Genomic DNA, 461,373 nt, shown 5'->3' on the forward strand with positions numbered 1-461,373 from the left:
TTTTAAGGGATTGGGCGCACTCGATCACTGAGTTGCGAACATTGATTTTTGGGGTGTTTCCGGCCGACATATTGACTCCAGTAGTTTTAGTTATCAATCCAGCATGAGCAATGAGCATAGACTCTTTGATCCCAATGCTGGGTATTAGGCGTGATTTAAGGCCATCACTTTCCTTATTTGATTCTAATAAATTCCTGAAATCTGTGTAAACCCCAATAAAGCCAAAACGAGTAGATAAAACCTTTAAAATAATCAAGTACTTATAAAAATTCATACAAAATACATAAAGGTTTTACCCGCCCACACATGACCAAAGCCAGTCCTTCCATTTCGGTTATTCCTGTCATTCTGTGTGGTGGCTCCGGAACGCGTCTTTGGCCTTTGTCTCGCTCAGGCTTTCCCAAGCAGTTTTTAGTGCTTTCAGGTGATGACTCTAATCAGAGCTTGTTTCAACAGGCCATCCAAAGAATTAATGCTATTGGTGGACAGCATCAGGATCAAATTAAAGAAACCCCTATTGAATTAGGTTCCACGCTGATCGTCACCAATGAAGAACATCGGTTCTTGGCGCTAGACCAATTGCGAGAGTTAAAAGACATTCATGCAACTTTATTGCTAGAGCCTGAAGGCCGTAATACGGCGCCCGCTTTAACTTTGGCAGCTTTTCAGGCAAAAGATACCAAAGCAAACTCAGAGAACGTTGATCCTATTTTAGTGATCACTCCGGCTGATCAAACGATTCAAAATCAAACTGCTTTTGTTAAGGCGTTACAAGACTGTGTTGCCCTTGTGAATGCCGATGACAGTAAGCAAACGATTGCCATCTTAGGTATTACGCCCACAGCGCCAGAAACGGGTTATGGCTATATCAAGCGCAATGCCAAACAGGGTAGTCATAGTGAGTACGCTGTAGAGCGCTTTGTCGAAAAGCCAGACGCTCAAACAGCGCAAACGTATTTGGCAGATGGCAACTATTTGTGGAATAGCGGTATGTTCGTCATGCGCGCGAGCACTTGGCTATCTGCATTAAAAGAATTTCGTCCAGATATCTTTGGCGCTACAGAAACTGCCTGGGTTGCTAGAACGGCAGATGAGGCTGGACAAACGGCATTTATCCGACCCGATAAAGCAATCTTCCAAGCCATTCCGAGTGAATCCATTGACTACGCAGTGATCGAGAAGTGTCCCGACTCAAGCAAGTTCAATGTCAAGATGGTTGAGCTCAATGCAGGTTGGAATGATCTGGGTGCTTGGGATGCTGTTTGGCAAGTGGGCAAGCAAGATGAAAATGGTAATGTCACCACGGGTGATGCGATTATCAGTAATTCGAAAAATTCACTGATCCACTCTACCAATAGGTTAGTGAGCGCAGTGGGTGTGGACAATCTCATCATTGTTGAAACGGCTGATGCAGTCTTGGTTGCCGATAGAAAAAACAGTCAAGACGTTAAACATATCGTCAATCAGCTCGAAGTTCAAAAGCGCGAAGAAAAGAATCTCCACCGTAAAGTAGCAAGACCTTGGGGTTGGTACGACAGCGTAGATGAAGGTGAGCGCTTTAAAGTAAAGCGTATCCAAGTCAAACCAGGTGCGAGTCTTTCACTCCAGATGCATCACCATCGCGCAGAGCATTGGATCGTAGTTAAAGGGGTTGCCGAGATTACCAATGGTGATCAAGTGATTACTTTGACAGAAAATCAGAGTACTTACATTCCTCAGGGGCAAACACATCGTTTGGCAAATCCTGGCAATACCCCGCTAGAGATTATTGAAGTGCAGTCCGGTAGTTACCTAGGTGAAGACGATATTGTGCGATTTGAGGACAGTTATGGCAGGAGCTCTCAATGACATCCCCAAAAGCCTCAGTCATTCTCCTGACTTACAACCAAGAGCAGTTTGTTGAAGAAGCTTTACTAAGTCTTTTAAATCAAGATATGGACGATCTTGAGATTGTTGTGAGTGATGATTGCTCTAGTGACAGTACTTGGGGAAAGATTCAGGTAGTAGTAAATGCTTATAGCGGCCATAAGAAGGTAGTTACCTCTCGCAATGCTAGCAATTTGGGTATTGTTGCAAACTATGCTGCTGGCGTAAAAAAATCATCCGGTGATTTAATTTTCATGGCTGCCGGCGACGACATCTCACTGCCGAACCGCTGCTCTGGAACTATTCAATTCTGGCGTGACACTCAGCAGCAATATGACTTAGTTGCTGCCGATGCTTTTGATATGGCCTATGACGGAACTATCTTAGACTCCAAAAAGAATGATGATTTAGAAACTTGGACTGTCGAAAAATGGTTTGAGAGTCGCCCCTTCTTCTTTGGCGCAAGTCATATGGTTAGCAGAAGATTGCTCAATCTGGCGCCCTTAAATAGTGAGTTGCTTTATGAAGACCAGTGCCTAGTGTTTAGGGCAATATTGATGGGAGGTGCTATTCGTCTTCCGATCAACTTAGTTTGCCATCGTCGCGGTGGCATGAGTCAGACGATGGGCTTTAAGTTTGGCAACAGGCGGTCCGATATTCTTCGTCATGCAGCTAATGAACTTGCAGAAGTAAAGCAATTTATGAGTGATGCCACACTCCTCGGAAAGCAGTCATTGATAGAAACTTGGGTTACCCAGAAAGTGACCTATCTCACGCCTATTGTGAGGCTCTTTCAAGGGCCGGTATCACCCAAAGCGTTTGGGGAATTCTGGAGTAATGAGACGGTTTCTGTAGAAGATAAGCGTCGATACTCACGCTACTATTTTTTATACCCAGTACTTGCTATTGCGCACGCCGTTCGGGATTCATTGCGTATGCTGAGGAGGGATCGCCATACTGGCCATATCCAGCGCTCAAAAGTATGACCAAGTCTAAAAAAATGCAATCACCACAGACTCATTATCTAAACCACCAAGCTACTCCCAATGAAACATCGGGAGCGGTCAAGATTGCCTTAGTCACTTTATTTGCACTATTGTGGGCAATTTGGATTCAGCCGCATACGATTGCATTGCGTCAAATAGTGCTTACACTGGGCTCGCTTTTGGGGCTATATGTGATGAGCCAAAATCTTCACTTATTTAAAACGAGACGTGCAATACCGATTTATTTGATTGGGCTGCTATTTGCCTGGATTACATTTCATTTATTTTTTCTGAGCCATCAATATGAATTGCAATTAGCCGAGTACTTGACCATTTGGAAGCGGATCGCTTGGGGCGTGCCATTTGCAATTGGCTTGGGCATTGCGCTTAGTCAGTTGCCCAGTCAGAATGCCAAAAACCAAGATGGATCGATGGCTAAATACGAAGGTGTTTGGTGGATTTTTTATGCCGGCATAGTTGCTCCTACAGTTATTTATCTCATCAGAACGGTACTGATGTTATTAGCGGGTAAATTCAGCTGGCAGTTGCCCAATTTTGCAATGCACTGGCCTTCAACTTCTACTTGGCACATTACTAAAATGAGTACTGTGTTCTTTTGCCTTCCTGCTCTAGCCCTTGCCTGTAGTCAATGTATTCGCGTTGTAAATCAAAAAACTCAGAATGCCTTTGTCTTGATGATTCTGTATGTGGGAACCATAGCGGCGGTCCTGACAGTCTTTTATCTTGAGAATACTAAAAATGGTTTTGTATATTCGGCAATTTTAATAATGGCGATGTTGGTACAAATTATCGTTATTAGAAAATCTCAATGGAGTTGGCGTGATAGCGCCATTATTTTGCTTGCAGTGACTGGTATGACTATTTTAGGAGTGCGCCACATACAGCAAAATGATTCTTGGAAAACCCTAGCTTCTGATTTGAGGGTTGCCCAACAGCTGGAGAAGATTGATGCCTGGAAATATTATGGGACTAAAGGTTATCCAATTAACGATCTAGGTAAGACAGTTTCTATAACGAATTACGAGCGTGCAGCCTGGGGGCAGGTTGCCGTGGGAATGATAGGTGAGTTACCTCTAGGTTATGGCTTGGTATATAAGTCGTTTGGCTATTATGGAAAAGATAAGTGGCCCGACTCCATTTTATTTCAAGCGCATAGTGCTTGGCTTGACCTGATTTTGGGTATTGGTATCCCAGGAGTATTTTTACTGGTATTGGCGGCAGTCTTGGCTCTAAAAAATGCCCAGCAAGCCACTTCCCAATTTTGGAGTGTCATAGCCCTTTGGATACTCTCAAGCATAGTGCTTTTAATGGCTACGACTGAAGTGTCGCAGCAGATATACATAGATGCGCTTGTGTTTTTGATTTTAGGGGTAGCGGGTTTGGGCTTGCACCAGCGGCCACGGTCTAGGATATCCGGTGCTGCAGTCTACTAGACCCTTGGAGCTATAAAACAATGATTAGCTTTTTCTTTTTAATGAGATGTGAATGACAGACAAACAAAAAATAGCTCTGATTACTGGCATCACTGGCCAAGATGGCTCATACCTTGCTGAATTTCTATTGGAAAAAGGCTACATTGTTCACGGTATTAAGCGCCGAGCCTCTTCTTTTAATACTGAGCGTATTGATCATCTTTATCAGGATCCACACGTCAATCACCCAGATTTAATTCTGCATTACGGCGATCTCACGGACACCAGTAATTTGGTGCGCATTATTTAGGAGTGCCAGCCGGATGAGATTTATAACCTAGGTGCGCAGTCTCATGTCGCGGTATCTTTTGAGTCTCCCGAGTACACGGCTGATGTAGATGCAATGGGCCCCTTAAGAATGCTAGAGGCTATTCGTATTTTGGGTTTAGAGAAAAAGACCCGCTTCTATCAAGCCTCCACTTCAGAGCTCTACGGTTTAGTACAAGAGATTCCACAAAAAGAGACTACCCCGTTTTATCCACGTAGCCCTTATGCTGTGGCCAAGATGTATGCCTATTGGATTACCGTAAACTACCGCGAGGCTTATGGCATTTATGCCTGTAACGGCATTCTTTTTAATCATGAGTCCAAGCGCCGTGGGGAAACTTTTGTTACTCGCAAGGTGACTCGCGGCTTAGCTAACATTGCTCAGGGTCTAGAAAAATGCCTATATATGGGTAATATCGACGCTCTGCGGGACTGGGGTCATGCAAAAGACTATGTCCGCATGCAATGGCTTATGCTCCAACAAGATAAGCCGGAAGATTTTGTAATCGCCACAGGTGTTCAGTTCACGGTGCGTGAATTTATTATCCGAAGTGCTGAACAATTGGGTATCACTTTGAAGTTTGAAGGTGCCGCTGAAAACGAAAAGGCAATCGTAGTTGCCATTGAAGGTGATAAAGCTCCAGCACTCAAGGTAGGCGATGTGATTATGCAAATCGACCCACGCTATTACCGGCCTACTGAAGTTGAGACATTATTGGGCGACCCCACTAAAGCAAAAGAGAGGCTCGGTTGGATTCCAGAAATTACGCTTGATCAAATGATTGTCGAGATGGTGGCCAACGATTTAGATCGGGCTAAACAACATGCTTTGCTGAGTAAACATGGTTACTCGGTAGCCGTAGGTAAAGAAAATTAAATTCATGCAAGTTGATCTGAATCAAAAAATTTATGTTGCAGGCCATCGCGGCATGGTGGGATCTGCCATAGTGCGTAACTTGCAGTCTAAGGGTTACCAAAATATTGTCATGAGAGCTCATGCAGAGTTAGATCTAACAAATCAAGCACAGGTGCATGCTTTTTTTGAATCTGAAAAGCCTGCTCAAGTGTATTTGGCGGCTGCGAAAGTAGGGGGCATCCATGCAAATAACACTTACCCGGCGGAATTCATTTATCAAAACCTCATGATGGAGGCTAATGTTATTCATCAAGCATTTGAGGCAGGGGTGAAAAAACTCTTGTTTTTGGGATCCAGCTGTATCTACCCTAAGTTAGCTCCACAGCCAATGAGGGAAGATGTATTGCTCACTGGAAAATTGGAAGAAACGAATGAGCCTTATGCAATTGCTAAGATTACAGGAATTAAATGGTGCGAGAGTTATAACCGTCAGTATGGTCTGAGCCACGAAATTGATTACCGATCCGTAATGCCAACCAATTTATACGGCTCTGGGGATAACTACCACCCAGAAAATAGTCATGTGATACCAGCCCTTATTAGGAGGTTTCATGAGGCAAAGCTTGCTAATGCCCCCGAAGTCATTATCTGGGGTACAGGCACCCCAAGACGTGAGTTTTTATATGTGGATGATATGGCCGCTGCCTCAGTCTTTGTGATGGACCTAGAAAAAGCCACCTATGATCAACACACAGAGCCCATGCAAAGCCACATTAATGTGGGGTTTGGATCAGATGTCACGATTGCAGAGCTGGCACGCTCCATAGCTAAGGCTACTGGCTACCAAGGTCAAATTGTGTTTGACCCCTCAAAACCAGATGGCGCACCCAGAAAGTGGATGGATTCTTCCAGATTAAATAAATTAGGCTGGAGGGCTACCATTGGCCTAGAGCATGGCCTGAAGTTGGCTTACCAGGATTGCGTATGGCGACACAATGTAGCCCCTTATTAATTCTGGGTTTTGTACCTAAAAGGACAAAAGTGCTAATTTTTAGCATTTGATAATACAATGTCAAAATCAATTGTAGAGACTAAAGGTTTGAAAAGTAAGTATGAGCCAAAACCAATCCGCAAATAAACAAAGCGGTCAAGATTCTGATGTTGAGGCAGAGATCTCTCTGCTGGACATCCTACACTTTCTTAAAAGCGCCTACAAAACCATCTTCATTTTTGGCGCATTCGGAATTGCCTTGGCAATAGCCTATTTAGCCATTACCCCCAAGCAGTATGAGGCGACGGCTCAAATCGTCATGGCGCAAATTGGTGCTGCTAGTAACAATAACAACAATATTAATCCAATGGGCGTCAATATCGAGGAGCCATCACTTCTGATTGCCCGCATGTCCTCGCCAACCAGCTTCACAGCAGAAGTCACAAGTATTTGCGGTATGGAGGGTCAAGAAAATGCCCCGCTGGCGCTCAGTAAGTCGATTAAGTTAACGGTCCCCAAGTTAGTGGCTAACGTGGTCGAGCTCAAAACCTTTGGTGAAACTCCCCAATCAGCCCAAGAATGCAATGTAGCGGTGTTTGAGCTCATCAAAGCCAGTCAGACTCAAATTGTGGCCCCCTATGTTGCTGACGCAAAAGTGAAATTAGATGATGACATTGAGCGCCTAGCCAAGGCTAGGGATCTAGTCAATAAGGCCAATAAGTCAGGCTCTGATATGAGCGCAGCCTACCTCTCAACCCGAGATGAAATCAACTACTTGCTAGATGAGATCACGGCGCTGAAAACGGTGGTTGTATTCAATAAAAGTAAAGGTACCCGCCTGATTGCTCCCATCTATGCCAGTGATGTGCCAGTTGCACCTAAAAAAAGGATGGTTCTTACTGCTGGTTTCTTTGGCGGACTCTTCTTGGGTCTACTAATTGCGCTGGGTCGCCAACTGAATCTCAAGATTAAGGGCGAAGAGGGTAGAGCATGATAACGAGAGGCTTGATGAGAATAAGCGATCGAGATCGGGCATTAGCGGGCTTGAGTATTTAGTGAATAATATTAAGCAGCTTTCAATCTAATAACCAAAAGTATCTTTGTGAATATTTTGTTAACCGGTGGTGCTGGGTATATTGGTAGTCATACCGCAGTGGTGCTATCGCAGGCCGGTCACGAGGTGGTGCTTTTGGATAACTTTTGCAATAGTAGTCCGAGTGTTCTGGAGCGTCTTCAAAAAATTTTAGGCAAAGCACTTCCTTGTGTTGAGGCCGATGTTCGTAATACGGATGCGGTTGAAAGAGTTTTACGTGAATACAAGATCGATGCCGTGATCCACTTTGCGGGATTAAAGGCGGTAGGCGAATCTGTGGCTAACCCTGTTTTGTATTACGCCAATAATGTTCAAGGTTCAATTAGTCTTCTACAGGCCATGCAAAAGGTTGGCGTAAAAACCTTGGTATTTAGCTCAAGTGCTACTGTTTATGGTGAGCCCCAGTACTTACCATACGATGAAGACCACCCAACAAAACCCATGAATCCCTATGGGCAATCAAAGTTGCAGACTGAGAAAATTCTTCGGGATTTAGCTATCTCGGATGCTGATTGGAAGATTACAAGTTTGCGGTATTTCAATCCAGTGGGGGCGCATGAATCTGGCCTCATTGGTGAGGATCCCAATGGTATTCCAAATAACTTGATGCCATATATTGCAAAGGTGGCGTCTGGTGAGCTTCCCCATTTAAATATATTTGGGGATGATTATGAAACTCGCGATGGCACTGGGGAGCGAGACTATATACATGTGATGGATTTAGCTGAGGGTCATGAGGCAGCGATATCCTATTTAGAAAATTGCTGCCGAGGATTTGAGGTAATAAATTTAGGCACAGGAAAATCGGTTAGCGTCTTAGAGCTAATCTCGGCCTATGAGGAGGTGATTGGATGCAAAATTAAAAAATTTATAACTAAAAAGCGTCCAGGAGATTTGCCCGTTTACTATGCTCAGGCTAATAAAGCTAAAAAATTATTAAATTGGATAGCAATTCGTTCGGTTGGGGATATCTGCGAAACAACGCAGAGATTTAGCGCTGCCAAAATCATTGCATGAAATTATGCTTAGTCTGCTTGGCGTCGACCCAAAGTGGTTGGACTGACCATTTTGCCACCATCTGCTCTGGTCTCGCGGAGCGAGGGCACCAACTCCGAGTATATGTTTCCCAGGCAACAATGAGGTCAATGGAATTGGCAGCAATAGGTAATATTCAGATCGTTGAATATGATAAAAATAGATTTATAAATAGTTTAAAGGAAATTTTTAAATTAATTATTAAGATAAACTCTAGTGATGACCAAATATTATGCGTTTATGGTGAAGGGCCACAACACGCATTGGTTTGCCTTTTTTCTAGAATTCCACTCGTATCCCATATTGCGGATCCTATATCCCATTTAGGTGTCAAGTGGCGCGAGAGAGTAGTATTCCATATTACAAAAGTATTGATGATCATATCTGCCAAAAAAGTTTTTTTTGCTAGCAGTGAGGTGGTTGAATCTGCAATTAAGGCTTTTCCTTTGCTAAATTTTTTTGGCGGCTTAAGGAGTAAGTTTGATATTGTGAAGTTTGCAAATTTAATACAATTTGAACCGGCAGCCGAGTTAATTCAAAGTAGAGCAAACGGTATTAAAAATTGGGATTTTATTTATTTCGGAAGAATGGAGGTGTATAAAGGCCTGCCCATTTTTTTTGAGAGTATTAATATTCTTCTCAATGATGGATATAGCCCACGCATACTTCTTATCTCTAAGGATTTAGAGGGATCTAAGGTGCCGTATATCTGTCAACAAATAAGCTCTTACCTATCTCACGAAGAGCTCGGTAGTTATTTGGCTCAGAGTATTTGCGCAGTATTTCCATATTTAGATGCAAACGGCAGTCATACAGTTCAAATATCAAATTCTTTTGGGGCACCAGTGATTGCTTCTTGCGTCGGTAGCTTTGCAAGTTATGTCCAAGATGGAGTCAATGGAGTTTTGGTGGAACCAGGAAATCCATCTGATTTGGCTGAAGCGCTAAAAAATGTAATTGATAATAATAATTATTTTCTAAGAGACTTTGCATTAAAAAAATGGGCTGAAGATTTCTTTTCGAACAAAAAAAGTACCCTCCAGTTAGAAAATATTTTTCAAAAAGTTCTTGATTAGTTTAAATAGGCTTAAACATAAGATGCACAAAAATAAATTAGGGTTTCAAAATGGCCAAATTTAGTAAATCTAAGGGTGGTGGGTATGGAAATATTTTGCAGAATTTATTTAAAAATAAGTATTTAAATCGTTTTGTAGAATATATTTATCCTCCCGCCCCAATAGTCAATTGCATACCAAAAAAAAAAATAAATAAAATTAGAGAATCTATATTTAAGTCTGAAAATAAAATTTTAGATATTGGTAGTGGAATAAGGAGGGGTGTTGGCGCACGAATCTGGAGGGGTGGTGCAAGTGAAAATTGTCAAGTAGTCACACTTGATATAGTGGAGGGTGAGTCGGTTGATATTGTTGCAGATGCTACAGATATACCATCTGGCATTGGTCCTTTCGATGTAGTTATCATGCAAGCAGTACCAGAGCATGTAGCGAACTACCAAGCATTATTTTCAGAGGCAAAGAGAATGCTAGTTGAGGGCGGATATCTCTATGTTGAGATGCCGTTTTTGCAAGGATTTCATGCTGATCCTGATGATTATTGGAGAATGACATTGCCAGGATTAAAGCATCAAGTAAAAGACATGAGGATAATCGAAAGCGGTGTAAGTAGTGGCCCAATTAGTGCTTTGGTTTGGATTATTACCGATTTATTTAGCTCATTAACCGGCTACAAAAAACTGAATATGTGCATACGATTTTTACTTAGATGGATTTTTTCACCATTTAGATATATTGATTTATTAATTTCTGAAACAAATGCATCTAGTCGGTTAGCTGCAGAATATTATATTTTGGCTCAAAAAATAACACCATATAAATAATGAATAAAAATCAAAAAAAATTTGCAATCGTTGGAGCTGGATTTAGTGGTTCGATTATGGCTCATGAGCTTGCAAGGGATGGTCATTCGGTAGAAGTATTTGAAAGCAGGGATCATTTAGGTGGAAATTGCTACACAGAAAAAGATTCTGAAACGGGTATAACAATACACAAATACGGTCCCCATATATTTCATACAGACAATGAAAAAGTATGGAAGTACATCAACTCATTATGTGAAATGTTGCCATATACCAATAGGGTAAAAATAAATAGAAAAAACAAGATTTATTCTTTACCAATAAATCTACATACGATTAATCAGTATTTTGAACAGTCATTGAATCCTAAAGAAGCAAAAAAATTTATAGAAGAAAAGTCAGATGAAAGCATAACAAATCCTCAAAGTTTTGAAGAGCAGGCTTTAGCTTTTCTAGGAAGAGATTTATACGAAGCTTTTTTTGAAGGGTATACATTGAAGCAATGGGGAGTAGATCCTAAAAATTTACCTGCTAGCATATTAAAACGACTTCCAGTGAGATTTAATTATGATGATAATTACTTCAATCATAAGTTTCAAGGGATGCCAAAGGATGGGTATACAGATATTTTTGGGAAGCTCTTAAACCATAAAAATATAAAAATTAATTTAAATAGTAGATTTAATGTTCGAGATAATATTGACAAATTCGATCATATTTTCTATACCGGCCCTCTGGATGCATACTTTAATTATGAGCTTGGAAGGCTTGGTTATAGAACCCTAGATTTCAAAGAGGAAAGGGTGGATGGTGATTATCAAGGCTGCGCAGTTATGAATTATGCAGATAAGGAAGTTCCTTACACTAGGATATCAGAGCATAAATATTTTACTCCCTGGGAAAGTCATAGTAAAAGCATAGTTTACAAAGAGTACTCTAGACAATGTGAAGAAGAGGATATTCCATACTATCCAATAAGGCTTTTGAAGGACAAGGATCTGCTTGATGCTTACATTAAAAAAGCTAGACTGAGTCAGAAAGTAAGTTTTTTAGGAAGACTTGGTACATATAGATATCTAGATATGGATAAAACAATAGAGGAAGCTCTTGATGCTGCCGAAAAAACAAAAGCAATGTTGAAAGAAGATTTAAAGTTGCCTATTTTTTTCATCAGTATTGAATAGAGGTCTTGCACTTTTTATGCGAAGGTTGATTACATATAAAACATGCCTATTGATGCTTGGGCTTTTATGTACATCAATTTTTATTATCGCTACAAATCATCATGCTGACCTAGAGTACTATCTCTACGATTCTGGGGAGTCCGCTAGAACTGGGCTAATGAAGATTGCAGTCTACCCATTTTTTTATGTAACTGAAAATTTAGACGCTATATGTATTTTATGGGGGGCATTTTTTATTGGGGTCGCAATAAAATTACAGCGTAATTTAAGTGTAATAAGTTGTTATTTATTGATAATTCTAGGGCCATTTCTACTGATACCATCAAAAGAGAGCTTGGTATTTTTATCGTTTTTGGTGTTTATCTCGCTTTTAATGGGGGGATTTAAGTACCGTGCTACGTTAGTGATATCAATTTTATTTTTAGTGAGACCTTTTTTTGCGCCAATATTCTTGGTATTGATGATGATAAGAAGAAGCAAAAAACCTATTAAATTAATATATATATATTTATCCTTCATCCTCATAGCCCTAGTTTATTTATTATTCAATACACAGGCTATAGAGTATATAAATGGTTATTCAATTGGCTACTATGAGGGAGCGTTGAATGCAGGGTCAACTGATTGGGGATTCATAGAGGATGCTAGAAATCAGACAAGCATAGCTTTGCTTGTGGCTACAATCTTCTTCCGTTGTTTAATGCCTATTTGGATGTTATTTTTAGGTGGTACAAGTTCAATATATTTTATATGGTATGTATTTATTGAATTTATATCTATAATGACTATATATCTATTTATAAAAAATTTCCATTATAGATATCTTAAAATTAATACAATTGCACTTTTTTTAATAGCAATTACTCCTTTAAGTATATTACTGGTCACAAATGCTGGAAGTGCTGTTAGATATATATCTATATTACCATTAATATTGGAAACTATGGCATATAACTTTAAAAGAAAAATTTAAACTTTGAAAGAATATTATATTAGATTGATTTCATATTCAATCTTGAAGTATTTTTCAGTAATCGGCTCAATGGCAGCATTTATGTTGTCATCAATACTGGTGGAGCAAAATAACAGCGCTTCAGATAATATATTTTTATGTGTTATTTCATACACACTCGGATTGTATTGTGGAGACCCAAACTCATTAATTTTTTTTCAAAGAAAATTTAGAGAAAATATAGATAATGTGAATAATGGATACTGGATTCCACGTTTAGCTTTAACATTAATTATTAGCGCTGTATCAATTTTTTTCGTAGAAAAATTAGAGGTTAGTCACTTCTTATTGGGATCAATATTTGCTTATTTTCTCCCACAGGGGCGTATATCCAATGCTAATAAATTTCAAATAGTAATTTTTCTTGGCGGATTAATTAAAATAACCATTAGTATTTTTATTATTGTTAATAGTAGAAGTGCATTTTCGAATTTGCCAATATTAATATGTTTGGCAACTTCTTCAAATTATTTGGCTTCGATAATATACCATCTAATTTATATTAAGAATGACATTATTAATAATAAATCTACTAATAATATAAATGTATTGCACGAATTTTTAGAGTGCTGCAAATCATTTTCCATAACTTTACCAATTCATTTTTACACCTCATTAGGTGGGTTTGCATACATTAATATTAAAGGTGAAGAGGGAATTTCGTTATATTTTTTGTATGACAGAATCATAAGAGGTCTTGGGGCTACAGTTAATGTATTTCAATCAAAGACGATGGATGCTATCTCAAAGATTTCTTTAAAAATTGAAACAATCAAAATAAGTAATTTAATAAAATATTTTATAATTTACTTAGCCGGAGGGTTTATTATAGGTATTTTATTTGTGATACTTGGAAAATTAATATTTAATTATATTGGAATAAATTCAAATATATTTGATAATAATCTTATTGAAATAATTCCTGTTGCAGTTTCTTCAATGTATATATCGAATTTAATTGGTGTTCAAATATTTATGGTTAATAATAACTATAGGATAATGTTTTTCGCATCTATTATAGCAATAATATCATTTTATATATCCCTATTATATTCTAACAACATATTATTAATGATTTCAGTTCCAGAAATTTCAATTGCAGTTTTTTTATTCTATTGTTTAAAATTTAAATTAAAGCATTAAAAAATTGAGGAAATAATGATGAATATCGAAGAAGGTATGCGGTTGGCTGAGAAAGATGCAATTTCTTATGGTAATGAGCATAGCTTAAAATATAAAAGTGCCCCATATTTTGGACATATAGTCATAGATAATTTTTTGCCATTTCATGTTGCAGAAAAGATCCTCGATAACTTCCCACTTGAACCATTAACAAATGATTTGTTATTTAAAGAAAATAGCTTTGAAAGAAATAAAAGGCAAATCTCCCCTTATGACTGTAGTACCGAAGCTTTAATTTTTTTTCTGTTCTTTAACTCAAAACCTTTCATACAGTTTCTAGAATCGCTCACTGGAATTAATGGCCTTTTTGGTGACCATTCGTTTGGCGGCGGTGGCTTTCATGAAACCAAAAAGGGGGGTAAATTAGGTATACATGCTGATTTTAGAATACATCCTAAGTTGCGAGCCCATCGTAGAGTTAATGTGCTGATTTATCTCAATAAAGAGTGGGAAAGTAGTTGGAGCGGAAATCTAGAGTTATGGAGTCCGGATATGAGTGAGATGATTGACTCCATAGAGCCAATATTCAATCGATGCGTGATTTTTAATACTGAAGAAGATGCTTATCATGGTCATCCAAATGAGCTCTTGGTGCCAGATGGTGTAACTAGAAAATCTATTGCTTTGTATTATTATACAGGCTCTCCATCCATCTATGGAGAGGCGCATAATGTCTCAACTATATTTAAAGCGAAACCTGATGATAATGCATTAATAAAGATTAAATCACTGAAGCAAAATTTAAAAGAAAGGTATTTTTCCTTAAATCAGTGGATGCCGCCAATCCTTTATTATTTTGCAAAATCAATAAAAAATAAGAGAAATAAATAGGCAAAAAATGTACGAAAATAATTTTATTTTAAGATGTAATGGGATGAAAAAAACTGGTGGGCCTATGGCCACTCTCCAGCTTGCGGAATGTCTTTTGGCCTGTGGCAATAATATAATAATATGGTACGACAGTATTGACGCATATAAATATTTTGAGGACTGGCATAAAAAATATCTAAGCGAAAAATCAAAATATATAGTTACTGATGACATTTCTCAATTAAAAAATAAAATTTTTATCTTAACTGAATCATCATTTAATGATATAAAAAATATATCTAAAGATAATAAAATATGGGTATATATGCAGTCAGTTGACAATTGCATTATCTTTGGAACATCTGCATCAAGACTTGAGGGGACATTTAGAATTTTAAAGAACTGCATTAAGAATTTTAACAATTCATATGCTAATAGATGGACAATAGTTCGTGACAGGATTGAGTTTATTTTCTCCCAAAGTGCTTATTCTAATAATTTTTTATCAAACCTAGATGCTAATATTCCTTATCTGTACATTGGAGATTTTATAGATAAAGAAAAATATAACAAACCTTTGAATAGACTTAGAAAGTATAGTAATTTAGATAGTGTAAATCTAAGGGTAGCGTTTAATCCTTCAAAAGGGAAAATATTGCATAAACTTGCAAAATTTTTCTCAAAAAATATTACCTTTATTCCTATTATAAATGTAAATCCAGAAAATATTCTTGATTTTTTATCTTCGGCTGATTGTTATGTTGATTTTGGAGGCCAGCCCGGTAAGGACAGATTGCCCCGTGAAGCTATATTATCTGGTATACCGTCATTTCAATTTTTACGGGGGGCTGCTGTGAATGGAAGTGATTTCCCGTGCCCAATAATTTTTAGATTAAATTTTTATAATGTAATTAATTTTGAGTCAAGAATAAAGAAGGGATTGAAATTAAATAACAAAACAATCCATTCAGCCAGGATTGCTGATATTTTATCTGAAAAAGATAATTTTTATAGTAGAATCAATCACTATTTAAATACGTATTATAGTATGAATAAAATGTAATTTTTATATGAAAAAAAATATATTATTTATCATTAATTATAATTCTAACAAGCAAATATCATCACTTTTACAATCTTCAGACTTAAATATAATTAATGTAACTCATTGCGTAATCTACAATAATGGAGATATACCTACTAGTCAAGATATTGAAAATTGGAAAATAAATTTTTCTAAAGTAAATATTACTTTTGAGGTTCTCTGCAAAAAAAATGAGGGATTTGGTGCGGCAATAAATTCATGCATAAGCTTGATGAAATCCGATTATCTTGGTTATGATTATGCTTTTTTTTCAAATGCAGATATAGTTGTTAAAAAGAATGCGTCAACATTTGCTTACAATATGTATGATGCTGTAGGTTTTCCTATGTATCAAAATGGAAATTTTATAGTTTCTAAGATAACAGTATTTACGCCGCTAATTCCATTTAGGTTCAGAAAAATTTTCGGTTTGAAGCCAAAATATGGGCCGACTGAAATAGTTCACGGATGTTTTTTTGGTTTTCGTATTGAGTATTTGCTAAGAATGAATACTAAATTTTTCGAAGAATATTTTTTATATTGGGAAGAAACTCAATTTTTCTATGAAATCAATAAACTTGGTTGTAAGATCGGTGTATCGGATTCAGTCCGTATAAATCATGACGGTGAAAAATCTGTGTTCCTTGATAATGCTAGATACTATATGTTAAGAAATGGCTTATTTTTTTATCGCCATGTTTATAAATCTTTTTCCTTATTTCTAATATGGTATATTATAAATACTATATATGCCATTATATCTAGTATTGGATTCCCATTTAAATTACCACTTTGGTATACACAAGGAAAAATTGATTATTATAATAATCTTCTAGGTAAAAGAATTTGTTAGATATATGAATATATCAATGACTGGTATTAATGGATTTATTGGGAAAAGGCTCGCTGAACATCTAGTAAAACATGGCGTAAAAATAAAGGCCTTAGTTCGAAATAAACAATTAAAATCCTTAGACCCGAATATAGAATATATATATGGGGATTTACTTCATAAAGGAACCCTTCCTCCTTTGTTAAATAATTGTGATATTTTTATTAACTGTGCCGCTGAAATAAAAAATCAAGAACTCATGTTTGATATTAATGTAGAGTCAACAAGAAAATTATTAAATTTAGCTAGGAAGCATTTTATTTGTTATGGAACCAAAATACACTGGATTCAACTAAGCAGCGTGGGCGCTTATGGGATGGGTAATGAGGGTGACAATTCGATTAGGAGAATAACTGAGTCCTCTCCGCATTCACCAGATAATATGTATGAAAGGACAAAGACTTTGGCGGATGAACTTATAATGGAAGCTGGATTATCTAGTTATATTACATATACATTATTAAGACCTTCCGCTGTATTTGGTACAAGTATGCCCAATAACTCCTTAAGGCAATTAATTAAAGTTGTTAAGTCTAAATATTTTTTTTATATTGGTGATGGAAATGGGATACTTAATTACATTCATGTTGATGACGTTTGTAATGCAATAATTAAATGCTTATTTAATGAGGCGGCCAAGAATCAAATATTTAATTTATCTAATGACTGCTCTCAACAAGATTTAATTACCTCAATTGCTAGATTGAGTGGGATTCGAAGTCCTAGTCTTCATATTAATCGCACCATTTTATTGTTGGCAACAAAGATTATAGAGCCCTTCTTAAGGTTACCATTGACTAGATCTAGAATTCGATCATTGACTTCAAAAAATTTTTATAGCACTGATAAGATTGAAAAAATTTTAAATTTTAAGCCTGAGTATAAACTGACCGATAGAATTTCAGATTTATTTTAATCTGGATAATTACCGTTATATATTATTTTTAGACCAGCATATATTGATTCTGAGGAATAGAATTCATTTACTCTTGCTAAGGCATTTTTGCCAAATTGTTCCCTTAAATTATTGTCTAAATATAGCTTCTCCATTGCGCTTGAGAATAAATTAGTATGTTTCTCTGAAACGAGAATTCCGGTTTTATTATGAACAATAGAGTCAATTAACCCAGGTATTTTGTATCCGATAGCAGGTTTTCCTAGTGCAGCAGCATCAATTACTATTGTCCCAAATCCCTCTCTGTAGCTCGGTAAACATAATACATCTGAAATATTTAAATATTCGAAATGATTAGAGACTGCTTCTAAGGTAATTACATTTATTAATAATGATTTATTGCTATCCAAATAATCTATTACTGCCTTATCTTCGCTTGGACCCACGAATAATAGCTTTAATTTAGGATGTTTTTTCCTTAATTGTTGAAAGGAATCTATCATGTCAATAGCGCCCTTATCTATTGTTTTTCTTGCTATATAAGCAAAAATAAAATCGTCTTCATCTATGGCAAGTTTCTCTTTAAGCTTGAGGGAATTATTTGATAGTGATTTAATATTATATTTTTTTACATCAACTCCTGACAGTGACCCTTTTCCTATAACTGGTAAAGGCCCTTTTTTATATCCAATATTATTTAAAAAGAGATAGTTTGACTGCGAGGGGCTATCAGTTAAGCATAATGTATTTAATTTAATTATTATTAAATCAATTAGTTTATAAAATTTCCTCTTGTTGCCATCATAATTCGACCATACCTGACCTGTAAAGGTATGCAATCTAATTGGAGTCAGTGTCAGTCTTGCTGCTATTGAAGCCAGCAGCCCTGACTTTGGCATAATTGAATGAGATATGTCAGGCTTTATTTTTAAAAAATAAACTATTAGTTTAAAGAGCGCTTTAAAATCTGAGAATATCTTTGGCTTTCTTTCTATTTTTAAGTTAATCATTTTAATACGTGGAAATAAAAGGCTATATTTTTTTACATCATCACCAATAACGTAAATTTCAAAGTCTTTTACAGCATTTTCAATAATATTTTTAAGATGCCAAGGTAACGTATTTGATATTGTTGTTATGTATATAATTTTTTTCATTTTATGAAGTTAAGCTCTCAGCCATAAATTGATACTTTGATGATTCTATTCTTGTAAAGTCGACTTTCTTCAATTCTTTCTTAATTCTACTAAATTAAAATATATGAATCAGTTTCTTCTGCTCAAAAGTAAAATCAAGCGTTTTTTACATATGTTTCATCATTCGTTTGGCTGGGTAAGATGCTATGGCTCAGCCCTGCCACCATTTATTTTTGGCTCGATTGGTGAAGATGCTGTAATCGAACACCACATTTATTATTTGGGACTTGATAATAAGGCTCCTGGGGCGTACCTTGATATCGGGTGCCATCACCCGATTGCTCTCAGCAACACCTATAGATTCTATGGTCGCGCCTTGGGTTATGTGGTCGATGTTGGTAATGCTAAGGCTAAACTTTGGAAGAGAATTAGACCAAAGGATATTTTTCTTAATACTGCAGTAGTGCCTAACGATTATCAGGGTGAAGATGTTGAATTTGTTATTGCGGGTAAATATGGCACAGGAATGGATCATGTTAGCGGCTATGGAGTTGAGCCCACAAAGGACAGCTCTCACCTTTTGAAAAATCAACGAATTATCAAGGTCAGCGCACTTAAGGCGCGCGACTTAGGGGGGCTTGTTTCAAGTGATGGCGGATGGTTTAAGGCGGCTTGGAGAGTTCTCAGTATTGATATTGAGGGTGCAGATTTTAAAATTCTCGAAGACATTAACCTTCAGTTATTAAGGCCAGACATAGTGGCAGCCGAAGATCATGTTCCTAATGAAGTTTCTCAATGGGATCGCATTTCTTATTACCGAGATAATTCACCGCTAGTGAATCTTATGACCAATCTAGGATATTCGCTCCAGTCAGTAGTGGGTCCTACACTGATTTTTGTAAGAATTGCTTCTTACAAAGGCTCATAAAGTTTACTTGTTAGATTTGTTTGTAAAATAAAATGAGTAGAGTTTTTAAGTGCTTTAGCTTAAATACATAAAAAATAGTGCATTGATGGTAATAATGCGCAGTAGTAGGTAGGATCTCTCGCCTCAAGGTTTAAGGATTTGAATGGGGTGAATGATTTTTCACAGTCTTTGATGCATCCATTATTTGGGATAGATTAAATTAATAAATTACTTAAAAAGAGCGCTATTGATAGTGTGAATACCAAAAAGTCTAAAGCCTTTGTTGTTGGCGCTTCAGGGTACATTGGAAGTCAACTGCTCGATAAGTCGTCTAATTTTTTTTCCTCCTTTGGAACAACTTCATCTATAAATTCAATGGGATTATTGTATCTAAAGATTAATGATCCATTGGGTTTTGATTATGAAAAAATTTCATCGGACGATACAATTTTTTTAGCGGCCGCAATTTCTTCTCCGGATATATGCGAACATAAGAGCGAATATGCTTGGAGCGTTAATGTTTCTGGGACTATCAGGTTTATTTCGAAAGTCATTGAGCGCGGCGCGAGAGTGATATTTTTTTCGAGTGATACCGTTTATGGTGAGCGCCAATGTATTTTTAATGAGACTGCAAGTATTAATCCGTCAGGTGGATATGCGCAAATGAAGGCTGAAGTTGAAAATCAGTTTCAAGATGAGCCGCTTTTTAAAGCCATTAGACTTTCTTATGTCTTCTCTCGAGATGATAAATTTACAAAATATTTAACAGGTTGCCATCAACAGGGTGTTGTGGCGGAAATTTTCCATCCATTTTATCGTTCAATTATTCATCGCGATGATGTTGTGGATGGCGCAATTGCTCTCGCTCGATTTTGGGGTGATTACCCGCAACGCATTATTAATTTTGGGGGTCCTGAGGTACTTTCAAGGGTTGATTTTGCCCAACAAATTAAGAATGGTGCGCTCGCTAATTTGCTTTATGAGGTGATCGAACCAGCCCCAGAATTTTTTAAAAATAGGCCTCGAACTATTGCTATGTCCTCAGACTACTTGCCCTTGCTTTTAGGTAGACCCCCTCACACATTAACGGATGCCGTGCGTGTTGAATTTAATGAACAAAGTTTTAAATCTAAGTTGGATGCATGATGCTTAATAAAATATTAATTACCGGAATAACAGGTCAAGTGGGCTCTCAATTGGCAGATTATGTTTTGCAGCATACTGCGCTTGAGGTGGTGGGTGTTATGCGTTGGCAGGAGCCAATCGACAACCTATATCATTTGACGGCTCGGATTAATAGTAAAGACAGAATAAGTCTTCAGTACGGAGATTTGAATGACTATGCATCTATATCCCGAATCTTGCAGGAAGTGAGACCTCGTTATATTTCTCATTTGGCTGCTCAATCGTACCCCAAGACATCATTCAATATACCGATTGAGACATTGCAAACTAACATCATTGGCACTGCTAATCTTCTTGAGAGTATTCGGCAGTTAAAAGAGTCGGATGGCTTTGATCCGGTGGTGCATATTTGCTCTTCAAGTGAGGTTTATGGCAGAGCAAAGCCAGGCACCCCATTGGCCGAGAATACGGCTTTCCACGGGGCAAGTCCATACAGCATTAGCAAGATTGGAACTGATTATTTAGGACAGTTTTACGGTGAGGCTTATGGAATAAAAACTTTTGTAACGAGAATGGGAACTCATTCTGGGCCTCGCCGCAGCGATGTTTTTTTTGAGAGCACCGTTGCTAAGCAAATTGCATTAATTGAAGCTGGACACCAAGAGCCGGTAATTAGGGTTGGCAATTTATCAAGTACACGAACCTTTCAGGACGCAAGGGATGCAGTAAGGGCATATTTTTTATTGCTTGAGGCAAGCGAGGCCGGGACAATTAAGTGCGGCGACTATTTCAATATTGCCGGTGAGGAAGTCTTTAAGTTACCAGAGGTTATTGAGTTACTTATTAGCATGAGTACTCGAAAAGATATAAAAGTTGTCACTGATGAAGAGAGGCTGCGCCCTATTGATGCGGACTATCAAATGTTTGATAATTCAAAAATTAAGTCAGCTATTAATTGGAAGCCTGAGATAGCTGCTAGAGATATGTTTAGCGACCTTTTAAATCATTGGAGGAGTGAAATTTCTAAAGGAAAAATTCCACTTAATAGATAAATCCTTTTTATATTTTTTGGAATTGAAGACTATATGACGTTAATTCGAGCTCGTGCACCCCTTCGTCTTGGTTTGGCGGGTGGGGGCACGGATGTATCTCCTTATTGTGATGCATATGGGGGGTATGTACTGAATGCTACGATAGATCGCTATGCCTATGCTGTTATTGAGACTTTGGACGAGCCCATCGTTCGTTTTGTGGCAACAGATCAACAGGCCGAGGAGGTGATGCCTATTGCATGTACTATCGCCTTAAATGGTAAGCTTGATTTGCACAAGGCAGTTTACAAATATATGGTGAAGCACTTCAATGGTGACAAGCCCATTCAAATGGAGTTAAGTACTTTTTGCGATGCTCCTGTTGGATCGGGTTTGGGTTCATCCTCGACTCTAGTTGTGGTGATGATTCGTGCTTTTGCTGAACTGCTCAATGTGCCGCTAGACGATTATGCGATTGCCCATTTGGCCTACAAAATTGAGCGATTAGATTGTGGTTTGCAGGGTGGTCGACAAGACCAGTATTCAGCTACTTTTGGAGGCTTCAACTTCATGGAGTTTTATGCTGATGAGCGCGCTGTAATAAATCCGTTACGAATTAAGAATTGGATTATCTGTGAACTCGAAGCTTCATTGGTGCTGTTTTTTACTGGTATATCTCGTGAGTCTGCCAGAATTATTGCGGATCAAAGTGGCAACCTAAAAGGGGGTTCTGTTGATGCTCTAGAAGCCATGCATGGGATAAAGCGCGAGGCATTGGTTATGAAGGAGTGCTTACTACGCGGGGACTTTTATGGTCTAGTGGAATCAATGCGCTCAGGGTGGGATAGTAAAAAGCGTTCTGCTAAGACGGTATCAAACTCACACATTGATAAAATTTATGACACTGCTATCGTTTCGGGGGCCTTGGCTGGAAAAGTTTCTGGCGCTGGTGGTGGAGGATTTATGCTCTTTTTTGTACCAACAGAAAAGCGGATGAGTGTTGTTCGTGCCTTAAAGCATTTCGAGGGTGAAGTGAGTAATTGCCACTTTACTCCGTATGGGACTCAAGCATGGCGAATTTAAACAATCGAATATATATCTATGACGTAATGATGAAGGGCTAATGATGTACGGCTATGTTAACGAGCAAATTAATGAAACGCAACGCATTATGGGCGCAATGTTAATGGATAAGTCCTTGCTGAATACAGTGGAGCAAGTTGCTTTTGCTTGCATAAGATGTATTCGCGAGAAGGGCAAAATTTTGCTTGCAGGTAATGGAGGCAGTGCCGCAGATGCTCAGCATATTGCTGGAGAATTTGTTAGTCGATTTGCCTTTGATCGCCCAGGGCTACCGGCGATTGCTTTAACAACGGATACTTCTATTTTGACTGCAATTGGTAATGATTATGGCTATGAAAAGCTATTTGCTCGTCAAATTCAGGCTCTAGGTCAAAGAGGTGATGTGTTTATTGGTTACTCAACTTCTGGAAAATCCCCGAATGTACTTCTGGCATTTGAGGAGGCCCGCGAGAAGGGCATGCTCTGTATTGGATTTAGCGGCAATCGTGGCGGGCCGATGAAAAGTTTATGCGACTTTTTACTGGAGGTTCCGAGCGCTGATACACCTAAGATTCAGGAAGGTCACTTAGTCTTAGGCCATATTTTATGTGGCCTGGTTGAGAGTACCATTTTTAACGCGCACTCCTGATGGAGGCAATCATTCTCGCAGGAGGCTTTGGAACGCGCTTGCGCGAGATGGTGCCTGATCTGCCGAAACCTATGGCCCCCATTGCAGGCAGGCCATTTCTTGAGATTTTGTTGCAGTCCCTTTCGCACAAAGGATTCACCCGCGTAATTCTATCTTTGGGCTTTATGGCAACTAAGATTTCTGATTATTTTGGCGATAGATTTGCGGGGATGGATTTGGCTTATGTTGTTGAAGATACCCCACTGGGCACCGGTGGAGCTGTTCGGTTAGGTCTCTCAATCTGTGAAGAGAGTCACGTGTTTACATTCAATGGGGACACCTTTCTTGATTTGGAGGTGGGAGAAATTGAACGGCTTTGGCAAAATAATGGTCACCCCATCATTGTTGGTCGTCAAGTCTCAGACACAGCACGTTATGGGCGTCTACTGACTCAAGATAATTATGTTGCAGGCTTTACTGAAAAAGGTGTGGGCGGTCCCGGATTGATCAATGCGGGGTGTTATGTTTTTGATCGGAGGCAATTGGATTGTTTTCGCTTGAATGAGATGTTCTCACTAGAGTCTGAGTTCCTGTCTAATCTAGTTGTCCAAACCGAAGTGGATGTCTTTGTAACTGAGGGCTTATTTATCGATATTGGCATTCCTAGTGATTACACTCTTGCGCAGACCCTGCTGGCAGACTTGTAACTTACGGGTTGCCAAAATAATTTAATCAAGATGACCTGTCCTGGGATTTTCAGACCAAAAGCTTTTAGAGATAATGACTCCTTCAACCTAAGGAGCAGGTATGAAGAGAGCACGGTTTTCAGACGAACAGATTGTTCGGATATTGCAAGAGGCAGATCGTTCGCCAATAGCAGAGGTTGCCAAGCGCCACGGGGTCAGCGAACCCTCGATTTACAGCTGGCGTAAGAAGTTTGGCGATCTAGGTACAGACGATGTCAAACGCTTAAAGCAACTCGAGCAAGAGAACGGCCGTTTAAAGAAGATCTTGGCAGAGCGCGATCTCGAGATTGAAGTGATGAAGGAGATTGCCGTAAAAAAGTGGTGAGCGTGCAAGATCGACTGGAGCAGGCCCGCTATGCAGTTGGGCGAGGCATCTCCCAAAGACGTGCTTGTACGCTGCTAAGTGTTGCTAGATCTGGCTTAGATTACCAATGCAAGATGCCGGTTAAAGATCGGCCGATAATAGTTGCCATGCGCCAGTATTCCGAGCAATATCCTCGCTATGGCGCCAGACGGATTCGGATCTTTTTAAGACGGGATGGTCTTGTTCTAGGTCGCGATCGGACGGCGCGCATCTGGGCTGGAGCTGGCCTACAGGTGCCCGCCAAAAGGACGCGCAAGCGTTACCGTAGTCAAAATCGACAACCGTATGTAGCAACTGGGCCTAATGAAGTTTGGGCTTACGACTTTGTCTTTGATGCTTGTGCCAACGGGCAAAAGCTCAAGTGCTTAACCTTAATTGACGAGTTCACCAAAGAGAGCCTGCACATTGATGTGGCCGGCTCAATTAAAGGCAAACGAGTGGTGCAGGTTTTAGAGGAAGTCATTGCAGAGCGTGGTTACCCCAAGGTTCTACGCAGTGACAACAGTCCAGAGTTTGTGAGTACCATCTTATTGGAATGGGCGGTAGAGCGAGGTTTGCACAACTTACATATCGAGCCAGGTAAACCTTGGCAAAATGGCACTAATGAGAGCTTTAATGGTAAGTTTAGAGACGAGTGCTTAGCCATGAACTGGTTTCATAGTAGAGTGCATGCCAAGGTAATTATTGAGCAATGGCGTAGGCACTACAATTTAATCAGGCCACACTCAAGTTTGGATTATCAAACCCCAACAGAGTTTGTCGCTGGATGGCAAAAGGAATTAATAACGGGAGCCAGAGTTTCTAGATGAAATTGGTCCGATAAAACCAGACAGGTCAGGATATTGGATATAGAACAATTGTCATATGAGCTTATGCAATGTAGCTTTGTGAAGGGGTCTATGCGCGATTAAGGGCGACGTATTTTATAGTTAGTACTCCGTCCCCCGGAATCTGATTTCACCAAAGCGCCACGTTCTACTAAATCGGTGATATCTCGTAAAGCAGTATCTGGGGAGCACTTAGCAATGATGGCCCATTTACTGCTGGTGAGTTTTCCATCAAACCCATCAAGCAATTTATTAAGTAACTTGATTTGTCGCTCGTTCATCGGCGTTCCAGACCAGTGTTGCCAAAAATTAGTTTTGACTAGAGTGGTTGAGAGCGCCGCTTCCGCAACTTGGATAGCAGATAGCAAGCTACTTAAAAACCAGCTAAGCCACTGCGTCACATCCAGCGTCCCCTTCTGGGTTTTCTCAAGAAGATCATAGTAATTTTTACGATCGCGTCCAATTTGCGCTGATAGACTATAAAAACGCTGCGATGATCCATCTGCTCGAGCTAATGCCATGTCGCCAATTGCCCTTGCTATCCGACCATTGCCATCGTCAAAAGGGTGTAGCGTTACAAACCAGAGGTGAGCTAAGCCTGCCTTAATAATTGGATCATCTTGCTGATCTACATTGAACCAGAGTAAAAACTGCGCCATTTCTGGTGGCAAGAATGGTGCTGGCGGCGCCTCAAAGTGATCCTTTTGGCGACTCACGGGGCCCGAAACAACCTGCATGGGTCCTAGGGCATCATCGCGCCAAGTGCCAACCAATATTTTGGATAAGCCGCTATAGCCCGTAGGAAAGAGGGCGGCATGCCAGGCGAAGAGTCGTTCTTGCGTTAAATTGTTCTGATGGTGTTGGGTAGCGTCGAGCACCATATCAACCACACCATCGATATGACGATCTGCCGGAGCTAAGGCTCCGATTTCGATACCCAGCCGTTTTGCAATGGATGAGCGGACCGAGTTTGGATCGAGCTTTTCACCTTCAATCTCGCTGGTTTTGAGTACATCTTCGGTGAGTACGCGCAAGGACTCTTGATCGCGCAGGTGAATGCCCACATGATGTAAGCGCCCCAATAGGCGTCCTTGAGCTTGGTACACCTGAGTCAACAAACCAGTGAGATGCTTGAGGTCGTATTCCCAATGAGGCCATTGAGAATCTTGCCAAATGTAGTTCTTATCTCCGCTATCCATGCGGAGATTATAGGGTGTATTCACCGCAAAGTCTATTATTCTCCGCATTTATTGCGGATTAAATGGGGCTAATCACCGCATTGTTACGGATATTTATAATAAATACCAATAAAATCAATTAGTTAATATGATTAATATCACGCTAACATCGACAATGTTAGCGTGCAAATTCAGCGTTACTAAGCTAGTTACTGTTGCAATTGCAATAGGGCCTGAGCGAACCCCCTGAACACTTCTTTAATCTTGCCCCTATGAGTTCATATCAGCGCCACATTAAGATGCGTCCTAAGGACGCATCTTAATGTGGCGCTTGTCTGATGTCTTGATGATTTCGAGTTCAATAGACTGGTGGCGAGAGCTGCATGTTGGGTTTTTTTGGCAGCGTATCCATACTCTTTTCGATTGAGTTCACAAAGCTTCTCCAAAAGCAAAGAGAGCGTGTCCACACTCTCTTTAAAAATTGACGTGATCTCGATTTGCTTCTGAATTCAGAAAATACATTCAAAACTTTTCAATTTTTTAAAAAAAGCAAAAATGATTTTTGAAACGCATGTTTTGTTCTGAAATCGCAAAATTGACCCAAATCATTTCTTGATCCTGGGCGCTCTAAAGCAAATTCTCGGAAATTCACTTTGCCATGGCTCTATATGATATATAGCTCAGAAGGCGATAAGCCTGCTAACACCATGTATCACCCTTCATAAATTCAGGTATGCAATTGCAAGGCATATCTGATAAACTGTTTGTAATGACTAAAAAATCCAAGCCCAAGATCGAATCCCAGTTGGAGAGGGAGACGTTTAAGTTAAAGGCAAACAAGGGCGGTGGCATTTTAAGTTTTGAAGTTTGGGGTTTCGTTCAAAATGGCAAAACGGTAGTAACACGATACAACTTGGCTTACATCAATCCACTGATTTGTCAAAAAGATAACGGGCGGGTGTTGGGGTTTGATAATGCACATGACTATCACCACAGGCACTATATGGGGAAAGTAGCCCCTGTCGAGTTTGTGAGCTATGAGCAAACGCTAGAGCAGTTTCAAGAAGAGTGGCAGGAAATCGTTAAAGGATTAAAAAAGGTGAAAAAATGACTAAAGTAATTATTCGCACCGATAAGGTCGAGGGCTTTTTCGATCGAGCGCGCAAAGCAGCGCAAAAAGGAGATCGTGGTGAATCATTTAAGAAGTCAGCCACTTTCTCATTTGAAGATCCTCAAGAGATGTTTATGGTCCTCTCAGAAGCGCGTAGGCGTCTGATGTTGGAGGTAATGGATGAGCCTAAAACGATTACCCAACTAACGGTCAAGTTGCATCGTGAACGCTCTGCCATTACCAAAGATATTGGGCTCTTGGAGAAGTTAGGTTTGCTTGTTTCGCAAAAGAGGTCTAATCCTGGCCATGGTGTAGAGAAGTTGGTTAGGACAGTTGCGCCAAAAATAGAGATGATTGCGACTTTAGGCTAATTTCTTCTGAAATGGCTTAGTAATTTGCACTCATGTTTTTATTGATAATTTGGAAAGAAAATTATGGATTGGTTGCAAGTTATAGAGAGTCTAAAGTTAGCGTTAGATTTGACTGACCTAGGAATTAAGGTGAGAGATTACTTTCTGACAAATCAAGCGGAATTTAAGAGTCCTGATGTGCAGGCAGTCATTCAAAATCTTCCTTTTAATGCCTCTCCTGATGAGATCATCAGCGCACTAGCCCCTTTATATGAAGAAAAAGCTCATTTGCATTTTAAGGCTGGCGATAACAACGGAGGCGACTTGTATCTTCATAATGTGCAGGTTGAAGCTGGTCCAGGACATGACATTCGAGTAAGTGGGGGTGATGGCGGTCCATTAGGAAGAGGTGGGAATACAGTTATATCCAACTCTACCTTTACTGGTGGGAAGAAAGAATAGTTAAGAAACTCATTCAGGCCCGCTACGGTGCACTAGCAAACTCTTTCCTACGTCAAATTACTTCAATGAGCTTGATGTAATCAGTAATTTCAGACCCCACTCTTTTTTGTAATGCAAGCTAGCATTTGCCAATTCATCATCTGGAGATTGCATGCTGCACATCGAATACATTCACAAAAGAGCTCGACTCTTTCGTATCGAATTGAATTGAGTTTAAGAGTGCTTGCCGTAATGATTGTGTTGCTATTGATTTGGCAAATACTGAGCGTCTTGCGCTTCTTTAAGTAGGGCTTTACCGCTAGGTGTTTTAGTTCATTGCTCCAGACGCAACCACTTCGGCGTTCTGAATTTGACAATGCTGGTGTAAATCCAGACATAAGAAATGATGAAGATGAGGCATGCTGTGATGAGGATGAGGGTAGATTTCCACCATAGAATCGCAGGAGCAACACTCATACCAGCCAAAATCCATAAATAAGGAGCTGTTTTCGAATTGGCTGAAAACCAGTTTTTATCTTGATGGTTATTCATCAGAATGCGACGGTAAATCAGGGTATGGAAATGAATGCCATCCGGTTGCCCTGGACTTTTCCCTTGGTGTATCCTACGTCTGTAGATAGTAAAAAGCGTTTCCATAATGGGGTAAGCATTGATGAGTAGGGCAAACCAAGGCGAGACCTCTTGATGTCTAAAGACAAGAAGAATGCTCAGGGCTGCAATCCAAAAGCCAATAAGATAAGCTCCGCCATCACCTAAGAAGATCAATCCACGAGGATAGTTCCAGATAAAAAATCCTAAGATTGCACCCGCCATCACTAAGGATGGGTAAATAATTGTGGGGTCTGCAAACAAGAATCCTACATATGCAATGCCTAGTAAGGTGATGATGCCAACCATACTAGCCAGGCCATTAAAGCCATCAATAATGTTGTATGCGTTAGCTAGCCCCATCATGGCAAAGATTGTAAAAATTGCACCCACCAGTGGAATGGTGAGTATGAAATCAACTCCTGGAATATCAAGCCTAACAATCTGAGCTTGCAGTAAATAAACAAAAAGTGCTGCTGAGATCATCGTAAAAAATAAACGCTTGCGAACACTGATCTTTTTGGTGAGATCCTCAATGAGGCCAATGGCAAAAGTAGGAATAGCGCAGATCAGCAGCGTAACTTCAATGGTGGAATTGGGGACATTTTTCAGCCTTAAAAGAATGGCTAGAAGCAATCCTGCCGCAATTGCAATGCCACCAATTCGAGGAACAATCTTGGTATGAAATTTTTGCGGACCCGTTAAATCAGAATCGGCAGATAAATGGCTATGTAAATGCTTAAACCGAATGATGAGTAGGGTTGTAATAAATGAGGAGAAAAAGGCTGCTAGTAAACCGGACATCTTTTGATTATAAATTCTAAAAATACTATTTCACAAGATTTGGTGCTGAGATCTCCATTTTTAATCTTTTCATGTGGTCTTTTGGGTCTCTAGGGCACCAAACTCAAAAACAAGAACTCAAAGAAGATAATCAGGTGAACAACGCCTTGCAATAGCGTAGTTCTCCCAATAGCTAATGTTAGTGCCCCAATAAACAAGGATAGGTACATTAGGGTCATATTGAGTGAGCTGATGCCTAAGCTGAGTGGCAGATTAAAGAAAATAGCGATTGCTGCTACGGTTGGAATGGTGAGTCCAATACTAGCTAGAGCGGATCCCAGTGCCAAATTCAAGCTGCTTTGTAATCGATTGGCTCTTGCGGCTCTCACTGCTGCATACGCTTCTGGCAAGAGTACCAACATCGCAATGGCGATACCGACCACTGTTTTGGGAGCGCCTGCTGCTTTTACTCCGGCTTCAATTGCTGGATTGAGTGCTTCAGCTAGTCCTACAACCACTGCAAGAGAGATTATTAATAGTAGTGCGCTAATCCCTGTCTTGAGATTAGTTGGTTTCTCAGCATGAGTACTGCTGTCTACTTTCTTATTCTCTGCCTGAGGTAGGTAATAGTCGCGATGACTAACTGTTTGGAAGAATAAAAAAGCGCCATACAGGGCAAAGCATGCTATCCCTGCAAAAGCCAGTTGGCTCTTTGTAAAGTCAGGTCCGGGGGTGCTGGTAGTGACTATCGGCATCACCAAAATAAAGGTGGCCATTGCCGTGAGTACCCCTAATGCTGAATTCGTACCCTCATTACGAAAAGACATCTCGTGATGTTTTAGGCCGCCCATAAAAATACATAAACCCACCACACCATTGATGACGATCATGACGGTGGCAAATACTGCATCGCGAGCAATGTATTCTGATCCCTCATGGCCAGCAAGCATCATGGCGATGATCAGTGATACTTCAATCACGGTAACGCTGATCGACAATACTAATGTGCCGTAAGGCTCACCCGTTTTATGTGCAATTACCTCGGCATGATGAACAGCAGAAAGGACTGCTCCAATCAGGATGATGCTCATCAGAGCGATGAACCAAGTTTGGCTAAGAAGATGTGTCATATGGACCGATAGGTAGATCTCAGCAAGGTACCTCTCAGTAAGGCACTGCAATTCAGGCTAAGATTATGTAATTAATAATCCTAGTTTAAAAGGTTTACATAGATATGATTATGAATGCGAAAGCGAAGGCAATCGTTTTATTTGGCCATGGCGCTCGTGATGTCCGTTGGCGTGAGCCCTTTGATCGCCTAGCCTCTCTTTGGAAAGCTCAGCATCCCAATGTGTTGGTGGAATTGGCCTTTTTGGAATTGATGCAGCCAAGTCTGGAGGAGGCGATTGGTTCTCATATAACTGCTGGCGCTATGGAGGTAGTCGTAGTGCCCGTCTTTTTTGGGCAAGGCGGTCATTTGCGTAATGACTTCCCCGTTCTGCTGTCAGCTTGTCGGGAAAAATTTCCCAATATTCAATTAAGCGCTACGCCGGCTGTCGGAGAGGATGAAGTTGTTTTGCAAGCTATCATCGAATTTAGCGCTAGGGCTCTGTAAGTCGACCATTGGAGAAGCCTGTTTTTCTCTTAAGGCTTCGCCAACCATAATCAGTGCTGGTGATTTACTATCAAACCAGTCATTTGCCTTGCCAGCTGCTAATTCACCAAGCGTGCTTGACCAGTGGCGCTCATTCTTAGTGCTCACTGCCTCCAGAATATGTACTGGAGTATCTGCAGTCTGTTGCGAGTTACTGGCAATAAGTTGTTTGGCGATATTGCTAGCATCTTTGCGTCCCATGTAATACACGAGCGTATCTGCATTGGGGTTTTGTAGGGGCTTACTCATATTGTCTTGTGTTGGACTTTCTGTTTCATTGGCTTGCGCCAAAGTCACAAAAGCCACACTTCTGCTCACGCCCCGCAATGTCAGGGATTGCTGAATGGCTGCAGCACCAGCTAAGGCAGCAGTAATACCCGGTACAACTTCAACTTCAATATTGTGCTTTTTGAGTGCTTGAATTTCTTCATCGGCGCGACCAAACATCATGGGATCACCGCCTTTAAGTCGAACGATGATTTGATGTTTCTGCGCTGCGTCAACTAATCGTTTGTTAATAAAGTGCTGTGCGGAAGATAATTTTCCGCAACGCTTACCAACAGGCTCTTTAATGGCTTGCGGGCAGAGCTCCAGCATGGCTGGATCAACCAAAGCATCATGAAAAACAATGTCTGCCTTTGCCAATAGATTTGCTCCGCGTACGGTAATGAGATCAGCGGCACCGGGACCTGCGCCAACTAAATACACTTTACCGAGGGTGGTAGATGTCATGATCAATATCTGCTTAGTGTGGTTAGGCTGCAGTAGTGGCGCGTTGATCGCGCCAACTGTTTTGTGTAACTACTGAAAAGAGATCAAATTGCTTTAGAGCGACATCAAGGTTTTGATCGGGACGTAGTTCAAAAGCATCAAAGCCGACTCGTGCGCCTTGTAAGAGTTGATCAATTAAGACATCGCCAATCGCACGAACTTCGCCTTGCCACTCAAAGCGATCTCTGAGAAGGGTTGCAGTACTAAAACTTCTACCATCTCTAAAGATGGGAAAGTGCGCGCCAACTACTGGCCAGAGTTTTTTACCTTCTTCAATGAGGTCTGCATGTTTGAGGATGTCATCATCAGCAGCAAACCAAACCCCAATCTCACCTCTATTAGCGCGTTCAATAATGTCAGCATTTTTATAGTGCGTAATCCACCAATGAAATGGCACCAACACCTTGTGCAATCCGTGCTCTAGATCTGGAATGCCACCTTCATCACGCTCCCCATCCCAGACCTGCCATTCATTGGCGATGATGGTGGGCTGACCATCTTTCGGGAAATAAATGATTTTCTGGTTCATAGTTTTTCCATGATTAAGCTAACGCTCCTTTGGAGTGCTTCCCATTGTTCTTGTAGGCCACTTCTTTAAAGGGTGTTACACCAAGGCGTCGGTAGGTCTCAATGAAAGGTTCATCGCCTGTGCGTTGTTCAACATAGGTATTAATCAAGCTGGTCATGACATCGGGAATTTCATTGGCGTAGAAAGAGGGCCCAATCACTTTGCCAATGGAGGCATCATTGCCTTGCTCGCCACCTAAGGTAATTTGATACCACTCTTCACCATCCTTATCGACCCCCAGTACACCAATGTTGCCAACGTGATGATGACCACAGGAATTAATACATCCTGATATGTTCAGACTGATATCACCCAAATCAAATAAGTAATCTAGATCATCAAATCGTTCTTGAATTGCTTTGGCAATTGGTAGTGACTTGGCGTTTGCCAGTGAGCAGAAATCGCCACCAGGACAAGCAATGATATCGGTAAGCAATCCGATATTGGGTAGGGCTAGATTGTTATTCTTTGCCGCGCGCCAAAGATGAAGTAATTGTGTTTGTTCAACATCGGCCAACACTAAATTTTGTTCATGCGTAACGCGTAATTCACCAAAGCTGTATTGGTCTGCCAAGTCGGCTATGGCATTCATCTGCGCACTGGTTGCATCGCCAGGAGCGACAGTGCCATGGGGCTTGAGCGACAGGATTACGCTGGCATAGCCTGGTATTTGATGTGATTTGACATTGCGATCTAGCCAGCGAGCAAAGGCAGCTCTTTCCGTTTCAGGTGTGGCAGCCAGAATGACTTCATTACTTACTGTATTGAGCTTTTGATATGCGGGTTTAGTAAAGTGCTTTGCAACACGTTCCCACTCAGCCTGTGTAAAGTTATCTTTACTTTGCTTTGCCTCGTTATGAAGCTGTGCCCACTCACCTTCAACTTGGCGCGCAAACTCTTCTGGCCCCAAAGCCTTTACTAAAATCTTAATACGGGCTTTGTAGAGATTGTCTCTTCTGCCAAAGCGGTTATATACACGTAATAGGGCAGTTAAATAGCTTGGTAGAACTTGCCAAGGCAAGCCTTGCTTAATCAATGATCCCAGTATGGGTGTGCGGCCCATACCCCCGCCGGCATAGATATCTGCAGTCAATTCGCCATTATTTATAGCCGGGTTTTTCTTGAGCTCAATGCCGACGTCATGGCAGAGCAAGACAGTGCGATCTTCTTTGGCGCCATTAATTGCAAACTTAAATTTGCGCGGTAGATGAGCAAACTCAGGATGTAAGGTTGACCACTGACGGAGTAATTCGCAAACGGGGCGTGGGTCAATGTATTCATCTGCGGCAACACCAGCAAAGGCATCGCTTGTGATATTCCGAATACAGTTGCCTGATGTCTGAATCGCATGCATCTCTACTTTGGCTAATTCTGCCAAGATGTCTGGAGTCTGCTCTAGCTCTACCCAGTTAAATTGAATATTTTGACGAGTCGTAAAGTGACCATACCCGCGGTCATATTTATCCGCAATTAAAGCGAGGGTGCGTAATTGCTCAGCACTTAACAAGCCATAAGGAATGGCAACACGCAGCATATAAGCATGGCGCTGATGGTAGAGACCATTCTGAAGGCGGAGAGGACGGAATTCTTCTTCGGCTAGAGTGCCGTTCAGGCGTCGCTCAACCTGGTCACGGAATTGGATAACCCGTTGATCTACAAGGGTTTGGTCAATATGGTCATATTTGTACATAGCCCTGTATTGTCTGGGGCTATCTCCATAACTACAAATACTTAAATATTGACTCTATATAACTAAAAAGATATATAAAGCCGGAGAAATCAGATCTCCTTTATCGGTTGAGCTCTATGGCTGTGTGGGTACCCATAACCTGCAAGTTGGTCAGTTTCTTCCTTGACTAAGCATATTTTTTATAGATCGATTTTTTTAAATCTAGCGTCTTCACTAAGGAATGGCTGCGCTTAGTATTCCGTGCAGTGGCTTGATTGCCGATGTTGGGACTGCGTAACCTATTCCCAGGTTTAGGTTCTTCTGCATTTCACTGATTAAAATTTGAATGGTTTGCACTGGGTCTATCCCCGAAATGCTTATTGATGCTCCCGGACGAGCATTCATAAGCTGGGATAAGTATGCCGATAGCGACCCATGCTTAGCATTTATAACTCCTATTTGCTCTGCGGAAGAATTAAAGAGTGGTCCTCCACTGTTGCCGTGATTTACGGAAGCATCAACCCTTAGTTGATTAAGGGTTAAGCTAGTTATATGAGCGGAGAACAAAACTGGCTCCATGATGTTCATTGGAAACCCTACGATAAAAACGCTATTTCCTATTGAGCACGTTTTGCTGTTCGCAAAAATCACCGGTGAGCCAATAAAGTGAGGAAATTCAAGTAGAGCAATATCATTTGACTGGTCTATAAAAACAGCCTTACCGTGCAGGGCTATGCCGGGGTTTTTGGGATCGGCAATAGCCATTTGTGCCCCATTAATTACGCAGTGAGCGCAGGTAAGGACATGGCAGCCTTTACCTATGATTGAGCCAGATCCAGAGCTTATGATGTCATTACCATTAAGGGCTAAAACTTGAACCACACTATCTTTTACTTTTTGGTACTGCTGTGTGAGCGACATCTTTTTTGGTTTCCAAGTGTGTTTGGGACTGGTATATGGCGATGGGCTCAAGAATTAATGCTTAGGAATTTTCAAAACCAGAGATTTTCCATCCAACCTTACCAAAATGGAGTCATCAGCTATTTCATAAGAGTAAAAGGCTGCATGACGGGGGGCTGAAAGTACCTGAGATTTTAAGATTGCAAAAGTGTCCCCACTTAGATTTCTAGTGGACCTTGTCAAAAGTCCTGGATGCCCCTCATGATGCAATCTAGCCCCAACAGTTTGCGTGTAGCTATAGTCATTTTGATCGACTAGCTGAGGGTGAGATAGAGCCTTCTCTTTGAGATTAATTAATACGGCATCACACCTAACCCAGTAGGCCTTGCGTTCAACATATGCGCCTGGTCGATTAAATCCGGCATCACTTAGGAGTCCCGTATACCAATGATGTGCTGATTCATAAATACTGGTTTCAAGTGTATCCGCTCCATACCAAACTCCAAAAGAACCATCTGAAAAACGGCTACGCATCCAGTTTTTGAATGGATATGTAATGACGTTATCCCACATAGCATCCTCAAATGGGCGATGTATTGCAGGCACAGGCGACTCAAATGGAGATGGCTTGTGGTCAAGCTCAACCATCTGAGCGATTTCCCAGTCTATTGGGGAATCACTCAGATCATCGAAAAGGTTTTCACTCTCCATAAGGAAGATGATGTTTCGAGCCAAATCTTGATGAGTGTCAACCAGTGTTAAATTATCAAATAGGCTGTCCATTAGACGCCTCTTGCTCTATCTAGGTAAGACCGCACCATCAGCAGACCCATAAACCCAAGTTCTTTAACAACTTCAACTGGGGTTCTATTTTCAAAGGCCTTATTTTTGGTTTTCATCCAGCTATATAGAAACTCTTTGTTGCGAGGAAATAGAAGTCGAAGGTTTTTATGAATTCCTAGCAGGTGACCTACACGCGCATATTGGTCCACGTTTTGGCTAATGGGTTCGCCTTGACGATAGCGTCCAAGGGCAGAGCGGTTGCTAGAAGCTAAGCCCAGTAATGCAAGTTGATCTTCGGTAGGCAGATCCCAGTGATCCATTAGCTGCATGACCATTTTGGCCAAGGCCCCACGATCGATGGTTTGAGGGATTTCGGCGTGTATGTGCATATTGTGAGGTGTATGTGTTATATAAAACTTAATTTGTTTTAATTATAACAAATATTTCTCAAAGGCGATATCAAATGGATTGCCATGCAGAAAGCCTGGTAATTTTTTAAGAAATTTATATGTAATAATATTTCTAATGAAATTATTTACACAAATATCATGAAAGCGGCTCATCAAGTAAGGTCGGTTGCGAGCTCATCAGACGTGCTGGGTAAGGCGGTGATTCGTGTGGCTGATAGATTGCAAATTTCTCAAGCCTCGTTATCAAAGATCTTGGGGCTAAGTCCCGCAACAATTACCCGTCTAAGCCAGGGTGTCTATGAATTAAAGGAAGGGACAAAGGGGTGGGATTTTTCACTTCTGTTTGTGCGCTTATATCGATCGCTTGATTCCATTGTGAGTGATGACCAGATAGCGCAGCAATGGCTAAAAAGTGAAAACCTAGGTTTGCATGCAAAGCCCATTAACTTAATACAGACAACGGAGGGATTGGTACGTGTCGTTCAATACTTGGACTCCTCACGCGGTATCGTGTGAAGCATTTCCTTGGCGGGAAAAAGTTTGGAGAATTGTTGAGGCTCAACACATTGCCTCGACCATGAAGTTAGTCGATGATCTGGAAGAGCAGCAGACTTTAGAGTCGCTGCTTGAGGGCAACAAGCCTTTACTAAGGTCCGGAACATCTAATCTAGACTATTTGCTCTCAACCCCATTTCGATACCATCCTAAACGAGGGGGATCACGATTTCGATCTGAAATTGATCCAGGCGTTTTTTATGGAGCAGAATCCATTCGAACGGCAGGTGCAGAACTCGGATATTGGCGTTGGCGATTTTTAAAAGAAGCTGTGGATTTACATTCATTGAGCCCGGTTGCACATACTATTTTTTCCTGTGAACCAACATGTCAAGCAATTGATCTGAGACAGCCGCCCTTTGACAGGGATGTAACTCTTTGGGGTGACTCAAGTCAATATGTTAATACCCAAGAAATCGCTCGTGTGGCGCGGAAAGCGGATGTGCAAGCAATCGTGTATCAGTCGGCTCGGGATGCAATCCCAGCATGGTGTATTGCTATATTGGATCCTAAAGTCTTTGGGGGCATCAAACCAAAAATAGATAAGCAATCCTGGTTCCTATCGGTTGGTCAGCTTGGCGTCACATTAAGGAGTCAAGGTGAGGCGCATACCTTTCCCGCATCGGGTTGGGGTCGATAGAAATAGGGTGCAAAAGAGGGGTATATTTACATCAGCAGTTATAAAAAATATATTGGAGAATAAATGAAAAAATTACTCTTAGCTAGCGCTGTCATTGGAGTGCTGGCTACCCCATCTTTTGTTAGTGCACAAGTTGGCAAATCCCCATTACCACCTGCATCGGGTCAAGGCTTTACGCAGGAAGGTCTCAAGCGTATTGATACTTTCTTTGCAGACCAGATTGCTAGCAATCAGATGCCGGGCGCTGTATTGGCAGTTTCCAAAAATGGCAAGTTGAGTATTTTTAAGCCCTATGGCTATCTCGATAAAGATGCCCAAAAACCTATGACAACCGATGCCATCTTTAATTTGGCATCGATGACTAAGGTAATGGCAACGGTAGGCGCCTTAACTTTTTATGAAGAAGGCAAGTTGCCATTAAATGCGCCAATTTCAGATTGGCTACCCCAGTTTAAGAATATGAAAGTCGGTCAGGTAGATGCTGATGGCAAGCTCACTACAAGTCCTGCAAAAAATCCCATCACCGTACAAGACTTGATGCGCCACACTAACGGCCTTACTTACGGCGGTCGTGGCGCAACCCCAATTCATCAGTTTTATCCTGCAGGCTCCGCTCCCGCAGCAATCAATCTGTCGACTGAAGAATTCATTGATAAGTTGGCTACTGCGCCATTGCTGTATGAGCCTGGCACTGTGTGGGACTATGGCTTTGGCCTTGATATACTGGGCATCATCGAGGAGAAAATTGCAGGTAAGTCTCTTGGCGGTGTTTTGCAAGAGCGTGTTTGGAGCAAAGTAGGCATGCCAAATACCTCATTTCAGTTAGCTGAAAAAGATCGCCCGCGTTTAGCCCAACCATTGCCGTTAGATCCCTTAACTGGAAAGCCACAAAAGGTCGATATTCATACCAAGCAAGTGAAGTTTGATTGCGGCGGTTCATGCGCTTACTCAACAGCAGGTGATTATTTGCGCTTTGGTCAAATGTTACTTAATGGCGGCAGTATTGATGGCAAGCGTGTCTTAGGCCCCCAAACCGTGGCATTCATGACAGCCAATCATTTAAACAAAGATATTAAAAATAATGTGAGCGGTACTGAGCCTGCCCGCCTTGGTTACGGCTTTGGCTTGGGAGTGGCCGTGAGAACAGAGCGAGGACTATCGGCAAATAACGGTAACGTTGGGGACTACTCTTGGAACGGCGCTTACGGCACCATCTTTTTTGTTGATCCAAAAGAGCAGATGGTCGTTGTCATGATGGGTGTTGCTCCAGGTGAGATCCGTAAGGTGCATCGTGAGAAGCTCAATGCATTAATTTATGGGGCGCTTGAGAAATAAATTAAAGCAAGTTAGCTCAAGTGATCGCTGATTAACAATAAAAAAGCCCCTCTTTGGACATCATGTCTCACTGAGGGGCTTTTGACTTGCTTGGTTTGTATTGCTGCAACATCTCAGGATGAGTTGCCGATGAAGTCGCCGACTAAGCTAAGCTCAGGTTCTCCTTGGACAGTGGGAAGTTACGCACTGGCCTTCCGATTGCTGCAGAAATCGCATTTGCTACAGCAGGACCCACTACGCAAATGGTCGGTTCGCCAACACCACCCCAAAAGTCATAGGTCGACACCAGTACTGTTTCAATTTTGGGTGTGGAGCTCAACTTGAGTAGTGGATAGGTGTCTAAATTCTGTTCCTTGATACGACCTTTTTCAACGGTAATTTCTGGAAGAAAGATCGCGCCGAGCGCCATCGGTACAGAACCTTCAATTTGCTCACGGGTGAGATACGGATTCACGATATGACCAGCATCTAATGCAAACACTAAACGATTGACCTTAACAATATTATTTTGGACTGTGACTTCAGCTACGCAAGCAGAGTAGCTGGCATATCCCATAAATTGCGCCACGCCACGATAGGTTCCCGCTGGCAGCGGCTTATCCCACTCCGCTTTTTTGGCTACTGCATTTAAAACGCCAAGATGTTTAGGATGGTTCTGCATTAATGCGCGCCTAAATTCCACTGGATCTTTGCCTGCAGCCTTGGCGCATTCATCCATAAAGCATTCCATAAAAATACCATTTTGATTGGTATTCACGCCGCGCCAGGGACCGACTGGTACATGCGTATTTTTCATGACATATTCAGTCAGTAGGCTTGGGAAGGTATAGCCTAATTGCGCATCCGGCCCCTTCTCATAAAAACCTTGTAACTGACGCTCATCTTTACCATTTTTAATATTTTGCGGCGCAGCTGTAGCATTGATAGATTGACCTGCAACCTTGATATGCATGCCGGTCACATTGCCAGTGGCATCTAAGCCTGCAGTCATCTTTGCCATAGCAATGGGGTGATAAAAATCATGAGTCATATCTTCTTCACGACTCCAAATCACCTTCACCGGCACTCCAGGAAACTGCTGTGCCACTTTTGCTGCATAAGTCGTAAAGTCTTGCGTCGATCCACGGCGACCTAAGCCGCAACCAGAATCTAGCTTGTAGACTTCGCAATTAGTAAGCGGTAAACCAGTGGCTTCGGACAGAGCCGCATGAGAGCCTTCACCATTTTGTGTCGGTACCCAAGCCTCTGCACGGTCACCAGAAATCTTGACGGTGGCATTCATGGGCTCCATCGTGACGTGAGCTCTAAATGGCGTGAAATAAATTGCCTCTACTTTTTTAGCGGAAGACTGAATGACTTCAGGAGCATCACCAACCTGACGTTGCCAGAAATCACCTTGTTCGTCTAATCCATCTCTGAGCATCTGATTAATGCCAGCTTGTGAGGTGTTCGCTCCCTTGCCTTCATCCCAAACAATCGGTAATGCCTTGAGCGCAGTATTGGCATGCCACCAGGTATCAGCTACTACCGCTAGAGTGCTGTCGTTAATTTTGACAACGCCCTTCACTCCACGCAGATTGCTGATCTTGGCTTCGTCATAACTGACCAGCTTGCCTCCAAATACGGGGCAAGACTTGACCGATGCGCAAAGCATTCCAGGGAGTTGCAGGTCGATACCATATACCTTGCTGCCGTTGACTTTATTGGTCGTATCTAACCGGGCATAAGGTTGGCCGGCAACCTTCCAAGTTCTGGGATCTTTTAAGGTAATTGACTTTGGATCGGGCGGGGTGAGAGTAGATGCTAGCTCCGCAACTTTGCCGTAGGTAGTCTTACGTCCTGTTGGAAGATGGGTAATGATACCTTTATCTACTTTTAATTCGCTAACGGGAACGTTCCACTGATTGGCGGCAGCTTGTACGAGCATGATGCGAGCTGCTGCTGCGCCTCGGCGCACATAATCTTCCGATATCCGAATACCACGACTACCGCCAGTGCCATGCTCCCCCCACACACGTTTGCGAGCCAAGCTCTGCCCCGGGGTTGCGGATTGCGTTTTTACTTTTCTCCAATTGCACTCCAGCTCCTCTGTCACTAGTTGAGCTAAGCCAGTGCGCGTGCCTTGCCCCATCTCAGAGCGAGCAACCCGAATGAACACAGTGTCATCGGGTTTAATGCTGACCCAGGCATTGACCTCTGCATCGCCAAATTGGGTAGGAGTATTGGGATCATAGCTAGCGCCAGCTTGAGCAAATGCCTCAGGTAGGACGCCTACGCCTAGCATTAAGCCTCCACCTACTAGGGTGCCTTTAATAATGAAGTCGCGACGTGAGCTATTAACTAATGGAGTGTCTAATGTATTGAGCGTCATATCGATTCCCTTAGCCGCGTGTTGCAGGAGATGCGTCGTACTGAGCCAGTACTTCTGCTAGTTTCTTCTGACCAGAAGCAACATGAATCCCGTCACGAATCTTTTGATAGGTACCACAGCGACAGAGATTGCTCATGGCACTATCTATATCAGCATCAGTAGGCTTCGGAATTCTCTTCAGTAGAGCGGCAGCAGCCATCACCTGTCCAGATTGGCAATAACCGCACTGGGGTACATCAAGAGCAATCCAGGCTTGTTGCACTGGATGCGTATTATTTTTAGAGAGCGCCTCAATGGTCGTAACCTTAGCTGTACCCACTGCAGATACTGGTAATGAGCAAGAGCGCACGGGTTCACCATTGAGGTAAACCGTACAAGCACCACACTGAGCCACACCACATCCATACTTCGTTCCGGTAAGGCCTACTTCTTCACGAATAGCCCATAGTAAGGGCATGGTTGGCTCGACATCAATATTGTGAATCTTGCCATTAACTGATAGCTGCATAAGGATCTCCTCTACTGTTTTGAATTACTTTAAATGATTGTGGAGGATTTGGCACATCTGTAATTGGATATGGCGCAATAAATCCTTTGGTAGCATCATCTTTTTAGTGTTGATGGGTAGATACCCTAATTAATATTTACTTTTTATGACAATAGCCATCTTCAGGATTGCTGGCTCGCTACCAACCTTTTTTATTTCATGGTTTTTTCTAAGAATTAAAATTTCGCTATCAGTATTTTGTGCTGCATTTAATGAAGGAGATCGACATGACGTAACTATTAAAAAGGAGTTTGTTATGTCACGTACATTGAGAAGAAAAAATCAGCAGCATGATTACGATTGAGTTACCAATGTCTAAAATTGATAAGGATGTAGGCGAATTCAATATTGATGGAGCACATATTAGGATTCGAGACTATCTACAGTTAAGAAGCTTGTCATGGCAGCTTGATCACAACATACTTTTAACTGATAAAGAAGCGATAGGGATTTATGAGCGAAACAAGCGCTTCCTCGAGATCCACGAGATTGATGAGCGGGAAAGATTATTAATGCAACGACTCATTGATGAGCATGGAATGGAGCAGTTGCTTTAAAAATTCGTTTATTTGCAGATAGTTCGGAGCCATGCATCAATTTGGTCGAACTTGAGCTCCTGCACTTTGAACATGTGCATTATTTGACGGTAGGCTTCCATCGAATCTGTATTGAGTCTTTTATTATTGATGCGCAAAAAAGTATCCATTGCGGCAAAGGCAATTCTTTTATTGCCATCAATGAAAGGGTGATTAATGATGAGGCTCTCAAACAATGCTGCTGCTTGAGAAATAACATCTGGGTAGTAGCCTGATTGAGGGCGCATTAGCGCCGCCTCAAGACCCGCTTTGTCTCTTAAGCCTGGTGATCCACCAAATCTATTAATCAAGACACCGTGCATCAGCATGATGTCTTGCATGGTAATAAAGAGCATTACTTAGCAAGCTCTTTATATAGATCCTCAAACTCATGCAGGCTTTGTGCAAAGCTTGCCATTACTTGGCGATCGGGGGTTGATACCCCCTTTTTGTTTAAGAAGTCACGAAAGGCCTCATCCAAAACCGCATGAAACTTTTTACCTTCGATATCGGCAATTTGACGCAAGGTATTGAGTATCTCGGGGTTTGCCTGAGAGGAGAATTTGCTTAAGTGAATAGCGCCCATAGATGTATTCCAGTATTTTCATTATTTTTCTTGAAATTTCATGAAAAATCAAGAAATTAGTGAAAATAGCCTAAATTTGGGCTTAAAACTGAACTTCTCTGTAATGTCGATACAGATTGGCGATCGATGCGAAGCCTAGGACCACGATCAGAACAGCAAAAAGGTATTCAATCGTCAGGTAGGTAAAAATACCTGTTTGAATGGCTACTGCTGCCGCAACAAAGGCGGCAATAGCTCCGAAGACTACGAGTTTGAAGTTGGGAATAAAGGCGCCAAGAGTAATGGCAACAAATAGTAGGATGAGTTCAGAAACCAGTTGATCTGCAGTCTGAAAAATTTGATTGGTGAGCTCAGGATTGGTCATCTTTCCTAAGACGGCCAACATCAATATGCTGGCAAGCACTGCAAAGTTCAGCTTCGCTTTATTGAAAAGCGTTTTGAATTGATCATTCACGGCAGGCAGTCTTTATTGGTGAGTTATTTAGGTGTTAGCGCTACCGGTAAACACAAGGCTGATACCAATCCACAAGAGTACGAAGGCAACCAAAATAGTGAAGCCAATCTTTTTAAGGAAATGCTCAAGGGTATCCATGTAAGCTTCATCATTACGACCAAAGTATTGATCAAAGCGTTTCCATACCAAACGACCTACCATCAGCGGAAGTAGCATGGCAACAATGCCGAGAATAATAGTAAGCGTGTTATCCATGGGGTTTGTATTCTTTCTTGCTAATGTCTATTGGGTGCCGATGAAGGCTGGATAGTCATATAGCATACAGGGATTGTCCGAGAGAATCGCTTTTCTAAGCTCTTGATCGGATACCCAAGACCCCAATAGATCACAGAGATCGGCATCATGCGGCATTTGCTTTTTGACCATCACGTGAGGCCAATCACTACCCCAGACTAGTCTCTTACTATTGGCTTTAATTACTTCGTCATTAAATACTCGCATATCTGTATAGGGAAAGTCCCCATCACAAATACGGTAAGGTCCCGTCATTTTGACCCAGGCTTTGTTATTTTTCAGAAGTTCTAGCAGACCCTGAAATCCTTTGTCATGCACACCATACTTTGCATGGGAGTAACCAAAGTGACCAAATACCAAGTCCACCGGAAAGTTGGCAAATGTTCTGGCGAGATCGGGATATTCATTCACGTGGGCGAGTAGTTCTAAATGCCAGCCAAAAGGTTGGATGCGTTTGGCGATTGCGGTTAATTCGTCAATCGGTAAACCCTTGGATTTATCGGCAACATCCACAACATTGCAACGAATGCCTCTCACACCAGCTTGATGAAGTCTCTCCAGTTCGGAATCTGCAATATTGCTATCGATGACTGCAACTCCACGAAACTTGTTGGGATTCGTGGCAAGTGCTGCGAGCATAGCTCGATTGTCAGTGCCGTAGACGCTGGGCTGAACTAAGACAGCACGATCAACACCCAGCATGCTCAATAAAGATTGATATTGGCTCAGTGTGGCATCAGGCGGAGTGTAGATGCGCTCATCAGCATAAGGAAACTCCAGAGCAGGCCCACATACATGGGCATGACAATCTACCGCCCCAGCAGGAAAGACAATCTGTGGTGATCGAATTTCTGGATCTGGGGCTTTACAGAGGGGGGCAGCGTGAGTGGAGTTCAACTTACTTTAGCTAGTTACTGAGGTTCGATGTTGGCGTCTTTAGCGATCTTCTGATACTTCGCCATTTCTTCGCGCACAAACTTACCGAACTCTTGTGGGCTCATGGGAGTTGCTTTAATACCTTTGGTTTCGTATGCAGTCTTCACCTCAGGACTTTGCATCGCCAAATTAATATCTTGATTAATCTTTTTCACAATTGCTGCTGGTGTGCCAGCCGGTGCCCACACACCAAACCACAGACCAATTTCAAAGTTGGCATAACCTAACTCAGCAATACTTGGGATATCTGGCACGGCAGCATTGCGCGCTTTGCTAGTAACCCCAAGCGCTCTCACTTTGCCACCCTTGAGTTGCCCGATGGCGGTATCTAGTGGCGCCATATAAAAAGCGGTGCGTCCAGCCATCGTATCTTGAATGGCTTCTGGTGATCCTTTGTAAGGAACATGAATAAGCTTGATGCCCATCATTTGATTGAAGTACTCAGCAGCAAGGTGAGTCGAGCTGCCAACACCTGCAGATGCAAAAGTCACCTCACCAGGTTTAGACTTGGCCGCAATGACTAAATCACGAACAGACTGATAAGGACCGTCTGCGGCAGTAATTAAGACATAAGGTGTTTGCCCAAGAATGTCGACATCAACCAAGCTCTTGAGTGGATCGTAAGGCAGCTTTTTATAAATGGCTGGATTGGCCGCGTATGAAGCGGATTGCACCAGCAAGGTGTAGCCATCCGGCTCAGCACTGACCACTGCACCAGTACCGATTAAGCCACCAGCACCAGGACGATTTTCAATAATGACGGATTGTTTCCAGGTTTCCGGAAGGTTTTTGGCAACAATTCTGCCGGCAATGTCAGCACCAGACCCAGTAGTGAGGGGCACAATCATCCTTACTGTTCGATTGGGATAGCTTTGCGCGCTCGCAGCTGTAGAAATCAGGTTGAGGCTAAGCCCCAAGCCAATCAATAAGCTCAACATCCAGTTGCGCTTGAGCAAACGAGGGGATTGCAATACCTTTTGCATCATGTCTCCTAAGTATTTTTATAGTTTCATTGGATAATCTACCATGCTCCTTTTAAGATCGCCATGATCAAGATGGGGTATATACAAATAGCTAAATCAGCCAGAAAGCAGAGATACATGAGCCAAAAACTCGAAAAACAGATCATCAAGGTCAATGGGGTCGATATGGCCTATCGTTTTGATGGCCCTAGTGATGGCCATGTGGTGATGATGGCCAATAGCCTGATGTCGGATTGCAGTATGTGGGATTGGAACGTGCCTGCATTAAGTGATCGTTATCGAGTCCTCCGTTTTGATAAGCGTGGGCACGGCGATTCTGAAACAACGCCAGCGCCCTACAGCATTCCTCAATTGGCGGATGATGCGGTTGCCTTATTGGATGCCTTAAAGATTGATAAAGTACATTTCATCGGGCTGTCGATGGGCGGCATGATTGGTCAGCAGCTTGGTGCTCGCTTTCCGGAGCGTGTTTATTCCCTATCCCTCTGCGACACTGCCAGTGAAATGCCTCCACGGAGTTTGTGGGAGGAGCGTTTTGAACTTGCGCGCAAAGAAGGTATTGCCGGCTTGGTAGATGGCACTATTCAGCGTTGGTTTACTGCCCCATTTATTGCTCGAGCGCCTCAAGATATTGCCAAAGTGCGCGAGATGATTTTGGGTACTGGGGTTGAGGGTTATCTAGGTTGCGCAAGTGCGGTGAGAGATATGGCGCAAACCACCATGCTCTTAAAAATCAAGGCTCCAACACTGATTCTGACAGGGCGTCAGGATCCGGCCTGTACCGTGGACCAAGCCATTGTGCTCAATCGCATGATTGATGGATCTAAGTTGGTCATATTGGAAGATGCTGCACACTTATCTAATATCGAGCAGCCAGAGGTGTTTAATCGCACTGTCCGTGAATTTATTGATACAGTAGATAACACTTTGTAGGAATCCATATGACTGAATTATCTGTAGCTCAAATAAAAGAAATCCGCGCTGCTGTTTTAGGCGCTGCTGCAAAAGTTCCTGGTGCACTCATTGGCATGGGGATACTGTTTATCGCCTTAGGAATGATTGGTGTTGCTGGGCAAACATTATTTTCATTTGTAACAGTAAATATATTGGGTGCATTCTTGATTTTTGGTGGTGTAGTGCAATTTGCTCATGCTCTTAAATCTACTGGCTGGAAGAGTGTTGGCATTCAAATGGTTCTGGCGGTTTTGTATATTGCAGCTGGCGTCTACACCTGGGCCTTTCCGATTCCCGCTCTGGAAGTAATCACCCTCTGGCTTGCCGCAATCTTTTTTGTGACCGGCTTTCTGCGCCTGATCTCCGCCTTTCAGCATCGTCATTTCCGTGAATGGTTCTGGTTGGTGTTGTCTTCTACAATATCTATCTTGATGGGTGTACTTATCATGAATGGCTATCCAGAAAGCAGCCTGTGGTTGCCCGGCTTACTCATTGCAATTGAATTACTTTTGCAAGGTTGGTCATTGCTGTTCTTGGGCTTAGCTGCTCGCTCATTGACGAAGTAATCGCAATATCTATTAAAAAATCTAATTACTATGTCAATGAAAAAAACGGATCTCTATAAAAACCTAGCCCTAACGACTGCGCAGCGCATGAAAAATGCTGCTAAGACGCCCAAGCCGGGTGCTGCAGAGAGTATTGCTAAAACCAAAAAAGAGCTTGCTAGTAGCAATCCTATGCTCGCTTCTTTGATGGGTAATGCTAAGTCAAAGCCGAAATCGAAGTAGTACATCGCTTTATGGACAAGGGGATGTTGCTTTGAGGATAGGGCTATGCCAAAGCGCATTGGTCCTGAGCTTTATTGCGCCAACAGCCCTGGCTCAAATTGCTCCTCCACCTAATTACGATCAACAGTTAGGTGATGTGGTGGTCAACGCCACTCGCTCTGGTACACCTTTGAATCAGATGTCGCTGAACACAACTATTTTGACCAAAGAGGTATTAGAGAGCTCCCCAGATCAAACCATCGATCAGGTGCTAAAAAATGTACCGGGTGTATTTCTGAATGATGTGCCGTACTATCAAAAAGATCCTACGGGCCAGAGTATTAATGTGCGCGGCTTAGGTTATGGGCGCACATTGGTATTGATTGATGGCCTGCCTGCAAACGATGCTTTTTATGGGACTGTTCAGTGGAACTTAGTCCCCATGTCCTCCATTGAGTCGGTTGAATTTGTACGCGGCGGAGTATCGAGTCTGTGGGGTAATTACGGTATGGGTGGTGTTATTAATATCAACACCAAGACGCCCAAGAATAGCTCCCAGGATGTATCTGCTAGTTATGGATCCTTTGGTACTGGAAATATTGCTGCCTCTAAGGACTTAATTGTTTCAGATGCAATGCAGATGCGCTTCTCGGCAGATTATTTCTCGAGTGAGGGTTTTCAAAACTACGCTACGATTTCTCCGGGCTCACCGAGCAATATTAAAAATGGCATGGGTACAGACGCAGTTAAGAATTCTAATGTCCGCCTGCAGAACTATTTCAAGCCAACGCAAGATACCAATGCCTTTTTACGCATGGGCTACAGCACGATGTCTGATTTAAGTAATAACTATGCAATAGCGCCTAATTTAATTCAAACGGCGGATGTTGCCGCAGGCTCAACAACACAATTAGATGTGGATAAAAAGACTCAGGTCAACGTGTATTACCAAGCAACGAACTTTTATAAGCAGACTGCGAATAATTTAAGTGCTGCGCCGTACAAGCCATACGTTAATGCAAACTATACAGATCCTTACTCTACTGTAGGTGCCTCGGCTCAGTACACTCATGATTTAAAGGCTGCAGGAATTGATCAATACATCATTGGTGTTGATGCAAGAAATATCTCTGCATCCAATCAAACGAATAACTTATCTACGGCCGGCGCTGTAAGCTCTGTAAGCTATGCACAGGGGCAGCAAAATTTTTATGGCCTCTTAGGGCAAATTAAATCAAGTGCCAGTAGCATTCCTCTTGAAGCTACCTTGGGGGCGCGCATTGATCAGTGGAATAGCCAGATCCCAAGTGCATACAACGCCGGTGCAGGTGGTTCTAGTCCCCAATATCAAGTCATTCCTAATCAAAGCAAAACTCAATTAAGCCCTTCGCTTGGGCTGCTCTATAAGGCAAATAACAATTGGGATTTGCGAAGTGCGGCCTATCAAGCTTTTCATGCGCCTAGTATGAATAACACATTACGTAGCTATGGAAACTCTGTTAGCGGCTACTCTTTAGCAAATCCGAATTTAACTCCTGAAACAATGACGGGCTACGAGGTGGGAACGGACTACCGCTGGAAAAGTGGATTTGCTCAGTTAACGGCGTTTAATAATTACATTCAAAATGCCATTACCAGTTATAAGATCACTAGCGCAAATTGGGCATTTGCAAGCAGCCTCTGTACAACATCAGGCTTATCGGGTTGCTCAGCTACTAGTTCGTCTTCTGGCTACACCAATGTAAGTTACTACACCAACCAGCAAAACTTGCTGAGCCGTGGTGTTGAACTGCAATATCACCATGACCTCAATGCGCAATGGGCATTGGATGGTGGTTACAGCTACACGAGCACAATTCTGACTTGGAGCGCTACTACGGACCCCATCAATACGCAGGTAGGCGGCGTTCCTAAAAATATGGCTAACGCCGGAATTACTTACTACCCAATTCCTCAAGCAAGCCTTAGTACTACAGTGCGTTATGTCGGTAACTCTTGGATGTCTACCGGCACTTTGCCGGTACCCGCTTATGCCGTTGTAGGCTTAAGAGCTAATTATCAACTCACGCAACAAGCCTCAGTCTTTGCCTCAGTAGTCAATTTATTTAACCGTCAATACGTGACTTTTAATATTGCTAGTCAGGCATCTGCTTACCAAGCGGGAATGCCGCAGGCTATTACTGTAGGCGCGCGGGTAACTTTCTAGAATTTGGTGCAGTGCAGTAGTTAGTGGTTTTATGTGAATGTATTTAAAATGCTTTAGGATTTGATGAAACGTAAATAGCAATCAATAACAATAAGTTAAAAACAAGAGCAATAAAACGGGAGACGTATCTATGAAATTGAAAACCATTCATTCTTTGATGTTCGTTGCGGGTATTGCGGCAGCCACTTTGGCGAGTGCGCAAGCGCCAGCTCCAGCACCAGCAATTCCGCCGACTTGGGCGCAGGGTAGAACTGCTGATGGCATGAACCCCTCTTTGTCGCCAAACCCACCTGGTATTTCTGCGCTACCTGCAGATGAAATTCCAGTGAGCAAGTTAAAGGTACCAGCAGGCTTTAAGATTGAATTGTGGGCATCAGGCATGCCTAATGGTCGTTCAATGACTGAGTCTCCAAACGGTACTGTGTTTGTCGGCACACGCTTTACAGGTAATGTGTATGCGGTAGTGACTAAAGATGGTAAACGGGAAGTGAAGACTATCGCCAAAGGTTTACATCGTCCAAACGGCGTAGCGTTTACCAATGGCTCACTCTATGTTGCTGAACTCTCCCGAATTATTCGTTATGACAATATCGAGCAGAACTTAGATAACCCACCAGCACCAGTAGTGGTGTTTGATGCACTACCTAAGGATGAGCCACACGGTTGGAAGTTTATGAAACTCAGTCCTGACGGACAGTATTTGTATTTCCAAATTGGTACGCCAGCAAATATCGTTGTGCCACCTTCAACTCATGCAACGATTGTTCGTTTGAATCTCAAGACCAATATCTTGGAAACTGTAGCAACTGGTGTTCGTAACAGTGTTGGTATGGATTTCCAGCCTGGCACAAAAGAACTTTGGTTTACTAATAACGCCCGCGATTGGGTTGCTGAAGATAAGCCAAACGACACACTGAATCGTTTAGTGCGCCCTAAGGGAATGAACTTTGGTTATCCTCATTGCCATCAAGGCGACTTCTTAGATCCGGAGTTTGGTAAAGGCCGATCATGTGATGAGTTTGATAAGCCTGTTTATAACTTAGGCGCTCACGTAGCTGCTTTGGGTATGCGTTTTTATAACGGCAAGCAATTCCCGGCAGACTACAAAGGTAATATCTTTATCGCTGAGCATGGCTCATGGAATAAAACACAACGCGTAGGCTATCAAGTGGTGCGTGTTGTATTGGATTCTAAGAACAAGGTTGTGAAGTCAGAGCCGTTTGTGACCGGTTGGTTAGACGGCGATAAGTTCTGGGGTCGTCCAGTAGACGTGCAGATGCTCAAAGACGGTTCTATGTTGGTTTCAGATGATGAGACTGGCGCAATCTTCCGCGTGTCATACGGCAAATGAAACTGATCTCTATCACTAAGGCCATCCTCGGGGTGGCCTTTTTTACTTCCTTAATTTTGTCGGTCAATGTATCTGCTGCGCCACCGGATGCTGTAGCAGGCAAAGTAAAAGCCCAAACGTGTTTAGCTTGTCATGGCGAAAATGGTATTGGTATTTCGCCAGAGATTCCGAATCTTGCAGCACAGCCGGCGCTATCAATTACCTATCAGCTGATTCAGTTTCGTGGGCAACAGCGTAAGGGTGGGGCAATGGAGGCTCTAGCAATGCCGCTAAGCGATCAAGATATGCGGGATATTGCCGCCTACTACTCTGTATTACCTCCACCTCCTGCCAAGTCTGGTAACACTGACAAGATTGCAAAGGGTCAGCAAATTGCTGGTGCACAGTATTGCAATTCATGTCATGGGGCTCAGCTCCAGGGGCAAAAACATATAGCCCGTTTAGCGGGGCAGTCTCACGAGTACATCGTGGCTCAATTAAAAAATATTCGTTCAGGTAGCCGTATTGATATGGATGGAACTATGGGTAGCGCCGCGCGTGGTTTGAGTGATGATGATATTGAGGCTTTAGCTGCTTATGCGGCTTCGCTAAACTAAGCACTTATCTTTATATCGATTGACTCTTGCAAGCGAAAGTACACCAAGGCAATAAGCTTTTAATTGACCTCCTTAAGGTAATTGCAGCTCTGTTAATCATTCTGCACCACCTATCGAGTTATGGCCAGATGGCGGTAGATGCGCGCTCAGTATTACCAGGCCTAATGACATGGCTCTTTGAGTACGGTCGTTATGCTGTACAAATCTTTCTAGTGATGGCTGGGTATTTAGCAACCCAGTCACTCGCGCGATTTGCGAATGCAAAATTCAGCAGCCAGAATTTACTGCGGATCATCATTAATCGCTATTTGCGCTTGTTTGCCCCTTACATTGCCGCTTTAGCTTTTACGATTCTCTGTGCTTGGATTGCGCGCTTTTGGGTTAACGATGAATTCGTTGGTGAGCAAGAAACATTGGGGCAATTTTTAGCCCACTTATTTTTCTTGCAAGGTATCTTAGGCTTAGATTCGATCTCTGCTGGGGCCTGGTATGTAGCGATTGACTGGCAGCTCTACTCAGTTTTGGCTGTATTGCTCATTTCTTTTTCTTCTTATCAGGCTCTAATATGGCTGATCAGCATTGTTATTGTGAGCTCTTTGCTCTACTTCAATCGTTCGGCACAATACGAGGCCTACTTCATTTATTTCATTGGCTCCTATGGTCTTGGTGTGGTGGCTTATCTTGCGAAGAACTTTTCCGATAAGAAGATTCAAGTCTTGGCCAAGTTTGTACTGATTGCAATTGGAGTGATTATTGCGATCTCCACATTGCATCAAGTGTGGTTACGAAATTTCTTGGCTTGGTTTGTAGCCCTACTATTATTTGTGTGGGGTAATGTGAGTTATTCAGACTTAAAACCTGCAAGCTCAAAAGTAAAAGTATTTGTATTGCGCTTTATTGCTTGGGCGAGCCCGCGATCTTATTGTGCTTTTTTAATTCACTTTGCATTTATCTTGCTAACAAACGCGCTTTATATTGCCTCTGGAATGCATGCCCACGAGAGTGGCCTGATTGCGATTGGCTTAATGTTGGGAGTCGTGGTGTGCAGCACTATTGCCGCCAACTACCTGTATCGCTGGGTAGAAATTCCCTCGGCAAAGCTGAAGATCTAAAGCAAAAACTTAAATCCCCATATCCTTTAAGACGCGAAAGATTTCTCGATAAGCCTTAGGAGGTTTATTGGTTTCTTTTTCTTTGCGAGCATTACGGATGAGGGTGCGCATATTCTGAATATCCATATCAGGATATTGCTCAATCATCTTCGTGAAAGTTTCGTCATTGGCAATCAGGCGATCGCGATACGACTCCAGATGGTGGAGCTTTGCAGTCTCTGCCTTGCTAACGCCTTGGATGGCATCTAAACGTTTGTTAATGGCATCCAACTCTTCTTCATCCAAAAAGCGCATGAGTTTGCCAAGGTATTGCTTATGACGACGGATTGCCTCAAAACTCTTAATCTTGTTTGTTTCCGCAATGGAGGCCTTAATAGCCTCATCCATTGGTATGGACTTTAAGGCATCGCTACTGAGCGCCGCTAAAACTTCGGCCAGCTTTTGGCGCTCAGTCATCAAGCGCTTTAGCTCGGATTTGCTGGGCCCATCATCAAGATCATCTTTCTTGGGGGTGCGGTTCTTTTCGTTGACATGCATATTGTTATTTTAGACGGGTATTGAACTTTAATTATTCTTTATTGATTTTCTGTTTTAGTAGCTTCAGATCGGCGCTAGAAAATAACTGGCTTCTTCCAATGATTGATGTAGGCTTCAATCTGCCGGACTGTACATATCTTCGTAAAGTGGGAAGCGAGATTTCTAAAAACTCTGCGGCCTCTTCCGCTGAAAATGTAGCATTTCTAAGATGTCCAAATACTTGCTCATGCGTATATTCAGTCTCTTGGAAGGCATTTATTGCAACTAAAGAGAAAAATTTAATGCGTTCTTTCGAGGGCATTTTTTGCACATGAGCAAAAAGATCCTCTGCGTTCATGAATTGAGTCATATATAGACCTCACTTTCTGTATTGGAATGGCTTGAAGTTGTCATTTAAGTCGAATCGATTTTTTTAATTGAGTATAAAAATTTTCATGAGGTCCTATTTGGCAAAATTTAATCCAAGTTATTTCTATTGCACCTGCCAAATGATCAAATTGGTATGCCATTAAATATTCTTGTGCGTTAAAGCGAAATTTATAAACAAATACACCCTGAAGGTCCCCTTGCTTTTGTTGGCCTATCTTAGGGTTATCGCAAACTTCAGCGACCCTGATTTCAATTACTAACTGCAAAGGCTTGGAAGCCTTTTTTACAAACTGGGTAAAAGCTTTTTTAAAGGTAGTTCTCATGATCTAATGTTAGATCAATAATGATTCTATATCAAATCAACAAAAGTGACAAGAATTACTTGATTCGTTGGGATGGTGAATAATGAGTGCAGTACTCCAAATACATTTAAATACAGAGACATGACTCAAGCCTCTTCACAAAACACCTACGACTACATCATCATCGGCGCTGGCAGCGCAGGCTGCATGCTGGCTAAGCGCCTGACTGAGAATCCCGCTAAACGGGTTCTCTTGATTGAGGCTGGTAAGAATGACAACTACATCTGGATACATATACCAGTGGGTTACTTATATTGCATCGATAACCCAAGAGCGGATTGGCGTTTTAAGACTGCTGCTGAAAAAGGTCTCAACGGACGCTCACTGCTATATCCACGCGGTCGGGTTTTAGGTGGCTGCTCATCTATCAACGGCATGATCTATATGCGTGGTCAAGAAGGTGATTACGCATCTTGGGTTAAAGCAACTGGTGATGACTCTTGGTCTTGGCAAAACGCATTGCGTCGTTACAAATCATTCGAGGATTATCACGGCCCCGCCAATCAGTGGCATGGCAAAGGTGGTGAGTGGACGGTGTCTAAGCAGCGTTTGCGTTGGCCCATCATGGATGTTTTTAAAAAGGCTGCAGTAGAGGCAGGCATTCCAGCATCAGATGACTTTAACCAGGGCGATAACTTTGGGGTGGGTTACTTTGATGTGAGTCAGCGCAAAGGTTGGCGCCTAAATACTTCAAAAGCATTTTTGCGTGATGCTGCTAAGCGATCTAACCTCACTGTCCTTACTGAAGCGATGGTCAATAAATTGTTGATTGATCCAAGCTCTAAAAATTGCTATGGTGTTCAATATATTAAGGATGGCAAAACTATTGATGTGCATTGCACCGCCAATCAAGGTGAAGTGATTCTGAGTGCAGGCGCCATTGGTAGTGTGCAGGTTCTAGAGCGCTCGGGCGTTGGGTCAGCTGCGCATCTCAATAAGCTGGGCATCCCCGTCATTGCAGATTTACCAGGCGTAGGCGAGAACTTGCAAGACCATTTGCAATTGCGCATGATCTACAAAGTCAATGGCATTAAGACTCTCAATACCAAAGCGAACTCCTTGCTTGGCAAGCTATTCATCGGCATGGAGTACGTGCTCAAGCGCTCTGGCCCGATGTCAATGGCCCCCTCACAGTTAGGCGCATTTGCGTATAGCTCACCAGATCAGCCTTCTGCTAATTTGGAATATCACGTTCAACCACTCTCACTTGAAAAGTTCGGCGAAGATTTGCATTCTTTTAATGCGATTACTGCCAGTGTTTGTAACGTGCGCCCAACATCTCGCGGTAGTGTGCACATCAGCTCGATTGACCCAGAGGTGCCGCCAGTCATTGCACCAAATTATTTATCTACATCCGAAGATCGCAAAGTTGCCGCCGACTCATTGCGCCTCACACGCAAGATTGTGGAAAGTCCAGCACTGAAGCCCTACACACCTGATGAGTACAAGCCGGGCAAACAATATCAAAGTGATGAAGAACTCATCAAAGCTGCTGGGGATATTGGTACGACAATTTTTCATCCAGTGGGCACCTGCAAGATGGGGCGCGATGATGATCCGATGGCAGTATTGGATTCGCAACTACGAGTTCGGGGTATTCAACATCTGAGAGTGGTGGATGCATCTGCAATGCCAACAATTACTTCAGGCAATACTGCAGCTCCGACCATGATGATTGCGCAACGCGCTGTTGAACTGCTTACTGGTGAGTAATTCAAAAACATCAGGCAGTACACAGTTGCATCCTGGGCTTCCTGCAAGCCACTTGTTATTAGCGCTCGCCATCGTTGCCGTATGGGGCACAAACTTTGTAGTCATTAAGATTTCTCTCGATAGCTTTCCACCATTTTTCTTTGCAGCGCTGCGATACATTTTTGCTTTATTGCCAGTAGTATTTTTTATGCCTAAACCCAAGGTCTCTTGGATTAACCTGTGTATTTATGGTTTAGCAACTGGGGTAGGGCAGTTCGGCGTGATGTACTTTGCGATTGATGGGCGTATCTCTCCTGGGCTTGCATCATTAGTTATTCAGACGCAGGTATTTTTTACGATTGGCTTTGCGATGTTCTTCGCTAAAGAGGGTCTTAGGCTGTATCAGGCAGTGGCTGTAGCGGTGGCGATGACGGGTTTGGTCATTATTGCCTTGCACACCGATGCCGCGACAACTTTCCTAGGTCTTGCATTAGTAGTCTTTGCCGGATTCTCCTGGGGGGTTGCCAATACAGTGAGTCGCAGGGCTGGTGCCATCAATATGTTGTCTTATGTGGTTTGGGCGAGCGCTTTCTCAATCCCTCCCTTGCTTATCCTTTCCCTCATTTTTGAGGGTGGTTTCACCCATTTATGGGAAATTACCTTATTAGCGCCCATAGGGGCTTGGATTGGAGTGCTCTGGCAGGCATGGGCTAATACTCTCTTTGGCTATGCTGCTTGGGGCTGGTTGCTCTCAAAGCACCCGGCAGCTGTGGTGGCTCCCGCCCCCCTATTAGTACCTATCTTTGGAATGGGGGCATCAGCCTTTTTCTTGGGCGAGGCCCTGCCAGGCTGGAAAATCATGGCTGCGGGCCTCGTAATTGCTGGTTTAGTGGTAAATCTTTTCTGGCCTGCATTACGGGAGCGAAGTCGTCATTTTTTTTAAAACGACTTTTACCACTAGAGGCTAATGTAAAACCCTAATACAAAACCCTTTTTTTGCCTCTACATTGACTGTAAGATAGATATTCGTCTTAAGTTGTGTCCAAAATAGAACTTATTTAATTAGCACTTTTAGTCATGGAGACTTTATGAACATTCGTCGTCACATTTTTGCGGTAGCTGCTGCTGCAATGTTTACAACCGGCGCTTACGCTGCCGATATTAAGCTTGGTGTTTCAGGTCCATTTACTGGCGGCTCAGCTTCCATGGGCGTGAGTATGCGTGATGGCGTGCGTTTAGCTGCCAAAGAAATTAACGCAGCAGGTGGCGTCAATGGCAATAAGCTCGTATTAGTAGAGCGCGATGATGAGGCTAAGAATGAGCGTGGCGTGCAAATTGCACAAGAATTAATTAACAATGAAAAAGTGGTTGCTACTTTAGGTTTCATTAATACTGGCGTTGCTTTGGCTTCACAGCGCTTTTATCAAGACGCTAAGATTCCAGTAATGAATAACGTGGCGACTGGAACTTTAATTACGAAGCAATTTCCTAATGCTCCAGAAAATTATGTTTTCCGCAATGCTGCACCTGATGTGATTCAAGCCCCAATGATCGCTAAAGAGGCGGTTGAGAAGCGTGGCCTGAAGAAAGTTGCGATTTTGGCTGACTCTACAAACTACGGTCAATTGGGTCGTGAGGATTTAGAGAAAGCGTTGAAAGGCTATGGCGTAACTCCTGTAGCTACTGAGAAGTTCAACATCGGCGACGTCGATATGACCTCACAATTGCTCAAGGCAAAAAATGCTGGTGCTGATGTGATTTTGACTTACGCAATTGGACCTGAGTTGGCGCAGATTGCTAACGGTATGGCGAAATTGGGTTGGAAAAAGCCAATTATTGGCTCTTGGACGCTCTCCATGGCCAGCTTCATTGATACAGCCGGTAAGAACGGTAACGGCGCAACCATGCCAGAGACTTTTATTCAGCAGCCTGCTACGACTCCAAAGCGTAAAGTATTCGTTGATACTTACCTAAAGGAGTTCAAGCCAAAAAATGGCATTATTGCTTCTCCTGTGTCGGCAGCTCAAGGTTACGACTCCGTATACCTCTTGGCTGCAGCCATTAAACAGGCCAATAGCACTGAGGGACCAAAGATTTTGGCAGCATTGCAAGATCTGAAAACTCCGGTTGATGGTGTTGTAATGACTTACAACAAGCCATTCTCAGCAGCAGACCATGAGGCAATTAGGGCAAAGGATGTAGTAATGGGTGTGGTAGAAAACGGCAAGGTTGAGTTCTTGAATGCGGAAGACGCAATTGTCAAGAAGAAGTAATTCAGACCCAAAAAAGCACGTAATAGCCTTACTTATTTTGCACTGCAACATCTGTTAGATCAAAACGCCGCCTGCTGGGCGGCGTTTTGCTTACAATGTCAGATTCATCAATAAAACAGTTTCAGGTATTTTTTTTGGGCCAATAAAAATGGACATGCTTGCACAAATCCTCTCAAGTGGTATCGCGGTGGGGATGATCTACGCGGTGATCGCTTTCGGTTTCCAGCTGACTTTTGCCACCTCAGGCACATTAAATTTCGGTCAAGGCGAGGCCTTAATGTTGGGCGCTTTAGTTGGCCTTACCTGCGTTGACATGCTAGGTATGAACTACTGGCTCATGATTCCAATCGTCTGTCTTTTCGGGATGGTGCAAGGTGGTTTCGTTGAGCTGATTGGTGTGCGCCCTGCGATTAAGATTAAGTCTGAGTTCGGGTGGATTATGTCCACTATCGCGCTGGGCATTATTTTCAAAAACGTCGCTGAAAACATTTGGGGTCGTGATGCCTTGCCATTTCCATCCCCGCTGCCAATGGAGCCAATGGAATTCCTTGGGGCTAACATTTTGCCAATGGAAATCTTGGTGGTAGTTGGTGCCTTAGTCATGATGTTGTTGGTGGAGTTCTTTAACCGTAAAACAATTTACGGTAAAGCGGTAGTCGCAACGGCAAACGATCGCGATGCTGCCGGCTTAATGGGTATTAACACCAGCCTGGTAATTACCTTCTCATATGCGCTGTCATCCTTAACCGCTGCCTTTGCAGGTGTTCTGATTGCGCCATTGACATTAACGGGCGCTGCTATGGGTGGCGCTTTGGGTTTAAAAGCATTTGCAGTAGCCATTATTGGCGGCCTCTCAAGCGGTATGGGAATCATTGTGGGTGGTTTGATTCTGGGAATTGTTGAGACTGCTACAGGCTTTTATATTTCTACTGGCTATAAAGATGTGCCAGGTTTGATCTTGCTCTTATTGGTGCTTGCATACAAACCATCAGGCCTCTTTGGTAAATCTGCAATTAAGAAAGTTTAATGATGAAATTGAAGTCTCTATTACCTCTATTAATTGCGATCCTAGGGTTATTTTGTTTACCCCTATTTATTCACAACCCTTATTACATTCACTTAGCAGAAACTATTCTGATCTATACCATCCTGTTGTTTGGTTTGGATATCGTGGTGGGTTATGTGGGTCAGGTTTCCTTAGGGCACGCAGCTCTATTCGGAATCGGCTCCTACACCGCTGGTGTGCTGTTCTTCCATTTTGGTATGCCAATTTGGGTCACCTTGCCAGCTTCAGTAGTAGTTACGGCTGCTTTTGGCGGTGTCTTGGCGCTTCCAGCGCTCAAAGTGATCGGCCCTTATTTGGCGATGGTGACTTTAGCCTTTGGAACAATCGCGCAAATCTTAATTAACGAGATGACTTGGTTGACCGAGGGCCCACTGGGTATCAAGATTCCAAAGCCAGAGCTCTTAGGCGTTCCAATGACGAAGGCTGAGTTCTTCTGGTTGGTCTCGATTGTCCTAATACTTTCTTTGATTGTGGTTGATCGCTTTGTGAAATCACAAATGGGGCGTGCTTTTGAGGCCTTACGTGATAGTCCAATTGCTTGCGACTGTATGGGTGTGTCTGTATATCGCTTTAAGGTGATTGCATTTGTAATCAGCGCCGGCTTTGCTGGCTTAGCTGGCTGCTTGTACGCCTATTCTGAGCAATACATATCACCCAATACCTACAACAACGAACTTGCTGTTCTATTCCTGCTTGGCATCATTATGGGTGGACGTAAGTCACGCCTTGGGGCAGTGATTGGTGCCGCCATTATTGTGTTGTTGCCAAAACTTTTGGATGACATTAACTTGTTCCGGATTGTTGCCTCTGTCATTGCAATCGTGGTCGTAGCTGGTGCTGCCATGGCTTTGTCGAAGCGGGTAACTACATTACGCCGAGTTGCCGTTCCAATCGCAGGAGTGGTGGGTTTAGCGGCGTTCTCATTCTGGCTCAATAGCATTTCAGATTGGCGTTTGAGTATCTTCGGCTTTATGATTTTGTTGGTGGTGTACTACCTCCAAAACGGTATTGTTGGATTTGCAAAGAGCTTCTACCAATCAATTGCTGGCAAGACTAAAACTACTCGTGGAGATCAAGCTGAAGTAATTGATGATTCTATTAGCTTCATCAGCAAGGTCAGCAATCAAGATACTGGCGCTGAGCTTTTGAAAGTGGACTCCATATTGATGCAGTTCGGTGGTTTGAAAGCATTAAACAATGTTGATCTAAGTATCAAGCGCGGCACTATTCATGGTTTGATTGGCCCTAATGGCTCAGGTAAGAGCACGATGATGAACGTATTGACAGGTATTTATGTGCCTACGGCCGGAAACGTTCTCTATGCTGGTCAAAGCGTGGTTGGTCGTACATCTTCAGACATTGCACTTTCTGGTATTGCTCGCACCTTCCAAAACGTTCAGCTCTTCGGTGAAATGACTGCCATCCAAAATATTTTGGTTGGCCTGCACCACACCTTTAAGTCCAATATGGTGGAGATTGCATTACATCTACCGCGTTACAAGAAAGAAGAAGCCGAAGCACATGCTCGTGCAATGGCGCTTTTGAAGTTTGTTGGCTTAGATGACTTAGCAAATGAAGAGGCGCGTAACCTGCCATACGGTAAGCAACGTCTGTTAGAGATTGCCCGCGCCTTAGCTTTGGATCCAGAGTTGCTCTTGTTGGATGAGCCAGCTGCTGGTTTGACAGCCCCAGATATTAAAGAACTCTTGCGCATTATTCGTAAGATCCGCGATAGCGGTATTACCTTCATCCTGATTGAGCATCATATGGATGTGGTGATGTCAGTATGCGATACCGTTTCTGTATTGGACTTCGGTCAGAAGATTGCAGAAGGTAAACCAGCTGAAGTTCAGGCAGACGAGAAGGTGATTCATGCCTACTTGGGCGCTTAATCACTAGAACCATATTGAATCGGTAAATACCATGTTATCTATTAAGAATCTTGAAGCAGGCTACGGCAAAGTAAAAGTTCTGCACGGCATCAATATTGATGTTCCTAAAGGGCAAGTCATTACTTTGATCGGGTCAAACGGCGCTGGTAAAACAACTACTATGCGTGCCATTACCGGCATGATTAAACCTTCGGCTGGTGAAGTCACCTTGGGCGGCGAAAAAATTGATGGTTACGACTCTCATAAAATCGCACGTCTTGGTTTGGCGCATAGCCCAGAAGGTCGTCGTGTATTTACGACCATGTCTGTGAATGACAATCTCCTGTTGGGTGCATTTCCGCGCTTTACGGGTAGCCGCCCAAAAGGCGACATTAAGAACGATCTCGAGCGATCTCTCGAAATGTTCCCGCGCTTAAAAGAGCGTCGCAATCAATTGGCCGGAACATTGTCAGGTGGTGAGCAACAGATGTTGGCAATGGCTCGTGCTGTGATGCTCAATCCAGAGATTATTCTCTTGGATGAGCCTTCAATGGGCTTGGCACCGATTTTGGTTGAGGAAGTTTTCAGAATTATCTCTAATCTGAAATCACAAGGTGTGACGATGTTACTGGTCGAGCAGTTCGCAGCAGCGGCTTTGAAGGTTGCAGACTACGGTTATGTACTTGAGAACGGTAAGATTGCAACGCATGGCCCAGCGGATAAGTTAATGCATGATCCTGCTGTGAAAGCAGCTTACTTAGGTGGTGCTGGCGGCCACTAAGATCGAGCAGCACCGTGTTGTTCAAAAGCCCTCGAAAGAGGGCTTTTTCTATTGAAGGGCAATCTTGTTACTTTCCCATCTAGTTTTGAAGTAGTTTGATTGCTTCACGTATGAGTAAAGCTCGGTAGCCCATATAGACTGCCACACCTACAAAGCCCAGTAAAAATATCTTGGGCACTAAGGCGCCTTCAGCTACTAATTCTGAGTTGAGAAGTACAACAGCAACTCCCAAGAAGAATAGGGCGCCCAAGCCTAGGGCAATCCAATTTTCATGCTTGCTGACCTGCTGTGTTTTGTTGGTGTAAGCGAGCACTTGAAAGCCATTGTCCTTGGAGTAGCCCGAGACTGTCACGACATCGCCATTGCTCACTATCATTGGTGTCGAAAATTTTGCTTCAACGGCATGATGATCTAAATTAAATGTCGAGATAAAGAAGCGTTGGTAATACACGGATGAGTGATCGTGAGTTGGTTTCTCTGGGTTCACGTACTCTAAGAGTTCGTTGTTGAGATTGCTCACCGTACCGGAGATGCTGCTAACCGAGCTAGTTAAAAAAGAATTGGTTTTAAAAGACATTAGCAGAACCCCCAATAGTACGAGAGAAAAAATCAGAAGAAAAGAGAGAAGGCGAAGTTGGCTACGTTTCACAGATTTAAAGTTAGCGTGCCTTTAATTAGTAGGCTAATAGCAATGATGAGGGTGAAGATCGAGAAAATGAGTTGTGTGTGTGGACCGCTTAATTTTTTACCCAGTAGCAGTCCAATAAATAGTCCACCTAAGGCCGCAATTGCAAAAGGAGCGGCAACGACAATATTTAAGCTACCGCTAACTGCCGAGAATATTGCTCCGCCACCAGTGATGATGGCAAGCACCCCAAGCGAGGTAGCAACGATGGATTTAATAGGTAAGTCGGTATAACGCTTCAGTGCAGGCACGATGATGAAACCACCGCCAACACCAAGGAGGCCAGATAGGAAGCCAGCAATACTACCGGCGAGCATGAGGGCGCGAGCACAGGGCAGGGTCCACTGAAGTTTTCCAATGGCAGGATTGATAAGACAGGGAGGGGGCTTTCTGTTTTCCTCTGGAATGCCCTTAATCTGATTGCGAGCTTGCCTCAACAAACGAATAGCCACAAATAACAAGATGAGGCTGAACAGAATCTGTAAGGGCGCATTCGGAATCTGAGGCGTAAGCCAAAGTCCTAGTGGAGATAGTACTAAACCAAAGATCGCCATAAAACCTGCTGCTTTATAGCGCAAGATCTTATTTTTGAGGCCCAGAATGGCACCAATAGTAGAAGCTAGCGCAACGGCGCATAGCGCAATCGGAGCTGCCTCTGCAATCGGCAGACCCAGGAAGAAAACCAATAGCGGTACAGACAATATCCCGCCACCGGCTCCAGTGAGGCCCATAAGAGTACCTACTAGAGTGCCTAGTGCTGGGCTGATTAAGGAGAAATAGTCCATTGCAATTTATTTTATATTAATATAGTATATAAATATATATATTATTTGTACACTCGAAAGAATTAGTTGACTACAAATCCCGCCCCCTTGATTAAAGATTTTTTTGACCCAGAAACCTGGACCTACACCTATGTGGTTTATGAGTGTGAGGGGGCTCATTGCGTCATCATTGACTCTGTCTTGAACTATGACCCTAAATCAGGCAGGACTAGCACCAAGTCTGCCGATGAGGTGATCGCCTTTGTTAAGAAGCACCAACTTCAAGTGGATTGGATCTTAGAGACCCATGCCCACGCAGATCACTTAAGCGCAGCCCCTTATTTACAAAGTCAATTAGGTGGTAAGTTGGTGATTGGGGATCACATTACCAAAGTGCAGGCAGTATTTAAAGGCGTCTTTAATCTCGATGATCACTTTAAAGCGGACGGCGCTCAATTTGACTATTTGCTCAAAGAGGATGAGTCACTCGCTTTCGGAAATCTCTCCTTAAAGGCACTTTTTGTGCCGGGTCACACACCTGCTTGCATGGCTTATAAAATCGGCGATGCCATCTTCGTGGGCGATACCCTCTTTATGCCCGATGTCGGCACAGCCCGTTGTGATTTCCCGGGTGGTGATGCGAAGATGCTCTATCAATCCATTCAAAAGATTTTGTCTTATCCAGCTCAGACCAAGTTGTATATGTGTCATGACTACCCGCCAAATAATCGACCTGCGACTGGTGTGAGCACTGTTGCCGATGAGAGGGCAAATAATATTCATGTCCATGATGGCATCGGTGAGGAGCAGTTTGTGCAGATGCGTACAGCTCGAGATAAAACTTTAGAGATGCCAACACTCATTTTGCCGTCCATTCAGGTCAATATACGTGCTGGACATTTTCCTGAGGCCGATAGCAATGGAGTTGCTTATTTAAAAATTCCTTTGAATGCGCTCTGAACGGAGAATGCTAATGAATATGCCTATCTCCAAAGTTGAGTTAAAGAAAATGCAGTCAGCTGCAGATGATGCCTGCAAGTTGATGAAGGTCTTATCAAACCGAGATCGCATGATGCTTTTATGTGAAATCGGTCAAGCAGAAAAATGTGTTGGTGAGTTAGAGGCTGCGCTCGATTTGCATCAGCCAACTCTCTCGCAGCAATTGACTGTGTTGCGCAAAGAAAAGCTAGTGAAAACACGTAGAGAGGGAAAGCAAATTTATTACTCCCTATCCAGTGAGATTGCTGTCGCAGTGATGAGTTTGCTCTATAAGCATTACTGCAAAAAGTAACTAATTAATGTGCTTTTTAGAATAAAAACCATGTAGTAAAAAGATGGCAAAGAAGGCAATACCAATGATCCAGTGCGTTGCAATGACCCCATCCCGAATTTCCTCAGGGCCGTAGTACAACAGGGCGCCCGATACTAATAAGATGGCTAAAAAAGCCAATTGACTTAAGCCACTCCATAGCTTTCTCTTGGACTTCAGACCCGCCTTCAGATGAAAGGGTAAGACTGAGCCAAGCGCTATCGTAGCCAATATGGCAGCAATGCCGTGCCATGCCAATACCGAATGGGTTCCCAAGACGGCCCGTTCAATATGGAATTCATGGCCAAGTAAATAAACTGTCCCGGTGAGGGAGCAACCCAACATACCAATTTGAACAAAGTGTTTTTGCCATGTCGGCATCTTGCCAAGGCGATTTGTATTCTTCATGGAGATTGGGTATTGGGGATGCGGATTGCTTGGGCAGAAAAGTGACTTAAGCAAGGATGGTGAGTATTTCTAGAAATACTCACTACCTTAGTTAAGGCGTCTGCGTAGACACATCTAGTGGCGACGACTGAGTAAGACTCTGAAAACTCAATATGCCCTTGATTTAGGGGATTCACCATAAAGCTCTTTGAGCTACTACTACGGTTTGCAAAGTAAAGACTGCTAGTCGCAATCGCACCTGCTGACATGCTGCCAATTTGGATGAGTTCATGCGGTTTTGATGGATTACGGATTTGAATAGCTTGAGAGCGATCCCCGAATACGCGGATATCCCCGCCTGCGTTGACCGATCCAGATTGGATACCGTGAGCGATTAATGCTTCAACCGCTTTGTCTACTGCATAGCCTTTGGCGATACCGCCAAGATCAAGGCAAAGCGGTAGAGATGATCGAACCAAGGGGAGTTCAATCAATTGGAGATCTTCAATGCCTCCAAATGAGCCATCATTGAACTTGCCATGCCTAGGGAGAAGACCTGCTTCCACTAGGCGATGACCAACCCCACAATTAAATACGCCTTGGGATTGGAGATAAACCTCTTTTGCGATCCTGAGAACTTCAGCTGTCCACGGGTGAATCCGAACAGGCTCTAAATAGGATCTGGCGTTGATCTGGGAAAGCTCGCTATCGGGATTGTGAAAGCCCATCAAAGATTGCACTTGTTCAATAGCTAAAAAAGCTTCGTCTAGCGCTTTCAATGGGGGCGATGGGTCTTCAATCCTGATTTCTACGAAGGTGCCTAAAAGCGGCTTGCAACGAATCATTTTGCTTTTAGGCTGAAGGTTTGATTTTTTAAAGCGATGTCATATAAGACCGCAACCCGCTTAACGCCATCAGTTAAATGTTTGCAGGAGAGGGTAGCACCACCAATATTCTGAATATCTTGATTGAGCTTGATAGGGTCTGTAGCCGTCTTTCCGACAAACTGTTTGCGCCAGTTGGCTTCTGCTACTTCGTATCCATAAGATTCAACGTATTCCAGAATTTCAATTCCAATTACTGCACCCGATGGATTAAGTGCTACTGCGTAAGTAATCATTTCATGTTTACCAACTACCTCATCTACGATGAACCAACTGCCGTCGGCCGCCCTCCAAATTCGCTCCCCCTGAAAGGGGTGGCGAATACTCGAAGCTGAGCGCATTTTGTCTTGGAGATCCTCGGTGATGATGATGGGATTTTTAACAAGCGATTTATTGGGTATTAGTATCTTCTGAGCTTGTTCAAGGGATACATAAATCTTGGCCTGTGCAACGATTGGTGCAGTTGCTATAGTTAGACCAATGATGAATAGGGGGTTAGGTTTCCAGTTCATATTCATTTCTTTAGTTCAGAGGAAATCCAACCTTGACGATAAATTCATTCACTGAATGGCTATCCCAAACACGCGCATTGGAGCATTCGGCTTCTCCACCACCCATACAAGTGCCGCCTTTGAGTTGATAGCGCCAAGCACCAGTGACCCACCAGTCTTTAGCGGCGTAGTGCATATTGGGCCCTACAAAAGTGGCACGCTGGACTTGATTGCGTAAATTCAATTCTGAGTAGTCATTGTGGAAGCGTGCCTCAACACCGGCGGACCATTTGGGTGCAAATCGATAGCTCGCGCCTACAAGGAAGTCGAGCATTGACTCTGGTACGTTGCCATTTTCAATAAACTTCAAGCGTTCATTTGCTACAACTACGTTACCTGCCAAAATTAATCGATCGTCAATGAAATTCGATTGCAAGAGTAGGCGAGCTTCAATTTCATTTTTATTTCTACCAATAGTCGGCTCTAAGTAGAGACCCACACCCACTGGCGATGTCACTGGATTCGTCAGTCTGTAAATTGCCTCCAAAGAGCCGCCTTCTATGCCACTCTTTCTATAAGGAGTAGCGGGGTCGTGGCTGGATGGCACTCCATAACCACCTGTGCAACTTGGGCTATCGCCACAGGCTTCTGGATTGGTGTAATTCTGACTCGCACTGGTGTAGTAGGAATTGATGTAGCCAGCAATTTGTAAATCATTGGTCAGGCCATATTCCAACTCGGTTCTAGCTGTCCACGCATCGTAGGTTCCGGCAGCCTGTTGTTTGTTCAGTTGTAAGCGTTGTTCAAACTCGAGCTTTCCTTTGGGCTGGAGATCGAGAGTGTAAATCCAACCAAATGCACCTTCACCCGCATTGGCGAATGAGAAGTGCAGGGCTGTGGCTAATAGGATGCTAAAGGCAACAAGTCTTTTGATAGTCATTTTCATGGTCTAGTGGAGTGGTCAATAAAAGTAAATAAGAATGATTCTCAATATACAGTAAATGAGAACAGTTCTCAATTGAGAAAATGACCCTGCGAGCTTTGGTGTTGAGTTTTTGCCTAGGAATACTCCCGGGCTTGTAAGATTTGGGTCTATGGATTCAGAAGCCCTAGTGAAGCTGGTCACAATGAAGATGCCTTTCGGCAAGCATGCTGGCCGTGCGCTCGCAGACTTGCCTGGCAATTATTTGGCTTGGTTTGCTCGCGAAGGATTCCCGAAGAACGAGCTGGGCCAGTTGCTAGAGTTGATGCACACCCTAGATCACAATGGCTTGCGCGGGTTATTGGCCCCTATCCAGCGAGCCCATGGAATTGCTCCCCGTGCTCGCGAGTAGTAAGGAGTTACTTGGGGCGAACTATTGCTGTCACGCGATTGCATTCATAGACCACATTAGGTGAATCTGGCGGTCTGCTATGGGCGTGGGTGGCGGATAATCTTTTCAGCCGGTTTACTAGACTTGCTTTCACTGACCACTATCGGTAGATGAAAGTCGATGCTGGCCTTCTGAATCAGTTCAGCATAGGAGATCGGCGCACCCATTTGCGCATCATCTGTGTTTTCAACCCAATAAGCCCAAGCTAATTTTTTGGCGGGATCGTAAACCAGCTTGTAGAGATGACTCGGAATGGTGACCTTGCCTTTACCAATAGTGCCGGCATGACCCACTGATCCAGTAAAGACATAGACATCACCTTGTACGCGCTTGATATACATCCTGGTGGGCTCCTCAACCCGTTTAGCCCAGATACCCTGATTGTTTTGCCGAGCTTGCGGCATCATATTTGCTAGGGAGAATGACTGCGCCATTCCCCGCTCACTGGTCATGTCGCCAGCTGGTACGTTGTGACCCCGGTCATATCCGCTGCCGCGATAGTCTGCCAGTAGGGCGCGCTCATGCGCCGGGAGTCTAGCCTCTTCGTAGAACTGATTGGTACGGCGGGGATGAGGCGCCTGGAGTTGATCACCATTTAATTTTTCAACGGTGTAGATGGGCTTTTTATCTAAAGGCGAGTAGTAAATCGCAAAATCATCAAAACACAGGTCTCTCCCCATCTGTGTGGTGCTGGGTATTTGTTGATTTGGGAATAGATCTTGGCATTGATCGAAGAGAGCCGACGCACTTAGTGGTAGCCAAAGCGAGCTAAATAAGAGGAGTTTGGCGAGGACTTTCATTGCATGTCAGTGTAATGAGTGTCGTCCTGAGGGGATGCAAGTTTTATGCCTATCTACCAGATTCATTAGCTCTATAGCTAGTATGTATGTAGGTTTAAGAGTCTGTTGCGTGATCCTTTAATGCGAGCGCAACATATCAAAACAGATTGATCGGTAACCTGGGGTGATGATCAAAATAACACTACCGGTAGAAAATTCAGCCCATCCGAATACTAGATGTACGGGTTAGGCAGTCCTTCGAAGGGCGAAAATAGTAAAAAAGTCGGTTTTTAAGCACTTTTTTATTATATGAAATAAGTCCTTACTAACTTCTATAAGTTATTGAAATTAAACAGGTAAATATCTTATCTACAGACTTTCCTAGGGATCATCTCTAATTCAAGATCTATAAGTTATAGAAATGAGCTTCTTTATTCTTGACTTGATATAAGAACCTTTTTAGGATGGCACATGTTTTTTACTTATTGCAGCGCAACATAAATCGGAGTATTGATTGTTGAGGTTCTGCAAGACCACGAATGAATAAATGTTTTTCTACCAATTCGAGTGACATGCAACTAGCAAGGCCAGTAACGGCTAATGCTAAAGAGTTGTTAGCTCACGCACTTTCTCCTGTCTATCGGGTCATGAATGGCCTATTGATTGTGACTGTTTTCATGACCGTAGGACTTTGGCTTTCCGGTAACGGAACCCAAGCGGGCGCATTTGATTTAGCCCGGATCTTAGTTCCAGATGAAGCTCGTCACATGGTTTGGCAAAACGGTTTTGGAATGCTCGATCAGTATCAAGAAGAGGCCCCTAAAGCGCTTGCTGATAAAGAGATTGCCAATGTGATCTATGGCAAGGCATCCAACACCACTCATGGCGGCCTCATGGGCGCCAAGAAGCAAACAGTGGCCCTATTAATGCCTTCGGTAGCAAATGCCCAGGTGAAGCCGATTTCACATCTATCTGATCGCATACCCACAGCAAAAATTGATCCCCAGGCACTGGACTCAAAGTTGATGGTGTCCATTCAGAATCAACGCGCAGTAGCTGACTTCTTTGAGAAGAAGTACAAGTTAGATCGTGCCAAGATCGAGGAATATGTATCCAATACTGTGTTGATTGCAAAAGAAGTCAATATTGACCCGGTGCTCTTACTTGCCGTGATTTCGGTAGAGTCCAACTTTAATCCCCTGATCAAAAGCCATGCTGGTGCCGAAGGCTTGATGCAGGTGATGACTGCGATTCATCAAGATAAGTACGCCTTGTATGGTGGCGCTACTGATGCGGTAAAGCCTGAGGTGAATATTCGGGTGGGCGCTTACATCTTGAAGTATTTGATTGCCACTAGCGGCTCATTGCGTAATGGCTTGAAATACTATGTTGGTGCTGCAAATGCAGAGAATGATGGCGGCTATACCGATAAGGTGATGGCGGAAAGAAATCGTTTGATTAGTTTGTGCGAGCCGGCAACTCAAAATAAATTAACACTGAACGGTAAAGATTTACGTTCACAAGGTTAATAGTTTTCGTTAAGACAAAATAAAGGCCACTCATTGAGTGGCCTTATTACTTACAGATGCAGGCTCGGAATTAATTTACGCCATGCAGTTCCACATCAAATACTAGGGTTGCATTTGGGGGAATCACGCCACCGGCACCGCGTGGACCATAGCCCATCTCGGAAGGAATGATTAAGGTGCGCTTGCCACCAATTTTCATACCTTGTACGCCTTCATCCCACCCTTTGATAACATGGCCAGCACCCAAAGGAAAACTAAACAGCTGGCCCCGGTCTAGGGAGCTATCAAACTTTTGACCTTTATGATCTGGAGCCTTTTCATCAAATAACCATCCGGTGTAATGCACGTCCACATGGTTGCCGGCAATCGCTTCTTTACCATTGCCCACAACGGTATCTATTTTTTGGAGTTCGCTCACGTTTATCTTCCTCTTTGGCTGAAATTGAAGGGCTAGTATATTCTGAGCGTAATCTTTTTGTTCGAGCAAACTAACATGACAAACTTCTGGCCTCATTCTGCATACCAAACCCTGACGGTGGGGTCAGACAAGGAATTACTGGTAACCGATGATTTTCTACGCACCTACTTATTACGTCCTGAGTTAAACCTCGTTCCTGAATCCTGTGACGTTGAGCGTGCTCTACATCAGCGCCTAAACGCAAACCCCCGTGCAGCGATTTCCGATGAGGAAATTGCTGGCATGGCAGATTTGGATATTCAGGTGAACTACCAAGTGTGGTTGAGGTATCGAGCTAAGCTACTGGCTGCCAGCTCCTTAGAAAACTTCTACATGAGCTTGTTTAAGGGTGATGGCGTAGATGTGCCACCACTATTTATATCTCAGCTGGCGCAAATATTTATTCGTCATATTTTGGGTGAAGATTGCCATCCATTAGATGCTCGCATGGGTGAGCTCTTCTTTCGGACTCAAAAGATCACTGTGTTAGAAGACGGTGTGGTGATGGGTGCGGATGACGAGGTGGTGACTCGTAATGCGCAGGCGGGGGAGACTGGCAACATCATGGATCTGCTCAAGAGCAAGTCGATGTCGATGCGCTCGATCGACTTAGATGTCTTGCATGAGGAAAACGCCGAGCTGTATTGGGAGAAGAATGAGGATCATGATTTTGCAGTGCAGTTAAATTTTGGTCAGCCACCTATTAATCATTTTTGTCGTGTTCTCGAGAAATGGGTGCAGCACTTTTTAGGTGCCCAGGTGCGCGTTACGCCAATGCAGAAAATCTCCGATCCCAAATGGTCTTGGCATGTTGGTCTTGATGCCGCGGCGACGGATATCCTCAATAAGCTTTACAACAAAGAGTCGGTTGACACCGACGAACTTGAGAAGGTGATTTGCTTATTCCGTTTGGACTTTATTGATGAGGCAGCAGTGACCCAAGCTCAGGCTGGAAAGCCGGTGTACATGGGTATCGCTATGAATGATGAGAAGCAGCTCAAACTCAAACCGCAAAATCTACTCTTCAATCTACCTTTAGCAAAAGCCTCTTAAGCGATAGAGGAGGCGCTGCTCTTCTTGCGATTAGCGCTCAGCCAAATTAAGGCAGCAGCGGTGACGGCAACGGGAAGTAATGATCCTAGATTGAGGATGTTCCAGCCCTGCGAGGTAATCAGCGCTCCTGAGCCGAAGGAAGTAAAAGCCATCGTGCCAAATACAAAAAAGTTAATTGCTGCTTGAGCTTTGTCACGCTCCTCAGATCGGTAGGCTGTCATCGCCAACGATGTGGATCCGGTAAATAAAAAGTTCCAGCCAACGCCCAACAAAAATAAGGCAATTAAAAATTGATGGAAGTCGACACCGGTGAGCGCGATTGCAATACACAGAAGATTGAGGATGACTCCGATACCCATAATTTTGAGTGTGCCAAAACGTTGAATGAGTGAGCCAGTAAAGAACCCGGGCGCGAACATGCCAATGACATGCCATTCCAATACCAGTGCCGTATCAGAAAAAGGGAGCTTACAAATTTGCATCGCAAGTGGGGTAGCTGCCATGAGGAGGTTCATGACGCCGTATCCCAGTGAAGCGCCAATGACGGCAACCAGAAAGACTGGTTGTTGCAGAATAGTTTTGAGACTCCTGCCGGCTGAGAGTGAATGCTGCGTCTTGAACTCTTCCGGAAAATGGATGAATTGCATCACGATGATCCCGATAAAGCCGGCTATTAAGAGAGTGAGGTAAGCTCCTAAAAAAGCAGTATCAAAGAAGTCTTTGGTCCAAGATGCGAGGTTGGGCCCAATGACAGCCCCCAGGATTCCGCCAGCTAGCACCCAGGAGACTGCTTTATCTCTCTGGCTGACTGCAGTCAACTCAGCAGCCGCAAATCGATAGAGCTGCCCATTCGCGCTGTAATAGCCTGCGATAAAGGTGCCGAGCACCAGCAGCCAGAAGTTTTTGGAAACGGCGGCATAGGCGCATAGAAGGGCTGAAAAGACCGCCACCAAGAGGCCCAACTGAAAAGAAATCTTGCGGCCAAAGTAATTTTGGGTTTTGGCAACAATGGAGGTTGAGAAAGCGCCCCCCACAACGTAGCCCATTACGGGTAAGGTGGCCATCCAGGCGACTGGACTCAGACTGAGCCCAACTAGGCCATTAATGGCGATAAAAGTCACATTGTTGGTCAAAAACAAGCCCTGACAGAGAATCAACAGTACGAGGTTTTTATTCAGTAAGGGGTGCTTGTTCATCATGCATTGCAGTTTACGATGTAAGTGAGTGCAGGCTGCGCATAGTGGATTCCCTTAAATTGGGGTACTTCAGCCAAATTGGTGCCCAAATCCCCTGAAATTGCAGGGGTCGATGATTTAAAATAGATTTCTCAGTCCAGTACGTGAAATTACACCCAAGACAGCCACAAGCGCCTGAAGTGTTGCGTGCGGAATGCGAGAGTGGTTCGGTATAAGGCCGGCCCCTAATATTTACCCATATCGAGGAAACATCAATGGCTTCAGGGAAATCAAAGATTATTTACACGCTGACAGATGAAGCGCCCTTATTGGCAACCTGTGCATTTTTGCCAATCATTCGTACTTTTACAGCGCCAGTGGGAGTTCAGGTTGTAGAAAGCGATATTTCTGTTGCGGCACGTATCTTGTCAAACTTCTCTGATTGCTTAACTGCAGAGCAAAAAGTTCCCGATAATTTGGCTGAGCTGGGTCGTATGACTTTATTGCCTGATACCAACATCATTAAGTTGCCCAATATCAGCGCTTCAGTTCCACAACTCCTCGCCGCAATTAAAGAGTTGCAGGCCAAGGGTTACAAAATCCCTGATTTTCCAGACGACCCTAAAAATGATGCTGAAAAAGAAATTCGTACGCGCTACTCCAAATGTTTAGGTAGTGCAGTAAACCCGGTATTGCGCGAAGGTAACTCTGATCGCCGTGCACCAAACGCTGTTAAGCGTTATGCCCGCAAGAACCCACACTCGATGGGTGAGTGGAGTCAGGCTTCCCGTACGCACGTATCCCACATGCATGGTGGTGACTTCTACGCAGGTGAGAAGTCAATGACCATGACCAAAGCATGTGATGTAAAAATGGACCTAGTAACAAAGAGTGGCAAGACGATTGTTCTCAAGCCAAAAGTGAGTTTAATTGCTGGTGAAATTATTGACAGCATGTACATGAGTAAAAAAGCACTCTGTGAGTTTTATGAACAAGAGATCGAAGATGCTTACAAGACTGGCATGATGTTGTCCCTGCACGTAAAAGCTACCATGATGAAGGTGTCACACCCCATCGTGTTCGGTCACGCCGTCAAGATTTTCTACAAAGATGCATTTGAAAAGCATGGCAAGTTGTTTGATGAGTTGGGTGTCAATCCAAACAACGGTATGAGCAGCTTGTACGAAAAAATCAAGACTTTGCCAGAATCTAAGCGTGAAGAAATCATTCAGGACTTACATGCTTGCCATGAGCACCGTCCAGCGCTGGCGATGGTTGACTCTGCCAAAGGTATTACTAACCTGCATTCACCAAGTGACGTGATCGTAGATGCATCGATGCCAGCAATGATTCGTGTGGGCGGCAAGATGTGGGGTGCTGACGGTCGTTTGCATGACACCAAAGCAGTTATTCCGGAAAGTACTTTTGCTCGTATCTATCAAGAGATTATTAACTTTTGCAAGACTCACGGTAACTTCGATCCAAAAACAATGGGTACAGTACCCAATGTGGGCTTGATGGCTCAGCAGGCAGAAGAGTACGGCTCACATGACAAGACCTTTGAAATCACTGAGGCTGGTGTAGCCCGCATTGTTGCGGATGACGGCACCGTATTGCTAGAGCAGAATGTGGAAGAGGGCGATATCTGGCGTATGTGCCAAGTTAAAGATGCGCCGATTCGTGATTGGGTGAAGTTGGCAGTCAACCGTGCGCGCTTGTCACACACTCCGGCCGTATTCTGGCTAGACGAGTATCGTCCACATGAAGCCGAGTTAATCAAGAAGGTGCAAGCCTATTTGAAAGACTACGACTTAACTGGTGTAGATATTCAGATCATGTCGCAGACTCGTGCAATGCGCTACACCTTAGAGCGCATCATTCGTGGTAAGGATACGATTTCTGTGACAGGTAATATTTTGCGTGATTACCTCACTGACTTATTCCCAATTATGGAGCTCGGTACTAGCGCCAAGATGTTATCTATCGTGCCATTGATGGCTGGCGGTGGCCTTTTTGAAACTGGTGCGGGTGGTTCTGCTCCTAAGCACGTTCAACAACTGGTCGAAGAAAATCATTTGCGCTGGGATTCCTTAGGTGAGTTCTTGGCTCTAGCAGTTTCTTTGGAAGATATTGGTGACAAGACTGGTAATGCCAAAGTCAAAATCTTGGCCCGCACTTTAGATGAAGCCACTGGCTCATTGCTAGATAACAATAAGTCACCATCACCACGTACTGGTGAATTAGATAATCGCGGTAGTCAGTTTTACTTAGCGATGTACTGGGCTCAGGCTTTAGCTGCGCAAACTGAAGATAAAGAATTGCAAGCCCACTTTGCTCCGATTGCAAAAGCATTGACTGAGAACGAGCAAAAGATTGTTGCTGAGTTCAAAGCGGTACAAGGCAAACCGGCGGATATTGGTGGCTACTACATGCCTGATCACGACAAGTTCGTGGCAGTGATGTGTCCAAGTGCTACCTTAAATAACATCTTAAAAACGGCATCAGCCGCTTAAACTAAGTTCGCTTCATAAAAAAAGGGCATGCCAATCGGTTTGCCCTTTTTTCTTATCCATATTTTGGGTTAATGCAGTAGCTCAGCAATAAATTGGTAGGCGTAGGAGAATAAGGCTTATTGTCACTATGAGATTAAATCCATTGAGGAGAATTTGATATGTCCACAAATGAGCAAAAGCGGCTTTCCCAGGAAATTACTCCTAAAGCGGTCTTTGAGGGACGGCGTGACTTAATTAAGAATGCTGCGGCTGGAGCATTTGGTCTAGCGTTGGTACCTTGGTTCTCGCGCGAGGCTCTTGCTAGTAATTCTCAAAAGTTAATTGCTACGCCAAATCCAAACTTTGTTTTAAAAGAGGAATCAACCAGTTATCAGTATGTCACTGGCTATAACAACTTCTATGAGTTTGGAACGGATAAATCAGATCCTGCTGCTAATGCCCATAGTTTGCAAACTCGGCCATGGACTGTGACGATTGAAGGTTTGGTTAAAAAACCAATGACTCTAGATATAGATGCCTTGCTCAAGCTTGCTCCGATGGAAGAGCGTATTTATCGTATGCGCTGCGTTGAGGGTTGGTCGATGGTTATTCCTTGGGATGGTTACTCGCTATCCAAATTACTGAATCAGGTGCAGCCTACAGGTTCAGCAAAGTATGTTGAATTTATTACCCTCGCTGATCGCAAGCAAATGCCGGGTCTCAAGAGTCAGATTATCGAGTGGCCTTATCGAGAAGGCCTGCGCTTGGATGAGGCTATGAACCCCCTGACGCTGCTCACTTTCGGTCTTTATGGCGAGACGCTACCAAACCAAAATGGCGCACCGGTCCGCATTGTGGTGCCCTGGAAATACGGATTTAAGAGTGCGAAGTCGATTGTAAAAATTCGTTTAACAGAAGAAATGCCCAAGACTAGCTGGAGCCAGTTTGATGCGAGGGAATATGGTTTTTACTCCAATGTAAATCCTCTGGTAGACCACCCTCGCTGGAGTCAAGCGACTGAGCGCCGGATCGGCGACTCTAAAGGTAGCTTTGCCCCCAAAATCAAAACCCAAATGTTTAATGGTTATGGCGACCAAGTGGCGAGCATGTATGCCGGAATGGATTTGAAGAAATTCTATTGATGCAAAACGATAAGTAAAGTGGGATGAAGCTACTGATCTTTCTATTAGCCCTATTGCCGCTGGATCGTTTGATTTGGTTAGGATTTACCGATGGCTTGGGCGCGAATCCAATTGAGTTTATTACGCGCTCAACGGGAACGTGGGCATTAGTCTTCTTGTGTTTGACGCTGGCGATGACGCCATTGCGTTTGATGACGAATTCAAGCACGTGGATTCGGTATCGCAGAATGTTGGGCCTATTTAGTTTCTTTTACGCATTAATCCATTTTGGCATTTGGCTTTGGCTAGATCAGGATTTTGATTTAATCGAGATGCTCAAAGACGTAGTCAAGCGGCCCTTTATTACAATGGGCTTTATTAGCTTGGTTTTGCTGACTCCACTAGCGCTGACCTCTACCCATTGGGCTCAAAGAAAACTGGGTCGTCGCTGGGCGCTCTTACATCGACTCATTTATGTCATTGCCTGCACTGCAATCTTCCACTATTGGTGGCACAAGGCAGGCAAGAATGATTTTGATACCGTCACAATCTATGCAGTAGTTTTGCTATTGCTCTTATGTTGTAGGATTCCTTATATTCGTAAGCTTTTGGGCAAGCGATCTACCATTTAAGGATATTTTGCTCATGACCCTGTTTCTTCACTCGCGCGCTTCATTAGCTACTCTATTAGGCTTACTGCTGATTTGCTTGGGATCCATGCAAGTCATGGCTCAACAAGGTGATCAGGCAGTGAAGACCGTAGCTACTTTAGATGTTCCTCGTTACCTCGGTACTTGGTACGAGATTGCCAAATTCCCGAACTGGTTTCAGAAAAAGTGCGTTTCTAATACCAAGGCCGTCTATAGCGCCAAGCCAGATGGTAGTCTTCGGGTTCTTAATAGTTGCAAAACTGCTGCTGGTGAGACTTCGGAGGCAGAGGGTTTGGCTCGCCAAATTGGCAGCAAGGATTCACCTAAATTAGAAGTACGTTTTGCTCCCGAGTGGCTCTCTTTTTTGCCTTTAGTGTGGGGTGATTACTGGGTGATTGATATAGATCCACAATATCAATTAGCAGCTGTGAGTGATCCCAGAAGGGAATATCTTTGGGTGTTATCAAGAACTCCTCAACTCGACCCCAAAGTCTATGCTGATTTATTACAACGTCTAAAGCAACAGCAATTCAACATTCAACAGCTTGAAATCACTGCCCAGAATAAATGAAGGCATTTGAAAAGCGCATCGGTAATTACTTGCTCCCACCCGGAATAGAGATTTTCGAGCGCGGGTGGTTATCGGCAAACAATGTTCTGCTCTTTAGTGAGGAAGATGTATCGCTGGTTGACAGTGGGTACTGTGCGCACCAGCAGATGACGGTTGATCTCGTCACTAATGCACTTGCGCAGCATGGCTTGAAAGCGCTCAATAGAGTAGTTAATACGCACCTACACTCAGATCACTGTGGCGGCAATGCAGTGTTATCAGAGGGATTCGATTGCGAGATATGGATACCAGAGGCAGAGGTAATCGCCGTACGAGACTGGAATGAGGATTTACTGAGCTTTCAGCAATTGGGGCAAGAGTGCCCACGCTTCACACACCATGCCATTCTTGTGCCTGGCGAAGAAATTATCTTAGGTTCTTATCGCTGGCAAATTCTGGCTGCTCCAGGTCACGACAACCATTCAATCATACTGTACCAAGAGCAGCATCAAATCTTGATCTCTGCCGATGCGCTATGGGAAGAGGGCTTTGGAGTCATTTTTCCCGAGCTCTGGGGTGAGGGTGGCTTTGAAGAAGTGGCGCAGACCTTAGAGTTGATTGAAGGACTCCCCGTTGCTTTGGTTATTCCTGGACACGGTAAGCCTTTTACGGATGTCAGAAAATCAATTGAGACCGCAAAATCTCGCCTCGATTACCTCTCCAGTGACGTTGACCGCAATGCACGTCATGGTGCCAAGGTGCTCTTGAAGTACAAGTTATTGGAATGGCGCAGACGGAAGCTGGTGGAGGCTAATCGTTGGATTGCAGGTACGCCTGTATTAGAAAATATTCGCAAGCAGCTCAATATGAGTACTGAGGAGTTTCCAATTTGGTTGGTAGAGGCCTTAGTGAAATCGAAAGCGGCAGTCATCGAAAACGATTTTTTAATCAACCAAGACTAAAGTATTCTTCAGAAATTAAACGAGAGTTTTCCATAAAAAGACCAGTTGTAAATAGGATAACTTTGCACGACCTGTTTGCTAGCACCCACGGCGACTGAGAAACTTTTATTCAGGCGATGGGTCACCATAGTATCGAGCGGGACAAACCAGCCACCCCCTCCACCGGTATTCCAGATGACTCCATTCTCATCCCATAGTCGAAGTTGAGTGCTAGGCGAGATATTAAATCCAAGCGTTGGAAAAATATTCAAGTTACGCGCTAGGGGCGGTTGATTGGGATTGCTAGCAAATGAATTGCCCTTAGTCTCAAATCCATACATATACCTGAGTAATGGTGAAAAGTCGGAGAGTCTTGAATCGCTTCCCTTATTGGGTACATATACTGTGCCGATTTGAGGGCCGGCAGCCCATTGCCCGTTATTGCCAAACGGAAAGATAACCCTAGCTCCTAATGTACCTTCCCAATTCTTCAGCATGCTGGGGTGATTTCCCCAGACCGTGAGCATCGTATTGCCGGCGTTATACGTGCCGGATGACTGCTCGGCAAGAGTCGGTCCATAAGTCGAAACATAGGAGGTGTCAAGCCGCATGGTGCCTCGCCACTGGTCAAATTGCAAAGGTTGGTAGTAGCGTAACTTCAAAGTGTCGCTTTGGGTTTGTTCTCCAAAGGTATTGTGATACCCCCAAAATTCCAGAACCCGCTGACTTGAGTATTGATCGGATGCTGTCTCGAGGTTTAAAAAAACCTCCAGAGAACTTGCTTTCATCGGCGAAAGCATTTCCTATTAATCCTAATGAGATCAGGATGTGAGTAAAAATACGTAACAATGTCATATACGCAGTAATATAAATGACCCAGTCAATTTAAAAAATAAGTAGAACAATATGGAACATACAGTTTTAGTCACCGGCGCTACTGCCGGCTTTGGAGAGGCAACTGCGAGGCGGTTTCTAGCGCATGGCCATCAGGTAATCGCCTTGGGCAGAAGAGCCGAGCGCCTGGAGGCTTTAAAAGCATCCTTGCCGGTAGACCAGCAGAAAAAACTACTCACCTTAGCCGTTGATGTTTGCGATAGCGCAAAGGTGGATGGGCTCGCGGCCACATTACCAGCCGAGTTTGCCAAGGTGACGGTGTTGGTTAATAACGCGGGATTGGCTTTAGGTCTTGAGCCGGCACATCAATCTTTACTCACGGATTGGGATCGGATGATTGATACCAACATCAAGGGGCTAGTGCATATGACGCGTGCCTTTTTACCGGGAATGGTAGAACGCAAGTGTGGCCATGTGATTAACCTAGGCTCAGTAGCGGCAAATTATCCCTATCCAGGTGGTAACGTCTACGGCGGCACTAAAGCCTTTGTTCAGCAATTTAGTTTAAATCTCAGGGCAGATTTAATTGGTACGCCAGTACGCGTTACTTGTGTTGAGCCAGGACTATGTTCTGGAACTGAGTTTTCGAATGTGCGCTTTAAAGGTGACGATAGTAAGGCTGGTAATGTCTACGCCGGAGTGAAGGCCTTAAGTGCAGATGATGTAGCGGAGGCTATTTATTGGTCTGCCAACTTACCAAGTCATATGAATATTAATTTAGTAGAGCTGATGCCAGTGCAGCAAGCCTTCAGTGGCCTGAATATTTATCGGGGTGATTTGTAATAAACCTAAATGGTAGGTTTCCATTTGTAAAACTGGGGGTAGACGCGCATCACTACTGGTCCGTCGAAATCCCAAGATTTACAGGTTCCCAAATAGAGCGGTGGTTTGTTGTCATCCGGGTCAAAGAGCGCTCCTGGAATAGACTGAAATGCAGCAGTAGCAATATTGCTCAGAAGTTCTCGTAAATGAGTGCACCCCTTAATACCTCCAAGGTGTTCATTAATCGTTTTTCGCCAGCCCTTACCAATACGAGTGCCAATGAGTGCATCCATTGGGGGTATTACTTGTGGGCATTCTGGGTGGGGGTGACTATCCATAGCCACTTCAATTGCTTGGATTACCAATTCAGTATTGACAGTAATGCGAACCCACATATCGTGGAAGGCTTGGCCTGGCTCCCAGGTTTTTCCGCCGGTAGTAAATGGCTGAAATTTAAAATCCCGCAAATGCGCTTCAATATCCCATAGACCATCTTCTCGAGCGTAGCCCTGAAAAGTAATTTCACGAGTGTGGAGGGGATTTCTGGGAGCTGGGCTTGAGAGCATGGTAGTGGTAAGCAAGAGACTTGGAAGCGAGATATATCCATCATAACGGCTTCATTCCACGGCTACTGTGAGGGCGGCTTTGTAGTATTCTCGGCAAGGTATGGCCAAACCAATCTCCCTCGAAAAAATACTATTTAGCCAAGGCTTTGGCACCAGGCGCTATTGCAGTGATTTAGTCTATGCCGACTTAGTCAGGGTCAATGGTGTTCCGGCCGATGATCCAGAGGAGCGCATCGCTACCGAGGGATTAATGCTCAATGTAGAAGGCAAAGATTGGGAGTTTCATGAAAAAGCCTATATCGCCTTTAACAAGCCACCAAACTATGAGTGCTCTCACAAAACTACGCATCACCCCAGCGTCTACAGTTTATTGCCTAAACCTTTTGTAGAGCGAGGCTTGCAATGTGTCGGGCGCTTAGACTTTGACACTACTGGCTTAATTTTGATTTCGGATGACGGCCAGTTTATTCATAAGATGACTACGCCCAAGAAAAACATTGGTAAGGTGTATGAGATCACAACCCCTGAGCCCATTACCCAAAAGCAGATCGATCATTTGTTAACAGGTGTCGTGTTAGATGACGATCCAAAACCTTGTTTTGCCACAGCATGCCAGCAGCTTGGGGAGAATGTTTTAGCAATGACGATTGTTGAGGGTCGCTATCATCAAGTAAAACGAATGATGGCTGCGGTAGGTAATCATGTTGCTAAGCTGCACCGTACCGAAATCGGACAATACATCATGCCGGCAGATTTGGCTGAGGGTGAGTGGCGCTGGCTGTATCCAGAAGATTTACAGAAACTATCTCAGAGTGTAGGAGCTCCCAATGTCTAAGCTCAATCTACTTCCTAAAGATTTTGACTTTGCAAAAGTGTTACCTGAGTGGCAGGTGCATCTCAATACTCAAGAGCTGGAGCGGGTGTTTGTATTTAAGGACTTTAAGAGCGCCTTTGAGTTCATGACGCTGTGTGCAGACTTTGCTGAGGAGTTGGATCACCACCCAGACTGGTCAAATGCTTGGAATAAGGTATCAGTGAAATTGAGCACCCATTCAATGAAGGCTCTGACAGAGCTAGATATCGCCATGGCGAGTGCCATGGATCAATTCGCCCTTCAAATCTCAGCTTAGTTCGTTTTACTGCACTTCCTCATCATCTTCATCCTCGGAAGTAATGCTCATGAGGATGGTTGCTAAGAGACCATAAACCACTTCTGTGGCGATCATGCCATCTTCATCAAGCTCATCAATCAGATCATTTAAGCAATCTTCCGTTGGCTCATTTAAGAGCGTCATGGCGCATTCGCACCCATAATCAAAATCTTCGTCGTTTTGGGTTTGAGTGTCGTTCGTCATAAAAATCCTTTAGTTGATGCTGCAGAATAGCAAATAATGACTCGCAAGCCCAGCCCTATTATTTTAGTAGCGCATTAACTTATTTGAAGACGGGGTTTTGGACTATCTTTAGCCACTCAAATCCGAGCATCTGATCAGGATTGAATTTTCTGAGTGGATTTGATGGGTTCACAGTGGCAAGCTCACAGTTTTAAAGTCAGGATCATCATCCTGGCTACGAATCTGAAAGCCCAGATCAGAGACCAGATGCAGCATTCTAGAATTTTTGCTCAAGACATATCCAATCATTTCTTGTAATCCATTCTTTTTGGCATGTTCAATAAGATCCATCATCAAATGTGTGCCAATGCCATGTGTTGTGTGACTATCACTCACACTCAAAGAGAACTCACAAGTATTTCGATTGGGTGGCGTCACATAGCGTGCAATGCCAATAATCTCCTCAGTACCAGCGGGGCTTGTGATTGCCGCAAGTAATGCCAATTCTTTTTTATAGTCCAAGTGCAAGATGTCATCGAGAAATTCATCGGGAAGTTTGGAGATTGCATGGGCAAATCGGAGGTAGCGACTTTCTGGCGATAGATGACTGAAGAGCTCAATGATGCGCTCTCGATCATTTGCTTGGATAGGGCGAATCCGATAATGACTCCCATCACCAAGCGCATAGGCCTCATTGGTAAAGGGAGTTGATGTATTCATAAGAATTGGATTGGGGCTAGTTATTCTAGAATACCTTCTTTATATATCTACTCGAAGTCTTTTGGCTCTAAAATGAAATTCTGATGTTGCGGCCCACGACAGTCTATTAGCAATTGTGTGACTCAGTACAAATAGGAAAGAGTGATGCGTATTCCAGCCCAGTTCAGAATAATTTATACCCTCAGTATTGTTTTTGGTTTTGTGCCTCCAAGTATTGTCATTGCGCAAACATTTTCTCCTTACACTCCAAAGCAAATCCAGGAATTCAATAGCCAGCCTATTGCACCCATAGAGACTCCTGCTGGACCGGTCTATATGGAGCCTTCACCAATCAGTCAGCGTCCAAATGTACCTTTTGATGCTCGCTATATCAAAAACCCAGATGGAGAGGAACAGGCCGAAGCGCAGGGTGCTGAATCGGCTGCTCCGTTTGAGCCAATCCCTGCGACCATGGTTTTTTAATGATCGTAAACTGTTAACATTGCTTCTACATTTTAGAAAAGAGTTATCCATGAAATCCCTCTCCATTTCTTATCTCACAAGCTTCGTAATGGCCTTAGGTCTTTCAACGGCGGTATATGCCCAGAATGCATTACCCGTGAATGCTGCTGCTTCCGTAAATGGGACGATCATTAGCAATGATGTTGTTGAGCAGGGTATTCAGGCGGCCTTAGCGCAGGGGCAAAAAGATTCCCCAGAGCTTCGTAATGCAGTCTTAGGAAAAATGATTGAAATCTCACTCCTTTCGCAGCAGGCTGAGAAAGATGGACTTGCTAACTCTGACAGAGCGAATAGCCAGCTGGCTTTGATTCGGCAAAATTATTTGGCAGATCTCGAGTTGTCTACTTATATGTCAAGAAATCCAGTGGGCGATGCTGACGTGCAAGCGGAGTACAACCGTGAGATTGCTTCTTTGGGTCCGCAAGGCATGATTGTGGAGTACAAGGTCAGTGACATAGCCGTTGCTACTGAGGCTGATGCACAAGCTGTCCTAGCCAGAATTAAGAAAGGCGAGTCTTTTGATAAGGTCGCTAAGAGCGTTTCACTCGCGCCGAATAAGGTGCAAGGTGGGGCTATAGGATGGGTGCAGGCTGGGCAAACCTTGCCACAGATTGCTGCTGTTCTCACAGTCTTATCTAAGGGCCAGGTTTCTCCTACTCCGATTCAGATGCCACAGGGGTGGTATTTGATTAAGTTGGAAGACAAAAAATCTAGCAAGCCCCCAACCTATGAGCAAGCTAAAGTGGCTATTCGCAATGCCATGATGCAGAAAAAGCAGTTTGAATTTCTCTCCCAATTGCGTCAGGGTGCGAATATCGTCGTGCGCTAAACCAGGGTAGCTTAGTTTGCTACACCAAAAAGGGCGCCTGAGCGCCCTTTTGTATTTCTGCCCGCCTCTACTAGTGGTATTTCTCTATCTCAATGCCTTGGATTCAGGAGTAGATTAAATAAATCACTAATTTAACGAGGGAGACATGTATGAGTAAGAACCCATTTGACTTGAATGCAATGGCAAATCAGACCAAGGCTATGAAAGCTGCTCAAGCAGCTGGCCAAGCGGCACTAACAAGCGCTCAGGAGATCGCTCAACTAAATCAGCGCGCTGCACAAGAGCTCTCCTCTCGAATGCAGGCCAAAGTAGCGGAGCTCATGAAAACGCAAGATCCTAAGTCAGCATTTGATTATGTACATGCTGAGGTGTTACAAGATGCTGCTAAAGAGGTGGCGGAGTATCAGTCCCAACTTTTTCAAGCCTTGGCTAGCGGAAATAAAGAGTTAGCAAAAATTGCCGAGACAATGATCAAAGAGTCACAACATGACTTAATTCATTTTGTGAATGAGGCCACACAAAATTCTCCTGCGGGTGCTGAGCCATACACCTCGATATTTAAAACCTCTTTTAATAATGCATTGCAGAATTTTGATCAGATTCGGGCGGCTATGACAGATTCATTTTCAAACTTTGAGAAGAGTATGGAGCATATGAATCAATTTTCGGTTGGGCAGAAAAATAGCTCTACACAAAAACCTAAAAAGAAATAGCTTCGCTTATATTACCAGCTTGGCAAGCATGGCATACAGAGGGATGCCCAAAATAATATTGAATGGGAAGGTGATGCCTAGGGACATGCCCATATAGAGGGCTGGATTCACCTCCGGCAATGCATGTCGCAACACTGCTGGTACGGCAATATAAGAGGCGCTTGAAGCAAGTACCATCAGCAAAATAGTATTGCCAAGTGGTAGGCCAATTAACTTGCACAAGCCCAGTGCGATCAAGGCATGTGAAAGCGGGGAGGCAATGGCGTAGATCAAAGTGATGGGGGGTTTGCCATATAAGCCCTTCATATTTCGTGCCGCCATTAAGCCCATATCTAAGAGAAAAAATGCGAGCATCCCCTTAAAAAGATCAATGGAAAACGGTGCCATGAGTTTTTGACCGGCATCTCCGCTCACGAGGCCTACTACCATTGAGCCAAGCAGCAGAAGCTGCGCACCATCAGTGAAAGATTCATGCAGGATTTTTGAGATGCCCGTTTGTTGAAGTCCTGATTGAGTTTGTTTTGCATGCGCAGCCCTTGCTTTATTTGCCAAAACAATCGCCAGAATGATCGCTGGGGACTCCATGAGTGCCATTGCTGCTGCCATATGACCACCATAACTGATGTCGAATTGATCTAAGTATTGGGTAGCCGTAATGAATGTGACCGCACTGACCGAGCCGTAGGTTGCGGCTACAGCTGCCGCATCAAATGTATTGAGTTTGGTTCTGAGGATTTGGTAGCCAATGATAGGAATCAAGATAGCTAAAAAGATAGCAAGGCCTAATGAGAGTGCGATCTCTGTTGTAAAGCCTGACTTATGTAGGGCAAATCCTCCCTTAAGACCTAATGCCATCAATAGGTAGAGCGAAAGAAATCGTGCAATCGGAGGAGGTATCTCCAGATTCGATTTAATGGCGCCAGCAAATGCGCCAAATAGGAAAAAAAGAATTGCTGGGTCTAGGAAATTTGCCATGATTTAACGTTTAATAATTGCTTCTACGAGAGGATGTTGAATTTTCTTTTCTGAGCGAATAGCATAAAAATATTCGTAAACATCTTTACATTGCCCAAGCATTTCAATGTGATAGGTTTCTTGTAAATCTTTCCTGATGCTTTCTACGGCTGGAAAGACTCCGAGACCACTGGCTGCAAAGGTATTTAGTAGGGCGCTATCTTCAAACTCCCCTGTAATGTTGGGGTTGATGCCGTTTTCAGCAAACCACTGATCAATCAAGTATCTCACTTTTGAGTGAGAGGTAGGCAGTAGGATAGGAAGCTCATTAAGACATTCCGGAAATGGTTTCTTAGATTGCTTGAGTAGTTTCTTGGGGCCAAACCACGCGATTGATGACTTTACTAGCTCTTCGCTGTAGACATGAAGATTTTTGTTGGCAGGAGCGGGCCTATCAGCCAATATGATATCCAAACGATGTAGTGCTAAATCAGCAAGGAGGTCCTCAAACTCACCATCGTGTGCAATGAGTTGCACATCATTCTTTTTTAGAATGGGTTGTAGTAGCTTCCGAGTCATGAGCTTGGAGAGGCCATCAGAGACGCCAACCGTAATTTTGATTTTTCGGGAGCTTGCAGCTTCTCTCACCGCTTCGGGAAGTTGCTCACCTAGGAGAAAAATTTGATCAGCAATTTCTAGGGCTGCAAATCCTGATTCCGTGAGAATGATGCCGCGACCAGCCGGCTTAAATAATAGATAGCCGAGTGATTTCTCTAATTCGTGTACCTGGGCGCTAATTGTCTGAATGGCAATATTGAGACGTTCAGCAGCTCTAGACATGCTGCCTTCTTTGGCTACTACCCAAAAGTAGTAAAGGTGGCGGTAGTTATAGACCATTTTAATTGTCAGGTTTTTACGAAATTATTATCAATATATATCTGCTTTTAACTTAAATCAAATCGGTCTACATTAACCCCATAGAGATCCATGGAATTCATGGGTGATTTTTGGAGGAGATGAAATTGGAACTATTTAGCCCGGAGTTTTTTTCGGCATTGCTGGCAATTATTGTCATTGACTTGGTGCTTGCGGGTGACAACGCGATTGTCATTGCGATGGCTGCTAGGAATTTGCCGGCACATTTGCAGAAAAAAGCCATTATCTGGGGCGCTGTTGGTGCGATTGCAGTCAGAAGTGCTATGACACTGGTGGTGGTCTATTTATTAAAGATCCCTGGATTAATGTTGATAGGCGGCTTATTGTTGGTTTGGATTGCATATCGCCTACTCAATCCCGAGCAAGAGAATGATGAGCACGGCAATGCTTCCACTACCTTTTGGGGTGCAATGAAAACCATTGTGATTGCGGATGCCATCATGGGTCTGGATAACGTACTTGCGGTAGCAGGTGCATCACACGGTAGTTATGTGCTTGTCGTATTAGGTCTACTCATTAGTATTCCAGTCGTTATTTGGGGTTCAACCCAAATACTCAAACTCGTTGAGCGTTTCCCTTCAGTGACTTACTTAGGCGCTGGTGTCCTTGCTTGGACGGCTGCAAAAATGATGATTTCAGAGCCTATCTCTCAGGAGTGGCTTGCTTCTCAGAGTCCCGCCTTGGAATACCTCATTCAAGTGCTAGTTGTATTCGGCGTATTAACTAGTGGCTTTATTAGAAGTAGACGTGCGCTTGAAGATGTCATTGCTCCTTCGGTTGTTATTCCGGAGTCTGCAAATATTGTTTCACCACAGCAGTCCACTCATTTTGGAGAAAGCAATATGAATAAAGTTCTGATTCCAGTAGATGGTTCAAAAAATTCAGAGATGGCAGTAAAGCATGCTGTAAAGACTTATAGTCAAGATCCTAATGTGTCTTTTCATTTGTGCAATGTGCAGCCTACCTTGTATCGCCACATCGGAAAATTTTTAAGTAAGCAAACAATTAATAAGTGGCATGCTGAGCGGGCAGCTCAGGCATCTGCATCGGCATCCGCTTATCTCGAAAAGCAGGGTCTGAAATTTTCATTTACCTACGTCTGCGGAGACACGGGGACTGCCATTCGTGATGAGGCTGCGCGACTTGAATGCACTCGTATTGTGGTTGGCACTGCGAAGAAAAACTCCCTGAGCCGTTTATTTGAAAACTCCACTACCGCCAAGCTACTAGAAATCAGCGATATTCCGGTAGAGGTGGTAACGGGCAACTCCTTACCTGTACTAGAGCGTTGGGGTATCCCAGCTATCGGTGCTGGTGCTGCAACAGCTCTGATAGCTGTAGTGGTCGACTAGTTTTTCCTGCTGTTCTTTTTTGCCCTCATCTTGAGGGCATTTTTTTATAAATGAATTCAGTTCATTTCTAAGCTTGCTCGGAACTTCTTCGGTATGATGGCTTGAGAGTTTTGTTTAATTATGGCCAATCATCTTGGAGATTGTTTTGAAAAATATCATCGATCGCATTGATCACATTGTTCTGACCGTAACTGATATTGAGCTCACGACTCAGTGGTATGAAAAAGCGTTGGGTTTTGAGCGCGAGTTTTTTACTGGGCCAGAAGGTCAGCCACGGTATTCATTGCGTTTCGGACAGTTAAAAATCAATCTTCAGGATAAGGATACCGAGACCCCTACCAAGGCTAAAGTACCCACGATTGGTTCAGGAGACTTTTGTTTGATTGCATCAATTCCCTTGGATGACTTTATCGCCCACCTGCAGAAGCATGCTGTTGCTATCGATGTTGGACCTGTGCCAAGACGAGGTGCTCTTGGACCCATTCGTTCGGTCTACTTGCGTGACCCAGACAATAATCTCGTAGAGGTTGCTGAATACGTCTAGTGTTGGTCTGGATCTGATGCGCCTAACTGGTGCGCAAGATCCAGAAAATCTTTTGCATGGTAGTTGGTAAATTGCTCAACATGTAGATCATTGCGCAAATGATTTTTACCAAACTCTAGTGGGCGCTCAATAAAGGCTGTTTGCAATCCACAGGCGTGGGCAGCCTCTAGATCATCCTTATGCGCTGCTACCAACATGACTTCCTCAGCTGAAAGATTGAAGATGTCCGCAACGCCTAAATAGGTTTCCGGGTCTGGTTTGTAGTGACGGAACACTTCAGCTGAAAGAATTAAATCCCAAGGTAAACCTGCATTTTTTGCCATATCAGCCAATAAGCCCATATTGCCATTTGAGAGGGTGACGATCGTGAACTGACTTTTAAGCTTGTGCAGACCCTCTACAGCCTCTGGCCAGGGATTGAGCCGATGCCAAACCAGATTGAGATCTTGTATTTGATTTTCAGATAAAGAGTGGACTTTAAAGGTCTTGAGAACATCCATCAGGATCATGTGATGAAGATCATCAATCTTGGTCCATGGTAGTTCGCCAGAGCGCACCCGAGCCATAGCCGGCCTGTAACCTTGTCGCCAGGCTGTGGCAAAAGCATCGGGGTCCACCGGAAGCCCCAGTCGATTGACCTCAGAGACTATGGAGCCATGCCAGTCAACCACTGTGCCAAATACATCAAATGCCAGTACCTTAGGTGCTTTATTCATGAGGAAGATTCTTGCTTGCTATGGGGCTTTTGTCAAACAAGGGGCTTAAACAGAAATTGCTGGGAGTTGATAAAATAACCAATGCCCTTGAAGGGGTCATTGCATCTAACAAGGATTGAATATGGGTGGTATTTCTCATTGGGAGCAGCTCAACGTTGAGCTCACAGCAGCTCTTGGAAGCTCCGTTCATTTTGATACGGCTCATCAGGCAGTTTATGCGTCAGAGGCTTCTAACTACCGTCAAATTCCGATTGGGGTTGTTACTCCGAAAAATACTGAAGAATTTGTAAAGGGTATCGAGATTTGTCATCGCAATAAGGCTCCAGTACTCATGCGTGGCGCTGGCACCTCCATGAATGGCCAGACGGTCAATAATGCGGTGGTCTTTGATATCTCAAAGTACTGCAACCATATTATTGCTCTAGATCCAGTGGCTGGTAATGCTGTTGTGGAGCCTGGGGTCATCTGTGATTCATTGCGTGATGCTGCTGAGTTGCATGGCTTAACTTTTGCCCCAGACCCCTCTACGCATAGCCGTTGCACCTTAGGCGGCATGGTGGCCAATAACTCTTGTGGCGCCCATTCCGTGATGGCCGGCAAGACACTAGAAAATACCGAAGCTCTAGAAATTCTGACATACGATGGTGAGCGTTTTTGGGTTGGCCCAACATCTGATCAAGAATTACAAGACATCATTGCAGCTGGTGGGCGTAAAGGGCAGATCTATCAGGACTTACTGACCTTACGTGATCGCTATGCTGATCTGATTCGTGCACGTTTTCCAAATATTAAGCGCCGCGTCTCTGGTTACAACTTAGATCAACTCTTACCGGAAAATGGATTTAACGTTGCTAAGGCCTTGGTCGGTACTGAGGGGACCTGTGCATTAACACTCGCTGCTAAGGTGAGATTAGTGAAGAGTCCAGCCAAACGCGTTGTGCTGGTATTGGGATTCGAAGATATCTATTTAGCAGGCGATGCCGTACCCGAGTACCAATCTTTTAATCCCATTGCAATCGAAGGTCTAGATTACAAAATCATCCGTGGTTTGCAAGAGCGTAATTTAGCAAAGGCGGAGATCGACTTATTGCCGGCTGGAAATGCTTGGGTAGTTGTGGAGTTCGGTGACGATACTATTGAGGGTGCTATTGCTCAGGCTGAAAAAGCACAGGAGTATTTCAAAACAAGAACTAAGGGCCCAATACCATCCACTTGGTTAGAGTCTGATCCATTAGTACAAAAGCGTATTTGGTCCATTCGTGAAAATGGTGCATCTGCCACCCATTTATCGATTGATCCAAATTCTCCTGACCCAGTAGTGGGCTGGGAGGATGCTGCAGTGGATCCAGCGCGTTTGGGTGAGTACCTGCGAGCTTTCCAGAAATTAGTGGACTCTTACGAATACGAAACTTCACTCTATGGACACTTTGGTGATGGGTGTATTCATGCGCGTATTACCTTTAACTTGCGATCTGTAGAAGGTGTTGCCAAATTTAGATCTTTTATTCGTGATGCGGCAACCTTAGTGGTTGCATTTGGTGGCTCGCTGACGGGCGAGCATGGTGACGGTCAGGCCAGAGCAGAATTCCTCCCCATCATGTTTGGTGAAGAGTTGATGGGTGCAATGCATGAGTTCAAGCGCATCTGGGATCCGCAAAACAAACTCAATCCTGGCAAAGTAGTTCACCCTTATCGTGTAGATGAGAATCTGCGCATGGGCCCAGAATACAAAATCGTGAATATCAAGACGCGTCTGAATTTCTTGAGCCAAGAGGGTAATGGCTTCCAGAGAGCGGTAGAGCGTTGTGTTGGTATGGGTAAGTGCCGTAGTGAAAAAGTAGGCACGATGTGCCCAAGCTATCGAGCTACAAAAGAAGAGCGCTTCTCCACTCGTGGCCGTTCACGCCTCTTTTGGGAAATGATCCAGGGCGAAGTCATTCAAGATGGCTGGGAAAGTAAAGAGCTTAAAGAGGCTCTTGATACTTGCCTTTCCTGTAAAGGCTGTAAGAGTGACTGTCCAGCTCACGTTGACATGGCTTCCTATAAGGCCGAGTTCTTGTCTCATTATCACGAGACCAATAGCAGGCCTCGTCAAGCTTTGACCATGGGCCGCATTGGCGATTGGGCGCCGCTGGCAAGCAAGTTCTCTTGGCTGATGAATGGTGTCATGCAAACGCCGGTGATCTCTACTTTTGCCAAATGGGTTGGTGGCGTAGCCCAAGAGCGTAGCCTGCCCAAGTTTGCGAACCAGTCCTTTAGAAAGCAATTTAAGTCTTCTAAGAATGCCAGCATTGGTCAAAAGAAAGTCATTCTTTGGGTAGATACATTCTGCGAGCATTTTCATCCAGAGGTTGCTAATGCAGCAGTTGAGGTACTTGCGCATGCAGGCTTTGAAGCGACCTTACCAAAAACGCCTTTATGCTGCGGCCGTCCTTTATATGATTTCGGTTATCTGGATCTTGCCAAGCAGAAGCTAGAGAAAATTCTGGATGCGATCGGCAGTGAGATTAATGAAAATCCCAATTCGCCTATTGCAGTTGTTGGTCTTGAGCCAGGCTGCATGTCGGTATTTAAGGATGAATTGCTGAAGTTTTTCCCGAATGATCCAAGAGCAACTCTTTTAGCATCGAGTAGCTATTTGTTGGGAGATTTTTTGCACGAGCAAGGATATACTCCGCCGCCGCTAGACTGCAATGTCTTAGTCCACTCACATTGTCATCAGAAATCACTATTTGGTACTAAAGGTGATGTAGCTCTGTTGGCTGCTTTAGGTGCTAAAGCAAACTTCATTGATAGTGGTTGCTGCGGTATGGCAGGTTCATTTGGATTTAATCCAGAGCATATCGGCATATCCAAAGCGGTTGGCGAATTAGTATTGCTGCCAGCAATTCGGGCTGCCGAGCAAGAAACCATCATTCTGACTAATGGCTTTAGTTGTCGAGAGCAGATTGAGCAAGAGACTGGGCGTAAGGTCAAGCACTTGGCTGAGTTGTTGCAGATGGCACATCAGGCTCAATTAGAAAAGGTGTAATGCAACACCCTCTGTTGAAATAAAAAATGCCCCGAATTGCTCGGGGCATTTTTTTTAACCAAGATTCTGTTGGTAGTCTTAGGATCTAATCAAGTAATCAAATGCAGAGAGGGATGCTTTGGCACCTTCACCCATTGCAATGATGATTTGCTTATAAGGAACAGTTGTACAGTCACCCGCAGCAAATACACCAGGCATTGAAGTCTCACCTTTTTGGTCAATGATCACTTCTCCACGAGGAGATAAATCAATCACGCCCTTGAGCCAATCTGTATTGGGGAGTAAGCCGATCTGGACAAAGATACCTTCCAGTGCCACATCATGCATCTGATTGTTAGCGCGATCTTCATATCTCAAAGTAGTTACTTTGCCATCAGCACCCAATACTTCCTTACTCAAAGCATTGGTGATTACCGTAACGTTAGGCATGCTGTACATTTTTTTCTGTAGTACGGCATCGGCACGCAACTTAGTATCAAACTCAACTAAGGTGACATGACTCACGATACCTGCCAAATCAATCGCAGCCTCAACTCCAGAGTTACCTCCACCAATCACAGCTACGCGCTTACCTTTGTAGAGTGGGCCATCACAGTGTGGGCAGTAGGCGACACCTTTACCGCGGTACTCTTGCTCGCCTGGTACATTCATTTCGCGCCAGCGTGCACCGGTACTGAGAATGACTGTCTTGCTCTTTAGTACAGCGCCATTTTCTAGGGTGATTGTAATTTCATCGCCAGTCTTACTCAAGCTCTTGGCGGTTTGTAGATTCATGACATCGACTTCATACTCTTTAACGTGCTGCTCAAGAGCCATGACTAATTTAGGGCCTTCTGTTTCTTTAACGGAGATGAAATTTTCAATACCAACAGTATCGGCAACCTGACCGCCAAATTTCTGAGCTACCACACCAGTTCTAATACCTTTACGAGCAGAGTAGATTGCTGCTGAGGCACCTGCTGGACCACCGCCAATAATTAAAGAATCATAGGCATCTTTAGCGTTCAATTTTTCTGCATCGCGTGCTGATGTGTTGGTATCCAATTTAGCGGCAATTTCTTCAACGCTCATGCGGCCTTGACCAAAGACTTCGCCGTTCAGAATCACTGTAGGCACAGCCATGATTTGGTGTTGATCTACCAAACCCTGGAAGAGCGCGCCATCAATCATTTCGTGTTCGATATCGGGATTCAGCGCGGCCATGAGATTTAGGGCCTGCACTACATCTGGACAGTTATGACACGACAAGGAGATGAAGGTCTGAAAACACTTTTTACCTTCTAGGCCTTTGATACTCTCGATCACATCTTGCTCAACCTTTGGTGGATAACCACTAGCTTGCAAAATAGCCAAAATGAAAGAAGTCATCTCATGACCCATTGGTAGGCCAGAGAATGCAATACGAGCAACTTCATCCGCCTTACCTACGGTAAAGCTAGGAATGTTTTTGCTGCTACCTGAAGTCTTTACAGTGATCTTGGTGGATTGTTCGGCAACTTCATTTAATAGCTCTAGCATTTGGGCTGAGTGCGTACTGTCATCCAAAGTAGCTTCAAGAACAATGGGGCTCTCAATTTTTTCAAAATAAGCTTTGAGTTGGGTTTTGATATTGGTATCTAACATGCTGTATTCCTTAGTATTAAATCTTGATGAGTCTATTGGGCAGGGCCTTGGCTTCCCATCCTGCCCAATAGACTCTCCGAAGAGAGTCTATTGATTACTAATTACTACTGACCTGCGGTATTAGATCTTGCCTACGAGGTCTAAAGATGGAGTCAAAGTTGCTGCGCCTTCTTTCCACTTAGCTGGGCATACTTCACCTGGGTGAGCAGCTGTGTACTGAGCGGCCTTAAGCTTGCGCAATGTCTCAGAGATATCGCGAGCGATTTCGTTTGAGTGAATTTCAGCAGTCTTGATGACGCCTTCTGGGTTAATGATAAATGTGCCACGCAACGCGAGACCTTCTTCATCGATATGCACGTCAAAACCGCGTGTCAATGTATGTGTTGGATCGCCAACCAATGGGAACTTGGCCTTACCTACTGCAGGTGAAGTCTCGTGCCATACTTTGTGTGAGAAATGCGTATCAGTAGTAACGATGTAAACCTCTGCACCCATCTTCTGGAATTCTGCATAGTTATCAGCCGCATCTTCAATTTCTGTTGGGCAGTTGAATGTAAATGCTGCCGGCATGAAAATCAAAACAGACCATTTGCCTTTGAGGGACTCATCGGAAACAGTGATGAACTTACCATTGTGGAAAGCTTGGGTTTTGAATGGAATTACTTGGGTGTTAATCAGTGACATAGGTTTTCTCCTGTAAAAATACAATAATTGATTCACAACAGGGATCATTCTAGAGACTATTTAATTATTTGCATAATGAATAATTTATATCTTAATAATCAATTTAATAGATCAGCATATAGAGCCTAGCTCTGGCCTCAAGTCTTTGTTCGATTGTTAAAAAATCCCCGTTATAAACTGGTGGTATGAAGCCGATTTTGTACTCTTACCGTAGATGTCCATATGCCATGCGAGCGCGTATGGCATTGAAATATGCTGGTATTGAGATTGAGCATAGGGAGATTGAGCTCAGAAATAAGCCGCAATCCATGCTACTCGCATCACCCAAGGGAACCGTTCCGGTTTTATGCCTCAATGGATTGGTTCTAGATCAAAGCTTGGATATCATACATTGGGCGCTACAGCAGTCTGATCCAGATGGCTGGGGAGCGGTTGATCAATTGAGCTCTCAATCTTGGATTCAAAAAAATGATGGCCCATTTAAGGTTTTACTAGATCAATATAAATATCCCAACCGATTTCCAGATCTTGATCAGGAAAGTATTCTCAATAGCGCAATTGCTCTCATGATTGAGCCCATGGAGGATGCTCTTCAATTGAGTCCCTATGTATTGGGCAACAAGCTATCTTGGGTAGATGTGGCCATCTTCCCATTTATCAGACAGTTTGCTGCAGTTGATCCTCAGCGATTTGAAGGCTTGCCATTTACTGCACTGAAGAAATGGCTCAATCAGCATCTAGAATCCGAGTTGTTTGGTGCGGCGATGGAAAAACACCCAATCTGGGTGTGATAGAAAAATCTCCATAACTGCTGAACTTAAAAAGAATTTAAAAAGATCACTTTGTCGTCAGGACCCAACATCAAATCCCATATTGAAATCGTCACGCCGGCACCATCAGGTAGTCTGCACGGAAACCGGATCACTGCCTTGCGCTGGCAGGATTTCTTGGCGAAACTCGGCTATACCGTTGTAGTTACTGAATCTTGGTCGGGTGACGATGCTGCCATGCTAGTCGCACTGCATGCCTATCGGAGCCATTCATCCATCATGGCATTTCATGAGCGGTATCCTAGTCGGCCTATTGCCCTGGTTTTGACGGGTACGGATTTGTATCGAGATATAGCAGACCATGTTGAGGTACTGCACTCAATGGAGGTGGCAGATCAATTGATCGTCTTGCAGTCCTCAGCCTTAGACTCCATTCCAGCGCATCTAAGACACAAAGCTCGAGTGATTTACCAATCCGTTCGGGTTGATGTCCCTGATCAAGTTCCGAGTGCGGATTTTCAGGTAACTGTGATTGGTCATCTACGGGATGAGAAGGATCCCTTTTGTATCGCTCGTAGTCTTCCCTTGCTGCCATTCAATTCTAAGATCAGCGTCCTGCATTTGGGGATGGCTATGAATGAGCAAATGGAGCGTACTGCGAAGGTGTATAGCGAAACTCTAGAGCGTTACCAATGGATTGGCGAGCTAAGTCATGCCGATACATTAAAGATGCTGTCTCAGAGTCGCCTGATGGTGATTTCTAGTCGGATGGAGGGTGGTGCTCACGTGGTTTCAGAAGCAATAGCGCTGGGGGTTCCAGTGATCGCTTCCGATATTCCGGGGAATCGAGGCCTGCTTGGCGATGACTATCTGGGCTACTATCCAGTCGGTAATGAGGCCGCGCTTGCCAGCCTGCTATCTCACGCTGAAACCATGCCTGATTTTTACTCTGCACTTAAAAATCAGATTGATATCCGTAGAGATCTAGTGAGCCCTGAACGAGAGATGCAATCTATTCAAGAGCTGATGGTTGAGCTACTAAAGGATTAAGCAAGGCATCTATTAGACGTTTGCAAAGCAAACTAAGAAGTACTTATTTGGATCGGTCCAGCATTGGATTTTAGTGAATCCAGCGCGACGAAGTTTTTCTACAAAATTTTCCTGAGTGTATTTGTAGCTATTTTCAGTATGAATTAAATCGCCTGCACTAAAGGAAATAATATGATCTTGACTTCCATTGCCCGGCAGAGTTACCTGCACATCAGAGCGCGCTCGCAGATGCATCTCAATACGGGACTGAGAAACATTAAAAAAAGCATGGTGCTCCCAATCCTGAAGCTCAAAGTTACTACCAATGAGTCGATTGACGTTGAGCAGGGCATTCAAATTAAATGCGGCAGTAACCCCCAAAGGGTCGTTGTAGGCAAGATGCAGTGTTTCAGTATCTTTAACCAGATCGACGCCAATTAAAAGTCCGCCATTCCCATGACACTCATGAGCCAGATTGGTAAAAAACTGATCTGCTTTTTCGGGATCAAAGTTGCCGATTGAGGAGCCTGGATAGAAGAATACCTTCCGAAGTGCTTTAAGTTCAGGAAAGGCTAGCGGCAAGCTCAAATCGATAGCATGCGCTGACATCTCAATCTGAGGAAACTGCTTTTGTAGATCGGCAACGGCGGCTTCTAAATATTCTTTTGAAATATCGAGCGCTCTATATTCTTTTGGCTTAATGCTATTGAAAAGTTGACTTCCTTTAGCGCAATTACCGGCGCCTAGATCCACTAAAACGTCACAATGCGCTACTGCATCAGCAATCTCACGCCGATAGGTACCCATGATCCATTTCTCTGTACGAGTTGGATAGTATTCCTCGAGAAGCGTAATGACATCAAAGAGATGTGAGCCGACATCATCATAAAAAAACTTTGGCGATATTGATGGTGTATCGGCAGTAAGGCTAACTAGTAATTCTTGAGTCAGTATGTGTTTCATTCGATTGATTGTCTATGAGGATGAATTGGCGGGCATCTTAACCCTGGTTATGCATCTGAATACGACGTAGTTTGTTGCTAACCATATCCACGAAGACGACTAAGAGCAGCATTGCAATGATGACGGTGGATGCTTGTGCCTCTCGAAGTAAGGAGAGTTCGTAATACAGCATCTGTCCTAGTCCGCCTGCACCCACAAAGCCCAATATCGTTGCCATGCGGATATTCATTTCCCAGCGATACAGGCTGTATGAAAGTAATTGAGGTGCGATTCCGGGAAGCGTGCCATACAAGAAGCTGGATACTCTCCCTGAGCCGCTGAGCATGAGAGCGTTACTGGGGGCTGTAGGATGATTTTCTAAGCTTTCGCCAAATAGCCTTCCCAAAACCCCGGTGGTATGGAGCGTTAAAGCTAAAGTTCCTGCAAATGGTCCAAGGCCAACAGCGAGAACCATGAGAGCCGCCCAAACTAATTCGGGGACGGATCGTAAGAAGTTGCAAATAAAGCGTGTCAGTCCTTTTGCGCTTGGACCAAGCCTACCCGATACTGGAAGTGAAAGTCCGAGACTCAAGGCGGCTGCGATGAGCGTTGCTAGAGCAGAAATCGCGAGTGTTTGTAAAATACCCTGCCAAATTTTTCCTAAGAAATCCGCGCTGAGATCAGGCGGGAAAAATCGCCCAATAAATTCCGCCATATTACGTAATGCTTCAAGTGTGAAGAGGTCGGCTGGATTGAGTGAAAGGTAAATAAAGCTGGTAATCGTTAATCCAAATATGATCAAGAGCGTTAAGAGGCACTTAAGACAAAATTGACGAGCAGGTTGAAGATTCATTGGAGTGCTCATGCCAATTGCTTTCGAATGATCAAACTGATGTAGTCAGCTAGCAATACGAGACCTAAAAAAACTATCAGGATAGTTGAGACCTCCCCACCATTGAGCATTTTCATGGACTGATCCATCAGCTGACCCAATCCGCCTGCACCGACAAAGCCCATCACCACAGAGGCTCTGACGGCGCACTCCCAGCGATAGACTGTATAAGATGCAAGCTCTTGCGCTGAGCCTGGCAATAAGCCGTACAAAAATGCCGTTATACGACTACTGCCGGACAGGATAAGGGCGCGAGCAGGAAGTGTGTTGCCAGACTCTAAAATTTCTGAGTAGACTTTGGCGAGCATGCCACCATAAGTAATTGCGATAGCCAAAACGCCTGCAATCGCCCCTAGGCCGAATACCCTTACTAATAAGAGTGCCCATACAATTTCTGGAATGCCACGCAGCACTAGCATGAGCGAGCGCGCTAGAAATCGAACAGATTGAGCAAACTGATGATCAGATGTGGGGCCAATTCGTGAAATCGAGAGGCTATAAGAAATGATGAGGCCAAGCGGTACTGCAATTACCATCGCCAAAGCAATTCCGGCAGTAGCCATGGCTAAAGTCTCTACAGTCGCTTTGATGACGAGAGATAAAAAAGTTGCTTCAATATTGGGTGGAAAAAACTGCACTAAAAAGTCACCCATGACTTGAATATTCTTCGGATCGACTAAAAGCTTGGGCTCAAATTGAGCGAGTTGCAGCATAGGCCAAAGAATGGCGATGGCAAGTAGCAAGCCCATGAAGCGATAGGGTGTTGCAGGATCTCTAGAAATAATAGATGTTTGCATTATGAGGCGGTGCTACTGGCTTGAATTGGAAGTCCTCCAAGCTCTGATGCATACAACTCTCTTAAGATTTGTTCGCTAACCTCACTGGAGGGTAGATCAAAAATGATTTCACCATCCCGAATACCAATAATGCGTGGAAACCACCGCAGGGCAATATCGACTGCATGAAGACTAGCGACAAGGGTGGCATTGCGCTTTTTTGCCTCCTCAGTCAGTACGCAAATCGTCAGGTCCGAGAGAACCGGGTCCATAGCGGACACTGGTTCGTCGGCCAAGATGAGCTGTGGTGCTTGATACATTACCCTAGCAACCCCAACCCGCTGCAACTGACCACCAGAAAGGCAGTCACAACGATCAAATAACTTATCAGTCAAGTCTAGGCGTTCTAAACATGATTGCGGGCCTGCAATGTCTACTGGGTAAACCAATGACAGGATGGATTTCCAGAGTGGCCACTGCCCCAGTCGCCCTGCCAGAATGGCAGTGATCACCCTTTGTCGTAGTGGAATTGGGGGAGCTTGATGTACTAAACCAATTTGTGAGCGTAAGCGCTTGAGGGATGGCTTAGAGAGTTTCCAGGGATTCTCTCCAAGTACCACAGCAGTCCCGAGCGATGGCTTGAGGGCGGTAGCTAAGATATTTAAGAGCGTGGTCTTGCCGGAGCCCGATGGGCCAATGATGGCGATGCACTCGCCAGCCTGAGCCACTAATGAAATTTGACTGAGTGCCGGCGTTCCGTTGCTGTGCTCAAAGCCCAGCTGTTGTAAAGAAAATCCCACGAGACTACTTAATCAATTCAGCAGAGCGAGCTGCTTTTTCGATATCGTTGTAGTTCGATGATTTAGTCGTGACATATTTACTAGCACGCTGTAGATCCATGATTTCTTTGTGGTTAGGATTATTAGCATCTAACTTTAAAAATGCCTCGGTAATTTTCTTTACCGTTGCTGGGTCAAGATCTCCGCGAACAGTCCAGTTGTAATCAAAGTAGGGCGGTGTTGTAGAGAGTACTTTTGACTTCAGCGCATTAGGATTTTTTGCTTCATTGAGCTTTACCCAAACTGACGCATTGAGCGCACCAACATCTGCCTTGCCACTAGCCACAAAAGCAACAGTTGCATCATGCGCACCAGAAAAAGCAATGTTTTTAAAATCCTTATCTGGATTGATGCCAGCTTGCATTAAGAAATAGCGCGGCATGAGGTGTCCAGAAGTTGATGACGGCGAGCCAAACGCAATCGTTTTACCCTTGAGTTCGCTTAATGTCTTCAATGGGCTATCCGCTGGAACAATAAACACGCTTGTGAATTTCTCATCTTCCACTCGTTGAATAATTGGGTTGGCAGTACCATTAGTTCTAATTTTGGTTTGAACATAAGTAAAGCCACCCAGCCAAGCCATATCAATCTTTTTGGTTGCAAGGGATTCAACTACTGCTGCGTAATCAGTTACTGGCGTGAACTCTACCTTCATACCAGTTTCTTTCGAAAGATACTCGCCTAAAGGTTTGAATTTGCGTTGCAACTCTGTTGGCGATTCATCTGGAATTGCAGATATCCGCAACACCTCTTGCGCCAGGACGGGAGTGCTTATGCTGGCAGCAATACCAAAAGCAAGTAATGCTCCAATGACGTGCTTCAATGTATTAATTTTGATTGATTTCATAAAAAATCTTTCTATGTAGGTAATTACGAATTGCGGTGTACAGATTTAGTTAACAGACAAGCCTGTGCCAGCTCCAAACTGTCCGATTTTCTGGGCGCTAGCAAAGCCGCCTAAATTGAGGATTGAAAGGACTTCCGCCTCTTGCTCCGGTGAGCAAGAAATCAGCAGGCCACCACTGGTTTGGGGGTCGGTAAGCACATTTTGTTGCCAAAGCCCCAGATTGCTTGCGAGCTGAATTTCTTTGCCATAGCCAGCCCAATTGCGCGTAGATGCGCCAGTAAAGATATCTGCTTTGACGTGCTCAATTGCTTCCTGCACAACTGGAATAGCATCCCAATGGATCTGCGCCATTAAATTAGAGCCTCTCGCCATCTCAAGTAAATGCCCAGCTAAGCCAAAGCCTGTGACATCGGTTAAAGCATGTACGCCATCTAGCTGAGATAGTGCAACACCAGGCTTGTTTAGCTTAGTAGTGAGGGCAATCATCTCTTTATAGCCTGCATCAGAGAGAACTTCTTTCTTGAGCGCAGCAGAAAGGATGCCTACGCCCAAAGGCTTGCTGAGGATGATGCTATCACCTGCTTGAGCACCACTATTACGTTTCAATTTTTTTGGATCGACAATACCAATGGCAACTAGGCCATAAATTGGCTCTACCGTATCAATCGAGTGACCACCAGCAATCATGATGCCTGCATCATTACAGACGGATTCACCACCAGCAGTCACTTGCTGGATAACTTCTAAAGGCAATACTTGAATTGGCATACCTAGTAGGGCAAGCGCAAACAGGGGTTGAGCGCCCATCGCGTAAATGTCAGAAATTGCATTGGTAGCAGCAATGCGGCCAAACTCAAACGGATCATCTACGATGGGCATAAAGAAATCCGTCGTAGCAACAATCGCCTGATTTTCATTAATTTGATAAACGGCAGCGTCTTCGTTGTTATCAGATCCTGCTAATAAAGCAGCCGGCAGATTACGCATTGGGGATGCTTTGAGGATGTCACTTAAGATGCCAGGTGCAATCTTGCAGCCACAGCCTCCACCATGAGAAAGGGAGGTAAGGCGGCCGTTATAAGGTGTAGTCATAAAGTATTAACAATTCAAATTAAAAGTGGTGGTTACCGCAACAACATGAGCTTACTCAATTTAGAGTAAACACGTACGAAAGCCGCAAAAATGATCACTTCTCTGGCCTTGATAGAAGTTACGAAATGCCACTCTTTTCAAGCGATCGGGGGTAAACGAACTGCCGCCCTTAAGCACCTGATAGCTGCCATCAAACCAGGGCTTTGAATATTCGACATAGGGATCGGCGCTAAATCCTGGGAAGGGTGCAAAAGTGCTGCAAGTCCACTCCCATAAATTGGATGATTGCCAGGCTCCCTGTTTTTGGGACATTAGTAAGCTCAGCTCATGTTCGCTAGGTAACCGTACCTGACTGTGTTCACAAAAACGCTGAGCATCAAAGTAGCTAATGTGACGAACAGCTGCTGCGAGATTTAAAGGTAGCCATTCATTAAAAATTCGCTCTAACCAATCACCCCCTTCTTTTTTCCAATGTAGTGGTGGAGTGACAGGCGTCGACTGGGCGCGATTTTCTGGTGATTCCAGAAACTCTAGATAGTTGCCATTGGTGATGGGCGCACTTGCAATATCAAATGCGGGGAGATCAATAGGGTGTGCCCACTTTTCATTATCAAAAATAAAACCAGAGCCCTGCTCGGAACCAGCTTGTATTGTCGATTTTGGAAAATGAACCCACGTTTGTACTTTAGCCTCAAACTTATTCGTATTAGTGAAGGGCGCAAAAGGCCTAGAGCGTCCCATGGTCTGCCACATATAGGCAAACGCCTCATTGTGCATATCCTGATGCAAGATCGCCAGTTGGATAAAGTAAGCCGCTTTATTGTCGATTGGTGTGCTCAGTAACGCTTGAGTACTTCCAATGACGCTGTGGTTGTACTCTAACAGGCTGTCTAAGGATGGCATTGACGTAGACCAACGATCTTGATGCGCCATCTCTGAGGAATTAAATAAGTAGTCAGCGTTCTTCATAAATGAAGGCCTACTCTCTTGGCCATCGCGATGAACCCAGAATTCATGAAACCAGGTTAAGTGCCCTAATTCCCACAGCGGGGGATTCAGGATGTCGAGCTGGGGTACTAATTGCTCTTCAGCTGCAAGGTTGCTCAGAATTTGACGGGTAATACCATTGCTTTCCTGAAGCCACTGCGCCAAGGTCGACGCAGTTGGAAATGGAGCATAAAGAAGGTAGTCGTTGCTGAAAGATTCGGACATACAGTATTTTGGGAAAAATCTTCTGTTTTGGTGAGTGATTGCAGTATAGAAGACCAATAATAAGACTGCAGTAAGTCAACTAAGGGTGTAACTAGTTCCCTTGCTTAGTCAGGCACTAGATATTTTTTGGTTTATGTTTTGGTGTCAGAATAATTTGAGCTAGCAGAGCCAATAGAGCGGCTGGTATAGCTCCAGCAAGCATGAGTGCATGATCGTTCACGGCAAGCCCAGCTACTATGCGATCACCAAATCCACCAGCACCTACCAGTGCCGCAAGGGTGCAGGTGCCAACCCCAATTACCGTTGCAGATGCTAAGCCCGTCATGATGATTGGCCGAGCATAGGGAAGTTCGATTGATAATAGTAATTGCCATTCATTACAACCAAGAGCGAGTGCCGCTTCTTTTAGGTTTGATGGGACCTCTACTAAGCTAATGTGGGTCGCATTCACAATGGGTAGCAAGCCATAGAGAAATAGAGCCAATACTGCCGGAGCCGCGCCTATCTGATCTAGTAGTGCAATCAATATCGTCAGTAGTGCAAGTGACGGTATGGTTTGCAAAATACCCGTAGCACCTAAAATCCAAGCTGTATATCGGGGTCGTCGATATGCCAGAATGCCCAGTGGAATACCGACGAGCAGAGCCATCGTTGAAGAGATTGCTACCAGCAGAACATGATCACGTAGGGCGGTAAAAAAATCTGGACCAAAGAGTAACTTAACAAATCTAGAGAGTTGGCTAGAGTTCTGTTGATCATTTGCGCTCGAGTTTAAAAATACCTGCGCTACTTTTTCAAAACTAATGCCTGCTTCAGTCATTCCGTTGAGCTTGGCCATTGTTACTTCATCTAATTTCCCCTCTAAGCTTTGTAAGGGCTTTTCATCAAAATCAGATCGCATTAACAGGACGGCATCATAGCGTGGGAATACCTTCCTATCATCTTCCAATAAAACCAGATCCTTTTGCGCAATTGCTGCATCGGTAGAGTAGGCATCCACAATATCGACATCGCCTCGTGCCAGAGCAGCATAGGCCAAGCCATGCTCTAGCACTTTCCCCGGTTTGATTGTTAAGTCGTAATTTTTAATAAGCGCAGACCAGCCATCAGCCCGAGTCTTAAATTCTGGAGATAAGGCGATTCGTAAAGTGGCTCGCTGCTCAGTACTCAGGTTTGCAATATCACTGATGCGCTTGAGGCCTAAGGCTCTTGCTTGCTCTGCCCTCATGGCAAGTGCATAGGTGTTATTGAACCCAAGTGGTATCGCCACTTTTAAGCCCTTAGGCTTAAGCCAGACATTGAGCTCGCTTAGTGATGCTTGGGTTTCTGAGCGTTTTAGAATTTCTCGCAGTATGGTGCCTGTGTATTCTGGGTAAACATCAATCTGACCCGTTGTCAGTGCTTGAATGACAATCGCAGTATTGCCCAGGCCTTGCCGATGGATGGCTTGTACGCCACCATCACGTAATGTTTGATTGACTAGCTCTCCGAGTACATAGCTTTCTGTAAAGCGCTTCGAACCAACTATGGTATTTTTTTCCATAGGCTGAGCCAATACGGAGCAGCTTATGGCTACCCCAATACATAAGCCGAGCTTCATCCAGAAAGAAAAAATAGATTTACTGAGATACAAGTGAGATTGACCTCCTCGATAACACAAGATCCCATCATAAAAGCCTTTGGCTCATCTTGCCTGAGGGCAAATTATGAGTTGTGCTGCTTTAGGGTGGCATTTACTGTTACATTGGTATTGATACAAGCCAATAGCAAAGACTATTTATATGTCAGTCGACTTAGATTTCAAAGCGCTCGTCACACAACTGGGTGAAGCAGTCATTATTTCTGATCGAGATGAAAATATCTTGTTTTGGAATGCCTCAGCAGAGCGTATTTTCGGATTTACTCCAGAGGAGGCTTTGGGTAAAACACTCAGCATCATCACGCCTGAGCGCTTTAGAGAGCGTCACTCGAAAGGCTACTTTCACACCATTCAAACCGGACACACGAAGTATGGACATACTTTACTGAGGGTTCCTGCAGTCCATAAAGATGGTCGCTCTATTTCAATTGCATTCTCGGTAAGCATGTTGTTTGATGATCAAAAGCGAGCTATTGCAATAGCCGCAATCATTCGAGATGAAACGGAGCGGTTTCAGGAGGAGCGCCAATTAAAAGCAAAGTTAGCAGCTTATGAGAGCAGTGACTGAGTTGCCAGCCTAAAGAAAAAGCCCCTGAACTTTCATTCAAGGGATTCGTATTACTGGTGGGTCGGGCGAGATTCGAACTCGCGACCAACGGATTAAAAGAAGTCATGTCTGTTCAAAAACCTATATAGCGTATGGCTTTGAGCGACCAAAAAATGAGTGTGCGATTGACTGTGCGATTGCTTTTTTGGCGCATAGCTCTAATTCTCATTTTTATATCAAGTCTCGGGTAATAGTAGATCGACCCCAATAAAAATTGTATAATATATTACACAATTTATGCTATAGTGCACTTATGAACTTACGCGAAATTGGTCTCAAAGTCGGGCAGCGTCGTACTGATCTGGGTTTATCCCAGGAGCGGTTGGCAAAACTATGCGGACTATCAAGGTCAACTATCCATCATCTAGAGAAAGGTAGTTTGAATGATTTGGGCGCAGCTAAATTGCTGTCCTTGTTATCGCTCCTAGGGCTAGATGTAGTTACACAAGAGCACAGCAAAAAGCATCATGGCTTAGATATGGCCAGCAAGACAGCCAGCGTTAGTTATAAGACTAAATTACAAAGTGGTGATTTATCTCATTCGTTAGCCTGTGGAGATCTGCCTGAAAGTATTTATCCTCATGTGGCAACGCTATTGGATGAGGCGCCACTAGAAATTATTGTGTCTGCGGTTGAGGAGGCTGCCAAAAATAATCACGTTGCACCCAAAGTGATTTGGAAGAATATTAATCGGTGGGCGCATGAGATGCAGTCTCTCAGATCGGCTTGGAATTAATTCATGAATATTATTGAACGTGAACTTCCCGAAGGGGTGTGGAGAGATTTACTTCCGCATGCGCTTTCTATTATTGAAGATATTAAAAACCACGGAACGCCCGATCCATTTTGGACTTTTGGTGGTGGTACGGTATTAATGTTTCGTTATCAGCATCGGCTTAGTAAGGATATTGATATCTTTGTTCCAGATCCACAGTACTTAGGTTTTGTCACGCCACGCTTAAGTGATATGGCTGCAGCCGTTAGCACAGACTACGTTGAAGATCAGAGCTCTTACGTGAAGTTAATTCGTCCAGAAGGGGAAATCGATTTTGTGGCATCCCCAAATCTCACTGATACCCCTTTCGAAATATGGAATATTGGCGGCCAGCAGATTCGGGTAGAAACTGCTGCAGAGATTGTGGCAAAGAAATTGTGGCACCGAGGTGACAGGGCTACCGCTCGTGATTTATTTGATCTATCATTAATTATTGAGCGAGAACCTGAAGCCTTAGTAAAAGCTGCCAAATTCTTGCAAAAGAATGCTGAGCCATTTATTTGTCAGATATCTAGCAGGGCAGAAGTATTAAAAGTGCAGTTCGCTGAGATTGATATCTTGAATTACAGGCCAAGCTATGACGAGGCAGCGCAGAGGGCGGTCACATTCCTAGGTTCACTTAAGTAAGAGTGATTGATGGATACACGGGTATTACTAAGCCCCGCAGAGCGAGGCTTAGTAATACTTGGTGGGTCGGGCGAGATTCGAACTCGCGACCAACGGATTAAAAGTCCGCAAAACAAGTTATTTATTAGTGTTGATTGATGTAGCTAAGTCATTGTTATATCAATATAAATCAACAAATACATGGGTTACAGGGCTATCTTTAATATTCCCTTAAATTCCCCTAAATAGATGTAAAATCCCTACATGACCCCTACATGGCGGAATTGAGGTTTTATGGCTACCAACAAAATAGGCTTTACCGCACCGAAAATAAGCGCTTTGGAGTGCGAACCGGGTAAATCGCAGACTATCTATTGGGATAGTCGAACACCAAATTTTGGAGTGCGTGTTACGCCTACCGGCAATAAAGCCTTCATTTTTGAAACATCTTTTAACGATAAAACCCTACGCATAACGATTGGTGATGTGAATATTTGGGCAATTGATAAAGCCCAATCCGAAGCAAGGCGCTTAAAGGTGCTGACTGACCAAGGAATAGACCCTAGAGAACAAAAAGCCGATTTAAAGGCTAAGACCATGGCAAGCAAGCTAAAGGGCATACAAGGGCTGGAAGTGTGGAAGGAATATATTGCAGACCGCACAGACCAATGGGGTGAACGGCATTTATTCGACCATAACGATATGGTCAAAGTTGGTGGTGGCAAATTCACTAGGGGATTGCGACCCGGACAACCAAAGATTAGGCAACCCGGCATTCTTGTTAGCTTGCTATCGCTACCCATTAACGAAATCACTAGGGATAAGGTGGCGCTATGGTTAAAGAAGGAAGTCCTAAAAAGACCGACCCGCGCCCGGTTAGCCTTGTCATTACTTAAAGCCTTTATCACTTGGGCTAGTGACCAACCAAAATATAAAGCACTAGTTGATGTAAATGCTTGTGACCGATTAACTAGGGAATTGCCAAGCAAGCAAGCCAAAGACGATTGTTTGCAGAAAGAGCAATTAAGACTTTGGTTTAATGGTGTTAGGCAAATCAATAACCCGGTAATTAGTTATTACCTTCAAATCTTGTTATTGACCGGTGCAAGGCGTAATGAGTTATCCACCCTAAAGTGGGTAGATGTTGATACCCAATGGCATACCGCTTTAATCAGGGATAAGGTCGAAGGTAATCGCAAAATACCGCTTACGCCCTATGTTGAGTTGTTACTTAACAACCTAAAAAGGGTGAATAAGTATGTATTCGCAAGCCCTACGGCTAAAAGTAAACATATAACCGAACCACGCATAGCCCATAAGCAAGCTATGGAAGCCATGGGATTGCCAACGCTAACCTTGCAAGGGTTAAGAAGGTCATTCGGAACATTGGCAGAGTGGACAGAATGCCCGGCTGGTATTAGCGCCCAAATAATGGGACACAAGCCTTCCGCATTGGTAGAAAAGCATTATAGGAAGCGCCCAATTGATTTATTGCGCCAATGGCATAGCAAGATTGAAAAATTCATTCTTGATGAAGCTGGCATTCCACAACCAAAAGAAGGCGCAAAACGCCTAAGGGTCGTAAATACGAAATAATAGGGATAGCCTTTGCCTAGCTTGACGAAGTGAAAATCAGGATTACCTTCCCTGACCGGCAAAGCGCTTTATTGAAGGTGCATAGAGGTATGCAAAATGGTATTAGTAACAACCGGTGACCCTAGCGAATCAGGGCAATTAGCACAACGCCAAATTGAAGGCGTATATACCCTTGATGAAGCAGTTAATACTCTTTGCCAAAATGTAGAGGTGCTAGATAGGGCGCAAAAGTTAGCCGACCTAAAAGCGCTTGTTGAAAATGGCGAAGTGCAAGTTAATCGACCCGGCACGCTAGACCTAACACCCATACCTTTGAAAGTCCGGGCATTCTACGAAGTAGCCCATTGGAATGACTTAAACAACAATTGGCTACCCAAGTATCAATTCATTGATTGGCGCTTTCCTGACCCTTTAGAACGGCTTAAACCTGATTGGTCATATTGGGATTGTGACCATTTAAGTTTGGAAAATGCCATAAGCCTATGTGTGAATATCACGCCTGATTGGATAAACAATAAAGTCATTGGTATAAAAAATAATTTAAAAATTAGTTTTGAGTATTCACCAAAGCTAACTAACGCATTGAATTGGGCGCAAAGCCCTGATTGCCTTTGGCGTTATGACAATCCAAGCGAGTTCAAATCAACCAACCAAGTGAAGTTAAGTGAGTTTGCTAGGTGGGTAGTTAAGGAAAAGCCTGATTGGGTGATACCTAGTGAATTTAGGGCGTTAGCCAAGTTGGGCGATACAAATCAATTTGGCAACCCAATCAAATTAGCAAGTGCTGAATGGAAGAAAAGGGCGCAAGCCTATGCAGAGCCATTACTTAACCAAAATCCACAATTGACCATTAACCAAGTATCGGCATTGATTCATGCAAGATTCATAGAGGAAAAAATAACCACTTCTTGGGGTAAATGCACAGAATTAAAAGTTGGCACTATCAAAGATTCGCTATCAAAAGGTATGTGGTTTAGTAGCTTTGTGGCAAATCTACGCAAGTAGGGAATTTGAATTTTCCCTATTTTTTAGAGTTAATAAAAAGCCAATAAAAATAAGGCTTTAGAGGTGGCATTCAATTTGTGTAGGTAATTCCCTACCAAGAAAATCTATTTAACTCAACGAAAGGAGTTAGTAGATATGAATGAATCAAACCAAGAAGTAACAAACCTTCCGCCCGGACTATCGGCAATTGCTGGTAACCGGGATTTGATTACCACGCCTGAAATTGCCCAAGTCTTTAATGTGGCAAGTCAAACAGTCCGCAAAAATTATTCCTTGACCGGTGAAGCCTACGGCATTCGACCAACCAAAATCGGCAATCGCTTGCTTTGGTCGGTAGCACAAATAGCTGAAAAGTTAAGAGGTGCGCTATGAGCCATGCCCAAGCCGTTTATCAAGCTATTCCAATCCATGTAAAGCGCCAATTTGAAAATGGAGTGGCAATCCTTGTAAATAACCTAATTGAGAATGTTGAAAGCAATCCATTTGGTTTAAGCGACCAAGATAAAGGCTTTCTAACCGCATTAGGTCAAGCCCATGGCGCTGGTGACCATAGCGCAGTTTATGAAGCATTCGGAAGGATTTTGATTGATGAATAAACCAATAAAAAAAGCGACCTGCAAAGTCGCTTTAGTAAAACCTGACAAATCAAATTTTAAAGCAAAAGCCAAGAAAGTTGTAGTTTGCCTAGCTTGTTATGGAGTTATCCCAATAGCCCTAGCTGACTGGTTATTAAGAGTAGGGGGATTAGCGCATGAGTGACCCTACCAAACAATTCAAGGAAGCTATGTATTCGGCTGGCATGACACCGCCTGACTTTATCGAAGCAGACGGCAAATTAAGGCGCTTTGCTAGTGGCGATAAAAAGAATGACAAAAGTGGCTGGTATGTATTCCATAACGAAGGTATTCCGGCTGGCGCATTCGGTGATTGGTCAAAAGACATTAGCCAAAGCTGGAAAGCTAATATAGGTCGGGGATTAACGCCTAGTGAGATTCGCGCCCACCAAATCAAAATGGAAGCTGTTAAAGAGCAAAGGGAAGCCGAAAAGTTAAACCTACAAGCCGAAGCAAAAGAAAAGGCAATTGGTTTGTGGACTAAAGCAATACCGGCAACAGACCACCCTTATTTAATAGCGAAACAAATCAAGCCTTATACCGCCAAACAATTTGCAGATTCATTATTGATACCGGTTTATGAAGGTGGCGAAATCCAATCACTACAAATAATCCAAGCAGACGGCTCAAAACGCTTTCTAACGGGTGGAAAGGTAGCCGGGTGTTACTACGCCATTGGCAAAATAGAAAATGCCAAGGCGCTTTGTATATGCGAAGGCTTTGCAACGGGCGCGACTATTCACGAAGCCACAGGCTATCCGGTAGCAATCGCCTTTAATGCTGGCAACCTTCAAGCAGTAGCTAAAAATATCAAAGCTAAATATCCACAATTGAAATTGATTGTTTGTGGCGATGATGACTATAAGGCCGAAGGAAATCCTGGAGTTACTAAAGCAACCGAAACCGCACAAGCCGTTAATGAATTATTAGCAATTCCTAGCTTTGGAATTCACCGCAAAGAAAAGGCGACCGACTTTAACGATATGGCGCAAGAAGCTGGTTTGCAAGCAGTTAAAGAAGTTATTCAAAACGCTTTGCAACCAACCCAAACCCAATGGCATGACCCAATACCTTTACCTGATATGCCACCGGTGCAAACCTTTGATTTAGCCCTTATGCCGGATTCATTAAGGGCATGGATTAAGGATATTGCCGAACTAATGCAATCACCGACTGACTTTCCAGCAATTAGCGCAATTGTGGCGTTATCAAGTTTGATTGGTGCTAAAGCCGTTATTCAACCAAAGCAAAAAACCGATTGGCAAATACGCCCAAACCTTTGGGGTGGCTTAATTGGTCGGGCTAGTTCTAAAAAAAGTCCTTCACTTGATGAAGTGCTAGAGCCATTGTTTAAGCTGGAAGCTAAAGAAAATGAAAGGGTTAAGACTGAATACGAACAATGGTTAATTGATTGCCAAGTAGCTGAATTGGATAAACAAGATAAGGAAAAGAAGGCAAAGTCTGAAATTGCTAACGGCAACAATTCCCAAGCTAGAACCTTGCTTGAAGGTATCACTACACCGCCCGAACCCATAAGAAGGCGTTTTGTAGTTAATGATTCGACTGTTGAAAAGCTAGGCGAAATATTAGCAGTTAATCCTTGGGGAATTCTTTGCTATCAAGATGAATTGATTGGCTTATTAAAAGGTATGGATAAGACCGGTCAAGAAGGCGCTAGGGCGTTTTACTTGCAAGGATATAACGGCAACCAACCCTATACCTTTGACCGCATTGGTAGAGGTAGGATTCATATACCAAGGGTTTGCATAGCGTTACTAGGTGGTATTCAACCGGGTAAGTTACAAGAATATATTCGGGGTGCAGTAAGTGGTGGAAGTGCAGACGATGGCTTATTGCAAAGGTTTGGTTTAGCCGTATATCCGGACACCGGCAAAGACTTTATTTTTATTGACCGATACCCTGACATTGAAGCTAAAGACAAAGCTAAACAGGTTTTTAACCGCTTGGCAGAGTTACAACCGGAAGGCGATAACCCAACAATATGGCGATTCACGCCACAAGCCCAAGAATTATTTAATGAATGGTTTATTGACCTAAATAAAGAATTACAAAGTGGCGAGTTGCACCCGGCATTGGAATCGCATTTTCAAAAATACGCCAAGCATATACCGGCATTGGCACTAATCTTTGCCCATATTGATACGCCTGATAGTGGCAATTTAGTAGGCGAAAGAGAGTTAGCTAGGGCATTGGCATGGGGTGAATATTTACGAACCCACGCCATAAGAATTTATCAATCGGCAATCCAACCGGAAACAACGGGCGCGAAAACAATACTCAAAAAGATTAAAGCCAAGGTTTTGATTGATGGTTTTACGGCTAGGGAAATAGCCCAAAGACAATGGGCTGGATTAAGCGATGTTGAAGCCGTTAAGAAGGCGCTGGTATTGCTGACTGATTATGAATATATCAATCCACAAACTAGCCCAACAAGTCCCAAGGGTGGCAGACCTAGCGAGAAATATTCAATCAATCCAAAGCTACTTGATGGTGGATTAAATGAATAATGCCCTAGTTGGTGACCCTACGAAACCAACAAAACTAGGTAATGTAGGTTTTGTAGGGTGTGCATATAGCCTATTTTCTGAATTAAAGGGTTTATATGACTTGGCTTGAACGATTAAAAACAATTGAACAAGCACCGGTCATATTGCAAGCACCGCGCCAAATTGATGACCCAAAACAATTAAGGTTGGTTGGATTAACCAATAAAGGATTAAGCCTTGATGAAGCCAAAGAAGTAACCCAATGGCTTGATTTAAGAACCCAAGGCGATGACCGGATTCTTTGCTATGAATGCCACCACCTAAAGGGATATGTTGGCTTATGGCGATGTGGCAATTGGCGCAAGGCTGGAATAGCTATTAGGGAAGCCGGTGCTGGATTGGGCGATATGGTGAATTTATTCCAACGATGTAACGGCTTTAACCAATCAATTAAGGAAGTTGAACTATGACAAAAACCAAAACCCAAGTCCTTGAAATCAAAAGAGGTAAAGACCAAACCAAAGAGCAAGCATTGGCTGAATTTAATTCCAAGTCCGATTTTTTAAGCACCGCAGTAAAGGAATCATTTGATATTGGTTTAGGTGATGACTTTAGTTTTCAATCCACTATGCAAGTATTGGAAAAGACAATTCAACAAATCCAATCGGGCGATTTATCCAAAATAGAGGAAATGTATATAAGCCAAGCAGTAGCATTAGAGGTGATGTTTACAAGCCTAGCAAGGCGCGCCAAAAATCAAGAAAAGTTATTGCAATACGAAACCCATATGCGATTCGCTTTAAAAGCCCAAAATCAATGCCGGGCTACTTTGCAAGCATTGGTGCAATTAAAGCAACCAAGCAATACAACCTTTGTAAAGCAAGCCAATATTGCCCAAGGTCATCAACAAGTAAACAATTTGGCAGAAAAAAACATAACGCCACAAAACGAACTATTAAAGGGTAGCTATGCGGAATTGGACACCGGAGCAACGACAACGCCAACGGGAATTGATACAACGCTGGAAGCCTTGGAAACAATCAACAGGCGCTAAAACACCGGAAGGTAAGAAAAGGTCATCACAGAATGCCTACAAAACCGGCAAAAGCCTTGAATTTAGGGAATTTATTAAATTTATAAATAGATTGCTAAAAGACCAAAAAGACTTGATAAGATAAGGAATCAACAAAGGGGAATATATGAAATTACTTACCTTATGCGCTATAAGCCTTATTGCACTTGCTGGATGTGCTGGCGGTATTGATAGCGTTGATACTAAAGGAAAAAATCAGGCTTGCGTAAGACAATGTACTGAACCTTATTCAAATTGCATTAGTAAGGCATACTTTTCTAACCAACATTCTTGTGCAAGTGGTTTCAGGGCTTGCGCCAATGCTTGCCCTGATAAGTAATTGTGCAAATTAGTTTTATCACCTAGAAAGTTTGTTACCAGTAAGGTTATTAAATGACAAATGTTGATATGGATGATATTTATGATTTGTATTCATTGCTTTATGAAAAATTCCATAAAAATAAAGACCTTTTCCTATCAAAGCAAAGATGGAGTGAGTTCTTTTCCCTTCTAACAAAGGGTAGAAAAGAGTTTTGGCGTGTAGTTGGCATTACACCTAGCGCACTTAAACTTTATAGACAAAATGATTACAAGACAAATAAAGGTTTAGTTAGAGGTCATATGCACATGCGTATTAAAACTTTCGATATATTTTTTAATATAGAAAAAAAATTAAGTAAGACGGAATTTTGGAAACTTTTTAAAAAATATGACCCAGTAATCTTAATGACCAAAGAAGAAAACGAGTCACATGACATTCCTGTCTATATAAAAATAAGCAACCCAAAAGCAAACTTATTCACAAATTCTGGCATTAATTGGAAACTAACAAAACAAGATAAAGAATTATTAAAATCCCTGAAAGGTTAAGTATGCGCCCTAATTCCCGAGAATTAAGTCATTGTTATGAATTGGTCACCCATGTAATGGGAAAAATTAACGACCAGGGCGGAATTTCAATAGAAACTGCCGGACACTTCAAGGATTTATTACATAAACTGGAAGACTATTTTGTAACTAAATACACTAGAGAAAATAATTTATAGTTCTAGGGTTATTAAAAAATTACAAACCCAAACCAACTTTTAAGAATTGCTGAAGTAAGTGCGCTGACTACTTTGGCTAAATCAATAATCAATCTATGGGTTGCCCAAGGGAAGTTTCCAAAGCCAATGGCTTTATCACCTTCGATTAAATGCTGGCGAATGGGTGATATTGATGAGTGGATTAACTCTAAATTCAATGATGAGGTGAATTTATGAAATTGCTTAATAAGGTTCTTATTGCCGTTTTGCCAATATTTTTAATATATAGTTTTTCAAACTTTGCATATGGCGACCCATGCAGACAAGATTCAAAAGGTAATGTTTGGTGTGCACCACCTGGTGGCGACACAAAGACTAATGACCAAAATCAAGTTGTATGTGGGGTTGGTCAATGCTTAATAACTACCGATGGTAAGAATACAGTTATGTGCTCATCAAAACCAAGTGGTGGCGCAATGTTTCAAGGTAGTGATATTTTATGCTTTGGCGGTTGTGTTGAAGGTCGGCAATCCTTATGTACGCAATTAAGTAGGTAATTTGGGTGGCGCTTACCTAGAGATAAAAATTCTTTGTGAACGGCTTGTAGGTGGCTAAAGACCAATCCACCTAGCCTTGCCTTTATATAAATATAGTCAATCTAGAACTATTATAAATATAGACTATACATGGAAGAAGGAATCTAAATTCAATGGAATCCAATAAATCTAGTGGATTGACCATATTGCTGGTGTTACTTGCTTTTGGTGGTATTGGCAAACTTATTTCCGATTTAGGAAAACCAACAGTAGAGCAACAAAAATTTATTGATGATTACCATTACGCTAGACCAAGAACTTGGTTGAAGTCATTATGTGAAGAAAAAACTGCTTGCGAAATGTATGTTGATGTTCGCCAGCAATGCGCAACTGCTGGAAGTATTAGTGAATGCGTAAAAATCAAGATGAATGGTTCAGTTCCGAACTTTTGCGGAGATGATGGTCATATCGTCATAAATTCACTCTTTACCGGAAGATTTGATTTAACCGAAAAGAATATTGCCCCCAGTTCGCTTCAATGCTTTGCACTTAATTTTGTCGAAAAAGAAGAATAAGTGATTGGCTGGATTTCAAAAAGGCAATTTTCTTTTGGGGTGGGCTGGTAATGGGGTCACGCACTACTAAAAGTCACGCCCAAATCAGTTGCCAAAAGAAGCTAAAAAGGGTGAATTTAGCCTTGTAACCCCTACATCACCACTACATGGCGCTAAAAAAGAAAAAAGGACTAAAAAGCAAATTGCCTTGAAGTCCTTATTCTATATGGTGGGTCGGGCGAGATTCGAACTCGCGACCAACGGATTAAAAGTCCGCTGCTCTACCGACTGAGCTACCGACCCAGTAAAAGAAAGATTATAGCAAGAAGTTTATGGGTCCTCCCGGGTCTGTAGGTGTCTACCGTCAAGCCCTTGTACTTATAAGAGCGCTATGCGTTTGCGCGTCTGGCAACGGGTGGATTTTTGGAAAAATAGTCCTTAATTCCCCTCATAATCGCTTCAGCAATCCGGTCTTGATAAGCATCATCATTGAGTCTCGCCTCTTCCTGAGGGTTGCTGATAAAGGCAGTCTCCACCAAGATGGATGGAATGTCTGGCGCCTTGAGAACGGCAAAGCTGGCTTGCTCAACTTTTGCTTTATGTAAGGGCGCAAATCCACTGATTTGTTTGAGGATGGAGGTGCCCACTTGAAGTGAGTCTTTGATTTGGGCGGTTGTCGACATATCAAGTAGTAGATTGGCCACCTGCTTATCTTGTGTTTTGATGTTGATGCCACCGATTAAATCTGAAGAATTTTCTTTGTTAGCCATCCAACGCGCCGTTGTACTACTGGCACCCATTTGAGACAAGGCAAAGACCGAAGCACCTTTGGCCCTAGGTTCGATAAAAGCATCCGCATGAATGGAAACAAATAAATCGGCTTCAACGCGGCGTGCCTTTTGTACTCTTGTATGCAGGGGTACAAAGTAATCGCCATCTCTTGTGAGGAAAGGGCGCATATAAGGATCACTCTCAATCTTATCGCGTAAGCGCTTAGCAATAGAGAGGACTACATGTTTTTCTTTAGAGCCCATTGCACCAATAGCGCCTGGATCTTCACCACCATGACCTGCATCGATTGCAATAGTGATGAGGCGCTTCTGTTTTACTTTTGCTGAAGCTTCCTTTAAATCTGGAATGGCTTGCGCTACTGGAGCCTTGGGAGCATCCTTTTCTTTTTTTGTGGCGAACTGTGCAATCAGATCGATTTCTTCATTGGCTTTTTCTAGGGCGCTTTCTTTGCGGGCGCTACTCTTGACCAACTCCATTAGCGGATCTGGCGGTGTAGTAGGGTAGAGATCAAGCACCATACGGTATTGATACTCTGCAATAGGCTCGAGTGTGAAAAGCTGTGGCTTTACCGGCTCCTTAAGATCAAATACCAAACGGACCATGCCGGGTTGAAATTGTCCCACCCGAATCTGTGACACATAGGGGTCATTCGATTTCACTTTAGCGACTAAGTCTTTTAAGGTGGAATTGAGTTCCATGCCCTGAACATCAACAACCAAGCGATCAGGATTGGTTAGAAGCTGTTGAGTAATCGGCAGCGCTTTATCTGATTCGAGAGTGATACGTGTGTAGTCCTCCGCCGGCCAAATGCGCACGCCCAAGATCTTGGCCCCCCAAGCAATATCTACCTCACCAAAGAAGAGAATGAAGCCCAGCATCTTTGCTGAATTTTTGAGATGCTTTCTTCTAGAGGTATTAATGGGGCGCTTGCTCATCTCTATTGAGGGCGCAATCTCTCTATAACGGTCATCCCAAGCTCGGAGTTTGCTTTAAGTTCTATTTGTCTTTCCGACTCTTGTTCGCCTGCTACCAAGTGAATTGCAATATCAAAAGCAGGGAGTGTGCCCTCGGCTTTTTCTGGCCACTCCACTAAACAGAATCCAGGCTCATCAAAATGCTCTGCAAAACCCGCCTCTTGCCACTCCAAAGGATCTCGCATGCGGTAGAGATCAAAGTGATTCATCGCCAGAGTCTTGCTATTGATGATGAGTGGATAGGGTTCACATAAGGTGTAGGTTGGACTCTTCACTCGACCCGCATATCCTAGGCCTTGTATGAGATAGCGGGCAAAGGTAGTCTTGCCAGCCCCAAGATCGCCCTCTAGGGAGATATTGAGGTGAGTGCTTTGATCGGTTTGGAAAAGATGGCCGAGACTGGAGGCAAGCTGTTGCGCTAAAGCAGTGGTATCTGCTTCTTGCCTACAATGTTGTGTAAATGAATTCTGAGCCATTTGCCTAGTTTATTCAATTATTGAGCTACATTCTGTATTCCTAATGACTTCTTCCCAAATGCCGATCTCTGATGACCAGGCCAATCTTCGTGAATGGCTGGATGAGCAATCTCGTAAATTGGGTTTTGATGGCTTGCGTATTACGGATACCCATCTTGGATCAGCCACAGAGAGGCTTCATGAGTGGTTAGAGCAGGGTCGTCATGGTCAGATGGAATACATGGCTAGACATGCTGATTTGCGCTCTGATCCTGGCATGCTTGTTCCAGGCGCTGTCAGGGTCATTTGCGTCACCATGAACTACCTATCTCCTGCGATTGATTTTGACCGTGAGTGGCAGCGTTTAGCTGATCCAAGCCAAGCTGTGGTGTCGGTATATGCCCGAGGGCGTGACTATCACAAGGTGATGCGCAATCGTTTGCAAGAGTTTGCACAGCTTATTGAAAAGCGTATTGGATTATTTGGTTATCGCGTGTTTACTGATTCAGCACCGTTGATGGAAGTAGAGTTGGCTCGTAAGGCGGGCTTGGGTTGGCGAGGCAAACATACTTTGCTGCTCAATCGTGAATCTGGATCGACCTTCTTTTTGGGTGAAATCCTAGTGGATGTGCCATTGCCTATAGATCAAGAGCAGGAGTCGCATTGCGGAACATGCCAGTCTTGTATCGACATTTGTCCTACGCAAGCCATTACTGCGCCTTACCAATTAGATGCGCGACGTTGTATCTCGTACCTGACGATTGAGAATCCAGATGCCATTCCGGTGGAGTTTCGTAGAGCGATGGGTAATCGTGTTTACGGATGTGATGACTGCCAATTAATTTGCCCTTGGAACAAATTTGCACAACGTACAGTCTTGCCAGATTTTGCTGAACGCCATGGCCTCGGGAAGGAAAGTCTTTTGCAGCTTTGGTCTTGGACTGAAGATGAATTTGAGAAACGCCATGAGGGCAGTGCCATTCGTCGGATTGGCTACTCTAGGTGGCGCAGAAACTTAGCAGTGGCCATGGGGAATGCTTTGGCTGCTGATGATGTGCCTGCATCAGATAAGGACCTCCTGCGGCAGGCTTTGCAGGGCGCATTGCCTTTGGCGGACGCCTTGGTGGCTGAACATATCGACTGGGCGCTGAGTTCCTAAGTATTTTTTGGCAAAGTACCTAGCAGCTCTTACAATCAAAACATGTCATCAGCTGATCAACCCTTTATAGACCCCAGTGAAATTAAGCTAGAGGCTTCAGTAGCGCAGCGCTATAAAAATCGCAGTGAGGCTTTTTGGGCGGGGATTCGGGATGCGGCTGGCGCACCTGCAATGGTGCTCTTTGCTGGTATGGTGGGTTTTGGTGCGATGGGTAAAACCAATGGTATGGATGCTTGGTTTACCACTGCCACTAGTTTCTTCATGTTCGCATTACCTGGACAAGTAGTCTTGCTCGAGATGGCCATTACTGGATCTTCAGTAGTTGCTATTGCTCTCGCGGTGACCTTAACTTCTACGCGTTTCATCACGATGACGGTGACACTCTTTCCACAGTTTCATGAAAAAGATCGCAATCATGGGTTGTATGCTTCAGTCCATCTTCTAGCAATGACTGCTTGGGCTATTTCCATGCGAGAGTTTCAGACGATAGAAGCAAAGCATCGCTTAAGTTACTTTGTCGGTCTTGGTTTGCTGTGTTGGATTATTTCTATTCCGGGCACTATTCTGGGATATTTGTTGGCAGGTGTAGTGCCGCCTTACATTACGCTTGGTCTCGTTTTTATAAACCCATTATTCTTTTTGCTGACGTTTACTGAGGTAAAGCCTTGGGTTAATCGAATCGCCATTGGCTTAGGTTTTGTATTAGGCCCCTTTTTCTTTCTCTTAGATCGCGACACTAGCCTGCTGACCACCGGTCTAGTAGGGGGAACGATCGCCTATCTATTTGATCGCAAGGTACTACGCAAAAGAGCGGGGGTGATGAGTTGATGAATGCTAGCCTCCAGGGTTGGGGTTTGTGGATCGCCTTAGCAGGCGCCACAATCGGAACCTATATTTGTCGCGCTATTGGTGTTTTACTCGCTAAAAGAATTAATCAAGATAGCGAAATCTTTCGCTATCTTTCTGCTGTTACTTATGCGATGGTGGCGGCCCTCGTTGTCAGAATGGTCCTCATGCCTATTGGCCTCTTATCAACCGTACCCGTATGGATTCGATTGCTGATTTGTGCCTTAAGTATTGGTGTGATGGTTTCAAAACCAACACACCGTCTTGTTCCAGCCCTATTGACTGGAACCGTATTAATGCTAGCTTACGGCCTTATTCGTTAAATAGTGTTGATGCCCTGTTTTAGAGATGGGCTGCCAAAATCTTGGCGATGTGTACAGCATCTCTTTGAGTACCATCGGCAATCTGGTGGCGGCAGCTGGTGCCATCCGCAACTACCCAACTATCTGGCGCTTTACGAATCGCAGGTAAGAGGCTAGCTTCTGCCATTTGCTTAGATACTTCAATGTGCTCAGCCTCGTAACCAAAACTACCAGCCATACCGCAACAGGAAGACTCAATCAGTTTAGGCTCAACATTCGGAATGAGTTTTAGCAGTTCCATTGCAGGCGTCACAGCAGCAAATGCTTTTTGATGGCAATGACCATGAAACAATACTGGGCGCGTTGCAGTTTTCAGTGACAGCTTGAGTTTGCCTGCCTTGGCCTCACTTGCTAAAAATTCCTCTAAGAGCCGTGCATGCTTACTTACCGTCACTGCCCGCTCACCAAAGCCCATGACTAGTGCCTCATCCTTCAAAGTGAAAAGACAGGAAGGCTCTAGACCAATAATAGAAATGTCTTTTTCTGCATAAGGGGCTAGATGATTGACTAATTCGTCGAGGCTTGCTTTAGCTTTATCGACCATGCCAGCCGCAAGGTAAGTGCGACCACAGCAAAATTCCTTAGAGCAGGCATTAGCGCTCTTAGTTTCAGTTTTAGTCTTTTGGGGAATGTGAACACGATAGCCAGCTGCTTGCAAAACCTGTAGAGCCGCGCGTATGTTCTCATCCTCAAAATAGGCATTGAAGGTATCGGCTAATAACACCACTCCCTTGTTACCATTTGCATCTAATTTACTCAGTTCTGCGGGCGTAAATTGATAAGGCGCAATTGCACTTTGATTGCTCCAGAAAGTTTTTGCTTTCCAAATCGGCAAACTTCTTTGGGCAGAAATACCCATGACCCATTCTTGTAATTTAGCAATTGGCGCAATGTGATTGCGAAGATTGAGTAATGCGGGAAGCCATGGAATGCTGCTAATCATGGGTGCATATTTAGGTAAATACGCAACAGCGAGATCGCGCATGGTATGCCCAGTCCGCTTCTTGTAAGCAGATAAAAACTCGATCTTCATCTTTGCCATATCAACGCCAGTAGGACATTCACGGCGACAAGCTTTACAGCTAACGCAAAGTTCCATCACTTCTTTAATGGCATCACTACCCAGGGGTGAACTCCCGTCTTTAATATCCAGTTGATTAGAGAGGGCTAGGCGCAATGTATTGGCGCGACCACGAGTGAGATGTTTTTCATCACGAGTGACTCGATAGCTTGGGCACATCACTTCCGCATCAAACTTACGGCAATGACCATTGTTATTGCACATCTCTACTGCTTTAGCGAAGCCCATCGCAGGATCACCGCCAGTCCCAGGTGCACTAGTCTCCTCAGTGACGGGATTGTTCTGTACATTCCAGGCGGACCAATCTAAAGCGGGTTGCAGTGGAATCACCTTATAGCTTGGTGGAAAGCGGAAGTTGCTCGCATCATCCATCTTTGGCGGATTAACGATCTTGCCAGGATTGAATAAGCCCTTAGGATCAAAAGCATGCTTGATTTCAGCGAGTGCTTGGGTAATCTTCGGACCAAATTGCCAGGAGATCCACTCGCCGCGGCAGAGTCCATCACCGTGCTCACCACTATAAGCACCTTTGTACTTGCGAACCAGGGCAGATGCTTCTTCTGCAACTGCACGCATCTTTTGCGCACCATCACGACGCATATCCAGAATAGGGCGCACATGTAATGTCCCTACAGAAGCATGCGCATACCAAGTACCACGTGAGCCATACTTAGAAAATACCTCTGTGAGTGATTGGGTGTATTCAGCAAGACTCTCTAGTGGAACTGCGCAATCTTCGATAAAGCTGACTGGCTTGCCATCACCTTTGAGACTCATCATGATGTTTAGGCCGGCTTTGCGCACTTCCCATAAATTCTTTTGGAGGCTGGCATCCGGCATAGCAACCACTGAGCCTGGAAGTCCAAGGTCACCCATGAGGTTCTGCAAGGACTTTATTTTTTCAAGCAAGGGTGCATGCGCTTCCCCTGAGAACTCTACTAATAAGATAGCTTCAGGTGTTTGAGCGCTAGCATCTATCAGTGCAGTCTCAATGGTTTTCTTAAAGCTCGGATTGTGGCGCGCTAGGTCAATCATGGTGCGATCGACTAACTCAACAGCGGTAGGCCCAAGCCTGACGATGTGTTGCGCACTATCCATTGCCTTGAAGAAGCTCGCAAAGTTCACCACTCCAAGTACTTTGTGTTGCGGTAATGGCGCTAACTTCAGTTCGAGGGATTTGAAATAAGCCAAAGTGCCCTCGCTACCTACCAAAAGATGCGCCAAGTTGACGCTACCGTCTTGGGTGTAAGGGAGCTCACTTTGCGGATAGAATACATCTAGGTTGTATCCAGCGACACGACGCAAGACTTTGGGGAAGTGCGCCTCGATCTCCAGCTGTAATGTATTAGCAAGACCCTTAACAAAGTCGCCTAATTGTTTTGCAGCACCAGAACTGTGAGCGTAATTTCCGAAGCTAGCTACCTCTCCGTTTGCAAGCCAGGCATCAATACCTAAAACGTTGTGCACCATGTTGCCATAAGCGATTGATCGACTGCCGCAAGAGTTATTACCTGCCATACCACCAATAGTTGCTTGCCCTCCGGTAGAAACATCTACTGGATACCAAAGGCCATGTGGCTTGAGAGCAGCGTTCAGGTGATCAAGCACCATACCCGGCTCAACAATGGCTATGGCCTTAGCTGGATCTGCATGCAGGAGTTTACGGAAGTATTTAGTGTTATCGATGACAAGTGATGTGCCAGTAGTCTGTCCGCACTGACTAGTGCCTCCACCACGCGGCAGAACTGGAATACCTAAGTCAGCTGCAATCTGAATCGCCGTCGCAATATCCTCAGCTGTTTTAGGAATAAAGACAGCAACTGGCATGGCTTGATAGATCGATGCATCGGTTGCATAGCGGCCGCGACTAGCTATGTCCGTCAAGACCTCACCAGAGGTTTCTTGTCTCAGGCGTTTAGCAAGCTCTGCCTTATTGGCAACGAATTCTGGCAATGGCAAATCGACTGGCTTGTTCATGCCGCAACCTTCTCTGTAGATTCTGAGTCAATTAATTGAATAACAACATCACGCTTATTCATGACATGCTGGATCATGATTTTACGCATCCGTACGCTATCGCGGGCCTTTAATGCGTCTAACATTTCTTGATGTTCCTCGACCGCTTTTTCCCACTTAACCCCATCCTGATTAGAGCGAAAGCGGAGCGCTTCAATGCGAGCGTTGACTTGGCTAAATAGTTGACTGAGGACGGGATTGTTCGCTGCGTGATTGATAGCCTGGTGAATTTTGAGATTGAGTCGATAGTAGCTAGATAAATCCCTGCGGGCATACGAGGCCATCATTTCGTATTGGAGTGCTTCAAGTTCAATCAGTGTTTGATCGCTAATATTTTGCGCTGCCAGCTCTCCAGAGAAACCTTCTAAATTGGCGATGACATCAAAGGTATGAATGATGTCGTCTCGGCTCAGTTGAATTGCTATGGCGCCACGGTTAGCAATTAATTCAACCAGGCCATCGGCAGCTAGACGTCGAATCGCCTCGCGAATAGGGGTGCGTGAGACATTGAGTTGCTCTGCTAATTCGCGTTCATTGAGCTTGCTCCCTGGCGCAATGGAGCCCTCCACCAATAAAGCTCTGAGCTTCAGGAAGATGGCTTCATGCAAGTTTTGCGAGTTTGCTGGTGTTGTGAGCATCATGTGAAATGCCTTAAATTTGTATACATAATCACTATAACGCATCTATAAGCATAAATAATGCTCTAAATAGCTTATTTTTTGATTATTTGTTAAATATTTTGCATACAAAATTGTCAATTGCCAAAAAGTGACTTACACTCACCCCCAAGATTAACTAAAAAAACCAAGCGAGACTCAGCATGCTAAAACTAGATAACCACCTCTCGGGACGTCATTTCTTACATATCCCCGGTCCAAGCCCAGTGCCTTCCCGCATTCTGAGGGCGATTAGCTATCAAACCATCGATCACCGTGGCCCTGAATTCGGAGCATTTGGCCTCAAGGTTTTAGATGGTATTAAAAAGATTTTCAAGACTGAGCAACCCGTCATTATTTATTCAGCCTCTGGAACCGGTTCTTGGGAAGGGGCTTTAGTCAACGTCCTCAATCCTGGCGATAAGGTGGTCTTTTATGAGACTGGCCATTTTGCAAACTTATGGCGTGCTTTGGCTAAAAAAATTGGTATTGAGGTTGAGGTGGTGGGTAAAGCAGGTGCTGATACTTGGCGTTGGGGTGTCGATGCATCCGTGATTGAAGAGCGTTTACGCAAAGATACTCAGCATGAAATTAAAGCAGTTTGCGTAGTGCATAACGAAACTTCCACTGGAATTACATCCAATATTGCTGCTGTTCGTAAGGCGATTGATGATGCAAAGCATCCAGCACTATTACTCGTTGATAGCGTATCTGGCATTGGTTCTGCTGATTATGAGCATGACAAATGGGGTGCTGACGTGACTGTTTCAGGTTCGCAAAAAGGCATGATGTTGCCTCCGGGTATCGGCTTTAATGCTTTGTCACCAAAAGCGATTGAAGCAAGTAAGCACAGCAAAATTCCAAAAGCCTATTTAGCTTGGGATGAAATTTTAGAATCCAATAAAACGGGCTACTGGCCAACTACACCTAGCACCAATCTCATGTACGGTTTGCATGAAGCAATCGATATGATGCAGACCGAAGGCTTGGACGCGATTTTTGCTCGCCATCAACGTTTGGCAGAAGCTTGTCGTCGCGCCGTTGCCGCTTGGGGCCTAGAGAACCAGTGTTTAGACCCAAGTGCCTATTCACCAGTATTGACAGCGATCGTAGTTCCAGAAGGAATGGATGCGGATGTTTTACGTAAACATGCCCTAGAAAAGTTCAATCTTTCGCTCGGAACTGGCCTAGGCAAGCTCAAAGGTAAGATTTTCCGTATCGGCCACCTTGGTGATTGCAACGAATTAAGTCTCATGGCTGCCTTGAGCGGGGTTGAGATGAGTTTTAGTGCTATTGGCTATAAACCCAAGGCCAGCGGTGTAGTTGCTGCCCAAGAATTTCTAAAATAATCAGTAAGTTGGGTGTAAATAGGGTGCTGGTTAGTAAATCTACTGGCTTGCACCCCTTATAATTCAAGTACTTATAAAGATAGCAGTTTCATCAAATAAAACATATTCGAGACAGAGAGAATTCACATGTTGGCAACTAAACCGTATTTAACTCAGGCTGATGTTCAAAAGATTTTGGATGCAGCTGACAAGCATGCTGCAGCAAATAACTGGGCTGTGACGATTGCTGTCTGTGATGACGGTGGCCATCTCTTAGGTTTGATCCGTCGCGATACATGTGCTCCTGTCTCCGCTTATATCGCTCAAGAAAAAGCGCGTACTGCTGCAATGGGTAAGCGCGAGAGTCGTGTCTACGAAGAGATTATTAATAATGGACGCATTTCCTTTTTATCTGCCCCGCATATTTCGGGCATGTTGGAAGGTGGCGTCAATATCGAGGTAAACGGGTTTACCATCGGCGCAGTCGGCGTTTCCGGCGTTAAATCGACTGAGGATGCCGAAACCGCGAAGGCCGGCATTGCAGCCATTCTGTAAGTTACCTTGACAAATACTGTTCCTGAAATAAATTCCCCTACCGGCGCCACTGAGAGTGGCGCCACCCCAGCAACAATTACCTTTGCTGACTTTGGTTTAGATCCAAAGATTCAAAAAGCGGTATCTGAGCAGGGTTACAACACTCCAACTCCGATTCAAGCGCAAGCTATTCCGCACGTGTTGGCGGGAAGCGATTTGATGGGCGCGGCTCAAACCGGTACCGGTAAAACGGCTGCTTTTGTACTACCCATTATTCAAAAGATTCTGCGTCACGCTAGTAGCAGTGCTTCACCTGCCCGCCATCCGATCCGTGCTTTGGTATTAACGCCGACACGTGAGTTGGCTGTTCAGGTTGCTGAGAACGCAGCGAGTTATTCAAAGCACACCGATTTGCGTGCCGCCGTGGTTTACGGTGGCGTGGATATGAAAGAGCAAGTAGCCACACTGCGTGGCGGTGTAGAGATTTTGATTGCGACCCCCGGCCGCTTGCTGGATCACATTGGCTCTAAAGTAGCCAACTTGTCTCAAGTAGAAATTCTGGTGCTGGACGAAGCCGATCGCATGCTCGACATGGGCTTCTTACCTGACTTACAGCGCATTATTGATTTGATTCCAGCTCAGCGCCAAACTTTATTGTTCTCAGCTACGTTTTCACCAGAGATTAAGAAGTTGGCGCAAAGTTATTTGCGCACGCCAGTGACTGTTGAAGTGGCGCGCCAAAATGCCGCGGCAGATACTGTTAAGCAAGTAGTTCACATGGTGGCTAGTGCTGATAAGCAACAGGCGATTGTGAAAGTGCTGGAAGCGCGTACTCGTCAAGGTTTATCTCGTCAGTGCATCATCTTTACCAACAGCCGTTTAGGCTGTGCAAGGCTAGCTCGCTCTTTGGAGCGTGATGGTATCAAGGCTGGCGCGATTCACGGTGACAAGAGTCAGGGTGAGCGCACTCTGACTTTAGATGCATTTAAATCTGGAGCGATCGAGGCCTTAGTTGCAACCGACGTGGCTGCTCGCGGTCTGGATATTCCGTCGATGCCTTGTGTGATTAATCACGAGTTGCCATTTAATGCGGAAGATTTTATTCATCGTATTGGTCGTACAGGTCGCGCTGGCAGTAAAGGCGACGCGATTGCACTAGTCGATGCTAGTGAAAAACGTTTACTCGACGATATTGAAAAGTTGATGAAGCGCAAGTTGGATATTCAGCCATTGCCTGAGGGTAGCTCACGTCCCGCTCACAGTAGAAATTCATCGAGATCAGATGCGCCAGCAAAAATGTCAGATCCTTTTTTCTACAAGCCTTACGAGCCTACTGCTGTAGTCAAGCCAGCATCAGAGGCTGCAAATCCTGCAGAGAAAAAAGTCGGTATTACTCCTGCGAAACCAGCAGTTGGCGCTTTACTGGGCGGCTTCAAGAAAAAATAATTTTTCTGTCCCAAGCCTGAGTGGCTGCTAATAGCCACTCAGAAATCGAAGTCTCTTTTCCGTCGGGTAGATCCCTCAACCCTAAGTGCCTTGCAGCTTTACGTAACTCTTGTAAAGCCTGCTGCGCATTCTCAGTATGAATAGCGCTTGCTAAAGTTTGCTTACTGAGTTTCTCACTATGCTCATCAAGCACTAGAGGTAGATGCAGGTAGCTTGGCGTTTCATACCCCAAGACTCTTTGCAGATACATTTGTCGTGCTGTGTTGTTCAGTAAATCTGCCCCGCGCACAATGTGCGTAATGCCTTGCTCAGCATCATCCACTACGACGGCCAGTTGATAGGTAAATATGCCATCCCGACGCCGCAACACAAAGTCTCCCACTTCTCGATTGAGATCTTGAGTTTGTTTACCTAGGGCGAGATCTTCAAAATCAATGCCGAGTCCTGGTGGCAGGGCAAGTCGCCAAGCTACGTCGGTTGATGATCTTTCTAGCTCATCGTATGTGCCAATTTGATGGGGGCGACAGGTTCCCGGGTAGACCATCTCTTGATTGCGGGTGGTCATTACGCCACGAGCTTTTAGGGCGTTTGCAATGTCTTGTCGAGAGCAGGTGCAGGGATAGACGATTTGGAGCTGATTTAAGCGCTCCAGAGCCTTTTTATAGCGCTCTTGATGCTTGGATTGCCAAGTTGGCTCCTCGTCCCAAGTGAGGCCGCAGGCAAGCAATTGGCGCATGATCTCTTGATCTGCCCCGGAAATACAGCGGGGAGCGTCTAAATCCTCCATTCTGAGAAGCCATTTCCCATGATTTTTACGGGCATCTAACCAGCTTCCCAGGGCAGCAACGAGCGATCCGGCATGAAGTGGGCCGGTGGGCGAGGGGGCAAATCGCCCGCGATAGCGGTCGGCTGGGGGTGAGGGGTTTTTGAAGTTCGGCACAGCTAAAATGATCTCATGGCTTCACCCCGTTTTGTTCATCTACGCGTCCATTCCGAGTTTTCAATTACGGATGGCGTCGTTCGCATTGACGATGCGGTAGCTGCTGCTGAAAAAGATGGCATGGGCGCCTTGGCTCTTACCGACTTAAGTAATTTATTTGGCTTGGTCCGTTTTTATAGTGCTGCACGCTCCGGCGGAATTAAGCCAATTGCAGGCGCAGATGTTTGGGTGAGTAATCCTCAAGACCCAGATCAACCTCATCGTTTATTGCTCCTGGTTCAAAATCACTCTGGCTATCTCAATTTATGCCAGCTCTTGAGTAAGGCCTCTCTTGAGAATCAATCCCGCGGTCGAGCTGAGGTCGATCTCAAATGGTTCAGCGAGCCAGCCTCAAAGGCGGAAGATAAAGCTGCAAAAAGAACGTTGTCGTATGGATTAATTGCACTTTCAGGAGGACGTTGGGGTGATGTCGGTGCTGCGCTCCTCGCTGGTCAAGAAGATTTAGCTAAAGAGGCTGCTCAGCGTTGGGCGAGCTTATTTCCAAATGCTTTTTACATTGAAGTGCAGCGCGGCGGCCATCCTCAGGATGAGCAGCAACTTCAGTTGGCTTGCCACCTTGCTAGTGAAATGGATTTGCCGATTGTTGCTACGCATCCAGTGCAGTTTATGAAGCGCAGTGATTTCATAGCCCATGAGGCTCGAGTCTGTATTGCTGAAGGTGAGCTTTTAGGCAATCCTCGTCGCACCAAGAAATTTAATGAAGAGCAATATTTTTTATCTCAAGAGGAGATGGAAAAGCGCTTTGCAGATTTACCTGTTGCACTAGCTAACTCGGTAGAGATCGCTAAACGTTGCAACCTATCTTTAACCTTAGGTCAGCCACGCTTACCGGATTTTCCAACGCCGCCTGGTATTACGCTCGACGATTATTTATTGCAGCAATCTGAGATTGGTTTGAAGCGCCACATGGAGCGCAATTTCCCGGATTCAGAGGAGCGCGCCAAGGAAGAGGCTCGCTATCACGAGCGCTTAGTCTTTGAGGTGAAGACAATTGCTCAGATGGGTTTCCCGGGTTACTTTCTGATTGTTGCGGACTTTATTAACTGGGCAAAAAATAATGGCGTGCCAGTTGGCCCTGGTCGTGGATCTGGTGCCGGCTCTTTGGTCGCCTATTCATTGGGTATTACTGATCTTGACCCGCTGCGTTACAACTTGCTCTTTGAGCGCTTCCTCAATCCTGAGCGGGTATCGATGCCCGACTTCGATATTGACTTTTGTCAGCATGGGCGCGATCGCGTTATTCAGTACGTAAAAGATAAATACGGCAAGGATGCAGTCAGTCAAATTGCGACCTTTGGAACGATGGCTGCAAGAGCGGCAATTCGTGACGTTGGTCGCGTACTCGAGCAAGGCTATAACTTCGTTGACGGTATTGCGAAATTGATTCCGAATAAGCCAGGTCAGTACATGACGATTGAAATGGCTAAGAAGGAAGAGAAGCAATTAGGTGAGCGTGAAAAGAATGAAGATGAAGTGCGTCAGCTTTTATCTCTCGCACAGCAGTTAGAGGGTATGACCCGTAACGTGGGTATGCATGCAGGTGGTGTATTAATTGCGCCTGGCCGCTTAACTGATTTTTGCCCGCTGTATACACAAGAAGCGAAAGATTCTAAAGACCAAGAGAGCGGTTCAGTCATTAGTCAGTTTGATAAGGACGACGTAGAGGCTATCGGCTTAGTCAAGTTCGACTTCCTAGGCTTAACTACCTTAACGATTTTGGCAGCTGCTGAGAAATGGATTCAGACGCTACATGCCGACCGTAAAGATTGGAATATCGGTGAAATTCTGCTCGATGATCAAAAGGCTTTTGAGGTTCTAAAGAATGCTAATACGGTCGCCGTCTTCCAGTTAGAAAGTCGCGGCATGCAAGGCATGCTGCGTGAAGCCAAGCCTGACCGCTTCGAGGATATTATTGCGCTCGTTGCCCTCTACCGTCCTGGACCAATGGACTTGATCCCGGACTTTATTGAGCGTAAGCACGGGCGGCAAAAAGTAGAGTATCCGGATCCTCGGATTGAGCCAGTTCTGCAAGAAACCTACGGCATCATGGTCTACCAAGAGCAGGTGATGCAGATGGCGCAGATGATCGGCGGATATTCACTTGGTGGCGCAGATATGTTGCGTCGCGCAATGGGTAAGAAGAAGCCTGAGGAGATGGCGCAGCATCGTAAGATTTTTAGTGACGGTGCAAAAGCGGGTGGCATTACTGAAGGCAAAGCCAACGAGATTTATGACTTGATGGAGCGTTTTGCAGGCTATGGATTTAATAAATCCCATGCTGCTGCTTATGCGCTCCTGGCATATCAAACTGCTTGGCTAAAAGCCTATTACCCCGCTGAATTTATGGCTGCCAACTTATCGCTCGCAATGGATGACACCGATAAGGTGAAGATTCTGTACGACGATTGCTTGGCAAATAATATTCGCGTGTTCTCGCCTGATATCAATACTGGTGTGTATGTGTTCACACCATTGCGTGCACCCGATGCGGCACCGGATTCTCCTATTAGCCATATTCGTTATGGTTTAGGCGCAGTGAGGGGGACTGGTGAGGCGGCAATCGAGGTGATTGTGAAGGCACGCGAGTCTGGCGGCCCTTTTAAGGATCTGTTTGATTTCTGTGCGCGAGTTGATCGCAGGCAGGTCAACCGCCGTGCCATTGAGGCCTTGATGCGTGCTGGCGCCTTTGATAGCTTGTATAAAGACTCCATTCCTGCTGGTGGTAATCCTTACGATATTCGATCTACTCTATTGGCTTCTCTCGCGCGCGCCATTGAGGCTGCCGAACAAGCTGAAGCCTCAATTAATCAAGTGAGTTTGTTTGAGGTGGCAGGAGAAGATGATCGTCATTTGCCAGAGTTAGTCCGTGAATTACCCTGGTCTGAAAAGAAGCGTCTCCAGGATGAGAAAAGTGCTCTAGGACTTTGCTTGACCGGCCATATGTTCGATGCCTACCGCGAAGAGACGGCGCATTTCATTCGCCAGCCATTAGTCAAGGTGACCGAGGGTAAGGATCAGCTAATCGCTGGCATTATTACCTCTGCTCGGATGTTGACCGGTCAGCGTGGCCGCATGATGATTGCAACGATTGATGATGGTACCGCTGCGATTGAAGTAACGCTCTATAGCGAAGTCTATGAACCTAATCGTTCTTGGCTCAAAGAAGATGAGTTGCTGGTGGCAAAAGTAAATATCACTCCTGATAAGTTTTCTGGCGGAGTGCGTATTGTGTCTGAGGCGGTGATGGATATAACGGGAGCCCGTATGCGTTTTGCGCGTAACCTTCATCTGTCCATCGATTCAGGAATTGATCTCCAATCTTTACGTAGCCAAATTGGACCTTACTTGATGAGTAACCGGGTGCGTGATCCCCGGCTGGGTCCTGCAGCAGCCTCTATGCCAAGCGCTAGCGAAGGCATGAAGGGTTTGATGCTCACAGCTGCAGTAACCACTAGTGGTGGAGCCTGTCTAATGCAGTTCCCAGATGAGTTGCGCATCTATCCAGATGATGCTTGCTTGCATAGCTTGAATCAAATTTTGGCAGCCAAGCAATCCAATACCGTTCAGGTTCAGTACCTCTAAGCGCGTACTGCTTTTATTGCTTTGTTGCGCTTTGCAGTGCTTCGATCACCTGATCTGGACCTAGCTGGTCTAAACATTCGCTATTACTGCTTGCACGATCCTCGCAACCCGCTTTGCGGCAGGGAACGCATTCACCAGGCCCTTGCAAGATTGTGACATTGCCAACCGTCTGTGAGCGAGCTCTTAATTGATATGGCTGTTCACCAATAAAACCATTAGGCCATGGCCCAAAGTTGGTGGGTGGTGTTGGGCCAAATAGAGCTATGGTCGGTGTATTGCATGCGGCTGCCAAGTGCGTAATAGAGGTGTCTACCCCAATATAAGCTATCGCTCCACGAATCAGCGTTCCCGCCTGTGGAATAGTGAGTAGGCCTGCGGTATCAACGACATGTTTACGGGTTTGTTCATCCAGCAATGAAAGAATATCTTGATTGAGTTGCAGATCTTGCTTGGCCGGGGATGCGCTCAGCACCACTTGCCAACCTTGTTTTGTAATCCACTTCAGTAATGTTTGCCAATACGCAAGTGGCCAACGCTTGTATGCGGTTAAAGGTCCGGGATGCACTACGACATAAGGTGAATGAAGTTGAGCGGCAATGCTTGGAGTAATCGGATCACCGGCAGGAGCTGTCACCGAGACTGGTTTAGTAAATAATTCCAGTGGATTTTTATAAAAGATCTCGAGCAGACGAAGCTTTTCAGTAATGACATGTTGCGCAAAATAATCTACGTCAACTGTATGTAAGCTGATCGATTTTTTCCAGGCATTTTGTTTATCACTTTTACTTTTTTTAGTCTTATCTTGCTCAGTGAGGCCTTGAGGATGGCCACCTAGTACACCCACGCGGTGATGGGCGGCTGCTAGGCCGTAAAAATAGGCGCGATCACTGGGTTGTGTAACCACTGCCAAGTCATAACGCTGAAAGAGTTTGAAAAACAAAGAGAAATACTCTTTGAGATTGGGGCGGTCAGAAGTTTCGATTGTCTGGGTAATATCGGGATTGCCTTTGAGCATCTCGAGCTTGCCACGGTAGCCCAAAAAGTGAAACTCCGCATCTGGCCACAATTCACGCGCTTGTGAAATGAGCGGTGTAGTGACAAGGACATCCCCAATTTGGCGAGTCGCAATAAACAAAACTTTTTTAGGCTTCAGTGCTGAGAATGCAGTCATGGGGCTAATGTAACTCAATCCTACTGAGCTTTAGCTAGAATTTTTCCACGGACGCGACGTGCATTTTCTGCTGCATTCGATTGATCGTTGATACGGTGGTAGAGGTGTAGCACCTCGGTAGCCCAAGATCCAGATTTACGAATCAAACCCCTATTTTGTAGTCTGAAAACAAAATCAGCATCCTCATGTCCCCAGCCTGTCATGGTCTCATCAAATCCACTAATGGCTAAGGCATCAGTCTTCCAGCACGCCATATTGCAGCCTTTGATGCGGCGCCAGACAAATTTTTTGTAGTTGCGCCAGGCTCCATCACCTAACTTGATTGTGAGAGGCCAGTACTTATTGATGCCTCCGGATAGTCGATAGCTCAGTAGACTTTTGCTGAATTTCTTGAAATCCCAGCGTGGCCATGACAGTAAATGCTTGCTGAGTTTGTCATTCAGTAAGACACGGCTACCTGTTATTAGATGGTTTGCCTGAGACAGTGCGCGATGTTGTGCAATAAAGTCTGGCTGAACAATACAGTCACCATCTAGAAAAATTAAATATTCACCAACTGATGTTTCGATAGCTTGATTAAGGATGAGAGTTTTTCGAAATCCCTGATCTTCTTGCCAAAGATGAGTGATTTTTACTGGGAAATTTTTCTGGGTTGCTTCTATGAGATCTTTTGTATCTTGGGTTGAGCCATCATCAGCAATGATGATTTCAAAATCTAAATCGGTTTGAGTGCTAAGTGACTCAAGACAGAGTTTGAGAGCTTGCGGCCAGTTATAGGTCGCCAAAAGAACGGAGATCATTTGCTGAGAGAATGATTGGGTTTTGCTTCTTGGTGCAATTGCCATAACTTCATGTATCGATAGTAAGTTCCTTGCCCATTCGATATTGCTAATGCAAAACCCTGAGGACCGTCTAAGAAACCAAGACGAATAAAGTAGGTGCGAGTAAAAGCCCAAATACCATGAAGTACTGCAGTTAATGGACTACTCTTTTTGCCCTTAGAAAATGCCTGCTCTGCTGAAGCTGTTGAATAGCGATCTAGCTTCTGGAGCACTTGCGAGTAGTTCATGAAGCTGTAATGCAGCATCGGATTCTCCAGTTTGGCTACTTGCCCAAGAGGAATCAGTCGCTCATGAACCAGGTCATCTGAGAAGTGGGCAGTGCCGCGCTTAAACAATCGATCCACATAATCGGGGCTCCAACCGGAATGCCGAATGAAGCGACCGCAATACCAAGATAGGCGTGGAATTGCAAAACAGTCAACATGGGCTGAATGATGAATAGCCGTCACAATTTCACTTCTCAGGGCCGGTGTAAGGCGTTCATCGGCATCTAGAGATAGAACCCACTCACCAGTAGCTAGGTCTAAGGCGCGATTCTTTTGAGGCCCAAATCCAGGCCAATCCGTCGGTTGGCTAATGACAGCCCCATGGTTTTTGGCGATCGCTAGGGTGCTATCAGTGCTATTGGTATCCACCACCACAATTTGCTGGCCAATCCCCTCCAGGGAGGCCAAACAGTCAGCCAAATTGGCCTCTTCATTGCGAGTGATGAGTATGACGGATAAGGTGGGCATAATTCATTATATGAATGCTCAAGACCGTACCGCCCTAAATCGCTTAATTCAGTACCTCAAGCCCCATATTGGCTTAATTATTGGCTCTTTATTGGCTATGGCGCTGGTTGCTGGCGCCGAAACCTCTATTCCAGCGCTCATGAAGCCTTTACTAGATCGTGGTTTTACAGGCCAGATGGATCAAAAACTCTGGCTGGTGCCAGTTTTCTTGGTCGGCCTAGCTTTTGTGCGGGGTATGGCGCAATTTTTATCTAGCTATCTTTTAAATCGTGTCATCAACACTGTTTTGCTGAAGATGCGCATGCAGATGTTTCAAGCTTTATTGCGTTCCAATACTACTTTTTTCCAAAAGAACTCTGCATCCAGCTTAATTAACGCGGTAGTTTTTGAGGTGAATAATGCCCTCTCCATTATGGGTGGCATGTTGATTAGCTTGGTACGTGATTCTCTTACCGTGATTGGATTGATTGGCTACTTGATTTACCTCAATTGGCAACTGACATTAGTAGTGCTGATGATTTTCCCAATCATTGCCTTCATCATTGGAAAGATTAATAAACGCTTGCGCTCACTCAATCGTGAGCAGCAGACTATGACAAGCGAGCTCGCCTATATTGTTGAAGAATCTGCTGCTGGGTACAAGATCGTGAAAGTGCATGGCGCAGAAGAGTATGAGATGGGTCGCTTTATGGAAAAAGCAGATCGCCTCCGCCAATTTGCCCTGAAATCAGCAGTTGCTGGTGGCTTAAACCAGCCAATTACTCAGCTCATCGCTTCTATGGCGTTATCGATCGTCTTGGTCATCGCCTTGATGCAGTCAGCTACTGAGGGAACGACAGTCGGTGGCTTTGCCTCTTTTATTACCGCCATGTTGTTGGTGATCTCGCCGATCAAGCATCTGGCTGATATTAATCAACCCTTGCAGCGCGGCTTAACTGCTGCGGAAATGATCTTCTCCCTGATGGATCAACCCTTCGAGGAAGATGAATCCCGCAAAGAGAATATGAAGCCTCTGGGCAAAGCCAAGGGCGCAATTCGGTTTGAAGATGTTGGCTTCTCCTATCAGCAAGAGGCTGGACGCAAAGATGCTCTTACTGGTGTGAATTTGAATATTAAGCCTGGTGAAGTGGTGGCCTTTGTCGGTCCATCTGGCGGTGGTAAATCTACGCTAGTTAATTTATTACCACGTTTCTTCAAACCAACTAGTGGGCAAATTTTCTTGGACGATATGCCACTCGAAGAGATTGTGCTAGCCGATGTCCGTAAACAGATTGCTTTTGTGAGTCAGGATGTCATTTTATTTAATGACAGTATTGCGGCAAACGTAGCCTATGGCGCTACCACTCAGGATGGTATTGATCGTGGGCGTGTCATGGAGGCGCTTGAGGCGGCAAACTTATCTGCACTCATGAAAGAAATGCCTGAAGGAATTGATACTCAAATTGGCGATAACGGCAATCGCCTATCTGGAGGTCAGCGTCAGCGTTTAGCTATTGCAAGAGCTATCTACAAAGATGCGCCTATTCTAATTTTGGATGAAGCAACCTCGGCATTGGATTCTGAATCAGAACGTCAAGTGCAAGATGCTTTAGAGCATCTGATGGCCGGCAGAACTACTTTAGTTATCGCCCATCGCCTATCAACCATTGAGCATGCGGATCGGATTGTGGTGCTAGAACATGGTCATGTGATTGAAAATGGTTCACATGAAGAATTAATTGCTAAGGATGGCTTATATGCCAACTTGCATCGCATTCAGTTTTCGAATGCTTAATCAATGATTAGCTGAGAACGATATCGTATTGTTCTTGGCGGAAGCTGCCTTCTGCCTGGAGTTTGATGGGCTTAGCAACAAAGTCACCTAACTGTGCCAAAAATTGATTCTCCTCCTCAAGGAAGAGATCAATCACATCAGGTGCTGCAACGATTCTAAATTCCCGGGGGTTAAATTGACGATGCTCTCGCACAATCTCTCGCAAAATCTCATAGCAAACCGTTTGTGCAGTTTTGATTTCACCTTTGCCTTGGCAGGTTGCGCAGGGCTCACAGGTAATATGGGCAAGGGATTCTCGAGTGCGTTTACGCGTCATCTCCACTAGACCTAGTGAGGAAAAGTCATTTACCGAGGTGCGTGCATGATCGCGTTCTAAATTACGCTTGAGTTCATGTAAAACCGATTCTTGATGGTCTTTGCTCAACATGTCGATAAAGTCAATGATGATGATGCCGCCAAGATTACGTAAGCGCAATTGGCGGGCAATAGCCTGGGCAGCTTCAAGATTGGTTTTAAAGACAGTGTCATCTAGATTGCGTGCGCCGACATAACTTCCGGTGTTGACATCAATCGTAGTCATCGATTCTGTTTGGTCGATCATCAGGTAACCACCCGATTTGAGATCCACTCTTCTGCCAAGTGCTTTATTAATTTCAGCATCGACATCAAACAAATCAAATAGGGCGCGCTCACCACGATGTAGCGTCAGTTTGTCCAATAGGTTTGGCATATACAGTGAAGCGAACCCTTTGAGCTTTTCAAAGTTCTCTGCTGAATCCACCCGAATTTTTATCGTTTCTTCACTAGCAAGGTCACGTAATACACGTTCAGCCAGGCTGAGATCCTGATAGAGCAAGCTAGGTGCGGCCTTGTGATTCACAGCCTCACGAATCTTTTCCCAGGTAGTACGCAGGTAATGCATGTCGTGCGTGAGCTCAGTATCGCTGGCATCTTGTGCGCTAGTGCGAACGATGATTCCACCTTTTTCATCGGCAGGCATCAGTCCTGCAAGGCGTGCCTTGATGGCTTCCCGCTCTTCAGGCTGATCAATTCTTTGGGAGACGCCAATATATTTCTCGGTGGCTGCATCCGTTCCCGCTGGCGGTAGATAAACCAAGTTCCGGCCAGCAATACTCAGTTGGGTGGTAAGACGCGCGCCTTTGGTTCCTAGGGGATCTTTCAGAACTTGAACCAAAACATTTTGGCCTTCAAAGAGCAGTTTTTCGATTTGGGCTTGAGGGTTATTTTGAGTAATGTCAGCAACATGCATAAATGCAGTGCGCTCTAAACCGATCTCAATGAAGGCGGACTGCATGCCAGGTAGCACGCGTACCACTTTAGCTAAATAGATATTGCCGACGATACCGCGTTGACGGGTACGCTCGATCTGAAGCTCTTGAACAGCGCCTTGCTGAATGAGTGCCACCCGTGTTTCTTGGGGGGTGATGTTGATTAGGATTTCTTCGTTCATATGCGGGCGACTTTAGCGAAATCTAATAATTGGTTAACTTCAAAGATAGGTAATCCCATGATACCGCTATAGCTGCCTTTAATTGAGGGAATAAAAGCCCTACCAAGACCTTGAATACCATATGCCCCAGCCTTGCCAAAGGGCTCGCCACTCTGAATATAAGCATCAATTTGAGCTTCAGTTAAATGGGTAAATTCCACCTCGGATACTTGTACCAAGCACAGGGGATTTGTTTTGGGATCAATTGTGAGCACCACTGCAGTTAAGACCTCATGTACTTTGCCGCTGAGCATTTTTAGAATACGCGCAGCATCAGAAGCGTCATGAGGTTTCCCAAGAATTTCACCATTTGGATTGCCAGGTAGGCTGACGGTAGTGTCTGCACACAAGATGGGCGCCCAAGGTTTGCCGCTGTTTTGCCACCTGGCTAAGGCAATAGCACTTTTTGCAAAGGTAACTCGCTCTACGTAAGTGCGCGCCTTTTCATTTGGGAATGGTGTCTCAAAAGTTTCCGTATCTTCACCAGGTGCTGCAACCAGCATCTCAAAATTGACGCCAATTTGCTTGAGCAGTTCTTGGCGTCGTGGACTTTGTGAGGCAAGGTAAATATAAGAAAACATGAATAACTTACTCGCGGTGATAGGGGTGGCCTTGCAAAATAGTCCAGGCTCGATAGAGCTGCTCCACCAATAAGACTCTTGCCATGGCATGTGGCAGAGTCAGGCTCGAGAGGCGCCACATCGCTTGGGCATTCTCCTTGAGACTGGAGTCGAGCCCATCAGCGCCGCCAATCAAAAAAGTGATGTCAAAGCCTTCTTGTCGCCAGCTTGCCAACTGCGTAGCTAGATTCTGAGTGGTTTGATCTTTGCCACGCTCATCAAGTGCAATTACCCTAGAGCCTTTCGGAATGGCTGCTGCGATTTTGATGGCTTCTTTGGCTGGACTGAGATCAGGCTTGATCTCTTTGATTTCAATGCTGCAATCTGCAGGCATGCGCTTCATGTAATCATGGGTTGCAGTTGCAACCCATTCTGGCATTTTGTGACCAACAGAAACAATCGTTAAACGCATTGTTAAGAAATTAATCTTCGTCGTCTGGTTCGCTTGCTTTCACCAGCCCCTTATCTGCTGCTAACTTCACTCGTACAGGTTTAGCTCCCCACATGCCTTCAAGCTGATAGTAAGCACGCAATGCAGGCTGCAAAATATGAACTACGATATCGCCGCAATCAACCAGTACCCACTCGCCAGTCTCCAGGCCTTCAACGGAGATCACTTCACCACCTTTAGTATTGACAGCCTCTTTAACGGACATAGCTAGCGATCTAGTCTGACGGTTGGAGGTACCGGTGGCGATGATGACGCGATCAAATAGCTCGCTGAGCTTAGTGGTGTCATACACACGAATGTCCTGCGCTTTGACATCTTCGAGTGCATCAATCACGACGCGTTGTAATTTTGTTAAGTCCATAGTTTCTTTAGTATTTTTCTGAGAATTTTGAATATAAGGGTGATCTTAGCCTGATTACTTGTACAGACCTAAATTTGTAATGATTTCTAAAGCATGAGACGGAATGCGCTCGGCAATATCACTGCGAGAAGCGCTTTTCAGCTGATTTCGAAGCTTTGTGGATGAAAGGTCTATTGCAAGACTGTTATCTAAGAAGATGCGGCCAAAGAGGCTTTTTTCAAGTGCGCTTGTATCAATACATTGATGCTTTTCTAATAAAGTCTTCATTTCAGGGCTGATTTGGGTCGAGAGCTCATGGTGAGGTCTGCTTGCCACCGCGAAATTAACAAAGTCTAGTAATTGATCCCAGGACTTCCAGGAGGGAAGATTGATCAGAGAGTCGGCGCCCATTAACCAAGTGATGTTGACCTGAGGGCCAAAGCGCTCTCTCAGGGCTTTGGCTGTATCGATTGCATAGCTTGGGCCTGAACGATCAATTTCGATGCGATCAACCCCAATTTGAGTCGGTACTTTGAGATACAGCAATGCCCTAGCTAAATCAATGCCCGCCGCTTCAGTGAGTTCAAGACGAATTTCTGAAGGTGTGATGCCAGAGTTTTTTTGCCAGGGCTCGCCACTAGGAATGAGAAGCAAGGTGTCAAGGTGCAGAAGCTTTGCAAAATGTATGGCCAGTTTAAGGTGGCCAAGATGTGGCGGGTCAAAAGTGCCGCCCAGAATGCCAATTTTTTTTGGAGTGTCCAAGTCTACTGACATCATTTAGGCAAGCCAGTCGCGCGGCTTCAGGTAGTAGTCGTATAACTTTGCCTCTGGCGTTCCTGGTTTTGGCTGATAGTTGTACCACCACTGCACTACAGGTGGCATAGACATTAAGATAGATTCTGTTCGTCCGCCAGAGTGCAGGCCAAAGATGGTGCCTCGGTCGAATAGCAGGTTGTACTCCACATAACGACCACGACGGTATTCTTGAAACGCTTTTTCCTCGGGCGTAAAGCTGTCTCGATAACGGCGCTCCACAATCGGTAAGTAAGCATCAATAAAGGCATCGCCAACAGCGCGCGTCATGGCAAAGCTTTGCTCAAAACCCAGTTCATTGAAGTCGTCAAAGAATATGCCGCCAATACCGCGAGGCTCTTCACGATGTTTGAGATAAAAATATTCATCACACCATTTTTTGAATCGTGGATGTAGCTCTTTGCCAAATGGGTCTAAAGCATCTTTAGCGGTCTGATGGAAGTGTTTGCAGTCCTCATCAACACCATAGTAGGGGGTAAGATCAAAGCCACCTCCAAACCACCAAACTGGCTCTTTATCAGGAGCTTGCGCGATAAAGCAGCGCACATTCATATGGGTGGTTGGTGCCTTGGGATTGTTTGGATGAAACACCAAGGAAACACCCATAGCCTCAAAGCTACGTCCAGCCACTTCGGGGCGATGGTGTGAGGCTGAAGGAGGCATTTGATCGCCGCGAACATGAGAAAAACCTATACCACCTTTTTCCAATATATTGCCGCCATCTAAAGTACAAGTGCGCCCATAACCCCGCAGCTTGCTATCCTCTGGCTTCTCCCAGGCATCTGCTACAAAGGCTTTGCCATCGAGTGCACTCATTGCAGTAGTGATGCGATCTTGCAGGCCTAAAAAGTAAGCTTCTAATTCTGCAATATTAATTTGAGTTTGTTCAGTGGATGACAAGGATGAAAAGTCCTTCGTAGTTAAAGTTATTTCACTGCCCGATAGCCAATATCTTTGCGATATTGCATGCCATCGAATTGGATCTGAGTAATCGCTTCATATGCTTTTTGTTGCGCACCGCGAACGGTATCCGATAGACCTACGACGCACATGACGCGACCGCCAGAGGTGACTAACTTCCCATCTTGCAACTTAGTACCAGCATGAAAAGTCAATTGATCTTCAGTATCAGTAGGGACGCCTGTAATCACATCGCCATTACGTGGAGTATCAGGGTAGTTATGAGCTGCTAGTACCACGCCTAGTGCGGTGCGACGATCCCACTCCAGATCCACTTCATTGAGTGTGCCGTCAACAGCATGATCTAGCGCATTAACGAGATCACTACGTAGGCGTGCCATGATGGGCTGTGTTTCTGGATCACCCATGCGGCAATTAAATTCTAAAGTCTTGATCTTGCCGTCGGGAGAAATCATGAGCCCCGCATAAAGGAAGCCGGTGTATGGAATGCCATCAGCTTCCATGCCTTTAACGGTAGGCATGATGACTTCGCGTAAGGCACGTGCATGAATTTCTGGGGTAACAACTGGAGCAGGGGAGTAAGCACCCATGCCGCCGGTATTGGGGCCTTGATCGCCATCGAGCAAGCGTTTGTGATCTTGACTAGTGGCTAAGGCTAAAACATGTTTGCCATCTACAAGAACAATAAAGCTTGCTTCTTCACCTGTCAGAAATTCTTCAATGATCACGCGTGCGCCGGCATTTCCGAGTTTGTTGTCAGCCAGCATCATGTCCACGGCTGCATGAGCTTCTGCTAAATCCATTGCAACAACTACACCTTTTCCAGCGGCTAGACCATCGGCCTTAATGACAATCGGTGCACCTTTGGCATCAATGTAAGCATGTGCTTCTAATGCATTTGAAAAAGTCTGATACTCCGCTGTCGGGATGCCATGACGTTTCATGAACGCTTTAGAGAAATCCTTGGAAGACTCTAATTGAGCGGCTAACTGAGTAGGCCCAAAGATGCGTAAGCCATGGTTGCGAAAGACATCCACGATACCGGCAGCCAATGGTGCCTCAGGACCCACTACGGTGAGGTGAATTTTTTCACGCTTAGCAAAGTCCGCCAATTCTTGAAGGTCGGAGATCGGGAGATTTTGAATGCCGGCTACGGTTTGTTTTGCAGTGGCTGTGCCGCCATTGCCTGGTGCTAAATATACAGTTTGAACTTGTGGAGATTGCGCTAGTTTCCATGCCAATGCATGTTCGCGACCACCAGAACCAATTAAAAGAATTTTCATAAAGTGCTAAAAGATATATTAATAAGTAATGTTTAAAAGCTGGCCATTTACAAAGAGGCGTTTGTAAATACTTCTTGAACGTCATCCAAGTTCTCAAGCGCGTCTAATAGTTTTTGCATGCTCTCTGCTTGATCACCTACGACTTCAGTTTCAGTTTCGGGGCGCATCGTGACTGTTGCGAGTTCTGCTTTTAAGCCCGCTTGATTGAGTGCGTCCTGCACCTTAGGAAATTCAGGCACTGGGGTGAGTACCTCAAGTGAGCCATCATCATGGGTGATGACATCTTCTGCGCCAGCATCTAGTGCGATCTCCATGAGTTGATCTTCATTGGTGCCTGGAGCAAACAACATTTGACCGCAGTGTTTGAACATAAAGGCAACCGAACCTTCGGCGCCCATATTGCCACCATTTTTTGCAAATGCATGGCGCACTTCAGCAACAGTACGGGTACGGTTATCCGTTAAGCAATCAACAATGATGGCCGCACCATTGTGACCGTAACCTTCATAACGAATTTCCTCGTAGTTAACGCCTTCCAAAGAACCTGTACCGCGCTGAATTGCCCGCTGTACGTTGTCATTCGGCATATTGGCATCCTTAGCCTTATCGATCGCAAGGCGTAAACGGGGGTTCGTGGCAATATCGCCGCCGCCCAATTTAGCTGCAACCGTGATTTCTTTAATGAGTTTGGTCCAAATCTTGCCGCGCTTTTCGTCTTGACGTCCTTTGCGGTGCTGAATGTTGGCCCATTTCGAATGGCCGGCCATACGGGTAAGTCCTTTTGAGTAATGTGGCTTGAAGACCTTATTTTAAGGTCTTCTGAGGCTAAGAATGGGGGTCCTACAACTTTTTTGTTACACTCTCACCTCTTAGTAAGCTTCAATGCAGTATTTCCACTGCAAACACCTGCCCCGGTGATGGAATTGGTAGACGTGCCGGACTCAAAATCCGGTGCCGCAAGGCGTGGCGGTTCAAGTCCGCCCCGGGGCACCATCTCAATTAGGCTGTTATTCACGCCCCGAGATGTTCTAAATCTTAAATCTCGTAAGTTTCCGATTCACTATTCATTGCTTGCTCAACAATTTTCTTGGTGAGCGTTGGTGAAAACAGTTCAATGAAGGTGTAGACGAAAGAGCGTAAATAGGCGCCTTGCTTTACACCCAGATGTGTCACGTTGTTACCAAACAAGTGCCCAACTGGAATGACTCGCAGATTGCGATCTCGGTCTGCGTCATAAGCTAATCCCGCAACGATGCCCACGCCCATCCCCGTCTCTACATAAGTCTTGATCACATCCGCATCAATTGCTTCCAAAATAATATCGGGGCTGAGATTGCGTTGTGCAAAAGCAGCATCAATCTTGCTGCGACCCGCAAATGCTTTGTCGTAGGTAATTAGCGGGTACTTCGCAATCTCTTCTAGCGTGATTGTGGATTGATTGAGGAGTGGGTGGCTTAGTGGCACCATGATGACGTGGTGCCACTGGTAGCCTGGAAGCGCCAGTACACCTGGGGTATTGGCAATGCCTTCAGTGGCAATTGCAATATCAGCGCGGTCATGAATGAGTAGCTCCGCAATTTGACCTGGGTTCCCTTGCTGAATACTGACTCGTACTTTTGGAAAGCGTTTTGTGAATTCAGTCAGTACTTTAGGTAAGGCATAACGCGCCTGAGTATGGGTGGTGGCAATCACAAAGTTACCCTGATCTTGACTGGCAAAATCTTTGCCCACTCTTCTTAAGGTTTCCACTTCATCCAGTATTCGCTCAATGGAAACGAGGATGCGCTTGCCAGGTTCGGTGAGGGAGCGAATGCGTTTGCCGTGGCGTCGGAATATTTCTACGCCAAGCTCATCCTCCAGCTCAATGATGGCCTTGGAGACCCCAGGCTGAGACGTAAAGAGCGCCTTGGCGGCCGAGGTGAGATTAAAGTTTTGCCTGACGGCTTCACGAACAAATCGAAATTGGTGCAAATTCATAGGATTCCATTCTTTATATCAACCACGATATAGGAATCAAATTCTATATGATTTTGGGGTATTAAGCTCTAGAGACCCAACGTAAACCTACTATCGCCAAAATAAAATACAGCAGCGGTGGTGTGAGGGCAGTCAGCAATGCCGGCCATGATCCTAAAAGCCCCACATTGGAGAAGAGAGAATTAAAAAGCTGGAAGCTCATGCCCAGCATGATGCCGCCAAATACCTTAATGCCAACGCTGCCTGCCCGAACCTTTAAGTAGGCAAATGGCAAAGCCAGCGCCAGCATGACAAAGATCGTAAATGGATAAATTACTTTTTTCCAAAAGGCAATGGAATGCCTTTGCGCATCTTGTTTGTTATCTCTTAAGTGAGAAATGAACCGACCCAAACTAAAGATCGACATTTTTTCTGGACTAACTAAAAGTACGCTCAAAATTTGTGGAGTGACTTCGGAATCTAAACTAACAATTGGGTGTGAGAAAGTTTGCGCTGAATAGACTGGGTTGAGTGGGTCGGTCTGCTTGGTTTCTTTGAAGCGAGTTTCTGTGACATCATCCAGAATCCAAGTTCCAGTTTGATCAAAGCGTCCAGATGCAGCACTCCGAATAGAGAGTAGGCGATAGGCATCATCAAACTCATACATGCGAATATTTTTGATTTCGTTGCCTTGTTCAATTTTGCCAACGTTGACATAGCGAACTCCCGGCCTAATTGGCCCACTACCGTCCTCATCACGTAAGCGATCTTTTACCCACACTCCAGTTTTAAATTGCGAGCTATAGGATGAACCCAAAGCCTTCATACGAATTTGGTCAGATAAGTTTTCTGTGTACGGTCCAAGCCATTCACTCATCGCGAGCGTAGCAATAACTAAAGGCAGTGAAATCTTCGCGAGAGTTGTTAATCCCCTGCGCATATCTAATCCAGCAATACGTAAGATGGTGAACTCAGATTGACTTGCCAGCATTGCAAATACGTAGATGCTGCCAATCAAACCGGCGATGGGAATAATTTCAGAAATGCGGCTTGGTGCTTTCAATAAAACATGCAGCAAGGCTAGTGGCAAGGTGTATTGACCCTTAACTGAACCAAGCTCACTGAGGATGTCAAAAAATAAGAACAGTGCAACTAAGGCAAAGAGAATGAAGCCAAAGGCAGCATAAATTTGCCTGGCTAAATAGCGTTCAAAAATATAGGGGAATAGGTATTTCATCTATTAGCCAAGAACGCAGGTAGCTGACGGCGCCACCATTTCAACGATGGATTAATACGATTACGAATGAGTAAAAAAGCCATGCCAAAAGCGAGGACATGTATGGGCCAAGCCGCCACCCAAACATTCACCTTGCCTTGCGACACAAAGTTTTGCGTGAGGTTTAAGAGGTTGCTGTAAATGAGGTATATCAACACCGCATAAAACATGGCTGTGTAATTGCCTAACCTTGGATTGACATAGGCAAGCGGGATCGCTATTAATACAAGCCCAAGAGCCATTAGTGGCAAACCGATCCTCCACAGCAATTCAGCGCGATTGGGATTAATGGCGGACGCATTGGGATCATTTAACAACTCAGATACGGATTTTTCGCGATCACGCGGCGCTGGATCGAGTGCACTCTTGTTTTGGATTTGGGTGCTGTATTCCGCGAACTCCAGAATCCTAAAATCAGGCTGTGTTGGCATTCCTTCATAGCGCCGGCCATTATTGAGCACTATGGATTTACCGCTACCCTCTGTATTCTCAATAAATCCGGTAGAGGCAACGGCGACACTCAAGCGACCATTTTTGGTTTCTGCGGCAAAGATATTTTTCACTTCTTTTTTATTGATATCTAACTCTTCAATGAAAAATACGCGCTCGGCTTTGGCCGATTCTCTAAACTGGCCAGCAGCAACCATGGAGACATCACTTCGTTGCTGAAAGCGCTGGCTAATGAGGGTGGATTCGCGGTTAGCCCAGGGCCAAACAAAGAGGGCTAAGAGCGCAATGATGACGATGAGCGGCGCTGCAAAACGCAGAATGGGTCGAATGAGGCTGGCAATACTGAGGCCGCTAGCAAACCAAACAATCATTTCTGAGTCTTTGTACCAACGCACTAGCACCATGAGAACAGCCACAAAGAGGGAGACTGTCAAAAGAACGGCCATATAGCCTAGAGTAGCCAGTGCAATGAGGACTAGCGCATCCTCTGGATTGACGGCACCATTGGCTGCAAAGCCCAGAATTCGGATAACCAGAGTAGTAATCATGATGGTTACCAGGACCAAAAAAACGCCACCAGTCGTAAAACTGAGTTCGCGGCGAAGGGCTTGGTGAAAAATCATGAATAAATGGTGAGTTCACTGTTATTGGCCCACTCAAGATGTGAACCTGCATCTCGGAGGATAATGGATAAACACCCTTTTTTTCCCTTGAATTGACTTAAAAATACCTCAAGACATCATGACTATCCAATTTAGCACCAAGATTTTCGCGCAAGCCGATCTGAATAACCCTAAGCAACTCAAAGCAAGCTTAGCCACTTTATTGGCGCAGAGCTCAGACTGCTTAGTTTTGGCCTACACAAAGGCGGACTTAGATGCTTTAGCAACAGCCAAATCCAAATCTGGACTCTTAGTCGAGCTGGATCGTCTGCTTGGCGGTTCTGTCACCCATGCTAATCTTGTTGGCGACCTCGATACTCAGCAGGCTTCTACCTGTGTAATTCGTGCTGAAAAGTCTTGGGCCACATCTGGAGTGAAAGTAAAACGCGTTCTCTTGGTATCTTTGGGTGACATTGCTCCAGCTAGTGCACGTAGCCTGAGCTCATATTCAAAAATTGCGCGCGCCACATTGAAGCAGCTCAGCGGTGGCTCTATTCAGAGTGCCTTGTGGTTTATTCCGAGTTTCGCTTTGGGTCATCGTGCAGAGTTCATTGCCGAAGAGGTGCGCTTGACCATTCAGTATGCTGGCGACCAGGCATATCGCTTTGGGGTTCGCCAACCGGCCATGAAGTTCAAGGCCAAAGATAAAGCGGATACGTTTAACCATCTCACTTTTGCAGGAAATGATACTTGCGCTAAAGAGCTCAAGGCTGCAGTACCAGAGGGTGCGGCAATGGTTGAGGGTATGAACTTAGCTAAAGACTTAGGTAATTTGCCCCCCAATATTTGTACGCCAACTTATCTAGGTAAGGCAGCGCAAGGCTTAAGTAAAAAGACTGGATTAAAGGTTGAGGTTTTAGGTCGTAAGCAAATTGAAGCCTTAGGTATGGGTTCATTTTTATCTGTAGCCCAAGGTTCAGATACGCCACCACAATTTATTGTGATGCGTCACCTCGGTGGCAAAGTAGGTGATGCTCCGATTGTGTTGGTGGGCAAGGGCATTACCTTTGACACCGGTGGTATTTCTCTTAAGCCTGGTGAGGCGATGGATGAGATGAAGTACGACATGTGCGGCGCAGCCTCCGTGATTGGCACGATGTACGCTACAGCTTTAATGAAGTTGAAAAGGAATGTCATTGGTGTGATTCCTACTTGTGAAAATATGCCTTCCGGTAATGCCACTCGCCCTGGCGATATTGTGAAGAGCATGTCGGGGCAAACAATTGAGATTCTCAATACCGACGCCGAGGGTCGCTTGATCCTGTGTGATGCTTTAACTTATGTTGAGCGCTTCAAGCCTAAAGCGGTGATTGATGTAGCCACCTTAACTGGCGCCTGCATCATTGCATTGGGCCATGTGCATAGCGGAGTATTTTCTGATGACGAGGGTTTAGTTAATTCACTCACGAAGGCAGGCCACGCCTCATTAGATACTGTATGGCGTTTGCCTTTGGATGCGGCCTATCACGAACAGTTGAAATCGAACTTTGCAGATGTAGCCAATATTGGTGGACGTCCAGCAGGTAGTGTGACCGCAGCCTGTTTCTTATCGCGCTTCACCGAAAAATACAAATGGGCTCACTTGGATATCGCCGGCACCGCTTGGAAGAGTGGCGCTGCCAAAGGTTCAACTGGACGCCCAGTTCCCTTGCTCGTGAATTATTTGCTAGAGCAAAAGTAATTCATGGCTCGGATTGATTTTCATAGCAACGTGAGCGATAAGCTGGAGTACGCTTGTCGCTTAACGCGCAAGATCTGGAGTGCCACACCTGCTGGCGAGCCTGTGCGCAATATCGTGATGGTGGGCGAGAAAGCGGATCTCAAAAAGTTGGATGAATTACTGTGGGCATTTAGTGCAACGGATTTCTTGCCACATTGCTTGATTGAAGATGAAACAGCAATCGATACACCTATTTTGCTGACAGATGATTTTCTGTCACCCGCTTTATCCCACCTTCCTCATGCAGATGTGTTGATCCATTTGGGAATGCGTATGCCATCTGACGTTCCAGGTTTACTTGCTCGCTTTCCTCGCATCGTTGAGGTTGTGACTGTTGACGAAGCAGAGCGCCTTGCTGGTCGTGAACGTTACAAAGCCTATCGTGACTTAGGTCACGAGCTGCATAACTTCGATCAATCTAAAGCGGGATGATGATTAGTCTCTCAGTATGTTGATTCATCCCGAATTTGATCCTGCTGTCATTCGCATTGGCTCATTTGCCATCCACTGGTATGGCTTGATGTATCTCTTGGCGTTTACTCAATTCTTATTGCTGGGTCGTTTGCGTATTCGCATTCCGCGATACCAATCTTTGGGTTGGTCGTATAAAGACCTTGAAGATCTTTTGTTTGTTGGTGTCTTAGGCGTGGTGCTTGGTGGGCGTTTGGGTTACACCTTGTTCTATATGCCAGGCTACTACTTTGCAAATCCTCTGAGTGTCTTCAAGATTTGGGAAGGCGGCATGTCTTTTCATGGCGGGCTCCTGGGCGTTTTGCTTGCTTTATTTTGGTTTGCCTATCGCCGTAAGGTTTCATTCTTTGTTGTCAGTGATTTAGTTGCGCCACTGGTTCCATTTGGCTTGGCGTTTGGTCGCTTGGGTAATTTTATTAATGGCGAGCTGTGGGGAAGGCCGACAGACTTACCTTGGGCTATGGTTTTCCCAATGGTTGACTCAATTCCCCGTCACCCCTCTCAGATTTACCAGTTTTTCGGTGAGGGGATTTGCTTGGGCATCATCCTTTGGATCTATTCCAGTAAGCCGCGCAGGGTGGGGCAGATTTCAGGTTTATTTTTGCTGGGTTACGGAGTTTGCCGTTTCTTGGCAGAATTTGCCCGCGAGCCTGACGCTTTCTTGGGGCTCCTTGGTCTTGGTCTTTCCATGGGTCAGTGGCTTTCTGCGCCCATGATCATTTTCGGAATTTACCTTATAGTGAGAGTAAATACGAAAACAGGCGCTTATCAGTAGTTAAAAATCCTATTTTCTGGGTCTTTTGTAGTTAATTTCTCGAAGTTAACTGGATTGCTCGGAAAAGCAGTGAAATTCCACTGAATCTGCCTAATTTCAGACTATCTCTACCTCAATCGAAAGTAATTCATGCTGGAAAAGCTCACTAAAGCTCGAAATTTGTCTAAGGCAAATAACGCCATCAAGCGTTTGATATCGGAGCGAGGAGAATCGAATGCGCTCAGCATGGCAGATGACGTGGTTAACAACTACCGTAAGTTGTCAAAAGATCAATACGTCTCATTTTTTACTTTTTTGTTTGAGAAGCTTAATCCTCAAGCTGATGCAGTGCTGAAAGCGGCGCAAAATTTTGTAGCTGACTCTAATGCACGTAATTACATCCAGTTGCAAAAAGTGTCTGAATCTCCTCGTCAAGAATTCTTCCGCCGCTTAAATCGTGCCAGCCACGGTACTGCAGCTGTAGTGCAAATGCGCCGTGATTTATTGCAGCTATTAGATAAAAAGCCTGAGTTAGCTGCTGTGGATTTTGATATGCGCCACTTACTGTCTTCTTGGTTTAATCCGGGGTTTCTGAAGATGCATCAGGTTGACTGGAAGTCCCCTGCAGAGGTGCTTGAGAAGCTAATTCAACATGAGGCAGTGCATGCCATTGATGGTTGGGATGACCTGCGCCGCCGCCTGCAGCCTGATCGTCGTTGCTTTGCCTTCTTTCATCCACAACTTCCCAGTGAGCCCCTCATTTTTGTGGAGGTGGCGCTCCTACCTGAGATTCCAACGGTGATCACACCATTGGTTAATAAAAAAGCAGAAACAGTAGATCAGGCCTCCCAATACAAAGTCGCCGTTTTTTATTCGATTAGCAATTGCGAGTCTGGACTTCGCGGTGTGTCGATGGGTAACTTTTTAATTAAGCGGGTAGCCGAGCAGTTGCATGCCGAGTTCCCTGGAATAAAAACTTTTGTGACTTTGTCGCCTATTCCAGGATTCATGGATTGGGTGGCTGCTGGTGCGAATTTAGGTGATGGTGTCCCAGCTGATAGATTGAAGCCAAACCTCAGGGTGGCGCGAGATGCTGCTTTAGCCGTACTGGGGCTTGAGAGTCAATCCTGGAGTGAGAGATTGTCAGGTGGGTGGCATCCCGATCTAGCTTCCGAAAAAGAAAAAACGGCTTTATTGAGTTTGGCGAGTATGTATTTAGGCTTGGCCTCTACCGGGCGCGATGGTAACCCAGTGGCGAAGTTTCATTTGGGTAATGGTGCCAAATTGCATCTAGTGAACTGGGCGGGCGATCTATCACGCAAAGGCTTGCGTCAATCTGCCGGCTTGATGGTCAACTACCTTTATGACCTAGGAAGCGTGGAGGATAACCATGAGCGCTTTGCCAACGGTGAAATCGTGTATTCCAGGGCTGTTGGTAAGTTAATGGCCCCCTAGCACTTTCCCTTAGGTGGATTTTTGCGGCAAGCCTTAAGTGCCCTTAAAATAGGTGCTGTATTTATAAATATGAAGTCAATCATGAGATTGATATAAAAGGAGACAAAATGTTTAATCAAATAAACAAGTCAGTATTTTCTTTGGGCATCCTTAAGAAGCTAGCTTTTTTAGTCTGTGCCGCCCCGCTCGCTGTATTTGCACAAGAATGGCCAGCTAAGCCCATCACTTTTTTAAATCCGTTCCCGGCTGGTGGTGGAACGGATGCTTTCGCTAGACCATTGGCTGCTCAACTAACGGAGCAGCTCGGTAAGCAAATCATTATCGATAACCGTGGTGGTGCAGGCGGCACTGTTGGTGCCTCAGTTGCTGCCAAGGCTGCCCCTGACGGATACACCTGGTTCATTGGTGCTACCCATCACACCATTGCGCCTTCGATGTATAAAAACTTAGATTACGACATCGAGAAGAGCTTTATTCCGGTTGCGATGATTGCTAACGTGCCACAAGTGTTAGTGATTAATCCACAGCGCGTGAGTGCACGTAATGCTAAAGAGTTCATTGAGCTCATGAAGAAAAACCCAGGTAAATACAACTTTGCCAGCGCGGGTAGTGGCACAGTTCATCACCTGGCTGGTGAATTATTTAAGATTCAAACAGGCTCTTTCATTACTCATATTCCATATCGTGGTGCTGGCCCAGCAATGAATGATTTATTGGCCGGTCAGATTGACTTGGAGTTCGATGGTCTTGCCACTTCTGCTCCTCAGATTAATGCTGGAAAGTTGGTGGCAATTGCTTTGGCGTCCAATAAGCGCTCACCTGCCATCCCAAATGTACCTACCTTTAAAGAATCTGGCCTGCCCGACTACGAAGTTTCTACTTGGTATTCTTTGTTCGCTCCGGCCGGCACTCCTAGACCTATCGTGGACAGAATGATTGTTGAAGTGCAGAAGGCGTTGAATACGCCAAAGCTCAAAGCGATTTGGGAGAAGAATGGTTCTGATACACCAACTCTCTCTGGCGATGCTTTTGGTAGGCAGGTGCGCGCTGACGTAGTGCGTTGGTCTAGCGTGGTTAAGAAATCTGGCGCTTCATTAGATTAATTAGTTATGGCTTGAACTGTTTGAATTGTTCTTATTGTTTGGTTTTTTGAGGCTCGAATGAATTTATATTCCTTGTTGGAAACAGGTTTTCCAAAAGATAAGCAGGCATGTGCATTGGAAACGCATGATGGTTTGTATTACTCCTGGAGTGATCTGGAGCGCGCTACTTCTAAGATGGCTAACCTGCTCAAGAGCCTCAAATTACCAGCAGGATCGCGTATTGCTGCTCAGGTTGAAAAGTCACCTGAGGCGCTCTTTCTGTACTTGGCTACAGTAAAGGCGGGCTACGTTTATCTGCCCCTGAATACCGCCTATCAAGCGGCGGAGATCCAATACTTCCTGGAGAATGCTGAGCCCGCAGTAGTCGTCTGTAGTAGCAAAAACTTCTCATGGGTATCTAAGGTTGCCTTTAAGGCTGCTACCAAGCATGTCTTTACCTTAGATGAGGATCGCAAGGGCACTTTATTAGATCGTGCTGCTGGTCAAAGTGATAAGTTCAAAACCGTTGCGGTGAAGGATGATGATTTAGCAGCCATCTTGTATACCTCTGGCACAACTGGCCGCAGTAAGGGCGCTATGCTGACCCATAAGAACTTGGGAAGTAATGCACAGGTGTTGCAAAAGTTTTGGGGTTGGAAAAAAGGCGATGTCTTATTGCATGCGCTCCCAATCTTCCATGTGCACGGATTATTTGTCGCTGCGCATGGTGCATTAATTAACGGCAGCAAAATGATTTGGTTGCCACGCCTAGATACTGCGCAACTCATTCATCACATGCCCAACTCCACCGTGATGATGGGTGTACCAACATTCTATGTACGCTTGCTAGCGGATAAAGGTTTTAATAAAAACGTCGCGCGCAATATGCGTCTGTTTGTGTCGGGCTCCGCTCCATTGCTGACGGAAACATTTAACTCTTTTAAAGAAGTGATTGGCCAGCCAATTCTTGAGCGCTACGGCATGAGTGAAACTGTGATGCTCGTTTCTAATCCATACAAAGGCAACCGCGTAGGCGGTTCGGTTGGCTTGCCTCTACCGGGCGTTAAAGTGCGCGTGGTAAACGAAAGCAATAAGCCTTGCGGTGTTGATGAAATCGGTAGCATTCAAGTGAAGGGCCCAAATATATTCAAGGGCTACTGGCGCATGCCAGAAAAAACCGCAGAAGAATTTACTAAAGACGGCTGGTTTAAGACGGGTGACGTTGGTCGTTGGGGTGGAGATGCTAATGGTGGCAAAGCGCCTCAGGATTACCTTTGCATCGTTGGTCGTAGCAAAGATTTAATTATTTCTGGTGGCTACAACGTGTATCCAAAAGAGATCGAAAGTTTTATCGATGATATGGATGGCGTAGATGAGAGTGCTGTGATTGGTATTCCACATCCTGATTTTGGTGAAGCGGTGATGGCGGTAGTAGTGCCAAAAGCAGGCGCCAAGCTCGACGCGCAGGCTATGATCGCAACACTAAAAACGCAAATCGCGAACTTCAAAATCCCTAAGCGTTTAGAGATTGTTGCTGACTTACCTCGTAATGCGATGGGTAAGGTCCAGAAGAATATTCTGCGTCAGCAATACACTGGCTAGGAGTAGTAAGAGGATTTACTAAAAACCAAATGCCTTGCGGCTTTCATTAAACATGAAGGCTGCAAGCATAAAGAGCATCACACCAAAGATGCGTTTGAGTTGAGCTATATCGAGCTTCCTGGCCATCTTTGCGCCCAGTGGAGCAGTAAATATGCTCACTGCCACAATGCAGAGTACCGCTGGGACGTAAACAAATCCAAGTGAGCCTTCGGGAAGATTGGGGTTGCCCCAACTTCCATACATGTAGCCGATCGTTGCTGCAGCTGCAATCGGAAATCCTAAGCCTGAAGAACTTGCCATTGCAGTATGTGGTTTGACGTTACACCAGAGCATAAATGGCACAGTAATAAATGCTCCACCTGCACCTACTAGGCTCGCAATTACCCCTGTTAGCGCTCCAAATGAGAAAAGGCCAACAGCGCCAGGTAATTCTCGCCCGGCTGAAGGCTTTTTATTGATGATCATTTGGATCGAGGTGTAGACAATGAACATGGCGAAGAATAAGGAGAGCCAGGAGGTATTGATTGCCTCAAAAATCTCACTACCACCAATCAGACTGCCGATCACTAGACCGGGACTGAGTGCTGCAACTAACTTCCAATCAATAGAGTTATGCTTGTGATGCGCCCAGATGGCGGAGGTGGTGGTGAAGAGGATGGTTGCCATGCCCGTTGCGATGGCCATATGTACGATGACGTTTTGGCCAAACCCTAAATGATTAAAGACCACAATCATGAAGGGCACCAAAATCATGCCGCCCCCGATGCCTAAGAGGCCCGCTAGGAAGCCCGATATGCTTCCACATAACATCAGCATGGCGATATCGGCTATTGACATGAATTCCCCGCCTTAGCCGCTAGGCCGTCATCCTGAACCCTAAGGTTCAAGGTGGAACGGCTACTCTGCTTCGGGTGCATTAAGAAGTTCAGGGAGTGAACAGCGCGAAGCTGCCACTGTGAAAATTCAAAACGCTCACGCCCACAGTGTAAAGATCGTTCCTGATGCTTGCGCATCGGTTCAAGGAACTATTGGCCTTGGCGAACCAGGCAGGGAAAGGGTTTGCATTAAAGAATCTACTTGATCCTCAAGCTCTCGAATCTGATCCTGAAGGCGAGTTACTTCATCGGCATTCATATTCGAGGCAGTGCTTTGCTGTGATGGGTTTTTTTGTAATGTGATGAGGTCACCAGCAATTTTGAGTGCTGCCATCATGCTGGCGCGCTCAATACTGCGATTACCACCGTTAAACGCTAGTTGAATTTGTTCATCCACCAATACACAGGCTGCACGAAGTAATGGCTCATGCTCTGCGCTTGTAGCCAGAGTAATTTTTTGACCGGCGAGAGTTACTTCAATGCGTTGTTGGCTCATTGTCTTCCTCTGGGTTAGTTGGTGTGATAGCTGCACCAAGCAGATTAAGCTGGCGACCATCACTCTGGTCTGGCAGGCGACTCAAAATGTGTTGAATACGCTTTTGTGCATCTTCAATCTTGTTTTCAAGCTGCACGCGATTTTGATTTAAGTTCCGAACTGCTTCTGTAATAGCCTGAATTTTCCCTGCCACGCGATCAATGGATGTGCATAGCACATCCATATCCGAGGATAGGTTGCCAGTGAAAACAGGGGAGGTCTCATTCATACTGGCATTGTAGTCTGAAAAAAGGGCTTATTTCATAGCGTAACGCAGGCCTACGAATACATTGGACCCTGCATTGGCGTAGCCATAATTAGTCTGGTACTGGGAATTAAAGACATTATTCCAGCGCACAAAAGCGGATAAATTTTTCTCAATGAGATAGCTGCCGTAAAGGCCTACCAAGGTAAAACTCTGCATATTGTAGGTATTTGCTGTTTGGGTTCCATTCACGCCACCCCAGCGTGGTCCAGAAAGGGTAATGTTAGTGCCGACATTTAATTTACTGAGCTTGTAATCGGCCAGGAAATTACCAACCCAGTTAGCTCGATTTGGTACATCCAAGCCAGTAACTTGGTCTACGGTACTCATGGCATCCGCTGACGCCTTTAAGGTGAATGAGTTGATTTGTCCATCAACACCAAGAGAGGCACCTCTAATTTGCACCAAGCTAAAGTTCACTGGATGAGAGCCTGAGTAGTATGCTGGATTACCGCAATTGCCATCATTGTCATAACAGTTTATTGGCACAATAAAGTTTTCAATTTTATTTTGGTATGCGGTTAAATGGACGCCATAGTTACGAGTCTCATAGTGCACGCCTGCTTCCAGATTTTTATTAGTCTCAGGTTTTAAATTGGTAGTCCCATAACCTGGGTAGTAAAGATCATTAAACGATGGCGCTCTAAAGCCAGTACCGTAATTAATATTTGTCCTTAATTCTTTGGTAATAGAGTAACCATAGGCTGCGCTGTAGGTTACCTTTGATCCATATTGTGATATTTGATCATTTCTGAGGGCGATTGTTGCTAGATTATTGCCCCGTTTTAATTCATAGGATCCGGCAATTGAATTGGTTGTGCGCTGTTGGTTAATGTTGATATTGCTACATGCGTCATAGGAGCCGCAAAAAGTTTGATATGCGGAGTTACTCATGTTTGCATATTGAATATTGCGCTCTAGTAAGACCTGTAGCTTATCTGCTCCAATTTTGATATCGTTTTGCCATAGAAAATCATATGAGGGAATTACCAATCGATCATTACTTTGAGAGGTTAAGCTTTGCGAGGCATTTGTTGAGCTAGATGCCTGAAAATAACTTGACCAAATTTCAGAAATTTGATTCTTGGAGTACGCAGAAAAAACCGCTAGTTGATTGATCCCTTGCGCAGCCTCTGGATTGCCGCTGATATATTCATTACTCGGGTATTGATAACTATTTTTGCTCGCAAATATCTTTAATCCTAATTCTTGTCCTGTTGACCAAGTGGTAGAGAGTGATCCCGTTGCACCCAAGCGCGTGTATGCAGTTGGCGTGGTTGGATAAGGCGATGGAAAAGTTGTTGGATAGTTTGGACCGCCTTTGAAGTGCGGGTTATTTGCCGCTACCGTGTTAAAGCCTGCAGAATTTTCTTGGCTAATTCCTATTGAATAATTTGTTGGGCTATCTTTACCAAGTGACCCAGATATTGATGTATTGGTAATGCTGGTGTTATAGGTACCATACCCTGACGATGCTTCAAACTGGGTTGGACCCCCACCTTTTTTTGTGAATATCTGAATAACACCACCCATTGCATCTGAGCCATAGAAGGTACTTTGTGGCCCATAAATGATTTCAATATGATCAATGAGTGAAAGAGGTATTGCGTTCCAAATTGCGCCACCGCCTACTGAATCAATTTTTACACCATCAACCAATACCAAGCTTTGGGAATTGCCGGTACCTCTTAAATAGACGCTTGATATATTGCCCGCGCCGCCAGAGCTATATATTTGGATGCCCCTCTGCTGTTGCAGTAAATCAGGAAGACTAGACTGTGCAGAATTTTCAATCTCTTCTCTACTGATATAGGTGTAGTCAGCCAAGGCATCATTTCCCGATTTTGGCGAACGTGTAGCGGTGACAATGACTGGATTGATTGGGTTAAGCGAGTTGGAAACTAAAACGTTTCCAGAATTTTGTGAAAATGCTGTATTGCTGAAAACTAATACTGCGCCACAAAGTAGGGCGGCATTTTTGAACTGCTGCTTCATGATTCACTTTCTGTTATCGATTACCTAGCTCACTTCCCCGTAAGCTGGGTCGAACAGAATTTCACATTGTGAGAGTTCAGGCGTCAATTGGGCATCGTGCCAGTTTGGCAGGGGATGCTTCATCGGCGCGCGAAGGTCCCCGTCCGCAAAATTCCACCTGTAATGGCCGGTATCCGGGCTAGTAAATCTCAGAATCCGGCCTTCCCATGCAATTGACGCGCACAGTGGCTTATTTAGACTCCTGACACCCTCACTTAGAAGTTAGGATGTATTTACTTACCGTTGCGGGGGCAGCACACGTTTAGTGTTTCCCGTTTAACTTTGTTGCATTGCAACAAAGCACCACTACGATTACATAATAGCCCATAAATCGGTAAAAACTGCTTTTGGGGTGAAAAAAGCCTACAATCTTGGCTCTAGGATTAAGGATTCATGACAGCATTAGATAAGCACCCCGAAAAAAACCTCATTCGTTTGCAGTTGAGTCAAAACTCGGTGTTAAAAAGCTTGGATCCTGAGGCAATGGCCGATTTAGAGCGCCATTTGGTGATTTCAGACCTGAAAAAATCAGAAATCCTGCTTCATCAAGGCGACCATCAAATGGAGCAATATTTCGTTTTAGACGGGATTTTGAAGAGAATTGTCTCTAGCGCCGATGCAAAAGAGATGATTTTGCGTTTCGCCATCGAAAAGGATATTGAAACGAGTTATGCTGCCTGGCGCCTCAAGACCGCCGCCCCATATAGCATTGCCTCGGTCACCAAGGCTCGAGTTGCCCGTATGCCACTAAAGAAATGGGCTGAATTTTTGGAGGTTCACAAACCCCTTAAAGAGAGTTTTGAGTTTGAGGTGATGCGCTTGATGAGCGAGATCATGGCGCATACGATTACCCTGCATATGCTGGATGCACCAGGTCGGGTAGAGCGTTTTTTACGTAAATACGAAGATTTGTTTGAGCTGCTCCCTAAAAAAGAGTTGGCCGCATACCTTAATCTCTCTCCGGAGACATTGAGCCGCCTTAAAACAAAGCATAAAGAGCTTTTTGTCTAAATAATCGGCCTAGATGTTTCTAGATTTCAGGGGAAATTGACCGAAGTCAATGATGAACTTGATCCCTGAGCCTAAGATTCAGATCAGCCATAACGGGAGCGTTTTTTGTTGCCCGCGGCACCACTAATAACTTAATTGGAGACAGTTAGCGAAAGCTAAATTGCACTGAGCCTGTTCAACGTTCTGGCAGTGTAATTAACTATAAATTTCTATGACAACAGATAATCAAAATACCCAAGTCACTGATGGCTTTCATCTCGTCATCGACGCCTTAAAAGCAAATGACTTAGACACCATTTTTGGTCTCGTTGGTATTCCAATTACCGACTTATGCCGTTTGGCTCAAGCTGAAGGTTTGCGCTTCATTGGTTTCCGTCATGAGCAACATGCTGGTAACGCTGCAGCCATTGCGGGTTACATGACTCAAAAGCCTGGCATCTGCATGACTGTGTCAGCGCCAGGTTTCTTGAACGGTTTAACAGCATTGGCAAATGCCACTGTGAACTGCTTCCCAATGATTTTGATCTCTGGTTCAAGCGAGCGCGAGATCGTTGACTTGCAACAAGGTGACTACGAAGAGATGGATCAGCTCAATGCAGCTAAGCCATATTGCAAAGCTGCATACCGTATTAATCACATTGAAGATATCGGCATCGGTTTTGCACGCGCGATTCGTGCGGCTGTTTCTGGTCGTCCAGGCGGTGTTTACTTGGACTTACCTGCACAGTTGTTAGCTCAAACAATGCCTGTTGAAGAAGCGAAGAAATCGATCTTCAAAGTAATTGATCCAATTCCACGTCAAATCCCTGCGCCTGATGCAATCGAGCGCGCATTGAATGTATTGAAGGGCGCTAAGCGTCCATTGATTTTGTTGGGTAAAGGCGCTGCTTATGCTCAAGCCGATGCTGACATTCGTGCATTGATTGAGAAGTCTGGCATTCCATATTTACCAATGTCGATGGCTAAAGGTTTGTTGCCAGACAACCACCCGCAATCCGCTTCTGCAGCCCGTTCATTTGTATTGGCTGAGGCTGATGCGGTGATGTTGGTTGGTGCACGCTTGAACTGGTTACTTGCGCACGGTAAAGGTAAAACATGGGGCAAAGATCCTAAGAAATTTATTCAGATCGATATTCAATCAAATGAAGTGGACAGTAACGTACAAATCGATGCTCCATTGATTGGCGATATCGGCTCTGTTGTTGGCGAGCTCTTAAAAGGTATTGCTGCAGTTCCAAAGCCTTCTTCTGAGTGGATCAGCGCGATCAACGAGAAGAAAGGCAAGAACATGGCGAAGATGGCTGAAACATTGGCCAAAGAAGCTTCACCAATGAACTTCCATGGTGCTTTGCGTGCCATTCGCGATGTGATCAAGCTAAACCCAGACGTGAACTTGGTAAACGAAGGTGCAAACACGCTGGACTATTGCCGTGCCATCGTTGACATGTACAAGCCACGTAAACGTTTTGACTCCGGTACTTGGGGCATCATGGGTATCGGTATGGGCTACGCCATTGGCGCTGCTGTAACGAGCGGCTTGCCTACAGTTGCGGTTGAAGGCGATAGCGCATTTGGATTTAGCGGTATGGAGTTAGAAACCATTTGTCGTTACAACCTGCCAATCACTACAGTGGTGTTTAACAACAATGGTGTTTACCGCGGTACTGACGTAAATCCAACTGGCGGTGCTGATGTAGCCCCAACAGTATTTGTGAAAAACGCCCGTTACGACAAAATGATTGAGGCATTTGGTGGTGTTGGTTACTACGTGACTACCCCAGCAGAGTTAGAGGCTGCGTTGACTAAAGCGATTGCTGAAGGCAAGCCTGCTTTGATTAATGCTGTGATTGATGAAACTGCTGGTACAGAAAGTGGACGTTTAACTAACTTGAATCCATCCACTGCTGCTGTTAAGCACTAATTCGAAGTGAATTGGTAATCAATACGTAATATTTTTGAACTAAATTTAGTAACAAATAAGCAATACTTTAAGGAGAATCAAATATGACTAAACCATTAGACGGTATTCGCATCATCGATTTCACACACGTACAAGCAGGACCTGCATGTACTCAGTTGTTGGCTTGGTACGGTGCTGACGTGATTAAAGTTGAGCGTCCAGGCTCTGGTGACGTAACTCGCAGCCAGTTACGCGATATTCCAGGTGCAGATGCTTTGTATTTCACGATGCTAAACGGTAATAAGCGTTCATTGACTTTGGATACTAAGACTCAAGAGGGTAAAGAAGTTTTAGAGAAGATGATCAAGACTTCTGATGTCATGGTTGAGAACTTTGGTCCAGGCGCTTTGGATCGTATGGGTTTTAGCTGGGCGCGTATTCAGGAATTGAATCCAAAGATGATCATGGCTTCCGTAAAAGGCTTTAGCGATGGTCACTCATACGAAGACTTAAAGGTGTACGAGAACGTTGCTCAGTGTGCTGGTGGTGCCGCTTCTACAACTGGTTTCTGGGATGGTCCCCCAACAGTTTCTGCTGCTGCTTTGGGTGATAGCAATACTGGTATGCACTTGGCTATCGGTATTTTGACTGCGTTGATGCAGCGTCAAAAAACTGGCAAGGGTCAAAAAGTTTCTTGCTCAATGCAAGATGCCGTGTTGAACTTGTGCCGCGTGAAGTTGCGTGACCAACAACGTTTGGACAAAATCGGCTACCTCGAAGAGTACCCACAGTACCCACACGGTACATTCTCTGACGTAGTTCCACGTGGCGGTAACGCTGGTGGTGGCGGTCAGCCAGGTTGGGTATTGAAGTGTAAGGGCTGGGAAACAGATCCAAACGCCTACATTTATTTCACAATTCAAGGTCATGCATGGGAGCCAATCACTCGTGCGATCGGTAAGCCAGAGTGGGCAACTGATCCAGCGTACATGACTGCTGAAGCGCGTCAGGATAAGATTTTTGATATCTTCGCAACAATCGAAGAGTGGCTCAAGGACAAGACTAAGTACGAAGCTGTGGACATCCTCCGCAAGTTCGATATTCCTTGCGCACCAGTTCTCTCAATGAAAGAATTGGCTAACTCACCTGACTTGCGTAAGAGTGGCTCTATCGTTGAAGTGGATCACAAGGTACGTGGTAAGTACTTGACTATCGGTAGCCCAATCAAGTTCTCTGATTTGGAAATCGAAGTTGGTCCATCACCAGTATTAGGTGAGCACACCAATGAAGTGTTGACTGATCTTGGCTATAGCGTTGATGACATCGCTAAGTTGCATGCAGCAAAAGCAGTTTAATAACGATTAGCAGTTTTCGTTTTAGCTTTAAAGGCGCTCCTGGTGGGCGCCTTTTTTTATTCATTATCGGCAACAAAGAGCCCTTGTTCGATCTTGAAAAGCCCTAATTCTGCAGCCAAATAGCTATTCTCAGGCATTAAAAGCGAGGATGCACAGTAAATAGGCATCCCGTATTGCACCATAATCCGGCGCTGGTAAAATTGTTTCAATTCAAAATTTTATTCTTATTGGGATTTTAATCATGGCAAAAGCATTAGAAGGAGTCAAGGTTCTTGACTTCACGCACGTTCAATCTGGCCCTACTTGTACTCAGCTGCTCGCTTGGTTTGGTGCTGATGTAATCAAAGTAGAAAAATCTGGCGAGGGTGATGCTACCCGTGGTCAATTGCGCGATATCCCGGATGCGGATAGTTTGTATTTCACAATGTTGAACCATAACAAGCGTTCAATTACCGTAAATACTAAAACTCCTAAAGGTAAAGAAATTCTAGAGCGCCTGATAAAAGAGTGTGATGTGCTGGTGGAGAACTTTGCTCCTGGTGCATTAGATCGCATGGGTTTTTCTTGGGAGCGCATTCAGGAACTCAATCCAATGATGATCATGGCTTCAGTAAAAGGTTTTGGTCCCGGTCCCTACGAGGACTGTAAGGTATATGAGAACGTAGCGCAGTGTGCCGGCGGTTCAGCATCTACTACCGGTTTTGATGATGGTCCTCCAATGGTGACTGGTGCGCAGATTGGTGATAGCGGCACGGGATTACATTTGGCTCTAGGTATCGTTACAGCCCTGTATCAGCGAACACACTCTGGCCGTGGTCAAAAAGTATTGGCAGCGATGCAAGATGCCGTACTGAATTTATGCCGTGTGAAGCTGCGTGATCAACAGCGCTTAGAGCGTAACGGCTTGATGCAAGAGTATCCACAGTTTCCTAATGGAGAGTTTGGTGACGCTGTGCCCCGTGCTGGCAATGCTTCTGGTGGCGGTCAACCAGGTTGGATTGTGAAATGCAAGGGTTGGGAAACAGATCCAAATTCCTATATGTACGTCATCGTCCAAGCCCCAGTTTGGGAGGCGGTCTGCAAAGTGATTGGTCGCGAAGATTGGATTAAGGATGTGCGTTTTGCATCACCCATGGCTCGCTTGCCACACTTGATGGAAATCTTTGGTGAAATTGAGAAATGGACAATGACTAAGACCAAGTTTGAAGTCATGGATATTTTGAATAAATACGATATTCCTTGCGGCCCAATTTTGTCGATGAAAGAAATCGCAGAAGAGCCCGCATTGCGTGCGACTGGAACTGTAGTTGAAGTAGATCATCCAATTCGTGGCAAGTACCTTACTGTAGGCAATCCAATTAAGATGTCTGATAGCCCAACTGACGTGACGCGTTCACCATTATTAGGTGAGCATACCGATGAAATTCTGAGTGAGCTGGGTTACTCAACCGACGAGCTGATTGCTTTACGCCACGATAAGGTGATCTAAGATGCGGGTTGCGCTGATTGGTAGTGCTGATTTTGGTAAGGCAGCCTTAGAGGCTTTTTTGGATCGTGGCGATGAAGTTGTTGCCGTATTTTGTCCGCCAGATAATCCTAAATCGACTAAACCTGAAGTGCTGAAAGAGGCTGCTATTGCAAAGGGTTTAATGCCCTTGCAATTTGCTTCTCTCAAGGGCCCCGAAGCAGCGCAAGCGATGATGGATAGCAAGGCTGATATCTGCGTCATGGCTTATGTACTGCAGTTTGTGCCACAAGAGCTTTGTAAGATACCAAAGCACGGCACGATTCAATATCACCCATCACTCCTGCCGAAATATCGCGGTCCAAGCGCTATTAACTGGGCGATTGCTTTGGGTGAAGATAAAACTGGCCTCACTATTTTTCGCCCATCTGATGGTTTGGATGAGGGCGAAGTAATTCTGCAAAAAGAAGTGGTAATTACCTCTGATGACACTTTAGGAAAAGTCTACTTTGATAAATTATTTCCATTGGGTGTTCAGGCTTTACTTGAAGCTGCTGATCTCGTGGTCGCCAATCAACATCAAGAAGTTGTTCAAGATGAATCGCTAGCAAACTATGAAGGTTGGTTTGGTATTGATGCAGCTCAAATTCATTGGGCTACGCATATTAATCAAATCTACAACTTGATTCGTGCCTCTAATCCGGCGCCTGGAGCTTGGACTAAATTTGGCGAGCAAAAAGTACAGATCTATGATTGCCAAAAACATGTAGTCGCTACCTTTGGTGCCGTTAAAGGCAAGCCTGGAGAAATCACCCAAATTACTTTGGACTCATTCTTCGTAGCTTGTCATGGTGGACAAATCGAAGTCCTTAAAGCAAAAGGTGCCGCAGGGAAAGTAACAGGTGCTGAATTAGCTAAGGAATTAAATCTAGAAGTAGGTCAGTTTTTCTCGTTGTAGATTTATTAGGCACGAATAATTACACCCTACCTCAGTGCTGTGATGCGTTGTTGTTATGTGCGATAACGAACAAAAATAACTTTTATTTTTTATAAAAGTTGCATGTTTTAAATATAAAAGTTATTTTCGATTCCTCTTGGTGAATACTCCCCAAGGAGAATACCTTTTAAGAATGTCCGAACAATGCCTTAAATACCTGAATTTTTCTAATTCCTTCGAGAAGATCAACAAGCGTTATAAGTTGACAGAATACAAGCAGGTCAAGGTGTTGGAGGCAGTCATAAATGCCCACATGGAAGGTGTAACCCTCTCAGTCTTGGATCTCATATTGATGAAGGAGATTGCTTCCCAAGCAACCCTACATTCAATTACAAAGTTATTAATTGACTCAAAACTGATTAAGACTGAGCTTTGCAAAGAAGATGGCCGGCGCAAATATATACTGCCAACCAAGCTGGGGATCTCTTGGCTAAATGATTGCTCAGTAATGCTGATTTCAGCCCATAAGAAATGATTTTTTTATGTAGAGCATGGATTTTATTGGGATTGCTATCGATGTCTGCGTTAGCTCTTGCCCAACCCTCAAAAGAAGATAGCGTTCTTTGTTACAAATCAGCTATCAAAGAACCCATCGCCTTTTACGGCAATCCAGGAGATATCTTCACTTTGTATGACGGTAGTAGATGGAAGGTTGCAAGTGCTGGTCCATATGAATACGTACCTTTCCGCTATCGCAATGTACTAATATGCCCAAGCGAACAAGTCCTCATTGTCGATAAGAGGGCGCTCTCAATTGAGAGGATAAGAAATTAAACTCTTCTTTTTGAGTTAAATTTCTAAGTTATCAATCAGACGTGTTTTACCCAGTTTGGCAGCCGTCAGAATTACTAGCGGCTCGCCAGCTTGTAGACTCTCATTTGAGGCGGGCGCTAAATCGCTTTGTTGGCGTATGGCAATGTAGTCTGGATTCCAACCGCGACCAGCTAACTGCATGACTGCAGCTTTTTCAATTTCCGACAATGCATTGATGTTACGTGCATTGAGTTGTAGTACTTGCTCTCGAACCCCTCTCAAGACTTTTTGTAATTCAGGGGCTTCTGCACGCTCTCCAGCGGAGAGGTAACCATTACGAGAGGAGAGGGCAAGTCCATCTTCGGCGCGAATCGTCTCTCCTGGGATGATGTCAACCGGTAGAGCAAACTGTTTTGCCATCTGACGAATAATCATCAGTTGCTGGTAATCTTTTTTTCCAAAGACTGCTACTTTGGGTTGTACGCAAGATAGCAGCTTGAGTACAACAGTGCAAACCCCCTTAAAGAAGCCGGGGCGGAATTCACCCTCAAGAATGTCTCCTAGTTGCTGTGGCGGATCTACGCGGTATTCCTGAGGCTGTGGATATAGGTCGCGCTCAGTGGGCGCAAACAAAATATAAACACCTTCTTTTTCAAGCTTATCAATATCTGCCTGCATGGTGCGTGGGTAGCTATCAAAGTCTTCATTCGGACCAAACTGTAGGCGATTAACAAAGATGCTGGCGACTACTGGATCACCATGTTGCCTAGCAAGACGCATCAGTGATAAGTGGCCTTCATGGAGATTGCCCATGGTTGGCACAAAGGAGGCACGATTTTGTCCGCGCAAGTGGTCGCGCAACTCTTGTATATCGCTAATAATTTTCATGCAACAGGGGTATAGGCAAGGCGAACGTAGATTGGAGCGTATGGCTCTGCTTGGGTAATCTCCACCAAAGCCTCGCGTGAGAGCTCAAGCATTGCAATAAAGTTCACGATGACTACCGGAATGCCTTTGCCGGATTTGATGGCTTCTTCAAACAACTCGCCAAACTCGACAAAACGTGTGTTTTGTAAGCGACGCAAGATGCGTGTCATGAAATCACGGACAGACAATTCTTCGCGGGTAATCGTATGGTGTTGATTTAGTTTTGCGCGGTGTAGCACATCACGCCAGGCCATCTGCAGGTCGTTTTGATTAACCTCAGGCCAAGTCACTGCAACGGTGGTGTCAACGTAACCATGGGCGATTTGGAAATCACGCCCTTGTTGTGGAATTTGGTCAAGCTCTTGAGCAGCCAGTTTCATGCGCTCGTATTCTAAGAGGCGACGAACTAATTCTGCGCGAGGATCTTCAACCTCTTCATCACTATCAGCCTTCTTCATTGGCAATAGCATGCGAGATTTAATCTCGATCAACATCGCTGCCATCAATAAGTATTCAGCAGCCAGCTCTAGGTTGTGATGGCGGATCTGATCGATATAGCTCAGGTACTGTTGAGTCACCTGCGCCATTGGAATATCAAGCACATTGAAATTCTGTTTGCGAATCAGGTAAAGCAGAAGATCGAGCGGACCTTCAAATGCTTCTAGAAAAACTTCTAAAGCATCAGGTGGAATATAGAGATCTGTTGGGAGTTTAAATAGCGGCTCACCATACAGCTTGGCAAATGCCGAAGACATCCCATCAGTAACCGATGGAGTGCTATCGAGCAGCTCGGTTTGAACGCTTGGTTCTGGTCCCAAGGCATTGCTGGAGTTAGTCATTCGAATACACGTAAGCGCGTTGTTTTAATTTGGCCGCCTGAGCGCGACGTTGATCTTCAATAGTCAAAGGCTCTTTATCCCAAAGGAGTGCACGACCAGCTTGCTGGCCAGCTTCGAGCTCTGGTTGCTCAGATTTGAGCTCATTTAAGAACTGGGTGAATTCGGATGTATACCTAGCCATCATATTTCCTAAAATTCTTATTTAATTCAATAACTTACGAAAAATTACTGCGAAGCAATGGATTGCTTAGGCCATCATTATTAACGATTTTTCCTACAAGCCTGCCGACTTTTTGGCTAATTCCCAGAAATTCGCTCTTCTGACCCTATTTTTAGAGATTTGCTGCCAACAAAGCTTCGATTTGAGGCGCTTCAACGCGCGTCATGAGATGTTTGTAGGCTTTAATTGGATTTTGGCTGGAGAGAGGTGTTTTAACGTCATTCCAGGTCATGGCTGGCACAGAGAGGAAGTCCTCAACCCCAGCCGTGACTTGGGGTAGTACTGGCTTGAGATAAAGACTCAATAAACGGAATGCCTCTAAGGTGACGCTGCAAATTCCTTGTAAGACAGACTCGCGCTCAGGATCTTTGGCGATTTCCCAAGGCTTGTTTTCATCAACAAAGGCATTGACCTTGTCAGCTAGTTCCATGATGGTGCGCAATGCCTTGGCATATTCACGAGCTTCATAGAACTCAGCAATTTTTTCGCTGGCAGATGTAATCTCGTTGAGAAGTGGAGTATTCATCGCTGTATCAGAAACTACGCCACCAAAACGCTTCACCAAGAAACCAGCACTGCGACTGGCAATATTGATGTACTTACCTAGTAGATCGCTATTCACGCGTGCAACAAAGTCTTGCAGATTTAAATCCAAATCTTCCATGCTGTCATTGAGCTTGGTTGCAAAGTAATAACGGAACCACTCAGGATTAAATCCGGATTCAATGACGCTATGTGCAGAAATTAAAGTGCCACGTGACTTACTCATCTTCTCACCATCGACGGTGAGGAAGCCATGAGCAAACACATTGGTTGGTGTGCGGTAGCCTGCAAAGTGCAGAGTTGCTGGCCAAAAGAGTGTGTGGAAATAGAGAATATCTTTACCGATGAAGTGGTACTGCTCGGTAGTGGTATCTGGCCTGACCCATTCCTCAAAGTTCATGCCTTTAGCCTGGCAGTAATTGAGGAAGCTGGCGTAGTAACCGATCGGCGCATCAAGCCACACATAGAAATATTTACCTGGTGCATCCGGAATCTCAAAGCCAAAGTAGGGAGCATCACGGGAGATATCCCAGTCACCTAGCTTGCTTTCTCCGGGCTGTCCAACCCATTCCTTCATTTTGTTGCGAGCTTCAGGTTGCAGCGGGGTTCTGACCTGGGTCCAGTCACGTAAAAAGGTTTCGCAGCGGGGATCGGATAACTTAAAGAAGTAATGATCGGAAACTTTTTTAATTGGTGTTGCACCGCTCACTACTGAGAACGGGTTTTTCAAATCAGTTGGGGAGTAGGTTGCTCCACACTTTTCGCAAGAGTCGCCGTACTGATCTTTGGCGCCACACTTAGGGCACTCGCCTTTGATAAAGCGATCTGGCAAGAACATTTCTTTAACGGGATCATATGCTTGCTCAATCGAGCGCATTTCAATTAAGCCGGCATCACGTAACTTGAGATAGATACTTTGAGACAGCTTTTCATTCTCAGGGCTATCAGTGGTGTAGTAGTTATCAAACGAGATTAAGAAATCATCAAAGTCGCGCTTGTGCTCTTTCCAAACATTCGCAATGAGTTCTTTCGGGGTGAGGCCCTCTTTTTCGGCACGCAACATAATCGGAGTACCGTGGGTGTCATCAGCGCCAACATAGTGCACTTCGTGACCACGCATTCTCTGGAAGCGAACCCAAATATCTGTCTGGACATACTCCACTAAATGTCCAATATGAATCTGGCCATTGGCGTAAGGTAAGGCGGAGGTAACTAGCAGGCGACGTTTGGGGCTACTCATGCGGACTTAAATAGAAAAAGTTTCAACAAATGGGAATACCAGATTATGGGGCTTGGGGCTTTATTTCAGCACCAATTTTAGTCTGCGGTTAAAGTTGACACCGATTTGAACCTATTCAAGAGGCGTTTTATGGCTTTGCCCCACAACATTCAGATGTCTCATGCTTCCGTGCCCATGGTTCACGAGGTGCAGGTCATGGATGAGGCAGGGCGCATCAAGACCACCCACATCCCTGGGGAGCGGCCCCTCACCATTTATTTAGACAAGCGGGAAGTGGTCACCCTGATGACCTTAGGGAGCGCCCCTGAGGCCTTAGTTCTGGGTTATTTGCGTAATCAACGCCTGGTGGAGTCGCCAGACGATATTGCGAGCATTCAGGTGGATTGGGAAACCGATTCAGCGGCAGTCAAAACTCATCGCAGCACGGTAGATATCGATGCCCTTACCAGCAAGCGCGTTGTAACTACCGGCTGTGGCCAAGGCACCATGTTTGGTGGATTGATTGAGGAGATGGCAGAGATCAGATTACCGGATGGCCCTCAATTAACCCAAGAGGCCATCGTTGATCTAGTTGACAGCATTCGAGTTCATGACACCATCTATAAAAAATCTGGCTCAGTTCATGCTTGTGCTGTATTTGAGCGGGATGGTAATGACAAGGTTCGCCTACTCCACTTTATTGAGGATGTTGGGCGTCACAATGCCGTTGACTCCATCTCTGGGCTGATGTGGCTGGCAGACAAGCCAGGCAAAGACCTCATCTTCTTTACTACTGGACGCCTCACCTCCGAGATGGTCATTAAGGGCGCCCAGATGGGCATTCCTTTCCTCATGACTCGCTCTGGTATGACCTTAATGGGCTTAGAGCTGGCTCGCAAAACCAATCTCACACTGCTATCCCGTTGTTCTGGGAAGCATTTTGAGATCTTTAATGCTCCAGAGAGGGTAATTTTTACCTCTCCACCTGCCGCCTCTTAATTTCGTGGGCATCTGGCCCGTGATGGTTTTACAATTCGGCCATGACTATTAAATCTGACCACTGGATCCGCCGCATGGGCGAGCAAGGCATGATCAGCCCATTTGAACCTGGGCAGGTCCGCCAAGATGCCGCCGGGCACAAAATTGTGAGCTATGGCACTTCAAGCTACGGCTATGACATTCGTTGTGCTGATGAGTTCAAGATTTTCACGAACATCAATAGCACTATCGTTGATCCCAAGAATTTCGATGAACAATCGTTTGTCGATTTCAAGGGTCCGGTTTGTATTATTCCTCCGAACTCATTTGCCTTGGCAAGAACTGTTGAGTACTTCAAGATTCCACGTAGCGTATTAACGGTTTGCGTTGGTAAGAGCACTTATGCACGTTGCGGAATTATCGTGAACGTTACTCCATTCGAGCCTGAGTGGGAAGGTTACGTCACACTCGAATTTTCTAATACGACCCCATTGCCTGCAAAGATTTATGCCGGCGAAGGATGCGCACAAGTTCTGTTCTTTGAAAGCGATGAAGTATGTGGCACATCGTACAAAGATCGTGGTGGTAAGTATCAAGGCCAAGTCGGCGTTACTCTGCCGAAGACTTAATCTGCTTAATCTGCTTAATCGCCACATTGGCGACTTTAAAGGGTGCACATGAAATTTCGTTTTCCAATCATCATTATTGATGAGGACTTTCGCTCTGAAAATATTTCAGGTTCGGGTATTCGCGACTTAGCGGAAGCGATTGAAAACGAGGGCATGGAGGTGATTGGCTTAACTAGCTATGGTGACCTGACATCCTTTGCCCAGCAGGCCTCCCGCGCCTCTAGCTTTATTGTGTCGATTGATGATGAGGAGTTCGTCTCTGATTCTGAAGACCATGACTTACCTGCATTAAATAATTTGCGCGCTTTTATTACTGAAGTTCGTAAACGCAATGAAGATATCCCTATCTTTTTGTATGGTGAGACCCGTACGTCACGCCATATGCCGAACGACATTTTGCGCGAGTTGCATGGCTTTATTCATATGAATGAAGATACGCCTGAGTTTGTGGCGCGCCACATTATTCGTGAAGCCAAGGTCTATCTGGATTCATTAGCGCCCCCATTCTTCCGTGCCTTAACCAATTACGCCTCTGAAGGTTCTTACTCTTGGCATTGCCCTGGGCACTCTGGTGGCGTGGCTTTCTTGAAGAGCCCGGTAGGGCGCATGTTCCATCAATTCTTTGGTGAGAATATGCTGCGCGCTGACGTCTGCAACGCAGTAGAAGAATTAGGTCAGTTGTTAGATCACACCGGACCCGTATTGCAAAGCGAGCGCAATGCTGCGCGTATCTTTAACGCGGACCATTTGTTCTTTGTAACCAATGGCACATCCACATCAAACAAAATTGTTTGGCACTCTACCGTTGCTCCTGGTGATGTGGTGCTGGTAGACCGCAACTGCCACAAGTCTGTGATTCACTCAATCACAATGATGGGCGCAATTCCGATCTTCTTGATGCCAACGCGTAATCACCTCGGCATTATTGGCCCGATTCCTAAAGAGGAGTTTGAGTGGAAAAACATCAAGAAGAAAATTGATGCCAACCCTTTCATTAAGGATAAGAACGTCGTGCCACGTGTCATGACGCTCACGCAAAGCACTTATGACGGCATCGTCTACAACGTCGAGATGATTAAAGACATGCTCGATGGTAAAGTCGATTCATTGCATTTCGATGAAGCTTGGTTGCCGCATGCTGCATTCCATCCTTTCTACAAAGACATGCATGCTATCGGTAACGATCGCAAGCGTACTAAGAAGAGTTTGATGTTTGCCACCCAGTCGACCCATAAGTTGCTGGCCGGTCTCTCACAAGCTTCACAGGTATTGGTACAGGACGCAGAAGATACGAAGCTTGATCGCGACTGCTTCAATGAAGCTTATTTGATGCATACCTCTACTAGCCCCCAGTACGCCATCATTGCCTCTTGCGATGTGTCTGCTGCCATGATGGAGTCTCCTGGCGGAACTACGCTCGTTGAAGAATCTATCGCTGAGGCAATGGACTTCCGTCGCGCCATGCGTGAAGTAGATGATAAGTTTGGTGCAGACTGGTGGTTCAAGGTTTGGGGCCCAGATCATTTGGCCGAAGAAGGTATTGGTGAGCGTTCAGATTGGATTCTGGAGCCCAATGCTAGCTGGCATGATTTTGGTGATGTTGCCAAAGATTTCAATATGCTTGACCCTATCAAGGCAACCGTAGTGACGCCTGGTTTAGATGTCGAAGGTAACTTTGGCTCTATGGGTATCCCGGCAAGTATTGTGACTAAGTACTTAGCTGAGCACGGCGTGATCGTAGAGAAGTGCGGTTTGTACTCTTTCTTCATCATGTTCACCATCGGTATCACCAAGGGTCGTTGGAATACTTTGGTAACTGAGTTGCAGCAATTTAAAGATCACTTTGATAAGAACGCCCCCTTGTGGAAAGTATTGCCAGAGTTTGTTGCTAAACACCCCCGCTATGAGCGCGTTGGCCTAAAAGATATTTGCCAGCAGATCCATGAGTTCTACAAAGGTCGTAATGTAGCCCGCATGACTACAGAGATGTACACATCCGATATGGTGCCTGCGATGATGCCTTCAGAAGCCTGGGCGAAGATGGCGCACAAAAAAGTGGATCGCGTTCCTTTAGATCAACTCGAAGATCGCATTACTGCCATGTTGGTAACGCCATATCCTCCAGGTATCCCACTCTTGATTCCGGGTGAGCGCTTCAATAGACGCATCATTGATTATCTCTACTTTGCCCGTGATTTCAATGCCCAATTCCCAGGCTTTGAGACTGATATTCATGGATTGGTAAAGGGTGACGTCAATGGCAGTAGTGAGTACTACGTTGATTGCGTAAGACAAGAGCCAGATATCACTCTGTAATCTAGTTTAAGTAAGTAATCCCTCTTAATGCCCTGCTTTTGCAGGGTATTTTTTTACTTAAATCTAACTTCATTTAGCAATGGCTTTACGATGCTCAGTCTAACTTGGAGCTTGTATGCGAGTAATTCAATTTTCTGACGCCGTAAACCAGCTTGATAAGGTGATCGATCAAGTAGTGAGCGATCGTGATATGGCCATTATTTCTTGTGAGTGTTGTGAGGCTGCAGTTCTTATGTCGGAGGCTGTATACAACGGCATGATGGATACATTACATTTACTAAGATCATCGGCTAACGCAAAACACCTGAATAAGTCTTTAGCTCAATATTACAAAGGCTAGCCAATAAGACAAGCACTTCACTTGCTATTTGATTGGCTTATCTAACTGAAAGATCACCGGCGCATCTTCATCCACCTTGCTTGGCAATGAGTTTGGCTTAACTTCTTCACTTTCCGTGAAATTAAAATCCTGACTCTGCACAACTGTTGCAGGCTTATCCAGTAAGGTAGTGACCAATGCTGGGAATGCCGCCACTACAACAACCATGATGAGTTGCAGAACAACCCAGGGTAATGCACCCCAGTAGATATCGCTACTTTTGACTTCCTTAGGTGCAACGCCACGCAGATAGAACAGTGCAAACCCAAATGGGGGATGCATGAATGAAGTTTGCATATTCACGCACAGCATGACACCAAACCACACCAATGCGGCACTGGCTGCTGCTTGGGGGTTGCCATTCATGGAGGCTAGTAATACTGGTGCAAGTAGTTTGACTGCGACTGGTGCAAGTAGCGGTACAACGATGAAAGCAATTTCAAAGAAGTCTAAGAAGAATGCCAAGAAGAAAACAAACAGATTTACAGCAACCAAGAATCCAATCCAACCTCCTGGCAGATCTGAAAATAATGCCTCTACCCAGTGGCCGCCATCAACACCCTGGAAGACAACTGAGAAGCAAGTTGAACCAATCAAGATAAATACCACCATGGCAGTAATCCGCATGGTGGTTTGATAGGCTTGCTGCATCAAGCCCTTGAGATTGAGAATGCTGGCCCTGCGCATCCAAGCTAAAAGCAGTGCGCCCATCGCTCCCATAGCACCAGACTCGGTTGGGGTTGCGATGCCAGTCATGATGGTTCCCAATACCAAGAAAATTAGCACCGCCGAGGGAATAATTCCTAATAGGCATTTTTTCCAGAGCGCCCAGCCTTTGAGAGTGAACTCATTTGCTGGGGCGGCTGGAAGGTAATCAGGTCTGAAGCGAGAAAGGAAAAAGGTGTAGAGCGCAAAAAGACCAATTTGCAGTAGCGAAGGACCCCAGGCGCCCAGATACATACTGCCCACATCGGCGCTACCACTTTGAGTTTTTAACTGGTCAGCCAACACAATTAGGACTAAGGAGGGTGGCACTAGTTGGGTAATCGTCCCAGAAGCCGCTAAAACGCCTGTAGCGTAGCGCATGTTGTAGCCATAACGCATCATTACCGGTAGGGAAATCATCGCCATAGCGATAACCTGGGCGGCTACAGTGCCAGTAATTGCCCCCAGAATAAATCCCACAATAATCACTGAGTAGCCAAGCCCACCCCGAATGCGTCCAAAGAGCTGACCCATGGAGTCCAGCATTTCTTCTGCAAGACCGCAGCGCTCCAAGATAGCACCCATGAAGGTGAAGAAGGGGATTGCTAGAAGTAGGTCATTAGCAAGAACACTGCCAAAGATACGCTGGGGGATAGCTTGCAAAAACGGCATGCCAAAGAAATTCTCAGCAATCGCAATCCCAGCAAAAAATAATCCCGCAGCCATCAAAGAAAAAGCCACCGGAAAGCCGATCAACATAAACACTATGAGCCCGCCAAACATCAGCGGTGGCATCCATTCCAATGGAATCATTGCATGGGCTTTTCATAATGGAGATCAGCGGCGGGTAATGTTGCTTTACCTTGGAGGGCGCCAATGCGTTTAATGATTTCTGATAGCCCCTGAAGGCTCAGCAAGAAGAAACCAAATGGCACAACAAACTTAATGGGGTAGCGTGATAAACCACCTGCATTGAGCGAATGTTCAGAAACTAACCAGGACGGGTAAAACAAAGTAGTCCAAGATAGCCAGGCAAATAATAAGCAAGCGGGCAATAGAAAGACAATCAATCCAAAGAGGTCTACATAAAGACGTCCGCGATCAGAAAGCTGTGAGTAAATTAAATCAACTCGAACATGTTCATTACGCTTGAGAGTGTATGCAGCTCCTAGCATGACGGCAGCAGCGAATAAATACCACTGTAATTCTAGTGGCCAGTTATTACTCATGTCTAAGGTGTAACGTAGTACAGCATTGGCGGCTGACACTACGCAAGACAGCAAGATCATGATGCCAGCTGCCTTGCCCAGGAATTGATTTAAGCGGTCAATTCCGGTTGAGAGCGTTCCCCAAAAGCCCATGCAGTTTAGAGATCTGCATGACCCCGTTTAATTGCAGCAAGTACTTGGGCTGGGGCGGTACCGCCAGCATGCTGACGAGAATTCACGGAGCCATCCACGGTCAGTAAAGCAAAGACATCATCACCCATGAGCTCAGGACGATTGTCTAAGCCACAAGCAAAACGCAATTCAGGGAGTGATAAATCAGTGAGCATGCAGTTGCGGCCGACACAGGCTTTCACTGCATGCGCTACTGCTTCATGGGCATCGCGGAAAGCCAAACCTTTTTTAACTAGGTAATCAGCTAAGTCAGTGGCGGTTGCAAAGCCTTCTTCGGCAGCAGCCTTCATCACATCGGCTTTCACCTGAATATGGGGAACCATATCAGCAAAGATGCGCAAGGTATCTTGTACGGTATCCACCGCATCAAACAAAGGCTCTTTATCTTCTTGGTTATCCTTGTTGTAGGCCAATGGCTGGCTCTTCATTAAAGTTAATAAAGAAATTAAATCACCGTAGACGCGACCAGTTTTGCCACGCGCTAATTCCGGTACATCCGGATTCTTTTTCTGCGGCATGATCGAGCTACCGGTGCAGAAGCGATCTGGCAAATCAATAAAGCCAAAGCGTGGACTCAGCCACAGTACCAGCTCTTCAGATAAGCGGGACACGTGCATCATCAAGATAGATGCAAAGGCGCAGAACTCAATCGCAAAGTCACGATCAGATACCGCATCAAGCGAGTTATTGCAGATGCCATCAAAACCTAAAATCTTGGCAACCTGCTCGCGATCGATGGGATAAGTTGTTCCGGCTAAAGCAGCTGCACCGAGCGGTAAGCGATTAAAGCGGGTGCGCAGATCAGCCAAGCGGCTCGCATCACGACTAAACATTTCGTAATAGGCCATTAAGTGATGACCAAAAGTAATGGGCTGAGCTACTTGTAAATGCGTATGGCCAGGCATGATCGTCGCAGCATGAGTCTCAGCAAGATTAAGCAAGGCAATACGCAGGGTTTTGAGAGTGGCTGCGATTTCATCAACGCTGCCACGCAACCACAGGCGCAAATCAGTAGCCACCTGGTCATTACGCGAACGACCGGTATGTAGACGCTTTCCAGCATCGCCAACTAACTCAGTCAGGCGAGCCTCGATATTCAGATGTACATCTTCCAACGCGAGTTGCCAGTTAAATTCACCGGCTTCGATTTCGCCTTTGATCTGGGCCATACCCTTTTGAATATCCGCCAAATCTTGGGCGCCAATAATCTTCTGAGTGGCTAGCATTTCAGCGTGAGCTAAAGATCCAGCAATATCCACTAAGGCAAATCGTTGATCAAATCCAATGGAGGCGGTATAACGTTGAACTAGTTCGTCAACAGGTTCGTTAAACCGGGCCGACCAGGCTTGGGCTTTGTTGGAAAGGGAATTTTTTGATGAGCTCATAAACGCAGTATATTGATGTAAATCTTTATTTATTTTAAATGCTATGTCCCAAACCCCTATTTCTAGCCCTACAGCCTCCAACCCTGGCACTCCTGAGCGCCTAGTAATCGCCTCCCGTGAGAGCCGCCTCGCTATGTGGCAAGCTGAACACCTCCGGGATTGCCTTAAAAAGCTCTATCCGGCATGTGATGTACAGATCCTGGGTATGACTACTCGGGGAGATCAAATACTGGATAAAGCCCTCTCTAAAGTGGGTGGTAAGGGCTTATTTGTAAAAGAGCTCGAAACTGCCCTAGAAGATGGTCGGGCAGATTTGGCGGTGCATTCTCTGAAAGATGTCCCTATGGTCATGCCAGAGGGTTTTGATCTGTCATGTGTAATGGTGCGGGAAGATGCCCATGATGCATTTGTCTCTAATGACTATGCCAGCCTGGAGGATTTACCAAAAGGTGCGGTAGTGGGCACTTCTAGTTTGCGACGAGAGTCCGTTATCAGATCCAGATTTCCGCATTTGGTGATCCAGCCTTTGCGTGGCAATTTAGATACCCGTATGGGCAAGCTCGATCGCGGCGAGTACCAAGCAATTATTCTGGCCGCTGCAGGTCTCAAGCGCTTGGGTTTAGGAAGTCGTATTCGGGCTTTACTACCCATTGACCCCTATACGCCAGCTGCTGGACAAGGTGCTCTTGGTATCGAAACCCTGATCAAGCATCCCAGAATTAAAGAGTGGCTTGCGCCGCTCAATGATTTGCCAACCCTCTATGCAGTGACTGCTGAACGCATGGTGTCGCGTCAATTAGGCGGTTCCTGTGAAGTACCTTTGGCCGCATATGCTACCTGGGATCAAGATCATATGAATATCCGCTCCTTTGTTGCTAGCGTAGATGGCACTGCGAGTTGCCTAGCTAGCGCTCAAGGTACCGTAAAGAGTCTTGATGATGCAGAGGCTCTAGGTCTATCAGTAGCGCAAGATCTGATTACTCAAGGTGCTGAGCGTTTATTGCCTAATGGCCTGCCTAAATAAGAATTTATAAGCAAGAGTCCATTAGACAAGCTGCGGATGAGCAATAAGACCATTGTCATTACCCGCCCCAGTGGACAGGCTCGTCAGTTGTCTGAAGCACTCCATGTGAGTTTGCGTAATAGTGGCTTCACCCCTGAATCTATTCCCAAAATCATTTCTTTACCCTTGCTGACTATTGCCCCAAAGGGTGATGATTTTTTGGTGAAGCAAATTACGGATGCGCTTCAGACTGCAGACTTAGCCATCTTCGTTAGTCCGAATGCTATTGAATGTACGATGCGTTTATTGGAGTGCTCCTGGCAAGAGTTATCGAATACGCCTGTGCCAATAGGAGTTATGGGTGGTAGTAGCATGGCAGCTCTCAAAAATCATGGCATTGGTCTTGAGGGTAACCCCGCAAAAGTCATTCTTCCTCAGAATAATACGCAGTGGGACTCTGAGGGCTTGTGGGCTGAATTACAGAATCTGCACTGGCATTGGCCCACTAAAAAAGTCATCATCTTTAAAGGTGAGGGCGGGCGCGATTGGCTGGCCGACACTTTAAAAAATGCTGGCGCGCAAGTTGAAGCATTTTCAGTCTATGCCCGAGTTCCCTTAGATATGAACAGTTCGGCCTGGAGCGAAATTCATGAGATGGAGTTTGCTAAATCACTTTGGCTTCTAACCTCATCGGAGGCAGTGCGATATTTAGGTCAGGCAAAACTGCCACTTGATCTCGCTACAGCTATTTGTCCGCATCACAATATTGCCGAGGCGGCTGAGCAAATTGGTTTTGGTGAGGTCCTTACTTGTGAACCCGGAGATGAGGCTTTGATTGCCGCATCTCAAGCTTGGCTCGCTATTTAATTAGTAGGATAGTTGAGAAGGGCTGGTAGAAAAACTTCACTCACTAAGAGTGGACGTCCTTTTAGTTGATATAGCGTTCTTCTTGCCCAGTTGACTGGTGGCAAGCCTGAATATTGCTGAAAACATTTTTTCCACAGAGCGCTTTGTTTATCAAGGCGAGCAATCTCTCGGGGCGGTTTCTTGTGGGAGCGCATGCGTGTTTTGGCAAACAGCACTGCACCTAACGGTTTCTTTCCTAAGCGCAGAACCTCATGATTACTGCCGCTCGAGCTGGCACTGGGGATGATGCTATGTGCCATTACCAGTGGAACACCATTAGCGCAAAGCAGCACTTCTCTGATGCGACAACGCTTGATCTTGAAATGAAAATAGCGACTCTCGTCGCTATTGAGGTTTTGGCGGCAATCACGCAAAACTACTACTTCTAGTTTTTGCCCGATTGCACGTTCAATTTTTTGGGTTAAAGAACCGGTATCGCTAAGCCAAGGCTGCCACTGGCGTGGCGCTTGATGCAATTCACCGGAATCGACTCGATTCCATGCAGAACGGAGGCGACGGCGGTGAACCATTTTTAGTTACCGCTAAAGCTTCTGCGTTGACCGCCAGTTTTGGGTTTACCAAAACGTGGACCAGCGGACGGACGTGAGTCCCCAGAGCGATTACCACCTGCAGGACGGGAGTCCCCAGAACGAGCAGGGCGTGAATCAGCAAAACGATTAGCACCAGCAGGGCGTGAATCACCAGATGGACGGGAGTCACCAGCAGGACGTGAATCGCTAGAGCGAGATTCGAAATGATTGCCTGAGCGATTACCACCACCGCCGCCGCCAGAGCGAGACTCTGAACGTGCGCCAGATCCATAACGACCACCGCCACCACCGCCTGAGCGATTACCACCGCCGAAACCACCACCAGAACGACCGCCGCCTGGGCGACCGCCACCGCCACCGCCACCACCAAAGCTAGGCTTGGCTTGTGGCTCGAGGCCAGCGATAACTGAAGCAACGATGTCTTGCTGTGTAAAGCGTTCAATATTACGAATCTTGGCACGATCACGATGTTCAACCAAGGTGATAGCAACGCCATTGCGACCAGCGCGACCTGTACGACCGATGCGGTGCGTGTAGTCTTCTGGCTTCATTGGCAAGCCAAAGTTAATGACGTGGCTAATACGTGGCACATCAATACCGCGAGCTGCTACGTCAGTCGCAACCAAAATCTTGGTGTGACCTTTACGCAGTGACTCAAGACGACGCATACGTACTGCTTGAGGCATAGCACCGTGTAGGGCGCTAGCTTCGTAGCCGTTAGCACGTAGGGTGTCAGCAATTTTTTCACTTTCAATTTGGGTGCTTGCAAACACTACTGCTTGATCCAAAGAGGCATCAGCCAAAATGTGCTCGAGCAATTTATGTTTGTGTGACATGCTGTCAGCCCAGTGCAGCTTCTGTTCAATGTTTGCGTGCTTCTCGCCAGCATGAGCAAGCTCAATACGCTTAGCGTTGTTAGTTAACTCATTTGCTAAAGACATAATCTTTGGCGCAAAAGTTGCAGAGAACATCAAAGTTTGGGTACGACTAGCGCAACGCTTGTCAATTGCCTCGAGGTCATCGGCAAATCCCATGTCGAGCATACGATCAGCCTCGTCAATAACCAGTTGCTTCACGTCATCTAAGCGAATTGCTTTGCTGTCGGTCAGATCGAGTAAACGACCAGGAGTTGCAACAACTAACATTGCACCTTTAATCGCTTGGATTTGCTTGCCGTAAGGCATGCCACCCATGACGGTTGCAATGCGAATGCCTTTCAAGCCGCGAACTAAGTTCACTGCATCAGCGGCAACTTGTTGAGCTAATTCACGAGTAGGGCAGAGCACTAGTACTTTAGGCTGTGCGCGGCCTGGTACAGGTGAACCGTTTGGATTGTCTTCGATGAGTTGATTAATCAAAGGCAATAAGAAGGCTGCGGTTTTACCGCTACCAGTTTGGCTGCTGACCAATAGGTCACCACCAGCAAGAGCAGCAGGAATAACCTGAGCTTGCACTTCAGTAGCTTGGGTATAACCCAGTTCAGCAACGTTTTTAAGGAGTGGCGCCGCGAGGGCGAAATTCTGGAATTCTGTTCCAGTAGGATTGGTTTCTTTAGAAAAAGTCATGCTATTACACATCCCGTTAATGGGATGTCTCCGTGTATACACTCTCTGTTTTTTATTGAGTGTGATGGTCAAAGGCATCGACCATCAGACAGGCGGCAGCGCGTTTTTGTAAATTCGGTGTTTATGACTTCTAAACGATACGCTGAAATATAGCTGGGGGGCGATGAATCAAGTTGCTTTAAAAAGCTTCCTATTATGGCATCTAGGGAGTCTAATTACAAGGGTTATCCCGAATTAATTGCAACTAAGGCTCTTAACGCAGCCAGCGCAATAGGCGCTCAACACCATTACCGTAGGGTGGCCTGGCTAATTGAGTGCCGCGTAAAAAATGAAGACCAAAGAAGCCGCGCACCTCTAAAACAGATTTGCGATGACTAAATGCCTCAAAACCGGCTTTGCCGTGATAGGCGCCCATACCGCTTGCGCCGATGCCGCCAAATGGGAGATCTTCCACAGCCGCATGCAACAGAGTGTCATTGATCGTTACGCCGCCAGAGCGAGTCTCACTGAGAATCCGCTTCATGACGCCTTTATTTTTGCCAAACCAATATAAGGCTAATGGCTTTGGACGATCATTGATATGGCGAATAGTGGAGTCGATATCGTGCATTGTCACGATTGGCAGAATGGGGCCAAATACCTCTTCTTGCATGACGAGGGCATCCTCAGAAACGTTGAGGAGAGCTACCGGAGTGAATGGCAACTCAACATTATCAGCACAGGAAATGAGTGGGATGACTTGTGCGCCACGATCCACGGCATCTTGAACAAGATGATGCCAACGTGCTAGTTGATGCTCATCAATGGCGTTAGTTAACTCTGCTGGATCAGAGAATTGTTTTTGGGCTGCATTCTGTAACTCTTGAACAAACACTTCGCAATCACTCGCGTGAATCACAACGTAGTCAGGCGCAATACAAGTCTGGCCACTATTGACTAGCTTGCCGTAAGCAATGCTAGCAGCAGCATCTTTAAGATTGGCTGAAGAGTCAACAATCGCCGGTGATTTACCGCCAAGCTCTAATGTGATTGACGTCAGGTGATCTGCAGCTGCGCGCATCACCTTCTTGCCCACTTCTGCGGAGCCGGTAAAAAAGAGGTGATCAAACGGCAGTGCCGCAAAAGATTCTGCGACTTCAGTGCCGCCTACGCTAACGCAAAATTCACTCGGGTGAAAATATTCTTGAATCAATGTTGCCAAGAATCCAGAGGTACGTGAACTTCTTTCTGAGGGCTTAAGCCAAACGCGATTACCTGCCGCAAAGGCAGCAATGGCTGGAACAAGTGCAAGCTGTACTGGGTAATTCCAAGGACTCATAATGCCCACGACTCCCATGGATTGCATTTGAGTCCAAGCTTGAGATGATCCTAAAAATCCAGGTGTTGCTACTAGCTGAGGTTTCAGCCACTCTTTGAGGTGCTTGCGAACATGTTTGCAGGCCTGATAAATCATCTGAAACTCAAGTAGACGGCTCTCAATAGGGTGGCGATTGCCGAAATCCGCAGCCAATACTCTGCAGATCTTTTCTTCATTGGCAGCAATCATTTGCTCTATTCGGCCAATGCGCTCAAGGCGAACCTCTAGGCTAGGGTTGGGTTCTGCGGCATAAGCTGCCCTGATTTCATCTAATTGGAGTGTGAAGCGATTGATCGACATAGGGTTATATGGGGACAAGCAAACGATTGAATAAGGTATTAGGATAAAGCCATGAACGAAACTACTCTCAAAAACAACTTATCCCTTGAACGCGCTACTTTAGGCGGCGGCTGCTTTTGGTGCCTGGAAGCGGTTTACCAACAAATCTCCGGCGTGAGTGCCGTGGTCTCAGGATATGCGGGAGGGGCGATGTTAAACCCAGACTATGAATCTATTTGCTCCGGCCAAACCGGACATGCTGAAATCGTTGATGTTTACTTTGATCCTGCGGCAGTGTCTTATCGTGATTTATTGGAAATCTTCTTTGTTATCCATGATCCAACCACCTTGAATTACCAGGGTAACGACCATGGTACCCAATACCGCTCAGTGATTTTTACTCATAGCGATAGTCAAAGCGCAACTGCTCATGAGGTAGTTAAAGAGTTAGAAGATGCAAAAATTTATTCGCATCCGGTAGTGACGCAAATTGATGTGGCACCTGTTATTTATCCGGCCGAGGAATATCACCAGAATTATTTTCGTCAACATCCAGGACAGGGCTACTGCATGGCAGTCGTTGCTCCTAAATTGGCGAAATTCAGAGCAAAGTTTCAATCTCTGATTGCACCAGAGTTTCGCTAATTTTACGGCGCTAAGCGAGTAATGCGCCATTGAGCGCCATCCAGTTGATAGTGAATGCGGTCATGTAAGCGTGAAGGGCGGCCTTGCCAGAATTCAATCTCAGTGGGGTGCAGGCGATACCCACCCCAGTGTTCTGGGCGTGGTGGCTTCTCTCCAAAGTCTGCTGCGAAACGCTTTTCAGCTTCCTCCAGAAATTCGCGATTGGGGATCTCGGAGCTTTGTGGTGAAGCCCAAGCGCCAATTCGAGATGCCGCTGGTCGAGAGTGAAAGTATTCATCGCTCTCGGCAGGACTAACGCGTTCAACAAGCCCTTTGATGCGAACCTGACGCTCTAGCTCGTGCCAATGAAATAACAAGGCAGCATGTGGGCGAGCAGCCAGCTCTTTACCTTTTTGGCTTTCGTAGTTGGTAAAGAAGGTGAAGCCGGCACTATTTGCACCTTTTAGTAAGACAATACGGGCTGATGGGTTACCCGCTGAATCGGCAGTTGCCAAAGTCATGGAGTTGGGTTCGGGACACTCCGCTTTGACAGCCTGATCAAACCACACCTGAAATAAGTCCAGTGGATTTGGTGAAACCTCAGTCTCTGAAAGCTGGCCGAAGGTATAGTTTTTGCGGAGTTGAGCAATGGAGTCCATTTTTTCAGTATAAAGAGAGTCTATGGCAGAAGACAAGTTAGCAGACAGTTTAGAGGATCGTCGTTTTGGGGGTGTAGCTCGTCTATATGGCCCAGAGCTGCGTGAGCGCTTTCGTCATGCAACAGTGGTAGTGGCTGGATTAGGTGGCGTGGGGTCGTGGGCCGCTGAAGCATTGGCTCGCACTGCAATCGGACATCTCGTCCTCATCGATTTTGATCACATTGCTGAAAGTAATACCAATCGACAACTGCATGCCCTAGAAGGCGAGTACGGCAAAGCAAAAGTACAGGCCATGACTGATCGCATTCGCCAAATTAATCCTGAGATCATATTGACTGCCCATGACGGATTTTTGGAGCCAGAAAATCTCGATATCTTGATTCCGAAAAAGGCAATTGTTTTAGATGCCACTGATTCAGTGCAAACCAAAATTGCCTTGGCCGTGTGGGCGAACAAAAATGAGCGTGCTCTAGTGATGTGTGGTGCAGCTGGAGGAAAGTCAGACCCTACTTCTGTGCGCTGCGATGACCTTTCGCGAACCGAGCAAGATGCTTTGCTAGCGAAGGTACGTCAAGGCCTCCGACAAGATCATGGCTTTTCTAGAAATTTGAAAAGAAAAATAGGTATTCGCGCAATTTACTCGCATGAGCCCCGCGCGGGCGTTGCTAGTGGCGGCCTTGCTTGCTCTGGTTACGGTTCTACCGTGATGGTCACGGCAGCTTGTGGTTTAGCCGCTGCTGCTGAAGTTTTAAATCTGATTGCTACTCAGTAAGCCATTCTTTCAAATCCATCTATAAATCCTTAAGGGGAATCCCTGTAGGAAATTACGGATTCTGATGTCATCCCAAATTTATTAATGCCCCTTTGAGCCCTCGCTGATGTGGAAGGTTTATTTATTGCGCATCACATTTATTCGTTTAAGCACTTTGCGCATTTTTATCCCCTAGTACAGATGCGCAGTCCTCCCTAGACTTTGTCTCGTTGGTGATTTACCAACGACAAATCGAAAGGAGGTCTCTTTTGCAGACTGAAAAAACTGGTTTACAGCGCCACCTCAAAGTGCGGCATATTCGCCTCATGGCTTTGGGATCCACTATTGGCGTTGGATTATTTCTAGGCTCAGCAAGTGCGATTCAAATCGCAGGACCTTCAATCTTATTGGGATATCTTCTGGCTGGCATCGTAGCCTTCATCGTGCTTCGCACCTTGGGTGAAATGGCAGTGCATGAACCAGTCGCAGGTTCATTTGCGGCTTATGCCAATACCTACGTAGGACCGCTTGCTGGCTATATGGTCGGGTGGGGCTACTGGACCTACTGGATCGTCGTTGGCATAGCTGAAGTCACTGCGGTTGGCATTTATATGGGGATTTGGTTTCCTGAGACACCTCAGTGGATTTGGGCTTTATCTTCCATTGTGATGATGGGTCTGATTAACCTCATTGCCGTAAAAGTATTTGGCGAGTTTGAGTTTTGGTTTGCTCTCATTAAAGTAGTCGCCATTATTGCCATGATTACATTAGGTGGCTCAGTCATTTTCTTTGGCTTTACTAACGACTGGAATCCGATTGGCCTTGCTAACTTATGGCAGCACGGCGGTTTCTTCCCTAATGGCATTAGTGGAATGCTGCTCTCTTTGCAGATGGTCCTATTTGCGTATGTTGGTATTGAGATGATTGGCCTATCTGCTGGTGAAGCAGAAAATCCACGTAAAACTATTCCGATGGCGATCGATTCATTGGCATGGCGCATCCTCATTTTTTATATGGGCGCAATTTTTGTCATCCTAGCGATCTTCCCTTGGAATGAGATTGGTCAACAAGGCAGTCCATTCGTGGTGATGTTTGAGCGCATTGGTTTACGTGAAGCTGCCGGAATCATTAACTTCGTAGTGATTACTGCTGCCTTGTCATCTTGCAATGCTGGCATCTTTAGTGGCGGACGACTCCTATACGCACTCTCAGCCAATGGGTATGCACCTTCGCCATTTGCCAAGTTATCGAAGTATGGCGTTCCCCATCGTGCGGTGATGGCGACAGTGGCAGTCTGTATGACTGGCGTAGTGCTGAACTACTTTGTTCCAGACAAGGCATTTCAATACGTGATGGCGGCAGTTACCTTTATCGGCCTGATGGTGTGGATTGCTATTTTGATCACGCAAATTCAGTTTCGTCGCTCACTAACAAAAGTCCAGGTTGCTGAGTTGGCCTATCGCACACCTTGGTGGCCCTATTCCTCGTGGTTCGCATTGGCATTTATTGCCTTGGTAGTGGTGTTGATGGGCTTTCATGAGGATGCGCGGATTGCCTTGGTCTTAGGTCCGTGCTTATTAGGTGTGTATCTCGTCATGTTCTACATCGTTGGCTTGCATCGCAAAACAAAACTGAGTCGTGAATTCAAATAAGGAGACATAAATGATTGTTGGCGTACCTCAAGAAGTAAAAAATAACGAATTTCGTGTTGGCTTGACCCCGGGTAATGTGAGGGGCTTGTGCAAACAGGGGCACTCTGTTTTAGTGCAGCGTGGGGCAGGTGAGCAGATTGGTTTGGGTGACGAGTCCTATCGCTTGGCTGGCGCTACTTTAATTAATAGTGCTGCTGAAGTTTTTGCTAAGGCGGAGATGATCGTGAAGGTCAAGGAGCCTCAGCCTCAAGAATGTGCGATGTTGCGTGAAGATCAACTTCTCTTTACCTATTTGCATCTAGCGCCAGATCCACAGCAGACCAAAGCATTGCTCGCATCGGGTGCAAGTTGTATTGCCTATGAAACAGTAACTTCATTTAGTGGCGCTTTACCGCTTTTGGCTCCGATGAGTGAAGTTGCAGGGCGGATGTCTATACAAGCGGCTGCTGCGCATCTAGAAAAGACAAATGGAGGATTGGGAATCTTGATGGCAGGTGTCCCTGGCGTAGCACCCGCAAAGGTCGTTATATTGGGCGCGGGGGTAGTAGGTCGTAATGCGCTACAGATGGCTGTTGGTATGGGTGCAGATGTGTGCATCTTCGATCGTAATATTGACTGCTTAAGACAGATTGACATGCTGTATGGCAATCGCGTGAGAACCTTTTATGCCGACCCACTTTTGGTAGAGCTCGAGGTTTGTGAAGCAGACGTGGTGATTGGCGCTGTGTTATTGCCTGGTGCCGCAGCACCAAAGCTGGTAACACGCGAGATGGTGCGAAAAATGAAGGCGGGTGCAGTAGTGGTGGATGTAGCAATTGACCAAGGCGGGTGTTTTGAGACATCAAAAGCCACTACACATACTGATCCCACCTTTATCGTAGATGGTGTGCTGCACTACTGTGTTGCAAATATGCCTGGTGCAGTTGCCAGAACTTCTACTTTTGCTTTGACAAATGCGACTTACCCCTTCATTGCAGCTTTGGCAAACAGGGGCATGATTAAGGCACTGTCACATGATCATCATTTGCGAAATGGTTTGAGTGTTCACCGGGGTAAGCTCACATCCGAACCCGTTGCTAAAGCACAGAAAGTCGACTTTGTGCCGCCAGAAGAGTTGTTAGTGGCCTAGTGGTTTTAATGTAGTTCTGGAGATTGAATGTCTTGGGAGTCTAGGCTCCCAAGCTTTCCTCTATCATCCTAAGAATGGATTTATCTGCATTAGCACTTTCTACCGGTGTAGTCGCCCTAGCTGAGATGGGTGACAAAACCCAGTTACTTTCTTTGATGTTGGCTGCACGCTACCCAAAGCAGGCGCTCGCCATTATTGGCGGGATATTCATCGCGACGATTGCCAATCATGCTTGTGCAGCTTTACTAGGACATTGGCTCACCACTTTGATGAGCCCAGATCTTCTCAAATGGATCTTGGGTTTGAGCTTTTTAGGAATAGGCCTCTGGCTCTTGGTGCCCGATCATATTGATGATGCAGGCGGATCAAAGGTAGCGGATAAAGCCTTTCAGGTGTTCATGCTAACGCTTGGACTCTTTTTCTTAGCTGAGATGGGGGATAAGACCCAAATTGCTACGATCGCCTTGGGCGCTAAATATTCTGATGTCTTTGCGGTAACGGTTGGCACCACCTCAGGGATGATGCTAGCGAATGCCCCAGTAGTTTGGATTGGTCAGAAATTCACCAAACGCATGCCTATTAAGTGGGTGCATGCGGTTGCCGCTGTCACCTTCATCGCTATTGGGATTGCTACCCTTATTTGGGCTTAGGTCGAATTTTCTTATGGGGCTTAAAATTGCTCTATGAAAACCGATCTTCCACAGAGCTTTCGTAGGCTCGAATACCGCGCTCCTAGTTACACATTCTCACAGGTTGAGTTAGATATTGCCTTAGATCCGGCTAGGACAATTGTGAAAAGTCGCCTAGAGGTTCTACCTGGTCTTGGTCATGAGGCTGGTATGCCTTTAGTGTTGCACGGCCATGAACTGGAGTTTGTGAGCTTACGCATTAATGGTGTAGCCCATCGTCAATTTGAACTTAGCCCAGAAACACTGACTGTCCATGCTTTGCCGAATGAAGGCAAACAGGCTTTCATTGTAGAGATTATCTGCGTCTGTGTGCCTGAGAAAAATACCTCACTCATGGGTTTATATGTTTCCAATGGGAATTTCTTTACCCAGTGCGAAGCCGAGGGATTCAGAAAGATTACGTACTTCCTCGATAGACCCGATGTGATGGCGCGTTATCGCGTGACTCTGCGCGCTCGTGAGGCGGAGTGCCCAGTGTTGTTATCCAATGGCAATCTAATTAGTACTGAAAAATTACCGAATGGTTGGCACAGCGCCGTTTGGGAAGACCCATTTCCAAAACCGTCTTACCTATTTGCCTTGGTCGCCGGCAAGTTGGAATGTATTGAAGAGACAATCACCACAAGCAGTGGTGCAAAAAAGTTATTGCAGATTTGGGTTGAGCCGCATGATTTGAAAAAGACCCGTCATGCGATGGATTCTTTAATTGCCTCAATTCATTGGGATGAAAAACGCTATGGCCTTGAGCTAGATCTCGAGCGCTTCATGATTGTGGCGGTAGGTGATTTCAATATGGGCGCGATGGAGAATAAGGGTCTAAATATTTTCAATACCAAGTATGTTCTGGCTCAAGCAGAGACTGCAACCGATGCTGACTTTGCTAATATTGAAAGCGTCGTGGCCCATGAGTATTTCCATAATTGGACTGGTAATCGAGTTACCTGTAGGGATTGGTTTCAACTTTCTCTTAAAGAGGGTTTAACTGTATTTCGTGATCAAGAATTCTCTGCTGATCAAATGGGTAGCGAGTCTGGCAGGGCGGTAAAGCGAATTGAAGATGTGCGTGTGTTACGTCAGCTTCAGTTTCCTGAGGATGCCGGTCCGATGGCGCATCCAATTCGCCCAGATGAATATCAAGAGATCAATAACTTCTATACCGTGACGGTATATGAGAAGGGCGCAGAAGTTGTGCGCATGTATCAGACCCTATTGGGCGTTGAGGGTTTCCGCAAAGGCATGGATTTGTATTTCCAACGCCATGATGGCCAAGCGGTTACTTGTGATGATTTTTTAGCTGCTATGGCTGATGCCAATGACCGCGATCTTTCTCAATTTAAGAACTGGTACAGCCAGGCTGGCACTCCTCAGGTCAAGGTGGAGGAATTCTATGACGCAGATAAAAAGCAATATCAAGTGACTTTGACGCAAAGCCCTTCAGCAAATATGGCGCTCAAAGATAGCAAGCTTTTTCATATTCCACTGAAGATGCGCTTATTGACATCTGAAGATGATCAGCCTGAAACTTTGTTGGAGTTAACTCAAGGTCGGCAAACTTGGACTTTTGATCAGGTGATGAGTCGCCCAGTGTTATCAATCAATCGCAATTTCTCAGCCCCGATTAATTTAGATTTTGATCAAAGCGAGGTTGACCTGCTCACCATGTTCTCGAGTGATGATGACGCCTTTAATCGTTGGGAAGCTGGTCAGAAACTGGCAATGCAAATGATTCTGGGTAATCGTTTACCTGATAAAGCGCTGATTGAGGCTTATCGCACTTTGTTAACTGACCCGAACTTGGATCCTGCGTTCAAAGAGCTGGCGCTGACTCTACCTGCCGAGACTTATTTGTATGAGCAGTGCGCGAGTGTTGATCCACAACAAATTTATAGAGCACGTCGTGCTTTCCGTCATGCTCTAGCTAGTGAGTTACGCATCGAGTGGGCTGCCCTCTATCAGCAGATGCAAACACCGGGACCATTTAATCCTGATGCAGCAAGTGCTGGTAAGCGCGCATTAAAGAATCTGTCATTAAGTATGTTGCTCGAAGCGGATCCGCCGATCTGGGCGCCAATGGCAGTCAATCAATATCAAAATGCCGACAACATGACTGACCGATACGCTGCTTTAGCTGGCTTAGTCATTCATGGATCAAAATCAGCGGCTGCTTGTTTGAAGGATTTTTATACTCGGTTTTCTGATGATGCTTTAGTGATTGATAAATGGTTTGCGTTGCAATCGAGCAGACCGCCAGTCGCAAACGCCGAATCTACCTTGAATGAAGTCAAGCGCTTGCGTGAGCATGAAGCCTTCAAAATGAATAACCCCAACCGAGTACGCAGCGTCATTCATGCTTTTTGTATGAACAATCCCGCTAGCTTTCATCAGGCGGACGGCAGTGGTTATACATTTTGGGCTGAGTCTGTTCTGGCCTTAGATCCAATCAATCCACAAGTTGCCGCTCGTTTAGCTAGGGGATTAGATCGTTGGCGTCAATTTGCCAAGCCCTACCAAGATCACATGTTGGCAGCCCTAAAGCAGGTTGCGGCTTGCGAAACTCTCTCTCCCGATGTGAAAGAGGTGGTTTCTAAGGCCTTGGGTAATGAATGGATTGAGAACAAGGCAAAATAGAGTCATCGCAGAATCAACCCCATTACGGAGAAACTCCTTTTGAGCGCTTCATATACTTTTAATACCAATTTCAAGCAATACCTGACATCTACTAAGGTTAAGGGCGCAGACATCTCTGCAGGTCTACAAGAGCTGTTGTTAGCAGTTGCTGACACTTGCTCAACTCTGAGTCATGAGGTCGCACAAGGTGCCTTAATTGGCCTGCTGGGCTCTGCTGGCACTGGTAATGTCCAGGGCGAAGTCCAGCAAAAGCTGGATGTGATTGCCAACGATTTATTAATTGACGGTGTGCAGGGATGTAAATCCTTGGCTGGCCTAGCCTCTGAAGAGATGGAGTTACCGCTTCCAGTTCAGGGCACTGGCGACTATTTGCTATTATTTGATCCATTGGATGGCTCATCCAATATCGATGTGAATGTATCCATCGGCACGATTTTTTCTGTGCTCAAGAAGCAAGATCCTTTAGCGCCATTACAAACTTCGGATTTCTTATTGTCAGGTCGTCATCAGGTAGCCGCAGGTTACGTTGTCTACGGCCCGCAAACAACCATGGCATTAACGCTGGGTGATGGCGTAGTGATGTTCACCTTAAATAAAGTGACCGGTGAATTTGTATTAATTAAGCACGCAGTGGAGATTTCTTATTCCACTAAAGAGTTCGCCATCAATATGTCGAATATGCGTCACTGGGCTGAGCCTGTTCGTCGCTATGTAGATGAGTGCTTAGCAGGTGTGAGTGGCGAACGCGATAAAGATTTCAATATGCGCTGGATTGCATCTATGGTTGCGGATGTTCATCGCGTTTTATCGCGTGGTGGCATCTTTATGTATCCATGGGACCAACGTGAGCCCCATAAGCCAGGCAAGCTGCGCCTGATGTATGAAGCTAATCCCATGAGCTTTTTAGTGGAGCAGGCTGGTGGCGCATCAACTAATGGCGATCAATTAATCATGGATATGATTCCTACTGAATTGCATGAGCGTGTCTCTGTGATGTTGGGGTCCAAAGAAGAGATTGAGCGCTTGCAGCATTACCATTCTCAGGCGTAAGTATTCGCTACTATCTGAACTACTAGGATCTAACAAAAAAGCCCAATCAGTGATTGGGCTTTTTTACTTCAGGCGATTGCCTGAAAAATGAATTCAATGACTATGGTCGAACCTGCTCTTTAAGATAGGCAAGTGATTCTTCTACTTGGTCAATAAGAATCAGGCAGATATCACCGGCAGATAAATCATTGAGTGCGGTATCAATAGCAAGAAATTCGCCAGTAACTTCTTTAACTTGTTTGGCTTTCTTAGTGCCGACTAAACCTTCTTGAAGCAGCCTGAGTACTTCACCATCTTCGCGGCCACGCTGACACTGATCTTGATACAGGATGACATTGTCAAAGCTATTGCCAAGAATGCGGGTCAGATCACGAATATCTTCATCGCGACGATCGCCGGCGCCGCTAATGACTACGTGGCTCTTCTGAGGTTTCATGGCCTCAATTGCGCTCGCTAGAGCGCGCATAGCATCTGGATTGTGGCCATAGTCAGCAATGACAGTGGCGCCTTTATGTTGGAATTGATTGAAGCGTCCTGGTACTGCATTAGCAGTGCTTTCAAAGGAGTGGAGGCCACGCGCAATCTTTTCGGCATCCAAGCCTAATGCCCAGGCCGCACCAATAGAGGCCATGGCATTTTCAATTTGGAATCCTAAAACACCATTCTGAGTTAACGGAATTTCACTGACTGGGAAGCGGAAGAGTACGCGAGATCCTTTGGAGCAGACAATAAAAGCGCCATCAAAGTAAATCACTTTTTTGTTTTTGGCTCGATGTGCGGCAATCACGGGGTGGTGTTGATTTTGCGCAAAGAAAATCACTCGACCTGTACAAACATCTCCCATCTTCACTACCATCGGATCAGTAGCATTGAGAACTGCAGCGCCAGACGGCGCTACATTCTGAACAACCACCCGTTTCAGAATGGCTAAATCTTCAACGCTAGTGATGTAGTTGAGGCCGAGGTGATCTCCTTCACCAATATTAGTCACTACAGCAACTTCACAGCGATCAAATCCTAAGCCTTCACGTAACATTCCTCCGCGAGCTGTTTCTAAAACAGCAGCATCTACATCGGGATGCATGAGAACGTTACGAGCACTCTTAGGCCCACTACAGTCTCCGGAATCAATTAAGCGATGGTTGACATATACACCATCAGTAGTCGTCATACCAACACGTAGGCCAGTCTCATTAAGTAAATGCGCAATTAGGCGAACGGTCGTCGTTTTACCATTGGTCCCGGTTACTGCTACAACTGGAATTCTGCCATCCTCACCAAGCGGGTACATCGTATTGATGATGTCTTCGCCTACAGGACGGCTCTTGCCATAGGAAGGCTTGAGATGCATACGTAGGCCCGGTGCGGCATTGACTTCAACGATGCCACCACCTTGACTCTCTAAAGGCTTATAAATTGCCTCGCACAAAATATCGACACCAGCAATGTCCAATCCAATCATTTGTGCAGCAGCGATAGCGCTTGCTGCAACATCAGGATGGACGTCATCAGTCACATCGGTAGCAGTACCGCCAGTACTGAGATTGGCATTATTGCGCAAGAGAACGCGTTCGCCTGTATTGGGTATATGTTGCGGGCTTAGACCGTTGCTAGCTAAATGTGCAAGCGCAATGTCATCAAAACGAATCTTAGTTAATGCGGTTGCATGACCATCGCCACGTAATGGATTTTTATTCTCTAATTCAACTAGTTCAGCAACGCTATGCTTGCCATCACCTACTACTTGCGCAGGCTCGCGACGGGCTGCCGCGGATAGGCGATTACCCACGACTAACAGGCGATAGTCGGCGCCAGGTAAGTAACGTTCAACAATGGTTTCTCGTCCAAAGGCTTGGGTTACTACAAAGCCAGCACGCACTTCCGTTTCCGTTTGAATATTGGCAACGACACCTTTGCCTTGATTACCATCCTTGGGCTTGAGAACAATAGGGCCACCAATTTTTTGGGCGGCACGCCATGCATCGTCTGCGGTAGTGACGACTTTACCGGTCGGTACAGATACGCCTGCAGCTGCCAAGAGGTTTTTAGTAAGCTCTTTATCTTGTGCAATTGCTTCGGCAATGGCACTAGTGTCACTGGTCTCGGCTGCTTGGATACGCTTTTGTTTGCTACCCCAACCAAACTGCACCATGCTGCCCTCAGTCATGCGGCGATAGGGGATGTTTCTCTGTACTGCAGCGTCAACAATCGAACCGGTACTTGGCCCTAGGCGCACATCTTCATACAGGGCCTCTAATTCTGAGAGGGCGGCTGCTAAATCAAACGTTACATCGTTGAGCGTTGCCTGAATTAATGCAAAGGCAAAGTCAAAAGCCATTCGTCCAACGACTTCTTCGGTGTACTCCACTACAACTTGATATACGCCTACGTCTATGGTTTGTACCGAGCGGCTAAAAGTAACAGGGCAGCCTGCTTGAGATTGAAGACCCAGAGCAGCATGTTCTAGGGCGTGTGCTAACGAGAGTGTTTCATTGTGCCCACCGCGACGCATACTGCCTAATTGCGGAAAGCGCTCACGAATCTTAATTTCAAATTCGGGAATCAGATCAATCGAACGCTCTGATTCCTCGCAAGACACAATGGCCTCTAAAGCGGTATGGCGGCTCCATAAATTTGGGCCGCGTAACATGCGAATACGGGTGATTTCCAATTAAGCCCCTACTGAAATACTAGCGTCAGAAACAAAAGTTTCAGCACCAGCTTCGATAACGTTGAACGGAATGTCTAAGGCCCAGGCTGCAGCAATCGCGGCGCCAAGATTTAATGGTTTCCATGGCTCGCCAGCACTAGGCTCAGAGTTAGGTGGTACTGGAATACTCTTTTGATCATGCTTAGTGGACTTCAAGGTAATCTGTTGATTACCAATCATCACGACACGACCACCATTCTTCAAGTGCTCTTGTGCAATCGAGGATGTGGAGTCTTGAGTAAAGAAGATGACTTCGCCATCACAGAGTTCCGCCATGCTGGCAACCATTGGATCATCTGCATTGAGAACGGCAACTCCCGTTGGTAGCACCACATCTACTTGGGTTCTGACAATGCTAAACACTTGGTCTTCATCGTAGATAGCGTATTGAGGAAAGTTGGCTTTGGGATCTACGTTTAATACAACGCCCACTTGGCAGCGGTCGTAGGCTAATCCCTCTATCAACATAGACAGATTGTTATTCTCGATCACGGCTGCTTCCACTGCGCGGTTCAATAAAGTACGGCGGGCATTTTCCCAGTTAGCAGCATTGCTCTTTTGAATTGAGCGATGACCAAAAAATAAACCCTTGCTGCAAGAAAGGCCGACATACAAATTCGTGAGTCGCAAGAAGTGGGCAATCATTTCGGCTACAGGGGTTTTGCCACGAGCACCACAAACTCCCACAACAGGAATACGGAAATCAGTTCCTGGTGGGAAGAGGTGGTCGGCGATCTCTTTACCGACCGGTTGAGGTTTGCCGCTGGCAGGTTTTAAGTGCATCAATAAGCCAGGCCCAGCATTGACTTCAACAATAGCCGCATTCTGCTCATGTAGTGGTTTGCTAATATCCTGCGCAACCAAGTCGACACCAGCAATTTCTAATCCCACTACGCGAGCAGCAAGAGCAACTTGACTGGCTGCATCTGGATGAACTAAGTCAGTAACATCAAAAGCGACGTTGCCATTACTTTGAATCAGTACTTTTTGATCTAAACCCGGAACACTGGTACCGGTTAACTTTTGGCGTGCAAGCTCTAACTCCACTGCAGAGTCAATGCGAACTGGGTTGAGTGGACATTCTTCAGTTTTGCCGCGACGTGGATCGGAGTTAATTTGAATTTGAATCAACTCAAAAACAGTGTGCTGGTTATCACCAGTAACCCAAACAGTTTCACCTTTTGCGGCTGCAACTACTTTATTGCCAACTACCAGTAGGCGATGCTCGTCACCCAGAATGTGCCGCTCAACTAAAACTTCGCTACCTTCATCGATTGCAACAGCATAGGCTGCCTCAATTTCTTGTTGGGTATAGAGATTGATAAATACACCGCGGCCGTGGTTGCCATCGATCGGTTTGACTACCACTGGCAAGCCGATATCTTGAGCTGCTTCCCATGCATCATCAGCGCTGGTAACTGTGCGACCCTCGGGGGTTGGAACTCCGGCGCTAGATAGAAGGCTCTTCGTGAGATCTTTGTCTCGAGAAATCGTTTCAGCGATAGCGCTGGTTTGATCGGTTTCTGCTGTCCAGATGCGACGCTGCTTAGCGCCATAACCGAGTTGCACTAAGTTACCCTCAGATAGTCGGATCGAGGGGATGCCCCGCTCCTCAGCCGCATTCACGATGCAGGCGGTACTGGGGCCGAGCAATAGATCATCCCCGAGCTCACGCAGTTCTTCAAGAATGCTGGCAACTAGTGCGACAGGATCTTTGGTGTCCTGCGCTAGAGCAAGATATAAATCGCGAGCGTATTTGAGTGCAGTGAGTGTTACTTCCTCATTAACTGCGCTCACCATGACTTTGTAAACACCGCGGCGATCACCGTCACGCGCTTTACCAAAGCCGCCGGGGATGCCGGCTAAATTTTGTAATTCCAGGGTGAGGTGCTCAAGGATGTGAGCGGGCCAAGTACCCTCCTCAACCCTTTTGAGAAATCCACCAGCCTCACCATAGCTGCAGCGGTGTTCTTGAAGACTGGGAAGCGCTCGAACAAGTCGGTCATAAAACCCAGGAATGAGATTGGAGGGGAAATCTTCTAATTCACCAATATCGAGCCAAACTTCAATAACGGGATGGTAAGTCCACATATTGGGGCCGCGAAGATGCTTGACACTCAAGATCTCAATGGATTTATCTAGTAATTGGGGCATATGTGGAGTGGGGGATTTCAGCGCCAGCATAAAAAATGGTGGCGGAGATGTCTCAGACTGTCTCTCTGGTTCTAGTAATTATTCAAAATCCACAAAATTAGCAAAAATGCATAAAAAAGCTTACCTCGCCAATTTAACGGCTTTCTACCCACTAAAGTTGACAGTCTTAATAAATCATAAAAATCTAGCTCCACTATACTTTTATGATTAATGAAGCCAGAAATTTCCCCATCCGTCCCCCCGTTGCCAGGTCACTGGGCTAGCGTTTTAGAAGCTCCCCAATCCCCAGTAAAAGACCCTAACTCCATACTGGCCTGGGTTGAGCTTGATCTCGATGGTGAAATGCGCTTTGAAAAAAGCCTACTTTGTTTGATTCCTACGGGTCTATTTTGGAGTGACGGTACTCACTCAGAATTCTGGCCTATTAGCTCTGGAGCCCATCTTTTGCATGGTGATCACGCCGGAGTAGGGCATCTCAAGCTGGAGTCTGAGGCTAGCCTGCTACGACTCTGGTACTTCACTCTGGCTGTCAACCCTCAGGCATTGCGTCTACAGAGTAGTTTTGGGCAATTAATCAAGGGTGATCAGCTTAGCCAAGAGCCCGAGGCTTCTGAATACGATAAGCAGGTTTGTCCGGTGTGTTTAAGCCCAAAGCCTGCCAACTCAGATGCTTGCCCAACTTGCGATCCAGAGGAGGATGCCCCTCCATCGACTTGGACTTTATTTAAGTTGTGGCGCTATGCACGCCCTTATAAAAAAGAGCTTTTGTTGGGTTTTATCCTGACCTTGCTGTCAACCGGCGCCACACTGATTCCCCCTTATTTGACGATGCCATTGATGGATCATGTGTTGATTCCATATGAAAAAGGCAATCCGATTGATTTTGATTTAGCTAGTAAATACCTCTTTGCATTATTTGCTGCGGCAATTGTTGCTTGGGGCCTTGGTTGGTGGAAAACTTATTTACTCGCATTGGTGAGTGAGCGCATCGGTGCAGATCTTCGTAATACGACTTTTGAGCATTTGCTCAAATTATCTTTAGAGTATTTTGGTGGCAAAAGAACCGGCGACTTGATTGCGCGTATTGGCGCTGAGACAGATCGTATCTGCGTATTCTTATCTTTGTACGCTTTAGATTTCATAACTGATGTCATCATGATTACGATGACGGCAGCAATTTTGGTGTCAATTGATCCTCTGCTTGCATTGGTCACTTTGGCGCCATTGCCATTTATCGTATGGATGATTCATGTAGTGCGCGACAAGTTGCGATTTGGTTTTGAAAAGATTGATCGCGTTTGGTCTGAAGTCACCAATATCTTGGCTGATACGATTCCAGGGATTCGGGTAGTCAAAGCATTTGCTCAAGAAGATCGTGAGCTCAAACGCTTTGTTGATTCCAATAAACACAATTTACAAATCAATGATCGCGTTAATCGCGTCTGGGGATTGTTCTCCCCAACGGTAACGCTGCTAACAGAAACCGGACTCTTGGTGGTGTGGGGCTTTGGTATTTGGCAGGTTGCACATCAAAAGGTCACTGTTGGTGTGTTAATTGCCTTCTTGGCCTACATTGGACGCTTCTACATTCGACTCGATTCAATGAGTCGTATCGTTTCACATACGCAAAAAGCAGCGGCTGGGGCTAAGCGTATTTTTGATATTTTGGATCATGTCTCGAGTGTTCCCGAGCCAATCAATCCAGCACCTTTGGGTGCAGTGAAAGGCCGCATTTCCCTGCGGGGCGTGGGTTTTCGCTATGGCAACCGTGCGGTTTCTAAAGGGATTGATTTAGATATTGCCCCTGGAGAAATGATTGGTTTAGTTGGTCATAGCGGCTCTGGTAAGAGCACTTTGGTGAACTTGATTTGCCGCTTCTATGACGTGAGTGCTGGTTCGATTACTTTGGATGGGCGTGATATTCGTAGCATCAGAATTGCTGACTATCGCAAGCGCATTGGTTTGGTTTTGCAAGAGCCATTTTTATTCTTTGGCACGATTGCAGAAAATATTGCTTACGGAAAGCCAGAGGCCACCCGCGAGGAAGTTATTGAAGCGGCGCGCGCTGCCCATGCCCATGAATTTATTCTTCGCTTACCACTCGGTTATGACTCATTAGTAGGTGAGCGCGGTCAATCTCTCTCAGGTGGTGAGCGTCAACGTATTTCCATTGCCCGTGCGTTGTTGATTAACCCCAGCATTCTCATTTTGGATGAAGCTACCTCATCGGTAGATACCACCACTGAAAAAGAGATTCAGCGCGCTTTAGATAATTTGGTGAAGGGCCGCACTACGATCGCGATTGCTCATCGCCTCTCTACTTTAAGAAAAGCAGACCGCTTGGTCGTGCTTGATAAAGGCGAGATCGTGGAGATTGGGTCGCATGATGAGCTGATGGATGCACAGGGCGCGTACTACGCCCTGTATCAAGCTCAATTACGCCACGCTGCAGAGCTAGTTGAAGGCGGTGCTATAGGTGAAAGCATCGATGAGAATGGGCGCAAAGACGGCCCGCAAGCCATTGCCAAAGAAACTGGGGGCGGAGCATGAGTCAGCATCAACAGTTACACACACTAGAACGCGATGCGCTCGGTCGACTGGTATTCATCGATGCAGCTGGAACTCACCATGTTGGCGTTTATCCAGTCAGAGCCTTCCCGATTACTGCACCAGGCGCTGGAATCTCGATCATGGATCAGTCGGGCAAAGAGTTATATTGGTTTGACGGCATCACCACGATTCCTGAAGGTGAGTTAGCCCTGATTGAAGAAGAGCTGGCTACTCGCGAGTTCATGCCTGTGATTGAAAAAATCACCAGGGTGTCTACTTTTGCAACTCCGAGTATTTGGGATATTGAAACCGATCGTGGCCCCACTAGAATTCGCCTGAAAGGCGAGGAAGATATTCGCCGCATAGCTGGCAATATGCTTCTGATTGCCGACTCCAATGGCCTGCAATTTTTAATCAAAGACTCCACTCAGTTGGACAAAGTCAGCAAAAAACTGCTAGATCGTTTCCGCTAGAACCAAATAAGACACACTGTTTTTATTTAGCTTTTGCAGGCGACACACTTTTCAACTCTTTTCAGGGTTAACCCTGATCAAGTCAACTTTTAATGCTTTAAGGCGCTAAAAAGTTAATCCCCTATTAATAGTAGGCATTCTGGGTGCAGAAAATTAAATTGGTATTGAAAAATAAATGTACATTAAGTGATGTTTATAAAATTTATAGGCAGTCTACCCATTGAATGTCCATGAGTTTGCCAAAGTCATTTTGAATAAATAAAGATAGCCAAATTGAGATGTCCATTTTAATAAGAAGGAGTATTTTTATGAAGATGAAGTTCAGCGTGGCTTTCGTTTCTGCCGCATTAATCCTTCCTACTTTTGGTGTATCACCTGCATACGCAGTATGGGAGCCAACAAAACCAGTCGAGTTTATTATTCCAGCCGGCCCTGGCGGTGGCGCCGACCAAATGGCTCGCATGATTCAAGGGATAATTACCAAAAATAAGCTCATGAAGCAGGCCATCATCCCTGTAAATAAAGGCGCTGGTGCAGGCGCTGAAGGTTTCTTGGCTATGAAAGAAGCTAAAGGCGATCCAAATAAGATTGTGATCACGCTCTCTAATTTATTTACAACTCCATTGGCAACTGGCGTTCCATTTAACTGGCAAGACATTACGCCGGTAGCTATGTTGGCGCTTGATCAATTTGTTTTGTGGGATAACACAGAAAAGCCTTACAAGACGGCTAAAGAATATATTGACGCCGCTAAAGCTGCCGGCCCAGGTAAATTTAAAATGGGTGGTACCGGATCTAAGCAAGAGGATCAAATTATTACCGTAGCAATTGAAAAAGCAACGGGCGCTAAGTTTACTTACATCCCATTTAAAGGGGGTGGCGAGGTGGCTGTTCAGCTTGTTGGTAACCACATTGATTCTTCTGTGAACAATCCCATTGAAGCCGTGGCCCAGTGGCGCGCCAATAAATTACGTGCCTTATGCGTCTTTGATGACACCCGCATGCCATACAAAGAAAAAATTACGGATACTCAATCATGGTATGACGTGCCAACTTGCAAAGAGGCGGGTGTAACGACTGACTACACCATGTTGCGTGGTATCTTTATGGCTCCTGGTGTGACGCAAGAGCAAGTTGATTTCTACATTGAATTGTTCAAGAAAGTGCGCGCTACACCAGACTGGAAGAAGTTCATGGCCGATGGTGCATTTAATCAAACATTCATGACTGGTAAAGAGTTTAGAAATTGGTTGACTCTGAATGAGGCTCTGCACAAGCAATTAATGACTGAAGCTGGATTCTTGGCTAAGTAATTTGCAAAAAATGAGATAAGCCCTCTATCGTGGGGGGCTTATTTTTAAGTAAGCGTATTAATTAACTTTAATTAGTGAAAAAAATGTCTGAAAAAACAAATAATTCAAACGAAGATTCAGTAATCAGCGTAAGAGTAATGGACATCATTGCCGCCCTTTTATTTCTTGCGGTGGGTCTCACAGTCATGATTGGAAGTTTAAAGTTGGGTGCTAGCTGGGGTAGTGATGGCCCAGAGGCTGGGTACTTTCCTTTTTACATTAGCTTAATCATCATGCTTTCGAGCTCGGTTACTTTGTATCAAGCGGCAATCGTGGATAAGGAAAAGAAGGCAGAATCGTTTGTTAGTAGGGAGTCCTTCAAGCAAGTAATGGCAGTCTTATTACCAGCAATTGTTTTTGTTCTTGGTGTGCAGTTAATTGGCATTTACGTTTCCTCCGTTTTCTACATCGCCATCTTTATGGTTTGGCTCGGCAAATACCCAATTTGGAAAGCTATTGTTGTATCGGTTGGGGTTAGTGCAGCCCTTTACCTTATGTTCGAGTTCTGGTTTCAAGTGCCATTACCACATGGTTCATGGTTCAACCCGCTCGAATTTTTTGGCGTGAACTAATAAATACAATCAAAAAAGATTAGAAACAAAGGAGTACGAGTTGGAAGAAATTAACGCTCTGTTCAGTGGTTTTGCAATTGCAATGACACCCTTTAATCTATTGTTGATGTTAATTGGTGTAACACTTGGTGTGATTATTGGCGTATTGCCTGGTCTTGGGGGTGCAAATGGGATTGCGATTCTATTGCCATTGACTTTCACAATGCCGCCAACTTCCGCAATCATTATGCTTTCCTGTATTTATTGGGGCGCATTGTTTGGCGGTGCAATTACTTCTGTTTTGTTTAATATTCCTGGCGAGCCTTGGTCGGTAGCGACAACCTTTGATGGTTATCCAATGGCTCGTAATGGTAAGGCGGGCGAGGCTTTAACTGCTGCGTTTACTTCTTCATTTGTGGGTGCTTTTTTTGCCATTGTGATGATTACTTTTTTAGCGCCACTAGTCGCTAAGTTTGCATTGCAATTCGGGCCTCCCGAATTCTTCTCGGTGTACCTGCTCACCTTCTGCAGTTTTGTGGGCATGAATAAGGGCTCACCATTTAAAACAATTTCTGCCATGATGCTTGGGTTTGCTTTGGCAACTGTTGGTATGGATACGGTCACAGGCCAATTGCGTTTAACTTTTGGTAACCCAGAGTTAATGCGTGGCTTTGACTTCTTGATTGCTGTGATTGGTTTGTTTGGTATTGGCGAGATCTTGCTATCAATGGAAGAAGGACTCGCATTTCAAGGGGCGGCTGCCAAGATCCGTGGCAAGGTTGTTCTTGAGACATGGAAACAATTGCCTAAGTACTGGGCCACTTCATTGCGCAGCTGTTTGATTGGTTGCTGGATGGGTATCACTCCTGGTGGTGCCACACCTGCATCCTTTATGGCCTATGGTGTTGCTAAGCGCGTTTCTAAAGATGGCGACAAGTTTGGTACCGGTAAAATGGAGGGTATTGTGGCCCCAGAAACTGCAGCACATGCTGCTGGTACCGCCGCCTTGTTGCCAATGCTATCCCTAGGAATTCCAGGCTCACCAACAGCAGCAGTCTTACTTGGTGGTTTGTTGATCTGGGGTTTACAGCCAGGTCCTTTACTCTTCGTAGAGAAGCCTGACTTTGTTTGGGGCTTGATTGCTAGTATGTATCTTGGCAACTTAGCTGGCCTATTTGTAGTGTTGACCTGTGTGCCATTGTTTGCATCTATCTTGAGAATCCCATTTTCAATCATTGCGCCAGTCATTATTGTGATTTGTGCCGTGGGTGCATATACCGTTCATAACGCTACCTTTGACGTATGGTTGATGTTGGGCTTCGGTGTGCTCGGTTATATCTTTAAGAAGCTTGACTACCCAATGGCGCCTATGGTCTTGGCCTTGGTATTGGGCGATCGTGCGGAAGACTCTTTCCGTCAATCGATGCTGTTCTCGCAGGGAAGCTTAGATATATTCTTCTCAAACTATCTTGTAGCAACCATTACTTCTATCGCCTTATTGCTACTTTTCTGGCCCTTGATTGGCAAATTAATAGGTAAGAAAAAGGCTGATACGGCATAGGATCAAAGTATTCGAAAGGTGATGGACAACAAACAAAAAAGGGGCGTGAGCCCCTTTTTTTCATGTCTTTGCACTTGAAATACTGAAAGCGAAAGAGGCTTGTGATGGGTATTTGAATAAACCCAATATTTCCAGCTGAAATCCGTTTTTCCATTAAATTAAATTAAATATCTAATAAAAACAATAGCTTATCAAACTGATAATTGAACTTCATGCGAAAATAAGCCGTTACTCTCTTTGCTGCACAGCAATAGAATTAGGGTTATACTGTAGGTATTAACCCTTAAGGAGATTCAAATGACCGTTTTATTGAATATGATCAACCAGCTTTTTTCTGAAAGCAAAACTAGCCCAAAACAAACTGCTCGTCACTATGATTGCGACGGCGCTTATCGCGGCATGTAATTTAAAAAATTACGATCACAAGAAAGTCACCTCCGGGTGACTTTTTCTTTGCCAAAAATTCTTCAAAGTCATCCGCATGAAGTTCAAAGCAGTTAAAACTGCCTCATGTTTCTTATGCTTAGGTCAAGGGTAATCACTAGTAGGGTTTTAAAGGAAACTTGATTGCTATCAAGACATTGATTCTTTTAATGCTTAAAAATCGTGTATCCCAATTTTTGGGCGACGATAGTATTTGTGAATAGTAAAAAATAGGAGATTACGGATGAGCGGCGAGAAAACTGCAGGACCTTTAGGGGGTCGTTGGTTTCAGCTACTAATCGGCATTATTTGTATGTCGATGATTGCAAACTTGCAATATGGTTGGACTTTATTTGTGAACCCAATTGACGCAAAGTTTGGTTGGGGTCGTGCAGCAATTCAAGTTGCCTTCACCATTTTCGTTCTGACTGAGACTTGGTTAGTGCCTATTGAAGGTTACTTAGTAGATAAGTTTGGCCCGCGGCCAGTAGTATTTGTCGGCGGCATCTTATGTGGTCTAGGCTGGATGATGAATGCCCATGCAGACACATTAACAATGCTCTATATGGCTGCCGCTGTTAGTGGTGTAGGCGCTGGTGCTGTTTACGGTACTTGCGTAGGTAACGCCCTCAAGTGGTTCCCGGATCGTCGCGGTTTAGCGGCTGGTATGACTGCTGCTGGCTTTGGTGCTGGCTCTGCATTGACTGTGATTCCAATTGCAAACATGATTGCTAATCAAGGTTATCAAGATGCGTTTTGGTACTTCGGCATTTGGCAAGGCATCATCGTTGTTGTCCTCAGCTTATTGCTGTCTAAGCCGATCAAGAGCGCTATCACTACCGTGAGAGCTAGCGTTGCTCAAACTCGCAAGGATTTCCGTCCGATGGAAATGATCAAGCAGCCTGTGTTCTGGATCATGTACCTCATGTTCGTAATGGTTGCTGCTGGTGGCTTGATGGCTACCGCCCAATTAGGCCCAATTGCTAAAGACTTCCAAATTGCTGGTGTAACAGTGAGCTTGATGGGCTTGGCATTACCTGCATTGACCTTTGCTTTGACTGTTGACCGCGTATTGAATGGTTTGACACGTCCTTTCTTTGGTTGGGTATCAGACAAGATTGGCCGTGAGCAAACAATGACACTGTGCTTCACATTTGAGTGCTTAGGTATTCTTGGTTTGTACTACCTCGGTCGTGATCCAGTCATGTTTGTTCTGTTAACCGGTTTAGTGTTCTTTGCTTGGGGTGAGATCTATAGCTTGTTTCCATCAACTAACGCTGATACTTTTGGATCAACATACGCTGCTGGTAACGCAGGCCTTCTCTACACGGCAAAAGGAACTGCTTCATTGCTAGTACCTTTATCTAGCGTATTGGTGGCCACTACTGGTGGTTGGGAAGTGGTGTTCTGGGTTGCGAGTTTCTTGAATGGAACTGCTGCAATCTTGGCTTGGTTCGTATTGCGTCCAATGCGTCGCAAATTGATCGAGCGCTCAGCTTCGATGTAATTCAGTTTTATGAAGCATAAAAGAGGTCCTTAGGGACCTCTTTTGCATTTTCAAGCCTGCAATATTATTAAGATAAAATCTTACTCATAATGAATTTCCGTAAAAACCGCCTCATGCACTGGATTGTTGCTCTAGCAATCGCAATGAGTGCGCTTGCGCCAGCAGTTTCTCAAGCGGTATCGCTTGCAAAACATGGTCAAGGTTTTGCAATGGAGATCTGTTCTGCAGACGGCATGAATATGCAGATTCAAGTGCAAACTGATGATCAGGTGGATCTGGTGGGCGCGCAGCCTTGTCCGTATTGCTTAGCTCAGAGCATGATTAACCCAGCTTTTAATGCCAATCTGACATTCCAAGCGCCGCAAACATTTGCTTTGCTGCCACAGCTTTTCTATCAATCACCCAAGCCGCTTGCCGTTTGGGTAACCCCACTTTCTACAGCACCCCCTTCACCAGCCTAAAAATGATTAAGGGCATAGCCTAGCTATGTAGTTGGTAACAAGGTAATTCATTTGTTGCCGTCATGTTGTGTGGGGAAATAAAAATGAAGTTAAGAAAAATAGTAGTTCTGATGGCATTAGCATTGCCTTCTGCCGCATCAATCGCTTGCTCGAGTTGTGGCTGTAGCTTGAATACCGATATTGGTACTCAGGGCATGGGAATGACTGAAGGTTGGACCTTAGATATCCGCTACGATGCTGTGAATCAAAATAAACTGCGATCCGGCACTAGGTCCATATCCCAGTCTGCGGCTGCTGCCACGGGTAATGAGGTTGAAAACTATACGCAAAATAATTATGTTACCGGCTCCTTGGATTACAGCAATGGTGAGAGTTGGGGGGTAACTGCGATCCTTCCCTACATCATGCGCAGTCATAGTACTTTTGGAGCATTTGCAGATGGCGGTGGTCCACCTGAGCAGGGTGATGGTGCGTATAGCTCCAAAACTTCCGGAGTGGGCGATATCAAAATTATTGGCCGCTACTTTGGCTTTGCGGAGCAAAAGGATTGGGGCTTACAGTACGGACTTAAATTACCCACTGGCGCTCGCAATCAAACAGGCAGTCTAGTGGCTGGCGGGCAGACTATGATCGACCCCGGACTGCAGGCGGGTAGTGGCTCTACTGATTTAATCGTGGGAGCTTATCAGTTTGGCTTTATCAGTGGCAGTGAAAATTGGGGGTATTTTGCACAGCTTCAATATCAAGCAGCGGTGATGGTGCAATCCGTACCAACCAATGCGCCCAACCCCGATGGTGTCTATGGCGGCACTTATCGACCCGGGAATTCAGCGAACATGAACTTGGGCGTTAACTATCAAGCCTTTGAGAGTTGGGTGCCAACCCTGCAGTTGAATGTTCTGAATAAGAGAGTCGATAGCGGTACCGCTGCTGATACCTTCGCAACTGGGGGTACGCTTGCTTATCTGACGCCAGGCTTGCTATATCGGGTGAGTGAAAAAACTCAGGTCTATGCCAACATACAGCTACCCATCTATCAAAATGTGAATGGCATTCAGATAGTGCCAAGTTACATTGCCTCAATGGGGGTGAGGGTACATTTTTAAGGAGCTATTGAAGAAGCGGGGTAACAATCTCCTCTAGAGTTTTTAAGTCAAGCTTAGGCTCGCCAGTGAGACCATTCTTTCTTAGAATTCCCTGCTTATCAATAATGAATGTACTTGGTATGCGCCAAATTCTCCCGTATCCAGAGAAGTCGACTTGTTTTTTGTCGGCCGATAAAAAGGAATATTGATTCATGATCTTATTGGCTTGCAAGATATCAGAGGGTTTATCCATGGTGATAGCCAAAACCTCGAGCCCTTTTGCTTTATTTTTCTTTAGGTATGCTTCGATGATGGGCATTTCTTCTCTGCAGGGCTCGCACCAGCTGGCCCAAAAGTTAACCAAAATAACCTTACCCTTATTCGCGCTCATAGAAAATGCCTTGCCATTAATAAGAGTGCCTTCGATATTGGGTGCCGCCTGTCCAATTTCTAACGCTGCAAAAGCGATTGGGCAATTCAGGGCAATAATGATGAGGAGAATGGGGCGAATGCACATAGGATTGAAAGAATTAATTTGACGAAATTTACTATTAACTTTAATTACATATTGAAATGAATTTACTGGGAGGAAGTACACATGAAGAGTAATACTTTGTTAGTGACATTATCGCTTTTGATCATCGCTTGTGGTGGTAATTCACATGCGCAAACTGCCAAGGTAGGTAGCGTTCAAATTGAAAATGCCTACACTCGCGCTACAGTACCGGGCCAAATGGCTGCCGGTGGCTTTATGAAGATTGAAAATAAAGGCGCTGCTGATCAGTTGATTTCTGCTAGCTCACCCATTGCAGGTGAAGTGCAGTTACATGAGATGTCGATGGATGGACAGGTCATGAAAATGCGTCAGGTCAAAGATATCCCCGTGCCAGCAGGTGGCGCAGTTGAATTAAAGCCAGGGAGCCTGCATTTGATGTTCATAAATATTAAAGCGCCATTAGCTGCTGGTGAGATGGTTCCAGTAAAGCTGAAGTTTGCTAAAGCGGGCGAAGTAGAGGTAAAAATGCCTGTGAATGCCATGGGCAGCCCAGGTGCAATGAGGCACTAAGCTGAAGCTTAAGTAGTATGCGCAACTAAAAAGCCCCTAGTTTTACTTAGGGGCTTTTTAGTTGGGTTAGTGAATTTAGATTTTTAAATCCAAGTCAGTCACTGCGCCTTTACTAGCACTACTTGCCAAGCTGGCATATTTAGCTAGCAAGCCACGGGTGTAACGTGGCTTAGGTTGTACCCATGCAGCTCGACGCTTCGCAATCTCATCATCGCTCACATTGAGTTGAATGAGTAACTTATGGGCATCGATCGTGACAGAGTCACCCTCATGAATCAGGGCAATTACACCTCCCACATAAGCCTCAGGAGCAACGTGACCTACAACCATACCCCAAGTACCGCCAGAGAAGCGGCCATCAGTAATCAGACCTACTGTCTCGCCTAAGCCCTGGCCAACGAGGGCAGAGGTAGGGGCAAGCATCTCGCGCATGCCAGGACCGCCTTTAGGACCCTCGTAGCGAATGACCACAACGTCACCATCTTTGATCTTCTGCGCCATGATGGCTGCCATTGCATCATCCTCAGAATCAAATACGCGAGCAGGACCAGTAATAGATGGATTCTTGAGGCCGGTAATTTTGGCAACGCAACCTTCAGGAGAGATATTGCCCTTGAGGATGGCTAAGTGACCTTGTTTGTAAAGTGGGGTGTCTAAAGTACGGATCACTTTTTGATCGGCACGCGGCACGGATGGAATATCTTTCAATGTCTCAGCAATGGTTTTGCCGGTGATAGTCATGCAGTCACCATGCAAGAGTCCGCCATCCAACAAGATCTTCATCACCTGCGGAATGCCGCCAGCTTGGTGAAGGTCGGTTGCTAAATACTGGCCAGATGGTTTCATATCCACGATCACGGGTACGCGCTTACGAATGCGCTCAAAGTCATCAATTGTCCAATCGATTTCAGCAGCGCTAGTGATCGCCAGAAAATGCAGAACCGCATTGGTAGAGCCGCCCACTGCCATGATGACGCTTACAGCGTTCTCAATCGATTTCTTGGTAATGATGTCGCGTGGACGTAAATTATTTTTGATAGCCTCAACTAAGACAATTGCTGAATCATGGGCGCTAGTGACTTTTTCAGCATCTACGTTAGACATGGTGGATGAGTAAGGCAGGCTCATGCCTAAGGCTTCGAATGAGGAGCTCATGGTGTTGGCGGTATACATACCTCCGCAGGAGCCGCTACCTGGACAAGCATTTTGCTCAACACCCTTCAGATCTTCTTCGCTGAGACGGCCTGAGGTGAATTCACCAACAGCTTCAAATGCAGAAACAATATTGAGCTCTTTACCTTTGAAATGGCCTGGCTTAATGGTTCCGCCATAAACATAAATTGCTGGTACGTTAGTACGCGCAATCGCCATCATTCCGCCTGGCATGTTTTTATCGCAACCGCCAATGACTAGAACGCCGTCCTGCCATAGACCATTTACACAAACCTCGATGCTGTCGGCAATGACTTCACGCGAGACGAGGGAGTATTTCATACCCTCGGTACCCATCCCGATACCGTCTGACACGGTCGGAGTGCCAAACATTTGCGCTTTTGCACCCGCTTCCTCAAGAGCGCTTACTGCTGCATCAGCGAGTTTCTGCAAACCACTATTACAAGGGGTAATGGTGGAATGGCCATTAGCCACGCCAACCATCGGCTTTACAAAATCCTTCTCTTCATAGCCCATCGCGTAATACATTGAGCGATTGGGAGCGCGAGCAACCCCTTCGGTGACATTGCGCGAGCGTTCATTGAGGCGTTTCATACTGATAGTTACTCCAGAAAAGAATTTGTCGAAAAGCACTATTGTGCCGTGATACAAGGCGGAATGCAGGGCTTTATGCTTCATTCCTATGCCTTTGTTCTGCATCGCAACAAAGAGATTTATCTATTGTATTTGTTGATTTGGCCTCATTATTGGCTCTGAAGCTAATATCCTTCGTAAAAAAGCTGCGGTACATTGCCTTATCTATTACTTTTCCTTTTAAATTCAATGACTAAAGTTGGCCACATCTACCTAATTGATGACGATGAGTCGATGCGTACCTCTTTGAGCCGAATGCTCAAGGATGTCGGTTATATCGTGGAAGATTTTTCCTCCGCAGGGGCATTTTTAGAGCATTCCGTACCAGTAGCACCAGCTGTCATATTGCTCGATATGCAAATGCCGGATGTGACCGGATTGGATTTACAGGAAAAATTAGTCCAACTAGGCCGTAAAACCCCCATTGTGTTTGTCAGTGGTCAGAGTCATCCCCACCAAATTGTTACCAGTCTCAAGCGTGGCGCTGTAGATTTCCTCTTTAAGCCCTTTAATTTAGAAGATTTACTGAAGGCAGTTGCAGATGCCCTTGAGTTTGATAGACGTCAGCTCAAGCGGGTTTCTAAAGAGGTAGAAACTAAGAAAGACTACGCAACCCTCACTCCTAGAGAGAGGGAAGTCTGTTTTTGGCTGGTGAAGGGATTGCTCAACAAGGATATTGCTGTCAAGTTGGGTACAACTGATGCCACGATCAAGGTTCACAAGGCTAGAGTGATGGATAAGATGGGTGTGGATTCAGTGCAAATATTAGTTGCAAAGTACCTTGAATCCGATTTAGAAAACCTCCAGAATAGCTAGCTATTGAGCTAATTTACCTGTCTTTGAATCGTCACTATTATTGGATACGATTACGATGAGTAAAGCACTTAAATCACTTTTGTGAACATCAATACCAAACTTCCTGAGATTCGCAAAGAGGCCTTCATTAAGGCGCGCGAAAAGCTGAGCTTAAGTACTAAAGAGCTCGGTGGAATGGCCTGTCTATCCACGCGCCAAATTGAACAGATTGAAAATGGTGAAACTAGCTCCTTTTATAGCGCTCAAATTAAAGCAACTGCTGCCAAGAAAGTAGCCAACCTGCTCAAGTTAAGTGATGAAGAGGCGTTTGATTTCGGTGCAACTGCCCCTGAGACCTCAAGCACATTGCAGTTACCAATTGCAGAGGTTAAATTATCAGCAGCTCCAAAGATTGAGAAAGTTAAAAAAGAGTCTTCTAAAAAGCTAGAGGCAAAAATAGAGGCCGTCCAAACTCAAGAGCAAGCGCAAGAAAGTCAGCCGCCCTTAGCAGAAAAAAAAGTTCAGGCAAAAGAGGCGCCCCTGAATCAAGTCATCTCACGGCCAAAATCGGCTTCACAAAAGAAACTGTTTCTTGGGTTGAGCGTAGCTGCAGCAGCAGCATTTGCGGTAGTGAATTTACAGTCTGTATTTTTCCCGGAAAAACCAGCAGAAATCGTCCTTGTAAAAGAAGAAATCATTGAGCCTGTGCCAGCGGCGGTGCCAGTGGAGTCGGTACCAGCAGCCCAGGTACCCACTGTAGCAGCAGTAGTGGTGCCTCCAGTTCCCGTTGCCAGTACTGAAGCCGCAGTAGCATGCCCTGCTGAAGAGGGCATTATTAGTTATAAAACAGATGCACCGCGCAAGGCGGCAGACATGGTTTATGTACAGGTGAAGTCAAAGCAAGTTGTTTGCGTCAGCGATGCTTCTGGGAAGATACAAAACAAGCTTATTGAGCCTAGTACGGGGGTATCCTTTTATGGCAAGCCTCCATTCAAAGTTCTCACTAGCGGCCTTGCTCAGGCTGACGTGTTTTTTCAGGGCGCAAAAGTGCGCCTGACAAACCTGAATTACAAAACTTTAATATTGGAAGCCGCTGAAGTAGCGGCTCCATCAGCAGACCGGACAGATTCTCAGCTGCGCTAACCCTCGGAGTTAGCAAGTTAGTGCATCGAATGCTGGTACTTAAACCGCTGAGTCGTTAGTTTCGCCAGTGCGAATACGAATAGCCTGCTCGATTGGGCTAACGAAAATCTTTCCATCACCAATCTTGCCTGTGCGCGCGGCTTTAGTAATTGCCTCAATTACTGAATCTACGCGATCATCAGAAACGACTACTTCAACTTTTACTTTAGGTAAAAAGTCGACTACATACTCTGCACCGCGATAGAGTTCGGTATGCCCTTTTTGGCGACCAAAGCCTTTAACTTCGGTAACGGTCAGTCCGGTAACGCCTACTTCAGCTAAGGCTTCACGAACTTCATCGAGTTTGAACGGCTTAATAACGGATGTGATTAGCTTCATAAATTTCCCCTTAATACAGTAATCATACCTAGAACTAAAAACCAGTGCCTTGTTACGCCCTAAATTGGGAGGTAATAGGGTAGCGCCAGTCCCGCCCAAAGGCTCTAGTAGTGACTCGAACGCCGGGAGGTGCTTGGCGACGTTTGTACTCATTGAGCTTAATGAGGCGAGTGACTTTTTCGACGCTGTCAGGATCAAAACCAGCAGCAATCATTTGGGCAATGGATTGGTTTTGCTCCATATAGCGCTCTACGATGCCATCCAATATTTCGTACGATGGCAAGCTGTCTTGATCGGTCTGATCGGGGCGCAATTCTGCGGAAGGGGCGCGAGTCAAGATCCGCTCTGGAATGATCGGGGCAATACTGTTGCGATAAGTACACAAACGATAGACCAAAGTTTTGGCAATATCTTTAATGACTGCAAAGCCACCAGCCATATCTCCATATAAAGTGCAGTAGCCCACAGCCATTTCACTCTTATTGCCTGTTGTTAAAACTAGACGACCTGTTTTATTTGAAAGTGCCATCAGGAGAGTGCCACGTACCCGTGCCTGAATATTTTCTTCAGTAGCATCGAGTTTGAGGCCCTTAAATTGTTCAGCTAAGGCATGTTCCAACGCATCAACAGGCTCACTAATTGGGATCTCATCATATTGAACGCCTAGATTCTGAGCCATTTCTCTGGCATCAATCCAAGAGATGTCAGCGGTATAGCGCGAGGCCATCATGACAGTGCGAACTTTGTCTGCACCCAATGCATCTACTGCTATCGCTAACACCAATGCAGAATCAACTCCACCCGAGAGGCCAATAATGACCCCCGGAAAACGATTTTTCTGAACATAGTCACGCACACCCAGAACAAGTGCTTGATAAGCCTGGCTTTCCACACTGGATGGAGTAACCATTGCTCCTGGCACTAAATCAGCGGAGGCGTTGACATCTACATAGCCAAGAGCAGTCTCAAATTGCGGCATGGTCATCACTACTTTGCCTGCGCTATTTAAAGCAAATGAGCCACCATCAAAAACTAGTTCATCTTGACCACCTACTGCGTTTACATAAATCAATGGCATCTTACTTAGAGCAATTTGTTTGCGCAGCACCTTAATACGTAAAGATTCTTTTTGCAGGTGATAAGGAGAGGCATTGAGAACCAGTAGTACTTGGGCGCCAGCTGCATGAGCTTGTTTTGCTGGGCCTGCATGCCATGCATCTTCACACAGAATGAGTCCGTACTGAATACCGGCATTTTCAAAGACGCAGGCTTCATTACCTGGCGTGAAATAACGCACCTCATCAAACACTTCATGATTAGGCAACTCTTGTTTGGCATAGCCAGCAATGATCTTGCCATCACGAATGACTGAGGCATAGTTTTGTAGACCAGCAGCAGTCTTCTTGGGGTGGCCAACGATGACAGTTAGTCCTGAAAATTTCTGGAGCTCCAGTATTAAACAACTGAGTTCTCGATCTGCTGCCTCAATAAAGGCTGGGCGCAATAACAAATCCTCTGGAGGGTATCCGGTGAGCGAGAGCTCGGGCGTGAGAACTACTGTGGCGCCTTGTGCATAAGCATCTGCGGCAGCTTGTGAGATGAGCTGCGCATTGCCAGGCAAATCACCCAAAAGAGGATTGATTTGCGCTAGGGCGATTTTTTGCGAGCTCACTCCAATGGCTTCTTAATTATTTCTGTGACTTGGCATAGCCTTCGATGCCGTCCAAAATTTCTTTATGGGCACCCGCAACACCAGTCCAACCTTTCACTTTTACCCACTTACCTTTTTCGAGATCCTTGTAGTGCTCGAAGAAGTGCTGAATTTGGGCAAGAAGTAATTCGTTGACATCTTCGGGCTTTTGCAAATTCTTATAGATTGGCAAAATCTTGTCTTCTGGAACAGCCAACAACTTGGCATCTTGGCCGCCTTCATCTTCCATTTCCAACATGCCGATAGCGCGGCAGCTGATGACTGAACCTGGCACCAATGCAAATGGGGTAATGACGAGGACGTCTACAGGGTCGCCATCACCAGCAACTGTTTTAGGGATGTAACCGTAGTTACATGGGTAGTGCATTGCTGTACCCATGAAGCGATCTACGAAGAGGCAGCCAGTTTCTTTATCCACTTCATACTTCACTGGATCCGCATTCATTGGGATCTCAATAATGACGTTGAATGTTTCTGGAATTTTCTTACCTGGGCTGACCTTGTCGTAACTCATAAATACTCCGGTTTGTGATTAATGTGCGCTCTGATCTTAGCAAAGAGGCGAGACCATGCTGCTGAAGATTAAAGCTATTTCTTGCTATTAAAGCCATGAATGCTTTATTACTTCTATTTTAAGGCTTTCTGTAGTGAAGCTTATCGATATGAGTCCTAGCTTGCTTGACTAGTGGTAGGCCATTGGCCTACTATTAATAAAAAGGAATTGCCATGAAGAAAATCATTCGAGTTAGCATGGATCTAAATGATCCTAGTAGCTTTCCTAAAGGATTTGTCGATAAAAAATTACTCGACGCTACATCGGAACGTTTAATTAAATTGCATCAACATCAAGATGATGCGGAGGCCATGTTAGACGCTGCTCAATATGCAAAAGGTGTACGAGAGAGAATTGGCCTGTCTCAGCAAGAGTTCTCTAAACGTATCGAAGTCTCTTTAGAAACTATTCGAAACTGGGAGCAAGGAAAACGCAGCCCCACTGGTGCTGCAAAAGCTTTATTGAAGATTTTAGATAGGGCGCCTGAAATTGCATTACTTGCCCTCAGTGCTTGATGCTTAACTTAGAAATAAAAATACCTAGCAATGCTAGGTATTTTTATTTGATGCTTTAAATTACCTGTATTAATCCAAAGTCTCCAAGTAACGCTGAGCATCTAACGCAGCCATACAGCCTGTGCCTGCGCTAGTAATCGCTTGACGATAGATATGGTCCTGCACATCGCCTGCTGCAAATACGCCAGGGATGTTGGTAGCAGTAGCATTGCCTTCTAAACCAGAGTGTGTCTTGATGTAGCCGTTATTCATATCGAGCTGACCAATAAATAGCTCAGTATTCGGTTTATGGCCAATCGCAATAAAGGCACCCGTTACCGCAAGATCTTCTGTGCTGCCATCCGCCTTCTTAATACGAACACCAGTAACGCCTTTTTCATCGCCCAAGACTTCGTCAAGCGTGGAGTTCAATTTGAGCTCAACTTTGCCTTCAGCTACTTTGGCCATGAGGCGGTCATTGAGGATTGGCTCTGCACGGAATTTATCGCGACGATGAATCACGGTAACCTTTTTGGCGATGCCAGTTAGGTAAAGCGCTTCTTCAACAGCAGTGTTACCGCCACCGACTACACACACATCTTGATTGCGATAGAAGAATCCATCACATGTCGCGCATCCAGAAACACCGCGACCCATAAATGCTTCCTCACTTGGAAGGCCAATGTATTGAGCAGAAGCACCTGTGGAAATAATCAAGGCATCACAAGTGTAAGTTCCCGAGTCGCCAACCAAGCGGATGGGTTTTTCAGTCAGGGCAGCAGTGTGTATGTGGTCAAAGATGATGTTGGTGTTAAAGCGCTCAGCATGCTTTAAAAAACGGTCCATTAGCTCTGGGCCTTGGACGCCATCTGGGTCAGCTGGCCAGTTTTCTACATCTGTTGTGGTCATTAATTGGCCGCCCTGTGCCAGGCCAGTAACGAGGGTGGGGCTCAAATTGGCTCGAGCCGCATATACGGCAGCTGTGTAGCCAGCAGGGCCTGAACCGAGGATGAGAACTTTGGAGTGTTTTGGGGTATTTGTAGTCATATTCAAATTATAGGATTGCTTGATTACAATCGGTGGAACATGGCTAGAACCGCATACCAGAAGTCCAAAACGCCTTTAGGCCTCCAGCCCCCTGAGAATCAAGGGCAGGGTAGGACGCCCCGCCTCCTTTTAGAAGCCCGTTGGTTTATCTCGGTTGGTCTTTGTTTGGGTTTATTGGCTATTTTGGTGACTTATTCCAAGGCGGATCCAGCTTGGTCGCATGCCAGCTTTGAGGCTCCCAAGAACCTGGGCGGACGTTTTGGAGCCTATTTGGCTGACTTATTGCTCTATATCTTCGGTATATCTGCATTTTGGTGGGTCGTGCTCTTTGGCCGCCGAGTCCTGAGTGGCTGGCGTGAACTTTGGAGTATTCCGCTTCCATTAGATCCAGACGCTAAACCAGACTCCCTAGTAGTGCGTTGGTTGGGCTTTGGGCTGACTTTATTGAGCAGCATGGGTCTTGAGTCCATTCGCATGCATTCGCTGACCTGGGACCTTCCTAGGCCTCCTGGGGGTATTTTGGGCGAGCTGATTGGCGATCCTTTGCAGATGACCTTGGGTTTTACGGGCTCTACCTTAATATTGTTATTCACTCTATGTGCTGGCCTGTCTTTATTCCTCCACTTTTCCTGGTTAGACGTTGCTGAAAAAGTAGGTCGCACCCTTGAGCTTGCTTACAACCGTTTACGTGAGCGTCGCGATAGCGAAGAAGACCGCAAGTTAGGTGAAGCGGCTGCTGAAGAGCGCGAAGAGTTCGTTGAAGAGTTTCGTGGGCGGGTGGAAATTGCTAAGCCGGTGCAGATTGTTCGTGCCCCAGTAGAAATTCCGAAGAGCGCCCGCGTTGAGCGTGAAAAACAGCAGCCACTCTTTGTGGATATTCCAGATTCAGAATTGCCACCCTTAGCTCTATTGGATTCCGTCCCAGAAGTAAAAGAAACTATTTCAGCAGATGTCTTGGAATTCACTTCTCGCTTAATTGAGCGCAAGTTGGCCGAGTTCAACGTAGAGGTGAAAGTCATTGCAGCCTACCCAGGCCCAGTAGTCACTCGTTACGAAATTGATCCTGCTGTTGGTGTAAAGGGTAGTCAGATTGTCAATCTCTCACGTGACCTCGCGCGCTCTCTAGGCGTGGTGAGTATGCGTGTAGTAGAAACCATTCCAGGTAAAACTTGCATGGCACTGGAGTTACCAAATCCAACGCGACAATCGGTTTACCTGTCAGAGATTTTGAGTTCTCAGGTTTATAACGATAGCCACTCTAATTTGACCCTTGCGTTGGGTAAGGATATTTCAGGTAGCCCCGTCGTTGCTGACTTAGCGAAGATGCCGCATTGCTTGGTTGCTGGTACTACTGGTGCTGGTAAGTCCGTTGGTATCAACGCCATGATTCTGTCCATTCTCTTTAAGGCGAAGCCTGATGAAGTGCGCCTGATCATGATTGATCCGAAGATGCTCGAGATGGCAATGTACGACAAGATTCCGCATCTGTTGTGCCCTGTAGTTACTGACATGAAGCAAGCGTATAACGCTCTCAATTGGGCTGTCAATGAGATGGAGCGTCGCTACAAGCTCATGAGTAAGTTTGGTGTGCGTAACCTTGCTGGCTTCAATAAAAAAATCTTAGAGGCCGAAGAAAAAGGTGAGAAGCTTACTAATCCATTTAGTTTGACTCCTGATGATCCGGAGCCAATTTATAAAGCGCCAGCGATAGTCATCGTGATTGATGAGTTGGCAGACTTGATGATGGTCTCCGGTAAGAAGATCGAAGAGTTAATCGCCCGTATTGCTCAAAAGGCGCGTGCTGCAGGTATTCATTTGGTCTTGGCAACGCAACGTCCTAGTGTGGATGTGATTACCGGTCTGATCAAGGCCAACGTACCAACTCGTATTTCCTTCCAGGTGAGTAGCAAGATCGATAGTCGTACGATTCTGGATCAACAGGGTGCTGAAGCGCTGCTGGGTATGGGTGACATGCTCTATATGGCGCCGGGTACCGGCTTACCGGTTCGTGTCCATGGCGCCTTTGTTTCTGACGATGAGGTTCATCGCGTGGTCGAGTGGCTCAAAGAGAAGAATGAGGCTAACTACATTGATGGCGTTCTGGAAGGCGCTGACGAATCAACTATCGATGCTCTGACTGGTGAGAGCGGTGGCGAAGCTGATCCTTTGTATGACCAAGCAGTCGCTATTGTTTTAGAAAACAAGCGTCCATCGATCTCGTTGGTGCAGCGCCACTTACGCATTGGCTATAACCGCGCAGCCCGCTTACTGGAAGATATGGAAAAAGCAGGTCTGGTATCGAAAATGGGTAACGGTGGTAATCGCGAGATTTTGCATCGCGCCTCAGAGTAAGGCAGTCATTTTGCAAAGATTTTTTTCTGCAGCATTTTTAGGAATAGCTATTCTGTTTTCAGGGGCGGCACTTTCACAAGGTGATAGTGGCGCAGAGCAGTTGCGTCAGTTCGTGCGCAACTCTAAAACAGCTGAGGGTGAGTTTGTGCAACAGCAGTTACGTGCACCCAAAGCAAATGAACCCCAAGACAAGGGTTTAAAAGTGGTTCGCCAAACGCAGGGACGTTTTGTATTTCAGCGCCCAGGCCGATTTATTTGGGATACCCAAAAACCATACGAGCAAAAACTGATTGCCGACGGCAAGCAACTTATCATGTGGGATAAGGATTTAAATCAGGCTACCTTTAGGCCTGCTGGACAAGCTTTAGCGACTACTCCTGCTGCAATCCTATTTGGAGAGACCTCTCTGGATCAGCATTTTGATTTGGTCGAGGGCGAAGATCGTCTGGGTATGAAATGGGTTGCCCTGGTACCCAAGAAAATCCCCAATACAAAAAATGGCAATGACTTGCCGTATACCAAGATCTCAGTCGGAATGGCTAACGGCTTACCCAAAGCGTTAGAACTCATTGATGGCCTTGGGAGTGTTGTTCTGGTCACGCTCGACAAGATCCAGCTCAATGTGAACCTGCCCGCCAATCGCTTTACCTTTGCGCCACCTGCCGGCGCAGAAGTCTTACGCTTAAACTAACGTACATACCCATTAACCAATAGAGCATTACATGATTGATCCGCAATTACTTCGTAAAGATATCGCAGCTGTTGCTGCCCGTTTAGCTACGCGCAAATTTCAACTCGATATTGAGAAATTCAACACCTTAGAGTCCGAGCGTAAATCCTTGCAAACTCGTACTGAGGAATTGCAGGCTAAGCGCAACCAATTAGCTAAAGCAATTGGTATGAAAAAAGGGAAAGGTGAAGATGCTGCTGCTGAGATGGCAGAAGCAACCCAGATTAACGTCGATATGGAATCAGGAGCAGCACGCTTAGCAGTTTTGCAGGCCGAGATTGCGGATTTTCTGATGGGTATTCCTAATCTGCCAGATGAAGCGGTTCCAGTAGGTAAAGATGAGACCGAGAATAAGGAAGTGAAGCGTTGGGGTGCGATCCCCCAGTTTTCATTTCCCGTGAAAGATCATGTGGACTTGGGCGCGCCACTAGGCCTCGACTTCGAATCTGCTGCAAAGATTAGTGGCTCACGCTTTGCGGTTCTGAAGGGGCCTGCGGCCAGACTACATCGTGCACTAGCGCAATTTATGATCGATCTGCATTCAACTCAACATGGATACGAAGAACTTAACGTCCCCCTCATGGTGAATGCGGCATCTATGCGTGGCACTGGTCAGTTACCGAAGTTTGAAGAAGACTTGTTCAAGGTGCCTCGCCAGATGGGCGGTGAAGATGGAGCAGGCGAAGCAAAAGTTGAGAACTTTTATCTCATCCCTACAGCGGAAGTGCCGGTTACCAATTTAGTGCGTGATACCATCACTGCGGCTGAAGAGTTGCCACTCAAATTCGTTGCGCATACCCCATGCTTTAGATCTGAGGCTGGAAGTTATGGCCGTGATGTGCGTGGCATGATTCGTCAGCATCAATTTGAAAAAGTAGAGCTGGTACAAATTGCCAAGCCAGAAGAATCTATGCAGTTGCTTGAAGAATTAACTGCGCATGCAGAAAAGGTTTTGGAGCTACTAGAGCTACCTTATCGAAAAGTATTGCTCTGCACTGGTGATATGGGCTTTGGAAGTACAAAGACCTATGACCTTGAAGTATGGATCCCATCACAAAATGCGTACCGCGAGATTAGCTCTTGCTCCAATATGGGTGATTTTCAAGCTAGACGCATGCAAGCAAGATATAAAGCTGGACAAGGTAAGCCAGAGCTAGTCCATACCTTAAATGGTTCTGGGCTTGCGGTTGGCAGAACTGGTGTTGCTCTTCTTGAGAACTGCCAGCAGGCTGATGGAAGCATCGCTATACCGAAAGCCTTGCGACCTTACTTAGGTGGTTTAGAGGTTCTCAGGCCAATCTGATTAAATTAAAACAGCCTGAATTTTTACATTACTCGCATTTTTGGCTAAAAATTTGTCTAGAGTGGCCAAAGATTTAGATTTAAATTGCTTCGCTGCAGCCAGGTGAAGGGCATCGCCTGCCCTCAGATTTGATTTACTATCAACCACTAAGATTCCGGCTGAATAATATACTTTGCTTTCGATCGGTAAGAGTTCAACATCGCTTTGACAGAGGCTATCAAACTTTTTCCAAGCTTCTCGACTTTGCTTTTCTGTTAATTGGCTAGTTCTGACCTTAAGGCTCAGTGCACTAGAGAATTCGGTAAATGCCCAAGTAGACGAGATCATCTTTGCCGAACTATTTGCGTACCATTTAGCAACATCATCACTCTTTAGCTCAGTTGTGCACAGGGCTACAAAAACGCTTGTATCAACATAAATCACTAATAGCGTGCCTCTGATCGGACTTCATCCATTACCGATTTACCCATTTTCAATGTATCTCTGAATGCTTTAAGTTGAGCTGCAATTGCTTTGCGATCTAATTTTTGTGGCCTGATAATTATTGCGCCATCTTTTGATAGGGTTGCCTCAACCTTATCCCCATCTTTGAGTTGAATTTGCTTAATCAACGTTGCGGGTATGCGTAAAGCCAGACTATTTCCCCATTTTGATATTTGGATGTTCACGGGCGAATCCTTTCTAATATAGATATACATTAATGTATATCTATATTAATACGCTATATCAACCATGTCTACTAAATTTGATAGGCAATATTGGGCGCATGGGTTTGTGTATCGGTAGCTATAATTGCACCTTGGTTCGGAGAGGTGGCAGAGTGGTCGAATGTACTTGACTCGAAATCAAGCGTACTGTCAAAGGTACCGTGGGTTCGAATCCCACCCTCTCCGCCAGAATTGACCTAGAAGGCTTTATATATATGGCTCTATCTTTTTGAGCCTCTTCTACCCACCAGCCTACCCACCAGTAAAACATTGCTTTGGACAATCGAGGCGTAGATCAAGCCAAACGCCATGTTGTAGCCCAAAATCATATGGTTACGTGCCACCAATAAGGTGTGAATTTCAAAGAGTACCCCCAAAAATGCCCCCAGATTTCATTCGTACAATTTGATAAATTGTCTTCTTATTCTGGAGAGGTTGGCGATGGAAAGAGAATCATACACACGCAGTGAAATATATGAACTTCTGTGGACTGAGCCGGCTACCAAGGTTGCGTTGCGGATTGGACTCTCCGATGTGGCCCTTGGCAAGTGGTGCAAGCAGTACGGTGTACCTAAGCCGCCATTGGGCTATTGGGCCAAGCTGGAGCATGGGAAGGCAACGGCACAGAGGCCTGCTGAGCCTATTCCCGTTATAGAGGTTTACAAGGGCAATAAATTCCATGAAGAGATCGAGAAGACCTTCAAGGACTTCAAGATGGAAGGCGACTCAAAATTTGGAAGGTCAGAATCTAAAGCTGGTTTTGATGTCCAGATTGGTCCACATAGCGTTCCACGGGTAAAACGAATACTTCAGACCCTCATCAACGAATTCACCTCTCGCGGTTATCGGTTGGGTGGCTATCGTAAATATTCAAATCCAGAAGTTACCGCATTCATGAGAGATGATGATGTAGTGACAATTGAGTTCTATGAGGTTAGCACTAAACCGCCCAAGCCAATGAAGAGAAAAAGTAGCTGGACTCATGGCGGGCAGACTCATACATACATGATGGATATTGACTACATTCCATCTGGAAGGCTAGAGCTAAGAATTCGCCATAACGATATATATGGCTGGAAGATTGTTAAAGACTCTGAAAAGACTAGCGTTGAGGAGCAGCTTGGGAAATTGATAAATCTCATTGCTGAGCTTTCATTTGATGCCAAGATAGCAAGAGTGGAGCGAGAGTCTAGTGAGGCTAAGGAGCTGGCTGAGCGCAAGCGTTTGGCCGATATTAAGTGGGCTAGGGAGGTTGAGGTCTGGAGGTGGGGTCAGCTCAAGGATGCAGCGGAGCGCTGGAACGAATTAGCCGTGCTTAGAGAGTTTGTAAAAGCCATAAAGGGCAATAGGGTTGTAAGACGTAAAAACAAAGAAGAGCTAGGTGGTTGGATAAGTTGGGCGCAAGAGCAAATTAACGCGAGGGATCCGATTTATAAGGTGGCAAGCGGAATGAGTTTGCTTGGACAGAATGAGCCCATTAGAGACGATGGATTTGAATAAAGTTTTCCCGGTACGCCCTTAGGAAAGAATTATGATTAACGCATGAGTGATCTTGAGTATGTTGGAAAAATAAAAGGCATGAAAACTCTCAAGCAGATGATTGAGAGTAAAGAGGTCGTACCCGCTTCGCAGTTGGCAAAGAACAAGGCCGCTGCAGAAGCCCAGGAGAAGGCCTTCGAGGAGGCCATCAGATCAGAAGAGTCGCACCGTAAAAGCAAGATCCCCACAGGCAAGGTGGAGGGGCGTGAACATTGGACTCGAGAGCCCTTTATTGAGTAAGTTAGGTTGGTGGCTCACCTGATGAGCTTTGGTTGTCCTATCGTGTATTCAGGCTGTAATGGAGTCTAGTGGCACTAGACAAACCTTATAGAATGAAAGAATCATGATTAATCAATTTGTCACCGCCCTTGCATTTTCTGCAACCAAGCATCGAGACCAGCGCCGCAAGGACGTTGAGGCATCTCCATATATCAATCATCCAATCTCGCTAGTTGATGTTCTCGTAAACGAGGGAGGGGTTTTAAATTGGGATGTCCTATGTGCCGCCTTATTGCACGACACAATTGAAGATACCCAAACTACGGCTGAGGAATTAACCAAAGCATTCGGAAAAAATATTGCGTCAATCGTTTTGGAGGTTACAGACGATAAGGCGCTACCTAAAGCAGAGCGTAAGCTTCAGCAAATTGCACACGCTCCTCATTCCTCTCATGAGGCTAAGTTGGTTAAGCTTGCCGATAAGATCTGCAACCTTCGAGATATCTTGGCTTCGCCTCCGGCTGGATGGGACCTCAAAAGAAAGCAGGAATACTTCGAATGGGCAGCAGCAGTAGTCGGTGGCATCAGAGGATCAAATTCCAAGCTAGAGAAGATTTTTGATGCTTTGTTAGAAAAGGGCAGGGCCCAGTATCAATCTGAGTTGGGTCAGTAAAAGCTTATGGCAAGTCTTAGCAAATCGAAGATCATTGCCCACCGCCAGTGCCCTAAGCGCCTATGGCTGCAAATTAATCGCCCTGAGCTCATCCAAATTAGTGCAGCAACCCAGGTCAGATTTGACGAGGGCAATAAAGTCGGCGACATCGCGCGTCAAAACCATCAAGGCGGCGTATTTATAGAGACGCTTAACCGAATAGAGGCTCTCGCCCTAACTAAAGAGGCTGTGGCGAAACGGCAGACTATCTTTGAAGGCGCTTTCTTTGAAGAAGATGTCATGATTCGTGCGGATTTACTATTCCCAGAAAAAGAAAGCTATCGCTTGGTGGAGGTTAAATCTTCTACTGGTGTGAAGAGCTATCATGTTGATGATGTCACCGTCCAAAGTTGGGTGATGGAGAAAGCAGGTTGCACGCCTACGAGCATGGCCTTGGCTTACATCAATAATCAGTTTGTCTATCAAGGCGACGGTAATTACGAAGGCTTATTTGCTGAGGCTGACTTATCAAACCAAGTAAAGCCCAATATGCCTCAAGTGCAATCTTGGGTTGACGCAGCTAAAAAGACCTTATCTTCGCCGGTAGAGCCTGCGATTGAACCAGGTGAGCAATGCACGAACCCATTTACTTGTGACTTTATTAGCTACTGTTCCCCGCCAGAGGAAGGCGTGGAGTACCCAGTAGAGATCTTGCCTTATGGAAAAGCTATAGCCGCTGAATTAAGAGGTGATGGCTATAAAGATTTACGTGATGTGCCTGCCGAACGCTTGAGTAATCCCAAGCACCTCAAAGTCCATGCAGCCACCCTTAGTGGTCAAGCTATCTTAGAGATAGAAGCTATTAATCAAATACAAGCGTTGCCATATCCCCGGTATTACCTTGATTTCGAGACGATTGGTTTTGCAGTTCCCATTTGGGCGGGCACCCGTCCGTATATGCAGCTCCCGTTTCAGTGGTCATGTCATATTGAGCAGGCGGATGGATCAATTACACATCAAGAGTTTTTAGATCTTTCTGGAAACGATCCCAGAGAGATGTTTGCAAAAACATTGATAGAGGCTTTGTCTACACATGGACCAGTAATTGTTTACAACGCAGGATTTGAAGGGGCGCGTATTAAAGAGTTAGCTGCAGACTTTCCACATCTCTCTTCTGAGTTGTTTGCTATCCCCGAGCGATTCTTTGACTTGCTGCCACTGGCACGCAATCATTACTACCACCCTGACATGAAAGGCTCTTGGTCAATCAAAGAGGTCCTTCCTACGATTGCGCCTGAATTGGATTATTCAAACTTGGAGGTGAGTGATGGAGCTATGGCGCAAGAGGCGTATAAAGAAGCGATTCATACTCAAACTACTCCAGAGCGAAAAGAAGAGGTTCGGAATGCCATGCTTAAGTATTGCGAGCAGGATACGATTGCGATGGTTAAGATTGTGAAGGCTTGGAGTAGGCCTTGAGAAGACAAAGTGAAAATTGCAATTAACTTTTTTCGATCTGAGAATCTTTAATGAAGCCAATTGGATGGCCATTAACGCTATAGCCCGGTATTGGAAAGACGCTTCGAAGAGTGTCAGCAAACAATATAACGGCTCCCGTTTCTTTATTTATTAAACCTCGCTCAGTTTTAATCCACAATATTTTTTCGGGCAAAATTTCAGATACCGGTGTAGTTAAATGAGTTTGACTATTCGTTACTGCTGGCAATGACTCCGCCTTATGTGCGCCATACCTATGCATATGAAGATTATCTTCATCCCAAGGTTGTGATGAAAGCCAGCTCTCGTACTCGCGATTATTCTTTGATAGCGAAGATACTGGTTTATTGGTCTTGGAGGATGCTTTAGAGGCGCAATAACCTGAGCAGGTTTTGGTGCCGTTGTTGATGAATGGATTTTTGCAAAAACTACAGTATTGGATGTAATCTCGTGAAGGTTGTGAGACCTCATTTTTTATACTATTTGAGGTATTGTGTTGTTTTTTCTTGAGTTCAACCCTAACTGGAAGACTAAATTCCTTAATAAAGTCCTGAACTTTTCCTAGAGATTTGTTCCAGCTTAAATAATGCGCTAATAACAGGACGGCATTGCCTAATATCAGCTCATTCGAATTCGTTGCGTGCTTCAGAAATTTTTTATCTAATAGAGTCTCAAGGTGTTGTGATTCTTGATGATATGAAAGCAATAGACTCATCACAGTTACAAAATACAAATTATTTTCGCCATAAGTGGTACTTAAGTGACCATATATTGGACATATGGCCTCCTCAAGATCTTCCAATGACTCATCTATCGATAGATTGATAGGGTCTGAAAGGGCTACTAAAAGCTTTTCAGAAAGCTTATCGATATTCCCAATTTTTAATTTTTCAATAGATATTCTTGCGGCAAATCCAAGTGTATCCGACATTGAATTTGCTAATGACCTACCTAAAACTTTTTCAAAACTCCTTGTTATTTCATTTCTGAAGTGTTGGTTAAATTCACTCATTTTTTGTAGCCTGGCCAAGCTATCTCCCTTGCCGGCTTCGTTATTCTCGCTAGGGGTTCTTAGGTCGCAGCTGTCAAATTTGCCAGCATAGTGGGAGAAGAAGTGTGTTGTAGAGTGCTGAGATGGCACCCACATTTCTTTTTTAAAGACCTGCTCAAAACATTCTGGGCAAACTAGTTGATCATCTAAATTTTGACGATATTGAGCGGAATCCGCATAGACATTTTTTCGGTTAAGGAGGCTGTACGCATATTCCATTCAAATTTCTCTTGTTTGTCTGAGGTAGTTATGAATTGGTTTGGTTAGGCATCAATTTAGCCTGTAGAGCTTATTTTTTTAATTGACAAAACACAATGCAAGTCACCATAATCAACTTTACATCAAGAGATGGCTTTGTCGCCACAGCAACCTGCTAACGCTAGTAAGGTGCTAAAAAGATGAGACCCCTTTGGGGTAATCAAAAGCGACAAACCCACCACATTGGTGGGTTTTTTGTTGGGCTAGCATCCTCTAGCTCAATATTTGAGCCTCCCAGTCTTGATAATTTCTTTGTAGAGATTAATCAATTTATTTGGAGGTCTTATGCGTAATTACACATATCTAGGCGGCGCCCGTTTTACAGTAAATAATTTATTTCGTAGTCTGCGGTTTGATATTGATCGCTTGGATATGAGCTGGGTAGACGGAGAGAAGCCAGAGTTCTGCAGGGGATTGCGTGTTGTTGATAACGATGAGGTTAATACGGTAACCGTTGATGGTGAGGATGGGGATAACTTGATCTATAGCCTCACCTATATCTTTAGTAAAGAGGACGGTGCTGATAACTTTAGAGCGGCTACCGATGAATACCTCAAAGTTGCACTAGAGACTAAGGAATTCTTGGTTACTAGCCAAAAAAAAGATCCCGAAGGAAAGCCTGAGGTAGTGGAGGCTCTAATCCACTAGGTTCATAAAGAAGTAAGGGCGGAGTTAAACCGAATTGCCAAGCCCAAACATTTGTCAAATTGGCTAAATAGGAGAAGCAAATGAATTTTCAATTAATAAGCGTTGAATTACATTCCGATGAGCTCAAGAAGTTTGATCCAGCAGAGCAAGGACTCTCTGAGTATCGATACACCGGTATAGCAATAGAGGATGGTGGCAGGTATTACTACTGGGCAAAAGGTGTAAGCCTAGAAATAAAAGACTGGGAGTACGCCAATATCAAGCTCAATCCAAAGCTGTATTACTTCTCGACGGCCTTGAAGCTGCATCATCGTATTAGCAGGGCGTTAGACGCCGCAACATTTACAGAACTAGCCAGGAGATAACGATGTCACACTTAAAACCAGGAACCTTATGTGTCATCGTTGGTGGTTGCCCCGAAAACCTTGGATTGATAGTTGAGGTTGTCTGCCATCTTGGAAGGCATGATGGCCGTGAGGATGCATATGAGATTAAAACGGTGACTAGCCGTAAATTTAACCAAATGTGGCGTGGAAGTAGGTTGGTTAAAGGCTACTCCACGGAGGCTATCACCGATAGACATAAGTTGAGGCCACTGGTAAACCTTGGAGATGAGCCTCCAATGGCAGAAGCCCAAGAAAAACTCGATGAACTCGCGGTATGACTGACCGCGACCACAATATCCCCCTTGAGTTAGTAAAGGCTTACCAGGAAGCGCTATATGTGATTCATGGAGAGGGTGGAGATATCTCGCTCAGGGCGAGCCAACCAAGTCTAGAGTTAGCCTCCTTAATGAAAATGTATGGAGTAAAGAGTGCTGCATTGCTGACGGCGTTCAATCCTCACAGCATTCTTGCGACTGCAGAGGTTAATGTCAGTAATCACAACGCCTTAATTGATGACATTCATACTCTTGGACTCAAGCTGATTTCTGGGGAGGGAGGCGACCCATCACGCATTTGGCCTAGTGAGCCAAGTGTTCTTGTACTGGACATCTCTCGTCAAAATGCAGACCTACTGGCGGATCGATATAGGCAAAATGCCTATCTATGGATTTCGGGCGATGAAGGTTTGGTGAATCTCAATTTGCGCTATCCCGTTGGAGGACCTCATTAATGAAAACTGAATATGACCGCTCTGGGTTGATTGCCCTCATCAGATCTGAATTTAAGCTCGACTGGCAAGGCATTCATGGCGCCAATCATTGGGCGCGGGTATTGCACCATGGAAAAAATATTGGAGGTTTGCGTAAGGCTGACCTCCTAGTGGTCGAGCTCTTCGGATTTTTGCATGACAGCTGTCGCTTAAATGATGGGCGAGATCCAATGCACGGGCAGCGCGCTGCGGACTTTGCTCATGGTATTCATGGGGATTTCTATAAACTTCAGCCAAAGCAGCTTGATTCTCTTTGTTATGCGATGAAGCATCACTCTGGTGGCGAGGTATCTACCGATGCAACTATCCAGACTTGCTGGGATTCGGATCGGCTAGATTTAGGAAGGGTGGGGATATTTCCATCCCCGAAATTCCTGTCTCAAGAGGCAAGCTTATTTATTGATTTGGCTAACGATTGGAGCATCCGTTAGATTATTACGAGTAAATCATCTAATCAAGATTAAGTTCAATTCTTGCTTTGCCAGATTCAATAAGCTGCTTAGCAGATTCAACGCTAGCCTTGTCAAGAATTCGTTCGCTTATTGGAGTGGAGGAGTTAATAAACTGCTTGCTCACAGGATGCAGTCCAAAGGCGGCCATTTTTGGGAGCATTTGATTAAGCGAGTTTGTAATCGCAAATTTAGTCTCTTCACTTAGTTCAATCGCTGCAAAGCTAGCTGGAGCTCCAAGTGGACTGTTAAACATGGGGGTGTAATAATGGTATAGGCCATCGATGCCGAGGGAAAAATCAAATTTCTCATTTACCTTAATTTCATCTAGCTTAAGAGAAAATTTCCCGCTAAAGTACTTCCAATCAAATTCTATTTCATCAACGACTATTGTTCTGGGCGTAGAAAATCTCTGCATATTTTTCGCTACCCATTCATGAACCTTTTTTACATGCTCGCTTCTATCCATTTTTAATCCTTAGAATAATTTTCCATTGCATTTTTGAGCTCATCTTTGATGCGCTTTTTGAGGCTTGCTGGACCAATCACTTCAACTCCAGACCCATGCTTTAGGATATCCATGACTAGCTCTGGATCTTGGTTGTAATCAAACTCTAAGTTAAAAAAGCCCTCTTTATCAAAGCTACCGACTTGCTGGCCATGCCAATGCTCACCAGATACCCACCTTGCATGCTCAGGAGTAAAACGTAGTTTGGCTCTTTGGGTTGCCTTACCTGAGAAGATTCCATAGCTCTCCGCAAAGTGCTCTTGGCATTGTTTATCAGATACCTCTTCAGCTTTCTTGTTCGATAAGGTTGCCTTACGAATGCCATCTACGGCAAAACTCCGTAAATCATTACGCATATGGCAATAAGCATCTAGGTACCAGTTCTCGCGGTAATAGATAAGACGCTGGGGTGAGATTTCCCGGTCTGTATTCTCATCCTTGCCCTTGGAGTAATAGGTAATCTCAAGGCGATTACGCTTTAAGAGGGCAGCACCAATTTCCGAGAAATTTTCAATGGAGTTCTTGCGTGAACCCATGCCGATCACTTTAATACGCTTACGTAGTTCTTTGGCACTGGTTTCACTCTGACCTAAGATCCCATCAATAATGGCTGTAAGAGGCTCAATATGAGGTCCAATGAGACCGCCTTGGTCAAGAGAGGAGAGTAAGTGCTGCATCAGGACTAAAGCAGTGGCTTCCTTTTCAGAGAACCAAAGCCCTGGCATCTCAATGCGCTCTTCAGCATCGGAGTTTTCAAACTTGTAGCCACCCATGAAGCGGTCATACACGATAGAGGCCTGCATACGACTGCGAAGGTACTCAAGATCGCGCTTAAAGGTCGCAGGAGAGATTTCCAGTTCGGACAAGAAATCCTCTCGAGAAACGCATTTACGCTGCTGAATCATGTACTTAATACGATGCAACCGTTCCATATCGCTCATTGCAGCCCCTCGAAATTACAGTATTTATTGATTTTATAACTTTAATCAATTTAAGGCTCATCTGGTGAGCCTGCAGCTTATTAACCTAATCCTAATAAATAAGGAGGATGAGATGGTCAAGGTAATAGGTTTATTTGTAATGTTTATTAGCTTCTATGGCTTACAGAACGGCGGATTTGACCTTGGGCTAGCCCAAGCCTTTTTAGTCGGCCTCTTTATGTTCTTTAGTGAGGCACTCTTTGCCCACTTCTTTTTTGTGCAGCGCGAAAAAGTGCGTGCTAAGTACCGGAGAAGATAATGCTAAAAATGGCCAAACTAAACTGCAGCGTGGGCGACCTTGCTATTACGGTGAGATGTAGCTTTCCTGAGAACCTGGGCAATATTGTGCGGATCATTTCAGCTGAAGGATTTCAGGAGTGGCAGGGGCATGACAAGTTGCTCTATACCTGGAATGTAGATGTAGCTACAGAGGATGGTTATTTGTACTACCAAGGTGAAGAAGGGTTGGAGCCCTACAAAAGTGGACCAGTTCCCGATATTTATCTCCGAAGACTAACGCCACCCCAAGGCTATCTGATGGAAGAGTTTTCTGATTCAGAGCAGTTGCAGATGGATTTTCATCAAACGGAAGTCTTGGAAAATGAAAAGACTGAGGAGTTTGTTAAAAATGCGCAAGCTTAATTGTGAGCTCGGATCCATTGCGATTACCGTAAACGCAAAATTTACACCTAACTTAGGCAAAATTGTCAGGGTCATTGATTCTTATGGAATGATGCCTTGGCATGGATTAGAGGGCTTGGTACAAGTTTGGCGAGTCGAAGTAGTTTGCTCGGAAAGTGTCCTACATTACCTTTATCCCAAGCGTCATCATTTAGAAGTTACATTCTCTGGACCCGTTCCGGACTGTTATCTCAGGCCTATCGTTCCACCAAGCGGTCAACTAAGCTTTGATTTTGATGAGGATGTCTTGATGACGATTGAGGAGTCTGCGCTTTAAGCAATCACATCACTTAATGCTCTTATGGGGAATCCTATTAGGCTAGCCAGTTAGATAGTATGTCCATCTGTTTGTTGCTAATTCCTGTATTGGGGTTGCAGCGAATAAGCTCTAGGCATGGGCTTGGAAATTCCCAATAAGAGTCATCAAGCGCTCTCCAGTTAGCTTGGCCATTAGTGCCAAGATATGCCTGTATTTCCTGAAAGCGAGGATGCTTTCCAATTACTGGTGCGCCTGTAGTGCCAATAATCAGCTTAGAAATACTACTCGGTAGTAAGTTCTGTACCTTCTCAATGCTATGAGTAAAGCGCCAGCTAGAGGAGATCACTATCTCTGGCGAGAATTTAGATAGAACCTCTTCCAGCAGGTCTACTCGATTAAATGGATTCTCTCCAGCGAAATGTGTTGGATGTAGAACACCATCAAAGTCCAGGAAGAGGATTTTCTTTATAGCCTTTAGAGTTCCTCTTCTTCCGACTTTTCAAGAACAAGGTAGTTTCGTTGAATGGGGTTGAACTCAGCATCCTGGGTCCAAAACTTTTGAACAGTGACAAAACGAAAACCAGATCCACCCCTATCGTTGAGGATTTCTTCAATCTTGTCTACATCTGTCTCGACCGGATCCATTTTGACAAGCTCGTATTCATAAGTAGTCATCAGCACTTACCTCTTAGCTGGTGAGTAACCAACACGGTTGCCGTTGTTATCAAAGACATTGGTCACACCAGAAGGTGCAGTCACCTCATAGCCAATACGTTTGCCGCTATTGTCATAGACCCCGTTATTAGAGTTGTAGTTCATGGGACTATTGTTGTAATTCATTGGACTATTGTTGTAATTCATTGGACTATTCTCATAGTTCATCGGGCTGTTCTGATAATCCAAGGGACTGTTTTCCCAGCTAGTCACTTGAGCAGATACAGAAGCAGTAGTGCAAATACCTAAAACAGCACATACATTTATTAAGCAATTTTTCATTTGGATTACCAGCCTTTCACAGAGGGTGCTTGGGGAACTTGACGTGGAGCATTGATGCTTGTATTCGGTATCGCATATACGGGCGCAGTAGTAGTGCCTTGATAGTTACCTTGGGGGCTATAGAAATTCGTTTGCCCGCTATCGGTCTGAAACGACTGCACATTCTGGCCGCTAGCGTTATAAACATTAGTCACGCCACTAGGCGAAGTTTGGCTATAGCCGGCATAGTTTCCATTAGGGCCATAAATAGCCTGGGCGGAGACGCTACGAAAAGCTAATGCTGCTTGAACGATAAAAAGTAGGGTGATGAGATATTTCATGGGTAAGCTCCCAAAAGTCTTGATGGAATCAGATTAATTGCGTTAAAGCTCACCTAATGAGCTAGTGGCTCAAGACAATGAAAAAACTAACAAATTTCATAAAGAAGCCATGCTGACTAGTGCCCTTGTATTAATGACACTCTTGCCACTACAGGTGAGCCCAAGTGATGCCCCAGAACTTGCGCTAGATAAGCCAGTTATGGTGGCTGCAGTAGTCGATTGCGCTCGAATATTGGGATTGCCTAAGCTCAAATTAAGGGATGGCAGCGGTAATCGCTACCTTCCAGAGAAAATCATCCTTCAAGAACCCTTAGCAGTGATTCAGATATCATCTGGCGGCATGTACTTTAGCCAATCCACCATCCGAAAAGCTTATATTCAATCCTATGTCAAACGTTAAGCCAATATGAAATTCTTTTTGCAATCTATCAGTAGTCTTGGCGCCATCCTTTTAGGATTCTTATTGTTGGCAAACGCAGGTATTACTAGTGCAGGCAGGGGAGAGCTCGAATCTCTCTCAATGATTGAACGGGCCACCATTAACGAAACGATCAATGCAGATGGCACTGTAGTAGAAATTGAAGAACTGTTGACGCTAGTAAAGTCGCAATTGGCAGTAGAGGTTGAGTCTCAAGCAGACCTACCTTATAACTCGACCTTTGCCAAGCTAGAGGTCATTGAGGCTTATACGATTACGCCCACTGGAGAAAAGATTCCCGTTGCGGCTAATGCCATCAGAACTGTAGAGGATGACAACAGTAAAGGGGCGGCCATCTTCTCAGATCAAAAGCATAAGATCATCATCTTCCCGAAAGTAACGCCAGGATCTAAGACTTACTACAAGACTAAGCTCACAACCCACACCCCTTTATTACCGGGATTTTTTTATACCAAGCTCGTGTTTTCACCAAACCAAGAGGTTAAGCATTACGAGTACAACTTAAGCTATCCAGATAGCCTCAAGCTTTATACCGACATTAAGGATGTTAAGCAGGTGAGGGATGAGGTGATTGATGGTGTGCGTCATGTAGGCTATATCTATCAAAACTTAAAGCTTAAAAAAAGTGAAGAGTTACAAGTCTCATTAAATGATTTTGCGCCTCATATCTTTATCTCGAGTATGGATAGCCAGGAGACTTTTGCTAAGGCTTATCAAGAGCGTATTGAGCCTAAGATGAGGGTTACGCCTGAAGTACAAAAGCTCGCTGATGAAATTACTAAAAATATCAAAACATCAGGCAATTTAAGCGAACCTAAGAATATACAGAATCTGCAAAAAGAGCAGGCTAGGGCGCTCTATAACTGGGTTAGTAGAAACATCCGCTACGTAGGAATATTTTTAGGTGATGGCGGAATCATTCCGCATGATGCCAATAGCATTATTAAAAATCGCTACGGCGACTGTAAAGATCACAACGCTTTATTAATTGCCTTATTGTCGGCCAAAGGAATTAAGGCGAGTAGCGCATTGATTAACTCAAGCAATGCGTACACCCTGCCTAAGTACCCCGTCATTGGTCCATTTAATCACGTGATTACCTACATACCCGCCTGGAATCTGTATTTAGACTCAACAGCAGAGATGGCCCCTTATGGCACATTGCCAGATGATGAATTAGACAAGCCAACCTTGCTGACTGCACTTGGAAGAGTAGGGCACACCCCAAAGCCAAAAAAGGAAAACAATCGCACTGTCACCACACTCACTATGCAAATAGCTAAAGATGGAGAAATTAAAGGTAAGGCAAATACCCAATACTTTGGCAGTGCAGAGATTCGGGCGCGATACAAGTACGAAGGAGCTGATACCTCTTTATCGGATCGCATGGTTAGCAAGCAACTAGCCAGATTTAGACAGACTGGTGAAGGCTCAATTAAAACTAGTGAAGTCTATGAGCTTGATAAACCTTTCACAACCGATACAGAGTTCACATTGGATGCAGTTACTAATGTACCAGGGCCCGGAGCAATGACTATCCCTGTGGGCTTGGCACCGGGAGAGCTAGCTTCAATAGCCATTAGTAGGCCTCCGGAGAAGTTCACAGTTCCTTACTCATGCTCAACACGATCGGTAACCGAGCAATACCAAATCTCATTTCCAAAGAATGTGAAGGTCAGCAGAATTCCTCAAAATACAAGCTATAAGAAAAATAATATTGAATACACCGCAAGCTATCTAGAAAAAGACAATCAAGTCACTGTCACCCGAAATCTCGAAGTGCAAAGACCTGGTGCAGTGTGCCAACCATCAGAATTGCAGAAATGGAAAGATTTTTACCAAGCCTTTATAAAAGATATGCGGGGGCAGATTTTCTATGAGTAATCATCCGACAGTTGTTATTGATGATAGGCTAAGGGACTAATTTAACTTTTTTCCGCTAGTAACACTAACCAAATAAACTTATGGAAAATGACAAGAAAATTAGTGATACTGCACTTGCGAGGTTCACCACCGCACAAGAGAAATGTTTTGAGCAAGTTATTGCAGAACTAAGTCGAGGGAAAAAGACAACTCATTGGATATGGTATGTATTCCCTCAAATATTTGGCCTAGGATTTAGTGAGCATTCTAAGTATTACGGAATTAAAGATCTTGCTGAAGCTGATGCTTATTGGCGCCATCCTTTGCTCAGAGAGAGATATGAAGAGTGCTTGGAGCTAATTTTAAATACTCAAAAGAGCGCACAAGATATTCTCGGTCAAGTAGACGCTCAAAAAATACAGTCATCTATCACTTTGTTTCTTGAAGTTGATAAAACATCAGAACTTTTGCTGATGGCAATAGAAGAATTATATTTTGGCAAAAAAGATTCACAAACACTGTTAATACTCGCTGACTCCTAAAAGTTATTCTAGCCAGTACCCAGCCTTGGAGTAAATCCCTTCTTCACTGCTACGGGAGTCATAGAAGTTACCATGGGGTTGATATCCATCCCATGGACCAGGATTTTCTGCAAGTCGCTCAAACTCATTCAGCCTTAATGCTGACTTAGCTTCCTCAAGAGTATTAAATTCTAGTGAGTCGATCACTGCACAGCGATTTCGAAGTTGTCGTAAGGTATAGCCATTCAAAAACCGCCTTGCAATACCCTCATCATGAAAAAAGTAAACGATAAACTTTCGATCGGTCTTCTCAATCAGCGCCCAATTATGTTGGAGCATACCAAGTGCCTTTACCCACCAATCTTCTGAGGAGATGGGGAATAATGCTGGGCCGCTTTCATCAAATGGGAGTGCATTCATCTGGGTTCCTAGTTAACTGCTGAGTAAGTCACTTGGTTTAATTCCTTTTAATTGCATTTTTTTTCTAAGTTTCATAATTGCCTTTGCTTCTATTTGACGCACACGCTCTCTAGTTAAATCAAGCATCTCTGCGATCTCATTCAAGGTTAAATGGGCTTGCCCAGTATGAGTTTGTTTCATTTCAATTTTTCTCAGTTCCATTTATATGATTCCCTGTGGCAGCAAATTAAATTTAGCTCCTTACAAATATCATGACATACTTGAATTTCATGATATGAAATTAATGGGCGGTCTTTCCCAGCTGTCAGCTTGCTCTTACCCGAAAGGAGATCCCAAGGAAATGAGAAAAAAGAGTACACAAGCAGATATGGTTTTTTTCAATGAAAAGACAATGTCTTCCGGCATTAAGGCACTCATACCTGATCCTCTTAGCCGCTATAAATATCAAATAATCAACTAAATTAACAGCCAAGCACTACACAACCGACAGCAAAATCGTTACCCCCAAAATTGTGGCTTAAGCAAGCCAAATTCTCGATTAACTACATCTAAACCAGCGTTAAATAGCTTAGGCTCTAATTCGTTCACCAATAGTTCAATGGTCTCTTTGGTTTTCTCATTCCAGGTAATGGCATCAGATAATTTAAATAAGATCCAAGACATCACGATGGTCCAGGCCTGTTCGCTACTCATGGACTCCTGTAGCTTATCAAGGGCATATTTCAGCTCATCGCTTAATAGCTGACTTTCTACGGACTTCACAAAAGAAGAAATTTGATTTCTATTCTGTAGATCATGATTGGCAATAGATGCAATATCCTGCGGCGATAGATAGGCTACTTTGGCTGGAGCAACCTGATCATCGTCAGCCTGCTTTCTCAAAAATGCAGGTACTTCGTAATAATCTTCATCTTTGTTCAGGACTGTTTTTAAATCGTAAGAAGAGCCTAAAGAAGGGGCTGGAGTGTTTATGCTGCTTGATCTAAAAACTCGAGGCATGTCATATTGACTGTAATCAGCTACATCACCAGCGGGCGTAGGAGCATTGAATGAGCTTATCGAGAATTGTATATTGTCCTGCATGGGGGCAGAGCGACAGTAGAGTACCTCCACCTGAACACTCCCTGCGCCGCCCCAACCAGCAGCTTGCATTTGCGCAATCTTTTGAAGTTCAGGCATATCAGTTGCTTTATCTTCAGCATCTCTTGTGTGAACCAAAATGCAATTAGTTTGCTCTGTAATTAGCTGGTAATCGATTGCTAATTTCAGTTGCTCACTTTCAGATAAAGAGCTTAGTCTTTGCGCGGCACCCAATCGGGTGAGATTACTCTCCTTGCTGTGGGTGGCTGAGTTTGCTCCGACTCCAATACGCTCGGAGCCATCGCCTAGTTGGTAGCTCAGATGGGCTGGCTTTATAGGAGCATGCTTAAACCCCGCAAATACGTGATGAGTATTGCCACTAAAAATTGCAGTGTTGGTACCAATAGTCCATTCTGGAGTCTCACTTGTACCCCATTTAATTTCAATCTCTTTAGCTCTGGGTAAATGAATACGATTAAACATGCGCACGATGGCCGCTTCAATATCTTCTTTTGGAGATACCAGTTCACATGCACCACCTGTCATTTCAGCTAGTTCACGTAAAAGTGTTTCCGCTGGAGAGGTGCCAACACCAATTGCAAATATACGATGGCCAGATTTTTTTGCTTCTGCAATGATGCTATTGGTATCCCAAACTTCACCGTCAGTAATTAGCAAGACATCTGCCTTTTTCTCGGCACCTTTTAATTTGAAGGTCGACAGTAGGGCGTCTTCAATTTCGGTGCCACCCATATTTGCTTCAGTGTTGCTTACCAATAATGAGGCGGCCCCAATATTGAATTGATTGACTGGTTTAAGGCTAGAGAATTCATGTTTGACCTTGCTACCAAATAGGGAGTAGCTAAAACGGTCATCCTCACGCAGATTGCTTAAGACATGATGTAGAGCTCTTTTGGCCGATTCAATGCTATCGCCTGCCATAGAGCCTGAACAATCAACCAAAATCTTAATATCAGCACTGAGCTCTTTTTGATTGGATAGAGCGGGAGGGCAAAAGCTAGCTAATACTGTGCATCCTTCAGGGCCCATCTGCTTATCTGGAGTCACAATAAAGAACGACTCATTTTCGAGTTTGCTTAGATTAAGAATGAAATCACGATCCAAGAAACCAGAGCGCGCTAAACCTACCTCAAGACCTTTTTCACTCGTTGTCACTTGAACTTGGTGAGAAGGGCACTCAACAGTCGCTTTTTCCATACCGCCACTAAGGAGTAGGGAGAGTGAGAATGGATATTCAACTAAGAAATCTGTCTCAACTCCATGATGTTTTTTAATGCCACCTTGGCTGCTATCGCCATAACGTGGAGCAATAGTAGTCGGAAGGGTTAGCCTTACATGACCCTCTTCAAATCTCAGTAATTGAGAATAGGTATATTCAATAACAGCTTCTTCTTTGGGTTTGAGGCTGCCTAAATTGACCGTATAAAGTCCATCAGAATTTTTCTCCAGCATGATTGGCGCATCGCCTTTACTGATAGCCTTTTCATACTGCTCTTCAGCGTCTTTCTTCTCAGTTACGACACCGCTTAAGCGCTTACCACCCATCTCAACACTTAAATCCATGAAGGTAGCACCCCAACCCATAGGGAAGGTATAAACAGTCTCTAAGGTTTTCTTAGTGGTGTTTTTATATTGCTGGCGAATAGTCATCTCTAATAGAAGGCCTTGTATCTTGCCTTTCGCGCTAACGGATTGCAATGCCATTTGCTCGCCATCATCAGCACTTAAACCAACAACTTCATCCAATTCAATCATTGCGAATCCTTTTTCACTTGTTCATATGCCTGCAGTACGCCTTTTAAAAATTGGCGTAATTGCTCAGGGCTAAGTTCAGCTGTTTCTGGTGATACCTGCAGCTCAATACCATCCGCTACCCAAAGGTGGCTTCGCACTTCGACATGGCCTGGTCTCTTAGACCTTTCAGGCAGGGGAAGGGGCTCTCCAGATAGCACTTCACGAATTCGTTCAAGCGATATCCCGGATTCAGATAACTGCTTGATGCGAATGATCTTCTCAAGGTGGGAGCTCACATAATGAGCTGCCCGGGTTTGTCCTATAGGCTTATCTACCAGGCCTATTTGGATGTAATACCGTAAAGTCCTGGAACTAAGGCCTGATAGGGCGCAAAGCTCTTCAAAGGTGTATTTTTTATCTTCCATGAATATATATTAACACTATTACTGTAAATATAAACTGTAAAAATAAAATATTTATAAAAATCAGGTCCTGGACGAGTTAGGCTCAAATATTGAGCCTATATATGGATAGGATAGCCATATAAAACAAGCGCTTAAGAGGGTAAAGCATGTTGAGCAGCGTAAAAATTCAATTTAAGGGCATTTTTGGGGTAGCCCCAATGTTTGTAATAAGCCATTGGTACTGTAGCGACTGGTCGTTGTGAGGGCTCATTAAATGATCCATATGGAGGAGCAGTTGAGGGTTGCTTGGTATGAGGCTGCGAATTAAAAGGACCGATAATGAAAGCAATATATATTTGAACTTCACAATAATTACAAAATAAATAATTATCAGATGGATCTAAAGCAATTTCTGACAGAAGCAAGAAGTGGATTGGTAGATTTATCTTTTTCCAATCCATTACTTAGCTATAAACAAACAAAAAAAAGAGGCATAAACCTTAGGTGCTTAGAGCCGCTGGCATTGGTACAAAGTCTAGTTAGTGCGGAAGATTATGAAGTTTCTTTAACCTCAAATCCAAAGATTGAAATTGATTTAAATGCTTCGGAACTAGATTCCAGGGTGAAATATACAAAGCAAGAGGCCAAGCTATTTATAGAAGAAAAAGGTGTTAACGTACTTTTTTTCGCAGTTGGTTTTGTTACATGGGTTGAGGATGAGCGTTCGGAATTTAGCTATCAATCACCATTAATTCTGATTCCGGTGAGATTAAACCAAGATGGGGAAAGTCTTGTAAAAATATCAAAACTAGATGAGGACATTCAAGAAAATTTTGCATTAATTGAGAGATTCGCTAGTTTAGGTATTGATGTACCAAGATGGTCGGAGGAGAAAGGGATTGAGTCGTATTTTAATGAATTGGAGGGGCTGACAGGTTATCCAATTATTAATGGGGTAGATTTAAATAAAGCGACCATTGATATATTCAAGACGCAGAAGTATTTTATGTATGAAGATTTAAATCCTGACTTCTGGGAGGAAGAGCTTGCTGAATCAGGTAAGCTGCTACCAGAATTTCTAGGGAAGCTAATAAGCGGTTCGATGTTTGAATCCTCGAGCAGCACTATCGGTGAAAAGGAAATAGAAGGGTTAAAAGAGGAGTCTGAGCCTTTGCTGGTAAAGGATGCTGACTTAAGTCAGTTCAGAACAATATTAAATGCAAGAAATGGGCGTTCATTCGTAATTCAAGGTCCTCCGGGCACTGGTAAATCACAGACTATTACAAATCTAATTGCAGATTTAATTTACCAGGGTAAAAAAGTTTTATTTGTATCGGAAAAAAGTACCGCTCTGAATGTTGTTCGCGATAACTTAATTGAAGTTGGGCTAGGTGGATTAACTTTAGATTTGCATGACTCAGATACAAGAAAAACAGGGGTTTTAAAAGATCTCGCGCAGACGATTGACGCTGCCAATAACTATACTCCGGATGATTCATTTTCACCCAAAAGATATTACGAGCTAAAGGAGGAATTGCAGGAAATTAGAGCGGCCTTAAATTCCGATGTTGCGAATAGTGGGATAAGGGTTGAGCATTTAATATCCAGCCTAGAGAAAATATATAGTGAGTTCAAGGACCAAAAAGTATCCTTTTCCTTGTTGGATGAAAAATTCTCTAGGGTCGAAGCGATAGATTTGCCTTACACAGAATTTTCAAAAAATCTAGAAATCATTAAGAATTATGAGAGGCTATCTGACGAAATTTCAGAGGAAAGTCGATTTGTTTTTTCGCATGTAAGAGTGCCAAATGGGCAAGCGTTCGACGAAATTCGGATTTTAGATTTAATCAAAAATATTGCAGCGCATTTTGCTGACTATATAGGCCCAAATGCCCCTTCAGAAGAGGTTGAAAGTGCATTAATGACTTTAACCAAGAAGGCGAAAGATCAGCTTCATAGAGAGTCAATCGCCTCAGTTCTAAATGGCGCTATCTTAGCTGTCGATATAAGAGAAATTGACGGAATTGTTGCAGCCTTTAAAAGCATCCAATCAGATCAAAATGGATATCATAGTCAAATTAAGGGCTTGGGCTGGACCACCCCAATTAATGACATCAACAACAATCTTCGCTCTGCTCGCCCTCAAATTCAACATTTTTTCTCACCCTCGCGAAAAAGGGAATATCAAAATTTAAGGGCGCAATATTTTCACGAAAAAACTAATGACGATAGGGTTGAGGAGCTTATTAGGGCCATCAATTTTTCCCAAATTAGGATTTCAGAAATTATTGGACAAATAAAGAGCCAATATTTGCGGAAATTTTTTAATGATGAGGCTAAAAAATTTGATATTGCGGGCAATATAGATGGGTTGATTCAAATCAAGGTGGACTTAGTGTCGCTTGAGTCGTTAGGAATTTTTGAGGCGATGGCGAACTCCACTTCTGAGGAGATTGCAGATGTCTTGGACTTTCTTGGTGCCGAGCAATATTCAAGCCCACTGGAGTCGAAGGTGGTGTTGGGTTACCTTAAGGACTTAAGTGCAGCCCTGAATTCAAATGATTTATCCACCCTTCCTAAACATATTTTAGGCACGGTTTTAGCCTCTCTTCCAGTTGCACTCGAATCTAATATTGAATGGAATGAATTTGAAATTAGTCAGGGCTTAATTGAAGCTAAAAAATTACAGTGGGCAGTCGATCAAAACATATGTTTGCCAAGCCAGGCATATGCCTATAGGTATTTTAAAAATTTAAAAAGTTTGTTTGACGAAAATTCAAAATATTCAAAAGAATTAAGCGGTACCTTAATTGAAAGTAAGCGGGATGAATATAGGCAATTGGATTTGCTTCGAAAAATTTATTCCAAAAATTTAATTTTAAAGCGACAGCAAGATAACATCAAAGGTCTTCTGTCTCAGCCTTCTGCTAATTTTGTTGCCCTAAATAAAATTTTTAAAAAATCGAGAAATATCCCATCGATAAGAAGGGTGATACAAAATTGCTTTGAGGAAATCAGTGCAATTAAGCCGATTTTCATGATGAGCCCACTAAGTGTTGCCACATTCATACCAAGGCAAACAAATTATTTTGATTATTTAATATTTGATGAAGCTAGCCAAATAAAGCCTAGCGATGCTTTGGGTGCAATTCTTCGTTGCAAGTCAACAATAATTGTTGGGGACTCTATGCAGTTACCCCCTACAAGAATATTTGATGCTGACTCATCTACTGTAGATAGCGCTTCAGAGCTATATGATGATTTTGATTTCGACAACTCTGGTATTGGTCTTGTCGATATTCCAAGTATTTTGGATTTGGCTTCTTCCTTAAGAATTCCTGAGTTTAAGTTGAATTGGCACTATAGGAGTAAATTTGCCGATCTTATAGCTGTCAGCAATAAAGAGTTTTATGAAGACAGTCTAGTTACATTCCCAGATGCCAAGATCCCGCTTGATAATGAAGGGGTTCGGTTTACTTTTATCGAAAATGGAAATTACGAAAGATCAACTACGCGTAAGAATCCAAATGAAGCAATTGCTGTAGTTGATGCTATTTTTGAGCATATAAAAAATAATCCTGAGCGTTCATTGGGTGTGGCAACCTTTAGTGTTGCGCAAAAAGAGGCTATTGAAGAGCATCTTTTCCAAACCCAAGAACGTCGTGATTTGTTAGATCAGTTTAATAAGCGGCACCCTAAAGAAGATTTTTTTGTAAAGAATATTGAGCGTATACAGGGCGATGAGAGGGACTGTATATTCATTAGTATCGGGTATGGTCGATCCTCAAACTCAACTTCGGGATCAATAAACTTTGGGCCCCTTAGTCAGAATGGCGGAGATAAGAGGTTAAATGTGCTGATCAGCCGTGCAAAATATCTTTGCCGTGTATTTTCTAGCATTCATTATTACGACATACCAGCAACTACGAGTGCATATCCCGGGGTTGAGAGACTAAAGAAATTTTTAAAATTTGCAGAAACTGGCGAAATTGATTTGCCAAGCATTACGGGTGGAGACTACGACTCCGAATTTGAGCGCTCGGTAGCAAATGCCCTGCGCAATAAGGGTTATATTGTAGATGGTCAAGTTGGTAGTAGCGGCTTCAAGATCGACCTAGCAATTAGGCATCCTTCCAAAGAGGGCGAATATCTCTGTGGTGTTGAGTGTGATGGAGCAACATATCATAGTTCCTTGACGGCTAGAGAGCGCGATAGAATCAGGCAAGAAATCTTAGAGTCAAGAGGTTGGACCATTCTTAGAATTTGGAGTACAGATTGGTTTAGGGGCAGAGAAAGAGAGTTGAAAAAAATTGAACAAAAATTATTGGAAATGATTGGGAGTTGATATGTCTTTTAATTATGCTGAAGAAATCCTAGGTCTTAGGAACAAGGAGCGAGATGCTCTTGATGCTGGTAAGGCCGATGGAACTGGCGAGGCTCCATCAAGCGCAGATGAGCAATTTAATGCGTCTCAGCTTGACATTAAATTTGAGGTACAAAAAGTTGCAAGACATCTTATCTCCGATACCAAAACCACGACTCTTGGTTATGTTACTCAATTAAATTCTCAGGAGTCCGCCCTCAGGAATGGTGTTGCGCTTCCAGATCTAGAGAACATTAAGGCAAGCTCCGAACAGGAGCTAAGAGTGCTTACCTCGGAATGTGGCCCAACTTTTATTGATAAGTTGCTTGAGTTTTGGAGGGCTGAAAAGAGAATCGCTAACTTCAAAAGGGATAAGGGAATTCCGGATGGCCCAGAAAATGCCCCTGATAGCGTAAAAGCTCATTACATGACAATTGTTGCTTACGCAGTGATTGAAACTATTGTTAACGTTTTCATTTTTAATGCAGGCTTGAGTGGATTTGATGCATTTTTACTCTCTACATTTATATCGGTATTAAATATTCTTCCCGCAGTGGTTGTGGGAAACTATTATCGGAATATAAATGTTGGGAGTACTCTCTCAAAAAGGCTGGCTGTCACCGCCTTAGTGGTATGGCTACTCTTTCTGCTATGGCTTAATACATCATTAGCAATTCTGAGATCATTTTTAACGGCATCTAATTCTGCAGAGGCTAATCTTTTCAATAATCCGGAAATATTTCAAATATTTTTTAGGGATGCATTTTCAGTATTTTCACTTCAGGCCCCACCAATTAGGGATGTACTTAGCATTATGTTGTGGTTAGTTGGAATTCTTGCTGGAGTATTGGCTTGTTGGAAGGGTTATACGTCTGATGAAAAAATTCCTGAATTAGGAAAACTTAATCGGGACTATAAAATTCATAAAGAAGAGCTTCATTCTCTTGAGGTCAAAATGAGGGATGCGCTATCTGCAATTATTTCTAATAAAACGAGTATTTTCCAAAGAGTTAGGAATGAATTTGAAACAAATCGACGCGACTATAAATCGGGAATTCAACTTCTTGGCCAGAAGATTTCGGAATTTGATCGTCAGCTAAAAGAGATTGAGGGGCAATATAAGCATTTAATTAACTTATATCGTGAGGGCAATAAATCTACTAGAAAAAGCTATCCCCCCGAATATTTTGGCGAAAATGAACCGGACCTAGGGGTTGATAATCTGCCAGATTTTTCGGATTTTTCGGAGACTCGTATAAACGAGAAAATAGCCATTATTGAAGAGCTATTTCAAGCCAAAGTTAACGATTTAAATGCTTTGCAAACCCAATTTAATGAATTTATTGATGAGTTGCACTTGAAATTTGAGGCAAAGATGACCGCCCTTGATGATGAGGCCCGTCGTCGAATTCAGAAAGATTGGTGAAATGAGTTACTCAAAGAAAAAAAATGCTGCTGAAAGCAAGTCTTTTAAATTTTTAGTTATTGTCTTAGCCGTAGCGGCGTTGATAGGTATTGCTGTGGTGGTTTTAACCCCTCCAGATTTGGATGCTAATTTTTGCCCTATCGATAAATCAAAAATTCAGCCTCACAAGGTTTCGATGCTGATAGATATCACTGACAAGTTATCAAATCAGAATAAGAAAATTGTTAATGAACTTTTGCAGGATTGGGTAAGCAGTGGAGTTTCCTCGCAAAAACTTTCAATTTACTCACTCAATACATCCAACATTAATGAATTTGAGGATATTGATACCTTATGCTCCCCTCCAAACGCCAGATTATTGGCCTTTAGCTATGGGAGGCAAAAGGCGGATCAAAGAATTGGAGAGTTTAAAAAAAGACTTTTAGATAAAATTGAGCAGAGCTCTGCAACCAAAAATAGCCTAAATACCTCCAGAATTTTGGAGTCGGTTCGACAGATTACCAATGGCCCTGGCTGGTTCTCTGGCTCATCACGCCTCATTTTGATTACGGATTTAATTGAAAAGTCTGACTTTGCAGATTTTTATAATGCCGTTCCGCCTAAATTCTCGGATTGGGTTCTGAAGTCTGCCAATCAAAGTTTAGTTAATTCCATACAGATGGGAAAAGGGGATAGGGTTCAGGTATGTCAATTGCTAACTGAGAAGCCTGGCTTTGCATCACGGGAAAGAGCTGCAGAATTTTGGGTTGAGTTATTTAGGTTCAAGGGCGTTAGCGAAGTGGTTTTTACTTGCAATCAAATAGTTCGAGATAAGTGATATGAAGAAATTTGACTTAAACAGCATGCAGTTCAATATGAATAACGCATTTGCAGGGTTTGCTGCCCTTGGCCTTGTGATCTCTGTGCTCATAAAATTCATATTTTCTGAATCGGACAACTCTTTTTACCCGACTCTGATTGCATTTGTAGTTCTATTAATGGTTTTCCATCGACTTAGTTATATTGCGATAACTGAGAATAAGTTTAAAGAGATCGGGGATGGGAAAAGGCTGACGGATGGGTCGATCGTGGATGGTGTCTACTATCTTGGATTTACCTATACGTTATTAATTTTAGTCACTTCTTTCGTGTCTATGGGCCAGGATCCAGGGACAATGCGCCTAAAGTACGATAGTAATCTGATGGTCTTGATGGATATCTTAAATAGATTCTGCGTCGGTCTTTTTACTACTGGTTATGGCTTAGTTGCTCGTATCCAGTTGTCAAATTTAGTTGAAATTGAAGAACTTGACCCTGAGGGCTTAAAAGAAAAGCTAAATACTAAGACAGCTGCTCTCATTGCAATAATTGAGCTGGGCACCACTTCTTTGCAAAATTTAGTGATTTCATCTAACGAATCTATTAGCAATTCTGTTGTTGAGGCAACCAACTCAATTTCAGGCCAATCTGATTTAATTTCAAGTAATCTCAGTGAGATTTCAGGAAATCTAACTAAGGTTTTAGCTAAGCTTAAAAAGCAAGTTGAAAATTTAGACTTAACAGATGCTACTACTGCTATAGAGATGCATTTATCTAGCACTTCAGGAGAGGTTCTTCAATTAAATCAGGCGATAAATGAAGTCTCTCAGAAATTCTCCGGGGCTGGATCAATTGTAGGTGAGTCATCATCTAAGTTAATTCATGTTTTAGATCAGATTAATGCTCAGCAGTCAGCTTTGTTAGGGGGGATTAATTCCCTTGCCGCTTCATTTGAAAGCATTGTTAAGGTGGTGCCTGAGTCTGAGCAGGTTATTAAGAGCTCCACTGTTAGCTTGAATGGGTTCGATACAAATTTACAAGCTTCCCTTGTTAATTTGGCCCAACTTACTCAGGCCCTTGTGAATTCTCAAAATAGCCTCAATTCTCTTGTTTCAGGCGCCAATCAAGCAAGCTCTCAATTACAGCAATCTAGCGGCGTTCTTGGCACCACTATGGCTAATAGCGCTAATTCAATTCAAGAAAGCGTCAAGCTGTTTTCGGAGAGATTGGATTCTTTGGATAATTCAATTCTTACGCTTGAAAGAAAAATTAAACCTAGAGGATGGCTGGGTTAATACGTGAGTAAGAATTTTGCAAAAAGAGATAAAGTGGTATTTATCTCTCTAATTGACATCCTATTGCAATTAACATTTGTATTGTTGATAGTTGTATTGTTTGTTTATCGCGAGAATGAAACGACGCTTGTTAAGTTGAACCAGTTGCGCGACTCTACAAGGGATATTGGAACTTGTAAGACTGAGAAGGATCAATGTGAGGCTGAACTACTTGATCTTAAAAAACAGTATTTACAGGCCTGTATTCCTGCCTCGAGAACTTCAGCGGCTCCTTCTGTAAGGTTTATGGCTCAGTCTACATCGGCTGTAATTTTTCAGGAATTTACACCAAGCTACTATAGATATCTCTCGGAAAAGGGGGACAAAGTTCGCGAAGCAAAAGCAAGGGCTATTAAATCAGGAGCTCAGGTCAGTCTGGACGACATGGAAAATACATTTGCTTTTATAAGGGAAGGCGATTGTTATCATGAATTTACTGTGACACCAATTGCCTCCATTAATTCCGTCGAGAGCGACCGAGTGAGAAGTAGAATCAGCCCCACATTTAAAAAACTTCAGAATTAAGCACTGCGCTCTATCGATAAATTGAGTTTTTTTAGATTATCTTTTAAGCTGTGCGGTTTTGTGTGAATGCCCTAAAAAGGTGCATGATTTGCCTTTTGTGTAAACGCGGCTAGGGCGGCGGTATTAAAAGTCAAAACCCCTAGACTTTTAATACCCCCCCTCTATTTATGCGGCACTAAGTTTATGACTTATCCGTTATTGAACTGACCTGATTTTTAGTACCACTCCAGAAGAGAGGATTTTTGATAATCTTCACCCTAAAGGAGTGCTAAATATGGCAAAAGGCCAACGTCTTAAACCCGAGCAAATCGTCACCTTATTCCGTCAAATCGATGTCCTGACAACGAACGGCAAAACCCTAGCCCAGGCCTGTAAAGAAGTGGGAACGGTAGAGCAAAGCTACTATCGTTGGCGCAAGATTTATGGCGGCATGAAGGTCGATGGTAATCCCCCCATTTTTAACTTAAGCTAAAAGTAGAGGCTGGTACTGCAAGTGCTAGTTTTTGCTTCGGCGTTATTCCACCTAAGCCCATGTTCGGTCTTTCATGATTGTATGTCCACATCCAATCGGTAGCAAAGTCTTGAACTTCATCAATCGATTCAAAGAGGTATTGATTAAGCCAATCGTAACGTACGGTGCGGTTGTATCTTTCAATGTACGCATTTTGTTGTGGCTTACCTGGTTGGATATAAGTCATCTCTATTTGATGACTCGTAGCCCACTGCATGAGCACGCTACCCACTAGTTCCGGCCCATTATCGCAACGTATTTTTAAAGGCTTGCCACGCCACTCAATCACTTGATCGAGTGAGCGAACCACTCTGGCTGCTGACATGGAAAAATCAATATCGATTGCTAAGGCTTCCCGATTAAAGTCATCAATCACATTAAACAAGCGGATAGATCTACCATCGTGCAACTGGTCATGCATAAAATCAATGGACCAGGTGTCATTGATACCTTCAGGTACTGCCAATGGCACAGGCTTCTCGCGTACCAAGCGTTTATGGGGCTTAATCCGGAGGTTCAGTTCTAACTCCCGGTAGATGCGATAGACCCGCTTATGGTTCCAAGTAAAGCCCTTCACATTACGTAAGTACAAGAAGCAAAGCCCAAAACCCCAGTTACGTTGGTTCTGAGTAAGACGCACCAGCCAATCAGCAATGAGGGCATTGTCGGTCGATAGCTTCGGGTGATAGCGATAGCAAGTCTGGCTAATGACAAAGGTATCGCACGCTAAACGGATGCTCATTCGGCCACTGTGAACCTGTTGGCTGGCCATCTCGCGCCTACGAGATGGCCGAGTTACTTTTTTTGTAAGACTTCTTTGAGCACATCGGCTTGGAGCTGAACCTCCGCGTACATCTTCTTTAAGCGGGCGTTCTCAGCTTCAAGCTCTTTAACGCGAGACATCATGGAAGCATCCATGCCGCCATACTTGGCTCGCCACTTATAGAAGCTAGCAATGCTAATGCCGTGTTCACGGCATAGCTCTGGGGCTGGCATGCCAGCCTCGGCTTGTTTGAGGATGGCCATGATTTGGCTATCGGTAAAGCGGGAGGTTTTCATAGAATTTCCTTTAAATCAAACAACTTAGAAATTCTACTTTTAAGTCAGGTTAAGGGGTGGGGGTATTACCAAGGGGTGGGGGTATTACCGAGTAATTGCGAGATAAATTTATCTAAATAAGTTTGAAATATTTAATTTCTCGTAATGGCCTGAATTTATCCAAAAATTTACATTGTTATTGATAGCTAACTCATAACCCCATTTCGCAATTGCAAGACTAATTTCTAAATTAGAAGAAACCGCAGCTCGTTCCCCAATTTTTGAAATTGCCTCGGAATTATTGGTGGTGAATTTAACCCACCTATCAAAATGAATCTTTGCCCCTAAGGTGTCTGATTTACTTCTATTGCATTTAGAGCAAGCTAGGACAAAGTTATGCATTAAGTCTCTGGGATAGAGTGAGAAGGGGATAAAGTGATCAACCTCAAGCTCTGAGGATGATTTATTGCAATAAAAGCATTTGTTTCCATAAAGCTCTTTGAGACCCTTGCATACTAGAGCTAGAGTTTTTCTTGAGGTTTCAAATAAGAAACTGTTGAGATCGTCTTTCTCCCCGAGAATTGGGATATTTTTCGTATTTTTCTTAATGAAGTCAGTCCATCTGCTTCTTGCCAATTGTTGAATCAATGGCTGAAATCTTCTTAAGCAATAGGCAACCCCTTTTTTAAGGATTATTGAGCTAGGATTGCGCTCATATAAAAATGGAAGATTTCCTCCGCCAACATTCTGTAAGTAGTTAATTGGTTGCTTTGCCACTGTTGCGGCAACCGCAGTCACTAGCTTCTTATAGTTCTTTGAGCCCCTAGCGGCCTGTGAAGAGTTGCAGTTGTTTTGCTGCCTGAATTCATTAATAGCCTTAATAATTGCTGCCTGAGTACCATTGTTTTGAAAAAGAATGGTACTTTCATTTGATCCTGAATCTTTGTAGGGGGCGGCTTGCTGCCAATAGAGCTCAATAAATCTCTCCGCGATTTGTCTATTGCTTAATTTAAGCAAAGAGTCATCATCTTTGCCCAGCTCAATTGCTAGGTCTGCTAAGGAAATGAGTAGAGCGTATTTATAGGTTGAGCTAAAGTCACTCTCATTAAAGAGTCTTTGGATTTTTGTGAGGAAGTCCAGTTGCTCCTCAGCTGATGGTGCGCAGCTCATTCCCAATACTTCGCTTTCTCAGGAATAATCCATCTTACGCCGCCTCTAGCATCTGCTTGATCACCTTTGTACCTAGGAATTAGATGCATGTGTAAATGCGGAACTGTTTGACCAGCTGCAGGCCCATCGTTAATTCCAATGTTGTAACCATCGGGGCTAAATTCTTGTTCTAGTACTTTTTGAGCTTTTGTGACTAGTTCCATTAAGCCTTGCTGCTCTTCTCGGCTGATTTCAAACCAGGAGCCAATATGTCTTTTGGGAATCACTAATGTATGCCCAGGTGTCACTGGAAAGCCATCGCGAATCGTCACCCCAAATGCATTGGAATCAATAATTCGCTGAGCAGGCAGAGTGCAGAAAGGGCAAGGTTTTTCTGTTTTTGACATTGGTGTATATGTAATAGCTTTGTACTTTTACTACTTTTAATAGTATTACATTTTCCAAGCTCACTCCGTGAGCTTCTGCCCCCGTAACCTGAGCCTGTAATTCATAACCGCCTGCGTTTGCTCCTGCTGCAAATTTAGGCAAGCACAGGAGAAATCATGATTAATGGCAGAGAATTAGAAGTGGTCCTAGGAACTCGCAAACAGGTAATGGCAAGTAATTCTGGCGAGAGTTTAGATGTGTTACTGCGTCTACGAGCACCTATGCAAGAAATTCATATGCAGGCCAATAGAACTCCGCTTGCGGTATCGCTAGTGATTGATCGCTCAGGCTCTATGGGGGAGGGAAGGCTTACTGAAGCTAAACGCTGTGCCCTGGACTTATTGTCTCGCCTAAAGGATGAAGATTGGGTCTCTGTTGTGATCTACGATGATCAAGTTGAAGTCCTGCTGGAAACCATGTCTGCTCGTATGGCTAAAACCTTGTTGCCTATTCGTTTGGAAGGCATTCAGCCTCGTAGTATGACTAACTTACATGGTGGCTGGCTTAAGGGTGCTGAAACATTAGCGCCCCGAGCAGGTCACGGTATGGTCAGTCGCGTAATCTTGTTATCTGACGGCCATGCCAACCGAGGCTTACAAGAGCGTGAATCAATCTATGAGCAGGTGAGAGAGCTAGCAAGTGCTGGAGTCACCACCTCTACAGTAGGTATAGGTCTTGATTTTAATGAAGAGCTGATGACTGGAATTGCAACGGCCGGTCAAGGTAATAGTTGGTATGGCCAGCGTGCCGAGGATCTTGCAGAATCTTTTGATGCGGAGCTCGGATTCCTAACCAGTCTAGTTTGGCATGATTTGCGTATTAAGTTAACAACACCGCTATTGCCAAGTATGGGTCAGATCAAAGTGCGAAATGACTATGTAAAAAATACTGGAGGTCAATATTGCTTGCCAGCCATTGCGCAAGGGTCAGAAGTTTGGATGGCAATCTCACTGTCAATGTCTGAAGTTATTCACCTACAAGATAATGGCTCAGTTCTGCATTGCACGATATTGGCGAAAGATAAAGATGGTATTGAGCATGAGTTCGCGGTGAGTCTTCCGCAGCTTAAAGTGGCATCTCTAGCCGACTATCGGTTGGCTCAAGAAGATGAATTGGTGGCTCGCCGCTTTAATGAGGTGGAGTCAGCCGATATCCAGCGAGAGGCCCGCGTACATGTGCGCGATCGCAACTGGTCAACTGTGGAGCGGCTGATGGGTAAGCTAGAGGAGCGTTCCAGAGAGAACCCTTGGTTGGTAGAAACAGTCAGTTACCTGCGTAAGCTCTTGGAAAGGCGTGATCATGATGCAATGGAAAAGGAATTGATGTATTCCTCTGATAAGCTTAAGAATCGTGTGGCTGATTTAAATGATTCCATGTCGTTCTGCATGATGGAAGAAGCAGTTAAGCCAGCATTCATGCGCAAGAAGGTTTCTCAAGGTCGTAATTCAGATTCGCAAGAGACTTAATATAAATAAGGGTAGGGGTAGGCATGTTAGAGATCTACATCGGTTTTGGGATTCTCGCAATATTAGTGGTTGCGGTATGGCTAAAGTTAAGCAAGCTAAATCTTGATCAGAATATTGGTCAAGAGCTAGCGCAATTAAGAGTTGATCTTTCGCGTTTGGAGGGGTCCGTTCGAGAGCAGCTAGGCGCTCAAGGCACAACGATGACTGAGATACGCGCTGCCATGACCAATCTTGAGCGCGAGGTGATTCGAGTGCTGGATGCCAAGATTAGTCAATTAATTGCAGATACCAGAACCGAACGTGAATCTATGCAATTAGCCAGCACCAACGCAAGCACGGAGTTACGAACAGATCTCAATAGTCGTCTTACCAGTATGGGTACGACGATCACTCAGCAATTACAAGCAACTGGTAATCAGGTGAGCACTACCCTCAATCAACGCTTAGGAGAAATTCAGGCTGACTCGGCACAAAAGCTTGAGGCAATGCGCAAAACAGTTGATGAAAAACTGCATGCCACACTCGAGCAGCGCTTGGGCGAGTCCTTTAAGCAGGTATCAGAACGTTTGGAGCAAGTTCACCGAGGTCTTGGTGAAATGCAAACCTTAGCAACCGGAGTGGGTGATCTGAAGCGAGTTCTCACCAATGTGAAGTCTCGTGGCACATGGGGTGAAGTGCAGCTTGGTGCTTTAATTGAGCAAACCTTAACGATTGATCAGTATTCTAAGAATATCTCTACGAGACCTGGCAGCAGAGACTTAGTTGAATTTGCTATTCGCCTGCCGGGGCAAGATGCAAATTCTCCAGTATGGTTGCCAGTCGACGCCAAGTTTCCAGTCGAAGATTATCAGCGCCTAATGGATGCGCAGGATCGTGCTGATTTAGTGGAAATAGAGTCAAGTGCTAAGGCTCTCGAAAGTCGCATTAAGAGTGAGGCTAAAACAATACGAGAGAAGTATGTTGAGCCCCCGTATACAACTGACTTTGCAATTCTGTTCTTGCCTACTGAGGGGCTATATGCTGAAGTAATGCGTCGCCAAGGTCTTTTAGAGTCACTACAAAGAGACTTTCGTGTAACAGTAGCTGGGCCATCTACATTTTCTGCAATGCTCAATAGCTTGCACATGGGATTTAAAACTCTCGCTATTGAAAAACGCTCATCTGAGATTTGGAACACTTTAGGTCAAATTAAAACGGAATTTAGTAAATTTGGTGATGTTATTGATGCTACGAAGAAGAAATTAGAAGCGGCCACTAAATCCTTTGATGCTGTTGATGTGCGTACTCGACAAATAAATAAGAGGCTTAGCGGAGTAGAGGCTTTACCAATAGGAATTACACCTCTCATAGAGAGTGATGAGCTCGAAGATCCAGTTATAGGATCAGGTCTATCAGACGGCTAAGAAAGCAGATTTTCAATAAGCGGTTGATATAAAGGGCTTCTCCCTTGGAAAATCTGAGGAAAAGCCCTTATTTCAATGGCTTGATTGCCTTGTCTTTTCTCGGATAAAGGTCTGAACCTGCTCAATAGTCCAAAAAGAGGATCTTCCAATCTTGATCGGCTTAGGGAACTCGCCTTTCTGAACCATTAGCCAAAACTTGGATTTTGAAATTGGCATGACTTCCAGAATCTGTGGAATTCTCATTAAGATCACTTCTGAATTTGAATTACTCATGACGACCTCCTTGACGGACGCGCTTCATATTTTTTCGATATACCTGCAAAGCCATTTTTGCTGAACTCATCTTCGTGTAACCGTAAGAACGGTACAAACTGTAAAGCCGAATTGCTACCATCAAATTGTTCTCCATCTTGTCATGTTATGTATGAATATGTGTGCTACTGAAGAGCAATGTAGTCAATGAAATTTTGATGGTCAATCAAAAGTCAATACCCATCCTCCGAACACAAATTATTTTTGGCCTACAAAAAAATATTTATTCATATAAGTGCTACAACCCAATCCAGTAATAGGCTACAGCCTTGTCAGTAATTTCCGATGGCATCAGGAGATTGATGGACATACATAGATCAATTAACACTTCAAAAGAATTATTTAAGTAACTCAAATTTCTTAAAGAAGGATTACAGCGAATTAGTAGATAAATAAATTCAAAATAAATTCAGAAAAAACACGTTTGACGATACGCTTTCCGATTGTTAGATTCATCTCTTGCATTAAATAATTTACGTAAGAAAAAGAACGCTACGGAGACTGTTTTTAAATGAATTACTACGAGCATCACATTGGAGATTACGCAGAAGCAACAGCCCATCTCACCTTTATCGAGGACGCTACCTATAGTCGCCTGATTAGAAAGTACTACGCTACCGAGAAACCACTTCCCATGGATGTGAAGTTTGTCCAAAGATTGATCAATGCAAGATCTAAGGAGGAAAAAAACGCAGTGATCTCAGTGCTCAATGAATTTTTTACCCTTACGGATGATGGCTGGAGGCAAGAGCGCTGCGACCATGAAATAGCAAGGTTCAAGGATCGCCAAATCAAAGCCAGAAGGAGCGCGGAAGGTCGCTGGCAGTCGTTATCAGCAGAGCAAATACTGTCTGACAGTACGACTATTTCCTCATGCGATCGCAATGCGAACGCATTGCCAGCGCAATGCTCACCAGACACCAAACACCAGACACCAAACACCAATCTCCATACACCAGACAAACAAAACAATGGGGTAGAAAAGAAAAATGAAGGAGAGGGCAATCTAAGCCCAGCTCAAATAGTTCAACTTTTTGCAAAGGAGGGTATCAATATCCCCCTTGATGATGAACGCATCAACGAGATGCTTAGGTTGGATATTTCTGGAAAGGAAGTGGCTGACGCCATCTTGCAGGCTAAAGATACCAGGAGGCGCGCCTCAAGCTCAACACCGATTAATGTGGGATTTGTGATGGCCATTCTGAAGGGCATGCGAAGAAAGAGTCAAGCCATCAACCCAGTTGAAGATATCTGGTGGAAAAGTAACGAAGGGATAGATGCTAAGGGTAGGGAATTGGGCATGCGAGCTCAGGGTTCGGAAAGCTATGACGCCTTCAAAACTAGAATCTTCGCAGAACTACGCAAGCGTCAGGAGGTAGTTAATGCAGGCTAAGCAATCAAGCCAAGCCATGGCGGGCGTCATTCAACTACCTGATATGGAAGACTTTCCTATTGGCTCGATTGTGAAGACGCCAAGTGGACGCATAGGCACGGTGGTTAAGCATCGCGGTGCTCAAAGCCGATTTGATCTGTTTCAAAGAATCATCATTGAGTTTGAAGACCCTATCGGTGATTCAGTGGCGCTTCAACCTCATCTTCTGACAATGATCAGGCTTCCATGATTGAAAACAATCAAAAGAAATCAAAGGGTGGAGCTAGACCTGGGGCGGGGCGAAAGACTGGCAGCTTAACTAAGCGGACCCGTCAGATAGCCGAAGCAGTGGCTACCCAGGGAATCACTCCATTAGAAGTCATGATGAAGGTAATGCACCAGCTATATGAGCATGCCAGCAATGTGCGTGAAGAAGATCTTGGTGAAAAAGAGTCGGCAAGTGAAGCTCGAATTAAGCTACTAAACATGGCCGCTACCGTTGGAAGGCATGCGGCGCCATATATACATCCACGTCTATCTGCAATTGAGCATACGGGCAAAGACGGTGCCCCGCTGCAGAGCGGAGTACTTGTAGTTCCCAGTGCGATGAGTGTTGAGGACTGGGAGAGATCTGCTCAGCCCAAGCATTAACCCGCTAAACCTAACCAATGAAAACCGTCTGGGCACCATTGCCCGGCAGTCAGACTTTATTTCTGACATGTCCTGTGTATGAGGTATTGCTCGAAGGCACCAGAGGAGGAGGTAAGACCGATACCTTACTTATGAGCTATGCCCAGCATGTAGGCAGAGGTTTTGGCGATCATTGGCGCGGAACACTTTTTCGCCTGACTTATCCCCAGTTGGCTGACGTAGTAGCCAAGAGTAAGCGCTGGTTCTATCAAATCTTCCCGGGTGCCAAGTTCAATGAATCTGACTATGTATGGAAATGGCCTACAGGAGAGATGCTGTACTTTCGGTATGGCGCTAACGAGGACGACTACTGGAATTATCACGGCCATGAGTACCCATGGCTTGGATTTGAAGAGTTAACTAACTGGCGGAACCTATCTTTCTACGAAGCCATGCATTCAACCTGCAGGTCATCACACCCTGGAATGCCAAGGATGGTGAGGGCAACATGCAATCCATTTGGAGTAGGGCATGCATCTGTAAAGGAGCGCTTTCAGATTGGAGCTATCCCGGCGGGACAAATCATCAAGCAAGAGGGCGCACTACCAAGAGTGCGAATACATTCCACCATTTATGAGAACACCCATCTTCTAAAAAATGACCCTAACTACCTCATGAGCCTAGAGTCGCTAAGCGATCCAAACAGGCGTAGAGCCTGGTTAGAAGGAGATTGGGATATCCACGTGGGAAGTTTCTTGGAAGGTGTGTGGCAACCCTCTAAACACGTCATTGAGCCATTTGCCATTCCACCGACATGGAAGGTATGGCGTTCCATGGATTGGGGATACGCTAGGCCATATGCCGTTTACTGGTTTGCTTTATCCAATGATGGAATCTATTACTTATGGAGAGAGCTCTATGGATACGGTGATAAAGAAAATACCGGCACTAGAGAGGATGCAACGGTTGTGGCGGAGAAGATCAAAAAGATAGAAATTCATGACCAACGACTTGGTTATGAATACCGCATGAACTTAGCTGACCCATCTATCTTCTCAAAAATTGGCGCAGAGCGATCCATCGGCCAGATCTTCAGGGATAAAGGAGTGAAATGGACCGAAGCCTACAACGCCCCTAGAAGCAGAGTAAACGGCGCACAAGAAATCATCCGACTACTAGCTGAGGATAGACTCAAGATCTTCTCAACTTGTAAGCATTGGTTAAGAACCATCCCCCAACTGCCACCAGATTCATTGAATCCGGAAGATGTCGATACCGACGCAGAGGACCATGCTTGGGATGCAACTAGATACGGGGTGATGCGGGCGAGAAGAGTTGCCGATACTGTTGTTTGATAAACGAAAAGTCTGCTTTACATCCCATTTCTGCCGTTCAGTTAAGTTTTTTTGTGGCGCCTGATCGGCGGGTTGAAATCAAGGCCAATACCAGTCATAGCTACCCATAAGGCATGTGGCTACACGAAGTTGGCAATGCCTGTATATTTTGTGAATGAAATCCCTAGGACTTAAAACGATTGCTGGATTGAAGTTCCTCAGGGGTGCACTGGCTTTAGGGGTCGGATTAGCTCTACTTGATGTTTGGCGAAATGGTACTGAGGATGCGACCAATCGTTTTACTGGCATTATCCACTTAGGTAACCAAGATCCAGTGTTTCAGTTAATTAGCAATTGGTTGGGCAGCATTACGCAGGAGCAATTTCTTTTAGGAGCATTTGTGGCGTTAAGCATGTGCGCTCTTCGCTGGGTTGAAGGTGTGGGGATTTGGTTTAATAAAAGCTGGGCTGAAGTATTGGCAATACTGAGTGGATGTATTTATATCCCACTAGAAATGCATGTATTCATACAGACTAACTCACCATTAGCCGTGGCCATTCTGTTAATAAACTGTTTGATTGTTATGTATCTGAGTTGGGTATTGCTTAAGAAATATCGCAAAGTTAGATGAACCTAGATACCAGGTTTACCAAGAAGCCTGACGCCCATCTCAATCGCTAGGCGCCGGTGTTCGTCAGCACCAGCAATGGGGTCACCTTCAAAAAAAGGATTTCGAATTGCCATTTGAAGGGCTCTTACTTGGAAGCGCATATCGTCTTCTGAAGTAACTCTAAATGTATTAGTTTGGTCTCTTTTTTGAGCCTCTAGAAAAGGTGCAATCAACTCATCCATCAGTGTGTTGAACTTTTCTGGTTCTTTGGAATGTTTAAAAAACTGTCGTATAGCCATCTTCAGAATGGCCTTGGGCTTGCTACTGCATTCTTGGATGCCAACTTGGACAATGTTTGTAATTAATTCAGTTAATGATCTATGTGGCTCGTGAGACTGAACTAGCTTGATCAGACTGCCAATTGTTTTTTTTCTACGCCACAAAAATAACTGTAAATAAATATCATCAAAACTAGCAAAATAGCGATAGATAGTGCCAAGGGCATATCCCGATTTAGATGAGAGCGCCCGAACACTGGGCTCCTCTAGGCTGTCATGGTTAGATAGTTTGCCAGCTGCATCCAAAATATCTTCAATCGTTTTTAACGAACGCTGTTGTTGTGACTTTTTGGAATAGGAGCTCGGATCGTATTTCATAAGCCGATTGTAGGGAGGTTTAGTAAAACTTGCTAAATATAACTAGAACAAAAATCTGACCTCCCAATAATTACGCCTTTAGGCCCTGAATATATGGCTTTTGCTAACGCTAAAACTAGAACAAAGGTGAGGCAAAAATCAACGTTTTCTGTGCGAGGATCACGCGATTCACTATTACCGACCATGCTAATGTGGAATTTAATCGTTCAAAAGGTTGCGATGAAACTTTTTCTGCTACAAAAATCCGCGTTGATTTATACCACTTCATTCTTTATTGGCTTGAGCTTATCTAGTAATGTATTTTCTCAAGTTCAATCCTGTTCTGGACTAGATTGCACTGCAACTGGTCAGGGCTCAACAGCTAGTGGCGACTTATCCACCGCAACTGGTGCGGGCTCAGAAGCCAGCGGCACTTCTGCCACCGCAACTGGTCAGGGCTCATTTGCCACTGGCGATTATTCCACTGCAACTGGTCAGAACTCTAATGCAAGTGGTAGTAGTTCTACTGCAACCGGAGTAGATTCAACAGCTAGTGGCTTCCTCTCCACTGCAACTGGTATGAACTCTGTTGCTAGTGGCTCTAATTCCACTGCAACTGGTGCGGGCTCAATAGCCAGTGGCGGTAATTCCACTGCAACTGGTTCATTGTCACGCGCCACTGGTAATAGTTCCACTGCAACCGGAGTAGCCTCAACAGCTAGTGGCTTCCTCTCCACTGCAAATGGTCAGAACTCTAATGCTAGTGGTGACGGTTCAACAGCAAGTGGCTTTGGATCAGCAGCAAGTAGTTATTTTTCGACTGCAACTGGCATGAACTCTGCTGCTAGTGGCTCTAATTCCACCGCAACTGGTGCGGGCTCAGAAGCCAGCGGCACTTCCGCCACCGCAACTGGTGTGGGCTCAACAGCAAGTGATCGTAATTCTACTGCAACTGGTAATAACTCAGTAGCCTATGGCCCCAGTTCCACCGCAACTGGTCAGGCCTCAGTTGCCACTGGCGATAGCTCCACTGCAACTGGTATGAGCTCTGTAGCAACTGGCGGTTCTTCCACTGCAACTGGTCAGGGCTCAAAAGCTAGCAACATAGAATCTACTGCAACTGGTGCGGGCTCAGAAGCTAGTGGCATTAGCTCTACTGCAACTGGTGTGCGTTCATCAGCCAGTGGCGGTAATTCCACTGCGACTGGTTTATTGTCACGCGCCACTGGTAATAGTTCCACTGCAACCGGAGTAGCCTCAACAGCTAGTGGCTACTACTCCACTGCAACTGGTGCGGGCTCAGAAGCTAGTGGAGAAAAATCTACTGCTGCTGGTGTGAACTCAAAAGCCAGCGGGGATTATTCAACTGCAACTGGTCAGGGCTCAGGTGCTACCGGCCTCGGTTCCACTGCAACTGGTGAGGGCTCAGGTGCTACCGGCCTCGGTTCCACTGCAACTGGCGTAATCTCATCAGCCAGTGGTGACAGTTCCACTGCAACCGGAGTAGCCTCAACAGCCAGTGGTGACGGTTCCACTGCAACTGGTGTAGGCTCATCAGCCAGTGGTTATGGCTCAACTGCAACTGGTGCGGGCTCAAAAGCCAACGGCGCTAATACGATTGCTTTAGGTGTTAGTTCTACGGCTGGCACTTTAACAGGTGATAGTGGTGCAATTGCTATTGGTGCTAACTCAAGTGCAACGGGAATCAAATCCGTAGCGATAGGTTATGGGGTAATAGCATCAGCTGATAATGCGATCGTAATCGGTGATACAAATTCCGCAACGACCTTAGGCGGTACCTTGGCAGTCATTGGCGCAAGCGTAACTAATGGGATTACAAATACCGGTAATGTAGTGACAGATACTTTAAGTACTACAGGTGCCGCTACTTTAAACAGTGCAGCGATTGCAAATAATGCTTCAGTTGGCGGCAATCTCTCAGTTGCAGGGAAAATTTTAGGCAATACTAATGTAGTTTCAATTGGTGCTAATGCTATTCAAATGGTATCTGGCGCTAATGGAGCATCTAGTGGTATTTATGACCGTATCACGACTGATGGTCAAGCCCCTGGCGGAGCGGATATTCATCTTGGGGGCACAACGATTAGCAATGCAGGTGTAGTAGGGGTAACCCCTGTTAATGTTCAGGTAGATGGTGTTTTGTATTCCAATCAAGGCATAGTCAATACCGGAAATATTGGAACAGGTACTTTGACCACAACAGGTGAGGCCACCCTCAATAGCGCCACTATTATCAGTAACGCATCAGTTGGCGGTACTCTGGGTGTTACGGGCGCAGCAACCGTAGGTAGTCTGAATGCTGGTTCTGGGACTATTCAAACTACTGGGGTAGTTCAGGCTGGAACACTTACTACCACTGGCAACACTACAGTTGGTTCTGCGGCAAATTCGACTGTTACTGTTGGTAACCAAGCGAGCGGGGTGGGTACCTCAACTGTTAGCTTTAACAATAATAAATTACAGAATGTTGCTGCTGCAACCGCCTTAACTGATGCCGTTAATTTGGGTCAAGTGAATCAGTTGATTGCCAATTCTGGAGGCGCATCACCTGCACTTCAGAATCAAGTTAACGGAATTCAAAATCAGATTAATGGCATTCAGTCTCAAGTAAATCAAAACAATCTAATTGCTCAGCGTGGTATTGCTGGTGCCAGTGCGATTGCTGGCATTCCCGCCATTGAATCGGGTAAGAATTTTAGCGTTGGTGTTGGTGTGGGTAACTATGTGAGTGCAAGCGCCATTTCAGTTGGAGCACAAGCAAGGCTGACCCAGTCTACTGTATTAAAGATTGCAGCTGGAACCACATCATTTGGTGGTGTTGTTACTAGTGCTGGCTTAGGGATCAGTTTTTAAACATGAAACTGTATAAACTTTTAATTACTGCTGTTACTTGCATTACCTCATTTGGTGTTGTTGCTCAAAGTAACAAACCAGTACAAAAGACACAAATGCAATACATTGCTACCTTTGAGGCAGGCCAGCCAGGGGCCGGAATTTATAAACTCTACGACCAGTCTGATGATGTCATTTGCTATGTGCTAATGCCTGAAACAGCATCTAGAAAGCAGGTTGACGGTAAATGGGTCTATGAGGCAAATTCGTTGGGTTCACTAAGCTGTCTAAAGGCGAACTCCCCAGCAAAATCTGCAAACAAAAAATAGTGAGATTAATTCTTCCAATTATCTGCTTTGGGTTGATAGGCGCTCAAATGATCAAATTAACTTAATTTTTAGGGCATTATGAATACCTCATTTAAAAAATTATTTCTTGTTGTACTGGCTTTATTATTGGGAGCAGTGAGCTCTTGGGTAAATGCAGCTAGCTGCACATCTAATACCTCAACGGCGACAGCCTCCACGTGTGATGGACCATTATTAATCAATGCTGATACAAGTAATTTAAATAATGCCGGAACAATTATCAACACGGGATCAGGCGCTAGCAATTTTGGCATTGATTCAAGTGCGAATATTGCTGGAAACCTTTTAAATTCTGGTAGCGTTTTAATTTCTAATTTGACAGGGTCAATCAATAAACCTTTTGGAATAAATATTGGGACTGCCAATAAAACTATTAATGCCTTAACAAATAGTGGCAGTATTTCAGTAACGAATACCTCTACTCAAAGCACGGCTGATACATCGGCAATATATGCTGTAGGTATATATCAAATTCAAGCAAGCACGCTTAAAACCTTGATCAATACAGCCGCTGGCCAGATCTCTGCAGTGGGAACTAACATTGCAACAGGTAACGCTTATGGTATTTCTAACTTCGGGACTATTGGTCTTAATACCTGTGGGGGTGCGAACGATGATGTAAGTTGTAATGCCGTTGGATTATTAAAAAATAGTGGAGCCATTACTGTTAGTAATAATGGCTTTGGCACCTCCAGAGGGATCAATAACGGCTCTAATGGCAGTGGAATAGCTACTATATATCGTATAGACAACATTGGTACCATTTCTGCTTACGGTAATAGTCACACCATTGCAGACGGTGCTCCATACGGCCCTTATGACGCAATTGGCATTTATAACCATGGTACTGGTTCCTATGTAAATGGTAATTTAATAGGGGCGATCAATAACTCAGGATCAATTACATCGGATCGATATGGCATTCAAAATAACAATGCGGGAAGCATACATTTTATAAATAACACGGGACTAATTAGCATTACCTCTACTGCGAATATAGACGCGGTCACTGCAGGGAATACAAATGTAGCGGCAGGCATTCTCAACGTTGGCAGCACTATAGGAAGTTTGGTCAATAGCGGCAGCATTGGTGTGGATGGCGACAATAGAAATGGAATTATTAATGCCTCGAATAATCTTCAGGGTGGTGCTGCCACTATTACAGTAATTACTAACACGGGTACCATTGCGGGTAGCTCGAGCGGTGGCTATTCGATTGTCAATACGGGCAGCATTGGCACACTTAATAATTCGCAAGGCGCAGGAAATGTATCTGGTGCATTGACTTATTACGGCACTCTTCCAGCTAACTACAACAACATCATCAGCAGTCCGACATCCTTTGGTAGGTTAGCGGTAACCAGTGCCACAGGCACTACTACCTTCGGCATATACTCCGGTTCAACAGTTCGTAATGGCACTTACGCCTCTGTATTAACTGGCATTACTTCTAGCAATCTCATGAGCACCACGGGCACCTATGGCTCTGCTTCTTGGGTGTTAAGTAATAGCTCAGGCAGTATTTGGGATTTGATTATTTCCGGTATTTACACCGGCCCCTCAGTCGCCAACACCAACCAATCCCTCGTTAATGCTGCTAGTACACTACAAGGCACCTACACATTACAAAACTCAGTCTTAGCCAATAGCTTTTCTTATGACTGCAATGTGTTTGGCGCTAATGATGTGTGCGTTTCTGGTGGTGGCCGTAATACTGCTGTATCGGCTGCTAATGGCCTGAATAACACCAGCGCCTTATTAATTGCTGCTTATCGTGCGATGGCTAATGTGCGTGTGGGTGGCTATGCCGATCAGAACTTATCAGTCAATAATGCTGGTGCTGGTATTAACTTGGGCAACAACACACCATTGCTTGGCTTGTTTGCTGCTTGGAATGAAAAGCAGGATGGTACTGGCACAGAAGTTAAAGCATCTCTTGCTTACGGTCAAAAGAACACCACCATGACTCGCGGTGTAGTTGGTTCTGGCGCAACCGCTTCTGAGGCTGGTTCTGGCTCTTCGCAAATCAATAGCCAAGGTGCCCAAGTAACTGCCAAGTATGGCTTTGGCATTACTGACCAAGTAGTGGTTTCTCCATATGTTGGGATTCGTTACACACAAAATAATATGGGTGGTTACACCGAAGGCGCATCAAGCACTGTTACAGCACCACTCTCATATTCAGCACTCAATACCAACGCCACAACTGCTTTAGCTGGCGTTGGCGCTCAATACAAAGGCATTCCACAAACAACCTTGTTTGCTAGTGCTGGTGTAGAGACGGATACCAATACAAGTAATGGTTCATATAACGCAACCAACGCATCGATTGGCGCAATTGCTCCAGTGAACTTCAATCCTAACCCTGTTAAGACTCGTCCAACAGCCATGTTAGGGGCTGGTTATGATGTGGAGAAGAATCAGCGTTTTGGTGTAACTGGTATCTATCGTCAAGAGTCATATCAAGCCACAGCATCAACGACTGTAATGGCTACTTACACGGTGGGTCTCTAAAGAGGTTCATTTGACCTTAAACAATTAACCCGCTACGGCGGGTTTTTTGTTGCTTTGAGTGTCTCAAATGGGTCGAAAGCGGTCTGTCGTTATTTATCCAAAATAAATTCATTTGTTGAAAAATTCGGCCTTATAACTAATGAGTGCCCCAAGACTCCAAAGCTCTTCAACAAAAGTGGAATGCCCGCATCAAACATGCGCGCACTCACTGGGCTATCTTTCATAAGCGCGTAAAGCACAACCGCAATACAGTCGCCGGCTTCAATTGGAATGCTGATCCTGCTGGTAAGGAATTTTACGGCCTTAGAGCCAACTTAATTCACGGAACTATCTCGGCAGTCTTGCCTAACGTCTATGCGCGCAATCCAGAGATCTCAATCACTCCAGCCCATGCGGGCGCGGATATCAAACTCTTTTGCAGCACCCTTGAGAAAGTAACCAATAGAGCGTTAGAGCATGCTCAACTTAAGAATCGAGCCAAGTCGACCGTAAGGGCAGCGCTTACCTGTAGCTTCGGCATCCTAAAGGTGATGTATCAGAGGGATGTTCATAGCGATGCATTTATTCAGAACCGCATTAACGACCAACAAGAGAACCTGCTCGCTACACAAGATCTCCAACAAGATCTTCAAGACGCTAGCCAAAGAAATCGTCATGAAGAAAAGCTCTCTGAGCTAGAAGAGCAATTGTTGGGAGGGCGAGAGCAATCTGAGGTTTGGGCAGCTGAAGGTCTCGTTATTGATAGAGTCCTCACGGAAAACCTCCTGATTGACCCTTCCATCTGTGAGTTCTGGGATTACACCGATGCAGACTGGATGTGCCAAGTCATTCCCATGAAACGATCCCAAGCTGAAGCTCTGTATAAAAAGAATCTTGCGAATGCAATGATCTACCAACCAGGACAAGGAGAACTATCACATAAGAAGGCCAAGCGCTTAGCCTCAATGCAACTGGAGGCTGGACCAGTTACAGACGACCAGCAAATAGCTGTCCTAGAGATCTGGGATAGAACTACTCAGCGCGTATACACAATGGTGGAGGGCGGGACCGAATGGTTACGGGAACCCTATTCACCACCTAGGGCTGGAGAGCGCTGGTATCCATTCTTTCTATTGCCTTATCAGGTAGTTGATGGCCAGTTTGTTGGTCCAAGCCTAGTGGATCTAACTGAACGACTACAAGATGAGCATAACGAAGCGCGGGATCGATTCAATCAGCATAGAGATCTTTGTATTCCAGGATGGGTGGCCTCCGCTGATATCAATGAGAAGACGATCAAGAAGCATTCTGATTCTCGATTTGGCGAGATCACAATTGTCGATACCGAAGGCAAGCCTCTTAACCAGGTGATTATTCCCAGAGGTCACCCTAAGATCGACCCGATCGTCTATGACACCAGTGCAGTGCGCTATGACTGGGAGCAAGTCACAGGCTTGCAAGATGCTGCGCGCTCTACAGTGGTCAGACCCAAGACAGCAACCGAAGCCAATATTTTGCAAAGAGCCTTATCGGGACGCGTATTCGAATTCAAAGACCAGATAGAAGATTGGCTGCAAGAGATAGCGCAATACAGCGCCCAGATTCTATTGCAAGAACTTACAAGTGAACAGGTAGAGCGCTATATGGGTGCGCCAATTACTAGAACGACCATGGTCGATGGCCGACTCACCATCACAAAAGAGAAAACCTATGACTGGCCAACACTTACCAAAGATCGAATCTTTGACATGGTCGATCTCAGAATCAGAGCGGGCACTACCGGTGCACCGGATGGCATAGAAGAAAAAGAAGGTTGGTTGAAAGTCCTGCCAATGATTACGAATCTATCAATTCAAATTCAAAACCTACAAGCTAGAGGAATGGATTACGAACATATCCGTAATCTCCTACGGGAAACTATCTTGCGATATGACGATCGTATCGATTCAAATCTATTTATACCGAATGTAGAAAAGCAAGCGGAGGGATATGTCGACCCCAACTTTGGAGTCAATCTATTTTCGGAGGGGCAACGAAGAGTCAATAACGAGATAAGTAGCGAGCGTAATTCATTAAAAGAGGAGATCAGCAATGACGCAGGTAGCAAATGAGGTAACTGGCTTTAAATCAGAGGTTCTCAGCAATGGTGGATCCATTCAAAGAGCTCAAAATAGGGAAGAGCTAAAAGAACGCGAGCGCTTGAGAAAAGAGGCTGAAGACAAACATGCGGCTGAAGTACACGCCAGGCGAATAAAGGCAAGAGAAGAGCGTGATCTGAAGTTAGCAGAAAGAGCGGCAGCTCAGAAGGTATCCGATGAAGAAAAGGTAAAAAAAGCTCAAGAGCAAGCAGTTGCCAAATTAGCTAAAGAGCAGGAAGCTGAAAAGCAAAAGGCGCTCAGGGCACAAAAAGCAGAGCCTAAAAGTCAGGCCACAAGCTTGCTTGATGACCTTAGTAAAGCAACCAAGCCCAGCGCATCTCTTGCTCAAATATCTGAGGATATTGAAGAGGGAGAAGAGTTAGAGGATTCAGAGGTTGAGCCAATCTTTGCTCCAGTCAAGGGAGAGGTGCAGGTACCTGCCATGATGACCGCTCCTGAAGGCGAACTAGAGCCTCAAGCTTATGACCTGGGAGAGTTATTGCCTGCACCAGCTGCCATCACTGTAGATGTACTCCCACAGCCAGCCATTCAGACTGAAAGCGCAGAAGAATTCATCAATCGGGTGTTGAACCCTGGAGCTGAGGATTCGAGCCCCGAGAACAATAACAAGCCTAATGAAGAAGCCTCTGGCGACATCAAGTCAAAGCGTGGCTGCGAACGGATCCAAAAGATCATTAATGAAAAGCGAGATCTAGAAAAGCAAGTTGAAGATTTACAAGTTAAGGTGGTCAGCTTGCAAGATGTCATACGTAAATATGAGATCGAGAGTCAATTTGTTGATAACACTATGGCGCTCACTACCAAGCAGAAGAAACCTGCCGAACTAATCTCAGAGGCTAAGCATCAAATCATCAAATACTTAAACTCTCGAGAAGATGAGATTGATCATTCAGCTAAGGCTCAATGCTTTTACAAGTATTTAACTGATCCGTTTTACATGCAGGTGTTTGTGCAAACCAATAAACCAGAGCAATGGCAATCTACGATTGAATCCATCTACGACTCAATAGGGATGCCAGAGCCTAGCTTCGCCAACGCAAAGATCACGCCACTGCAGACACTTCAACCTATTCGGGCGCGAACATCCACCTTAGGTGCGCCACTGGCTAGCTCCGAAAACCCGATGGATCGGATTGCCCAGCATTTAGGCAATATGGGGATATAGATAGGTCTGAATTACATGCCACTCAAAATCAGTGGCATGTAGACAGAAATATCTTTAGGCACCATAAGCACCTCATTTTGTCTACAAAACAGCAGATATAGCCCTATTTGGTCTACAACTTAGCTTATATCGTGAGGATCAAGCAATTGATACTGTGAAGGGTTGTCTGTAAATGCGTTGCAAACCTTCATTTTTTCCCAAAGATTCGGGAAGTTCGAATAATCAAATCCAGCGGTCCAACGCCATGCGCGAGTCATGGATCGAATGAAAGGATCGGGATCATTATTTTGAGACAGCGCTTTTAATGGCAGTAAATATTCCTCACGATAAGCTGTGGGAATAATGATGCGAGAGGCGGAATGTTGAGTTAGGTAGGTATTCATCGTTAGGCGCGCAGTTCGGCCGTTACCATCCATAAATGGGTGTACTTCAGTAATAACAAACATCGCCATCAATGCGCGCGCAAAAGGGTCTTCTAGTAAAGCGACGCGCTTGAATCCTTCGCGCAAAGTACCTTTTACAAGCTCTGGGTGAACAAAAATGGTATTGCCCGCTTGGTTAGTTTGCTCTTTCCATTCGCCTGGATTTTTATCTGGACGACTAGAGAGTATTTGGAGATTACATTGCAAAAGCCACGCTAAGAAATCATCTTCATCTTTTGGAGGCTTAGAGCGAAAGGGTTGCTCCATGATTGCTTTAAAGGTACCAAGTACATCATGTGAGTCCTCATTTCGTTTTGGAATCATCTTCCCATCGAAAATAATCTCGGAGGCCTCTTCGACGGTGAATGTAGTGCCTTCAATGTAGTTCGAAAAGTACGATTCAAAGAATGCGAAATTAAAGGCGCTTTTACCCGTTTTTGCCTGATCTTCAATGATGGGAAAAGGCTTTCTTAAAGCAGAAAACAAAGTTTCGAAGATCTCAATGCGATCAGGATCATAAGGCTTACCAGCTGCGCGCGCTAATGCATCAGCTGCTCTTAAAGAGCGAGCCTTACCAGTTTGCATTAAGGCGGAAACAATCGTGTTTAGTGTTTTAAATTGAACCTCTAGACCTAATTCAGGGGCAATAGCTTTAGCATCATCACGCAGTGCATTGAGCTTATGTTCACCACGAATGGTGCATAGCTTGCTTAAATAAGACTCAACCCAAGGGCGACCCATAGTGCGAAGATCTGAGCCTTTGCGGCTATAGAGATTCTCTAACAGCCGCCTAGCCTCCGAGGATATAAAGAGTTTTCCATAAGGGGTATCGTTAAGCGAATCCTTGCGCGATTGAACTGCAGGAGGACCTGGCAAGATATTTAGAGTCAGCCCCGGAAATTCTATTTGACGTGCTCTATTGCCAGATACTAAAAATACATTGCCGCTATCATCTGGTTTGCAAAGATGAGCAGAACGGTAAGCTATTACAGAGCCTGGATAAAGATATTCGGTAATTTGCCGCCAATTGGGCCGAATGATTTGTTCGAGCGGGCTGTTGAGGTCGCTGGTGTAAATGCCGCGATAAATTTGACGCAAACGCCCAGACCTAGCCAAGCGGGAAATTCTCTGGGCGTTGGTTTTGTCTTCTCTTGAACTAAAAAGCAAGAGGGGTAGCTGGTCAACAGAAGTGCTCATAGGGCCTCAATTTATCCATTATTGTCAACAACTATGCATATATTATAGTTTAATGTCAACAAAAGTGCTTATAGAATCAAAATAACCCTATTTTTAGGTATATAGACACGGCTATTTCAAGGCCTTGGCATCGTTTACCAGTTGATAAATCTGATTGTGCCTGTGAAGGATTTCAAAGAAAAGCCTCAAGGTATTAAGAGCATCAACATCCGCTCTATGTGGGCTGCCTTCAAATTGAAGCTTAAAAGAACCCAGACCTGAGGATAGACCGCCACTGGGTTTTTTGCCCATGGCAAGCATGTGCAGGCTATACCAAGTTTTGACATCGATCCAGCGACGACCAAAATGGGGAAAGCTGATACCTCGATCTTTAAATTCAGATTTCAGTTCAAGTGAATCGCCACCGCCCCAGGTAATGGGATTAACAAAGCAATTGCGCTTAGTAATAATTTCACCAATTTCTTTAGCTACTTGTTCATGTGGAACTGCATAGTCAGAAATATCCTGATTACAAATGCCCGTTAATTGGGTAATGAACTCAAAAATAGGCTCTTGAGGATCTAAGAACCATTTATACATAGATAGGGATTGATTGACATAGTCATGGTAATTGCCAACGGCTATGCCGACCTGAATGATCTTTGGATTTACTGTGGAATTATCTTGAGCATTATTGAGCTCTAAATCAAGCGAGAAATAGTTTTGTTCTTGATGCATTTTTGATGAACACGGTTTTTAGTAGTGTGTTGATAATGTAGAGTCCCCCAAGGCTAACGTCAATGCCAAGCTCAATTCCTTGTAGGACGTCATGGTTAATTTATTGACTACACTAGATCTCAATATCAAGATCATCATGGCGACATATCTAAATTATGAAAATTCATGTACTAAGTGATTTGCATTTAGAATTTGCCGACTTTTCACCTGCATTGAATGTGGCAGATGTTATTGTCCTGGCCGGTGATATTAGCCTGCGCTCCGAGGGTATAACTTGGGCTAGAAAATCGTTTCCGAATCAAGAGATTATTTATGTGGCTGGCAATCATGAGTTCTATGGTTCCCAGCGTGTTCACGCCATTGAACGGATGAGGAACGCATCCACTGAGAACGGAATTCATTTTCTAGATGATGATGTGCTGCAACTACAGGATCCAAAATCAAATGCCCCCATCCGCTTCTTGGGAGCTACGTTATGGACTGACTTTTTATTATTTGGTCAGGATCTGAAGTCTAAATGCTTATCGTATGGCGAGCTTTACTTAAATGACTTTAGAGCAATACGCGATGGAGGAAGAAATTTTTCCCCGAAAAAATCGATTCAATTACATGAAAAATCATTGGCTTGGCTACAGCAGGAGCTAGAGAGACCATTTGATGGCAAGACAGTGGTGGTTACGCACCATCTACCCTCAATGGGCTCAGTTGCAGAGCGCTATAAGCAAGATTTATTGTCCGCCTGCTTTTCTTCGGAGTTGGCGCACCTCTTTGGCAAGATGTCTCTATGGATTCATGGGCATACGCATGATTCCTGCGATTATGAAATGAATGGCACTAGGGTGGTTTGTAATCCTCGCGGTTATGTTCGATCTAACCACGCCGAAAACCCAGAATTTAATCCATCGCTTATTGTTGAAATCTAGTTTCCTAGCAAGATCTTCTCAATAAGTGATTAGCCTTTAGCTAGAGTCTTGATTAATTCAGGACTACAAATATCATCAATGTGTCTAAAGGCCCGGGAGATTCCTTCAATTTGATCTGCAGGAATTCCAAGGCTTTCGAAGTGTGTTTTCCACTGCCTAGTTACTCGCCATACACGATCGATAATGGAGCTTGCTTGCTGCACAGATAAACCAAAGCGCTCTTTAGCCCCATAGGCATTATCTAGGGTTGCTAGCTTGCCTTGAGGTCCAATGCCTAGATGTTGATAGCGTTCACTTGCGATGACTGCATGTGGCATCACATCATAGAGTGGGCTTAGGCTCCAGCCTTTAAGCTCCTGGTTCCATAAGAAGGCATGATTGCGTAGATGATCATCATCGTTACTAACAAAAAGGTTAAAGATCATGCGTGCATATAGTTCTTCTACATCTGATTTGACTGTTTGAACCAGGCAATATCTGCGTATAGCATCTGCAATATCCATATAGCTTTTTGTATTGGACTCTGATTCGTGGCAAGCAACGAGTGTGAGGGCGCTAATCACATGATGACGAATCTCTACTGAGCGAGCTGAAGCGGTCCAAGAGCGATCAAAACGTTTGACCATTAACACCTTTTTCTTGCCAACTTGCTCTAATTGAGTTTGCGCTACATTGAGGCCAGCTAATTCTGCAAGTTTGAGGGTGGCGTATTCAATGCTTGGTACATCTAAGACTCCATCAGTGTTGCCTGGGAACTTGGCCATCCATAAAATATTGTCATCATCACGTACGCTTGCCTTTGGGCGCATACCCCCTAGGCCGCTACCCACAATCAAAATTCTCGATAACGCTTCTGATACTGGTAAGCCAGCCTCAATCTTCTGCGCACCCTCGAGTACGTATGACAGATTGTGAATACTTTCATGAGCAGGGCGCTCCTCTTGATCTAAGGAGGCTCGAACATCTAACGCCCCAATGCGATCACTGCCAGCTTCAAGTAGGTAGGTTGATTCTGGCAGGCTATTAGCTGGAACCTTCAGCCTAGCTTCAATCACTCTTCTTCCCCAAGAATCAGGAGCAGCATCACGAATTCCGCCAAAAGCTTCTAGACCATTTGGTGGAACGAGGCGCTTGCCTTTGATCTCGCTTTTATTCTTAAGGCTAAGGGCGACAGGATCAATTTCCTGTGCATTGCCCCTATCTAGGTAGCGCAGGCCATAAGCAAATGAAGAGGCAATAAGTCTTGAGCCTTCCTCATCTACTTGTAGTTGTCCTGCTGGTACAAATTCACCATCAAGATTGGCAAAGACAAACAGGTCCTTAGTTGTGTTTGCCATCAGAAATCAAGCGCTTTCATTTCAGCCGTACTTAAGTCACGGACGCGTTGAGGGCGCGAGCGACGCTCCAAGGCAGCGATCGCAGGATCATTGCCGCTTAACAGTTGCAATAAGGTCATGCCTGGAGCGATTGCATCTAAGTAACGTAGCAGTGCGCCAATGGCAACGCCAGGATCACCCTTTTCAATGCGTTGGGCAGTTGCACGAGACAAGCCCGCGCGAACCGCAGCCTCACCTTGGCGAATATGACGGGCAAGGCGCAACGAAACTAGGCATTGCGCTATTTCAGCGGATTGGCCAAGTTGCTTTGATGCTAGAGATAGCTGTTGATCTACGCGCATAGTTGCCTCATGCTGTTCATTAAGTACAAGGCACTAATATACCTGTTTAAACCTCATTGGTCAATAAAAATGACTCATAAATAAGTCCTTAAGTGAATTAATGACTTATTTATGAGTCATTTATTGATTTTTAATGGGTGGAGTACAGGCGGTCTATTTCCGTCAAGGGCACCCCAAAGGGGTGGCTTGCGCACCCTTGACGGCCACAGGCAAAGAAACGCTTATTTATGCCCAAGGTGGCGCAATGACACATTGGGCATAAAGACCAGTGCGGCTTAGTGATAGCCTAATGATGGTATCGATATTCCTGGGTCTTTCCACCATATCCATAAGAGGCAGCCCTTACATCCTGCACGTAGATATAACTCTCTTCATGCAGGTTGCCTAATATGCGAGCAAAGCCCTCAAAAGCCTCTTTAATGTATTTAGCCTTCTCATGCTTGGTATTGGTTTCATCGGTGATCTTGATATCAAAGTAAAAGCTATTCATGTTTTGATCGCTCGATAGCTTCCCGCCAACCATCCAGCATTCAGGATCTACATAGTCAATCGCAATTGCAGTTACTTCCTTCTTCTTGCCCAGAATCCGGTGAGTCAGATCTAACAGTAGTTCATGTATTGCTTTGGTGGTGGCAGCATTCTTTTGGCCGCTGACCTTTACGTTCAAGATGGGCATATTTATTTCCTTGGTTAATTAAAAGTAATTAGCTATGCAACTATTACTTAAATAAAAAAGCTCACGAATCAATACTTACTTCAGGGCTGATGTAATAGTCCTCATTTGGGTTACAACGGATTCAAACTCATTACTACCCAATAACTTCTTCATGCGCTTGGTAACGGCAGCACTAGCAGCATTTAGGTCCACCTTGATCTTTGTAGCGCTAGGGGTGGGATGAATCTCTTGTTCGCGACCATCTCTAGCGGACGCAGCACGTTTAATTAAGCCCAATCTCTCTAGGCCGTCTAGGCCCCTAGTAGCGGTAGGACGGCTGATATTCATCTCCTTGGCTAACTCGCTTTGGAGTAGCGGGGCTTTATCTAAAACCACTCTCAGCATAAAAGCCTGGGATGGCGTTAGACCAAATGGTTTAAATGCACTTGTCCATTCCCGCTCAAGCTGACGAGCTAGGCTGGTGGTATTGAAATAGAGGCATTGTTCAAACATGGGGTTAGTGTAACCTAAATTAATTAGCTATGCAACTATATTGAGAAATACCAACAAAAACCCCACAAATATCCCAAACCCATATGTCCCACCCCAATAATTGATATCAGCGCTTCAAGCCACCGCGTTAAAGCTAGAGTCGCGACTAGCAGCGTAGCAATGGATAGGTTCACGCTCTATCAATTGGAATGAAGCCAACCAAGACACAAATAGATAAACATATTGATAGGGGTGGCATATGCCAATTTCAAATACAGACTTGCAAGAGTTAGCTAAGGTTTCCTTGGATGAGTACTTGCGCAACCTACCAGTCGATCAAATTGCGGTAGAAAGACCTTTTCTTAAAAAACTTATGGAAGGGCGAAAGAGCCTATTGGGCGCAAAGCAGAACGTTGTCGAGAATATCCGCAAAGAACATGGCAGTAACTTTAGCTGGGCCTTTGGCGAGGAGACGGTCAAGTTCAATAAACGCAATACGACTGAGCAAGCCTCATTCCCCTGGCGTAGAGCAGTCGATGGCCTCTATATTGACTATGACCGCCTATTTAGCAATGGCATCAAAGTGCGTGAAGGCGGGGCTCGAGGTTTTCAGCTCGAATACAACGAGCGTGTACAACTCATCAACCTCTTGGATGAGCAACTTGAAGTCTTGAGGGAGGGCTTTCTGAATAAGTTAGACCTAGAACTACACCGTGACGGCTCACACGGCGCAGATGCGGTAGTAGGTCTAGATAGTTTGGTGAGCTTAGCCCCTGATGCTGGCACCGTAGGCGGTATAGATCGAGCCAAAGCAAGCTACTGGCGTAATTACGCCGTCAAAGATATTGCCTCAACATCCCCAGGGAACCTAGTGGGCGAAATGGAAACAGCCTGGCGCCAATGTATTAAGCATGGCGGTAGCCCTGATTTCATCATTGCGGGTGGCAAGTTTATTGATACCTATCGCAAACAAGTGACAGTGACCCATATCGCAGGATCAGGTGAAACCAAGTACATCGATGCTGGCGTGGGTGCAGGAGTGAACACAGGCCTAGCCTTTAAAGGTGTAGAGATCATCTGGGATCCGCAGTTTGACGAACTTGATGCCATGGCCAATAGAACGGTGGAGTGGAGTAAGCGCTGCTATTTCCTCAACACTCGCTTTATGAAGCTAAGGGATGACGACTTAGACATCGTTGCCCCAATTCGTCCGCACGATACCTTGGCTATGTACGCCATGGTGAACCTACGCTGCGCCTTATCTATCTCACGTGCAAATGCCCATGCGGTATTGGCAATTCAATGAGGAGGAATAAATGAATAACGGCATGAATCATAAAGAGCTCATTCATAGTGACTTCCAAATTAAAGAGGTGGAAGCGGTAGTACGCAGAGATGCATTCACGACTATCCATGTGTTTGTGCCGCCATATGAGACCAACATCCTTCGAAATCTCTTTGGGCGTGAGAACGTCACGGTGTTCGAGCGTCCTTCAAAAACAACGATTACTCCAGAGCAAGAGTATGACCGCCTATGCGCTAAGTACGGCCATGAAGTAGTGGCCAAAGTCTTTGGTGAGGATGATGGTGATCGCCTCATGGAGATCGTAGAGGGCTTGATGAAAGAAGGTCAACTCCCAGCACAAGAGAAGGCATCAGAAGGAACTCTTGCGCAAGAGCCATCAGAAACCAAAGGAGCCAAGAAACGCTAGCAGAAGGGAAGGCCACCGCTAGCAGCAGGTATTTGGGTGCGGCTGCGGGTGTTGAAGTAACCATGGTGTGTGGGCGCGCGTAACTGCGCCCCACTGCCAACACCAATTAAAAGCCTAGGCGGTAGTGGGGCGGTGGACTTCCATACTTATTCATATCTTCGAGCATCAAGAAAAGAGCTAATGACATGCTTCCAATCATCACCTCTCTAGTACAAACCTTGGCCGTCAATGGCCTTGGTCTGCTTGCGGGCGCGGTCCAAGCCAAAGGCAAAGAATTCATTGAGAACAAGATTGGGGCGCGCATTCCTGATAACCCCAGTCAGGAAGATCTCATCAAGCTCAAGCAACTCGAGATCGAGCAAGAGCAGCTCTTATTGCAATATACGCTCAAACAAAAAGAGCTCGAGATTGAAGAATCCAAACTTCTAGCTGAGATGCATCGAGCTTCACATGACAATGCCACTAATCGCTGGCAGTCCGATATGGGCAGTGATTCCAAACTATCGAAGAACATCCGTCCGGGAACCTTGGTTTATATCCTTACGGCCTACCTGTTATTTGCATTGCTCTCAGCCATGGGAATAGATATCAATGAGGCCTATGTGAGGCTCTTGGGCGAATGGGGTCAGCTAGTCATGCTGGCTTACTTTGGCGGTAGATCAGTTGAGAAGATCTTTGAGATGCGTATGCATGGCTCAAATAAAAAAGAAGAAGCCAGGTGAATACAAAGGTAAGTAGTCTAGTAGCAGATCAAGCAGCCTTTCTAATTGACGTCAGCAGACTAATCCAGTTTGCTACTGCGGAAGGGTGGGTGATTACCGGCGGTGAGCTTTGGCGCTCACCAGAGCAACAAGAAATCTACTTCAAGACCGGTAGATCAAAGACTATGAATAGCAATCACCTAAGACGTTGCGCTATTGATCTGAACTTCTTTTGGAATGGAAAGCTTATCTGGGACAAGGAGCTGATCCGTACGGTGGGTGATTATTGGGAAAGCCTAAGCCCCAAAAATATGTGGGGAGGGAATTTCAAGGGATTTGTGGATGTGCCGCATTTTGAGAGAGTTGCTTGATATTCTTATTAATATAGTTAACCCAATCCCCCATTAGAAATGCGCGTTTATCTAATTGATCTTGCCTTCTATATGCTGCTTCAGCCTTATTTTTGATCGTATGCGCTAAAGCTAATTCAACCGTCTCATTTGAGTATTCCGTAGTCTCGGCAGCCCAGTCACGAAATGTAGATCTAAAACCATGCGGCACGAAGTCTACATACTTAGGCATCTTTCTCATCATTGCAAGCAGAGCCATATTAGATAGCGGGTGTTCTTTGTGAATATTGCTGGGAAAGAGATAGGAATTCACTCTGATTGTCTTTAGTTGATTGAGGATTTCTATAGCTCTAATATTTAGTGGAACGCGATGTTCTTTGCCCGCTTTCATGCGCTCGGCTGGAATCGTCCAAACCTTGGCTTCAAAATCAAACTCATCCCATTGAGCCTCGATTACCTCGCTTGTTCTGCTTGCGGTGAGGATAAGCAACTCAAGTGCATATGCCGAGAATCCAGAGTGACACCTTAATTCATTAACAAATTCTCCGATGCGCTTAAAAGGCAAGGCAGGGTGATGGACGCTCTTTTTAATCTTGCTTGCTTTAGGCAATAAGTGAGATAGAGCACCTTGATAACGCGCAGGATTATCACCTTGCATGTATTGATGTGCTTTACACCAATCTAGTATTACCTCAATCCGCTGCCGAACTCTGGTAGCTGTTTCAGTACGCACATTCCAAAAGGTACCCTCTATTTCACCTTTCTTGTTCTTAATATCTTGCTCAAGAACTTTCACTATGTGGCTAGTATTAATATGATCAACTCTTAGTTTGCCAATTAACGGTGAGACGAATTTAGCTATCGTAGTTGTCCATTGATCTTGATGCTTTTCATTTGACCATTCAACTTTTTTGGCTTGGATACATCTTTCCGCAGCTGCTGCAAAAGTGATGGTGTGAACGTTTTCCTCGAATGCTTTAGATCGCCTAGCTATTCTTTGCTCTAGAGGATCGACTCCATCAAGTATCTGCCGACGTAGGTCTAAAGCCTTCAATCTAGCGTTGGATAGTGAAAAAGATTCGATTGGGCCAATACCCATTTCTCGGCGTTTAAGAGTGACTGGGCTAGTAAAGCGAAAGATCCAGCTTCGAGCGGTGCCGTTGGGGGTTTTTGTAACCTGAAGGTATAGACCTTTATTTTCAGGGTCAGCATGGTAGCCAGGCTTATTAACTGAGATAATTCCACGTGCAGTGAAAGATGGCTTTCGAGAGCCTGCAGTTATCTGTTTATTATCTCGCTTAGAACTCAACCTACCCACCAGTCTACCCACCAGTCTACCCACCAGTTAAACGTAGATTTTAGTGAAGTTGAATGGGTTAGATTGGAGTAGGGTTACCTTGTAGGCCATGTATTACATGGGTTTATAGGGTAGTGGTAGACTTGCGCGGAGGGTGAATTTTTAGACACCCTCTCCGCCAGCCAGATTCTATATTTGTAAATATAGAAAAGATATTCATCAAGCCCCGCCATGACGTGGGGCTTTTTATTTCAAAGGAGCATTACGGTTGCAATCGAGTCAGCAAGTACTTCATGATGTTTTTGGCTTTGATCAATTTCGTGGTGCTCAGGCTTCTATTGTTGAGCATGTAGTTTCTGGTGGTGATGCTTTGGTCCTCATGCCCACTGGCGCAGGTAAGTCGCTGTGCTATCAGATTCCCTCCTTGGTGCGCCGCGGTGTAGGAGTGGTAGTTTCACCCTTAATCGCGTTGATGCAAGATCAAGTCGATGCCTTAACCCAGCTAGGTGTTAAGGCTTCTTTTCTAAACTCCAGTCTAGATGCGGCAACATCCCAACAGGTGACCAGTCAATTACTGGCCGGAGAGCTTGATTTGATCTATGTAGCACCAGAACGCTTAATGAACCCAGGCTTTCTATCCATATTGGATCGACTTCATGCGGGACCTGGCATTGCATTATTTGCGATTGATGAAGCGCACTGCGTTTCTCAATGGGGCCATGATTTCCGCCCAGAATATCGCCAGTTAACTGTTCTGCACGAGCGATTTCCGAAAGTGCCTCGTATCGCATTAACAGCGACCGCAGATGCACCAACCCGCGCAGAAATTGTTGAACGTCTTTCGCTGGAATCTGCTGAGCAGTTTGTCTCTAGCTTTGATCGTCCTAATATTAAGTATCGAGTGCTACAAAAGCAGAGTGCTAAGCAACAGTTAGAACATTTTTTAGATGCTGAACATGCCGATGATTCTGGAATCATTTATTGCCTATCGCGTCGCAGTGTAGAAGAGACTGCGCAATGGTTGCAAGACCGCGGGTGGGATGCCATGCCGTATCACGCAGGTCTAAGTGTGGAGACACGCAGCGCCAATCAAAAACGCTTCTTGCGTGAAGAAGGCGTCATCATGGTTGCAACCGTAGCTTTTGGTATGGGCATTGATAAACCCAACGTCCGCTTTGTGGCTCATCTAGATCTACCCAAAAGTATGGAAGGCTATTACCAAGAAACTGGACGGGCAGGGCGCGATGGCTTGCCTGCCAATGCTTGGATGGCCTATGGGTTTGGAGATGTGGTGAGCTTACGGCAAATGGTAGATTCTGGCGAAGCTTCTGAAGATCGCAAAAGAGTAGAGCGCCAAAAGCTCAACGCTTTGCTGGGCTATTGCGAATCTACGACTTGCCGCCATCAAACGATCTTGCGCTACTTTGGAGAGGTACATGCTGGTAGTTGTGGTCACTGTGATAACTGTCTAGAGCCAGTAGCGACTTGGAATGCCACACAGGAGGTGCAAAAAGCACTGTCATGCGTGTATCGCACAGGCCAACGCTTTGGTGTGACCCATTTAATTGATGTGCTGTTGGGTAAAGTAACTCCCAGGGTGAAACAGTATTTTCATGAGCAAGTAAGTACATTTGGTATTGGTGCAGAGCTCAATCAGGCTCAGTGGAATAGCATCTATCGGCAATTGGTGGCTGGTGGATATTTAGATGCGGATATTGAATTACATGGTGGCTTAAAGTTGGTGGATGGTATTGCTTTGCCTGTGCTACGTGGAGAGCAAGAGGTTTGGCTGCGAAAAGAAACAGGCTATTCCAAGAGCAAGGCTACGAAGTCTGGAGCAAGGAAGGGCTCTACACATCCCTTTAGTAATATTGCAGATGAAAAACTGTGGGAGGCGCTGAAGACCAAGCGGACTGAGCTAGCGCGCGAGCAAGGGGTACCACCATATGTGATTTTTCATGACAGCACTTTGCTGGAGATGGTTAAGTCTGCGCCAACCACCTTAGATCAGTTCAGTCGTATTGGTGGAGTCGGGCAAGCAAAGCTAGAGCGTTATGGTGATCACTTTATCAACGTCATTCAGGAGCATCTTGAGGCTCATTAGATTTGATGAGTTACCTCAGATTGCTCACCACAATCTGCAAAACTTGCAGGATAAGCAGTAGCAAAAGAGGTGATAAATCTAGGGCTCCAAAGTTCGGCATTGCTTTTCTGATTGGCGCCAGCAGAGGCTCCACTAAAAGTGAGACCAAATACTGTATCTGGGAGCCAGCACTAACCCAAGAGAGAATGACGCTTGCAAAAACCAAGCCAACTAATCCCGAAAGTATCAGATCCACTAAATCGATTAAGGCCAATAGGAGCCACGAGATGTTCGTTAAAGTAGCTCCTGAGAGTAACAAGAGGATGGCCGTCTTGCCTACAACCAGTAGGTAAGCAGCTAAAAAGCTAGCGACATCAAAGCGACCAACGCTTGGGACTATCTTGCGAAGTGGGATCACGATCCAATTACTCAGTGGAAGCACATATGCGCCGATGGTTCTACTTTGGCCAGAGCCCAGATTAAAGGCGAGCCACTGGAGATAGCATCTCAGGAGACATGCTCCCGCAACAATGCTCACGAGGACTTGGAGGAGAAGATTGGCGATTTGCATCAACATAGTTCTATTGTAGGGGGTTTAAAGCGAGGCTTCATTCAGACATCACACTTTCGTGTTCTAATGCCCAGCAATATGATTACAGTCGTTATCGCCTCTTATAAGTACGGCCATCTTGCAGCGCACTGCATTGAGTCCTTGCTATCTCAAACACAAGCCCCCGCCAGAATTCTATTTGTCGATGATGGGGCGCATGATTGCACGCACTTACCCGATTTATATCCCGATATTGAATATATTCTCAGGCCACAAAATTTAGGTACTGTGGACAATTTTCATGATTTACTCATGAGGGTCAATACGGAATACGTTCTTTTCATTGGTGCTGATAATTGGCTCAGATCAGATGCAATTGAGCTGCTATCCAATGCTCATGCAGATATTGTTACTTACGACATTGTGGTTACTGGTGAGTTAAAAGAAGAGATTCATGATCGTGTTCCTGGCGAGACTAGGTCTCACCAAGGGGACCTCTACTGGGATCGCGAAGGAAAGCACCATGGTTCGATGATGTATCGAACCTCTCTAGGTCAGCAAGTGGGTTACAAGGAAAGATATGCCGATGGCATTCATCCGCAGGAGGATTGGAATCTTTGGGACAAAATGCGCGAGCGGGGCGCCACTGTAGCCAGCCTGAATGAAGGCCTTTTGTACTACAGAAGACATCGTGAAAATTTTCTAAAGTACGACCATCTCGTTGACGCTCTTGAGGAAGAAGCTTAAGCACCTAAGCCAACGTTGTTCTCATGCTAGTTAGACTGCTTTGATCAACATATAGCTTTATCCCCAGTACTCCAGAGTTCTCGCGCACAGGCGTTTTCCTAAGGCTAATTTCTAGAGACTCAATTTCTGAATAGTGAGCACATGCCTCAACTATCCTAGTAACCAATCTTTCTTGAGTCTCATAATGGCCATCAGCAGCCAATAGATCGATTTCAAGGACGAGGGGATCGTAGTCGAACACTCGATTCATGAGATCTTCTGAAATCAAAATCAATTTAGGGTTGATCCATAAAGTCAGATTCAGTAGATGCTGATCAGGGATTGTGGACCCTGGCGCATAAGTCCCAATCTGGGTATTCAATCGGAGATCTTTTAATTCGATGCAGGCTGTTGATGTCATTTGATCCTCTCTTTGACTGTCTTAATTGCGCGCAATTAGTGATAAAAACTCACGACGTAAATTGGGATCTTTTAAGAAAGATCCCCGCATCACGCTGTTGATCATCTTAGAGTCTGGATCCTTAACGCCACGCCACTGCATACAAAAATGATCAGCTTCCATCACAATCGCAACACCAGTGGGCTTGACCTTTTTCTCAATCATGTCGGCGAGCTCTACAACCGCTTCTTCCTGAATCTGTGGACGACACATTACCCACTCAGTGAGGCGAGAGTATTTCGAGAGGCCAATCAGGGCGGAGTGCTTATCCGGCAGTATCCCAATCCACACTTTGCCCATAATCGGACATAGATGATGAGAGCAAGCGCTTCTGACGGTAATGGGGCCAATAATCATCAGCTCATTGAGATGGCTGACATTAGGAAATTTTGTTAGCGATGGTTGCTCTACGTAGCGGCCATTAAACACTTCATTAACAAACATTTTAGCGACACGCTTACTTGTATTTTGAGTGTTGTGATCACTTTTTGTATCAATCACCAGGCTTTCAAGGACAGATTGCATTTTGACCGCCACCTCCTCTACCAAGGCATCGAGTTCCCCAGGCTGAATAAATGCAGAAATATTGTCATTTGCATGGAATCGCGCTTTTTTAGCTTTGATGCGTTTTCGTATTACTTCTGAGAGTGGGATGCCATCGTTCATGTATCAATATTCTTTATTAATTTAAAGTAGTTTTTTAATATCCGCGCTGATGCTCGCGGGTGAGCTAGCTGACGCAAATCGTTTTACTGGAAGCCCATTACGATTTACTAGAAATTTTGTGAAATTCCACTTGATGGCTTCGGTCCCAAGCAAACCTGGAGCAGCTGTTTTGAGATATTCAAACAGGGGGTGGGTATTGGAACCATTAACATCCGTTTTTTGAAAAACAGGGAAGGTGACCCCAAACCGGGTGCTGCAAAACGCTTCGATCTGTTGAGGCGTACCTGGCTCTTGGCCGCCAAATTGGTTGCATGGAAAAGCAAGGATTTCTAAGCCCTGGCTATGAAATTCATCATATAGACCTTGTAGCTCTTTGTATTGAGAAGTAAAGCCGCACTGGCTAGCTACATTAACTACTAATAGCACTTTGCCCGCATAGTTAGTAATGGGTTCTTTATTGCCGTTTAGGCGCTCTAACTCTATATTTGGTAGCACGTTTAATTTCCAGAAAAGATCTTACAGCGTCAAACTCAAATGTATCTGAAAAGAGTGCTTTCTGCTGAGCGTGAAATGAGGGTGCTTTTCTAGATGAAAGCCACTCACTAGCTAAAGGTAACAACGTGATCAGCCACCAGGTGTATGCCAATCTTTTCACCAATCGCATGATCATGGTGGCTGGGTACAAAGGCAAAAATTTCAACACCTGAAGCGAGCTTGAGGGTGTACAAGAAGTCAGCCCCTCTAAAGGTCTTACGTACAACCTCTGCTAACAAGGTGCTGTGGTCATCATGCACAATATCATCAGCGCGCAAGAGTACATCGATTTCTTTTCCAACTTCCGCGCTGCGATCTTCTTCTAGGTCGAGATCACCTAATTCAATTTTGACTTTGTTGTTGGCTTGGACCACGCCCTTCAGAAACACTCCGCGACCAATAAAATCGGCAATATAGCGATTGGCTGGCTTGTGATACAGCTCGTAAGGGGTATCCCACTGCAGTACATTGCCATCCGTCATAACGCCGACCTTATCGGCAATGGCAAAGGCTTCAAATTGATCGTGAGTTACCAGTAGGGCGGTAATATTGTTTGCTTTGAGGATTTCTCGCATCTCGCCTGCAAGACGCTCTCTCAGCTCAATATCTAAACTAGAGAAGGGTTCATCAAGCAAAATTAAATCTGGTTCTGGTGCCATTGCTCTAGCTAGTGCCACACGCTGTTGTTGGCCGCCACTGAGCTCATGGGGATATGCATCAGATTTATCCGATAGGGACACCCGCTTAAGCCACTCCATGGCCACTACAGATCTTTCATTACCTGCTAAGTGCTGTAAGCCAAAGGCAATATTCTCTAAAACATTGAGATGAGGAAAGAGGGCGAAATCCTGAAAGACCATACCCACTTTTCTTTGATTGGGCTGGAGATGAGTGGAGGCCGAGCTCACTACCTGATCACGCAGGAGAATCTTCCCTGCTTTAACGGGCTCAAACCCACAAATAGCTCTCAAGACGGTAGATTTTCCGCAGCCAGATGAGCCCAATAAGCAGCCAATCTCACCTTGAGCAAGATCGAGATTCAGGTTTTTAACCGCAGTAACACGACCTTGACCGTCTCGATTAGGATAGTCGATTTCCACTGCTTGAATTGAAAGTAGGGTGCGAGCAGAGTTCATCTCTATAATTTTCACATTAATGCTAGTGGTTTAATACGTAGCTAGAGTCTAAACGGATTGCCGATTTCATGAATCGCATTGTGGTGCCACTTGCCCTGTTGTTATTTTTGCCCCTCTTTGGCTTGGCAGCACCTTTCCTATTCCCCGGTAAGGAATTATTAGCCACCGGCACCCTCAGCCATTTATGGAACTTTGTACTAGGCGGCTATATTGCCTCGACCTTAGTGCTTATTTTTGGTGTCGGAGGGGGGGTCTTTATTCTCGGGGTGGGTAATGCGTGGATCATTGCGAGCTATGATTTTCCAGGGAAGAAGATATTTGAGTGGGCTCTCATTCTGCCTTTGGCAGTGCCCACTTATGTCATGGCCTATCTTTTTGTTGATCTCTTGCAGTTTTCGGGTCCGATACAAAGTACGCTGCGCGCTGTACTAGGAGTTGATGCACTCTGGTTCTTTCCGGATCCGAGGTCCCTGAGTGGGGCTATTTGGTCTTTCTCATTCTGCCTCTTTCCTTATGTTTATCTCATTACGCGTACGGCATTCTTAGAGCGTAGTGGTCGATTGATTGAGGTTTCAGAAACGCTGGGCTACAGTCCACTGCAAGGTTTTGTGAAATTGGTATTGCCCATGGCAAGGCCAGCCATTTTTGCGGGCATGGCCCTTGCGCTAATGGAAGTGCTGGCTGATTTTGGTGCCGTCTCTTACTTTGGTGTGCAGACTTTTGCAACCGGTATCTTTAAGGCTTGGCTCTCATTTGGAGACCGAATAGCGGCAGTGCAGCTTGCCTTAGGTCTCTTAAGTTTTGTCTTACTTATTTTCTCTATCGAGCAAAGTAGTCGCTCAAAATTACGTTATGCCTCTGCAGCTCGGAGTAAGCCACTCGCGAAGTCTCTGGAAGGCAAGAAAGCTTTTTTTGCATTTGCATTCTGTGGCACTACCCTCTTGTGCGGATTTTTGATACCTGCATTTGCGCTCTTGCAATTACTCTTCAAGCAAGGCCTCACGATCGATGTTCGATATCTAGATTGGCTGAGTAATTCTCTATTAGTTTCGATTCTGACGGCGCTCATCTCGGTAGCCTTAGCCGTGTTCTTTGCTTACTCCGTACGCATGAATGCACGTTTAAGTTGGGTTAATCGATTGCTAGGCTTTGGTTATGCTTTACCTGGTGCGGTCTTGGCCATTGGCATCCTTTCTTTTCTAGAGATCTTTCAGCTTGCTTGGTGGATGTCTGCCAGCATATTAGTGGTGATCTATGCATACTTAGTCCGCTTTCTTTCTTCTAGTTTGCAGAGTGTAGAAGCGGGCCTGGCTCGTATCACACCCTCTATGGATGCTTCAGCGGCGCTCTTGGGACTTTCTAGGATGCAGATTTTGAAGCGGGTTCATGTGCCCCTACTTAAGCGCAGCCTGATTACTGCAGGCCTCTTTGTCTTTGTCGACGTCATGAAAGAATTACCAGCAACGCTCTTATTGCGCCCATTTAACTTTGATACCTTGGCTGTTGCAACCTATCAGTTAGCCGCAGATGAGCGTCTCGCTGAATTAGCTTTGCCTTCCTTAACCATTGTTTTGGTTGGACTTTTTCCAGTATTGCTACTTTCAAGGGTTATTTCCAAATCATAATTGATAATCATTCGTATTTGTGATACATTAGATTTTATCTAATTCTGATCGCAAATACAGCCATGACAAACTCACTAATAAGAAAATTCTTAGGCAACTCTGCATTGTTATTGAGCGCATTTTTGGCTTTGCCCTTGCAAGCACAGGATGTAAAGGAAGCGAAAGAACTCAATCTCTACTCAGCCCGTCACTATCAAACTGATGAGGCGCTTTACAGTGACTTCACCAAAAAGACAGGCATCAAAATCAACCGGATTGAGGCTGATGACAATGCTTTAGCGGAGAGATTAAAAAGTGAGGGTGCTAATAGTCCAGCAGATGTGATTTTGATGGTGGATGCAGCTCGACTGTGGCGCGCTCAAATTGATGGCTTCTTTAAGCCGATACAGTCAAAATATTTAGAGAGTCGTATTCCTGCAAACTTACGTTCTCAGTCTGAGCCAGAGGGATCAACTTGGTTTGGTTTTTCAACCAGAGCACGTCTTGTGGTCTACAACAAAGCAAAAGTGAATCCACAAGACGTTGACACTTATGAGAAGCTAGCTGAACCTATGAATAAGGGTAAGGTGTGTACGCGCTCAGGTGCCCATCCTTATATGTTGTCATTAATTGGCGCCATGATTGAACGTCGTGGCGAGGCCGCTACTGAGGAGTGGTCCAAGGGCATGGTGGCTAATATGGCTCGCTCTCCAAGAGGTGGCGATACCGATCAAATCAAGGCGGTAGCCTCAGGTGAATGCGGTGTAGCTTTAACAAACTCTTACTACTTGGTAAGGCTTTTACGCTCAACAAAGCCGGAAGACCAGGCTATTGTTTCTAAAATTGGATTTATCTGGCCAAATCAGCAGACCACTGGCGCGCACATCAATATTGCGGGAGGCGGGGTTGCTAAAAGTGCGCCACATCCACAGGCTGCGAAACAATTTCTTGAATACTTGGCAAGTGATTCTGCGCAAGAGTATTTTGCTAACGGCAATAACGAGTGGCCTGTAGTGAAGTCAGTCAAAATTGAAAATGAAGGCCTCAAAATGTTGGGGCCATTCAAAGCAGAAAATATCTCTATTGCGGCAATTGGTAAGAACCAAATCGCTGCTCAGCGTTTGCTTGATCGGGTTGGGTATAAGTGAAATTTATTTATTAGAGCCTAAAGATAGCTAGAATGAATCCATTCTGTAAAAGATCTGGATTTCAATATGAAAATTATTTCGGGTGCTTTGGTACTTGCGGTCTCAATAACCATGTTAGCTTGCGCAACACCGCCAAGCGAGTTTGGAGTCTATCGACAGTCTGATGGAACGGTTGGAGTTCATGCCCCTAAATCCGCTATAGATACTGAGGCTCAAGCGGCCGCAGCAGAGGAGTGTAAAAAACTAGGAAAGCGAAGCGCCACTATTGTCGAAACTCGTAAAACAGTGAACGACCGCTTTCCTATGACCTACATATTTGTGTGTAATACCTATTAAGCAATAACTGCCTAGCTCAGCAACCATTTCTTAATCGATTTATTAACGCACATGGCATCTAAAGCCAATCCAAAGAACTCTGAACCGTTGGTGACCATGCTTTCGATAGCTTCAACCTTGCCAGATTTCACGCCACGTAAATAAGTAGCTGCACGATAGCGTAGGAAGTGCTCATTCGCACCTTCTTCGTTATCAGTAGAGCAAATCTCAAGGCTACCGTAACGGGTTTCTGGATTGATATTCAAAATAGAGAGGCCTAATGCACCAATTAGCTTTTCTGGGACAGGAATAGGAACGTAAGAGTAGAGGGAGACTAACTGCTCTTGTTCGTCGATTTCAATAATATGGTCAACATCAAACACATCTTTTTCTGTCAACTCTGTCTCACCAGAATCACCACCCCCAAAGGTAGACTCAAACTGCAACATTGCAGTATCGCTATCTTTAGAGATTTCAATCATGTCAGGGTAGCCAAGCAAGCCTTTCCACCAATACATTAGCGAGAAGGTGCAGGGTTTTACTTCAACTAAACCCTTGTTGGTTGATTTGGCAAAGTACAAGCCGTAGAACTCATCATCTTCCTCGAGTCCGTACTGATCGACTTTAAGTTTCTTGGGCGCAGCTGCTTTAGGGGATTTCTTAGTAGCTTTCTTTGGAGCTGGCTTTTTAGCAGCCGGCTTCTTCGCCACTACCTTTTTAGCCATTTTCTTAGCAACTGGTTTTTTAGCAATCGCTTTTTTGGCGACAGGCTTTTTGACTACTGGTTTTTTCACTACCTTCTTTACGGCCTTTTTTGCTACCACTTTCTTAGTAGCAACTTTTTTAACGGCTTTCTTTGCAGGGGCTTTTTTTACCACCTTAGTAGCTACTTTCTTTTTTGCTGGAGACTTCTTTGTAGCCATGGTCTATTACCCTTCCTATTGGTAGTTAATGTGCTTATTGCACCTTCGATCTTACTTCAGATCTTTCCACTTTTACTGATATTAATATGGGGATTTACCTCTCAATATCAAGCCTCAATAAAAAGCGATCACTACTTAAGCCCCTTATGCAATCAAAGTTAGTAATAAAAAAATCAATCCTAGTCTAAGGCCGGTAGGTAATTTAGAATCAATGAAGAATGAGTAAATTAGCCAAAATCACTATTAGCACCCTTGGCGGTGTAAGTATCCTGATTGCAATAGGGGTATGGTACGCAGCCTCAGCGGTAGATCCAGTGAAATTGACCAAACTACTCTCTTCCTCTGTAAGGACTGCTACTGGTAGAGATCTCAAAATCACTGGGCCAGTCAGCTTAAGTTTTTTTCCGGGGGTTTCTGTTTCTGCAGAGAGTTTAAGTCTGAGTAATGCATCCTGGGCATCTGATACTGACATGCTGAAGCTCAAGCGGATTGATTTAAATATTAAAACTCTGCCGTTGCTGAGTAAGCGTATTGAAATTGGCAGTGTGAAGCTTGCTGGTCTGGAGCTATTTCTTCAAAAAAATGGGGCTGGTAAAGCTAATTGGGATTTCAGTGGAGATGCCTCCAGGGAGCCTTCCGGTTCTAAAAACAATACGGAAACCTCATCTGTTGGTGAAGACTTCATTTCCATGGAGAGTGTTTTGATTGCGGATGCTCACATTCAGTATCAAGACCCTTCAAATGCTATATCGAGTTATCAAATTGGGCGTTTATCGTTGGTAGATAGCGGCGATAAAACGGTCGTATCGGTCAGCATGAAGGCTCAAGAGCAAGCTCTCGAACTCAGCGGAAAAATGGACTCACTCTCTAAATTATTCAAAGAGTGGAATGCTTCCTCGACTCAATTTCCAATTGACCTGAATCTCACTATGAATGGCAAGTCTATGATGATGAAAGGTGAGGTAAGTAAGAATCAGAACACTCCACCTACAATCAATTTGACATTGAACTCAAAAGCATTTGACTGGCCCGTCTTTAGTGCATCCCCCAATCATCCTCCGCGTGCTATCAGCGGTGCCAAATCGGCAGCAGTCATGCATCAATCTCAAAAGCCGCAGCCTAAGTACTTATTTAGCAATGAGAGCATTCCCTTTGATGCGCTACCCCAAGCCAAGGGAGAAATCATAATAAATATTGGTGAATTGAATTTGCCAAAACGCAAGTCCATTGAAAATCTTCAAGCTACCTTGCAATTGAATGGCAGTGCGATTGATATTCCAAGCCTGAGGTTTGAGATGGGTAAGGGAAGTGCTGATTTACAGATTAAGCTCTCAGACCTGGATACTTCAAGTCCCGCACTCACGGCTAAGGGGGTGACGAAGGATTTCACACTGGAAAGCTTACTAGCTAGGCTTGACCCAGGCTCCAAGGTGAGTGGGGGTAGTATGAAGATGGCATTTGATGTCAAGACATCCGGAAGTAGCTTGCATCAAATGGCATCAAATTCAAATGGCAAGATTCAGTTGAGCATTAAGCAGGCTCGTATGGGCACCAATTTTTTAAATGATGCTGGTGATTTCGTAGTGACGCTTTTGGATTCGATGAATCCATTACGTAAAAAAACAACTGAGACAGTTTTGGAATGTGCAGTTGCTTATTTACCAATTAATAATGGCCAGATCAATATAGCTAAGTCAGTTGGGATTGAAACGGATAAGTTGGATGCGGCCTTAGCCGGCTCTATTAATCTGAAAACGGAGGCTATTAACCTTACCATTGATCCCAAAGAGAAATCAGGGCTCACAACGGGCTTGGATTTAACTGGAATGGTCAAGATGGGTGGGACACTGACAAATCCTAAGGCAGGCATTAATCAAGCGGGGGTGGTTAATAGCACCGTTTCAATTGGACTTGGTTTTTTGACGGGCGGTGCAAGCATTTTGGCTGAGAATGCCAGATCAATAACTTCAAAGAGTCACCCGTGCCGCGATGCACTCCACCCCTGGTCTGATATCTACCCCGGGGCGGAGTAAATTTAAAACAGTATTCCGCTGATAAAGAGGCTGAATAAAGAAATAAAGATGCTGGCAAAGAATGCGGTCCAGAAGCTGGAAATCGTAAAGCCACTCACTACTGAAGACACCAGCATGAGAACCAATGCATTCACTACCAGTAGAAATAATCCCATCGTGAGGACGGTTAGTGGCAGCGTGAAGAGAATTAATAAAGGCTTCACTACCGCGTTTGCAAACCCCAGCAGTAGGGCGGCAATCAAGAGTGAGCCGCTATCTGCAAAGCGTAAGCCGCTAAATAGATAGCTGGCAACCCAAAGAGATAGGGAAGTTAAGCCCCATTGGACTAAAAACGGCACTAAGTTACCCATGATATTTAACCTTTTTAATAGCCTTAGAAATCAATATCGATCGCAGTTAGTCTTAGTGTAGTCCTAAGCAGCTAATTTTTGCTTTGAATTTTTAATTGGCTTAAAGTGGATTTCAATATGCGTATTTGTGGCGGCCGCCAATTTAGTCAAGGTTCTTAGGGAGGGGAGGCTAACCCCACTCTCAAGTCTTGCAATTGCGGATTGGGAAGTGCTCATCAGTGCGGCTAACTCCTCTTGGGATAGCCCACTCTTCATGCGGGCCTCAATAACTTCCTTTGCAATCTCAAATTCCACACGAGATTCGTCGTAAGCTTCTTTGTAATCTGGATTTTTAATCCACTTTTTATGTAAATTTGAGATCTTAGTCATATTAACTTTGCCTGTTTAGCTCTTCTTGTCGCCATCTGCAAAGCTGCTGGTGGAGTTTTCTGAGTCTTCTTAATAAATACATGTAGAACGATTATTTTTTTCCCACTGGAGTAAATATAAATTCCTCTTGCAATTCCATCCTGACCAGAGACTCGTATTTCCCAGAATTTATCACCCAAAGACCCGATGTGAGGCATGCCAACATTTTGGGGGCCAAACTGCTCAAGCAATCCAGAGACTCTGACAAACTTACTTCTAATATCTACTGGCAGGGCCTCTAGCTCATCGTTAACTGTGGTGTTAAGGGTATGTACGGTCCATGTGGTCATCCATAAATTATATCAATATTGATATATGTCAAAAATGATATAACCTAATCAACAATAAATCAAGGGCTTTAATAATGCGGAGGGATTTCATCTTTTGGGCTGTTGTTACCTGCGCTATCCCCGCTGCTAGCTTGCTCCTTGATGGATTTGAGCTCACGATACAGAAATTCAATTTGCTGCTGCTGCTTGTAGATCGTTTGATTGAGTTGATCAATTAAGTCTTCAGTAAAGCTAAGCTTAATTTCAAGATTGGTGATGCGATCTTCGGTCATATCAGTTCCCTTGTCCTTCTCTTAAGCGTCGATCAATTCAAACCGACCATCTTCCATCTCCGTTTTTGGTCTGATCCAAAAATCGTGCGACTGAAGGGATTCATAGACATAGGCCGGCTCTAGATTCGCTTCAACATTGGCAAGTAAGACCACCTTATAAAAGCCACCCGTCTTAATGTGTCTTAGCTTGCTACCCGGCTTAAAGAGGCCGTCATCGGCATCTGCCATTTTTGGTTTACTCATGTTTAAAAATACTTTCTCGGTATGATCTAGGAATGACAAATGCTGTCCCATACTCCATTCTAGATATATCTCCGATCCCCGAGGGATTTACTGCTGCAGATGCCTTGCGGAACTCTCTGGATGTTGCCCAGCATGCAGAGGCTTTGGGCTATACCCGTTATTGGGTGGCCGAGCACCACAACATGACAGGTAATGCCAGCTCTGCCACTGCAGTCTTGGTCGGCTATATTGCTGGCGGTACAAAAACTATTCTCGTTGGGTCGGGTGGTGTGATGTTGCCAAATCATGCCCCCTTGGTCATCGCAGAACAATTTGGCACTTTGGCATCTATTTATCCCGGCAGGATTGAACTCGGCTTGGGGCGTGCGCCAGGGTCTGATCAAATGACAGCTAGAGCATTGAGACGCGATTTACTTGGAAGCGATGACCGCTTTCCACAGGATGTGCGCGAGTTGCAACATTACTTCGGCCCCCTTCAGGAGGGGCAGCTTGTGAGGGCTATTCCGGGTATGGATACTGAGGTGCCGATTTGGATATTAGGCTCTAGCTTGTATGGCGCACAACTAGCAGCTCACTTTGGCCTACCTTATGCCTTTGCTTCGCATTTTGCACCCGAGCAATTATTGGATGCGATGTCCACCTATCGCGAACTGTTTAAGCCATCGGATAAGCTGGCCAAACCTTATTGCGCATTTCTGATGAATGTAGTCGCTGCCGATACCGATGAAGAGGCTGCTCATCTATTTACTACTTTGCAACAAAACGTTATTCGTATGCGCCGCAATACCCGCGGGCAGTTACCACCCCCAATAGAAAACATAGATGACTATTGTGAGCCGCATGAAACAATGACTGCCGCTCATGCTTTGCGCTGTTCTGCGGTCGGATCCTTACAGACCGTAAGAAAAGAGATGCAGTATTGGCTTGATCAGACCGGCGCAAATGAAATCATCATCACGGGTCAAATTTATGACCATCAAGCTCGCCTCAAGTCCTTTGAGATTGCTGCTGAATCAGCTAAAGGCTTGCGCTTTAGTTCTGTAGCCTAAAGGCGTTGTAATCACTGGTTATGAGAATGTCTTCTGAGGCCGCTCTGCTGGCGATTTGAAGCACTGCATTATCTTTGCTAATCAGTACTACGGGCCTAAGTTGATAGGCTAGATCTAGGAAGATCTGATCATCCAGATCCTGGCATTTCCAGGGTGCGGGAGCTAAATTCGAATCATCCTGTTGCTCTGCAATAGATTGCCATTGAGCCAGAATAGCTACTTGAGCTTCTTCATCTAGCTTAAAGAGGGGGCGCGAGATCACATCAGCAAACTCTGCAATTGTTTTCTGGCTAGCTACGAAGTGTGTTGTTTTATCAAAAAGCGCTTTCTTTAAATGAAGGGCTCTTTCGTCATTAAAGACAAAAATATCTAGCAAGATATTGGTGTCTAAAACTACCGGCTTCATTGCTGTTGATTGCGCCAGATTTCTGGGGTGATAGTGACTTGTCCCATATCTGAAGAAACGTATGCTTCCCCATCTTGAATATTCACATGCAGAACCATACTCCGCTCGACTAGCTTATTGAGTTCTTTAGCCTGCTCTGCGGGAATGGAGATCACTTGAAGATTGCGGGCGCGCGTCAATTTATTGGCAATACCATCCCACCAAATTTTGCTGGTGTGTCCGCCATAGCAGTAAGCGATGACTTGATCGGATCGACCGCAGGCTTTCAGAATGCGTCTTTCGTCAGGCTGTCCTATCTCAATCCAAAGCTTAATCGCATCCGTGAGATCTTTTATCCAGAGGTCGGGCTCATCGGTATCGCTCAGGCCTTTAGTAAAGGCTAACTCCTCTTGTGCTTGTAGGGCAAATGCAATGATGCGTATCATCATCCGCTCTTCGGTTTCAGAGGGATGCTTGGCAATAGTGAGTGAGTGACTGCCGTAATAATGGCGGTCGGAATCTGCGACGTGAAGGTCGGCTTTGTGGATAGTTGCGCGTAGAGCCATAGTGCATTATCGCCTTTTAACGCAGCCATTCGCCCTATCCCAGTATTATTTGGAAAAATACCCCAATTTACTGTATATCGTAGAGACCCATGATCCGTATTACCGAACTTCGCCTTCCTATCAGCCATGCCCCCGAGGCATTAGAAGAGGCGATCTTGCGGCGCTTAAATATCCAGGCTCAAGACTTGATTCGGTTTGATATTTTTAAGCGCAGCTATGACGCCAGAAAAAACGTCGCTCTAGCCTTTATTTATACCGTGGACCTATCGGTCAAGAATGAGGAAAAATTACTAAAGCAGTTCTCGAATGACATTCATATTCGACCATCACCGGATATGAGTTATCACTTTGTGGCCAACGCTTCACAGGTGAAGAGTGCAAGTTTTGAGCGACCTGTTGTCATTGGATTTGGCCCTTGTGGAATTTTTGCCGCCTTGGTGTTAGCGCAGATGGGTTTTAAGCCAATCGTATTAGAACGCGGCAAACCTGTACGTGAACGCACCCAAGACACTTGGGGCCTGTGGCGCAAGAATGTCCTCAATCCAGAATCTAATGTGCAATTTGGTGAGGGTGGAGCAGGGACGTTTTCCGATGGCAAACTCTGGAGTCAAATTAAAGACCCGAAGTTTTACGGTCGCAAAGTTATTGCTGAATTCATCAAAGCGGGCGCCCCCGAAGAAATTCATTATGTAGCTAAGCCGCATATCGGAACCTTTCGATTGGTAGGCGTGGTTGAAAGAATGCGCCAAGAAATTATTGAGCTTGGTGGGGAGATTCGTTTCTCACAAAAAGTGATTGGCTTTGATATTCAGGATGATCAGATTAAAGGCGTCAAAATTGAGGGATATCCTGATCTGCCCACCAATCATGTAGTGCTTGCTTTAGGACATAGCGCTCGCGATACCTTTGAGGCTCTTCATGCGGCAGGTGTTTATATGGAAGCCAAACCGTTTTCTGTGGGCTTTCGTATTGAGCATCCCCAATCCTTAATTAATAAAGCACGCTTAGGCCCACATGCTGGTAACGAGCTGATTGGCTCAGCTGATTACAAATTGGTTCACCATGCCAAGAATGGCCGTGCTGTCTATAGCTTCTGCATGTGCCCTGGCGGTACAGTGGTGGCAGCTACTTCTGAACCCAATCGGGTTGTCACCAATGGCATGAGTCAGTATTCGCGTAACGAGCGCAATGCCAATGCAGGCATCGTTGTTGGCATTACCCCGGATGACTACCCTGGCGGCCCTTTAGCAGGCATCGATTTTCAGAGAGCCCTAGAGTCTAAGGCTTATGACTTAGGCGGATCTACCTATGAAGCTCCTGGTCAATTAGTTGGTGACTTCTTGGCAGGTAAAGCCTCTACAGAATTTGGTTCCGTCATCCCATCTTATAAACCGGGCGTGCATCTGACGGATCTCGCCGACGCTTTACCTCCTTATGCGATTGAAGCAATTCGAGAGGCGATTCCTGCTTTTGAGAAACAGATCAAAGGTTTCTCGATGAAGGATGCGGTACTGACTGGTATCGAAACGCGTACATCCTCGCCATTGCGTATTACTCGAGGCGCCAATCTTCAGAGTTTAAATATCAAAGGTCTTTACCCTGCAGGTGAGGGTGCTGGTTATGCTGGTGGAATCTTATCGGCAGGAGTTGATGGTATCAAGGTAGCGGAAGCGGTCGCACTCGATTATCTATCCAAGTAAGCATTCAATTAATCAAGTGATCGATTAATTTCTCAAACCGAGTTTCATCAAAATGTAAATTATCAAAGCGCTGTATTGCAGCATGCTCTGGTGGATCTACTCTTCGCTTGGTGTATTCATCCCAATGATGTAGTTTGTATTCATCTCTCGGATCTGCGCGTCGTTCCATGCGCCTTTTAGCTTCACTCTCGTCTAAATCAATCCAGGCAATTCTGATGCTCGATACGCTGGGTACACCAAGCTCTTCGGGCTCGAACATCCGACCACTTTGGATTTCACTAGAAAAGGGCCCCACCAGGATGACATTCACTCCGAGTTGTAGATTTTCTTTGGCGATAGCAATAAGTCCTGCATATTCCGAATCCCTTAAGTTCTGAAGATAAAAAGGACTATCTCGATCATTGGGGTTTTTGGTGGTGAGCTCCATGACATGGGCACTATAGGCGCCATACACCGTATCTTTATCTAAAAAGCAAAAGCTTTCCCCAGTCTTCCCAACAATGAGGGGTAGTGCTTTTTTAGCTAAAGTGGTTTTACCGGTGCCCGCATGGCCGGCAAAGAGAATGAGTCGGGGCGCGCTTGGACTGAGCTTGCAGGTCATTTATCCCTTTATTTGGAGGTGTTCTCTGAGTAAATTCTACTTCTCAATCCCATGTTTATTGGAAATATCACCACTTTGGATGAAGTGACGATAATGTCGCCATGGCTTTAATCGTACTCACTGATGCAAAACTGGCTTTTGGCCACGTTGACCTCCTCGCAAACACCGCTTTCTCACTGGAATCTGGGGAGCGGGTTGGCTTAATTGGCCGCAATGGCACTGGTAAATCCTCTTTATTGAAGATCTTGGCTGGCATAGAAAAAATGGATGATGGCTTGCTGCAGTATCAGCAAGGTCTCCGTATTGCCTATGTTCCACAAGAGCCTATCTTCGAGGCTGAGGAGACTGTCTTTGATGCCGTATCCAAGGGAGTAGCTCAAGCTAAAGCCTTGCGTGAAGAATATGAAGCCCTCAGCATTGGAGAGTGGGACGATGCCGCCCACCATCGCCTAGATGAAGTGCAATCGCAACTGGAGGCTTTAAGCGGCTGGAACTGGGAGCAACGCGTTCATGAAACGCTAGATCGCCTGCACCTAGAGGCTGAGCTCAAGATTAATACTTTGTCGGGTGGAACCAAAAAGCGGGTTGCTCTTGCTCGTGCGCTGGTAGAGATGCCAGATGTATTGCTACTAGATGAGCCTACCAACCATTTGGATTTAGATTCTATTTCTTGGTTAGAGGATTTGCTCAAAGAGTACAAGGGCTCTGTAATTTTGATTACCCATGATCGCGCTTTCTTGGATAACGTCTGTACGCAGATTGTTGAACTCGATCGCGGCATCTTGCGTACCTACCCGGGTAATTTCTCGGCCTATGAGGTATTAAAAGATCAGGAAATGAACTCAGAGTCTTTGGCTAATGCACGTGCCGACAAATTACTCGCTCAAGAAGAGGTCTGGATTCGTAAAGGCGTTGAAGCTAGGCGCACTCGTAGCGTGGCGCGTATTGCGCGCCTAGAAAATCTTCGCACTACTCGCTCGCAAAGACGTGATGCTGTTGGGCAAGTCAAGCTTGCGGTCTCAGCAGGAGATAGAAGCGGTAAGATTGTTGCTGATCTACAAAATGTTTCCAAGTCATACGAGCGCCCGATTGTGCAGGATTTCACGGCAACGATTTTGCGTGGCGATAAAGTGGGACTTCTGGGACCTAACGGTGCTGGTAAGACCACGCTCCTGAAGTTAATCCTCGGAACGATAGCACCAGACTCTGGCACAGCAACGATGGGTACGCGTATTGAGGTGGCCTATTTTGATCAGATGCGCGAAGGCCTTGATCTCAACGCTTCGCTTGAGGATTACATCAGCCCAGGTAGCGAGTGGATCGAAATCAATGGCAATAAGAAACACGTGAAGAGTTATCTGAGTGATTTCTTATTTGCGCCAGAGCGTACTAATTCGCCTGTAAGCACTTTGTCTGGTGGCGAGCGTAACCGCTTATTGTTGGCACGCTTATTTGCACGTCCTGCAAACGTCTTGGTTTTGGATGAGCCAACCAATGACTTGGATATCGACACCCTGGACTTGCTTGAGCAATTGCTCCAAGACTATAAGGGCACCGTGTTCTTAGTCAGTCATGATCGCTACTTCTTAGATAACGTCGTGACTAGCATCATTGCTAATGAGGGTGATGGATTCTGGCGCGAATATGAGGGTGGTTACGAAGACTGGAAGATTCAGAAGGCACGCTCAGACAAGATTCGTGCAGCCAACGGTGGCCTGAAAGCCGCTGAGAAGTCCGAATCAAAGCTAGAAGCAAAACCGGAGGCAAAGGCGGAATCAAAACCCGCTGTTGTAAAAACTGGGGTGAGTAAGCTTAATGGTAAAGAGCGGCAGGAATTAGAAGTCCTGCCTTTGCAGATTGAAACTCTGGAGACAGAGCAAGCTGAGATTGGGATCGCTATGAGTAATCCAGATCTCTATAAGAATGAGCCCGAATTAGCGGCGAGTATGCAAGCGCGCTTATCAGAAATCACTGCCGATCTAGATATCAAACTACAGCGCTGGGAGCTGCTCTTAAGTCGCTCAGAGTCTTGATGTAGCGTCGCTTATAACTTGCTAAGCACCGTGGTCAAAAATCTGGAGATATCTACCAGCTCATCCGGATGAAGCGAGTGTTCCATTGGGTAGGTATTCCAATCCACCGGATAGCCTAATTTTTCCAGGGTATCAGCTGAAGCTTCTGCGCGATCTAGAGTGATTACCGTATCCCAAATACCATGCGCCATGTAAATAGGCGTCTTGCCATTGGCCTCACTTCTCTCGAGTGCCAGTGAATTTGCTAGAGGTAAATAGCCTGATAGCGCCATGATGCCGGCCAATCGATGTGGAAAGCGTAGGCCAACCTGCAAAGACATAGCGCAGCCCTGCGAGAAGCCAGCCAAAACAATTTTTTCATAGGCAATCCCACGACTTGCCTCCCGTTCAATTAATTCCGAGATCGCTGCTGCTGATTTGTGAATGCCAGCAAGATCTTCGCGGTCGTTGATAGTTCTCCCTGTAATGTCATACCAAGCTGGCATTACGTAGCCGCCATTGACTGTGACAGCCATAGAAGGTGCGCTTGGAAAAACAAATCGAATGGCAGGGCACTCAGAAAGATTGAGTTGGGGAATGATGGGTACAAAGTCATTGCCATCAGCTCCTAGACCATGAAGCCAAATGACAGCAGCACTTGGATTGGGAGCAGTTTCAATTTCAATACAGGGCAATGCGGTCATTTATTTTTATCCTAAATTACAAAGTACATTATTACTAGGTCTGTCAGAGTCTTAGCCAATATTTTCACGAAGCAGTTGATTGCGAAGGCGGCTGATTTCGTCTAGAAGATCTAGCGCTAAAGCGACCCCAGGAGTATTGAGTTCTAGATCATGCGTCAGATGAGCAGCAGTCTTTGCGCGCTTAAGGGACTCTCCACTAAAGCGCCAGTCCTCTGGGGATGAGCCCGCTGGACTGAGAACACCCTCGGAGACCCAAGACATAATGAGATCCTCTGGTGCGCGTGTCGCTTGTGAGATTTCCACAATGCTCATATGTACTTCTTCTTCAACAACGCTACCTGTAATCCAGGTGATTTGTGTTTGCGTCATGTTCATCATCCCTTCAAATGGTTTCTGGGCTTGAAATCAAAAGCTTTCTCCAGCGCTTGATAAGCTTCTTTTTGCGCATCGGTTTCGGCGTCGGGTAAAACAATATTTGGCACTACGTATAGATCGCCTGCCTCTTTGCCAGGGATCCCCTTTGCTTTGAGTCGCATCTTGCGGCCGGCTGCTGTACCCGCCGGAATCCTCAGTTCTAAAGTTGAGCCTGCGGGGGTCGGTATATTGACGGTGGTTCCAAGCGCTGCTTCCCATGGGGCCAGCGGCAAATCAAGATAAACATCTTTGCCATCTACGCGATAGATGGGATTGGGGTGGAAATCAATTTCAAGGTACAAGTCACCCGCGCCACCAGAACCCATGCCTGGACCGCCCTGACCAGATAAGCGTAGATTTTGTCCAGCCTTAATACCTTTCGGAATGCTGACATCGAGCTTGCGTTCTTGGGTGCTGACATGGCCGTTAGCATCTTGCACAGGCATGTGCAGGGCGATAGTCCGTTGTGCGCCGTTATAGGCATCCGCCAGATCTATCAATATCTTGGCATGATGATCTTGACCTTTTAAGTTCATGCCTTGGCGGGGGTTGCCACCCCTGCCGCCTTGAGTATGACGCCCTCTACCAAAGAGCGATTCAAAGAATTCACTTTGATCGCCCTCGTAGCCACCACCAAAGTTGCTGTCAGAATATTCAAACCCTTCGTTCCAGTTTGGAGGAGGAGTGAAATCTTGACCATTTTTCCAGTTAGCGCCCATACGATCGTAGGCAGCGCGCTTCTCAGTATCTTTGAGAACGGCGTAGGCCTCGCCAACTTCTTTAAATTGGTCTTCTGCCCCGGCTTCTTTATTGACGTCCGGGTGATATTTGCGCGCCAACTTTCGGTAAGCCGCTTTAATTTCTGCTTCAGTGGCGCCACGCGCTACACCGAGTGTTTCATAGTAGTCCCTGAATTTCATAAGCCTAATGAAGTCCTGATTAAATCAATAGCTTTAATTCTACAGTCCCCGGCGCTGATTTCTAGCTTCTTTTCGGTAAAGAAAAAGCGGGCATCTGGCCCGCTTATCACTACTGTGAGGTGGAGTCTTTCATTAGCTCATGACGCCAACTTGCCAAGGCACGAATTCATAGTCACCTAGACCCAATAATTCGCTTTTTGAAGCCTCTCCTGAGGCTGTCCTGAGGAAGAGTTCAAAAATACGTTGCCCCATCTCTTGAACAGAAACCGTGCCATCTAAGATCTCTCCGCAATTGATATCCATATCTTCAGTTAGCTTTTGATACATGGGCGTATTAGTAGCCAGCTTAATGCAAGGCGCTGGTTTAGAGCCAAACATGGAGCCGCGTCCGGTAGTGAAGGCAATCAAGTTTGCACCACCTGCAATTTGACCGGTTGCCGAGACAGGATCAAAACCAGGCGTATCCATGAATACAAAACCTTTGGCTGTGACTGGCTCTGCATAGCGATAGACTTCCATCAGAGGTCCGGTACCACCTTTCATAGAAGAGCCGAGTGACTTTTCAAAGATGTTGGCAAGGCCACCAATTTGATTGCCGGGACTCACTTGCCCATTGATTTGGACATCACGACCAACAGAATATTCATCTTTCCACCAACGAATCCGTTTAATGAGCTTCTCGCCAATTTCTTTAGTGGCGGCTCTGCGGGTAAGTGTGTGCTCAACCCCATAAATTTCCGGCGTTTCAGAAAGAATACCTGTGCCACCATGGCGCGACAAAATATCTACTGCAGCGCCTAAGGCTGGGTTTGCAGTGATGGAAGAGAATCCATCTGATCCACCGCATTGCAAACCAACGCATAAATGGCTCGCAGAAACAGTTTGACGTTTTGCTTTATTGGCTTCTGGTAGGAGTGCTTTGACGGCTTCAATGCCTGCTTCAATCGTTTTACGTGTGCCGCCAGTCTCTTGCATGATGAAGGTATGCAAGGTAGAGTTTTCTTGCAACGCTTCTTGCTCCATCAATCCTTTTAGCTGATTACGCTCGCAACCTAAGCCAATGATGAGCGCTGCAGCGAGGTTAGGATGCTGTGCATAACCCGCCATCGTTCTACGAAGCAGTTGCATTGGTTCGCCACTCATTTCCATGCCGCAGCCGATACCGTGACTAAAGGCAACTACACCATCGATATTGGGATAGTCTTTCAACCTCTCGGGTGTGAACCAGTCAGCAATTTTATTAACCACCGTAGCAGAGCAATTAACGGTTGACAGAATGCCGATGAAATTACGCGTACCTACTTTTCCATTGGCGCGCACGTAACCTTGAAATGTTGCACGCTCAGATTCCGGAAGGAGGGTGGTGGGCTTATATTCGCTTGCATAAGCGTAGTCACGATCAAATTCACGAAACTCAGTGTTATGACTATGAACCATCATGCCGGGCTCAATATCGGTATTAGCAAAGCCCACGGTGACGTTGTATTTGAGGATAGGCTCACCCTTCAAGATTTTCTTTGTAGCGATCTTGTAACCCGCAGGTACTTGGCTACGGCTCGTGAAATTCTCGCTGGGCACTTGCTCACCAATAGCCACATCAACTCGAGCAACAACAATGTTGTCATTTGGATGCAGGCGAATAATTGCGCCAGCTAATTTTTTTTCAGATGTTTCAATCATGAGTGACTTTCGATTCGTGTATTTTTAATTATTCTGCAGTAATACCTGATTTTTTGACAATCGGCGCCCACTTGGCGACTTCAGATTTTATGTAGTCACCAAGCTGGCCCGGGGTGCTGGTGACAACATCAAATCCTCTTGAGTTCAACTGGGATTTAATGTCAGGGTTGTTCAGTACATTGGCTAGCTGGGCGTTCAATTTTTCCACAATTGCCTTTGGTGTGCTTGCTGGCGCAACAATGGCATAAACCAGTTCTACGTCAAATTTGGGCAGGGTCTCAGATATGGCCGGGATCTCTGGGGCATTTGGAGATCGTTTTAAGCTGGTCACACCCAATCCAGTGAGCTTTCCAGATTTGACATAAGGCAGCGCTGCTGGCGTGCCAACAATAGCTGTTTGAATCTGTCCACCCAGTACATCTGTTAATGCAGGAGCCGCACCCTTGTATGGCACATGAAGAATATTGGTTCCTGCTTGAGTATTAAACAATTCGCCTGCCAGATGTAGTGGTGTGGCTGCACCCGAAGAGCCAAAGCTAACTTTGCCAGGATTGGCTTTATCAAACGCAATCAATTCTGTAACTGTTTTTACAGGTACACCAGGGTTGGCTACCAACATCAATGAGGAGGAGGCAACCAGTGAGACTGGGGCAAAATCTTTAATAACGTTGTAGTTGAGTTTTTTATACAAGGTTTCATTAATAGCTTGGGTGCCTACAAGCATCAGGAAGAGTGTGTAACCATCACCTTTGGAGTTGGCTACATATTCCGCAGCTAAATTGGCACCCGCACCGGGTTTATTTTCAATAATGATGGGCTGACCTAGGTTTTCACCAAGCTTGGGAGAAAACCCTCGAGCAAGAACGTCTGATGGTCCACCAGCTGCAAATGGGATGATTAGCTTAATCGGCTGGTTCGGATACCCTTGTGCGCTTGCTAGCGATGGCAGAGTAATTCCTAAAGCCAGTAAGGTAAAGATGATTTTTCTCATGTATCGTTCTCCTGGATATTATTTTTTTAAAATCAAAACTATTTTGTCAAAGCTCATAAAGCAAAAATGAAAATCAAATGCGCTGAAATTTACCCCTTATCCATTCCCCTTATCGAGCCCATCAAGATGTCTCGTGAAATGGTAGTGGATGCAAAAACGGTATTGCTCTGCCTAACTGATGATAAGGGTCGACAGGGCTGGGGTGAGGCCTCGGTCGCGCCTTTGATGACCGGGGAAAGCTTGGATAGTCTCGTCGGCAGCATTAAATTCTTGGTAGAAAATGCATTGTCATTAGAGTGGGGCGAGCCGGCCGAATTTGCAAGTGTTTTTAATCGAATTTTGTATGCCAATGCATCAGCAAAATCTTGTTTAGAGATGGCTTTATTGGATTTATATACGCAAGAGCGCTCCATCCCTTTATGGCGATATCTACGAACTGAAAGTGATGTCCTGGCGGATGCCGAACCTGCACCCATACCCTTACTGAGAATGCTGGGCGGCTCATTGGACAAAGAGCTTAGAGATGCCAAGGCATTTCGTGAGCTTGGATTTAGGCACTGGAAAATTAAAATTGGCTCACTCTCGCTAGATGAAGATCTGCATAGGGTGAAAGTGCTGTGCGATGCCTTGGAGGGTGACGTCATCTCTGTTGATGCAAACTGCGCACTCACTTTGACAGATGCAATTCGATTTTGCCAGTCAGAGTCAGCAAGTAAATTAACGTTTGCCGAGCAGTTGATTTCTGCGGAGCTGCCAATGGTAGATTTTGTGTTGCTGAATGAAAGCTCCCCCATTCCAATCGGATTGGATGAGTCGGTCCATGGTCTTGCCGAGCTAGAGCAATTAATCGAGGCTAAGGCATTCAGTGGGGCTAGCTTAAAGCTGATTAAAACAGGCGGAGTAATGCAGGCGCTTGAATGCGCCAAATTACTAGAGCAGCATAAGCTCTCACTCAATTTAGCATGCAAGATTGCGGAGACCTCTTTGTCTGCAGCTGCTACTGCATCTCTAGGATTTGCCATGGGCAAAGTGAATTGGGGTTTTAGCATGTCAAATCAGTACTTGAAGTTTGATATCTGTGACACACCATTGATAGCCAGGCAGGGAAGCTTTGAGGTGGACCAGCTAGCACCCAGCGGCATTGGTATAACTCCAAATATCGATCGAGTAAAGGAAGCCATTGCTAAGGGATATGCGGCTATTCAATATTGAGAACATCAAAAGCAGCCTTCAATCTCCTGGAGTAGGAGTCTGAAACTTGCTGTATTTCTTCTGGCGTCCACTTTCTGAAGCCTTCACCAGATTTCATTCCTGTTTTTCCTTCACTCATCAGCTGTACTACCTTCGGGGGTAGAGTGGTAATGTTGGAGAGCGAGGGATAAATTTCTTTTGCTGCATTTGCCATCCCATCCCAGCCTGAGATTTCTTTTTGGGTCATTGGGCCAACCGCAGCATATCGAAAGCCAAAGCTGTAACGGACGGCATCATCAATATCCTCAGGGCTTGCAATGCCCTCTTGTACAAGCGATAGGGCTTCACGCATGAGTGCATGCTGAATACGATTTGCCAAAAACCCAGGAATATCTTTTTTTACTAAAACTGGTTTTTTAGCAATGCTTTTGTATAGGCTGCAGGCTTGTTCTGCAAATACCAATTCCGTTTTCTCTCCCATGACCACTTCTACTAGGGGCACCACTTCGGCTGGCATAAAGTAATGGGCTCCCATCATTCGATTGGCGGTTTTCAGTCCAGAAGCAATTTTGCTGATTGGAAACCCTGAGCTATTGCTACCAATAGGAATATGCGCTGGAACGCGTTCGTCAAGGTATTGGAATATCTCTTGCTTTAGAGCAAGGTTTTCTGCCACGGTTTCGATGACCCAGTCACACCCATCCCAGTTGGACCAGTTCTCAAGGACTTCAGCCTTCTGTCCAGCCTTGATCGCATCCTGACTTTGGCTAGCGTAGGCTCCGACAATGCCAATTTTCTGTGCGAGGGTCAGCGCTTTATCTAGGCATGCATCCGCTTTATCTTTGTTTCTTCCCAAAATAACAACGGGAATACTTTGTGCAACAAACCCAGCGGCAATACCTGCGGCCATGATTCCGGTACCAATTACGGCAACATATTTCATAAGAAACCTTACTTATACGGTTAAGTATTAATTAATTGAGCTCATCATAAGCTTATATTTACAGTACATTATCACCAATTATGTTTTAATTGTGAATCATTTAAATAAACCTATCCGTATAACTACAAAGAGGAGTAATCAACTATGACGATGCACAACCCATTTCAGCCTGTAGAGAAAATCAAGGCAGAAGTCTTTATGTCAATGCCTGGGAAGTTTAGAAAGAAATCCCGTACAGGCTGGTCTGATCCAAACCGCCAAAACGCTGAAGTTGAGTGCTTTTTAGAAGGTCCTTCTTTTGACCGTGAAGGTAACTTATGGTTTCTGGATATCCCTTTTGGACGGGTCTTCAGAATTACGCCGAAGGGTGATTGGGATTTGGTAACTCAATTTGACGGTTGGCCGAATGGATTGAAGTTTCACAAAGATGGCCGTGCATTTATTTGCGATTACAAGTTAGGCCTATTAGCCCTCGATCCTAAAACTGGAAAAGTGGAAACAATTCTTGGGTCCATGTATAGCGAAAACTTCAAGGGTTTGAATGATTTGCACTTTGCCTCCAATGGCGACCTGTACTTTACCGATCAGGGCCAAACTGGAATTGCAGATCCGACAGGTAGAGTATTTAGATTGCGCGCTAATGGTCAATTAGATCGCTTGGCTATTAATGTACCGAGTCCTAATGGCATCACCTTAAATACTCAAGAAAAGCATGTATTCGTTGCCGCAACAAGATCTCAGCAAATTTGGCGTTTACCACTCATGGCTGATGGTTCTGTTTCTAAAACGGGTGTTGCAATTCAGTTGACAGGTGGCGTTGCCGGGCCTGATGGTATCGAGATGGATTCTGAAAATGGATTGCTCGTTTGCCACTTAGGCGTTGGTATCTGGAGATTTGATAGCAATATGCTCCCGACCCATTTGATCTACTCAGACAACCCACACCACCATCACTTGGCAAACATGTGTTTTGGTGGCGAAGATAATCGGGATTTGTACATTACTGAATCTCTCTCTGGCGATATCTTGAAAGCACGATTGCCTGTAGCTGGCAAAAAGATGTTTGGCCTCTCCTAAGTTGAAAGAATCTCTACCGCTCTATAAGACCTTAGCGAATGCGCTGGCTCAGCGTATTTATGAGGGCGATTGGGCGGTAGGCTCTCACTTGCCATCTGAAGCAGTACTTTGTAAAAGTTTCACAGCAAGTCGCCATACCTTAAGACATGCCCTCCAAACTCTGGAGCGGGATGGCATGGTCTTACGTCGTCAAGGGGCGCCAACTCAGGTGATCTCCAGACGGAAGGTGAGAAGGTTTACACAAAGCTTTAATTCACCTGTTGATATTTTGAGTTACCCAAGAAATACTTATCGACAAAACACCATTGAAGAATTTATTGAGCTCGATAAACCGCTAAGCGAAATGATTGGCGATGCAGTCGGATCCTCTTGGTATCACATTGGAGCTATTCGAAAGCAGCGAGATACCGAGGAAGTAATTGCTTGGACTGATATTTACATTCTTCCCCAATTCGCATCCTTGACATCGGAGCCTGAGCACAGTCAAGTGATGGTGTTCGAGCAGATCGAGAAAAAGTACGGTACTCGAATTGATCGAGCTGAGGTCGATGTTTATGCCATCGACGTGTCTACTGATATTGCAAAGAAGCTTGGGTTGAAGGTGCATGCCCCTTGTTTAGTCATTGTTCGGCGTTACTTTGATAATCAGGATAAGCTTTTTGAAGTAACTTTCACTTACCATCCTCATAATAAATACACTTATAAGATGGAATTTAAGAGTGATACTGGGAATTAAATTACAAGAATAAACATGAAATATTTATCTATAACTCAGGCTGAGGCATTTATTGCACAAGCATTGCACGCCAACCAGGTGCCTTTGGCAGATGCCAAGCTCGTAGCCCAACTGATGATCCAGTCAGACCTCGTTGGCGCTGATGGGCATGGAATTTTCAGATTACCTGCTTACATTAAGCGTATTCGTGCTGGCGGTATTAATTTGAGTCCCAATATTCAGATTGAACGTGAGCAGGGTGCAACTGCTTTGATCAATGGGGATAATGCCTTGGGTCATTTGGTGATGAATAAAGCGGTCGAAGTTGCAATAGAAAAAGTGAAGCAACACAGCGTTTGTTGGGTTGGTAGTCACTATGGAAATCATTCTGGTGCAGCATCTGTATATGTCAGAAAGCTAGCTGAACAGGGGTATATCGGCATCTATATGGCGGTTGGCAACGCCAATCATATGGCGCCATGGGGCGGCATTGATTTATTGCTGTCTACCAATCCGATTGCTATTGCGGTTCCTTCGGGTGATAAGCCGATCGTTCTATTGGATATTGCGACTACAGTCGCTGCTTACGGTAAGGTAAAACTTGCTGCCCAAAAGGGTGAATTGATTCCCGATACTTGGATGATCGATCGACAAGGTCAGCCCATTACAGATCCGCAAAAATCGAGCGAGGGATCATTACTTCCTATCGGGGGTTACAAAGGATATGGTTTAGCTGTCATGATTGGTCTGCTAGCTGGCGCGCTCAATGATGCTGCAGTTGGCAAAGGCACGATTGACTTTAATGCGCATCATGATTTAATTACCAACACCGGTCAAACAATCATTGCTGTTGATCCAAGTGCTTTTGGAAGTAAAGAGCAATTTGTTGCCCGGGTAATCGCTTTGGTCGATGATTTAAAGGCCTCCTCTACATTGCCAGGTGTGAATCAAATTCGGGTACCCGGCGATGGTGCTGCAAGAGTGATGGCAGAGCGACTTTCGCATGGCATTCCGATCTCGAGCGAATTACAAGAGTCTTTGAATAACTGCGCCAAAGAGTGCGGGATTACAGCATTAGATTTATAACTTTCCGGAGGAGACAATAATGATTAAAAAATCAATTAAAAAAATAGTGTTGAGTTCTTTAGTGTTGCCACTAGTTTTGGGGACGGCGTTTGCGTCCTATCCAGATAAGCCAATCAAGATGTTGGTTGGGTATGCGCCAGGTAGTTCAACCGACATCGTTGGGAGAATGGTGGCGAATGAGCTCAGCATTGCCTTAAAGCAATCAGTCATTGTGGAAAATAGAGGCGGTGCTGCAGGTAGCTTGGCTGCGGATGCAGTTGCTAAAAGTGCTCCAGATGGTTACACCGTGTTATTTGCGCAAAATGGCTTAGCAATTAACGTAGCTGCAAACCCAAGACTCCCCTTTAATGGCCAAAAAGATTTGCTACCCGTTGTCGGAGTAGCCGCTACCCCACATATTTTGATTGTGAATACCAATTCCAAGGCTAAAAATGTGACCGATTTAATTTCTATGCTCCGAGCCGAGCCGGGAAAGATGAGCTTTGGCTCCTCTGGGATTGGTAACTCCGACCATATGGCTGGAGAGCTATTCCTGGCAACTACGGGTACTCAAGCGATCCACATTCCATACAAGGGTGGATCACCTGCTGCAACGGATTTAGTGGGCGGTCAAATTGATTTTTACTTTGCTGGTATGCCAGTGGGACTACCCTTATATAAGGGTGAAAAAGTCAATGCACTTGCGGTTACTAGTAAGAATCGATTTAGCGGAGCTCCCGAATTAGTCACTATTCAAGAGGCTGGTGTAAAGGGTTATGAAATGGCTTTGTGGCAAGGCCTGTTTGTACCAGCAGGAACACCTCCTGCGGTTATTAATACCCTCAGCAAGGCAATCTTGAAAATTCTAGAGACCCCAGAGATGAAGGAGCGTTTTGTGAAGGCGGGGGTACAAATTGCACCGATGACTACCCAGCAATTTACCGATTTATATGTCTCTGATATTGCCAGATGGAAAGTAGTGATTGAAAAAGCAAAAATTAAGCTAGATTAATTCCACCTAGCTCAGTCGTAAGGGTATTGACCTCAGTCGATACCCTTTTTTATTGGCTGCTGAGATCGAACACTAAGACCTCAGCATCTTTGCCGTCACCAATGAGTAGACTGCTTTCGTTCTCTATTAGTAGTGCATCTCCACTTGATAGAAGTATATCGTTGACATGTAAGGAGCCCCTTATCAGATGTACATAGGCCTTACGCTGTAAATCGAGATCCAATTTTTGAGTCTGATGGCCATCAAAAAGGCCAGCATATACCTTGGCATCTGCATAAATTTTGACGGCATTCCCCAACCCATCCGGAGAGGCAATTAAGCAGAGTTTATTTTGCTTGTCTGAGAGCGGAATCGATTTTTGCTCATAGCTTGGCGGGATCTCCATGACATTGGGCTCTATCCAAATTTGCAGGAAGTGGGTGGCTTGATCTTTAGCGTGATTGAACTCGCTATGGGTGACCCCAGTTCCAGCACTCATGCGTTGAACATCGCCCGGTGGAATGCCTTTGATGTTTCCCATGCTGTCTTCGTGCGCCAATTGCCCAGACAAAACATAGCTGATGATTTCCATATTGCGGTGGCTATGTTTGCCAAAACCCATGCCTGCGGCTACCCGATCCTCATTAATCACTCTTAAATTGCCCCAGCCCATAAATCGGGGGTCGTGATAGCCCGCAAAGGAGAAGGAGTGGAAGCTTTTAAGCCAGCCATGATCAGCGTAGCCGCGGTCTTGAGCTTTTCGGAGGGTTAGCATGAGGAGAGTCTTTTCTGGAGGGCAATAATCACATTATCATTAGCTTTTGACATATTTGCTGATTGGCCTTCCATGGGAAGTATCAAACAAGACATTAAAGAAACTTATCTCGGGCTATATGAAACCGTTCAGGAAAAGTGGAGTGATTTTTCTCAGTTCCTGAAAGAAGCTTGGCCTATTTTGGCCTTTCTCTTGGTGGTCTTGCTCGGAGTGTGGTGGTACGCCGATCCACCACCTCCAAGGCATGTTGTGATTGCAACTGGCCAGCCCGGCGGCTCCTACGACGCTTTAGGAAAAAAGTACGCTGCTTTTTTCAATAAAAAAGGTATTACTCTTGAATTGCTCCCAACAAAGGGTGCTGAAGAAAATGTGGCGCACTTGGTTGATCGCAAGGATCCAGTTCAGGCTGCCTTTGTACAAGCAGGTGCATTTAATCCTCATGAGGTTGTTGGAGTGGAATCTCTTGGCACGATTTCTTATGACCCAATTTGGTTGTTCTATCGCGGTCCAGAGATTAAGGCAAATGATTTTCAGGCTATTAAAGCTCGCGCCAGTTTCTTTCTGAATTCCAGAATGTCGATTGGTTTGAAGGGTGGCGGCACTCATGCGCAAGCAATGCATGTCCTGAAAGCCAATGGCTTTGAAGAGGGATCTCATTTTCTAAATTTCTCTAATACTCAATCGGTTGAAGCTTTGCAAAAAGGTGATATCGATGCAGCGTTTATTGTGGATGCTTACGAGGCTCCGAATGTTCAGAAATTATTAAAGGACCCTGGCTTGCATTTAGTTGCCTTTGATCGTGCGGAAGCCTATGCACGCTTGCTGCCATATATGCAAATACTAAATGTCCCTGCAGGCTCATTTAGCCTGGCGCGGAACTTTCCTCCAAGAGATATTAAGTTGATGGCTTCAACTACGAATTTACTGATTGATGACAGAATGCATCCGGCGCTCCAATTTTTATTTTTAGAGGCTGCACGCGAGATTAACGGTAAAGCAAGCTTCTTTGCGGAGAGTGGCGAATTTCCTTCCTTTAAAAATACAGGGCTTCCACAAAGCTCAGTAGCTTTACATTACGAAAAAAATGGCTCGCCATTATTAATGCTCTATTTCCCTTTTTGGTTGGCAGAACTGATCAATCGCTTAGTTTTTGTATTGCTGCCATTCTGTGCCGTGGCATATCCTGTCTTGCTAACTTTGCCGGGCTATCGCAATAAGCGCATGAAGCGAAAAATTGATAAGTTATACGGCACCCTTAAGAACTACGAGCGAGAGCTCACTGAAAACTTTCTGCCGGAAGTGAAAGATGAATATCTGAAGAAATTGGATTTACTGGAGTACGAGGCATTGCAGTTAAAAGTCTCTAAAAGTATGTCTGGCGATTATTACGCCTTACGAACCAGCATAGACTATGTCCGTAACTGCCTTAATCGGGGTGTCCATCCATATCAATCTCAAGATAATGCTGTTGGCGTATAGTTTAAGCACATCTATTTAATCAAGCCAAGCCCCATGAAACCTTACGATCATCCCGCTCGAAAACAATTGCACGAAGAGGTGCATGCGCGTCCACCTATTGCGCTTTGGCCAAATGAAAGAGTGCTATCACAATCCTTTTTGCTTGACGCAAATTCTCGTCAGACTCAAATTGAATGGATTCAAAAACTTAGTGTCGCCTTAGGTATTTCCAATGATCATCAGCAGGATCACTCCTTTAAGATGTTGACTCTGGCGCCTGAACCGGAGAGGGTATTAATTAAATGGGAGTTGCATGGCGAGTTTGCAACCATTGCAGCTATTACACACAACCCCATCAAAATCACTGGACCGTTATTGGAGTCACGCCTCGCTCTGGAAAAGAGTTTGGATGCATTACTTCAAAGTCTAGGCTGTCCAACCATTGTTGAGGCTGGCGGCGAAAGAATTTCTGCCTTAGATCTCGCATTTGAGCATCGCCCCCTCTTTGCGGAAGCTCAAGAAGTGTCTTCCATCTTTAGTGGGAATACCGTACTAGGTAGTTACATCTTATCGAGCAAGAAGGCTCAGTTGTGGACGGACTTGCGTTTAGATGAAGATGGCTTCATCTCTTATTTCATTCCCCACGATATTTTGGGCTCACGTCAGGCTGGTCGTGTGGCACGTGCAATTGCTGAAGCTGAAACTTATCGAATGGCAGCCATGATCGCTTTTCCGGTAGCGAAGAGCCTTTCGATGCCACTTCGAACTGCAGAGTCGGAATTGGCGGATTTATCTGAAAGTATTTCTCAATTACAAACTGAACCAGGAGTGCATACCGAAAAAGATGGCCAGTTTTTAGGTGAACTCTCTAATCTAGCCTCGCGAGCAGAGCAATGGATCTCCGGGTATGGATTGCGCTTTACTGCATCTGAAGCTTATAGCCAATTACTGAATAAAAATCTATTCGAGCTAGCGGAGTCTGCGATTCCGGGTGTGCAGTCCCTCTCCGAGTTTATGGATCGACGTTTTCAGCCGGCAATGGGAACTTGTATTTGGACTCAGCGTAGATTAAAAGAATTATCCGACCGAATCTCAAGGACAACTCAAACCTTGAGAACGCGTATTGAATTCGTTAATGAAGAGCAGACTCAAAAATTGCTGGCTAGCATGGATCAACGAGCGCGCTTACAGTTGCGTTTGCAAGAAACCGTGGAGAGCCTATCGGTTCTGGTGTTAACTTACTATGCAGTGAGTTTGCTAGCCTATATGGCTAAGGGTGGTAAAGAAGCTGGCCTTGCTATTCATCCAGAAATTATTGCTGCTATCGCTGCTCCAGTAGTAGCGATTGCTTTCTTATTTATTAGTAAGCGAAGACGTAAGCGAATCATTGAGATGGGTAAATCGCTGTAGACATTAAAAAAGAGGCCGAGGCCTCTTTTTTAATGAGCGTAAATACTTTTTAACCTAAGCTATCTGCCCAGATGTTGTGTGCCCAGCCCCAAGCATAAATACCCTCAAGAACAGAGGGTGCTGGTGATAGACCTCCAGAACCAGGAACGGTCTTGAATGTTTTTTCGGCGGCATTGTATTGATGGACGCTAGCAACGTGTACCACTTCTCGGCTATTTACAAAGCTATAGCAGGTGTTTGTCAGAACTGGTGCTGGATTGATTTCCCAGCCATTCAATTCTGCAACGATTGCCGCTGCTGCGACTTTGGCATGTTGATTAGCCATGTGGCCAGATTTGGGCATTAGTGGTGCAACTTGAATCGCGTCACCTAGCACATGAATATCTTTGCGTGCCGTTGATTCAAAGTTGAGGAAGTTGACATTCGCCCATCGGCCATTGGAATTGGCTAATCCAGTTTTGATGGCGATTTCACCAGCAGACATTTGCGGTAAGATATTTAATACATCAGCCTTCACATCATCTTCAACTTCGAGTTTGAGTGTTTTAGTTTTCGCATCAACACCAACTACATTGCTCTTTGGGCGATACTCAATCATTCCAGCGTATTGCTCAGCCCAAACCTTCTTGAATAAAGCACCCTTAGATACGACATCCTGATTGGCATCCAAAATCAATACCTTACCCTTAGGATTGTGTTGCTGAAGGTAGCTTGCCACCTGACATGCACGCTCATAAGGTCCAGGAGGGCAGCGATAGGGAGCTTCTGGAATGCTGATTGCAAAAGTACCACCTTCACGCATAGCAGCGATTTGCTTATGCAAGGCAACCGTTTCTGGGCCAGCTTTCCAGGCTTGTAGTGTTACACCATCTTTATTGGCTTGTGCGAGGCCTTCAACGCTTTTGAAGTTCAGTGAAACGCCAGGAGACACAATGGCTTTGTCGTAGCGTAAAGTTTTTCCAGAGGCGAGCGTTACTGTCTTTTTATCTGGATCAATGCTGCTGACGCTATCTTGAATAATCTTGATGCCATGGCGCTTGCTGAGGGTGTCATACGGTGAGGTAATTTCAGCGATCGTACGTGAGCCACCGATGACCAAATTAGACATTGGGCAGGACACAAAAGATGTATTGGGCTCAATCAGAGTCACTCTGGCGGTGTTATTGGAGAAGAGTCGCAAATATTTAGCGGCGGTAGCACCACCATATCCACCACCAATGACCAAGATTTCTGCTTTTTGTAAATTAGCTGCTTTAGTTTGGCTTGAGAGACCTGCAAGCAGGCCAACTGCTGCAGCGCTCTGACCTATAAAATGTCGACGATCCATAGCGCCTCCTTATTGTTTCTTGCCAAGTTGATTGGCAATAGTGGTGAGTTGTTCGTCAGAATAGCCTTTAGCTAACTGAGGCATGATGGTGCCCTCTAATGCCCCAGATTTATAAGCCTTTAGTTTGGCGAGCATTTGTTCGCTAGTGAGGTTATTTATTAGAGGCATGCCGCCATCCACAACGCCTTTGCCATCGGTACCGTGGCAATTGGCGCAGGTAGCAGCAAGGCTACGTTGATATAGTTGGTCAGCGGTTTGGGCGAAGCCCAGTCCACTCCACTGGCTCAGGCCAATGAGGGCGCTAGTTACCAAAATAGGTTTTAAATACTTCACTTGCATAGGGATTTTCTCCGTCTTACACACAACTGTTCTTGGGATATTGCTGATGGACTCTATCTTAATCAGATAGGGATAGGATTAGTGGTTTTACTTAGATTGATTTTCAATAAGCTCAGAGCTAAAAATGAGGGTATTGACCATGCCAGTTTTTAATATTTAAGTCCAAGACCTATAAACTAGCAATATGCGAGGATCATTTACCTATCGAAATGCCATTTTCATCCTACTTCTAGGTGTATTTACCTATCTATATGGTTTAGATAGTCGCTTTGCTCCGAAGAATGGGGATGAGTATCCCTATATGCATATCGTCCGAATGACCGCGGATGCTGGCGCTTGGTTGCCCCTTCAATCGGAGATGGACGGCATCAAAAATACGAAGCCTCCTTTGGTATTTTGGGAGGGCATTGCTAGTACCAGCTGGGGAAGCGACTGGACACTCTTCGCACTACGTTGGCCCAGTGTTGTGTATACCGGCTTAACCGCACTATTCTTATTTTTGACCGTCTCTCGTTTTAGCGGTAGACGGCAGACTGGCTTATTGGCAGCTTTAGTATGGCTCTCCTTTTTTGCAACTTACCGCTATGGTCGTCCGTTTTTAACAGACCCCCCCGAAGTCTTTTGGCTAAGCTTGCCTTTCTTCGCACTGCTGTATTGGGGTAAAGCTGCTTTTGAATCGAAGCTTTTATTTCCTGTATTGGCAGGCGCCTCTCTTGGCATGGCTTTACTGTCAAAGTCTTTTGCCTATATTGTTCCTGCCGCATTTGCTTTGGGCTTGTTCTACTGGCGTTGGCGTAAATGGAGTATTCCCAAGGTCTTATTGCAAGACCTTTACAAAGTCCTGCTGATTGCTGTGCTCGCTTTGGGCGTATTTGCACTTTGGTTTGTGCTTGATCCGTTCCCTGAAGCGGTTTGGAAAGAATTTGTTTTGGGTGAAAATGCCGGTAAGTTTGAAGCGCGTAGCTCCAACTATTTATTGGATTTAGTGCGGGGTGGCGATAGTGTTTGGATGCTGGCTTTAACGACTTTAGCTAATGCCGGACTCTTTACCTTCGTGTTGATTTCTGCATTAATTCAATGTTGGCGAGAGCGGCGTTTCATGTCTCTTGAAGAGAGTCTGTTACTGCTATTGATCTTAGCCTTTTTTATTGTGTTTAGTTTGCCAAGTCAGCGCTCTGGGCGTTATCTACTTCCAGTGATGCCAGCTTTTGCTGCCGTGATCGCACTGTATTGGGATCGATTGCCCGTCTGGGGATTTCGGATTGCATTACTACTGCAGTTGCTATTACTTACCGCGCTGGTTTGGGTGGGCGGTAATTTACAACTGTCAAACTTCCTAGGTCAGTCTGGCATCTGGAGTTACTCCCCTTGGCATTGGGTTTTTATGGGAGCCGCGATGGCCCTAGTATTGCTTGGACTATTGAATCGAGGGCGTACCAAGGTAATCGCTTTGGCGGGCTGCTTTCTTTGCTATTGCGCACTGACAAGTGGCTTATCACCGCTCGAGGGTGCCTTGGGTCGTTACTCGCAAGCAACAATCCAAGGCCTTGCCGGAAAAGATGTTTGGGTGCCTTGCGACTATCGCGCCAAGGATGAAGAGTATCGACTCTTGTTACCTGGGGCAATATTGCATGGCTATTTGGCAAAGGATGCCGGTCAAATTGATTTGCTGACGAATACTTACCCGTTGGTAGCGGTGCAGTCAGCGATTGGTGTGGAGCCCGCCTTGTGTGATTCTTGCAAAATAGTGGGTAATCGGATGGAGATGCGAGCACGCCATTCTGATGCAGAGATTCAGGCGATACTTAGGGGTCATATTGGAGAACACTTGTTTGTGAATGAATATTTAATTGCTACTCCTGCAACTATTGCGTTGTCATTGGTGGGTAAGGATGCTTGTCGATGAGTCGTGTGATTGCCTTTTGTTTTTTATTGCTTGCTTCGGTGCTAGGTTATCTTCACATTGACAGTCGGCCAGTATGGGCGCCGTTTGCAAGCGATTACCCCATTAATCCTACCAATCAACTTGATGATGTATCTGGATTAGCTGAGGATGCTAAGCCAGTTAAGACGCTGAAAAATACTGCGCCAGTAAAGTCACTAAAGCCTGCTCAGCCTAGCCTGCAGACAGATTGGCTGCCTGATACTGGAGCGCCTTCAGTGCATGCCGCCTCTTTAATCGCACTGAATGATGGTGCGGTGAGGGCCTTCTGGTTTGCAGGGAGTCGCGAAGGCGCTCCAGACGTAGTCATCAATACCTCTGTTTTTGATCCGCAGGCATCTCGATGGAGCGCCCCAACAGTTGTAGTGGATCGCGTTAGCGCTGAAAAAGGCTTATCTCGCTACATTGCTAAATTGGGCAATCCTGTTCCAGCCAGAATGGCCGATGGCCGCATGCAATTATTTTTTGTCACAGTTTCTATTGGGGGTTGGGCTGGCAGCTCAATCTCTTCGATGATTTCAGGTGATGAGGGTTTGACTTGGGATCGGCCGCAGCGCCTAATCAGTTCCCCGCTGATTAATCTCAGCACCTTAGTAAAGTCACCGGCTGTGTCATTTGTAGATGGGCGGCTGGGTTTACCGGCATATCACGAGTGGATTGGTCGCTTTGGCGAGTTTCTGAGAGTGGATGCAAGCCAAGTGATCGATAAGCGACGCATGAGTTCGGGTAGGGGTGCAATTCAGCCGGTAGTTTTTACTGATGGCCCGCAGGCGGCAGAAGCTTTCTTTCGTCAAACTCGACCTAACTCTCAGCCAAAGCAAATCCCTGTAAGTGAAACTAAGGATGCTGGGCAATCATGGACAGTAACAAAAGACTTGGAGATTCCAAATCCCAATTCAGCGCTTGCTGCACTTGCTTTAGCTAATGGTACGAGAGTGATGGTGTTGAATAACATCGAGGCAGGGCGCTATCGATTAGTGATGGTCATGCGCGAGCCCAGCTCCCCTCAATGGCGGGTAGTACAGGTGCTCGAGGATGATGAATCTTTACTTAATAATCAGCATCGAGAATTTTCCTATCCCTACTTCATTTCTGCCAATGGTGAAGATGCGCATCTTGCCTATACCTGGAATAGAACAAAGATTAAGCATGTATATTTTCCAGCCGCCTGGTTTAAGCATGCCCTCAGCAGTCTGAAAGAAAAGGAAGCGCAATGATGACTCCTTATTTACAACTGATCGCTCTTCTGGAGATGTCGCTTACTTGTGCGGTAGTGCTGATTATTCTGTCGCAAAAACTTTCCACAAAAGAGATTCCATTTGCAATTCGCGTGCTTGCAGTTTTTTTGCTGGTAAATCTATTTTTCTGGCCATTAGGAATGTCACTGGAATTGCCTTTGTCTGCCTATGTACGTGGAGTCGCTGGTGAGTTGAGTATTGTGACAATGCTCTTGCTTTGGAGTTCCATACTTCCCACTGCAAAAAAGACGCCGCTAGGATTTAAAGTCCCAGTGGCCTTGATTGCGATTGCGTTTTATCCCTTGGCGCTGGGTCTTGGAATGCTCGATCCCTATGCTTGGGGTTACGGCTCTATTGGTCTTTTAATCGCCACTATCTTCTTTGCTATAGTTTGCGGCCTAGCAGGCTGGACTAAGGGTATTTGGATCCTGTCCTTTGCGATCATTGCGTGGGCAGCCCATTGGCATGAATCTGCAAATCTCTGGGACTATCTCTTAGATCCCTTCTTGGCTATTTGGGCTTTGCTAGCAATCCCGAATGCGATTTATCAGAAACGTCGCGAGAGGGCCCAGTCAGGCTATTTGTTCAGGGCAGGTTGAGCGGTGAGTTAGTTAGTACATCAATTTATTTTAGGTAACAAAAAAGCCAGCAGAAATTCGCTGGCTTTTTTGTTTACCGCTATTCCGGAATTAATCTGGAATATTGGCCTTACGAATAACTGGACCCCAGATGTTGATTTCTTTTTCAAGGTGATCTTTGAGGCCTTTAGCGGATGCTTTATCCATTGGCACGATATCAATATTGGCATCATCCAAACGCTTCTTCACATCAGGAGTATTCAATGCTTTCTTGAGTGCAGCATTGATTTTGTCTAGCACTGGCTGTGGAGTGCCTTTTGGAGCGTACACACCGTGCCATACTTTCACTTCAAAGCCTTTGAGGCCTTGTTCGTTCAAAGTGGGAACGTTAGGAATTGCAGGCAAACGCTTCATAGTTGTAGTACCAAATGCCTTCACACGGCCATCCTTGATATAAGGAATAGTTTGCGTTGTCTGATCGCACAAGAGGTCAACTTGACCACCCAAGAGGTCAGTTAAAGCAGGACCAGTTCCCTTATAAGGAATATTGGTCAAGCGAACACCCATACGACTTTGGAACAGCAAGCCGCATAGCTGTGATACAGCGCCAGGACCCGCATTAGCCATCGTTACTTTTGAGCCGTTGGCTTTAATGTAAGCCTCAAGTTCTTTAAAGTTGTTAGCTGGCAAATCTTTTTTACCGAGCAATACCATTGGCACATCAGCAACCTGGCCGATGTACTCAAAGCTAGTCATTGGGTCATATGGGAGCTTGTCGTAGAGCGCATTTGCTGTAGCCATGCCCATGTGATGAATATAGATGGTGTAGCCGTCTGGAGCTGCGCGGGCTACTTTAGTGGAGGCAATTGTGCCGCCAGCACCGGGCACATTCTCAACTACAACGGTCTGACCTAGAGACTGACCCATTGGCACCGCAATTAAGCGTGCGATAGTGTCGGTAGGGCCACCAGCTGCAAATGGAACGACCAATTGAATGGATTTAGTTGGCCAATCCTTTTGGGCTGACGCAATATTGCTACCCAATAAAGTGCTGGCGCTGATTAGTGCGGCAATTCCAGCAAAGAGGGTTTTTTTGAATTTCATTTGAGTCTCCGTTAATGTGTAATGCGAATCAATCTTGCCACTATTAGACACTATCAACCCTAGGGCTTACCAGCAATCGCTAGTGTTCTTTGAGCTAACAAGACAACGGGGCGGTCAATCATGCGCCCATCTAGTTTTACTGCGCCACCTTTCGACGCTTTGTCAGCTTCAATCACTCGATGTGCCCAAGATACCTCTGCGGCCGTGGGCATAAAGGAATCCTTCACTAGGGAGACCTGTTTTGGATGAATACACAGCTTGCCACCAAAGCCCATTCTTTTAGCACGCTCGGCATCATCTGTGATGCGCTCTATATTGTCAGTAGATGGGGTAACCCCATCAATTGGAGGGGCAATTTGGGCTAAACGTGAGGCCAACACAATCTGAAAGCGCGCAGTTTGCAGTTCAGTTTCTTGTGCGTCACAGATCATGCCTAAGTCCGCTTGCAAATCAATATTGCCTAAGGCTAAGCGCAAGACTTGTTCAGAGTTTGCGATTTCATTGAGGCGATCAAGACCGATGGCAGTCTCAATCATCGGAATGATGGCAGTGTTTGGAAGGATTTGTGCTGCACCATTGATTTGATCGAGAGATTCACTTTTTGGAATGAGTAAGCAAGCTGCATCTAACTCTTGGACCAACATAAGGTCTGCCGCATAAAAATGACTACCGGGAGAATTTGAGCGAATGATCAGACGCTTTTTTTGTTCTGTGGTGAATGAAGGCCAAGCCGCACGTATTGCTGCGCGGGCAGATTCTTTATCTTCATGGGCAACTGCGTCCTCTAGATCGATGATGACGCCATCAGCACCACTATCGAGTGCTTTAGTAAATCGCTCTGGGCGGGTCCCCGGAACGAATAAGAAAGTACTACTAAAGCCGATAGGTGTATCAAGTGGATTCATGAATGTAGTTTTTTAAATATGAGGGTGAGACTTAGGAGATCAACATACCTATCTTGGACTCCTTGCGGATATTCCACAAGCGCTCAATTGCGGCGCTCATCTCATTTGGGCTTGCGCCGCCACTAAATGCAGCAAGGCGCATAGCCTTATCGGTAATTTCAGCGCGACTGAGAGTATTGCCAGGATCGCCTTTGGGTTCATCAACACGACCCTCTAAAACCTCACCACTATTCAGGTAGACCTTGACTTTGCCAATCCAGCGCTGAGGGTAGGCGCCATCCACTTCAGGATCTAGGACCATCGTGACGCGATCCCGGAATGCGCAAATGGCTTGATCATGAAAGTGTTGATCAAATTCTTGAAGACCTGCAAATTGATAGTGAGCGATCAAGGCTAATACAGTCCCCATGGAGAACTTAGATTGGTGCACAGTCACTGGATCAGTCACTGGGCCCAGCACATCAATGGCACCCTGATGAACCATGGTTTCTACTTTGGTGATATCGCTAGGTTTAAGGTGATGCGCCAACATGACTTGCAACAAGGCATCTGCCGCAGGGTGAGTGTGACGACATGAGGCGTGATATTTAAAGCTTGTCTCAGCAATAGTCCAGCGACTACCTAATCGGTCAATCAGCTTACTGGGATCTGCATCGCTTGACATACCAGCAGCTAAACCTTGTTTACCCTCTAAGATGTGTTCAGCGCCAGTAAAACCAGATTGCGCTAGGTAAGCCGACATCAAACCAGTGGAGGCAGCGTGTGCAGTATGTAGCTGCTTAGAGTCGGCGGCATCGCGCAGAAATTCCCAAAGGCCAGCGGATTGGGTGCCCGCCGAACCGAAGGCGTGCAACATTTGAGTGGGGTTCAGTTTCAGTAGATGACCCACTGCGGCGGCGGCGGCCAAGGTGCCGGCAGTACCAGTAGTGTGAAATGTTTTGTAGTGTGAGCGACCTAGAAATTCACCAACCCGAATACCAACTTCATAACCAGCAACAGCAGCAACCAACAGATCTTCACCTGAGGCGCCAATCGTTTGTGCTGTCGCTAGTGCCGCAGAAAACACCACGGTGCCTGGGTGAAAGACAGAGCCGTTGTGCACATCATCTTGCTCGGCTACATGTGATGCTGCGGCATTAGCGAGCGTCGCTAAAAAAGGGCTCGAGCTCTTGCGGCTAATCAGAATTTCAGCAGAACCAGGATTGGCAGCATTAAAGCCACCCATGTTTTGCGCAAACTGCGTCATTGTTTCTACTGGACGTGAACCTTTACCAGCAATGGCAGAGCCAAACCAATCCACCAGTAAATCTTCGGTGCGTGCAATCACCTCTTGGGGAATATCGCCAATCTTTAATTCGGAAGCAAATGTCGCTAAGGCTTTAGATAAGTGTGGAGTAGTCATGAAGTCAAAATTTCCTAAGCTAAAACTGCAGTGGCTTGCATGGTGAGCCAGCCTTCATGATCTTCGGCCCAAATGGAGATCGTTTTCCCAGAAGGATCTTTCTCCAAATCAGGCTTAGCGCTTACCTTAAATATATTGATATCAAAAGTCGGGCGAATGGCGCGGAATTCAAATCGCTTTAACTTGCAAGCTGGAATACTCTGACGTACAAGATCTACCAACAAGGTCGCAATTAAAGGGCCGTGAACAATTAAGCCAGGATAGCCCTCAACTTCAGTAACGTATTTACGATCGTAATGAATGCGATGACCATTAAATGTGAGCGCTGAGTAACGGAACAATAAAACATCATCAGGAGTAATTGTTTTGGACCAAGTAGCTCCAGTAGGCGCTGGCGTTGGTGCCACCGGCTTATCGTCTGGGCCGGGAGCATCGCGATACACAATGTCATGCTCTTCAACTAAAGCCAAGCCATTTTGATTGGAGATGGTGTGTTGGACCAATACAAAGATCAGATCACCAGTGCGACCCGCTTTGTGTGTAACGGATTCAATTTTGGAGACGCGTTCGATTGCATCGCCAACTGCCAGAGGGGCTAACCACTCAATTCGACTACCGGCCCACATGCGACGCGGCAATGGAACGGGGGGTAAAAAGCCGCCACGCTTGGGATGACCATCAGCGCCGATTTCTGATTGAAGGGCGCAGGGTAAAAAATAGAGCCAATGCCATAACTCTGGCAGAAAGCTTCCTTCGGTGGGCGCGGCATCAGATCGATCGAGTGTTGCTGATAAAGCCCTGACTGGAGCTGCGGTAACAGTGTCTTGAAGGGTTTCAGTTTTTCCGAGCCATTCTTGGAGATGGGTAATAGTTTGGGGTTCAATTCGCATAAGTTCCATTATGCCAATTTCAGCCCCCAATACAGCCTTACTAGATCAATAAAGTAGTTAGTAAATAACTCAGAAGCCCAGCTAGAGCTGAACCGATCAACACACTAATCACTCCTTTTTGGTACTTAAAGAGTGCTAGAGCGGCAAGTAAGGTAATCACAATGGAAATCCATGAGATTGAACCGCCAAGACCATGTGGAAAAAAGACGTGATACGCAAAGAACAGACCCAGATTGGCGATGACGCCAACCACTGCTGCAGAGATGGCAGTCAGGGGTGCAGTAAAGCTCAGCTTCCCATGGGTAGATTCGATGAGTGGACCACCGACTAGCACCAGGAAAAAAGAAGGTAAAAAAGTAAACCAGGTAGCAACACAAGCCCCAAGCACGCCAAACCAAAACGGATTGCTATTACCAATCAGGTGTTGAATATGGCCAGCAAGATATCCAACAAAAGCCACCACCATGATGAGCGGTCCTGGAGTGGTTTCTCCAAGCGCTAAACCATCCATCATCTGACCTCCGCTAAGCCAGTGAAATTGATCTACTGCGCCTTGGTAGACGTAGGGCAGAACTGCATAAGCACCACCAAAGGTAAGGAAGGCGGCTTTAGTAAAGAACCAAGCAATTTGCGGGTAGAGCGTTTTCCAACCAAAGATCAGTACTAAGGCAATAAACGAAATTAACCAGAGCGCGAGAACAACCGCGCTGTGCAGTGCCAGTTTCTTTTTGGAAAACTGAGCATGGTCTGGAGTAGGGGTGTGATCATCAATTACTGCGGGAGCGTGTGCCGCTGTTGATTTATCGTGAGCAGCAGTTTGCTGAAAATATTCTGGGTAGCACTTGCCACCCCAGATGCCCATCAATGCCGCAAATATAACAATGAGCGGGAAGGCCAAATTGAAAACAAAGATGGCCAGGAAGGATCCAAGCGCAATCCAACGTAGTGCTTGATTGTGTAGCGTGCGTTTACCAATCCGTACTGCTGCGTGGAGCACGATGGCAGTGACGGCGGGTTTGATGCCAAAAAAGATAGCGGCAATCCAGGGAACTTGGCCAAAGGTAAGGTAGATCCAAGATAAGCCGATCAAGATAAAGAGGGAGGGCAGAACAAAGAGAGTGCCCGCTAAAACACCACCCCAAGTGCGATGCATCAGCCAGCCAATATAAGTGACTAACTGCTGCGCCTCAGGACCTGGTAACAGCATGCAATAGTTGAGCGCATGTAAAAATCGCCGCTCAGAAATCCAGCGACGCTTTTCAACTAGCTCTTGATGCAGGACGGCTATCTGTCCAGCGGGCCCACCAAAACTAATAAAGCCCAGCTTGGCCCAAAATTTCAGGGCCTCGCTTAATGGAACGCTCAAACTTCTTCCATGCCGCCAACTACTTGGCTAAAGCCGTTATCGACATAAATGATTTCAGCGGTGATGCCGTTTGCTAAATCAGACAATAGGAAAGCGGCGGTATTTCCAACATCATCAATCGTGACATTGCGACGCATGGGGGCAGTCTGTTCAACTGCCTCCAAAATCTTGCCGAACCCTTTAATGCCAGCAGCGGCCAAAGTTTTAATCGGGCCAGCAGAGATTCCATTGGCGCGAATGCCTTTGGGTCCAACTGAGCCAGCGATGTAGCGTACCGAGGCTTCAAGTGAGGCCTTAGCAAGTCCCATGGTGTTGTAGTTGGGAACGTTACGTAAGCTGCCGAGGTAAGTTAGTGTCAACAAGGAAGATTTGTCGCGCAACATAGGCAAAGCTTCTTTTGCCATCGCCGGAAAGCTGTAAGCCGAGATGTCATGAGCGATTTTGAAGCCTTCGCGAGAAAGACCTTCTAAAAAGTCTCCAGCAATCGCTTCACGCGGTGCAAAGCCAATCGCATGGACAAAGCCATCAAACTGCGGCCAAGTCTTAGCCAAATCCTTAAAAAGGGCGGAAATCTGCTCATCGCTGCCAACGTCGCAGTCAAAAATCAGTTCGGTATTGAATTCTTTAGCGAAATCGACAATGCGGTCTTTGAAGCGCTCGCCAACGTAGGTAAAGGCCAGTTCAGCCCCTTCGCGGTGGCATGCCTTGGCAATACCGTAGGCAATAGAGCGGTTAGAGAGAAGTCCTGTAATCAGGATTTTTTTGCCGGAGAGAAAGCCCATGTTGTTTCCTTTACTTCAAATATGATTAGCTATCTACAATTGTTGCATATATGCCCACCCTAAACCCCATTCGCCAAATAGCCCATTTCTTGCTGCTAGCCATGCTAGTGGGGCTTGGGGCCAATGTAGCGCAGGCAGCCCAAGGGATTTCCCAGTATGGCAAGCCTAAATATGCTGAAGGATTTGCCCATTTTGATTACGTGAATCCTCATGCCCCTAGGGGAGGTACCCTCACTTTACCTAACCCAGGGCAAAGAACCAGTTTTGATAAGTTCAATCCTTTTACTCTGCGAGGTGTAACGGCGCCCGGAATTGAATTGATGTTTGAATCTTTGGCCGAGGGAAGTGCTGATGAGGTATCCAGCATTTATGGTTTGCTTGCTGAAGATATTGCTGTTGCCCAAGACCATAAGTCGGTAACGTTTCGTATTCGTCCTGAAGCCAAGTTTTCTGATGGTAGCCCAGTCTTAGCTGCAGATGTGAAACATAGCTTTGATGTATTAATGAGTGGTAAAGCGCATCCACGCTATAGAACCACCTTCGCAGATATCAAAGAAGCGGTTGTGTTATCAGATCGAGCAGTGCGTTTTGATTTCAAAAACAACAATACAGAATTGCCTATTTTGGCGGGAACGCTCCCTATCTTTTCTCGTAACTGGGGAAAGAAGCCGGACGGCACGATCATTCCTTTTGAGAAGATTGCATTTGAAGCACCATTGGGTAGTGGGCCTTATCTCATTGAATCCTTTAAAGCTGGTAAATCCATTGTCTATAAGCGAAACCCGCAATATTGGGCCGATCAATTAAGTAAGCCTTTAAATGTCCGCGTTGGTTTTTATAACTTTGAGCGCGTGCTTTACAAACTCTACAGTGATGATGCTGTTCGTCTAGAGGCCTTCAAAGCCGGGGAGTTCGACGCTATCGTTGAATACCGCGCCAAGATCTGGGCTAAGGGTTATGTGGGCTCCAAGTTTGATAACGGCACCCTACTGAGGAAGGCATTCCTCAATCACAATGGGGCAGGGATGCAGGGTTTTGCAATGAACCTTCGTCGCCCCATCTTTAAGGATGCTCGAGTACGTGAAGCTTTGGGTTACGCCTTAGATTTTGAATGGCTCAATCGCCAAATTTTTTATGATCAATACAGTCGTATCAATAGCTACTTTCAGAATAGCGATTTGAGTGCGAATTTTGATGGACCGCGTAAGCCCACTGAAGCAGAGCTAAAGCTGCTAAGACCATTAAAAACAAAGTATCCACAATGGGTGCCTGATGCGGTATTTGATTCAATGCCCCCAGCCCCCTCCACCAAGTCACCAGACAGCCTACGTCAGAATTTAAAGAAAGCCCGCGAACTACTGATGCATGCTGGCTGGCAGTATCGCGATGGCGCATTGCGCAATGAAAAGGGAGAGCTATTTCGTTTTGAGATGGTGGAAGATGGCGGATTCTTTCTGAGGGTAATTTCGGCTTATGTTCGCAATCTAGAGAAGTTGGGAGTTCAGGTGGATATTCGAACTAGTGACTTTGCCCTTCATCAAAAGCGGATGAATGAATTTGATTTTGATATGACAACAGTTCGTTTCCCAGATTCACAAAATCCTGGGAATGAATTATGGGATCGCTTTGGTAGTCAGGCTGCCAAAGAAAAAGGGTCAGATAATGTCATTGGCATTCAGTCACCAGTAGTGGATGCCTTGATTCAGGAAATTACTAAAGCACAAAATCGCGAGGAGTTACGTGCCGCTACGAGAGCCTTAGATCGCGTGCTCTGGAATAGTTATTACATCATTCCACAGTGGTACAACCCAACGCACCGTGTTGCCTATCGCAAAGAGATGCGCTATCCAGAACCTCCCTTGTACTACTCAGCGGAGCCTTGGATTATCCAAAACTGGTGGAAAGAGGAGGCTAAATAATGCAAGGTCAAATGCGCGCCTATATCTTTAAACGCCTACTGTTAATGATCCCTACCTTATTGGGCGTACTGACCTTGACCTTTGCAGTCGTGCAATTTGTACCCGGCGGCCCAGTAGAGCAGATGGTCTTGGAATTAAAAGGCAAGGGTGCTGGAGCAACTGGTGGATCAGAGTCATCCGGTGCTGGAGCAACCTATCGCGGGCGTCAAGGTGTTGATGCGCAACGCTTGGAAGAGGTTAAAGCGCTCTATGGATTTGATAAGCCGCCAGTAGAGCGTTATTTCATGATGTTGGGGCGTTTTGCCAGATTCGATTTAGGTCAAAGCTATTACCAGCACGAAAGCGTCTGGGGCTTAGTAATTTCTAAGTTACCCGTATCGATCAGTATTGGTTTGTGGACCTTCTTCATCACGTATTTGGTTTCGATTCCACTGGGTATTGCGAAAGCAGTGCGCGATGGCTCTCGCTTTGATGCAGTTACTAGCAGCTTCATCTTGGTCGGCTATGCCATTCCAGGATTTGTATTGGGGGTACTCCTCCTTGTCCTTTTTGGCGGCGGCAGTTTTTTACAAATCTTTCCACTACGCGGACTGACTTCAGATAACTGGAGTGAACTCAGCATGATGGGTAAGGTAATGGATTATTTATGGCATTTGGTTTTGCCGATCACCGCTTCTGTTTTAGGTAGCTTTGCCGTGATTACCATGCTGACGAAAAACTCCTTTTTAGAAGAGATTCGCAAACAGTATGTATTGACTGCGAGAGCTAAAGGCCTCACCGAAAAACAAGTGCTGTGGAAGCATGTGTTCCGCAATGCGCTCCTTCCTTTAGTAACTGGATTTCCGGCGGCATTTATTGGCGCCTTCTTTACAGGCTCGCTACTGATTGAAACCCTATTTTCTTTAGATGGGCTCGGTTTACTTTCTTACGAGTCTGTGATGCGACGTGACTACCCAGTAGTTTTCGGAACACTTTATCTTTTCACGCTGATTGGTTTGTTTACAAAGTTGATTTCGGATCTTTGCTATGTCTACATTGATCCACGCATCCAGTTTGGTGCGGGAGGCGGCTCATGAGTCGCTGGCATCGTTTTAAAAATAGTCGCATGGGTTATGCCAGTCTTTGGATTTTCATGATCCTCTTTGGTCTCTCCATGGGTGCTGAGCTGATTGCGAATGACAAACCTTGGATAGTGCGCTACGAAGGGAAATTCTATTTCCCAATTGTGAAGTCACAACCTGAGCGAGTCTTTGGCGGTGACTTTGCGACCCCAACCGATTTTTTAGATCCGGATATTCGTCACAACATCACCAGCAATGGTAATTGGGTAATTTACCCACCCATTCCTTACAGCTATGAGACGCTCAATTACTTCTCAAAAGCACCTAATCCTGCACCACCATCGTTTGATAACTGGTTAGGCACTGATGATCGTGGGCGCGATGTCTTATCGCGTTTAATTTATGGTTTTCGCCTGTCGATTTTGTTTGGCTTAGCGCTCACCATTGTTGGTGTCAGCGTAGGCATCATCACCGGTTCTTTAATGGGATTCTTTGGTGGCAAGTTTGATCTGGTTTCTCAACGCTTGATTGAGATTTGGTCGGCGATGCCAGAGTTATATCTACTTATCATCTTTGCCTCTATCTTTAACCCGAGTATTTGGCTCTTGATTATTCTGCTGGCAGCATTTGGTTGGATGGGTTTGTCTGATTATGTGCGCGCAGAGTTTTTTCGTAATCGCGCGCTAGAGTACGTTCGTGCAGCCCGAGCATTGGGCTTAACGAATCTACAAATTATGCGCCGTCATATTCTGCCCAACAGTCTGACTCCTGTTATTACCTTCCTTCCCTTCAGAATGAGTGCGGCGATCTTGTCGCTCACCAGTTTAGATTTCCTGGGTTTAGGTGTGCCACCAGGAACACCTAGTCTTGGTGAATTGCTCTCCCAAGGTAAAAGTAATTTAGATGCGTGGTGGATTTCACTATCGACCTTCGTTGTTTTGGTGGCCACCTTACTTCTGCTCACTTTTATGGGCGAGGCCTTGCGGGATGCCTTTGATTCTCGTAAGTCAGGCGCTATGAGTGGGGGTCGCTCATGAGTGACAAGACTAATTTAAATAAACCAGTAATTCCTTTACTGCGCTATGAAGATTTCTCAATTTCGTTTGGTTCGGGACGGCGTGAAAAATTTGCCGTCAACCATCTGGATCTAGAGATTGGTGTGGGTGAGCGCGTTGCCCTAGTTGGAGAGTCTGGTTCAGGCAAGACGCTGACTGCCCTAGCGCCTCTGCGTCTTGAGCCTGAGGGTGCAAAAACATCCGGCCGAATTTTGTGGGGTGGCAAGAGTGCAGATGCTGGTAATCCTTCAGTGAATTTGCTGGATTTACCCATACAAGCTATTCGTGAGATTCGGGGTCGTGAGATTGCGATGGTGTTTCAGGAACCGATGACTGCACTCAACCCTTTATTCACTATCGGCAATCAGATTGTTGAGGCAGTGCAGATTGATGAGCCATTGATCTCCCAGGCCGACGGAATGTCTGCTGCAATTGAGCTGCTCAAGAAAACTGGCATTCCTGAGCCAGAGAAGCGCTTCCACTCCTATCCACACCAATTATCTGGTGGACAACGTCAACGCGCCATGATTGCCATGGCCTTAGCGTGTAAGCCAAGATTACTTATTGCGGATGAGCCTACTACCGCTCTAGACGTAAGCTTGCGTTTGCAGATTTTGGATTTACTCAAAGAATTGCAAGAAGAGTCTAAAGATCATGGTGGCATGGCAATCCTGTTGATTACACATGATCTCAACTTGGTTAAGCATTTTGCTCAGCGCGTTGCCGTTCTCAATCAGGGCAATCTGATGGAGGTCGGGACTACAAAGCAAGTCTTTGTGCATCCAGATAACGCGTATACAAAAGCCTTAGTCAACAGTGTTCCGGTGCGGGATTTAGCGCCAGTAATGCCTTTGGCACCCGTCTTATTAAAGACAGAGAACTTATCTGTCTCTTATCCGGGTACAGAGTCTAGCTCTTGGTTTAGAAAAGCTCCACGTCATCAAGTGTTGCGTAAGGTTGGCTTTGAGCTAAAGCAGGGGCAAACTATCGGCGTAATTGGTGAGTCTGGTTCAGGTAAGACCACCTTAGGTATGGCGGTTTTAGGTTTATTGGGTGATTCTGCGGCTGAGATCACGGGCGCAGTAGATGTGCTTGGTCAGGATTGGCAGAAGTTAAAACCATTAGAGCGCCGAGCCATGCGCTCAAGTTTGCAGGTCATTTTTCAAGATCCGTTTGGCTCACTTTCTCCGCGTATGAATGTGATGCAAATTGTTTCAGAGGGTTTGGATGTGCACTTTCCGAATTTGTCTGCAGCGGATCGTGAGTCCCGCGTCCTGGATATTTTGCGAGAGGTGGGAATTGATCGTTCTGCTCTCACGCGTTATCCCCATGAATTCTCGGGTGGCCAGAGGCAGCGCATTGCGATCGCTCGTGCTTTGATTCTGAAGCCGCAGATCTTGGTATTGGATGAGCCAACTTCGGCATTGGATGTATCGATTCAAAAACAGGTGCTCGCCTTGCTAACTGAGCTCCAGAAAAAATACAACTTAGCCTATTTGATAATTAGCCATGATCTGGCGGTCATTCGGGCGATGTCGCACGAGGTGATGGTGCTCAAAGGGGGAAGGGTTGTGGAGTTTGGTGATACTGAGACTCTCATTAAGCACCCACGTCAGAGCTATACCCAAGAGTTGTTTGCGGCCGCTGAACTGACCTAAGACTTCCCTGAAATAGACCCCCTAAGGCGCTATATTGGTGCATTTACGCCCCATAATGGTAAATATTCTATTGAAAACAATAAGTTAGCTCTTGAGCTAGCATTTGGTGACAGAGGCCTTTTTTGTTAGAATAGAGAAATGTCCCTTAAAAAAGACCTCCTAACAATCGCTGTGCTGATTGCAATCACCTTGGCTGCCAATCCTGCACGGGCTGCGGATGCTGTTGCTGATGCTGCAAAAGATCTGCCTGCAGAAGTTGCTAAAGAGACTCCCAAAGAAACCATGTTTCAGGCGGGTAAGTCTTACTTTGCTCGTGTGTCAGATCGTTTGGCAGACTCCGTTACCGGTAAATCAGATGAATTAATTAATCGCGCTATGGAAGTGATTGGCGTACGTTATCGCTGGGATGCAGAGTTACCGCAATCTGGTTTGGACGGCAGTAGTTTTGTTGGCTATGTTTTTAAAGATAAGCTGGGTTTTTTATTGCCACGCAAATCTACTCAAATGAGCCGAGTGGGCAAACCGATTACTCGTGAAGAATTGCAACCTGGTGATTTAGTGTTCTTCAACACCATGCGTTTAACTTTCTCTCATGTCGGCATTTATGTTGGCGACAATAAATTCATTCACTCCCCATCTAAAGGTACCAGTGTGCGTGTAGACGACCTTGGCAGTCTTTACTGGGATAAGCGCTTTGATGGCGCTCGCCGCTTAGACGGCAGTGACAACCTGGGTGACGCAGAGCGTAGAGAGTTGTTGAATGAAGTGAATAAACTCAAGCGCAAATCTCGTAGCCTTTAATTTGTATTTAGCTAAGCGAGTGTATGCTCCCTTAGCCATTCTTTTAGCGCTAAATCAATCTTAGTTTGCCATCCTGATCCCGATGCTTTAAATGCCTCGACTACATCGCTGGATAAGCGAATAGTTGTTGAGACTTTTGTTGGCAGAACTTGAGCCCCTCTCAGCTTTCGGGGGGCTAATTTAGCTTGCAGTGACTCTGGTAAGTCTTTAAATGTTTTTGACTTACTAAGTTCTTCAGCTGACCACTCGAAGTTTTCGTCATTAATTTTGGATTTGTTTTTCATATTCAGTGAGCTCCCGTTTATTTGCTTTTCTAAAGCTAATGACTCGTATTCCCTTTTCGGTCTCAGTAAAGACTAATGTGTGCAATCGACATCGCAAAAAACCGATTGCTCGTATTCTGATTTCCCCATAGTCTCTTCGTTCATCTATAGACAGTCTCGCACTCTCAAAATCAAATTCGATAACATCTTCAAATGAGAGGTTGCGCTCTATTAAATTCCTTTTGTTTTAAGATCATCATAGGTAATTTCCATATATCTAATTGTAGTTACAATCAGATATATGGAAATTTACCATGCTTATGAAATGGGGATGTGGAGAGGTGCTGCTACTTCAACTTTTCCCTAATCAGCGCCATTTGCTCCTGTGCAGCAACTTCACCAGCTAGGATGGCGGCATTTCTGGATTTGAAGTCGCCGCTACTCATTTGCTTGAGGTGGGGCGTAATCACAATATCTGCGCTCTTAAGCTCATGCTGATTAATACTTCGCTGCATGATAGAGATGGTTTGTTGCATAACGCCAAAGGTTCCGCTGGCATCTTGATGAATAGGCTCTGATGAGATGTTGACCGCAATCACCAGTGTTGCACCCATCTGCCTGGCATAACTTACTGGTACTGGAGCAACCAAGCCGCCGTCAACATATTCTTTGCCGCTGATGACTGCGGGCTGGAATACGCCTGGAACACTGCAGGAGGCGCGTACCGCTAGCCCTGTATTGCCAGAGCGAAACAAAGTACCTTTACCTGATTGCAGTTCAGTCGCCACAATTCCTAGGGGTATGCGCATTTGCTCGATAGACTTATTTTGTACTTCACGATTCACCATGTTTTGAAGGGCATCCCCTTTAATCAGGCCTCCGAACCTTCCCGCAAAAGGCAGGCCCCAGTCGGCAATAGTTGCCTCATCAAGAGTTAAGGCGAGTCGATTGAGATCATTACCGGTGGCGCCTGAGGCAAGTAATGCTGCAATCACGCTTCCGGCACTACTGCCGACCACGATATCGGGCCGAATACCTTGTGCCTCTAATGCCTTAATGACGCCCACGTGGGCAAAACCTCGGGCGGCACCTGCCCCTAAGACAAGGCCAATGACGGGCTTGCGACTACTCATTAGGCTGCACCCGCTCAGGCTTGAACCCCCAATGAGAGCTCCTAAACCTAGGCCTAAGCCCAGAAAACGACGTCTTGTGTCGGCCTCGGGGGATAAAAGAGGGGGTAGGGCTGTAATTTCGTGCATATAGCTATTGTATTGAGCCTCCCTTATAATGGGTTCAAGGTGAGCGAAAAAGACTTCGTTTCAGCGCGGGTAGTTCTCCAGTGTGTATTTACAGAGATCAACTGCCTGTTGTAGCTAAATAGCGCCACCAGAAAACTACCAACCCATTACTGAAATACATTTTTATAGTCTCATCAGGTCCTTACCTGATAGCCCGAATTTTATGGATGATCACAATAAACGCGTAATTGAAACAGCCCTCTTGTGCGCGCAAGAACCACTCACAGTTGCCGATCTGACGCGCTTATTTGTCGAAGATATTGCCGCTGGCGAAATGGATGATGCTCTTTTGGAGCTTCAAAAATCTTGGGAAGACAAGGGCATGGAGTTAGTCCACATTGCAACAGGCTGGCGCTTTCAGAGCCGCTTAGCGATGCGTGAATATCTTGATCGATTGACTCCAGAAAAGCCGCCAAAGTATTCACGCGCGGTAATGGAGACCTTGGCAATTATTGCCTATCGTCAACCAGTTACCCGTGGTGAGATCGAAGAGATTCGTGGCGTTGCAGTCAGTAGCAATGTGATGAAGCAGCTAGAAGATCGGGGTTGGGTTGAGGTGATTGGCCATAAAGAGACTATCGGTCGCCCAGGTTTATATGCCACCACCAAACAATTTTTAGATGACTTGAGTCTGGCTAATTTACAAAGCTTGCCAATGCTAGAAGATGCTGCACCGATGGCCGCAGCTGCGCAATTGGGTCAGGCGGTAATGGAGTTTGACCCTACTGCAACTGTAGAGACAGTCATCGAGTTAGACGAACACGGTCAGCCCATCATTCAGTCAACAGAGGATGCGTTAGTAAACGAAGAATCCATCAGCGAAGAAATAAGTGAAGTAGTAGAAGAAGTTACTCCAGAGTCTGAAGAAAAATCAGACGAACAAAAATAATTATTAATGACAAGTCATAACGAAAACGATTCATCTCCGATTAAACCTACATCGGATAACTCAACTAGCTCTGAGTTTGCACCCAATCATTCAGAGGGAGCAAAAGGCGAAGGGCGCGAAGGCGGTCAACGTCGTCCACGCCGTCAGGGTGCAGGCGCAGGCAAGCCATTTAATAAGAAACGTCCATTTAACAAGGATAGGCCTCGTCGCGAGGGCGATGGTGCTAACCCACCAGCTGCCAAGCTGGCACCGAATGCAGCAGAGAGTGAAGCCTTATTCGCTTCAGTGGTCTCTGGAGAATTTGATGCTGCATTAGATGCGCCTGAAGTAGTTGAGGTTAAGAATCCAGATGGTGTGAATGAGAATGAGATTTCTCATCAAACTGGTGCAGAGCGTCGCGCACAACGTGTGCGTCATGACGAAGATGCTGATACACCTAGCGATGATGAGATGAGTAGTTTGCAATTTGCCAACATCGATGATTTGCCGCTCAGCTTGCGTGATGAAGTTTGGTCAGACTTAGATGGTTTGGATGACGAAGCTGACGACGAAGATACTGTCAAGTTGCACAAGGTATTGGCTGATGTCGGTATGGGCTCACGTCGGGATATGGAGGACTTGATTATTCAAGGGCGCGTATCCGTGAATGGATTGCCAGCCCATATCGGTCAGCGCATTGGGCCAACCGATCAAGTACGTATCAATGGTAAGCCGGTGCATCGCAAGATTCAGACTAAGCCACCACGCGTGATCATGTATCACAAGCCTTCCGGCGAAATCGTGAGTCAGTCCGATCCAGAGGGTCGTCCAACGGTATTTGATCGTTTGCCAAAGCCACGTCAAGGACGTTGGATTGCAGTAGGGCGTCTGGACTTTAATACTGAAGGCCTGTTGCTATTTACGACTTCAGGCGAGCTGGCTAATCGTTTAATGCATCCCCGTTACGGTGTTGAGCGCGAATACGCTGTCCGTATCTTGGGCGATCTGAGCCAAGAAAACACGGCTCAATTAAAGAGCGGCATTACTTTAGATGACGGCCAAGCTAAATTCTTACGTCTTTCTATGGGGGGCGGGGAAGGTGCAAACCGTTGGTATCACGTTGCTTTGACGGAAGGTCGTAACCGTGAGGTGCGCCGCATGTTTGAAGCAGTCGGGCATGTCGTCTCTCGTTTGATTCGTACGCGTTACGGCATTTTCTTGTTGCCTCCACGTTTGAGACGGGGCAAGTGGGAAGAGATTGAGGCCGGCGGTATTTATAACTTAATGAAGTTTGCTGGCTTAAAAATGCCCCAACCCCAAGATAAGGGTCGTGGCCCAGCTTCTGGGTCTCATGGACGAGACCGCAATCCTGCTTCCAGCGGGGACTTTCAGCCAGATCCAATGCAAACCTCGGTTTCTTATTGGGGTTCACGGGATGCTTTAACCCAGGCTAGTGGTCATGGCGCTCTTACTCACCAAGGTCGGGGTGGTAAACCCGGCGGTGGTGGTTCGAGCGAGGGGCGCGGTCCTTTCCGCGGTCGTACCCAGGGTGGGCGTCCAGGCGCAGGTGGTCAGGGCGGTCAAGGTGCTGGCCAGGGAGCTCAAGGCCAGAACCGCAATAAAGCCAAGAAAGTTCATCACGGACAATCTGCTTTTGTAACAGCAAGCCCCCAAAGCCCAGGTAATGGCCCTAAACGGGGAGCTCCAAAAGGGCGCAAACCCTTCAATAAAGGCCCTAGAAAACCGCGAAATCCAAGCGAAAGCTTCTGATTTTGATGAGTTTTCCTCTAAATCGGCTATAATTTTGATCTTACGGCATATTGCTGCTGTTTTGAGTTGTTACCGACTGATGTTGCGATCAACGTAAGTCGGCCTGTTCTGAATTTCGAGAATATGGGCTTTGAAGCCCATTTTTTTTTGCCATTTTGGATTGAAGGGTGTTCGTGAGAGATCAGCGGATTATTTCTGCAGAAGTAGAAAACCTAGGGTACACGCTAGTCGATATCGAGCGTGAAGCCGGAGGTTTGCTGCGCGTCACGATTGAAAACCCGGATTACGAGCGCTTGATTAATGTCCAGGATTGCGAAAAGGTAAGTCATCAGCTGAGCTATACCCTGCCAGTAGAAAACATTCCTTTTGAGCGTCTTGAGATTTCTTCTCCTGGTCTAGATCGCCCTGTGAAGTCAGCGGCTGATTACGAGCGCTTCTCCGGAATGGAAGTGGATTTGAAATTGCGAGTTGCCGCTGGCGATCGCAAGAAGTTTCGTGGTGTGTTGCAAGGTTTGCTGAGTGGTGAGTTGGATTCACCTGATGCGAAATTTGGTTTGTTGTTCGAAGGCGCTGATGGCGCTGAGTCTCAATTGGAGTTTTCTTTAGCCGAGGTCGATAAGACTCGGTTGGTCCCTGTTATTGATTTCAAAGGAAGAAAGTCATGAGCCGAGAAGTTCTCATGTTGGCAGACGCCTTAGCGCGTGAAAAGAACGTAGATCAAGCGATTGTGTTTGAGGCGCTAGAAATGGCGTTGGCATCAGCTACTAAGAAACGTTATCCGACAGAAGATGTAGATATTCGTGTATCGATTGATCGCGAGTCTGGTGAATACGAAACCTTTCGTCGTTGGTTGGTTGTTCCTGATGAAGCTGGTCTCCAAGAGCCAGATAAAGAAATTCTGCATTTCGAAGCGCTTGAGCAATTTCCGGACATGGAAGTTGGCGAGCACATCGAAGAGCAAATTGAATCCTTGGCCTTTGGCCGTATCGGCGCACAAGCAGCCAAGCAGGTGATCTTGCAACGCATTCGTGATGCTGAGCGCGAGCAAATCCTGAACGACTACCTTGAGCGTGGCGAAAAAGTCATGACCGGTACCGTGAAGCGTGCTGACAAGAATGGTTTGATTATTGAGTCTGGTCGCGTTGAAGCCTTGCTGCGTCGCGATCAAATGATTCCTAAAGAGAACTTGCGTTCTGGTGACCGTGTGCGTGCTTACATCCTTAAAGTGGATCGTGAAGCCCGTGGCCCACAGATTGAGCTCTCACGTACTTGCCCAGATTTCTTGATCAAGCTGTTTGAGAATGAAGTTCCAGAGATGGAGCAAGGCTTGTTGGAAATTAAGGGCGCAGCCCGCGATCCTGGTATCCGCGCAAAAATTGCTGTGATTACTTATGACAAGCGCATCGACCCAATCGGTACATGCGTTGGCGTTCGTGGCACACGCGTTACTGCGGTACGTAACGAAGTGGCTGGCGAGGCAGTGGATATTGTGTTGTGGTCTGAAGATCCAGCACAGTTTGTGATTGGTGCCTTGGCTCCAGCGCAAGTATCTTCTATCGTGGTTGATGAAGAGCGTCACGCCATGGATGTGGTGGTTGATGAAGAGAACTTGGCAATTGCGATTGGTCGTAGCGGACAGAACGTTCGCTTGGCTAGCGAATTGACTGGTTGGCAGATCAACATCATGACTCCAGAAGAGTCTGCTGAGAAAACTGAAAAAGAAGCTGCTTCTGTACGTCAATTATTCATGGATAAATTGGACGTTGACCAAGAAGTGGCTGACATTTTGATTGAAGAAGGTTTCAACACATTGGAAGAAGTTGCTTATGTACCTCTTTCTGAAATGTTAGAAATCGATTCTTTTGACGAAGACACCGTAAACGAGTTGCGTACTCGTGCACGTGACTCTCTCTTGACTATGGAATTGGCCAAAGAAGAGCGTGTTGGCGAAGTCTCACAAGATTTACGTTCCCTTGAGGGAATGACGACTGAATTGGTTGCAAAGCTTGCTGACAATCAAGTTCATACCCGTGACGACTTAGCTGAACTGGCTGTTGATGAGCTAGTTGAGGCGACACAAATTGACGAAGAAACCGCGAAAACGCTCATCATGAAAGCGCGCGAACATTGGTTTACTTCATGAGAGGAAGTAGTGCATGGCAACAACAGTAAAAGTACTCGCTAAAGAATTAAAACGTACCGCGCCAGACCTCCTGGAGCAATTGAAGGCGGCCGGTATTGAAAAAGGTTCTGAGGACGACAGCATTACCGAAAAGGATAAGACTGTCCTGCTTGAGCATTTGCAAAAAGAGCATGGCAGTGCAGATACAGGTAGTCGTAAAAAGATTACTTTAATCAAGCGCGAAAACTCGGAGATTCGTCAGGCAGACTCTGCTGGGCGTACTCGCACCGTTCAAGTTGAGGTTCGTAAAAAGCGCGTGCTAGTTAAAGCGGGGGATAAAGCTCCTGAAGAGACTCCAGCTCCAGCGGCTAAGGAAGTTGCTCCTGCAGAATCTGCTAAGCCAATCCTTTCTGCCGAAGAGTTAGAAAAACGTGCGGCTGAAGTTACTCGTCAAGCGGAATTATTGGCTCGTCAAGAAGCTGAAATGAAAGCGGCTGAAGAGGCTCGTCAAAAAGAGGCTGATGCAGCAGCGGCTGCAAGTGCAGTTGAGCCAGTAATTGAGAAATCTGCTAAATCAGATGGCGATACTGCAGTAGCAAAAGCTGCAGAAAAGAAAGCGCAAGCTGACAAGGCTGCTAAAGATATTGCTGATGCCAATAAGGCGCAGTTAGCGGATATTACAAAACGTCGTGCTGCTGCTGAAGCTGAAGCCTTAGCGATTCGCGACATGATGAGCGCACCTGCACGTGTTCTCAAAGCACCAAGTGAAATTGCTGCTGAAGAAGCTAAAAAAGGCACTTTGCATAAACCTGCCAAGGTTGAAGGTGCTGATGATAAGAAAAAAGCAGCTGCTAAAGTTGGTGGTAAAACTATTAAGTCCGCAGAGACTTCATCCACTTGGCAAGAAGAAGGTGCCAAGAAACCGGGTGGTCTCAAGACTCGTGGTGATAGCTCTGGTGGTGTAGGTGGTTGGCGTTCAGGTGGCGGCAGAAGAAAGCAACGTCAAATTGCTGAAGCCAATACCGATACCAATTTCCAGGTACCTACCGAAGCGATTGTGCGTGATGTCAATGTTCCCGAAACCATTACCGTTGCTGAGTTAGCTCACGCCATGGCCGTGAAGAGTGCAGAAGTAATTAAGCTCTTGATGGGTATGGGTCAGATGGTCACGATCAACCAGATCTTGGATCAAGATACGGCCATGATCATCGTCGAGGAAATGGGACACACTGCTCATGCTGCCAAGTTAGAGGATCCTGATTTAGATTTGGGTATTGCTGGTCACGATGCGGAATTATTACCGCGTCCACCAGTAGTCACGGTAATGGGTCACGTTGACCACGGTAAAACATCTTTGCTCGATAAGATTCGTGCGGCTAAGGTTGCTACCGGCGAAGCGGGTGGTATTACTCAGCACATTGGCGCCTATCACGTTGAAACTCCACGTGGCATGATTACCTTCCTTGATACCCCGGGTCACGAAGCCTTTACGGCCATGCGTGCTCGCGGTGCTAAGGCAACGGATATCGTGATCTTGGTAGTTGCTGCGGATGATGGTGTGATGCCACAAACCAGAGAGGCGATTCACCATGCTCAAGCAGCGGGTGTTCCAATCGTTGTGGCAATCAATAAGACTGATAAACCTGAAGCCAATTTAGAGCGTGTCAAAACTGAATTGGTTGCTGAGCAAGTAGTTCCTGAAGAATACGGTGGCGATGTGCCATTTATTGGCGTTTCTGCCAAGACTGGTGACGGCATCGATGCATTGCTTGAGAACGTACTCTTGCAGGCAGAGATTTTGGAACTCAAAGCAGCTAAAGAGGCTCCAGCTCAAGGCCTAGTGATTGAGGCACGCTTGGATAAAGGGCGTGGCCCAGTTGCTACTGTTCTTGTTCAATCTGGAACACTGAAGCGTGGCGATATGTTGCTAGCCGGTTCAACTTACGGTCGTGTTCGTGCGATGTTGGATGAGAACGGTAAGCCATGTAATGAGGCTGGCCCATCTATCCCTGTAGAGATTCAAGGTTTATCTGAAGTACCTGCAGCTGGTGAATCAGTGCAAGTGGTTCCTGACGAGCGTAAAGCACGTGAGATCGCACTCTTCCGTCAAGGCAAGTTCCGTGATGTGAAGTTGGCTAAACAACAAGCATTCAAACTCGAAACCATGATGGAAAACATGGAAGAGGGTGCGATCGAAGCGAAGTTATTGCCACTGATCATTAAGGCGGACGTACAAGGCTCTCAAGAGGCATTGTCACAGTCATTGCAAAAGCTCTCTACTGCAGAGGTGAAGGTTCAAATTGTTCACGCAGCAGTGGGTGGCATTACTGAGACTGACGTGAACTTAGCAGTTGCTTCTAAGGCGGTCATTATTGGCTTTAACTCTCGTGCGGATGGTGCAGCGCGTAAGTTGGCTGAGAATAATGGTGTGGATATTCGTTATCACAACATTATTTATGACGCGGTTGATGAAGTGAAAGCAGCCTTGAGTGGCATGTTGACACCAGATAAGAAAGAAGAAATCACCGGTATGGTGGAGATTCGCCAAGTCTTCTTGGTATCTAAAGTTGGCGCAATTGCAGGTTGCTTGGTGTTAGATGGTGTTGTCAAGCGTAACTCTAGCGTTCGTCTCTTGCGTGAAAACGTCGTGATCTGGAGTGGCGAGTTGGATTCTCTCAAGCGCTTTAAAGATGATGCAAAAGAAGTTCGTGCTGGTGTTGAGTGTGGCTTGTCATTAAAAGGCTACAACGACATCAAAGAGGGCGATCAACTGGAAGTATTCGAAGTGACTGAAGTTGCTAGAACACTCTAAGAACTACCGAGTACATGCATAAAACTAGCCCTCATCGTAACCAGCGTCTCGCGGATCAAATTCAGCGAGACCTGGCCGAGCTGATTCCTCGTGAATTGCGTAGCCCGAGCCTAGGTTTGATTACTTTACAAAGCATTGAACTTACGCCAGATTTAGCGCACGCAAAAGTCTTCTTTACTGTTTTAGGCGCTGAGCCTGAAGTAGCATTGAAGGCGCTCCAGGATAAAGCGGGTTACTTGCACTCTTTATTGTTTAAGCGTTTGCATATTCATACCGTGCCAACCCTGCATTTTCATTACGACAGTTCTGTTGAGCATGGCATCGAGATGTCTCGCTTAATTGATCAAGCGGTCGATAGTGATCGCAAAGACGAGAACGCGTAAATAGCCATGTCTGTACGTATCGACGGCGTTGTCTTGCTTGATAAACCTGCTGGCATGAGCTCGCAAGGTGCGGTCACGGCCGTGAAGCGTGCGTTCAATGCAGAAAAAGCTGGGCACACAGGTACTTTGGATCCAATGGCTACAGGCTTGCTACCCATTTGTTTGGGTGAAGCAACTAAGTACTCTCAGGATTTATTGGAAGCTGATAAGACTTACATCGCTCAGGTGAAATTTGGTCAGCGTACCGATACTGGCGATGCTGAAGGCTTGGTGATTGAAGAGTTACCGCTACCAGTGTTCGCTGATGAAATTGCCTTGAAGTTAGCGCTAGAGTCATTGCTACCAGCGTTTACCGGCCCCATCAGTCAGGTTCCACCAATGTATTCTGCGCTCAAGCGCGATGGTAAACCTTTATATGAATATGCTCGTGCTGGTGTTGAGTTGGAGCGTGCACCACGAAATATTACGATTCATGCCATCCGTTGGACTAATATCAATTGGCCTGAAGCTACTTTAGAAGTGAGCTGTAGCAAAGGTACTTACATTCGCGTCATAGCAGAAGATATTGGCAAGGCATTAGGCTGTGGTGCACATTTGGTTGGCTTACGCCGTACTGAAGTTGGGCACCTGAATTTAGAGCAGTCTTTCACGATTGAATCTATTCAGAAAGGCTTGCAAGATAGCTCTAGTTACATCTTACCAGTCGACGCACTCTTACAAACTCTGCCACATCTCACTGTAGATGAGCAGCAAGCAAAACGTTTAGAGATGGGCCAACGAGTTCCACTCAATTTACCCTCGATAGAAGCGCTAGTGCGTATCTATCGCGCAACTGCTGCTCCACACAATTTTATTGGTACTGGAGATTGGCGCTCTGGGGTATTGCATCCCAAGCGCTTGATTTCTTCAGCCCATTAATATTTTTGACTTATTAACTTATTAACTGATTAACCTTAATTAACCCGAATTTCATATTCTTAACTTCAGAAGCTTCACATGACTAAACGCGCACTCCGTAATATCGCCATCATCGCCCACGTTGACCACGGTAAAACTACTTTGGTTGACCAACTCTTGCGCCAATCTGGCACATTCCGCTCAAATGAAAAAATGACCGAACGCGTCATGGACTCAAATGACTTGGAAAAAGAGCGTGGCATTACTATTTTGTCCAAGAACTGTGCGGTGGAATACGACGGCACACACATCAACATTGTTGACACACCAGGACACGCCGACTTCGGTGGTGAAGTAGAGCGTGTGCTCTCCATGGTTGACGGTGTTTTGCTTTTGGTTGACGCGGTTGAAGGCCCAATGCCACAAACTCGCTTTGTAACCAAGAAAGCTTTAGCTCTTGGTTTGAAGCCGATTGTGGTGATTAACAAGGTTGATCGTCCTGGCGCACGTTGTGACTATGTAATTAACGCTACTTTTGAATTGTTTGACAAACTAGGTGCCTCGGAAGAGCAGTTAGATTTCCCAATCATCTATGCATCAGGCTTGAATGGCTATGCAGGAACTACAGAAGATGTCCGTGAAGGTGATATGCGTCCATTGTTTGACGCTGTTCTGAAATACGTCCCTGTGCGTGATGATGATCCAGATGGTCCTTTGCAATTCCAGATTTCTTCAATCGACTACAACAGCTATGTCGGCAAGATTGGTGTTGGCCGTATTAGCCGTGGACGTGTGAAGTCAGGCATGGAAGTAGTCTGCATGAATGGTCCTGATGGCGTGCCATTTAAAGGCCGTATCAACCAAGTATTGAAATTTAAAGGTTTAGAGCGTGAAATCGTTGACGAGGCATTTGCCGGAGATATTGCTCTAATCAACGGTATTGAAGAGTTAGCGATTGGTACAACGGTTTGTGCAGTTGATAAACCAGATCCATTGCCAATGCTCAAGATTGATGAGCCTACTTTAACCATGAACTTCATGGTGAACACTAGCCCATTGGCTGGTCGTGAAGGTAAGTTTGTGACTAGCCGCCAGATCCGTGAGCGTCTTGATCGTGAGCTCAAAGCCAATATGGCTTTGCGCGTAAAAGAAACTGATGATGACACCGTATTTGAAGTTTCAGGTCGTGGCGAATTGCACCTCACCATCTTGGTAGAGACTATGCGTCGTGAAGGCTATGAGATGGCGGTTTCCCGTCCTCGCGTTGTCTTCCACGAAGAGAATGGCGTCAAGATGGAGCCGTACGAGAACTTAACAGTGGACGTAGAAGATGCTACTCAAGGTTCCGTAATGGAAGACTTGGGTAAGCGTAAGGGTGAGTTGCAAGATATGGTGAGTGACGGAAAAGGTCGTACCCGTCTTGAGTACCGTATTCCTGCGCGTGGCCTGATTGGCTTCCAAGGCGATTTCATGACCATGACTCGCGGTAACGGTTTGATGAGTCATACATTTGATTCTTATGCTCCGGCTAAAGATGGCATCTTGGGCGAGCGTCATAACGGTGTATTGATTAGTCAAGATGATGGCGAAGCAGTTGCCTATGCAATTTGGAAGCTACAAGATCGCGGTCGTATGTTTGTAAAACACGGCGATCCTGTTTATGAAGGTATGGTGATTGGTATTCATAGTCGCGATAACGACTTAGTTGTGAATCCGATCAAAGGTAAACAATTAACTAACGTACGTTCTTCAGGTACTGATGAGGCGGTTCGTTTGGTGACGCCAATCGATTTGACTTTGGAATATGCTGTTGAATTCATTAGCGATGATGAGTTGGTTGAAGTAACCCCTAAAAGCGTACGAATTCGTAAGCGTTATTTGAAAGAGCATGACCGTAAGAAGGCATCCCGCGAGTAATTTCGCAAAGGTACTTTCAGAAGTCATCTAGCTGTTAAATAAGAGTCACCCTTGGGTGGCTCTTGTTTTTCCCTCGTAGCAATATTCCTAAAACCTTAGTAAATTAATCATTTCATGCTGCCATCCATCGAACAACGCCTTGCCCAAGAGTTATCTGCTAAACCGGCTCAAGTAGCTGCCGCTATCGCCCTGATGGATGAGGGCGCAACCGTTCCCTTTATTGCGCGTTATCGTAAAGAAGCAACCGGCGGTCTAGACGATACGCAGTTGCGTTTACTAGAAGTTCGACTCGGTTATTTACGAGAGCTGGAAGAGCGCCGCAAGGCTATTGTTGCTTCAATAGAAGAGCAGGGCAAGATGACTCCAGAACTACTTAAAGCAATCACGCTAGCCGAGGATAAGACGCGCCTAGAAGACCTCTATCTCCCTTATAAGCTCAAGCGTCGCACTAAGGCGCAAATTGCTTTAGAGGCTGGATTAGAGCCGCTAGCAAATGACTTATTAGCCAATCCCATGCTAGATCCTGAAGTGGAAGCGGTCAAATATCTTAAAGAGGCATTTACATCGGATCAGGGTGATAACCCTGGTGTAGTTGATGCCAAGGCTGCCCTTGAAGGTGCGCGTCAGATTTTAATGGAGCGCTTTGCTGAAGATGCTGGATTGGTGCAATCACTCAGAACCTATTTGCAGGAGCATGGCGTGGTGGAATCCAAAGTCATTGCCGGCAAAGAGCAAGAGGGTGAGAAGTTCGCAGATTACTTTGATTATTCAGAACCCATCTCAGCAATTCCATCGCATCGTGCCTTAGCTTTATTTAGGGGTCGGCGTGAGCAAATGCTAATGGTGAACTTGCGTCTAGATACTGAAGAAGAAAAGCCTAAATGGGATGCGCCACATAATCCTTGCGAATCCCGCATTGCTAATCAGTTCAAGATTAAAAACGAGGGCCGCCCTGCCGATCAGTGGCTCGCAGAGACCGTGCGCTGGACATGGCGCATCAAGTGCTCTATGCACTTGGAGTCTGAGCTCATGAGTGCTTTGCGTGAACGCTCTGAAGTTGAGGCGATTAATGTCTTCGCCCGTAATCTGAAGGATTTACTGCTTGCTGCACCTGCAGGACCAAAGGTTACTATTGGCCTAGATCCTGGCATGAGAACCGGTGTCAAAGTTGCCGTGGTGGATGCGACCGGTAAGGTGGTAGATACCGATGTGATTTACCCGCATCAACCTAAAAATGATTGGGATGGCTCACTGCATACCCTTGCGAAACTTGCAGAAAAGCATCAGGCTAACCTGATCTCAATTGGCAACGGTACAGCCTCGCGTGAGACTGATAAGTTAGCCCAAGATTTAATCAAAGCTAAGCCCGAACTCAAGCTAACAAAAATTGTGGTCTCTGAAGCGGGAGCATCGGTTTACTCTGCCTCTGAGTACGCCTCAAAAGAATTGCCTGGCATGGATGTATCTCTACGTGGAGCCGTATCGATTGCTAGAAGGCTGCAAGATCCTCTAGCTGAGCTGGTGAAGATTGATCCGAAGTCAATCGGTGTGGGTCAATATCAGCATGATGTGATGCAGACTCAGTTAGCTAAGTCATTAGTGGCAGTAGTAGAGGATTGCGTCAATGCGGTAGGTGTTGATGTGAACACGGCATCAGCGCCATTATTGGCAAGAGTCTCAGGCTTGAGTAGCACAGTTGCTGAAGGTATCGTGACTTATCGAGATAGCAATGGCGCCTTTGAGACGCGAGCAGATTTGCGTAGCGTGCCACGCTTAGGCGAAAAGACTTTTGAGCAAGCGGCTGGTTTCTTGCGCATCATGAATGGCAAAGATCCTTTGGATGCATCTGCTGTCCATCCAGAATCCTACCCTTTGGTAGAAAAGATTCTGAAAGATATCAAGAAAGGCGTCAAAGAGGTGATTGGCGATGCTGGAATACTCAAAGGACTTAACCCAGAAAAGTATGCTGATGAGAAATTTGGCCTTCCCACTGTTACTGACATCATTAAAGAGTTAGAAAAGCCCGGTCGTGATCCACGGCCGGAGTTCACTACAGCGACATTCAAAGATGGCATCGAAAAGATCAGTGACCTCAAAGCAGACATGATCTTAGAAGGCGTTGTCACCAACGTGGCAGCCTTCGGTGCTTTTGTTGATATTGGTGTCCATCAAGATGGACTCGTTCATATCTCTGCATTGGCAAACACTTTTGTTAAAGATCCGCATACGGTAGTTAAAGCGGGACAAGTTGTGAAGGTCAAAGTGCTTGAGGTAGATGAAAAACGCAAACGGATTGCATTAACAATGCGACTCTCTGATGAAGCGCCTAAAGTATCGGCAGGCTCAAAACCTGAGCAAAGGGCAAATAGACTTGGCACCCCAAGAACTCCAGAAGCTAGAAGACCGCAAGAAGATAGAAGGTCTGCGCCCCCAATGAATAATGCAATGGCAGATGCTTTACGCAAATTAAAGGGGTAAATCTCTCCTCAAAGAGGATCTTGAGCCCCTAAGAATAATGTAGTAACATTGCTACATTAACTATGTTTGTGGAGGCTTCAATGATCACCACTTTATCGAGCCGAGAGTTTAATCAAGATACTGGTAGGGCTAAAAAAGCATCTGAAACAGGCCCAGTTTTTATTACTGATCGGGGTAGGCCTGCACATGTATTGATGACTTTTTCAGACTACCAGCGAGTCCTGGGAAAAAGAAAAAACATGTGCGATCTTTTGGGGGTGAAAGGTGCGGGTGAAATTCAATTTGAGCCCGCGAAAGTGCAAGGCCTCATCAAGTCCATTGGAGATTCTTTGTAATGTATTTATTGGATACCAATGTTGTATCTGAGTTGAGGAAATCAGCTGATGGTCGAATCAATCAGGGCGTTCAGTCTTGGGCTGAAGCAATCTTTCCAGAATTAATGTTTATTTCTGCGATCACAGTATTGGAATTAGAAATCGGTGTTTTACAAATTGAGCGCCGAGATAAAAAACAGGGGGCAGTACTTAGAAGCTGGCTAAATCACAATGTCTTGCCAGCATTCTCCGAGAGAGTCTTGCCAGTTGATCTGGCTGTTGCCCAACGCTGCGCTAGCCTTCATGTGCCCAATCCTAAATCGGAGCGAGATGCCATGATTGCAGCTTCTGCTATTGAGAGTCGAATGACTATCGTCACCAGAAACGTATCTGATTTTAGTCAATCAGGTGCAAAGGTTTTTGATCCTTGGATTTAGTGCATCATATCAGCGTACAAGTTTGAGGAGTGAAAAAACACATGACCCCAATAAAGCACTTTCTTTTGGCCTTGCTCGCTCTGTATGCCTCTGCTTCTTTAGCGCAATCACCACCAACAGTAGCCGCAGCCTCAGACCTCAAGTTTGCCCTAGAAGAAATTGCTGCTAACTATAAGGCCGATAAAGGGCAAGAGGTGAGGTTGGTATTTGGTTCATCTGGCGTGCTCTGGCAGCAAGTTAAAAACGGAGCACCCTTTGGTTTGCTGATGTCTGCAGATGAGGCGTATATAGATGACTTATATAAAAATGGCTTAACAGTAGATCAGGGCAGTCTTTACGCTATCGGCAGAATAGCCCTCTTGCAGAAAAAGGGTCATCCAATCAAGCTTGCTACAGATAAAGATGGTTTGATTAAGGCAATCAAAGAGGCTAAGAAAATTGCTATAGCCAATCCAGAGCACGCGCCTTACGGCAGGGCCGCAAAAGAATATCTCATTAGCATTGGAGCTTGGGATTTAGTCCAGCCTAAGTTGGTATTTGGAGAAAACATTTCACAAGCAACCATGTTTGCCTTAACGGGCTCTGCAGATTTTGCAATTTCAGCTCTATCTTTAGCTATATCACCCCAAGTGCAAGCGCAATCTAGCTATACATTGATACCGGATCATTTACATAAGCCCTTGAGGCAAAAGATGGCCTTGATCAAAAATAGCGCATCTAGCGCTAAGAATTTTTATCAATACCTGCAAGAGCCTAAGTCTCGGCAAATCATGAGTAGGTATGGCTTCATTGCCCCGTAGTCATCTATTTGTAATATAGTTCGATTATTGTCGAATTATGAAAAATACCGAAGCCATTTTGGCATTCATGGCGCTGGGGCAAGAATCGCGCTTAAACGTCTATCGCCTCATCGTTCAAAAGGGTGATCAAGGTTTATTGCCCTCGCAAATCCATGAAATGTTGGGTATTCCCAATGCGACCCTCAGCTTTCATCTAAAAGAGCTCTATCAAGCGAATCTGATTACTGTTGAGCGTCAAAGCCGCAATCTCATCTACCGTCCAAACCCAGGGATAGTGGAAGAGCTAAGTCAATTCCTGCTAGCTAACTGCTGCGGCGGTAAGCCATGCAAAACCACGAAAACCATCAAGAAGGTGAAAGCCCAATGAAGCAGTACAACATCCTTTTCTTATGTACCCATAACTCTGCTCGATCGATCTTAGGTGAGGCTTTAGCATCCACTCACCCAAGCGGTAAATTGATAGGGTATTCAGCAGGCTCTACTCCGGGCACAAGCGTTAATCCTATTGCTGCTGACATTGCAGAAGAATTGGGTATGGACCGCACTCTTTTGAGGTCGAAGAGCTGGGATGAATTTGCTCTACCAGACTCTCCAAAGATGGATTTTATTGTGACAGTTTGCGATAACGCCGCTGGCGAAGTGTGCCCATTTTGGCCGGGTCAGCCTGCGACAGCGCATTGGGGATTCCCTGATCCATCCCAAGTGCAAGGTACTGATTTAGAGAAAAAAGCGGCTTTTAATGAGGTGAAGAATGGCCTTAAAAGACGTTTAGATATTTTAGCTGCAATGCCATTGGAAAAACTTGACTCTATGAGCCTTAAAGAGATTCACACATCAATCTAAATACAAGCATGAATAGCATAACTAAAAAACTCTCCTTCCTAGATCGCTATTTAACGGTCTGGATCTTTGCGGCAATGGCCTTAGGCATTGCCTTGGGTCACTTTATTCCAGATGTGGAAAGGTTTATTAACCTCTTTCAGGTCGGAACAACCAATCTCCCAATTGCTATTGGTTTGATATTGATGATGTATCCACCATTTGCCAAGGTTCGTTACGAAGACTTGCCAGATGTATTTAAAGATAAGCGCATTTTTCTGATCTCACTATTGATGAACTGGATTATTGCGCCAACTTTAATGTTCTTTTTGGCGATTACATTTGTTCCTGATCAGCCAGAGTATATGGCCGGCCTCATCTTGATTGGAATCGCACCGTGTGTTGCGATGGTGATTATTTGGAATGATCTAGCCAAGGGCTCTACTGAATATGCTGCTGGCTTGGTAGCATTTAATGCCATTTTTCAGGTGCTGTTCTTTAGTGTCTATGCTTATTTCTTTCTCACTGTCTTACCTCCTTATTTTGGACTCGTTGGATCAAGTGTCAGCATAGGTATGGGGCAGATTGCACAGAGTGTATTTATCTATTTAGGCATTCCTTGTATCGCAGGAATATTGACTAGGGTGGTGATGCTCAAGTTCATGACTAAAGCGCATTATCACGAGCAGTTTGTACCTCGCATTGGTAAGCTCACCCTGATTGCCTTGCTCTTTACCATCGTCGTGATGTTTAGCCTCAAAGGCGGGGTGATTTTGACGCTCCCGATGGACGTCCTTACCATCGCCGTTCCATTACTCATCTTCTTTCTGATCATGTTCTTACTGACATTCTTTGTCACTGGCAAGATGGGGATTGATTACCAGCGTTGCTGCACGCTCTCATTTACTGCTTCGAGTAATAACTTTGAATTGGCGATTGCTGTGGCGATTGCGGTATTTGGAATCAACTCCGGAGCAGCCTTTGCAGCAGTCATAGGGCCCTTAGTAGAGGTGCCCATCATGATTGGCTTAGTTACTGTGGCCTTATGGTTTAAAGGGCGCTATTTCTCAAGAAGCGTTTAAGTTGCAGGATTTGCAGTTCTCATTCGGCAAGTTTTTTATGCTCTGTAAGGTCTAACTAGATTCTCTAAACCAAAGGCATCATTTGCATGCCTGAGTTGGTCAATAGACTCTCTCAGCGCTTTTACTTCTTTGCATTTGAGTTTTTGAAGTTTCTGACGATCCATGCCGTAGGTATCGACTAGGTAGCGAATTCTAGTTAAGCATATTTGTAGACGAATAAGCCAGTAGATCGCAAATATCCCCGGTGCGAATAAGAGCAACAAAATACTCATTGAAGAATCCATAAAAAAGACCGTCACTTAGACGGTCTATTGAAAATAATCTAGCGATGCACTTTTTAAGCTTACTTGACTAATAAAACAGCTTGCTTGGCTGTATTGCTGACTCTCTGAGCAACAGAACCCATCATGGTATCGACAATACCACTGCGACCTTTTGAGCCCATGACGATCAGATCAAACTTTTCTTTATTAGCGAGTGCAATAATTTCGTTGACAATATTGCCGCGCTTAATGACCATGCTGTGTTTTATGCCAGCCGTATCTAATACCTTTTGGGCCCCCTTGAGTTCTTTCTCACTCACTTCTCGGAGGTAATCATCGATTACGCTATTTGCCACAAATTGCTTCACATGACCAAGGCCAATATCATCATGAACGCTAATTAATGTCACCGTGCACTTGCTGCGCAAATCTTTTACTAATTTCACAACATACTTAGCTGCATTAAGTGAAGATTTGGAGCCGTCAACTGGTAATAGAATTTTCATAACACCCTTATTTTTATAGTAAATAAATTAGAACCTCATGGATTCAATTTACTCTCTATATCCTCGTAAATCCACAAAGCTTTTTAATACCCTACTAATTTATGCATCCATTTCTTGAGAGGGATTTATTTCAAGAAGGCGTCGTAGAAGGTTTTGATAATGAGAATGGTGACCAGAATGAAGAAGCCTTTACGAATAAAGGAGTTGCCATGCTTGATCGCAATCCTAGTGCCAATTTGACCGCCTACCAGATTGGCGCTGGCCATGAGTAAGCCGAGTTTCCAGTCAAAGTAACCTAGATAGAAAAATACGCAGAGCGCACCTAGATTGGAAGCAATATTGAGAAACTTGGCAGGCGCTGCAGACCGCAAAAAATCAAATCCTAAAACACGGGTGTAAAAGAGTTTGTAAAAGGCGCCAGCTCCAGGCCCTAGGAAGCCATCATAAAAACCAATCATGCCGGCGCCAGCTGAGGCAATGGCTTTTTGTTTATGGTGATGATGCTTGGGGGCGTGAACCAGACCGGCGCTCGATTTGATATTAAAGATCAGCAGTGCTAGCAATAAAAAAGGCAGGGCGCCTCTGAGCCATTCGGTTGGTAGGCGAGTAACGAGGTAGGCCCCTGCAACTGAGGCAAAAAAGGCACAGGAGGAGGAGACGATTACCAATCCCCAAGGGCTTTTATTAACTCGACTGTACTGAATAGCTGACCCAATCGTACCCACGATAGAGCCAAACTTATTGACTGAGAGTAGGGTGGCTGGTGGAAAGCCCGGTAGGGCTGCAAACAGTGCTGGAACCTGAATCATCCCCCCGCCACCAATAATGGAGTCGACCAATCCCGCAAATAATGCGAAGGCAAACAATAAGCCAAGATCGAATACGGAGAGTTCAAGCATGCTGTCTATTCATTTTCTAGTTCTAATGGGCGCTACTGCCCCATTTTAGAGGGTTTCATTTGGGTGTACTTGGATTGCCTTGCCTAGCTTGGTGGGAGTGGATAATCTAGTGCAAATGAAAGTCAATTCTGAAGGAGTCTCCTCATCAAGAGTCTATTTGCCTGCTGGGCAGAGCCATGCTTCTTTGCTGGACTTTTTCACAAGTAATTTCCCTCATATCGATCTAGCTGAATGGGAATCTCGTTTTGCAGAGGGTCTAATCATGACTCCGGAGGGAGGGGCACTTGCAGCTAGTAATTCTTACCTACCTAATACCCATTTACTGTATTTCAGGCGCTTAGCTCGTGAACCAGAAATTCCTTTCGAAGAAGCCGTCCTCTTTCAGGATGAGCATATTTTGGTTGCCGATAAACCCCATTTTTTACCAGTGACTCCAAGCGGTCTTTATCTACATCAAACTCTACTCAATCGCTTAAAGAAAAAAACAGGTATTCAAGACTTAAGTCCTATTCATCGCATCGATCGCGATACCGCAGGGTTGGTCATTTTTTCTATCAATCCCCAAGAGAGGGCGCAATACCAAAACCTGTTTAGAGACCGAGAAGTCAAGAAAGTATACGAAGCCATAGCACCGTATTCAGAAGAGCTGATCAAAAAACTGCCGCTGACTTATGAAAGTAAGATAAAAGAATCTGAACATTTCTTGCAAATGGAAGAAGTGGATGGCGTAGCAAATACAGATACCTACATTGAGTTGATTGCAGTAAATGCACCCTGGGCTAAATATCGTTTAACTCCCGGTAGTGGTAAGAAACATCAATTGCGATGCCACCTTAATGCCCTTGGGGTTCCCATACGTCATGATCAGATCTACCCAATTCTGACGCCTTATCAGGAATATGACTTGGATTTCTCAAAACTACTCCAGCTCTTAGCAAAAGAGATTCATTTCAAAGACCCGGTAACGGGGCATGAGAGATCCTTTTCTAGCAAAAAAGAATTAGACTTCAATTAGTTTATCAACCTTGATTTCTGCCCCATTATTGATAAAGACAACGTCCAGACTCATTAGCATTTGTTGTTTTATAAAGGCATAGAATACCTAAATGATGAATGAAAATATCACTCAAGCATTAGAAATCAAGGGCTTGGCTTTATCGGATATTTCGGCATTGTATGCAGGCTTCAATTCATCAAGTCAGGGCTTAGCCCTCGAGCAGGCTCTCAAAAACTATCAAATTTACGGATCAAATCGCTTTAGCTTGGAGAAGGAGATTTGGCCTCCCATTCAGTTTGTGAAGCTATTTTTCTCGCCACTCTCCCTTCTATTGATTGGACTCTCATTACTTTCATATTTGACTGGCGAGCATAGAGGGGCAGCCCTGATTGGATTGATGGTCTTTCTCTCAGCTACCCTAACTTTTTTACAGGAATATAAGTCTAACAAAGCTGCCAAGAAGTTACAGTCTTTGGTGAGTACCAAGGTTTCAGTAGTGCGGTCGGACAGGCAATGCGAAATAGATCTTGCTGAAGTCGTGCCAGGAGATTTGGTACGCTTATCGGTTGGCGATCTAATCCCAGCAGATGTTCGTATTGTTAGTAGCAAAGACCTTTTCATTAATCAAGCGTCTTTAACTGGGGAGTCACTACCAGCTGAAAAATCTCATTTAGTATCGAGTTCAGGTGTGACATCGTCATTTGACTGGCCAAATTTAGCTTTTATGGGAAGCCATGTGGTCTCCGGGATGGGTGAGGCCTTAGTGCTCAAAACTGGGAATACTAGTTTTTTTGGCCAGGTTGCTCAACAAACTACTGCCCAATCTAAGCATTCTGGTTTTGATGAAGGGATCAGTCGATTTACTTGGTTGATGATCCGACTCATGGCCGCCATGATACCGGCAGTATTTTTCATCAACGGCATGATGAAAGGAGATTGGCTTGAGGCAGCATTGTTTGCGATTGCGGTTGGAGTGGGCTTAGCACCAGAAATGCTTCCCATGCTTGTGACTATCAACTTGGCTAAGGGTGCAATTGTTTTATCAAAGAGGCAGGTCATTATTAAGCGACTCAACGCCATGCAAAGCCTGGGGGCTATGAATATCCTCTGTACCGACAAAACTGGCACCTTAACTCAAGATGAAATTATCTTAGAGCGGCATGTAGATATTTATGGGGTCGAGGACGAGCGCGTATTAGAGTATGCCTATCTAAATAGTCGCTATCAAGCCGGCCTTAAGAACCTGTTGGATGTAGCAATTTTGAAGCATGCTGACGTTCATCAAAAGTTACATGAAGGGAATGTTTATCGAAAAATCGATGAAATTCCTTTTGATTTCCAGAGACGTCGCATGTCCGTAGTCGTTCGCAAGAGTGATGATCGAGATATATTAATTTGCAAGGGTGCAGTTGAGGAAATTATTTCTTGTTGTAAATATGCTCAAATAGGAGATGCATTAATTGAGCTTGCAGGTGAGCACCAGCTGAAGTTGCAGAGTGTTGTGGATGATCTCAATAATGATGGTTTTCGAGTGATTGCCGTGGCCATTCGAGAGGAGGCAGTTTCCGATAAGTCTTATAGTGTTGCTGATGAGTCTGGCTTAATCCTATTGGGCTATATCGCATTTTTAGATCCACCCAAAGATTCTGCCAAGCCAGCAATTCAAGCTTTGAGGGCTTGCGGCATTGAGGTGAAAATCTTGACTGGTGATAACGAGCTTATTACCCGTAAGGTTTGTCGGGATGTGGGTCTTCCAGTAGACCAGGTAATGCTAGGTTCACAGATCGATGAATTGGATGACGTGCAGTTAGCTGATAGGGTGGGAATTACTGGAATTTTTGCCAAGATGACTCCCCAGCAAAAGGCTAGAGTCATTCGCATCTTGCAATCCCAAGGAGATGTGGTCGGTTACTTGGGGGATGGTATTAATGATGGACCTGGACTAAAGACTGCAGACGTGAGCATCTCCGTTGACTCGGCCGTCGACATTGCAAAAGAATCTGCTGACATTATTTTGCTAGAAAAGAGCCTTATGGTTTTATTCCAAGGCGTGCTTGAGGGTCGGCGAGTCTTTGGCAATATTATGAAATACATCAAAATGTCTGCCAGCTCTAATTTTGGAAATATGTTTAGTATGTTGGGCGCAAGTGCCTTATTGCCATTTTTACCGATGGCACCAGTGCAAATTTTGCTGAATAATTTACTCTACGATTTTTCTCAAACCGCTGTACCAACAGATGCCGTTGATTCGGAGTACTTAAAGAGCCCAAGAGCTTGGGATATCCGGGGACTATCCCGATATATTTTTTGCATAGGACCTATTAGCTCGATATTTGATTATTTAACCTTTGCATTGATGTGGTTCATACTCAAGTTCAATACTCTCGAACTTTCACCTTTGTTTCAGACTGGATGGTTCGTGGAGTCCTTATTGTCACAAACCTTGGTTGTGTATGTCATCCGTACGGGTAAAATCCCTTTCAAAGAAAGTGCCCCAAGCATTCCTTTGGTAGTGACTACTTTAGTAATTTGTACTATCGGGATTGCGCTTCCATTTACTGCTATCGGCGCTGGTTTTGAGATGGGCGCACTACCGCAAGAATATTGGTATGGACTCGCTTTAATTCTGCCGTGTTACTTGTTGATGACCCAGTTAATGAAGATGTGGTTTATCAAAAAATGGGGATTAATATAAAACTCAGCATGCCCAATTAAATCAAGGGTCTCGGACTGGTCAGAACAATTTAAAATACCGAGAATATATAAGCAATTAAAAAACCTGTGGAAAATAAGAAAAAGAAGCGTCTAGCTGTAGCCCCAATGATGGAGTGGACTGACCGTCACTGCCGATCTTTTCATCGCTCGCTTACTAAAGATGCTGTTCTCTATACCGAGATGGTGACGACAGGCGCTCTGATTCATGGGGATGTGCCACGCCATTTGGATTATTCGCAAGATCAGCATCCAGTCGTATTGCAACTTGGTGGCTCTGAGCCTTCTGATCTAGCAAAAGCTTCAGAATTAGCCCAGCAGTGGGGCTACGACGAGATTGATCTTAATTGTGGTTGCCCGTCTGAGCGCGTACAACGTGGAGCATTTGGCGCTTGTTTAATGGCTGAGCCACAACTGGTTGCCGATTGTGTCAAAGCCATGAAAGCTGCTGTTGATATCCCGATCACAGTAAAGCATCGCCTAGGCTTAGATTCCATGGATGCCGCAAGCTCCGAACAAGATTATCAATTTGCTTTGAACTTTATTCTTGCGGTAGCGGATGCGGGTGCTAGCCAAGTTACCATCCATGCTCGCAATGCTGTTCTCAAGGGCTTATCTCCAAAAGAGAATCGCAGTAAGCCGCCTTTGCGTTATGAGGTGGCTGCTAAGCTGCGACTAGATGCGCAAAAGTATTTTCCGAGCCTGAAGGTATTGCTCAATGGCGGATTGGAAACCAATGAGAAAATTGCTGGTCATTGGGATGACTTTGATGGCTTTATGGTGGGTAGGGCGGCGTATCATTTTCCGGCGATGTTACTTGGTTGGGATGATTTGATTAAGACCAATGGTGAAGCTGCTGGATATCTATTTAGTGAGACCGAGTGGCATCGCATACAGATTGCATTAGTGAAGCAGGTGCAGGCATGGTTTGATGAGTCCCAATCCAAAGGCAAACCGTTTTATATCGGAGCTTTTACAAGACATATCCTTGGCCTGGCCCATGGTAGGGCAGGCTCCCGTTACTGGCGCCAACGACTGTCAGATCACCACGCCTTAGCCAAAGTTCAAAGCAAAGCTGCTATTTTGGATTTCTTTATCGATGCCAGCCTTACCCTAGGGGATTGGGCTACGTTTGAGTTTGAAGGTGCCTAAACCCCGCATCTAAGCCATTTTTGACAGGGTTTTACCTCAAAAGCTATAATCTAGGTCTTCAGTGGCGGACGTAGCTCAGTTGGTAGAGTCCCAGATTGTGATTCTGGTTGTCGCGGGTTCGAGCCCCGTCGTTCGCCCCACATAGCATATGGACTTCCTGTCCGTTACTGTCAAAATCAACAGCTTTGAGTGTGAAATTTGGGCATTTCTTGTCGTTTCTTGCGCCTAAATCACCGTTTCTTGATCCCTCAAATTGGTGAGAGCATATCCCCGCAAAGCCCCGTTCTATATGGGTTACTGGTTTTAAGATCTCCAAAAACTCCCGCAGGCCCACCTGTCTTTTTGATGTTCCATATAGGATGTTCATCTGGTTGTCGCGGGTTTGGGCCTCATCGTTTAATCTATATGGAATATAGCTCTGCTATCTACTGCCGTGTTTTATGAGGCTGAAAAAAATTCCCAAATTGGGAACATCTCCTCTAAAGAGACTGGTAATCGTCCCCTAGAACCAAAGTAATCAGAAGTAGAATTTTCTCGAATATAGAGGAGTTCTACATGAAGCGTTCTAAATTTACTGATACCCAGATCATGGATGCCCTAAAACGGGTCGATGCTGGTTTAGCTGTTCCAGAAGTCTGCCGTGAGCTGGGCATTAGCACTGCTACCTTCTATAAATGGCGTGCCAAATACGGTGGTATGGATACCTCCATGATGGCTCGCATGAAGGAGCTTGAAGCTGAAAATGCCAGACTTAAGAAGATGTACATCGAAGAGAAGCTTAAAGCGGAGATCGTGACTGAGGCCCTCGCAAAAAAGTGGTGAACCCAATCTCACAGACGTGAGATAGCCCAGCGGGCAGTCAGAGATAAAGCCATCCCCATTCGTTTGGCTTGTGAAGCTTTTAGGGTCAGCGAGTCTTGCTACCGCTACGAAGCGAAGAATAATACCGAAAATGAGCTCATTGCTAACTGGCTCATCCGCTTGACCGACAACAACCGTAACTGGGGTTTTGGTCTTTGCTATTTGTACCTTCGCAATGTCAAGAACTTCAAATGGAACCATAAGCGTATCTATCGTATTTACAAGGCTTTAGAGCTGAACTTACGTATCAAACCTCGTAAGCGTTTAGTCAGAGATAAACCCGATGCCTTGGTTGTGCCGCTCAGCATTAACCAGGTGTGGTCAATCGACTTTATGCATGACCAGCTAGAGGACGGCAGATCCATCCGACTGTTCAATGTGATTGATGACTTTAATCGTGAGGCCTTAGGGATTGAAGTGGACTTCTCCTTACCATCTGAGCGAGTCGTTCGCAGCTTAGATCAGATCATCACTTGGCGAGGTAAGCCTTGTGTGATTCGAGCGGACAATGAGCCGGAACTGATTAGCGGCAGACTCATGGAATGGGCAGCTAAACATCAAATCCACATACAACATATCCAGCCAGGCAAACCACAACAAAATGCTTATGTGGAACGCTTTAATCGCACCGTCAGATATGAGTGGTTATCTCAGCATTATTGGGAAAGTATTAACGAAGTTCAAGAGTTTGCAACGCAATGGATGTATAAATACAATCATCAACGTCCAAACATGGCATTGGGCGGTATTACCCCGAAACAGCGACTGGCCATGGTTGCTTAATTAATCCTGCTTCTGAGAGCGGTGGTTAATGGGGGGATTACCATTGGAGCATCTGGAAGAGATCCATGGTTTACCTCAGGCGATACGTCTGGACAACGGGAGCGAACTTCGGTCTGCCGTGTTCATGGGCTGGTGCGAAGAAAAAGGGATTGAACTGAAATTTATCCAACCGGGAAAACCGCAACAAAATGCATTTATAGAGCGATTTAACAAAACCTACCGTCATGAAGTACTCAATGCGTATTTATTTGAAAACCTCAGGGAGGTGCGTGAAATTACAGAAAATTGGATCACGATTTACAACGAAGAAAGACCACACAGCTCTCTTGGCAGAATATCGCCTAGAGACTATCGAGCACAGGCAGAAAACAACACTTTAGGTATGTCGGGTTGACGGGGGATACTACACAGGTATTTTTAATTTCCCTTAAGCGATATACATCTGTTTTTCAAATAAAAGTAAGGGAGGCAAAGCCTCCCTTATTAATGCAAAGTTATTGCCGTATAAATTAAAACAGGTCTGCGTTCATGACCTTAGTCCAGGCGGCAACAAAGTCATTCACAAACTTTTCTTTGTTGTCATCTTGCGCATACACCTCTGCATAGGCGCGCAAGATAGAGTTAGAGCCAAATACCAGATCAACTCGAGTAGCAGTCCATTTCGTGTCACTTGTATTGCGCTTAACAATGTCGTAGCTATTTCTGCCGGTAGGTTTCCACTCGTAATTCATATCAGTTAGATTGACGAAGAAGTCATTACTCAATGCACCTTCTCTTTCTGTGAATACCCCGTGTTTCTTTCCACCATGGTTTGTGCCTAGTACACGCATTCCGCCTACCAGCGCAGTCATTTCTTGGGCAGTAAGTCCCATTAACTGCGTACGGTCTAGGAGCATTTCCTCTGGCATCACAACATAGTTTTCTTTTAACCAATTGCGATAGCCGTCAGCGAGTGGTTCAAGAACTTCAAATGACTCTACATCTGTCATTTCTTGGGTAGCGTCACCACGGCCTGGTGTAAATGGCACCTTGATATCAAACCCTCCAGCTTTGGCGGCCTGTTCAATGCCGATATTGCCGCCAAGTACGATGGTGTCGGCAATGCTAATGCCGGATTCTGTGGCAATTTTTTCATAGACCGATAGAACCCTTGCCAAACGTTCTGGCTCATTGCCTGCCCAGTCTTTTTGAGGCGCCAAACGAATGCGTGCACCATTGGCGCCACCGCGTTTATCTGAGCCGCGATAAGTGCGAGCGCTATCCCAAGCGGTGGTCGCTAGATCGCTGATAGATAGACCGCTGGCTTTGATCTTGGTTTTCACGGCCTCAATGCCATAGTCTTTAGAGCCCGCTGGCACTGGGTCTTGCCAGATTAAATCTTCCTGAGGTACATCTGGGCCGAAGTATCTCGCTTTTGGCCCCATGTCGCGATGGGTTAACTTAAACCAAGCCCTAGCAAACGTTTCGGAGAAATAAGCTTGATCCTTGTGGAACTTCTCTGAGATCTTGCGATACTCTGGATCCATCTTCATTGCCATATCCGCATCAGTCATCATTGGCATGCAACGAATAGAGGCATCTTCAACATCAACCGGCTTATCTTCTTCTTTAATATTGATGGGTTCATATTGCCAGGCACCTGCTGGGCTCTTAGTCAGTTTCCATTCGTAATTCAATAACAAATGGAAGTAACCGTTATCCCACTGGGTTGGATGTGTTGTCCAAGCGCCCTCAATGCCGCTGGTGACGGTGTCTCTGCCAATGCCGCGAGTCTTGTGATTCATCCAGCCAAGACCCTGCTCATCAATCGGAGCTCCCTCTGGCGCTGGCCCAAGATTGGCCGCATTACCGTTGCCGTGCGCTTTGCCAACGGTATGGCCGCCTGCAGTTAGAGCAACAGTCTCTTCGTCGTTCATGGCCATTCGAGCAAACGTTACTCGAATATCATGAGCCGTTTTTAATGGATCAGGATTGCTATCTACGCCTTCTGGATTTACATAGATTAAACCCATCATGACTGCTGCAAGAGGATTGGCTAAATCTCGTTCGCCAGAATAGCGACTACCTTCACCACCACTCTTTTGTAGCCATTCTTTTTCAGAGCCCCAATAGATATCTTTTTCTGGATGCCAAATATCTTCACGGCCAAATGAAAAGCCAAATGTTTTTAAGCCCATGGATTCGTAAGCAATCGTGCCAGCCAAAATCATCAGATCAGCCCAGCTGACTTTATTGCCATACTTCTTTTTGATAGGCCATAAGAGTCGACGCGCTTTATCAAGATTAGTGTTGTCAGGCCATGAATTTAAGGGAGCAAAGCGTTGATTACCTGTGCCGGCTCCACCGCGACCGTCAGCAATACGATAGCTACCTGCAGAGTGCCAGGCCAAACGAATCATCAGACCGCCGTAGTGACCCCAATCTGCTGGCCACCAATCTTGGCTATTGAGTAGCAGCTCTTTCATATCCTGCTTAAGAGCACCCGCATCGAGCTTTTTTAATTCATCTCGATAATTGAAAGAGGGGCCCATAGGGTTTGTCTTGGCATCTTGCTGATGAAGAATATCTAGGTTTAGTGACTTTGGCCACCATGCCATGGGGGTGTTACTTGACTCGGTATTGGCGCCGTGAGCAACTGGGCACATTCCTTGTGATGTCATTTAGATCTCCTTGTAGGTAAATCATTTGTGGTTTTTCAACCTTGACTAGTTCAGACTAACTGATAAAGCAATTGTTTGTATATATTGGGCTGGCTTATCTATTCACCAGCCATAAATACAATAAGAATATTCATCATTTATCTCCTATGATGGGTTCAGGCTTCGAATTTCTTACCAAATCCCTTTCGTATTGATATTTAAGAAAATACAAGCCTTCTGCTATCCCAGCCAATCGATTTTGAATTGTCATCTTTAATCCCCTTGTGTTTTGTGTTGCGATGGGCTTATCTTGTTCCTTAGCAATTGATCTGTCTAATGAATTAATATATAATTAGTAATCGATTAAATCGATAACAAAATTCAAATCATTTTTTTCAGTCCATGCTGATCCAGATGGTTGGGAATGAAGATGATTGCTTGTTGGTGGTTAACGCTCAAGTCCCCAGTGAGTCGGACTCTGCCAGCGGCGGTTAAGTAAGGCGAATGAAGCTCTGCACCTTATAGCTGCCTTGCGATTAATACAGATAAAGAGGCCAAGCTAACGGTCCTAAATCAGCCGCCTTATTGCAGAATAGAAGTTTTTAGTAGCTGCTTATTTTTCGGGAACGGCCGACGTGGAAGCCATATAGTATAGGGGCGCTATTTGCAAAATAATTCCCGAAAAAGACTTGGGAGCCATATAGAATATGACTTGCATAACCAGATAGTGATACTTATGTTTTGCCTCTAATCAGGTTGATGCAAGTCGGAATATCAAAAGACTGGTTGACGGCAATCGGCCTCAAGTTACCAAATTCAGTAATACCCTACTTATGCAGAGTATTTGCTTTTGCTTTTTGTGGATAAGATTATTTTATTGTGAATTATTCAACCCAGTTACTTGCTCTCATATTTGTATGTACAATGTACATATGACTTCATTAAGATTTAAATAGGAGCCCCGAAAAGCTTCGGCTAACCGGAAAAAGCACAGCGTTTCGTTTGAAGAAGCAAAATCTGTGTTTTACGATGAAAAGGCTAAGTTAATCTCCGACCCCGATCATTCGGAGGATGAAGACAGATTTATTTTGCTAGGCGTAAGCCACGCACTTCGGACAATTTTGGTTTGCCATTGTTATCGAAGTGAAGGTAATGTCATTCGTATTATTTCGGCTCGTAAGGCGACGCCTAAAGAGTCAAAAGCTTATTAAAGGTGATGAACATGCGTAAAGAATATGATTTCTCAAAAGCTCGTAAAAATCCATATGCTTCTATGCTCAAGAAGCCTATTACGATTCGTTTAGACGAAGATTCTGTTAGCTACTTTAAGTCCGTGTCAGAAGAAGTGGGCATTCCTTATCAAAGCCTCATTAATCTCTATTTGCGTGATTGTGCGGCATCTCATAAGAAGTTAAACCTTAGTTGGAAGTAGTTTGGAGGTGGGGTTAAATACCCCGAGCCCTAGTCGATGGCAGTTGTTGGTCGCTGTTGAAATCTTAAAATAGACTCCTTCAGCTTACTCAAGAGAATTTACCTTTTCATGGTTACTAGGGTTTGTAACCCTCTGATTTTATTGAGTTGAAAAATTGAAAAAGTAACCATGAATCACCTTGTAAGCCAAATATCTCTTGATATAAGCCCTCAATTGTGACTCTGGTTATCGCGGGTTCGAGCCCCGTCGTTCGCCCCCGCTAATCAGATGAATCTTGGGTCATCAAGAATTCTAAAAAACCTCAGGTGGTTTTTTATTTGCTGGGATGATGTCGTTTAAAACGATATTGATTGGATTCACTCCTCCAATAGGCTTCTTAGCATCCAGGCAGTTTTCTCATGGATATCTTGTCGCTGAGTCAGTAGATCGGCAGTTGGTTGATCATTCGCTTTTTCTACCAGGGGAAAAAGCTTGCGAGCAGTTCTTGATGCAGCCTCTTGAGCTTTTACAAGATGCTTAACCATATCAATCGCCTTTGGCACTCCATCCACTTCTTTAATGGTGCTGAGCTTTGAGAACTCTTTATAAGTACCGGGTGCTGGCTCTCCAAGCGCTCGAATTCTTTCTGCTATTAAATCCAGTGCGGTCCATTGCTCGGTATATTGAGCCATGAACATGGTGTGAAGAGTATTAAACATTGGACCCTTCACATTCCAATGAAAGTTGTGGGTCATCAAATAGAGGGAATAGCTGTCAGCCAAAAGTTCTGACAATCCTTTGGCAATAGCTTTACGATCCTTTTCGTTGATACCAATATCTATCTTTGTGCTCATTTTATGCCCCTGTTTCTTTAAAAAACTGTGTTGTGAATTCATGCATTGATCAATCATGCACCTTTCTATAGCTAAAGGATATGGTGATATTAAAATTAATTACTGGATTGGACATCCTCGTTTTTGGTTCGATTCCGCCCCGGGTCACCAAACCCAAATAATGCCCTGCACCGTGCGGGGCATTTTCTTGTGGTCGGGTGGTAATTGCGGCTATTTTTTAGAGGGCCAAGTTTTTCTCAGGCTCACCGGAGGAATTCGTAGGGCCTCGCGATATTTGGCTATCGTTCTCCTAGCTACTTGGTAGCCTTCTTTAGCCAGCATATCTGAAATAGCGCCATCTGATAGCGGTTTTGTACTTGGCTCCGCCTCAATAATCTTCTTAATGAGCGCCTTGATCGCCTTAGATGAGACTTGATTCATACCCTCGTCTTGCACAACCTGAGCCCCAAAGAAATACTTGAGAGAGAAGGTGCCTTTAATGCAGGTGAGGTACTTTTCGTTAGTGACTCGCGAAATAGTAGATTCATGTACATCCACTTCCTCCGCAATCTCTTTAAGTAATAGCGGTTTCATACCGAGATCGCCAAATTCAAAAAAGGATTGCTGTCTGCGCACAATCGCTTTTGCTACCTTTAGGATAGTTTCACTTCTTTGATGAATTTGCTTAATTAGAATTTTTGCTTCACCAAACTTTTGAAAGAATTCTTCATTCTCGGGGCTCGGTTTTTGGTTCTTAATGATCCCCACATACTCTGAGCGCAAAGAGACTCTAGGTTGATTATTGGGATTGAGGATAGCCTCCCAGCCCTTGCTAGTTTTTCTTACAATGACATCGGGCGTAATAATTTGTCGCTTAGTTGAAATAAATTCATCACAAGGGGAGGGATTGAGTTTTTGAATCATCTCTAGTGCAAGCTTTAGATCATTCTCTTTGCATTTGGTGATCTGTTTAAGTTTGAGCCAATTTTTACTACCAACTAAATCTAGGTGTGAATAAATAATCTCTTCACATAGTTTGAATGCTGTAGACCCCTGGGTAGCAGATGGAAGTCTGTGTAATTGAATTGATAGGCAATCGGCAAGATTAAGGGCCCCGATTCCTGGAGGATCTAAAGAGTGCAGAATTTTTAAGCATGCTTGAATTTGGTCGGCCGCCTCCCCATCGGCAGGATCCAAGACCGGACTCAATGTTTCTTCGAGCTCATCTAGTCTTTCCCTAAGGTAGCCGCGGTCATCAAGGCAGCCCACCAAATATTCTAATATCTTTCTTTGGGACTCATTTACCCTTGAAGTGCCAACTTGAGACATGAGGTGGGCAAGTAAAGTAAGCTCCTCGGCTATGGTTGCGAACTGATCCATGTCCTCTGGATCAATACGTTGAGCCTGGGTGGATGAGGTCCGATGTGAAAATTCGGGTATGGCCTCTAGATACTCTTCTTCTGGGCTTGAATCATATTCAAGGAAGGGGTTTTCTTCGGCAGCAGCCAGCAATTCCTTCTCCATCTCGAGCGAGGACATTTGCAATAATTTAATTGCTTTTTGAAGCTGGGGAGTAAGGGTAAGTTGGCCGCTCTGAAGTTGACCGAGTGATATCTTCATCTGGACTTCATTTTTACCAATAGTTACTTATCTTAAATATAATTTTTATAGCTACATTTTAAGTATAAAAATACAGGTTTTATGGTTATTATCTGCATTATTGTTATAAATTTTGTCCATACCCGTATTTGCCCCAAGAATCTATCTATATATGAAAAGTAATTTAATGCAGTGGCTTGGATTCGAGGTTGATCAATATAAGCTGGCGATCCCTCTTGGCCTAGTTACCTCTGTGTTTTATTCGCCCCCAGATAGTCACAAACAAAAACATCCGTATGGACTTGAGGTGCACGAAGGCGCACCTATTTTTTTACTACCTCCAGAGAGATTGTTGGAGTGTGGTTTTGAGCGCTCCCCCTCATTACTCCAAAATCAAGTATTGCCTTGGGTGATTGTCTTAAAGACAAGTGAAGATACCGCTGTTGGATTTAGAGTTGAAAAAACGTTTGGTCCTTTTGAGGCGAATATGAATTCTGATTTATCGATTCAGTATGGAGATCAAATTTTGCTCGCTGTAAATCCTGCGGAGGAATTAAATGTCTAAATTGTGGGGCGGTTCCGGAATTCAGATGAGTCTAGATGCAAGCAAACGTCTTTTGATTGGACTTCTTCTAGGGTTGTGCATCATTTCTTTAGTTGTCGGTCATTGGCTTGAGCGTCAACAAGTGATTGTGGCCGCTGAAACTCAGCAAAAGGCAAAGCAAGTAAAGACCTGGTATGAATTTTTTATTTCTGCCAAGCAGATAGGCGATTCAACTCAAGAAATTAATGCTGATTACTTTATTCGTGCCAATAAATTACTAAAGCAGATTGATAAGAATATCGATAGTGATAAATTGAATTCGACACTTGAGAAGCTGGTTGGGGAAAAAGTAAAGTCAGATCAACATGTACGCGCTAAATTAATTGTATTAAGAGATAGCCTTAAGCAATTGACCAGCAATGAAAAGCTATTAGTGAGCCTCTCAACTGGCATAGATTCTCTTAAGGAGCTGACTGGAGAAAAAGGGCTCTTAAATGTTGATCGTATCCGCAAGGAGTCCCCATACCGGAAAATTGCTGAGACTTTGCCAGAATTGACGGATGCTGGATATAAGTGGCAAGCAAATTCACAAGATACTGCTGCCCTTAACAAAATGATGGCTAGCTTGAAGGTCTTGGCAGAGCAAAAAAATGCTTTAGATGCGTTAGCAAGTGGCGATAAATTCAATCCACGCCAAGCGGAGATCTATAAGGCACTTAAAAAAATCCCTTTGTATGTTAAATCTGCCGATTATGTGCAGGCTGTAGAGCAGTTTATTGCCGCGAGAACCAAGGTGGCAGAGCTTACGCAAGATCGCAATGGCATTGGCAGTTATGCCAATAGCTTGGAGGCGCTCTCACGCGATGGTAATCAAACACTAATGCTTCAGGTTTCACAGATTTTGACTTTGTTAAGCTTGCTAGCTGCGCTAGTTGTTAACTTTACCTACGGCAAGCGCAATCAATATGGCGGTATTGATGAGAGTGAGCTCGATGAGGAGAAGTGGGAGTCCTTAAAGGACGCGCACGATATTTTGCCGTATACACAAATTGCATTAAATCAAATTGCCGATTTAGGTGGAAAAGTCTTGGTGGCAACTAAGCGCTTTCATGGCGTTCTCGCCGATGAAAATTCTGTACGTCGTAAAAAAATCCAAGAGTTACCAGATCCCAGCCAAATAATCGATGCTGAAATTGCCGCAATAAAGGTCGAGATTGTTGCGTTAAGGGAGCAGGCGATTCAGCTAGGTCTGCATAACTCTGGTATGCCGATGCAAATGAACCTGTCAGAGCAGTCGATGCGGCTCAATACAGTTGTGGAGCATTTAGAGCTTGCATTGGGTGGTATGAGTAATACGATGCATCAAGTTGTTTCTCAAAAATATCACTTTGAGCTGCAAGATGCTTCACGTATCTCAAGGGATTCTGAAGGCTTGATTTTGGCGTTGACACAATTACAGCGTCAGATCGAGAGAATGGAAGGCGTTCTAGAGGAAATGGGCGCAGCTTTGGATAAGGTGGTGCATGGCGCTATACCTGAAGAGACGACAACTCTAACGAGTTATGGTTTGGGTGAACGATAGTGGCAAATGATTACCTCAGTCTGTTTATTGCAGATATTAATCGCGCTTATGAGGGATTGACCTGGTCTATCGAGGCAAATCCTCCAGCCCTATCTCAAGCCGGGTTACATGCACGCGATTTAGCTGACGCTTTAGGTAGCGTTGGCTTATCGCAATTAAGCGCACTGATCGATGATGTATCACGTCAGCTATCGCTTGAGCAGCCATCGGTTTTGCCAATTGCTCAAAATCTGGTCGGATTATTAAAAAGGGCTTTATTTGCATTGGAGCAGTCTGATGACATGGTGATATCTCCCGTATATGCCGAAGAGATTCAGCGCCTTTCTAGTGATATGGTGGCCTTATTAGGCGGTACGTCTTTCCAGTCCCCCCAAACGAAGTCGATGGTTAATGAATGGGGCCTCGATGCTGTGGCAACTTCCCCTGTGCTTACTCCGCTAGCTGCAGAATTGCCTGAAAATTGGTTTGTGGAAGATGATTCGAGTGATGACTATTCTTCCACTTCAGCTGCATTATTGGAGAAAAACCCAAAAGAATTTATTTCTGCTGCTGCGGTACTGGCTCAAAGACGGGCAGGATTAAATCTCGTACAGCGTATTCGGCAGATGCTGAGCGTGCAAAATTTGCCATTAAATAAATCAATTGATTTTCTATTGTCTGAACATCAAGATGCTTTAAGTTCTTTAGGTCAAATTACTTTAGCTAGCGCTCTGGTAGACATGGCTCCGGAGATGGTAGTAGATGGTGTTTTAGCTGATGTTGAGGTAGTGAACACTTTGTTAAGTGCGATCAGCATCTTGCCAGAAGCCCAGCGATTGGTAGCTAACAAGCAGGCGCTTACTTTATTCATTGACTTGTATGGAGTGCAATGCGATGAAGTGAATATGAGTTTGGCAGGAGAGATTATTTCAAGGGCTCAGGGCAGGATCGAGCAAGAGCAGGATCGCTTGAGAATTACGATGCCAGCTAGTTTAAAACGCATGCGCTTTTTGCCATTTAAGCGTGGCTCAGATTATTACGTCGTCAGCTGGGCTCAGTTACTCTCCATTTCGAATACGGATGGTCAGTTTGCTGCTGACGATGCTTTAGGATCTGCAGTTGGTTGCGAGAAAGTATTGCGACTTAGTAGCGGGTGCACTCATGAGGTTCTGTATGCCAAGGAGGTGTTTCCGATTATGAATATGAATAGCTTTGCGCTCCCATCGGTATTATCTGGACCATATTGGATGAGGGGAATAGCCTTAGATGATGCGAGTTCCCCGTATTCTTGGTTAGCCGTTTAGTTCACTCAGTCATGTTTATCTAGTTAATAAAGGTTAGTCTTGCTAAAAATCACCAGTTTTTCAGTCTTGAAAGTCATTTTGCTGGGCGCTAGCCTCTTTGCGGGACAGGCTTTTGCTCAGGCGCCCCCAGCGCTGGATAAGGAAATCAGGACTTTAGTCGCCAAGCATCCGGCGATGCTGAACTACAAAACCTCAGTTGAGTATGTTGATCCCCGTATTAAAGTGCCTGACTGCCCAGGGGGATATGAAATTGAATTGCCTACTCGTACACGACTCTGGGGCAGGGTCAATATCCCTGTCAGATGCAATAAAGGGGCTAAATGGTTTGTTTCACTACCTGTCAAAATCCAGGTTTTTGGGCAATATTTAGTCTCCTCTCGTCAGATTCAGGGTAATTCCCGGCTTTCTCAAGGTGATTTTGTGCTCTCTGAGGGCGATTTAAGTGATTTGCCAGATGGATTTGTCCAAAAGCCTGAAGATGCCCTGGGTAGGCAGGTGATTCGGCCCATTGCTCCAGGAAACCCAATTTTCCTAAACAATTTACGTGAATCGTCCGTAATAAGGGTAGGTGATCAGGTTAAGGTCAAGATTGTGGGTTCTGGCTTTGAGGCTGCTGGTTCTGGAGTTGCCCAGTCCGGGGGCTCCAGTGGCGACTCCGTCAAGGTCAAAATGCCAGATGGACAAGCTCTACAGGGCAAAGTAATAGGCCCTTCGACAGTTGAGATTAAAATCAACTAGCTGTAAATACAGTAAATAATGAAGTTAGCAAGGAACGGATAGCGTGAAGATTAACGAGAACAGATCGGCACTACCAGGTCAAACTGAGGCGAAGAAAAGCACTCAGGGTGGCTCTGCGTCCGCACCTGACTCCACTTCATCTGCTAAAACCCCCAATGCTGGAGTAAATCTAGATCTCAATCCAGCAGTTACAGCAGCCAGCACTGTATCTATTTCGAGTGCCCGCTCTATCTCTGATGCAGATGCATTGGAGAAGATTAGAAAGCTGATCGAGCAGGGTGAATTCAAGGTAGATTTTCCTAAAACTGCTGAGCTGATTTTGCGGGAAGCAGTTGCCGCTGCCGGTAATTCTTCTAAGTTCTAAGTGAACAATCCCATTCAGTTTCAAATTTCGCAAGTAGCTAGTGCCGTTGGATTATTACGTGCTGCGCTAGAGGCTGAAGATATTGATGCTTTACCAAATGCGATTGCCGCCGCACAGCAAGCACTCGATAAACTTAATGCCTATCCTGGTGGTGTAGAGCAACTACGTATTGATATGGATGCTTTACCTTCACCACTCAAAGAAGAAGTAAAGACTCAGCTTGAGGAAGCTACTGTGGATCATCATATTAATGGTGAACTCATTCGCTTAGCCGCACAAAAGAATGCAGCGCTACAAGCGTTCATTGCACAGCAGTCAGATTCTGCCACCTACTCAAGCACTGGTAATGTGCCAGGCCTGGGCTCTGGTACCTTCTCCAAAAAAGTCTAAGGATCTCTGCCTCAATACTGTATAGACGCTTAGGCGTCTTTTTTTATGCCCGCACGAATACGAATCATTGCCTGGGTATGGAGTTGACTCACTCGGCCGGGAGTGAGATTTAAAACGGTAGCGACATCTCTAAAAGACAATTCTTCTTGATAGTGCAAGGCCATCACTAATTGCTCCTTCTCTGGAAGCTTTTTCAGCAAGACTTCTAAGCCTTGAGCTAATTGCTTCATGGACGCGAGTTGCATCGGATCATTTTGCTTGTCCGGTGGAATGAGTTCATCAGGCAGATCATCAATTGGCGTGAGATTGACCGCTCCCGCAACGACATTAAAGTATTCGTCTAACGTGAGACCGGCAGCGTCTGCAATTTCAGTATCTTCGGGCGCTCGACCTAGCTTTTGCTCTAAAGATCGAGTCGATTTTTCAAGGGCGGTAATTTGGTCGCGCTGATGTCTTGGCAAAATATCATTTGCTCTGCACGAATCGTAGATTGCTCCCCGAATTCGTGTTTTAGCATACACCTCAAAACTTAAATTTGGCTGTGGCTGATATCGCTGTAGAGCATCTAATAGACCCGTCATTCCTTCTTGAATGAGATCATCTACTTCAACATTGGCAGACAGACGGGAAGCAATCTGATAGGCAATCTTTTTAACTAATGGCGCATGCAACTTAATGGCCTCATCGAGGCTGATTGCATGATAGGGATTTCCTGCGTAAGGTCGCATCGTAATTAGCTGCTGATTTGGTGGGCAATATGCCTAAATAAGCTAGCCGGAATGATGGGATCGACCTGAGCTGCAGTTGAAGCTTCATCATTAAAGTCGCTTAAAGATTGAGCACCTACGCAATGTAAAAGAGACAAGGAGATATCGAGCTTTGCAGAAGCTTCTTGTGCCAGCGCTCGAAAGGCTTCATCGCCTTCATTGCGATCATTCCCGCCAACCATCATGATGGAAGCAGGCTCATCAGCACTACTAATCATGAGTTGATTAATGAGGGCAATCGCTTTTGCTTGATTGCTTTTGCTGCAAGAGGCTATGACGATGTGATTGAGGTTGGCGCTTAGAAATGGCATTACCGCAGGCGCTGGATCGTCGCTGACTACAACAATGTAATCAAGGCCGAGACCAAATTCTTGTGTGCGGATGTCCAAAGCGGGGCGTACAAGCTGTTTGCTTGCAAAGTAATGACGAGCACGTGAGGCAGTCGTAAACCAAAGATTATCTTCAACTTGCAAAACAGCTTTTTCCAACGGAACTAAATTAGAAAGTGCCTGGCCTAAATCGTATTTAGTGCTGTAGATTTGGGAGTTCAATCTTTGGCGGTTATGAAATGACACTTCATCGACCAGTAAGACCTTAAATCCAGATCTTCTTAAGGCGTGTGAAACACCAAGACCAATCGCAGCTGTGCTATCTGGATCTAGGGAACTGCTTAAAAAAAATACTTTTGGCAGGTTATTTCCAAAAAGATTGCGTAAGCCCTCTGCTTGATCTGTGTTGCCAATGCTTGGTGGTTTACTAGAAAGGCTCATGAAAAGTTATTTTTCGTCCAGTCATTGAGGTAATCAGCCATAAGAGCTGGCACTTGCTCGTCCTGAACACTGAGATTGCTACTCAGTTGACGGGGACGCATTGCACGGTGCGCCAAATAAGGTACGTTCGCTTGACTTAAGTCCTCAGGAACACGCTGGCCGTTAGAGAGGAACATTAATGGCAATTCATGACGAATTAATGAATCTAGTACTGGGGCAATTTGGGCTGCTTCATCGGTCTTGGTGATAATCGCACCTAAAATACCAGTTTGATTAGCTTCTTTTGATGCCTGATTGTGTAGCGTAATTACATCTTCTTGTGTACGAAGATCGGTCGTAGAGCTCATTACCAAAATGCGATGGGCATGGCGTGAACCTTCTTTCAGAAGCTGTGATTGTTCAATCATCAAAACGTCACGCTGATTTACACCAGCGGTATCAAGCAAGATGATTCTTCTTTGAGAAAGCTCTTGTAATTTACTCGCTAAATCTTCGCTATCGCGTAAGGAGATTACGGGTAGACCGAGGATGCGTGCGAAGACCTTTAATTGTTCTTGTGCACCAATACGGTAAGTATCAGTGCTGAGCAGGGCGACTTGGTTACGGCCATAGCGCAACACGCAACGCGCAGCCACTTTGGCAACCGTAGTCGTTTTACCAACGCCAGTCGGGCCAATGAAAGCAAATACCCCGCCTTGGTCAAAAGCAGCAATCGGGTCAATCGTATGAATCATTTGCTCAAGCTTCTTCTGGACCATACCTAATAGCGAAGTAACACTATTGCAGCCATCCAGATCTTGCATGAGTTGAGTGCAAAGCTTTGGTGAAAAGCCAGCACTTAATAATGCTTTAGTGACCTCCGCAGCGCTAGCGGATTGCTGTTGAAGATTGCCCCAGTAATTGCCAGCCAAATGTGACTGCAGCATTTTTTTCACTTCTTCAACTTCGGCGATCAGTTTTTCAACCCGTGGAGTTTGCTCAGTACTTGGATTAACTCCTAATTGGTGATCAACTACATTCGCACGCGGCTCGGTCTGAATAACATCCGCAATAACCAGGCCGCCAACATCAGGATTTGAGCCTGAGGTGGGTGCTGGAGGATTAGCAATCGAGCTAGCAATCGAATTAAAGCTTGGGGTTGGTACCGCAACGACTGGCACTTCTTCTATAGTCGCTGCAGTGTTTGTAATGGGGCTGGCTGGGTGTGGGCGCTGTGTTGCGAGCTGAGCCAGGGCATCTGGCGAGATAGCCACTATCTCTACTCCCTCTGGTACATCCCGGGTAGCAAGCACTAGCGCATCTGAGCCCATTTTCTCACGCACCATTTTTAAGGCGTCAGCAGAATTAGCGGCGGTAAATTTTTGTGGGCCCATATTAATTACCTAGCGTATGAAAAATACGAAATAAAGATGAGAAATTAACAATGCGTTCATTAATTGTTGCCGGCTTGTTTACACAAGACATCAAAGTAGGAAAGATTTGCGGTAGGGGGAAGCTCACCCATGCCCAACACAATCGCTTGTGGACGCACACGTTTAGCGAGTTTTGCAAAGGTAAGGCGGCAGCGCGTGCTGCATACGATTACAGGCGGCAGGTTGGCTTCTTCAAGCGCATCGATACCGCGAATGACTTCTTCACCAAACAGTCTTGCAAGCGAAGGCTCGATGACGCCATCGGGCGCGATAGCATTGGTGCCAATCGCCTGCTCAATTAAGCGCTCAAATTCTGGCTGAATGCCTAGTACTGAGAAATTATTAGAGTCTTTGTAAACATCTTGCACGATCATGCGACGCAGTGCATAGCGCACAGGTTGCAACATATCAATTGGGTCTGGGGTCTTCGGTGCAACTTCACCAGCAACCTCTAGGATGGTGCGTAAATCTTTAATAGGCACACCCTCTTCCAAAAGAAGTTGCAGCAATCTTTGAAAGTTAGCAACACTCACTACCTTGGGAACAACGTCTTCAACTAGTTTTGGATAACTGAGTTTGAAGTGATCGAGTAATTCTTGGGCTTCTTGACGACCCAAGAGTTCGTTGGCGTGCTTGTGGACTAAGTTATCTAAATGAGTGGCCAGAACTACTGCAGGCTCTACTACGGTATAGCCTTTGGTAATAGCCTCATCGCGACGATTGCGCGTAATCCAAATTGCAGGCATGCCAAAAGTGGGATCAACTACCTTGATGCCGTCAATACCCTCTGCACCGGCTGGTTGAATCGCTAGCAAGCGATCCGGTAAACACTGACCGCGACCAATTTCTGCGCCATAAAGTAAGAAGCGGTAGGTTTCTGGTTGTAGCTGTAAGTTATCGCGAATATGAACGGATGGCGTTAAGAAACCAGTATCACCAATGAATTTTCTACGAATGGCTCTAATGCGTTTAATCAAATCACTATCGTCACCATTTTCAACTAAAGAAATCAGGCGGTAAGGGAGTTCAAGACAAAGGGGCTCGATGACCGGAACATCTTCCCAGTTCAATTCTTCGCGATTGGCTGGCCTTGCACTTGCAGTGGCTACACGGGCTTTTTCCGCTTTAATGCGGCTATTGATCAACCAAGACAGGCCACCAAAGAGTGCTGCAAAACCCAAGAAGGAGAGGTGGGGCATACCAGGCACTAAGCCTAAGATACCTAAAATGAATGCCGCAACGAGCAGACCGCTGCTGTTGGCGCTAAATTGCTTAGATATTTGATCTGAAAATGCATCTTCAGTTGCAACTCGGGTTACCAAAATACCTGCGGCAGTAGAAATTACCAGCGCCGGAATTTGGGCAACTAAGCCATCCCCGATGGAAAGGGCTGCAAATGTATTGAATGCATCCACAAACCCCATGTTGTATTGCATGACGCCAACAATGATTCCGCCAATCAGATTAATTACCAAAATCATGATGCCGGCAACCGCATCCCCACGGACGAACTTAGAAGCACCATCCATGGAGCCGTAGAAGTCAGCCTCTTGCGCCACTTCAGCGCGCCGCATCTTAGCGTCCTCCTGCTTAATAATGCCGGCATTTAAGTCCGCATCAATCGCCATTTGTTTGCCGGGCATAGAATCCAAAGCGAAGCGGGCAGAAACTTCAGCAACTCGGCCAGAGCCTTTGGTAATCACTACAAAGTTGATGATGGTGATCACAATAAAGATCACAATACCGACGGTCAGATTGTTGCCAATCATAAATTGACCAAATGCTTCAATTACCTTACCAGCAGCACCTGGCCCCGTATGGCCATCGATCAATACGATGCGGGTGGAGGCCACGTTTAAAGAAAGACGCAGTAGGGTTGTCAGAAGCAGAATCGTTGGAAAGGCAACGAAATCTTTAAAGCTCTTGATATTGATCGCCGAGATCAAGACCATGATGGAGATGGCGATATTGAGCGTGAACAACATATCGAGCACGATCGCAGGCAGCGGCACCAGCATCATCACCAAGACCATTAGGACCAGAATCGGGATACCAGCTTGCGCGGAATTGGTGCTTAAGCGTTTAAGGGAGCTGCCAAGAGCTGACATAAATTCAGGCGTGATATTTAAGTAATTGATTTATATGGGAAAAACATAAATATGCAATTTTTAATATTAATTACAAAAATTACATACTTTTACCAATGAGAATCATAACGGAAGGAGGGGGTTTTATAGCTGTTAAGTACTAAGCAAACCCTCACAAAACAACTTAAAAATAGGGATGTACCCCTTAAAACACCCCCAAAAACACCCTGAAGTGAGCGCCACAAGCTCTCGATAAAGGGAAAAGGGGGTCAAGAGTGCATTAAAAACACGGAAATCTAATAAAAATACATAACAAAAACAATGACTTAAGAATTCCTACTAAATAATTCCCAATTACCCCTAAACATATCGACCTGGGTATCCGTATTAAGTACGTAAGAAACACATTTATGAAGCATTAACAGTTACGGAGAACTAAACATGCCAGCAGTCCTTAATACCAATATGGCGTCCTTGTATGCCCAAAAGAACCTTGCTACTGCCCAAGCTGACTTAGCTGGTTCAGTACAGAAGCTCTCTTCTGGCAAGCGTATCAACAGTGCAAAAGATGATGCTGCTGGTTATGCAGTTGCTGAAGCAGTAAAGGCAACCAAGAACATTACTGATCAATCTATTCGCAATACTCAAGATGCAATTTCCTTAGTTCAAACTGCTGAAGGTGCATTAGATGTTGTAAGTAAGATGCTCCAGCGTGTTTTGACATTGACCACTCAAAAAGAGAATGGCACTCTGACAACAACGCAAACAACGTCAATTAATAATGAAATCACAAGCATGTTAAGTGAAGTTGGCCAGATTAACTCACGTACTCGTTTCCAAGGCGGATCAGCCTCACTTTTTGGTACCACTTCAACATTTACAACTGGTTCAGGTACAGCAGCTCCAACGCAAACCACGGTGACTATTGCATCGTTGTCATTATCTGCATTGGATCGATTGTCCTCAGGTGTTGCAACTGCGGCTTCAACTGGGACCGCTATTACTATTGGCGGCGGCATGAGTGGTGCTGCAGCGGTTGGCGATAAGATTTTCAAGAATGGTGTTGATACTGGCCTCACAGCCGCTGCTGCAATTACAACCACCGGCGCAACAAACTTAGCTATTACAACGTCAGCGGCATTAACGGTAGCTATTGGCGACGTTATTAGTGTTGGATCTGCAGCTGGTATTTCAAGTTCATCTAACTCAGCTTCAATTATGAATGCGGTTCAAGTAAATATCGAAAACCGTGCCAAGTTAGGTGCTTCTCAACAGCAACTCAACTACATCGTTGACAATATGCAGACTCTGTCCAATAACTTGGCGGATGCTCAAAGTCGTATTATTGATACTGACTATGCATCTGAGACAGCAAACCTAACTCGTGGTCAGATCTTGCAGCAAGCTGCAACATCGATGTTGGCGCAGGCAAACCAAATGCCTAACGTCATCTTGACCTTGTTGAAATAATTTTAAATATTTAATTAGCTACATTACGGAGAACTAAACATGCCAGCAGTCCTTAATACCAATATGGCGTCCTTGTATGCCCAAAAGAACCTTGCTACTGCCCAAGCTGACTTAGCTGGTTCAGTACAGAAGCTCTCTTCTGGCAAGCGTATCAACAGTGCAAAAGATGATGCTGCTGGTTATGCAGTTGCTGAAGCAGTAAAGGCAACCAAGAACATTACTGATCAATCTATTCGCAATACTCAAGATGCAATTTCCTTAGTTCAAACTGCTGAAGGTGCATTAGATGTTGTAAGTAAGATGCTCCAGCGTGTTTTGACATTGACCACTCAAAAAGAGAATGGCACTCTGACAACAACGCAAACAACGTCAATTAATAATGAAATCACAAGCATGTTAAGTGAAGTTGGCCAGATTAACTCACGTACTCGTTTCCAAGGCGGATCAGCCTCACTTTTTGGTACCACTTCAACATTTACAACTGGTTCAGGTACAGCAGCTCCAACGCAAACCACGGTGACTATTGCATCGTTGTCATTATCTGCATTGGATCGATTGTCCTCAGGTGTTGCAACAGCGGCTTCAACTGGGACCGCTATTACTATTGGCGGCGGCATGAGTGGTGCTGCAGCGGTTGGCGATAAGATTTTCAAGAATGGTGTTGATACTGGCCTCACAGCCGCTGCTGCAATTACAACCACCGGCGCAACAAACTTAGCTATTACAACGTCAGCGGCATTAACGGTAGCTATTGGCGACGTTATTAGTGTGGGATCTGCAGCTGGTATTTCAAGTTCATCTAACTCAGCTTCAATTATGAATGCGGTTCAAGTAAATATCGAAAACCGTGCCAAGTTAGGTGCTTCTCAACAGCAACTCAACTACATCGTTGACAATATGCAGACTCTGTCCAATAACTTGGCGGATGCTCAAAGTCGTATTATTGATACTGACTATGCATCTGAGACAGCAAACCTAACTCGTGGTCAGATCTTGCAGCAAGCTGCAACATCGATGTTGGCGCAGGCAAACCAAATGCCTAACGTCATCTTGACCTTGTTGAAATAATAAGTTGTTGATTTCTTAAGGAAAGTCTATTAGCCTAAGGGCTAGGCTAATAGACCCAGGTAAGAGGCTTCATATGAATCCAATTTCTTCCGCACCACAAGCAGTAATGCCACAGTCAAATGTGGCGTTACCGTCTAATCCCGGATTGCAGGCTTCCGATCCGGGGCAACCTATTGTTAAACCATCTGAAGTTGTTGCGCCTAAGCAGGCTCAGATTGTATTAGATACCTCAGGCATGTCCGCTGCGAGTGTTCGCGAAAGTGCGCGCCCAGTCGAAAAAGTAGTGCAAGCTGCAGCTGATGCTATTCAGACATTTATTCAGTCTAAAGGCGTTAATCTCAATATCTCTGTTGATCACACTACCGGTTATCACATTATTCGTGTGACTGATAACTCTGGCAACATGGTGATGCAGTTACCATCTGAAGAGGCTGTGCGCATTGCACACAATATGGATAGTTTGCAAGGCGTCTTCGTAGACCATATCGCCTAAATTTTTATTTGCTTAATGCAAATGCCGCCATACCAATTCGAAAGTCTCTAATTTATTATGGCCGTTAATTCAACTTCAAACACAACATCAACACTCAACGGATCCAGTGGGACCCTTGGTGGCGGTACTGTTATTGATGTTAATGCAATAGTGGGTAAGCTTGATTCAGTCGAGCAAGCACCAATTGATAAGTTGAATACTAAAATTGCCAAGCAAGATGTCTCGATTACTGACTTAGGCAACATCAAATCTAAAATGTCGATCTTACAGGCGGCATTGCAAGATTTTACAGATCCCTTAAGCTATCTCAATAAGTCCGTGACAAGTAGCAACGCCACTGTACTGTCTTCATCGATCGCTAGTTCTTTAGAGGCTAGTGCCGGTACCTATCAAGTTGATGTCACTTCAATTGCCTCTGCCTATACATCGAGCTTTGTCTCTAGCAAGTTTAATTTCACGACAGCCAATAGTATTTATTTAAAAGCTACCGATGGTACTGGTCAGACAATTAATCTTGGTGGATCTGGAGTGGCAACTTTATCTGCCTTGCGTGATGCTATTAATGCGAATTCAGGAGCTTCAAAGATCAGGGCTGCGGTTGTAGACACTGGCTCTGGCTCATCACTAGTCCTCACTTCTACAACCGGAGGCTCCGCAAATTCACTTACTGTGCAAACTACTAATGCCAGTGGAGCGGCTGTTACTGCAACTAGCTCACAAGCGGGTGCTGATGCGGTATTTAAGGTCAATAATCAGACCTTTACTCGTCCATCCAATACCGTGACAGGCGCAATACCGGGGGTAAGTTTGCAATTGCAATCCGCCGGACTATCAACCCTTACCATTAGCTCGACCAATACTACGTCGGCTCAAGCAATGTTGACTAACGTTGGCCAGGCCTATAACGACTTAATGACTTCATATACTCAATTAAGTAAGTACAACAGTGACCCCGCTCAACGTGGCTCACTTTATGGTGATGCTGCATTACAGTCAATTATCGATAACATCTCTCTATCATTTACCTCTTCGCTGACAAGATTAGGTTCGTCCTTAACGGATAAAAATAGTAGACCAATTAGCTTCACATCCCTGGGCCTAGAGATGCAGCTAGATGGTACATTAAAGTTTAATTCTGCAATGTACGATGCAGCGGTAAGTGCTGGAGCCTTTGATGAAATTGCGCAAGGCACAACTAGCTCTACAAGAACAGCGGTCAATTCTGCAATGTTCTATGGTGCCGGCTTGGACGCTGATATCAATAGTTTTACTGATCAGAAATCCATTCTTGAGAATCGCGTCAAAGATTTACAGACCCGTAAAGATGAGAAGATGGCTAAGTACCGCGCGCAGTACGCCGCATTAGACGCCTTACTCTATCAGTTGCAGTCGATGAACACCTCTTTGTCTGCAACCTTTAATGCCTTGAATAATCAAAAGAGTAACTAAGTCGTATTGATTAAGTTATTTAAAAAGAAACTATGTCCAATAAAGCACTTCAAGGTTATCAAAACATTTTTGCTCAAACATCGGTAGAGAGTGCGCGTCCTGAGAATTTAATCGCCCTCGTATTTGAAAAGCTGCTTGATCATCTTTTGTCTGCAGAAAAGCAAATGCAAGCAGGCGAGTTAGCAATTGAGTCATTAGATAAAGCTTTAGACATCTTCAAGATTGGTTTGATGCCGGCTTTAGATTTTGAAAAGGGCGGTGAGATTGCCGCTAATTTGGGTCGCTTATATGACTGGTCTATTCGGACTATTTTGAAAGCGCGTATAGCCAAAGACCCAGCCATGATTCGTGAGGTTTATAACGTATTGCTACCAGTTAATGAGGCTTGGCATACCCTTTTAACTGATCACGTTCCCGCATAAGAGATGCGAAGGGGGATGAATGGTCTTTCCCATCTCAGGACCACAGCTTCCTGACATCGTTACCCCACCCGCAAATAAGTTACGGACCGACGCTGTATCTAAAGTTGGGCCAGTAGTTCTCAATGATCTTGTTAGTGTAGATCCCCGTACCGCAGTCAATGTGGCCATCCCAACATCGTTAGCAGATGGCGCAGCGCAAGCTCGTAATCCTCTGGCTCAACCAGGCGTTATGGTTACCCCTGGAATGGATGCTGGCACTGCTGCAACCTTGGAAGGTGCATTGTTAGCTAATGCAGGCGTTGATGGTAATGAGCATGGCTTGCCCCAAGATCTCGCACGCATTCTAAGTGATGTAGGCTCCGCTAACAAATCAACAGAGCTAGTAACGCAATGGCCTGCAGTCAACTTAACAACCAGCGCTGATGCCTCTGAAAATCTTCCGCCACAGCAGGCGCTCACCCAAAACTTTCAGAAAATCTTACAAGGTTTAGCTGGCTCACCCATGTTTGCAGCGAGCGACCTAAAGCAGTTGCTTGAACCTTACTTAAGTCAAAAAGTGACCGGTGGCCTAGCGGATCTGAAGCTGCGTGATAGCGCTGCGCAGTTGCTCGACAAACTCGGCGCTGATAACCCTGCCGTGAAAGACAGCGCACGTTTGCTTTTATATGGCAATCTCTTGTGGCAAGAACAAATCATGCCGGGTGTACAGGCGCGTATTAAACGTGAAGATGCTTGGGAAAAAGATCCTCAGAATGAGGGTCAAATTATGCGTGGCTCAAAGATCTCAATTGAAATGGATCTACCCAACACAGGAAGCTTTAAGGTAGTTGGTTTGCAGTTTGGTGATTGGCTTAATGTAAAACTCAGTCCAAACCCAGAGTTTCAGAATATATTTCAAGATCAATTACAGGATTTGAGTCAGCGCTTGGAGGACCAGGTTGCTATTCCGGTGAACTATACATTTGCTGGTAAGGATGAAGGGTGAAGGATCACGCGTGAATCCCGATAAGCAAACTAAAGCAGTAGCACTCGCTTATGAAATGAATTCAATCGCGCCACGAGTAGTGGGGCAGGGAGAAGGCTATTTAGCTGAAGCCATTCTGGCTAAGGCAGCAGAGCTTGGTATACCAACACGTGTTGAGCCACAGCTAGTGGAATTCCTAATGCAATTGCGCTTGAATGATTTAGTGCCGCCAGAGTTATACGCAGCGGTAGCTGAGGTGATTGCTTGGGCACATCAATTAGATGAAAATCTGCAGCCCGGCCAAAGACCTGGTGCTGGAAAAACCTAAGGTTTTAAACCTGGAGGTTGGTAACGTCTTTGTAGGCGTCAATCAGGCGGTTGCGAACAGCCAACATACCTTGGAATGAAATATTTGCTTTTTGCAAAGAAACCATAACTTCTTCTAGGCTCATCGAAGAGTCGCCAGTAGAAAAAGCCTGAACTTTAGCTTGAGCGGTATTTTGCGCATTGCTGACTTCAGCAACTGCATTTTTCAGAATGGTTTTGAAATCAACGCCATCAGGGCTTGAGTTTGTTGAAGGTGCGTTAACGCCTGAACCCTGGCCCAATGCTGCAGCTTGTTCAAGGGCTTGCAACTGGGCAAGCATTGCGTTTACTTTTTCAATACTCATGATTAGATTCTAGGTTACTTTCATTCAAATTCAAAACCGGCATCTTTATAAGCCTTCAGCTTATAGCGAAGGGCTCTTTCAGATATTCCTAATACACTTACGGCCTTTTTGCGGTTTCCGTTTACCTGAACTAAGACCTTCAAGATATGGTCTCTTTCCAAACTGCTGATATCGGAACCCCCTTCAGGGCCAGTTTGTGGTGCATTCACTACACTTGCACTACTAACACTTTTATTTAAAGCAATTTTTGTGCCAGAAATATCATCAAGCTCCAGATCTGCTGGCTCAATGACCGAATGATCAGATAGTAGTAGGGCTCTTTGGATGGCATTTTCTAGTTCTCGGACATTCCCCGGCCAGGCGTAGCTCTGCAGAAGGGCTTTGGAATTCTTACTGAGACTGGAGTCAGTTCGGCCCATGGTTTTGCCATAGCGGCGCAAAAAGGACTCAGCCAAAGGCAAGACATCGCCGCCACGCTCCCTAAGGCCAGGGATGCGGATTGGAAATACCGCAATACGGAAATACAGGTCTTCGCGGAACTTGCCTTCAGCTACTCTGGCCTGCAAGTCCTTATTGGTAGCGGTAATGATGCGGACATCACATGAGATGGACTCCCGGCCTCCTAGGCGCTCAATCACCTTATCTTGGAGGACGCGAAGCAGTTTTGCTTGTAACTCTAGGGGCATTTCTCCGATTTCGTCTAGAAAAAGGGTGCCTCCATTCGCTTGCTCAAACTTACCAGGTGAGGTCTTGGTTGCCCCAGTAAACGCCCCTTTTTCATGGCCAAAGAGAGTCGATTCAAGCAGGGTTTCTGGGATGGCAGCGCAGTTAATTGCGACATAGGGCTTGTTGGCTCGGTTCGATAATTCATGGATTCTTTTAGCAAAAATATCTTTACCAACGCCGGATTCTCCAGTCAAAAGAGCGGTCGCATCAGTCTTTCCGACCCGTTCGCAGCGTGCCATAACGGCAAGAGTTGCCGGGTCTACGGCAATAATTTCCTGAACATTGCCGTTTTTGGTCGTAATTGGATTGGAGCTCTCTTTTTGATAGCGCTCAATGACCTCAACGAGCTGATCGGGTACAAAAGGCTTTATCAAAAAGTCCCGGGCGCCGGATTTGAGGGCCTCAACCGCCAGTTTGGCGTCCGCAAAGGCGGTCATCACCACAACAGGTAGATCGGGCTGGATTTTACGGGCTTCTCTTAAGAGCTCAATACCATTCATACCTGGCAAACGAAAGTCCGTAATGAGGATATTAGGGTAGTTTGGCTGAATCAGGCCCAGGGCCAGCTCTGCTCTATCTACGATCTTGTGTTCAATACCCTTGAGAGAGAGGGTAATGGCGATAGCCTCCCGTAAATCGTCATCATCCTCAACCAGTAAGACTGGTGGGAGGTTTGATGGGTTGGTTTGGGAAATCGACATTATTTCTAGAGCTCGGTTAAAGATGGAAGGCTGATAGTAAAGCGTGCGCCACCATTGGGGCGGTTGCTGACCAAGATTTGGCCGCGATGGCTCTCAATATTACTTCTGGCAATCGACAGGCCAAGACCGTTTCCGGTAACCCGACCACTAGAGAATGGTTCAAAGATAGTGTCCATCATGTTTTCGGCAATACCTGGACCATAGTCCTCAATAATGATTTCAGTCTGATTGGGCTGGTCATGACAGCTGATTTCTACCAATTGGCCGGGTTCGCTCACCTGGATCGCATTCTCCAAAATGGCTACAAAGGCGCTAATAATCGAGTGTTTTTCAACATTAACAAGGGTATGTGGGCACTCTAAGCTTAGTTTGAGCTCGATATTGCGTTCCTGGCTTAATCCTTGGGCAGCCTGACAGGCCTCCTCTAATAGCTCGTGGACCGCTACTGGGGTAGTTTGCTGAGGCCTTTGCTTGAGAAATAAGAGCATATTTGAAGCTAATTTCTCTAGGCTAATTAATTGCTTACGTAATCTATCAGCAAATAACTGCTTTTGATCATCAGTAATATTTTGGTCCGCCAAGTGGGAAGCGTAGAGTAGGGCCGTAGAGAGCGGGGTTCTGAGTTGGTGGGCAATACCGGCACTCATCTTACCCATTGCTGTGAGGCGGCTCATGCGCTCCTCTTCGGCGCGATTAGCGATTGCGCTGGAAATGTCCTGAATCTGAATAACGCTTCGTGCACCAGTCTTGACTTCCAAAATTTGAAGGATTTGCTGTTTATCAGCCAGTTGTCTTGAATGCTCCCCGGCAGCGCCAGTAATTCCTGCCTTTACTTCATAAATTTGCGTAGTCTGCTGCTTATCATCCTGTCGCCTTAAATGGTCTCCGGGACTATTAGACGACTTCCAAGTCCCAGGGATTTTCCAGGGCATACCCTTGGTCAACTCCGGAATGAAGTGCGCAGCAGCTGGATTAAAGTCAATCAATTGATCATGTTCCGCCAAAATCACGCCTGCTGGTAGCGAATTGAGAAGACTAGAGAGTCTAGAGTTGGCAGCAATTAATTGGCTGCTTAATTCATTGAGCTGCCCTTGAAGCACGGCCTGTTGAGCTTCTAAGGCTTTAGATGCTTCAATAAAAAGATCAAATGCCTCTTCTAAACCTTGCGATTTTTGAGTTGCGGTATCGGTTTGAGGATCAGGCATAAATAATTGATTTAGCGAGGCTTTTCGTCAATGCAGCACGAAAAAATTTATCTTTCAATTATGACATTCATATATACTTTTTGGTATTAATGCTGTTTTTATGACTATTACGCTTTTTATAGCGGTATTTTTCGTATCTATTTTTTATAAAGTTTTTATTTTGAGCGATAGACAAGAGCCTAAATTATTAGACCCAGATAGCGGAGCTGCCTCTGTCAACTTGGGCTCAAGCGCAACTAGTACGGTTAATGCAAGTGCCTCTGCAGGTACAAACTCATTTAGCAATGCAATGAATCTTATTAAAGCCCGTTTTGACAATTTAAACATGCGTCAAAAAATGGGTCTAGCAGGTGCTGCTCTATTCTTAGTAGTTGCGGTTGCCGGCGTTTCCATGAGCGGAAATAAAAGCGGTCAATATAAAGTCTTATTTTCAAATCTGACTGATACGGATGGGGCGGCAATTGTTGCTTCGCTCCAGCAGATGGATGTCCCTTATAAATTTACTGAAGGTGGTGGCGCATTAATGGTGCCTGAGTCTTCTGTATATGACGCACGCTTAAAACTTGCTGGCCAAGGATTGCCAAAATCTGGAACCGTAGGATTCGAAGTTCTGGAAAATCAAAAGTTAGGCACTAGCCAGTTTGTTGAACAAGTGAACTATCAGCGTGCATTGGAAGGTGAGCTTTCCAAGAGCATTACTTCTATCGGTTCTATCAAGATCGCTCGTGTCCACCTGGCCGTGCCTAAGCAAACCGCTTTTGTGCGCGACCAAGAGAAGCCTACCGCATCCGTTGTCTTAAAAATGTACCCAGGACGATTTTTAGATCCACAACAGGTAGTTGCGATCACTTATTTGGTAAGTTCATCTGTGCCGAAACTATCCCCAGCACAGGTATCGATTGTTGATCAAGACGGTAACTTGTTGTCTCATCAACCGCAACGTGCTGATAGCCTTGATTCTTCTCAGATTAAGTATGTTGCTGAGCTAGAACATGCCTTATCTAAGCGTATTGCTATTTTGCTTGAGCCGGTGATTGGCAAAGACAATGTGCGAGCACAAGTCACGCTGGATTTGAACTTTGATGAGCGTACGTTGACCCAAGAAACGTATGGTAAAAACTCTGCGCCCAATCAAGCAAGTGTTCGTAGCCAGCAAAATTCAGAATCTACTGGTCAGCAATCAACGACTGGTGCAGTGCCTGGTGCGCTCACCAATCAAGCGCCGCCTCAGCCAGTTGCACCGCTAAGCGGACCACTTGCAGCTGATAACGAAGCGCAACAATTAATCTCTCCATCTAGCACGATGGGCGCTAATTCCTCTGGTAAACGCGACAGCACTATTAACTACGAAGTCGATCGAGCGATTGAGGTATTGAAAGCCAATAAAGGCCAGCTAAAACGCGTTGCCGCTGCAGTAGTTGTCAACTTTAAGCCGGCAATCATGGATAGGGATGGCGCAGTAGTTGAATCTGCTGCACCCTATTCCCCCGAAGAAATGCAGCAAATCAACAATATCGTACGTGATGCAGTTGGTTTCGTGGAGAAGCGTGGCGACACAGTAAGCGTAGCAAATATTGCATTTGCACCTGAAGTGACTGAAAAGATTCCCTTCTATAAAGATGCATCTTTGACAGATTTAATTAAAGAGTTTTTAAAGTTTGGTATTTTGTTATTGGCATTAATCCTGGCATACCTCACTGTCATGCGCACATTGATTGCGCCTAAGAAAGCGAAGGAACTTGAGCAGGAGGCACAAGCTACGGAGGATGTGATGGAGCAGATGCAACAAGCCCGCATTCGCGAGAGAAATTTTCGTGAGCAAGCTGAAGTTAGACAAAAGGCTGAGGAGGCAAGAGAAAATGCTCGTGCTGCCGAAGAAGCTTTGCGCGCTGAGTATGACAACTTAGTGAGCTATACCGAAGACTTTGTAAAAGCCAATCCACAAGTATTGGCAAGCTTGCTCAAGAATTGGCAAGAAACAAAAGCAAAGATTGATGCGGCTCGCAACAATCTATCTGGCGACTCTAAAGCTGCCGGAGGAAATATCTAATGAGCACACCTGCTAATCAATATCGCTTGCACCAGGGGATGGATTTAACCCCATCCTTAAGTGATGCCATGAAGCGAGGCCTTGAGCAATCTAGTGCCCAAGCTCATTCTGTAAGCGATGTGGACGAGTTTGATAACTTACATAAAGTAGCAATGATTTTGTTACTAGTTGGCCCCGAGTTTTCTGCTGAAGTATTACGCAAATTAAGCCCTGAGGATGTACAAGCGCTCTCGGTGCGCATGGCTGGCATGAGCTTTATTGATAAGCTAACTGCTGCAAAGGTGTTATCTGAATTTAAAGAAATTACTAACTGGCACGCCCCAGTTGGCGGTGATGTTGGTTCCATTATGGGCGTATTGGGTGACAAAGAAAATCTCGATAACGTTGTGACATTAGCGGGCATAGAGGCAGTCGCTTCTGCAACGCCTGAAGCACTCTATGAAGTGGTGCGTAATGAGCACCCTCAAATTGTAGCGAGCTTGATGACTTTCTTGCGCCCAGAGCAAACCTCTGCTTTTGTGGCGATGTTCCCTGAAGATCGTCGAAATGAATTGATGTTACGTGTCGCACTTTTAGATAAAGTGGATGCTGAGGCGATTCAAGTTCTGAACGAAGTCATGATGCAATTGCTGGGTCCAGATGCCAAGAAATCAGATGTTGGAAGTGGTGGAATTACACCTACTGCCGATATTCTGAATTACATGGCTGATGATATGAATAAGAGTGCTATTGATCGCATTCGTGATTACGATAACGACTTAGCCGAAGCTATTGTCGAAAGAATGTTTACCTTTGAAGATTTCTTAGATGTTGCTGACAAATCTCTTGAAACAGTCTTGCTCGAAGTGCCACAAGATATCTTGATCATTGCTTTGAAGGGTGCAAGTCCAAAATTGCGTGAGAAGATTTTCAGTAATATGACTAAACGCTCTGCAGAGCGAACCCGTGATGAGTTGGACACCTTGCCGCCTGTAAAGGTATCTGATGTTGAAGATCGTCAACGTGAAATCGTTCGTATTGCGCGTGCGATGGCCGATAGGAAGCTGATTGTTCTTCAGTCTGGTAAGCATCTAGACGAATTTATTTAAGCGCTTCCCATGGTTATTAAGTGGATGCCACCATCGTTTGATCCAAAGCTCCCAGAGCCGGTTATCGTTCCACATCACGATTTAGCTGAGCCAATACTACAGCTGCCTAACGTTGAGGAAATAGAAGCGATTCGTAAGGCCGCCTTCCAAGAGGGTTACACCCAGGGTTTTCAGACAGGTAATCAACAGGGTGAAGTAGAGGGTCTGCAAACAGGCACAGTTGCTGGTGCGCAAGCTGGCTATAAACAAGCTTATGACGATGCCAAAGCCGATATTGATTCTTTAACAAAGTCATTGCAGGATATCTTGGCTGCTTTGCAAGGTTTGCCTGAGGCAATTACTCAGCCGCTCAATGAATTGGCTTATGAGATTGCACTGCGTATTTCTGGTAAAGATGAAATTGAGCGCGGGCCATTTGTTGCCGCCATTCAAGAGGCCTTGATGCGCTTGCCTAGACCCGGTGAAACTTTGCATCTTCGCATCTCTGAAGCGGATTCGATTATCTGGAAGCGCATCATAGATGATCCAGGCTTACCTTTTTCTTGCAGTCTTTTACTAGATGCTGATGTGCCATCTGGTCATGCATTTGCAGAGCTTGATCATGCTCGTATCGATGTTGGTTTTGAGGCTAGAAAAGTGATTGCGCGCTCCTTACTGGGATTGCCAAATTACCAGCAATTGTCTGGCGAAGAAAACTTCTAAGCCTTCTCCTATGACGATTCGCGCGGATCAAGTCCATTCCAAATTAAATCTCGCCTTAGATCATTTCAGATCAGGTCCTAAATCGATTCGTGAAGGCCGCTTAAAAAAGGTTTCAGGTTTTGTCCTTGAAGTGGAAGGCTTGCCTCTACCAATGGGAGCCAGTGCCTGTATCTGGTCTCAGGGTTCAGAGTATTTTATTGATGCTGAATGTATTGGCTTTAATGGCGGCATCACCTATTTAATGGCCATAGATTCGATCGATGGTATTTCTCCGGGTGCCTTAGTCTATCCAGCAAATACCCCGTTCATGGCAAATGGCGTCTATACCATTCGTAATTCGGTCAAGCCACTCGCGATCGGCAATCAATTACTCGGCCGAATTGTGGACGGTTTTGGGCGGCCCTTAGATGGTAAAGGCGAGGGCGAACTTCAAGCCAGGCCAGTCAATACACGCTCATTAAATCCAATGGAGCGACATCCAATTCATGAGCCTATGGATACTGGCTTAAGAAGCGTGAATAGTATGCTGACGATTGGCCGCGGCCAGCGTATTGGTATTTTTGCTGGATCTGGTGTTGGTAAAAGTGTGACTCTCGGAATGTTGAGTCGTAATTGCGTAGCCGATGTGATTGTGGTGTCCTTAGTCGGAGAGCGTAGTCGTGAGGTGCGAGAGTTTTGCGAAGATATTTTGGATCCAGAAACAGCAAAAAGGGCTGTTGTAGTTGCTGCACCAGCAGATTCTTCGCCGTTAGCGCGTGCTAAGGGTGCTTGGTACGCCACTGAAATTGCTACCTGGTTTAGGGATCATGACAAGCATGTCGTGCTGATAGTGGATTCACTCACTCGCTTTGCTATGGCGCAACGTGAAATTGGTTTAAGTCTGGGCGAGGCTCCTGTATCCAGAGGATACCCACCTAGCGTCTTTGGAAAAATTCCCGAACTTTTAGAAAAAGTCGGGAATGGCAAGAGTCCTCATGGCTCCATTACAGCTTTTTATACTTTATTGCTCGAGGGGGATGATATCAATGACCCCGTAGCAGATACCGCTCGCGGTGTCCTCGACGGCCACTTTTTCCTGTCACGTGAGTTGGCTGACTCTGGTCATTACCCAGCTATCGATATTGAGAAATCGATTTCTCGTGCCATGCCCAGGGTAGTGAAGCCGGAACATTTAATGGCTGCACGCCGCTTTAAGCAGTTGTATAGCCGCTATATGCGAGGACGTGATTTGCTCAGCATGGGCGCTTACGCTCCAGGTACTGATCCTGATTTTGATGCAGCTATTCGTTTATGGCCAAAGATGCAAAAGTTTCTGCAGCAAGATATTTCCGAAGTGGCTCACTTTGATGGGGCGGTGGATAGCTTGATGTCGATTGTCGCGGAGGCTGCATGAGCAAGGCCTTAAATCTGATTTTGCAGTTTGCAAAAAATCAGGAAAACCGTACGAGTAGTCAATTAAAGCGTTTAAATGGCGAACTTCGTAGAAGTGAGGCCTTTAATCAGCAGGTCGTCAAATACGTCCAGGATTATGAAAAGCAAATGCTTGATACTGCCAGCAGGGGGGCAACTGTCGCTTTTTTGCAGGATTCCAGCTCTTTTAGAAATCGCCTGCAGGCGGGTGTAGAGGAGCAAGAAGGCCAGATTGCTAAACTGAACGTGGCTATGGTCAATGCCCGGGAGCAGGCAATTGAGTCCAAATTGAGGGTTCAGGGCATTGAAAAGGTTCTCGCCAGAAAAAAGATCGAGGCCTTGGCTGAAAGAGCTCGCCAGGAGCGCCTAGAATTAGAAGATTGCATTATTTCTCGTCTGCACGGAGATTCTGGCACGAAACCTGCTTAGTAATATTTACCTAAACGGGGAATATTTATGGCAAATTTGAATCCACTCCAAACTTTACAGTCTCGCGATAACCTGATTTTTGCTAATCAGTCTACGCCCGATGCTGCACAAAATCATTCAGATCAAGGACTTACGAGTTTCCCGGATGAACTTCGAGCGGCCAGACAACAGAGCCAGACTTCCACCCCAGATACCCCTCGAGCAGAGTCTAAAAACACCCGGGCACCCGAAGAAAAGCCGCAAAATTTGCCGCCTTCGACCGATCAAGCCCAACAAGACGCTGCAAATATTGCCGCTCCCCAAACAAATTCCCAGTCTGATGCCCCTCAGGCCAATGCGCAGACCCCATCAGAGACACCCCCAGCTCAAAGCGTTGATCAAGCTACCTTAGGGCAGGTAGAAGTTGCTTTGACGGTTGAGGCAAAAGCCGCTACTGCAACAGAGACCTTGGCAGTGGTTGAGTCAGCATTAAACGCAGTATTAATTGACGGCGCTGTTCAGCAGGCTGGTGATACAGAAATTACCGCCGCGAATCTGAATACTCAAACTCAGGCAACTCTAGCAAAAACTGCTGCAGCTGCAGCTGTTCTTCAGTCTGGTGAGGTGCTTGCAGGCATTGCTGATGCTCAAGTTGCTATTATTGACCCATCTATTGTTGCCGTTACTAAAGAGGCGGCTGTGATTGCAGATGTCTTGCAAGCAGAAGATACGCAAACTGAAGTCGTGACCACTAACGTTCAAGTTGATGCAAACCCTATTGCTGTTGCCAATGTGGTGCAAATTGCTGTTGCCCCAGTAGTGCAGGCAGCTCAAGTAGTGACGGCTGATGTTGGCGCTCCAGCTGCTGAGCTTGCGCAAAGGACTGTTGCGAATGCTAATGCCACGACAAGCCAAATTAATATGAATGCGCAAGCTGACAGTGTTGCTGTAGAAGAGAAGCTGGTAGGTCCGGTGGACTCAGGCAATACCCAAGCGTTTGTCGCCACTCTCAATCAGGCCATAACAAATGAGAGCAGTGCACCAGTGCAGCCTCAGGTATCAACTACACCGGCAGTGGAGTCAGTCAAAATGAATCTAGGCCAAACAGTACTAGTGAGTTCTACAGTAGCTGCTCAAGCACAGGTAAATACAGAGCAGGTTGCTGTTAATGCTGCTGCCGTTCAGGATCTACCTTTAGATCAAGTAGTGATTCAGAAAATTGAATTGCCTACGGCCAATGCTCAAACTGCCGTGAATGTTGCTGCTACTCCAGCGGTTCAAAATGCGGTTCAGGCAGTTAGCGCATCTTCTGATACAGCGGCAATCGATCAAGTGGTTTCAGTAAGTACTGGTGCCACGATTGCTAAGCCGGCTGATCAAGCGGTAGTGCAAGCTGCTCCTAAACCCGTAAATCTACCAACAGTAGAAGAGGGCGAATTCTCAAAGCAAGTACGCCCTCAAAATACTGAAAGCTTTGTGGCTGCCTCTGCAGTTGCGAAACAAGAGCGCTCAACACACGTTGTTGAAGGCGATGATGTATTGACACAAGCAAGCAATAACAGTGTTAATTTGGCCGATGCAAAACAAACCAGTTTTATTTCTACTTTGAATCAAGAAGTGAAGTTAACTCAAACTACGACGGTGAAGTTGGAGCCACAAAATGCCTCATTGGCAACTGGCCCACTTAACGCTGAAGTGATGCGCGTTCTCAAAGAGGGTGGCGGTCGCGTGGTCATGGAGGTTACTCCTCCGGACCAAGGCACTATCCGCATTGATTTGCGCTTAGATAACCAGGGTCGTGCGATTGTGGTGGTCGATGGCGCAAGTGACTCAACCCGTACCCGTTTGGAGCAGGGTAGTTCACAGTTAAAAGAGCAGTTGGCTCAAATGGGCCTCTCCTTAAGTTTGGATATGCGGCAGCAGTCTGATAACACGGGTCAACCCCAATTTATGGCCGAAGGCATTGCCTTTAGTAATAGTGGTACTGGCTCAACAGTATCCGCAAACGCAGATGTGGCTGCTGGCGTATTGAGTGCTGCCATACCAGCTGCTGACGGTAGAATTAATCTGTACGCCTAATCGAATCATTATTGAACAAAGACTTGCAGTGTATGAATCCAAATAAACAAGCCGTATTTTTCAGTCAGGCCCAAGTTGCTAATAAGCGACGTATGCCTGCGCTTGAAATTGTTCATGAGGCATTTGCACGTAGTCTGAGAGTTCAGCTTACGCATATTGTGGGTACTTCAGTAGTTGTCAATTCCAGTTTTTCTGGCCTTAAGAATTATCAGGAATTCATTGAGTCAGCTCCAGCGACAGCCAGTATTCAAGTGGTTGGCTTTGATCATGTGGAAGGTTATGGTTGCTGGTCATTGGACATGAATACGCTCAATGTTGCTGTAGATACTATCTTTGGCGGTAACGGTAGCTTTCCGCCGAATGGTTCTGGCCATCAGAAAAAGCTTTCCATCACGGAGATGCGCATTGCGCGCCGAATTTTAGAAGTGATCGTTCAGGAATATGAGAAGGCCTGGAAGCCGCTAGCCGATATCCGCTTTGACTTTGCAAGACATGAAGAGCAGTTTGATGATTTGCGCCTTGCTGCTCCTGAGGAGCAGGTACTTCACAGTACATTTAAAGTGAACGTGAATGGCAATAAAGGCCATTTAGATTTCTGCGTTCCTTATTGGGTTTTAGAGCCATTCAAGGAAAAGATTTGGAGTAATGAGGTCAAGGTAAAGCGGGAAACCGATTTGTACTGGGCAAGCTCTTTGGAAACTCAATTACAAGATGCTTCTGTTTCGATGGTAGCTGTATTGGCTCGCAAAGAAATGACCATTCGTGAGATCCTAGGAATGTCGATTGGCGAAATTATTCCCATTGACATTGATGACCCTGTGACGATGTATGTTGATGGATTGCCAATGATCCAGGGTAAATATGGTGTCAAGAACAATAAATATTCTGTGAAGGTTGAATCCATTCAACGTCCAGCACAATTCCTCAAAAATCCGGTAAATTCCCCAGCTTCTGAGGCTAGCGTCATGCGCAGCGAAGAGCAGGGTGACCTCTATATGCAACAAAAAGGCGAATAATCATGATTGAAAACACCCCATCACAGTCTGGCGACGATTTGGCGAAGGCGTTTGCAAACGCAGGCGCAGCTGTCCGCCGGGCAAGCTTTGATGACTTGGGCGGTGCCTCAGCTACTACCTCTATGGCTAACGATATCGATTTAGTAATGGATGTGCCAGTTCAGGTTACTGTTGAGCTAGGTCGCGCTAAAATGCAAATACGCAACCTTTTGGCGCTTACCCAGGGCTCGGTGATTGAGTTGGATATCCATGCAGGAGATCCTTTGGAAGTAGTAGTCAATGGTTGCCTAGTCGCGCAAGGCGAGGTGGTAATCGTGAACGATCGTTATGGTATTCGTTTAACCGATATTGTTACCCCAGCGGAGCGCATTAGAAAAATTAACCGCTGAGGATTTAGATGGGTGAGAAGGCTGGCAACGGGCATTTAATCAACAGTACGTTTGGCAGAATCTCTCCCAAACCCCCCATTATCCAAATTGCATTATTTGGATTATTACTGAACTCTGCGTCTGTCTTTGCACAGGACGCTTCTCGAGCCTCCTCCTATCCGAGTGCCGGCGGTGGAAGTTTTATCTGGTTAACTTTAGTGACTTTAGTACTTGCCGCTATTTTAGTTGGCTTGGTCGCTTGGTTTGTCAAACGCAACTTACAGCTCGATGCTCCCAATTCAGCGATCCGCATTTTGGCAGCTCAGGGCTTGGGTCCACGTGAGCGGGTTGTAGTTGTTCAAGTTGCAGGGCGTGTTTACGTGCTGGGCCACACTCCCAATCAAATTAATCTCATATCCGAGCTAGAAGCTGCAGAAGTAGCTAACCTTCCAAAGATGACTAGCTATTCCCCGGACTTTGCTAAAAAGCTCTCAGATCTTCTCCGTAAGGACGGTAAATCATGAAGCGCCGTCACTATGCCTGGTTAGGGGCAGCACTATTGTTATTGGTCTCCGGGGCTGTATTTGCTCAATCCCTACCGCTGGTGACTAGTGGGGGAGGAAAAGGCGGAACTACCTATTCCATTCCAGTTCAAACCATCATTGCATTAACTGCCTTAAGTGTCTTGCCGGCAGCATTGATGTTGATGACAAGTTTTACGCGCATCTTGATTGTGTTCTCTTTGTTGCGGCAAGCGCTCGGCTTGCAAAGCATGCCGCCAAATATGGTCTTGATTGGCCTCTCATTTTTTCTCACTTTGTTTGTGATGAATCCTACTTTTGAGGCAATTTATCAAGATGCCTATTTGCCGTATACACAGCAGAAATTGAGTTTTGAGAAAGCAGTGGAAATTGGTGCAAAGCCGATTAAATCGTTCATGATCAAGCAAACCCGTCAAGAAGATCTGGCTGTGTTCGTCAGGCTTTATGACAAACCCATTGAGGCTAAGGAAGATGTGCCGATGACGGTGTTGATACCCGCTTTTGCAATTTCTGAAATCAAGACAGGCTTTTTAATTGGCTTCATGATTTATCTACCATTTATTGCGATTGACTTTGCGGTAGCCAGCATCTTGACCTCTTTGGGTATGGTGATGATTTCACCGATGATGTTCTCACTACCTTTGAAGTTGGTTATCTTTGCTTTGGCTGATGGCTGGGCTTTACTTGCCGCTTCCCTCATTGAGAGCTATAAGATCTTCTGATGGATACCGGCCTCATTATCGAATTAACCTTCCAGGCAATGCGTATGGCATTTGTCCTGGCAGGTCCAACCTTAATTGCGCTACTGATCGTGGGCTTGGTGATTGGTATTTTGCAGGCGGCTACCTCTGTAAATGAAAGCTCGGTCTCATTTGTGCCAAAGCTATTCGTGCTGGCAGTTGTCCTTTTGGTTGCCTTCCCTGTGAGCTTGGTGATCTTTATTGACTATATGCGCGAGATTATTATGCGCATCCCAACGATTCTGAATTAAGTCAATCTGAGAGCTAGCTTGGAATTTAGCGCCGATCTCATTCCTCAATTCGTTACCATTGTGATGCTCATTTCATTGCGCATCTTTGGTTTATTGGTTTCTGCGCCAATGTTTGCTTTCCGCTCTATGCCAATGCGTTTACGCGTCCTCTTGGCAGTAGTCATTGGGCTCTCGCTTGCACCGATGATTAAGCCTGATCCAGCCATACTTTCAGGCACTACCGTAACCTTTTTTGTAGCTGCCACCGAGTTGGCTATAGGTTTGATGGCTGGCTACGTTATCCGCCTTGGCCTAATGGTTTTTGATGTTTTATCTGAAACCTTGTCGATGTTGGCGGGCTTTAGCTTCGCCTCTACTGTAGGACGAGATCCTAATTTATCCTCGGGTTTGATGGGGGAGCTACTTCTGTTGACCGCAATCGCACTGGCTTTTGCGCTGAATATTCACCTGGTTTTATTTGAGATTGTTCTCACTAGCTTTAAAGCAGTTCCATTTGGCGCTTGGCCAAGTGCCTGGGATGCGCAAGCCATTATGGCTTTGGTAGTGAAAGCTTTTCAATTTGGCATGGTGATCAGCATGCCCGGGATTATTGTTTATTTGGTCTTCAATATGCTCCAGGCCATTTTAGGGCGAACGAGCCCCCAGTTGAACTTGTTCTCCGTTGGCTTTGCTGTGAGCGTTCCTATTGCCTTTTTATTGATCATGATCTTATTGCCCGATATGACGGCAATTGTGATTCGGGTTCTCCAAGGGCCAGTTGAGTTAGTTCGCCAGGGCCTCAATCCTGGCATGTAAAGGGGCTTAAATCGGGGTTGGCATTATTTACCGAGCCCTATCAAGCGCCCCTGCAATTTTTGCCGTTTTAACTATATTTATTAGAAATACCTGCTGGTAGTTAGTCTAAAAAATACCATAAGTCATTGATTAATATAGATATTAAAATATTTATCAATTCTGGCACGCCATTTGCATATTAAGAAGTGAAGTTGGGACATGTGTTCCAGCAAACTGAAAGTAATAGGCAAATGAGCTTGGTTCCACAATACGATCCGATCCAGTTTGGCGAGGCCGCACTCAAGTTGCGCAGCTTCCGTCAGGAGCTGCTCGCATCTAATTTGGTGAATTCAGACACTCCTGGCTATAAGGCTAGGGATATTCGCTTTGGCGAAGTGCTCAAACGCAACCTGAACGCTCAAGTACAGTCCACTGGCCTACCGATGTCAGTGAGCAATAGTCGTCATATGGTTGCTCAAGACCATACCGCAACCCCAGTTTTATACCGTAGCGCAGTACAACCTGCGATGGACGGCAATACCGTTGATCCCGATGTGGAAAGGGGTCAGTTCATGAAGAACTCTTTCTTTACGGAAGCCACATTAAATTTCTTAGGATCTGAGATTCGTACTCGTATCTCTGCAATTACAGGACAAGGACAATGAGCTTATTAGGCGCATTTGATATTGGTTCTAGCGGTCTCGTTGCGCAAGCAATGCGCTTGAACGTCACTGCATCTAACGTCGCCAATGCCGAGAGCGTTGCTGGCCCAGATGGCCGCACCTATCGCTCACGTCAAGTTCTATTTACTCCAACAAAAATCGAGAACGCCAAAAGTGTTGGAGTGCAAGTATCCGGAATTGTGGAGAGTGCAGAGCCATTGCGTATGGAATACAAGCCATACCACCCAATGGCCAATGCAAGCGGTTACGTAGAAATGCCAAACGTAAACCCCGTAGAAGAAATGGTGAACATGATCTCTGCATCACGTTCTTATCAGGCTAACGTGGAAATGATGAACACCACGCGTCAGCTGATGTTAAAGACACTCGATTTAGGCCGTTAACAAAGGAAATCACGATGGCAACTGTATCTAACTTAAGTCAAATCAAGCAGTACGATCCGCTGGCTACAGCCGCTAAGGCTGGAAATGACGTCACATCCACTAAGGATATGACGCAGAACTTCTTGAAGATGTTGACTACTCAGTTACGCAATCAAGATCCAATGAACCCAACTGATACAGCAAGTATGACTACACAGTTGGCTCAATTGAATATGGTTGATAGTATTAATCAAATGAAGGGCACGATGACTTCATTACTGTCACAGATTCAGTCTAGTGACTTTATGAACTACTCCTCATCCGTTGGGAAGTATGCAATGGCTGCTAGCAAATCACTCAGCTTTGATGGCAAGACGCCCATGAACTTAGGCGCACAGCTTGTAAATGATGTGAGCTCAGTTTTGGCGACGATTAGCGATGACAAGGGCAATGTGATTGCCAAGGAAATTTTGGGCGCACATTCTACTGGCATGGTTAACTTCTCATGGGATGGTACTGACAGTGATGGCAAGCCTGTAGCCGCTGGTAAATACAGCATCGCTCTAAGCGCACTAAGCACTGAAGGTGGCACTTTTACCCCAGATAGTTTTGTGGCTTCTATGGTTGCAGCGATTGGCAAAGATTCAAACAAAAACCCTCTATTGACATTAGCTGACGGCAGAGCAGTAGCGCCATCTGATATTGCTCAGTGGATTGCTTAAGCCTTAACGAATTACAGATTTAAAACAGAAAAAGAAACAGAAATATTCATTTATTGCAGTTGATACCTAAATTATCAAAAGGAACTTAAAACATGGCTAACTACACAATCGGCTTGGCTGGCTTACAAAACACTTCATTGGCTATTGATACGACTAGTAACAATATTGCTAATGCGAATACTGTTGGCTACAAAGCTGGCGATTATGTTTTTGCTGACCAGTATTTCAAGGCAGTAAACCCTTCTGACTCAAATCGAGTCGGCCAAGGCTCTGCGCGTCTTGCGGTTCGCCGTCCTTTAACTTATGGAACTATCAATAATTCTGCAAATCCTTTGGATATGGCAATTGGTGGTGATGGTTGGTTCCGTGTTTTAACCAATCCTGATGATCCAACATCTTTGAATTACACCCGTAACGGTCAGTTTGCCGTGGATAAAAACGGCTGGATCGTGAATGAAAATGGAATGTATTTAACTGGTTATCAGCCAAGTAAAGATGGCACAACATTAACTGACGATATTCGTGGTCTTGGCACTACTAACGGTAAGTTAAGAATGCCTGTTGATTATGCTAATGGAACACAAACATCCAATTCAAAAATTTCGGCTGTATTAGATTCACGTGAAAACGCCTTCGTTAAAGCGGGTGGCGTTGCTTTTGATCCAGCACAAAACACATTTAACTCAAAAACAACTCAAACTGTATTTGATTCCAATGGTGCCGCTCATACATTAGAGGTTTACTATCGTCGCATTACCGATAGCATGTTAAACATTACCTCCAATGCAACAGGTTACGTCTACACTCCTGGTCAAGCATCAGCTCCAAATACATTGTCTGATACACAAGTGGTCATTCCAGGAACATCTGCTTTGTCAGTGCAAACTCCTCCAATCACGACTGTGTTGGGTAAGGTAACTGGCCAAATGGTTAACGATGCTGGAAGCATTCTTTTTGATGCTGGCAAGGTTGCTGCGGCTGCTATACCTGCAGGAAGCAAGATTTTTATGAATGGCCGTGATACTGGCTTGACTGTAGCTGTCGGTGGCGGTAAGTTACTTGGGGCTTCACTCACAAGTTTGGCTACTGCCGGGGGCGCGATTGACATTCCAGCTAGTGCTGCATTTACTTTTTATCCTGCAGATGCTCCAGATACAGTTGCGTCAGCAACAGCAGCCGCAACTACTATTACCCTGACAACAGGATCCACTGATTTGGTTGGTAGAAGATTATTTACCGGATCCACTGATACTGGATTAACTGTAACTGCATATGATTCTGGCACTAAAGTTGCAACTTTGAGTGGTGGCATTCCGGCTACATTAACCAGCGCTTCAGTCACTTTCAAGAAAACCCTGGACATGACGTTGACTGCTCCAGACGGTACAGCAGTTGTAGTTCAAGGCACAACTAACATGACTGCATCTAATTCAATCTTGACAGCTGTTCGCGCAAACGTTGAAGCCTATGCAGCTATTGATGGCGTTTTCTATAACTACAATGATCCAAGTACAGTTTCCAATAAAGGTGCTGCAGCTGAAACTCAAGGCGCTGGTGGTTACCAAACTGTAGCGACTATGGGCTTCATCGGTGGCCGTAACATTGACTCATTGGTTACTGATAATGCTTCTGGCAAGCCAGTATTTAGCACAATCGCTAAATTGACTACTCGCGTGAGTAATGGTTCACAGCAAGGAACTAACATTCCTTTGATCTTCAACCTCGACTTATCTGATACACAGTTACAAGCTTCATCATTCCAGGTAAATCAAAGCGCTCAAAATGGTGAGCCACGCTCACAATTGGCAAGCGTCAGCATTGATGGCGACGGCACAATCGTTGGTGTTTACGGCAATGGTCGTAAATTAATCGCCGGTCAAATCGCTTTGGCACACTTTGATGCTTCCGAGCAATTGGTCCCAACTGGTGGCAACTCATTTGCCCCTAGCTACCGCTCTGGTACTGAAGGTGATAACGGTGTTCGCATCGGTCGCCCAGGTGAAGGCTCATTTGGTGCCATTAAGTCCAAAGCAGTTGAGCAGTCAAACGTTGATTTATCAAATGAACTCGTGAAATTGATGTTGTTGCAGCGTGTTTACTCTGCTAACTCACAAAGCTTGCGCGCCTTTGATCAAACAATGCAAGACACCATCCGCATGGTTGGTTAATCAATAGCAAATTGATATAGAAATTAGGTAAATATGTTAGATCGGTCAGCTTATATTTCCATGACGGGTGCCAAGCAGTCAATGCTGCAATTGGCTACCACGACTAACAATCTCGCGAACGCCCAGACCCCTGGGTTTCGTGAGATGTTTGCTGCATTTCGTGCTGCACCGATAGAGGGTCAAGGCGCAAGTTCTCGTGCTTTCGTAGTGGATACAACTCCCGGTACGGATTTCACGCCAGGCCCGATTCAAACTACAAGTAATCCCTTGGATGTTGCCATTCAAACGCGTGATGGTTTTTTTGCTGTTCGTCGTCCCGACGGCTCTGTTGCGTACACTAAAAACGGTCGTTTTAATATTGATGAGAAGGGCGTTCTTCGCCTTGGCGATAACGTGGTGTTAGGTCAAGAAGATGCAATCAATATCCCTGACTCAATTAAGCAGATCAGCATTTCTGACGATGGTTATATTTCATCTCAAATGATTGGTGTTACTACCTTTGATGAGGCAGCAAACACACCTTTTGATGAAATTGATCAATTACGATTAGTCAAAATTAATCCCAGTACTTTGATCCGAAGTGCAGATGGATTATTTGATGTTCCGGGGATGCTTCAGCCTAAGGCTGATGAAACCATTCGGGTAAAGCAGGGCGCTGTTGAGTTGAGTAACGTGAATCCGACTACAGCTATGGTTCAAATGATTGAGCAGAACAGAATGTTTGATTTGAATATGCGATTTATTCAGTCTGCCGATCAAAATGCAAAGTCAGCAAACTCCTTGATGTCTTTGTCACGCGGTTAAAGAATTAATTAAAAGAAAGAAGATTTCATTATGATGCGCTCACTGTGGATTGCTAAGACGGGTTTAGATGCTCAGCAGATGAACCTAGACACGATCGCCAATAACCTGGCTAACGCTTCAACCACCGCATTTAAGACATTACGTCCGATGTTCCAGGATTTAATGTATCAAACTATTCGTGAGCCAGGATCCTATACATTGACTCAAACCATGACTCCAGATGGCTTGCATTTAGGTTCTGGCGCTAAATTACAGGCTACTGAGCGCATCATGACTCAGGGCCCTTTGCTAACTACAGCAAATCCATTGGATGTAGCGATTAAGGGTAATGGCTATTTCCAGATTCAAATGCCTGACGGCACATTGGCATACACCCGTGACGGTGGTTTTACTACCAATCAAAACGGCACCATTGTCACGAATTCTGGATTTACTGTAGGTAATGGTATTACCATTCCACCGGGCGCAACATCTATCACCATCACTCCAGATGGTCTAGTTCAATACACAACACAAGACATTTCTAAAATTAATACTGCTGGCAGCCTCTTGGTTGCTAGTTTTATTAATCCAGATGGTTTGGTTGCTGCTGGTGGAAACTTATTCTTAGAGACTCCTGCATCTGGCACACCCCTAATAAATGTGCCTGGTACTAATGGTCTTGGCTCCATTATGCAAAATACACTTGAGCAATCTAACGTGAACGTAGCAGAGCAACTTGTTCAAATGATTGCAGCTCAGCGCCTTTATGAAATCCAGGCTCGTGCTATTACCGCTTCTGATCAAATGCTGCAAAAAATTGGACAACTATGATGCGTAAACTATTACTCATTATTGCTTCATTAGTGGCGCTTACCCAGTTGTGGGGTTGCGCTTCTTCAGCAAATCGTAAGCCTTTAGTTACTTCGGCCACTAGCGTTCGCCCCTCAGCTCCGGATGATCGCGCGTCCAATCCTGGCAGCTTATTTCCAGCAGTTCAAACCTCTATGACTGGTGTTTATAGACCATTGTTTGAAGATCGCCGTGCCCGTGCTGTGGGTGATACCCTCATTGTCATATTGAATGAGACAACTAGCGCTAGTAAAAATTCTGGGGCAATGGCCAAAAAGAATAGCGGAACAACAGTCAATGCTGGTGTGAATAACGTTGGCTTAGGTAATGTACCAATGAATCCATCAGGAAAAATTGGGCTTGGCGTAGATGGAGCAACTACATTCCAGGGGGATGGCGCTAGTTCAGCTGCTAATAGCTTTAATGGATTAATTACCGTAACTGTTTTAGAGGTTCTCTCTAATGGCAATATGGTAGTCGCTGGTGAAAAGCAGGTGGCTGTTGGATTTGAGGAAGAGATTATTCGCTTTGGTGGAACAGTTAATCCAAATAATTTACTAAACAATACTGTGTCTTCGGCGCAAGTCGCTGATGCCCGAATTGAGTATCGCGGCAAAGGCCTGACCGATGACGTACGTGAGCCAGGATGGTTTACGAAATTATTCTTCGGCTATGGCCCACTGTAAGGATGATGATGAAAAAAATTCTTATAACTTTTGCCGCTCTAATGCTTCAATTGGCTATTGGCAATTTTGCCCAAGCTGAAAGAATTCGTGAGATAGCTGACTTTACTGGTCAACGTACCAATCAATTGGTAGGCTACGGATTGGTAGTTGGCTTAGATGGTACGGGTGATTTAACCATCCAAACTCCATTTACTTTACAAAGTATTCGTCAGATGTTGTCTGCAATGGGCGTAACCATTCCTGAGAGTGATCGTTATAACAACCAAACTTGGCTGCGCAATATTGCAGCAGTAATGGTGACTGCCGATTTACCAGCTTATCCAAAACCAGGTCAAAAGATGGACGTTACGGTTTCTGCAATGGGTAGTTCACGTAGTCTAAAGGGCGGTACTTTAGTTATGACACCAATGCGTGGTGCTGATGGGCAAGTCTATGCTCAGGCGCAAGGCTCTTTGATTATTTCAGGCCATGGCGTTGCCAATCTCAATGCAAAACAGAATAATCATTTGTCGGCGGGGCGTATTCCTGCTGGTGGCTTAATTGAGAAGGGTATTCCAGCAGAAGAGAACAATACTTTTGTTGAGCTTAATTTGAAAAATAGTGATTTTTCTCTCATGCAAAGAACAACAGACGCGATTACCCGTCGTTTCGGTGCGAATATCGCAGTACCTATTGATGGTCGCTCAATGACAGTTCGCACTCCAGAAAATCCAGTTCAACGTATGAATTTTTTGGCAGCACTACAAGAGCTTGACATTCCTTTAGTTGCTGACTCAGCTAAAGTTGTTTTGAATTCAAGAACGGGCTCCGTTGTCATGAATCAAGGTGTGCGCTTGGGTTCTTTCGCAGCGGCGCATGGCAACCTTTCCTTACGAGTTGAGGTTCGTGCTGATCAATCTCGTTTGCTGAAGCAGCCACCACCCTTTACTGGTGAGGCGACAACCTTTACCTCTGTTGATAATCTGAATATTGACCGCGGCTCTGAGAATGCATTGAAATTCTCTGGTCCAAGCGTATCTCTTGAAGAGGTGGTGAAGGCATTAAATATGTTGGGTGCTACGCCACAGGATTTAATCGCCATTCTTCAAGCAATGAAATCTGCTGGTGCACTCAAAGCGGATATTGAAGTCATCTAAATATGTCAACGATTAATTCTTCTTCACCATGGGAGCTGGGCGCATCAACTAATAAGTTGGCTACCCCCGTTAATGCTGCTAATTATCGTGAGAAGGTTGAGGAGGCTGCTCGTGGATTTGAGACGACCCTTGTGCGTCAAATGCTCCGTGAAATGCGTAATTCTAGTTTTGACCCTGATAAGCAAAAATCAATTAACACTGGCTACACCGATATGGTTGACGATCAGGTTGCTGCCATGATTACTAAGGGCGATGGTCTTGGATTTGCAAAAAAAATGACAGAGCAATTACTCAGACAGGCTGACATTGCTGCGCAAATAAAGGCTAAAAACTAAAGTTTTACTCTAAATGTCCGTATGTAACTATGTAGTTATAGGCAGGGCAGTATAGGCAGCACTGTAAGACAGAAGTAAAACTCAGTTAACAGGGATATCGTGGGCGTAAACAACATTTCAATCATTAATTCAGCTTATTCCGCTCTTGAAGTGGCATCCGCTGGCATGACTGTCACCTCCCAAAACGTTGCTGGCTCATCAATAGATGGCTTCACGCGCCGCCAATCCAATTCAATCATCAGCCACCGAGCTTTAAATTCCTGGGATTTTGGTAACACTGCATTTTCTGTAGAAGGCTTTACCCGCTATACAGACAGATTATTAGATGCTCAACTACGAGAGCAAAAGAGCAAATCGAGCTTTACAGCAAGCCTACTCCAAACTGTAAAAGGTTTGGATACTTCTATGATGGATCCATCTAGCTCAATTGCTGAGGCGATGTCCAGCTTCTTTAATGCCGCCGGTACATTAGCCTCGAATACGAGTAGTACTACCAATATTCAAGACTTTGCTGCAAAGGCGACCCAGGTAGCAACGCGCATCAGTACATTTACTGAAACTATTAATCTATTGGGCGAAAGCACCAGATTAAATCTCACGGCAATTTTGGATGAAGCTAATGCAATTGCGCCAGCGCTAGCACGAATTAACTTAGATATCCTGACTGGCTCTGTACCTGGGAACGCAACTCCAGCTGCAGATGTTTTAGATGAGCGCGATCGCCTATTAACTCGCTTACAAGATCTACTCGGCGGAAAAACGATCATCCACACTGACGGTACTGCCACCTTCCAAATTGGTGGCATGGCACTTGTGGATGGCCAGGTGGCCAACCATTTTGTGAATACCGACGTCAGTACCAGCGCGTTTAACGTGCAACTTCAGTCTGAAAACATAGATCCGCGCTATTCCGATGGACGTAAGGTAAATATTGGCTATCTCTCTACTGAAGGCGCATCCCTCACCACGGTTACTGGGAGTGCCTATCAATCGGCGGCAAAAACTGCTTTCACGGGCGGTCAGGCAGGAGCAGCTTTTACCATCCTGACGGATTTCATACCGAAAATTCAGCGTCAAGTGAGTGCTATCGCCTTGGTTTTTGCTCGCGATGTGAATGCAGTAAAACAAAAAGATGACACCACAGGCATTACCCCGATATTTGGTTATAAAAATACAAGCACTTCTGGCCTAAGTGTGATTACAAATGCCTCTCCAGATTTAGGGTCTTACACGGTTAACCAGCTGGTAGATATGGCTGATCGTAAGTCGGCCAATTACAACCCCTTAATTGCCTCCATAGTGAATGGTGCCGCCTGGAATCCAGCCCTATTTGTTTCTAATATTAACTTTGGCTCTAATACTGTCTTATCTATTGACTCAACCGCAGCCAATGCGATTGAGAAGAGGCGCAATAGCTTTAGCACCCCCTTATCTTTGTTGACCAATAATGTGGCCTCAACAATCTCTTCTTGGAAGGCTCAAGATAAAGCCAATATATCGGTTGCCACTCAATTGCAAAATCGCAAGGAGTCAGTTTCTGGCGTGAACTTGGATGAAGAGGCAGCTAATTTAGTGAAATTCCAGCAACTATATGGTGCCGCAAGTAAGGTAATGCAAACTGCTAATCAAATGTTTGCTACTTTGTTGTCAGCAATGAATGCTGCTTAATAAAGAGAGATATTTATGAGAATTAGTAGCAATCAAATTTTTGACGCAGGTGTGCAATCCATTCAGGACCATGCTAGTGAAGCAGTTAGATTTCAGACTCAGATTTCATCTGGTAAAAAATATACCCAAGCCTCAGAAAACCCACAGGCTGTTTCCTTGGGCTTAAAACTGTCATTTGATAAAGCGCAATATGACATGTTTAAAACCAATCAAGAGTTAATGACCAATCGTCTGGATAACATCACCTCACAGTTGTCATCCATCTATGGCGCAATGGCCTCTTTGAAGCAGGTGGTAGTTCAGGCCCAGGGTGCTTCTGGCCAAAGTGATTTAGCTGCTTTGGCGCAGAAGGCAAAAAGTTTAAGTGACTCAGTTCTTCAATTTACCGCTGCTAGCGACTCATCCGGTCAGCCAATTTTGAAGCCCCTGAAAGATCCAGCTACAACTCAAGCCTTCGATACTGCTCTTGGTCAAGTACAAATTGAACCTGGTATCACCATTTCAGAGGGCATTAGTTTGTCAGAGAGTATCGGCGTTTATGTGTCAATTGCAGATCCGATTAAATATCCAGGTGTTTATTCTCCCGACGCTAGTAAGCCAGTGGCTGGTTATGTAAACGTACTGAAGGCTGTTAAAGACATTTCTGATGCGCTTACATCCGGTAACCAACCCACTTCAGCTCAGGTAGCTGCGCTTGATGCTGCGATTACTCAGGTAAAGGCTTCCCAGGTAAAGGCAGGTCTCAATAGTAAGCAGGTGAGTAGCGCCCAGGATTCAGTGGGCGGCAAACTTACTGACTTAGAAAATGCACGCGCAACTTTATTAGATACTGATATTGCTGAAGCTTCAGCAGGTTTAGCCCGCTCCCAAACACTTTTACAGGCTGCTCAGAGTATTTTTGCGAAAATGCAGTCTTCATCTCTTTTTGAAAAGCTTTAACGGCTACTAGGTTCATTATGAATTTAACAATCGGTTTACTTATCGCTTTAGCCTGTATTTTTGGTGGCTATCTTGGGGTGAGCTCTATGGGCGAGACATTCACGCTCACACTTGCGCTCAATGCACTTCACCACTTATGGCAGCCATGGGAATTCGTCATTATTATCGGCGCTGCATTTGGTGCAATGGTTGCTTCAAATAAGGGTAGAGTGCTGAAGAAAATTGGCGCCTCCATGAAGACCATTTTCATTCCAGATTCTGACGGCTTGGCAGTAAATTTAGAATTACTCTGCTTGATGTTTGAGTTGTTGCAAAAAGTCAATCGTCATGGCATGAAGTCTATTGAAGAGGATATTGAGGCGCCCTATACCAGCCCAATTTTTGCAAAATATCCTGACATAACAACTGACGCCCGCTTAACTGGATTCATTTCAGAGTACATGCGTATGATGCTCGGCGGATCAATGAACTTAGGTCAGTTTGAGAGTCTGATGGAGCAAGAGATTGAGGTTTTAGAAGAGGAATTGCGTGTTGCAGCTGACGCTGTTCATACTGTGGCTGACGGCTTACCCGCTTTTGGTATTGTGGCTGCGATTATGGGTGTGGTCATTGCCTTACAGTCAATTAATCAACCATCTATTGGCGAGAAGATTGCAGCTGCGATGGTTGGAACCTTCCTTGGTGTATTGCTCTCTTATTCTATTGTTACGCCACTGGCAAAGATTCTGGAACACAATGCCGACGTAGAGTTGCGCCCATACTCCTCTGTCAAAGCTATATTGCTAGCTTATTTAAATGATTTCCCACCTTTTGCTGCGGTAGAGTTTGGTCGTAAGGTGCTTTATTCTGATCAGCGACCATCATTCGATGATTTAGAGCTGCGCACTCGCGATATTCTTCGTAGCGGTAATCGCTAGTTCGATTTATTTTAAATTTTAAGAGTTGTCACTGTGCCGCTAGATCCTAAAGATCCACAACCTATCGTCTACGTCATGAGACGTGCGCGTAAGCGTCATAAAGTATCCCATGGGGGTCAATGGAAGATCGCCTACGCCGACTTTGTCACTGCGATGATGGTGTTCTTCTTAATTATGTGGATTGTGAGCATGATTCCACAAACACAAAAAGATAGCATTGCTGACTACTTTAAGGGGAATTCCAAGAATCAAGTTACCGATTCAACTGCCAACGCTATTGGTGATGATAAGTCAGACACTAAAGACGAGACAATCATTGATGATCTTGAAGAGGCAAAGCTATATCTTGAGCGCCTAAAAGAACTGCGAAGAGAAATTGAGGCTTTTATCAAAGACAATGCGGATTTAATGAAGAATAGCAATGATCTGCTGATTGAAGAAACGCCTGATGGCCTGACTATTACCTTGGCAGAAAATAAAAAGCCAATGTTCGTTCTGGGTAGTTCAACGCTAGAAGCAACTACTGCACAAGTGTTGCAAAAGTTAGGTAAGCCATTGTCATCTTCTCGCTTTAAGATCAAAGTGGAGGGGCACACCGATGCTTCTGCTTATCGTCCAGGCGCTACTTATACCAACTGGGAGCTCTCCGCGGATCGTGCAAATGCTGCAAGGCGCGAACTGCTCGCAGGTGGTTTGTCTGAGAGCAAGATCTCCCAAGTGATTGGCTATGCCGATAACAATCTATTTGTAAAAGATGATCCTCGCAATCCGCTCAATCGCCGGATTACGATTACTGCCTTTACACCTAAGGCAAAGGTATCTAATCCTAATTCGGAAAACGCAAAAGATATCGTCTTTAAAGTAGAGCCACCAAAAGGGGCTGCTCCAGCCAAACCTTAAAAATTCTTAAATAATTTTTAACACCATGAAAATTATTCTTGTTGCTTTACTCCTGCTTGCTGGATTGGTGCATGCCAGTCCTAGTGATGAAGAGATTGCTAAAGAAGTCATTAAAGAATCGATCGCCAACTACAAGGGTGTCTGCCCTTGCCCCTACAGCACCCACCCAGATGGTAGGCAGTGTGGTTATCGCAGTGTTTATTCATCCAAGAGTGCCTCCGCACCCATTTGCTACTCAATTACAGTTACTCCAAAGATGATTGAAGACTACAAGGATCGTTATAAACCCTAGAAAGCGCTTAGTTTTAATATTTAGAGGTATTATTTCCCGGTAAATTTAAGGAAATAGACGCTTGGCAGAAGAGAACGATAAGGACGAAGAGCGGTCGTTAGACCCCACCGAGCGGAGGCTTCAGAAAGCGCGTGAGGAGGGGCAGCTCCCTCAATCTAGAGACTTAACCACCTTTGCGATGTTGGCAGTTGTGCCCATGGCTTTTTTAGCATTTGGCCCACTCTTTATGGATCAAATGGTGCGCATGGTGAAGGGCGGCTTAACCTTTGGCGATCCTAATCGTATTTTGGACAACATTTTGCTTTGGGGTTCAGGTTCTCTCTTAACGTTTTGTGGCGTTCTCTTACTCATTGTGATTCCACTTTGGGTGATTTCCTTCTTGTCACCGTTAACCTTAGTAGCATTTAGGCCGTACTTTGTATTTAAATTCAATGGTAACCGCTTGGATCCCATTAGCGGCATGGGGCGCATGTTCTCGGTAAACACGCTCGTTGAGTTGCTTAAGAATATTTTCAAAGCCTCATTATTGCTATCGGTTGGCTTAACTTACATGATTGGGTTGTGGGGTAGTCTGACAATGATTGCTAATCAAGATATCAATGTTGCCTTTACGGAATCTTACAAATTGATTGTTTACGGCTTCCTTTTTTTATTGATGCCGATGATTTTGATTGCTTTTGGGGACACCTTCTTTCAGTGGTTTAACTTCCGCAAACAAATGCGTATGTCACAAGAAGAAATGAAGCAAGAGATTAAAGAGTCTGAGGGCTCTCCTGAGATGCGTGCAAGGATCCGTCAAAAACAAAGACAGCTTTCTACCTCAAGAATGATGGCGGCAATTGAAAAGGCAGACGTAGTGCTGGCCAACCCGGATCACTATTCAGTGGCTATTCGCTATGACCAGGAGAAGATGGCCGCTCCAGTAGTTGTGGCCAAAGGCTCGGATGATGTTGCGCTACGTATTCAGGATATTGCAAAAGATCATCAGGTGCCGATTGCGCGCATTCCACCGCTGGCACGTCTAATGTATTCGCGCCTAGAAATTGGTGAGGCTATTCCATTCCAGCTATTTGAGGCGGTTGCAAAAGTATTGGCTTGGGCTTATGAGATGAAGCAGGAGTCGGGCAGTCTTGATTTGCCAGATGTTGGACCGCTTCCAGAGTTAGAGCCAACAAAATTTCAGCGAGCTAGAGCTTAAATCCGGTTTTTATCTTCGGTTGGTGCAGCATTAGGAGCCACAATTTCCTCGCCGTCTTGAAGTGATTGATTGGCAGAGGGTGCGCTGGGTCGGCACACTTTATTAAACAGTATCTGATAAAAACTATTAGGCTCCACAGCGCGCCATTTGGCATAGGAGCTAGTGCTGATTAGCGGGAAACCGGGAATAGGGTATCCCTCACCCATTTCTTCAGTCATAAAGCTAAATGCAAGAGTTCTAATTTGAGAGTTCAGGCAGTTATTTTCTAGGAAAATTTTCTTAGAGCGGGTTACTTTGTTTCCAAGAGGAAGCGCTTTTTTATAGTTTTGTAGCGCCCAAACTTTAACGAGTTGACCCTCTGTTTGAATCGAGGCAGTGTCGAAGTAGACACCTTTTTCTTCATCAATTGCAGACCACTCTGCTGCCGCATTTAAGCTAGTCAGCGTTAAGGCGATTAGAAGGGTTAAGCGAACTTTTTTCATAGGCCATTGAGTCTGTTGGGGCTAATGGGTATTTTAGATTAAATCATTGCGGTCATGGGCTTTTCGTTACACTTAACAACAGCCTGAGCTCAATTGCAGGCCTAAATCCCTCTTAAATCTTGAATGACCCCAGCCAATACCTCTGAAGCGTCTGAAATTGAAATCACCCCTGAGTACCAGGAGGTCATCGACGCCATCGAGCGTCACGACCCTTATATCTTTGTGAGTGGTAAAGCGGGCACCGGTAAGACCACTTTAATTGGCTATCTGCGTGAGCATGTTCATGGCAATGTAGTGGTAGTTGCACCAACTGGCGTAGCAGCATTGCAGGTGAAGGGCGTCACAATTCATTCCTTCTTTCGCTTACCGCCTCGCTTGATCTTCCCTGAAGAAGATATCAAGCCTCTAAAAGATAAGCGTCTCTATAAAGATATCCGCCTACTCATCATTGATGAGATCTCGATGGTCAGAGTGGATGTAGTGGATGCAATTGATCTATTCCTACGCGCTAACGGACCTCAAAAGAATGAGCCCTTCGGTGGCATACAGGTGATGTTTGTAGGAGACTTGTTTCAGTTGCCTCCAGTTGTGTCTCAAGCAGATATGCAAGTGCTCTCTGAGCGCGGTTACGAAGGTCCTTACTTCTTTTGCGCTAATGCGCTACATCGAAAAGATGTCACGATGGTGGAGCTGTCTAAGATCTTCCGTCAAAAAGACGTCCACTTTGCAGGACTGCTCAATCAAATCCGTATTAATCAAGATATTGAAGAGGCGCTCAACACCTTAAATGCCGTCTGCTATGAAACTAAAAAAGAAGTTGATGAGCAAACCATTACGCTAACCACAACCAATGCCCGTGCAGATCAAATTAATGGCGCAGGATTACGCGCACTCACAACTGATGCCAAAGTGTATATGGGCAATTGCACTGGTAAGTTCAATGTGGATGATCGTAACCTGCCATCACCTAATCAGCTCACCCTCAAGGTGGGTGCCAAGGTCATGTTTACGGCAACCGATAGCAATTTCCCTAAGCGCTGGGTGAACGGCACAATTGGCGTCGTTCGCGAACTGCTGCCCAACACCGTGAAGGTAATGGTGCAAAACGGCCCTTACTCCAATACGGTGGAAGTCAAAGGGCATCAGTGGGAGTCCTATCGCTATGACCACGACATGATGTCTGGCAAGATCTCACCAAACATCATTGGCACCTTTGTGCAGATCCCACTCATGCTAGCTTGGGCTGTCACTATTCATAAGAGCCAAGGCAAGACTTTGGATAAGATCAAAGTAGACCTCTCCTCAGGAGCATTTGCCTCAGGGCAAGTTTATGTCGCCTTGAGTCGCTGCACCTCCATTGAGGGCATAACTCTCGAGCGCCCAATACAACCTAAGGATGTGAGCTGCGATCAAGAGGTGAAGCGTTTCTATTTGAACTGCTTGCCTAATTAAGCTGCTTTTGCCATTCTTTTAACGTTCTTTTGCTTCTCCGCTCGCTGCTTTTCTAGTACTTCACTGGCAATGAGTTTAAATTCACCCTCAACGAATCTTTTCAAAGCTTCACGCATTAGGGGTTGATAGCCCATATCGTATTTAGCACCTAAGAGCTTATAGGACTCAATCAAGTCCTGCTCCAGTCTGATGGAGATCATTTGTAGCCCTAGTGCTTCATCAATTTGAACGCCGATTTTCTTATCGACTGCCCTTGCATGCTTGAGGTCGCTACCTAGCTCACCACTTTCCCAAGCCTCAGCGGAATTGTCTATTTTTACTTTCTTACTTTTTGCGATCATCGCTTTCCTCGCTCTTGAGTTTTAATCTTTCGCCAATTTCATAAAAATGACATGTTTAGTAAGGTATTGATATTGTATTGTATATACAAATTTCTGTTGAATTTGGAGGAAATGCGCTTTTTAAGTAAATTAGCCCATCATCAAATATAAGAATCACTTTTATCAGAATTCCTCGATCGTTTTCTGAGATAAACCACTCTGTAGGCGGCTTAGTTTGGTGCTCAAGTCTATCATCTATCAAGTAAGAGCGAGTTCTATTAATAAAGCACTATTCAACATCTTTGCGAGTAATCTGGTGTTTGAAGGTTAACTTTTCCTCGATTACTGGGCTAATGACCAGATTTTTCATGCTCTTTTCCCTGTATTGTATATACAGATTTTATCAAAAGGGTGAGCTCAAAAGTGATTGGGTTTATTAACCCATGATTGAAAGAGTGCGATTTATTTAAAGGGTATTGAACAGTAGTGCCCCATTAAAATTTCTAGTGGCGCTACTCTGTTTTATCTAAATGAAAAAAGATCTTACTCAACACAATGAACTCGCTGACTCGAAGAGCGGCATTTCAAAGATGCTTCCTTCGGAGAGGGTGGCGCCTAGGGTGGGTTGGAGTGAAGGCTCAAAAGCCATCGCCAGGGACGGCGACGACTATTTACGTTTGGGTGATTTTCCGAATCTAGAGGATCAAGAGCTGGAGTGGTGAGCCGTTTAGAACCCCGCCGCCAATCCATCTCGACGATGATCGCTACCAGCAATGTAAGCGTCCTTAGTTTCTTCGCCTAATAAGGCAATGGCTTGAGCGCTACCAAAGTCCAAGCTATTAGCTGGCATAACCGTTACCTCATGCCCCATTGCTTTTAATACCTCGACTACTGCAGTAGGCATAGATGCTTCCGCAGTGAGCTTGCCCACATCATCAATTCTCCAGCGGGGTGCATCTGAGCAAGCCTGTGGATTGAGATATTCATCGACAAAGCGCATCACAAACTGAAGATGTCCCTGTGGCTGCATATTGCCACCCATCACACCAAATGCCATAGCTGGCTGACTACCTTTGGTGAGGAATGCGGGGATGATGGTGTGGAAAGGGCGCTTACCTGGAGCTACTTGATTCGGATGACCGTCGACCAAACTAAAGCTCATGCCGCGGTTATGGAAGGCAATGCCACCAGGAGCAACCACACCAGAGCCAAAGCCCTTAAAGTTGGACTGAATATAAGAAATTATCATGCCGGAATCATCGGCAGCGCACAGGTAAACAGTGCCGCCAGCATGTGGATCTCCAGCACCGTAGCTACCTGCTTGATTGTGATTAATCAGTGCAGCGCGGCTAGCTAAATAATCCCTGTCCAATAGAGCGCTTGTCGGCACCTTCATAGTGCTGGCATCGGATACATGAGCATAGGCGTCAGCAAAGGCCATACGCATCGCTTCTACCTGCAGATGAATACGCTGTGCAGAGTTGGCGGGATATTGTTTTACGTTGGCTGCTTGCAAAATACCGAGCGCTATCTGCGCCACAATGCCCGAGCCATTGGGAGGAATCTCATGCAAGGTGTAATCACCATAATCAAACGCTAAGGGCTCAACCCAGTCAGTTTGATTAGCAGCAAAATCGGCCATAGTGAAGCAGCCACCCGTGCTTTGAGCAAAGTCGACCATGCTTTGGGCTAACTTACCGGTGTAAAAAGATTCACCTTCAGTGTTGGCGATCTCGCGCAAGGTATTTGCTTGAGCAGGGTAGCGCCAGAGTTGGCCGGCAGTTGGCGCTTTGCCATCAATCAAAAACGATTCACTAAAACCAGGTTCATTTTTCAGAATCGGAATTGCTTCGCGCCATTGGCGCGCAATGACCGGTGAAACTGGGAAGCCGTTTTCAGCATAGTCAATGGCACGCTTAAAGAGTTGTGCAAAAGGCAGCTTGCCAAACTTACGAGATAACTCAATCCATCCTGAAACCATGCCTGGCACAGTCACAGTATTCCAGCCAATCAAATCCATGGCAGTTTTGCCAGAAAAATATTCTGGCGTCCAAGCGGCTGGGGCACGACCAGAGGCATTCATACCATGGAGTTTTTTACCATCCCAAATGAGTGCAAAGCCATCGCCACCAAGACCATTCATGGTGGGCTCCACCACGGTGAGTGTGATTGCTGTAGCTAAGGCTGCATCAACTGCATTGCCACCGTTTTGCAAAGCTTCAATGCCCGCTTGGGTTGCCAATGGCTGTGAGCTAGCAACTGCATTTTTAGCAAGGACTGGGGCACGAGCGCCACCAAAGGGAGGGGAAATCAACATGGATCTAATCTATTCATTAAATAGGGGTGAGCAAAAGGAAGTAGCAATTAGTCAATTTTAACGTTGGCTGATTTCACTGCCTTCTCCCACTTGGTATGCTCGCTTTGCGTGATCACAGTCAATTGTTCAGAGTTGGCAAATTGAGGATGGATACCCTGATTTGCAAGACGATTCTTAAAGTCGGGGTTAGTCAAAATCTTCCGAATTTCTCTTTCTATTCTTGCAACAATCGCCGGGGGCGTACCTTTGGGAGCAAAGATGGCATAGAGGTTTTCTACATCAAATTGTTTCATACCATCTTGGCCTAGGGTGGGGACATTCGGCATTAATGGCGAACGTTCAGGGGCGGCAATTGCAATGGGGCGCAACTTGCCACTTTGAATATGGGGCAAAGATGCGGTCACGCTATCAAACATCATGAGCGTATTACCAGCAATTAAATCTGGCAGGGCAAAAGCGCTACCTTTGTAAGGGATGTGGGTGCCAGCAGCACCAATCCGTTGTATGAACATGGTTGACTCAAGGTGAGAGAGACTGCCGTTACCTTGAGAGGCGTAATTAAAGTCTCCCTTTTTAGATTTAATAAAGGCAATGAGTTCAGGCAAATTCTTAGCAGGTACCGACGGGTTTACTACGATCAGATGCGGGATTGAGCCTACTAGCGCGATCGGTGCAAAGTCTTTGGTGAGATCGGCCGGTGGATTTTTGAAAAGTGCTTGAGAAATCGATTGATTGGTGAGGGCACTAAATAACAGGGTGTAGCCATCAGGAGCTGCCTTGGCAGCTGCCCCTAAAGCAATCATGCCACCAGCACCTGGTTTATTGTCAATGACCACTGGTTGACCTAAGGCCTCACCAAGAGGCACGCCTATTGATCTGGCAAATACGTCGGTAGAGCCACCAGCAGGAAAAGGCAGGATGGCGATGATCGGTTTCTTGGGCCAATCTCCCTCAGGCGCTGCCAAGGCGTTGCCGCACAGGATTGTTGTAAATATAAAGCCTAAGAGTGCATGGGCAGTTTTGCGCTTAAGAGGATTCATGTTGATATTCTTTAAATGATGAATAGCTTGTTTATGAAAATGCCGATCACTCAAGCTTAAAGCAGTAGTGATCAGGAAGATGGCTTCTTTGATGCTAAATCAGAAATTGGTGCTCACTATTAGTGCATGCCACCCCTTTTTGAGCTCATATCCCACATTGCATTGGAGTGAGTCATCTAGTTAAACAGGTGATACAAAATCGGAATGGCCACAGCACTGATGACGCCATTCATTCCCATAGCGAGACTGGCATAAGTCCCCGCCTCAGGATGAATGCTAAATGCACGTGAGGTGCCAATGCCATGCGCGCCAATGCCAATGGCAAACCCCCGTTGCCACCACGCTTTCATGCCCAATGCATTCAGAATAAAGGGCGCCAGAATAGCTCCGAGGATTCCGGTAGTCACCGCAAAGATGGCGGTCAGGGTTGGGGATACGCCGATACGTTCAGCAATACCCATAGCAATAGGTGCGGTAACTGATTTGGGGTACATGGCACCTGTAATGCTGGAATCAGCCCCTAACAATTTGGCGATGTTTACTGCGCCAATAATAGATACCAAGCCACCCGCAATTAAAGATGCCAGCAAGGGAAATGATCGACCCTTCAAGCTGCTTAAGCCTCTATAGATGGGTATGGCTAAAGAAACGGTTGCCGAGCCTAATAAGAAATGAATAAATTGCGCGCCTTCAAAGTAGGTGGAATAGGGCATTTCAACAAATTGAATGATGCTGGCTACCAGAATGATGGCAATTGCCACTGGATTAGCTAAAGGATTCTGTTTGGCAGCTTTATAAATTGAGAGGCCAACTTGATAGGCGGCCAAAGTAATAAAGAGGGCGAATAAAGGGCTGCCTGAGAGATAAACCCAAATCTCCACAATCGAATGTTTTTCGTTCATTGCCCAGTCTCTGTTGGCTTTGGGCTCAAAAAGCGAACAACTATCGCGCTGGTGGCAATAGTCAGAATCACGCTACCAACCAAGGCGCTGATGATTGCTAGGGCATTGGCCTTCAGTTGGGGTAAAAAAAGCACCACCCCAACGGCTGCCGGAACGAATAAGAGGCCAAGGTATTGGCTAAAGCCGTCAGCCACCAATGCGAGTTCAGGGTTAATCCCCTTGCGCAGTACCAGCCAAATAATGAGTAGGACCAAGCCAATGACAGGCCCTGGTAGTGTGGGTAGAGCAAACTTAGATACAAGCTCGCCTAGGCTTTGAAAGAGAAGGATTTGGACTAGGCCGGAGATCATGGCTTGATCTTACTGCTCTGCAATATATGTTGCAAAGCAATAAATTATTTCTTGGGTAAGATAAACACAACAAAAGCAGGGTCTTTATCTAAGAGATGGGACTTTAATACAAAAATACTATGGAGAGCGCTCATGGCCGACTTAAACGTCAACGGTAAGAAGTACCAGGTGGATGTTGATCCGGAAACCCCTTTATTGTGGGTAATCCGTGATCATGTTGGATTAACAGGTACTAAATATGGTTGCGGTGTAGGTCAGTGCGGTGCATGTACTGTTTTGTTTGATGGTCAGGCAATTCGGAGTTGTTCAATTCCGGTGAGTGCGGCTGCAGGTAGGAAGATTGAAACTATTGAGAGCTTAGAAAAAAATGGCCAGCTCTCTAAGGTTCAAAAAGCGTGGGTTGACAATCAGGTGCCGCAATGTGGTTACTGCCAGTCAGGCATGGTGATGGCAACTACGGCCCTATTGCGCAATACTCCAAAACCAACGGATGCGCAGATTGATGCCGCTGTAACGAATATCTGCCGCTGCGGAACCTTTCAACAAGTGCGTGATGCTATTCATGCTGTGAGCAAGGCATAAGGAGCAATCATGACTAAAACGATTAATACAAACACTACCAACACTTCACGTCGCCACTTTATTGTTGGCTCAAGTGCTATTGCAACTGGACTAGCAATTGGCTTTGACTTCTCTTTCATCTCATCAGCAAATGCTGCTATGGGGACTGGCACAACTGCCATGACTCCACTCGCAACACCAGAGATTGGTGTTTGGGTAGTGATTAAGCCAAACGATGACATCATTGTGCGTATCGTGCGCTCTGAGATGGGTCAAGGAACTATTACTGGCTTAGCCCAGATGGTTGCAGAAGAATTACAGTGCGACTGGAAAAAAGTATCTTATGAGTACCCATCTCCTGCAGAGAGCCTCAAGCGTAAGCAAGCATGGGGAAGTTACTCGACTGGCGGTAGTCGCGGTATTCGTACTTCTGAACAGTATGTTCGTAAGGGTGGAGCAGCTGCTCGCATCATGTTAGTTCAAGCTGCAGCCAATCAATGGAATGTCCCTGCATCTGAGTGCGTAGCTAAAGATAGCGTCATTACACACACACCATCTGGTCGTAAAACTACCTTTGGAAAAGTATCGGTTGCTGCATCTCAGTTGGAAGTGCCAAAGGAAATCGCTCTCAAAGATCCTAAAGAATGGACTGTGATTGGTAAGTCATTGAATCGTATTGATGGCACAGCTGACAAAGTCACTGGTAAGCAGATCTATGCCATTGATCTGAAGTTGCCTGGCATGTTGGTTGCCACTATTAAAGAGTCTCCTGTATTTGGCGGTAAGGTCAAAAGTTACGATGCCACCAAGGCTACCAGTATCAAAGGGGTGAAGAAGGTCATTCAGGTAAATGACTCTGCGATTGCCGTGGTTGCTGATACTTTCTGGCAGGCAAAGACTGGCTTAGATGCGGTCAATATTGTTTGGGATAACGGTAGCAACGGTGAGGTATCTAGTGCATCGATTAAGAAAATGCTAGAAGAGGGACTTACTGCCAATGAGACTTTTGTTGGCAATTCCAATGGTGATGCTAAAGAAGCGATTTCTAAAGCATCTAAAACGATTGAAGCAACCTATTTTTATCCATTCTTGAACCATGCGACTCTAGAGCCACAAACTGCGACTGCAAAGTGGACGCCGGATTCTTGCGAAGCTTGGGTTCCTACTCAAGATGCGGAAGCTACTCTTGCCGCAGTCATTGCAGCATCTGGTTTGCCAGCAGAAAAGTGTGATGCTTACAAAGTGAACCTTGGTGGTGGATTCGGTCGTCGTGGCGCCTTCCAGGATTACACAACTCAAGCTGTCAATATCGCTAAGCAAATGCCAGGCACGCCAATCAAATTGATTTGGACTCGTGAAGAGGATATGACACAAGGTCGCTATCACCCCGTCATGATGTGCAAGATGACCGCGGCGATTGATGACAAGAAAAATATTACTGGCTTAGATATGCGCTTGTCAGGCCAGTCTATTTTGGCGGCAGTGCGTCCAGCAGTAGTGGCAGCCAACAAAGGTAAAGATCCAGTAGTGTTTCAGGGACTAGATCCTGCGGGTGAACACGGCATTACTTATAGCATCCCGAATTTGATGGTGGATCACGCAATGCGCAATACGCATGTGCCACCGGGTTTCTGGCGTGGCGTGAACGTCAATCAAAATGCCGTATTTCTAGAAACCTTTATGGATGAGATGGCAGAAGCTACAGGTGTTGATGCTGTGGAATTCCGTCGCAAACATATGGAGAAATTCCCGCGTGCGATAGCCGTTCTCAATGCAGTAGCAGATGGCATTGGTTGGACTAAGCCTGCTAAGCCAGGTGTATTCCGCGGCGTTGCGCAAATGCGCTCATTCGGAAGCTATGTAGCTGCAGCTTGCGAGTTATCCGTAACCAATGGTAATGAGGTGAAAATTCATCGCATTGTGGCTGCAACGGATCCAGGTTATGTGGTCAACCCAGCTCAAGTTGCTCGTCAAGTTTCTGGTTCGTTTGTGTACGGTTTATCCGCTCTCTTTGAAGAAGAAATTACGATTGAGAAGGGCGCAGTTGTGCAGAAGAACTTTGACACCTTTAACTCCATTCGCCTGTCTCAGATGCCTAAAGTAGAGACGATCATCATTCAAGGTGGCGGTAAAGAGTGGGGCGGTGTTGGTGAGCCGACTATTGCCGTTGCGGCGCCAGCTGTTCTCAATGCGATCTACCGTGCAACAGGCAAGCGCTTGCGCACTGTTCCATTGAAAAACAGCGGTATTAAGTTGGTTTAATGGTGATGGGCAAGCGGGAATGAGACGAACGCTAGCAGCTTTATTGCTAGGGACCTCGACTCTTTTCCTGCCTTGTTTAGCGCACTCTCAAACTTGGACAGGGGATTCGATTGTGAATCCCCTGACTTCTTCTCCGGGGGATGCTGTGAAGGGGCGCTCGATTGTAGCTAGTCGTCAAGTCGGTTTATGTTTGCTATGTCACAGTGGACCATTTCCAGAAGAGCGCTTTCAGGGTAATCTGGCGCCAGACTTGGTAGCTAGTGTGGGTCAATCTACTCCAGCTCAATTGCGGGCTCGATTAGTTGATCCAGGCCGCTTGAATCCATCCAGCATCATGCCGGCGTACTATCGCACTACTGGGCTGAGTCGTGTGTCCCCCAAGTTCGTCGATCAGACTATTCTTACTAGCCAAGAGATAGAAGATGTTGTAGCTTTTTTAGTAAGCCTTCAATAACTAACTGAAATTACGAAATCAATATGACTGAGTTCAACCCGAGTTCTAATCCCATCAAGCTGAGTCGACGGACGTACTTATCTGCGCTCGGTCTGTTAGGTCTATCCAGCTGGATGGCTCCGAGTTTGACGATGGCTAAACAGCCAGAGGCAATGGAGGCGATCGCAAAAATTGCTGGCTCGAACACGATTCGTGATGGCCGAGTGAAATTAGTAATTCCACCTCTGGTAGAGAGCGGCAATCTGGTAGTTCTCAAGCTGTCTATAGAAAGCCCAATGACAGCAAATGATTACGTTAAGGCGGTGCATGTGATTGCCGAAGAGAATCCATCTCCCAATATATTTACCGCGTATTTCACACCCCGCTCTGGCCGCGCTGAGTTAACGACTCGTGTAAGGTTGGCAGACTCACAACGAGTTTGGGCTATTGCACAAATGAGTGATGGTAGCTTTTTCCGAGGATATGCAGATACCTTAGTCACACTTTCAGCCTGCACGGAGATGATATGAGTAAGACTTCCCGCACAGGTATCACGATGCCAGCCCAGGCAAAAAAAGGCGCCATTATTGAAATTCGGGCAATCGCTCAGCATGATATGGAGACGGGCTATCGATACAACGAAGATGGCAAGCGAATCCCGCGCGACATCATTCGCTTATTTACCTGCCAATACAACGGCGAGGAGGTATTCAGAGCGGATTTTTACTCCGGCATCGGTGCAAATCCCCTCATCATGTTCACTACCGTGGCAGTAGCCTCCGGTACTCTTGTATTCAAGTGGGTAGGTGATGATGGCTATGAAGCGGTGAACCAGGCGCAACTTACCGTCTCGTGAATCTGTTCGTTTTCTGCCTTCGTGTATTACCGCTGTTAGTCATTCTGATTGCGGCTAATTCTAGTCTGGCGCTTGAGTCTTCAAAGGATGCTCGGCAATCGAGTTATCACTTGATGACGCCTGAGAATCGGGCAATGCAAGATGACCCCAATCTCAATCCCGCTGCATTTTGGGTTATGGATGGTCACAGCCTCTGGAAAGAAAAGACCGGAAAAAAGAATGCATCTTGTGCATCCTGCCATGGCGATAGTGGGCAAAAGATGGCTGGTATGGCAACACAGTTTCCGAAGATGCAAAAAGGAAGGTTGCAGACCTTGGAGGGGCAAATTAATCAATGTCGTACATCACGGCAAGAAGCCCCAGCACTCGCTTATGAGAGTAAAGAGCTCTTGGCCTTAACGACATTTGTAGCTAGTCAATCCAAGGGTTTGCCAATCGCCGTGCAAGAAACACCTCAGAACAAAAAAGACCTACAACAAGGACGTCAGTTCTTTAATGAAAGAATGGGTCAGCTTAATTTATCTTGTGCCCAATGCCATCAAGATCGCGCTGGCTTGAAGTTGGGTGGAAGTCTCATTCCTCAAGGTCACCCAACTGCCTACCCCATTTACCGAATTGAATGGCAGACCATGGGATCTTTGCAAAGGCGTCTACGCAACTGTATGAGTGGGGTGCGCGCTCAGCAGTTTGAGTATGGCTCGCAAGAGATGGCCCAGTTAGAGTTATTTCTGATGTGGCGAGCCAGAGGCATGCCCCTGGAAACTCCAGGGGTCAGGCCTTAAGTAAAAATTAGTCTGAAAAGACGACTGAAGTTGCACCATTAATCAAAACACGGTCATGCAAGTAGTAACGCAGGGCGCGTGAGAGTACGGTACGCTCCAAATCTCTACCTTTACGCACTAAGTCTTCAGGCGTATCGCCATGGGTAACACGAGTGACATCTTGCTCAATGATCGGACCTTCATCTAAATCACTCGTAACAAAGTGTGCGGTAGCCCCAATCAACTTAATGCCGCGAGCATGGGCTTGATGGTATGGTTTAGCACCTTTAAAGCTTGGCAAGAAGGAGTGGTGAACGTTGATGCAGCGACCAGATAATTTGGTGGATAAATCATCCGACAGAATTTGCATGTAGCGCGCCAAAATAACCATATCCACTTTTGCATCAGCAACAATCTCAAGGAGCTTCGCTTCTTGCTCTGACTTCGTCTCTGGTGTAACTGGTAAGTGATAAAACGGAATATCTGCAAAATCAATACTGGAGTAAACCTCACGCGGATGATTAGAAACAATCCCACTGATGATCATTGGCAACTCACCAATACGCCAGCGATAGAGAAGATCTACTAAACAATGATCGAGCTTGGATGCCATGATGAGCACTCGCTTTAAATCTTTTACAGCGCGCAAGTCCCAAGTGAGGTCAAAGCGCTTAGCGATTTCTACAAATCCAGCCTTGAGGGATTGGCTATCAGTGCCGCAGCTAAAGCTCACCCGCATAAAAAAACGTTTAGAAGCTTTGTCATCAAATTGCTGAGCTTCCTCAATATCACCACCTAATTCAAAGATGTAGGTTGAAACAGCTGCAACAATACCCGGTCTATTAGGGCAGGTCAGTGTGAGGTAGTAGTTTTCTGTAGTCATGGCTTTAAAAAGGGAGGAATTGCTTGTGAGATGCAATTTTAGACTGCTTATTTGGCGGTGGGCACTCTATCTGCTGGTCCCAGATAGGATTCGCTCATATCTTTAATTTTGGGAACGGGAATATCTGAGCAAATCGGCTTTGGTCCCAAAGCATTCAGAAAATTACAATCTTGCTTAGTTGCTGCTGAGGCGGCATGCTCTAAAGGGGATTTACCGGTCGTTACAGTGGAGATGGCGCTAGCCGCAGTCGAAGGGTTGGCTACTGCTGCTGATACCGCTACTGAGCCTGCAGAGCTTGCGGCTGTAGTAGCAGATCCTCCTAGAGCGATTAATGGGGCTGCACAAGCACCCAAATTGAAGCAGAGAACTATACCCCCTAAAGCAGACCACCCTGGTAGGTTTTGTCTGCTTTGATGGGCAATCAAAATACGCTGTTTATTTACGCTGGCAGACAACGTTAAATACTCCAGCTGTCCAAGACTCGTTTACGACAGGCTCAAATTCACTTTTGGGAGTTTTGTTATCAGAAATTACTTTGCCGCTACCTTTATTGCCAGCAAACTCTTTGTATTCGATTGGGCGGTAGCTGATTGCAGGGCAGTTGTATTCGTTGATGCCGATGATTGAGCTAACGGGTTGTTTGTTTTTTGGATTAACGCCTGGCTTTTTGAAGTCTAGCATCGACATGATTTGAGCCTTTTCACCGGAATCGCTAATCGTAGCCAGATCCACATAAACCACCATTAACTCATTTGATCCCAATTCTTTCCACTCAGCAAAGCTACTAGAGAAAGGTAATAAGGAGAGGGTAGTAAAAATAGTAAGTGCGTGTATTTTTTTCATCATATGTGGCGTTGTCGCATTGTTGTTAAAGTAGGTTCAGACCCCAGTCGGTATCTTAAGAACCATTCTAAACTCCCCCAGCTTATTTCTCTTTAATGGCCAGATCTAGTTGACGCCCGACCTTTTGGGGTTTCATTCGTAGGGGTAGGTATTCATTTCGGGCCCAGAGTGCACTCATATTGCGGTAAAACTTACTCTGCACCCAGCCAGATTGTCCAGATTGATAAATAAAGAGGGACTGCTCTAGATCCGACAAGTCATAGAGCGTCCGCAGGCTTGGTGCCTGCTTAGTTTCAAAAGGGTTGTCAGTTCTCAGTAGTTCGAGGCGCCCCACATTGACGCTGAAGCTGTCGCCAGGAAAAGGCTGCGCCACATTAAAGAGACTCCCAAGGAATGGCACCTTACTCAAAGGGCGATGCTCTGAGACTGCGATATGTGCGTTACCCCAAACCCAATTTTTAGGATTGCTTCCAAATTGCGCACTCAGTTGCTCAAGTGCTTTATCAAATGCTGCATTTGAAGTTTCGGCACAACTCTCAATCCGTTCAGTTTGGGGATCGTTACACCAAGGGCTATTAGGATTTTCTAATTGCAATATCAGTGGGCTTCTAAAGTTGCGGCTACCATAATTCTCGGTGAACAAATATCCTAGGCGTGAGAAGAGTTTGCGCGTAAGTTGGTCAGCCCAAGCATTAAATATCAGTGCGCCAGTACTATCGATTTTCATATCCCCATCAAAATTCTTACTGAGTTCCATGGCTTGTTGGGCCAGTGGATGCGTTGACTGCACTGATTTAAATAATCCTAATAATGGGGTGGCACCCAAAGATAGAGTATCTGCTTGCATCGCTTTCATAGAGGCGAGATCATGTGTTGACCTGCCATTAATGAGCTCCACAATTCTGTCATAACGGGTTGGTAGATCCCAGTCTCCGGTTAGTGGATTGGGATCGTTATTGGCTAAGATTTTCTGATTGGCTGTGGCGATCCAGCTGGTGCTTGGGTTATTGCTATTCGGTAGTTGCTCGAATGGGACATAGCCAGTCCAATCATCTTTTTTCTCCCAGCCTAGTGCTGGCGCCACGCCATACAAGCCTTGATGTAAAGTGCGCTTGGGTGCGACACCAGCGGCCTGATAAGCAATATTTCCATCGACATCTGCCATCACCACGTTTTGCATGGGCGCATAGTTTTTGCGTAGCGCGTGTTTAAAAGTATCTAAATCTTTAGCGTGATTCATATCCAGTAAACCAGCGACGGACTGATTTTCAATATCCAGTGCCGTCCAGCGTAAAGACAAAACAAAACGGTCGGTATCGATCACTCGTTTTGCACTTGCATAAGATTCAGAAATCACCGGACCGTGCCGAGTCTCTTTGACTAAAAAGCGTACTGAGGGCTCACCTTTGATATCGATGATTTCTTGGCGAACTTTAAAGGATAGCGGGCCATCTAGGCCTCGATACACTCCAGGATTTTTCGGATCTAGTTGCTCAATATATAAATCCTGTACATCAGGGCCGGTATTCGTAAAGCTCCACGCAAACTTATCAGTTCTACCCAACACCACTGCTGGAATACCAGGGAGGGTCGCACCAATAACATTGAGGCCTGGCGCTTCTAAGTGAGCCATGTACCAAATTGCAGGCGCTGATAATCCTAGATGTGGGTCGTTTGCTAACAAGGGCTTACCAGAGGCTGTGAGTTTTCCGCTAAGCGCCCAGTTATTCGATCCGATACCATCCTTACCGCCTGGCACTTCATTGATAGTCAATTCAGTTGCAGGCAACTTCTTTGATTTTTGATCTCTTGCGAGGGGGTTGGGATTAAAGACATTGATATCCCGATACATTTTCGCAAAGTCAGTATTACTCACAGGTTCACCAGGCGTATATGCTGGAATCACTTCCCAGACTTGCTTGGTACTTAAAAACTGGGAGAGTTCAAGGCGTTGTAATTCTTTTTGCCAGTTACCGCCAAGATCAAGCGCCATCATCAACATCCACGCTACGCTATCAGTAGGTGACCAATTCCCTGGTTTAGAGCCAGTGAGAAAGTATTCGACTGGAAGGGCCCATCCTAAGTGAGCATTACCAGCGTTAACCCCATCTGCATAGGACTGAAGTAATCGCTTGGTAGCAATAGGGTAGCGATCAAACTGTTTCTCTGCAGCGCGCTTAATGCCCAGTGTACGAATAAAGCGATCGATTTCGAAAGTTTCTTTCCCAAGGATTTCAGAGAGTCGCCCACTGGCTAGTCGACGATTAATTTCCATTTGCCAGGAGCGCTCACTGGCATGCAAATAACCCAACGCAAAGAGTGCATCAGTAGAGCTCTTCGCCTGAATATGGGGAATGTCACTCTCATCAAAGGTAATCGAAACGGAATCCCCGAGGGACTTGATGATCCGCTTGCCGGAAGGGCTGGTTTGAGCGGAGATTAGGTAGATTATTCCAACGGCGATGATCAAGACTAGGGCCGCAGAACCAAGCCAAAAGATGCCTTTAATGGCAGATTTAAGACCCGAGCTTGGCGTAGGCATTTTCATCAGGATATTTTAATGGGTTTGCTTGAGCTAGACCCCAGGCTTGATGAAAGCAGGCTTCCCGCCCCCGATGGGGCTCGCATGCTAAAATTTCATTTGTCTTGATTTATTTAGTACGGCTTCATTGCTCGTGCGAGCCCGAGTGGTGAAATCGGTAGACACAGCAGATTTAAAATCTGCCGACTCAAAAAAGTCGTGCCGGTTCGATTCCGGCCTCGGGCACCAATCGATTGATTTCAGGCATCTTTGAAATACCTCCACTTTCTCTCCTTGCTGCCCTTACTTTTGTGTGCCACCCCCAGTTTGGCTGCAGAACCGCTGATTTTTATGTGTGAGCGCTCGGAAAAGAATTACACCGAAACATATCAACTCAAAGTCACGGCCGCTTCAAAAAATCAGAAAGCCAAAGTCTTCGTTGATGACCGAGATTTAGATCGGGCTAGTGAGTTGGGTCGGCAAATCATTAAGAATGTCCTTATTACTGAATCTACCGTCCTTATTTCAATGGAAGCACAATTTCCTCCAGAGAGTTTTGATGGTGTTCAGTATGGTGCTGGTTCTGTCATCACGTTGATCACGATTAATCGCTCAACAGGTCAGCTGAGAAAATCCGAGACCATCAAAGGTGGAATACTTTCAGCAACCCTTGGCGAGGGTACGAAGACATACCTGGAGCAGTGCGCTCAAATGAGTAATCCCTAGCGCGGATTGCTATTACCAATCGCTTGGTTTGGTAATGGCGCTATTTAATATCGTACTTGGGAACTGCGATGCTGCCAAGGCAGAGCATGAGATTGATCTAATGAAAGATGCCTCCTGTATTAGCTCTTTTGACATTCCCCTCTTTCCGGGAGCCAATACACCCACAACTTTTTTAATTGGGGTTTTTCTAGCCAATTTAATTGATTCTGCTAAATCACTATCCCCTGAAATTACTACCCCGCAATCGTATTGATCGAGCCATGCATCATTTACTGGGTGAACTGCCAAATTGACATCAGAGCCCTTTTCAGTTCGATGGTATACATCTGCAAATTTTGACCCATTCGTTGGGGTTACCAGTCTTTTTTTGACGATGTGGGTCGTATATTGACCCTTAATAATTTGTAGATTTTTGCACTCTTTGGATAATGCCCGCAAATATAGTTGTTGACGTATCGCCTTAAAGGGATCGTCATGAGTAGATGAAACATGGGCAGTAAAGTATTTGATGCCCACTATTTTATTTTTGGCGTCTAGGATGGATTGGCAGAGTTTCTCGATATTGAGCCACTTATAGCTTGTGCCTTTAAGGGCTCCAAAGTACAAGTTAAATCCATCGACGTAAATATAGGTTCGCATATAGCTCACCATAAAAAAGCAAGGGCACCCGAAGGTGCCCTGCGGCTTACGTCTAAGACGTAAGGGTTGCAGGAATTATTGTGCGGAATATTAGCCCTCTTGTCAATAATTTGTAAGCTTGAAATCGTTAGACCTGATTGCCAAACTTTTCTAGGTACAAATTTTAATTGATCTCGTTACCCCTGTTTATGGAGTGGATAGGGAGAGCTAAAGGCTTGCTAGTTAGGCTCAGTCACAAACCCCAGCTTCGTTAAGCCGGCTCGACGCGATGCTGCCAGTACTTGAGCAACATATTCATACTTGACGGATTTATCTGCGCGTAAATTGATTTCTGGTTGCGGTTCTTTTTGAGCAGCTTTTTCTGCATAGCCATCAAAAGTCTTTAAATCAATTGGAGTGCTATTCCAGAATATTTTGCCCTGAGCATCAATGGAGAGTTGAACTGACTCTGGCTTGACTTCATTGCGCACACTATTGGCTTTTGGCAGCTCAACCTTCACCGCCTGCTGAATGACTGGCAGGGTAATGATGAAGATGATGAGAAGCACCAACATGACATCCACCATCGGAGTCATGTTGATTTCGGCCATGATGCCGCTTTCTTCTTGATCGTTCTGAAGATTAAAAGACATGTTTATTCTCCGGACTTCACGCGAGCACCAGTGACAAAGTAAGCGAGGAGATCATTGCCAAAGCGATTGAGATCAGCAACTAATAATTTATTGGCACGATTAATCGCATTAAAGCCTAATACTGCTGGAATCGCTACAGCCAAGCCTAAAGCAGTCATGATGAGTGCTTCGCCAATAGGGCCAGCAACCTGATCAATCTGTGCGCTGCCTGAGCTGCTAATTGCGATCAAAGCATGGTAGATGCCCCACACCGTTCCAAACAAACCAATAAATGGTGCAGTCGCACCGGTCGAACCAAGGAAAGTAAGCCCTTTTTGGAGTTGGGCAGCAACACCATCAATACTGTTCTTCAGACTTCTCGCCATCCACTCGGAGTAGTTCAGTGTTTGCAACAGCTCACGATGATTGGTCGATTGGCTCTGGTGGTGAGTAGAGGCTCCACTGGCAGCTTTAGCAATCTGAAAGTAGGGATTATTTGCATGGCTAGTAAATGCGTTTAGACCTTGGTCATAGGAAGTAGCGCGCCAAAACTGATCGAGCTCAGGCTGGAGTTTGCGTAAATTACGTAAATCCCAAAAACGGGAGAGCAAAATTACCCAGGTCACAATGGAGCAGATCAGAAGTGCGATGGCCACAAAGCGGGTAACTGCATCGCCCTCAAGCCATAAATTTGCTAAGCCAAATGGTGTATTCATAATATTAATTCTTTAAATTAAATTTAATTAAAAGGTTGGTAGAAATTCTTTGAGGCGAACCATTGACTAAAAATGGTTTAAAGCGATAACGACGACCAATCTCCGTTGCAGCTCTGTCTAATCTTGGAAATGAGCTGGAACGCAATAAGGCAACATCTTCAACATTACCTGATTCATCAATAATCAGTCTCACCACCACTTCACCTTGCTCTCCAGATCTTTTGGAGAAAGAAGGGTAGTAAGCATCTGCATCTGGTTGATATACGACAACCAGTTTACCAATGTCAGTCTGAATTGGTGTGCCACTGGATCCAGAGGTAGTGGCTGGTGCAACCGTAGTATTCGGGGCCTGTGATTCGCTTTTAGACTGCTGGGGTGTTGGCGGGGTGGGGGCTTGTTGTTGGTTTTGTGGCGGTGTTGGTGCCTGCGTGGATTTTTCATCTACAGTTTTCTTCTTCTGCTCTTGCTTGGGTTTAGGTGGAGGCGCAGCTGGGGTGGCCTGAGGTTGTTTAGCGGCCTCAGGACTTACTAGATTGGCCATCACACGCGCATCATCTTGGTTGTTATCGTTGTCTGGCTTCATACCACTCTGAAAGCCAATCAGAAACAATACATGCAAGGCAATAACAATGCCAATGATGATACGTTCGGTCTTATCGAATGGTAGGTGCACATTCATCCGATTTAAAAAGGTGCTCATGTGAAAGAGCTCACTAACCGAGAGTCAATGCTGTGTTTATCCAGATCTGATTGCATGAGCTCATGCGCCATATGATGCAAGTTCTGCGCATCTTTACTGCTGATGAATTTGATAGAACCATATTCACCATCATCTAACTGCATGCCCTGTGACTCTAGTTTTCGTTTGAGTTGGCGAACTACTGCTTCACTGGTATCAATCAAATTAATTGAATCCCCCAATAATTTGCGTATGGCTTTTCGCAAGAAAGGGTAATGCGTGCATCCTAGAACAAGGGTATCTGCCCCCGCTTCCTGAATGGGCTCTAGGTGTTCGGCAAGTAACTCTAGAGTTTGCTCGCCATGAGCTTGGCCCGCTTCAATCAGAGGAACTAAGCCAGCACCCGCCTGCTTAACAAACTGACAATTGGGCAGGGTGGCCAGTAGGGCGCTAAATTTATCGCTCTTGAGCGTAGCCTCAGTTGCGAGTACGCCAACAATGCCATTGTTTGACTGCATTGCTGCAGGCTTGATGCCAGGCTCTACGCCGATGATCGGAATATCACTGAGCTCATCACGAATATCTGCAATGGCCTCGGCAGTGGCAGTGTTACAGGCAACCATAATGGCATCGCAACCTTGCGCTGCTAAGTATTGGCATAGCTCCATACTGCGCGAAGCTATCCACTCACTAGATTTTTCTCCATAAGGAGCATGAATGGAGTCAGCTAAATAGATGTAGTCATGCGCGGGAAGCTGGCGCAGAGCCTCATCCAAAATGGATAAGCCTCCAACGCCAGAATCAAAAACTCCGATGAGTGCCAAGTAAGGTCGCTTAACTAACGGTAGTTGAGTTAATAAATAACTGAATAAAAGATTTAAGCAATCACAACTGGAATACCAGCAATCTTTGCTTGCCACTCTTTGGGACCGGTCTCATGCATAGAGATGCCGGCAGAGCTGACCGCTACTGTCACTGGCATGTCTTTAACATCGAACTCATAAATTGCTTCCATACCGAGGTCAGCAAAGCCCACTACCTTTGCCGTCTGAATGGCTTTAGAAACCAAGTATGCAGCGCCACCAACAGCCATCAAGTAAGCGGATTTATGTTTTTTGATCGCTTCAATTGCGGTAGGGCCACGCTCCGCTTTACCAATCATGGAGATCAAGCCAGTTTGAGCCAGCATCATCTCAGTGAACTTATCCATGCGAGTTGAGGTTGTTGGGCCCGCTGGACCTACTGCTTCATTGCCTACTGGATCTACTGGGCCAACGTAATAGATCACACGGTTTTTAAAACTCACTGGCAATTCTTCACCTTTAGCAAGCATGTCGGCAATGCGCTTATGTGCTGCATCACGACCAGTCAAAATTTTGCCATTAAGAAGAAGTGTTTCGCCTTCTTTCCAGCCAGCCACTTCTTCCGCGGTCAATGTATCTAAGTTCACGCGCTTTGATTTTTTAGTATCTGGAGTCCAAGTGACGTCTGGCCAATCGGATAATGAAGGTGCTTCTAATTTAGCGGGGCCGTCACCATGTAAATGAAAGTGAATGTGGCGGGTAGCAGCGCAGTTCGGAATCATCGCCACCGGCAGTGAGGCTGCATGGGTTGGGTAGTCCATGATTTTGATATCAAGAACGGTAGTAAGACCACCTAAACCTTGAGCACCAATACCAAGCTTGTTTACTTTATCGAAAATCTCTAAACGGAGTTCCTCGATACGATTTTGTGGCCCGCGAGCAATAAGCTCCTGAATATCTACTGGGCCCATCAAGGATTCTTTGGCCATCAACATGGCCTTCTCTGGGGTTCCGCCAATACCGATACCTAAGATACCGGGAGGGCACCAACCCGCACCCATCGTCGGAACTGTCTTGACTACCCAGTCAACGATCGAATCCGAGGGGTTGAGCATGACCATCTTGGCCTTGTTCTCAGAGCCGCCACCTTTGGCTGCGCAAATGACTTCAACATCATTGCCTGGGACGATTTCGTAATGAATAACAGCAGGTGTGTTGTCACCTGTGTTTTTGCGTTTACCCGCTGGATCTGTCAGAACAGATGCGCGTAGTGGGTTATCTGGATTCATATAGGCGCGACGAACACCTTCGTTCACCATTTCACTGACGCTCATGGTGGCATCGCCCCATTGGACATTCATACCAATTTTGAGGAAAACGACTGCAATGCCAGTGTCCTGACACATGGGGCGGTGACCTTCTGCACACATCCGGCTATTGGTCAAAATCTGCGCGATCGCATCCTTCGCTGCAGCACCTTGCTCAAGCTCATAAGCCTTGCCCAGGGCAGAGATAAAATCTTTAGGGTGGTAGTAAGAGATGAATTGAAAGGCATCTGCCACGCTTTGGATGAGGTCGTTTTGTTTGATATTTGTCATGGTTTTAGGCTTAATTATGTAAGGTTTAATCTATTTTAAGGGTTTGCCATAGAGCAAATCTAGCGTGTTTTCACTTATCTTATTAGCTCTAGGGATGCGTTTCCCCAACTCTGCACTATTTTTGCAGAAAAAGACGACTGATTATTGAATAGAAGGGCTGTAAAGCATGGAACCATTGATGCAAGAAAACCGCGTATTTAATCCACCTGCAGACTTTATTAAGTCCGCCGCTATTCCTGGAATGGACGCTTATAACAAGCTCTGTGCCGAAGCTAACAATGACTATGACGGTTTCTGGAGTCGCCTTGCTAAAGAAAATGTCTTCTGGAAAAAGCCCTTTACTAAAGTTCTTGATGAATCCAAAGCGCCTTTCTATAAGTGGTTTGAGGATGGAACCACCAATGCTTCCCACAACTGTTTAGATCGCCAAGTTGAAAATGGTCTTGGCAATAAGACCGCAATTATTTTTGAAGCGGATGATGGATCTGTTACCAACGTAACTTATCAAGAGTTGCTTGAGCGTGTTTGCAAAATGGCAAATGCACTACGCAAAATGGGTATTAAGTCTGGCGACCGCGTCATCATTTACATGGCGATGACTATCGAAGGTATTGTTGCGATGCAGGCTTGTGCTCGTATCGGCGCAATTCACTCTGTTGTGTTTGGTGGATTCTCTGCTCAAGCGCTACGCGATCGAATCATTGACGTTGGTGCCGTAGCCGTGATTACTGCAGATGGACAGTTCCGTGGCGGTAAATCGTTGCCCTTGAAGGCGATTTGTGATGAGGCCCTCTCCACTGGTGAGTGCGGCAATGTAAAGCATGTCATTGTAAGCAAGCGCACCGGTAATGATGTCACCATGACAGCGGGTCGTGATGTGTGGATGCAAGAAATCGTTGCTAATGAATCCACTACTTGCGAGCCAGAGTGGGTCAGTGCTGAGCACCCACTGTTTATTCTGTATACATCTGGTTCAACCGGCAAGCCTAAGGGTGTACAGCACTCTACAGGCGGCTACCTCTTGTGGGCGATTCTCACAATGAAGTGGACCTTTGATATCAAACCAAATGATGTCTTCTGGTGCACCGCCGATATCGGCTGGGTAACAGGTCACTCCTATATTACTTATGGCCCACTCGCAGTTGGTGCCACGGAGATTGTGTTTGAGGGTGTGCCAACTTACCCTAATGCGGGGCGCTTCTGGGACATGATCCAAAAGCACAAGGCAACGATTTTCTATACCGCGCCAACAGCGATTCGTTCATTGATCAAGGCATCTAGCAATGATCCAGCAGTGCATCCCAAGAGTTATGACTTGTCTTCCTTGCGTCTCTTGGGTTCAGTTGGTGAGCCGATTAATCCAGAAGCTTGGATGTGGTATTACGAGAATGTGGGTGGTTCACGTTGCCCAATCGCGGATACCTTCTGGCAAACCGAAACTGGTGGCCATATGATTTCACCATTGCCAGGTGCAACTCCTATGATTCCGGGTTCATGCACATTGCCATTGCCAGGTATTCAGGCGGCGATTGTGGATGAGGCAGGCGTAGATGTTCCAAATGGTCACGGTGGTATTTTGGTTGTGAAGCGTCCATGGCCTTCCATGATTCGCAATATCTGGGGTGATCCCGATCGCTTCGTGAAGTCTTATTTCCCAGAGGAATTGGGTGGTACTTTGTATCTAGCAGGTGACGGCGCAATCCGAAATAAAGATACTGGCTACTTCACGATTACGGGTCGTATCGATGACGTCTTGAATGTCTCCGGTCATCGCATGGGTACGATGGAAATCGAATCTTGCTTGGTTGCCAATCCCTTGGTTGCTGAAGCTGCAGTAGTAGGTCGTCCTGATGAGTTGACGGGTGAAGCCATTTGCGTATTCGTAGTTCTGAAGGGCGGACGCCCAACAGGCGACGAAGCGAAGAAGATTGCTACTGAGCTAAGGAACTGGGTAGGTAAGGAGATTGGCCCGATCGCCAAACCAAAGGACGTTCGTTTTGGTGATAACTTACCCAAAACTCGTTCCGGCAAGATCATGCGTCGCTTGCTGCGCGTGATTGCTAAAGGTGAAGAGATTACCCAAGACACTTCAACTCTAGAAAATCCAGCAATTTTGGATCAGCTTAAAGAGTCTGTTTAAGTAGCTAATGACGCTTTTAGAGGCAAACCCTTCTGGGTACGTATAATCAACGGCTTGTACGGAAGGGTGGATGAGCGGTTTAAGTCACACGCCTGGAAAGCGTGCGTAGGTTAATAGCCTACCGCGGGTTCGAATCCCGCCTCTTCCGCCAGTAGTTCGAAACCACCTTCGGGTGGTTTTTTCTTTGTTTTTCCTTGATTTTTGCTCTGAATTGCCCCCTCAAGCTAAATTATTTTGATGCTCAACCCCCTGTTTTTAATCAATAAATGGGGTTTTTGATCTTTTTGTTGCGTTGCCGCAAATAAACCTTGCAGTGCAATAAAAAACTTTTTAGAATGGTGCATTGCAATACATTTATCAATTTTATAAAAGTTAGGAAAACACCATGTTCCAGAATCAATTAAACGACCAGTTAACACAAGCTCAAACTAAAGCTGTTGAAAACGCGAAGTTCTTGGCTCAAGTAGCTGTTGAAAGCGCAAAAGAATTAGCTGAAATCAACCAAGCTGCCGCTAAAGATGCTTTAGTTGCTGCTCAAGATACAAGCGCTCAATTGTTGGCAATTAAAGATGCTCAACAGTTGTCAAAATTGGCTCAGCCAGAAACAGCACAAGAAGCTGCTAAGTACGCTGCTGCTTATCAAGCTAAAGTAAATAAAGTTGTGCGTAACAGCAGCAAAGAAGTTGCTCAAGTTGTTGAGGCATCTATTGATGACGCACGCGCTGATATGGTTAAGTTTGTTAAAGAAGCTACTAAGACAGCTCCTGCTGGTTCTGAGGCATTTGTATCTACATTCAAAACTGTATTTGAAACTTCACTCCAACAGTTTGACCAAGTTCGCGCTTCAGCAACTGATGCTTTCGCAAACTTTGAGAAAAGTGTTGAAACTGCAATGGCTAACTTTCAAGGCCAATACGCAGTAGTTAAGCCAGCTGTTAAAAGCCGTAAAGCTGCTTAATACGTTTTAATGGCTTTGCACGAGAAGCCGCCTTCGGGCGGTTTTTCTTTTTCCGCTTGCCGTAAGATGGATGCTTTAGAGCTAATAAGGAGAAAACATGATCTTTGCAATCCTTTTAATGGATCGTCCTGGTACCGCAGAATTACGCATTCAAGTGCGACCTGAGCATCGCGCTTACTTAGGTAAGTTCGCGGACAAGATGGCCTTTGCTGGCCCACTGACATCTGAAGATGGCAAGACAACAGTGGGTAGCTTATTAGCGATGGATTTTCCTAGCAAGGCAGATGTTGAGGCTTGGCTAGCAGATGAGCCATTCACTAAAGCAGGGGTCTATGAGAAGCCGGTTATTCACGTCTTTAACAATAGCTGGCAACAAAAGGTTGGGTTTCCACCTGCTGCTTAAGTAAAAAAAGAGCCACCTCATTGAGGTGGCTACTTAAGTCGATCTATCGAGAGATGGACTAGATTGGTTTGATTTGGAGCTTCCTAAATTTGATGATGCCGCCAGCGGACTGAAGGGCAATAGGTCCTTCAGAGAATTTACTATCTCTGGCATCTGATACGGTGAGCACCCCATTCATCATGACTTTGAGTTGAGGTCCATTGGCCGTGATTTCCATGGTGTTCCAACGCCCACCGGCTTTATGAATTGGGTTGACCTTGGCAATATCCACAATAGCCCCTGTGGAGTACTCCTGACCCGGGCGGGTATCCCAGATATTAATTTCATAAGCATTGCCAGCGGTGACTTTATTGGGATCCTGGCAGCGAATAAAAATTCCACTATTGGTGTCAGATTCAGCCCAAAATTCAGCACGAATAATGAAGTTCCGATAGCTTTTATTGCTCACTAAAAATCCGGATGGCTTATTGCCCTCGACTATTCCTTTGCCAATGACCCAATTCGCGCTGCCTATGATGTTCCAACCGTCTAAGCTGATGCCATCAATGAGATCGGTATAGCCATCTTGTGCTTGAGCATGGGTGTTGATGGAAAACAGGGCAATAGTCAGCGAAAAGGCAATCGCTAGAACTTGTTTTAAGGTTGTTGGCATCATGGTCACCAAAGGTATCTATCTTTCATTTGTAAAGTTACTCCCGTACATTGTTACTGACTTATCTCTAATTCCACAAGTACTCACTTTCCCTTAACTTGGAACCCGGAATCCAGTAGACTTAGGTTATGAATTCAATTACATCACGCTTCTTAGCCATCCTTGTTTCTATTGCCGCTATTGCCTTGACGGGCTGCGGCTCTATTGAGTCGGCAGCCCAAGATGACTGCACTTCGATTGGTTGGCAAATCGGCAGCAAAGGTTATAACGATTGCTTTAAGGCGCGGGTTTACGAGCACAAGCTGGATTACTCTCTGCCACCGGGCAGCAAGCCTTCCCCATCCGTCATTTAGTAGGGTTTACCCTAGTTAAATTCACTTGAGCGCCGTCAAGGACTTGAGTCTTAAAATGACCCAAAATTATTGATATTCTTGAAATCTTCTTATATACAGCAAGCTCAGTTGTTTCTTGCTAAGTCGGACCTTCTCAAGCGTAGCTTCAGACTTAAAAAATAGCTCCATTATTGCGACTAAAAATTAGAGATTAAAACTATGAATCACCCAAAACCCTCGGCTGAAATCAAGGCTGTTGCTGTAGCAACTGCAGATGATTTAAGGGAAACCATTCGTCGTAAGAGCAAGCTCAAAGGGCGCCAAGCGGACGATGTGTCCTTGGCAGAGGTTCGCCAGTTAATCGGTGCTGCAGCTGATCGTCGTGATTTGCTAATTGAAAATCTACACAAGCTCAATGACGAATACCGTGCTTTGCATGATCGTCATTTAGTTGCCCTCGCAAAAGAAATGAATTTGCCGATGGCCGAAGTTTACGAAGTGGCTACTTTCTACCACCACTTTGAAGTGGTGCGCGGCAATGACCCGGTTGCAGACATCACTCTGCGTGTCTGTGACGGTATCGCCTGCGAGTTGGCTGGTGCGCAAAATCTATTGGCAAAGTTACCAGCAATCCTAGGCAATCCCAAGATTAAGGTAGAGGCTGCTCCATGCGTAGGTCGTTGTGAACAGGCTCCAGTAGCGGTTGTGCATCAGTACCCGGTATTGTTTGCAACTACCGATAAGGTTGCCGCCGCCGTTAAAAATAATCTGACAACCCATCCAGTGGCTAAGGACAGCGCGAGTTTTGATCCCGCAGTTTTTGTAGAAAAGGGTATATCTCCGCAAGGTGACAATCAAGCGGTTTCACCAGACTATGTGGGTTATGAGTCTTATTGCGCACAGGGTGGTTACGCCTTAGCAAAAGAAATTATTGAAGGTAAAAAAGACGGCGAGAGCATTGTCAAGATCATGGAAAGCTCAGGACTTCGTGGTCTCGGTGGTGCAGGCTTCCCAGCAGGGCGTAAGTGGCGCATCGTGAGAGATCAAGTTGCTCCAAAGTTGATGGCTGTGAATATTGACGAAGGTGAGCCAGGCACATTTAAGGATCGCACGTATTTAGAGCGCGATCCACATCGCTTCTTAGAGGGCATGTTAATTGCTGCCAATGTGGTGGGTATTGATGCTTGCTATATTTATCTGCGCGATGAGTATCACGGTTGCCGTGAATTACTCGAAGCAGAGCTAACTAAACTCAAAGCAAACCCCCCATTTAAATTGCCGCTGATTGAATTACGTCGTGGTGCGGGCGCTTACATCTGTGGCGAAGAATCTGCCATGATTGAAAGTATCGAAGGTAAGCGCGGTGAGCCCCGTATGCGTCCTCCATATATTGCGCAGGTTGGATTGTTCGGTCGTCCAACACTAGAGCACAACTTTGAAACCCTCTACTGGGTGCGCGACATTGTTCAGCGTGGTCCAGAGTGGTTTAGTTCTTTTGGGCGTCATGATCGTAAAGGCTTACGTAGCTTTAGCGTGAGCGGCCGAGTTAAAAACCCGGGTGTCAAACTGGCCCCAGCCGGAATTACGATTCAGGAATTGATTGATGAGTATTGCGGCGGCATGCAAGATGGCCACAAGTTCTATGGCTATCTACCTGGTGGCGCATCCGGCGGCATCTTGCCAGCAACCATGAATGACATTCCACTGGACTTCGATACCTTGCAGCCTTATGGCTGTTTCATTGGTTCTGCTGCAGTGATGGTGTTTGGCGATAAAGACAAAGCGCGCGATATGGCGCTCAATGTCATGCACTTCTTTGAGCATGAGAGTTGCGGTCAATGTACGCCATGTCGTGTGGGCACCAGCAAGGCTGCTAAGTTGATGCAGTCGCCATCTTGGGATCAAGACACCTTAGAAGACTTAGCCACTGTGATGGTTGATGCTTCTATTTGTGGTCTAGGCCAAGCTGCACCAAACCCCATTCGCTGTATTGCAAAATATTTCCCAGAAGAAGTCGCTTAATCAGTAAGCAAAAAACTAAGGGAATAACGAGATAAATATGAACGCACCAGTAAATCCTAAAGAACTTGAATTGCAAACCGTTGAGTTCAAGCTCGATGGCCAAACCATCGTTTCTTACGAAGGTGAGACTATTCTCAAAGCCGCTAAACGCCACGGGATTGATATTCCGCATCTGTGCTTTAAAGATGGCTATCGTGCTGATGGTAATTGCCGAGCATGTGTAGTGGAGATTAATGGTGAACGTACATTAGCACCCAGTTGCTGCCGTAGCGCAACTCCAGGCATGGATGTCAAAGCCAACAGCGAACGTGCACTCAAGAGCCAAAAGTTAGTGCTAGAAATGTTGTTATCCGATATGCCCGACGAAGGATTTAAGTGGGTTGGTGACAGCAAGGAAGAAGAGCAAAAAAATCAGCACGGAGAGCTTAGTACTTGGGCTACCCGTATGGATGTCACAGTACGTCCAGAGCTCAAGGCATTGCGCCGTGAAAAAGTCAGTCATGACGTATCTCACCCAGCCATGGCGGTGAACTTAGATGCCTGTATTCAATGTAATCGTTGCGTGCGCGCTTGTCGTGAAGAGCAGGTCAATGATGTGATTGGTTATGCCATGCGCGGTTCGCATAGCGAGATCGTGTTTGATCTGAATGACCCAATGGGTGATAGTACTTGCGTTGCTTGTGGCGAGTGTGTTCAGGCTTGCCCAACAGGCGCATTAATGCCGAAGGGCTTAATTGGTTCGCAAACAGTTGATCGCAAGGTAGATTCAGTTTGTCCATTCTGCGGTGTAGGTTGTCAGATCACTTACAACGTGAAAGATGAAAAGATTGTTAGCGTTGAAGGTCGTGATGGCCCAGCCAACCATAACCGTCTTTGCGTTAAAGGTCGCTTTGGTATGGATTACATCCACAACCCACAGCGCTTAACCAAGCCGCTCATTCGTAAGGCGGGCGTTGCTAAGGATGAGGCTTTACTAGAAGGCAAGCAAGATTGGTCTGACATTTTCCGTGAAGCAACGTGGGAAGAAGCTCTAGAAGTTGCTGGTGGCGGCCTGAAGAAGCTCAAAGATCAATACGGCAATAAGGTATTGGCTGGATTTGGTTCTGCAAAAGGCAGTAACGAAGAGGCTTACTTATTCCAAAAACTGGTACGCACTGGTTTTGGTAGTAACAACGTTGACCATTGCACACGCCTTTGCCATGCTTCATCAGTTGCCGCACTTTTAGAAGGTGTTGGTTCTGGTGCGGTAAGTAATCAAGTAAACGATGTTGAGCATTCCAGTCTTATTTTCTTGATCGGTTCAAATCCAACCGCAAACCATCCTGTTGCCGCGACCTGGTTCAAGAATGCCGCCAAACGAGGCGCGAAAATTGTATTGTGTGATCCACGTGCGACCGATATCAGTAAGCATGCCTGGCGTACGATGCAGTTCAAGCCAGACACTGATGTGGCGATGCTCAATGCCATGATCTTCACAGTGATTGAAGAGGGTCTGGTTGATAAAGACTTTATTGAGAACCGCTCGAATAACTTTGAAGCACTCAAAGAAAATATCAAGGGCTATAGTCCTGAAGCAATGGCACCAATCTGCGGTATTCCAGCAGAGACTTTGCGTGAAGTCGCCAGAGAATTTGCTACTACTAAGTCAGCTATGATTTTGTGGGGCATGGGTATTAGTCAGCACGTTCATGGTACTGATAATGCTCGTTGCTTAATTGCTTTGGTCAGTATTACCGGTCAAATTGGTAAGCCTGGTTCTGGCTTGCATCCACTGCGTGGACAAAATAACGTGCAGGGCGCGAGTGATGCGGGATTAATTCCGATGATGTTCCCGAACTACCAACGCGTAGACAATCCGGAAGCGCATGCTTGGTTTGAGAAATTCTGGGATACCCCATTAGATAAGAAGCCTGGCTACACCGTAGTCGAGATCATGCATAAGATCACGGCACCGGATAGTGATCCAGACAAGATTCGCGGCATGTATGTTGAGGGTGAGAACCCTGCGATGAGTGATCCCGATTTAAATCATGCCCGTCATGCTTTGGCTTCTTTGGATCTCTTGGTTGTACAAGATATTTTCATGACTGAGACTGCGCTCCTAGCGGACGTGGTATTGCCAGCAAGCGCATGGCCTGAGAAGGTTGGTACTGCTAGTAATACCGATCGTATGGTTCAGATGGGCAAGAAAGCAATTAATCCTCCGGGAGATGCTAAGCCTGATTTATGGATCATTCAGCAAATTGCGAAGCGCATGGGTCTGAACTGGAACTATCAAGGTGCTGACGACGGTGTTGCGCAGGTGTATGACGAGATGCGTCAAGCAATGCATGCAGCTATCAGCGGTATTACTTGGGAGCGTTTAGAAAAAGAATCTAGCGTTACCTATCCATGTTTATCTGCTGAAGATCCAGGTCGCCCAATTGTGTTTAATGACAAGTTCGATACCAAAGATGGCAGAGTGAAGTTAGTACCGGCTGATATTATTCCTGCGAATGAGCGCCCAGATGCGGAGTATCCATTTGTGCTGATTACAGGACGTCAGTTAGAGCATTGGCACACAGGCAGTATGACCCGCCGTGCAACTGTCTTAGATGCCATTGAACCGATGGCCACTGTATCGATGCATGGTGAAGATATGACTCAGTTAGGCGTATCTGCTGGTGATGTCATTACGGTTCAGTCACGTCGTGGAGAAGTAGCTATCCACGTGCGTCGAGATGACGGCACACCTCGTGGTGTGATCTTCATTCCGTTTGCTTACTATGAAGCTGCAGCCAACTTAATTACGAACTCTGCCCTAGATCCATTTGGCAAGATTCCAGAATTTAAGTACTGCGCCGTCAAGCTCGCTAAAGGTGGTCAGGCTGCTGCAGTGATGGGCTACGGTACTAATGATTCTAAGAGGCAGAAGGTTGAATCGGCTCACTGATTATGGGTCCGCTTAAGAAAAGGCCGCCTTTGGGCGGTTTTTTCTTATGAAATGACCTTACTTTCTATCTTACTACTTTTGTAGTAAGATAGTTCGAAAGGGAGATTTTTGATGGGCATGCCAGTCAGAATTGATGACAATCTATATGAAGCAGCAAAGTCTGAGGCCAAGTCTGAGCATCGGACTATTGCTGGCCAGCTTGAGTTTTGGGCTACGGTAGGTAGAGCTGCAATTGATAATCCTGACCTCCCAATTTCATTTATTACCGCCTCTTTGGCATCGCTATCAGAGCCGAGGGCAGATGCTACCCCATTCATCCCTCGCTCTGAGAAGGTTTGATGGCGCATTCAGTTATTCAAACGCGCCGATTCGCCAGACAATACAAAAAGCTAAATGACAATATTGCCAAGGATGTAGATGAAGCTGTAGGAATGATTTCAAATGAACCTTCAATTGGCGAAAAAAAGAAGGGTGATTTAGCTGCATTATTGGTGTACAAGTTCAAAAGTAATGGCCAACTCTATTTACTCGGCTACTCGCTTGATGACGGCTTGAGGTTGATATATTTAGAGGCGATCGGATCGCATGAAAATTTCTATCGAGACATCAAGAGATAGTCAACACAAGATTCCATTGCCCTTTAGAATTGACTTTCTATGGCTAGTTCAAAACCCCAAACCCCACCATCCGATACCAAAGCAGAATTACCTGTTCTGATTATTGGAGCAGGCCTCGCCGGCCTGACAGTAGCTCTGCATATGGCAGAGACGCAGCCGGTCATTGTGATGGCCAAGCGGGGCCTGGGTGAAGCTGCAACTGCTTGGGCGCAGGGCGGTATTGTTGGGGTGGTCGATAAGGTCCATGACAGCGTTGACTCTCATGTGGCCGATACCTTAGATGCTGGTGCTGGTCTTGTGGTGGAATCTACTGCTCGATACATCGCCGAAGAAAGCGCTGAAGCCATTCGTTGGCTAGTTGAGCAGGGTGTTCCTTTTACTGCTGACGAGACCGGGCCCATGGGCTTGCATCTCACACGCGAAGGAGGCCATAGTCAACGCCGCATTGCGCACGTTGCGGATGCTACCGGCAAGGCTATTCATGAGGTGTTGTTGGATAAAGCACGGGCCCATAAAAATATTCAATTGCTAGAGCACTGGATTGCTTTAGATCTGATTACTAACCGTCACCTAGATGCGAAGACGCAGCGTACAAAGCCAAATCGCTGTTACGGCGTGTATGCCCTTGATATTAAAAATAATCATGTAGAAACGATTGAAGCCAAGTCAGTAGTGTTGGCTACGGGTGGTGTTGGCAAGGTGTACAGATACACTAGTAACCCTGACACCGCTACAGGCGATGGTATCGCTATGGCCTGGCGTGCAGGTTGCCGTGTCGGTAATATGGAATTTATTCAGTTCCATCCAACATGTTTATATCACCCTAGCGATAGAACCTTTTTAATCACCGAGGCAATGCGTGGTGAGGGTGGTTTGCTTAAGCTCCCTAACGGGACTCGCTTTATGCCCGAGCATGATGAGCGCAATGAGTTAGCGCCGCGCGATATTGTGGCTAGAGCAATCGACTTTGAGATGAAAAAGCATGGTCTCGATTACGTCCATCTCGATGCCACCCATTTAGGCGAAGCTTTTATTCAAGAGCATTTCCCAATGATCTATGCGCGCTGTATGAGTTTGGGGCTAGATATTACTAAAGAGCCTATACCTGTGGTACCGGCAGCGCATTACACCTGTGGTGGCGTAGTGACTGACCTTAAGGGGCGTACTGATTTACCTGGGCTTTATGCGGTAGGTGAAGCTACCTATACCGGTTTACATGGCGCTAATCGCCTGGCTAGTAATTCATTATTAGAGTGCATCGTCATTGGTAAGGCCGCTGCTGCAGATATCTCTGCAATGAAAACACTAGTAATGCCAAAACTGCCACTGTGGGATGAGAGTCAGGTCGAGGATGCCGATGAGCAGGTGGTAATTGCCCATAACTGGGATGAGCTACGTTCATTGATGTGGAATTACGTCGGTATCGTGAGGACCAATCGAAGGTTAGAGCGTGCACTACACCGCATCAAACTCCTCAGATACGAAGTACAGGAGTATTACGCGAACTTTAAAGTAACACGAGATCTGATTGAGCTACGTAACTTACTGGAGTGTGCCGAGTTGATTGTGAGATCAGCACTCATGCGCCGAGAGAGCAGGGGATTGCATTACAGCCGCGATTACCCAGGGACTTGGGCGGTCTCTTACCCAACAATCTTGACCCCACAGGCAGAAGGTACTTCAGAAAATCCTGAGACCTAATCTCATCAAAGGTCGCCTTTTGAAACAGCTTCTTTAATGTAATTATTGAGTCGGGTTTGCCAACCTTTCCCACTTGCCCTTAGTTTCTCCAGTACATCAAAGTCCATTCTGAGACTCAGCATCTCCTTAGTATTTTTAATGGGCGGTCTACCAACACCTCTTTTGATAAGGGTATCGCCAACATAGACGTGGGCATCCTTAAACCATTGTTCATCCAACTCAGGCGCGTCATCTGGATCAACCCATTCTTCCTGCATATTTTTATTTCTTGATAGCGGGTGCAGCATGAAGGCTTAAGCCTAGCGCAGCAATAACTTTAAGTATGGTGTCAAAGCCTGGGCTTCTCTCGCCAGAGAGTGATTTGTATAAGCTCTCTCTAGTTAGCCCTGAATCTTTAGCAACCTGAGTCATCCCTTTTGCTCTTGCAATGTCACCCAGTGCTTTAGCGATAAAAGCAGCATCACCATTTGCTTCATCAATGCAAGCCTCTAGGTAGGCAGCCATTTCTTTTGGTGTGCGAAGATGCTCGGCTACATCGTATGGGGCTGTGATTGTTTTTTTCATAATAGTTATTTATAGATTTCTCGCTAAACGTTGAGCTAGTTTGATATCTTTAGCTTGTGTTTTTTATCTCCGCCCATTAAGAGAATGGTAATTTTCTGCCCATGTTTGGTGTAGTACACCCGGTAACCAGGGCCAAAATCAATCTTCATCTCGAATACTTTTTCACCCACTGATTCAATATTGCCTGGATTTCCTTCGGATAGCCTTTTAATTCTTGCTTGTATCTTTGCTCTTGCTGTCAAATCAAATAAGTTATCTAGCCAAACTATAAAGTCTTCTGTTTTTCTAATTTCGATCATGCTTAATTGTATCCAGTAGGATACACTAAGTCAAAGAATGGTCTTGATGTTAACCAGAAAATAGGGTGATTGGATTATAAAAATCTCATCGAGAAATCCACTGCCTGAATATCTTTAGTCAGTTTTCCGAGGGAGATGCGATCAACACCAGTAGCAGCAATCACACGCATCTGATCTAAGTCGATGCCACCAGAAGCTTCCAATAGAGCGCGGCCATTGGTAAAGACAACTGCTTCTTTCATTTGCTCGATGGTGAAGTTATCAATCAGGATACTTTTTGCCCCGGCATCCAAAGCCTCTTTTAATTCAGCAAAGTTCTCCACTTCTACCTGAATGTCCACCCCCGAATTAAGAGCTTGTGCAGCTTTAATGGCAGCAGCAACACCACCTGCAGCAGTAATATGATTCTCTTTAATTAAGATGCCATGCCAAAGTGCGAGACGTTGGTTTTGGCCGCCACCCACACGCACTGCGTACTTCTGCGCCTGACGTAAGCCTGGAATCGTTTTGCGTGTATCGAGAACGGCGCAACCTTTGGGGTTTGGGCTGACACCGGCAATGGCATCAACGTGTTGACGAGCAATGCTTGCAGTCCAAGACAATGTTTGTAAGAAATTAATACAGGGACGCTCAGCTGAGAGCAGGGCACGAGAGTTGGCTTCAATATCGCAAACCTTGGTATCAGGCTTCATTAAGTTGCCCTCCAAGTAATACCAAGTCACTTTCGCTGCAGGATCTAATTTCTTGAGCGTGCCTTCAAACCAATCCACTCCGCATAAAACTGCTTCTTGACGAACGATCAGTTGTGCATGCACAGGTTTGCTGGGAACCAATTGCGCAGTCCAATCACACTTGCCAATATCCTCCATCAGCGCATCAGCAATATTACGTTGGCGGGCCTGCTCTAAGGTTTCGTTGTAATCAAACATACGTATGCAGTCAAAAGGTTAAATTAGGCAGCGCCAATATTCTTTACAAAGCCATGCTGGGCTTTGGCTAGAAGATCAGGATGATTCTGGGTGAAGTCCAGCATGCGCTCGACGCAGCCGAGAGCTTTCACGCGCACCTGTTCCTCAATGAAGATTTCACCAGAAGCATTCTCTAAGCAATCCAAAATTCCTTGCAAGCCATTCATGGCCATCCAAGGGCAATGAGCGCAGCTCTTACAAGTGGCGCTGTTACCAGCAGTAGGGGCTTCGATTAATACCTTATTGGGAGCCAATTGGCGCATGCGATGCAAGATGCCATTGTCAGTAGCCACAATATATTCAGTGGCAGAGCCTTCAACCACGGCTTTGATCATGGCAGAGGTGGAGCCAACGACATCTGCCAAATCTACTACTCCTTGTGGAGACTCGGGGTGAACTAAAACCATGGCCTGGGGATGCGCTGCCATGAGCATTTCCAATTCAGCGGCTTTGAATTCATCATGAACAATGCAAGCGCCATTCCAGAGCAACATATCTGCACCAGTCTGCTCTTGAATATAGCGGCCCAAGTGACGATCGGGTGCCCACAGAATTTTCTTGCCCTCAACTTTGAGTTGGTGAACGATCGCCAAGGCGCAAGAGCTCGTTACCATCCAATCCGCTTGCGCTTTAACAGCAGCACTCGTATTAGCATAGACAACTACGGTACGGTCTGGATGCAATGCTCTGAAGGCGGCAAAGTCCTTAGCATCACAACCCAAATCAAGTGAGCAGGTCGCCTCTAAATCTGGCATGAAGACACGCTTTTCGGGACTCAGAATCTTGGCAGACTCCCCCATAAAGCGCACACCAGCCACAATCAGATTCTTGGCAGGGTGATTTTTGCCAAAGCGTGCCATCTCTAGAGAGTCAGCCACAAAGCCACCGGTTGATAAAGCCAAATCTTGAATATCGCCATCTACATAGTAGTGGGCCACTAAAGCAGCATCTTTTTCGATTAGCAGTTGCTTAATACGGGCAATGACAGCAGCTTTCTCGTTGCCATGAAGCTGTGGAGGTATTTTGGCCCAAGCTTGGGCAGTGCAGGTGGCTCCGGCAGCATTTTGCTGGGGGTAGTCAAAGGCTATGGGTAAGCTAACGGTTGAGGTCATGCTGAATTTTAACTTAGCAGAGCCTATTCTTGGGTTCCTTGAGCTATCGTCTCTTTAAGGCTTTGGCCTAGATATTGGATTGGGCATCATAAAAGGTAGTAGGATCTACGTGTATGAAATTCGCCAATGAAACCCTCTTTTTAGTTTTTTCCTTGATATTGAGCGGGCTCTTTATTTCAGCAATTCCTTACTTTCGGAAGCGCAAAGTAAGCAACTTCAACAATATTTGGCTGCTCGCCCTTGGGCTCAATATCTTTGCCTTTTTATGCTTTGCCTCTGCATCTACTATTTCTCCATTTTTACTAACCATTGCAAATACCTCTTTCTTTGCAGGATATTTTTTCCTCGGGTTATTCTCTCGGGCTATTAATCAGCGATCAACTCAATTTTTAGCTCGAATATCACCATTCTTGTTTTTAGTTTTTGCCTGCGTATTTGAATACATGAGGCAGTCCAGCACATTCCAGGTGAGAGTTTTTTTTGTAGTTTCTATGTTGATCGCCTGTCTAGTTTGGATATTGATTGAACTTTACTTTGCACGTAAAAATAATCGGCACATCCAGCTTGATTTTTTAATGTTCACGACATTTGCTGAATTGGTGCTTGGAGTAATTCGATTATGGCTAGTACTTTCCAATACAAGCATTGGAAATATTAATTTATACGGAGAGCCCTTCTTAATCTCGCTAGTTAGGTGGCTTGCCGTTTCGTTCACTGTTCTATCTTACGTTTCGATCCTGGGATTCTGGGCTGAAAGCTTAAGCCAAGAAAATTCTAAAAATGTAGAAGACAACATCAGAATTAAAAACTTATTTAAGGAACGTGAATCTTTAATTGCCAATTTATTAAAGGCTAATAAGACCGCAGCAACAGGCGCCTTATCGGCATCCATTGCCCACGAGTTAAATCAGCCTTTAGGTGCCTCTAAGCTTAATATTCAATTTTTGAGAGGAAAGTTAGAAGTGGGCGCATTCAGTCCTGAAATTGCAAAAGAGGTATTGGATGCTTTGGAGTCAGATAACAATAGAGCGGCGACGATTGTGCGATCCCTTAGATCCATGTTTGCGGAGAATAAACCGCAGCCTGACAAATGTAATCTTGCTGACTCGATATCGAATGTATTCGATGTCATCAAGCCGGAATTAAAGTCTAAAAATATTCAGCCTCACTTAAAGATAGAGGAGGGGCTTTTTGTCAGGATTAGCCCCAATGAGATTGAGCAGGTGATTCTTAACCTACTAAATAATGCTATTCAATCTTTAGAGAGCACCAAGGCATCCTCGCGCTCCATCGAGATTGAGGCTCAAATAGATGGGGACTCTGTGCTCTTCAGTATTCGCGATACCGGCGCAGGTATTCCGGCAGAATTTAAACAAAACTTATTTGAGTTACTCAGCACTACCAAGCAAACTGGCATGGGTCTTGGCTTATGGCTCTGCAGGCATATCGTGACCCGTTATGAAGGTTCTATTTGGCACGAGGATGTTGCTGGTGGTGGCGCGCAGTTTCATGTCAGACTACCAAAAGCCATCTAATTTCGAGCAAGAGGCTATCTCACTATTAGCCCCAAGGCTAATGGGAATTTCTGCCGTAAACCATTAAATTCATAGGATATTTTTAACGCTATTCCCCTTAAGGGGAATGCCCCATCCTTTGGAATTTTCTTGTGAGTTCAGCTGCTAATTTTTATCGATGCAAAATTTCTAAACTTGCCTTGGCGATTCTGAGTATTACCGCCTCAGGCAGTCTTTATGCCCAAGTAGATGCGGGAGCCCTACAGCAAGGCCTAGAGAAGCAACTGCCCTTACCTTCACCGTTAGCTTTGCCTGAGCCAGAGCGCAATATCTCTGGCCCATCTAGCCAGACTAAACAGGGTGAAGTGCGCTTTACTGTGAATCAATTTCAGCTTGAGGGTGTCAAGATTCTTCCGGAGGCTGAAGTACAAAACTTGCTGAAGGCATGGTTAGGCCGCCCCATCACGTTTGATGATTTGCAAAGTGCCTGTGATGCAATTCAGAATTTATATCGCCAAAAGGGCTATACCGTACAAGCAATACTGCCCCCGCAGAAAATTGCTGATGGGAAAGTCAAAATCATCATCACCGAGGCTAAGTTGGGTAAGGTTACGGTTGATATGCCACAAGGCGAGACTCGTTTTGGTCAGACACGGGCCGCTGAATACATTACCTATGCCAATGCAGTGGGTGAGCCTCTGAATATGCAGCACCTCGAAAGAGCCATAGTCATCCTCAATGAGACCCCCGGTGTTATGGTCTCCAGCCAGCTAGAGCAGGGGCAGAATGATGGCGAGGTTGATGTGCGCTTGCAACTAACTCAGCCTGGCATGTTGCAAGGGCGGGTAGAGACTAATAACTACGGAAGTAGAACTACCGGAGCCAATCAAGGCGTTTTTGCTCTCACTTTAAATAATCCAATGGGCTACGGGGACTCTATATCGGTTAATGGAATCGCCTCTGAAGGATCACAGTACATCCAAGGGGCTTATTCATTACCAGCTTCACCTAATGGATTACGTTTAGGAGCCTCTGCTACCTTCCTGAACTACAAAAACGTGAGCAATTACACCTATAACGGCGGTACAGGTGATGCCTGGACAACGGGATTGAGCGCAGCCTATCCTTTAGTCCGTAGTCCGGGCGCTAATTTGAACGGAACCGTCAATTACGACATCAAAAGTTACACCAATAAAAACCTGGCTACGAATGCTGTAACCAGCTCGTACAACATCAATAATTTATCGGCTGGTTTATCCGGAAATATGGTCGATAATTTTGGCTACGGAGCGGTCAATTCTGGATCGGTCAATTTGGTGTTAGGGCACCTCGATATTTTGTCAACCAGTGCTGCAAATTACGGTATGTATTTAGTACCAAATTCTAGCCCGGCAACATACCAATACATCACTCCATCCAGCTTCGCAAAAATGACATTTTCGGCAAACCGAAATCAGCAAATCGCAGAGGATGGAAAGACTACTTTTTACAGCACAATTTCTGGACAATTTGCATCTAATAATCTGAATTCTGCAGAGCAATTTTATTTGGGTGGACCCTACGGAGTTCGCGCATATCCTGTTGCACAATCCGGTGGTTCACAAGGCGGAATTTTCACGATGGAATTACGTCATCAATTACAAGAAAAATTAACACTCACAACATTCTTTGATGCAGGTGTAGTGCAGCAATACAAGAACCTGTATTCCAATTGGCAAGGCGCAACTAATGCTAACAATACATACTCACTGATGGGTGCTGGTGTTGGCTTACTGTGGGGATATGAAGGATGGAACATCAATGCATCTGTTGCATGGAAGGTGGGACAAAATCCACTCCATAGCTTCACTGGACAACCCGTAAATACAGATGGCACAACTACACAACCCAGGGGCTGGATTTCAGCAAGTTACAACTTTTAAGCCCCCTGTTGCAAAAAGGGTTTTAAAAAGCCCTTTTACTTTAAGCATCTCCACGGATTACCCCTTGGGCTAATACAGAAAAAACGCCATTTTTGCCATAATCCACTTCCCTAGGATTAGTAGATAAGTACTGTGCAAAAACACCTTGGTGACGGGTCGCTCCCAACACCAAACATTTCGAAGAAAAATTGCTTTGCAGAAGCCATTTCTGTGAGGACATTTGCATTCGTCATTTCTGCACTGGCAATGCTGTCTTCTCAATCGATGTTTGCGCAAACATCTACACCGGCACCCACAGTAGTAACAGCAACTACAAATTCACCAGCGGTAAATGCACTACCCACTGGTGGACAAGTTGTTGCAGGGCAAGTAGCTATTTCACAAACATCAACAGCAACTTCTGCGACGATGAATGTGAATCAAACATCTCAACGTGCAGTCGTGAACTGGGATAGTTTTAATGTTGGAAAAAATGCCACAGTGAACTTCAATCAGCCGAATCAAAATGCAGTGATTTTGAATCGTGTAACTGGAGCAAATGCATCTGTCATTGAAGGTGCAGTCAAAGCCAATGGCCAAGTCATTTTGGTGAACCAAAATGGTGTGACTTTTGGTAAGGGATCACAAGTCGATGCAGCAGGTGTAGTGGCATCTACTTTAGACATCTCTAACAAAGCATTTATGGAAGGTAAATCGACATTCAATGGCAATGGAAAAGGCGCCATTCTGAATGAAGGAAAAATTACCACGAATGCAGAGGGTGGATACATTGCATTACTCGCTCCTGAAGTGCGCAATCAAGGCTACTTATTGGCCAGAAAAGGTAGTGGCACAGTCGCCATTGCAGCTGGTGAGCAAATTACCCTCAATTTCCAGAATAATTCCCTGATTAGCGTCAAAGTAGATACCTCAACCTATAACGCCTTGATCGAAAACAAGCGGGTTGTTGAGGTTAATGGGGGTCTAGTGGTGATGGCAGCCGGTGCTGCCAACCAATTGATGGCCTCAGTCATTAAAAATACCGGCCGTATCTCTGCTGGCAGCGCTGTTAACAATGGCGGCACCATTGAACTGGTTGCCAACACCGTAACCCAGGCTGGCACGGTAGCTGCAAACAGCAAAACAGCTCAAGGTGGCCAGGTCAACATTGTCGGTAACGATATTACGATCGCTGCTAACTCTAAAACGACTACAACTGGCGCCTTAGGTGGCGGTCAAGTCAATATCGGCTTGGCAAGCACGCAAGTTTCTGGCGGCACTCAATTAAATGTCCAAACACCTAGCGCTCAAACGAATACTCAGGCTGAGGCGATTATCAAAGCCAATGCCCAAGCAGCAAGCAATAACAAGCAAATGGCCAGAACAGTCACTGTGGAGCAGGGCGCAATAGTAGATACATCCGCAACCCAGTCTGGTAATGGCGGAACGATTGCGATTTGGTCCGAGGTGAAGACTTCTATCGCAGGTATTTTGAATGCCATGGGCGGAGCCTTGTCCGGAAATGGCGGATTTATCGAAACCAGTTCAAAGACGGCTGTGGCGCTAGCTCCCACGGCGCAAGTCAATACCAGTGCAAGCAAGGGCAAGTCTGGTACATGGCTCTTAGATCCAATTGATTTAACAATTGATACAGCAGCAGCCAACATTATTTCTGCAGCACTCTCATACAACAACGTCATCGTTGAAGTAAATGCCAATACCACTGCTTGCCCAAGCGTGGGCGGCTGTACGCAAGCTGGTAGCGGTAGCTTAACGATTGCCAGTGGTGCCGATATTCTGAAGAGCGGAACGAACTACACGTCTCTAACACTGAGTTCTGCAGGTAACTTTTATCTCAATGCCAATATCAGTGGTCAGAACTTAGACGTCATCATCAGATCGTCTATTGCTTACCTCAATGTCGGTACAACAATCTCAGCAAGTATAGTAACCGTACAAGCCCAAACGATTTATGCGCAAGGAAATATCAACACTAGCAACTACAACCTCGCTGGTAATGCAGGTTCGCTAGGTAACGCTATTCAATTATTGGCACAAGCCATTTATGTTTCAGGTCGCTTAAGTCTGAGCTCAAGCCTACCTAACAACACAGCAACTACCGTAACGGTAAATGGCACAGCGAAACGTCCAGAAGAATTACCAACATATCTCGCTGCAAAGAACGCAGATCAAACTCTCAATCAAGTGTATTCAAGCGCAGCAGCAAATGATGAGAGCGCATTACAAGTCACAGCAGCAACGCAAACAAACAGTAATGTGATTTACCTCACCAGCACTAACTTATTGAGCTTGCAAGCAACAGCGCAAGTCAAAGCAAATGGCACTACTGGTGGATCGATTTATTTCAGTGCACCAACAATCAATACCCAAGCGGGCAGTGTGGTGCAGGCTAACGGGAACAACGGTCCCGGTGGATTGATTGCTTTCTCAGGTGACCAAATTACAGTAGCAAGTAGCATCGCAGCAAACGGTACAGATGGCGGAGCCATCAGCATGATTGCCCATTACGGCGATCTTACAATTGACAACAGTGTTATTCAGACCAATGGATCAGCAGGTCGTGGCGGAAGCATTGCTTTGTCCGCAACCAACAATGTCACCATCCAAAATACTTCAATCGAAGCAACAGGCTTAAACCAAGGTGGCAGAATATTAATAGGCAATGATGCGAAGAATGGCACATTGCCTTTTGCTTTATCTGTCGGCCTAGATCAAGCAACAAGTCTCAATGCCTCTCAGCAAGAAACTGACATCAACAACCAAAATGGTGGTTTGATCGAAACCTCCGGTGCAACCCTTAATCTACTATCGAGCATTAATGCAGGTCGTGGTGGAATGTGGCTACTAGATCCAACCAACGTCACCATTAGCACGACAGCCGGAACCTCAACTGGAACTAATCCACTCTTATTCACCAATCAAACAAACGTTAGTGCAACGCAAATCCAAACTGCAATTAATGCTGGAACAAGCATTCAAATCATTGCAGATGGAACCATCACTCAAACCACGGCATTAACTTTCAACATCACTGGCGCAAACTTAACGCCAACCCTCACGCTAAACAACACTAGCGGATCTAAGCAAGCAATCACCCTGATTGCCATTACAGATAGCTCAACAGGTACTGGATCTGGTGTTAGCTTCAATGCAATTTCAGCGGGTGGAGCAATTGCAGTAAACGGTGCGATTAATCTAAAGGGCACAATCACGATTGATAACACCTATGGTGCTGTATCGGGCACGCCTGCATCTGGTTACATCACTGCAAGCAATGTCACTACCTTGGCTACTACAGCTGGACCTGGTATTAACGTTTCTGGCACATTAACTGCTAAGGGCCTTATTACTTTATATGGCGTTGCCACAGGAGCTACTTCGGGTAATGCTGGCATCACTGCTAGTTACGCTATTGCAGGGGCTGGTGGCGTTTCGATTATGGGTATAGCTGGCGGTACCAATGGTGGAGTAGCGCTCGGTGCAAGTACGGTGAGTATTACTTCCAGCGCTGGAAATATTGCTATCGATGGTACAACTTTAGGCGCATTAAATTATGGGTTTAATAACGCAATAGCTGCCCCTATTACCGCAACAGTGGGATCTGTCACCATCGTCGGAAGAGCAGTAGGCGGCCCTAGTGTTGATCAGAGTGGCTTAGTTACGGCTAGATCGATTTCTGTTAACGGAACTGCATCGGGCTCACCAACTACCAACGTTACCTTAGGTGCAATGACTATCAATGCTGGTGGTAGCAATATCTCTGTGACTGCAACAAGCGGTACTGCCGGAGCAAATACCGGTATTACACAGAGCGGCACCATTACGGGTGTAAGCGGTTCCAGCATCAGCTTCACCTCAAATAACAAGATTAATCAAACTGGTGCTATTTCATTAGTAGCTAATACCAGCGGTGCCGATGCTACGATTACCTACGATACGACTGCTGGCACGAAGCTATCCACTATTCTTGCTGGCGACGTAACCATTTCATTAAATAGCTCTACAAAGGCAATAAATTACATTGCCAAATCTGCGGGGGCTAATATCGATCCTGGATTGATTGGTACCACCTCCATTGCGTTACCTGGCTCGATTACACTCGACAATACCTTTGGAGTTTCTTCTGGCTCACTTGTCTCTGGCGTCATTACAGCAAGTAATGCATCAACTACTGCGACTACTGCCATAGGCGTCACCATTAATGCTGCGGTTTTTGCCAGCGGCAATATTGTGGTCAATGGCGTGACAAGTGGCTCAGGTATTGCAGGCATCAGTTACTCAGTGGGAATTACCTCAACGGCTGGTAATGTGACTTTCAATGGTAGCGCTACCGATGGCTTAGGTGTTTATAACCTGACTGCTTCGACTATTGCGGCCAATAATATTACCCTCAACGGTACTACCAGCCTGGCACCAAATTGGGTAACGTATATAGGTGCACTGACAATCAACACTGCCGCAACAGGCGGCAACATTGTTGTGACTGGAAATGTGATCAATCTTCCAGGAACTGCGGGTGGCATTTATCAGGCTGGAACTATTACTACTCGCAGTGGTTCTAATATTAGTTTTACCTCTAACAACGATATCAACCAGATTGGTGCCATTGCATTGGCAGCCAATACAAGCAGTACCGCAGTCAATATTACTTACGACACGACTGCAGGTAATAAGACCTCTTCCATTGTTGGTGGCGCTTTAACGATTGCCACCAGTACTTCTAGCTCAGCCATCAACTACACCATGCTGTCTGCAGGCTCTGCACTAAATCCTGGTGCTATTGGAACAAGCTCCATTGTTTTGCCTGGTGCGATTACCATTGACAACACCTATGGTTCCACATCAGGCACAAAAGCATCGGGCTATATCACAGCAAGTGTTGCCAATAGGTTGGTAGACTTAGCTACTGTCTCAGCTGGTGTCACTATTAACGCTGCAATTTTTAGTAGTGGCAACATTACGATTAACGGCGCTAGTAACACCAACCGCGGTATTGACGCCTCTGTAAACATCACTTCGACCAATGGAAATGTCTTGATGAATGGCGCTACAGTCAGCACCATTGGCGTTTATGTTGTCGAGGGAAACGTAGTCACTGGTAACAACATCACCATTAACGGTACAGCTACTTCTACTTCAGTGAGTTGGGTAGATCAAATTGCAGGCTTAACGATTAATAGCGCTTCCGTTGGCGGCAGCATCATCGTCACCGGAAATGTCATCGGCGCCCCAGGCGCTGCTGGCGGCATTTACCAGATTGGAACGATTACCGGAGCTAATGGATCAAATATTAGCTTCGTTTCAAATAATGACATTAGCCAAGGCGGTGCAGTAGTCTTAGCAGCCAATACCAGTGGTAGTGTTGCCAATATTATTTACGATACGACCACTGGCGATAAGAACTCCTCTATCGTTAGTGGCGCATTAACTATTGCATCGAGTTCCTCCAGTGCTACGATTAACTATACGGTTAAATCCACAGGCTCTCCATTGAGCCCTGGCGCTATTGGAACAAGTACTATTCCATTGCCTGGTAATTTGGTGATCGATAACACCTTCGGTGGGACAGCGGGAGTAGGGGGCGTACCTACATCAGCTTATATTAGTGCAAGCGCAAACAACCTAGTTGCTTCTGCAACTATTTCAGTTGGCGCCACTATTAATGCCGCTATTTATGCCAGCGGTAACATAACGATTAATGGTTCTAGTAATTCCAATCGAGGGATTGATACTTCAGTCAATATCACCTCGACCAACGGCAATGTGCTGATGAATGGTTCTACTGTAGCAACCATTGGCGTCTATGTCGTCGCTGGAAACGTGGTGACTGGTAACAATATTACGATCAACGGAACATCCACTTCCGCACCAAGCTGGGTAACTCAAATTGCTGGCTTAACTATTAATAGCGCCTCCGTTGGCGGCAGCATTGCCGTGACCGGCAACGTAGTTAACATCCCGGGTGCTGCGGGCGGTATTTATCAGATTGGCACTATTAATGGAGCTAGTGGTAGCAATATCAGCTTTACTTCTAATAACAATATTAGTCAAAACGGTGCGATCAATCTAGCAGCCAATACGAGTGCAAATTCTTCTAATGTTTCCTACGATGTAACGGCAGGTAATAAGAATTCCTCAATCAGCACTGGACAATTGACTGTTGCAACAGGTTCTTTATCTAACATCAACTACTCGGTGTTGGCATCTGGGGCAGCAATCAATATTGCTAACGCAGTTACTGTCCCTGGTGCAGTCACTTTAGATAATACCTATGGTTGCTCAGGCTCTGGTTGTGTGCCAGCTACGGGTTATCTCAATACGGCATTAACTAATTGGGGCACTTTTGTTACTACAGGTGGTTATGGGGTTTTAGTTGGCGGCAATATTAGCGGAACTGCGATCACCATCAACGGTGTCAATGCAGGAGGCAGCACAGGCGGTGGTGGGGCTGTTATGTTAACTGCTGGTCTGACAGCGACTAGCGGCAATATCAACATTACTGGTTTAACTACAACTGGTTTAGCAGTGGGTAATTTATATGGTGGCGCTTGGGGTGTATCAGCAATTGACGCAAATAATGGCGCAGTTAATATCACCGGCACTTCGACCACTACCGGTAATGGTGTTGAGCTTGGTCCAAATAACTCTATTAGCGCTAAATCCATCACGATCTCTGGCTCTGAAGTAGGTGGGCAGTATGCTGTCTATCTCAACACTCTCACCATTGTTGCCGGCGGTACTAACCTAAACGTGATTGGTACGGTATCGACCAATACAGATACCGGTATTTATCAGGCTGGTGCAATTACAGATAATGCGGCCGGATCCAATATTAGTTTTATTACGAACGGTAAGATCAATCAAACGGGTGCGATTTCACTGGTGGCTAACACCACCTCTACTGCGGTGAGCGTGACTTACAACACCACCAGCGGTACAAAAGATTCTAGTGTTATCTCAGGCGCGCTGACTATTGCTACTGGAACCAATACTTCACCGATTAATTACATCATCAAGACGGCTGGCGGATCTATCAACCCAAGCGCGATTGGCACAAGTGCTCTGGTATTGCCAGGATATGTGCTGTTCGATAATACTTATGGATGTAGCGGAGCAGCGTGTACGCCTACAACAGGCTTTATCAACACCACTACAGCCAATTTAACTACTCTGGCAACTACAGCAGTAGGTGCCACAATCAATGCCGCGATTTATACCAGTGGCAATATCACGGTCAATGCAGTCAGTACGAGTAATGCAATCGACTATTCTGTGGCCATCATGTCTAAGAGTGGTGATGTGACTCTCAATGGTGGAATAACAACCCAGCGCGGTGTCTATAACAGCGTAGCTTCCATTATTACTGCTAACAATATTACGATTCTGGGTACTTCATCTGCTTCCCCTGTGTGGATTGTTCAGCTTGGTGCGATGACGATTAATAGCACCGCTATTGGGGGAAGTATTTCAGTAACGGGTAATTACATCAGTACCCCAGGTGCGCTGGGTGGTATCTATCAGATTGGTGACATTAGAGGCGCAAGCGGTTCAAGCATCAGCTTCATTTCAAATAATAATATTTCGCAATCTGGCGCCCTTATATTGGCTGCCAATACCAGTGGTGTTGCTGCTAACATTATTTACGATGTGACTACTGGTAATAAAGCATCCAGCATTCTGACTGGTGCCTTAAGTATCCCTGCTGGCTCTACTTCTGCAATTAATTACATCATTAAAACAGCAGGCTCCTCAATCAACCCAGCCGCAATTGGATCAAGCTCTGTTGCATTGCCAGGATATGTACTCTTAGATAACACCTATGGCTGTGGCACAACGGGTTGCACTCCCGTGAGTGGTTATATCAATACCAATACCACCACTGCCAATTTAACAGCTCAGGCAACCGCTAGTGTCGGTATCACCATTAATAATGTGATCTATGCCAGCGGCAATATTACGGTTAATGCTGTTAGTAGCAGTAATGCGATCGATTATTCCCAGATCATGATGTCAACAGGCGGTAATGTTAGTTTGAATGGTGGCACAACAACATTGCGAGGTGTCTATAACAGCGTTGCCTCTACGATTACCGCTAACAACATTACGATTCTAGGTACCTCTACTGGAAATCCCTCATGGGCTACCCAGGTAGGGGCGCTAACGATTAATAGTTTATCTATTGGCGGCAGTATTTCAGTAACGGGTAATTACATTGGCACCCCGGGCGCACTTGGTGGTGTCTATCAGATTGGTACGATTACCGGCGCCAGTGGTTCAAACATCAGCTTTATATCTAATAACAATATTAGTCAAAATGGTGCGATCAACTTAGCAGCTAATACTAGCGGCACAGCAGCGAACATTACCTATGACGTTACTACGGGCAATAAAACATCGAGCATTCTGGCTGGCACCTTAAGTATTCCATCAGGGTCTAGCTCTAATATTAATTACATTATCAAAACTGCCGGCTCAGCAATCAACCCAGCAGCAATTGGTTCCAGCTCAGTTGCCTTGCCAGGATATGTCTTGATTGATAACACCTATGGATGCACGACTTCGACTCCAGCTTGCACCCCAGTTTCTGGTTTCATTAACACCACAACAAAAAATTTAGACACTCTTGCTACGGGCTCTGTTGGCGTCACAATAAATAATGCCATCTATGCCAGAGATAACATCACCGTTAATGGCGTTACTGGAGGCGCTTCAAATACAGGTATTGATTATTCTGTAGCACTCATATCTACAGCCGGCAATGTGATTCTGAATGGTGGAGCTATAGATGGCCGAGCTGTTTATAACAGCGCAGCTTCAACGATTACTGCCAATAACATCACAATTAATGGTACTTCAACACTTACACCTGCTTGGGTCTTACAAATTGGTGCGCTAACAATCAATACTGGTGTGGTTGGTGGCAATATAGCGTTGACTGGTAATGTCGTTGGGATTCCGGGTGCTGCTGGTGGTATTTATCAAATAGGCGCGATTACAGCACGCAGTGGCTCGAACATTAGCTTTACATCCAATAACGACATTGATCAAAATGGCGCCATTAGTCTTGTAGCCAATACCAGTGGGGCTGTTGCCAACATTACTTACGATACAACTGCAGGGGACAAGACTTCTACGATTGACGCTACGGGCGCTAACGTTACGATCGCCGCTGGTACATCTACATCTGCTATTAACTACATCGTCAAGACTAATGGCGCGACTATCTCTGTACCGGCAATTACTGTTCCTGGATATATTCTTCTAGATAACTCTTGCTTGGGATGCGCTACGCGCGTAACCCCTACAACGGCAGCTGTTAATGGTGCAGCCATCACGATTACTGGCGCCTTATCTTCAGGAGCATTAGCAGGTACAACTGGTGTCATGATTAACGCGGTAGCGAATGGAACCGGCGTTGGCTTTACCCAGGGCGCTAATGCAATCACAGCAGCTACAGGTGGCGTCACTATTACGACAAATAGTCAGTCTGGAACTGGCTATTCTAGTACGGGCAATATCACTGCAACTGGTCAAGCGATCGCAATCGCTGCCACCACAACCACTGATACAGGTATTTATAACACCGGCGCAATCAATGGTGGGGCAGTCACTTTATCGAGTACGCAATCGACAACAACTGCTACCTTAAGGACCATCTACATTACTGGGCTGATCACAGCAAACAGCCTCACGGTTAATGCTAGCGGTGGCGCATCGTCGACCAACGTTACCCTAAGCGCTATCACTATTAATGAGGGTGGTGGCAATATTAGCGTTACTGCCAATAATGCTGCTGCAGGGGCAAATACTGGTATTGATCAAACTGGCGCTATTACTAACAACGCAATTGGTTCGAGCCTGAGCTTTATTTCTAATAACAAAATTAGTCAGACTGGCGCAATCGCTTTAGTAGCCAATACTGGTACTCTTGCAGCCAACATTACTTACGACACAACCACGGGTAACAACACCTCAACCATTACTTCTGCTGTACCAACTATTGCAGCTGGCTCTACCGTAGCGATTAACTACATTGTTAAAACCAATGGCGCCATCATCTCGGTACCAGCGGTGACTGTGCCTGGCTATATCCTCCTAGATAACACCTGCTTGGGCTGTGCAACACGCACAACACCAAGTACTGCTGCGACAAATGGTGCTGCTATTGCAATCACCGGCGCATTATCTGCAGGCACATTAGCGGGCTCTACTGGTGTAACAATTAATGCAGTAGCCAATGGCTCTGGTGTTGGCTTTAATCAAGCCGCCAATACAATCACCTCATCTGCTGGTGGCGTGACGATTACATCAAACAGCCAAACTGGGACCGCTTATTACAGTACTGGCAGTATCACAGCGACTGGTCAAGCAATTACTATCAACACCACGACTACTACTGCAGCAGGTATCGATGACACAGGCGCCATCAGCGGTGGGGCAGTAACCTTAAGCAGTACACAGTCCACCTCAACAGCCACCGCTACACCAATCACTGCCACTGGAGCGATTACTGCCAATAGCCTTACCGTGACTGGTACTGGTGGCGCATCAACGACTGTTGTTTCTTTGGGCGCCATCACTGTTAATGCAGGCGGTACTAATATCACTGTGACAGCGAATAATGCCGCTGCAGGATCAAATACGGGTATTACCCAAACTGGCGCAATTAGTGATGTTGCATCGGGATCTAATGTCAGCTTTATCTCTAACAACAAGATCAATCAGACAGGTACTATTACTTTAGTGGCAAATATTAGCGCAGCGGCCGCCAATATTCTTTATGACACCACTACAGGTACCAATGCCTCCAGCATTACTACAGGAATTCTCACTGTCCCGAGTGGATCTACCTCCGCCATTAACTACATTGTTAAAACTAATGGCGCCATTATTTCTGTACCAGCGGTTACCGTTCCTGGATACATCCTCTTAGATAACACTTGCTTAGGTTGTGCTACACGTGCAACAGCAACAACAGCTTTCTTGAACGGGGCTGGTGTCACTATTACCGGAGCCCTGTCTGCGGGTGCTCTAGCAGGAACTACTGGCGTCACCATTAATGCAGTAGCTAACGGATCAGGTATCGGCTTTACACAGGGTGCTAATGCAATTAGCTCTGGAGCGGGTGGTGTAACGATTACAGTCAACGGTCAAACTGGCACTGGTTACTCCAGTAGCGGCAGTATTTCTGCAACTGGTCAGGCAATTACGATTACCACCATAACTACTACTGCAGCGGGTATTAATGACACAGGTGCTATCACCGGTGGGGTAGTAAGCTTAACCAGCACCCAGTCCACCTCAACTGCCACTGCTACGCCAATCACTGCCACTGGAACGACTACTGTAAATAGCCTCACCGTGACTGGTACTGGTGGCGCATCTACCACCATCGTCTCATTAGGCGTAATCACTATTAACGCCGGTGGTAGCAACATTACAGTGACAGCTAATAATGTTGACCCAGGAAGCAATACTGGTATTACTCAAACTGGGGCCATTACCAATAATGCAGTTGGTTCTAATATCAGCTTTACCTCCAATAACCTGATTAATCAAACAGGTGCAATCGCTTTAGTAGCCAATAATGGAGCCCCAGCTGCTAACCTTGTCTATGACACTACAGCGGGTAATAAGGGCTCTAACATAACTACCGGCGCTCTGACGTTTACAACAGGTACTAATTCAGTAATTAATTACATTGCTCGTTCTGCTGGCTCAGCAATTGCAACTGGCGCTATTGGTACCGCTGGTACACCGAATGTATCTTTACCCGGATCCGTCACGATTGATAACACCTTTGGCTGCACAACAGCACCTTGTCCGCCGGCCACTGGATTTATAACTACGGCCAATGCATCAGCCCTAGCAACTGCCTCTGCAGGCGTAACAATTGCAAGTGCTATCTATGCTGTTGGTGATATCACCATCAAAGGAATATCAAGCTCTGGAGCTGGTGTAGCTTATTCAGCTGCAATTAACTCCTCTAGCCGTGGTATTTCAATTACAGGTACATCGGTCGGTGCGGCTAGTACGAGTTATGGTATCCATGGAAGCGCTGCTGGTGGTGTTGTAAGTGCCTCAAATACCACCAATGGTCTAGTTTCTTTTATAGGCACATCGACATTAGCTAACTTGGCAAGTGATGGCATTCGTACTGTCGCTGGCGCAACGATTACCGGCGGGGCAGGGGTAAACCTGTTTGCCGATGGTTTAAGTGGCAATATTATTACCGGCGCTTTAATCAGAAACTCCGGGACGACAAGTGGCGTCACTGTTAATGCCTACGGCAATGTGAGTCTTGCTGGAGCAACTAACTCTGGTGTGGATGGTATGCGCATTATTGCGGGTAGAGGTATTGCGGCTGGCACAACCACTGGCGGCAATGTCACAGCAGTAGGCACCTTAACCAATACAGGCGGTGTTATTGGCGTTTCCATGGCTGCCCCTGGCGCCACAACAGGTGATGCCATTGCGACCGCATTAGGAATTACCTCCGCAAATGCCGATGCCACTAAAAATATCTCCTATGGTGTTATTGGCGGAACGCCAGAAAAGGCTGTTGGATATAGCTCAACGTATACCAGCGGTAACTTTATTAGCTATCGCCAAAAAGTAGCTGGTACGGTTTCCATCGCTGTAAGCCTCAATAGCAATTACTCTGCGGTGTATGGAACTGCTTATGACTCCGATGCTGCCAACACATGGATTCAGGCAAATTCAACTGTTAGCATTACAGGTGCTTATACGGCAACATTTGGTATCGCCTCTACTACCTTGGCTTACGCAAAATCAGTATTGATCTTTAGCCCAACAGTAGGGGGCACTACAGCGGCTAATGGCACCAATGCCAATGCAGTCCAATCAGGTACAACAATCACTTCCACTAGCCTATCCGCATCTGATGGCTCGACTGTGACTTTATCTGGTACTGCTCGTACTTACACGATTACTCCAGCAGTCTTAGGTATTTCAGTATCTGGCGTATATAACGGCACAACGACATTTATCAGCGCCAATTCAACCATTACAACTACTGGCCTTGCTTCTTGGGATCGCATTACTTCTGTAACGGCCAGTTCTGCTAATGCCAATGGTGCGACTACCTATGTAAGCGCTTTTGCCGGCAATACTCCTGCTTCTGGAACAAATACCTTCTCCGCAAGTAATTATGTAATCGGCACTGGTTACAACGGCTCCTTATCGAGCGGTTTACCAGTTAATGGCTCTCAAGTGACCGCTACTAATAAAGTAAGCATTACTCCTGCGCCACTAGGTCTGACTGTCAATGCCATCTATAGCGGCACTACAGCAGTTGCACCATCTGCTTTCACGGTAACTGGTTTGGTTAATAGCCAGACCATCACTGGTATTAGCTCAGCAACTCTGAATAATGCCAATGTGTCGGCTAACGGTAGTAACTATGTCACTGCGATCACCGTGAGTGGTGGTACTGCATCGATGAGTAACTACAGCATTACTAATGCCTACAACACATTGGCCGGTAATACTCAAAACATAGCCACTCTCACACCAAAATCATTGACGGTGACTGGCGTGACGATTGCCGCTAAAACCTATGATGGAACGACGGCTGCAGTAGTGAGCGGTGGCTCCTTGGTGGGCGTTGCTGCAGGCGATACCTCAAACGTCACCTTGACCCAAACAGCCAGCTTCGTTTCTGCTAATGCGGCTAATAATGTGGCTCTGATCATGAACGGTAGTATTGCTGGCTCGGCCAGTAGTAACTACACCTTAACAGTACCAACTGGCATCACTGCCAACATTGCTCGCAAGGCACTGACTGTAAGTGGAACATCAGTCGCCGCTAATAAAATCTATGACGGATCAACCGCCACAACCATCTCTGGCGGTGCTTTATCTGGAGTGATTACTGCAGATTTGCCAAACGTCAGCTTGAGCCAAAGTGGTAACTTTGTGCAGAGCGGGGTAGGTACTGGACTAGGCGTAGTAGTGAGCACCTCTATTACAGGTACCGCTGCTGCTAATTATGTAGTGACCCAACCAGCCAATCTATCCGCAAACATTGCTGCCAAAGTATTAACGGTAACTGGTACAGCGGTTACCGATAAGGTCTACAACGGTAGCACCTTGGCAAGCATCACTGGTGGAACACTAGTGGGCGTAGTCGGTACTGAAGCAGTGAGCTTGACCCAGGCTGGAACATTTGCCTCGGCTAACGTAGGCAATGCCATTGCGGTAACTACCACCAACAGCATTAGTGGGGCTGCGAGCGCTAACTACACATTAGTCCAGCCTACCGGCATTACTGGCAAGATTACCCCTGCGCCTTTGGGTATTTCTGTAGCAGCAATTTATAGTGGTTCAACCACTATTACACCAAGCACATTCTCAGTTACAGGTTTGGTTAATAGCGAGACGATTACTGGCATTTCCAGCGCTGTTATCAATAATATGAACGTGGCTGGTAATAGCACAAACTTCGTACGCTCGACTGTGATTAGTGGCGGTACTGCCAGCGCTAGTAACTATGCATTTGGCTCTGTAGCTAGCAGCACCTTTGGCACAAGTCTCAATAGTGTGACGCTGACTGCTAAAACACTGACCGTTACGGGAACACTTGCTGAGAGTAAGGTCTATGACCGCACTACGGCTGTCAAAGTGTGGGGTGGCTCTTTAGTGGGAGTCATTGGTACAGACGTCGTCACCTTAAGCCAGACCGGCGTTCTCAATAGCCCAAATGTGGGTAATGCCATTCCGGTAGTGATGAGCAATACGATCTCCGGATTCTCGGCCCCGAACTATAGCTTGGTACAGCCTAGCGGTGTCACCGGTGTAGTGACATCAAGAACGATCACCATTAGTGACGGCACTGTTGCTCACAAAGTGTATGACGGTACAACCAATGCAGTGATTACTGGTGGTTCATTGGTAGGCGTGCTTTCTGGTGACACATCCAATGTCACTCTCACTCAAGCTGGTCGCTTCTCATCACCAAACGTCAGTAACGGCATCATTATTATTACTAGCGCCTCCATTTCTGGAAGTGCTGCTGGCAACTACACTTTAATTCAACCAGCGGGTATTACCGCCAACATTACTCCAGCGATGTTGGGTATCTCCGTAGTGGGTGTTGCTAATGGCACCAATACGATTAGCCCGATTTCTTACACAATTAATGGCTTAATTAATGGTCAAACGATTACTGGCTTAAGCAGTGTTTCAATTAAGAGCTCGAGTATTTCTAGTAACGGAAGTAACTTCGTGACTGGTATTGTGATTTCTGGTGGTACTGCATTGG

At 45.2% G+C, this 461,373-nt stretch carries 452 protein-coding genes, 6 tRNA genes, 1 other RNA gene, 7 pseudogenes and 2 riboswitches (2 of these 468 cut by a window edge); of the genes and pseudogenes, 280 read left to right on the forward strand and 186 right to left on the reverse strand.

Going from position 1 to position 461,373, the window contains the following annotated elements; genetic code table 11:
• Positions 1-274, reverse strand: partial view of a hypothetical protein gene (locus C2747_RS01595; protein WP_215331969.1) — the 5' portion only. 56 nt of this gene lie to the left of the window's left edge; only the first 274 of its 330 coding nucleotides appear in the window; the start codon lies at positions 272-274; the stop codon falls past the left edge of the window.
• Positions 275-306: 32 nt separating this feature from the next.
• Here C2747_RS01595 and C2747_RS01600 point away from each other — a divergent pair, with 32 nt between their 5' ends.
• From C2747_RS01600 to C2747_RS01675, 16 genes and pseudogenes are all read left to right on the forward strand, one after another.
• On the forward strand, positions 307-1,848 hold the full coding sequence (locus tag C2747_RS01600; protein WP_215331970.1) for a mannose-1-phosphate guanylyltransferase/mannose-6-phosphate isomerase: 1,542 nt from the start codon (positions 307-309) through the stop codon (positions 1,846-1,848).
• Positions 1,845-2,852: a glycosyltransferase family 2 protein gene (locus tag C2747_RS01605; RefSeq protein ID WP_215331971.1), complete on the forward strand. Its 1,008-nt coding sequence runs from the start codon at positions 1,845-1,847 to the stop codon at positions 2,850-2,852. Before C2747_RS01600 ends, C2747_RS01605 begins: the two co-directional genes overlap by 4 nt.
• A complete protein-coding gene (locus C2747_RS01610) occupies positions 2,849-4,306 on the forward strand; it encodes an O-antigen ligase family protein (RefSeq protein WP_215331972.1) in 1,458 nt (485 codons plus the stop codon). Before C2747_RS01605 ends, C2747_RS01610 begins: the two co-directional genes overlap by 4 nt.
• Positions 4,307-4,358: 52 nt before the next feature.
• Positions 4,359-5,489 (forward strand): annotated as a pseudogene (gmd, locus tag C2747_RS01615) (GDP-mannose 4,6-dehydratase).
• A 4-nt stretch (positions 5,490-5,493) separates the two neighbouring features.
• Complete coding sequence (gene fcl / locus C2747_RS01620; RefSeq protein ID WP_215331973.1) at positions 5,494-6,480, forward strand: GDP-L-fucose synthase; 987 nt, start codon at positions 5,494-5,496, stop codon at positions 6,478-6,480.
• 100 nt (positions 6,481-6,580) lie between these two features.
• Entirely contained in the window at positions 6,581-7,453 is an 873-nt protein-coding gene (locus C2747_RS01625; RefSeq protein ID WP_215331974.1) for a Wzz/FepE/Etk N-terminal domain-containing protein, read from the forward strand.
• 108 nt (positions 7,454-7,561) lie between these two features.
• Complete coding sequence (gene galE, locus C2747_RS01630; protein WP_215331975.1) at positions 7,562-8,569, forward strand: UDP-glucose 4-epimerase GalE; 1,008 nt, start codon at positions 7,562-7,564, stop codon at positions 8,567-8,569.
• Positions 8,566-9,663 (forward strand): glycosyltransferase family 4 protein, encoded by a 1,098-nt coding sequence (locus C2747_RS01635; RefSeq protein WP_215331976.1) that lies wholly within the window; start codon positions 8,566-8,568, stop codon positions 9,661-9,663. Before galE ends, C2747_RS01635 begins: the two co-directional genes overlap by 4 nt.
• 50 nt (positions 9,664-9,713) lie before the next feature.
• Positions 9,714-10,484 carry a class I SAM-dependent methyltransferase gene (locus tag C2747_RS01640; RefSeq protein WP_215331977.1) on the forward strand — a complete coding sequence of 257 codons (771 nt, stop codon included), beginning with the start codon at positions 9,714-9,716 and terminating at the stop codon, positions 10,482-10,484.
• A complete protein-coding gene (glf, locus tag C2747_RS01645; RefSeq protein WP_215331978.1) occupies positions 10,484-11,647 on the forward strand; it encodes a UDP-galactopyranose mutase in 1,164 nt (387 codons plus the stop codon). The genes C2747_RS01640 and glf overlap by 1 nt, the downstream gene beginning before the upstream one ends.
• A 157-nt stretch (positions 11,648-11,804) precedes the next feature.
• Positions 11,805-12,620, forward strand: coding sequence for a hypothetical protein (locus C2747_RS01650; protein WP_215331979.1), 816 nt, complete (start codon positions 11,805-11,807; stop codon positions 12,618-12,620).
• Between the two features lie 3 nt (positions 12,621-12,623).
• A complete protein-coding gene (locus C2747_RS01655) occupies positions 12,624-13,802 on the forward strand; it encodes a hypothetical protein (RefSeq protein ID WP_215331980.1) in 1,179 nt (392 codons plus the stop codon).
• Positions 13,803-13,820: 18 nt separating this feature from the next.
• A complete protein-coding gene (locus C2747_RS01660; protein ID WP_215331981.1) occupies positions 13,821-14,672 on the forward strand; it encodes a 2OG-Fe(II) oxygenase in 852 nt (283 codons plus the stop codon).
• 7 nt (positions 14,673-14,679) lie between these two features.
• A complete protein-coding gene (locus C2747_RS01665) occupies positions 14,680-15,714 on the forward strand; it encodes a hypothetical protein (protein WP_215331982.1) in 1,035 nt (344 codons plus the stop codon).
• A 7-nt stretch (positions 15,715-15,721) separates the two neighbouring features.
• Complete coding sequence (locus C2747_RS01670; RefSeq protein WP_215331983.1) at positions 15,722-16,588, forward strand: glycosyltransferase family 2 protein; 867 nt, start codon at positions 15,722-15,724, stop codon at positions 16,586-16,588.
• Between the two features lie 16 nt (positions 16,589-16,604).
• The gene (locus tag C2747_RS01675) at positions 16,605-17,543 is read left to right on the forward strand and encodes an NAD-dependent epimerase/dehydratase family protein (RefSeq protein ID WP_215331984.1); all 939 of its coding nucleotides are present in this window, start codon (positions 16,605-16,607) and stop codon (positions 17,541-17,543) included.
• Here C2747_RS01675 and C2747_RS01680 read toward each other — a convergent pair.
• Entirely contained in the window at positions 17,540-18,679 is a 1,140-nt protein-coding gene (locus C2747_RS01680) for a glycosyltransferase (protein WP_215331985.1), read from the reverse strand. The two genes, C2747_RS01675 and C2747_RS01680, sit on opposite strands and share 4 nt — an antisense overlap.
• A gap of 103 nt (positions 18,680-18,782) precedes the next feature.
• Here C2747_RS01680 and C2747_RS01685 point away from each other — a divergent pair, with 103 nt between their 5' ends.
• From C2747_RS01685 to C2747_RS01715, 7 genes are all read left to right on the forward strand, one after another.
• Positions 18,783-19,586: an FkbM family methyltransferase gene (locus C2747_RS01685; protein ID WP_215331986.1), complete on the forward strand. Its 804-nt coding sequence runs from the start codon at positions 18,783-18,785 to the stop codon at positions 19,584-19,586.
• 234 nt (positions 19,587-19,820) lie between these two features.
• Positions 19,821-20,711: an NAD-dependent epimerase/dehydratase family protein gene (locus C2747_RS01690; protein WP_215331987.1), complete on the forward strand. Its 891-nt coding sequence runs from the start codon at positions 19,821-19,823 to the stop codon at positions 20,709-20,711.
• Positions 20,708-21,742 carry a GDP-mannose 4,6-dehydratase gene (locus C2747_RS01695; RefSeq protein ID WP_285896674.1) on the forward strand — a complete coding sequence of 345 codons (1,035 nt, stop codon included), beginning with the start codon at positions 20,708-20,710 and terminating at the stop codon, positions 21,740-21,742. The genes C2747_RS01690 and C2747_RS01695 overlap by 4 nt, the downstream gene beginning before the upstream one ends.
• A 33-nt stretch (positions 21,743-21,775) precedes the next feature.
• Complete coding sequence (locus tag C2747_RS01700; protein ID WP_215331988.1) at positions 21,776-22,804, forward strand: GHMP family kinase ATP-binding protein; 1,029 nt, start codon at positions 21,776-21,778, stop codon at positions 22,802-22,804.
• Between the two features lie 43 nt (positions 22,805-22,847).
• Entirely contained in the window at positions 22,848-23,432 is a 585-nt protein-coding gene (locus tag C2747_RS01705) for a D-sedoheptulose 7-phosphate isomerase (RefSeq protein WP_215333028.1), read from the forward strand.
• On the forward strand, positions 23,432-24,118 hold the full coding sequence (locus C2747_RS01710) for a nucleotidyltransferase family protein (RefSeq protein WP_251374790.1): 687 nt from the start codon (positions 23,432-23,434) through the stop codon (positions 24,116-24,118). The genes C2747_RS01705 and C2747_RS01710 overlap by 1 nt, the downstream gene beginning before the upstream one ends.
• Positions 24,119-24,218: 100 nt before the next feature.
• Positions 24,219-25,330, forward strand: a protein-coding gene (locus C2747_RS01715) for an IS3 family transposase (RefSeq protein WP_433915500.1) whose coding sequence is annotated in 2 segments (ribosomal slippage) — positions 24,219-24,468 and positions 24,468-25,330 — 1,113 coding nt in all. Because the reading frame shifts where the segments join, the coding sequence is not laid out codon by codon here.
• 98 nt (positions 25,331-25,428) lie between these two features.
• On the opposite strand, the gene C2747_RS01720 is transcribed toward C2747_RS01715, so the two are convergent.
• Positions 25,429-26,547, reverse strand: a complete 1,119-nt coding sequence (locus C2747_RS01720; protein WP_215331990.1) for a Fic family protein — start codon at positions 26,545-26,547, stop codon at positions 25,429-25,431.
• 712 nt (positions 26,548-27,259) lie between these two features.
• On the opposite strand from C2747_RS01720, the gene C2747_RS01725 reads away from it, so the two are divergent.
• The 3 genes from C2747_RS01725 to C2747_RS01735 all read left to right on the forward strand — a co-directional run bounded on the left by C2747_RS01725 (position 27,260) and on the right by C2747_RS01735 (position 28,449).
• The gene (locus C2747_RS01725; protein WP_251374791.1) at positions 27,260-27,637 is read left to right on the forward strand and encodes a toxin-antitoxin system TumE family protein; all 378 of its coding nucleotides are present in this window, start codon (positions 27,260-27,262) and stop codon (positions 27,635-27,637) included.
• A complete protein-coding gene (locus C2747_RS01730; protein ID WP_215331991.1) occupies positions 27,634-28,008 on the forward strand; it encodes an HVO_A0114 family putative DNA-binding protein in 375 nt (124 codons plus the stop codon). Before C2747_RS01725 ends, C2747_RS01730 begins: the two co-directional genes overlap by 4 nt.
• A 63-nt stretch (positions 28,009-28,071) precedes the next feature.
• Entirely contained in the window at positions 28,072-28,449 is a 378-nt protein-coding gene (locus tag C2747_RS01735) for a hypothetical protein (protein WP_215331992.1), read from the forward strand.
• 312 nt (positions 28,450-28,761) lie between these two features.
• On the opposite strand, the gene C2747_RS01740 is transcribed toward C2747_RS01735, so the two are convergent.
• Both C2747_RS01740 and C2747_RS01745 read right to left on the reverse strand, forming a co-directional pair.
• A complete protein-coding gene (locus C2747_RS01740) occupies positions 28,762-29,841 on the reverse strand; it encodes an MraY family glycosyltransferase (RefSeq protein ID WP_215331993.1) in 1,080 nt (359 codons plus the stop codon).
• 89 nt (positions 29,842-29,930) lie between these two features.
• Complete coding sequence (locus C2747_RS01745) at positions 29,931-30,950, reverse strand: calcium:cation antiporter (protein ID WP_215331994.1); 1,020 nt, start codon at positions 30,948-30,950, stop codon at positions 29,931-29,933.
• 110 nt (positions 30,951-31,060) lie between these two features.
• Between C2747_RS01745 and C2747_RS01750 the strand changes: the two genes are divergently transcribed.
• Entirely contained in the window at positions 31,061-31,435 is a 375-nt protein-coding gene (locus C2747_RS01750; protein ID WP_215331995.1) for a sirohydrochlorin chelatase, read from the forward strand.
• Here C2747_RS01750 and cobA read toward each other — a convergent pair.
• The 6 genes from cobA to C2747_RS01780 form a co-directional block, all read right to left on the reverse strand.
• The gene (gene cobA / locus C2747_RS01755) at positions 31,358-32,206 is read right to left on the reverse strand and encodes a uroporphyrinogen-III C-methyltransferase (protein ID WP_215331996.1); all 849 of its coding nucleotides are present in this window, start codon (positions 32,204-32,206) and stop codon (positions 31,358-31,360) included. The two genes, C2747_RS01750 and cobA, sit on opposite strands and share 78 nt — an antisense overlap.
• A gap of 22 nt (positions 32,207-32,228) precedes the next feature.
• Positions 32,229-32,774, reverse strand: a complete 546-nt coding sequence (locus C2747_RS01760) for a DUF934 domain-containing protein (protein ID WP_215331997.1) — start codon at positions 32,772-32,774, stop codon at positions 32,229-32,231.
• 13 nt (positions 32,775-32,787) lie between these two features.
• Positions 32,788-34,503, reverse strand: a complete 1,716-nt coding sequence (locus C2747_RS01765; RefSeq protein ID WP_215331998.1) for a nitrite/sulfite reductase — start codon at positions 34,501-34,503, stop codon at positions 32,788-32,790.
• 213 nt (positions 34,504-34,716) lie between these two features.
• Complete coding sequence (locus C2747_RS01770) at positions 34,717-35,454, reverse strand: S1 family peptidase (RefSeq protein WP_215331999.1); 738 nt, start codon at positions 35,452-35,454, stop codon at positions 34,717-34,719.
• A 3-nt stretch (positions 35,455-35,457) separates the two neighbouring features.
• Positions 35,458-36,165, reverse strand: coding sequence for an RES family NAD+ phosphorylase (locus C2747_RS01775; protein WP_215332000.1), 708 nt, complete (start codon positions 36,163-36,165; stop codon positions 35,458-35,460).
• Positions 36,165-36,554: an MbcA/ParS/Xre antitoxin family protein gene (locus tag C2747_RS01780; RefSeq protein WP_215332001.1), complete on the reverse strand. Its 390-nt coding sequence runs from the start codon at positions 36,552-36,554 to the stop codon at positions 36,165-36,167. The genes C2747_RS01775 and C2747_RS01780 overlap by 1 nt, the downstream gene beginning before the upstream one ends.
• A 159-nt stretch (positions 36,555-36,713) precedes the next feature.
• On the opposite strand from C2747_RS01780, the gene C2747_RS01785 reads away from it, so the two are divergent.
• The 3 genes from C2747_RS01785 (at position 36,714) to C2747_RS01795 (ending at position 39,105) form a co-directional block, all read left to right on the forward strand.
• Positions 36,714-37,091 carry an antitoxin Xre/MbcA/ParS toxin-binding domain-containing protein gene (locus C2747_RS01785; RefSeq protein ID WP_215332002.1) on the forward strand — a complete coding sequence of 126 codons (378 nt, stop codon included), beginning with the start codon at positions 36,714-36,716 and terminating at the stop codon, positions 37,089-37,091.
• Positions 37,051-37,770, forward strand: a complete 720-nt coding sequence (locus C2747_RS01790; protein ID WP_251374792.1) for an RES family NAD+ phosphorylase — start codon at positions 37,051-37,053, stop codon at positions 37,768-37,770. The genes C2747_RS01785 and C2747_RS01790 overlap by 41 nt, the downstream gene beginning before the upstream one ends.
• Before the next feature lie 63 nt (positions 37,771-37,833).
• Positions 37,834-39,105 carry a serine hydrolase domain-containing protein gene (locus C2747_RS01795; protein ID WP_215332003.1) on the forward strand — a complete coding sequence of 424 codons (1,272 nt, stop codon included), beginning with the start codon at positions 37,834-37,836 and terminating at the stop codon, positions 39,103-39,105.
• 142 nt (positions 39,106-39,247) lie between these two features.
• Here the strand turns inward: C2747_RS01795 and C2747_RS01800 are convergent, their stop codons facing one another.
• Positions 39,248-41,476 carry a xanthine dehydrogenase family protein molybdopterin-binding subunit gene (locus C2747_RS01800; protein WP_215332004.1) on the reverse strand — a complete coding sequence of 743 codons (2,229 nt, stop codon included), beginning with the start codon at positions 41,474-41,476 and terminating at the stop codon, positions 39,248-39,250.
• A gap of 10 nt (positions 41,477-41,486) precedes the next feature.
• The gene (locus C2747_RS01805) at positions 41,487-41,984 is read right to left on the reverse strand and encodes a (2Fe-2S)-binding protein (RefSeq protein WP_215332005.1); all 498 of its coding nucleotides are present in this window, start codon (positions 41,982-41,984) and stop codon (positions 41,487-41,489) included.
• A gap of 350 nt (positions 41,985-42,334) precedes the next feature.
• Between C2747_RS01805 and C2747_RS01810 the strand changes: the two genes are divergently transcribed.
• Positions 42,335-42,580 (forward strand): hypothetical protein, encoded by a 246-nt coding sequence (locus C2747_RS01810; protein ID WP_215332006.1) that lies wholly within the window; start codon positions 42,335-42,337, stop codon positions 42,578-42,580.
• Positions 42,581-42,588: 8 nt separating this feature from the next.
• On the opposite strand, the gene C2747_RS01815 is transcribed toward C2747_RS01810, so the two are convergent.
• The 6 genes from C2747_RS01815 to C2747_RS01840 form a co-directional block, all read right to left on the reverse strand.
• Positions 42,589-42,954, reverse strand: a complete 366-nt coding sequence (locus tag C2747_RS01815) for a type II toxin-antitoxin system death-on-curing family toxin (protein ID WP_251374793.1) — start codon at positions 42,952-42,954, stop codon at positions 42,589-42,591.
• Entirely contained in the window at positions 42,954-43,184 is a 231-nt protein-coding gene (locus C2747_RS01820; RefSeq protein ID WP_215332007.1) for a hypothetical protein, read from the reverse strand. Before C2747_RS01820 ends, C2747_RS01815 begins: the two co-directional genes overlap by 1 nt.
• Positions 43,185-43,266: 82 nt before the next feature.
• Positions 43,267-43,638 (reverse strand): hypothetical protein, encoded by a 372-nt coding sequence (locus C2747_RS01825; RefSeq protein ID WP_215332008.1) that lies wholly within the window; start codon positions 43,636-43,638, stop codon positions 43,267-43,269.
• A gap of 27 nt (positions 43,639-43,665) precedes the next feature.
• Positions 43,666-43,893: a hypothetical protein gene (locus tag C2747_RS01830; protein ID WP_215332009.1), complete on the reverse strand. Its 228-nt coding sequence runs from the start codon at positions 43,891-43,893 to the stop codon at positions 43,666-43,668.
• Between the two features lie 27 nt (positions 43,894-43,920).
• Positions 43,921-44,829, reverse strand: coding sequence for an amidohydrolase family protein (locus C2747_RS01835; protein WP_215332010.1), 909 nt, complete (start codon positions 44,827-44,829; stop codon positions 43,921-43,923).
• A 14-nt stretch (positions 44,830-44,843) separates the two neighbouring features.
• Entirely contained in the window at positions 44,844-45,851 is a 1,008-nt protein-coding gene (locus C2747_RS01840; protein ID WP_215332011.1) for a Bug family tripartite tricarboxylate transporter substrate binding protein, read from the reverse strand.
• 117 nt (positions 45,852-45,968) lie between these two features.
• Between C2747_RS01840 and pcaD the strand changes: the two genes are divergently transcribed.
• The 7 genes from pcaD (at position 45,969) to C2747_RS01875 (ending at position 52,837) form a co-directional block, all read left to right on the forward strand.
• Positions 45,969-46,784 (forward strand): 3-oxoadipate enol-lactonase, encoded by an 816-nt coding sequence (gene pcaD, locus C2747_RS01845; protein ID WP_215332012.1) that lies wholly within the window; start codon positions 45,969-45,971, stop codon positions 46,782-46,784.
• An 8-nt stretch (positions 46,785-46,792) separates the two neighbouring features.
• On the forward strand, positions 46,793-47,371 hold the full coding sequence (locus tag C2747_RS01850; RefSeq protein WP_215332013.1) for an HdeD family acid-resistance protein: 579 nt from the start codon (positions 46,793-46,795) through the stop codon (positions 47,369-47,371).
• 30 nt (positions 47,372-47,401) lie between these two features.
• Positions 47,402-47,593: a hypothetical protein gene (locus tag C2747_RS01855; RefSeq protein ID WP_215332014.1), complete on the forward strand. Its 192-nt coding sequence runs from the start codon at positions 47,402-47,404 to the stop codon at positions 47,591-47,593.
• Positions 47,594-47,651: 58 nt separating this feature from the next.
• Positions 47,652-49,778 (forward strand): TonB-dependent receptor, encoded by a 2,127-nt coding sequence (locus C2747_RS01860; RefSeq protein WP_215332015.1) that lies wholly within the window; start codon positions 47,652-47,654, stop codon positions 49,776-49,778.
• A 130-nt stretch (positions 49,779-49,908) separates the two neighbouring features.
• The gene (locus tag C2747_RS01865; protein WP_251374794.1) at positions 49,909-51,129 is read left to right on the forward strand and encodes a PQQ-dependent sugar dehydrogenase; all 1,221 of its coding nucleotides are present in this window, start codon (positions 49,909-49,911) and stop codon (positions 51,127-51,129) included.
• Positions 51,126-51,725: a c-type cytochrome gene (locus tag C2747_RS01870; protein WP_215332016.1), complete on the forward strand. Its 600-nt coding sequence runs from the start codon at positions 51,126-51,128 to the stop codon at positions 51,723-51,725. Before C2747_RS01865 ends, C2747_RS01870 begins: the two co-directional genes overlap by 4 nt.
• A 26-nt stretch (positions 51,726-51,751) precedes the next feature.
• Positions 51,752-52,837, forward strand: coding sequence for an acyltransferase family protein (locus C2747_RS01875; RefSeq protein WP_215332017.1), 1,086 nt, complete (start codon positions 51,752-51,754; stop codon positions 52,835-52,837).
• Positions 52,838-52,846: 9 nt separating this feature from the next.
• Here the strand turns inward: C2747_RS01875 and yjgA are convergent, their stop codons facing one another.
• From yjgA to C2747_RS01890, 3 genes are read right to left on the reverse strand one after another with little or no spacing between them, the layout of a single operon-like run.
• A complete protein-coding gene (yjgA, locus tag C2747_RS01880) occupies positions 52,847-53,374 on the reverse strand; it encodes a ribosome biogenesis factor YjgA (protein WP_215332018.1) in 528 nt (175 codons plus the stop codon).
• 31 nt (positions 53,375-53,405) lie between these two features.
• Positions 53,406-53,711, reverse strand: a complete 306-nt coding sequence (locus tag C2747_RS01885; protein ID WP_251374795.1) for a helix-turn-helix domain-containing protein — start codon at positions 53,709-53,711, stop codon at positions 53,406-53,408.
• 52 nt (positions 53,712-53,763) lie between these two features.
• Entirely contained in the window at positions 53,764-54,066 is a 303-nt protein-coding gene (locus C2747_RS01890; protein ID WP_215332020.1) for a type II toxin-antitoxin system RelE/ParE family toxin, read from the reverse strand.
• 120 nt (positions 54,067-54,186) lie between these two features.
• Here C2747_RS01890 and C2747_RS01895 point away from each other — a divergent pair, with 120 nt between their 5' ends.
• From C2747_RS01895 to C2747_RS01920, 6 genes are all read left to right on the forward strand, one after another.
• Complete coding sequence (locus C2747_RS01895; RefSeq protein WP_215332021.1) at positions 54,187-55,818, forward strand: GMC family oxidoreductase; 1,632 nt, start codon at positions 54,187-54,189, stop codon at positions 55,816-55,818.
• Positions 55,811-56,740, forward strand: a complete 930-nt coding sequence (locus C2747_RS01900) for an EamA family transporter (RefSeq protein WP_251374796.1) — start codon at positions 55,811-55,813, stop codon at positions 56,738-56,740. The genes C2747_RS01895 and C2747_RS01900 overlap by 8 nt, the downstream gene beginning before the upstream one ends.
• Positions 56,741-56,885: 145 nt before the next feature.
• The gene (locus C2747_RS01905) at positions 56,886-58,070 is read left to right on the forward strand and encodes an ABC transporter substrate-binding protein (protein WP_215332022.1); all 1,185 of its coding nucleotides are present in this window, start codon (positions 56,886-56,888) and stop codon (positions 58,068-58,070) included.
• A 148-nt stretch (positions 58,071-58,218) separates the two neighbouring features.
• On the forward strand, positions 58,219-59,097 hold the full coding sequence (locus C2747_RS01910) for a branched-chain amino acid ABC transporter permease (protein ID WP_215332023.1): 879 nt from the start codon (positions 58,219-58,221) through the stop codon (positions 59,095-59,097).
• 2 nt (positions 59,098-59,099) lie between these two features.
• The gene (locus tag C2747_RS01915; RefSeq protein ID WP_215333035.1) at positions 59,100-61,028 is read left to right on the forward strand and encodes a branched-chain amino acid ABC transporter ATP-binding protein/permease; all 1,929 of its coding nucleotides are present in this window, start codon (positions 59,100-59,102) and stop codon (positions 61,026-61,028) included.
• A 31-nt stretch (positions 61,029-61,059) separates the two neighbouring features.
• On the forward strand, positions 61,060-61,788 hold the full coding sequence (locus C2747_RS01920; protein WP_215332024.1) for an ABC transporter ATP-binding protein: 729 nt from the start codon (positions 61,060-61,062) through the stop codon (positions 61,786-61,788).
• Positions 61,789-61,867: 79 nt separating this feature from the next.
• Here C2747_RS01920 and C2747_RS01925 read toward each other — a convergent pair whose 3' ends face one another.
• Both C2747_RS01925 and C2747_RS01930 read right to left on the reverse strand, forming a co-directional pair.
• Entirely contained in the window at positions 61,868-62,365 is a 498-nt protein-coding gene (locus C2747_RS01925) for a hypothetical protein (protein ID WP_215332025.1), read from the reverse strand.
• Positions 62,366-62,433: 68 nt separating this feature from the next.
• Positions 62,434-63,258, reverse strand: coding sequence for a sulfite exporter TauE/SafE family protein (locus tag C2747_RS01930; protein ID WP_215332026.1), 825 nt, complete (start codon positions 63,256-63,258; stop codon positions 62,434-62,436).
• A gap of 66 nt (positions 63,259-63,324) precedes the next feature.
• Between C2747_RS01930 and C2747_RS01935 the strand changes: the two genes are divergently transcribed.
• Complete coding sequence (locus tag C2747_RS01935; protein ID WP_215332027.1) at positions 63,325-64,197, forward strand: MBL fold metallo-hydrolase; 873 nt, start codon at positions 63,325-63,327, stop codon at positions 64,195-64,197.
• Positions 64,198-64,210: 13 nt separating this feature from the next.
• Positions 64,211-64,528 carry an ArsR/SmtB family transcription factor gene (locus C2747_RS01940; RefSeq protein WP_215332028.1) on the forward strand — a complete coding sequence of 106 codons (318 nt, stop codon included), beginning with the start codon at positions 64,211-64,213 and terminating at the stop codon, positions 64,526-64,528.
• Here C2747_RS01940 and C2747_RS01945 read toward each other — a convergent pair whose 3' ends face one another.
• Genes C2747_RS01945 through C2747_RS01960 form a run of 4 tightly spaced genes read right to left on the reverse strand, consistent with a single transcriptional unit; the run spans position 64,529 to position 67,248 of the window.
• Positions 64,529-64,954, reverse strand: coding sequence for a hypothetical protein (locus C2747_RS01945; protein ID WP_215332029.1), 426 nt, complete (start codon positions 64,952-64,954; stop codon positions 64,529-64,531).
• Positions 64,951-65,778, reverse strand: a complete 828-nt coding sequence (locus tag C2747_RS01950) for an FAD:protein FMN transferase (RefSeq protein WP_215332030.1) — start codon at positions 65,776-65,778, stop codon at positions 64,951-64,953. Before C2747_RS01950 ends, C2747_RS01945 begins: the two co-directional genes overlap by 4 nt.
• Positions 65,775-66,329, reverse strand: a complete 555-nt coding sequence (locus C2747_RS01955; protein WP_215332031.1) for an FMN-binding protein — start codon at positions 66,327-66,329, stop codon at positions 65,775-65,777. Before C2747_RS01955 ends, C2747_RS01950 begins: the two co-directional genes overlap by 4 nt.
• Positions 66,330-66,339: 10 nt before the next feature.
• Positions 66,340-67,248, reverse strand: coding sequence for a DUF6662 family protein (locus C2747_RS01960; RefSeq protein WP_251374797.1), 909 nt, complete (start codon positions 67,246-67,248; stop codon positions 66,340-66,342).
• A 154-nt stretch (positions 67,249-67,402) separates the two neighbouring features.
• Between C2747_RS01960 and C2747_RS01965 the strand changes: the two genes are divergently transcribed.
• Positions 67,403-67,642 carry a DUF3820 family protein gene (locus tag C2747_RS01965; protein WP_215332033.1) on the forward strand — a complete coding sequence of 80 codons (240 nt, stop codon included), beginning with the start codon at positions 67,403-67,405 and terminating at the stop codon, positions 67,640-67,642.
• Positions 67,643-67,719: 77 nt separating this feature from the next.
• On the opposite strand, the gene C2747_RS01970 is transcribed toward C2747_RS01965, so the two are convergent.
• Positions 67,720-68,481: a DNA/RNA non-specific endonuclease gene (locus C2747_RS01970; RefSeq protein WP_215332034.1), complete on the reverse strand. Its 762-nt coding sequence runs from the start codon at positions 68,479-68,481 to the stop codon at positions 67,720-67,722.
• A 518-nt stretch (positions 68,482-68,999) separates the two neighbouring features.
• Between C2747_RS01970 and C2747_RS01975 the strand changes: the two genes are divergently transcribed.
• Positions 69,000-69,989 carry a transglycosylase SLT domain-containing protein gene (locus C2747_RS01975; RefSeq protein WP_215332035.1) on the forward strand — a complete coding sequence of 330 codons (990 nt, stop codon included), beginning with the start codon at positions 69,000-69,002 and terminating at the stop codon, positions 69,987-69,989.
• Between the two features lie 70 nt (positions 69,990-70,059).
• Here C2747_RS01975 and C2747_RS01980 read toward each other — a convergent pair whose 3' ends face one another.
• Positions 70,060-70,407, reverse strand: a complete 348-nt coding sequence (locus C2747_RS01980) for an FKBP-type peptidyl-prolyl cis-trans isomerase (protein ID WP_215332036.1) — start codon at positions 70,405-70,407, stop codon at positions 70,060-70,062.
• 75 nt (positions 70,408-70,482) lie between these two features.
• Here C2747_RS01980 and C2747_RS01985 point away from each other — a divergent pair, with 75 nt between their 5' ends.
• Entirely contained in the window at positions 70,483-71,499 is a 1,017-nt protein-coding gene (locus C2747_RS01985; RefSeq protein WP_215332037.1) for a DUF6352 family protein, read from the forward strand.
• Here the strand turns inward: C2747_RS01985 and C2747_RS01990 are convergent.
• Entirely contained in the window at positions 71,496-72,677 is a 1,182-nt protein-coding gene (locus C2747_RS01990; protein ID WP_215333036.1) for an MFS transporter, read from the reverse strand. The two genes, C2747_RS01985 and C2747_RS01990, sit on opposite strands and share 4 nt — an antisense overlap.
• A gap of 272 nt (positions 72,678-72,949) precedes the next feature.
• Here C2747_RS01990 and C2747_RS01995 point away from each other — a divergent pair, with 272 nt between their 5' ends.
• The 5 genes from C2747_RS01995 to C2747_RS02015 all read left to right on the forward strand — a co-directional run bounded on the left by C2747_RS01995 (position 72,950) and on the right by C2747_RS02015 (position 78,449).
• Positions 72,950-75,187 (forward strand): NADP-dependent isocitrate dehydrogenase, encoded by a 2,238-nt coding sequence (locus C2747_RS01995; protein WP_215332038.1) that lies wholly within the window; start codon positions 72,950-72,952, stop codon positions 75,185-75,187.
• Positions 75,188-75,345: 158 nt separating this feature from the next.
• The gene (gene msrP, locus C2747_RS02000; RefSeq protein WP_215332039.1) at positions 75,346-76,308 is read left to right on the forward strand and encodes a protein-methionine-sulfoxide reductase catalytic subunit MsrP; all 963 of its coding nucleotides are present in this window, start codon (positions 75,346-75,348) and stop codon (positions 76,306-76,308) included.
• 23 nt (positions 76,309-76,331) lie between these two features.
• Complete coding sequence (gene msrQ / locus C2747_RS02005; protein ID WP_215332040.1) at positions 76,332-76,919, forward strand: protein-methionine-sulfoxide reductase heme-binding subunit MsrQ; 588 nt, start codon at positions 76,332-76,334, stop codon at positions 76,917-76,919.
• A 13-nt stretch (positions 76,920-76,932) separates the two neighbouring features.
• Entirely contained in the window at positions 76,933-77,508 is a 576-nt protein-coding gene (locus tag C2747_RS02010) for a lipocalin family protein (protein WP_251374798.1), read from the forward strand.
• Positions 77,505-78,449: an MBL fold metallo-hydrolase gene (locus tag C2747_RS02015; protein WP_215332041.1), complete on the forward strand. Its 945-nt coding sequence runs from the start codon at positions 77,505-77,507 to the stop codon at positions 78,447-78,449. The genes C2747_RS02010 and C2747_RS02015 overlap by 4 nt, the downstream gene beginning before the upstream one ends.
• 8 nt (positions 78,450-78,457) lie before the next feature.
• Here the strand turns inward: C2747_RS02015 and C2747_RS02020 are convergent, their stop codons facing one another.
• Positions 78,458-79,216, reverse strand: coding sequence for a hypothetical protein (locus C2747_RS02020; protein ID WP_251374799.1), 759 nt, complete (start codon positions 79,214-79,216; stop codon positions 78,458-78,460).
• 118 nt (positions 79,217-79,334) lie between these two features.
• Here C2747_RS02020 and C2747_RS02025 point away from each other — a divergent pair, with 118 nt between their 5' ends.
• On the forward strand, positions 79,335-80,105 hold the full coding sequence (locus tag C2747_RS02025; RefSeq protein WP_215332042.1) for an SDR family oxidoreductase: 771 nt from the start codon (positions 79,335-79,337) through the stop codon (positions 80,103-80,105).
• A gap of 5 nt (positions 80,106-80,110) precedes the next feature.
• Here the strand turns inward: C2747_RS02025 and C2747_RS02030 are convergent, their stop codons facing one another.
• Positions 80,111-80,650, reverse strand: coding sequence for a DUF2889 domain-containing protein (locus C2747_RS02030; RefSeq protein WP_215332043.1), 540 nt, complete (start codon positions 80,648-80,650; stop codon positions 80,111-80,113).
• A 100-nt stretch (positions 80,651-80,750) separates the two neighbouring features.
• Here C2747_RS02030 and C2747_RS02035 point away from each other — a divergent pair, with 100 nt between their 5' ends.
• Together C2747_RS02035 and C2747_RS02040 are read left to right on the forward strand one after the other, a co-directional pair.
• Positions 80,751-81,485 (forward strand): pseudouridine synthase, encoded by a 735-nt coding sequence (locus C2747_RS02035; protein ID WP_215332044.1) that lies wholly within the window; start codon positions 80,751-80,753, stop codon positions 81,483-81,485.
• A complete protein-coding gene (locus C2747_RS02040) occupies positions 81,478-81,780 on the forward strand; it encodes a 4a-hydroxytetrahydrobiopterin dehydratase (protein ID WP_215332045.1) in 303 nt (100 codons plus the stop codon). Before C2747_RS02035 ends, C2747_RS02040 begins: the two co-directional genes overlap by 8 nt.
• 6 nt (positions 81,781-81,786) lie before the next feature.
• On the opposite strand, the gene C2747_RS02045 is transcribed toward C2747_RS02040, so the two are convergent.
• The gene (locus C2747_RS02045) at positions 81,787-82,005 is read right to left on the reverse strand and encodes a hypothetical protein (protein ID WP_046329638.1); all 219 of its coding nucleotides are present in this window, start codon (positions 82,003-82,005) and stop codon (positions 81,787-81,789) included.
• A gap of 168 nt (positions 82,006-82,173) precedes the next feature.
• Positions 82,174-82,704: a GNAT family N-acetyltransferase gene (locus C2747_RS02050; protein WP_215332046.1), complete on the reverse strand. Its 531-nt coding sequence runs from the start codon at positions 82,702-82,704 to the stop codon at positions 82,174-82,176.
• A gap of 144 nt (positions 82,705-82,848) precedes the next feature.
• On the opposite strand from C2747_RS02050, the gene C2747_RS02055 reads away from it, so the two are divergent.
• The 3 genes from C2747_RS02055 to C2747_RS02065 all read left to right on the forward strand — a co-directional run bounded on the left by C2747_RS02055 (position 82,849) and on the right by C2747_RS02065 (position 84,747).
• Positions 82,849-83,166: a hypothetical protein gene (locus tag C2747_RS02055; RefSeq protein WP_215332047.1), complete on the forward strand. Its 318-nt coding sequence runs from the start codon at positions 82,849-82,851 to the stop codon at positions 83,164-83,166.
• 49 nt (positions 83,167-83,215) lie between these two features.
• The gene (locus C2747_RS02060; RefSeq protein WP_215332048.1) at positions 83,216-84,034 is read left to right on the forward strand and encodes a peptidylprolyl isomerase; all 819 of its coding nucleotides are present in this window, start codon (positions 83,216-83,218) and stop codon (positions 84,032-84,034) included.
• 149 nt (positions 84,035-84,183) lie between these two features.
• Entirely contained in the window at positions 84,184-84,747 is a 564-nt protein-coding gene (locus tag C2747_RS02065) for a phasin family protein (RefSeq protein ID WP_215332049.1), read from the forward strand.
• Between the two features lie 6 nt (positions 84,748-84,753).
• On the opposite strand, the gene C2747_RS02070 is transcribed toward C2747_RS02065, so the two are convergent.
• Complete coding sequence (locus tag C2747_RS02070) at positions 84,754-85,722, reverse strand: sodium-dependent bicarbonate transport family permease (RefSeq protein WP_215332050.1); 969 nt, start codon at positions 85,720-85,722, stop codon at positions 84,754-84,756.
• 3 nt (positions 85,723-85,725) lie between these two features.
• On the reverse strand, positions 85,726-86,598 hold the full coding sequence (locus C2747_RS02075; protein WP_349814584.1) for a LysR family transcriptional regulator: 873 nt from the start codon (positions 86,596-86,598) through the stop codon (positions 85,726-85,728).
• A 119-nt stretch (positions 86,599-86,717) separates the two neighbouring features.
• On the opposite strand from C2747_RS02075, the pseudogene C2747_RS10550 reads away from it, so the two are divergent.
• The 3 genes and pseudogenes from C2747_RS10550 to C2747_RS02085 form a co-directional block, all read left to right on the forward strand.
• Positions 86,718-87,386, forward strand: a pseudogene (locus C2747_RS10550) (TerC family protein); the annotation flags it as partial.
• A gap of 93 nt (positions 87,387-87,479) precedes the next feature.
• On the forward strand, positions 87,480-87,989 hold the full coding sequence (locus C2747_RS10555; protein WP_285896679.1) for a universal stress protein: 510 nt from the start codon (positions 87,480-87,482) through the stop codon (positions 87,987-87,989).
• Between the two features lie 154 nt (positions 87,990-88,143).
• On the forward strand, positions 88,144-88,533 hold the full coding sequence (locus C2747_RS02085) for a VOC family protein (RefSeq protein ID WP_433915509.1): 390 nt from the start codon (positions 88,144-88,146) through the stop codon (positions 88,531-88,533).
• Here the strand turns inward: C2747_RS02085 and C2747_RS02090 are convergent.
• Positions 88,530-89,249, reverse strand: a complete 720-nt coding sequence (locus C2747_RS02090) for a haloacid dehalogenase type II (RefSeq protein ID WP_215332053.1) — start codon at positions 89,247-89,249, stop codon at positions 88,530-88,532. The genes C2747_RS02085 and C2747_RS02090 overlap by 4 nt on opposite strands.
• Before the next feature lie 121 nt (positions 89,250-89,370).
• On the opposite strand from C2747_RS02090, the gene C2747_RS02095 reads away from it, so the two are divergent.
• The gene (locus tag C2747_RS02095; RefSeq protein WP_215332054.1) at positions 89,371-92,280 is read left to right on the forward strand and encodes an FAD-binding and (Fe-S)-binding domain-containing protein; all 2,910 of its coding nucleotides are present in this window, start codon (positions 89,371-89,373) and stop codon (positions 92,278-92,280) included.
• 78 nt (positions 92,281-92,358) lie between these two features.
• On the opposite strand, the gene ahpF is transcribed toward C2747_RS02095, so the two are convergent.
• The gene (gene ahpF / locus C2747_RS02100) at positions 92,359-93,903 is read right to left on the reverse strand and encodes an alkyl hydroperoxide reductase subunit F (protein ID WP_215332055.1); all 1,545 of its coding nucleotides are present in this window, start codon (positions 93,901-93,903) and stop codon (positions 92,359-92,361) included.
• A gap of 120 nt (positions 93,904-94,023) precedes the next feature.
• Positions 94,024-94,587, reverse strand: coding sequence for an alkyl hydroperoxide reductase subunit C (gene ahpC, locus C2747_RS02105; RefSeq protein WP_215332056.1), 564 nt, complete (start codon positions 94,585-94,587; stop codon positions 94,024-94,026).
• A 185-nt stretch (positions 94,588-94,772) separates the two neighbouring features.
• Here ahpC and C2747_RS02110 point away from each other — a divergent pair, with 185 nt between their 5' ends.
• The gene (locus tag C2747_RS02110; RefSeq protein WP_215332057.1) at positions 94,773-95,378 is read left to right on the forward strand and encodes a glutathione S-transferase; all 606 of its coding nucleotides are present in this window, start codon (positions 94,773-94,775) and stop codon (positions 95,376-95,378) included.
• Positions 95,379-95,429: 51 nt separating this feature from the next.
• A complete protein-coding gene (gene senB / locus C2747_RS02115) occupies positions 95,430-96,407 on the forward strand; it encodes a selenoneine biosynthesis selenosugar synthase SenB (protein ID WP_215332058.1) in 978 nt (325 codons plus the stop codon).
• A 12-nt stretch (positions 96,408-96,419) separates the two neighbouring features.
• On the opposite strand, the gene egtD is transcribed toward senB, so the two are convergent.
• From egtD to C2747_RS02155, 8 genes are all read right to left on the reverse strand, one after another.
• On the reverse strand, positions 96,420-97,349 hold the full coding sequence (gene egtD / locus C2747_RS02120; RefSeq protein ID WP_215332059.1) for an L-histidine N(alpha)-methyltransferase: 930 nt from the start codon (positions 97,347-97,349) through the stop codon (positions 96,420-96,422).
• A gap of 37 nt (positions 97,350-97,386) precedes the next feature.
• Positions 97,387-98,181: a phosphonate ABC transporter, permease protein PhnE gene (gene phnE / locus C2747_RS02125; protein WP_215332060.1), complete on the reverse strand. Its 795-nt coding sequence runs from the start codon at positions 98,179-98,181 to the stop codon at positions 97,387-97,389.
• An 8-nt stretch (positions 98,182-98,189) separates the two neighbouring features.
• Positions 98,190-99,017: a PhnE/PtxC family ABC transporter permease gene (locus C2747_RS02130; protein WP_215332061.1), complete on the reverse strand. Its 828-nt coding sequence runs from the start codon at positions 99,015-99,017 to the stop codon at positions 98,190-98,192.
• Positions 99,017-99,796, reverse strand: coding sequence for a phosphonate ABC transporter ATP-binding protein (locus C2747_RS02135; protein ID WP_215332062.1), 780 nt, complete (start codon positions 99,794-99,796; stop codon positions 99,017-99,019). Before C2747_RS02135 ends, C2747_RS02130 begins: the two co-directional genes overlap by 1 nt.
• Before the next feature lie 4 nt (positions 99,797-99,800).
• Positions 99,801-100,682, reverse strand: a complete 882-nt coding sequence (locus C2747_RS02140) for a putative selenate ABC transporter substrate-binding protein (RefSeq protein WP_215332063.1) — start codon at positions 100,680-100,682, stop codon at positions 99,801-99,803.
• 45 nt (positions 100,683-100,727) lie between these two features.
• Complete coding sequence (selD, locus tag C2747_RS02145; RefSeq protein WP_215332064.1) at positions 100,728-101,774, reverse strand: selenide, water dikinase SelD; 1,047 nt, start codon at positions 101,772-101,774, stop codon at positions 100,728-100,730.
• A gap of 60 nt (positions 101,775-101,834) precedes the next feature.
• A complete protein-coding gene (locus C2747_RS02150; RefSeq protein ID WP_215332065.1) occupies positions 101,835-102,986 on the reverse strand; it encodes an SUMF1/EgtB/PvdO family nonheme iron enzyme in 1,152 nt (383 codons plus the stop codon).
• 115 nt (positions 102,987-103,101) lie between these two features.
• Positions 103,102-104,529 carry a glycine betaine ABC transporter substrate-binding protein gene (locus C2747_RS02155; RefSeq protein ID WP_215332066.1) on the reverse strand — a complete coding sequence of 476 codons (1,428 nt, stop codon included), beginning with the start codon at positions 104,527-104,529 and terminating at the stop codon, positions 103,102-103,104.
• Positions 104,530-104,767: 238 nt separating this feature from the next.
• Between C2747_RS02155 and C2747_RS02160 the strand changes: the two genes are divergently transcribed.
• The 15 genes from C2747_RS02160 (at position 104,768) to C2747_RS02230 (ending at position 115,543) form a co-directional block, all read left to right on the forward strand.
• The gene (locus C2747_RS02160; RefSeq protein ID WP_215332067.1) at positions 104,768-105,193 is read left to right on the forward strand and encodes a PAS domain-containing protein; all 426 of its coding nucleotides are present in this window, start codon (positions 104,768-104,770) and stop codon (positions 105,191-105,193) included.
• 292 nt (positions 105,194-105,485) lie between these two features.
• Positions 105,486-105,968, forward strand: coding sequence for a helix-turn-helix transcriptional regulator (locus C2747_RS02165; RefSeq protein ID WP_215332068.1), 483 nt, complete (start codon positions 105,486-105,488; stop codon positions 105,966-105,968).
• 3 nt (positions 105,969-105,971) lie between these two features.
• Entirely contained in the window at positions 105,972-106,634 is a 663-nt protein-coding gene (locus C2747_RS02170) for a nucleotidyl transferase AbiEii/AbiGii toxin family protein (protein ID WP_215332069.1), read from the forward strand.
• Positions 106,635-106,907: 273 nt separating this feature from the next.
• Positions 106,908-108,209 (forward strand): tyrosine-type recombinase/integrase, encoded by a 1,302-nt coding sequence (locus C2747_RS02175; RefSeq protein WP_215332070.1) that lies wholly within the window; start codon positions 106,908-106,910, stop codon positions 108,207-108,209.
• Between the two features lie 96 nt (positions 108,210-108,305).
• Complete coding sequence (locus tag C2747_RS02180; protein WP_215332071.1) at positions 108,306-109,214, forward strand: hypothetical protein; 909 nt, start codon at positions 108,306-108,308, stop codon at positions 109,212-109,214.
• Between the two features lie 135 nt (positions 109,215-109,349).
• The gene (locus tag C2747_RS02185) at positions 109,350-109,586 is read left to right on the forward strand and encodes a hypothetical protein (RefSeq protein ID WP_215332072.1); all 237 of its coding nucleotides are present in this window, start codon (positions 109,350-109,352) and stop codon (positions 109,584-109,586) included.
• On the forward strand, positions 109,583-109,810 hold the full coding sequence (locus C2747_RS02190) for a hypothetical protein (RefSeq protein ID WP_215332073.1): 228 nt from the start codon (positions 109,583-109,585) through the stop codon (positions 109,808-109,810). The genes C2747_RS02185 and C2747_RS02190 overlap by 4 nt, the downstream gene beginning before the upstream one ends.
• Complete coding sequence (locus C2747_RS02195; RefSeq protein ID WP_215332074.1) at positions 109,803-109,973, forward strand: hypothetical protein; 171 nt, start codon at positions 109,803-109,805, stop codon at positions 109,971-109,973. Before C2747_RS02190 ends, C2747_RS02195 begins: the two co-directional genes overlap by 8 nt.
• The gene (locus tag C2747_RS02200) at positions 109,966-112,356 is read left to right on the forward strand and encodes a DUF3987 domain-containing protein (RefSeq protein ID WP_215332075.1); all 2,391 of its coding nucleotides are present in this window, start codon (positions 109,966-109,968) and stop codon (positions 112,354-112,356) included. The genes C2747_RS02195 and C2747_RS02200 overlap by 8 nt, the downstream gene beginning before the upstream one ends.
• 95 nt (positions 112,357-112,451) lie before the next feature.
• Positions 112,452-112,805 carry a hypothetical protein gene (locus C2747_RS02205; RefSeq protein ID WP_215332076.1) on the forward strand — a complete coding sequence of 118 codons (354 nt, stop codon included), beginning with the start codon at positions 112,452-112,454 and terminating at the stop codon, positions 112,803-112,805.
• Positions 112,802-113,389 carry a hypothetical protein gene (locus C2747_RS02210; protein WP_215332077.1) on the forward strand — a complete coding sequence of 196 codons (588 nt, stop codon included), beginning with the start codon at positions 112,802-112,804 and terminating at the stop codon, positions 113,387-113,389. Before C2747_RS02205 ends, C2747_RS02210 begins: the two co-directional genes overlap by 4 nt.
• Positions 113,390-113,800: 411 nt before the next feature.
• Positions 113,801-114,277 carry a hypothetical protein gene (locus tag C2747_RS02215; protein ID WP_215332078.1) on the forward strand — a complete coding sequence of 159 codons (477 nt, stop codon included), beginning with the start codon at positions 113,801-113,803 and terminating at the stop codon, positions 114,275-114,277.
• Between the two features lie 221 nt (positions 114,278-114,498).
• Positions 114,499-114,669 carry a helix-turn-helix transcriptional regulator gene (locus C2747_RS10620; protein WP_349814587.1) on the forward strand — a complete coding sequence of 57 codons (171 nt, stop codon included), beginning with the start codon at positions 114,499-114,501 and terminating at the stop codon, positions 114,667-114,669.
• Positions 114,666-114,989 (forward strand): hypothetical protein, encoded by a 324-nt coding sequence (locus C2747_RS02225; protein ID WP_215332080.1) that lies wholly within the window; start codon positions 114,666-114,668, stop codon positions 114,987-114,989. The genes C2747_RS10620 and C2747_RS02225 overlap by 4 nt, the downstream gene beginning before the upstream one ends.
• A 152-nt stretch (positions 114,990-115,141) precedes the next feature.
• Complete coding sequence (locus tag C2747_RS02230; RefSeq protein ID WP_215332081.1) at positions 115,142-115,543, forward strand: hypothetical protein; 402 nt, start codon at positions 115,142-115,144, stop codon at positions 115,541-115,543.
• A gap of 206 nt (positions 115,544-115,749) precedes the next feature.
• Here the strand turns inward: C2747_RS02230 and C2747_RS02235 are convergent.
• The 3 genes from C2747_RS02235 to tsaE all read right to left on the reverse strand — a co-directional run bounded on the left by C2747_RS02235 (position 115,750) and on the right by tsaE (position 117,764).
• A tRNA-Lys gene (locus tag C2747_RS02235) sits at positions 115,750-115,825 on the reverse strand.
• A gap of 86 nt (positions 115,826-115,911) precedes the next feature.
• The gene (locus C2747_RS02240; protein WP_215332082.1) at positions 115,912-117,249 is read right to left on the reverse strand and encodes an N-acetylmuramoyl-L-alanine amidase; all 1,338 of its coding nucleotides are present in this window, start codon (positions 117,247-117,249) and stop codon (positions 115,912-115,914) included.
• 2 nt (positions 117,250-117,251) lie between these two features.
• On the reverse strand, positions 117,252-117,764 hold the full coding sequence (gene tsaE, locus C2747_RS02245) for a tRNA (adenosine(37)-N6)-threonylcarbamoyltransferase complex ATPase subunit type 1 TsaE (RefSeq protein WP_215332083.1): 513 nt from the start codon (positions 117,762-117,764) through the stop codon (positions 117,252-117,254).
• 43 nt (positions 117,765-117,807) lie between these two features.
• Here tsaE and queG point away from each other — a divergent pair, with 43 nt between their 5' ends.
• The 3 genes from queG to C2747_RS02260 are packed head-to-tail and all read left to right on the forward strand — an operon-like array spanning position 117,808 to position 120,071.
• The gene (gene queG, locus C2747_RS02250; protein WP_251374800.1) at positions 117,808-118,902 is read left to right on the forward strand and encodes a tRNA epoxyqueuosine(34) reductase QueG; all 1,095 of its coding nucleotides are present in this window, start codon (positions 117,808-117,810) and stop codon (positions 118,900-118,902) included.
• Positions 118,903-118,944: 42 nt separating this feature from the next.
• Entirely contained in the window at positions 118,945-119,730 is a 786-nt protein-coding gene (locus tag C2747_RS02255; RefSeq protein ID WP_215332084.1) for an AzlC family ABC transporter permease, read from the forward strand.
• Positions 119,730-120,071 (forward strand): AzlD domain-containing protein, encoded by a 342-nt coding sequence (locus C2747_RS02260; protein WP_215332085.1) that lies wholly within the window; start codon positions 119,730-119,732, stop codon positions 120,069-120,071. Before C2747_RS02255 ends, C2747_RS02260 begins: the two co-directional genes overlap by 1 nt.
• A gap of 19 nt (positions 120,072-120,090) precedes the next feature.
• Here C2747_RS02260 and C2747_RS02265 read toward each other — a convergent pair whose 3' ends face one another.
• Together C2747_RS02265 and C2747_RS02270 are read right to left on the reverse strand one after the other, a co-directional pair.
• Positions 120,091-123,168, reverse strand: a complete 3,078-nt coding sequence (locus tag C2747_RS02265) for an FAD-binding and (Fe-S)-binding domain-containing protein (RefSeq protein ID WP_215332086.1) — start codon at positions 123,166-123,168, stop codon at positions 120,091-120,093.
• Complete coding sequence (locus tag C2747_RS02270; protein ID WP_251374801.1) at positions 123,165-123,848, reverse strand: GntR family transcriptional regulator; 684 nt, start codon at positions 123,846-123,848, stop codon at positions 123,165-123,167. The genes C2747_RS02265 and C2747_RS02270 overlap by 4 nt, the downstream gene beginning before the upstream one ends.
• A 179-nt stretch (positions 123,849-124,027) precedes the next feature.
• Here C2747_RS02270 and C2747_RS02275 point away from each other — a divergent pair, with 179 nt between their 5' ends.
• The 3 genes from C2747_RS02275 to C2747_RS02285 all read left to right on the forward strand — a co-directional run bounded on the left by C2747_RS02275 (position 124,028) and on the right by C2747_RS02285 (position 127,171).
• On the forward strand, positions 124,028-125,212 hold the full coding sequence (locus C2747_RS02275; protein ID WP_215332087.1) for a pyridoxal-phosphate-dependent aminotransferase family protein: 1,185 nt from the start codon (positions 124,028-124,030) through the stop codon (positions 125,210-125,212).
• Between the two features lie 129 nt (positions 125,213-125,341).
• Positions 125,342-125,746 (forward strand): GlcG/HbpS family heme-binding protein, encoded by a 405-nt coding sequence (locus tag C2747_RS02280; protein ID WP_215330030.1) that lies wholly within the window; start codon positions 125,342-125,344, stop codon positions 125,744-125,746.
• Between the two features lie 6 nt (positions 125,747-125,752).
• The gene (locus C2747_RS02285; RefSeq protein ID WP_215332088.1) at positions 125,753-127,171 is read left to right on the forward strand and encodes a DEAD/DEAH box helicase; all 1,419 of its coding nucleotides are present in this window, start codon (positions 125,753-125,755) and stop codon (positions 127,169-127,171) included.
• Here C2747_RS02285 and gluQRS read toward each other — a convergent pair.
• On the reverse strand, positions 127,158-128,111 hold the full coding sequence (gene gluQRS / locus C2747_RS02290) for a tRNA glutamyl-Q(34) synthetase GluQRS (RefSeq protein ID WP_251374802.1): 954 nt from the start codon (positions 128,109-128,111) through the stop codon (positions 127,158-127,160). The two genes, C2747_RS02285 and gluQRS, sit on opposite strands and share 14 nt — an antisense overlap.
• 15 nt (positions 128,112-128,126) lie before the next feature.
• On the opposite strand from gluQRS, the gene dnaE reads away from it, so the two are divergent.
• The gene (gene dnaE / locus C2747_RS02295; RefSeq protein WP_215332089.1) at positions 128,127-131,753 is read left to right on the forward strand and encodes a DNA polymerase III subunit alpha; all 3,627 of its coding nucleotides are present in this window, start codon (positions 128,127-128,129) and stop codon (positions 131,751-131,753) included.
• A 13-nt stretch (positions 131,754-131,766) separates the two neighbouring features.
• Here dnaE and C2747_RS02300 read toward each other — a convergent pair whose 3' ends face one another.
• The 3 genes from C2747_RS02300 to C2747_RS02310 are packed head-to-tail and all read right to left on the reverse strand — an operon-like array spanning position 131,767 to position 134,500.
• A complete protein-coding gene (locus tag C2747_RS02300; RefSeq protein ID WP_215332090.1) occupies positions 131,767-132,924 on the reverse strand; it encodes a glycosyltransferase family 9 protein in 1,158 nt (385 codons plus the stop codon).
• A 20-nt stretch (positions 132,925-132,944) separates the two neighbouring features.
• A complete protein-coding gene (locus C2747_RS02305) occupies positions 132,945-133,724 on the reverse strand; it encodes a glycosyltransferase family 2 protein (protein WP_215332091.1) in 780 nt (259 codons plus the stop codon).
• Complete coding sequence (locus C2747_RS02310) at positions 133,721-134,500, reverse strand: glycosyltransferase family 2 protein (protein WP_215332092.1); 780 nt, start codon at positions 134,498-134,500, stop codon at positions 133,721-133,723. Before C2747_RS02310 ends, C2747_RS02305 begins: the two co-directional genes overlap by 4 nt.
• A gap of 10 nt (positions 134,501-134,510) precedes the next feature.
• Between C2747_RS02310 and msbA the strand changes: the two genes are divergently transcribed.
• A complete protein-coding gene (gene msbA, locus C2747_RS02315) occupies positions 134,511-136,274 on the forward strand; it encodes a lipid A export permease/ATP-binding protein MsbA (RefSeq protein ID WP_215332093.1) in 1,764 nt (587 codons plus the stop codon).
• A gap of 7 nt (positions 136,275-136,281) precedes the next feature.
• Here msbA and rng read toward each other — a convergent pair whose 3' ends face one another.
• The 8 genes and pseudogenes from rng to C2747_RS02355 all read right to left on the reverse strand — a co-directional run bounded on the left by rng (position 136,282) and on the right by C2747_RS02355 (position 142,979).
• Positions 136,282-137,745 carry a ribonuclease G gene (rng, locus tag C2747_RS02320; protein ID WP_215332094.1) on the reverse strand — a complete coding sequence of 488 codons (1,464 nt, stop codon included), beginning with the start codon at positions 137,743-137,745 and terminating at the stop codon, positions 136,282-136,284.
• Entirely contained in the window at positions 137,742-138,365 is a 624-nt protein-coding gene (locus tag C2747_RS02325) for a Maf family protein (RefSeq protein WP_215332095.1), read from the reverse strand. Before C2747_RS02325 ends, rng begins: the two co-directional genes overlap by 4 nt.
• A 7-nt stretch (positions 138,366-138,372) precedes the next feature.
• Positions 138,373-138,816: a 23S rRNA (pseudouridine(1915)-N(3))-methyltransferase RlmH gene (gene rlmH, locus C2747_RS02330; RefSeq protein ID WP_215332096.1), complete on the reverse strand. Its 444-nt coding sequence runs from the start codon at positions 138,814-138,816 to the stop codon at positions 138,373-138,375.
• A 13-nt stretch (positions 138,817-138,829) separates the two neighbouring features.
• Positions 138,830-139,216 (reverse strand): annotated as a pseudogene (gene rsfS, locus C2747_RS02335) (ribosome silencing factor); the annotation flags it as partial.
• A gap of 54 nt (positions 139,217-139,270) precedes the next feature.
• On the reverse strand, positions 139,271-139,972 hold the full coding sequence (gene nadD, locus C2747_RS02340) for a nicotinate (nicotinamide) nucleotide adenylyltransferase (RefSeq protein ID WP_215332098.1): 702 nt from the start codon (positions 139,970-139,972) through the stop codon (positions 139,271-139,273).
• A complete protein-coding gene (gene hemF, locus C2747_RS02345) occupies positions 139,973-140,884 on the reverse strand; it encodes an oxygen-dependent coproporphyrinogen oxidase (protein ID WP_215333043.1) in 912 nt (303 codons plus the stop codon).
• 50 nt (positions 140,885-140,934) lie between these two features.
• Positions 140,935-142,212 carry a phosphoribosylamine--glycine ligase gene (gene purD / locus C2747_RS02350; protein WP_215332099.1) on the reverse strand — a complete coding sequence of 426 codons (1,278 nt, stop codon included), beginning with the start codon at positions 142,210-142,212 and terminating at the stop codon, positions 140,935-140,937.
• 47 nt (positions 142,213-142,259) lie between these two features.
• A complete protein-coding gene (locus C2747_RS02355; protein WP_215332100.1) occupies positions 142,260-142,979 on the reverse strand; it encodes a YebC/PmpR family DNA-binding transcriptional regulator in 720 nt (239 codons plus the stop codon).
• A gap of 141 nt (positions 142,980-143,120) precedes the next feature.
• Here C2747_RS02355 and C2747_RS02360 point away from each other — a divergent pair.
• A tRNA-Leu gene (locus C2747_RS02360) sits at positions 143,121-143,205 on the forward strand.
• A 42-nt stretch (positions 143,206-143,247) separates the two neighbouring features.
• On the opposite strand, the gene C2747_RS02365 is transcribed toward C2747_RS02360, so the two are convergent.
• The 3 genes from C2747_RS02365 to lptF all read right to left on the reverse strand — a co-directional run bounded on the left by C2747_RS02365 (position 143,248) and on the right by lptF (position 146,517).
• Positions 143,248-144,189 carry a CysB family HTH-type transcriptional regulator gene (locus C2747_RS02365; RefSeq protein WP_215332101.1) on the reverse strand — a complete coding sequence of 314 codons (942 nt, stop codon included), beginning with the start codon at positions 144,187-144,189 and terminating at the stop codon, positions 143,248-143,250.
• A gap of 61 nt (positions 144,190-144,250) precedes the next feature.
• On the reverse strand, positions 144,251-145,405 hold the full coding sequence (gene lptG / locus C2747_RS02370; protein WP_215332102.1) for an LPS export ABC transporter permease LptG: 1,155 nt from the start codon (positions 145,403-145,405) through the stop codon (positions 144,251-144,253).
• Entirely contained in the window at positions 145,402-146,517 is a 1,116-nt protein-coding gene (lptF, locus tag C2747_RS02375; protein WP_215332103.1) for an LPS export ABC transporter permease LptF, read from the reverse strand. Before lptF ends, lptG begins: the two co-directional genes overlap by 4 nt.
• 124 nt (positions 146,518-146,641) lie before the next feature.
• On the opposite strand from lptF, the gene C2747_RS02380 reads away from it, so the two are divergent.
• From C2747_RS02380 to C2747_RS02405, 6 genes are all read left to right on the forward strand, one after another.
• Entirely contained in the window at positions 146,642-148,237 is a 1,596-nt protein-coding gene (locus C2747_RS02380; RefSeq protein WP_433915510.1) for a leucyl aminopeptidase, read from the forward strand.
• Positions 148,238-148,240: 3 nt separating this feature from the next.
• Positions 148,241-148,708 carry a DNA polymerase III subunit chi gene (locus tag C2747_RS02385; protein WP_215332106.1) on the forward strand — a complete coding sequence of 156 codons (468 nt, stop codon included), beginning with the start codon at positions 148,241-148,243 and terminating at the stop codon, positions 148,706-148,708.
• 16 nt (positions 148,709-148,724) lie between these two features.
• The gene (lgt, locus tag C2747_RS02390) at positions 148,725-149,522 is read left to right on the forward strand and encodes a prolipoprotein diacylglyceryl transferase (protein ID WP_215332108.1); all 798 of its coding nucleotides are present in this window, start codon (positions 148,725-148,727) and stop codon (positions 149,520-149,522) included.
• A gap of 159 nt (positions 149,523-149,681) precedes the next feature.
• Positions 149,682-150,956, forward strand: coding sequence for a malonyl-CoA decarboxylase (locus tag C2747_RS02395; RefSeq protein ID WP_251374803.1), 1,275 nt, complete (start codon positions 149,682-149,684; stop codon positions 150,954-150,956).
• 107 nt (positions 150,957-151,063) lie between these two features.
• Complete coding sequence (locus C2747_RS02400; protein ID WP_215332112.1) at positions 151,064-152,059, forward strand: Bug family tripartite tricarboxylate transporter substrate binding protein; 996 nt, start codon at positions 151,064-151,066, stop codon at positions 152,057-152,059.
• 57 nt (positions 152,060-152,116) lie between these two features.
• Positions 152,117-153,640 (forward strand): malonate--CoA ligase, encoded by a 1,524-nt coding sequence (locus C2747_RS02405; RefSeq protein WP_215332114.1) that lies wholly within the window; start codon positions 152,117-152,119, stop codon positions 153,638-153,640.
• 18 nt (positions 153,641-153,658) lie between these two features.
• On the opposite strand, the gene C2747_RS02410 is transcribed toward C2747_RS02405, so the two are convergent.
• From C2747_RS02410 to C2747_RS02430, 5 genes and pseudogenes are all read right to left on the reverse strand, one after another.
• Positions 153,659-154,477 carry a sulfite exporter TauE/SafE family protein gene (locus tag C2747_RS02410; protein WP_215332116.1) on the reverse strand — a complete coding sequence of 273 codons (819 nt, stop codon included), beginning with the start codon at positions 154,475-154,477 and terminating at the stop codon, positions 153,659-153,661.
• Positions 154,478-154,696, reverse strand: a non-coding RNA gene (gene ssrS, locus C2747_RS02415) — 6S RNA.
• A gap of 84 nt (positions 154,697-154,780) precedes the next feature.
• A pseudogene (locus C2747_RS10625) lies at positions 154,781-155,071 on the reverse strand (cell division protein ZapA); the annotation flags it as partial.
• Entirely contained in the window at positions 154,992-155,279 is a 288-nt protein-coding gene (locus C2747_RS02425) for a hypothetical protein (protein ID WP_215332118.1), read from the reverse strand. The gene C2747_RS02425 and the pseudogene C2747_RS10625, both read right to left, overlap by 80 nt.
• A 27-nt stretch (positions 155,280-155,306) precedes the next feature.
• Positions 155,307-157,310 carry a TonB-dependent receptor domain-containing protein gene (locus C2747_RS02430; RefSeq protein ID WP_215332120.1) on the reverse strand — a complete coding sequence of 668 codons (2,004 nt, stop codon included), beginning with the start codon at positions 157,308-157,310 and terminating at the stop codon, positions 155,307-155,309.
• Positions 157,311-157,457: 147 nt separating this feature from the next.
• A riboswitch (cobalamin riboswitch) is annotated at positions 157,458-157,672 on the reverse strand.
• A gap of 70 nt (positions 157,673-157,742) precedes the next feature.
• Between C2747_RS02430 and C2747_RS02435 the strand changes: the two genes are divergently transcribed.
• From C2747_RS02435 to C2747_RS02465, 7 genes are all read left to right on the forward strand, one after another.
• Positions 157,743-158,360: a Crp/Fnr family transcriptional regulator gene (locus tag C2747_RS02435; protein WP_215306226.1), complete on the forward strand. Its 618-nt coding sequence runs from the start codon at positions 157,743-157,745 to the stop codon at positions 158,358-158,360.
• 211 nt (positions 158,361-158,571) lie between these two features.
• Positions 158,572-160,281 carry an oxalyl-CoA decarboxylase gene (gene oxc, locus C2747_RS02440; RefSeq protein WP_215332122.1) on the forward strand — a complete coding sequence of 570 codons (1,710 nt, stop codon included), beginning with the start codon at positions 158,572-158,574 and terminating at the stop codon, positions 160,279-160,281.
• 83 nt (positions 160,282-160,364) lie between these two features.
• Positions 160,365-161,615 carry a formyl-CoA transferase gene (gene frc / locus C2747_RS02445; protein ID WP_215332124.1) on the forward strand — a complete coding sequence of 417 codons (1,251 nt, stop codon included), beginning with the start codon at positions 160,365-160,367 and terminating at the stop codon, positions 161,613-161,615.
• Positions 161,616-161,856: 241 nt separating this feature from the next.
• On the forward strand, positions 161,857-163,104 hold the full coding sequence (gene frc, locus C2747_RS02450; RefSeq protein ID WP_215329486.1) for a formyl-CoA transferase: 1,248 nt from the start codon (positions 161,857-161,859) through the stop codon (positions 163,102-163,104).
• A gap of 1 nt (position 163,105) precedes the next feature.
• Complete coding sequence (locus C2747_RS02455) at positions 163,106-164,038, forward strand: methionyl-tRNA formyltransferase (protein ID WP_215332126.1); 933 nt, start codon at positions 163,106-163,108, stop codon at positions 164,036-164,038.
• 172 nt (positions 164,039-164,210) lie between these two features.
• Entirely contained in the window at positions 164,211-164,552 is a 342-nt protein-coding gene (locus tag C2747_RS02460) for a hypothetical protein (protein WP_215332128.1), read from the forward strand.
• Complete coding sequence (locus tag C2747_RS02465; protein WP_215332130.1) at positions 164,549-164,851, forward strand: hypothetical protein; 303 nt, start codon at positions 164,549-164,551, stop codon at positions 164,849-164,851. The genes C2747_RS02460 and C2747_RS02465 overlap by 4 nt, the downstream gene beginning before the upstream one ends.
• Before the next feature lie 15 nt (positions 164,852-164,866).
• On the opposite strand, the gene panC is transcribed toward C2747_RS02465, so the two are convergent.
• From panC to metG, 4 genes are all read right to left on the reverse strand, one after another.
• The gene (gene panC, locus C2747_RS02470) at positions 164,867-165,718 is read right to left on the reverse strand and encodes a pantoate--beta-alanine ligase (protein WP_215332132.1); all 852 of its coding nucleotides are present in this window, start codon (positions 165,716-165,718) and stop codon (positions 164,867-164,869) included.
• Positions 165,715-166,596 (reverse strand): segregation and condensation protein A, encoded by an 882-nt coding sequence (locus C2747_RS02475; protein ID WP_215332134.1) that lies wholly within the window; start codon positions 166,594-166,596, stop codon positions 165,715-165,717. The genes panC and C2747_RS02475 overlap by 4 nt, the downstream gene beginning before the upstream one ends.
• The gene (locus C2747_RS02480; protein WP_215332136.1) at positions 166,589-166,777 is read right to left on the reverse strand and encodes a DUF3460 family protein; all 189 of its coding nucleotides are present in this window, start codon (positions 166,775-166,777) and stop codon (positions 166,589-166,591) included. Before C2747_RS02480 ends, C2747_RS02475 begins: the two co-directional genes overlap by 8 nt.
• Positions 166,778-166,928: 151 nt before the next feature.
• Positions 166,929-168,599 carry a methionine--tRNA ligase gene (gene metG / locus C2747_RS02485; RefSeq protein WP_215332138.1) on the reverse strand — a complete coding sequence of 557 codons (1,671 nt, stop codon included), beginning with the start codon at positions 168,597-168,599 and terminating at the stop codon, positions 166,929-166,931.
• Between the two features lie 135 nt (positions 168,600-168,734).
• On the opposite strand from metG, the gene C2747_RS02490 reads away from it, so the two are divergent.
• The 4 genes from C2747_RS02490 to C2747_RS02505 all read left to right on the forward strand — a co-directional run bounded on the left by C2747_RS02490 (position 168,735) and on the right by C2747_RS02505 (position 172,841).
• A complete protein-coding gene (locus C2747_RS02490; RefSeq protein ID WP_215333044.1) occupies positions 168,735-169,577 on the forward strand; it encodes a formate dehydrogenase accessory sulfurtransferase FdhD in 843 nt (280 codons plus the stop codon).
• 41 nt (positions 169,578-169,618) lie between these two features.
• Positions 169,619-170,185: a dCTP deaminase gene (dcd, locus tag C2747_RS02495; RefSeq protein ID WP_215309538.1), complete on the forward strand. Its 567-nt coding sequence runs from the start codon at positions 169,619-169,621 to the stop codon at positions 170,183-170,185.
• A 48-nt stretch (positions 170,186-170,233) separates the two neighbouring features.
• Positions 170,234-172,501, forward strand: a complete 2,268-nt coding sequence (locus C2747_RS02500; protein ID WP_215332140.1) for an arginine/lysine/ornithine decarboxylase — start codon at positions 170,234-170,236, stop codon at positions 172,499-172,501.
• Positions 172,502-172,616: 115 nt separating this feature from the next.
• The gene (locus C2747_RS02505) at positions 172,617-172,841 is read left to right on the forward strand and encodes a type II toxin-antitoxin system Phd/YefM family antitoxin (protein WP_215332142.1); all 225 of its coding nucleotides are present in this window, start codon (positions 172,617-172,619) and stop codon (positions 172,839-172,841) included.
• 24 nt (positions 172,842-172,865) lie between these two features.
• Here the strand turns inward: C2747_RS02505 and C2747_RS02510 are convergent, their stop codons facing one another.
• The 3 genes from C2747_RS02510 to argH are packed head-to-tail and all read right to left on the reverse strand — an operon-like array spanning position 172,866 to position 176,370.
• Positions 172,866-174,398 carry a TRAP transporter large permease gene (locus tag C2747_RS02510; RefSeq protein ID WP_215332144.1) on the reverse strand — a complete coding sequence of 511 codons (1,533 nt, stop codon included), beginning with the start codon at positions 174,396-174,398 and terminating at the stop codon, positions 172,866-172,868.
• Positions 174,395-174,946, reverse strand: a complete 552-nt coding sequence (locus C2747_RS02515; RefSeq protein ID WP_215332146.1) for a TRAP transporter small permease subunit — start codon at positions 174,944-174,946, stop codon at positions 174,395-174,397. Before C2747_RS02515 ends, C2747_RS02510 begins: the two co-directional genes overlap by 4 nt.
• A gap of 5 nt (positions 174,947-174,951) precedes the next feature.
• A complete protein-coding gene (gene argH / locus C2747_RS02520; protein WP_215332148.1) occupies positions 174,952-176,370 on the reverse strand; it encodes an argininosuccinate lyase in 1,419 nt (472 codons plus the stop codon).
• Between the two features lie 43 nt (positions 176,371-176,413).
• On the opposite strand from argH, the gene hemC reads away from it, so the two are divergent.
• The gene (gene hemC / locus C2747_RS02525; RefSeq protein ID WP_215332150.1) at positions 176,414-177,394 is read left to right on the forward strand and encodes a hydroxymethylbilane synthase; all 981 of its coding nucleotides are present in this window, start codon (positions 176,414-176,416) and stop codon (positions 177,392-177,394) included.
• A gap of 36 nt (positions 177,395-177,430) precedes the next feature.
• Positions 177,431-178,240, forward strand: a complete 810-nt coding sequence (locus C2747_RS02530; protein ID WP_215332152.1) for a uroporphyrinogen-III synthase — start codon at positions 177,431-177,433, stop codon at positions 178,238-178,240.
• Here C2747_RS02530 and C2747_RS02535 read toward each other — a convergent pair.
• The 3 genes from C2747_RS02535 to C2747_RS02545 form a co-directional block, all read right to left on the reverse strand.
• Positions 178,237-178,809 carry a chorismate--pyruvate lyase family protein gene (locus tag C2747_RS02535; RefSeq protein ID WP_215332154.1) on the reverse strand — a complete coding sequence of 191 codons (573 nt, stop codon included), beginning with the start codon at positions 178,807-178,809 and terminating at the stop codon, positions 178,237-178,239. The two genes, C2747_RS02530 and C2747_RS02535, sit on opposite strands and share 4 nt — an antisense overlap.
• A gap of 2 nt (positions 178,810-178,811) precedes the next feature.
• Positions 178,812-180,395, reverse strand: a complete 1,584-nt coding sequence (locus tag C2747_RS02540; RefSeq protein WP_215332156.1) for a DEAD/DEAH box helicase — start codon at positions 180,393-180,395, stop codon at positions 178,812-178,814.
• Between the two features lie 253 nt (positions 180,396-180,648).
• Positions 180,649-182,052 carry a coniferyl aldehyde dehydrogenase gene (locus C2747_RS02545; RefSeq protein ID WP_251374804.1) on the reverse strand — a complete coding sequence of 468 codons (1,404 nt, stop codon included), beginning with the start codon at positions 182,050-182,052 and terminating at the stop codon, positions 180,649-180,651.
• Positions 182,053-182,103: 51 nt separating this feature from the next.
• On the opposite strand from C2747_RS02545, the gene msrA reads away from it, so the two are divergent.
• Positions 182,104-182,676, forward strand: a complete 573-nt coding sequence (msrA, locus tag C2747_RS02550; RefSeq protein WP_215332158.1) for a peptide-methionine (S)-S-oxide reductase MsrA — start codon at positions 182,104-182,106, stop codon at positions 182,674-182,676.
• 2 nt (positions 182,677-182,678) lie between these two features.
• Here msrA and pdxH read toward each other — a convergent pair whose 3' ends face one another.
• A complete protein-coding gene (gene pdxH, locus C2747_RS02555) occupies positions 182,679-183,314 on the reverse strand; it encodes a pyridoxamine 5'-phosphate oxidase (protein WP_215332160.1) in 636 nt (211 codons plus the stop codon).
• 22 nt (positions 183,315-183,336) lie between these two features.
• Between pdxH and C2747_RS02560 the strand changes: the two genes are divergently transcribed.
• The 6 genes from C2747_RS02560 to C2747_RS02585 all read left to right on the forward strand — a co-directional run bounded on the left by C2747_RS02560 (position 183,337) and on the right by C2747_RS02585 (position 191,213).
• Entirely contained in the window at positions 183,337-184,086 is a 750-nt protein-coding gene (locus C2747_RS02560; RefSeq protein WP_215332162.1) for a tRNA threonylcarbamoyladenosine dehydratase, read from the forward strand.
• Between the two features lie 305 nt (positions 184,087-184,391).
• Positions 184,392-185,717 (forward strand): amino acid permease, encoded by a 1,326-nt coding sequence (locus C2747_RS02565; RefSeq protein ID WP_285896680.1) that lies wholly within the window; start codon positions 184,392-184,394, stop codon positions 185,715-185,717.
• A 10-nt stretch (positions 185,718-185,727) separates the two neighbouring features.
• Positions 185,728-186,846, forward strand: a complete 1,119-nt coding sequence (ald, locus tag C2747_RS02570) for an alanine dehydrogenase (RefSeq protein WP_215332166.1) — start codon at positions 185,728-185,730, stop codon at positions 186,844-186,846.
• Between the two features lie 74 nt (positions 186,847-186,920).
• Positions 186,921-187,496 (forward strand): TMEM165/GDT1 family protein, encoded by a 576-nt coding sequence (locus tag C2747_RS02575; RefSeq protein ID WP_215332168.1) that lies wholly within the window; start codon positions 186,921-186,923, stop codon positions 187,494-187,496.
• A 33-nt stretch (positions 187,497-187,529) separates the two neighbouring features.
• The gene (pepN, locus tag C2747_RS02580; protein WP_215332170.1) at positions 187,530-190,163 is read left to right on the forward strand and encodes an aminopeptidase N; all 2,634 of its coding nucleotides are present in this window, start codon (positions 187,530-187,532) and stop codon (positions 190,161-190,163) included.
• Between the two features lie 39 nt (positions 190,164-190,202).
• Positions 190,203-191,213, forward strand: coding sequence for a class 1 fructose-bisphosphatase (locus tag C2747_RS02585; RefSeq protein WP_215332172.1), 1,011 nt, complete (start codon positions 190,203-190,205; stop codon positions 191,211-191,213).
• A 100-nt stretch (positions 191,214-191,313) separates the two neighbouring features.
• Here C2747_RS02585 and cphA read toward each other — a convergent pair whose 3' ends face one another.
• Positions 191,314-193,884, reverse strand: coding sequence for a cyanophycin synthetase (cphA, locus tag C2747_RS02590; RefSeq protein ID WP_215332174.1), 2,571 nt, complete (start codon positions 193,882-193,884; stop codon positions 191,314-191,316).
• Positions 193,885-196,077, reverse strand: a complete 2,193-nt coding sequence (locus C2747_RS02595; RefSeq protein WP_215332176.1) for a cyanophycin synthetase — start codon at positions 196,075-196,077, stop codon at positions 193,885-193,887.
• 210 nt (positions 196,078-196,287) lie between these two features.
• Between C2747_RS02595 and C2747_RS02600 the strand changes: the two genes are divergently transcribed.
• The 8 genes from C2747_RS02600 (at position 196,288) to C2747_RS02635 (ending at position 206,061) form a co-directional block, all read left to right on the forward strand.
• Positions 196,288-198,627 (forward strand): cyanophycin metabolism-associated ABC transporter, encoded by a 2,340-nt coding sequence (locus tag C2747_RS02600; RefSeq protein ID WP_215332178.1) that lies wholly within the window; start codon positions 196,288-196,290, stop codon positions 198,625-198,627.
• Positions 198,624-199,100, forward strand: coding sequence for a cyanophycin metabolism-associated DUF1854 family protein (locus tag C2747_RS02605; RefSeq protein WP_215332180.1), 477 nt, complete (start codon positions 198,624-198,626; stop codon positions 199,098-199,100). The genes C2747_RS02600 and C2747_RS02605 overlap by 4 nt, the downstream gene beginning before the upstream one ends.
• Before the next feature lie 314 nt (positions 199,101-199,414).
• On the forward strand, positions 199,415-200,413 hold the full coding sequence (locus C2747_RS02610) for a Bug family tripartite tricarboxylate transporter substrate binding protein (protein ID WP_251374852.1): 999 nt from the start codon (positions 199,415-199,417) through the stop codon (positions 200,411-200,413).
• Between the two features lie 83 nt (positions 200,414-200,496).
• Entirely contained in the window at positions 200,497-201,024 is a 528-nt protein-coding gene (locus C2747_RS02615) for a tripartite tricarboxylate transporter TctB family protein (protein WP_215332184.1), read from the forward strand.
• Positions 201,025-201,064: 40 nt separating this feature from the next.
• Entirely contained in the window at positions 201,065-202,564 is a 1,500-nt protein-coding gene (locus C2747_RS02620; protein ID WP_215332186.1) for a tripartite tricarboxylate transporter permease, read from the forward strand.
• Positions 202,565-203,231: 667 nt separating this feature from the next.
• Positions 203,232-204,494 carry an oxalate/formate MFS antiporter gene (oxlT, locus tag C2747_RS02625; protein WP_215332188.1) on the forward strand — a complete coding sequence of 421 codons (1,263 nt, stop codon included), beginning with the start codon at positions 203,232-203,234 and terminating at the stop codon, positions 204,492-204,494.
• A gap of 89 nt (positions 204,495-204,583) precedes the next feature.
• Positions 204,584-204,955: a DUF2946 domain-containing protein gene (locus tag C2747_RS02630; RefSeq protein WP_215332190.1), complete on the forward strand. Its 372-nt coding sequence runs from the start codon at positions 204,584-204,586 to the stop codon at positions 204,953-204,955.
• An 83-nt stretch (positions 204,956-205,038) separates the two neighbouring features.
• Complete coding sequence (locus C2747_RS02635; RefSeq protein WP_215332192.1) at positions 205,039-206,061, forward strand: TonB-dependent receptor; 1,023 nt, start codon at positions 205,039-205,041, stop codon at positions 206,059-206,061.
• A 4-nt stretch (positions 206,062-206,065) separates the two neighbouring features.
• On the opposite strand, the gene C2747_RS02640 is transcribed toward C2747_RS02635, so the two are convergent.
• Positions 206,066-206,557 carry a TlpA family protein disulfide reductase gene (locus C2747_RS02640; protein WP_215306297.1) on the reverse strand — a complete coding sequence of 164 codons (492 nt, stop codon included), beginning with the start codon at positions 206,555-206,557 and terminating at the stop codon, positions 206,066-206,068.
• A gap of 81 nt (positions 206,558-206,638) precedes the next feature.
• On the opposite strand from C2747_RS02640, the gene C2747_RS02645 reads away from it, so the two are divergent.
• The gene (locus C2747_RS02645) at positions 206,639-207,106 is read left to right on the forward strand and encodes a copper chaperone PCu(A)C (RefSeq protein ID WP_215332194.1); all 468 of its coding nucleotides are present in this window, start codon (positions 206,639-206,641) and stop codon (positions 207,104-207,106) included.
• A gap of 75 nt (positions 207,107-207,181) precedes the next feature.
• Here the strand turns inward: C2747_RS02645 and ilvD are convergent, their stop codons facing one another.
• On the reverse strand, positions 207,182-208,873 hold the full coding sequence (gene ilvD / locus C2747_RS02650) for a dihydroxy-acid dehydratase (protein ID WP_215333046.1): 1,692 nt from the start codon (positions 208,871-208,873) through the stop codon (positions 207,182-207,184).
• A 228-nt stretch (positions 208,874-209,101) separates the two neighbouring features.
• Here ilvD and C2747_RS02655 point away from each other — a divergent pair, with 228 nt between their 5' ends.
• Both C2747_RS02655 and C2747_RS02660 read left to right on the forward strand, forming a co-directional pair.
• A complete protein-coding gene (locus C2747_RS02655) occupies positions 209,102-209,728 on the forward strand; it encodes a response regulator transcription factor (RefSeq protein WP_215332195.1) in 627 nt (208 codons plus the stop codon).
• An 81-nt stretch (positions 209,729-209,809) separates the two neighbouring features.
• Positions 209,810-210,850, forward strand: a complete 1,041-nt coding sequence (locus C2747_RS02660; protein ID WP_215332196.1) for a helix-turn-helix domain-containing protein — start codon at positions 209,810-209,812, stop codon at positions 210,848-210,850.
• 39 nt (positions 210,851-210,889) lie between these two features.
• Here C2747_RS02660 and glnK read toward each other — a convergent pair whose 3' ends face one another.
• From glnK to ppa, 3 genes are read right to left on the reverse strand one after another with little or no spacing between them, the layout of a single operon-like run.
• Positions 210,890-211,228 carry a P-II family nitrogen regulator gene (gene glnK, locus C2747_RS02665; RefSeq protein ID WP_215332197.1) on the reverse strand — a complete coding sequence of 113 codons (339 nt, stop codon included), beginning with the start codon at positions 211,226-211,228 and terminating at the stop codon, positions 210,890-210,892.
• Positions 211,229-211,280: 52 nt separating this feature from the next.
• Positions 211,281-212,900, reverse strand: a complete 1,620-nt coding sequence (locus C2747_RS02670) for an NAD+ synthase (protein ID WP_215332198.1) — start codon at positions 212,898-212,900, stop codon at positions 211,281-211,283.
• 16 nt (positions 212,901-212,916) lie between these two features.
• Positions 212,917-213,453, reverse strand: a complete 537-nt coding sequence (gene ppa, locus C2747_RS02675; protein WP_215332199.1) for an inorganic diphosphatase — start codon at positions 213,451-213,453, stop codon at positions 212,917-212,919.
• 212 nt (positions 213,454-213,665) lie between these two features.
• Between ppa and C2747_RS02680 the strand changes: the two genes are divergently transcribed.
• On the forward strand, positions 213,666-214,007 hold the full coding sequence (locus C2747_RS02680; RefSeq protein WP_251374805.1) for a helix-turn-helix domain-containing protein: 342 nt from the start codon (positions 213,666-213,668) through the stop codon (positions 214,005-214,007).
• Between the two features lie 69 nt (positions 214,008-214,076).
• On the opposite strand, the gene trxB is transcribed toward C2747_RS02680, so the two are convergent.
• On the reverse strand, positions 214,077-215,033 hold the full coding sequence (gene trxB, locus C2747_RS02685) for a thioredoxin-disulfide reductase (protein WP_215332200.1): 957 nt from the start codon (positions 215,031-215,033) through the stop codon (positions 214,077-214,079).
• 39 nt (positions 215,034-215,072) lie between these two features.
• Between trxB and C2747_RS02690 the strand changes: the two genes are divergently transcribed.
• From C2747_RS02690 to serS, 3 genes are read left to right on the forward strand one after another with little or no spacing between them, the layout of a single operon-like run.
• Positions 215,073-217,385, forward strand: a complete 2,313-nt coding sequence (locus C2747_RS02690) for a DNA translocase FtsK (RefSeq protein ID WP_215332201.1) — start codon at positions 215,073-215,075, stop codon at positions 217,383-217,385.
• A gap of 10 nt (positions 217,386-217,395) precedes the next feature.
• A complete protein-coding gene (gene lolA, locus C2747_RS02695) occupies positions 217,396-218,076 on the forward strand; it encodes an outer membrane lipoprotein periplasmic chaperone LolA (RefSeq protein ID WP_215332202.1) in 681 nt (226 codons plus the stop codon).
• Positions 218,077-218,107: 31 nt separating this feature from the next.
• Complete coding sequence (gene serS / locus C2747_RS02700) at positions 218,108-219,418, forward strand: serine--tRNA ligase (RefSeq protein WP_215332204.1); 1,311 nt, start codon at positions 218,108-218,110, stop codon at positions 219,416-219,418.
• Here the strand turns inward: serS and C2747_RS02705 are convergent, their stop codons facing one another.
• A complete protein-coding gene (locus tag C2747_RS02705; RefSeq protein WP_215332206.1) occupies positions 219,419-219,841 on the reverse strand; it encodes a type II toxin-antitoxin system VapC family toxin in 423 nt (140 codons plus the stop codon).
• Entirely contained in the window at positions 219,841-220,086 is a 246-nt protein-coding gene (locus C2747_RS02710; RefSeq protein WP_215329537.1) for an AbrB/MazE/SpoVT family DNA-binding domain-containing protein, read from the reverse strand. The genes C2747_RS02705 and C2747_RS02710 overlap by 1 nt, the downstream gene beginning before the upstream one ends.
• A 138-nt stretch (positions 220,087-220,224) precedes the next feature.
• On the opposite strand from C2747_RS02710, the gene C2747_RS02715 reads away from it, so the two are divergent.
• From C2747_RS02715 to C2747_RS10560, 5 genes are all read left to right on the forward strand, one after another.
• Positions 220,225-220,314: transfer RNA gene (locus tag C2747_RS02715), tRNA-Ser, on the forward strand.
• A gap of 252 nt (positions 220,315-220,566) precedes the next feature.
• The gene (locus C2747_RS02720; RefSeq protein ID WP_215332208.1) at positions 220,567-221,625 is read left to right on the forward strand and encodes a hypothetical protein; all 1,059 of its coding nucleotides are present in this window, start codon (positions 220,567-220,569) and stop codon (positions 221,623-221,625) included.
• A 42-nt stretch (positions 221,626-221,667) separates the two neighbouring features.
• The gene (locus C2747_RS02725) at positions 221,668-221,904 is read left to right on the forward strand and encodes a hypothetical protein (RefSeq protein WP_215332209.1); all 237 of its coding nucleotides are present in this window, start codon (positions 221,668-221,670) and stop codon (positions 221,902-221,904) included.
• 106 nt (positions 221,905-222,010) lie between these two features.
• Entirely contained in the window at positions 222,011-222,556 is a 546-nt protein-coding gene (locus C2747_RS02730) for an HD domain-containing protein (RefSeq protein ID WP_215333048.1), read from the forward strand.
• Positions 222,557-222,562: 6 nt separating this feature from the next.
• Positions 222,563-224,014 carry a DUF2779 domain-containing protein gene (locus C2747_RS10560; protein ID WP_251374806.1) on the forward strand — a complete coding sequence of 484 codons (1,452 nt, stop codon included), beginning with the start codon at positions 222,563-222,565 and terminating at the stop codon, positions 224,012-224,014.
• Between the two features lie 22 nt (positions 224,015-224,036).
• On the opposite strand, the gene C2747_RS02740 is transcribed toward C2747_RS10560, so the two are convergent.
• Positions 224,037-225,302: a hypothetical protein gene (locus C2747_RS02740; RefSeq protein ID WP_215332210.1), complete on the reverse strand. Its 1,266-nt coding sequence runs from the start codon at positions 225,300-225,302 to the stop codon at positions 224,037-224,039.
• A 114-nt stretch (positions 225,303-225,416) separates the two neighbouring features.
• A riboswitch (SAM-I-IV-variant riboswitch) is annotated at positions 225,417-225,515 on the forward strand.
• Between the two features lie 111 nt (positions 225,516-225,626).
• On the opposite strand from C2747_RS02740, the gene C2747_RS02745 reads away from it, so the two are divergent.
• From C2747_RS02745 to C2747_RS02765, 5 genes are all read left to right on the forward strand, one after another.
• The gene (locus C2747_RS02745; RefSeq protein ID WP_215332211.1) at positions 225,627-225,989 is read left to right on the forward strand and encodes a hypothetical protein; all 363 of its coding nucleotides are present in this window, start codon (positions 225,627-225,629) and stop codon (positions 225,987-225,989) included.
• Positions 225,990-226,069: 80 nt separating this feature from the next.
• The gene (locus tag C2747_RS02750) at positions 226,070-226,354 is read left to right on the forward strand and encodes a hypothetical protein (RefSeq protein WP_215332212.1); all 285 of its coding nucleotides are present in this window, start codon (positions 226,070-226,072) and stop codon (positions 226,352-226,354) included.
• A 2-nt stretch (positions 226,355-226,356) separates the two neighbouring features.
• Positions 226,357-226,653, forward strand: a complete 297-nt coding sequence (locus tag C2747_RS02755) for a hypothetical protein (protein WP_215332213.1) — start codon at positions 226,357-226,359, stop codon at positions 226,651-226,653.
• A complete protein-coding gene (locus tag C2747_RS02760; RefSeq protein ID WP_215332214.1) occupies positions 226,650-227,105 on the forward strand; it encodes a DUF3293 domain-containing protein in 456 nt (151 codons plus the stop codon). Before C2747_RS02755 ends, C2747_RS02760 begins: the two co-directional genes overlap by 4 nt.
• Positions 227,105-227,575: a hypothetical protein gene (locus tag C2747_RS02765; RefSeq protein ID WP_215332215.1), complete on the forward strand. Its 471-nt coding sequence runs from the start codon at positions 227,105-227,107 to the stop codon at positions 227,573-227,575. The genes C2747_RS02760 and C2747_RS02765 overlap by 1 nt, the downstream gene beginning before the upstream one ends.
• Positions 227,576-227,594: 19 nt before the next feature.
• Here C2747_RS02765 and C2747_RS02770 read toward each other — a convergent pair whose 3' ends face one another.
• Together C2747_RS02770 and C2747_RS02775 are read right to left on the reverse strand one after the other, a co-directional pair.
• Positions 227,595-228,062 carry a hypothetical protein gene (locus C2747_RS02770; protein WP_215332217.1) on the reverse strand — a complete coding sequence of 156 codons (468 nt, stop codon included), beginning with the start codon at positions 228,060-228,062 and terminating at the stop codon, positions 227,595-227,597.
• 2 nt (positions 228,063-228,064) lie between these two features.
• The gene (locus C2747_RS02775) at positions 228,065-229,042 is read right to left on the reverse strand and encodes a helix-turn-helix transcriptional regulator (protein WP_215332219.1); all 978 of its coding nucleotides are present in this window, start codon (positions 229,040-229,042) and stop codon (positions 228,065-228,067) included.
• A gap of 112 nt (positions 229,043-229,154) precedes the next feature.
• Between C2747_RS02775 and C2747_RS02780 the strand changes: the two genes are divergently transcribed.
• From C2747_RS02780 to C2747_RS02790, 3 genes are read left to right on the forward strand one after another with little or no spacing between them, the layout of a single operon-like run.
• Positions 229,155-229,340: a hypothetical protein gene (locus C2747_RS02780; RefSeq protein ID WP_215332221.1), complete on the forward strand. Its 186-nt coding sequence runs from the start codon at positions 229,155-229,157 to the stop codon at positions 229,338-229,340.
• Positions 229,341-229,348: 8 nt separating this feature from the next.
• Positions 229,349-229,723, forward strand: coding sequence for a hypothetical protein (locus C2747_RS02785; RefSeq protein ID WP_215332223.1), 375 nt, complete (start codon positions 229,349-229,351; stop codon positions 229,721-229,723).
• Positions 229,710-230,039 (forward strand): hypothetical protein, encoded by a 330-nt coding sequence (locus C2747_RS02790; RefSeq protein WP_215332225.1) that lies wholly within the window; start codon positions 229,710-229,712, stop codon positions 230,037-230,039. The genes C2747_RS02785 and C2747_RS02790 overlap by 14 nt, the downstream gene beginning before the upstream one ends.
• A gap of 37 nt (positions 230,040-230,076) precedes the next feature.
• Here the strand turns inward: C2747_RS02790 and C2747_RS02795 are convergent, their stop codons facing one another.
• Genes C2747_RS02795 through C2747_RS02810 form a run of 4 tightly spaced genes read right to left on the reverse strand, consistent with a single transcriptional unit; the run spans position 230,077 to position 231,337 of the window.
• Complete coding sequence (locus C2747_RS02795) at positions 230,077-230,490, reverse strand: HAD domain-containing protein (RefSeq protein ID WP_215333050.1); 414 nt, start codon at positions 230,488-230,490, stop codon at positions 230,077-230,079.
• Positions 230,491-230,495: 5 nt separating this feature from the next.
• On the reverse strand, positions 230,496-230,696 hold the full coding sequence (locus C2747_RS02800; protein ID WP_215332228.1) for a hypothetical protein: 201 nt from the start codon (positions 230,694-230,696) through the stop codon (positions 230,496-230,498).
• Positions 230,697-230,702: 6 nt separating this feature from the next.
• Positions 230,703-231,017, reverse strand: a complete 315-nt coding sequence (locus C2747_RS02805; RefSeq protein ID WP_215332230.1) for a hypothetical protein — start codon at positions 231,015-231,017, stop codon at positions 230,703-230,705.
• A gap of 5 nt (positions 231,018-231,022) precedes the next feature.
• Positions 231,023-231,337 carry a hypothetical protein gene (locus tag C2747_RS02810; RefSeq protein WP_215332232.1) on the reverse strand — a complete coding sequence of 105 codons (315 nt, stop codon included), beginning with the start codon at positions 231,335-231,337 and terminating at the stop codon, positions 231,023-231,025.
• 109 nt (positions 231,338-231,446) lie between these two features.
• On the opposite strand from C2747_RS02810, the gene C2747_RS02815 reads away from it, so the two are divergent.
• The 3 genes from C2747_RS02815 to C2747_RS02825 all read left to right on the forward strand — a co-directional run bounded on the left by C2747_RS02815 (position 231,447) and on the right by C2747_RS02825 (position 234,181).
• Positions 231,447-231,737 (forward strand): hypothetical protein, encoded by a 291-nt coding sequence (locus C2747_RS02815; protein ID WP_215332234.1) that lies wholly within the window; start codon positions 231,447-231,449, stop codon positions 231,735-231,737.
• Between the two features lie 6 nt (positions 231,738-231,743).
• A complete protein-coding gene (locus C2747_RS02820; protein ID WP_215332236.1) occupies positions 231,744-233,660 on the forward strand; it encodes a DUF3857 domain-containing protein in 1,917 nt (638 codons plus the stop codon).
• Positions 233,661-233,740: 80 nt separating this feature from the next.
• The gene (locus C2747_RS02825) at positions 233,741-234,181 is read left to right on the forward strand and encodes a DUF1810 domain-containing protein (protein ID WP_215332238.1); all 441 of its coding nucleotides are present in this window, start codon (positions 233,741-233,743) and stop codon (positions 234,179-234,181) included.
• Positions 234,182-234,184: 3 nt separating this feature from the next.
• Here the strand turns inward: C2747_RS02825 and C2747_RS02830 are convergent, their stop codons facing one another.
• The 4 genes from C2747_RS02830 to C2747_RS02845 all read right to left on the reverse strand — a co-directional run bounded on the left by C2747_RS02830 (position 234,185) and on the right by C2747_RS02845 (position 237,840).
• Positions 234,185-234,580, reverse strand: a complete 396-nt coding sequence (locus C2747_RS02830) for a hypothetical protein (protein ID WP_215332240.1) — start codon at positions 234,578-234,580, stop codon at positions 234,185-234,187.
• Between the two features lie 12 nt (positions 234,581-234,592).
• Complete coding sequence (locus tag C2747_RS02835) at positions 234,593-234,781, reverse strand: sigma factor-like helix-turn-helix DNA-binding protein (protein ID WP_215332242.1); 189 nt, start codon at positions 234,779-234,781, stop codon at positions 234,593-234,595.
• A 297-nt stretch (positions 234,782-235,078) separates the two neighbouring features.
• Positions 235,079-237,436, reverse strand: a complete 2,358-nt coding sequence (locus tag C2747_RS02840) for a VIT domain-containing protein (RefSeq protein ID WP_215332244.1) — start codon at positions 237,434-237,436, stop codon at positions 235,079-235,081.
• Positions 237,433-237,840, reverse strand: coding sequence for a helix-turn-helix domain-containing protein (locus C2747_RS02845; RefSeq protein ID WP_215332246.1), 408 nt, complete (start codon positions 237,838-237,840; stop codon positions 237,433-237,435). Before C2747_RS02845 ends, C2747_RS02840 begins: the two co-directional genes overlap by 4 nt.
• Before the next feature lie 373 nt (positions 237,841-238,213).
• Here C2747_RS02845 and C2747_RS02850 point away from each other — a divergent pair, with 373 nt between their 5' ends.
• The 6 genes from C2747_RS02850 (at position 238,214) to C2747_RS02875 (ending at position 246,737) form a co-directional block, all read left to right on the forward strand.
• Positions 238,214-242,164: a DUF4011 domain-containing protein gene (locus tag C2747_RS02850; RefSeq protein WP_215332248.1), complete on the forward strand. Its 3,951-nt coding sequence runs from the start codon at positions 238,214-238,216 to the stop codon at positions 242,162-242,164.
• Position 242,165: 1 nt separating this feature from the next.
• Complete coding sequence (locus C2747_RS02855; RefSeq protein WP_215332250.1) at positions 242,166-243,608, forward strand: hypothetical protein; 1,443 nt, start codon at positions 242,166-242,168, stop codon at positions 243,606-243,608.
• 1 nt (position 243,609) lies between these two features.
• The gene (locus C2747_RS02860) at positions 243,610-244,425 is read left to right on the forward strand and encodes a hypothetical protein (protein WP_215332252.1); all 816 of its coding nucleotides are present in this window, start codon (positions 243,610-243,612) and stop codon (positions 244,423-244,425) included.
• 1 nt (position 244,426) lies between these two features.
• The gene (locus C2747_RS02865; protein WP_215332254.1) at positions 244,427-245,701 is read left to right on the forward strand and encodes a BAR domain-containing protein; all 1,275 of its coding nucleotides are present in this window, start codon (positions 244,427-244,429) and stop codon (positions 245,699-245,701) included.
• 3 nt (positions 245,702-245,704) lie between these two features.
• Entirely contained in the window at positions 245,705-246,265 is a 561-nt protein-coding gene (locus tag C2747_RS02870) for a hypothetical protein (protein ID WP_215332256.1), read from the forward strand.
• A 274-nt stretch (positions 246,266-246,539) separates the two neighbouring features.
• Entirely contained in the window at positions 246,540-246,737 is a 198-nt protein-coding gene (locus C2747_RS02875) for a transposase (RefSeq protein ID WP_215332258.1), read from the forward strand.
• Here the strand turns inward: C2747_RS02875 and C2747_RS02880 are convergent.
• The 3 genes from C2747_RS02880 to C2747_RS02890 form a co-directional block, all read right to left on the reverse strand.
• A protein-coding gene (locus C2747_RS02880) for an IS3 family transposase (RefSeq protein WP_215332260.1) occupies positions 246,724-247,835 on the reverse strand; the annotation gives its coding sequence in 2 pieces (ribosomal slippage) (positions 246,724-247,589 and positions 247,589-247,835; 1,113 coding nt in all). The genes C2747_RS02875 and C2747_RS02880 overlap by 14 nt on opposite strands.
• 108 nt (positions 247,836-247,943) lie before the next feature.
• Complete coding sequence (locus tag C2747_RS02885; protein WP_215332262.1) at positions 247,944-248,984, reverse strand: HNH endonuclease; 1,041 nt, start codon at positions 248,982-248,984, stop codon at positions 247,944-247,946.
• Positions 248,981-249,370, reverse strand: coding sequence for an HIT family protein (locus C2747_RS02890; RefSeq protein ID WP_215332264.1), 390 nt, complete (start codon positions 249,368-249,370; stop codon positions 248,981-248,983). The genes C2747_RS02885 and C2747_RS02890 overlap by 4 nt, the downstream gene beginning before the upstream one ends.
• Before the next feature lie 156 nt (positions 249,371-249,526).
• On the opposite strand from C2747_RS02890, the gene C2747_RS02895 reads away from it, so the two are divergent.
• Together C2747_RS02895 and C2747_RS02900 are read left to right on the forward strand one after the other, a co-directional pair.
• Entirely contained in the window at positions 249,527-250,876 is a 1,350-nt protein-coding gene (locus C2747_RS02895) for a vWA domain-containing protein (RefSeq protein WP_215332266.1), read from the forward strand.
• Between the two features lie 23 nt (positions 250,877-250,899).
• Positions 250,900-252,279, forward strand: a complete 1,380-nt coding sequence (locus tag C2747_RS02900) for a DNA recombination protein RmuC (RefSeq protein WP_215332268.1) — start codon at positions 250,900-250,902, stop codon at positions 252,277-252,279.
• Positions 252,280-252,351: 72 nt separating this feature from the next.
• Here C2747_RS02900 and C2747_RS02905 read toward each other — a convergent pair whose 3' ends face one another.
• A complete protein-coding gene (locus tag C2747_RS02905; RefSeq protein WP_215332270.1) occupies positions 252,352-252,552 on the reverse strand; it encodes a helix-turn-helix transcriptional regulator in 201 nt (66 codons plus the stop codon).
• Positions 252,553-253,102: 550 nt separating this feature from the next.
• Between C2747_RS02905 and C2747_RS02910 the strand changes: the two genes are divergently transcribed.
• From C2747_RS02910 to C2747_RS02930, 5 genes are all read left to right on the forward strand, one after another.
• Positions 253,103-253,984 carry a YdaU family protein gene (locus C2747_RS02910; protein ID WP_215332272.1) on the forward strand — a complete coding sequence of 294 codons (882 nt, stop codon included), beginning with the start codon at positions 253,103-253,105 and terminating at the stop codon, positions 253,982-253,984.
• Positions 253,974-254,213 (forward strand): hypothetical protein, encoded by a 240-nt coding sequence (locus C2747_RS02915; RefSeq protein WP_215332274.1) that lies wholly within the window; start codon positions 253,974-253,976, stop codon positions 254,211-254,213. The genes C2747_RS02910 and C2747_RS02915 overlap by 11 nt, the downstream gene beginning before the upstream one ends.
• Complete coding sequence (locus C2747_RS02920) at positions 254,210-254,614, forward strand: hypothetical protein (RefSeq protein ID WP_215332276.1); 405 nt, start codon at positions 254,210-254,212, stop codon at positions 254,612-254,614. Before C2747_RS02915 ends, C2747_RS02920 begins: the two co-directional genes overlap by 4 nt.
• 17 nt (positions 254,615-254,631) lie before the next feature.
• A complete protein-coding gene (locus C2747_RS02925; RefSeq protein WP_215332278.1) occupies positions 254,632-255,948 on the forward strand; it encodes a terminase family protein in 1,317 nt (438 codons plus the stop codon).
• Between the two features lie 154 nt (positions 255,949-256,102).
• Positions 256,103-256,558: a DUF2127 domain-containing protein gene (locus tag C2747_RS02930; RefSeq protein WP_215332280.1), complete on the forward strand. Its 456-nt coding sequence runs from the start codon at positions 256,103-256,105 to the stop codon at positions 256,556-256,558.
• Positions 256,559-256,560: 2 nt separating this feature from the next.
• On the opposite strand, the gene C2747_RS02935 is transcribed toward C2747_RS02930, so the two are convergent.
• Entirely contained in the window at positions 256,561-257,193 is a 633-nt protein-coding gene (locus C2747_RS02935; RefSeq protein ID WP_215332282.1) for a TetR/AcrR family transcriptional regulator, read from the reverse strand.
• A gap of 219 nt (positions 257,194-257,412) precedes the next feature.
• On the opposite strand from C2747_RS02935, the gene C2747_RS02940 reads away from it, so the two are divergent.
• Both C2747_RS02940 and C2747_RS02945 read left to right on the forward strand, forming a co-directional pair.
• Positions 257,413-260,046 (forward strand): beta strand repeat-containing protein, encoded by a 2,634-nt coding sequence (locus C2747_RS02940; RefSeq protein WP_215332284.1) that lies wholly within the window; start codon positions 257,413-257,415, stop codon positions 260,044-260,046.
• Between the two features lie 2 nt (positions 260,047-260,048).
• A complete protein-coding gene (locus C2747_RS02945) occupies positions 260,049-260,354 on the forward strand; it encodes a hypothetical protein (RefSeq protein ID WP_215332286.1) in 306 nt (101 codons plus the stop codon).
• A gap of 68 nt (positions 260,355-260,422) precedes the next feature.
• On the opposite strand, the gene C2747_RS02950 is transcribed toward C2747_RS02945, so the two are convergent.
• Positions 260,423-260,725 (reverse strand): hypothetical protein, encoded by a 303-nt coding sequence (locus C2747_RS02950; protein WP_215332288.1) that lies wholly within the window; start codon positions 260,723-260,725, stop codon positions 260,423-260,425.
• Here C2747_RS02950 and C2747_RS02955 point away from each other — a divergent pair.
• The 3 genes from C2747_RS02955 to C2747_RS02965 all read left to right on the forward strand — a co-directional run bounded on the left by C2747_RS02955 (position 260,709) and on the right by C2747_RS02965 (position 266,210).
• Positions 260,709-262,907 carry a beta strand repeat-containing protein gene (locus tag C2747_RS02955; protein ID WP_215332290.1) on the forward strand — a complete coding sequence of 733 codons (2,199 nt, stop codon included), beginning with the start codon at positions 260,709-260,711 and terminating at the stop codon, positions 262,905-262,907. The two genes, C2747_RS02950 and C2747_RS02955, sit on opposite strands and share 17 nt — an antisense overlap.
• 143 nt (positions 262,908-263,050) lie before the next feature.
• Positions 263,051-264,997, forward strand: coding sequence for a hypothetical protein (locus C2747_RS02960; protein WP_215332292.1), 1,947 nt, complete (start codon positions 263,051-263,053; stop codon positions 264,995-264,997).
• Positions 264,978-266,210, forward strand: a complete 1,233-nt coding sequence (locus tag C2747_RS02965) for a hypothetical protein (protein WP_215332294.1) — start codon at positions 264,978-264,980, stop codon at positions 266,208-266,210. The genes C2747_RS02960 and C2747_RS02965 overlap by 20 nt, the downstream gene beginning before the upstream one ends.
• Positions 266,211-266,329: 119 nt before the next feature.
• On the opposite strand, the gene C2747_RS02970 is transcribed toward C2747_RS02965, so the two are convergent.
• Together C2747_RS02970 and C2747_RS02975 are read right to left on the reverse strand one after the other, a co-directional pair.
• Complete coding sequence (locus tag C2747_RS02970) at positions 266,330-267,829, reverse strand: Fic family protein (protein ID WP_215332296.1); 1,500 nt, start codon at positions 267,827-267,829, stop codon at positions 266,330-266,332.
• A gap of 111 nt (positions 267,830-267,940) precedes the next feature.
• Positions 267,941-268,546: a 3'-5' exonuclease gene (locus C2747_RS02975; RefSeq protein ID WP_215332297.1), complete on the reverse strand. Its 606-nt coding sequence runs from the start codon at positions 268,544-268,546 to the stop codon at positions 267,941-267,943.
• 155 nt (positions 268,547-268,701) lie between these two features.
• Here C2747_RS02975 and C2747_RS02980 point away from each other — a divergent pair, with 155 nt between their 5' ends.
• Entirely contained in the window at positions 268,702-269,469 is a 768-nt protein-coding gene (locus tag C2747_RS02980) for a metallophosphoesterase (RefSeq protein WP_215332298.1), read from the forward strand.
• 29 nt (positions 269,470-269,498) lie between these two features.
• Here C2747_RS02980 and C2747_RS02985 read toward each other — a convergent pair whose 3' ends face one another.
• From C2747_RS02985 to C2747_RS03000, 4 genes are all read right to left on the reverse strand, one after another.
• Positions 269,499-270,806, reverse strand: a complete 1,308-nt coding sequence (locus C2747_RS02985; RefSeq protein ID WP_215332299.1) for a type II toxin-antitoxin system HipA family toxin — start codon at positions 270,804-270,806, stop codon at positions 269,499-269,501.
• A complete protein-coding gene (locus tag C2747_RS02990; RefSeq protein ID WP_215332300.1) occupies positions 270,806-271,147 on the reverse strand; it encodes a helix-turn-helix domain-containing protein in 342 nt (113 codons plus the stop codon). The genes C2747_RS02985 and C2747_RS02990 overlap by 1 nt, the downstream gene beginning before the upstream one ends.
• Before the next feature lie 286 nt (positions 271,148-271,433).
• A complete protein-coding gene (locus C2747_RS02995; protein WP_215332301.1) occupies positions 271,434-271,823 on the reverse strand; it encodes a tautomerase family protein in 390 nt (129 codons plus the stop codon).
• A 75-nt stretch (positions 271,824-271,898) separates the two neighbouring features.
• On the reverse strand, positions 271,899-272,315 hold the full coding sequence (locus tag C2747_RS03000; protein WP_215332302.1) for a MarR family winged helix-turn-helix transcriptional regulator: 417 nt from the start codon (positions 272,313-272,315) through the stop codon (positions 271,899-271,901).
• 238 nt (positions 272,316-272,553) lie between these two features.
• Between C2747_RS03000 and C2747_RS03005 the strand changes: the two genes are divergently transcribed.
• The 4 genes from C2747_RS03005 (at position 272,554) to C2747_RS03020 (ending at position 275,078) form a co-directional block, all read left to right on the forward strand.
• Positions 272,554-273,600, forward strand: coding sequence for a phage major capsid protein (locus C2747_RS03005; protein ID WP_071461894.1), 1,047 nt, complete (start codon positions 272,554-272,556; stop codon positions 273,598-273,600).
• A gap of 10 nt (positions 273,601-273,610) precedes the next feature.
• Complete coding sequence (locus C2747_RS03010) at positions 273,611-274,006, forward strand: hypothetical protein (RefSeq protein ID WP_215332303.1); 396 nt, start codon at positions 273,611-273,613, stop codon at positions 274,004-274,006.
• A 185-nt stretch (positions 274,007-274,191) separates the two neighbouring features.
• Positions 274,192-274,728, forward strand: a complete 537-nt coding sequence (locus C2747_RS03015; protein ID WP_215332305.1) for a hypothetical protein — start codon at positions 274,192-274,194, stop codon at positions 274,726-274,728.
• The gene (locus C2747_RS03020; RefSeq protein WP_215332307.1) at positions 274,725-275,078 is read left to right on the forward strand and encodes a M15 family metallopeptidase; all 354 of its coding nucleotides are present in this window, start codon (positions 274,725-274,727) and stop codon (positions 275,076-275,078) included. The genes C2747_RS03015 and C2747_RS03020 overlap by 4 nt, the downstream gene beginning before the upstream one ends.
• On the opposite strand, the gene C2747_RS03025 is transcribed toward C2747_RS03020, so the two are convergent.
• The gene (locus C2747_RS03025; protein ID WP_215332309.1) at positions 275,035-276,366 is read right to left on the reverse strand and encodes a tyrosine-type recombinase/integrase; all 1,332 of its coding nucleotides are present in this window, start codon (positions 276,364-276,366) and stop codon (positions 275,035-275,037) included. The two genes, C2747_RS03020 and C2747_RS03025, sit on opposite strands and share 44 nt — an antisense overlap.
• A 256-nt stretch (positions 276,367-276,622) precedes the next feature.
• Here C2747_RS03025 and recQ point away from each other — a divergent pair, with 256 nt between their 5' ends.
• Positions 276,623-278,458, forward strand: a complete 1,836-nt coding sequence (recQ, locus tag C2747_RS03030) for a DNA helicase RecQ (RefSeq protein WP_215332311.1) — start codon at positions 276,623-276,625, stop codon at positions 278,456-278,458.
• A 10-nt stretch (positions 278,459-278,468) separates the two neighbouring features.
• Here the strand turns inward: recQ and C2747_RS03035 are convergent, their stop codons facing one another.
• The gene (locus C2747_RS03035) at positions 278,469-279,014 is read right to left on the reverse strand and encodes a YggT family protein (RefSeq protein ID WP_215332313.1); all 546 of its coding nucleotides are present in this window, start codon (positions 279,012-279,014) and stop codon (positions 278,469-278,471) included.
• A 72-nt stretch (positions 279,015-279,086) separates the two neighbouring features.
• Between C2747_RS03035 and C2747_RS03040 the strand changes: the two genes are divergently transcribed.
• Complete coding sequence (locus C2747_RS03040) at positions 279,087-279,734, forward strand: glycosyltransferase family 2 protein (protein WP_215332314.1); 648 nt, start codon at positions 279,087-279,089, stop codon at positions 279,732-279,734.
• Between the two features lie 4 nt (positions 279,735-279,738).
• On the opposite strand, the gene C2747_RS03045 is transcribed toward C2747_RS03040, so the two are convergent.
• The 4 genes from C2747_RS03045 to C2747_RS03060 all read right to left on the reverse strand — a co-directional run bounded on the left by C2747_RS03045 (position 279,739) and on the right by C2747_RS03060 (position 282,509).
• On the reverse strand, positions 279,739-280,134 hold the full coding sequence (locus C2747_RS03045; protein ID WP_215332315.1) for a dihydroneopterin aldolase: 396 nt from the start codon (positions 280,132-280,134) through the stop codon (positions 279,739-279,741).
• A gap of 21 nt (positions 280,135-280,155) precedes the next feature.
• On the reverse strand, positions 280,156-280,839 hold the full coding sequence (gene folE / locus C2747_RS03050; RefSeq protein WP_215332316.1) for a GTP cyclohydrolase I: 684 nt from the start codon (positions 280,837-280,839) through the stop codon (positions 280,156-280,158).
• Between the two features lie 21 nt (positions 280,840-280,860).
• Positions 280,861-281,334, reverse strand: a complete 474-nt coding sequence (locus tag C2747_RS03055) for a glutathione peroxidase (protein ID WP_215332317.1) — start codon at positions 281,332-281,334, stop codon at positions 280,861-280,863.
• A gap of 107 nt (positions 281,335-281,441) precedes the next feature.
• Positions 281,442-282,509 (reverse strand): ABC transporter ATP-binding protein, encoded by a 1,068-nt coding sequence (locus C2747_RS03060; RefSeq protein ID WP_215332318.1) that lies wholly within the window; start codon positions 282,507-282,509, stop codon positions 281,442-281,444.
• A gap of 68 nt (positions 282,510-282,577) precedes the next feature.
• On the opposite strand from C2747_RS03060, the gene C2747_RS03065 reads away from it, so the two are divergent.
• The 3 genes from C2747_RS03065 to C2747_RS03075 all read left to right on the forward strand — a co-directional run bounded on the left by C2747_RS03065 (position 282,578) and on the right by C2747_RS03075 (position 285,597).
• Positions 282,578-284,134, forward strand: a complete 1,557-nt coding sequence (locus tag C2747_RS03065; protein ID WP_215332319.1) for an ABC transporter permease — start codon at positions 282,578-282,580, stop codon at positions 284,132-284,134.
• 62 nt (positions 284,135-284,196) lie between these two features.
• Positions 284,197-285,261 (forward strand): extracellular solute-binding protein, encoded by a 1,065-nt coding sequence (locus C2747_RS03070; protein ID WP_215332320.1) that lies wholly within the window; start codon positions 284,197-284,199, stop codon positions 285,259-285,261.
• A 66-nt stretch (positions 285,262-285,327) separates the two neighbouring features.
• Positions 285,328-285,597 carry a hypothetical protein gene (locus C2747_RS03075; RefSeq protein WP_215332321.1) on the forward strand — a complete coding sequence of 90 codons (270 nt, stop codon included), beginning with the start codon at positions 285,328-285,330 and terminating at the stop codon, positions 285,595-285,597.
• Between the two features lie 11 nt (positions 285,598-285,608).
• On the opposite strand, the gene C2747_RS03080 is transcribed toward C2747_RS03075, so the two are convergent.
• On the reverse strand, positions 285,609-286,499 hold the full coding sequence (locus tag C2747_RS03080; RefSeq protein WP_215332323.1) for a hypothetical protein: 891 nt from the start codon (positions 286,497-286,499) through the stop codon (positions 285,609-285,611).
• Positions 286,500-286,717: 218 nt separating this feature from the next.
• Between C2747_RS03080 and C2747_RS03085 the strand changes: the two genes are divergently transcribed.
• Entirely contained in the window at positions 286,718-288,532 is a 1,815-nt protein-coding gene (locus C2747_RS03085; protein WP_215332326.1) for an AsmA family protein, read from the forward strand.
• 2 nt (positions 288,533-288,534) lie between these two features.
• Here C2747_RS03085 and C2747_RS03090 read toward each other — a convergent pair whose 3' ends face one another.
• From C2747_RS03090 to C2747_RS03110, 5 genes are all read right to left on the reverse strand, one after another.
• Positions 288,535-288,885: a phage holin family protein gene (locus tag C2747_RS03090; protein ID WP_215333051.1), complete on the reverse strand. Its 351-nt coding sequence runs from the start codon at positions 288,883-288,885 to the stop codon at positions 288,535-288,537.
• 60 nt (positions 288,886-288,945) lie between these two features.
• Positions 288,946-289,251 carry a helix-turn-helix domain-containing protein gene (locus tag C2747_RS03095; RefSeq protein WP_215306336.1) on the reverse strand — a complete coding sequence of 102 codons (306 nt, stop codon included), beginning with the start codon at positions 289,249-289,251 and terminating at the stop codon, positions 288,946-288,948.
• Entirely contained in the window at positions 289,248-289,580 is a 333-nt protein-coding gene (locus C2747_RS03100; protein ID WP_215332328.1) for a type II toxin-antitoxin system RelE/ParE family toxin, read from the reverse strand. The genes C2747_RS03095 and C2747_RS03100 overlap by 4 nt, the downstream gene beginning before the upstream one ends.
• Positions 289,581-289,648: 68 nt before the next feature.
• Positions 289,649-289,852, reverse strand: coding sequence for a SlyX family protein (locus tag C2747_RS03105; RefSeq protein WP_215332330.1), 204 nt, complete (start codon positions 289,850-289,852; stop codon positions 289,649-289,651).
• 21 nt (positions 289,853-289,873) lie between these two features.
• Positions 289,874-290,095, reverse strand: a complete 222-nt coding sequence (locus C2747_RS03110; protein WP_215332332.1) for a hypothetical protein — start codon at positions 290,093-290,095, stop codon at positions 289,874-289,876.
• A 32-nt stretch (positions 290,096-290,127) separates the two neighbouring features.
• Here C2747_RS03110 and C2747_RS03115 point away from each other — a divergent pair, with 32 nt between their 5' ends.
• On the forward strand, positions 290,128-291,144 hold the full coding sequence (locus tag C2747_RS03115; protein ID WP_215332334.1) for an LLM class flavin-dependent oxidoreductase: 1,017 nt from the start codon (positions 290,128-290,130) through the stop codon (positions 291,142-291,144).
• On the opposite strand, the gene C2747_RS03120 is transcribed toward C2747_RS03115, so the two are convergent.
• Complete coding sequence (locus tag C2747_RS03120; protein WP_215332336.1) at positions 291,128-291,550, reverse strand: putative toxin-antitoxin system toxin component, PIN family; 423 nt, start codon at positions 291,548-291,550, stop codon at positions 291,128-291,130. The genes C2747_RS03115 and C2747_RS03120 overlap by 17 nt on opposite strands.
• Positions 291,547-292,095: a YaeQ family protein gene (locus tag C2747_RS03125; protein ID WP_215332338.1), complete on the reverse strand. Its 549-nt coding sequence runs from the start codon at positions 292,093-292,095 to the stop codon at positions 291,547-291,549. Before C2747_RS03125 ends, C2747_RS03120 begins: the two co-directional genes overlap by 4 nt.
• Before the next feature lie 89 nt (positions 292,096-292,184).
• Between C2747_RS03125 and C2747_RS03130 the strand changes: the two genes are divergently transcribed.
• A complete protein-coding gene (locus C2747_RS03130; protein WP_215332340.1) occupies positions 292,185-293,795 on the forward strand; it encodes an NAD(P)/FAD-dependent oxidoreductase in 1,611 nt (536 codons plus the stop codon).
• A 4-nt stretch (positions 293,796-293,799) separates the two neighbouring features.
• Here the strand turns inward: C2747_RS03130 and C2747_RS03135 are convergent, their stop codons facing one another.
• Complete coding sequence (locus tag C2747_RS03135; RefSeq protein ID WP_215332342.1) at positions 293,800-294,396, reverse strand: P-loop nucleotide/nucleoside kinase family protein; 597 nt, start codon at positions 294,394-294,396, stop codon at positions 293,800-293,802.
• 101 nt (positions 294,397-294,497) lie between these two features.
• Here C2747_RS03135 and C2747_RS03140 point away from each other — a divergent pair, with 101 nt between their 5' ends.
• Positions 294,498-296,429 (forward strand): ATP-binding cassette domain-containing protein, encoded by a 1,932-nt coding sequence (locus C2747_RS03140; protein ID WP_215332344.1) that lies wholly within the window; start codon positions 294,498-294,500, stop codon positions 296,427-296,429.
• An 11-nt stretch (positions 296,430-296,440) separates the two neighbouring features.
• Here the strand turns inward: C2747_RS03140 and C2747_RS03145 are convergent, their stop codons facing one another.
• From C2747_RS03145 to C2747_RS03165, 5 genes are all read right to left on the reverse strand, one after another.
• Positions 296,441-297,112, reverse strand: a complete 672-nt coding sequence (locus C2747_RS03145; protein ID WP_215332346.1) for an alpha/beta hydrolase — start codon at positions 297,110-297,112, stop codon at positions 296,441-296,443.
• 51 nt (positions 297,113-297,163) lie between these two features.
• Positions 297,164-297,481 (reverse strand): chaperone modulator CbpM, encoded by a 318-nt coding sequence (locus tag C2747_RS03150; protein WP_215332348.1) that lies wholly within the window; start codon positions 297,479-297,481, stop codon positions 297,164-297,166.
• A 5-nt stretch (positions 297,482-297,486) separates the two neighbouring features.
• Positions 297,487-298,446: a DnaJ C-terminal domain-containing protein gene (locus C2747_RS03155; RefSeq protein WP_215332350.1), complete on the reverse strand. Its 960-nt coding sequence runs from the start codon at positions 298,444-298,446 to the stop codon at positions 297,487-297,489.
• Positions 298,447-298,578: 132 nt separating this feature from the next.
• A complete protein-coding gene (locus C2747_RS03160) occupies positions 298,579-300,126 on the reverse strand; it encodes a UxaA family hydrolase (RefSeq protein WP_215332352.1) in 1,548 nt (515 codons plus the stop codon).
• Between the two features lie 28 nt (positions 300,127-300,154).
• The gene (locus C2747_RS03165) at positions 300,155-301,117 is read right to left on the reverse strand and encodes a Bug family tripartite tricarboxylate transporter substrate binding protein (protein ID WP_215332354.1); all 963 of its coding nucleotides are present in this window, start codon (positions 301,115-301,117) and stop codon (positions 300,155-300,157) included.
• A 66-nt stretch (positions 301,118-301,183) separates the two neighbouring features.
• Here C2747_RS03165 and C2747_RS03170 point away from each other — a divergent pair, with 66 nt between their 5' ends.
• Entirely contained in the window at positions 301,184-302,329 is a 1,146-nt protein-coding gene (locus tag C2747_RS03170) for a mandelate racemase/muconate lactonizing enzyme family protein (protein WP_215332356.1), read from the forward strand.
• Here the strand turns inward: C2747_RS03170 and C2747_RS03175 are convergent.
• Positions 302,316-303,251 (reverse strand): 3-hydroxyacyl-CoA dehydrogenase family protein, encoded by a 936-nt coding sequence (locus tag C2747_RS03175; RefSeq protein ID WP_215332358.1) that lies wholly within the window; start codon positions 303,249-303,251, stop codon positions 302,316-302,318. The two genes, C2747_RS03170 and C2747_RS03175, sit on opposite strands and share 14 nt — an antisense overlap.
• A gap of 144 nt (positions 303,252-303,395) precedes the next feature.
• On the opposite strand from C2747_RS03175, the gene C2747_RS03180 reads away from it, so the two are divergent.
• The 4 genes from C2747_RS03180 to C2747_RS03195 are packed head-to-tail and all read left to right on the forward strand — an operon-like array spanning position 303,396 to position 307,120.
• Positions 303,396-304,328, forward strand: coding sequence for an SMP-30/gluconolactonase/LRE family protein (locus C2747_RS03180; RefSeq protein ID WP_251374807.1), 933 nt, complete (start codon positions 303,396-303,398; stop codon positions 304,326-304,328).
• The gene (locus C2747_RS03185) at positions 304,315-305,064 is read left to right on the forward strand and encodes a GntR family transcriptional regulator (RefSeq protein ID WP_215332360.1); all 750 of its coding nucleotides are present in this window, start codon (positions 304,315-304,317) and stop codon (positions 305,062-305,064) included. The genes C2747_RS03180 and C2747_RS03185 overlap by 14 nt, the downstream gene beginning before the upstream one ends.
• Before the next feature lie 15 nt (positions 305,065-305,079).
• Entirely contained in the window at positions 305,080-306,129 is a 1,050-nt protein-coding gene (locus C2747_RS03190; RefSeq protein ID WP_215332362.1) for an Ldh family oxidoreductase, read from the forward strand.
• Positions 306,130-306,148: 19 nt separating this feature from the next.
• A complete protein-coding gene (locus C2747_RS03195) occupies positions 306,149-307,120 on the forward strand; it encodes a Bug family tripartite tricarboxylate transporter substrate binding protein (protein WP_215332364.1) in 972 nt (323 codons plus the stop codon).
• Positions 307,121-307,169: 49 nt separating this feature from the next.
• Here C2747_RS03195 and C2747_RS03200 read toward each other — a convergent pair whose 3' ends face one another.
• On the reverse strand, positions 307,170-307,874 hold the full coding sequence (locus tag C2747_RS03200; RefSeq protein WP_215332366.1) for a pirin family protein: 705 nt from the start codon (positions 307,872-307,874) through the stop codon (positions 307,170-307,172).
• A 72-nt stretch (positions 307,875-307,946) separates the two neighbouring features.
• On the opposite strand from C2747_RS03200, the gene C2747_RS03205 reads away from it, so the two are divergent.
• Together C2747_RS03205 and C2747_RS03210 are read left to right on the forward strand one after the other, a co-directional pair.
• Entirely contained in the window at positions 307,947-309,353 is a 1,407-nt protein-coding gene (locus C2747_RS03205; RefSeq protein WP_215332368.1) for a TAXI family TRAP transporter solute-binding subunit, read from the forward strand.
• A gap of 33 nt (positions 309,354-309,386) precedes the next feature.
• Positions 309,387-310,742, forward strand: coding sequence for a DUF3422 domain-containing protein (locus C2747_RS03210; RefSeq protein ID WP_215332370.1), 1,356 nt, complete (start codon positions 309,387-309,389; stop codon positions 310,740-310,742).
• Positions 310,743-310,791: 49 nt separating this feature from the next.
• Here the strand turns inward: C2747_RS03210 and C2747_RS03215 are convergent, their stop codons facing one another.
• Both C2747_RS03215 and C2747_RS03220 read right to left on the reverse strand, forming a co-directional pair.
• On the reverse strand, positions 310,792-312,069 hold the full coding sequence (locus C2747_RS03215; RefSeq protein ID WP_215332372.1) for an NAD(P)/FAD-dependent oxidoreductase: 1,278 nt from the start codon (positions 312,067-312,069) through the stop codon (positions 310,792-310,794).
• A 9-nt stretch (positions 312,070-312,078) separates the two neighbouring features.
• Positions 312,079-312,408, reverse strand: a complete 330-nt coding sequence (locus C2747_RS03220) for a c-type cytochrome (RefSeq protein ID WP_215332374.1) — start codon at positions 312,406-312,408, stop codon at positions 312,079-312,081.
• 184 nt (positions 312,409-312,592) lie between these two features.
• Here C2747_RS03220 and C2747_RS03225 point away from each other — a divergent pair, with 184 nt between their 5' ends.
• From C2747_RS03225 to C2747_RS03235, 3 genes are read left to right on the forward strand one after another with little or no spacing between them, the layout of a single operon-like run.
• Positions 312,593-314,314, forward strand: a complete 1,722-nt coding sequence (locus C2747_RS03225; protein ID WP_215332376.1) for an ArnT family glycosyltransferase — start codon at positions 312,593-312,595, stop codon at positions 314,312-314,314.
• The gene (locus C2747_RS03230) at positions 314,311-315,567 is read left to right on the forward strand and encodes a sialidase family protein (protein ID WP_215332378.1); all 1,257 of its coding nucleotides are present in this window, start codon (positions 314,311-314,313) and stop codon (positions 315,565-315,567) included. Before C2747_RS03225 ends, C2747_RS03230 begins: the two co-directional genes overlap by 4 nt.
• On the forward strand, positions 315,564-316,187 hold the full coding sequence (locus tag C2747_RS03235; protein ID WP_251374808.1) for a hypothetical protein: 624 nt from the start codon (positions 315,564-315,566) through the stop codon (positions 316,185-316,187). The genes C2747_RS03230 and C2747_RS03235 overlap by 4 nt, the downstream gene beginning before the upstream one ends.
• Positions 316,188-316,277: 90 nt before the next feature.
• On the opposite strand, the gene C2747_RS03240 is transcribed toward C2747_RS03235, so the two are convergent.
• The 6 genes from C2747_RS03240 to fabI are packed head-to-tail and all read right to left on the reverse strand — an operon-like array spanning position 316,278 to position 322,615.
• Positions 316,278-317,270, reverse strand: a complete 993-nt coding sequence (locus tag C2747_RS03240) for a Bug family tripartite tricarboxylate transporter substrate binding protein (RefSeq protein ID WP_215332380.1) — start codon at positions 317,268-317,270, stop codon at positions 316,278-316,280.
• 59 nt (positions 317,271-317,329) lie between these two features.
• Positions 317,330-318,175, reverse strand: a complete 846-nt coding sequence (locus C2747_RS03245; RefSeq protein WP_215332382.1) for an HpcH/HpaI aldolase/citrate lyase family protein — start codon at positions 318,173-318,175, stop codon at positions 317,330-317,332.
• Positions 318,176-318,206: 31 nt separating this feature from the next.
• Positions 318,207-319,577: an MmgE/PrpD family protein gene (locus tag C2747_RS03250; protein WP_215332384.1), complete on the reverse strand. Its 1,371-nt coding sequence runs from the start codon at positions 319,575-319,577 to the stop codon at positions 318,207-318,209.
• Positions 319,578-319,591: 14 nt separating this feature from the next.
• On the reverse strand, positions 319,592-320,476 hold the full coding sequence (locus tag C2747_RS03255) for an HTD2 family dehydratase (protein WP_215332386.1): 885 nt from the start codon (positions 320,474-320,476) through the stop codon (positions 319,592-319,594).
• 31 nt (positions 320,477-320,507) lie between these two features.
• Positions 320,508-321,833 (reverse strand): chromate efflux transporter, encoded by a 1,326-nt coding sequence (chrA, locus tag C2747_RS03260; RefSeq protein ID WP_215332388.1) that lies wholly within the window; start codon positions 321,831-321,833, stop codon positions 320,508-320,510.
• The gene (gene fabI, locus C2747_RS03265) at positions 321,830-322,615 is read right to left on the reverse strand and encodes an enoyl-ACP reductase FabI (RefSeq protein ID WP_215332390.1); all 786 of its coding nucleotides are present in this window, start codon (positions 322,613-322,615) and stop codon (positions 321,830-321,832) included. The genes chrA and fabI overlap by 4 nt, the downstream gene beginning before the upstream one ends.
• 50 nt (positions 322,616-322,665) lie before the next feature.
• Between fabI and C2747_RS03270 the strand changes: the two genes are divergently transcribed.
• From C2747_RS03270 to C2747_RS03290, 5 genes are all read left to right on the forward strand, one after another.
• Positions 322,666-324,534, forward strand: coding sequence for an extracellular solute-binding protein (locus tag C2747_RS03270; RefSeq protein WP_215332392.1), 1,869 nt, complete (start codon positions 322,666-322,668; stop codon positions 324,532-324,534).
• Between the two features lie 11 nt (positions 324,535-324,545).
• Complete coding sequence (locus tag C2747_RS03275; protein WP_215333054.1) at positions 324,546-325,610, forward strand: microcin C ABC transporter permease YejB; 1,065 nt, start codon at positions 324,546-324,548, stop codon at positions 325,608-325,610.
• Positions 325,607-326,632 (forward strand): ABC transporter permease, encoded by a 1,026-nt coding sequence (locus C2747_RS03280; RefSeq protein ID WP_215332394.1) that lies wholly within the window; start codon positions 325,607-325,609, stop codon positions 326,630-326,632. Before C2747_RS03275 ends, C2747_RS03280 begins: the two co-directional genes overlap by 4 nt.
• On the forward strand, positions 326,629-328,308 hold the full coding sequence (locus C2747_RS03285) for an ABC transporter ATP-binding protein (protein ID WP_215332396.1): 1,680 nt from the start codon (positions 326,629-326,631) through the stop codon (positions 328,306-328,308). The genes C2747_RS03280 and C2747_RS03285 overlap by 4 nt, the downstream gene beginning before the upstream one ends.
• Before the next feature lie 138 nt (positions 328,309-328,446).
• Positions 328,447-329,109, forward strand: a complete 663-nt coding sequence (locus C2747_RS03290; protein WP_215332398.1) for a C40 family peptidase — start codon at positions 328,447-328,449, stop codon at positions 329,107-329,109.
• Between the two features lie 11 nt (positions 329,110-329,120).
• Here C2747_RS03290 and C2747_RS03295 read toward each other — a convergent pair whose 3' ends face one another.
• The 3 genes from C2747_RS03295 to C2747_RS03305 form a co-directional block, all read right to left on the reverse strand.
• Entirely contained in the window at positions 329,121-329,393 is a 273-nt protein-coding gene (locus C2747_RS03295; protein ID WP_215332400.1) for a BrnA antitoxin family protein, read from the reverse strand.
• On the reverse strand, positions 329,371-329,604 hold the full coding sequence (locus C2747_RS03300) for a BrnT family toxin (protein WP_349814588.1): 234 nt from the start codon (positions 329,602-329,604) through the stop codon (positions 329,371-329,373). The genes C2747_RS03295 and C2747_RS03300 overlap by 23 nt, the downstream gene beginning before the upstream one ends.
• Before the next feature lie 115 nt (positions 329,605-329,719).
• Positions 329,720-330,631: a patatin-like phospholipase family protein gene (locus C2747_RS03305; RefSeq protein WP_215332402.1), complete on the reverse strand. Its 912-nt coding sequence runs from the start codon at positions 330,629-330,631 to the stop codon at positions 329,720-329,722.
• Positions 330,632-330,833: 202 nt separating this feature from the next.
• Between C2747_RS03305 and scpB the strand changes: the two genes are divergently transcribed.
• From scpB to arsB, 15 genes are all read left to right on the forward strand, one after another.
• On the forward strand, positions 330,834-331,559 hold the full coding sequence (gene scpB, locus C2747_RS03310) for an SMC-Scp complex subunit ScpB (RefSeq protein WP_215332404.1): 726 nt from the start codon (positions 330,834-330,836) through the stop codon (positions 331,557-331,559).
• Positions 331,560-331,565: 6 nt separating this feature from the next.
• The gene (locus C2747_RS03315; protein ID WP_215332406.1) at positions 331,566-333,308 is read left to right on the forward strand and encodes a pseudouridine synthase; all 1,743 of its coding nucleotides are present in this window, start codon (positions 331,566-331,568) and stop codon (positions 333,306-333,308) included.
• A gap of 173 nt (positions 333,309-333,481) precedes the next feature.
• Positions 333,482-333,973 carry a ribosome maturation factor RimP gene (rimP, locus tag C2747_RS03320; RefSeq protein WP_215332408.1) on the forward strand — a complete coding sequence of 164 codons (492 nt, stop codon included), beginning with the start codon at positions 333,482-333,484 and terminating at the stop codon, positions 333,971-333,973.
• Complete coding sequence (nusA, locus tag C2747_RS03325) at positions 333,970-335,451, forward strand: transcription termination factor NusA (protein WP_215332410.1); 1,482 nt, start codon at positions 333,970-333,972, stop codon at positions 335,449-335,451. The genes rimP and nusA overlap by 4 nt, the downstream gene beginning before the upstream one ends.
• Positions 335,452-335,464: 13 nt before the next feature.
• Positions 335,465-338,242: a translation initiation factor IF-2 gene (infB, locus tag C2747_RS03330; RefSeq protein ID WP_215332412.1), complete on the forward strand. Its 2,778-nt coding sequence runs from the start codon at positions 335,465-335,467 to the stop codon at positions 338,240-338,242.
• A 14-nt stretch (positions 338,243-338,256) separates the two neighbouring features.
• Positions 338,257-338,625, forward strand: a complete 369-nt coding sequence (rbfA, locus tag C2747_RS03335) for a 30S ribosome-binding factor RbfA (RefSeq protein WP_015420788.1) — start codon at positions 338,257-338,259, stop codon at positions 338,623-338,625.
• Between the two features lie 6 nt (positions 338,626-338,631).
• On the forward strand, positions 338,632-339,543 hold the full coding sequence (gene truB / locus C2747_RS03340; RefSeq protein ID WP_215332414.1) for a tRNA pseudouridine(55) synthase TruB: 912 nt from the start codon (positions 338,632-338,634) through the stop codon (positions 339,541-339,543).
• Positions 339,544-339,621: 78 nt separating this feature from the next.
• On the forward strand, positions 339,622-341,439 hold the full coding sequence (typA, locus tag C2747_RS03345; RefSeq protein ID WP_215332416.1) for a translational GTPase TypA: 1,818 nt from the start codon (positions 339,622-339,624) through the stop codon (positions 341,437-341,439).
• A 114-nt stretch (positions 341,440-341,553) separates the two neighbouring features.
• On the forward strand, positions 341,554-343,917 hold the full coding sequence (locus tag C2747_RS03350) for a Tex family protein (RefSeq protein WP_215332418.1): 2,364 nt from the start codon (positions 341,554-341,556) through the stop codon (positions 343,915-343,917).
• An 80-nt stretch (positions 343,918-343,997) separates the two neighbouring features.
• Positions 343,998-344,252: a type II toxin-antitoxin system prevent-host-death family antitoxin gene (locus C2747_RS03355; protein ID WP_215332420.1), complete on the forward strand. Its 255-nt coding sequence runs from the start codon at positions 343,998-344,000 to the stop codon at positions 344,250-344,252.
• Entirely contained in the window at positions 344,252-344,668 is a 417-nt protein-coding gene (locus C2747_RS03360) for a type II toxin-antitoxin system VapC family toxin (protein WP_215332422.1), read from the forward strand. The genes C2747_RS03355 and C2747_RS03360 overlap by 1 nt, the downstream gene beginning before the upstream one ends.
• Positions 344,669-344,709: 41 nt before the next feature.
• Positions 344,710-345,468, forward strand: coding sequence for a molybdate ABC transporter substrate-binding protein (gene modA / locus C2747_RS03365; RefSeq protein ID WP_215332424.1), 759 nt, complete (start codon positions 344,710-344,712; stop codon positions 345,466-345,468).
• Between the two features lie 37 nt (positions 345,469-345,505).
• Positions 345,506-345,835 (forward strand): ArsR/SmtB family transcription factor, encoded by a 330-nt coding sequence (locus C2747_RS03370; protein ID WP_215332426.1) that lies wholly within the window; start codon positions 345,506-345,508, stop codon positions 345,833-345,835.
• The gene (locus C2747_RS03375; protein ID WP_251374809.1) at positions 345,793-346,311 is read left to right on the forward strand and encodes an arsenate reductase ArsC; all 519 of its coding nucleotides are present in this window, start codon (positions 345,793-345,795) and stop codon (positions 346,309-346,311) included. Before C2747_RS03370 ends, C2747_RS03375 begins: the two co-directional genes overlap by 43 nt.
• Before the next feature lie 8 nt (positions 346,312-346,319).
• On the forward strand, positions 346,320-347,369 hold the full coding sequence (gene arsB / locus C2747_RS03380; protein ID WP_215332428.1) for an ACR3 family arsenite efflux transporter: 1,050 nt from the start codon (positions 346,320-346,322) through the stop codon (positions 347,367-347,369).
• Between the two features lie 35 nt (positions 347,370-347,404).
• Here arsB and C2747_RS03385 read toward each other — a convergent pair whose 3' ends face one another.
• The 3 genes from C2747_RS03385 to C2747_RS03395 all read right to left on the reverse strand — a co-directional run bounded on the left by C2747_RS03385 (position 347,405) and on the right by C2747_RS03395 (position 349,037).
• Positions 347,405-347,641, reverse strand: coding sequence for a hypothetical protein (locus tag C2747_RS03385; protein ID WP_215326733.1), 237 nt, complete (start codon positions 347,639-347,641; stop codon positions 347,405-347,407).
• A 71-nt stretch (positions 347,642-347,712) separates the two neighbouring features.
• Positions 347,713-348,138: a universal stress protein gene (locus C2747_RS03390; protein ID WP_215332430.1), complete on the reverse strand. Its 426-nt coding sequence runs from the start codon at positions 348,136-348,138 to the stop codon at positions 347,713-347,715.
• A 125-nt stretch (positions 348,139-348,263) separates the two neighbouring features.
• On the reverse strand, positions 348,264-349,037 hold the full coding sequence (locus C2747_RS03395; RefSeq protein WP_215332432.1) for a sulfite exporter TauE/SafE family protein: 774 nt from the start codon (positions 349,035-349,037) through the stop codon (positions 348,264-348,266).
• Between the two features lie 115 nt (positions 349,038-349,152).
• Here C2747_RS03395 and C2747_RS03400 point away from each other — a divergent pair, with 115 nt between their 5' ends.
• From C2747_RS03400 to C2747_RS03425, 6 genes and pseudogenes are all read left to right on the forward strand, one after another.
• Positions 349,153-350,052 (forward strand): pseudouridine synthase, encoded by a 900-nt coding sequence (locus C2747_RS03400; RefSeq protein ID WP_215332434.1) that lies wholly within the window; start codon positions 349,153-349,155, stop codon positions 350,050-350,052.
• 91 nt (positions 350,053-350,143) lie between these two features.
• A complete protein-coding gene (mgtA, locus tag C2747_RS03405; protein WP_251374810.1) occupies positions 350,144-352,729 on the forward strand; it encodes a magnesium-translocating P-type ATPase in 2,586 nt (861 codons plus the stop codon).
• Between the two features lie 86 nt (positions 352,730-352,815).
• Positions 352,816-353,898: a tRNA dihydrouridine(20/20a) synthase DusA gene (gene dusA, locus C2747_RS03410; protein WP_251374811.1), complete on the forward strand. Its 1,083-nt coding sequence runs from the start codon at positions 352,816-352,818 to the stop codon at positions 353,896-353,898.
• 64 nt (positions 353,899-353,962) lie between these two features.
• Positions 353,963-354,038, forward strand: a tRNA-His gene (locus C2747_RS03415).
• A gap of 415 nt (positions 354,039-354,453) precedes the next feature.
• Positions 354,454-355,542, forward strand: a pseudogene (locus C2747_RS03420) (IS3 family transposase).
• 43 nt (positions 355,543-355,585) lie between these two features.
• Positions 355,586-355,936, forward strand: a pseudogene (locus C2747_RS03425) (integrase core domain-containing protein); the annotation flags it as partial.
• A gap of 115 nt (positions 355,937-356,051) precedes the next feature.
• Here C2747_RS03425 and katG read toward each other — a convergent pair.
• Positions 356,052-358,202 (reverse strand): catalase/peroxidase HPI, encoded by a 2,151-nt coding sequence (gene katG, locus C2747_RS03430; RefSeq protein WP_215332438.1) that lies wholly within the window; start codon positions 358,200-358,202, stop codon positions 356,052-356,054.
• Between the two features lie 950 nt (positions 358,203-359,152).
• On the opposite strand from katG, the pseudogene C2747_RS03435 reads away from it, so the two are divergent.
• Positions 359,153-359,392: pseudogene (locus tag C2747_RS03435) on the forward strand (BrnT family toxin); the annotation flags it as partial.
• 11 nt (positions 359,393-359,403) lie between these two features.
• Positions 359,404-359,613, forward strand: a complete 210-nt coding sequence (locus C2747_RS03440) for a BrnA antitoxin family protein (protein WP_068949841.1) — start codon at positions 359,404-359,406, stop codon at positions 359,611-359,613.
• Positions 359,614-359,969: 356 nt separating this feature from the next.
• Here the strand turns inward: C2747_RS03440 and C2747_RS03445 are convergent, their stop codons facing one another.
• Both C2747_RS03445 and rpoN read right to left on the reverse strand, forming a co-directional pair.
• Positions 359,970-360,446: a Dps family protein gene (locus C2747_RS03445; RefSeq protein WP_215332440.1), complete on the reverse strand. Its 477-nt coding sequence runs from the start codon at positions 360,444-360,446 to the stop codon at positions 359,970-359,972.
• A gap of 210 nt (positions 360,447-360,656) precedes the next feature.
• Entirely contained in the window at positions 360,657-362,045 is a 1,389-nt protein-coding gene (gene rpoN / locus C2747_RS03450; RefSeq protein ID WP_215332442.1) for an RNA polymerase factor sigma-54, read from the reverse strand.
• 151 nt (positions 362,046-362,196) lie between these two features.
• Between rpoN and C2747_RS03455 the strand changes: the two genes are divergently transcribed.
• From C2747_RS03455 to C2747_RS03480, 6 genes are read left to right on the forward strand one after another with little or no spacing between them, the layout of a single operon-like run.
• The gene (locus tag C2747_RS03455) at positions 362,197-362,589 is read left to right on the forward strand and encodes a hypothetical protein (RefSeq protein WP_215332444.1); all 393 of its coding nucleotides are present in this window, start codon (positions 362,197-362,199) and stop codon (positions 362,587-362,589) included.
• On the forward strand, positions 362,582-364,150 hold the full coding sequence (locus C2747_RS03460) for a hypothetical protein (RefSeq protein ID WP_215332446.1): 1,569 nt from the start codon (positions 362,582-362,584) through the stop codon (positions 364,148-364,150). Before C2747_RS03455 ends, C2747_RS03460 begins: the two co-directional genes overlap by 8 nt.
• The gene (locus tag C2747_RS03465) at positions 364,150-365,433 is read left to right on the forward strand and encodes a hypothetical protein (RefSeq protein ID WP_215332448.1); all 1,284 of its coding nucleotides are present in this window, start codon (positions 364,150-364,152) and stop codon (positions 365,431-365,433) included. The genes C2747_RS03460 and C2747_RS03465 overlap by 1 nt, the downstream gene beginning before the upstream one ends.
• A gap of 39 nt (positions 365,434-365,472) precedes the next feature.
• Entirely contained in the window at positions 365,473-366,171 is a 699-nt protein-coding gene (gene flgA, locus C2747_RS03470; protein WP_215332450.1) for a flagellar basal body P-ring formation chaperone FlgA, read from the forward strand.
• 43 nt (positions 366,172-366,214) lie between these two features.
• Complete coding sequence (locus tag C2747_RS03475) at positions 366,215-366,535, forward strand: flagellar biosynthesis anti-sigma factor FlgM (RefSeq protein WP_215332452.1); 321 nt, start codon at positions 366,215-366,217, stop codon at positions 366,533-366,535.
• The gene (locus tag C2747_RS03480) at positions 366,536-366,925 is read left to right on the forward strand and encodes a hypothetical protein (protein ID WP_215332454.1); all 390 of its coding nucleotides are present in this window, start codon (positions 366,536-366,538) and stop codon (positions 366,923-366,925) included.
• A gap of 29 nt (positions 366,926-366,954) precedes the next feature.
• Here C2747_RS03480 and C2747_RS03485 read toward each other — a convergent pair whose 3' ends face one another.
• Genes C2747_RS03485 through flhA form a run of 4 tightly spaced genes read right to left on the reverse strand, consistent with a single transcriptional unit; the run spans position 366,955 to position 371,982 of the window.
• On the reverse strand, positions 366,955-367,653 hold the full coding sequence (locus tag C2747_RS03485) for a FliA/WhiG family RNA polymerase sigma factor (RefSeq protein WP_215332456.1): 699 nt from the start codon (positions 367,651-367,653) through the stop codon (positions 366,955-366,957).
• A gap of 5 nt (positions 367,654-367,658) precedes the next feature.
• Entirely contained in the window at positions 367,659-368,462 is an 804-nt protein-coding gene (locus C2747_RS03490) for a MinD/ParA family ATP-binding protein (protein ID WP_215332458.1), read from the reverse strand.
• Entirely contained in the window at positions 368,459-369,835 is a 1,377-nt protein-coding gene (gene flhF, locus C2747_RS03495; protein ID WP_215332460.1) for a flagellar biosynthesis GTPase FlhF, read from the reverse strand. The genes C2747_RS03490 and flhF overlap by 4 nt, the downstream gene beginning before the upstream one ends.
• A gap of 59 nt (positions 369,836-369,894) precedes the next feature.
• On the reverse strand, positions 369,895-371,982 hold the full coding sequence (flhA, locus tag C2747_RS03500; protein ID WP_215332462.1) for a flagellar biosynthesis protein FlhA: 2,088 nt from the start codon (positions 371,980-371,982) through the stop codon (positions 369,895-369,897).
• Between the two features lie 420 nt (positions 371,983-372,402).
• Between flhA and C2747_RS03505 the strand changes: the two genes are divergently transcribed.
• The 7 genes from C2747_RS03505 to C2747_RS03535 all read left to right on the forward strand — a co-directional run bounded on the left by C2747_RS03505 (position 372,403) and on the right by C2747_RS03535 (position 378,155).
• Positions 372,403-373,431, forward strand: coding sequence for a flagellin N-terminal helical domain-containing protein (locus C2747_RS03505; protein ID WP_215332464.1), 1,029 nt, complete (start codon positions 372,403-372,405; stop codon positions 373,429-373,431).
• Between the two features lie 39 nt (positions 373,432-373,470).
• A complete protein-coding gene (locus C2747_RS03510) occupies positions 373,471-374,499 on the forward strand; it encodes a flagellin N-terminal helical domain-containing protein (protein WP_215332464.1) in 1,029 nt (342 codons plus the stop codon).
• 73 nt (positions 374,500-374,572) lie between these two features.
• Positions 374,573-374,992 (forward strand): flagellar protein FlaG, encoded by a 420-nt coding sequence (locus tag C2747_RS03515; RefSeq protein WP_215332466.1) that lies wholly within the window; start codon positions 374,573-374,575, stop codon positions 374,990-374,992.
• A gap of 57 nt (positions 374,993-375,049) precedes the next feature.
• Positions 375,050-376,441: a flagellar filament capping protein FliD gene (gene fliD / locus C2747_RS03520; RefSeq protein ID WP_215332468.1), complete on the forward strand. Its 1,392-nt coding sequence runs from the start codon at positions 375,050-375,052 to the stop codon at positions 376,439-376,441.
• Between the two features lie 32 nt (positions 376,442-376,473).
• A complete protein-coding gene (gene fliS / locus C2747_RS03525; RefSeq protein WP_215332470.1) occupies positions 376,474-376,863 on the forward strand; it encodes a flagellar export chaperone FliS in 390 nt (129 codons plus the stop codon).
• 19 nt (positions 376,864-376,882) lie between these two features.
• Positions 376,883-377,848, forward strand: a complete 966-nt coding sequence (locus C2747_RS03530) for a hypothetical protein (RefSeq protein ID WP_215332472.1) — start codon at positions 376,883-376,885, stop codon at positions 377,846-377,848.
• Between the two features lie 10 nt (positions 377,849-377,858).
• On the forward strand, positions 377,859-378,155 hold the full coding sequence (locus C2747_RS03535; RefSeq protein ID WP_251374813.1) for an EscU/YscU/HrcU family type III secretion system export apparatus switch protein: 297 nt from the start codon (positions 377,859-377,861) through the stop codon (positions 378,153-378,155).
• A gap of 4 nt (positions 378,156-378,159) precedes the next feature.
• On the opposite strand, the gene fliE is transcribed toward C2747_RS03535, so the two are convergent.
• Genes fliE through C2747_RS03550 form a run of 3 tightly spaced genes read right to left on the reverse strand, consistent with a single transcriptional unit; the run spans position 378,160 to position 381,130 of the window.
• Complete coding sequence (fliE, locus tag C2747_RS03540) at positions 378,160-378,498, reverse strand: flagellar hook-basal body complex protein FliE (protein WP_215332476.1); 339 nt, start codon at positions 378,496-378,498, stop codon at positions 378,160-378,162.
• Positions 378,499-378,518: 20 nt separating this feature from the next.
• Positions 378,519-379,925 (reverse strand): sigma-54-dependent transcriptional regulator, encoded by a 1,407-nt coding sequence (locus C2747_RS03545; RefSeq protein ID WP_215332478.1) that lies wholly within the window; start codon positions 379,923-379,925, stop codon positions 378,519-378,521.
• A 5-nt stretch (positions 379,926-379,930) separates the two neighbouring features.
• Positions 379,931-381,130: a sensor histidine kinase gene (locus C2747_RS03550; RefSeq protein WP_215332480.1), complete on the reverse strand. Its 1,200-nt coding sequence runs from the start codon at positions 381,128-381,130 to the stop codon at positions 379,931-379,933.
• 160 nt (positions 381,131-381,290) lie between these two features.
• Between C2747_RS03550 and fliF the strand changes: the two genes are divergently transcribed.
• From fliF to C2747_RS03685, 27 genes are all read left to right on the forward strand, one after another.
• Positions 381,291-383,180, forward strand: coding sequence for a flagellar basal-body MS-ring/collar protein FliF (fliF, locus tag C2747_RS03555; RefSeq protein WP_215332482.1), 1,890 nt, complete (start codon positions 381,291-381,293; stop codon positions 383,178-383,180).
• Positions 383,180-384,268 carry a flagellar motor switch protein FliG gene (gene fliG / locus C2747_RS03560; protein WP_215332484.1) on the forward strand — a complete coding sequence of 363 codons (1,089 nt, stop codon included), beginning with the start codon at positions 383,180-383,182 and terminating at the stop codon, positions 384,266-384,268. Before fliF ends, fliG begins: the two co-directional genes overlap by 1 nt.
• 9 nt (positions 384,269-384,277) lie before the next feature.
• The gene (locus tag C2747_RS03565) at positions 384,278-384,970 is read left to right on the forward strand and encodes a FliH/SctL family protein (RefSeq protein ID WP_215332486.1); all 693 of its coding nucleotides are present in this window, start codon (positions 384,278-384,280) and stop codon (positions 384,968-384,970) included.
• A 10-nt stretch (positions 384,971-384,980) separates the two neighbouring features.
• The gene (locus C2747_RS03570; protein WP_215332487.1) at positions 384,981-386,363 is read left to right on the forward strand and encodes a FliI/YscN family ATPase; all 1,383 of its coding nucleotides are present in this window, start codon (positions 384,981-384,983) and stop codon (positions 386,361-386,363) included.
• Entirely contained in the window at positions 386,360-386,809 is a 450-nt protein-coding gene (gene fliJ, locus C2747_RS03575; protein WP_215332488.1) for a flagellar export protein FliJ, read from the forward strand. Before C2747_RS03570 ends, fliJ begins: the two co-directional genes overlap by 4 nt.
• Before the next feature lie 27 nt (positions 386,810-386,836).
• Complete coding sequence (locus C2747_RS03580) at positions 386,837-388,867, forward strand: flagellar hook-length control protein FliK (protein ID WP_215332489.1); 2,031 nt, start codon at positions 386,837-386,839, stop codon at positions 388,865-388,867.
• A gap of 32 nt (positions 388,868-388,899) precedes the next feature.
• Complete coding sequence (locus C2747_RS03585; protein ID WP_215332490.1) at positions 388,900-389,883, forward strand: flagellar motor switch protein FliM; 984 nt, start codon at positions 388,900-388,902, stop codon at positions 389,881-389,883.
• 2 nt (positions 389,884-389,885) lie between these two features.
• Positions 389,886-390,272, forward strand: a complete 387-nt coding sequence (fliN, locus tag C2747_RS03590; protein ID WP_215332491.1) for a flagellar motor switch protein FliN — start codon at positions 389,886-389,888, stop codon at positions 390,270-390,272.
• An 8-nt stretch (positions 390,273-390,280) separates the two neighbouring features.
• Positions 390,281-390,775 (forward strand): flagellar biosynthetic protein FliO, encoded by a 495-nt coding sequence (fliO, locus tag C2747_RS03595; protein ID WP_215332492.1) that lies wholly within the window; start codon positions 390,281-390,283, stop codon positions 390,773-390,775.
• Complete coding sequence (fliP, locus tag C2747_RS03600; RefSeq protein ID WP_215332493.1) at positions 390,772-391,515, forward strand: flagellar type III secretion system pore protein FliP; 744 nt, start codon at positions 390,772-390,774, stop codon at positions 391,513-391,515. Before fliO ends, fliP begins: the two co-directional genes overlap by 4 nt.
• Positions 391,515-391,784 carry a flagellar biosynthetic protein FliQ gene (locus tag C2747_RS03605; RefSeq protein WP_215332494.1) on the forward strand — a complete coding sequence of 90 codons (270 nt, stop codon included), beginning with the start codon at positions 391,515-391,517 and terminating at the stop codon, positions 391,782-391,784. Before fliP ends, C2747_RS03605 begins: the two co-directional genes overlap by 1 nt.
• An 18-nt stretch (positions 391,785-391,802) precedes the next feature.
• The gene (locus tag C2747_RS03610; RefSeq protein WP_215332496.1) at positions 391,803-392,579 is read left to right on the forward strand and encodes a flagellar biosynthetic protein FliR; all 777 of its coding nucleotides are present in this window, start codon (positions 391,803-391,805) and stop codon (positions 392,577-392,579) included.
• A gap of 230 nt (positions 392,580-392,809) precedes the next feature.
• Positions 392,810-393,223 carry a flagellar basal body rod protein FlgB gene (flgB, locus tag C2747_RS03615; protein WP_251374814.1) on the forward strand — a complete coding sequence of 138 codons (414 nt, stop codon included), beginning with the start codon at positions 392,810-392,812 and terminating at the stop codon, positions 393,221-393,223.
• Complete coding sequence (gene flgC, locus C2747_RS03620) at positions 393,220-393,624, forward strand: flagellar basal body rod protein FlgC (RefSeq protein ID WP_215332498.1); 405 nt, start codon at positions 393,220-393,222, stop codon at positions 393,622-393,624. Before flgB ends, flgC begins: the two co-directional genes overlap by 4 nt.
• Positions 393,625-393,638: 14 nt before the next feature.
• Positions 393,639-394,325: a flagellar hook assembly protein FlgD gene (locus C2747_RS03625; RefSeq protein WP_215332500.1), complete on the forward strand. Its 687-nt coding sequence runs from the start codon at positions 393,639-393,641 to the stop codon at positions 394,323-394,325.
• Positions 394,326-394,417: 92 nt separating this feature from the next.
• On the forward strand, positions 394,418-396,493 hold the full coding sequence (locus C2747_RS03630) for a flagellar hook-basal body complex protein (protein ID WP_215332502.1): 2,076 nt from the start codon (positions 394,418-394,420) through the stop codon (positions 396,491-396,493).
• Between the two features lie 33 nt (positions 396,494-396,526).
• Positions 396,527-397,297, forward strand: coding sequence for a flagellar basal body rod protein FlgF (locus tag C2747_RS03635; protein WP_215332504.1), 771 nt, complete (start codon positions 396,527-396,529; stop codon positions 397,295-397,297).
• A 30-nt stretch (positions 397,298-397,327) separates the two neighbouring features.
• Entirely contained in the window at positions 397,328-398,110 is a 783-nt protein-coding gene (gene flgG, locus C2747_RS03640) for a flagellar basal-body rod protein FlgG (RefSeq protein ID WP_215332506.1), read from the forward strand.
• A complete protein-coding gene (locus C2747_RS03645) occupies positions 398,107-398,814 on the forward strand; it encodes a flagellar basal body L-ring protein FlgH (protein WP_215332508.1) in 708 nt (235 codons plus the stop codon). Before flgG ends, C2747_RS03645 begins: the two co-directional genes overlap by 4 nt.
• 8 nt (positions 398,815-398,822) lie before the next feature.
• Positions 398,823-399,950 (forward strand): flagellar basal body P-ring protein FlgI, encoded by a 1,128-nt coding sequence (locus tag C2747_RS03650; RefSeq protein ID WP_215332510.1) that lies wholly within the window; start codon positions 398,823-398,825, stop codon positions 399,948-399,950.
• Positions 399,951-399,952: 2 nt separating this feature from the next.
• Positions 399,953-400,285, forward strand: coding sequence for a rod-binding protein (locus C2747_RS03655; RefSeq protein WP_215332512.1), 333 nt, complete (start codon positions 399,953-399,955; stop codon positions 400,283-400,285).
• Between the two features lie 99 nt (positions 400,286-400,384).
• Positions 400,385-401,953, forward strand: coding sequence for a flagellar hook-associated protein FlgK (gene flgK / locus C2747_RS03660; RefSeq protein ID WP_215332514.1), 1,569 nt, complete (start codon positions 400,385-400,387; stop codon positions 401,951-401,953).
• Between the two features lie 15 nt (positions 401,954-401,968).
• Entirely contained in the window at positions 401,969-402,892 is a 924-nt protein-coding gene (locus C2747_RS03665; RefSeq protein WP_215332516.1) for a flagellin, read from the forward strand.
• 17 nt (positions 402,893-402,909) lie between these two features.
• Positions 402,910-403,809 carry a flagellar motor stator protein MotA gene (gene motA / locus C2747_RS03670; RefSeq protein WP_215332518.1) on the forward strand — a complete coding sequence of 300 codons (900 nt, stop codon included), beginning with the start codon at positions 402,910-402,912 and terminating at the stop codon, positions 403,807-403,809.
• Positions 403,810-403,842: 33 nt separating this feature from the next.
• Positions 403,843-404,709, forward strand: a complete 867-nt coding sequence (locus C2747_RS03675; protein WP_215332520.1) for a flagellar motor protein MotB — start codon at positions 403,843-403,845, stop codon at positions 404,707-404,709.
• 25 nt (positions 404,710-404,734) lie between these two features.
• A complete protein-coding gene (locus C2747_RS03680) occupies positions 404,735-405,001 on the forward strand; it encodes a hypothetical protein (protein WP_215332521.1) in 267 nt (88 codons plus the stop codon).
• Between the two features lie 61 nt (positions 405,002-405,062).
• Positions 405,063-406,199, forward strand: a complete 1,137-nt coding sequence (locus C2747_RS03685; protein ID WP_215332522.1) for an EscU/YscU/HrcU family type III secretion system export apparatus switch protein — start codon at positions 405,063-405,065, stop codon at positions 406,197-406,199.
• Here the strand turns inward: C2747_RS03685 and C2747_RS03690 are convergent.
• Positions 406,196-406,681, reverse strand: a complete 486-nt coding sequence (locus C2747_RS03690) for a surface-adhesin E family protein (protein WP_215332523.1) — start codon at positions 406,679-406,681, stop codon at positions 406,196-406,198. The genes C2747_RS03685 and C2747_RS03690 overlap by 4 nt on opposite strands.
• A gap of 123 nt (positions 406,682-406,804) precedes the next feature.
• On the opposite strand from C2747_RS03690, the gene C2747_RS03695 reads away from it, so the two are divergent.
• Complete coding sequence (locus tag C2747_RS03695) at positions 406,805-408,133, forward strand: ATP-dependent DNA helicase (protein WP_215332524.1); 1,329 nt, start codon at positions 406,805-406,807, stop codon at positions 408,131-408,133.
• Here the strand turns inward: C2747_RS03695 and C2747_RS03700 are convergent.
• A complete protein-coding gene (locus C2747_RS03700) occupies positions 408,130-408,474 on the reverse strand; it encodes a BrnA antitoxin family protein (protein WP_215332525.1) in 345 nt (114 codons plus the stop codon). The two genes, C2747_RS03695 and C2747_RS03700, sit on opposite strands and share 4 nt — an antisense overlap.
• A 509-nt stretch (positions 408,475-408,983) precedes the next feature.
• Between C2747_RS03700 and C2747_RS03705 the strand changes: the two genes are divergently transcribed.
• Positions 408,984-409,175, forward strand: a complete 192-nt coding sequence (locus tag C2747_RS03705; protein ID WP_215332526.1) for an AbrB/MazE/SpoVT family DNA-binding domain-containing protein — start codon at positions 408,984-408,986, stop codon at positions 409,173-409,175.
• Between the two features lie 5 nt (positions 409,176-409,180).
• Here the strand turns inward: C2747_RS03705 and C2747_RS03710 are convergent, their stop codons facing one another.
• The 4 genes from C2747_RS03710 to C2747_RS03725 all read right to left on the reverse strand — a co-directional run bounded on the left by C2747_RS03710 (position 409,181) and on the right by C2747_RS03725 (position 413,062).
• A complete protein-coding gene (locus tag C2747_RS03710; RefSeq protein ID WP_215332527.1) occupies positions 409,181-410,770 on the reverse strand; it encodes a gamma-glutamyltransferase family protein in 1,590 nt (529 codons plus the stop codon).
• Positions 410,771-410,817: 47 nt separating this feature from the next.
• Complete coding sequence (locus tag C2747_RS03715; protein ID WP_215332530.1) at positions 410,818-411,810, reverse strand: Bug family tripartite tricarboxylate transporter substrate binding protein; 993 nt, start codon at positions 411,808-411,810, stop codon at positions 410,818-410,820.
• A gap of 176 nt (positions 411,811-411,986) precedes the next feature.
• Entirely contained in the window at positions 411,987-412,712 is a 726-nt protein-coding gene (locus tag C2747_RS03720; RefSeq protein WP_215332532.1) for an LrgB family protein, read from the reverse strand.
• The gene (locus tag C2747_RS03725; RefSeq protein WP_215332535.1) at positions 412,709-413,062 is read right to left on the reverse strand and encodes a CidA/LrgA family protein; all 354 of its coding nucleotides are present in this window, start codon (positions 413,060-413,062) and stop codon (positions 412,709-412,711) included. The genes C2747_RS03720 and C2747_RS03725 overlap by 4 nt, the downstream gene beginning before the upstream one ends.
• Before the next feature lie 132 nt (positions 413,063-413,194).
• On the opposite strand from C2747_RS03725, the gene C2747_RS03730 reads away from it, so the two are divergent.
• Genes C2747_RS03730 through soxA form a run of 6 tightly spaced genes read left to right on the forward strand, consistent with a single transcriptional unit; the run spans position 413,195 to position 417,956 of the window.
• On the forward strand, positions 413,195-413,644 hold the full coding sequence (locus tag C2747_RS03730) for a (2Fe-2S)-binding protein (RefSeq protein WP_215332537.1): 450 nt from the start codon (positions 413,195-413,197) through the stop codon (positions 413,642-413,644).
• Positions 413,645-413,653: 9 nt separating this feature from the next.
• Complete coding sequence (locus tag C2747_RS03735) at positions 413,654-415,885, forward strand: xanthine dehydrogenase family protein molybdopterin-binding subunit (protein WP_215332540.1); 2,232 nt, start codon at positions 413,654-413,656, stop codon at positions 415,883-415,885.
• Positions 415,886-415,904: 19 nt separating this feature from the next.
• Positions 415,905-416,339: a sulfur oxidation c-type cytochrome SoxX gene (soxX, locus tag C2747_RS03740; RefSeq protein WP_215332543.1), complete on the forward strand. Its 435-nt coding sequence runs from the start codon at positions 415,905-415,907 to the stop codon at positions 416,337-416,339.
• 23 nt (positions 416,340-416,362) lie between these two features.
• Positions 416,363-416,848: a SoxY-related AACIE arm protein gene (locus tag C2747_RS03745; protein WP_215332546.1), complete on the forward strand. Its 486-nt coding sequence runs from the start codon at positions 416,363-416,365 to the stop codon at positions 416,846-416,848.
• Positions 416,845-417,174: a thiosulfate oxidation carrier complex protein SoxZ gene (locus C2747_RS03750; protein WP_215332549.1), complete on the forward strand. Its 330-nt coding sequence runs from the start codon at positions 416,845-416,847 to the stop codon at positions 417,172-417,174. The genes C2747_RS03745 and C2747_RS03750 overlap by 4 nt, the downstream gene beginning before the upstream one ends.
• Complete coding sequence (soxA, locus tag C2747_RS03755) at positions 417,171-417,956, forward strand: sulfur oxidation c-type cytochrome SoxA (protein WP_251374815.1); 786 nt, start codon at positions 417,171-417,173, stop codon at positions 417,954-417,956. The genes C2747_RS03750 and soxA overlap by 4 nt, the downstream gene beginning before the upstream one ends.
• Positions 417,957-417,963: 7 nt before the next feature.
• Here soxA and purU read toward each other — a convergent pair whose 3' ends face one another.
• From purU to C2747_RS03775, 4 genes are all read right to left on the reverse strand, one after another.
• Positions 417,964-418,818 (reverse strand): formyltetrahydrofolate deformylase, encoded by an 855-nt coding sequence (purU, locus tag C2747_RS03760; RefSeq protein ID WP_215332551.1) that lies wholly within the window; start codon positions 418,816-418,818, stop codon positions 417,964-417,966.
• Positions 418,819-418,865: 47 nt separating this feature from the next.
• Positions 418,866-419,273 (reverse strand): hypothetical protein, encoded by a 408-nt coding sequence (locus C2747_RS03765; protein WP_215332553.1) that lies wholly within the window; start codon positions 419,271-419,273, stop codon positions 418,866-418,868.
• A complete protein-coding gene (locus C2747_RS03770) occupies positions 419,254-419,664 on the reverse strand; it encodes a surface-adhesin E family protein (protein WP_251374816.1) in 411 nt (136 codons plus the stop codon). Before C2747_RS03770 ends, C2747_RS03765 begins: the two co-directional genes overlap by 20 nt.
• Positions 419,665-419,743: 79 nt before the next feature.
• On the reverse strand, positions 419,744-422,209 hold the full coding sequence (locus C2747_RS03775; protein WP_215332555.1) for a penicillin acylase family protein: 2,466 nt from the start codon (positions 422,207-422,209) through the stop codon (positions 419,744-419,746).
• A gap of 133 nt (positions 422,210-422,342) precedes the next feature.
• Here C2747_RS03775 and C2747_RS03780 point away from each other — a divergent pair.
• Both C2747_RS03780 and C2747_RS03785 read left to right on the forward strand, forming a co-directional pair.
• A tRNA-Leu gene (locus tag C2747_RS03780) sits at positions 422,343-422,431 on the forward strand.
• Positions 422,432-422,452: 21 nt separating this feature from the next.
• Positions 422,453-422,908 (forward strand): hypothetical protein, encoded by a 456-nt coding sequence (locus C2747_RS03785; RefSeq protein ID WP_251374817.1) that lies wholly within the window; start codon positions 422,453-422,455, stop codon positions 422,906-422,908.
• Positions 422,909-422,920: 12 nt separating this feature from the next.
• On the opposite strand, the gene C2747_RS03790 is transcribed toward C2747_RS03785, so the two are convergent.
• The 6 genes from C2747_RS03790 to C2747_RS03815 form a co-directional block, all read right to left on the reverse strand.
• On the reverse strand, positions 422,921-423,547 hold the full coding sequence (locus tag C2747_RS03790) for an NYN domain-containing protein (RefSeq protein ID WP_251374818.1): 627 nt from the start codon (positions 423,545-423,547) through the stop codon (positions 422,921-422,923).
• Positions 423,548-423,765: 218 nt separating this feature from the next.
• A complete protein-coding gene (locus C2747_RS03795; protein ID WP_046329893.1) occupies positions 423,766-424,179 on the reverse strand; it encodes an ExbD/TolR family protein in 414 nt (137 codons plus the stop codon).
• A gap of 2 nt (positions 424,180-424,181) precedes the next feature.
• Positions 424,182-424,874: a MotA/TolQ/ExbB proton channel family protein gene (locus C2747_RS03800; protein WP_215332557.1), complete on the reverse strand. Its 693-nt coding sequence runs from the start codon at positions 424,872-424,874 to the stop codon at positions 424,182-424,184.
• Between the two features lie 4 nt (positions 424,875-424,878).
• Entirely contained in the window at positions 424,879-425,574 is a 696-nt protein-coding gene (locus C2747_RS03805; RefSeq protein WP_215332559.1) for an energy transducer TonB, read from the reverse strand.
• On the reverse strand, positions 425,571-426,377 hold the full coding sequence (gene murI, locus C2747_RS03810) for a glutamate racemase (protein ID WP_215332561.1): 807 nt from the start codon (positions 426,375-426,377) through the stop codon (positions 425,571-425,573). Before murI ends, C2747_RS03805 begins: the two co-directional genes overlap by 4 nt.
• A 53-nt stretch (positions 426,378-426,430) precedes the next feature.
• Positions 426,431-427,954 (reverse strand): fumarate hydratase, encoded by a 1,524-nt coding sequence (locus C2747_RS03815; protein WP_215332563.1) that lies wholly within the window; start codon positions 427,952-427,954, stop codon positions 426,431-426,433.
• A gap of 166 nt (positions 427,955-428,120) precedes the next feature.
• On the opposite strand from C2747_RS03815, the gene acs reads away from it, so the two are divergent.
• From acs to C2747_RS03835, 4 genes are all read left to right on the forward strand, one after another.
• Positions 428,121-430,094 carry an acetate--CoA ligase gene (gene acs / locus C2747_RS03820; RefSeq protein WP_215332565.1) on the forward strand — a complete coding sequence of 658 codons (1,974 nt, stop codon included), beginning with the start codon at positions 428,121-428,123 and terminating at the stop codon, positions 430,092-430,094.
• 60 nt (positions 430,095-430,154) lie between these two features.
• Positions 430,155-430,245 (forward strand) — tRNA-Ser (locus C2747_RS03825).
• Positions 430,246-430,479: 234 nt separating this feature from the next.
• Positions 430,480-431,052 (forward strand): phasin family protein, encoded by a 573-nt coding sequence (locus C2747_RS03830; RefSeq protein ID WP_215332567.1) that lies wholly within the window; start codon positions 430,480-430,482, stop codon positions 431,050-431,052.
• 97 nt (positions 431,053-431,149) lie between these two features.
• A complete protein-coding gene (locus tag C2747_RS03835; RefSeq protein ID WP_215329634.1) occupies positions 431,150-431,455 on the forward strand; it encodes a YciI family protein in 306 nt (101 codons plus the stop codon).
• A gap of 58 nt (positions 431,456-431,513) precedes the next feature.
• Here C2747_RS03835 and C2747_RS03840 read toward each other — a convergent pair whose 3' ends face one another.
• The gene (locus tag C2747_RS03840) at positions 431,514-432,110 is read right to left on the reverse strand and encodes a 3-keto-disaccharide hydrolase (protein WP_251374819.1); all 597 of its coding nucleotides are present in this window, start codon (positions 432,108-432,110) and stop codon (positions 431,514-431,516) included.
• Between the two features lie 125 nt (positions 432,111-432,235).
• On the opposite strand from C2747_RS03840, the gene C2747_RS03845 reads away from it, so the two are divergent.
• The 6 genes from C2747_RS03845 to nadB all read left to right on the forward strand — a co-directional run bounded on the left by C2747_RS03845 (position 432,236) and on the right by nadB (position 439,711).
• Positions 432,236-432,460, forward strand: a complete 225-nt coding sequence (locus C2747_RS03845) for a hypothetical protein (RefSeq protein WP_215332569.1) — start codon at positions 432,236-432,238, stop codon at positions 432,458-432,460.
• A 198-nt stretch (positions 432,461-432,658) separates the two neighbouring features.
• Positions 432,659-434,461 (forward strand): NAD(P)H-dependent oxidoreductase subunit E, encoded by a 1,803-nt coding sequence (locus C2747_RS03850; RefSeq protein WP_215332571.1) that lies wholly within the window; start codon positions 432,659-432,661, stop codon positions 434,459-434,461.
• 37 nt (positions 434,462-434,498) lie between these two features.
• Entirely contained in the window at positions 434,499-437,393 is a 2,895-nt protein-coding gene (fdhF, locus tag C2747_RS03855; protein ID WP_215332573.1) for a formate dehydrogenase subunit alpha, read from the forward strand.
• Positions 437,394-437,504: 111 nt separating this feature from the next.
• Complete coding sequence (locus tag C2747_RS03860) at positions 437,505-437,732, forward strand: ParD-like family protein (protein ID WP_215332575.1); 228 nt, start codon at positions 437,505-437,507, stop codon at positions 437,730-437,732.
• Positions 437,732-438,010 (forward strand): type II toxin-antitoxin system RelE/ParE family toxin, encoded by a 279-nt coding sequence (locus tag C2747_RS03865; protein WP_215332577.1) that lies wholly within the window; start codon positions 437,732-437,734, stop codon positions 438,008-438,010. The genes C2747_RS03860 and C2747_RS03865 overlap by 1 nt, the downstream gene beginning before the upstream one ends.
• A gap of 39 nt (positions 438,011-438,049) precedes the next feature.
• Entirely contained in the window at positions 438,050-439,711 is a 1,662-nt protein-coding gene (gene nadB, locus C2747_RS03870) for an L-aspartate oxidase (RefSeq protein ID WP_215332579.1), read from the forward strand.
• A 5-nt stretch (positions 439,712-439,716) separates the two neighbouring features.
• On the opposite strand, the gene C2747_RS03875 is transcribed toward nadB, so the two are convergent.
• The 5 genes from C2747_RS03875 to nadA all read right to left on the reverse strand — a co-directional run bounded on the left by C2747_RS03875 (position 439,717) and on the right by nadA (position 442,654).
• A complete protein-coding gene (locus tag C2747_RS03875) occupies positions 439,717-439,968 on the reverse strand; it encodes a BrnA antitoxin family protein (protein WP_215332581.1) in 252 nt (83 codons plus the stop codon).
• Between the two features lie 4 nt (positions 439,969-439,972).
• Positions 439,973-440,275, reverse strand: coding sequence for an addiction module antidote protein (locus tag C2747_RS03880; protein ID WP_215332583.1), 303 nt, complete (start codon positions 440,273-440,275; stop codon positions 439,973-439,975).
• Positions 440,276-440,310: 35 nt separating this feature from the next.
• Positions 440,311-440,574: a type II toxin-antitoxin system RelE/ParE family toxin gene (locus tag C2747_RS03885; RefSeq protein WP_433915501.1), complete on the reverse strand. Its 264-nt coding sequence runs from the start codon at positions 440,572-440,574 to the stop codon at positions 440,311-440,313.
• Between the two features lie 74 nt (positions 440,575-440,648).
• Complete coding sequence (gene nadC, locus C2747_RS03890) at positions 440,649-441,503, reverse strand: carboxylating nicotinate-nucleotide diphosphorylase (RefSeq protein ID WP_215332585.1); 855 nt, start codon at positions 441,501-441,503, stop codon at positions 440,649-440,651.
• Positions 441,504-441,526: 23 nt separating this feature from the next.
• Positions 441,527-442,654, reverse strand: a complete 1,128-nt coding sequence (gene nadA / locus C2747_RS03895) for a quinolinate synthase NadA (RefSeq protein ID WP_215332587.1) — start codon at positions 442,652-442,654, stop codon at positions 441,527-441,529.
• Between the two features lie 575 nt (positions 442,655-443,229).
• On the opposite strand from nadA, the gene C2747_RS03900 reads away from it, so the two are divergent.
• Together C2747_RS03900 and C2747_RS03905 are read left to right on the forward strand one after the other, a co-directional pair.
• Positions 443,230-444,189, forward strand: a complete 960-nt coding sequence (locus tag C2747_RS03900) for a sensor histidine kinase (RefSeq protein WP_215332589.1) — start codon at positions 443,230-443,232, stop codon at positions 444,187-444,189.
• Positions 444,190-444,320: 131 nt separating this feature from the next.
• The gene (locus tag C2747_RS03905; protein WP_215332591.1) at positions 444,321-446,090 is read left to right on the forward strand and encodes a ShlB/FhaC/HecB family hemolysin secretion/activation protein; all 1,770 of its coding nucleotides are present in this window, start codon (positions 444,321-444,323) and stop codon (positions 446,088-446,090) included.
• 40 nt (positions 446,091-446,130) lie between these two features.
• Here C2747_RS03905 and C2747_RS03910 read toward each other — a convergent pair whose 3' ends face one another.
• Positions 446,131-446,310 carry a hypothetical protein gene (locus C2747_RS03910; RefSeq protein ID WP_215332593.1) on the reverse strand — a complete coding sequence of 60 codons (180 nt, stop codon included), beginning with the start codon at positions 446,308-446,310 and terminating at the stop codon, positions 446,131-446,133.
• Between C2747_RS03910 and C2747_RS03915 the strand changes: the two genes are divergently transcribed.
• Positions 446,301-461,373, forward strand: partial view of a YDG domain-containing protein gene (locus C2747_RS03915; protein ID WP_215332596.1) — the 5' portion only. Its footprint extends 10,661 nt past the window's final position; only the first 15,073 of its 25,734 coding nucleotides appear in the window; its start codon is at positions 446,301-446,303; the stop codon falls past the right edge of the window. The two genes, C2747_RS03910 and C2747_RS03915, sit on opposite strands and share 10 nt — an antisense overlap.

The sequence above is a fragment of the Polynucleobacter corsicus genome (genome assembly GCF_018688255.1).
GTDB lineage: Bacteria > Pseudomonadota > Gammaproteobacteria > Burkholderiales > Burkholderiaceae > Polynucleobacter > Polynucleobacter corsicus.

What these genes read in the sequence shown, in the direction of transcription:
- C2747_RS01950 (WP_215332030.1), bottom strand. Translation starts at nt 65,778, where the DNA reads ATGATTCGTTGCAAGCCGCTTTTAGGCACCTTCGTAGAAATCAGGATT.
- C2747_RS01670 (WP_215331983.1), top strand. Translation starts at nt 15,722, where the DNA reads ATGAAAAAAAATATATTATTTATCATTAATTATAATTCTAACAAGCAA.
- C2747_RS02425 (WP_215332118.1), bottom strand. Translation starts at nt 155,279, where the DNA reads ATGAATGAGACCTCCCCTGTTTTCACTGGCAACCTATCCTCGGATATG.
- pcaD (WP_215332012.1), top strand. Translation starts at nt 45,969, where the DNA reads ATGAGCCAAAAACTCGAAAAACAGATCATCAAGGTCAATGGGGTCGAT.
- C2747_RS03455 (WP_215332444.1), top strand. Translation starts at nt 362,197, where the DNA reads ATGAAAAGTAATTTAATGCAGTGGCTTGGATTCGAGGTTGATCAATAT.
- C2747_RS02610 (WP_251374852.1), top strand. Translation starts at nt 199,415, where the DNA reads ATGAAGTTCAGCGTGGCTTTCGTTTCTGCCGCATTAATCCTTCCTACT.
- C2747_RS01985 (WP_215332037.1), top strand. Translation starts at nt 70,483, where the DNA reads ATGACAAACTTCTGGCCTCATTCTGCATACCAAACCCTGACGGTGGGG.
- C2747_RS02835 (WP_215332242.1), bottom strand. Translation starts at nt 234,781, where the DNA reads ATGGAACTGAGAAAAATTGAAATGAAACAAACTCATACTGGGCAAGCC.
- C2747_RS02010 (WP_251374798.1), top strand. Translation starts at nt 76,933, where the DNA reads ATGACCCTGTTTCTTCACTCGCGCGCTTCATTAGCTACTCTATTAGGC.
- nusA (WP_215332410.1), top strand. Translation starts at nt 333,970, where the DNA reads ATGAGCCGAGAAGTTCTCATGTTGGCAGACGCCTTAGCGCGTGAAAAG.
- C2747_RS01970 (WP_215332034.1), bottom strand. Translation starts at nt 68,481, where the DNA reads ATGAAAGTCCTCGCCAAACTCCTCTTATTTAGCTCGCTTTGGCTACCA.
- soxX (WP_215332543.1), top strand. Translation starts at nt 415,905, where the DNA reads ATGAGACGAACGCTAGCAGCTTTATTGCTAGGGACCTCGACTCTTTTC.
- C2747_RS03485 (WP_215332456.1), bottom strand. Translation starts at nt 367,653, where the DNA reads ATGCGACCTTACGCAGGAAATCCCTATCATGCAATCAGCCTCGATGAG.
- C2747_RS03140 (WP_215332344.1), top strand. Translation starts at nt 294,498, where the DNA reads ATGGCTTTAATCGTACTCACTGATGCAAAACTGGCTTTTGGCCACGTT.
- C2747_RS03105 (WP_215332330.1), bottom strand. Translation starts at nt 289,852, where the DNA reads ATGACCGAAGATCGCATCACCAATCTTGAAATTAAGCTTAGCTTTACT.
- C2747_RS01810 (WP_215332006.1), top strand. Translation starts at nt 42,335, where the DNA reads ATGTCTAAAATTGATAAGGATGTAGGCGAATTCAATATTGATGGAGCA.
- C2747_RS01685 (WP_215331986.1), top strand. Translation starts at nt 18,783, where the DNA reads ATGAATCAGTTTCTTCTGCTCAAAAGTAAAATCAAGCGTTTTTTACAT.
- C2747_RS02355 (WP_215332100.1), bottom strand. Translation starts at nt 142,979, where the DNA reads ATGGCCGGCCATTCGAAATGGGCCAACATTCAGCACCGCAAAGGACGT.
- dnaE (WP_215332089.1), top strand. Translation starts at nt 128,127, where the DNA reads ATGGCTTCACCCCGTTTTGTTCATCTACGCGTCCATTCCGAGTTTTCA.
- C2747_RS02725 (WP_215332209.1), top strand. Translation starts at nt 221,668, where the DNA reads ATGAGTGATCTTGAGTATGTTGGAAAAATAAAAGGCATGAAAACTCTC.
- C2747_RS03080 (WP_215332323.1), bottom strand. Translation starts at nt 286,499, where the DNA reads ATGGCTACAAAGAAGTCTCCAGCAAAAAAGAAAGTAGCTACTAAGGTG.
- C2747_RS02090 (WP_215332053.1), bottom strand. Translation starts at nt 89,249, where the DNA reads ATGAATAAAGCACCTAAGGTACTGGCATTTGATGTATTTGGCACAGTG.
- C2747_RS02770 (WP_215332217.1), bottom strand. Translation starts at nt 228,062, where the DNA reads ATGGATAGAAGCGAGCATGTAAAAAAGGTTCATGAATGGGTAGCGAAA.
- C2747_RS03155 (WP_215332350.1), bottom strand. Translation starts at nt 298,446, where the DNA reads ATGAAATTCAGGGACTACTATGAAACACTCGGTGTAGCGCGTGGCGCC.
- C2747_RS02365 (WP_215332101.1), bottom strand. Translation starts at nt 144,189, where the DNA reads ATGAATTTGCACCAATTTCGATTTGTTCGTGAAGCCGTCAGGCAAAAC.
- acs (WP_215332565.1), top strand. Translation starts at nt 428,121, where the DNA reads ATGGAACCATTGATGCAAGAAAACCGCGTATTTAATCCACCTGCAGAC.
- C2747_RS02405 (WP_215332114.1), top strand. Translation starts at nt 152,117, where the DNA reads ATGAATTTATATTCCTTGTTGGAAACAGGTTTTCCAAAAGATAAGCAG.
- C2747_RS03725 (WP_215332535.1), bottom strand. Translation starts at nt 413,062, where the DNA reads ATGATCTCCGGCCTAGTCCAAATCCTTCTCTTTCAAAGCCTAGGCGAG.
- C2747_RS02400 (WP_215332112.1), top strand. Translation starts at nt 151,064, where the DNA reads ATGTTTAATCAAATAAACAAGTCAGTATTTTCTTTGGGCATCCTTAAG.
- C2747_RS03180 (WP_251374807.1), top strand. Translation starts at nt 303,396, where the DNA reads ATGACGATGCACAACCCATTTCAGCCTGTAGAGAAAATCAAGGCAGAA.
- purU (WP_215332551.1), bottom strand. Translation starts at nt 418,818, where the DNA reads ATGACTACAGAAAACTACTACCTCACACTGACCTGCCCTAATAGACCG.
- C2747_RS02875 (WP_215332258.1), top strand. Translation starts at nt 246,540, where the DNA reads ATGGCAAAAGGCCAACGTCTTAAACCCGAGCAAATCGTCACCTTATTC.
- ppa (WP_215332199.1), bottom strand. Translation starts at nt 213,453, where the DNA reads ATGAGTTACGACAAGGTCAGCCCAGGTAAGAAAATTCCAGAAACATTC.
- C2747_RS01735 (WP_215331992.1), top strand. Translation starts at nt 28,072, where the DNA reads ATGGATTGGTTGCAAGTTATAGAGAGTCTAAAGTTAGCGTTAGATTTG.
- C2747_RS02800 (WP_215332228.1), bottom strand. Translation starts at nt 230,696, where the DNA reads ATGACTACTTATGAATACGAGCTTGTCAAAATGGATCCGGTCGAGACA.
- C2747_RS01930 (WP_215332026.1), bottom strand. Translation starts at nt 63,258, where the DNA reads ATGGACTATTTCTCCTTAATCAGCCCAGCACTAGGCACTCTAGTAGGT.
- rlmH (WP_215332096.1), bottom strand. Translation starts at nt 138,816, where the DNA reads ATGCGTTTAACGATTGTTTCTGTTGGTCACAAAATGCCAGAATGGGTT.
- C2747_RS03715 (WP_215332530.1), bottom strand. Translation starts at nt 411,810, where the DNA reads ATGAATCCTCTTAAGCGCAAAACTGCCCATGCACTCTTAGGCTTTATA.
- C2747_RS03130 (WP_215332340.1), top strand. Translation starts at nt 292,185, where the DNA reads ATGATCCGTATTACCGAACTTCGCCTTCCTATCAGCCATGCCCCCGAG.
- C2747_RS03860 (WP_215332575.1), top strand. Translation starts at nt 437,505, where the DNA reads ATGGGCATGCCAGTCAGAATTGATGACAATCTATATGAAGCAGCAAAG.
- flhA (WP_215332462.1), bottom strand. Translation starts at nt 371,982, where the DNA reads ATGTCAGCTCTTGGCAGCTCCCTTAAACGCTTAAGCACCAATTCCGCG.
- typA (WP_215332416.1), top strand. Translation starts at nt 339,622, where the DNA reads ATGACTAAACGCGCACTCCGTAATATCGCCATCATCGCCCACGTTGAC.
- tsaE (WP_215332083.1), bottom strand. Translation starts at nt 117,764, where the DNA reads ATGGCTCAGAATTCATTTACACAACATTGTAGGCAAGAAGCAGATACC.
- C2747_RS03835 (WP_215329634.1), top strand. Translation starts at nt 431,150, where the DNA reads ATGATCTTTGCAATCCTTTTAATGGATCGTCCTGGTACCGCAGAATTA.
- scpB (WP_215332404.1), top strand. Translation starts at nt 330,834, where the DNA reads ATGGATGATCACAATAAACGCGTAATTGAAACAGCCCTCTTGTGCGCG.
- C2747_RS01945 (WP_215332029.1), bottom strand. Translation starts at nt 64,954, where the DNA reads ATGAAGAATACAAATCGCCTTGGCAAGATGCCGACATGGCAAAAACAC.
- C2747_RS02785 (WP_215332223.1), top strand. Translation starts at nt 229,349, where the DNA reads ATGGCCAAACTAAACTGCAGCGTGGGCGACCTTGCTATTACGGTGAGA.
- C2747_RS01750 (WP_215331995.1), top strand. Translation starts at nt 31,061, where the DNA reads ATGAATGCGAAAGCGAAGGCAATCGTTTTATTTGGCCATGGCGCTCGT.
- C2747_RS03385 (WP_215326733.1), bottom strand. Translation starts at nt 347,641, where the DNA reads ATGAGTATTTTGTTGCTCTTATTCGCACCGGGGATATTTGCGATCTAC.
- C2747_RS01695 (WP_285896674.1), top strand. Translation starts at nt 20,708, where the DNA reads ATGATGCTTAATAAAATATTAATTACCGGAATAACAGGTCAAGTGGGC.
- C2747_RS03015 (WP_215332305.1), top strand. Translation starts at nt 274,192, where the DNA reads ATGCTTCCAATCATCACCTCTCTAGTACAAACCTTGGCCGTCAATGGC.
- fcl (WP_215331973.1), top strand. Translation starts at nt 5,494, where the DNA reads ATGCAAGTTGATCTGAATCAAAAAATTTATGTTGCAGGCCATCGCGGC.
- C2747_RS02720 (WP_215332208.1), top strand. Translation starts at nt 220,567, where the DNA reads ATGGAAAGAGAATCATACACACGCAGTGAAATATATGAACTTCTGTGG.
- C2747_RS03695 (WP_215332524.1), top strand. Translation starts at nt 406,805, where the DNA reads ATGACCCCAGCCAATACCTCTGAAGCGTCTGAAATTGAAATCACCCCT.
- C2747_RS02180 (WP_215332071.1), top strand. Translation starts at nt 108,306, where the DNA reads ATGGTATTAGTAACAACCGGTGACCCTAGCGAATCAGGGCAATTAGCA.
- C2747_RS02030 (WP_215332043.1), bottom strand. Translation starts at nt 80,650, where the DNA reads ATGCTCTCAAGCCCAGCTCCCAGAAATCCCCTCCACACTCGTGAAATT.
- C2747_RS01780 (WP_215332001.1), bottom strand. Translation starts at nt 36,554, where the DNA reads ATGCACATACACGCCGAAATCCCTCAAACCATCGATCGTGGGGCCTTG.
- C2747_RS02530 (WP_215332152.1), top strand. Translation starts at nt 177,431, where the DNA reads ATGAGCAATAAGACCATTGTCATTACCCGCCCCAGTGGACAGGCTCGT.
- C2747_RS02940 (WP_215332284.1), top strand. Translation starts at nt 257,413, where the DNA reads ATGAAACTTTTTCTGCTACAAAAATCCGCGTTGATTTATACCACTTCA.
- fliD (WP_215332468.1), top strand. Translation starts at nt 375,050, where the DNA reads ATGGCCGTTAATTCAACTTCAAACACAACATCAACACTCAACGGATCC.
- C2747_RS01940 (WP_215332028.1), top strand. Translation starts at nt 64,211, where the DNA reads ATGAATATGCCTATCTCCAAAGTTGAGTTAAAGAAAATGCAGTCAGCT.
- C2747_RS01605 (WP_215331971.1), top strand. Translation starts at nt 1,845, where the DNA reads ATGACATCCCCAAAAGCCTCAGTCATTCTCCTGACTTACAACCAAGAG.
- truB (WP_215332414.1), top strand. Translation starts at nt 338,632, where the DNA reads ATGTCTGTACGTATCGACGGCGTTGTCTTGCTTGATAAACCTGCTGGC.
- fliG (WP_215332484.1), top strand. Translation starts at nt 383,180, where the DNA reads ATGAGCACACCTGCTAATCAATATCGCTTGCACCAGGGGATGGATTTA.
- arsB (WP_215332428.1), top strand. Translation starts at nt 346,320, where the DNA reads ATGAATAGCATAACTAAAAAACTCTCCTTCCTAGATCGCTATTTAACG.
- C2747_RS03350 (WP_215332418.1), top strand. Translation starts at nt 341,554, where the DNA reads ATGCTGCCATCCATCGAACAACGCCTTGCCCAAGAGTTATCTGCTAAA.
- C2747_RS03100 (WP_215332328.1), bottom strand. Translation starts at nt 289,580, where the DNA reads ATGACCACATGGACCGTACATACCCTTAACACCACAGTTAACGATGAG.
- C2747_RS02915 (WP_215332274.1), top strand. Translation starts at nt 253,974, where the DNA reads ATGCAGGCTAAGCAATCAAGCCAAGCCATGGCGGGCGTCATTCAACTA.
- cobA (WP_215331996.1), bottom strand. Translation starts at nt 32,206, where the DNA reads ATGACATCTACCACCCTCGGTAAAGTGTATTTAGTTGGCGCAGGTCCC.
- egtD (WP_215332059.1), bottom strand. Translation starts at nt 97,349, where the DNA reads ATGAAACACATACTGACTCAAGAATTACTAGTTAGCCTTACTGCCGAT.
- C2747_RS01870 (WP_215332016.1), top strand. Translation starts at nt 51,126, where the DNA reads ATGAAACTGATCTCTATCACTAAGGCCATCCTCGGGGTGGCCTTTTTT.
- C2747_RS01915 (WP_215333035.1), top strand. Translation starts at nt 59,100, where the DNA reads ATGAAATTGAAGTCTCTATTACCTCTATTAATTGCGATCCTAGGGTTA.
- pepN (WP_215332170.1), top strand. Translation starts at nt 187,530, where the DNA reads ATGAAAACCGATCTTCCACAGAGCTTTCGTAGGCTCGAATACCGCGCT.
- C2747_RS03645 (WP_215332508.1), top strand. Translation starts at nt 398,107, where the DNA reads ATGATGCGTAAACTATTACTCATTATTGCTTCATTAGTGGCGCTTACC.
- C2747_RS02825 (WP_215332238.1), top strand. Translation starts at nt 233,741, where the DNA reads ATGGAAAATGACAAGAAAATTAGTGATACTGCACTTGCGAGGTTCACC.
- C2747_RS02035 (WP_215332044.1), top strand. Translation starts at nt 80,751, where the DNA reads ATGGCCAAACCAATCTCCCTCGAAAAAATACTATTTAGCCAAGGCTTT.
- C2747_RS03115 (WP_215332334.1), top strand. Translation starts at nt 290,128, where the DNA reads ATGACAAATGCTGTCCCATACTCCATTCTAGATATATCTCCGATCCCC.
- C2747_RS02890 (WP_215332264.1), bottom strand. Translation starts at nt 249,370, where the DNA reads ATGTCAAAAACAGAAAAACCTTGCCCTTTCTGCACTCTGCCTGCTCAG.
- oxlT (WP_215332188.1), top strand. Translation starts at nt 203,232, where the DNA reads ATGAGCGGCGAGAAAACTGCAGGACCTTTAGGGGGTCGTTGGTTTCAG.
- C2747_RS02475 (WP_215332134.1), bottom strand. Translation starts at nt 166,596, where the DNA reads ATGACTAACTCCAGCAATGCCTTGGGACCAGAACCAAGCGTTCAAACC.
- serS (WP_215332204.1), top strand. Translation starts at nt 218,108, where the DNA reads ATGATTGATCCGCAATTACTTCGTAAAGATATCGCAGCTGTTGCTGCC.
- C2747_RS01600 (WP_215331970.1), top strand. Translation starts at nt 307, where the DNA reads ATGACCAAAGCCAGTCCTTCCATTTCGGTTATTCCTGTCATTCTGTGT.
- motA (WP_215332518.1), top strand. Translation starts at nt 402,910, where the DNA reads ATGAATTTAACAATCGGTTTACTTATCGCTTTAGCCTGTATTTTTGGT.
- C2747_RS02975 (WP_215332297.1), bottom strand. Translation starts at nt 268,546, where the DNA reads ATGCATCAAGAACAAAACTATTTCTCGCTTGATTTAGAGCTCAATAAT.
- C2747_RS02155 (WP_215332066.1), bottom strand. Translation starts at nt 104,529, where the DNA reads ATGGAAAAAAATACCATAGTTGGTTCGAAGCGCTTTACAGAAAGCTAT.
- C2747_RS02820 (WP_215332236.1), top strand. Translation starts at nt 231,744, where the DNA reads ATGAAATTCTTTTTGCAATCTATCAGTAGTCTTGGCGCCATCCTTTTA.
- C2747_RS03655 (WP_215332512.1), top strand. Translation starts at nt 399,953, where the DNA reads ATGTCAACGATTAATTCTTCTTCACCATGGGAGCTGGGCGCATCAACT.
- C2747_RS03305 (WP_215332402.1), bottom strand. Translation starts at nt 330,631, where the DNA reads ATGCACGAAATTACAGCCCTACCCCCTCTTTTATCCCCCGAGGCCGAC.
- glf (WP_215331978.1), top strand. Translation starts at nt 10,484, where the DNA reads ATGAATAAAAATCAAAAAAAATTTGCAATCGTTGGAGCTGGATTTAGT.
- C2747_RS01920 (WP_215332024.1), top strand. Translation starts at nt 61,060, where the DNA reads ATGTTATCTATTAAGAATCTTGAAGCAGGCTACGGCAAAGTAAAAGTT.
- C2747_RS02075 (WP_349814584.1), bottom strand. Translation starts at nt 86,598, where the DNA reads ATGGTCTATAACTACCGCCACCTTTACTACTTTTGGGTAGTAGCCAAA.
- C2747_RS01775 (WP_215332000.1), bottom strand. Translation starts at nt 36,165, where the DNA reads ATGGACAGCCTATTTGATAATTTAACACTGGTTGACACTCATCAAGAT.
- C2747_RS03395 (WP_215332432.1), bottom strand. Translation starts at nt 349,037, where the DNA reads ATGCTTGAACTCTCCGTATTCGATCTTGGCTTATTGTTTGCCTTCGCA.
- C2747_RS03570 (WP_215332487.1), top strand. Translation starts at nt 384,981, where the DNA reads ATGACGATTCGCGCGGATCAAGTCCATTCCAAATTAAATCTCGCCTTA.
- yjgA (WP_215332018.1), bottom strand. Translation starts at nt 53,374, where the DNA reads ATGCATGTCAACGAAAAGAACCGCACCCCCAAGAAAGATGATCTTGAT.
- C2747_RS03910 (WP_215332593.1), bottom strand. Translation starts at nt 446,310, where the DNA reads ATGTCCTCACAGAAATGGCTTCTGCAAAGCAATTTTTCTTCGAAATGT.
- C2747_RS02230 (WP_215332081.1), top strand. Translation starts at nt 115,142, where the DNA reads ATGGAATCCAATAAATCTAGTGGATTGACCATATTGCTGGTGTTACTT.
- C2747_RS03045 (WP_215332315.1), bottom strand. Translation starts at nt 280,134, where the DNA reads ATGACATCAACAGCCTGCATCGAATTAAAAGATCTCCGATTGAATACC.
- flgC (WP_215332498.1), top strand. Translation starts at nt 393,220, where the DNA reads ATGAGCTTATTAGGCGCATTTGATATTGGTTCTAGCGGTCTCGTTGCG.
- phnE (WP_215332060.1), bottom strand. Translation starts at nt 98,181, where the DNA reads ATGAATCTTCAACCTGCTCGTCAATTTTGTCTTAAGTGCCTCTTAACG.
- C2747_RS02260 (WP_215332085.1), top strand. Translation starts at nt 119,730, where the DNA reads ATGAATGCTAGCCTCCAGGGTTGGGGTTTGTGGATCGCCTTAGCAGGC.
- C2747_RS01760 (WP_215331997.1), bottom strand. Translation starts at nt 32,774, where the DNA reads ATGAACCAGAAAATCATTTATTTCCCGAAAGATGGTCAGCCCACCATC.
- C2747_RS03580 (WP_215332489.1), top strand. Translation starts at nt 386,837, where the DNA reads ATGGCAAATTTGAATCCACTCCAAACTTTACAGTCTCGCGATAACCTG.
- C2747_RS02920 (WP_215332276.1), top strand. Translation starts at nt 254,210, where the DNA reads ATGATTGAAAACAATCAAAAGAAATCAAAGGGTGGAGCTAGACCTGGG.
- C2747_RS01965 (WP_215332033.1), top strand. Translation starts at nt 67,403, where the DNA reads ATGGATTCAGAAGCCCTAGTGAAGCTGGTCACAATGAAGATGCCTTTC.
- C2747_RS03530 (WP_215332472.1), top strand. Translation starts at nt 376,883, where the DNA reads ATGGTCTTTCCCATCTCAGGACCACAGCTTCCTGACATCGTTACCCCA.
- C2747_RS02040 (WP_215332045.1), top strand. Translation starts at nt 81,478, where the DNA reads ATGTCTAAGCTCAATCTACTTCCTAAAGATTTTGACTTTGCAAAAGTG.
- C2747_RS03250 (WP_215332384.1), bottom strand. Translation starts at nt 319,577, where the DNA reads ATGACTACTCCACACTTATCTAAAGCCTTAGCGACATTTGCTTCCGAA.
- C2747_RS02140 (WP_215332063.1), bottom strand. Translation starts at nt 100,682, where the DNA reads ATGAAATCAATCAAAATTAATACATTGAAGCACGTCATTGGAGCATTA.
- C2747_RS02265 (WP_215332086.1), bottom strand. Translation starts at nt 123,168, where the DNA reads ATGAACAAGCCAGTCGATTTGCCATTGCCAGAATTCGTTGCCAATAAG.
- nadB (WP_215332579.1), top strand. Translation starts at nt 438,050, where the DNA reads ATGGCTAGTTCAAAACCCCAAACCCCACCATCCGATACCAAAGCAGAA.
- C2747_RS03355 (WP_215332420.1), top strand. Translation starts at nt 343,998, where the DNA reads ATGATCACCACTTTATCGAGCCGAGAGTTTAATCAAGATACTGGTAGG.
- C2747_RS03010 (WP_215332303.1), top strand. Translation starts at nt 273,611, where the DNA reads ATGAATAACGGCATGAATCATAAAGAGCTCATTCATAGTGACTTCCAA.
- C2747_RS01650 (WP_215331979.1), top strand. Translation starts at nt 11,805, where the DNA reads ATGAAGATTGCAGTCTACCCATTTTTTTATGTAACTGAAAATTTAGAC.
- C2747_RS03165 (WP_215332354.1), bottom strand. Translation starts at nt 301,117, where the DNA reads ATGAGAAAAATCATCTTTACCTTACTGGCTTTAGGAATTACTCTGCCA.
- fliJ (WP_215332488.1), top strand. Translation starts at nt 386,360, where the DNA reads ATGAGCAAGGCCTTAAATCTGATTTTGCAGTTTGCAAAAAATCAGGAA.
- C2747_RS03270 (WP_215332392.1), top strand. Translation starts at nt 322,666, where the DNA reads ATGCCCACCCTAAACCCCATTCGCCAAATAGCCCATTTCTTGCTGCTA.
- queG (WP_251374800.1), top strand. Translation starts at nt 117,808, where the DNA reads ATGACTTCTTCCCAAATGCCGATCTCTGATGACCAGGCCAATCTTCGT.
- modA (WP_215332424.1), top strand. Translation starts at nt 344,710, where the DNA reads ATGACCCCAATAAAGCACTTTCTTTTGGCCTTGCTCGCTCTGTATGCC.
- C2747_RS02775 (WP_215332219.1), bottom strand. Translation starts at nt 229,042, where the DNA reads ATGAGCGATATGGAACGGTTGCATCGTATTAAGTACATGATTCAGCAG.
- pdxH (WP_215332160.1), bottom strand. Translation starts at nt 183,314, where the DNA reads ATGGACTCCATTGCTCAACTCCGCAAAAACTATACCTTCGGCCAGCTT.
- C2747_RS01820 (WP_215332007.1), bottom strand. Translation starts at nt 43,184, where the DNA reads ATGGGCGCTATTCACTTAAGCAAATTCTCCTCTCAGGCAAACCCCGAG.
- C2747_RS03135 (WP_215332342.1), bottom strand. Translation starts at nt 294,396, where the DNA reads ATGACCTGCAAGCTCAGTCCAAGCGCGCCCCGACTCATTCTCTTTGCC.
- C2747_RS03235 (WP_251374808.1), top strand. Translation starts at nt 315,564, where the DNA reads ATGATGACTCCTTATTTACAACTGATCGCTCTTCTGGAGATGTCGCTT.
- C2747_RS03200 (WP_215332366.1), bottom strand. Translation starts at nt 307,874, where the DNA reads ATGCTAACCCTCCGAAAAGCTCAAGACCGCGGCTACGCTGATCATGGC.
- C2747_RS01800 (WP_215332004.1), bottom strand. Translation starts at nt 41,476, where the DNA reads ATGACGCTCAATACATTAGACACTCCATTAGTTAATAGCTCACGTCGC.
- C2747_RS03605 (WP_215332494.1), top strand. Translation starts at nt 391,515, where the DNA reads ATGGATACCGGCCTCATTATCGAATTAACCTTCCAGGCAATGCGTATG.
- C2747_RS03095 (WP_215306336.1), bottom strand. Translation starts at nt 289,251, where the DNA reads ATGACTAAGATCTCAAATTTACATAAAAAGTGGATTAAAAATCCAGAT.
- C2747_RS02805 (WP_215332230.1), bottom strand. Translation starts at nt 231,017, where the DNA reads ATGAAAAATTGCTTAATAAATGTATGTGCTGTTTTAGGTATTTGCACT.
- C2747_RS03635 (WP_215332504.1), top strand. Translation starts at nt 396,527, where the DNA reads ATGTTAGATCGGTCAGCTTATATTTCCATGACGGGTGCCAAGCAGTCA.
- C2747_RS01660 (WP_215331981.1), top strand. Translation starts at nt 13,821, where the DNA reads ATGAATATCGAAGAAGGTATGCGGTTGGCTGAGAAAGATGCAATTTCT.
- C2747_RS02210 (WP_215332077.1), top strand. Translation starts at nt 112,802, where the DNA reads ATGACAAAAACCAAAACCCAAGTCCTTGAAATCAAAAGAGGTAAAGAC.
- nadC (WP_215332585.1), bottom strand. Translation starts at nt 441,503, where the DNA reads ATGTTTGATTACAACGAAACCTTAGAGCAGGCCCGCCAACGTAATATT.
- C2747_RS03170 (WP_215332356.1), top strand. Translation starts at nt 301,184, where the DNA reads ATGAAAATCAAATGCGCTGAAATTTACCCCTTATCCATTCCCCTTATC.
- C2747_RS01840 (WP_215332011.1), bottom strand. Translation starts at nt 45,851, where the DNA reads ATGCAAAAGGTATTGCAATCCCCTCGTTTGCTCAAGCGCAACTGGATG.
- C2747_RS03205 (WP_215332368.1), top strand. Translation starts at nt 307,947, where the DNA reads ATGGGAAGTATCAAACAAGACATTAAAGAAACTTATCTCGGGCTATAT.
- C2747_RS03800 (WP_215332557.1), bottom strand. Translation starts at nt 424,874, where the DNA reads ATGAATACACCATTTGGCTTAGCAAATTTATGGCTTGAGGGCGATGCA.
- rng (WP_215332094.1), bottom strand. Translation starts at nt 137,745, where the DNA reads ATGAACGAAGAAATCCTAATCAACATCACCCCCCAAGAAACACGGGTG.
- fliE (WP_215332476.1), bottom strand. Translation starts at nt 378,498, where the DNA reads ATGAGTATTGAAAAAGTAAACGCAATGCTTGCCCAGTTGCAAGCCCTT.
- C2747_RS02110 (WP_215332057.1), top strand. Translation starts at nt 94,773, where the DNA reads ATGAAGCCGATTTTGTACTCTTACCGTAGATGTCCATATGCCATGCGA.
- C2747_RS01925 (WP_215332025.1), bottom strand. Translation starts at nt 62,365, where the DNA reads ATGTCTTTTAAAACCAATTCTTTTTTAACTAGCTCGGTTAGCAGCATC.
- C2747_RS02185 (WP_215332072.1), top strand. Translation starts at nt 109,350, where the DNA reads ATGAATGAATCAAACCAAGAAGTAACAAACCTTCCGCCCGGACTATCG.
- C2747_RS02460 (WP_215332128.1), top strand. Translation starts at nt 164,211, where the DNA reads ATGTCCGAACAATGCCTTAAATACCTGAATTTTTCTAATTCCTTCGAG.
- C2747_RS01795 (WP_215332003.1), top strand. Translation starts at nt 37,834, where the DNA reads ATGAAAAAATTACTCTTAGCTAGCGCTGTCATTGGAGTGCTGGCTACC.
- C2747_RS03240 (WP_215332380.1), bottom strand. Translation starts at nt 317,270, where the DNA reads ATGAAATTCAAAAAAACCCTCTTTGCTGGAATTGCCGCACTAATCAGC.
- C2747_RS03445 (WP_215332440.1), bottom strand. Translation starts at nt 360,446, where the DNA reads ATGAGCACAAAGATAGATATTGGTATCAACGAAAAGGATCGTAAAGCT.
- C2747_RS02060 (WP_215332048.1), top strand. Translation starts at nt 83,216, where the DNA reads ATGAAATCCCTCTCCATTTCTTATCTCACAAGCTTCGTAATGGCCTTA.
- C2747_RS02900 (WP_215332268.1), top strand. Translation starts at nt 250,900, where the DNA reads ATGTTAGAGATCTACATCGGTTTTGGGATTCTCGCAATATTAGTGGTT.
- frc (WP_215329486.1), top strand. Translation starts at nt 161,857, where the DNA reads ATGGCAAAAGCATTAGAAGGAGTCAAGGTTCTTGACTTCACGCACGTT.
- C2747_RS03735 (WP_215332540.1), top strand. Translation starts at nt 413,654, where the DNA reads ATGACTAAAACGATTAATACAAACACTACCAACACTTCACGTCGCCAC.
- C2747_RS01730 (WP_215331991.1), top strand. Translation starts at nt 27,634, where the DNA reads ATGACTAAAGTAATTATTCGCACCGATAAGGTCGAGGGCTTTTTCGAT.
- C2747_RS03360 (WP_215332422.1), top strand. Translation starts at nt 344,252, where the DNA reads ATGTATTTATTGGATACCAATGTTGTATCTGAGTTGAGGAAATCAGCT.
- C2747_RS03275 (WP_215333054.1), top strand. Translation starts at nt 324,546, where the DNA reads ATGCGCGCCTATATCTTTAAACGCCTACTGTTAATGATCCCTACCTTA.
- selD (WP_215332064.1), bottom strand. Translation starts at nt 101,774, where the DNA reads ATGACTACACCTTATAACGGCCGCCTTACCTCCCTTTCTCATGGTGGA.
- C2747_RS03255 (WP_215332386.1), bottom strand. Translation starts at nt 320,476, where the DNA reads ATGGAACTTATGCGAATTGAACCCCAAACTATTACCCATCTCCAAGAA.
- C2747_RS02500 (WP_215332140.1), top strand. Translation starts at nt 170,234, where the DNA reads ATGAAATTTCGTTTTCCAATCATCATTATTGATGAGGACTTTCGCTCT.
- C2747_RS01635 (WP_215331976.1), top strand. Translation starts at nt 8,566, where the DNA reads ATGAAATTATGCTTAGTCTGCTTGGCGTCGACCCAAAGTGGTTGGACT.
- C2747_RS02065 (WP_215332049.1), top strand. Translation starts at nt 84,184, where the DNA reads ATGAGTAAGAACCCATTTGACTTGAATGCAATGGCAAATCAGACCAAG.
- C2747_RS03650 (WP_215332510.1), top strand. Translation starts at nt 398,823, where the DNA reads ATGAAAAAAATTCTTATAACTTTTGCCGCTCTAATGCTTCAATTGGCT.
- C2747_RS02850 (WP_215332248.1), top strand. Translation starts at nt 238,214, where the DNA reads ATGGATCTAAAGCAATTTCTGACAGAAGCAAGAAGTGGATTGGTAGAT.
- lptG (WP_215332102.1), bottom strand. Translation starts at nt 145,405, where the DNA reads ATGAAATACCTATTCCCCTATATTTTTGAACGCTATTTAGCCAGGCAA.
- C2747_RS01995 (WP_215332038.1), top strand. Translation starts at nt 72,950, where the DNA reads ATGGCTTCAGGGAAATCAAAGATTATTTACACGCTGACAGATGAAGCG.
- C2747_RS03285 (WP_215332396.1), top strand. Translation starts at nt 326,629, where the DNA reads ATGAGTGACAAGACTAATTTAAATAAACCAGTAATTCCTTTACTGCGC.
- C2747_RS02020 (WP_251374799.1), bottom strand. Translation starts at nt 79,216, where the DNA reads ATGAAAGCAAGTTCTCTGGAGGTTTTTTTAAACCTCGAGACAGCATCC.
- C2747_RS01855 (WP_215332014.1), top strand. Translation starts at nt 47,402, where the DNA reads ATGTCAATGAAAAAAACGGATCTCTATAAAAACCTAGCCCTAACGACT.
- C2747_RS01785 (WP_215332002.1), top strand. Translation starts at nt 36,714, where the DNA reads ATGAAAGCGGCTCATCAAGTAAGGTCGGTTGCGAGCTCATCAGACGTG.
- C2747_RS03790 (WP_251374818.1), bottom strand. Translation starts at nt 423,547, where the DNA reads ATGCGAACCTATATTTACGTCGATGGATTTAACTTGTACTTTGGAGCC.
- C2747_RS02200 (WP_215332075.1), top strand. Translation starts at nt 109,966, where the DNA reads ATGAGTGACCCTACCAAACAATTCAAGGAAGCTATGTATTCGGCTGGC.
- mgtA (WP_251374810.1), top strand. Translation starts at nt 350,144, where the DNA reads ATGATGAATGAAAATATCACTCAAGCATTAGAAATCAAGGGCTTGGCT.
- C2747_RS03060 (WP_215332318.1), bottom strand. Translation starts at nt 282,509, where the DNA reads ATGAACTCTGCTCGCACCCTACTTTCAATTCAAGCAGTGGAAATCGAC.
- C2747_RS02510 (WP_215332144.1), bottom strand. Translation starts at nt 174,398, where the DNA reads ATGATTCCATTGGAATGGATGCCACCGCTGATGTTTGGCGGGCTCATA.
- C2747_RS03145 (WP_215332346.1), bottom strand. Translation starts at nt 297,112, where the DNA reads ATGACCGCATTGCCCTGTATTGAAATTGAAACTGCTCCCAATCCAAGT.
- panC (WP_215332132.1), bottom strand. Translation starts at nt 165,718, where the DNA reads ATGAAAATTATTAGCGATATACAAGAGTTGCGCGACCACTTGCGCGGA.
- C2747_RS03215 (WP_215332372.1), bottom strand. Translation starts at nt 312,069, where the DNA reads ATGGATCGTCGACATTTTATAGGTCAGAGCGCTGCAGCAGTTGGCCTG.
- C2747_RS02680 (WP_251374805.1), top strand. Translation starts at nt 213,666, where the DNA reads ATGAAGAAAATCATTCGAGTTAGCATGGATCTAAATGATCCTAGTAGC.
- C2747_RS02195 (WP_215332074.1), top strand. Translation starts at nt 109,803, where the DNA reads ATGAATAAACCAATAAAAAAAGCGACCTGCAAAGTCGCTTTAGTAAAA.
- C2747_RS03125 (WP_215332338.1), bottom strand. Translation starts at nt 292,095, where the DNA reads ATGGCTCTACGCGCAACTATCCACAAAGCCGACCTTCACGTCGCAGAT.
- msrA (WP_215332158.1), top strand. Translation starts at nt 182,104, where the DNA reads ATGAACGAAACTACTCTCAAAAACAACTTATCCCTTGAACGCGCTACT.
- nadA (WP_215332587.1), bottom strand. Translation starts at nt 442,654, where the DNA reads ATGACCTCAACCGTTAGCTTACCCATAGCCTTTGACTACCCCCAGCAA.
- C2747_RS01625 (WP_215331974.1), top strand. Translation starts at nt 6,581, where the DNA reads ATGAGCCAAAACCAATCCGCAAATAAACAAAGCGGTCAAGATTCTGAT.
- C2747_RS02860 (WP_215332252.1), top strand. Translation starts at nt 243,610, where the DNA reads ATGAGTTACTCAAAGAAAAAAAATGCTGCTGAAAGCAAGTCTTTTAAA.
- C2747_RS01710 (WP_251374790.1), top strand. Translation starts at nt 23,432, where the DNA reads ATGGAGGCAATCATTCTCGCAGGAGGCTTTGGAACGCGCTTGCGCGAG.
- msrQ (WP_215332040.1), top strand. Translation starts at nt 76,332, where the DNA reads ATGAAGCTACTGATCTTTCTATTAGCCCTATTGCCGCTGGATCGTTTG.
- ilvD (WP_215333046.1), bottom strand. Translation starts at nt 208,873, where the DNA reads ATGAAACGCCTCAATGAACGCTCGCGCAATGTCACCGAAGGGGTTGCT.
- C2747_RS02865 (WP_215332254.1), top strand. Translation starts at nt 244,427, where the DNA reads ATGAAGAAATTTGACTTAAACAGCATGCAGTTCAATATGAATAACGCA.
- C2747_RS01850 (WP_215332013.1), top strand. Translation starts at nt 46,793, where the DNA reads ATGACTGAATTATCTGTAGCTCAAATAAAAGAAATCCGCGCTGCTGTT.
- C2747_RS03035 (WP_215332313.1), bottom strand. Translation starts at nt 279,014, where the DNA reads ATGTTGATGCAAATCGCCAATCTTCTCCTCCAAGTCCTCGTGAGCATT.
- C2747_RS02815 (WP_215332234.1), top strand. Translation starts at nt 231,447, where the DNA reads ATGCTGACTAGTGCCCTTGTATTAATGACACTCTTGCCACTACAGGTG.
- C2747_RS03750 (WP_215332549.1), top strand. Translation starts at nt 416,845, where the DNA reads ATGAGTAAGACTTCCCGCACAGGTATCACGATGCCAGCCCAGGCAAAA.
- C2747_RS01610 (WP_215331972.1), top strand. Translation starts at nt 2,849, where the DNA reads ATGACCAAGTCTAAAAAAATGCAATCACCACAGACTCATTATCTAAAC.
- C2747_RS01960 (WP_251374797.1), bottom strand. Translation starts at nt 67,248, where the DNA reads ATGACTATCAAAAGACTTGTTGCCTTTAGCATCCTATTAGCCACAGCC.
- C2747_RS01765 (WP_215331998.1), bottom strand. Translation starts at nt 34,503, where the DNA reads ATGTACAAATATGACCATATTGACCAAACCCTTGTAGATCAACGGGTT.
- C2747_RS02990 (WP_215332300.1), bottom strand. Translation starts at nt 271,147, where the DNA reads ATGCGCGTAGATCAACAGCTATCTCTAGCATCAAAGCAACTTGGCCAA.
- frc (WP_215332124.1), top strand. Translation starts at nt 160,365, where the DNA reads ATGACTAAACCATTAGACGGTATTCGCATCATCGATTTCACACACGTA.
- fliO (WP_215332492.1), top strand. Translation starts at nt 390,281, where the DNA reads ATGGGTGAGAAGGCTGGCAACGGGCATTTAATCAACAGTACGTTTGGC.
- flgB (WP_251374814.1), top strand. Translation starts at nt 392,810, where the DNA reads ATGAGCTTGGTTCCACAATACGATCCGATCCAGTTTGGCGAGGCCGCA.
- C2747_RS03295 (WP_215332400.1), bottom strand. Translation starts at nt 329,393, where the DNA reads ATGAAAAACAAATCCAAAATTAATGACGAAAACTTCGAGTGGTCAGCT.
- C2747_RS01705 (WP_215333028.1), top strand. Translation starts at nt 22,848, where the DNA reads ATGTACGGCTATGTTAACGAGCAAATTAATGAAACGCAACGCATTATG.
- C2747_RS01725 (WP_251374791.1), top strand. Translation starts at nt 27,260, where the DNA reads ATGCAATTGCAAGGCATATCTGATAAACTGTTTGTAATGACTAAAAAA.
- C2747_RS02505 (WP_215332142.1), top strand. Translation starts at nt 172,617, where the DNA reads ATGCGAGTAATTCAATTTTCTGACGCCGTAAACCAGCTTGATAAGGTG.
- C2747_RS02575 (WP_215332168.1), top strand. Translation starts at nt 186,921, where the DNA reads ATGGATTTATCTGCATTAGCACTTTCTACCGGTGTAGTCGCCCTAGCT.
- C2747_RS03315 (WP_215332406.1), top strand. Translation starts at nt 331,566, where the DNA reads ATGACAAGTCATAACGAAAACGATTCATCTCCGATTAAACCTACATCG.
- C2747_RS02305 (WP_215332091.1), bottom strand. Translation starts at nt 133,724, where the DNA reads ATGATCTCCGTTCTTTTGGCGACCTATAACTGGCCGCAAGCTCTCAAA.
- trxB (WP_215332200.1), bottom strand. Translation starts at nt 215,033, where the DNA reads ATGACTACAAATACCCCAAAACACTCCAAAGTTCTCATCCTCGGTTCA.
- fabI (WP_215332390.1), bottom strand. Translation starts at nt 322,615, where the DNA reads ATGGGCTTTCTCTCCGGCAAAAAAATCCTGATTACAGGACTTCTCTCT.
- C2747_RS03225 (WP_215332376.1), top strand. Translation starts at nt 312,593, where the DNA reads ATGCGAGGATCATTTACCTATCGAAATGCCATTTTCATCCTACTTCTA.
- C2747_RS03840 (WP_251374819.1), bottom strand. Translation starts at nt 432,110, where the DNA reads ATGATGCCAACAACCTTAAAACAAGTTCTAGCGATTGCCTTTTCGCTG.
- C2747_RS01955 (WP_215332031.1), bottom strand. Translation starts at nt 66,329, where the DNA reads ATGAACTGGAAACCTAACCCCCTATTCATCATTGGTCTAACTATAGCA.
- C2747_RS03900 (WP_215332589.1), top strand. Translation starts at nt 443,230, where the DNA reads ATGTTCACGACATTTGCTGAATTGGTGCTTGGAGTAATTCGATTATGG.
- C2747_RS03190 (WP_215332362.1), top strand. Translation starts at nt 305,080, where the DNA reads ATGAAATATTTATCTATAACTCAGGCTGAGGCATTTATTGCACAAGCA.
- flhF (WP_215332460.1), bottom strand. Translation starts at nt 369,835, where the DNA reads ATGGGCCCACAAAAATTTACCGCCGCTAATTCTGCTGACGCCTTAAAA.
- C2747_RS02465 (WP_215332130.1), top strand. Translation starts at nt 164,549, where the DNA reads ATGATTTTTTTATGTAGAGCATGGATTTTATTGGGATTGCTATCGATG.
- rpoN (WP_215332442.1), bottom strand. Translation starts at nt 362,045, where the DNA reads ATGAAGATATCACTCGGTCAACTTCAGAGCGGCCAACTTACCCTTACT.
- msrP (WP_215332039.1), top strand. Translation starts at nt 75,346, where the DNA reads ATGTCCACAAATGAGCAAAAGCGGCTTTCCCAGGAAATTACTCCTAAA.
- C2747_RS03490 (WP_215332458.1), bottom strand. Translation starts at nt 368,462, where the DNA reads ATGAGCCTTTCTAGTAAACCACCAAGCATTGGCAACACAGATCAAGCA.
- C2747_RS03195 (WP_215332364.1), top strand. Translation starts at nt 306,149, where the DNA reads ATGATTAAAAAATCAATTAAAAAAATAGTGTTGAGTTCTTTAGTGTTG.
- purD (WP_215332099.1), bottom strand. Translation starts at nt 142,212, where the DNA reads ATGAAAATTCTTTTAATTGGTTCTGGTGGTCGCGAACATGCATTGGCA.
- C2747_RS02310 (WP_215332092.1), bottom strand. Translation starts at nt 134,500, where the DNA reads ATGCCCACCTTATCCGTCATACTCATCACTCGCAATGAAGAGGCCAAT.
- C2747_RS02435 (WP_215306226.1), top strand. Translation starts at nt 157,743, where the DNA reads ATGACAGCATTAGATAAGCACCCCGAAAAAAACCTCATTCGTTTGCAG.
- C2747_RS01895 (WP_215332021.1), top strand. Translation starts at nt 54,187, where the DNA reads ATGACTCAAGCCTCTTCACAAAACACCTACGACTACATCATCATCGGC.
- C2747_RS03720 (WP_215332532.1), bottom strand. Translation starts at nt 412,712, where the DNA reads ATGAACGAAAAACATTCGATTGTGGAGATTTGGGTTTATCTCTCAGGC.
- C2747_RS03865 (WP_215332577.1), top strand. Translation starts at nt 437,732, where the DNA reads ATGGCGCATTCAGTTATTCAAACGCGCCGATTCGCCAGACAATACAAA.
- C2747_RS03000 (WP_215332302.1), bottom strand. Translation starts at nt 272,315, where the DNA reads ATGTTTGAACAATGCCTCTATTTCAATACCACCAGCCTAGCTCGTCAG.
- C2747_RS03110 (WP_215332332.1), bottom strand. Translation starts at nt 290,095, where the DNA reads ATGAGTAAACCAAAAATGGCAGATGCCGATGACGGCCTCTTTAAGCCG.
- C2747_RS03065 (WP_215332319.1), top strand. Translation starts at nt 282,578, where the DNA reads ATGAATCGCATTGTGGTGCCACTTGCCCTGTTGTTATTTTTGCCCCTC.
- C2747_RS02165 (WP_215332068.1), top strand. Translation starts at nt 105,486, where the DNA reads ATGAACTTACGCGAAATTGGTCTCAAAGTCGGGCAGCGTCGTACTGAT.
- C2747_RS02810 (WP_215332232.1), bottom strand. Translation starts at nt 231,337, where the DNA reads ATGAAATATCTCATCACCCTACTTTTTATCGTTCAAGCAGCATTAGCT.
- C2747_RS03665 (WP_215332516.1), top strand. Translation starts at nt 401,969, where the DNA reads ATGAGAATTAGTAGCAATCAAATTTTTGACGCAGGTGTGCAATCCATT.
- C2747_RS02050 (WP_215332046.1), bottom strand. Translation starts at nt 82,704, where the DNA reads ATGAATACATCAACTCCCTTTACCAATGAGGCCTATGCGCTTGGTGAT.
- C2747_RS02240 (WP_215332082.1), bottom strand. Translation starts at nt 117,249, where the DNA reads ATGAGCAAGCGCCCCATTAATACCTCTAGAAGAAAGCATCTCAAAAAT.
- C2747_RS01680 (WP_215331985.1), bottom strand. Translation starts at nt 18,679, where the DNA reads ATGAAAAAAATTATATACATAACAACAATATCAAATACGTTACCTTGG.
- C2747_RS10555 (WP_285896679.1), top strand. Translation starts at nt 87,480, where the DNA reads ATGAATAAAGTTCTGATTCCAGTAGATGGTTCAAAAAATTCAGAGATG.
- C2747_RS02175 (WP_215332070.1), top strand. Translation starts at nt 106,908, where the DNA reads ATGGCTACCAACAAAATAGGCTTTACCGCACCGAAAATAAGCGCTTTG.
- C2747_RS03245 (WP_215332382.1), bottom strand. Translation starts at nt 318,175, where the DNA reads ATGAATCCACTTGATACACCTATCGGCTTTAGTAGTACTTTCTTATTC.
- C2747_RS03220 (WP_215332374.1), bottom strand. Translation starts at nt 312,408, where the DNA reads ATGCAAGTGAAGTATTTAAAACCTATTTTGGTAACTAGCGCCCTCATT.
- C2747_RS03565 (WP_215332486.1), top strand. Translation starts at nt 384,278, where the DNA reads ATGGTTATTAAGTGGATGCCACCATCGTTTGATCCAAAGCTCCCAGAG.
- C2747_RS03175 (WP_215332358.1), bottom strand. Translation starts at nt 303,251, where the DNA reads ATGAAATATGTTGCCGTAATTGGTACCGGAATCATGGCCGCAGGTATT.
- C2747_RS02750 (WP_215332212.1), top strand. Translation starts at nt 226,070, where the DNA reads ATGAATTTTCAATTAATAAGCGTTGAATTACATTCCGATGAGCTCAAG.
- C2747_RS01665 (WP_215331982.1), top strand. Translation starts at nt 14,680, where the DNA reads ATGTACGAAAATAATTTTATTTTAAGATGTAATGGGATGAAAAAAACT.
- C2747_RS01805 (WP_215332005.1), bottom strand. Translation starts at nt 41,984, where the DNA reads ATGCAGCTATCAGTTAATGGCAAGATTCACAATATTGATGTCGAGCCA.
- C2747_RS02980 (WP_215332298.1), top strand. Translation starts at nt 268,702, where the DNA reads ATGAAAATTCATGTACTAAGTGATTTGCATTTAGAATTTGCCGACTTT.
- C2747_RS03770 (WP_251374816.1), bottom strand. Translation starts at nt 419,664, where the DNA reads ATGATGAAAAAAATACACGCACTTACTATTTTTACTACCCTCTCCTTA.
- C2747_RS02480 (WP_215332136.1), bottom strand. Translation starts at nt 166,777, where the DNA reads ATGGCTAGGTATACATCCGAATTCACCCAGTTCTTAAATGAGCTCAAA.
- fliN (WP_215332491.1), top strand. Translation starts at nt 389,886, where the DNA reads ATGATTGAAAACACCCCATCACAGTCTGGCGACGATTTGGCGAAGGCG.
- C2747_RS03845 (WP_215332569.1), top strand. Translation starts at nt 432,236, where the DNA reads ATGAATTCAATTACATCACGCTTCTTAGCCATCCTTGTTTCTATTGCC.
- hemC (WP_215332150.1), top strand. Translation starts at nt 176,414, where the DNA reads ATGTCCCAAACCCCTATTTCTAGCCCTACAGCCTCCAACCCTGGCACT.
- C2747_RS03550 (WP_215332480.1), bottom strand. Translation starts at nt 381,130, where the DNA reads ATGCCTGATCCTCAAACCGATACCGCAACTCAAAAATCGCAAGGTTTA.
- fdhF (WP_215332573.1), top strand. Translation starts at nt 434,499, where the DNA reads ATGAACGCACCAGTAAATCCTAAAGAACTTGAATTGCAAACCGTTGAG.
- dcd (WP_215309538.1), top strand. Translation starts at nt 169,619, where the DNA reads ATGACTATTAAATCTGACCACTGGATCCGCCGCATGGGCGAGCAAGGC.
- C2747_RS02905 (WP_215332270.1), bottom strand. Translation starts at nt 252,552, where the DNA reads ATGAGTAATTCAAATTCAGAAGTGATCTTAATGAGAATTCCACAGATT.
- C2747_RS02790 (WP_215332225.1), top strand. Translation starts at nt 229,710, where the DNA reads ATGCGCAAGCTTAATTGTGAGCTCGGATCCATTGCGATTACCGTAAAC.
- C2747_RS02385 (WP_215332106.1), top strand. Translation starts at nt 148,241, where the DNA reads ATGGCTCGGATTGATTTTCATAGCAACGTGAGCGATAAGCTGGAGTAC.
- C2747_RS02255 (WP_215332084.1), top strand. Translation starts at nt 118,945, where the DNA reads ATGTCATCAGCTGATCAACCCTTTATAGACCCCAGTGAAATTAAGCTA.
- nadD (WP_215332098.1), bottom strand. Translation starts at nt 139,972, where the DNA reads ATGATGTCAGTAGACTTGGACACTCCAAAAAAAATTGGCATTCTGGGC.
- C2747_RS03690 (WP_215332523.1), bottom strand. Translation starts at nt 406,681, where the DNA reads ATGAAAAAAGTTCGCTTAACCCTTCTAATCGCCTTAACGCTGACTAGC.
- C2747_RS03745 (WP_215332546.1), top strand. Translation starts at nt 416,363, where the DNA reads ATGACTGAGTTCAACCCGAGTTCTAATCCCATCAAGCTGAGTCGACGG.
- C2747_RS01745 (WP_215331994.1), bottom strand. Translation starts at nt 30,950, where the DNA reads ATGACACATCTTCTTAGCCAAACTTGGTTCATCGCTCTGATGAGCATC.
- infB (WP_215332412.1), top strand. Translation starts at nt 335,465, where the DNA reads ATGGCAACAACAGTAAAAGTACTCGCTAAAGAATTAAAACGTACCGCG.
- C2747_RS02045 (WP_046329638.1), bottom strand. Translation starts at nt 82,005, where the DNA reads ATGACGAACGACACTCAAACCCAAAACGACGAAGATTTTGATTATGGG.
- C2747_RS02910 (WP_215332272.1), top strand. Translation starts at nt 253,103, where the DNA reads ATGAATTACTACGAGCATCACATTGGAGATTACGCAGAAGCAACAGCC.
- C2747_RS10560 (WP_251374806.1), top strand. Translation starts at nt 222,563, where the DNA reads ATGGCAAGTCTTAGCAAATCGAAGATCATTGCCCACCGCCAGTGCCCT.
- argH (WP_215332148.1), bottom strand. Translation starts at nt 176,370, where the DNA reads ATGAGCTCATCAAAAAATTCCCTTTCCAACAAAGCCCAAGCCTGGTCG.
- C2747_RS01640 (WP_215331977.1), top strand. Translation starts at nt 9,714, where the DNA reads ATGGCCAAATTTAGTAAATCTAAGGGTGGTGGGTATGGAAATATTTTG.
- C2747_RS02995 (WP_215332301.1), bottom strand. Translation starts at nt 271,823, where the DNA reads ATGCCCATCTTGAACGTAAAGGTCAGCGGCCAAAAGAATGCTGCCACC.
- C2747_RS02615 (WP_215332184.1), top strand. Translation starts at nt 200,497, where the DNA reads ATGTCTGAAAAAACAAATAATTCAAACGAAGATTCAGTAATCAGCGTA.
- C2747_RS02740 (WP_215332210.1), bottom strand. Translation starts at nt 225,302, where the DNA reads ATGGAATATGCGTACAGCCTCCTTAACCGAAAAAATGTCTATGCGGAT.
- C2747_RS02410 (WP_215332116.1), bottom strand. Translation starts at nt 154,477, where the DNA reads ATGTCAATAGCCGATATCGCCATGCTGATGTTATGTGGAAGCATATCG.
- C2747_RS03040 (WP_215332314.1), top strand. Translation starts at nt 279,087, where the DNA reads ATGATTACAGTCGTTATCGCCTCTTATAAGTACGGCCATCTTGCAGCG.
- lptF (WP_215332103.1), bottom strand. Translation starts at nt 146,517, where the DNA reads ATGATTTTTCACCAAGCCCTTCGCCGCGAACTCAGTTTTACGACTGGT.
- C2747_RS02070 (WP_215332050.1), bottom strand. Translation starts at nt 85,722, where the DNA reads ATGGCAAATTTCCTAGACCCAGCAATTCTTTTTTTCCTATTTGGCGCA.
- C2747_RS02025 (WP_215332042.1), top strand. Translation starts at nt 79,335, where the DNA reads ATGGAACATACAGTTTTAGTCACCGGCGCTACTGCCGGCTTTGGAGAG.
- C2747_RS01865 (WP_251374794.1), top strand. Translation starts at nt 49,909, where the DNA reads ATGAAATTGAAAACCATTCATTCTTTGATGTTCGTTGCGGGTATTGCG.
- C2747_RS02780 (WP_215332221.1), top strand. Translation starts at nt 229,155, where the DNA reads ATGGTCAAGGTAATAGGTTTATTTGTAATGTTTATTAGCTTCTATGGC.
- rbfA (WP_015420788.1), top strand. Translation starts at nt 338,257, where the DNA reads ATGCATAAAACTAGCCCTCATCGTAACCAGCGTCTCGCGGATCAAATT.
- C2747_RS02215 (WP_215332078.1), top strand. Translation starts at nt 113,801, where the DNA reads ATGACAAATGTTGATATGGATGATATTTATGATTTGTATTCATTGCTT.
- C2747_RS02645 (WP_215332194.1), top strand. Translation starts at nt 206,639, where the DNA reads ATGAAGAGTAATACTTTGTTAGTGACATTATCGCTTTTGATCATCGCT.
- C2747_RS02760 (WP_215332214.1), top strand. Translation starts at nt 226,650, where the DNA reads ATGACTGACCGCGACCACAATATCCCCCTTGAGTTAGTAAAGGCTTAC.
- C2747_RS01720 (WP_215331990.1), bottom strand. Translation starts at nt 26,547, where the DNA reads ATGGATAGCGGAGATAAGAACTACATTTGGCAAGATTCTCAATGGCCT.
- C2747_RS03885 (WP_433915501.1), bottom strand. Translation starts at nt 440,574, where the DNA reads ATGATCGAAATTAGAAAAACAGAAGACTTTATAGTTTGGCTAGATAAC.
- C2747_RS02600 (WP_215332178.1), top strand. Translation starts at nt 196,288, where the DNA reads ATGAAGCCAGAAATTTCCCCATCCGTCCCCCCGTTGCCAGGTCACTGG.
- C2747_RS03815 (WP_215332563.1), bottom strand. Translation starts at nt 427,954, where the DNA reads ATGACAAATATCAAACAAAACGACCTCATCCAAAGCGTGGCAGATGCC.
- C2747_RS02855 (WP_215332250.1), top strand. Translation starts at nt 242,166, where the DNA reads ATGTCTTTTAATTATGCTGAAGAAATCCTAGGTCTTAGGAACAAGGAG.
- C2747_RS02150 (WP_215332065.1), bottom strand. Translation starts at nt 102,986, where the DNA reads ATGTCCGAATCTTTCAGCAACGACTACCTTCTTTATGCTCCATTTCCA.
- C2747_RS03400 (WP_215332434.1), top strand. Translation starts at nt 349,153, where the DNA reads ATGAAAGTCAATTCTGAAGGAGTCTCCTCATCAAGAGTCTATTTGCCT.
- C2747_RS02945 (WP_215332286.1), top strand. Translation starts at nt 260,049, where the DNA reads ATGAAACTGTATAAACTTTTAATTACTGCTGTTACTTGCATTACCTCA.
- C2747_RS02965 (WP_215332294.1), top strand. Translation starts at nt 264,978, where the DNA reads ATGACGCAGGTAGCAAATGAGGTAACTGGCTTTAAATCAGAGGTTCTC.
- C2747_RS02430 (WP_215332120.1), bottom strand. Translation starts at nt 157,310, where the DNA reads ATGAAGCAGCAGTTCAAAAATGCCGCCCTACTTTGTGGCGCAGTATTA.
- C2747_RS02925 (WP_215332278.1), top strand. Translation starts at nt 254,632, where the DNA reads ATGAAAACCGTCTGGGCACCATTGCCCGGCAGTCAGACTTTATTTCTG.
- flgG (WP_215332506.1), top strand. Translation starts at nt 397,328, where the DNA reads ATGATGCGCTCACTGTGGATTGCTAAGACGGGTTTAGATGCTCAGCAG.
- C2747_RS02275 (WP_215332087.1), top strand. Translation starts at nt 124,028, where the DNA reads ATGCTAAAACTAGATAACCACCTCTCGGGACGTCATTTCTTACATATC.
- C2747_RS01740 (WP_215331993.1), bottom strand. Translation starts at nt 29,841, where the DNA reads ATGTCCGGTTTACTAGCAGCCTTTTTCTCCTCATTTATTACAACCCTA.
- C2747_RS02225 (WP_215332080.1), top strand. Translation starts at nt 114,666, where the DNA reads ATGAAATTGCTTAATAAGGTTCTTATTGCCGTTTTGCCAATATTTTTA.
- C2747_RS02985 (WP_215332299.1), bottom strand. Translation starts at nt 270,806, where the DNA reads ATGGCAAACACAACTAAGGACCTGTTTGTCTTTGCCAATCTTGATGGT.
- C2747_RS03120 (WP_215332336.1), bottom strand. Translation starts at nt 291,550, where the DNA reads ATGAAGCCGGTAGTTTTAGACACCAATATCTTGCTAGATATTTTTGTC.
- C2747_RS02605 (WP_215332180.1), top strand. Translation starts at nt 198,624, where the DNA reads ATGAGTCAGCATCAACAGTTACACACACTAGAACGCGATGCGCTCGGT.
- C2747_RS03625 (WP_215332500.1), top strand. Translation starts at nt 393,639, where the DNA reads ATGGCAACTGTATCTAACTTAAGTCAAATCAAGCAGTACGATCCGCTG.
- C2747_RS02270 (WP_251374801.1), bottom strand. Translation starts at nt 123,848, where the DNA reads ATGATGCTCACAACACCAGCAAACTCGCAAAACTTGCATGAAGCCATC.
- C2747_RS03070 (WP_215332320.1), top strand. Translation starts at nt 284,197, where the DNA reads ATGACAAACTCACTAATAAGAAAATTCTTAGGCAACTCTGCATTGTTA.
- C2747_RS02545 (WP_251374804.1), bottom strand. Translation starts at nt 182,052, where the DNA reads ATGTCGATCAATCGCTTCACACTCCAATTAGATGAAATCAGGGCAGCT.
- C2747_RS02540 (WP_215332156.1), bottom strand. Translation starts at nt 180,395, where the DNA reads ATGACTTTTTCTAAAGAAACCAATCCTACTGGAACAGAATTCCAGAAT.
- C2747_RS02560 (WP_215332162.1), top strand. Translation starts at nt 183,337, where the DNA reads ATGGCAGAAGACAAGTTAGCAGACAGTTTAGAGGATCGTCGTTTTGGG.
- C2747_RS02095 (WP_215332054.1), top strand. Translation starts at nt 89,371, where the DNA reads ATGGGTGGTATTTCTCATTGGGAGCAGCTCAACGTTGAGCTCACAGCA.
- C2747_RS02300 (WP_215332090.1), bottom strand. Translation starts at nt 132,924, where the DNA reads ATGACTGCATTCTCAGCACTGAAGCCTAAAAAAGTTTTGTTTATTGCG.
- C2747_RS01975 (WP_215332035.1), top strand. Translation starts at nt 69,000, where the DNA reads ATGAATAAATGTTTTTCTACCAATTCGAGTGACATGCAACTAGCAAGG.
- C2747_RS01675 (WP_215331984.1), top strand. Translation starts at nt 16,605, where the DNA reads ATGACTGGTATTAATGGATTTATTGGGAAAAGGCTCGCTGAACATCTA.
- C2747_RS03510 (WP_215332464.1), top strand. Translation starts at nt 373,471, where the DNA reads ATGCCAGCAGTCCTTAATACCAATATGGCGTCCTTGTATGCCCAAAAG.
- C2747_RS03075 (WP_215332321.1), top strand. Translation starts at nt 285,328, where the DNA reads ATGAAAATTATTTCGGGTGCTTTGGTACTTGCGGTCTCAATAACCATG.
- C2747_RS02170 (WP_215332069.1), top strand. Translation starts at nt 105,972, where the DNA reads ATGAATATTATTGAACGTGAACTTCCCGAAGGGGTGTGGAGAGATTTA.
- metG (WP_215332138.1), bottom strand. Translation starts at nt 168,599, where the DNA reads ATGAGTAGCCCCAAACGTCGCCTGCTAGTTACCTCCGCCTTACCTTAC.
- C2747_RS03515 (WP_215332466.1), top strand. Translation starts at nt 374,573, where the DNA reads ATGAATCCAATTTCTTCCGCACCACAAGCAGTAATGCCACAGTCAAAT.
- C2747_RS03545 (WP_215332478.1), bottom strand. Translation starts at nt 379,925, where the DNA reads ATGTCGATTTCCCAAACCAACCCATCAAACCTCCCACCAGTCTTACTG.
- C2747_RS01700 (WP_215331988.1), top strand. Translation starts at nt 21,776, where the DNA reads ATGACGTTAATTCGAGCTCGTGCACCCCTTCGTCTTGGTTTGGCGGGT.
- C2747_RS02160 (WP_215332067.1), top strand. Translation starts at nt 104,768, where the DNA reads ATGTCAGTCGACTTAGATTTCAAAGCGCTCGTCACACAACTGGGTGAA.
- C2747_RS01905 (WP_215332022.1), top strand. Translation starts at nt 56,886, where the DNA reads ATGAACATTCGTCGTCACATTTTTGCGGTAGCTGCTGCTGCAATGTTT.
- C2747_RS03150 (WP_215332348.1), bottom strand. Translation starts at nt 297,481, where the DNA reads ATGACGCAAACACAAATCACCTGGATTACAGGTAGCGTTGTTGAAGAA.
- C2747_RS02595 (WP_215332176.1), bottom strand. Translation starts at nt 196,077, where the DNA reads ATGCCCCAATTACTAGATAAATCCATTGAGATCTTGAGTGTCAAGCAT.
- C2747_RS02015 (WP_215332041.1), top strand. Translation starts at nt 77,505, where the DNA reads ATGAAGGCATTTGAAAAGCGCATCGGTAATTACTTGCTCCCACCCGGA.
- C2747_RS03875 (WP_215332581.1), bottom strand. Translation starts at nt 439,968, where the DNA reads ATGCAGGAAGAATGGGTTGATCCAGATGACGCGCCTGAGTTGGATGAA.
- C2747_RS02640 (WP_215306297.1), bottom strand. Translation starts at nt 206,557, where the DNA reads ATGTGCATTCGCCCCATTCTCCTCATCATTATTGCCCTGAATTGCCCA.
- C2747_RS03460 (WP_215332446.1), top strand. Translation starts at nt 362,582, where the DNA reads ATGTCTAAATTGTGGGGCGGTTCCGGAATTCAGATGAGTCTAGATGCA.
- C2747_RS03710 (WP_215332527.1), bottom strand. Translation starts at nt 410,770, where the DNA reads ATGTTGATTTCCCCTCCCTTTGGTGGCGCTCGTGCCCCAGTCCTTGCT.
- C2747_RS01890 (WP_215332020.1), bottom strand. Translation starts at nt 54,066, where the DNA reads ATGAGAACTACCTTTAAAAAAGCTTTTACCCAGTTTGTAAAAAAGGCT.
- C2747_RS01830 (WP_215332009.1), bottom strand. Translation starts at nt 43,893, where the DNA reads ATGGATAACACGCTTACTATTATTCTCGGCATTGTTGCCATGCTACTT.
- C2747_RS03830 (WP_215332567.1), top strand. Translation starts at nt 430,480, where the DNA reads ATGTTCCAGAATCAATTAAACGACCAGTTAACACAAGCTCAAACTAAA.
- fliP (WP_215332493.1), top strand. Translation starts at nt 390,772, where the DNA reads ATGAAGCGCCGTCACTATGCCTGGTTAGGGGCAGCACTATTGTTATTG.
- C2747_RS02055 (WP_215332047.1), top strand. Translation starts at nt 82,849, where the DNA reads ATGCGTATTCCAGCCCAGTTCAGAATAATTTATACCCTCAGTATTGTT.
- glnK (WP_215332197.1), bottom strand. Translation starts at nt 211,228, where the DNA reads ATGAAGCTAATCACATCCGTTATTAAGCCGTTCAAACTCGATGAAGTT.
- lgt (WP_215332108.1), top strand. Translation starts at nt 148,725, where the DNA reads ATGTTGATTCATCCCGAATTTGATCCTGCTGTCATTCGCATTGGCTCA.
- C2747_RS01885 (WP_251374795.1), bottom strand. Translation starts at nt 53,711, where the DNA reads ATGAACGCAGAGGATCTTTTTGCTCATGTGCAAAAAATGCCCTCGAAA.
- C2747_RS03005 (WP_071461894.1), top strand. Translation starts at nt 272,554, where the DNA reads ATGCCAATTTCAAATACAGACTTGCAAGAGTTAGCTAAGGTTTCCTTG.
- ahpC (WP_215332056.1), bottom strand. Translation starts at nt 94,587, where the DNA reads ATGTCACTGATTAACACCCAAGTAATTCCATTCAAAACCCAAGCTTTC.
- C2747_RS03290 (WP_215332398.1), top strand. Translation starts at nt 328,447, where the DNA reads ATGTCCCTTAAAAAAGACCTCCTAACAATCGCTGTGCTGATTGCAATC.
- C2747_RS02690 (WP_215332201.1), top strand. Translation starts at nt 215,073, where the DNA reads ATGGCTAGAACCGCATACCAGAAGTCCAAAACGCCTTTAGGCCTCCAG.
- folE (WP_215332316.1), bottom strand. Translation starts at nt 280,839, where the DNA reads ATGAACGATGGCATCCCACTCTCAGAAGTAATACGAAAACGCATCAAA.
- C2747_RS02515 (WP_215332146.1), bottom strand. Translation starts at nt 174,946, where the DNA reads ATGGGCTTTTGGGGAACGCTCTCAACCGGAATTGACCGCTTAAATCAA.
- C2747_RS02765 (WP_215332215.1), top strand. Translation starts at nt 227,105, where the DNA reads ATGAAAACTGAATATGACCGCTCTGGGTTGATTGCCCTCATCAGATCT.
- C2747_RS03230 (WP_215332378.1), top strand. Translation starts at nt 314,311, where the DNA reads ATGAGTCGTGTGATTGCCTTTTGTTTTTTATTGCTTGCTTCGGTGCTA.
- C2747_RS02630 (WP_215332190.1), top strand. Translation starts at nt 204,584, where the DNA reads ATGAATTTCCGTAAAAACCGCCTCATGCACTGGATTGTTGCTCTAGCA.
- ahpF (WP_215332055.1), bottom strand. Translation starts at nt 93,903, where the DNA reads ATGTTAGATACCAATATCAAAACCCAACTCAAAGCTTATTTTGAAAAA.
- C2747_RS03160 (WP_215332352.1), bottom strand. Translation starts at nt 300,126, where the DNA reads ATGATTGAAACATCTGAAAAAAAATTAGCTGGCGCAATTATTCGCCTG.
- C2747_RS03375 (WP_251374809.1), top strand. Translation starts at nt 345,793, where the DNA reads ATGCAAAACCACGAAAACCATCAAGAAGGTGAAAGCCCAATGAAGCAG.
- C2747_RS03280 (WP_215332394.1), top strand. Translation starts at nt 325,607, where the DNA reads ATGAGTCGCTGGCATCGTTTTAAAAATAGTCGCATGGGTTATGCCAGT.
- C2747_RS02635 (WP_215332192.1), top strand. Translation starts at nt 205,039, where the DNA reads ATGAAGTTAAGAAAAATAGTAGTTCTGATGGCATTAGCATTGCCTTCT.
- C2747_RS03440 (WP_068949841.1), top strand. Translation starts at nt 359,404, where the DNA reads ATGCGTAAAGAATATGATTTCTCAAAAGCTCGTAAAAATCCATATGCT.
- C2747_RS03390 (WP_215332430.1), bottom strand. Translation starts at nt 348,138, where the DNA reads ATGAAAATTCTATTACCAGTTGACGGCTCCAAATCTTCACTTAATGCA.
- C2747_RS03210 (WP_215332370.1), top strand. Translation starts at nt 309,387, where the DNA reads ATGAAACCTTACGATCATCCCGCTCGAAAACAATTGCACGAAGAGGTG.
- ald (WP_215332166.1), top strand. Translation starts at nt 185,728, where the DNA reads ATGATTGTTGGCGTACCTCAAGAAGTAAAAAATAACGAATTTCGTGTT.
- C2747_RS03700 (WP_215332525.1), bottom strand. Translation starts at nt 408,474, where the DNA reads ATGATCGCAAAAAGTAAGAAAGTAAAAATAGACAATTCCGCTGAGGCT.
- C2747_RS02745 (WP_215332211.1), top strand. Translation starts at nt 225,627, where the DNA reads ATGCGTAATTACACATATCTAGGCGGCGCCCGTTTTACAGTAAATAAT.
- C2747_RS01815 (WP_251374793.1), bottom strand. Translation starts at nt 42,954, where the DNA reads ATGCTCTTTATTACCATGCAAGACATCATGCTGATGCACGGTGTCTTG.
- C2747_RS03630 (WP_215332502.1), top strand. Translation starts at nt 394,418, where the DNA reads ATGGCTAACTACACAATCGGCTTGGCTGGCTTACAAAACACTTCATTG.
- C2747_RS02190 (WP_215332073.1), top strand. Translation starts at nt 109,583, where the DNA reads ATGAGCCATGCCCAAGCCGTTTATCAAGCTATTCCAATCCATGTAAAG.
- C2747_RS03680 (WP_215332521.1), top strand. Translation starts at nt 404,735, where the DNA reads ATGAAAATTATTCTTGTTGCTTTACTCCTGCTTGCTGGATTGGTGCAT.
- C2747_RS03775 (WP_215332555.1), bottom strand. Translation starts at nt 422,209, where the DNA reads ATGAAAATGCCTACGCCAAGCTCGGGTCTTAAATCTGCCATTAAAGGC.
- C2747_RS02935 (WP_215332282.1), bottom strand. Translation starts at nt 257,193, where the DNA reads ATGAAATACGATCCGAGCTCCTATTCCAAAAAGTCACAACAACAGCGT.
- C2747_RS02205 (WP_215332076.1), top strand. Translation starts at nt 112,452, where the DNA reads ATGACTTGGCTTGAACGATTAAAAACAATTGAACAAGCACCGGTCATA.
- katG (WP_215332438.1), bottom strand. Translation starts at nt 358,202, where the DNA reads ATGACATCACAAGGAATGTGCCCAGTTGCTCACGGCGCCAATACCGAG.
- C2747_RS03880 (WP_215332583.1), bottom strand. Translation starts at nt 440,275, where the DNA reads ATGAAAAAAACAATCACAGCCCCATACGATGTAGCCGAGCATCTTCGC.
- C2747_RS02970 (WP_215332296.1), bottom strand. Translation starts at nt 267,829, where the DNA reads ATGAGCACTTCTGTTGACCAGCTACCCCTCTTGCTTTTTAGTTCAAGA.
- C2747_RS03795 (WP_046329893.1), bottom strand. Translation starts at nt 424,179, where the DNA reads ATGTCTTTTAATCTTCAGAACGATCAAGAAGAAAGCGGCATCATGGCC.
- C2747_RS03705 (WP_215332526.1), top strand. Translation starts at nt 408,984, where the DNA reads ATGAAAAAAGATCTTACTCAACACAATGAACTCGCTGACTCGAAGAGC.
- C2747_RS03850 (WP_215332571.1), top strand. Translation starts at nt 432,659, where the DNA reads ATGAATCACCCAAAACCCTCGGCTGAAATCAAGGCTGTTGCTGTAGCA.
- C2747_RS02565 (WP_285896680.1), top strand. Translation starts at nt 184,392, where the DNA reads ATGGCTTTGGGATCCACTATTGGCGTTGGATTATTTCTAGGCTCAGCA.
- C2747_RS03730 (WP_215332537.1), top strand. Translation starts at nt 413,195, where the DNA reads ATGGCCGACTTAAACGTCAACGGTAAGAAGTACCAGGTGGATGTTGAT.
- msbA (WP_215332093.1), top strand. Translation starts at nt 134,511, where the DNA reads ATGAATGCTCAAGACCGTACCGCCCTAAATCGCTTAATTCAGTACCTC.
- oxc (WP_215332122.1), top strand. Translation starts at nt 158,572, where the DNA reads ATGACAACAGATAATCAAAATACCCAAGTCACTGATGGCTTTCATCTC.
- C2747_RS03085 (WP_215332326.1), top strand. Translation starts at nt 286,718, where the DNA reads ATGAGTAAATTAGCCAAAATCACTATTAGCACCCTTGGCGGTGTAAGT.
- C2747_RS02535 (WP_215332154.1), bottom strand. Translation starts at nt 178,809, where the DNA reads ATGGTTCACCGCCGTCGCCTCCGTTCTGCATGGAATCGAGTCGATTCC.
- C2747_RS03370 (WP_215332426.1), top strand. Translation starts at nt 345,506, where the DNA reads ATGAAAAATACCGAAGCCATTTTGGCATTCATGGCGCTGGGGCAAGAA.
- C2747_RS02755 (WP_215332213.1), top strand. Translation starts at nt 226,357, where the DNA reads ATGTCACACTTAAAACCAGGAACCTTATGTGTCATCGTTGGTGGTTGC.
- C2747_RS03505 (WP_215332464.1), top strand. Translation starts at nt 372,403, where the DNA reads ATGCCAGCAGTCCTTAATACCAATATGGCGTCCTTGTATGCCCAAAAG.
- C2747_RS02830 (WP_215332240.1), bottom strand. Translation starts at nt 234,580, where the DNA reads ATGAATGCACTCCCATTTGATGAAAGCGGCCCAGCATTATTCCCCATC.
- C2747_RS02840 (WP_215332244.1), bottom strand. Translation starts at nt 237,436, where the DNA reads ATGATTGAATTGGATGAAGTTGTTGGTTTAAGTGCTGATGATGGCGAG.
- C2747_RS02655 (WP_215332195.1), top strand. Translation starts at nt 209,102, where the DNA reads ATGACTAAAGTTGGCCACATCTACCTAATTGATGACGATGAGTCGATG.
- C2747_RS03805 (WP_215332559.1), bottom strand. Translation starts at nt 425,574, where the DNA reads ATGAGCACCTTTTTAAATCGGATGAATGTGCACCTACCATTCGATAAG.
- fliS (WP_215332470.1), top strand. Translation starts at nt 376,474, where the DNA reads ATGTCCAATAAAGCACTTCAAGGTTATCAAAACATTTTTGCTCAAACA.
- C2747_RS02455 (WP_215332126.1), top strand. Translation starts at nt 163,106, where the DNA reads ATGCGGGTTGCGCTGATTGGTAGTGCTGATTTTGGTAAGGCAGCCTTA.
- C2747_RS02885 (WP_215332262.1), bottom strand. Translation starts at nt 248,984, where the DNA reads ATGAGCTGCGCACCATCAGCTGAGGAGCAACTGGACTTCCTCACAAAA.
- C2747_RS02930 (WP_215332280.1), top strand. Translation starts at nt 256,103, where the DNA reads ATGAAATCCCTAGGACTTAAAACGATTGCTGGATTGAAGTTCCTCAGG.
- C2747_RS01910 (WP_215332023.1), top strand. Translation starts at nt 58,219, where the DNA reads ATGGACATGCTTGCACAAATCCTCTCAAGTGGTATCGCGGTGGGGATG.
- C2747_RS02845 (WP_215332246.1), bottom strand. Translation starts at nt 237,840, where the DNA reads ATGGAAGATAAAAAATACACCTTTGAAGAGCTTTGCGCCCTATCAGGC.
- C2747_RS03585 (WP_215332490.1), top strand. Translation starts at nt 388,900, where the DNA reads ATGAATCCAAATAAACAAGCCGTATTTTTCAGTCAGGCCCAAGTTGCT.
- C2747_RS02895 (WP_215332266.1), top strand. Translation starts at nt 249,527, where the DNA reads ATGATTAATGGCAGAGAATTAGAAGTGGTCCTAGGAACTCGCAAACAG.
- C2747_RS02325 (WP_215332095.1), bottom strand. Translation starts at nt 138,365, where the DNA reads ATGTTTTCTTATATTTACCTTGCCTCACAAAGTCCACGACGCCAAGAA.
- C2747_RS02130 (WP_215332061.1), bottom strand. Translation starts at nt 99,017, where the DNA reads ATGCAAACATCTATTATTTCTAGAGATCCTGCAACACCCTATCGCTTC.